The 420,380-nt window shown below is 71.2% G+C and carries 407 protein-coding genes, 3 pseudogenes and 1 riboswitch (1 of these 411 only partly in view); of the genes and pseudogenes, 191 read left to right on the top strand and 219 right to left on the bottom strand.

Features of this window, described 5'->3' with window-relative positions; genetic code table 11:
• Positions 1–189 precede the first annotated feature (189 nt).
• A complete protein-coding gene (locus M1L60_RS07165; protein ID WP_253236484.1) occupies positions 190–1,242 on the top strand; it encodes a hypothetical protein in 1,053 nt (350 codons plus the stop codon).
• On the opposite strand, the gene M1L60_RS07160 is transcribed toward M1L60_RS07165, so the two are convergent.
• On the bottom strand, positions 1,186–2,514 hold the full coding sequence (locus M1L60_RS07160; protein WP_253236483.1) for an NAD(P)/FAD-dependent oxidoreductase: 1,329 nt from the start codon (positions 2,512–2,514) through the stop codon (positions 1,186–1,188). The two genes, M1L60_RS07165 and M1L60_RS07160, sit on opposite strands and share 57 nt — an antisense overlap.
• Positions 2,515–2,720: 206 nt before the next feature.
• Between M1L60_RS07160 and M1L60_RS07155 the strand changes: the two genes are divergently transcribed.
• Genes M1L60_RS07155 through M1L60_RS07145 form a run of 3 tightly spaced genes read left to right on the top strand, consistent with a single transcriptional unit; the run spans position 2,721 to position 5,259 of the window.
• A complete protein-coding gene (locus tag M1L60_RS07155; protein WP_253236482.1) occupies positions 2,721–3,503 on the top strand; it encodes an SAM-dependent methyltransferase in 783 nt (260 codons plus the stop codon).
• Positions 3,504–3,537: 34 nt separating this feature from the next.
• Positions 3,538–4,413: a Sco1979 family transcriptional regulator gene (locus M1L60_RS07150; RefSeq protein ID WP_253236481.1), complete on the top strand. Its 876-nt coding sequence runs from the start codon at positions 3,538–3,540 to the stop codon at positions 4,411–4,413.
• A 54-nt stretch (positions 4,414–4,467) separates the two neighbouring features.
• Entirely contained in the window at positions 4,468–5,259 is a 792-nt protein-coding gene (locus tag M1L60_RS07145) for an SAM-dependent methyltransferase (protein ID WP_253236480.1), read from the top strand.
• Between the two features lie 90 nt (positions 5,260–5,349).
• Here the strand turns inward: M1L60_RS07145 and M1L60_RS07140 are convergent, their stop codons facing one another.
• Positions 5,350–5,979: a CPBP family intramembrane glutamic endopeptidase gene (locus M1L60_RS07140; protein ID WP_253236479.1), complete on the bottom strand. Its 630-nt coding sequence runs from the start codon at positions 5,977–5,979 to the stop codon at positions 5,350–5,352.
• 118 nt (positions 5,980–6,097) lie between these two features.
• Here M1L60_RS07140 and M1L60_RS47540 point away from each other — a divergent pair, with 118 nt between their 5' ends.
• Together M1L60_RS47540 and M1L60_RS07130 are read left to right on the top strand one after the other, a co-directional pair.
• Complete coding sequence (locus M1L60_RS47540; RefSeq protein WP_274622867.1) at positions 6,098–6,841, top strand: hypothetical protein; 744 nt, start codon at positions 6,098–6,100, stop codon at positions 6,839–6,841.
• 52 nt (positions 6,842–6,893) lie between these two features.
• Entirely contained in the window at positions 6,894–7,436 is a 543-nt protein-coding gene (locus M1L60_RS07130) for a histidine phosphatase family protein (RefSeq protein WP_253236478.1), read from the top strand.
• Between the two features lie 293 nt (positions 7,437–7,729).
• Here M1L60_RS07130 and M1L60_RS07125 read toward each other — a convergent pair whose 3' ends face one another.
• A complete protein-coding gene (locus M1L60_RS07125) occupies positions 7,730–8,479 on the bottom strand; it encodes an SAM-dependent methyltransferase (RefSeq protein WP_253236477.1) in 750 nt (249 codons plus the stop codon).
• Positions 8,480–8,541: 62 nt separating this feature from the next.
• Between M1L60_RS07125 and M1L60_RS07120 the strand changes: the two genes are divergently transcribed.
• From M1L60_RS07120 to M1L60_RS07110, 3 genes are all read left to right on the top strand, one after another.
• Positions 8,542–9,177 (top strand): TetR/AcrR family transcriptional regulator, encoded by a 636-nt coding sequence (locus M1L60_RS07120; protein ID WP_253236476.1) that lies wholly within the window; start codon positions 8,542–8,544, stop codon positions 9,175–9,177.
• Positions 9,174–9,611, top strand: coding sequence for an acyl-CoA thioesterase (locus tag M1L60_RS07115; RefSeq protein WP_253236475.1), 438 nt, complete (start codon positions 9,174–9,176; stop codon positions 9,609–9,611). The genes M1L60_RS07120 and M1L60_RS07115 overlap by 4 nt, the downstream gene beginning before the upstream one ends.
• A gap of 271 nt (positions 9,612–9,882) precedes the next feature.
• A complete protein-coding gene (locus M1L60_RS07110) occupies positions 9,883–11,568 on the top strand; it encodes a glycoside hydrolase family 43 protein (protein WP_253236474.1) in 1,686 nt (561 codons plus the stop codon).
• Here M1L60_RS07110 and M1L60_RS07105 read toward each other — a convergent pair.
• The 4 genes from M1L60_RS07105 to M1L60_RS07090 form a co-directional block, all read right to left on the bottom strand.
• Positions 11,549–12,187, bottom strand: a complete 639-nt coding sequence (locus M1L60_RS07105; protein WP_253236473.1) for an RNase H family protein — start codon at positions 12,185–12,187, stop codon at positions 11,549–11,551. The two genes, M1L60_RS07110 and M1L60_RS07105, sit on opposite strands and share 20 nt — an antisense overlap.
• Positions 12,188–12,327: 140 nt before the next feature.
• Positions 12,328–12,711: a hypothetical protein gene (locus M1L60_RS07100; RefSeq protein WP_253236472.1), complete on the bottom strand. Its 384-nt coding sequence runs from the start codon at positions 12,709–12,711 to the stop codon at positions 12,328–12,330.
• Between the two features lie 17 nt (positions 12,712–12,728).
• On the bottom strand, positions 12,729–13,730 hold the full coding sequence (locus tag M1L60_RS07095; protein ID WP_253236471.1) for a hypothetical protein: 1,002 nt from the start codon (positions 13,728–13,730) through the stop codon (positions 12,729–12,731).
• A 2-nt stretch (positions 13,731–13,732) separates the two neighbouring features.
• Positions 13,733–14,239, bottom strand: a complete 507-nt coding sequence (locus tag M1L60_RS07090) for a sigma factor-like helix-turn-helix DNA-binding protein (protein ID WP_253236470.1) — start codon at positions 14,237–14,239, stop codon at positions 13,733–13,735.
• 170 nt (positions 14,240–14,409) lie between these two features.
• Here M1L60_RS07090 and M1L60_RS07085 point away from each other — a divergent pair, with 170 nt between their 5' ends.
• The 4 genes from M1L60_RS07085 to M1L60_RS07070 all read left to right on the top strand — a co-directional run bounded on the left by M1L60_RS07085 (position 14,410) and on the right by M1L60_RS07070 (position 20,124).
• The gene (locus M1L60_RS07085; RefSeq protein ID WP_253236469.1) at positions 14,410–15,744 is read left to right on the top strand and encodes a cellulase family glycosylhydrolase; all 1,335 of its coding nucleotides are present in this window, start codon (positions 14,410–14,412) and stop codon (positions 15,742–15,744) included.
• A 55-nt stretch (positions 15,745–15,799) separates the two neighbouring features.
• Positions 15,800–16,729 (top strand): helix-turn-helix domain-containing protein, encoded by a 930-nt coding sequence (locus tag M1L60_RS07080; RefSeq protein WP_253236512.1) that lies wholly within the window; start codon positions 15,800–15,802, stop codon positions 16,727–16,729.
• Between the two features lie 94 nt (positions 16,730–16,823).
• Entirely contained in the window at positions 16,824–19,493 is a 2,670-nt protein-coding gene (locus M1L60_RS07075) for an AAA family ATPase (protein WP_253236468.1), read from the top strand.
• Between the two features lie 10 nt (positions 19,494–19,503).
• Entirely contained in the window at positions 19,504–20,124 is a 621-nt protein-coding gene (locus M1L60_RS07070; RefSeq protein ID WP_253236467.1) for a ribonuclease FAU-1 family protein, read from the top strand.
• Here the strand turns inward: M1L60_RS07070 and M1L60_RS07065 are convergent.
• The 4 genes from M1L60_RS07065 to M1L60_RS07050 all read right to left on the bottom strand — a co-directional run bounded on the left by M1L60_RS07065 (position 20,088) and on the right by M1L60_RS07050 (position 24,353).
• Positions 20,088–20,849 (bottom strand): SDR family oxidoreductase, encoded by a 762-nt coding sequence (locus M1L60_RS07065; RefSeq protein WP_253236466.1) that lies wholly within the window; start codon positions 20,847–20,849, stop codon positions 20,088–20,090. The genes M1L60_RS07070 and M1L60_RS07065 overlap by 37 nt on opposite strands.
• 319 nt (positions 20,850–21,168) lie before the next feature.
• Entirely contained in the window at positions 21,169–22,014 is an 846-nt protein-coding gene (locus M1L60_RS47725; RefSeq protein ID WP_253236465.1) for a helix-turn-helix transcriptional regulator, read from the bottom strand.
• 234 nt (positions 22,015–22,248) lie between these two features.
• Positions 22,249–23,103, bottom strand: coding sequence for a family 43 glycosylhydrolase (locus tag M1L60_RS07055; protein ID WP_253236511.1), 855 nt, complete (start codon positions 23,101–23,103; stop codon positions 22,249–22,251).
• A gap of 116 nt (positions 23,104–23,219) precedes the next feature.
• Positions 23,220–24,353, bottom strand: coding sequence for an AI-2E family transporter (locus M1L60_RS07050; RefSeq protein WP_253236464.1), 1,134 nt, complete (start codon positions 24,351–24,353; stop codon positions 23,220–23,222).
• A gap of 286 nt (positions 24,354–24,639) precedes the next feature.
• Between M1L60_RS07050 and M1L60_RS07045 the strand changes: the two genes are divergently transcribed.
• From M1L60_RS07045 to M1L60_RS07030, 4 genes are all read left to right on the top strand, one after another.
• Positions 24,640–27,408 (top strand): ATP-binding protein, encoded by a 2,769-nt coding sequence (locus M1L60_RS07045; RefSeq protein ID WP_253236463.1) that lies wholly within the window; start codon positions 24,640–24,642, stop codon positions 27,406–27,408.
• A complete protein-coding gene (locus M1L60_RS07040; protein ID WP_253236462.1) occupies positions 27,405–27,896 on the top strand; it encodes a ribonuclease FAU-1 family protein in 492 nt (163 codons plus the stop codon). The genes M1L60_RS07045 and M1L60_RS07040 overlap by 4 nt, the downstream gene beginning before the upstream one ends.
• 122 nt (positions 27,897–28,018) lie before the next feature.
• Positions 28,019–28,972: an ATP-binding cassette domain-containing protein gene (locus M1L60_RS07035; RefSeq protein ID WP_253236461.1), complete on the top strand. Its 954-nt coding sequence runs from the start codon at positions 28,019–28,021 to the stop codon at positions 28,970–28,972.
• Complete coding sequence (locus M1L60_RS07030) at positions 28,969–29,736, top strand: ABC transporter permease (RefSeq protein WP_438862077.1); 768 nt, start codon at positions 28,969–28,971, stop codon at positions 29,734–29,736. Before M1L60_RS07035 ends, M1L60_RS07030 begins: the two co-directional genes overlap by 4 nt.
• Here the strand turns inward: M1L60_RS07030 and M1L60_RS07025 are convergent, their stop codons facing one another.
• Complete coding sequence (locus M1L60_RS07025) at positions 29,737–30,084, bottom strand: MmcQ/YjbR family DNA-binding protein (protein ID WP_253236460.1); 348 nt, start codon at positions 30,082–30,084, stop codon at positions 29,737–29,739.
• A 79-nt stretch (positions 30,085–30,163) separates the two neighbouring features.
• Here M1L60_RS07025 and M1L60_RS07020 point away from each other — a divergent pair, with 79 nt between their 5' ends.
• Genes M1L60_RS07020 through M1L60_RS07010 form a run of 3 tightly spaced genes read left to right on the top strand, consistent with a single transcriptional unit; the run spans position 30,164 to position 32,870 of the window.
• Positions 30,164–30,898 (top strand): DivIVA domain-containing protein, encoded by a 735-nt coding sequence (locus M1L60_RS07020; RefSeq protein ID WP_438862076.1) that lies wholly within the window; start codon positions 30,164–30,166, stop codon positions 30,896–30,898.
• 52 nt (positions 30,899–30,950) lie between these two features.
• Positions 30,951–31,748: a hypothetical protein gene (locus M1L60_RS07015; RefSeq protein WP_253236458.1), complete on the top strand. Its 798-nt coding sequence runs from the start codon at positions 30,951–30,953 to the stop codon at positions 31,746–31,748.
• A 9-nt stretch (positions 31,749–31,757) separates the two neighbouring features.
• Positions 31,758–32,870 carry a DUF3500 domain-containing protein gene (locus M1L60_RS07010; RefSeq protein ID WP_253236457.1) on the top strand — a complete coding sequence of 371 codons (1,113 nt, stop codon included), beginning with the start codon at positions 31,758–31,760 and terminating at the stop codon, positions 32,868–32,870.
• A gap of 52 nt (positions 32,871–32,922) precedes the next feature.
• Here the strand turns inward: M1L60_RS07010 and M1L60_RS07005 are convergent, their stop codons facing one another.
• A complete protein-coding gene (locus tag M1L60_RS07005) occupies positions 32,923–33,762 on the bottom strand; it encodes a LysR family transcriptional regulator (protein ID WP_253236509.1) in 840 nt (279 codons plus the stop codon).
• Positions 33,763–33,862: 100 nt separating this feature from the next.
• Here M1L60_RS07005 and M1L60_RS07000 point away from each other — a divergent pair, with 100 nt between their 5' ends.
• Positions 33,863–34,585: an SDR family oxidoreductase gene (locus M1L60_RS07000; RefSeq protein ID WP_253236456.1), complete on the top strand. Its 723-nt coding sequence runs from the start codon at positions 33,863–33,865 to the stop codon at positions 34,583–34,585.
• 13 nt (positions 34,586–34,598) lie between these two features.
• Positions 34,599–34,994 carry a VOC family protein gene (locus tag M1L60_RS06995; RefSeq protein WP_253236455.1) on the top strand — a complete coding sequence of 132 codons (396 nt, stop codon included), beginning with the start codon at positions 34,599–34,601 and terminating at the stop codon, positions 34,992–34,994.
• A 319-nt stretch (positions 34,995–35,313) separates the two neighbouring features.
• On the opposite strand, the gene M1L60_RS06990 is transcribed toward M1L60_RS06995, so the two are convergent.
• Positions 35,314–35,472, bottom strand: coding sequence for a hypothetical protein (locus M1L60_RS06990; protein WP_253236454.1), 159 nt, complete (start codon positions 35,470–35,472; stop codon positions 35,314–35,316).
• Between the two features lie 100 nt (positions 35,473–35,572).
• Between M1L60_RS06990 and M1L60_RS06985 the strand changes: the two genes are divergently transcribed.
• A complete protein-coding gene (locus M1L60_RS06985) occupies positions 35,573–36,022 on the top strand; it encodes a GNAT family N-acetyltransferase (RefSeq protein ID WP_253236453.1) in 450 nt (149 codons plus the stop codon).
• On the opposite strand, the gene M1L60_RS06980 is transcribed toward M1L60_RS06985, so the two are convergent.
• Positions 36,012–37,448, bottom strand: a complete 1,437-nt coding sequence (locus tag M1L60_RS06980) for an aldehyde dehydrogenase family protein (RefSeq protein ID WP_253236452.1) — start codon at positions 37,446–37,448, stop codon at positions 36,012–36,014. The two genes, M1L60_RS06985 and M1L60_RS06980, sit on opposite strands and share 11 nt — an antisense overlap.
• A gap of 122 nt (positions 37,449–37,570) precedes the next feature.
• On the opposite strand from M1L60_RS06980, the gene M1L60_RS06975 reads away from it, so the two are divergent.
• On the top strand, positions 37,571–38,257 hold the full coding sequence (locus M1L60_RS06975) for a S1 family peptidase (protein ID WP_253236451.1): 687 nt from the start codon (positions 37,571–37,573) through the stop codon (positions 38,255–38,257).
• Positions 38,258–38,728: 471 nt separating this feature from the next.
• On the top strand, positions 38,729–39,910 hold the full coding sequence (locus M1L60_RS06970) for an LCP family protein (protein ID WP_253236450.1): 1,182 nt from the start codon (positions 38,729–38,731) through the stop codon (positions 39,908–39,910).
• Here M1L60_RS06970 and M1L60_RS06965 read toward each other — a convergent pair.
• Entirely contained in the window at positions 39,885–40,685 is an 801-nt protein-coding gene (locus M1L60_RS06965) for a class I SAM-dependent methyltransferase (protein ID WP_253236449.1), read from the bottom strand. The two genes, M1L60_RS06970 and M1L60_RS06965, sit on opposite strands and share 26 nt — an antisense overlap.
• 158 nt (positions 40,686–40,843) lie before the next feature.
• On the opposite strand from M1L60_RS06965, the gene M1L60_RS06960 reads away from it, so the two are divergent.
• Positions 40,844–41,347, top strand: coding sequence for a hypothetical protein (locus tag M1L60_RS06960; RefSeq protein ID WP_253236448.1), 504 nt, complete (start codon positions 40,844–40,846; stop codon positions 41,345–41,347).
• A gap of 1 nt (position 41,348) precedes the next feature.
• Here M1L60_RS06960 and M1L60_RS06955 read toward each other — a convergent pair whose 3' ends face one another.
• Entirely contained in the window at positions 41,349–42,305 is a 957-nt protein-coding gene (locus M1L60_RS06955) for a TIGR03885 family FMN-dependent LLM class oxidoreductase (RefSeq protein WP_253236447.1), read from the bottom strand.
• Positions 42,306–42,376: 71 nt separating this feature from the next.
• Between M1L60_RS06955 and M1L60_RS06950 the strand changes: the two genes are divergently transcribed.
• From M1L60_RS06950 to M1L60_RS06930, 5 genes are all read left to right on the top strand, one after another.
• Positions 42,377–43,096: an MBL fold metallo-hydrolase gene (locus M1L60_RS06950; protein ID WP_253236446.1), complete on the top strand. Its 720-nt coding sequence runs from the start codon at positions 42,377–42,379 to the stop codon at positions 43,094–43,096.
• A 115-nt stretch (positions 43,097–43,211) separates the two neighbouring features.
• A complete protein-coding gene (locus M1L60_RS06945) occupies positions 43,212–44,162 on the top strand; it encodes an ABC transporter substrate-binding protein (RefSeq protein WP_253236445.1) in 951 nt (316 codons plus the stop codon).
• A 95-nt stretch (positions 44,163–44,257) separates the two neighbouring features.
• On the top strand, positions 44,258–44,866 hold the full coding sequence (locus tag M1L60_RS06940) for a sigma-70 family RNA polymerase sigma factor (RefSeq protein ID WP_253236444.1): 609 nt from the start codon (positions 44,258–44,260) through the stop codon (positions 44,864–44,866).
• 7 nt (positions 44,867–44,873) lie between these two features.
• The gene (locus M1L60_RS06935) at positions 44,874–45,644 is read left to right on the top strand and encodes an esterase/lipase family protein (protein WP_253236443.1); all 771 of its coding nucleotides are present in this window, start codon (positions 44,874–44,876) and stop codon (positions 45,642–45,644) included.
• Positions 45,645–45,696: 52 nt separating this feature from the next.
• Positions 45,697–46,482 (top strand): AfsR/SARP family transcriptional regulator, encoded by a 786-nt coding sequence (locus M1L60_RS06930; protein ID WP_253236442.1) that lies wholly within the window; start codon positions 45,697–45,699, stop codon positions 46,480–46,482.
• Here the strand turns inward: M1L60_RS06930 and M1L60_RS06925 are convergent.
• Positions 46,457–47,104, bottom strand: a complete 648-nt coding sequence (locus tag M1L60_RS06925) for a TetR/AcrR family transcriptional regulator (protein ID WP_253236441.1) — start codon at positions 47,102–47,104, stop codon at positions 46,457–46,459. The genes M1L60_RS06930 and M1L60_RS06925 overlap by 26 nt on opposite strands.
• A 77-nt stretch (positions 47,105–47,181) precedes the next feature.
• Here M1L60_RS06925 and M1L60_RS06920 point away from each other — a divergent pair, with 77 nt between their 5' ends.
• Positions 47,182–47,898 carry an SDR family NAD(P)-dependent oxidoreductase gene (locus M1L60_RS06920; protein ID WP_253236440.1) on the top strand — a complete coding sequence of 239 codons (717 nt, stop codon included), beginning with the start codon at positions 47,182–47,184 and terminating at the stop codon, positions 47,896–47,898.
• A 184-nt stretch (positions 47,899–48,082) separates the two neighbouring features.
• Entirely contained in the window at positions 48,083–48,529 is a 447-nt protein-coding gene (locus M1L60_RS06915; protein WP_253236439.1) for a DUF6918 family protein, read from the top strand.
• Positions 48,530–48,580: 51 nt separating this feature from the next.
• On the opposite strand, the gene M1L60_RS06910 is transcribed toward M1L60_RS06915, so the two are convergent.
• The 5 genes from M1L60_RS06910 to M1L60_RS06890 all read right to left on the bottom strand — a co-directional run bounded on the left by M1L60_RS06910 (position 48,581) and on the right by M1L60_RS06890 (position 56,337).
• Positions 48,581–50,158, bottom strand: a complete 1,578-nt coding sequence (locus M1L60_RS06910) for an ABC-F family ATP-binding cassette domain-containing protein (protein WP_253236438.1) — start codon at positions 50,156–50,158, stop codon at positions 48,581–48,583.
• 127 nt (positions 50,159–50,285) lie between these two features.
• A complete protein-coding gene (locus M1L60_RS06905; RefSeq protein WP_253236437.1) occupies positions 50,286–50,975 on the bottom strand; it encodes a GNAT family N-acetyltransferase in 690 nt (229 codons plus the stop codon).
• A gap of 91 nt (positions 50,976–51,066) precedes the next feature.
• Positions 51,067–54,591, bottom strand: coding sequence for a S8 family serine peptidase (locus tag M1L60_RS06900; RefSeq protein WP_253236436.1), 3,525 nt, complete (start codon positions 54,589–54,591; stop codon positions 51,067–51,069).
• 97 nt (positions 54,592–54,688) lie between these two features.
• Entirely contained in the window at positions 54,689–55,660 is a 972-nt protein-coding gene (locus tag M1L60_RS06895; protein ID WP_253236435.1) for an S-adenosylmethionine:tRNA ribosyltransferase-isomerase, read from the bottom strand.
• Positions 55,657–56,337, bottom strand: a complete 681-nt coding sequence (locus M1L60_RS06890; protein WP_253236434.1) for an SDR family NAD(P)-dependent oxidoreductase — start codon at positions 56,335–56,337, stop codon at positions 55,657–55,659. The genes M1L60_RS06895 and M1L60_RS06890 overlap by 4 nt, the downstream gene beginning before the upstream one ends.
• A 123-nt stretch (positions 56,338–56,460) precedes the next feature.
• Here M1L60_RS06890 and M1L60_RS06885 point away from each other — a divergent pair, with 123 nt between their 5' ends.
• The 4 genes from M1L60_RS06885 (at position 56,461) to M1L60_RS06870 (ending at position 59,533) form a co-directional block, all read left to right on the top strand.
• The gene (locus M1L60_RS06885) at positions 56,461–57,600 is read left to right on the top strand and encodes a GAF domain-containing sensor histidine kinase (RefSeq protein ID WP_253236433.1); all 1,140 of its coding nucleotides are present in this window, start codon (positions 56,461–56,463) and stop codon (positions 57,598–57,600) included.
• Positions 57,593–58,219: a response regulator gene (locus M1L60_RS06880; protein WP_253236432.1), complete on the top strand. Its 627-nt coding sequence runs from the start codon at positions 57,593–57,595 to the stop codon at positions 58,217–58,219. Before M1L60_RS06885 ends, M1L60_RS06880 begins: the two co-directional genes overlap by 8 nt.
• A 64-nt stretch (positions 58,220–58,283) precedes the next feature.
• Positions 58,284–58,790, top strand: a complete 507-nt coding sequence (locus tag M1L60_RS06875) for a SigE family RNA polymerase sigma factor (RefSeq protein ID WP_253236431.1) — start codon at positions 58,284–58,286, stop codon at positions 58,788–58,790.
• A complete protein-coding gene (locus M1L60_RS06870) occupies positions 58,790–59,533 on the top strand; it encodes a hypothetical protein (protein ID WP_253236430.1) in 744 nt (247 codons plus the stop codon). Before M1L60_RS06875 ends, M1L60_RS06870 begins: the two co-directional genes overlap by 1 nt.
• Before the next feature lie 179 nt (positions 59,534–59,712).
• Here M1L60_RS06870 and M1L60_RS06865 read toward each other — a convergent pair whose 3' ends face one another.
• Positions 59,713–61,155: a hypothetical protein gene (locus tag M1L60_RS06865; RefSeq protein WP_253236429.1), complete on the bottom strand. Its 1,443-nt coding sequence runs from the start codon at positions 61,153–61,155 to the stop codon at positions 59,713–59,715.
• A 120-nt stretch (positions 61,156–61,275) separates the two neighbouring features.
• Between M1L60_RS06865 and M1L60_RS06860 the strand changes: the two genes are divergently transcribed.
• Together M1L60_RS06860 and M1L60_RS06855 are read left to right on the top strand one after the other, a co-directional pair.
• Positions 61,276–62,211 carry a cyclase family protein gene (locus M1L60_RS06860; protein WP_253236428.1) on the top strand — a complete coding sequence of 312 codons (936 nt, stop codon included), beginning with the start codon at positions 61,276–61,278 and terminating at the stop codon, positions 62,209–62,211.
• A 31-nt stretch (positions 62,212–62,242) separates the two neighbouring features.
• Positions 62,243–62,749, top strand: coding sequence for a DinB family protein (locus M1L60_RS06855; RefSeq protein ID WP_253236427.1), 507 nt, complete (start codon positions 62,243–62,245; stop codon positions 62,747–62,749).
• Between the two features lie 133 nt (positions 62,750–62,882).
• On the opposite strand, the gene M1L60_RS06850 is transcribed toward M1L60_RS06855, so the two are convergent.
• From M1L60_RS06850 to M1L60_RS06835, 4 genes are read right to left on the bottom strand one after another with little or no spacing between them, the layout of a single operon-like run.
• Positions 62,883–63,182: a hypothetical protein gene (locus M1L60_RS06850; protein WP_253236426.1), complete on the bottom strand. Its 300-nt coding sequence runs from the start codon at positions 63,180–63,182 to the stop codon at positions 62,883–62,885.
• Positions 63,179–64,687: an acetyl-CoA acetyltransferase gene (locus M1L60_RS06845; RefSeq protein WP_253236425.1), complete on the bottom strand. Its 1,509-nt coding sequence runs from the start codon at positions 64,685–64,687 to the stop codon at positions 63,179–63,181. Before M1L60_RS06845 ends, M1L60_RS06850 begins: the two co-directional genes overlap by 4 nt.
• Positions 64,687–65,799, bottom strand: a complete 1,113-nt coding sequence (locus M1L60_RS06840) for an NAD(P)H-dependent flavin oxidoreductase (RefSeq protein WP_253236424.1) — start codon at positions 65,797–65,799, stop codon at positions 64,687–64,689. Before M1L60_RS06840 ends, M1L60_RS06845 begins: the two co-directional genes overlap by 1 nt.
• Before the next feature lie 9 nt (positions 65,800–65,808).
• Positions 65,809–66,480, bottom strand: coding sequence for a DUF305 domain-containing protein (locus M1L60_RS06835; RefSeq protein ID WP_253236423.1), 672 nt, complete (start codon positions 66,478–66,480; stop codon positions 65,809–65,811).
• Between the two features lie 127 nt (positions 66,481–66,607).
• On the opposite strand from M1L60_RS06835, the gene M1L60_RS06830 reads away from it, so the two are divergent.
• The gene (locus tag M1L60_RS06830; RefSeq protein ID WP_253236422.1) at positions 66,608–68,041 is read left to right on the top strand and encodes an LVIVD repeat-containing protein; all 1,434 of its coding nucleotides are present in this window, start codon (positions 66,608–66,610) and stop codon (positions 68,039–68,041) included.
• Positions 68,042–68,115: 74 nt separating this feature from the next.
• On the opposite strand, the gene M1L60_RS06825 is transcribed toward M1L60_RS06830, so the two are convergent.
• Together M1L60_RS06825 and M1L60_RS06820 are read right to left on the bottom strand one after the other, a co-directional pair.
• Positions 68,116–69,261, bottom strand: a complete 1,146-nt coding sequence (locus M1L60_RS06825) for a hypothetical protein (RefSeq protein ID WP_253236421.1) — start codon at positions 69,259–69,261, stop codon at positions 68,116–68,118.
• A gap of 209 nt (positions 69,262–69,470) precedes the next feature.
• Entirely contained in the window at positions 69,471–69,791 is a 321-nt protein-coding gene (locus M1L60_RS06820; protein ID WP_253236420.1) for a VOC family protein, read from the bottom strand.
• Positions 69,792–69,820: 29 nt separating this feature from the next.
• Here M1L60_RS06820 and M1L60_RS06815 point away from each other — a divergent pair, with 29 nt between their 5' ends.
• A complete protein-coding gene (locus tag M1L60_RS06815; protein WP_253236419.1) occupies positions 69,821–70,591 on the top strand; it encodes an aminoglycoside phosphotransferase family protein in 771 nt (256 codons plus the stop codon).
• 80 nt (positions 70,592–70,671) lie between these two features.
• Positions 70,672–70,839 carry a hypothetical protein gene (locus M1L60_RS06810; protein WP_253236418.1) on the top strand — a complete coding sequence of 56 codons (168 nt, stop codon included), beginning with the start codon at positions 70,672–70,674 and terminating at the stop codon, positions 70,837–70,839.
• Between the two features lie 42 nt (positions 70,840–70,881).
• Here the strand turns inward: M1L60_RS06810 and M1L60_RS06805 are convergent, their stop codons facing one another.
• A complete protein-coding gene (locus tag M1L60_RS06805) occupies positions 70,882–73,041 on the bottom strand; it encodes a beta-glucosidase (RefSeq protein WP_253236417.1) in 2,160 nt (719 codons plus the stop codon).
• Positions 73,042–73,215: 174 nt separating this feature from the next.
• On the opposite strand from M1L60_RS06805, the gene M1L60_RS06800 reads away from it, so the two are divergent.
• The 4 genes from M1L60_RS06800 (at position 73,216) to M1L60_RS06785 (ending at position 77,040) form a co-directional block, all read left to right on the top strand.
• Positions 73,216–74,406 carry a zinc-dependent alcohol dehydrogenase gene (locus M1L60_RS06800; protein WP_253236416.1) on the top strand — a complete coding sequence of 397 codons (1,191 nt, stop codon included), beginning with the start codon at positions 73,216–73,218 and terminating at the stop codon, positions 74,404–74,406.
• A 71-nt stretch (positions 74,407–74,477) separates the two neighbouring features.
• A complete protein-coding gene (locus M1L60_RS06795; RefSeq protein WP_253236415.1) occupies positions 74,478–74,864 on the top strand; it encodes a DUF6394 family protein in 387 nt (128 codons plus the stop codon).
• Positions 74,861–76,660 (top strand): potassium channel family protein, encoded by a 1,800-nt coding sequence (locus tag M1L60_RS06790; RefSeq protein ID WP_253236414.1) that lies wholly within the window; start codon positions 74,861–74,863, stop codon positions 76,658–76,660. Before M1L60_RS06795 ends, M1L60_RS06790 begins: the two co-directional genes overlap by 4 nt.
• A 140-nt stretch (positions 76,661–76,800) precedes the next feature.
• Entirely contained in the window at positions 76,801–77,040 is a 240-nt protein-coding gene (locus tag M1L60_RS06785; RefSeq protein WP_253236413.1) for a hypothetical protein, read from the top strand.
• Positions 77,041–77,069: 29 nt separating this feature from the next.
• Here M1L60_RS06785 and M1L60_RS06780 read toward each other — a convergent pair whose 3' ends face one another.
• A complete protein-coding gene (locus M1L60_RS06780) occupies positions 77,070–77,702 on the bottom strand; it encodes a DedA family protein (protein WP_253236412.1) in 633 nt (210 codons plus the stop codon).
• 212 nt (positions 77,703–77,914) lie between these two features.
• Here M1L60_RS06780 and M1L60_RS06775 point away from each other — a divergent pair, with 212 nt between their 5' ends.
• Positions 77,915–78,565 (top strand): hypothetical protein, encoded by a 651-nt coding sequence (locus M1L60_RS06775; protein ID WP_253236411.1) that lies wholly within the window; start codon positions 77,915–77,917, stop codon positions 78,563–78,565.
• Positions 78,566–78,640: 75 nt separating this feature from the next.
• Positions 78,641–79,780, top strand: coding sequence for a winged helix DNA-binding domain-containing protein (locus M1L60_RS06770; RefSeq protein WP_253236410.1), 1,140 nt, complete (start codon positions 78,641–78,643; stop codon positions 79,778–79,780).
• A 257-nt stretch (positions 79,781–80,037) separates the two neighbouring features.
• On the opposite strand, the gene M1L60_RS06765 is transcribed toward M1L60_RS06770, so the two are convergent.
• Positions 80,038–81,006 (bottom strand): EamA family transporter, encoded by a 969-nt coding sequence (locus tag M1L60_RS06765; protein WP_253236409.1) that lies wholly within the window; start codon positions 81,004–81,006, stop codon positions 80,038–80,040.
• A 53-nt stretch (positions 81,007–81,059) separates the two neighbouring features.
• Here M1L60_RS06765 and M1L60_RS06760 point away from each other — a divergent pair, with 53 nt between their 5' ends.
• Entirely contained in the window at positions 81,060–81,611 is a 552-nt protein-coding gene (locus M1L60_RS06760; RefSeq protein WP_253236408.1) for a CGNR zinc finger domain-containing protein, read from the top strand.
• Positions 81,612–81,658: 47 nt separating this feature from the next.
• Positions 81,659–81,901, top strand: a pseudogene (locus tag M1L60_RS06755) (helix-turn-helix domain-containing protein); the annotation flags it as partial.
• 124 nt (positions 81,902–82,025) lie between these two features.
• Here M1L60_RS06755 and M1L60_RS06750 read toward each other — a convergent pair.
• From M1L60_RS06750 to M1L60_RS06740, 3 genes are all read right to left on the bottom strand, one after another.
• Positions 82,026–82,847 carry an SAM-dependent methyltransferase gene (locus M1L60_RS06750; RefSeq protein ID WP_256516037.1) on the bottom strand — a complete coding sequence of 274 codons (822 nt, stop codon included), beginning with the start codon at positions 82,845–82,847 and terminating at the stop codon, positions 82,026–82,028.
• Entirely contained in the window at positions 82,816–83,490 is a 675-nt protein-coding gene (locus M1L60_RS06745; protein WP_256516136.1) for a response regulator transcription factor, read from the bottom strand. Before M1L60_RS06745 ends, M1L60_RS06750 begins: the two co-directional genes overlap by 32 nt.
• A gap of 110 nt (positions 83,491–83,600) precedes the next feature.
• On the bottom strand, positions 83,601–84,491 hold the full coding sequence (locus tag M1L60_RS06740) for a sensor histidine kinase (RefSeq protein WP_253236406.1): 891 nt from the start codon (positions 84,489–84,491) through the stop codon (positions 83,601–83,603).
• Positions 84,492–84,589: 98 nt separating this feature from the next.
• Here M1L60_RS06740 and M1L60_RS06735 point away from each other — a divergent pair, with 98 nt between their 5' ends.
• The 4 genes from M1L60_RS06735 (at position 84,590) to M1L60_RS06720 (ending at position 88,791) form a co-directional block, all read left to right on the top strand.
• Positions 84,590–85,273 (top strand): ABC transporter ATP-binding protein, encoded by a 684-nt coding sequence (locus tag M1L60_RS06735; RefSeq protein ID WP_253236405.1) that lies wholly within the window; start codon positions 84,590–84,592, stop codon positions 85,271–85,273.
• A complete protein-coding gene (locus tag M1L60_RS06730; protein WP_253236404.1) occupies positions 85,267–86,001 on the top strand; it encodes a hypothetical protein in 735 nt (244 codons plus the stop codon). Before M1L60_RS06735 ends, M1L60_RS06730 begins: the two co-directional genes overlap by 7 nt.
• 58 nt (positions 86,002–86,059) lie before the next feature.
• Positions 86,060–86,677 carry a hypothetical protein gene (locus M1L60_RS06725; protein ID WP_253236403.1) on the top strand — a complete coding sequence of 206 codons (618 nt, stop codon included), beginning with the start codon at positions 86,060–86,062 and terminating at the stop codon, positions 86,675–86,677.
• Between the two features lie 146 nt (positions 86,678–86,823).
• Positions 86,824–88,791: an endo-1,4-beta-xylanase gene (locus M1L60_RS06720; protein WP_253236402.1), complete on the top strand. Its 1,968-nt coding sequence runs from the start codon at positions 86,824–86,826 to the stop codon at positions 88,789–88,791.
• A gap of 265 nt (positions 88,792–89,056) precedes the next feature.
• Here the strand turns inward: M1L60_RS06720 and M1L60_RS06715 are convergent, their stop codons facing one another.
• The 6 genes from M1L60_RS06715 to M1L60_RS06690 form a co-directional block, all read right to left on the bottom strand.
• Positions 89,057–90,229 carry an LLM class flavin-dependent oxidoreductase gene (locus M1L60_RS06715; protein WP_253236401.1) on the bottom strand — a complete coding sequence of 391 codons (1,173 nt, stop codon included), beginning with the start codon at positions 90,227–90,229 and terminating at the stop codon, positions 89,057–89,059.
• A gap of 415 nt (positions 90,230–90,644) precedes the next feature.
• Positions 90,645–91,775 (bottom strand): LLM class flavin-dependent oxidoreductase, encoded by a 1,131-nt coding sequence (locus M1L60_RS06710; RefSeq protein WP_253236400.1) that lies wholly within the window; start codon positions 91,773–91,775, stop codon positions 90,645–90,647.
• Positions 91,772–93,343 carry a dipeptide ABC transporter ATP-binding protein gene (locus M1L60_RS06705; RefSeq protein WP_253236399.1) on the bottom strand — a complete coding sequence of 524 codons (1,572 nt, stop codon included), beginning with the start codon at positions 93,341–93,343 and terminating at the stop codon, positions 91,772–91,774. Before M1L60_RS06705 ends, M1L60_RS06710 begins: the two co-directional genes overlap by 4 nt.
• Positions 93,340–94,185: an ABC transporter permease gene (locus tag M1L60_RS06700; protein WP_253236398.1), complete on the bottom strand. Its 846-nt coding sequence runs from the start codon at positions 94,183–94,185 to the stop codon at positions 93,340–93,342. The genes M1L60_RS06705 and M1L60_RS06700 overlap by 4 nt, the downstream gene beginning before the upstream one ends.
• Before the next feature lies 1 nt (position 94,186).
• On the bottom strand, positions 94,187–95,095 hold the full coding sequence (locus M1L60_RS06695; RefSeq protein ID WP_253236397.1) for an ABC transporter permease: 909 nt from the start codon (positions 95,093–95,095) through the stop codon (positions 94,187–94,189).
• A complete protein-coding gene (locus tag M1L60_RS06690) occupies positions 95,092–96,696 on the bottom strand; it encodes an ABC transporter substrate-binding protein (RefSeq protein ID WP_253236396.1) in 1,605 nt (534 codons plus the stop codon). The genes M1L60_RS06695 and M1L60_RS06690 overlap by 4 nt, the downstream gene beginning before the upstream one ends.
• A gap of 395 nt (positions 96,697–97,091) precedes the next feature.
• Here M1L60_RS06690 and M1L60_RS06685 point away from each other — a divergent pair, with 395 nt between their 5' ends.
• From M1L60_RS06685 to M1L60_RS06650, 8 genes are all read left to right on the top strand, one after another.
• Positions 97,092–97,979 (top strand): amino acid ABC transporter permease, encoded by an 888-nt coding sequence (locus tag M1L60_RS06685; protein WP_253236395.1) that lies wholly within the window; start codon positions 97,092–97,094, stop codon positions 97,977–97,979.
• The gene (locus tag M1L60_RS06680) at positions 97,976–98,710 is read left to right on the top strand and encodes an amino acid ABC transporter ATP-binding protein (protein ID WP_253236394.1); all 735 of its coding nucleotides are present in this window, start codon (positions 97,976–97,978) and stop codon (positions 98,708–98,710) included. The genes M1L60_RS06685 and M1L60_RS06680 overlap by 4 nt, the downstream gene beginning before the upstream one ends.
• Before the next feature lie 15 nt (positions 98,711–98,725).
• A complete protein-coding gene (locus M1L60_RS06675; protein ID WP_253236393.1) occupies positions 98,726–99,709 on the top strand; it encodes an ABC transporter substrate-binding protein in 984 nt (327 codons plus the stop codon).
• Positions 99,710–99,712: 3 nt separating this feature from the next.
• Positions 99,713–100,807 (top strand): LLM class flavin-dependent oxidoreductase, encoded by a 1,095-nt coding sequence (locus tag M1L60_RS06670; protein ID WP_253236392.1) that lies wholly within the window; start codon positions 99,713–99,715, stop codon positions 100,805–100,807.
• Positions 100,800–102,146 carry an NtaA/DmoA family FMN-dependent monooxygenase gene (locus M1L60_RS06665; RefSeq protein WP_253236391.1) on the top strand — a complete coding sequence of 449 codons (1,347 nt, stop codon included), beginning with the start codon at positions 100,800–100,802 and terminating at the stop codon, positions 102,144–102,146. The genes M1L60_RS06670 and M1L60_RS06665 overlap by 8 nt, the downstream gene beginning before the upstream one ends.
• Positions 102,143–102,835, top strand: a complete 693-nt coding sequence (locus M1L60_RS06660; protein WP_253236390.1) for a GNAT family N-acetyltransferase — start codon at positions 102,143–102,145, stop codon at positions 102,833–102,835. The genes M1L60_RS06665 and M1L60_RS06660 overlap by 4 nt, the downstream gene beginning before the upstream one ends.
• 238 nt (positions 102,836–103,073) lie before the next feature.
• Entirely contained in the window at positions 103,074–104,834 is a 1,761-nt protein-coding gene (locus tag M1L60_RS06655) for a sugar phosphate isomerase/epimerase and 4-hydroxyphenylpyruvate domain-containing protein (protein ID WP_253236389.1), read from the top strand.
• A gap of 12 nt (positions 104,835–104,846) precedes the next feature.
• Positions 104,847–105,122, top strand: a complete 276-nt coding sequence (locus M1L60_RS06650; protein ID WP_253236388.1) for a hypothetical protein — start codon at positions 104,847–104,849, stop codon at positions 105,120–105,122.
• A gap of 119 nt (positions 105,123–105,241) precedes the next feature.
• Here the strand turns inward: M1L60_RS06650 and M1L60_RS06645 are convergent, their stop codons facing one another.
• Positions 105,242–106,315: a CPBP family intramembrane glutamic endopeptidase gene (locus M1L60_RS06645; protein WP_253236387.1), complete on the bottom strand. Its 1,074-nt coding sequence runs from the start codon at positions 106,313–106,315 to the stop codon at positions 105,242–105,244.
• Positions 106,316–106,406: 91 nt separating this feature from the next.
• Here M1L60_RS06645 and M1L60_RS06640 point away from each other — a divergent pair, with 91 nt between their 5' ends.
• Together M1L60_RS06640 and M1L60_RS06635 are read left to right on the top strand one after the other, a co-directional pair.
• Positions 106,407–108,341: a sensor histidine kinase gene (locus M1L60_RS06640; protein ID WP_253236386.1), complete on the top strand. Its 1,935-nt coding sequence runs from the start codon at positions 106,407–106,409 to the stop codon at positions 108,339–108,341.
• 20 nt (positions 108,342–108,361) lie between these two features.
• A complete protein-coding gene (locus M1L60_RS06635) occupies positions 108,362–108,985 on the top strand; it encodes a response regulator (RefSeq protein WP_253236507.1) in 624 nt (207 codons plus the stop codon).
• A gap of 3 nt (positions 108,986–108,988) precedes the next feature.
• Here the strand turns inward: M1L60_RS06635 and M1L60_RS06630 are convergent, their stop codons facing one another.
• Positions 108,989–109,375 carry an HPF/RaiA family ribosome-associated protein gene (locus M1L60_RS06630; protein ID WP_253236385.1) on the bottom strand — a complete coding sequence of 129 codons (387 nt, stop codon included), beginning with the start codon at positions 109,373–109,375 and terminating at the stop codon, positions 108,989–108,991.
• 70 nt (positions 109,376–109,445) lie between these two features.
• Positions 109,446–111,044, bottom strand: a complete 1,599-nt coding sequence (locus M1L60_RS06625) for a methyl-accepting chemotaxis protein (RefSeq protein WP_253236384.1) — start codon at positions 111,042–111,044, stop codon at positions 109,446–109,448.
• A 121-nt stretch (positions 111,045–111,165) separates the two neighbouring features.
• On the opposite strand from M1L60_RS06625, the gene M1L60_RS06620 reads away from it, so the two are divergent.
• The 6 genes from M1L60_RS06620 to M1L60_RS06595 all read left to right on the top strand — a co-directional run bounded on the left by M1L60_RS06620 (position 111,166) and on the right by M1L60_RS06595 (position 115,986).
• Entirely contained in the window at positions 111,166–112,182 is a 1,017-nt protein-coding gene (locus M1L60_RS06620) for an efflux RND transporter periplasmic adaptor subunit (protein ID WP_253236383.1), read from the top strand.
• Positions 112,179–112,871 carry an ABC transporter ATP-binding protein gene (locus tag M1L60_RS06615; RefSeq protein WP_253236382.1) on the top strand — a complete coding sequence of 231 codons (693 nt, stop codon included), beginning with the start codon at positions 112,179–112,181 and terminating at the stop codon, positions 112,869–112,871. The genes M1L60_RS06620 and M1L60_RS06615 overlap by 4 nt, the downstream gene beginning before the upstream one ends.
• The gene (locus M1L60_RS06610) at positions 112,868–114,142 is read left to right on the top strand and encodes an ABC transporter permease (RefSeq protein WP_253236381.1); all 1,275 of its coding nucleotides are present in this window, start codon (positions 112,868–112,870) and stop codon (positions 114,140–114,142) included. Before M1L60_RS06615 ends, M1L60_RS06610 begins: the two co-directional genes overlap by 4 nt.
• 519 nt (positions 114,143–114,661) lie before the next feature.
• The gene (locus M1L60_RS06605; protein ID WP_253236380.1) at positions 114,662–115,432 is read left to right on the top strand and encodes an SAM-dependent methyltransferase; all 771 of its coding nucleotides are present in this window, start codon (positions 114,662–114,664) and stop codon (positions 115,430–115,432) included.
• Between the two features lie 18 nt (positions 115,433–115,450).
• Positions 115,451–115,699, top strand: a complete 249-nt coding sequence (locus M1L60_RS06600) for an arylamine N-acetyltransferase (RefSeq protein WP_253236506.1) — start codon at positions 115,451–115,453, stop codon at positions 115,697–115,699.
• Entirely contained in the window at positions 115,699–115,986 is a 288-nt protein-coding gene (locus M1L60_RS06595; RefSeq protein WP_253236379.1) for a glycosyltransferase family 2 protein, read from the top strand. Before M1L60_RS06600 ends, M1L60_RS06595 begins: the two co-directional genes overlap by 1 nt.
• A 66-nt stretch (positions 115,987–116,052) precedes the next feature.
• Here the strand turns inward: M1L60_RS06595 and M1L60_RS06590 are convergent, their stop codons facing one another.
• The 5 genes from M1L60_RS06590 to M1L60_RS06570 all read right to left on the bottom strand — a co-directional run bounded on the left by M1L60_RS06590 (position 116,053) and on the right by M1L60_RS06570 (position 122,740).
• A complete protein-coding gene (locus tag M1L60_RS06590; protein ID WP_253236378.1) occupies positions 116,053–116,775 on the bottom strand; it encodes a DUF998 domain-containing protein in 723 nt (240 codons plus the stop codon).
• An 84-nt stretch (positions 116,776–116,859) separates the two neighbouring features.
• Positions 116,860–118,269, bottom strand: a complete 1,410-nt coding sequence (locus M1L60_RS06585; protein WP_253236377.1) for a M28 family peptidase — start codon at positions 118,267–118,269, stop codon at positions 116,860–116,862.
• A gap of 166 nt (positions 118,270–118,435) precedes the next feature.
• Positions 118,436–119,251, bottom strand: coding sequence for a 5'-methylthioadenosine/S-adenosylhomocysteine nucleosidase family protein (locus tag M1L60_RS06580; protein ID WP_253236376.1), 816 nt, complete (start codon positions 119,249–119,251; stop codon positions 118,436–118,438).
• A 129-nt stretch (positions 119,252–119,380) separates the two neighbouring features.
• Positions 119,381–119,527: a hypothetical protein gene (locus M1L60_RS06575; protein WP_221374643.1), complete on the bottom strand. Its 147-nt coding sequence runs from the start codon at positions 119,525–119,527 to the stop codon at positions 119,381–119,383.
• A 222-nt stretch (positions 119,528–119,749) separates the two neighbouring features.
• Entirely contained in the window at positions 119,750–122,740 is a 2,991-nt protein-coding gene (locus M1L60_RS06570; protein WP_253236375.1) for an AfsR/SARP family transcriptional regulator, read from the bottom strand.
• Positions 122,741–122,919: 179 nt separating this feature from the next.
• Between M1L60_RS06570 and M1L60_RS06565 the strand changes: the two genes are divergently transcribed.
• The 3 genes from M1L60_RS06565 (at position 122,920) to M1L60_RS06555 (ending at position 125,654) form a co-directional block, all read left to right on the top strand.
• Complete coding sequence (locus M1L60_RS06565; protein ID WP_253236374.1) at positions 122,920–123,669, top strand: hypothetical protein; 750 nt, start codon at positions 122,920–122,922, stop codon at positions 123,667–123,669.
• A 9-nt stretch (positions 123,670–123,678) separates the two neighbouring features.
• Positions 123,679–124,371, top strand: a complete 693-nt coding sequence (locus tag M1L60_RS06560) for an NUDIX hydrolase (RefSeq protein ID WP_253236373.1) — start codon at positions 123,679–123,681, stop codon at positions 124,369–124,371.
• Positions 124,372–124,457: 86 nt separating this feature from the next.
• Positions 124,458–125,654: a phosphorylase family protein gene (locus tag M1L60_RS06555; protein WP_253236372.1), complete on the top strand. Its 1,197-nt coding sequence runs from the start codon at positions 124,458–124,460 to the stop codon at positions 125,652–125,654.
• A 72-nt stretch (positions 125,655–125,726) separates the two neighbouring features.
• Here the strand turns inward: M1L60_RS06555 and M1L60_RS06550 are convergent, their stop codons facing one another.
• On the bottom strand, positions 125,727–127,022 hold the full coding sequence (locus tag M1L60_RS06550; protein ID WP_253236371.1) for an AI-2E family transporter: 1,296 nt from the start codon (positions 127,020–127,022) through the stop codon (positions 125,727–125,729).
• Between the two features lie 323 nt (positions 127,023–127,345).
• On the opposite strand from M1L60_RS06550, the gene M1L60_RS06545 reads away from it, so the two are divergent.
• A complete protein-coding gene (locus M1L60_RS06545; protein WP_253236370.1) occupies positions 127,346–128,251 on the top strand; it encodes a hypothetical protein in 906 nt (301 codons plus the stop codon).
• A 223-nt stretch (positions 128,252–128,474) separates the two neighbouring features.
• On the opposite strand, the gene M1L60_RS06540 is transcribed toward M1L60_RS06545, so the two are convergent.
• From M1L60_RS06540 to M1L60_RS06510, 7 genes are all read right to left on the bottom strand, one after another.
• On the bottom strand, positions 128,475–130,541 hold the full coding sequence (locus M1L60_RS06540; RefSeq protein ID WP_253236369.1) for a PQQ-dependent sugar dehydrogenase: 2,067 nt from the start codon (positions 130,539–130,541) through the stop codon (positions 128,475–128,477).
• 8 nt (positions 130,542–130,549) lie between these two features.
• The gene (locus M1L60_RS06535) at positions 130,550–131,464 is read right to left on the bottom strand and encodes a LamG-like jellyroll fold domain-containing protein (protein WP_253236368.1); all 915 of its coding nucleotides are present in this window, start codon (positions 131,462–131,464) and stop codon (positions 130,550–130,552) included.
• Between the two features lie 91 nt (positions 131,465–131,555).
• The gene (locus M1L60_RS06530) at positions 131,556–132,296 is read right to left on the bottom strand and encodes an ABC transporter ATP-binding protein (protein WP_253236367.1); all 741 of its coding nucleotides are present in this window, start codon (positions 132,294–132,296) and stop codon (positions 131,556–131,558) included.
• Positions 132,289–133,017, bottom strand: a complete 729-nt coding sequence (locus M1L60_RS06525; protein WP_253236366.1) for an ABC transporter ATP-binding protein — start codon at positions 133,015–133,017, stop codon at positions 132,289–132,291. Before M1L60_RS06525 ends, M1L60_RS06530 begins: the two co-directional genes overlap by 8 nt.
• Positions 133,018–133,081: 64 nt before the next feature.
• Complete coding sequence (locus M1L60_RS06520; protein WP_253236365.1) at positions 133,082–134,125, bottom strand: branched-chain amino acid ABC transporter permease; 1,044 nt, start codon at positions 134,123–134,125, stop codon at positions 133,082–133,084.
• The gene (locus M1L60_RS06515; RefSeq protein ID WP_253236364.1) at positions 134,109–134,984 is read right to left on the bottom strand and encodes a branched-chain amino acid ABC transporter permease; all 876 of its coding nucleotides are present in this window, start codon (positions 134,982–134,984) and stop codon (positions 134,109–134,111) included. Before M1L60_RS06515 ends, M1L60_RS06520 begins: the two co-directional genes overlap by 17 nt.
• Positions 134,985–134,991: 7 nt before the next feature.
• Positions 134,992–136,176, bottom strand: coding sequence for an amino acid ABC transporter substrate-binding protein (locus tag M1L60_RS06510; RefSeq protein WP_253236363.1), 1,185 nt, complete (start codon positions 136,174–136,176; stop codon positions 134,992–134,994).
• 196 nt (positions 136,177–136,372) lie between these two features.
• Between M1L60_RS06510 and M1L60_RS06505 the strand changes: the two genes are divergently transcribed.
• The 4 genes from M1L60_RS06505 to M1L60_RS06490 all read left to right on the top strand — a co-directional run bounded on the left by M1L60_RS06505 (position 136,373) and on the right by M1L60_RS06490 (position 142,021).
• Positions 136,373–137,404 (top strand): LacI family DNA-binding transcriptional regulator, encoded by a 1,032-nt coding sequence (locus tag M1L60_RS06505; RefSeq protein ID WP_253236362.1) that lies wholly within the window; start codon positions 136,373–136,375, stop codon positions 137,402–137,404.
• A 105-nt stretch (positions 137,405–137,509) separates the two neighbouring features.
• On the top strand, positions 137,510–139,747 hold the full coding sequence (locus tag M1L60_RS06500) for a catalase (protein WP_253236361.1): 2,238 nt from the start codon (positions 137,510–137,512) through the stop codon (positions 139,745–139,747).
• A gap of 74 nt (positions 139,748–139,821) precedes the next feature.
• A complete protein-coding gene (locus tag M1L60_RS06495; RefSeq protein WP_253236360.1) occupies positions 139,822–140,286 on the top strand; it encodes an MmcQ/YjbR family DNA-binding protein in 465 nt (154 codons plus the stop codon).
• Positions 140,287–140,566: 280 nt separating this feature from the next.
• On the top strand, positions 140,567–142,021 hold the full coding sequence (locus tag M1L60_RS06490; RefSeq protein WP_253236359.1) for a cellulase family glycosylhydrolase: 1,455 nt from the start codon (positions 140,567–140,569) through the stop codon (positions 142,019–142,021).
• Here M1L60_RS06490 and M1L60_RS06485 read toward each other — a convergent pair.
• The 3 genes from M1L60_RS06485 to M1L60_RS06475 form a co-directional block, all read right to left on the bottom strand.
• On the bottom strand, positions 142,018–142,758 hold the full coding sequence (locus M1L60_RS06485) for a MerR family DNA-binding transcriptional regulator (protein WP_253236358.1): 741 nt from the start codon (positions 142,756–142,758) through the stop codon (positions 142,018–142,020). The two genes, M1L60_RS06490 and M1L60_RS06485, sit on opposite strands and share 4 nt — an antisense overlap.
• Positions 142,759–142,773: 15 nt before the next feature.
• Entirely contained in the window at positions 142,774–144,240 is a 1,467-nt protein-coding gene (locus M1L60_RS06480) for an alpha/beta hydrolase (RefSeq protein WP_253236357.1), read from the bottom strand.
• Between the two features lie 113 nt (positions 144,241–144,353).
• Positions 144,354–147,500 carry a LamG-like jellyroll fold domain-containing protein gene (locus M1L60_RS06475; protein ID WP_253236356.1) on the bottom strand — a complete coding sequence of 1,049 codons (3,147 nt, stop codon included), beginning with the start codon at positions 147,498–147,500 and terminating at the stop codon, positions 144,354–144,356.
• Positions 147,501–147,642: 142 nt separating this feature from the next.
• Between M1L60_RS06475 and aat the strand changes: the two genes are divergently transcribed.
• On the top strand, positions 147,643–148,338 hold the full coding sequence (gene aat / locus M1L60_RS06470; protein WP_253236355.1) for a leucyl/phenylalanyl-tRNA--protein transferase: 696 nt from the start codon (positions 147,643–147,645) through the stop codon (positions 148,336–148,338).
• A gap of 204 nt (positions 148,339–148,542) precedes the next feature.
• Here the strand turns inward: aat and M1L60_RS06465 are convergent, their stop codons facing one another.
• The 10 genes from M1L60_RS06465 to M1L60_RS06420 form a co-directional block, all read right to left on the bottom strand.
• Positions 148,543–149,307, bottom strand: a complete 765-nt coding sequence (locus tag M1L60_RS06465; RefSeq protein WP_253236354.1) for a hypothetical protein — start codon at positions 149,305–149,307, stop codon at positions 148,543–148,545.
• A 184-nt stretch (positions 149,308–149,491) separates the two neighbouring features.
• Positions 149,492–150,196 (bottom strand): carbon-nitrogen hydrolase family protein, encoded by a 705-nt coding sequence (locus M1L60_RS06460; RefSeq protein WP_253236353.1) that lies wholly within the window; start codon positions 150,194–150,196, stop codon positions 149,492–149,494.
• Complete coding sequence (locus M1L60_RS06455; RefSeq protein ID WP_253236352.1) at positions 150,193–150,957, bottom strand: DUF5984 family protein; 765 nt, start codon at positions 150,955–150,957, stop codon at positions 150,193–150,195. The genes M1L60_RS06460 and M1L60_RS06455 overlap by 4 nt, the downstream gene beginning before the upstream one ends.
• Before the next feature lie 4 nt (positions 150,958–150,961).
• Entirely contained in the window at positions 150,962–152,077 is a 1,116-nt protein-coding gene (locus tag M1L60_RS06450; protein ID WP_253236351.1) for a flavin-containing monooxygenase, read from the bottom strand.
• Positions 152,078–152,124: 47 nt separating this feature from the next.
• On the bottom strand, positions 152,125–154,191 hold the full coding sequence (locus M1L60_RS06445; RefSeq protein ID WP_253236350.1) for an alpha-galactosidase: 2,067 nt from the start codon (positions 154,189–154,191) through the stop codon (positions 152,125–152,127).
• A 6-nt stretch (positions 154,192–154,197) separates the two neighbouring features.
• On the bottom strand, positions 154,198–155,535 hold the full coding sequence (locus M1L60_RS06440; RefSeq protein WP_253236349.1) for an ABC transporter substrate-binding protein: 1,338 nt from the start codon (positions 155,533–155,535) through the stop codon (positions 154,198–154,200).
• 34 nt (positions 155,536–155,569) lie between these two features.
• Positions 155,570–156,439 (bottom strand): carbohydrate ABC transporter permease, encoded by an 870-nt coding sequence (locus M1L60_RS06435; RefSeq protein WP_253236348.1) that lies wholly within the window; start codon positions 156,437–156,439, stop codon positions 155,570–155,572.
• Positions 156,436–157,365: a carbohydrate ABC transporter permease gene (locus M1L60_RS06430; protein WP_253236347.1), complete on the bottom strand. Its 930-nt coding sequence runs from the start codon at positions 157,363–157,365 to the stop codon at positions 156,436–156,438. Before M1L60_RS06430 ends, M1L60_RS06435 begins: the two co-directional genes overlap by 4 nt.
• Before the next feature lie 2 nt (positions 157,366–157,367).
• On the bottom strand, positions 157,368–159,461 hold the full coding sequence (locus M1L60_RS06425; RefSeq protein ID WP_253236346.1) for a beta-galactosidase: 2,094 nt from the start codon (positions 159,459–159,461) through the stop codon (positions 157,368–157,370).
• Between the two features lie 103 nt (positions 159,462–159,564).
• Positions 159,565–159,855 (bottom strand): hypothetical protein, encoded by a 291-nt coding sequence (locus M1L60_RS06420; RefSeq protein WP_253236345.1) that lies wholly within the window; start codon positions 159,853–159,855, stop codon positions 159,565–159,567.
• Positions 159,856–160,210: 355 nt separating this feature from the next.
• On the opposite strand from M1L60_RS06420, the gene M1L60_RS06415 reads away from it, so the two are divergent.
• Entirely contained in the window at positions 160,211–161,230 is a 1,020-nt protein-coding gene (locus M1L60_RS06415) for a LacI family DNA-binding transcriptional regulator (RefSeq protein WP_253236344.1), read from the top strand.
• Between the two features lie 306 nt (positions 161,231–161,536).
• Here M1L60_RS06415 and M1L60_RS06410 read toward each other — a convergent pair whose 3' ends face one another.
• The gene (locus tag M1L60_RS06410) at positions 161,537–162,490 is read right to left on the bottom strand and encodes a beta-ketoacyl-ACP synthase 3 (RefSeq protein WP_253236505.1); all 954 of its coding nucleotides are present in this window, start codon (positions 162,488–162,490) and stop codon (positions 161,537–161,539) included.
• A 780-nt stretch (positions 162,491–163,270) separates the two neighbouring features.
• Positions 163,271–163,906: a TetR/AcrR family transcriptional regulator gene (locus M1L60_RS06405; RefSeq protein WP_253236343.1), complete on the bottom strand. Its 636-nt coding sequence runs from the start codon at positions 163,904–163,906 to the stop codon at positions 163,271–163,273.
• A gap of 65 nt (positions 163,907–163,971) precedes the next feature.
• Here M1L60_RS06405 and M1L60_RS06400 point away from each other — a divergent pair, with 65 nt between their 5' ends.
• From M1L60_RS06400 to M1L60_RS48490, 4 genes and pseudogenes are all read left to right on the top strand, one after another.
• Complete coding sequence (locus M1L60_RS06400) at positions 163,972–164,265, top strand: hypothetical protein (protein ID WP_253236342.1); 294 nt, start codon at positions 163,972–163,974, stop codon at positions 164,263–164,265.
• On the top strand, positions 164,265–165,140 hold the full coding sequence (locus tag M1L60_RS06395) for a class I SAM-dependent methyltransferase (RefSeq protein ID WP_253236341.1): 876 nt from the start codon (positions 164,265–164,267) through the stop codon (positions 165,138–165,140). The genes M1L60_RS06400 and M1L60_RS06395 overlap by 1 nt, the downstream gene beginning before the upstream one ends.
• Positions 165,137–165,541, top strand: coding sequence for a hypothetical protein (locus M1L60_RS06390; protein WP_253236340.1), 405 nt, complete (start codon positions 165,137–165,139; stop codon positions 165,539–165,541). The genes M1L60_RS06395 and M1L60_RS06390 overlap by 4 nt, the downstream gene beginning before the upstream one ends.
• A gap of 193 nt (positions 165,542–165,734) precedes the next feature.
• A pseudogene (locus tag M1L60_RS48490) lies at positions 165,735–165,875 on the top strand (ISL3 family transposase); the annotation flags it as partial.
• Positions 165,876–166,036: 161 nt separating this feature from the next.
• On the opposite strand, the gene M1L60_RS06380 reads toward M1L60_RS48490, so the two are convergent.
• On the bottom strand, positions 166,037–166,519 hold the full coding sequence (locus M1L60_RS06380; protein WP_253236338.1) for a hypothetical protein: 483 nt from the start codon (positions 166,517–166,519) through the stop codon (positions 166,037–166,039).
• 104 nt (positions 166,520–166,623) lie between these two features.
• Here M1L60_RS06380 and M1L60_RS06375 point away from each other — a divergent pair, with 104 nt between their 5' ends.
• Entirely contained in the window at positions 166,624–166,797 is a 174-nt protein-coding gene (locus M1L60_RS06375; protein ID WP_253236337.1) for a hypothetical protein, read from the top strand.
• A 102-nt stretch (positions 166,798–166,899) separates the two neighbouring features.
• Here M1L60_RS06375 and M1L60_RS06370 read toward each other — a convergent pair whose 3' ends face one another.
• Together M1L60_RS06370 and M1L60_RS06365 are read right to left on the bottom strand one after the other, a co-directional pair.
• The gene (locus M1L60_RS06370; RefSeq protein WP_253236336.1) at positions 166,900–167,646 is read right to left on the bottom strand and encodes a hypothetical protein; all 747 of its coding nucleotides are present in this window, start codon (positions 167,644–167,646) and stop codon (positions 166,900–166,902) included.
• 25 nt (positions 167,647–167,671) lie between these two features.
• Positions 167,672–169,039, bottom strand: coding sequence for a TrpB-like pyridoxal phosphate-dependent enzyme (locus M1L60_RS06365; RefSeq protein WP_253236335.1), 1,368 nt, complete (start codon positions 169,037–169,039; stop codon positions 167,672–167,674).
• A 72-nt stretch (positions 169,040–169,111) separates the two neighbouring features.
• Here M1L60_RS06365 and M1L60_RS06360 point away from each other — a divergent pair, with 72 nt between their 5' ends.
• On the top strand, positions 169,112–169,699 hold the full coding sequence (locus M1L60_RS06360) for a TetR/AcrR family transcriptional regulator (RefSeq protein WP_253236334.1): 588 nt from the start codon (positions 169,112–169,114) through the stop codon (positions 169,697–169,699).
• Positions 169,692–170,693: a nitronate monooxygenase gene (locus M1L60_RS06355; protein ID WP_253236333.1), complete on the top strand. Its 1,002-nt coding sequence runs from the start codon at positions 169,692–169,694 to the stop codon at positions 170,691–170,693. The genes M1L60_RS06360 and M1L60_RS06355 overlap by 8 nt, the downstream gene beginning before the upstream one ends.
• Here the strand turns inward: M1L60_RS06355 and M1L60_RS06350 are convergent.
• A complete protein-coding gene (locus M1L60_RS06350; protein WP_253236332.1) occupies positions 170,579–171,013 on the bottom strand; it encodes an STAS domain-containing protein in 435 nt (144 codons plus the stop codon). The two genes, M1L60_RS06355 and M1L60_RS06350, sit on opposite strands and share 115 nt — an antisense overlap.
• A gap of 261 nt (positions 171,014–171,274) precedes the next feature.
• On the opposite strand from M1L60_RS06350, the gene M1L60_RS06345 reads away from it, so the two are divergent.
• Positions 171,275–171,928, top strand: a complete 654-nt coding sequence (locus tag M1L60_RS06345; protein WP_253236331.1) for a class I SAM-dependent DNA methyltransferase — start codon at positions 171,275–171,277, stop codon at positions 171,926–171,928.
• Positions 171,929–171,931: 3 nt separating this feature from the next.
• Here the strand turns inward: M1L60_RS06345 and M1L60_RS06340 are convergent, their stop codons facing one another.
• Both M1L60_RS06340 and M1L60_RS06335 read right to left on the bottom strand, forming a co-directional pair.
• Positions 171,932–172,645 (bottom strand): GNAT family N-acetyltransferase, encoded by a 714-nt coding sequence (locus tag M1L60_RS06340; protein WP_253236330.1) that lies wholly within the window; start codon positions 172,643–172,645, stop codon positions 171,932–171,934.
• The gene (locus M1L60_RS06335) at positions 172,642–172,965 is read right to left on the bottom strand and encodes a nuclear transport factor 2 family protein (RefSeq protein WP_253236329.1); all 324 of its coding nucleotides are present in this window, start codon (positions 172,963–172,965) and stop codon (positions 172,642–172,644) included. Before M1L60_RS06335 ends, M1L60_RS06340 begins: the two co-directional genes overlap by 4 nt.
• A 103-nt stretch (positions 172,966–173,068) precedes the next feature.
• Between M1L60_RS06335 and M1L60_RS06330 the strand changes: the two genes are divergently transcribed.
• Positions 173,069–173,833 carry a GNAT family N-acetyltransferase gene (locus tag M1L60_RS06330; protein WP_253236328.1) on the top strand — a complete coding sequence of 255 codons (765 nt, stop codon included), beginning with the start codon at positions 173,069–173,071 and terminating at the stop codon, positions 173,831–173,833.
• A 7-nt stretch (positions 173,834–173,840) separates the two neighbouring features.
• On the opposite strand, the gene M1L60_RS06325 is transcribed toward M1L60_RS06330, so the two are convergent.
• From M1L60_RS06325 to M1L60_RS06315, 3 genes are all read right to left on the bottom strand, one after another.
• Complete coding sequence (locus M1L60_RS06325) at positions 173,841–174,416, bottom strand: hypothetical protein (RefSeq protein WP_253236327.1); 576 nt, start codon at positions 174,414–174,416, stop codon at positions 173,841–173,843.
• A 77-nt stretch (positions 174,417–174,493) separates the two neighbouring features.
• Positions 174,494–174,973, bottom strand: coding sequence for a DUF6082 family protein (locus tag M1L60_RS06320; protein WP_253236326.1), 480 nt, complete (start codon positions 174,971–174,973; stop codon positions 174,494–174,496).
• 381 nt (positions 174,974–175,354) lie between these two features.
• A complete protein-coding gene (locus M1L60_RS06315; RefSeq protein WP_253236325.1) occupies positions 175,355–175,948 on the bottom strand; it encodes a LysE family translocator in 594 nt (197 codons plus the stop codon).
• A 70-nt stretch (positions 175,949–176,018) separates the two neighbouring features.
• Here M1L60_RS06315 and M1L60_RS06310 point away from each other — a divergent pair, with 70 nt between their 5' ends.
• Together M1L60_RS06310 and M1L60_RS06305 are read left to right on the top strand one after the other, a co-directional pair.
• Positions 176,019–176,945, top strand: coding sequence for a LysR family transcriptional regulator (locus M1L60_RS06310; protein WP_253236324.1), 927 nt, complete (start codon positions 176,019–176,021; stop codon positions 176,943–176,945).
• Between the two features lie 96 nt (positions 176,946–177,041).
• Positions 177,042–177,887, top strand: coding sequence for a substrate-binding domain-containing protein (locus M1L60_RS06305; RefSeq protein WP_253236323.1), 846 nt, complete (start codon positions 177,042–177,044; stop codon positions 177,885–177,887).
• Here M1L60_RS06305 and M1L60_RS06300 read toward each other — a convergent pair.
• A complete protein-coding gene (locus M1L60_RS06300) occupies positions 177,871–179,040 on the bottom strand; it encodes a lanthionine synthetase LanC family protein (RefSeq protein ID WP_253236322.1) in 1,170 nt (389 codons plus the stop codon). The genes M1L60_RS06305 and M1L60_RS06300 overlap by 17 nt on opposite strands.
• 60 nt (positions 179,041–179,100) lie before the next feature.
• Here M1L60_RS06300 and M1L60_RS06295 point away from each other — a divergent pair, with 60 nt between their 5' ends.
• Together M1L60_RS06295 and M1L60_RS06290 are read left to right on the top strand one after the other, a co-directional pair.
• Positions 179,101–179,502 (top strand): hypothetical protein, encoded by a 402-nt coding sequence (locus tag M1L60_RS06295; protein WP_253236321.1) that lies wholly within the window; start codon positions 179,101–179,103, stop codon positions 179,500–179,502.
• 2 nt (positions 179,503–179,504) lie between these two features.
• Positions 179,505–179,822 (top strand): nucleoside triphosphate pyrophosphohydrolase family protein, encoded by a 318-nt coding sequence (locus tag M1L60_RS06290; RefSeq protein ID WP_253236320.1) that lies wholly within the window; start codon positions 179,505–179,507, stop codon positions 179,820–179,822.
• 28 nt (positions 179,823–179,850) lie between these two features.
• Here the strand turns inward: M1L60_RS06290 and araA are convergent, their stop codons facing one another.
• Genes araA through M1L60_RS06255 form a run of 7 tightly spaced genes read right to left on the bottom strand, consistent with a single transcriptional unit; the run spans position 179,851 to position 188,323 of the window.
• Positions 179,851–181,332 carry an L-arabinose isomerase gene (gene araA / locus M1L60_RS06285; protein ID WP_253236319.1) on the bottom strand — a complete coding sequence of 494 codons (1,482 nt, stop codon included), beginning with the start codon at positions 181,330–181,332 and terminating at the stop codon, positions 179,851–179,853.
• The gene (locus M1L60_RS06280; protein WP_253236504.1) at positions 181,325–182,011 is read right to left on the bottom strand and encodes an L-ribulose-5-phosphate 4-epimerase; all 687 of its coding nucleotides are present in this window, start codon (positions 182,009–182,011) and stop codon (positions 181,325–181,327) included. The genes araA and M1L60_RS06280 overlap by 8 nt, the downstream gene beginning before the upstream one ends.
• A gap of 5 nt (positions 182,012–182,016) precedes the next feature.
• Positions 182,017–183,723 carry a ribulokinase gene (gene araB, locus M1L60_RS06275; RefSeq protein WP_253236503.1) on the bottom strand — a complete coding sequence of 569 codons (1,707 nt, stop codon included), beginning with the start codon at positions 183,721–183,723 and terminating at the stop codon, positions 182,017–182,019.
• A gap of 2 nt (positions 183,724–183,725) precedes the next feature.
• Positions 183,726–184,736, bottom strand: coding sequence for a galactofuranose ABC transporter, permease protein YjfF (gene yjfF / locus M1L60_RS06270; protein WP_438862079.1), 1,011 nt, complete (start codon positions 184,734–184,736; stop codon positions 183,726–183,728).
• 5 nt (positions 184,737–184,741) lie between these two features.
• Positions 184,742–185,761: an ABC transporter permease gene (locus M1L60_RS06265; RefSeq protein WP_253236317.1), complete on the bottom strand. Its 1,020-nt coding sequence runs from the start codon at positions 185,759–185,761 to the stop codon at positions 184,742–184,744.
• Entirely contained in the window at positions 185,758–187,275 is a 1,518-nt protein-coding gene (locus tag M1L60_RS06260) for a sugar ABC transporter ATP-binding protein (RefSeq protein WP_253236316.1), read from the bottom strand. Before M1L60_RS06260 ends, M1L60_RS06265 begins: the two co-directional genes overlap by 4 nt.
• A 55-nt stretch (positions 187,276–187,330) precedes the next feature.
• The gene (locus M1L60_RS06255; protein ID WP_253236315.1) at positions 187,331–188,323 is read right to left on the bottom strand and encodes an ABC transporter substrate-binding protein; all 993 of its coding nucleotides are present in this window, start codon (positions 188,321–188,323) and stop codon (positions 187,331–187,333) included.
• 386 nt (positions 188,324–188,709) lie between these two features.
• Between M1L60_RS06255 and M1L60_RS06250 the strand changes: the two genes are divergently transcribed.
• Positions 188,710–189,708: a LacI family DNA-binding transcriptional regulator gene (locus M1L60_RS06250; protein ID WP_253236502.1), complete on the top strand. Its 999-nt coding sequence runs from the start codon at positions 188,710–188,712 to the stop codon at positions 189,706–189,708.
• A gap of 457 nt (positions 189,709–190,165) precedes the next feature.
• Here M1L60_RS06250 and M1L60_RS06245 read toward each other — a convergent pair whose 3' ends face one another.
• Positions 190,166–190,735, bottom strand: a complete 570-nt coding sequence (locus M1L60_RS06245; protein ID WP_253236314.1) for a TetR/AcrR family transcriptional regulator — start codon at positions 190,733–190,735, stop codon at positions 190,166–190,168.
• Positions 190,736–191,582: 847 nt separating this feature from the next.
• On the opposite strand from M1L60_RS06245, the gene M1L60_RS06240 reads away from it, so the two are divergent.
• The gene (locus M1L60_RS06240) at positions 191,583–192,500 is read left to right on the top strand and encodes an NmrA family NAD(P)-binding protein (protein WP_253236313.1); all 918 of its coding nucleotides are present in this window, start codon (positions 191,583–191,585) and stop codon (positions 192,498–192,500) included.
• A gap of 220 nt (positions 192,501–192,720) precedes the next feature.
• Positions 192,721–193,713 carry a LacI family DNA-binding transcriptional regulator gene (locus tag M1L60_RS06235; RefSeq protein WP_253236501.1) on the top strand — a complete coding sequence of 331 codons (993 nt, stop codon included), beginning with the start codon at positions 192,721–192,723 and terminating at the stop codon, positions 193,711–193,713.
• A gap of 120 nt (positions 193,714–193,833) precedes the next feature.
• Here the strand turns inward: M1L60_RS06235 and M1L60_RS06230 are convergent, their stop codons facing one another.
• Both M1L60_RS06230 and M1L60_RS06225 read right to left on the bottom strand, forming a co-directional pair.
• The gene (locus M1L60_RS06230; RefSeq protein WP_253236312.1) at positions 193,834–194,535 is read right to left on the bottom strand and encodes a response regulator; all 702 of its coding nucleotides are present in this window, start codon (positions 194,533–194,535) and stop codon (positions 193,834–193,836) included.
• Positions 194,532–195,728, bottom strand: coding sequence for a sensor histidine kinase (locus M1L60_RS06225; protein ID WP_253236311.1), 1,197 nt, complete (start codon positions 195,726–195,728; stop codon positions 194,532–194,534). The genes M1L60_RS06230 and M1L60_RS06225 overlap by 4 nt, the downstream gene beginning before the upstream one ends.
• A 133-nt stretch (positions 195,729–195,861) precedes the next feature.
• On the opposite strand from M1L60_RS06225, the gene M1L60_RS06220 reads away from it, so the two are divergent.
• Positions 195,862–196,794, top strand: a complete 933-nt coding sequence (locus tag M1L60_RS06220; RefSeq protein ID WP_253236310.1) for an alpha/beta hydrolase — start codon at positions 195,862–195,864, stop codon at positions 196,792–196,794.
• A 14-nt stretch (positions 196,795–196,808) separates the two neighbouring features.
• Here M1L60_RS06220 and M1L60_RS06215 read toward each other — a convergent pair whose 3' ends face one another.
• Genes M1L60_RS06215 through M1L60_RS06180 form a run of 8 tightly spaced genes read right to left on the bottom strand, consistent with a single transcriptional unit; the run spans position 196,809 to position 203,410 of the window.
• The gene (locus tag M1L60_RS06215) at positions 196,809–197,315 is read right to left on the bottom strand and encodes a GNAT family N-acetyltransferase (RefSeq protein ID WP_253236309.1); all 507 of its coding nucleotides are present in this window, start codon (positions 197,313–197,315) and stop codon (positions 196,809–196,811) included.
• A gap of 9 nt (positions 197,316–197,324) precedes the next feature.
• Complete coding sequence (locus tag M1L60_RS06210) at positions 197,325–197,897, bottom strand: hypothetical protein (RefSeq protein ID WP_253236308.1); 573 nt, start codon at positions 197,895–197,897, stop codon at positions 197,325–197,327.
• Positions 197,894–198,463, bottom strand: coding sequence for an RNA polymerase sigma factor (locus tag M1L60_RS06205; protein WP_253236307.1), 570 nt, complete (start codon positions 198,461–198,463; stop codon positions 197,894–197,896). Before M1L60_RS06205 ends, M1L60_RS06210 begins: the two co-directional genes overlap by 4 nt.
• A gap of 40 nt (positions 198,464–198,503) precedes the next feature.
• Positions 198,504–199,364: a tetratricopeptide repeat protein gene (locus M1L60_RS06200; RefSeq protein WP_253236306.1), complete on the bottom strand. Its 861-nt coding sequence runs from the start codon at positions 199,362–199,364 to the stop codon at positions 198,504–198,506.
• Positions 199,361–199,792, bottom strand: a complete 432-nt coding sequence (locus M1L60_RS06195; RefSeq protein ID WP_253236305.1) for a hypothetical protein — start codon at positions 199,790–199,792, stop codon at positions 199,361–199,363. Before M1L60_RS06195 ends, M1L60_RS06200 begins: the two co-directional genes overlap by 4 nt.
• 58 nt (positions 199,793–199,850) lie before the next feature.
• A complete protein-coding gene (locus M1L60_RS06190; RefSeq protein ID WP_253236304.1) occupies positions 199,851–202,550 on the bottom strand; it encodes a helix-turn-helix transcriptional regulator in 2,700 nt (899 codons plus the stop codon).
• A gap of 4 nt (positions 202,551–202,554) precedes the next feature.
• On the bottom strand, positions 202,555–202,788 hold the full coding sequence (locus M1L60_RS06185) for a hypothetical protein (protein ID WP_253236303.1): 234 nt from the start codon (positions 202,786–202,788) through the stop codon (positions 202,555–202,557).
• A 28-nt stretch (positions 202,789–202,816) separates the two neighbouring features.
• Positions 202,817–203,410 carry a TetR/AcrR family transcriptional regulator gene (locus M1L60_RS06180; RefSeq protein WP_253236302.1) on the bottom strand — a complete coding sequence of 198 codons (594 nt, stop codon included), beginning with the start codon at positions 203,408–203,410 and terminating at the stop codon, positions 202,817–202,819.
• Between the two features lie 52 nt (positions 203,411–203,462).
• Between M1L60_RS06180 and M1L60_RS06175 the strand changes: the two genes are divergently transcribed.
• A complete protein-coding gene (locus tag M1L60_RS06175; RefSeq protein WP_253236301.1) occupies positions 203,463–203,678 on the top strand; it encodes a hypothetical protein in 216 nt (71 codons plus the stop codon).
• Positions 203,679–203,708: 30 nt separating this feature from the next.
• Here M1L60_RS06175 and M1L60_RS06170 read toward each other — a convergent pair whose 3' ends face one another.
• The 9 genes from M1L60_RS06170 to M1L60_RS06130 all read right to left on the bottom strand — a co-directional run bounded on the left by M1L60_RS06170 (position 203,709) and on the right by M1L60_RS06130 (position 214,985).
• Positions 203,709–204,650, bottom strand: a complete 942-nt coding sequence (locus tag M1L60_RS06170) for a sulfite exporter TauE/SafE family protein (RefSeq protein WP_253236300.1) — start codon at positions 204,648–204,650, stop codon at positions 203,709–203,711.
• 112 nt (positions 204,651–204,762) lie between these two features.
• Positions 204,763–206,850: an iron ABC transporter permease gene (locus M1L60_RS06165; RefSeq protein WP_253236299.1), complete on the bottom strand. Its 2,088-nt coding sequence runs from the start codon at positions 206,848–206,850 to the stop codon at positions 204,763–204,765.
• Positions 206,847–207,830: an ABC transporter substrate-binding protein gene (locus M1L60_RS06160; protein WP_253236298.1), complete on the bottom strand. Its 984-nt coding sequence runs from the start codon at positions 207,828–207,830 to the stop codon at positions 206,847–206,849. The genes M1L60_RS06165 and M1L60_RS06160 overlap by 4 nt, the downstream gene beginning before the upstream one ends.
• Before the next feature lie 13 nt (positions 207,831–207,843).
• Positions 207,844–208,656 carry an ABC transporter ATP-binding protein gene (locus M1L60_RS06155; protein ID WP_253236297.1) on the bottom strand — a complete coding sequence of 271 codons (813 nt, stop codon included), beginning with the start codon at positions 208,654–208,656 and terminating at the stop codon, positions 207,844–207,846.
• Between the two features lie 14 nt (positions 208,657–208,670).
• A complete protein-coding gene (locus M1L60_RS06150; RefSeq protein WP_253236296.1) occupies positions 208,671–209,459 on the bottom strand; it encodes a CPBP family intramembrane glutamic endopeptidase in 789 nt (262 codons plus the stop codon).
• Between the two features lie 67 nt (positions 209,460–209,526).
• Positions 209,527–211,272 carry an aa3-type cytochrome oxidase subunit I gene (gene ctaD / locus M1L60_RS06145; protein WP_253236295.1) on the bottom strand — a complete coding sequence of 582 codons (1,746 nt, stop codon included), beginning with the start codon at positions 211,270–211,272 and terminating at the stop codon, positions 209,527–209,529.
• A 70-nt stretch (positions 211,273–211,342) separates the two neighbouring features.
• Complete coding sequence (locus M1L60_RS06140) at positions 211,343–212,002, bottom strand: hypothetical protein (RefSeq protein WP_253236294.1); 660 nt, start codon at positions 212,000–212,002, stop codon at positions 211,343–211,345.
• A gap of 58 nt (positions 212,003–212,060) precedes the next feature.
• Positions 212,061–212,717, bottom strand: a complete 657-nt coding sequence (locus M1L60_RS06135; RefSeq protein ID WP_253236293.1) for a nucleotidyltransferase domain-containing protein — start codon at positions 212,715–212,717, stop codon at positions 212,061–212,063.
• Between the two features lie 123 nt (positions 212,718–212,840).
• Positions 212,841–214,985, bottom strand: coding sequence for an ATP-binding response regulator (locus tag M1L60_RS06130; RefSeq protein ID WP_253236292.1), 2,145 nt, complete (start codon positions 214,983–214,985; stop codon positions 212,841–212,843).
• Positions 214,986–215,056: 71 nt separating this feature from the next.
• Between M1L60_RS06130 and M1L60_RS06125 the strand changes: the two genes are divergently transcribed.
• Positions 215,057–218,539, top strand: coding sequence for a PAS domain-containing hybrid sensor histidine kinase/response regulator (locus M1L60_RS06125; RefSeq protein ID WP_253236291.1), 3,483 nt, complete (start codon positions 215,057–215,059; stop codon positions 218,537–218,539).
• Between the two features lie 4 nt (positions 218,540–218,543).
• Here the strand turns inward: M1L60_RS06125 and M1L60_RS06120 are convergent, their stop codons facing one another.
• From M1L60_RS06120 to M1L60_RS06110, 3 genes are all read right to left on the bottom strand, one after another.
• Positions 218,544–219,137 carry a hypothetical protein gene (locus M1L60_RS06120; protein WP_253236290.1) on the bottom strand — a complete coding sequence of 198 codons (594 nt, stop codon included), beginning with the start codon at positions 219,135–219,137 and terminating at the stop codon, positions 218,544–218,546.
• Between the two features lie 4 nt (positions 219,138–219,141).
• Complete coding sequence (locus M1L60_RS06115; RefSeq protein WP_253236289.1) at positions 219,142–220,896, bottom strand: serine/threonine-protein kinase; 1,755 nt, start codon at positions 220,894–220,896, stop codon at positions 219,142–219,144.
• Between the two features lie 94 nt (positions 220,897–220,990).
• Positions 220,991–222,358, bottom strand: coding sequence for a cation:dicarboxylate symporter family transporter (locus M1L60_RS06110; protein WP_253236288.1), 1,368 nt, complete (start codon positions 222,356–222,358; stop codon positions 220,991–220,993).
• Positions 222,359–222,438: 80 nt separating this feature from the next.
• Between M1L60_RS06110 and M1L60_RS06105 the strand changes: the two genes are divergently transcribed.
• Together M1L60_RS06105 and M1L60_RS06100 are read left to right on the top strand one after the other, a co-directional pair.
• Positions 222,439–224,052, top strand: coding sequence for a sensor histidine kinase (locus M1L60_RS06105; protein WP_253236287.1), 1,614 nt, complete (start codon positions 222,439–222,441; stop codon positions 224,050–224,052).
• Positions 224,049–224,735, top strand: a complete 687-nt coding sequence (locus tag M1L60_RS06100; RefSeq protein ID WP_253236286.1) for a response regulator — start codon at positions 224,049–224,051, stop codon at positions 224,733–224,735. The genes M1L60_RS06105 and M1L60_RS06100 overlap by 4 nt, the downstream gene beginning before the upstream one ends.
• A gap of 37 nt (positions 224,736–224,772) precedes the next feature.
• On the opposite strand, the gene M1L60_RS06095 is transcribed toward M1L60_RS06100, so the two are convergent.
• A complete protein-coding gene (locus M1L60_RS06095; protein ID WP_253236285.1) occupies positions 224,773–224,991 on the bottom strand; it encodes a hypothetical protein in 219 nt (72 codons plus the stop codon).
• A 146-nt stretch (positions 224,992–225,137) separates the two neighbouring features.
• Here M1L60_RS06095 and M1L60_RS06090 point away from each other — a divergent pair, with 146 nt between their 5' ends.
• Positions 225,138–225,584: a MarR family winged helix-turn-helix transcriptional regulator gene (locus M1L60_RS06090; protein ID WP_253236284.1), complete on the top strand. Its 447-nt coding sequence runs from the start codon at positions 225,138–225,140 to the stop codon at positions 225,582–225,584.
• A gap of 9 nt (positions 225,585–225,593) precedes the next feature.
• Here M1L60_RS06090 and M1L60_RS06085 read toward each other — a convergent pair whose 3' ends face one another.
• Positions 225,594–226,271 carry a cation efflux transmembrane domain-containing protein gene (locus M1L60_RS06085; RefSeq protein ID WP_438862075.1) on the bottom strand — a complete coding sequence of 226 codons (678 nt, stop codon included), beginning with the start codon at positions 226,269–226,271 and terminating at the stop codon, positions 225,594–225,596.
• Positions 226,271–226,600, bottom strand: coding sequence for an ArsR/SmtB family transcription factor (locus M1L60_RS06080; RefSeq protein WP_253236283.1), 330 nt, complete (start codon positions 226,598–226,600; stop codon positions 226,271–226,273). Before M1L60_RS06080 ends, M1L60_RS06085 begins: the two co-directional genes overlap by 1 nt.
• A 104-nt stretch (positions 226,601–226,704) precedes the next feature.
• On the opposite strand from M1L60_RS06080, the gene M1L60_RS06075 reads away from it, so the two are divergent.
• Together M1L60_RS06075 and M1L60_RS06070 are read left to right on the top strand one after the other, a co-directional pair.
• Positions 226,705–227,298, top strand: a complete 594-nt coding sequence (locus M1L60_RS06075; protein WP_253236282.1) for a hypothetical protein — start codon at positions 226,705–226,707, stop codon at positions 227,296–227,298.
• Positions 227,299–227,367: 69 nt separating this feature from the next.
• Positions 227,368–227,985, top strand: coding sequence for a cupin domain-containing protein (locus M1L60_RS06070; RefSeq protein ID WP_253236281.1), 618 nt, complete (start codon positions 227,368–227,370; stop codon positions 227,983–227,985).
• Here M1L60_RS06070 and M1L60_RS06065 read toward each other — a convergent pair.
• The gene (locus tag M1L60_RS06065) at positions 227,979–228,725 is read right to left on the bottom strand and encodes a PIG-L deacetylase family protein (RefSeq protein WP_253236280.1); all 747 of its coding nucleotides are present in this window, start codon (positions 228,723–228,725) and stop codon (positions 227,979–227,981) included. The two genes, M1L60_RS06070 and M1L60_RS06065, sit on opposite strands and share 7 nt — an antisense overlap.
• Positions 228,726–228,767: 42 nt before the next feature.
• Between M1L60_RS06065 and M1L60_RS06060 the strand changes: the two genes are divergently transcribed.
• Positions 228,768–229,310, top strand: a complete 543-nt coding sequence (locus M1L60_RS06060; protein WP_253236279.1) for a hypothetical protein — start codon at positions 228,768–228,770, stop codon at positions 229,308–229,310.
• On the opposite strand, the gene M1L60_RS06055 is transcribed toward M1L60_RS06060, so the two are convergent.
• A complete protein-coding gene (locus M1L60_RS06055) occupies positions 229,305–230,234 on the bottom strand; it encodes a helix-turn-helix transcriptional regulator (RefSeq protein WP_253236278.1) in 930 nt (309 codons plus the stop codon). The two genes, M1L60_RS06060 and M1L60_RS06055, sit on opposite strands and share 6 nt — an antisense overlap.
• Before the next feature lie 62 nt (positions 230,235–230,296).
• Here M1L60_RS06055 and M1L60_RS06050 point away from each other — a divergent pair, with 62 nt between their 5' ends.
• Both M1L60_RS06050 and M1L60_RS06045 read left to right on the top strand, forming a co-directional pair.
• Positions 230,297–230,815, top strand: a complete 519-nt coding sequence (locus M1L60_RS06050) for a DinB family protein (protein ID WP_253236277.1) — start codon at positions 230,297–230,299, stop codon at positions 230,813–230,815.
• Complete coding sequence (locus tag M1L60_RS06045; RefSeq protein WP_253236276.1) at positions 230,812–231,273, top strand: VOC family protein; 462 nt, start codon at positions 230,812–230,814, stop codon at positions 231,271–231,273. The genes M1L60_RS06050 and M1L60_RS06045 overlap by 4 nt, the downstream gene beginning before the upstream one ends.
• Positions 231,274–231,286: 13 nt before the next feature.
• On the opposite strand, the pseudogene M1L60_RS06040 reads toward M1L60_RS06045, so the two are convergent.
• From M1L60_RS06040 to M1L60_RS06000, 10 genes and pseudogenes are all read right to left on the bottom strand, one after another.
• Positions 231,287–232,546 (bottom strand): annotated as a pseudogene (locus M1L60_RS06040) (M14 family metallopeptidase); the annotation flags it as partial.
• Between the two features lie 72 nt (positions 232,547–232,618).
• Complete coding sequence (locus M1L60_RS06035) at positions 232,619–233,725, bottom strand: sensor histidine kinase (RefSeq protein ID WP_253236275.1); 1,107 nt, start codon at positions 233,723–233,725, stop codon at positions 232,619–232,621.
• 59 nt (positions 233,726–233,784) lie between these two features.
• Positions 233,785–234,063: a hypothetical protein gene (locus tag M1L60_RS06030; RefSeq protein WP_253236274.1), complete on the bottom strand. Its 279-nt coding sequence runs from the start codon at positions 234,061–234,063 to the stop codon at positions 233,785–233,787.
• A gap of 165 nt (positions 234,064–234,228) precedes the next feature.
• Positions 234,229–234,471, bottom strand: coding sequence for a beta-propeller fold lactonase family protein (locus M1L60_RS06025; protein ID WP_253236273.1), 243 nt, complete (start codon positions 234,469–234,471; stop codon positions 234,229–234,231).
• Between the two features lie 57 nt (positions 234,472–234,528).
• The gene (locus M1L60_RS46855) at positions 234,529–234,657 is read right to left on the bottom strand and encodes a hypothetical protein (RefSeq protein WP_256516031.1); all 129 of its coding nucleotides are present in this window, start codon (positions 234,655–234,657) and stop codon (positions 234,529–234,531) included.
• A complete protein-coding gene (locus M1L60_RS06020) occupies positions 234,654–236,945 on the bottom strand; it encodes an alpha-galactosidase (RefSeq protein ID WP_253236272.1) in 2,292 nt (763 codons plus the stop codon). Before M1L60_RS06020 ends, M1L60_RS46855 begins: the two co-directional genes overlap by 4 nt.
• Before the next feature lie 2 nt (positions 236,946–236,947).
• Positions 236,948–238,237: a cellulase-like family protein gene (locus M1L60_RS06015; RefSeq protein WP_253236271.1), complete on the bottom strand. Its 1,290-nt coding sequence runs from the start codon at positions 238,235–238,237 to the stop codon at positions 236,948–236,950.
• Positions 238,234–239,112, bottom strand: coding sequence for a carbohydrate ABC transporter permease (locus tag M1L60_RS06010; RefSeq protein ID WP_253236270.1), 879 nt, complete (start codon positions 239,110–239,112; stop codon positions 238,234–238,236). The genes M1L60_RS06015 and M1L60_RS06010 overlap by 4 nt, the downstream gene beginning before the upstream one ends.
• A gap of 37 nt (positions 239,113–239,149) precedes the next feature.
• Positions 239,150–240,049 carry a carbohydrate ABC transporter permease gene (locus tag M1L60_RS06005; protein WP_253236269.1) on the bottom strand — a complete coding sequence of 300 codons (900 nt, stop codon included), beginning with the start codon at positions 240,047–240,049 and terminating at the stop codon, positions 239,150–239,152.
• Positions 240,046–241,326 carry an ABC transporter substrate-binding protein gene (locus tag M1L60_RS06000; RefSeq protein WP_253236268.1) on the bottom strand — a complete coding sequence of 427 codons (1,281 nt, stop codon included), beginning with the start codon at positions 241,324–241,326 and terminating at the stop codon, positions 240,046–240,048. Before M1L60_RS06000 ends, M1L60_RS06005 begins: the two co-directional genes overlap by 4 nt.
• A gap of 101 nt (positions 241,327–241,427) precedes the next feature.
• Here M1L60_RS06000 and M1L60_RS05995 point away from each other — a divergent pair, with 101 nt between their 5' ends.
• The 8 genes from M1L60_RS05995 to M1L60_RS05960 all read left to right on the top strand — a co-directional run bounded on the left by M1L60_RS05995 (position 241,428) and on the right by M1L60_RS05960 (position 250,668).
• On the top strand, positions 241,428–242,177 hold the full coding sequence (locus tag M1L60_RS05995) for an SDR family NAD(P)-dependent oxidoreductase (RefSeq protein ID WP_253236267.1): 750 nt from the start codon (positions 241,428–241,430) through the stop codon (positions 242,175–242,177).
• Between the two features lie 26 nt (positions 242,178–242,203).
• Positions 242,204–242,935 (top strand): FadR/GntR family transcriptional regulator, encoded by a 732-nt coding sequence (locus M1L60_RS05990; protein ID WP_253236266.1) that lies wholly within the window; start codon positions 242,204–242,206, stop codon positions 242,933–242,935.
• The gene (dgoD, locus tag M1L60_RS05985; RefSeq protein WP_253236265.1) at positions 242,916–244,064 is read left to right on the top strand and encodes a galactonate dehydratase; all 1,149 of its coding nucleotides are present in this window, start codon (positions 242,916–242,918) and stop codon (positions 244,062–244,064) included. Before M1L60_RS05990 ends, dgoD begins: the two co-directional genes overlap by 20 nt.
• Positions 244,058–245,110 carry a hypothetical protein gene (locus M1L60_RS05980; protein WP_253236264.1) on the top strand — a complete coding sequence of 351 codons (1,053 nt, stop codon included), beginning with the start codon at positions 244,058–244,060 and terminating at the stop codon, positions 245,108–245,110. The genes dgoD and M1L60_RS05980 overlap by 7 nt, the downstream gene beginning before the upstream one ends.
• A gap of 136 nt (positions 245,111–245,246) precedes the next feature.
• Entirely contained in the window at positions 245,247–246,119 is an 873-nt protein-coding gene (locus M1L60_RS05975; RefSeq protein WP_253236263.1) for a sugar kinase, read from the top strand.
• Positions 246,116–246,709 carry a bifunctional 4-hydroxy-2-oxoglutarate aldolase/2-dehydro-3-deoxy-phosphogluconate aldolase gene (locus M1L60_RS05970; protein ID WP_253236262.1) on the top strand — a complete coding sequence of 198 codons (594 nt, stop codon included), beginning with the start codon at positions 246,116–246,118 and terminating at the stop codon, positions 246,707–246,709. The genes M1L60_RS05975 and M1L60_RS05970 overlap by 4 nt, the downstream gene beginning before the upstream one ends.
• Before the next feature lie 113 nt (positions 246,710–246,822).
• Positions 246,823–248,997: a DUF8189 domain-containing protein gene (locus M1L60_RS05965; protein WP_253236261.1), complete on the top strand. Its 2,175-nt coding sequence runs from the start codon at positions 246,823–246,825 to the stop codon at positions 248,995–248,997.
• 150 nt (positions 248,998–249,147) lie between these two features.
• Complete coding sequence (locus M1L60_RS05960) at positions 249,148–250,668, top strand: class I SAM-dependent methyltransferase (protein WP_253236260.1); 1,521 nt, start codon at positions 249,148–249,150, stop codon at positions 250,666–250,668.
• 53 nt (positions 250,669–250,721) lie between these two features.
• On the opposite strand, the gene M1L60_RS05955 is transcribed toward M1L60_RS05960, so the two are convergent.
• On the bottom strand, positions 250,722–251,717 hold the full coding sequence (locus tag M1L60_RS05955) for an NADP-dependent oxidoreductase (protein WP_253236259.1): 996 nt from the start codon (positions 251,715–251,717) through the stop codon (positions 250,722–250,724).
• A gap of 23 nt (positions 251,718–251,740) precedes the next feature.
• Between M1L60_RS05955 and M1L60_RS05950 the strand changes: the two genes are divergently transcribed.
• Positions 251,741–252,274 carry a GNAT family N-acetyltransferase gene (locus tag M1L60_RS05950; protein ID WP_253236258.1) on the top strand — a complete coding sequence of 178 codons (534 nt, stop codon included), beginning with the start codon at positions 251,741–251,743 and terminating at the stop codon, positions 252,272–252,274.
• Here the strand turns inward: M1L60_RS05950 and M1L60_RS05945 are convergent.
• Together M1L60_RS05945 and M1L60_RS05940 are read right to left on the bottom strand one after the other, a co-directional pair.
• Positions 252,250–252,783 carry a nucleotidyltransferase domain-containing protein gene (locus tag M1L60_RS05945; protein ID WP_253236257.1) on the bottom strand — a complete coding sequence of 178 codons (534 nt, stop codon included), beginning with the start codon at positions 252,781–252,783 and terminating at the stop codon, positions 252,250–252,252. The two genes, M1L60_RS05950 and M1L60_RS05945, sit on opposite strands and share 25 nt — an antisense overlap.
• Complete coding sequence (locus tag M1L60_RS05940; RefSeq protein WP_253236256.1) at positions 252,780–253,427, bottom strand: hypothetical protein; 648 nt, start codon at positions 253,425–253,427, stop codon at positions 252,780–252,782. The genes M1L60_RS05945 and M1L60_RS05940 overlap by 4 nt, the downstream gene beginning before the upstream one ends.
• Positions 253,428–253,579: 152 nt before the next feature.
• Between M1L60_RS05940 and M1L60_RS05935 the strand changes: the two genes are divergently transcribed.
• Together M1L60_RS05935 and M1L60_RS05930 are read left to right on the top strand one after the other, a co-directional pair.
• Positions 253,580–254,140: a winged helix-turn-helix domain-containing protein gene (locus tag M1L60_RS05935; protein WP_253236255.1), complete on the top strand. Its 561-nt coding sequence runs from the start codon at positions 253,580–253,582 to the stop codon at positions 254,138–254,140.
• Positions 254,137–255,378: an MFS transporter gene (locus M1L60_RS05930; RefSeq protein WP_253236254.1), complete on the top strand. Its 1,242-nt coding sequence runs from the start codon at positions 254,137–254,139 to the stop codon at positions 255,376–255,378. Before M1L60_RS05935 ends, M1L60_RS05930 begins: the two co-directional genes overlap by 4 nt.
• 156 nt (positions 255,379–255,534) lie before the next feature.
• On the opposite strand, the gene M1L60_RS05925 is transcribed toward M1L60_RS05930, so the two are convergent.
• Together M1L60_RS05925 and M1L60_RS05920 are read right to left on the bottom strand one after the other, a co-directional pair.
• Positions 255,535–256,788 carry an RNA polymerase sigma factor gene (locus M1L60_RS05925; protein WP_253236499.1) on the bottom strand — a complete coding sequence of 418 codons (1,254 nt, stop codon included), beginning with the start codon at positions 256,786–256,788 and terminating at the stop codon, positions 255,535–255,537.
• A 110-nt stretch (positions 256,789–256,898) separates the two neighbouring features.
• Positions 256,899–257,252, bottom strand: coding sequence for a YciI family protein (locus M1L60_RS05920; RefSeq protein ID WP_253236253.1), 354 nt, complete (start codon positions 257,250–257,252; stop codon positions 256,899–256,901).
• A gap of 450 nt (positions 257,253–257,702) precedes the next feature.
• Between M1L60_RS05920 and M1L60_RS05915 the strand changes: the two genes are divergently transcribed.
• Positions 257,703–258,701, top strand: a complete 999-nt coding sequence (locus M1L60_RS05915) for an STAS domain-containing protein (protein ID WP_253236252.1) — start codon at positions 257,703–257,705, stop codon at positions 258,699–258,701.
• On the opposite strand, the gene M1L60_RS05910 is transcribed toward M1L60_RS05915, so the two are convergent.
• Positions 258,664–261,414: a DEAD/DEAH box helicase gene (locus tag M1L60_RS05910; RefSeq protein WP_253236251.1), complete on the bottom strand. Its 2,751-nt coding sequence runs from the start codon at positions 261,412–261,414 to the stop codon at positions 258,664–258,666. The genes M1L60_RS05915 and M1L60_RS05910 overlap by 38 nt on opposite strands.
• Positions 261,415–261,478: 64 nt before the next feature.
• Here M1L60_RS05910 and M1L60_RS05905 point away from each other — a divergent pair, with 64 nt between their 5' ends.
• Entirely contained in the window at positions 261,479–262,219 is a 741-nt protein-coding gene (locus tag M1L60_RS05905) for an HAD family hydrolase (RefSeq protein ID WP_253236250.1), read from the top strand.
• 41 nt (positions 262,220–262,260) lie between these two features.
• On the opposite strand, the gene M1L60_RS05900 is transcribed toward M1L60_RS05905, so the two are convergent.
• Positions 262,261–262,731 carry a group II truncated hemoglobin gene (locus M1L60_RS05900; RefSeq protein ID WP_253236249.1) on the bottom strand — a complete coding sequence of 157 codons (471 nt, stop codon included), beginning with the start codon at positions 262,729–262,731 and terminating at the stop codon, positions 262,261–262,263.
• A gap of 65 nt (positions 262,732–262,796) precedes the next feature.
• On the opposite strand from M1L60_RS05900, the gene M1L60_RS05895 reads away from it, so the two are divergent.
• Positions 262,797–263,108 carry a winged helix-turn-helix transcriptional regulator gene (locus M1L60_RS05895; protein ID WP_253236248.1) on the top strand — a complete coding sequence of 104 codons (312 nt, stop codon included), beginning with the start codon at positions 262,797–262,799 and terminating at the stop codon, positions 263,106–263,108.
• On the opposite strand, the gene M1L60_RS05890 is transcribed toward M1L60_RS05895, so the two are convergent.
• From M1L60_RS05890 to M1L60_RS05855, 8 genes are all read right to left on the bottom strand, one after another.
• On the bottom strand, positions 263,105–263,623 hold the full coding sequence (locus tag M1L60_RS05890; RefSeq protein WP_308208431.1) for an alkaline phosphatase D family protein: 519 nt from the start codon (positions 263,621–263,623) through the stop codon (positions 263,105–263,107). The genes M1L60_RS05895 and M1L60_RS05890 overlap by 4 nt on opposite strands.
• Positions 263,624–263,742: 119 nt before the next feature.
• Positions 263,743–263,955, bottom strand: a complete 213-nt coding sequence (locus tag M1L60_RS05885) for a hypothetical protein (protein WP_253236247.1) — start codon at positions 263,953–263,955, stop codon at positions 263,743–263,745.
• A gap of 42 nt (positions 263,956–263,997) precedes the next feature.
• A complete protein-coding gene (locus tag M1L60_RS05880; protein WP_253236246.1) occupies positions 263,998–264,999 on the bottom strand; it encodes a diacylglycerol/lipid kinase family protein in 1,002 nt (333 codons plus the stop codon).
• 31 nt (positions 265,000–265,030) lie between these two features.
• Entirely contained in the window at positions 265,031–265,993 is a 963-nt protein-coding gene (tatC, locus tag M1L60_RS05875; RefSeq protein WP_253236245.1) for a twin-arginine translocase subunit TatC, read from the bottom strand.
• A gap of 9 nt (positions 265,994–266,002) precedes the next feature.
• Entirely contained in the window at positions 266,003–266,326 is a 324-nt protein-coding gene (tatA, locus tag M1L60_RS05870; protein WP_253236244.1) for a Sec-independent protein translocase subunit TatA, read from the bottom strand.
• Between the two features lie 135 nt (positions 266,327–266,461).
• Positions 266,462–266,692 carry a hypothetical protein gene (locus M1L60_RS05865; protein WP_253236498.1) on the bottom strand — a complete coding sequence of 77 codons (231 nt, stop codon included), beginning with the start codon at positions 266,690–266,692 and terminating at the stop codon, positions 266,462–266,464.
• A gap of 16 nt (positions 266,693–266,708) precedes the next feature.
• Positions 266,709–267,671 carry a helix-turn-helix transcriptional regulator gene (locus M1L60_RS05860; protein WP_253236243.1) on the bottom strand — a complete coding sequence of 321 codons (963 nt, stop codon included), beginning with the start codon at positions 267,669–267,671 and terminating at the stop codon, positions 266,709–266,711.
• Positions 267,668–268,651 carry a helix-turn-helix transcriptional regulator gene (locus M1L60_RS05855; RefSeq protein WP_253236242.1) on the bottom strand — a complete coding sequence of 328 codons (984 nt, stop codon included), beginning with the start codon at positions 268,649–268,651 and terminating at the stop codon, positions 267,668–267,670. Before M1L60_RS05855 ends, M1L60_RS05860 begins: the two co-directional genes overlap by 4 nt.
• A 134-nt stretch (positions 268,652–268,785) precedes the next feature.
• On the opposite strand from M1L60_RS05855, the gene M1L60_RS05850 reads away from it, so the two are divergent.
• Both M1L60_RS05850 and M1L60_RS05845 read left to right on the top strand, forming a co-directional pair.
• A complete protein-coding gene (locus M1L60_RS05850; RefSeq protein ID WP_256516106.1) occupies positions 268,786–269,784 on the top strand; it encodes a cation diffusion facilitator family transporter in 999 nt (332 codons plus the stop codon).
• A gap of 11 nt (positions 269,785–269,795) precedes the next feature.
• Entirely contained in the window at positions 269,796–270,875 is a 1,080-nt protein-coding gene (locus M1L60_RS05845) for a DUF3866 family protein (protein WP_253236241.1), read from the top strand.
• Here the strand turns inward: M1L60_RS05845 and M1L60_RS05840 are convergent.
• Both M1L60_RS05840 and M1L60_RS05835 read right to left on the bottom strand, forming a co-directional pair.
• A complete protein-coding gene (locus M1L60_RS05840) occupies positions 270,824–272,284 on the bottom strand; it encodes a diguanylate cyclase (RefSeq protein ID WP_253236240.1) in 1,461 nt (486 codons plus the stop codon). The two genes, M1L60_RS05845 and M1L60_RS05840, sit on opposite strands and share 52 nt — an antisense overlap.
• A gap of 59 nt (positions 272,285–272,343) precedes the next feature.
• Positions 272,344–272,988 (bottom strand): O-methyltransferase, encoded by a 645-nt coding sequence (locus M1L60_RS05835; protein ID WP_253236239.1) that lies wholly within the window; start codon positions 272,986–272,988, stop codon positions 272,344–272,346.
• 33 nt (positions 272,989–273,021) lie between these two features.
• Between M1L60_RS05835 and M1L60_RS05830 the strand changes: the two genes are divergently transcribed.
• Both M1L60_RS05830 and M1L60_RS05825 read left to right on the top strand, forming a co-directional pair.
• On the top strand, positions 273,022–273,450 hold the full coding sequence (locus tag M1L60_RS05830; protein ID WP_253236238.1) for a class I SAM-dependent methyltransferase: 429 nt from the start codon (positions 273,022–273,024) through the stop codon (positions 273,448–273,450).
• Positions 273,435–273,803 carry a VOC family protein gene (locus M1L60_RS05825; RefSeq protein ID WP_253236237.1) on the top strand — a complete coding sequence of 123 codons (369 nt, stop codon included), beginning with the start codon at positions 273,435–273,437 and terminating at the stop codon, positions 273,801–273,803. The genes M1L60_RS05830 and M1L60_RS05825 overlap by 16 nt, the downstream gene beginning before the upstream one ends.
• Here M1L60_RS05825 and M1L60_RS05820 read toward each other — a convergent pair whose 3' ends face one another.
• Entirely contained in the window at positions 273,804–274,160 is a 357-nt protein-coding gene (locus tag M1L60_RS05820; protein ID WP_253236236.1) for a nuclear transport factor 2 family protein, read from the bottom strand.
• Positions 274,161–274,243: 83 nt separating this feature from the next.
• On the opposite strand from M1L60_RS05820, the gene M1L60_RS05815 reads away from it, so the two are divergent.
• A complete protein-coding gene (locus M1L60_RS05815; RefSeq protein WP_253236235.1) occupies positions 274,244–275,188 on the top strand; it encodes an RNA polymerase subunit sigma-70 in 945 nt (314 codons plus the stop codon).
• On the opposite strand, the gene M1L60_RS05810 is transcribed toward M1L60_RS05815, so the two are convergent.
• From M1L60_RS05810 to pafA, 3 genes are read right to left on the bottom strand one after another with little or no spacing between them, the layout of a single operon-like run.
• Positions 275,183–277,150: an alpha-1,4-glucan--maltose-1-phosphate maltosyltransferase gene (locus M1L60_RS05810; protein ID WP_253236234.1), complete on the bottom strand. Its 1,968-nt coding sequence runs from the start codon at positions 277,148–277,150 to the stop codon at positions 275,183–275,185. The two genes, M1L60_RS05815 and M1L60_RS05810, sit on opposite strands and share 6 nt — an antisense overlap.
• Before the next feature lie 38 nt (positions 277,151–277,188).
• On the bottom strand, positions 277,189–277,335 hold the full coding sequence (locus M1L60_RS05805) for a hypothetical protein (protein WP_253236233.1): 147 nt from the start codon (positions 277,333–277,335) through the stop codon (positions 277,189–277,191).
• Positions 277,332–278,690, bottom strand: coding sequence for a Pup--protein ligase (pafA, locus tag M1L60_RS05800; protein WP_253236232.1), 1,359 nt, complete (start codon positions 278,688–278,690; stop codon positions 277,332–277,334). Before pafA ends, M1L60_RS05805 begins: the two co-directional genes overlap by 4 nt.
• Positions 278,691–278,754: 64 nt before the next feature.
• Here pafA and M1L60_RS05795 point away from each other — a divergent pair, with 64 nt between their 5' ends.
• Entirely contained in the window at positions 278,755–279,687 is a 933-nt protein-coding gene (locus tag M1L60_RS05795; RefSeq protein WP_253236231.1) for a dTDP-glucose 4,6-dehydratase, read from the top strand.
• Positions 279,688–279,994: 307 nt separating this feature from the next.
• On the opposite strand, the gene M1L60_RS05790 is transcribed toward M1L60_RS05795, so the two are convergent.
• From M1L60_RS05790 to M1L60_RS05740, 11 genes are all read right to left on the bottom strand, one after another.
• Positions 279,995–280,765: a TspO-related membrane protein gene (locus tag M1L60_RS05790; RefSeq protein WP_253236230.1), complete on the bottom strand. Its 771-nt coding sequence runs from the start codon at positions 280,763–280,765 to the stop codon at positions 279,995–279,997.
• Between the two features lie 32 nt (positions 280,766–280,797).
• Positions 280,798–281,679: a proteasome subunit alpha gene (gene prcA, locus M1L60_RS05785; RefSeq protein WP_253236229.1), complete on the bottom strand. Its 882-nt coding sequence runs from the start codon at positions 281,677–281,679 to the stop codon at positions 280,798–280,800.
• A 54-nt stretch (positions 281,680–281,733) separates the two neighbouring features.
• Positions 281,734–282,573 (bottom strand): proteasome subunit beta, encoded by an 840-nt coding sequence (prcB, locus tag M1L60_RS05780; protein WP_253236228.1) that lies wholly within the window; start codon positions 282,571–282,573, stop codon positions 281,734–281,736.
• Positions 282,492–283,178, bottom strand: coding sequence for an endonuclease VII domain-containing protein (locus M1L60_RS05775; protein WP_253236227.1), 687 nt, complete (start codon positions 283,176–283,178; stop codon positions 282,492–282,494). Before M1L60_RS05775 ends, prcB begins: the two co-directional genes overlap by 82 nt.
• 4 nt (positions 283,179–283,182) lie before the next feature.
• Positions 283,183–283,398 (bottom strand): ubiquitin-like protein Pup, encoded by a 216-nt coding sequence (locus M1L60_RS05770; RefSeq protein ID WP_203379875.1) that lies wholly within the window; start codon positions 283,396–283,398, stop codon positions 283,183–283,185.
• 79 nt (positions 283,399–283,477) lie between these two features.
• A complete protein-coding gene (gene dop, locus M1L60_RS05765) occupies positions 283,478–284,995 on the bottom strand; it encodes a depupylase/deamidase Dop (RefSeq protein WP_369077209.1) in 1,518 nt (505 codons plus the stop codon).
• Between the two features lie 47 nt (positions 284,996–285,042).
• Positions 285,043–286,257 (bottom strand): acyltransferase family protein, encoded by a 1,215-nt coding sequence (locus M1L60_RS05760; RefSeq protein WP_253236226.1) that lies wholly within the window; start codon positions 286,255–286,257, stop codon positions 285,043–285,045.
• 60 nt (positions 286,258–286,317) lie between these two features.
• A complete protein-coding gene (arc, locus tag M1L60_RS05755; protein WP_253236225.1) occupies positions 286,318–288,099 on the bottom strand; it encodes a proteasome ATPase in 1,782 nt (593 codons plus the stop codon).
• Positions 288,100–288,439: 340 nt separating this feature from the next.
• Positions 288,440–289,030, bottom strand: a complete 591-nt coding sequence (locus M1L60_RS05750) for a hypothetical protein (protein ID WP_221379373.1) — start codon at positions 289,028–289,030, stop codon at positions 288,440–288,442.
• 93 nt (positions 289,031–289,123) lie between these two features.
• Positions 289,124–290,083: a tRNA (adenine-N1)-methyltransferase gene (locus M1L60_RS05745; protein ID WP_253236495.1), complete on the bottom strand. Its 960-nt coding sequence runs from the start codon at positions 290,081–290,083 to the stop codon at positions 289,124–289,126.
• Positions 290,084–290,088: 5 nt separating this feature from the next.
• Positions 290,089–291,198 (bottom strand): site-2 protease family protein, encoded by a 1,110-nt coding sequence (locus tag M1L60_RS05740; RefSeq protein ID WP_253236494.1) that lies wholly within the window; start codon positions 291,196–291,198, stop codon positions 290,089–290,091.
• A 153-nt stretch (positions 291,199–291,351) separates the two neighbouring features.
• On the opposite strand from M1L60_RS05740, the gene M1L60_RS05735 reads away from it, so the two are divergent.
• Together M1L60_RS05735 and M1L60_RS05730 are read left to right on the top strand one after the other, a co-directional pair.
• The gene (locus M1L60_RS05735; protein WP_253236224.1) at positions 291,352–292,368 is read left to right on the top strand and encodes a RecB family exonuclease; all 1,017 of its coding nucleotides are present in this window, start codon (positions 291,352–291,354) and stop codon (positions 292,366–292,368) included.
• A gap of 37 nt (positions 292,369–292,405) precedes the next feature.
• Positions 292,406–293,128 carry a response regulator gene (locus M1L60_RS05730; protein ID WP_253236223.1) on the top strand — a complete coding sequence of 241 codons (723 nt, stop codon included), beginning with the start codon at positions 292,406–292,408 and terminating at the stop codon, positions 293,126–293,128.
• Between the two features lie 10 nt (positions 293,129–293,138).
• Here M1L60_RS05730 and M1L60_RS05725 read toward each other — a convergent pair whose 3' ends face one another.
• The 4 genes from M1L60_RS05725 to M1L60_RS05710 all read right to left on the bottom strand — a co-directional run bounded on the left by M1L60_RS05725 (position 293,139) and on the right by M1L60_RS05710 (position 295,696).
• Entirely contained in the window at positions 293,139–294,035 is an 897-nt protein-coding gene (locus M1L60_RS05725; protein ID WP_253236222.1) for a hypothetical protein, read from the bottom strand.
• A 108-nt stretch (positions 294,036–294,143) separates the two neighbouring features.
• Positions 294,144–294,287: a hypothetical protein gene (locus M1L60_RS05720; RefSeq protein WP_253236221.1), complete on the bottom strand. Its 144-nt coding sequence runs from the start codon at positions 294,285–294,287 to the stop codon at positions 294,144–294,146.
• Position 294,288: 1 nt separating this feature from the next.
• Entirely contained in the window at positions 294,289–295,095 is an 807-nt protein-coding gene (locus M1L60_RS05715) for a DUF4097 family beta strand repeat-containing protein (protein WP_253236220.1), read from the bottom strand.
• An 82-nt stretch (positions 295,096–295,177) separates the two neighbouring features.
• Positions 295,178–295,696: a hypothetical protein gene (locus tag M1L60_RS05710; RefSeq protein ID WP_253236219.1), complete on the bottom strand. Its 519-nt coding sequence runs from the start codon at positions 295,694–295,696 to the stop codon at positions 295,178–295,180.
• A gap of 200 nt (positions 295,697–295,896) precedes the next feature.
• Here M1L60_RS05710 and M1L60_RS05705 point away from each other — a divergent pair, with 200 nt between their 5' ends.
• Together M1L60_RS05705 and M1L60_RS05700 are read left to right on the top strand one after the other, a co-directional pair.
• Positions 295,897–296,634 (top strand): ABC transporter ATP-binding protein, encoded by a 738-nt coding sequence (locus tag M1L60_RS05705; RefSeq protein ID WP_253236218.1) that lies wholly within the window; start codon positions 295,897–295,899, stop codon positions 296,632–296,634.
• Positions 296,634–299,162: an ABC transporter permease gene (locus tag M1L60_RS05700; protein ID WP_253236217.1), complete on the top strand. Its 2,529-nt coding sequence runs from the start codon at positions 296,634–296,636 to the stop codon at positions 299,160–299,162. The genes M1L60_RS05705 and M1L60_RS05700 overlap by 1 nt, the downstream gene beginning before the upstream one ends.
• Positions 299,163–299,200: 38 nt before the next feature.
• On the opposite strand, the gene M1L60_RS05695 is transcribed toward M1L60_RS05700, so the two are convergent.
• The gene (locus tag M1L60_RS05695; protein ID WP_253236216.1) at positions 299,201–299,866 is read right to left on the bottom strand and encodes an HAD family hydrolase; all 666 of its coding nucleotides are present in this window, start codon (positions 299,864–299,866) and stop codon (positions 299,201–299,203) included.
• A gap of 143 nt (positions 299,867–300,009) precedes the next feature.
• Here M1L60_RS05695 and M1L60_RS05690 point away from each other — a divergent pair, with 143 nt between their 5' ends.
• Positions 300,010–300,750 (top strand): YqjF family protein, encoded by a 741-nt coding sequence (locus M1L60_RS05690; protein WP_253236215.1) that lies wholly within the window; start codon positions 300,010–300,012, stop codon positions 300,748–300,750.
• Between the two features lie 16 nt (positions 300,751–300,766).
• The gene (locus M1L60_RS05685) at positions 300,767–301,186 is read left to right on the top strand and encodes a BLUF domain-containing protein (protein WP_253236214.1); all 420 of its coding nucleotides are present in this window, start codon (positions 300,767–300,769) and stop codon (positions 301,184–301,186) included.
• Here the strand turns inward: M1L60_RS05685 and M1L60_RS05680 are convergent.
• Positions 301,180–301,419: a hypothetical protein gene (locus M1L60_RS05680; protein WP_253236213.1), complete on the bottom strand. Its 240-nt coding sequence runs from the start codon at positions 301,417–301,419 to the stop codon at positions 301,180–301,182. The two genes, M1L60_RS05685 and M1L60_RS05680, sit on opposite strands and share 7 nt — an antisense overlap.
• An 18-nt stretch (positions 301,420–301,437) precedes the next feature.
• Entirely contained in the window at positions 301,438–301,920 is a 483-nt protein-coding gene (locus tag M1L60_RS05675) for an NADPH-dependent FMN reductase (RefSeq protein WP_253236212.1), read from the bottom strand.
• A 129-nt stretch (positions 301,921–302,049) separates the two neighbouring features.
• Here M1L60_RS05675 and M1L60_RS05670 point away from each other — a divergent pair, with 129 nt between their 5' ends.
• Positions 302,050–302,763 (top strand): alpha/beta fold hydrolase, encoded by a 714-nt coding sequence (locus tag M1L60_RS05670; RefSeq protein WP_253236211.1) that lies wholly within the window; start codon positions 302,050–302,052, stop codon positions 302,761–302,763.
• A gap of 114 nt (positions 302,764–302,877) precedes the next feature.
• Here the strand turns inward: M1L60_RS05670 and M1L60_RS05665 are convergent, their stop codons facing one another.
• Positions 302,878–303,882 carry a zinc-binding dehydrogenase gene (locus tag M1L60_RS05665; protein WP_253236210.1) on the bottom strand — a complete coding sequence of 335 codons (1,005 nt, stop codon included), beginning with the start codon at positions 303,880–303,882 and terminating at the stop codon, positions 302,878–302,880.
• A gap of 56 nt (positions 303,883–303,938) precedes the next feature.
• Here M1L60_RS05665 and M1L60_RS05660 point away from each other — a divergent pair, with 56 nt between their 5' ends.
• Positions 303,939–304,379: a MarR family winged helix-turn-helix transcriptional regulator gene (locus M1L60_RS05660; RefSeq protein WP_253236209.1), complete on the top strand. Its 441-nt coding sequence runs from the start codon at positions 303,939–303,941 to the stop codon at positions 304,377–304,379.
• Positions 304,380–304,435: 56 nt separating this feature from the next.
• Positions 304,436–304,705 (top strand): YggT family protein, encoded by a 270-nt coding sequence (locus tag M1L60_RS05655; protein WP_253236208.1) that lies wholly within the window; start codon positions 304,436–304,438, stop codon positions 304,703–304,705.
• A 99-nt stretch (positions 304,706–304,804) separates the two neighbouring features.
• Here M1L60_RS05655 and M1L60_RS05650 read toward each other — a convergent pair whose 3' ends face one another.
• The 4 genes from M1L60_RS05650 to M1L60_RS05635 all read right to left on the bottom strand — a co-directional run bounded on the left by M1L60_RS05650 (position 304,805) and on the right by M1L60_RS05635 (position 309,012).
• Complete coding sequence (locus tag M1L60_RS05650) at positions 304,805–305,545, bottom strand: hypothetical protein (RefSeq protein WP_253236207.1); 741 nt, start codon at positions 305,543–305,545, stop codon at positions 304,805–304,807.
• A 236-nt stretch (positions 305,546–305,781) separates the two neighbouring features.
• Positions 305,782–306,501: an SDR family oxidoreductase gene (locus M1L60_RS05645; protein WP_253236206.1), complete on the bottom strand. Its 720-nt coding sequence runs from the start codon at positions 306,499–306,501 to the stop codon at positions 305,782–305,784.
• 161 nt (positions 306,502–306,662) lie between these two features.
• Positions 306,663–307,973, bottom strand: coding sequence for a helix-turn-helix domain-containing protein (locus M1L60_RS05640; RefSeq protein ID WP_253236205.1), 1,311 nt, complete (start codon positions 307,971–307,973; stop codon positions 306,663–306,665).
• A 487-nt stretch (positions 307,974–308,460) separates the two neighbouring features.
• Positions 308,461–309,012 (bottom strand): hypothetical protein, encoded by a 552-nt coding sequence (locus M1L60_RS05635; protein ID WP_253236204.1) that lies wholly within the window; start codon positions 309,010–309,012, stop codon positions 308,461–308,463.
• A 48-nt stretch (positions 309,013–309,060) separates the two neighbouring features.
• On the opposite strand from M1L60_RS05635, the gene M1L60_RS05630 reads away from it, so the two are divergent.
• Positions 309,061–309,495, top strand: a complete 435-nt coding sequence (locus tag M1L60_RS05630; RefSeq protein ID WP_253236203.1) for a GNAT family N-acetyltransferase — start codon at positions 309,061–309,063, stop codon at positions 309,493–309,495.
• Here M1L60_RS05630 and M1L60_RS05625 read toward each other — a convergent pair.
• A complete protein-coding gene (locus tag M1L60_RS05625; protein ID WP_253236202.1) occupies positions 309,492–310,307 on the bottom strand; it encodes a CDP-alcohol phosphatidyltransferase family protein in 816 nt (271 codons plus the stop codon). The two genes, M1L60_RS05630 and M1L60_RS05625, sit on opposite strands and share 4 nt — an antisense overlap.
• Before the next feature lie 110 nt (positions 310,308–310,417).
• Between M1L60_RS05625 and M1L60_RS05620 the strand changes: the two genes are divergently transcribed.
• Together M1L60_RS05620 and M1L60_RS05615 are read left to right on the top strand one after the other, a co-directional pair.
• A complete protein-coding gene (locus M1L60_RS05620) occupies positions 310,418–311,011 on the top strand; it encodes a phosphoribosyltransferase (protein ID WP_253236201.1) in 594 nt (197 codons plus the stop codon).
• A 10-nt stretch (positions 311,012–311,021) separates the two neighbouring features.
• Positions 311,022–311,891 (top strand): PAC2 family protein, encoded by an 870-nt coding sequence (locus M1L60_RS05615; RefSeq protein ID WP_253236200.1) that lies wholly within the window; start codon positions 311,022–311,024, stop codon positions 311,889–311,891.
• A 46-nt stretch (positions 311,892–311,937) separates the two neighbouring features.
• Here M1L60_RS05615 and M1L60_RS05610 read toward each other — a convergent pair whose 3' ends face one another.
• The gene (locus M1L60_RS05610; protein WP_253236199.1) at positions 311,938–312,369 is read right to left on the bottom strand and encodes a MarR family winged helix-turn-helix transcriptional regulator; all 432 of its coding nucleotides are present in this window, start codon (positions 312,367–312,369) and stop codon (positions 311,938–311,940) included.
• A gap of 81 nt (positions 312,370–312,450) precedes the next feature.
• Here M1L60_RS05610 and M1L60_RS05605 point away from each other — a divergent pair, with 81 nt between their 5' ends.
• From M1L60_RS05605 to M1L60_RS05595, 3 genes are all read left to right on the top strand, one after another.
• The gene (locus M1L60_RS05605; RefSeq protein ID WP_253236198.1) at positions 312,451–312,906 is read left to right on the top strand and encodes a nitroreductase/quinone reductase family protein; all 456 of its coding nucleotides are present in this window, start codon (positions 312,451–312,453) and stop codon (positions 312,904–312,906) included.
• A gap of 216 nt (positions 312,907–313,122) precedes the next feature.
• Positions 313,123–313,914 (top strand): GntR family transcriptional regulator, encoded by a 792-nt coding sequence (locus M1L60_RS05600; RefSeq protein ID WP_253236197.1) that lies wholly within the window; start codon positions 313,123–313,125, stop codon positions 313,912–313,914.
• A gap of 126 nt (positions 313,915–314,040) precedes the next feature.
• Entirely contained in the window at positions 314,041–314,646 is a 606-nt protein-coding gene (locus tag M1L60_RS05595) for a hypothetical protein (RefSeq protein WP_253236196.1), read from the top strand.
• A 65-nt stretch (positions 314,647–314,711) separates the two neighbouring features.
• Here the strand turns inward: M1L60_RS05595 and M1L60_RS05590 are convergent, their stop codons facing one another.
• The 6 genes from M1L60_RS05590 to M1L60_RS05565 all read right to left on the bottom strand — a co-directional run bounded on the left by M1L60_RS05590 (position 314,712) and on the right by M1L60_RS05565 (position 319,707).
• Positions 314,712–314,936, bottom strand: a complete 225-nt coding sequence (locus M1L60_RS05590) for a hypothetical protein (protein ID WP_253236195.1) — start codon at positions 314,934–314,936, stop codon at positions 314,712–314,714.
• A 220-nt stretch (positions 314,937–315,156) separates the two neighbouring features.
• Positions 315,157–316,395 carry a cysteine--1-D-myo-inosityl 2-amino-2-deoxy-alpha-D-glucopyranoside ligase gene (mshC, locus tag M1L60_RS05585; protein WP_253236194.1) on the bottom strand — a complete coding sequence of 413 codons (1,239 nt, stop codon included), beginning with the start codon at positions 316,393–316,395 and terminating at the stop codon, positions 315,157–315,159.
• Positions 316,396–316,447: 52 nt separating this feature from the next.
• A complete protein-coding gene (locus M1L60_RS05580) occupies positions 316,448–317,263 on the bottom strand; it encodes an SCO1664 family protein (RefSeq protein ID WP_438862074.1) in 816 nt (271 codons plus the stop codon).
• Positions 317,260–317,862 (bottom strand): DUF3090 domain-containing protein, encoded by a 603-nt coding sequence (locus M1L60_RS05575; RefSeq protein ID WP_253236193.1) that lies wholly within the window; start codon positions 317,860–317,862, stop codon positions 317,260–317,262. Before M1L60_RS05575 ends, M1L60_RS05580 begins: the two co-directional genes overlap by 4 nt.
• A gap of 109 nt (positions 317,863–317,971) precedes the next feature.
• Entirely contained in the window at positions 317,972–318,655 is a 684-nt protein-coding gene (locus M1L60_RS05570; protein WP_253236192.1) for a histidine phosphatase family protein, read from the bottom strand.
• Positions 318,655–319,707 (bottom strand): LLM class F420-dependent oxidoreductase, encoded by a 1,053-nt coding sequence (locus M1L60_RS05565; RefSeq protein WP_253236191.1) that lies wholly within the window; start codon positions 319,705–319,707, stop codon positions 318,655–318,657. The genes M1L60_RS05570 and M1L60_RS05565 overlap by 1 nt, the downstream gene beginning before the upstream one ends.
• 136 nt (positions 319,708–319,843) lie before the next feature.
• Between M1L60_RS05565 and M1L60_RS05560 the strand changes: the two genes are divergently transcribed.
• Genes M1L60_RS05560 through M1L60_RS05535 form a run of 6 tightly spaced genes read left to right on the top strand, consistent with a single transcriptional unit; the run spans position 319,844 to position 323,728 of the window.
• Positions 319,844–320,839, top strand: coding sequence for an aldo/keto reductase (locus tag M1L60_RS05560; RefSeq protein WP_253236190.1), 996 nt, complete (start codon positions 319,844–319,846; stop codon positions 320,837–320,839).
• Entirely contained in the window at positions 320,840–321,169 is a 330-nt protein-coding gene (locus M1L60_RS05555) for a hypothetical protein (protein WP_253236189.1), read from the top strand. It begins immediately after the preceding gene.
• Positions 321,166–321,948, top strand: a complete 783-nt coding sequence (locus M1L60_RS05550; RefSeq protein WP_253236188.1) for a sensor histidine kinase — start codon at positions 321,166–321,168, stop codon at positions 321,946–321,948. The genes M1L60_RS05555 and M1L60_RS05550 overlap by 4 nt, the downstream gene beginning before the upstream one ends.
• Positions 321,949–321,991: 43 nt before the next feature.
• Positions 321,992–322,399 carry a response regulator transcription factor gene (locus M1L60_RS05545; RefSeq protein ID WP_438862073.1) on the top strand — a complete coding sequence of 136 codons (408 nt, stop codon included), beginning with the start codon at positions 321,992–321,994 and terminating at the stop codon, positions 322,397–322,399.
• A 58-nt stretch (positions 322,400–322,457) separates the two neighbouring features.
• Complete coding sequence (locus M1L60_RS05540) at positions 322,458–323,531, top strand: hypothetical protein (protein ID WP_253236187.1); 1,074 nt, start codon at positions 322,458–322,460, stop codon at positions 323,529–323,531.
• A 5-nt stretch (positions 323,532–323,536) separates the two neighbouring features.
• Positions 323,537–323,728 carry a DUF5703 family protein gene (locus tag M1L60_RS05535; RefSeq protein WP_253236186.1) on the top strand — a complete coding sequence of 64 codons (192 nt, stop codon included), beginning with the start codon at positions 323,537–323,539 and terminating at the stop codon, positions 323,726–323,728.
• Between the two features lie 48 nt (positions 323,729–323,776).
• Here M1L60_RS05535 and M1L60_RS05530 read toward each other — a convergent pair whose 3' ends face one another.
• Entirely contained in the window at positions 323,777–324,451 is a 675-nt protein-coding gene (locus tag M1L60_RS05530) for a hypothetical protein (protein WP_253236185.1), read from the bottom strand.
• A 22-nt stretch (positions 324,452–324,473) separates the two neighbouring features.
• A complete protein-coding gene (locus tag M1L60_RS05525; protein WP_253236184.1) occupies positions 324,474–325,784 on the bottom strand; it encodes a M20/M25/M40 family metallo-hydrolase in 1,311 nt (436 codons plus the stop codon).
• 77 nt (positions 325,785–325,861) lie between these two features.
• Here M1L60_RS05525 and M1L60_RS05520 point away from each other — a divergent pair, with 77 nt between their 5' ends.
• A complete protein-coding gene (locus tag M1L60_RS05520; RefSeq protein WP_253236492.1) occupies positions 325,862–326,440 on the top strand; it encodes a hemerythrin domain-containing protein in 579 nt (192 codons plus the stop codon).
• A 100-nt stretch (positions 326,441–326,540) separates the two neighbouring features.
• Positions 326,541–327,530, top strand: coding sequence for a LysR family transcriptional regulator (locus M1L60_RS05515; protein ID WP_253236183.1), 990 nt, complete (start codon positions 326,541–326,543; stop codon positions 327,528–327,530).
• A 47-nt stretch (positions 327,531–327,577) separates the two neighbouring features.
• Here the strand turns inward: M1L60_RS05515 and M1L60_RS05510 are convergent, their stop codons facing one another.
• The gene (locus tag M1L60_RS05510) at positions 327,578–330,109 is read right to left on the bottom strand and encodes an ATP-dependent Clp protease ATP-binding subunit (RefSeq protein ID WP_253236182.1); all 2,532 of its coding nucleotides are present in this window, start codon (positions 330,107–330,109) and stop codon (positions 327,578–327,580) included.
• Positions 330,110–330,249: 140 nt separating this feature from the next.
• Here M1L60_RS05510 and M1L60_RS05505 point away from each other — a divergent pair, with 140 nt between their 5' ends.
• The 6 genes from M1L60_RS05505 (at position 330,250) to M1L60_RS05480 (ending at position 337,746) form a co-directional block, all read left to right on the top strand.
• Positions 330,250–330,630, top strand: coding sequence for a hypothetical protein (locus M1L60_RS05505; protein ID WP_253236181.1), 381 nt, complete (start codon positions 330,250–330,252; stop codon positions 330,628–330,630).
• Between the two features lie 614 nt (positions 330,631–331,244).
• On the top strand, positions 331,245–332,429 hold the full coding sequence (locus M1L60_RS05500; RefSeq protein WP_253236180.1) for an MFS transporter: 1,185 nt from the start codon (positions 331,245–331,247) through the stop codon (positions 332,427–332,429).
• 799 nt (positions 332,430–333,228) lie between these two features.
• Positions 333,229–333,489 carry a hypothetical protein gene (locus tag M1L60_RS05495; RefSeq protein WP_253236179.1) on the top strand — a complete coding sequence of 87 codons (261 nt, stop codon included), beginning with the start codon at positions 333,229–333,231 and terminating at the stop codon, positions 333,487–333,489.
• 4 nt (positions 333,490–333,493) lie between these two features.
• Positions 333,494–334,381 carry a hypothetical protein gene (locus tag M1L60_RS05490; RefSeq protein ID WP_253236178.1) on the top strand — a complete coding sequence of 296 codons (888 nt, stop codon included), beginning with the start codon at positions 333,494–333,496 and terminating at the stop codon, positions 334,379–334,381.
• 33 nt (positions 334,382–334,414) lie between these two features.
• A complete protein-coding gene (locus M1L60_RS05485) occupies positions 334,415–337,045 on the top strand; it encodes an FtsK/SpoIIIE domain-containing protein (RefSeq protein ID WP_253236177.1) in 2,631 nt (876 codons plus the stop codon).
• Positions 337,042–337,746: a hypothetical protein gene (locus M1L60_RS05480; protein WP_253236176.1), complete on the top strand. Its 705-nt coding sequence runs from the start codon at positions 337,042–337,044 to the stop codon at positions 337,744–337,746. Before M1L60_RS05485 ends, M1L60_RS05480 begins: the two co-directional genes overlap by 4 nt.
• Here the strand turns inward: M1L60_RS05480 and M1L60_RS05475 are convergent, their stop codons facing one another.
• Positions 337,747–338,997, bottom strand: a complete 1,251-nt coding sequence (locus M1L60_RS05475) for a cupin domain-containing protein (protein WP_253236175.1) — start codon at positions 338,995–338,997, stop codon at positions 337,747–337,749.
• Between the two features lie 2 nt (positions 338,998–338,999).
• Entirely contained in the window at positions 339,000–339,185 is a 186-nt protein-coding gene (locus M1L60_RS05470) for a hypothetical protein (RefSeq protein WP_438862072.1), read from the bottom strand.
• Positions 339,186–339,276: 91 nt separating this feature from the next.
• On the opposite strand from M1L60_RS05470, the gene M1L60_RS05465 reads away from it, so the two are divergent.
• On the top strand, positions 339,277–340,071 hold the full coding sequence (locus M1L60_RS05465; RefSeq protein ID WP_253236174.1) for a DUF72 domain-containing protein: 795 nt from the start codon (positions 339,277–339,279) through the stop codon (positions 340,069–340,071).
• Positions 340,053–340,844 (top strand): aminotransferase class IV, encoded by a 792-nt coding sequence (locus tag M1L60_RS05460; RefSeq protein WP_253236173.1) that lies wholly within the window; start codon positions 340,053–340,055, stop codon positions 340,842–340,844. Before M1L60_RS05465 ends, M1L60_RS05460 begins: the two co-directional genes overlap by 19 nt.
• Positions 340,845–340,903: 59 nt before the next feature.
• On the opposite strand, the gene M1L60_RS05455 is transcribed toward M1L60_RS05460, so the two are convergent.
• The 4 genes from M1L60_RS05455 to secA2 all read right to left on the bottom strand — a co-directional run bounded on the left by M1L60_RS05455 (position 340,904) and on the right by secA2 (position 345,348).
• Positions 340,904–341,320, bottom strand: coding sequence for a TraR/DksA family transcriptional regulator (locus M1L60_RS05455; RefSeq protein WP_253236172.1), 417 nt, complete (start codon positions 341,318–341,320; stop codon positions 340,904–340,906).
• Between the two features lie 165 nt (positions 341,321–341,485).
• Positions 341,486–342,118: a nucleoside/nucleotide kinase family protein gene (locus M1L60_RS05450; protein ID WP_253236171.1), complete on the bottom strand. Its 633-nt coding sequence runs from the start codon at positions 342,116–342,118 to the stop codon at positions 341,486–341,488.
• 2 nt (positions 342,119–342,120) lie between these two features.
• Positions 342,121–342,693, bottom strand: a complete 573-nt coding sequence (locus M1L60_RS05445; protein ID WP_253236170.1) for a winged helix-turn-helix domain-containing protein — start codon at positions 342,691–342,693, stop codon at positions 342,121–342,123.
• A 360-nt stretch (positions 342,694–343,053) separates the two neighbouring features.
• The gene (gene secA2 / locus M1L60_RS05440) at positions 343,054–345,348 is read right to left on the bottom strand and encodes an accessory Sec system translocase SecA2 (RefSeq protein ID WP_253236169.1); all 2,295 of its coding nucleotides are present in this window, start codon (positions 345,346–345,348) and stop codon (positions 343,054–343,056) included.
• Positions 345,349–345,469: 121 nt separating this feature from the next.
• Between secA2 and M1L60_RS47720 the strand changes: the two genes are divergently transcribed.
• From M1L60_RS47720 to M1L60_RS05425, 3 genes are all read left to right on the top strand, one after another.
• Complete coding sequence (locus M1L60_RS47720; RefSeq protein ID WP_253236168.1) at positions 345,470–346,210, top strand: ATP-binding protein; 741 nt, start codon at positions 345,470–345,472, stop codon at positions 346,208–346,210.
• Positions 346,211–346,263: 53 nt separating this feature from the next.
• The gene (locus M1L60_RS47715) at positions 346,264–348,114 is read left to right on the top strand and encodes a CheR family methyltransferase (RefSeq protein ID WP_253236167.1); all 1,851 of its coding nucleotides are present in this window, start codon (positions 346,264–346,266) and stop codon (positions 348,112–348,114) included.
• 69 nt (positions 348,115–348,183) lie between these two features.
• Positions 348,184–348,909 (top strand): ATPase, encoded by a 726-nt coding sequence (locus M1L60_RS05425; protein WP_253236166.1) that lies wholly within the window; start codon positions 348,184–348,186, stop codon positions 348,907–348,909.
• A gap of 7 nt (positions 348,910–348,916) precedes the next feature.
• Here the strand turns inward: M1L60_RS05425 and M1L60_RS05420 are convergent, their stop codons facing one another.
• Entirely contained in the window at positions 348,917–350,092 is a 1,176-nt protein-coding gene (locus tag M1L60_RS05420) for a SigB/SigF/SigG family RNA polymerase sigma factor (protein WP_253236165.1), read from the bottom strand.
• Positions 350,093–352,057: 1,965 nt separating this feature from the next.
• Here M1L60_RS05420 and M1L60_RS05415 point away from each other — a divergent pair.
• Together M1L60_RS05415 and M1L60_RS05410 are read left to right on the top strand one after the other, a co-directional pair.
• On the top strand, positions 352,058–352,432 hold the full coding sequence (locus M1L60_RS05415) for a hypothetical protein (RefSeq protein ID WP_253236164.1): 375 nt from the start codon (positions 352,058–352,060) through the stop codon (positions 352,430–352,432).
• A 641-nt stretch (positions 352,433–353,073) separates the two neighbouring features.
• Positions 353,074–353,595, top strand: coding sequence for a hypothetical protein (locus M1L60_RS05410; protein WP_253236163.1), 522 nt, complete (start codon positions 353,074–353,076; stop codon positions 353,593–353,595).
• Here the strand turns inward: M1L60_RS05410 and M1L60_RS05405 are convergent.
• Positions 353,592–354,917, bottom strand: coding sequence for a GDSL-type esterase/lipase family protein (locus tag M1L60_RS05405; protein ID WP_253236162.1), 1,326 nt, complete (start codon positions 354,915–354,917; stop codon positions 353,592–353,594). The genes M1L60_RS05410 and M1L60_RS05405 overlap by 4 nt on opposite strands.
• A 206-nt stretch (positions 354,918–355,123) precedes the next feature.
• Between M1L60_RS05405 and M1L60_RS05400 the strand changes: the two genes are divergently transcribed.
• Positions 355,124–356,602: a glutamate-cysteine ligase family protein gene (locus M1L60_RS05400; protein ID WP_253236161.1), complete on the top strand. Its 1,479-nt coding sequence runs from the start codon at positions 355,124–355,126 to the stop codon at positions 356,600–356,602.
• Here M1L60_RS05400 and M1L60_RS05395 read toward each other — a convergent pair.
• From M1L60_RS05395 to M1L60_RS05330, 14 genes are all read right to left on the bottom strand, one after another.
• A complete protein-coding gene (locus M1L60_RS05395; protein WP_253236160.1) occupies positions 356,590–367,140 on the bottom strand; it encodes a hypothetical protein in 10,551 nt (3,516 codons plus the stop codon). The two genes, M1L60_RS05400 and M1L60_RS05395, sit on opposite strands and share 13 nt — an antisense overlap.
• 1,450 nt (positions 367,141–368,590) lie before the next feature.
• The gene (locus M1L60_RS05390) at positions 368,591–369,025 is read right to left on the bottom strand and encodes a hypothetical protein (protein ID WP_253236159.1); all 435 of its coding nucleotides are present in this window, start codon (positions 369,023–369,025) and stop codon (positions 368,591–368,593) included.
• Positions 369,026–369,204: 179 nt separating this feature from the next.
• The gene (locus M1L60_RS05385; protein WP_253236158.1) at positions 369,205–369,987 is read right to left on the bottom strand and encodes an alpha/beta fold hydrolase; all 783 of its coding nucleotides are present in this window, start codon (positions 369,985–369,987) and stop codon (positions 369,205–369,207) included.
• 10 nt (positions 369,988–369,997) lie between these two features.
• The gene (locus M1L60_RS05380) at positions 369,998–370,399 is read right to left on the bottom strand and encodes a cobalamin biosynthesis protein (RefSeq protein ID WP_253236157.1); all 402 of its coding nucleotides are present in this window, start codon (positions 370,397–370,399) and stop codon (positions 369,998–370,000) included.
• Between the two features lie 71 nt (positions 370,400–370,470).
• Positions 370,471–371,820: a cobyrinic acid a,c-diamide synthase CobB gene (locus M1L60_RS05375; protein WP_253236156.1), complete on the bottom strand. Its 1,350-nt coding sequence runs from the start codon at positions 371,818–371,820 to the stop codon at positions 370,471–370,473.
• Positions 371,814–372,413 carry a cob(I)yrinic acid a,c-diamide adenosyltransferase gene (cobO, locus tag M1L60_RS05370; RefSeq protein ID WP_253236155.1) on the bottom strand — a complete coding sequence of 200 codons (600 nt, stop codon included), beginning with the start codon at positions 372,411–372,413 and terminating at the stop codon, positions 371,814–371,816. Before cobO ends, M1L60_RS05375 begins: the two co-directional genes overlap by 7 nt.
• Before the next feature lie 52 nt (positions 372,414–372,465).
• Complete coding sequence (locus M1L60_RS05365; RefSeq protein WP_253236154.1) at positions 372,466–374,955, bottom strand: VWA domain-containing protein; 2,490 nt, start codon at positions 374,953–374,955, stop codon at positions 372,466–372,468.
• A gap of 57 nt (positions 374,956–375,012) precedes the next feature.
• Positions 375,013–375,134: riboswitch (cobalamin riboswitch) on the bottom strand.
• Between the two features lie 67 nt (positions 375,135–375,201).
• Positions 375,202–376,764, bottom strand: coding sequence for a gluconokinase (locus M1L60_RS05360; protein ID WP_253236153.1), 1,563 nt, complete (start codon positions 376,762–376,764; stop codon positions 375,202–375,204).
• 32 nt (positions 376,765–376,796) lie between these two features.
• Complete coding sequence (locus tag M1L60_RS05355) at positions 376,797–378,038, bottom strand: hypothetical protein (RefSeq protein WP_253236152.1); 1,242 nt, start codon at positions 378,036–378,038, stop codon at positions 376,797–376,799.
• Positions 378,035–378,517 (bottom strand): SigE family RNA polymerase sigma factor, encoded by a 483-nt coding sequence (locus tag M1L60_RS05350; RefSeq protein ID WP_253236151.1) that lies wholly within the window; start codon positions 378,515–378,517, stop codon positions 378,035–378,037. The genes M1L60_RS05355 and M1L60_RS05350 overlap by 4 nt, the downstream gene beginning before the upstream one ends.
• A gap of 38 nt (positions 378,518–378,555) precedes the next feature.
• Entirely contained in the window at positions 378,556–379,080 is a 525-nt protein-coding gene (locus tag M1L60_RS05345) for an SRPBCC family protein (protein WP_253236150.1), read from the bottom strand.
• Positions 379,077–379,385 (bottom strand): ArsR/SmtB family transcription factor, encoded by a 309-nt coding sequence (locus M1L60_RS05340; protein ID WP_253236149.1) that lies wholly within the window; start codon positions 379,383–379,385, stop codon positions 379,077–379,079. Before M1L60_RS05340 ends, M1L60_RS05345 begins: the two co-directional genes overlap by 4 nt.
• Before the next feature lie 470 nt (positions 379,386–379,855).
• Positions 379,856–380,140, bottom strand: a complete 285-nt coding sequence (locus M1L60_RS05335; protein WP_253236148.1) for a hypothetical protein — start codon at positions 380,138–380,140, stop codon at positions 379,856–379,858.
• A 103-nt stretch (positions 380,141–380,243) separates the two neighbouring features.
• Entirely contained in the window at positions 380,244–380,990 is a 747-nt protein-coding gene (locus tag M1L60_RS05330) for an alpha/beta hydrolase family protein (protein WP_253236147.1), read from the bottom strand.
• Positions 380,991–381,229: 239 nt separating this feature from the next.
• Between M1L60_RS05330 and M1L60_RS05325 the strand changes: the two genes are divergently transcribed.
• Entirely contained in the window at positions 381,230–381,892 is a 663-nt protein-coding gene (locus M1L60_RS05325) for an alpha/beta hydrolase-fold protein (protein ID WP_308208429.1), read from the top strand.
• A gap of 57 nt (positions 381,893–381,949) precedes the next feature.
• Positions 381,950–382,312 carry a hypothetical protein gene (locus M1L60_RS05320; RefSeq protein WP_253236146.1) on the top strand — a complete coding sequence of 121 codons (363 nt, stop codon included), beginning with the start codon at positions 381,950–381,952 and terminating at the stop codon, positions 382,310–382,312.
• A 111-nt stretch (positions 382,313–382,423) separates the two neighbouring features.
• Here the strand turns inward: M1L60_RS05320 and M1L60_RS05315 are convergent, their stop codons facing one another.
• Positions 382,424–382,858 (bottom strand): hypothetical protein, encoded by a 435-nt coding sequence (locus M1L60_RS05315; protein WP_253236145.1) that lies wholly within the window; start codon positions 382,856–382,858, stop codon positions 382,424–382,426.
• Here M1L60_RS05315 and M1L60_RS05310 point away from each other — a divergent pair.
• Positions 382,830–383,774: an alpha/beta fold hydrolase gene (locus tag M1L60_RS05310; RefSeq protein WP_253236144.1), complete on the top strand. Its 945-nt coding sequence runs from the start codon at positions 382,830–382,832 to the stop codon at positions 383,772–383,774. The two genes, M1L60_RS05315 and M1L60_RS05310, sit on opposite strands and share 29 nt — an antisense overlap.
• A 161-nt stretch (positions 383,775–383,935) precedes the next feature.
• Here the strand turns inward: M1L60_RS05310 and M1L60_RS05305 are convergent, their stop codons facing one another.
• Positions 383,936–384,526 carry an HAAS signaling domain-containing protein gene (locus M1L60_RS05305; protein WP_253236143.1) on the bottom strand — a complete coding sequence of 197 codons (591 nt, stop codon included), beginning with the start codon at positions 384,524–384,526 and terminating at the stop codon, positions 383,936–383,938.
• A gap of 168 nt (positions 384,527–384,694) precedes the next feature.
• Between M1L60_RS05305 and M1L60_RS05300 the strand changes: the two genes are divergently transcribed.
• A complete protein-coding gene (locus M1L60_RS05300) occupies positions 384,695–385,579 on the top strand; it encodes an ABC transporter substrate-binding protein (RefSeq protein WP_253236142.1) in 885 nt (294 codons plus the stop codon).
• Between the two features lie 136 nt (positions 385,580–385,715).
• Here M1L60_RS05300 and M1L60_RS05295 read toward each other — a convergent pair whose 3' ends face one another.
• A complete protein-coding gene (locus tag M1L60_RS05295; RefSeq protein ID WP_253236141.1) occupies positions 385,716–386,486 on the bottom strand; it encodes a CDP-alcohol phosphatidyltransferase family protein in 771 nt (256 codons plus the stop codon).
• 102 nt (positions 386,487–386,588) lie between these two features.
• Here M1L60_RS05295 and M1L60_RS05290 point away from each other — a divergent pair, with 102 nt between their 5' ends.
• The 5 genes from M1L60_RS05290 to M1L60_RS05270 all read left to right on the top strand — a co-directional run bounded on the left by M1L60_RS05290 (position 386,589) and on the right by M1L60_RS05270 (position 390,928).
• A complete protein-coding gene (locus tag M1L60_RS05290) occupies positions 386,589–387,563 on the top strand; it encodes a zinc-dependent alcohol dehydrogenase (RefSeq protein WP_253236140.1) in 975 nt (324 codons plus the stop codon).
• 3 nt (positions 387,564–387,566) lie between these two features.
• The gene (locus M1L60_RS05285; RefSeq protein WP_253236139.1) at positions 387,567–387,965 is read left to right on the top strand and encodes a 6-pyruvoyl trahydropterin synthase family protein; all 399 of its coding nucleotides are present in this window, start codon (positions 387,567–387,569) and stop codon (positions 387,963–387,965) included.
• A complete protein-coding gene (locus M1L60_RS05280) occupies positions 387,962–389,065 on the top strand; it encodes a glycosyltransferase family 4 protein (protein ID WP_253236138.1) in 1,104 nt (367 codons plus the stop codon). The genes M1L60_RS05285 and M1L60_RS05280 overlap by 4 nt, the downstream gene beginning before the upstream one ends.
• Entirely contained in the window at positions 389,062–389,829 is a 768-nt protein-coding gene (locus M1L60_RS05275; protein WP_253236137.1) for a class I SAM-dependent methyltransferase, read from the top strand. Before M1L60_RS05280 ends, M1L60_RS05275 begins: the two co-directional genes overlap by 4 nt.
• 61 nt (positions 389,830–389,890) lie before the next feature.
• Positions 389,891–390,928: a lysylphosphatidylglycerol synthase transmembrane domain-containing protein gene (locus M1L60_RS05270; RefSeq protein WP_253236136.1), complete on the top strand. Its 1,038-nt coding sequence runs from the start codon at positions 389,891–389,893 to the stop codon at positions 390,926–390,928.
• A gap of 15 nt (positions 390,929–390,943) precedes the next feature.
• On the opposite strand, the gene M1L60_RS05265 is transcribed toward M1L60_RS05270, so the two are convergent.
• The gene (locus M1L60_RS05265; RefSeq protein ID WP_253236490.1) at positions 390,944–391,636 is read right to left on the bottom strand and encodes a RibD family protein; all 693 of its coding nucleotides are present in this window, start codon (positions 391,634–391,636) and stop codon (positions 390,944–390,946) included.
• Between the two features lie 157 nt (positions 391,637–391,793).
• Between M1L60_RS05265 and M1L60_RS05260 the strand changes: the two genes are divergently transcribed.
• The 4 genes from M1L60_RS05260 (at position 391,794) to M1L60_RS47710 (ending at position 396,935) form a co-directional block, all read left to right on the top strand.
• Complete coding sequence (locus M1L60_RS05260; protein WP_253236135.1) at positions 391,794–392,435, top strand: GTP cyclohydrolase II; 642 nt, start codon at positions 391,794–391,796, stop codon at positions 392,433–392,435.
• Positions 392,436–392,468: 33 nt separating this feature from the next.
• A complete protein-coding gene (locus M1L60_RS05255) occupies positions 392,469–394,373 on the top strand; it encodes a SpoIIE family protein phosphatase (protein ID WP_253236134.1) in 1,905 nt (634 codons plus the stop codon).
• Between the two features lie 76 nt (positions 394,374–394,449).
• Positions 394,450–396,426: a DNA helicase RecQ gene (gene recQ, locus M1L60_RS05250; RefSeq protein ID WP_253236133.1), complete on the top strand. Its 1,977-nt coding sequence runs from the start codon at positions 394,450–394,452 to the stop codon at positions 396,424–396,426.
• Positions 396,427–396,548: 122 nt separating this feature from the next.
• On the top strand, positions 396,549–396,935 hold the full coding sequence (locus M1L60_RS47710; protein WP_253236132.1) for a DUF732 domain-containing protein: 387 nt from the start codon (positions 396,549–396,551) through the stop codon (positions 396,933–396,935).
• Between the two features lie 15 nt (positions 396,936–396,950).
• Here M1L60_RS47710 and M1L60_RS05240 read toward each other — a convergent pair whose 3' ends face one another.
• Both M1L60_RS05240 and ppdK read right to left on the bottom strand, forming a co-directional pair.
• Entirely contained in the window at positions 396,951–397,151 is a 201-nt protein-coding gene (locus M1L60_RS05240) for a VOC family protein (protein ID WP_253236131.1), read from the bottom strand.
• A 131-nt stretch (positions 397,152–397,282) separates the two neighbouring features.
• On the bottom strand, positions 397,283–399,973 hold the full coding sequence (ppdK, locus tag M1L60_RS05235) for a pyruvate, phosphate dikinase (RefSeq protein ID WP_253236130.1): 2,691 nt from the start codon (positions 399,971–399,973) through the stop codon (positions 397,283–397,285).
• Between the two features lie 189 nt (positions 399,974–400,162).
• Here ppdK and M1L60_RS05230 point away from each other — a divergent pair, with 189 nt between their 5' ends.
• Both M1L60_RS05230 and M1L60_RS05225 read left to right on the top strand, forming a co-directional pair.
• Complete coding sequence (locus M1L60_RS05230) at positions 400,163–400,630, top strand: hypothetical protein (RefSeq protein ID WP_253236129.1); 468 nt, start codon at positions 400,163–400,165, stop codon at positions 400,628–400,630.
• Positions 400,627–401,700 (top strand): MAB_1171c family putative transporter, encoded by a 1,074-nt coding sequence (locus M1L60_RS05225; RefSeq protein WP_253236128.1) that lies wholly within the window; start codon positions 400,627–400,629, stop codon positions 401,698–401,700. The genes M1L60_RS05230 and M1L60_RS05225 overlap by 4 nt, the downstream gene beginning before the upstream one ends.
• Here the strand turns inward: M1L60_RS05225 and M1L60_RS05220 are convergent.
• Positions 401,633–402,043 carry a helix-turn-helix domain-containing protein gene (locus M1L60_RS05220; protein WP_253236127.1) on the bottom strand — a complete coding sequence of 137 codons (411 nt, stop codon included), beginning with the start codon at positions 402,041–402,043 and terminating at the stop codon, positions 401,633–401,635. The genes M1L60_RS05225 and M1L60_RS05220 overlap by 68 nt on opposite strands.
• 207 nt (positions 402,044–402,250) lie before the next feature.
• On the opposite strand from M1L60_RS05220, the gene M1L60_RS05215 reads away from it, so the two are divergent.
• Entirely contained in the window at positions 402,251–403,462 is a 1,212-nt protein-coding gene (locus M1L60_RS05215; RefSeq protein WP_253236126.1) for a cytochrome P450, read from the top strand.
• A gap of 104 nt (positions 403,463–403,566) precedes the next feature.
• Here the strand turns inward: M1L60_RS05215 and M1L60_RS05210 are convergent, their stop codons facing one another.
• On the bottom strand, positions 403,567–404,262 hold the full coding sequence (locus M1L60_RS05210; protein ID WP_253236125.1) for a hypothetical protein: 696 nt from the start codon (positions 404,260–404,262) through the stop codon (positions 403,567–403,569).
• 119 nt (positions 404,263–404,381) lie between these two features.
• Here M1L60_RS05210 and M1L60_RS05205 point away from each other — a divergent pair, with 119 nt between their 5' ends.
• The 6 genes from M1L60_RS05205 to M1L60_RS05180 all read left to right on the top strand — a co-directional run bounded on the left by M1L60_RS05205 (position 404,382) and on the right by M1L60_RS05180 (position 409,393).
• Positions 404,382–405,830, top strand: coding sequence for an FAD-linked oxidase C-terminal domain-containing protein (locus tag M1L60_RS05205; protein WP_253236124.1), 1,449 nt, complete (start codon positions 404,382–404,384; stop codon positions 405,828–405,830).
• On the top strand, positions 405,830–406,108 hold the full coding sequence (locus M1L60_RS05200; RefSeq protein WP_253236123.1) for a hypothetical protein: 279 nt from the start codon (positions 405,830–405,832) through the stop codon (positions 406,106–406,108). The genes M1L60_RS05205 and M1L60_RS05200 overlap by 1 nt, the downstream gene beginning before the upstream one ends.
• Positions 406,108–407,226, top strand: a complete 1,119-nt coding sequence (locus M1L60_RS05195) for an FAD-binding oxidoreductase (protein WP_253236122.1) — start codon at positions 406,108–406,110, stop codon at positions 407,224–407,226. The genes M1L60_RS05200 and M1L60_RS05195 overlap by 1 nt, the downstream gene beginning before the upstream one ends.
• A gap of 64 nt (positions 407,227–407,290) precedes the next feature.
• On the top strand, positions 407,291–408,679 hold the full coding sequence (locus tag M1L60_RS05190; protein WP_253236121.1) for a (Fe-S)-binding protein: 1,389 nt from the start codon (positions 407,291–407,293) through the stop codon (positions 408,677–408,679).
• Positions 408,680–408,702: 23 nt separating this feature from the next.
• On the top strand, positions 408,703–408,867 hold the full coding sequence (locus M1L60_RS05185; protein ID WP_253236120.1) for a toll/interleukin-1 receptor domain-containing protein: 165 nt from the start codon (positions 408,703–408,705) through the stop codon (positions 408,865–408,867).
• A gap of 61 nt (positions 408,868–408,928) precedes the next feature.
• Positions 408,929–409,393 carry a hypothetical protein gene (locus M1L60_RS05180; RefSeq protein WP_253236119.1) on the top strand — a complete coding sequence of 155 codons (465 nt, stop codon included), beginning with the start codon at positions 408,929–408,931 and terminating at the stop codon, positions 409,391–409,393.
• A gap of 4 nt (positions 409,394–409,397) precedes the next feature.
• On the opposite strand, the gene M1L60_RS05175 is transcribed toward M1L60_RS05180, so the two are convergent.
• Together M1L60_RS05175 and M1L60_RS05170 are read right to left on the bottom strand one after the other, a co-directional pair.
• The gene (locus M1L60_RS05175) at positions 409,398–409,772 is read right to left on the bottom strand and encodes a VOC family protein (RefSeq protein WP_253236118.1); all 375 of its coding nucleotides are present in this window, start codon (positions 409,770–409,772) and stop codon (positions 409,398–409,400) included.
• 177 nt (positions 409,773–409,949) lie between these two features.
• The gene (locus M1L60_RS05170) at positions 409,950–412,079 is read right to left on the bottom strand and encodes a rhamnogalacturonan lyase family protein (protein ID WP_253236489.1); all 2,130 of its coding nucleotides are present in this window, start codon (positions 412,077–412,079) and stop codon (positions 409,950–409,952) included.
• A 211-nt stretch (positions 412,080–412,290) separates the two neighbouring features.
• On the opposite strand from M1L60_RS05170, the gene M1L60_RS05165 reads away from it, so the two are divergent.
• The gene (locus M1L60_RS05165) at positions 412,291–413,388 is read left to right on the top strand and encodes a cellulose binding domain-containing protein (protein ID WP_308208428.1); all 1,098 of its coding nucleotides are present in this window, start codon (positions 412,291–412,293) and stop codon (positions 413,386–413,388) included.
• Positions 413,389–413,780: 392 nt separating this feature from the next.
• The gene (locus M1L60_RS05160) at positions 413,781–414,128 is read left to right on the top strand and encodes a nuclear transport factor 2 family protein (RefSeq protein WP_253236117.1); all 348 of its coding nucleotides are present in this window, start codon (positions 413,781–413,783) and stop codon (positions 414,126–414,128) included.
• A 7-nt stretch (positions 414,129–414,135) separates the two neighbouring features.
• On the opposite strand, the gene M1L60_RS05155 is transcribed toward M1L60_RS05160, so the two are convergent.
• From M1L60_RS05155 to M1L60_RS05140, 4 genes are all read right to left on the bottom strand, one after another.
• Complete coding sequence (locus M1L60_RS05155) at positions 414,136–414,480, bottom strand: hypothetical protein (protein ID WP_253236116.1); 345 nt, start codon at positions 414,478–414,480, stop codon at positions 414,136–414,138.
• Positions 414,481–414,546: 66 nt separating this feature from the next.
• Positions 414,547–415,581 (bottom strand): LLM class flavin-dependent oxidoreductase, encoded by a 1,035-nt coding sequence (locus M1L60_RS05150; protein WP_256516027.1) that lies wholly within the window; start codon positions 415,579–415,581, stop codon positions 414,547–414,549.
• 7 nt (positions 415,582–415,588) lie between these two features.
• Positions 415,589–416,074, bottom strand: coding sequence for an SsrA-binding protein SmpB (gene smpB, locus M1L60_RS05145; RefSeq protein WP_253236114.1), 486 nt, complete (start codon positions 416,072–416,074; stop codon positions 415,589–415,591).
• Between the two features lie 15 nt (positions 416,075–416,089).
• Positions 416,090–416,362, bottom strand: a complete 273-nt coding sequence (locus M1L60_RS05140; protein WP_253236113.1) for a hypothetical protein — start codon at positions 416,360–416,362, stop codon at positions 416,090–416,092.
• A 180-nt stretch (positions 416,363–416,542) separates the two neighbouring features.
• On the opposite strand from M1L60_RS05140, the gene M1L60_RS05135 reads away from it, so the two are divergent.
• The 3 genes in view from M1L60_RS05135 to M1L60_RS05125 are tightly spaced (at most 55 nt apart) and all read left to right on the top strand, a layout consistent with a single transcriptional unit that may run on beyond the window.
• The gene (locus M1L60_RS05135) at positions 416,543–418,666 is read left to right on the top strand and encodes an MMPL family transporter (protein WP_253236112.1); all 2,124 of its coding nucleotides are present in this window, start codon (positions 416,543–416,545) and stop codon (positions 418,664–418,666) included.
• Positions 418,667–418,721: 55 nt separating this feature from the next.
• Complete coding sequence (locus M1L60_RS05130) at positions 418,722–419,720, top strand: NAD(P)-dependent alcohol dehydrogenase (protein WP_253236111.1); 999 nt, start codon at positions 418,722–418,724, stop codon at positions 419,718–419,720.
• Between the two features lies 1 nt (position 419,721).
• Positions 419,722–420,380, top strand: partial view of an amidohydrolase family protein gene (locus M1L60_RS05125; protein ID WP_253236110.1) — the 5' portion only. It continues 283 nt past the right edge of the window; 659 of the gene's 942 nt are visible here — the first part of the coding sequence; its start codon is at positions 419,722–419,724; its stop codon lies beyond the right edge, outside the window.

The raw sequence follows: 420,380 nt of genomic DNA, 5'->3' as shown, positions 1-420,380 counted from the left end.
CGCACCGGATGATCTACCCGAACCGCGCGCCGTGGACGGCAACGGCGCAGCCGAGGATCAACCCCACGCACGCGAGACGGACACTTTCTGGGCCGCTAAGGCTTTGTCGGTGGATAGGGCGAAGTTTCGCGGCTCGCGCCCGGTGGGGTATTTGTCGGATTAGTGTTCGAGCCCATGGACCGTAGGACGTTGCTGGTGGCCGGTGGGGCGATCGCGGTGGCCGGGCTGACCGGGGCGCCCGCTCGCGCCGCGGCCCGTCGCCCGATATTCGAGTGGGCGCGGCCCGGGGGCTTCTTCTTTCCCGGCGAAGGTGTTCTGATCCCGCCGCCGCTGGCGATCTACGACGACCGCACCGCGTATGCCGACGCGTCGGCCAGCCTGCCCTTGCGCCCACGGCAGGCCGAGTCCTTGCGTGCGCACGCCGCCGAGGTACTCGGCGACCCGCGCAACTATGCGCGCGATCCCGATCAGCCGGTGCGTGACCGCCCGGTCGACGTCGTGAGCGTCCGGCTCGAGGACGGCACGTTCCTGAGCGCCGAACTCGAGGGCTGGGGCGACGCCTTCCCCGAGCCGATACGAGCGCTCGACCGGCATGTCCAGCAACTCCGCCGTACCGTGCTGGCCGGCGGCGAACCTTGGCGCCCCAACGCGATCCGGCTCGCCGTCGTCCACCTCGACCACGAGCCGGCACCCGCCGCGCCGTGGCCCGCAGGGCTTCCTTTCCCCATCCCGACCCGCCCCGACACCGCGCCGTCCCGGCCGCCGCAGGCCCGCCCGAGCGCACCCGACACCGGACGATCCCGGCCACAGCAGGGCCACCCGAGCGCATCGGACACCGCACCATCCCGGCCTCCGCAGGCCGGCCCGAGCACACGCGACACCGCACCATCCCGGCTGCTGCAAGGCGGCCTGGGCACATCCCACACCGCACCGCCCCGACTGCCAAAGGGCCATACGAGCGCGCCCGACACCCCCCGACTACCGACGGGCCACCCGAGCGCACCCGACACCGCGCCGAACCGGCCGCCGCATCCCCGGTTGAGCGCACCCGGCGCCTCGGTCCTCGGGCGGCCCAGGCCTGGGGCGGGCGAGCTCTACGCCGAGGCCGACTTGCGCGGGCGCGCTGCTCAACTGGCTCGGCGCGTACTGCCGGACGGGGTTGGTGTTTGGCCGGCCTATCGGGTTTCAGCGGGAGTGTTCGTGCGGCCGAGCTGGCGTCACCTGCTCCCCCACGAGTTGTAGGGCTCGGCGGGCGTGGATCTGCTGGGTCGTCGTGATGCGTTCGGCGCGGCCGCGGCCGAGGAAGCTGACCAGCCAGTGCAGCAAAGTCGTCACCTTGTTCTTGAAGCCGACCAGGTAGAACAGGTGCACGCCGAGCCAGCCCAGCCAGCCCAGCAGTCCGCTCAGGTGCAGCGGTCCCATGTCGGCGACGGCCGAGAAGCGTGAGATCGTCGCCATGTTGCCCTTGTCGAAGTACTTGAACGGCTTGCCCGCGGGCTTGCCGGCCAGCCGCCGGGCGATGGTCCGGGCCGCGTAGGTGCCGCCCTGCATCGCCACCTGGGCCACGCCGGGCAAGCCGGTGGCGGCCAGGTCGCCGACCACGAAGATCTCGGGGTGGCCGGGCACGGTCAGGTCGGGCTCGACCCGGATGCGACCCGCGCGGTCGGTGGGCGCTCCGGTGGCGGCGGCGATCCGGCCGGCCAGGGCGGGCGCGGCCACGCCGGCGGCCCAGAACTTCGTCCGGGCCTCGATGCGTTCCTCGCCCTCGGCGGTCTCCATCTTCACCCCGTACGCATCGACGTCGGTGACCCGCGTGCCGAGCCGGACTTCGACGCCCAGCCGGCGCAGTTGCTTCTCGGCCGCGGCCGACAGCTTCGGGTCGAAGGCGGGCAGCACCCGGTCGACGGCGTCGACGAGGACGATCCGGGTCGTGCCGAGGTCGGCCCGCCGGTACTGGCCCTCGAGCGTGCGGTGGGCCAGCTCGGCGATCTGCCCGGCCAGCTCGACCCCGGTCGGGCCCGCTCCGACCAGCACGAACGTCAGCCACTGGCGGCGCCGTTCGGTGTCGTCCTCGAGCTCGGCCATCTCGAACGCGTGGAAGATCCGGCTGCGCATCTCGAGCGCGTCGTCGATGTTCTTGAGCGCGGGGGCGTGCTCGGCGAACTCCTCGTGCCCGAAATACGAGTTGCTGGCACCGGCCGCGACGATCAACGAGTCGTACGGGACGAGTCTTTCCCGCCCGTCGGGCGAGTCGACCACGACGTGGCGGGCCTCGACGTCGACGTCGGTGACCCAGCCGAGGCGGATGTCACGCCCCGGCAGGATCTCGCGGATCGGGGGCGCCACCTCACCCTCGCTCAGGATGCCGGTCGCCACCTGATACAGCAGCGGCTCAAAGAGGTGATAGGTGGTGCCGTTGACGATCGTGACCTGGGCCGGGACCTTGCTCAGCGCCTTGGCCGCGAACAGACCGCCGAAGCCGGCGCCGACAATTACTACGCGGTGGTTGTTCATACTCCCGGGACGAGCGGCCGCCACCCGCTGTGACGGGGTGCAAGCCGGATCACAACTCTGGGCCGGGAACCGGCGGAGAGTAGGGACGAAGCCACGCCCGGTACGGTACTGTCCGTGCCCGGCGCTCGCGTGGGAACGGTGGGTTATGCTGTCGCGCGCCGATCACGTCAGATCCACACTGGACACTGGGGTCCACCGAGGTGAGGATGATCAGCGTGGCTGAAGACGTGTCCAGGCTGGACACCAACGTTCCGGAGACCGCCCGGATCTGGAACTACCTGCTCGGTGGCACCGACAACTTCGCGGCCGACCGGGCCGTGGGCGATCAGATCATGGCCACCCTGCCCCAGCTGGCCGACAACGCCCGGCTCTCCCGGGCCTACCTCACCCGGGCCGTCCGCTTCCTCGTGGTCGAGGCCGGCGTACGCCAATTCCTCGACATCGGCACCGGGCTGCCCACTGCCGACAACACCCACCAGGTGGCCCAGGCCGCCGCGCCCGACGCCCGCGTCGTCTACGTCGACAACGACCCGCTCGTGCTGGCCCACGCCCGCGAGCTGCTGACCAGCACGCCCGAGGGCGCGACCGACTACGTCCACGAGGACCTGCGCGATCCCGAGGCGATCCTGCGCGCGGCTGGACGCACCCTCGACCTCGCCCGGCCCGTCGCGCTGACCTTGATGGGCGTACTCGGGCATATCGAGAGCGACGACACCGCCCGCTCCATCCTGGTCCGGCTGCTGCGCGACCTGCCCGCCGGCAGCTACCTGGCGATGTACGACGGCGCCGACACCGACCCGGCCACGCTCGAGGCGACCCGCATCTGGAACGTCTCGGCCAACCCGAAATACCATCTGCGCAGTCCGGAGCGGATCGCTCATCTGTTCGAAGGGCTCGAACTCATCCATCCGGGGGTGGTCCCGGTCACCCGTTGGCGATCTGATGGGCCGGAGATCTCCCAGTACTGCGCTGTCGGCCGCAAGCCGTAGCGGACTCGGACACCATTTTGATAAGCAGGTCATCATGATCGGGCGTGGGGACAGCGGCGGCTCGACCGTCCGCCGGTTGCAGCTGGGCGCGCGCCTGCGCGAGCTGCGCCTCGCCGCCAACGTGAGCCGCGAGGCGGCCGGCTACCGCATCCGCGCGTCCGAATCCAAGATCAGCCGGATGGAGCTGGGCCGCGTCGGTTTCAAGGCCCGCGACGTGACCGACCTGCTGGTCCTCTACGGCGTCGACGACCCCGAGGAACACGACCGCCTGCTCGAACTGACCAAGGCGGCCAACTCGCCGAGCTGGTGGCACTCGTACGGTGATGTGCTCGAAAGCTGGTTCCACAGTTATCTTGACCTCGAGCAGGCCGCCGAGCTCATTCGTACGTACGAAATTCAGTTCGTTCCGGGCCTTTTGCAGACCGAGGCGTACGCGAGCGCGGTGATCCGCCTCGGGCACAACAACCCGGGCAAGAACGAGGTCGAGCGGCTGGCCAAACTGCGGATGGCCCGCAAACAGATGCTGGCCCGGCCCGACTCCCCGACGTTCTGGGCCGTGCTCGACGAGGCAGTGCTGCGGCGGTTGATCGGCGGGCGCGACGTCCTCCGCGACCAGATCCTCGCGCTGATCGAGGCCTGCGACAATCCCAACGTACGCCTGCAGGTGATTCCCTTCGACTCCGGCGGTCACGCGGCGGCGGGCGGCGCGTTCAGCATCCTGCGGTTCCCGCACGAGGAACTCGACGACGTGGTCTACATCGAGCACCTTACGAGCGCCCTCTACCTGGACAAACGCGAGGACGTGGACGACTACGCGGCCGCCTTCGGCCGGCTCATCATCGAGGCCGCCCCGCCCGCCCGCACCCCCGACATCCTCAAGGCCGTGCTGGTCGACCTGGAGCACCGCTAAATATCCACAATGGGTGGTTGTGCAGACCCGGGTGCAGCGGATAGAAACTTCCCCATGACGGACCAAGAGGCCCCCGCCGAGTTGCAGCCGGACGTGCCGCACGCGGCGCGCATGTGGAACTACTGGATGGGCGGCAAGGACAACTTCGCCGCCGACCGTGCCGCCGGCGACGGTGTGGCCCAGGTGTATCCCGAGATCGTGGCGATGGCGCGCCAGTCGCGCAAGTTCCTGATCCGGGTGGTCCGCCATCTGGCCGCCGAGGCCGGCATCACCCAGTTCCTCGACATCGGCACCGGCCTGCCCACCATGCAGAACACGCACGAGGTGGCCCAGGGCATCAACCCCGAGTCCAAGATCGTGTACGTCGACAACGACCCGATGGTGCTGGCCTACGCCCGGGCGCTGCTGGTCGGCACGACCAGCGAGGGCGTGACGACGTACGTGCACGCCGACTATCACGAGCCCGAGAAGATCCTCGAGGGCGCCGAGGCCGCGCTCGACTTCACCCAGCCGATCGCGGTCATGTTCATGGGCGTCATGGGCTACGAGCCCGACATGAAGGTCATCCGCTCGATCGTCGACACGGTGATGGCGAAGGTTCCGTCGGGCAGCTACCTGGTCTTCTGGGACGGCACCGACACGTCCGAGGCGGTCGTCGAGGGCGCGGCCAAGCTGGCCGAGATGGGCGGGGTGCCGTACATCCTGCGCAGCCCCGAGGAGCTGGCCACGGTGTTCGAGGGGCTGGAGCTGGTCGAGCCCGGGCTGACCCAGATCAGCTCGTGGCGCCCCGACGGCGACGGCATCGAGACCATCGAGGCGTACGGCGCGGTCGGCCGCAAGCCGTAAGCCGGTCTTCCCGGGCAGGCCGCGTGTGTGCGGCCTGCCCGTTTGCATGTGCCCGCCGCGCCGCCTGCCGCCCTCGCCGCCGCGCCGCCCTCACCGCCGCGCGCTGCCTTTACCCCGCGCCGCCTTTACGGCCAGGACTCCGAAGGCGTTGGCGGACCAGTGGATGGCGAACGGGATCAGCAGGCTGCCGCCGGCCTGGGTCAGGATGGAGAGCAGGGCGCCGGCCAGGGCGGTGAAGACGACTGTGCCGACGACTACGGGCAGGCGCTCCCGGTGGGGCGGGATGTGCCACAGGCCGAACAGCGCGGCGGTCACGACCGTGGCCCAGGGCGGGCCGGTGTTCTGGGCCAGCGCGGCCCACAGGACGGCGCGGAAGGCGACCTCTTCGAACGTCACCGTGGCCAGTGGGATGTCCAGCAGGGCGGCCCGCCAGGGGTGGGGTGCGGGCGTCGCCTGGGCGAGTTGGCGCCGGATGCGAGGGATCAGCAGCGCCACGACGTAGATGACGGCCAGTGCGAAGACGCCCGTCATTGCGTACGAAAAAGAAGTTGAAGTGGGTCGGCCGAGACCAAGATCGGCCCAGGGCAGGCCGGCGGCCCCCGCGATCAGCAGCAGCGCGGCCGCCGCGAGCGGACCGGTGAACGGTTGGGCGGCGCTCTGACCTCGGTAGTTCCAGACGCGCACGCAGATCATCACGAGTAACACGACGGCCGTCAGCATGATCGCAAGATCTCCCCCATTACTGCCATGAACGTCGGCGGGCGGGGTGCGGGGTGGGCTTGTCCCCAATGATTCAGTTCGACCGCTTGACCCGCACCCCCGACTGAGGAGTCCCATCGTGCGCACCCCCTCTCGTATCCCCGCCGCCGCTGCTGTGCTGGCCGGCCTGCTGCTGACGTCGGCCTGCGCCAACGGCGAGGACAAAGCGGGAGCAGGCGCCGCTCCGACCTCGGGCACTCCCTCGGCCGAGCCGACCACGGCGGCCTCGTCGCCTGCCGCCTCGCCGTCCGCCTCCGCGACGACTTCACCCAAGCCCGCGCCGACGTCGACCCGCCCGACCTCGTCCGGCGGTGGCGGTGGGGGCGGTGGCGTGTTCAGCGGCACTCGCCAGGTCTACCTGCTGCCGAAGAACAGCGAGGCCACGCTGGGCGTCGTCCAGGGCGGCAAGATCGGCCTCTCGGAGAAGTTCGGCGACGGCGAACTGTTCGTGCTGACGGCCACCCGCAAGGGCGGCGACGTGTACTGGATCCAGACGGCCAAGCTCCGCAGCGGCGGCGAGGCGTACTGCCTGTCGGCCAAGCTCGGCTCGGGCGGGCGGCCGGCCGCGGTGAAGACCACGGCCTGCGACGCCTCGGCCGCGGACCAGCTGTTCCGCTTCCGCAAGACCGGCGAGTCGAACGGCAAGCCCACCTACACGATCCGCACCGGCAAGGACACCTACATCATCCAGGACCCGACCGGCGAGATCGCCGGCACGGGCACCGGCGTGGCCGCCGTCCAGATCGGCGAGGGCACCCCCGACATCGACACCCCCTTCGTCATCGCCGACAAGGGCAAGGCCTCCATGCCCGCCCTGGACTGACGCAGTCCTGCCGGCGGGCGGCATTCCATCCGTGAGGGAAGGTTCGCGGCTGATGACTGTCGAGATCGTCTTCGAGACGCATGCGCTGACCGAGGACAACGAGAACGGATTCGCCACCGGATGGCTACCCGGTCGCCTCAGTGAGCGCGGCCGGGCCAACGCCGCCAACATGGGCCGCCGGCGCCGGCACGACGGCATCGCCGCAGTGTTCAGTTCCGACCTGCGCCGATCCGTCGAAACCGCGCAGATCGCCTTCGGCAACAGCCAAATCCCGATCCTGTACGACTGGCGCCTGCGCGAGTGCGACTTCGGCGCCCACAACGGAAGCCCGTCCGTCGACGTCGGCCGCGACCGCCTGACCTATTGCGACGTGCCGTACCCCGGCGGCGGCGAAAGCCACAGCCAGGCCATAGCCCGCGTCGCCCGCGCCCTTCCCGACCTGTACACCCGCTGGTCGGGCCGCCGCATCATGCTCATCGGCCACCTGGCTACCTATCGAGCCCTCGAACAGGCAGCCCACGGCGGCACCGTCCACGAGCTGGTCGCCGCTACCTTCGAGTGGCGCCCCCACGGCTGGGAATACCGCCTGCCCTGACCCAGGCCGATCGAGCCCGGCTCCTCTCGTCGCGGCTCCCGCGGCGGTGCACCAGCCACATCACGCCCGGCCCGCTCGACGCCGGCCCGCCTCCACGCTGCCCGCCTGCGCGTCACCCAACCGCACACAGCAGTAACGGTGGCCCGCTCGACGTCGACCCGGCACCACAGCGCCCGCCCACGCGTCACCCAACCGCACACAGCGGTGGCGGTTGCCCGCTCTACGTCGACCCGGCAGTACGGCGCCCGCCCACGCGTCACCCGGGGCCGCACGCAGCGGTGGCGGTGGGCGGTTTACAGCGGTTGGCGGCGTAGGACCAGGGTGGCGAAGCCCAGGGCGCCGCGGTAGCCGCGTAGCCATTGGGTGCGGTGGTCGTTGGCCAGGCGGGTGGCGTCGGGGGCGTCGGGGTGGCCGGGGTTCTCGATGGCCCATTCGAGCAGGGAACCGGTCCAGGACCACTCGTAGTCGTCCCACTCGGCGGCGTCGCTGACGTGGGCGTAGACCGGGTGCCAGCCGGATTCGGCCGCTGTGTCGATCAGGGTGGGGAGGTCGGTGAAGTCGGTGGGCTTGGCGTCCAGGGCATTGAGGGCCTGCGGGGTCGGGGGTGTCTCCCAGAACCCGTCGCCGACGATCAGGACGCCGTGGGGGTTCACGTGGCGGCCGGCCAGTTCGAGAGTTTCGGTGAAGCCGCCGAAGGCGTGGGTGGCGCCTACGCACAGCACCAGGTCGTAGTCGCCGTCAGGCACGTAGGTGCGCGCGTCGCGCTCGTGCAGGGTGATGCGGTCGGAGAGTTCGCGCATGGCTGCTGCCGCTTCGGCGCGTTCCAGGGCGTGCGCGCTCAGGTCGACGCCGTCGGCGTGCCCGTCGGGATAGTGGGCCAGCGCTTGCAGGGCCCACGCCGCTTGTCCACAGCCCAGATCGAGGATGCGTGCGGCCGGTCCACGGCCGGCGCGGCGCAGCAACTTGTTCACATTGACGCCCGCGACGGGGGCGGCGATGGGGTGATGGGTGTGGGCTAGGGCGCTGGCACGTTGTCGATCCACGTGGCCCAGTCAACACGAAAACTATATTTACGAACGGTCGGTCATTTTGTATGGTCGCTCGTATGGGACCGGATGGCAGGCTGTTGCGGGGCGAGCGCACCCGTGTCGCTGTGCTCGATCAGGCGCTGCAACTGGCCACGACGGCCGGCCTCGACGGGTTGTCGCTCAGTCAGGTGGCCGATTCGCTGGGGGTCAGCAAGTCGGGCCTGTTCGCGCACTGGCGCTCCAAGGAAGACTTGCAACTGGCCGTCATCGCGCACGCCCGCGCCCAGTGGACCGAGCTGGTCATCAGCCCGGCCCTCGAAGAGCCCCGCGGTCTGCGGCGGTTGTGGGCTGTGCACAACCTGCGGCTCAACTTCTACGAGGCCGAGATCCTGCCCGGCGGCTGCTTCTTCGCCAACGCGCACTTCGAGTTCAACGCCCGCACGGGCGCGGTGCGCGACCGCCTGACCGTGGAACTCAAGGACTGGATGGGCTTCCTGACCAGCCTGGCCGCCGACGCCGTCGCGCTGGGCGAGCTCGAGGCCGGCACCGATCCGGCCGACATCGCGTACCAGACGGAATCGGTCGGGGTCTGCGCCGTCGTGCAGGCGCCGGTGCTGGGGGCGGCGGCCACGTACCGCCACGCCCGGCGAGCTTTGTTCGACCACCTGCGGGCCGTTACCACCGACCCGACGATTCTTCCGGAGCCGACATGACAACCGCTGTCCACACGTACGGTGCCGTCGTTCCCCAGGCTGTGCACTTCGACGACCTCGACGCGATGGGCATCCTGCACAACAGCCGCTACGCCGTCCTGGTCGAAAGGGCCACCGTCGTCTGGTGGGCCGAACACGGCGTCTCGTTCACCGGCGGCCGCCCGACCACCCCCGACGCGTTCAACGTGGTGCGCGAATACCAGATCACGTTCCACACCCCGATCCGCGGCACCGGCGAGATCGACATCCGCTTCTGGCTCAACCACCTGGGCACCACCAGCGCCGAATACGGCTTCCAGGTCACCTCGGCCGACGCCCGGACCGTCCACGCCGAGGGCCGCCGCATCAACGTCCGCCTCGACCCCACCACGATGCGCCCCGCCCCCTGGACCCCCGAGGGCCGCGCCATCGCCGCCACCCTCCAACGCCCCTGAACCAGTCGAGCGCGAACCCGGCCGGTCCGGCACCGGCCACGACCGCCGCCACCCAGCCGGCCGCCACCGACTACCAGCCCGACCGGCACGGAGTGGTCAAACTGCATTTCCACACATTCGGCGGACTACGGGCCACCGCCGAGTGGATCAATGACGTCCGCGCCGGGCCGCCGGCGGCGAACACCTGAGCCGAGGCCGAAAGGCGACGGTCCCGCGGTCACAACTTGCGGTACAGTCCGGAAGTTGCGAGATCGAGCGGTAGGGGACATCGATGACGAGCGCCGAGACGAGCACGCTGGGCGAGACCGAGGCCACCACCGTGAGCCGGGGCATCCGGAATCCGGTGCTGGCCGGCTTTCACCCGGACCCGTCGATCGTGCGGGTCGGCGCCGACTACTACATCGCGACCTCGACGTTCGAGTGGTATCCCGGCGTTCGCCTCCATCACTCGACCAACCTCGTCGACTGGACGCCGCTCGGGGGCGCGCTCAACGACAAGCGTTTGCTCGACCTGACCGGCACCGGCGACTCGAACGGCGTGTGGGCGCCCAATCTCTCGTATGCCCACGGCGAGTTCCACCTGCTCTATTCCGACGTCGCGACGTTCGCCGGCGGGTACTGGGATCCGCAGAACTTCCTGGTCACCGGGCCCACACCGACGGGGCCGTGGTCCGAGCCGGTCGTGCTGCACGGGCGCGGGTTCGACGCGTCGCTCTTCCACGACGACGACGGCACCACCTGGATGTTGTCGATGGTGGCCGACTGGCGTCCGGGCCGGAACCGCTTCGCCGGCATCTCTGTCCAGCAATACGACCGTACGACAAAGCAGTTGACCGGCCCGGAGCATTTGATCTTCACCGGCACCGCGGCCGCCGTCACCGAAGCGCCCAACCTGTACCGCAAGGACGGCTGGTACTACCTGGTCACGGCCGAGGGCGGCACCAGCTGGGAGCACCAGGTGACCGTGGCCCGGTCGAGTCACGTCCTCGGCCCCTACCTGGCCGACCCGGCCGGCCCGCTGCTCACGTCGGCCGGGCACCCGGATCTGACCCTGCAGAAGGCCGGCCACGGCAGCCTGGTCGAGACGCCCGGCGGCCAGTGTTACCTGGCCCACCTGGTCGGCCGCCCCTGCACGCCGCTGGGCCGCTGCGTGCTCGGCCGCGAGTCGGCGATCCAGGAGGTCACCTGGACCGATGACGGCTGGCCCCGCATCGCCGACGGCCGGCCCGCCGACACTGTGCCCGCCCCGCTCGGCGTCGAGGTGCCGGCCGACGCGCCGGTCTCGTCCGAGCAGGTCGAGGACGACGACTTCACCGCAGCAACGCTGGGTGTGAACTGGTCGACGCTGCGCCGCCCGGCCACGCCCGACTGGGTCTCGCTGACCGAGCGCCCGTCGCACCTGCGCATCCACGGCGGCCGCTCGCCGATGGGCCGCCACCAGCCCAGCCTGGTCGCTCGCCGCGTCGTCGCCACCGACTGCGAGTTCGCGGCGACCATGGAGTTCGCGCCCCGCAACTTCCGTCAGCTGGCCGGTATCACCGCTTACTACAACTCCCGCAACTGGTACTTCCTGCACATCACCGCCGACGACGACGGCCTCCCGGTCCTCGACCTGCTCGCCTGCGACAGCGGCCGGGTCAGCGTCGTCCCCGGCGTCCGCACGCCCGCCCCGGCCGGCCCGGTCCGCCTCCGCCTACGCTTCGCCGGTCCCAAGCTCTCTTTTTCGTACGAGTTCCCGGGCGAAACTGGGAAGGCCGTCCGGCTGCCCGCAGGCCCGGACCTCGACGCGACCACCCTCTCCGACGAGTACGCGGCCCAGGTCGTCAACGGCGAGCCCGCCGCCTGGGGCTTCACCGGCGCCTTCGTCGGCCTGTGGGCGCAAGACCTCGGCCGCGAAGGCTCCTACGCCGATTTCGACCGGGCGACCTACACGACCGTCAGCCCCGCCACTGCCTGAGGAAGCCGTCGGCCACCGACTCGGCCCGCCGGCTCACGTCCTCCTGGGTGAGGTTGTCCCGGGCCCAGCGCATGCCCAGCTGAGCCAGGGTGTCGGCCCCCTCGTTGAGGACGTCCCCCGAATGCCCGCGAACCGTCTCGACGGTCAACCGCGACGGATTGGCGACCACCAGATTGCGCAACTTCTCGAGCGTCGACACCGATCGGTTGCTGCCGATGTAGCCCGCCGGCATCCGGTGGCGACCGGCCTTCCACTCGTCGAGAATCGCCGCCGCGTTCCGGCTGTCGGTGACGACCGTGACCGCACGTCCGGCCAGCTCACCCCGGACCGCGTGCCACACCGCGCGCAGCTCGGTCACTGTGGTGACCTCCGACCCCGCGTTCGCCGCGAACTGCGGATACCGCCCGCAGCCATAGCTCCCACCGGTGGAGAGAAACCCCCACCCGGTGAGCCAGCCCCGCCGGCTCACGATCTGCCGCCGCGACACCGACCCGTCGGTGTAGACGGTCAACGGCCCACCACCGGCCGCCCGCCCCACGTGCCCCGTGACCGAAGCCGAACGATGGTGGCGCGGCAACCGGCGGGCGTCGGAGCCGGACCGGGCGAGTTCCTGGTTCACGCGTCCCTCCTCCGTCGCCGCAGCTAGAGGTTCCCTCCGTACGGGTCGCCAGGAACATCCCACCTTCGGGTCGAGCCCCCGTCCGGGGCGGCACGATTCGCGACCGGCCGTCGAGCGTCAATCAGGATCGGTATCCGGCTTCAGCGGCGGGGCACCGAGGCGCGATGTCCCAGCGGCAAGAACGACGACGACGGGCGTCGTCCGGTACCGGCGCGCCGTCGATGATCTCGGTCATCCGGCGTACGGTCGGGTCGCCCTCGTCGGCGACGTAGTCGTGCTCCCGCGTGCCGTCCGGGCCGTCGCGGAAGCCGAGGCCGCGCAGCACCGGTGTCGCCGCCGCGAGGCTTCGTGCCGGAGTAGAGCGCGGCGAACCCGACCGGCATGAGCACGCCGAGCGTGAGCGTGTACATCGGCAGCACGGCCAGGTTGCGCCGCAGAACGCCCCGGTTGCGCGCGGCCAGCACGCCGGTGAGCGTGTGCGGGTACAGGAACAGCGCCACCGCCGACCCGAGGGCCAGCGTCACCAGAAACGGCAGCCGTCTCAGCTGGGCAACGTGAACTGCCGGAGTTCGTGCAGGCCGCCGGTCGGGACGGGTACCACCCGCAGGTCGCGTTCGGTCAGCCAGGCCAGCTCGGCGGGACCGGTCACCGAGCGGCGGGCCAGCACCGTGCCGTCCTCGGTGCTCAGCACGGCGACGTGGTGCGACCGGTCGGCCTTCTGGTAGCTGACCCCGACCCGGCCGGTGTTCGGCGAGAGCCGCAGGCTGGTGACTTTGTCGCAGCCCAGGGCGGTCAGCGGCAGATCGCGCAGGCCTTGCGGCGGCGCGAGGGAGACCAGCTCCGGGCGGCACGAGCGCCTCGCGTCGGCCAGCACCAGGCGCTCGGGCGTCAGGTCGGCCGCGTCGAGGTCGCCGGCCGGGTCGTCGCCGGGCAGGCTGAGCATGTCCGATGAGATGACCAGCCGTTCGAGGCCACCGGCCAGGTCGTGGGCGTAAAGACCGTACGGCCGCCACAGGTACGCCGTAGTGGCGTCGGCCCCGGCCAGCGTCACCGGTCCGCCGGCCCCGGGGACCGCACGCTGCTGCCGGTCGCCGCCGGAGGGCTGGACAGTGAGCAGTTCGTCGGGGCCGAGCGCGACGAGCCCGCCGTCGGGGAGCTCGAACACGTCACCCACGACCGGGTGCGTGACCAGCCGGCCGTCGGGCAACAGCTCGCCGACCGGCGTGGCGGGGCCGAGCCGGACCGGCGACGACGCCCCGGCCACGTACTCCCCGTCGGCGTGGGACAGCAGCAGCCGCTGCCCGGATTCGGCCGGAGCGTCCGGCTGGTGGATCGGAGTGGCGTCCGTACGGTTGTGCAGCACGAGACCGCCGCCGACCAGGCCGGCCAGCACAGTGAACGCGCCGGCCGTGGCGGCCACGGCCCGGCGACGGGCGCGGCGGCGAGCCCGGCGGTAGACGTCGGGCAGCTCACCGGCGTACCCCTGGGTGGTCTCGGCCGCGGTGCGGACGGCCAGGTCGATGTCGCGGGGGATCTGGTCCATGCTCACTCCTCGGAGCTCAGCTGGGTGCGGAGGACGGTCAGACCGCGGGACAGGCGGCTCTTGACCGTGCCCTCGCTCAGCCCGAGGGCCTCGGCCGTCTCGGCGGTGGACAGGTCGAGCAGGATGCGGCACGTGATGACGGCCCGTTGCGGCAGCGGCAGCTCGGCCAGCACGAGCAGCGCGCCGGTCGGCGTGGCGTCGGACACCGGATGGTCGGCCTCGACGGCCGGCGGATGCTCGCGCCGCTTCTTGCGCCACCAGGACGTGGCCCAGTTCAGGCCGACCCGGAACACCCAGCCCGCCGGGTTGTCGAGCGTGCCCACCACGGCCCACTTCGCGTAGGCCCGGGCCATCGCCTCGTCGACCGCCTCGTGGGCGAGGTCGTCCTGCCGCAGCGTGACCGCGAGCGCGCGATAGACCCGGTCGACGTGCGCACGATAGAACGCCTCGAACCCGTCGGCCGCCGCCTCGGGCGGAGCGGGACGGGAGGCTGTCGTCGGAACCACCATGTCCGATACACGCGGGCGCACCTCGTGAGGTTCCCAGGCGTACGCAAAAAAGCTACGGTGTGGGCACCGCGAGCGAGCGCAGCCACCACCCCCGGCCCGTCGCCCGCCGCGGTGAACGGCGTGAGTGGGCACGTCGACGTGAAGTCACGCTCCCACTCCAGAGGTAGGTCATGAAGAGGAAACTCACCGTCCTCGCCACCGCTCTGCTCGCCGCCGCCGCGTCCGTGCTGTTCTTCACCGGTCCGGCTTATGCCGCCGCCGGGCTGCACGTCGAGGGCCGCAACATCGTCGAGGCGAACGGCCAGACGTTCGTCATGCGCGGCGTCAACCATCCGCACGCCTGGTACGCCAACCGCACCGGCTCGTTCGCCGACATCAAGGCGGCCGGGGCCAACACGGTGCGGGTCGTGCTGAGCGGCGGTCGCTGGACGACCAACACCGCCACCGACGTCGCCGACGTGATCGCGTTGTGCAAGCAGAACAAGCTCATCTGCGTACTCGAGAATCACGACACGACCGGGTACGGCGAGGACACCGCCGCCTACTCGCTCGACCAGGCCGCGAACTACTGGATCGGCCTGAAGAGCGTGCTGGTCGGCCAGGAGGACTACGTCGTCATCAACATCGGCAACGAGCCGATCGGCAACACCGACGCCGGGCAGTGGACGGCCGCCACCACCGCCGCCATCCAGAAGATGCGCAGCAACGGCTTCGAGCACCTGCTCATGATCGACGCGCCGAACTGGGGTCAGGACTGGACCTACGTCATGCGGGACAACGCGCAGACGATCCTGAATGCCGACACCCGGAAGAACACCGTGCTCTCCATTCACATGTACGCGGTGTTCAACCAGGCCAGCGCCATCACCAGCTACCTCGACACGTTCGAGCGCAACGGCTGGCCGCTGGTCATCGGCGAGTTCGGCTGGCAGTTCAACTCGGGCGAGGTGGACGACGCGACGATCCTGTCCGAGGCGGTCAAGCGCAACCTCGGCTATCTGGCCTGGTCGTGGTCGGGCAACACCGACCCGATCCTCGACATGACGACCAACTTCGACGCCACCCAGCTGACCACCTGGGGTCAGCGGATCGTCAACGGGGCCAACGGCCTCAAGGCCACCGCCAAGCAGGCGACGATCTATGGCACCCAGCCGCCGACGACACCCCCGACCACCACGCCGCCACCGACCACTCCCCCGCCGGCCGGCGCCTGCACGGCGACTTACGCCATCACCGGCCAATGGGGCGGCGGCTTCCAGGCCGACGTCAAGGTGACCGCGGGCAGCAGCGCCGTCAAGGGCTGGACCGTGACCTGGACCTACGCCAACGGCCAGAGCGTGAGCCAGGCCTGGAACGCCGCCGTGACCAGCAGCGGGTCGACCGTGACAGCCCGCAACGTCAGCTACAACGGCGCCCTGGCCGCCGGGGCCAGCACGCAGTTCGGCTTCCTCGGCTCGTGGACGGGTAGCAACTCCGCCCCCGCCGTGACCTGCGCCGCAGCCTAGATCCGGAGCATGGCGACCACGGGCTGCGCGGCCTAAACTCCAGCCCGTGGTCGTCATGTTCGACACCGAGGAACTACCGGCCCACGCGCGGCTCGAGGCGTTGCGCGCGGTGCTGGTCGACCAGACCGTGCCCTCGACCGTCGAGTTCGAGCCCGTGCCGCCCACGTCGATGCGGGCCCGCGTCGAGTCCTGGCAACTCGGCGACGCCCAGGTCGTCAAGGCCCGCACCAGCCACGGCATGGACCTGGTGCGCACCCCGCGCCAGGTCCGGCGGGCCTGCGTGCCGATGGTCTCGATCGCCGTCGCGGTAACCCCGGCCTACCAGGAACAGTTCGGCCTCCGGCACACCGTGTCACGGGGCGCCCTGGCCTGCATCGACCTGTCCGCCCCGTACTCCTTCCGCCAGCCCGTCAACCACATCGGGTACGCGCTGCAGATCCCGCTCGACCGGCTCGACCTGCCGTCCGCGGTGATCCAGCGGGCCGCGCCCCACCTGACCCGCAGCCCGCTCTACGACCTGATGAGCGCCCACCTGACCGCCGTCACCCGCGACCCCGGCCAGTACGGCGAGGCCGAAGTCGCGGCCGGGGTCGGGCGCTCCAGCATCGAGCTGGTGCGGGCGCTGCTGCTCTCAGCGGCCGGCGAGCACCAGCCGCGGGCCGATGGCTCGGCCCTGTTGGCCCAGGTCCGGGCGTACGTCGCTCAGCATCTGCCCGATCCCGGGCTCGGGCCCGACGCGATCGCGGCCGCGCTCAACGTGTCGGTCCGCCACCTCTACGACGTGTGCTCGCGGGCCGGCTTCAGCGTCGAGCAGTGGATCATCGACCGGCGGCTGGAGGCGGCCCGTCGCGATCTGACCGACCCCGCGTACGCCGGTCGGCCGATCTCGGCCATCGCCCGCCGCCGCGGTTTCCGAAGCCCGGCCCACTTCACCCGGCGTTTCAAGGCCGCGTACGGCGTGACCCCGTCCGAGTGGCGGTCTTGACCCACACTGCGGGGATCTTGCCCGAGACTGCTGATCCTGCCCGGGAAGGGACCTCGGACCGGTCCGGCCCGGCATCGTTGCGTAGGTGCAAGCAATGACGACGAGCAGCCTCATCATCGGCCGGGACGACGAGCTCCGCATCCTGGACGGCCTGCTGGCCGGCGCCGCCGCCGGGCCGGGCTCCGCGTTGCTGATCCACGGGGCGGCCGGTCTCGGCAAGTCGGCCCTGCTGCGCGCGGCCGGCGCCACCGCCGCCGACCAGGGCTTCACCGTCCTGAACACGGCCGGCGTCGAGACCGAGCGCTGGTTCCCGTTCGCGGCCCTGCACCTGCTGCTGCAGCCGCTGGGCCGCGAGGCGACCAACCTGCCCGTCGAGGCCGAGGCCGACGTCTACCGGATCGGGCTGGCCGTGCTCGAGCTGCTGGCCGACGCGGCCGACCGGCAGCCGGTGCTCGTGCTGGCGGACGACCTGCAGTGGATCGACAAGTCGAGCCGGGACGTGCTGCGGTTCGTGGCCCGCCGCACGGTCAACCACCGCCTGCTCATGGTCGGGGCGTCCCGCTTGACCGACGCCGAATGGGACGGCCCCGGGCTCTTTCTGGGCCCGCTCGGCCCCACTGCGGCCGAACAGCTACTCGACACCGGCGCTCCGGAACTGCCGGCCGCTACCCGCGCTCTGATCCTGGACCGCGCCGCCGGCAACCCCCTGGCGCTGGTCGAGCTGCCCAAGGCGGTCGGCGACGGACCGGCCGAACCCGACGGCCTGCCGCTGACCCGCCGGCTGGAGAGCGCGTTCGCGGCCCGCACCGGCTCGGCCGACCCCGCGGGCCGGGCGCTGCTGCTGGCCCTGGCGGCCGAGCCCACCACTCCCCTGGACCGGCTGCTGACGGCGGCGGGCCACATCACCCGGACGACGGTGAACGCCGACGCGATCCAGCCCGGTCTCGACGCCGGCCTGGTCACCCTGGCCGGCACCCGCCTCGAGTTCCGCCACCCGCTGATGCGGTCGGCGATCTACAAGAGCGCGACAGTGCCCGAACGACTGGCCGTCCACCGGGCCCTGGCCGTCGTGCTGGCCGACTCGCCGGAACGCCGCCTGGCCCACGAGGCCGCCGCGACCATCGGCCCCGACGACGGGCTGGCCGACCAGCTCGAGGCGTTCGCCGACGCGTCGCTGGCCCGGGGCAAGATGGCGGCCGCCCTGCCCGCCCTGCGGCGGGCCGGCGAACTGGCGGCCGACGCCCGCCGCCGCACCGGCCTGCTGATCCGCGCGGCCGAGGTGGCCAGCCTGCTCAGCGATCGTGGGCTCAGCCGGGCCCTGCTTGACCGGGCCGACCTGAACACGCTCGGGCCGGTCGAACGGGCCCGCCTGCTGATCGTGTCCGACAACGCCGGGCTCGAGTCCGACGACAAGCACCGGCGGATCCGCGACATGGTCAGCGCGTCCGGCGCGGCCATGGAGGCGGGCGCGCCCGACGTGGCCGAGAACCTGCTGTGGCGGGCCGGGACGCGCTGCTTCTTCCTCGACGGCGACGCGCTGACCCGGGCCGCGGTCACGGCTCAGCTAGCCAAGTGGGACCCGGATCCGCGTACGCCGCACCTGGTGACGGTCCGGGCCTACGCCGAGCCGTACCGCTTCGGCCTGGACGTGCTGCCCCGCTTCGACGCCGCCGAACCCGACCCCGCGGACGGGCGCGGCCTGCACTTCCTGGGCTCGGGGGCGATGGTGCTGGGCGAGTTCACCCGGGCCTCGCGCTACCTGGCCCAGGCCGCCACCATCTGGCGCGCCCAGGGCCAGCTCGGTCTGCTCTCAAGGACGCTGGCCGGCTCGTGGCCCCGGTTCTACCTGGGCCAGCTGGGCCGGGCCCGGGCCGACGCCGACGAGGGCCTGCAGCTGGCCGACGAGACCGGCGAGACGGTGGCCTCGCACGGCCTGCGGGCCACGGTCGGGCTGATCGCGGTGGCCCGGGGCGACTTCGAGGCCGCGACCGCGATCATCCGGGAGCTGCGCTCGAGCCGCCTGTTCGCCGCCATGCCGTTCGCGACGGTGATCGCGCAGCAGACCGACGGGCTGCTCGCGCTGTTCGAGGGGCGTCCCGACGAGGCGTACCGCCTGTTCGCCCAGGCCTTCGAGCCGACCGACGTGCACCACCACTCGGTGAGCTACTGGATGCTGGCGCCCGACCTGGCCGACGCCGCCGTCGCCGCCGGCAAGACCGACGAGGCCCGGCAGCTGCTGGCCGACCTGCCCGGACTGGCCGCCCAGCTGCCGTCCGAGATGATGCGGATGGCCGACCTCTACACCCGGGCCGTGCTCGCACCGGACGACGAGGCCGAGCAGCGGTACGCCGAAGCCCTGGACCAGCTGCCGGCCGGCCTGCTGCTGGTGCGGGCCCGCCTGCAGCTGCACCACGGCCGCTGGCTGCGCCGCCACCGCCGGTACCTGGACGCCCGCAACCCGCTGCGGGCCGCCCGCGACGAGTTCGACCGGATCGGCGCCCTGCCCTGGGCCGAGATGGCCCGCAGTCAGCTGCGCGCCACGGGCGAGACGGCGGCCAACCGCGACCCGCACCTGAGCGAGTCGCTGTCGGCCCGCGAGATGCAGATCGCCGAGCTGGCCGCGCGAGGCCTGAGCAACCGCGAGATCGGCCAGCGCCTGTTCATCTCGCACCGCACGGTCAGCTCGTACCTCTACCGCATCTATCCCCGGCTCGGCATCAGCGGCCGCGGCCAGCTGGCGGGCGCATTGGCGGCGGCCTCCTAGGGTCGGGCTCATGCCTTTCGCCCCGAACCAGGTCGTCGTGCGCCGATACGTCCGGGCCGGGCGGACCACATTCGCCAAGCCGATGCGGGTGGTCCGCGACGACCCCGACGGGTTGCTGCTGTGGATGCCGGTCGGCACCGAGGTCGCGCAGCTCGTCGACACCGACGGGAAGACGCTGCACGAGCGCCCGCTGCACGAGATGGAAGACCCGCTTCTCGTACGCCGGAACTGGCGCCGCTGGGACATTCTCGTGCTCATGCCGCCCGGGGCCGCGTACTCGATCTGGTGGTTCTTCGCCCCGGCCGACGGCGCCTTCGGCGGCTGGTACGCGAACCTGGAGACCCCGTTCACCCGGCGCCCGGACGGGGTCGAGACGACGGATCAGGTGCTCGACATCGTGGTGGGCCCCGACCGCACCTGGGAGTGGAAGGACGAGGACGAGTTCGCCGCCGCCGTCGGCGCCCCCGGCTACTTCGACGCCGAGGCCGCCGCCACGATCCGGGCGGAGGGTGAACGGCTGATCGACCTCGCGAAGGCCGGCGCCTTCCCGTTCGACGGCACGCACACCGATTTCCGCCCGGACCCGGCGACCGCTCAGTTGATCGGCGAGATCATGCCGCCGTTGACGTAGACGGTCTGGGCGGTGACCCAGCGGGTCTCCGGGGCGACCAGGAAGCGCATCACCGGCACGATGTCGGCCGGGTCGCCCAGATCGCCGCTGATGGTCATGCTCTTGAGCCAGGCGATGGTCTCGTCGGTCTCGACGTCGAAGAAGAAGTTGGTCTTCTGCGGGCCCGGGGCGATGCAGTTGACGGTCACGCCGCGCGGGCCGACCTCCTTGGCGAAGGCTTTGGTGAAGTGCTCCACGGGGGCCTTGCTGCCGGCGTAGGCCGAGTAGGTGGCCGCGGTGACGGCGACCTGCGTGGTGACCAGGTTGACGATGCGGCCGTCGTCGGCCATGCGACGGGCCGCCTCGGCCATCAGGAAGAACGGGATCTTCGCGTTGATGGCGAACGACGCGTCGTACTCCTGCTCGCTGGTCTCGGCGAGGGGCTTGCGCACGATGAGCCCGGCCGTGTTGACCAGGATGTCCCAGTGCCCGAACCGCTCGACCGTGGCATCGACGAGCGCGCCGATCTGCCCCGGCGCGGTCAGGTCACCCTGGTGAGCGAGGGCCTCGACGCCCCGGCTCTTCAGATCACCGACGACGGCCTCGGCCTCCTGCGCCCGCCGCGGACTGTTGTAGTGAACAACGACGTTCGCCCCATCATCAGCCAGCGCCTCGGCGAACAGCTTCCCGATGTTCGCCGTCCCACCCGTGACAACAGCAGTCTTACCAGCAAGTTTTCCAGTCATGCGCCGTGTGATGCCCGCCAGTCGCCCCGCGAACGGACCCGATCTTGCGCTAGCCGAGCCCGAAGTTGCGGTGAAGGCCCGGGGCAAGGCCGTGCTTCGAAGCGGCTCGGACTTCGAGAACCGCACGCGGACGCAAACTTGCGGAATCAGCGGGACCGGTGCCATGCCCGCGGCGGCAAGCGGCTCTGACAGCCGCGAGCGGACGTGGTCTGGCGCTACCGGAGACCAAACCGGCGGTAGTAGCCGAAGCCGGCGTCGTGTTCGCGACGGGAGATCGCGGCAAGCGGCTCTGACAGCCGCGAGCGGACGTGGTCTGGCGTTATCGGAGACCGAGCTTGCGGTAGTCGGCGGGGGTGGTGCCATGTTCGCGGCGGAAGGTGGCGGCGAAGCGGCTCGGGCTCTGGTAGCCGCAGGCGGACGCGACCTGGCGGATGCTCAGGCCGGTGGTGCGCAGCAGGTCGGCCGCGCGGCGCATGCGCAGCGTGGTCAAGTAGCGGTGCGGGGTCAGGCCGGTGGCGGCGCGGAAGGCGCGGACGAAATGGAACTTGCTCATCGCGGCCACGGCGGCCAACGCGTCCAGGTCGACGTCGTCGCTCAGGTGGGCGTGCATGTGCTCGATGACGCGGCCGGTGTCGAGCGAGGCGACCGCCGGCGGCCGGGTGACCGGCACCGAGCGGTGCACGAGGTGGGCGACCAGCCCCTGGGCCACCGCATCGGCGTAGAGCGCGGGCGCGCCCTCCCGCAGCGCCTGGGCCAGGGTGGCGGCGGCCGCGGCCACGTAGTCGTCCGTGTCGGTCAGCGCGTCCGGCAGGTCGGCCGGTGTACGCCCGTACGCGCTCAGTGTCTCCCCCACCAAGCCGGCCCCCAGACGCAGGTGCAGGGACTCCATCGGCTGGGGCCCGGCGGCCCGCCAGCGCAGCCGGACGCCGCGGCCCGGTGCGGTGATGCCGACCGAGCCCGGACGGTAGGCTGCGCCACGCCAGGAACCGCCGCCCCGGCTCTCGATACGGTAGGACCCGCTGGTCACCAGGACGACGGTGAGATCAGGTGTCGGCGCACGGCGGAACTCTTCGGCGACGGGCGGGTCGCGCCAGGTGCTGGCGTGCACCTGACGCCACCCGAGGGTGTCGCTCGACCGCAGCAGCCGCGACGGAAGCTCACTCACACGCCAAGAATGCCCGAGCCACGTTCATGTTGACTGGATCAATATTGACATCAACATGTACAGCGTCCAGTCAGTCAACATGACGGCGTCGATAGCCCACTCGGAAGGTCGCGCACTCGACATTGAGTCGCTGTCGACACCGGGTCGATGCGCAGCACGTCGTATGTGGCAGCTAACGCCGGTGTGGGCGGACGAAGGGCGCCGGCGCGGCCGCGCCAAGCAGGACCCGGCGCCTCATCGAGCGATCGCCGTTCCGTGCCGGCACCCCGAGCATCCGGCCGAGGTCAGGCCCGTCCAGGTGTTGAGGTCGGTGCTGGTCGCGGTGTAGATGCCGCCGCCCGTGCTGTAGCGGTCGACGTAGATTCGCCAGCTGCCGTTGTCGAGCCGCACCAGCGATGGTCCCTCGTAGCCGCTCGACCACAGGCGGCCGCGGTTGACCCAGCCTTCGTAGAGGTTGGCCGTGGTCGTCCAGTGCTCGATGTACTTGCCGGTCTCGTCCTTGGTGAACGCGTGCCACGTGCTGCCCGACTTCACGACGAACGTGTCGATGTGGTTGGTGCCGAGGCCCCACATCTGGGCCGGCCCGCTCCACGAGGTCAGCGCGGAGTTCTGCGCCGTGTAGACGTACGGCCGGAAGCAGTTTGAACACGTGGTGGCGGCGACGCTGGTGATGATGCGGACGGTGTTGCCCTCGACATAGAACTCGGGGGCCCAGGTGAAGCGGGTGTTGGCGATGCCCGACGGCACGCTGGCGATATTGGTCCAGGTGGTCAGGTTGGTGCTGCTCGCGATGTTGAAGTACGTCGAGTTGGTCGTCCAGGACTGCACGGTGTACGCGATGTAGTAGCGCCCGTTGTGCTTCAGGATGCTCGGGTCGCGCAGCACCCCGGTCGGCCCGTGGAAGTTGGTGTCGGACAGCACGCTGTAGCTCGTGCCGCCGTTGGTCGACTGGTAGAGCCACAGCTCCTCGTCGGCTTGGGCGTCCCCCTTGAAGGTGGCGTAGACCAGCGTGGTGGCGGCGTTCGCGGCCGCGGGGACAGCTATGGCAGCGACCGCGCCGAGCAAGACGGCCAACCACCGGGACAGCATCTTCACGCGCTCCTCCAAGGGGTGTGAGCGTTAACATCGATGCTTATGCATGTTTTGCCCTGGCTCACCAAAATGTCAAGGGCACACCGGGAAGGTGTGCCCTTGGCGAATCAGAATCAGACCGTGGCGGCCGGTTCCTCGTCCGGATCCGGCTCCGGTGGCACTTCGGGCTCGGGGTCCGGCGGATCGTCGCTGAGCTGTTCGCGGATGTAGACGTAGACGACCGAGACGAGCGCGGCCACCGGCACGGCCAGCAGGCTGCCGATGATGCCGGCCAGGCTGCCGCCCAGGGTCACCGCTAGCAGCACGACCGCCGCGTGGAGCCCCAGCCCGCGGCTCTGCACCATCGGCTGGAAGACGTTGCCCTCGAGTTGCTGCACCACGATGATGATGCCGAGCACGATCAGGGCGTCGACCCAGCCCTGCGTGACCAGCGCGATCAGCACGGCCACGAAGCCGGCGAAGAGCGCGCCGACGATCGGGATGAATGCCGTGATGAACGTCAGCACGGCCAGCGGCAGCACCAGCGGAACGCCGACGATCCACAGGCCGAGGCCGATGAAGACCGCGTCGAGCAGACCGACGAACGCCTGCGACCGCACGAACGCGCCCAGCGTGTCCCAGCTGCGGGTGGCCACGGCCGGGATGTCGTCGGACAGCCGGCCCGGCAGCTGCTTGGACAGCCAGGGCAGGAAACGCGGGCCGTCCTTGAGGAAGAAGAACATCAGGAACAGCGCCAGCACCGTCGTGATGACGCCGTTGACCACGGTGTTCACGCCGGTCAGGGTGTAGTTGACGATGTTGCCGGCGCTGGCCTGGATGCGGTCGACCGCGGCGTCGAGCGCGCCCGTGATGTCGTCGTCGCCGAAGTTGAGCGGCGGGCCGGAGGCCCACTCGCGGACGTGCTGGATGCCGTCGACGACACCCTGCGACAGCTCGCCCGACTGCGACGCCACCGGCACCGCGATGACGACGATGATGCCGGCCATCACGACCAGGAACAGCACGGTGACGAAGGCGGCGGCCAGCGCCGGCTTCCAGTTCCAGCGATACCGCAGGAACCGGGCGATCGGCCAGGTCAGCGTGGTCAGCAGCAGCGCCACCACGACCGGCCAGAGCACCGACCAGGCCTTGCCCATCAGCCACAGCACCACGTACGCCATGAGCAGCACGAGCAGTGTCTGGGCCGACAGGAAGGCCGACGTCCGTAAGGCGGACCGCGCCTTGTCGGGGTTGAGCTTGGCAGGCATGCCGATCACCTTAGAGAGCAGGTCGCGAACGCGCTCGACTACACCCCGCGATCACGCCAGCTGGGACAGAACCGTGTCCATCCGTTCGGCCAGCTGGATGCCCGTGCCGAGCGAGGACGCCCCGGAGAACCCTGTCGCCGCACCTGCTCGGCCCGCGCGCCGAGCCCGCGGGCCGGGGCGCGGCGCCGGCCGTGGCGCTGGTCGAGGCCGGGTCGGCCGCCGACGGTTTCTGCGGCTACTGGAAGGCCCCGGCACGGTAGTTCCGGCCACCGACGAGAATGGACCCATGGCGTACGGGGTGCTGGGTCCGACACTCGCCGGGCCGACGGTGGCCGCGGGCGGGGCGAGGGTGCGCGCCCTGCTGGCCCGCCTGCTGCTCGACGCGGGCCAGGTGGTGCCCCTGCCCCGGCTGATCGACGACCTCTACGGCGACAACCCACCGGCCGGGGCGGTCAACGCGGTGCAGTCCAGTGTCTCGCGCTTGCGGCGTGAGGTTCCCATTTCGTACGACGGTTCGGGCTACCGCCTCGACATCGAGCCCGACGAGGTCGACGCCCACCGCTTCACCCGCCTGGCCGGCTCGGCGCGGTCGGCGGCGCGCGACGGCGATTTCGCCACGGCGAGCGCGCAGCTGACCGAGGCGCTCGCGCTGTGGCGGGGTGAGGCCCTGGCCGACGTACGATCGGCGCCCTTCGCGGCGGCCGCCGCCGACCGCCTCGAGGAGTCCCGCCGACAGGCCCTCGAGGACCGGATCGAGGCCGAGCTGCACCTGCACCCCTCGGCCGACGCCATCGACGAGCTGCGGAAACTGCTCGACGTGGCCCCGCTGCGCGAGCACACGTGGGCGCTGCTGATGCGTTCACTGGCCGCCGGCGGGCGCCCGGCCGAGGCGCTGGCCGCCTTCGAGCAGGCCCGCCGCGTGCTGGCCGACGAGCTGGGCGTCGACCCGTCGGCCGAACTGTCGGCGGTGCACACGGCCGTGCTCCGCGGCCCGGCCCGCCACCGGCTCCCGGCCCAGCTGACCAGTTTCGTCGACCGCCAGGAGCTGGCGCGGGCCGAGGCGGCGCTGAAGTCGGCCCGCCTGGTGACGCTGGCCGGGCCGGGCGGGGCGGGCAAGACACGGCTCTCGATCGAGGTCGCGGGCCGGCACCCCGGCGAGGCGTGCCTGGTCGAGCTGGCCGGCACCGGGCCGGCCGACGTGGCCCGGACCGTGCTCGACGCGCTCGGGCTGCGCGACACCGGCCTGCGCGACCGCTCGGCCGGGCCGGACACGCTCGACCGGCTGCTGGCCGCCCTGTCCACCCGCGAGCTGCTGCTCATCCTCGACAACTGCGAGCACGTGCTGAGCGCGGCAGCCGAGCTGACCGGGCGGCTGCTCGCGGCCTGCCCCGGGCTGCGGGTGCTGGCCACCAGCCGGGAGCCGCTCGGGGTCACCGGCGAGGTGCGGGTGCCGGTGGCCGGGCTGCCGGTCGAGGCGGCCGTGCGGCTGTTCGCCGAGCGGGGCGCGGCGGCCGGGTCCCTCCTCGGGGCCGAGGACGAGACGGCGGTGCGGCAGATCGTTCGTACTCTGGATGGTTTGCCCTTGGCCTTGGAACTGGCCGCGGCCCGGTTGCCGGTGCTGCTGGTGGACGAACTGGCCCGCCGGGTCGACGACCGGTTCCGCGTGCTGTCGCGCGGCAGCAGCACGGCCGAATCGCGGCATCAGACCCTGTGGAACCTGGTCGCCTGGAGCTGGGACCTGCTGACCCCGCCGGAACAGACGCTGGCCCGCGCCTTCACGGTGTTCCGGGGCGGGGCCGGGCTCGACGCGATCGAGCAGGTGGGCGGGCTCGGCCCCGAGACCCTGGACGTTCTCGACGGGCTGGTCAGCAAGTCGCTGATCGAACGGGACGGCGCGCGCTACCGGATGCTGTCGACGATCCGGGCCTTCTGCGCGGCCCAGGGCCCGGCGCCGACCGACCGGCACGCCGAATACTTCCTGCGACTGGCTCAGACGGCCGACACCCAGCTGCGCGGCCCGGACCAGCTGATCTGGCTCGACCGGCTGGACGCCGACCGGGACAACCTGCACGCGGCGGTGCGGCACGGCTCCGACGAGGTGGCGCTGCGGCTGGTGGCGGCGCTGTCGTTCTACTGGTGGCTGCGCGGCGCCCGCGGTGAGGCGGCGGCCCTGGCCCGCGAATTGCTCGAACGAGCCGGACCGGCGGACGGGCTCGCCGAGGAATATGTGCTGTGCCAGCTGAACACCGGGCTCGCCGACGAGCACCCGGCGCGTTATCTGCAGGCGCTGGACCGCCCACCCGCGCAGCCCTTCCTGCTCTATCTGTCGGCGTTCACGGCCGGCCCGCCGCGAGCGTCGGACGAGGAAGTCGTCGACATGCAGGAAAGTCTGCGGGCCCGGCTGCGCGGCTCGCCGTGGAGCGAGGCGCTGGCGTCCATCGGCAGCGGGTGGATCGCGCTCTTCCGCGGCGACCAGCCGTGGGCCGACCGCGAGTTCGCCCGCGCGCTGGTCGGCTTCCAGGCTCTGGGCGAGCGCTGGGGAGCGATGCTGGCCCAGTCCGGCCTGGCCGAGCTGGCCACCGCCCGGGGCGACCACCAGGCCGCCCGCGCCCCCATGGACGAGGCGTTGCGCCTGGCGGCCGAGCTGCGCTCCGACGTCGACCTGGCCGAGATGCTGCGGAGCCGGGCCGAGATCCACTTGCTTGCCGGCGACCCGGACGGCGCCGCGGCCGACTTCACCGAGTCGATGGCCCTGGCCACGGGCTGCGGCGCGCCCGAGGTGGTCGCCTCGTCGCGCATCGGCCTGGCCCGGCTCGCCCTGCGCCGGGACGACCCGGTCACCGCGCGCGAACTGGCCTTCACGGCGCTGGCCGAGTGCCCGACCGGTTGGTACACGGCCGACGGCGTACGCCTGAGCATCAAACTCGTCCTGGGCCAGTCCGCCGCCGACCCGGTCGAGGCCGCCCACTGGTACCGCCAGGTCGTCGCCGAGGCCGCCGGCCCCGACGCGGCCAACGTCGTCGCCACCGCTCTGGCCGCCCTGGAGGTGCCGTGACCACCGTGCGCCTGCACAAGATCAAGCGCCCGGGCGGCGAGTACTGGTTCGACTTCGAGCAGGTGGCTCGGGACGCCGACGGCACCTGGCTGCGCGGCCCGGTCGGTTCGCCGTGGCACGCGCCGCACGAGGACGGCACGTCGGCCGTGTCCGTGGTGGTGCTGCTGGCCCCCGGCCGTCCGTGGGCCGCCTGGTGGGTCGGCGACCCGGCCGACCGGCGGCTCGAGATCGACGTCTGCCTGCCGCCCACGACGACGGAGGACGGCTGGCGGTACGTCGATCTGGAGCTCGACCCCGTGTGGCACGCGAGCGACGGCCGGGTCGAGATCGAGGACGAGGACGAGTACGAGGAGTCCTGGCGCGGCGGCTTCATGACCGCCGACGATGCCAAGCTGGCCCGGGTCGTCGCCGAGGGCTGCGCCGAATTGCTGCGCCGCGACGACGAGCCCTGGCTGCGCCGGGGCTGGGACTTGCTCGACTCGGCCTGACCCACTTCATGTTGACTGCATCAATGTTGACGTCAACATTCATGCAGTCAACATGAGTGACTGACGACGGTCGTCAGCGCTTCGTGCGTGGCTCGTCAGCGGTGGGCGGCAGTCTCGGCGGCATGACCGACATCGCCATCGCGGCTGAAGGGCTGCGCAAGACATATCGGGGTGTGGCGGCGCTCGACGGGTTCCGGCTCAGCGTGCCCGCCGGGACCGTCTGCGGACTGCTCGGCCCGAACGGGGCGGGCAAGACCACGGCCGTACGCATCCTGGCCACCCTGCTCAACTTCGACGCGGGCCGGGCCGAGGTGGCCGGGGCCGACGTCGCCCGGCAGCCCGAGCAGGTGCGTGAGCGGATCGCGCTGACCGGGCAGTACTCGGCGGTCGACGGCTCGCTGTCCGGACGGCAGAACCTGGTCCTGTTCGGACGCCTGCACCACCTGGGCCGGCGGCAGGCCCGGGTCCGGGCCGACGAGCTGCTCGAACAGTTCGACCTCGTCGACGCGGCCGACAAGTCGGCCACCGACTACTCCGGGGGCATGCAGCGCCGGCTCGACCTGGCGGCCAGCCTGATCCGCGCGCCACGGGTGCTGTTCCTCGACGAGCCGACCACCGGGCTCGACCCCCGCAGCCGCAACCAGGTCTGGGACACCGTCCGCAAGCTCGTCACCGACGGCACCACCGTGCTGCTGACCACGCAGTACCTGGACGAGGCAGACCAGCTGGCCGACCGGATCTCGGTCGTCGACACCGGCCGGGTCGTGGCCGAGGGCACCCCGGACGAGCTCAAGGCCGCGATCGGCGCCGACCGGCTCGAGGTGGTGATCCGCGAGCACGGCCGGCTCGGCGACGCGACCGCCGTACTGGAAAGGATCGGCCCGGTGGACGCCGACCCCGACACCCGCCGGCTGCGGGTGGCCGTCACCGACCGCGTCACCGCGCTGGTGGAGGCGGCCCGGGCCCTGCGCGACGCCGCCATCACCGTGGACGACCTGGGAATCCGGCGGCCCACCCTGGACGAGGCGTTCCTGAGTCTGACCGGCCACCGCGCCGAGGAGGAGGACAAGAAGTGACCACCGCCATCGCCGACGGCTGGACGATGACCGGCCGCTACCTGCGGCACGTCGTCCGCGAACCCGAGCAGATCATCATCTACTTCTCCCTGCCCATCATGTTCGTGCTGGTCTTCGGGTACGTGTTCGGCAGCGGCATGGCCGTCGGCGGCGACAGCTACCGCGAATACCTGGTGCCCGGCGTGTTCGTCATGACCCAGCTGTACGGGCTGGGCGCCACCGCCACGGCCATCTCGCTCGACATCAGCCGCGGGGTCGTCGACCGGTTCCGGTCGATGCCCACGGCCCGCTCCGCCCTCATGGTCGGGCGCAGCACGGCCGATCTGGCCCGGGCCGTACTGGAGATGCTCGTGCTCGTGGTCTGCGGCCTGCTCGTCGGCTGGCAGTGGAACCTCGGCCCGGGCCAGGCGCTGGCCGCGGTCGGGCTCATCCTGCTGCTGCGGGTGGCGCTGACCTGGGTCGGCATCTATCTGGGCAGCGTCGTGCGCAACCCGGACACGGTCAGCCTGATCGTCTTCCCGCTGGCCTTCCCGCTGACCGCGCTGTCCAACGTCTTCGTGCCGCCGGACCGGATGCCGGGCTGGCTGGGCACGATCTCGGAGTGGAACCCGATCTCGGCCACCGTCGCCGCGGCCCGGGAGCTGTTCGGCAATCCCGGCGCCCACGGCGAGCACGCTCTGCTCCTGGCCGTGGCGTGGCCGCTGGTGCTGCTCGCGGTGTTCGCGCCGCTCGCTGTGCGTAACTACCGCAAGCTCGGACGGTAGTCAGGCGCGGCTGTCGGAACGCATCTGCCACGCGTCGCCGATAAGTTCTTGCAGCCGCGCAGTTGTTACCTCAGGTAGCCGCAGCATCACCAAAGGCAGCCCGTCGTACGAGGGAATCGTGAAGAACAGCTCTGGTTCGCCCAGGACCAGAGCTTGTTTCTCGGCCTCGTCACCGACGAAGAGGACCGCGATATCGGTGCGGATGACCCGCGGCTTACCCGGCTCACGCTGCGGATACGACCAGATGAAGCCCCGATTGTGGACCCGGAAGTCGAACCCGTCGCTGTCGATCTCGACGACGTCGGGCAGGGCGAGCGCGAGTCGGCGCACATCGTCGGCGTCGGCCACCGGGCGAACCCTTCCGCAGCTGTTGGATCGGCGACTGATGTTATGACACCTGAGCGGGTTCCAAGGGACTGTGCGTAGGATGCCTCGGCAGGTCGAATACAGATGGGAACCGAGGAGCACGATGCCGCTAACTCCAGCCGACGTTCACAACGTGGCGTTCAAGAAGCCGGCCATCGGCAAGCGCGGGTATGACGAGGAAGACGTCGACGCGTTCCTGGACGAGGTCGAGCAGGAACTGACCCGGCTCCTCGAGGAGAACCGCGCCCTGCACGACCAGGCGTCGCGACCGGGGCCGAGCGGCCCGGCGGCCAACGGTCCGGGCAACCGGGCCCTCGAGGCCGAGCTCTCCGACCTGACGGCCCAGCTCGGCCGTCTGCAGGAGGCCCGCGCCCGGGCCGAGCAGAACGCGCGCAGCATGCAGACCCAGCTCGAGCGGGCCCGCCGCGAGACCCCGGCCGCCCCGCCGCCGTCGGTCAGCGACGGGCAGGACTCGCCGGTGCTGATGATGGCCCGGCGCACCGCCGACGACCACATGCGTGACGCCCGGTCCGAGGCCGACGCGCTGATCGGTTCGGCCCAGTCCGAGTCCGACAAGGTCACCAGCGACGCCCAGCTGGCCGCGAGCACCATCGAGAGCGACGCCCGGCGCAAGCACACCGAGGCCATGAACGGGCTGGTCGACAAGCGCAACGCGCTGCTCGACGAGATCGACAAGCTGGGTCAGCTGGCCCAGACCTACCAGCAGGCCCTGGGCGACCACGTCCAGCGCCAGCTGCAAGAGCTCGACAGCGCCTCGGGCCGCGACCTCGACTGACCCGCCCGCCTGCCGTGGCCGGCATTACCGCCGGTCACGGTAGATTCGCGGGATGAAAACGGTCAGCCGCCGCCTCGCGCTGTGGCGGGCGGATCTCGAGGCGGGGATCTGCGCCGCCCCCGAGGAGTCGGCCCAGGGCGAGCGCGACCACGTCGTCGTCGTGATGGACAACCGGCAGACCTTCGAGTGCGAGCTGCGGCAGGACGTCGAGTGGCAGCTCACCGGCCTCACCTGGCCCGACGACTTCCCGCCGGGCGTGCTGGTCACCGTCACCTGGCACCCGCACCGCGACGACTTCGTGATCCGCACCGACCCGCTCGACGACCCGTTGCGCGTCGACGGCGTCGACTATTTCTATGCGTACGACCCCAAGGTCGTCACCCGCGACTACGCGCCGGACAAGTCGAACCGCGCTCAGGTGCTGCACACCGTACGCAAGCTCGGCCGGGTCTTCGACGACGGCAGCGCGGTGCTCAGCGAGGAGCTGCTGACCAAGCGGTCCGGTCTGGGGCGGGGCGCCAAGGGCGCGTTCCTGCTGCGCAACGCCGTCGATCAGCTGATCCGCGAGGGTTTCCTGACCCGGGTGACCGGCAGCGTCGACTCGACCGGCCACCCGTCCTATCCCGCGGTCGAGGGGCAGACCGAGACCGAGATGGTGTTCTACGCCCCGATGGTCGAGCCGATCCCGGCCGACTCGCACCGCGGCGACCACTGGGTCACCGGGTTCATCCGCAAGCTGCCCCGCGGCGCCCAGCCCTCGGCCAAGCGGCAGGAAGCAGCGCGGAAGGCGGGCATCGGCCCGCTGGCCCCCGGCTACACCTTCGTCAAGAAGCACCACCGCAACGGTTAGGTTGTGGTCATGGTGGATGACGTGGCCGGCCGGATGGCCGAAGCGGCGCGGGCCTGGCTCGAACTGCTCAGCGACGACCAGCGCGCGGTCGGCCTCGCGGACGCGGCGGACGGTGAACGGCGGCGCTGGTTCTACACGCCGACCGACCACGGCGGGCTCACGTTCCACCAGCAGCGGCCGGTCCAGCAGCGCGCGGCCATGCGGCTGGTGGCGTCCGGGCTGTCGCGGCCGGGATTCGTCACGGTGGCGACCACGATCGGGCTCGAGAACGTGCTCGACCACACCGAGGGGTTCGTCGCCCGCTTCGACCGCGAGCGCGGGCGCGATCCCGGGCTCTACTACCTGCGCGTGTTCGGCGAACCGGGTGGCAGCGGCACCTGGGGCTGGCGGTTCGGCGGGCACCACGTGTCGCTGAACAACCTGGTCGTCGACGGGCGGCTGGTCTCGACCACGCCGTGTTTCATGGGCGCCGATCCGGCGGTCTCCGAACTGCTGGGTGGTGCGGTCAACCGGCCGCTGGCCCGGGTCGAGGATCTGGCCCGCGAGCTGGTGCTGTCGTTGGGGCCGGACGAGCAGCGCCAGGCGATCCTGTCGCCGAAGGCGCCGTCGGACCTGGTGACGGGGAACCGGACGGACATCAGTGAGGGGGATCGGGTCATTCCGCTGGCCGGCATCTGGCGTGACGAGCGCTTCAGCGACCCGGTGGAGTGGGAGAAGCTGCAGGCGGCGAGTGATGCCATCGATGCCGCGGCCGGCTATGGCGAGGATGAGCATCGGTCGCTGGAGTACACCGCCCGACCGAAAGGCATCTCGGGGCGCGATCTGAAAGACGGGCAACGCTCGCTTCTGTACGCGTTGCTGGGCACCTATTTCGGCCGGGTTCCGGAGTCTGTGTCGCCGCTGTCGGCGTACGACGATGCGGCCTTGGACCTCGTGCACGTGGCGTGGGCCGGGTCGACCGAACCGGGGGCGCCGCACTACTACCGGGTGCAGGGGCCGCGGCTGCTGATCGAGTGGGACAACACTCAGCGCAACGCCAACCACGCGCACTCGGTGTGGCGCGACCCTTCCAACGACTTCGGCCTCGACGTGCTGGGCGCCCACCGCCGAGCGCACCACTGACGCCGGTTTCACCTGCCGAGGCGGCTTCTCCGCTCGGGCGTGGCGGGCCGTTCTACAGGTCGACTGCTGTTTTCACGAGACGGGCGACGGCCTGGGAGCGGCTGTGGGCGGGCCAGGCCAGGACCGTGGTCACGTGCGGGGCGTCGGTCAGCGGGACGGCGGCGTGGGCGCTCCACAGCCAGGAGCGCGACGAGGCGCAGAGCACCGCCGAGGCGTGCCCGAGGGCGATCAGCTGCGCCAGCTGGGACAGGTCGTGGATCTCGGGGCCGCGACCCGGTTCGTAGGTGCCGTCCTGGCTCGGCCAGCGGGCCACCGGCAGATCCGGCACGTCGGCGATGTCGGCCAGGGTCAGCGAGGAGCGCGCGGCCAACGGGTGTTCGGCCGGCAGGATCGCGACCTGCTGCTCGGTCAGCAGCTCCTCGGTGTCGAACCCGGCCAGGGCGTCGAACGGGCGCTGCATGAACGCCACGTCGGCCCGCCCGTCACGCAGCATCCGGGCCTGATCGCCCATCCCGCACAGCACGACCTCGATCTCGGCCGCGTCCGGCTCGGCGCCGTGGGCGTCGAGCAGCCGGCGCAACAGTTCGTGGTTGGCCCCCGCCTTGGTAGCCAGCGTCAGCCGGTTGGGCCCGGCGGCAGCGCGCTGAGTTCGGCGGGCGGCGGCCGCCGCGCTGTCGAGCAACACCCGCGCCTCGTCCAGCAACACCCGCCCGGCGTCGGTCAGAGCCACCCCGCGCCGGTCACGGTCGAGCAGGGTCACCCCGAGGCGCCGCTCGAGCTGCTGAATCGCCCGGGACAGCGGCGGCTGCGCGATACCGAGCCGCTCGGCCGCCCGGCTGAAGTGCAGCTCTTCCGCGACAGTGACGAAGTACCGCAGCTCGCGCGTCTCCAGGGTGTCCACCGTCCGACGATACTGCGCTGATACCGCCCAGGTATCACAGCCGACCGTAACGATGTAAGCGACGGAACAGTCAGCGAGTCAGCATCGGCCCATGAGCGACAAGAAGACCGCGCTGATCACCGGCGCGAACAAGGGACTCGGGTACGAGATCGCGGCCGGCCTGGGGGCACAGGGCTACCGAGTGCTGATCGGGGCGCGCGACCGGGCCCGGGGCGAAGCCGCCGCGAAGACCCTGCGCGACGCCGGGGTGGACGCCCGAGCCGTACAGCTGGACGTGACCGACGACCGCAGTGTGGCCGAGGCCGCCGAACAGATCGACCGACTGGACGTACTGGTCAACAACGCCGGCATCTCGGGCCCGACCGGACCGGACTGGGGACAGGACCCGACCACGCTCGACCTCGACGTCGTCCGCGCGGTGGTGGACACCAACGTGTACGGGGCGATCCGCGTGACCAACGCCCTGCTGCCCCACCTGCGGCGCTCGCCGTCACCCCGCATCGTCAACGTGTCGAGCAGCGTCGCGTCGCTGACCTGGCAGTCCGACCCGGCCGTCGAGGTCGGCCCGATCATGGCCGCGTACTCCCCCACCAAGACCTATCTCAACGCCGTGACCGTGCATTACGCGCGCCAGTTGGCCGCCACCGACATCCTGGTCAACGCGGCCTGCCCCGGCCTGGTGGCCACCGACTTCACCGGCTTCACGGGCCGCCCGGTGGCCGAGGCCGCGGCCACCCCGATCCGGCTGGCCACCCTGCCCGACGGCGGCCCGACCGGCACGTTCGTCAACGACGACGGCGTGATCCCGTGGTGACTACGCTGCCGGGATGCACATCGACCTGGTAGCCCTGATCGTCGACGAGTACGACCCGGCCATCGCCTTCTTCACCGGCGTGCTCGGCTTCGACCTGGTCGAGGACTCGCCGTCGCTGACCACCGACGGCCGGGCCAAGCGCTGGGTGGTCGTCCGCCCGCCCGGCGCCCAGACCGGTATTTTGCTGGCCCGGGCCGACGGCGACGACCAGCGCACAGCCGTCGGCAACCAGGCCGCGGGCCGGGTCGGCTACTTCTTGCGGGTCGACGACTTCGATGCTGTGCACCGCCGAATGCTCGACGCCGGCGTCGTGTTCGTGCGAGAGCCCCGCGACGAACCCTACGGCCGCGTCGCGGTCTTCCTCGACATCGCCGGCAACCGCTGGGACCTCCTCGGCCCCCAACATTGACCCGATACATGTTGACGTCAATATTGATCCAGTCAACATAACCATCCAGCCGTCAACCCCGGGCAACACACCCCGAGCGGGCGGCCCACATCTGGCGGGCGGCGCACGCCCGGTGGGCGCCGCCTGCCGGGCGGGCGGCGTCGCTGGAGTACGAGCTCGAGCAACTGGGTGCGATGGCGGCGGCCCTCGGTGAGCCGTTCGATCGGCCGGCTTCACCCAGGTCGACGTCGAGCCGTACCGCCTGCACAGCCCGTTCATCACGTTCAACACTCAGATAGCCGGCATCGCCCGCATGTGAGCCTCGGAGCGGCGGCGAACGTCATCGCGTCGGTCGGCGGCCCTTGAAGAAGCCCATGACGATCGAGACGGCCAGGGCGATCAGCCCGATGATGATGAGCCACTTGACGGCCTTGAGCACCAGGCCGAGCACGATGAGAACGACGGCGATGATGCCGAGCAATACCAACAGCGAGCGCATGTTCCTTCTCCCGACTTAGACCCGCACGGAGTGCCCCGTCGAGTCCGGCCCCAACCACCTTCGTCATGTGACGTCGCACTACGGCCGTAGCCTGAGGATCATGCTGGACTGGAGCGCCCGGCCGGCCGTGGCGGGGGATGTCGAGGCCGTGGCGGAGTTGCGGGCCGTGGTGTTGCGGGCGGACCTGGAGCGGCTCGGGCGGTATGACGAGCATCGGGTGCGGCAGCGACTGCGGGACGGGTTCGGGCCGTCCCACACCTGGATCCTCGAGGTGGGCGATGAGTTCGCGGGCTGCGTCGCGCTTCGGCCGGCCGACGACGCCCACTGGCTCGAGCACTTCTATCTCGCCCCGGAGGTCCAGGGCCAGGGCGTCGGTACGGCCGTACTCAGTTGGCTGCTCGCCCCGTGCGACCGCGACGGCGTGGTGGTGCGGCTGAGCGTCCTGCACGGCAGCCCGGCCCGGCGCCTGTACGAACGCCACGGCTTCACCTGGGAGGCCGAGGACCAGACCGACGCCTACCTGGTCCGCCGCCCGGCGTTCACGAGATGATCACCGTCTGCAGCTCGGTGAACGCCTCCATGGGGTGAGCGCCGCCGACCCGGCCGAGGCCGCTGTCCGAGCCGGACCGCCCACCGAACGGCAGGTGGCTCTCCCAGTAGTTCGACGACTCGTTGATGTTGACCCAGCCCGTGCGCACCGCATCGGCGAACGCCAGACCGCGATTCAGATCGGCCGTGTAGATCGCGGCCAGCAACCCGTAGCGGGACGCATTGGTCAGCTCGATCGCTTCGTCGAGCGACCCGATCCCCACGATCGGCGCCACCGGCCCGAACGTCTCGTCGGTGGCGACCAACGCGTCGCCCGGAACGTTGTCGAGCACCGTGGCCGGCCAGTACAGATCAGTCTTGAACGAACCAGCCCGCGCGCCTCCGGTCAGCACCGTCGCGCCCCGGGCCACCGCGTCGGCCACATGCTCATCCATCTTGGCCGCCACCCCGGCGTTGTTGAGCGGCCCCATCGTCGTCGCGTCGTCGAACGGGTCGCCCAGCCGCACGGCCGAGCGCACCGCCGCCGCCAGCCGATCCGCGAACTCGTCCTTGACCGCTGTGTGGACCAGCAGCCGCTCCCCCGCCGTGCAGCTCTGCCCCGCGCACAGGAAGCAGGCGACCAGCGCCCCCTCGACCGCCCGATCGAGATCGGCGTCGTCCATGACCACGACCGGCCCGTTCCCACCCATCTCGAGCAGCGTCGCCTTGCCCGCCGCGGCCGACGCCACCAGCCGCCCGGTGGCCGTCGACCCGATGAACGCCACCGCGTCCGTACCCGGGTTGCGGGCGATCTCGTCCCCCACGACCGGCCCCGGACCGGTGACCAGGTTGAGCACTCCCGGCGGCAGGTCGGCCTCGGCGATGCACCGGGCCAGTGCGACCGCGGCCACCGAGGTCGACGGCGCCGGCGTCCACACGACAGTGTTCCCGGTGGCCAGCGCGGGCGCGATCAGCTCGGCCGGCATAGTGTAGGGCCAGTTCCACGGGGTGATCACGCCGACCACCCCGCGCGGCCGGCGGATCAGCAGGGCCCGCTTGCCCGGTGACGACGAGTTCGGCAGCAGCCCACCCAGGCGCTTGCCGTCCTCGGCCGCCATCCGCCAGTAGGCGACCAGTTCGTCCACCTCGTCGTAGGCCTCGGCCCGCAGCGGTTTGCCCTGGTCGAGACTGAGGGTACGGGCCAGTTCGTCGCGCCGGGCCTCGATCACGTCGCCCACACGGTGCATCAGCGCGGCCCGTTCGAACGCGGTCAACCGACCCCAGCCGTACGCCGCCGCGCGGGCTGCGGTGATGGCCGCGCGCGCGTCGTCCCGGTCACCTTCCGGTACGCGGCCGAGCGTCTCACCGGTGGCGGGGCTGGTCGCCACGGTGGTGGCGTGCGAGCGGGCGGGCACCCAGGCGCCGCCGACGAACATCCCGAGGTCCACCCGACCAGGCTATCGGCGGTCATCACACGGTGATAGGTGCGAATTGGGCTGTAACCGTTTTCCCACCTCAACACGTACGGTACTTCGACAGCCCTCGATACATCCCCCGAAAGGAGTCCGGCGTGCGCATCCGCATCGTCGTCGCTTCGCTGGCCACCGTCCTGACCGGCGCCCTGGCCGCACCCTCGGCCGCCTCGGCCGCCGTCGAGGACCCGGGCACCAACATCATCGGCGGCGGTACGGTCTCGTCCGCGCCGTGGGCCGCTGCCGTGCTGAGCAACGGCAGCTTCACCTGCTCGGGCACGATCATCTCGGCCAACTACGTGCTGACCGCGCGCCACTGCATCTCGGGCACCATGTCCGTCCGCGTGGGCAGCGTCAACCGCACGTCGGGCGGCACCACCCGGGCCGTGAGCAGCACGGCCACCCGCTACGACCTGGCCCTGATGCGGCTCGCGTCACCGATCACCACGTCGTACATGCCGCTGTCGAGCGCGTACCCGCCCGTCGGCTCGACCAACAGCATCTACGGCTGGGGCATGACCTGCTACAGCGGCTGCAGCGCGTCGACGACGCTCAAGACCGCCACCGTGCAGGTGACATCGACCAACCAGACCGACGCGTACGGCGGTCGCGCGATCGGCAGCACCCGCATCAACGGCAACGCATGGCGCGGCGACTCCGGCGGCCCCCAGGTCTACAACGGCGCGCAGGTCGGCGTGGCCTCCACGGCCGACGGCACGGCCCGCCAGTACTACGGCAGCGTCGCGTACAACCGGGCCTGGATCTCCTCGACCGCAGGCGTCTGACCCTCCCGGAGAACCCGGGGCCGGCTCACCCGCCGGTCCCGGGTTTTCTGCTGCCGCCCCATCGTGCCCACCCCGCCCGACCTGGGGGCGGGCCCCACCGTAGCCGAAAGGGCCGGGGCCGGAATCGCGTTGTCCACAGGCGCATGCGGAATGGCGTTCAGGCAATTCCCAGAAAGTGTGGGAGTCGCTATCAGTCGAAGATCAGAAAGCCCGCGAATCGGACAACGGGGTGGGCAACCATTTGACGCCCGTCGAATAATGGGAAGGCGTCTCGGCGCGCTCGGATCGCTACGCTGCGTACCGAAATCTGGTCTTTTGAATTCGAAAAGTCGTCACGGCGTCACCCCGCGTCCAGCGGGGTTGACTAATAGATCGTGACCATATATCTGTTCTGACGGCGTTGAGCCCGGCGCGTTGCCAAACGCACCGCGTCACACGAGGGAGCTACCACATATGCCGGCTGGGACCGCCATGAGAGGCGATCGCGACGCCCGCCCGGGCCAGCGCAATGCGCAGGGTGGCGGCGGAACCGGCAAGAAGAAGTCGAAGCGCCCGAAAGCGCCGCTCTGGGCGAAACTGCTCACCACGTTCGGCGTCATCATGGCGTTGGTCGGTGTCGGCGGCCTCGTGAGCGTCAAATACTTCCTCGGTCAGCTCACCTCGAACATCCAGACCACCTCGTCGGTGCTGAGCGCCGCGGGCGGGCTGGGCAACACGAACGCCAAGGCGGGTCAGCTGCCCAAGGGCGCGATGAACATGCTGCTGCTCGGGCTCGACACCCGCACCGGCTGGGGTGACGGCGAGTCCCGGTCGGACACGATCCTGATCCTGCACATCACCGCCTCGCACGACAAGGCGTACATGATCTCGATCCCCCGTGACACCGTGGCCAAGATCCCGGCCGACGAGGAGCTGGGCGTTCGCGAGCAGACCACCAAGATCAACGCCGCCTACCTGTTCGGGTCGCAGAACGGGCACGGCTGGCAGGGCGGCGCCAAGATGGCGACCAAGGCCATCCACGAGCTGACCGGCATCGAGTTCGACGGCGTCATGGTCATCGACTTCAACGGCTTCAAGGGCATCCTCGAGGCCATGGGCGGCGTGCACCTCTGCGTCGACAAAGAGATGTGGTCGAGCCACTACCTGGTCAAGAACGGCAAGATCGAGTACGCGCACGGCGCCGACCCGAAGAGCAAGCCGCGCGACGCCCTGGTCTTCAAGAAGGGCTGCCGCAACATGGCGCCGTGGGAGGCCCTCGAGTTCTCACGTCTGCGCCACTCGTCCAACGGTGACTACGACCGCCAGCGGCACCAGCAGCAGCTGCTGCGCGCGATGGCCAAGAAGGCCAGCAGCGCCGGCATCATGGGCAACCCGTCCAAGGTCGCCAAGATCCTGGCCGCCGCGGGCAAGTCACTCAAGATGGACACCAACGGCGTGCCGGTCGACAACTTCATCTTCGGGCTCAAGGGCCTGGCCGCGGGCGACCTGATCCCGATCAAGACCAATGGCGGCACGTTCAACGGCGGCAACGGGGGCGAGGCGATCAGCGACGACACCCGGGCCCTGTTCGAGGCGACCTCGGCCGACAAGCTGCCCGAGTTCCTGCTGCGTCACCCGGAGAACGTGATCACGGACGGGGGCGCCGCGTCCTGACCGCGGCGTACCACGCGGGAATCCGCTGGACCGGCCCGCCCGGTTCCAGCGGGACCCCGTACACCTCGGTGGCGCCCTGCTCGAGCACCCGCCAGGCATCATCGGGGAAGATCGCGGTGACCTCCTCGGCCCCGAACCGGCGCGGCGCCCGAACGCCGGCGCTGATCAGCCGGTGCACCAGCGGCGGCAGGCGGGTCGGCCGGGCGCCCTGGTCGAGCAGGTAGTCGAGCGGGTCGCCGGTGTGGTTGGTCTCGCTCAGATACAGCGTCCCGCTCTCGCCCAGCAACGCGACGATATTGGCGGCGACCGCACGACGGGAATCGTCGTCCAGCACGTGCAGCACGCCCCGGATGTGCACGTTGGCGTCACCCAGTTCGCCGTGCAGCCGGTCCCCCAGTCCGGGTGACGCGATGTCGGCCACCCGGAAGGTGACACCGGCGAACGCGCCCGAGGCCCGGGCGACCGCCGCCGCCGACCCGTCGATGCCGACGACCCGAGAGGCGAAACCCGTCAGCGCGTACGTCTGACGGCCCGACCCGCACCCGAGGTCGACCATCGGCCGGGCCGGGTCGGCATGCCGGCTCAGCACCGCGGCCAGCAGTTCGTTCTCGGCCGGCTCGTCGGCCTCCCACAGCACGTCACCGCCGGGCCCGGTGCGGGCGACACCGGCCCAGTAGCGTTCCCACGCGCGCGACTGCGAGCGCGGCGCGCCGAGCGCGGCCAGGGTGAGCCGGGGAATCAGGAGGTACTTGCGCCAGACCACGACGATCATCATTACGTGCTCCGGAAGGTCTGACCATATGCGGTTCGGACGCCCCGGAAAACGTCAGTGCGGGCGACCGTCCACGACGGAATCCGCAGCCAGATCGGCATGGAAAAAATTATTACGCACCGAGATCAACCCGTAACAAACGGCCAATATTGTCCCCGACCATGATTCGGCGTTGTGGCCTGGCCACGCTCGGTGTTCTTCTGGCGGTCGGCGTGACCGCGTGTGGTTCGGACGGCGGTGACGAGCTGGCGTTCGGCGGTGACCCGGTCACTCAGTGCGTCCGTACGCCCGAAGGTGCTTCCATGATTCTCGGCGACGTGCTGCGCGCGCCGGCCAACTCAGACCTGGTCGTCCAGAAGATCGGGCTGGCCGGCGCCAAGGGCGTCAAGGCGGGCAAGGCGTTCATCGTGCCGCTGGCCGGCGGGCGGACCCCGATCGGCAACGCCAACTATCCCCCCGCGGCCAACCCGACCTGGGAGTTCCGGGTGCCGGCCGAGAACGCCACGATCCACGCCGGCGAGCAGGCCAACCTGCTGCTCGTGGTGAGCCGCAGCGGCACGCTCGACGGCTCGGCCTCGGGCATGCAGATCGACTACGTCGGCGGTACGAAGGTCAACACGACGACCTACCAGTTCCGCGGCGATTGCAGCGTCAACGCCAGCTAGTTCACCGCAGGGCGGGCAGGACCTTGGACCCGAACGTCTCGATGAACGGCGTCAGGTCCTGCCCCACGTGATGCAGATATATGCGGTCGAAGCCGAGGGCGGCGTACCCCCGGAGCTTCTCGATGTGCTCCTCCAGGTCGGCCGAGATGTTCACGACCTTCCCGACCTGCTCGACGGTCACGTTCTCGCTGACCACGTCGAAGTGGTCGACCGTCTCGAGGTCCCAGCACACCGGCGGGGCGAAGATGTTGCTGCGCCACTGGTCGTGCGCGATCGCCTCGGCCTCGTGCTGCGCCGGCGCCCAGCTCAGGTGCACCTGCAGGCTGATCGGCCCGCGGCCGCCGGCGTCCCGGTACGACGAGATCATCGAGCGCAGGTGGTCCTCGGGCGCGTTGACTGTGACCAGCCCATCGGCCCAGCGCGCGCACCAGGCCGCCGTCTTCGTGCTCACCGCGGCCCCGATCAGCGGCGGGGACACCTCGGGCCGGGTCCAGAGCCGGGCCCGGTCGACCTTGACCAGGCCGTCGCGGGTGACCTCCTCGCCGGCCAGGAGGTCGCGCATGACGTCGACACATTCGAGCAGCCGGGCCTCGCGCACCTCCTTGCGCGGCCAGGGCTCGCCGGTGATGTGCTCGTTGCTGTACTCGCCGCTGCCCAGCGCGGCCCAGAACCGGCCCGGATACATCGCGCCCAGGGTGCCGATGGCCTGCGCGATGATCGCCGGGTGGTACCGCTGGCCCGGCGCGTTCACGACGCCGAACGACAGATTGGTCGCCTGCAACGCGGCGCCGAGCCACGACCAGGCGAAGGCGGACTCGCCCTGCCGCCGGCTCCACGGCGAGAAATGATCTGAGCACATCGCCGCGTCGAAGCCGGCGCGTTCCGCGGCCACCACGGCGGCGAGCAACTCGGCGGGCGGGATCTGCTCGTGGGAGGCATGGATTCCGTACTCCGTCATGCGCAGGGCCATACCCAGGATCGGCCGCCGGGAACCCGTGCGATCACCGGCCGATGGGCGGACGATGGGGCATGGGAATCAGTCGAAGACTTCTGTTCACCGCGGGCTCGGGTGTGCTCGGCGTGGCCGTGCTCTCCGCCTGCTCGGATTCCGCGGCGCCGTCGAACGGCCCGCCCGCCTCTGCCTCGTCGGGCCCGGCCGGCTCCGGCACCTGGCAACGGGTCGATCTCTCCTTCGTGTCGGCATACCTGTTGATCCGCGGCGCCGAGGCGGCGATCGTCGACCTGGGCGTGCCGGGCTCGGGCGACGCCATCGGGAAAGGGCTCACCGAGGCCGGCAGCAGCTTCCCGGCCGTACGCCATGTGGTGATGACCCACAAGCACGACGATCACGCCGGCGGGCTCGGTGACGTCCAGCCCCTGGCCACGGCGGCCAAGTTCTACACGGGCGAGGCCGACGTCTCCTCGATCCAGTCGGCCCGGCCGCTGACCGCGCTCAAGGACGGCGACGAGGTCTTCGGCCTGCAGGTGATCGGCACGCCGGGCCACACCGCCGGGCACATCGCGATCTTCGATCCGTCCACCGGCACGCTGGTCGCCGGGGACGCGCTGCGCACCACGACCGACGGCCTGGTCGGCCCCGACCCGCAGTACAGCGAGGACATGACGACGGCCGTGGCCTCGATCCGGAAGCTGGCCGCCCTCGACGTCCGCACGATCCTGCCCGGCCACGGCGCCCCGCTGACCACCAACCCGGCCGCGGCCCTGAAGAAGCTGGCCGCAGCGGGCTGAGCCCCGCGACGGACGGGCAGACATTTAGATTTCCCTTTCCGCCTGAGGCTCTGGCGCGCTTGATCCGGTAAATTGCGCGCGGCGCAGTTGCGCCGCGTAGCCGAAAGGGCACACCATGCGCCGGATCCTCGCCGCCGCCACCGCCGTCGTCCTGGTCCTCGCCGGGTCTGCCTGCTCCGACGACAAGAAGGCGGTGGCGACCGCCGGCACAAAGGTGAGCGTCGGCGTCATCCCCATCATCGACGTGGCGCCGATCTACCTGGGTAAGCAGAAGGGCTTCTTCACCAAGCGCGGCATCGACCTGGCGCTCACCCCCGAGCAGGGCGGCGCGCCGATCGTCGAGGGGGTGCTCGGCGGCAAGTACCAGTTCGGGTTCAGCAACGTGACCTCGCTGATGGCCGCGCAGTCCGGTGGCGCCCCGCTCAAGGCGGTGGCCAGCGGCGTGGCCTCGAACGGCCGGGCCGGGCGCGACTTCTCGGCCATCGTGGTGCCCGACGGCAGCAAGATCCGTTCGGCCCGCGACCTGGCCGGCAGGCGGATCGCCGTCAACACGTTGAAGAATCTGGGCGACACGACCGTACGCCAATCGGTGCGGCGGGCCGGCGGCGACGCCGGCAACCTGCAGTTCCAGGCGATGCCGTTCCCCGAGATGCCGGGCGCTCTGCAGGCGGGCAAAGTGGACGCGGCCTGGGTGGTCGAGCCGGCGCTGAGCGCGGTGCTGACGCAGGGCGGGCAGATCCTGGCCTCCAACTTCGTGGACACCGCGCCCGACCTGACCGTCGCTCTGTACTTCACCAGCCAGGGCACGATGGCCGCGAAACCCGAGCTGGTCACCGACTTCACCGAGGCCATCAAGGAGTCGATGCGCTACGCGGCCGACCACCCGGAGGAGGTCCGCGACGTCGTCGGCACGTACACCCAGATCAACGACACCGTCCGCATCGCGATGATCCTGCCCAGCTGGCCCGAGGACATCAACCGGCGGTCGCTGGAGCGGGTGGCCCAGCTCGGCCAGCGCGACGGCATCTTCACCAAGCCCCCGACCCTCGATCAGCTGCTGCCCTGACCTTCGCCGCGGAGATCGCGCCCGGCGAGTAACTCGTTCGGCATTGACCCTCCCTAGCGTCGGCTCCGACATCGGAACCGACCCGGGGAGGACTCATGCCGGCCGTGCTCGAGACCCGTCCATTGACCGACTTCCTCGTGGTGCGCGACCGCCTGATGCGCATCGCCACCCGCATCGCGGGGGCCGAGGCCGAGGACGTCGTGCAGGACGCGTGGCTGCGGTGGCAGCGGGTCGACCACAACACTGTGCTCGACCCGTCGGCCTACCTGTCGCGGACCACCGTCCATCTGTCGATCAACCGAGCCCAGCAGAGGCCGACGTCGGCCCTCACGCCGGCCGTGCTGCCGCCCGAGCCGTCGGCCGACCCCGCCGACCGGGCGGCCGCGGCCGACGAGTTGCGGACGGCGCTGGCGCTGCTGGTGGCCCGGCTCGAGCCGCGGGCCCGGGTCGCGTACACGCTGCGCGAGGCCTTCGAGCTGCCGTACCGCCAGATCGGGGTCCTGCTCGGCATCACTGAGGCGCACACCCGGCAGCTGGTCAACCGGGCCCGCCGCCGGCTGGCCGCCGGGCCGGACCGCCCGGTGCCGCGCGACGAGCACCGGGCCCTGCTGGCGGCGTTCCGGCACACCGCCCGGACCGGAGACCCGCGACCCCTGGCCGGGCTGGCCCGAACGCCTGAATCGGCGCGGCCCGCTGCCGCATGATGATGCGGTGCGGTACCTGTGGCCGGCCGTGGCCGGCGCCGTGGTGCTCCTGCTGCTGACCCTGGTGGGAGTGCGCCTGGTCGGCGGCGCGGACGACGACGGGCCCCGGCCCGATCAGGCCCGGCCCGGCCCCGTGCTGCTCGTGCCCGGCTACGGCGGTAACCGCACCGGCCTGAGCCGGCTGGCCGAGCGTCTGCGGGCCGAGGGCCGGACGGCGACCGTGCTGACCCTGCCCGGCGACGGCACCGGCTCGCTCGAGGAACAAGCCGGCCTGCTCGATACGGCCGTGCGCGATGCGATGGACGCCGGGGCGCCCTCGGTCGACGTGGTCGGCTACTCGGCCGGCGGGGTGGTGGCCCGGCTCTGGATCGAGCGCCACGACGGCGCTGAACGGGCGCGGCGGGTGGTCTCGCTGGGCTCGCCGCTGCACGGCACCCGGCTGGCCGGGCTGGGCGCCCGGTTCGGGAATGCGGCTCAGTGTCCACAAGCCTGTCAGGAACTGGCGCCCGGCAGCGACCTGCTCGACAGCATCGACGGCGACCTGCCGGGCCGGCTGCCGTGGCTGTCGATCTGGACCGAGAACGACGAGACCGTGCTGCCGCCCGACTCGGCCCGCCTGGACGGCGCCGTCAACCTGCCGTTGCAGAGCATCTGCCCGGCCGCGCGCACGGCCCACGGCGAGCTGCCGACCGATCCGTACGTGACCGCTCTGGTTCTGGACGCCTTGGGCACCTCGCCCTTGAGCGAAGTGGCGCGCGGCACATGCCGGACGGCATGACGCAGTCACCCGACTGATGATTGGGTCATGACTGCGACGGCAGGGTTGACTCATGGATCGAGACCCTGACTTGCGGTTCTGCCTGTTGGGCGCGGTACGCGTCCGGCGCGGCGCGGTCGACCTCGAGCTGGGCGGACGGCAGCCTCGGACAATCCTGGCGCTGCTGCTGGCCGGAGCGGGGACGACGGTCGGTTTGTCGGAGATGGTGGACACTCTGTGGGGCGATGACCCGCCGGTCAGCGCCGTCAACGTGGTGCACCGGCACATCGGGGTGCTGCGCCGCGTCCTGGAACCCGAGCTTCCCGTACGAGCCACCGGCGACCATCTGATCCGGCAGGCCTCGGGCTACCGGCTGCTGGTCGACGAGCACAACTTCGACCTGCTCCGGTTCCGCCGGCTGGCCGCCGAGGCCCGGCGCACCGACGACCCCGCGGTCGCCGTACGGCGCTACGCCACCGCCCTGTCGCTGTGGCACGGCCGGTGCGCGGCCGAACTCGAGATGGACCACCCCAGCTTCCTGGCCGTCGAGGCCGAGCGCTGGCAGGTGACCCGCGAGGCGGCCGACGCGGCTCAGCGCGGCGGCCCGGTCCGGATGGTGCTGCCCGCGCTGCGCCAGGCCGCGGTGCTCAACCCGCTCGACGAGGGCCTGCAGGCCCGACTGCTGCTGGCCCTGGCCTCCGACGGCCGCCAGGCCGAGGCGATGCACACGTTCCGCGAGGTCCGCCGCCGGCTGGTCGACGAACTGGGCCTGGGCCCCGGACCGCAGCTGGTCGAGGCCTACGACCGCCTGCTCGTGCGCACCCGGCCCAAGGTCACCTGCTCGTCCTGCGGGCGCTGACCGACCCGAGCCCGATCATGGCCCGGTGCACCTCGGGCTCGGTCAGCGCCGGGACCGGCAGGGGATGGGCGGACGCGGACCGCAGCCCGTCGAGCGCGAGGGCCAGCGACCGCCGCCACGCCTGCCCGTTGATGCCGGCCGTGGCCCGCACGATGGCGGCGGTCGACCACAGCAGGAACGCCATGTCCTCGACCGTGAAGTCGGACCGCAGGGCGCCGTCGGCCTGGGCCCGCTCGATCAGCCCGCGCGCGCTGCCCATCTGGGCGTCGCACATCTCGGTGAGCCGTTCCGCGTCCGGATAGCGACGGCTCACCGCGTCGTTGAGCGCGGGGTCGGTCGCCTGCAGCTCGCACAGCAGCGTGACGTAGAGCGCGAAGGCGGCCCACGGGTCGGGCTCCGCCTCGGCCCGGCGCCGCGCCTCTTGCACGCGGGCCTCGAGCAGGTCGGGCATCACCGCGTCGATGAGCGCGTCCCGCCCGCCGAAACGGTTGTAGACCGTGCCCGGGCTGACCCCGGCCCGGCGGGCGATCTCTTCGATCGGCACCTCGAGGCCGTGCTCGTGATAGGCGGCCACGGCGGCGGCGCGCAATCGCTCGACGTTGCGCTGGGCGTCTTTCCGCATGGGGTGATCCTAGCAACTTGATGATGCCCTCAACTTCGCGCTAAGTTGAGGCAACCATCAAGTTCGAGGAGTCAGACATGAGCAAGACCATCGTGATCTTCGGCGCCGGCACCGGACTGGGCGCCTCGGTCGCCCGGCGGTTCGGTCGCGAGGGCTACCGGGTGGCCCTGGTCGCCCGCACCCGGGAACGCCTCGAGGCCCTCGCCGCCGAACTGTCCGAAGAGGGCATCGAGGCGGCCGCCTTCCCGGCCGACCTGGCGGCGTCCGACGGCATCGCTGCGGTGATCGAGGCGGTCCTCGCCCGCTTCGGGCGCATCGACGTCGTCGAGTACGCGCCGATCACCGTCGAGGGCTTCACGGCCGCGGCCGACCTGTCCGCGGCGCGGCTCCGGCCGTACACAGAGGTCTTTCTTCTCTCGCTCGTCGAGGCGGTCCACGCGGCGCTACCCGGCATGCTCGAGCGCGGCGACGGGGCGATCCTGCTCGGCCAGGGTGTTTCGGCGACCCACCCGCAACCCGGCCTCAGCGGCTTCGGTCCGGTCATGGCGGCCGCCCGCAACTACATCCACTCGCTGCACGGCGAACTGGCCGGGAAGGGGGTCTATGCCGGCGTCGTGCACGTGGCCGCGATGGTCGAGCGCAGCGCGGGGCAGCGGGCCATGCTCGGCGGCGACATGGCGACCGGTCTCGATGTCAGCGCCATCCCGGTCATCGACCCCGATGACATCGCCGAGGCGTTCTGGACGATGGTCACCAAGCGTGACGAGATCGAACGCCAGCTGCCCTCGTCCTAGCAGACCCGCGTTACCGGCGGGAGCCCGGCCACCCGGCCGAACGGGTCATCCGGGTGGCCGTTCAGGCCGAAGATCCTGGCCGGGCCGGGGCATCCTTCCGAGACGGCCGAGGCAGGAGTTGAAAGTGATTCTGCATTGAGTAGTCTGCTCGCCGTTGTCTTGTTGATGAGGAGCGCGCACACCCATGGTTTCGAACCTTCTTGAGCTTTCCGAGAACCCGGCCACCAAGGAGGCCATCGTCAAGGACGCCCAGGCGCTGGTCGAGTCCGAGCTCGCCAACAAGTCGGGCGTTTCCGCGGCCGCGGTGAAGCTCGCGTACAAGGCGGTCACCTCGTTCGCTCCCGGCTACTACGTCGAGACCCTGAACATCATGGTCCCCTCGATGCTCGAGCAGCTGCAGCCGTTCTGGGCCGACTTCCAGGTCGCCGGCGGCGGCTCGTTCGGTGAGTACCTGGTCAAGCGGCAGGACGAGGTCACCCCGGCCATGCTGCTGGTGACCGACGACATGGCCAACGCCTCCGAGAAGGCCGTCGTCGTCAAGGCTTACAAGACCGTTCGCGGTGGCGCCGCGAAGCACATCGAGGCCGCTCTGCCGGCCCTCGGTGGCCTGGTGGAGAAGTACGCCGCCTGATCTGCCGTGTTGTGACGAGCCGCGCCCGGGCCGGGCGCGGCTCGTCGCGTCTCAGCCCAGGGTGATCCGGCGGTCGATCCCGATCGCGTCCAGGAACCGCTCGTCGTGGCTGACCACCACAAAGGCTCCCCGGTACGCCGTGAGAGCGGCCTCGAGCTGGCCGACGCTCACGAGGTCGAGGTTGTTGGTCGGCTCGTCGAGCAGCAGCAGCTGAGGCGCCGGCTCGGCGAACAGCACGCAGACCAAGGTCGCCCGCAACCGCTCGCCGCCCGAGAGCACCCGCACCGGCAGATGGGCCCGGTCACCGCGGAACAGGAAGCGGGCCAGCAGGTTCATCCGCTCCGCGTCGGCCAGCGCCGGCGCGAAGCGGGCCAGATTCGCGGCCACGGTCAGGTCGTCGTCGAGCAGGTCGAGGCGCTGCGACAGGTAGGCGACCCGGCCCCGACCGGCCTGCTGATCGGCGCCGATCAGGCGCATCAGCGTCGACTTGCCGGCGCCGTTGGGCCCGACCAGCGCGATCCTCTCCGGCCCGCGGATGATCAGGTCGATCCCGTCGCCCGGGAACACCGGCCGCCCGTCATAGCTGACCTGCAGACCCGAGCCGGTGAAGACGGTGCGCCCGGCCGGCACGGCCGTGGCCGGCAGGTCGATGACGATCCGGTCGTCCTGCCGGGCGGCCCAGCTCGCCTCGTCGTATCGGGCCTGCGCGTCGCTGACCCGGGCGGCGTGGACGTCACCGGACCGGGCCGCCGACACCTGGGCGCTGTTCTTCAGGTTGCCCGCGTGGATCCGGGACAGGCCGGCACTGCCCAGGTTGCGGGCCGCGGTCGACTGGCGCCGGGCGGTGCGCTCGCGGGCCTGCTGCATCTCGCGCCTCTGCCGCTTCAGATCCTGCTCGGCGTTGCGCACCTGTCGTTCGGCCACCTCACGCCCGGCCTCGACCGCCTCCGCGTACGCGGTGAAGTTGCCCCCGTACCAGCGGAGCTCGCCGTGCTCGAGGGCGGCGATCCGGTCCATCTCGTCGAGCAGCGCCCGGTCGTGGCTGACCACGAGCAGGCACCCAGCGAACGTCCGCAGCACAGCGGTCAGCCGCTCGCGGGCCGCACCGTCGAGGTTGTTGGTCGGCTCGTCCAGCAGCAGCACATCGGGCCGTTTGAGCAGTTGGGCGGCGAGCCCGAGCGACACCACCTGACCGCCGCTGAGCGTGCCCAGCCGCCGGTCGAGGGCCACGTCGCCCAGGCCCAGCCGGTCGAGCTCGACCCGGCTGCGCTCCTCGACGTCCCAGTCGGCGCCGACCGTGGCGAAGTGCTCGTCGGCGGCGTCGCCGGACTCGATGGCGTGCAGCGCGGCGATCGTGCGGTCGACGCCGAGCACCTGGGCCACGGACTGCTCCTGGGCGAAGGGCAGGTGCTGGGGCAGATAGCCGAGCACGCCGCCCACGGTGACCGTGCCGCCGGTCGGGGTCAGCTCACCGGCGATCAGCCGCAGCAGGGTGGATTTGCCGGTGCCGTTGGCGGCGACCAGGCCGTTGCGCCCGGCCGGCACCGACAGCGTCAGGTCGTCGAAGACCGGGGTGTCGTCGGGCCAGGAAAAGGACAGGGCGGTGCAGACGACGGAACCGTCGGACATGAAGAACTCCGGGAGAGAGACGGTGCGGGAACAGAAAAGACGACATCAGCCGGGGTAGGTCACCCGGAGATGTCGTCACCGCTGCCCGTCACAGATCTGCTCCTGCTCTCGAAGAACTCCGGCGAGCCTAGCTCGCGGTGTTCCGATACGCATGGAAATTAATGTCGCGGCGGTGCCGGAAGCCCATCGCCCGGTAGAGCCGGATCGCATCGGGGTTGCTGCCCGCCACATGCAGGAACGGTGTGTCGCCACGCTCGCGGATCGCCGCCGCCACCGCCCGGACCAGGCGGTTGGCCAGGCCCTGACCACGGAAAGCGGGGTCGGTGCAGACGGCGCTGATCTCGGACCAGCCGGGCGGGCGCATCCGCTCCCCCGCCATCGCGACCAGCGCTCCCTCGCGGCGGAAGCCGAGATAAGTGCCGAGTTCGCGGGTACGGGGCCCGAACGGCCCGGGCCGGGTGCGGGCGACGAGATCGAGCATCTCGGGCACGTCGGCCTCGGTCAGCAGCACGGCCTCGGGGTCGGCCGCGGCGGCCAGGTCTTCGCCGGTGAGCTGCAGGCCGACGCCGCCACCGGTCCGCTCCCAGCCGGGCCCGGCGCCCACGGGGGCGGCGGGCATCCACACCTCGGCCCCGGGACCGGTCAGCTCGGCCAGGTCGGCCCACGCGGCCGGATCGGCGGCGCCGGCCACGGCCACGAACGGAGACACGTCCGGCAGGTAGCGGGCCGCCCGGCCACGAACCTCGGCCCGGCTCGAGTCGTGGAGCAGCGCCGTCCACACGGGATTGTCGAGAACGGCCCGGTCCACGGTTGTCATGGGATCTTCCTAGCGCGGGGCCGGTCACGCCCGCAGGTGAATGTGAGCGGGCGCATAGGGGCCCCGGGTGGCGGCCCGGGACCCCCACGCCTCAGCGCAGCCCGAAGGCCCGCGTGAGCTCCTGCTTCACCGTGTTGCCGGCGTTGTCGCGGGCGGAGACCCGCAGCGACACGAACGAGGCCGAGCGCGGCGCCCGCAGGGTGCTGCCCCGCTGCCACGTCCGCCCGTCGTCGTACGAGACCTCGACCTCGGCCTTCCCGACCTTGGCCGTGACGCCCGGCAGCTGCGACGCGGTGACCGTCAGCCGGGCGTCCCGGGCGGCCCGGCCCGCCCTGTCGAGCGCGACCACGTAGTCGAGCTGGATCATCGGCACGACCACCGCGTTCTCGTCACCACTGGCGGCCGATGTGAAGGTCCACTCGGTGTGCGTGCGGGTCGAGTACGGCCCGGTCCAGGCGGCCCGGTTGTTGTCGAGCACCACCCGGTAGGGCTCCCGGCCCGCGGGCAGGCCGGTGACCGGCAGGAACTCGGCGTTGCCCCAGTTCAGCAGCTCGTCGCCGCGATAGAGTTCGGCCCGGTTGGAGACGGCGAAGTTGCTGCCCCCGGTCTCGCCGGCGTAACCCCGGCCCGCGCCGCCCCACCCGGGAACGGGCAGGTAGAGGCCGTCGAGATAGCGCACCGGCAGATGACCCGGGCCCTGCCGCGGCCGCAGGATCGGGCCGAACCACGTCTCGTCGCTGGTGCGCCCGGCCCGCGGGGTGAACGGCTCCAGCCGGTGCTGGCCCATCTCGCTCGGCAGGAACGCGTCGTCGTACCAGGTGGCGCCCGCGGTGACCCAGTCGGTGCGGGTGCCCTGGGCGGTGGCCGGCACCTGGTTGCCGACCACGAAGCCGTGCCAGGCGTCGGCGCGGAACTCGAGGGCCTTGCCCGGCCGGTGGTGCTGGAACGCGACGTTCACCCGGGCCAGGTCGGCCGGGCCCGACCGGAACGTCGGGTCGGCGGGCACCGCCCCCGTCCAGTGGTGCACCACGTCGTACAGGTAGTCGGTGGTGGGGTTGGAAGTGATCGTGATCCGGCCCGGTCGGCGCAGCAGAGCCTCACCCTCGTCGGCGCCCAGCGTGACCACAGTGACCGGCGCGGGCTGGTCGGGGCCGAACAGCACCTCGTCGGGCCACGGGTGCAGCCGCCCGGTGCCCGTGTTGACCACCAGCAGCAGCTTGACCCCGGCCCGCGCGGCCGCCGCGGCCTGCCCGGCGATGTCGCCGTTGTCGCGCACGACCAGCGCCTGGCCGCGCCGCGGCTGGGTGCCGACCGTCAGCGTGTGGCGGCCCTTCGCCAGCGGCGGCTCGGACCGCTGAACCAGCACGTTGTCGTGGCCGTGGACGGTGAGCGCGGGCTGTTCGAGGCGGAAACGGGCGCCGAACTCGAACGTGCCGTTGGTGACCTTGCGGCCGGTGGGCAGGGCCCACGAGCTGTCGTACGACTCGTCGGGCAGCCGCGAGCTCTCGGTGAACGCGTTGGGCCAGCCCCGGTGCACGTCCACCCGCACGGCTGTGGGCGTGGTCGGCTGCGGGACCCGGGCCGTGATCCGGCGGGCCTGGCGCGCGTCCAGGGTGACCGTGCGGTCGCGGTCGAGCTTGACGTCGGTGAACGTCAGCAGGGCCTGACCCTTGGAGCGTGGGCCGCTCACCCCGCGCACGTCGACATCGGTCCAGCCGGTGTACGTGCCGACCGGCAGCCGCACGGTTCCGCGGCCCTCGGCGTCGAGTTCGAGCGCGCCGAACAGGTGCTCGTCGGTGAACAGGACCTTGCCGCTGACCGGTTTGCCGTCGCGGTCCTTGACGGCCACGGTCAGGTTGTGGCGCTCGCCCTCGCGGCTCAGGCCGATGAGCGTGCGGGTCCGCTCGACGCCGCTCTCGTCGGTCGCCCGCACGAAACCGCTGACCGGCCGGTCGACCGGGACCAGGTCGGGCTTCGCCCTCAGGGCAGCGGTGGCCGACCCGTGCGCGGCGACCGTGACGGTGGTCTTGTCGAGGCTGAACGCGCCGGCCGGCTCGGCCTGCACCGCGAGCTTCAACGTGACCGGGGCGTCGCCGTCGTTCGTGTAGGTGAGTGTCTGGTCCTCGGCGGTGGGCGTGCTGCCGTACGGGAAGAAACCCGAGTACGCGCTGACCGTGCCGAACACGGTGGCGTGCGCGGCGGCGTAGGCGTCGAGGCGACCCGCGCCGGCCTGGTACGCCGTGTACTGCGGGGTGGGCCGGGCCGTGCCCACGAGCGCCTGCTTGATGCGCTCGCCCGACCAGTCCGGGTGGGCCGCCGCGACCAGCGCGGCCGCGCCCGCGACGTGCGGCGTGGCCATCGAGGTGCCACTCATCGTCTGGTAGAAGCCGGAACCGCGCACGTAGTGCGAGCGGGCGGCCAGGATGTCGACGCCGGGCGCGGTGATCTCGGGCTTGAGGCCGCCGTCGCCGTGCCGGGGCCCGGTGCTGGAGAACTCGGCCAGCTGGTCGTCGGCGTCGACCGCGCCGACCGTGAGCGCGGCGTCGGCGCTGCCGGGCGAGCTGATGTCGGCCGGGCCGCTGTTGCCGGCCGCGATGACGAACAGGGTGCCGGTCTCGGCGCTGAGCGCGTCGACGGCGGCGCTCATCGGCTCGCTGCCGTCGCCGCCCGGACCGCCCAGGCTCATGCTGACGATGCGGCTGCGCTGCTCGCGGGCCGCCCATTCCATGCCCGCGATGATCCACGACTCCTGGCCCCGGCCGTCGCCGTCGAGCACCTTGCCCACGTGCAGGCGGGCGCCGGGCGCGACCCCGCGCTCGAGGCCGTCGCTGGCGGCGCCGGTGCCGGCAATCGTCGAGGCGACGTGAGTGCCGTGCCCGTAGAAGTCGGTCGCGTCCTCGTCGGTCGGCACGAAGGAGGCGGACGCCTCGATCCGGTCGGCCAGGTCGGGGTGCTCGGCGTCGATGCCGCTGTCGAGGACGGCGACGTCGACGTCTTTGCCCTCCGCGCCCTCGCCCCACAGACGCGGCGCGCCGACCTGGGCGGTCGACTCGGCCAGCTCGGCCTCCACCTTGCCGTCGAGCCAGACGTGGTCGACCGCGGAACCCTTGAGCGCGCCCCAGAAGGGAACGGCCTGAGCCCGGTTGCGCGTCACGGCAGCCGCATCGAGGCTGTCCAGCGTGCGGGTGACCGCGCCGCCCGGCAGCTGCTGCCGCGCGGCCGGAGTGCCCGCGCGGTAACGGACGATCAGCGGCAGGGCGCTCGTGTGCGCGTCGTCGTAGCCATCGGCGATCAAGCCGGTCACGTTGAACAGGCGGCGGTCGAGCCGGCCCTGGGCGATCAGCGGCAGGGCCTCGTCGGGGTAGACGTAGGTGGCCTCACCCTCGACCCGCCGGGTGTAACCGGTGGCCGTGCCGTCCGGCCGCTCGACCCGCAGCGCGCCCGGGCCGACCGTCACCTTGTCCCCCGTGATCAAGGTGACGGTGGCCGCCCGGGCTTCTTCAGCGGGCGCGGCAGCCGCGGGCCGGGTCAGCGCCGAGACGGCGGACGCCGCCAGCAGCGCGCTCACGGCAAGGGTGGCCGCACCGCGCCGCCGGCGTGGATTGTGCAGAGACAAGGTTCATCTCCCTCGATAAGACGATGATCGATGAGCCTCGTCCCAGCCTGTTGCACAACCAATCACTTGAAGCTGGCGCACAGACGACATGGCGCACTCACGCCGTCGGCGGCAGCAATAGGTGGACGTCGCCGAACTCGTGCCAGCGGTAGCGTTCGCGCAGCGCCTCGGCGTAGGCCGCCCGCAACGCGTCCTCGCCGGCCACCGCGGTCAGCATCTTGAGGTGTGATGCGCGCGGCTCGTGCAGGCCGGTCAGCAGGCCGTCGACCGCCTGCACGACGTGGTCGGGCTCGATGACCAGCGACGTCCAGCCGCACGGGGGCCCGGTCACCGCCGACTCGAGCGCCCGCACCACCGTCGTGCCGACCGCGATCACCCGGTGGCCGGACGCCCGCACGTGGTCGACCAGGCGGGCCGTCGGCGCCGGCACGTGGTACCACTCCGGGTAGGGCGGCTCGTCCACCTCGAACGAGGCCACGCCGGTGTGCAGCGTGACCGGCGCGACCAGCACGCCGCGGCCGACCAGCTCGGCCAGCACCCGCCCGGTCAGCGGGCGGCCCGCGCTCGGCATCTCGGCACTGCCGGGCTCGGTCGCGTACGCGTTTTGATAGACCTCGAGCGGCCAGTCCTGGTCGGTGTAGCTGTAGCGGATGGGCCACCCGTGCCGGGTCAGGAAGGCGGCGCGGCTCTGCCCGACCTCGGCCCTGGCCACCCACAGCCGGCCGGTGAACGGGCGCACCAGGACGAGCTCGCCACCCGGCACGGCCAGCCGCCGGCCGGGCCGCGGGGTGCTGTCGCGCAGTTCCACCAGCCAGGTGCCGTCGGCCTGTTCGGTCGAGACGTGCACCCGGACGCCGTCGGCGTCGACGGCCGACGGCAGCGTGGCCGAGTTGTTGACCACGAGCAGGTCGCCCGGGGTGAGCAGGCGCGGCAGCTCGGTGAAGCGGTGGTGGCTGACCTCGGTGCCCCGGCTCACCATGAGCCGCACGCCGTCGCGGGTCAGGCCGCGGGCCTCGACCGGCTCGCGCGCCTCGAGCCCGGTCGGCAGCTCGAAGTCGACGACCGTCATCGGGCCACGTACCTTCCCGAGGCCGGGCGTTCGTCGAGCAGCTTCACGAACCACGGCACGACCTTTTCCGGCAGCGGCCGGTCGGAGATGTCCTCACCCGGGAAGGCCTGCTGCTGCAATCGGGTGCGCAGGTCGCCCGGATCCACCGACCACACCCGCAGGCCCGGCTCCTCCTTGGCCAGCACGGCGCTCGCGTGGTCGAGGGCGGCCTTGGCGGCGCCGTAACCGCCCCAGCCCTCGTACGCCTCGACGGCCGCGTCGGAGCTGATGTTGAGCACGGCCCCGGCCCCCGACAGGCGCAACTGCGGCAGCAAGAGCTGGGTCAGCGCGATCGGGGCCAGCACGTTCACCTCGAACGTGTCGAGCAGTGCCGGCAGCGGGAAGTCGGCCAGCGCTGGCGGCGGGCTGCCACCCAGCGTAGACGCGTTGTTGACCAGCAAGTCGGCCCCGCCCAGTTTGGAGGCGGCCTCGGCCAGCTCGGCCCGGTGGTCGTCGTCAACGACGTCGCCGGCGATCGCGACCACCGTTGTCAGCCGGCCGAGTTCCCCGGCCACCACCTCCAGGTCCTTTCCCGTACGGGCGTCGATGACCAGGTTCCACCCGGCGCCGGCCAGGGCCCGGGCGAGGGCGGCGCCGAGCCCCTGGGAGGCTCCGGTGATCACTGCTGTGTTCGTCATGCCGACGAGATTGCTCGCTTCGACGGCTCACCGCGTCGGACCACGGTCTGCACTTTTCCTCCGACCATGGTCTTAGGACCGTGGTCCGACGCGGGTTCCGGCATCCATGGCTAGGGTGGGCCCGTGACCGCCGCCGACCAGCTCACCACCGCCCGCCGCCTCTCGGCCGCGGTGCTGGCCGTCAGCGACCAGCTCACCGTGCCCGAGGTGCTGCAGACCATCGTCGACACCGCCCGCGAGCTGGCCGCCGCCGAGTACGCGGCGCTCGGCGTCCCCGACGACAACGGCTCGTTCGCCCAGTTCCTCGTCTCGGGCGTCTCCCCCGAGCAGCAAGAGGCGATCGGCCCGCTCCCCCGCCAGCACGGCTTCCTCGCCGTGATGCTGCGCGAGCCGGCCATCCAGCGCCTCGACGACATCCGGGCCGACCCCCGCTTCGACTGGTGGCCCCAGGCCCACCCGATCCTTCAGGCGTTCCTGGGCGTCCCGATCATGAGTGGCGACGAGATCCTGGGCGCGCTCTATCTGGCCAACAAGCCCGGCGGCTTCACCGCGCACGACGAAGAGCTGGTCCGCGTGCTGGCCGCGCACGCCGCGATCGCGCTCACCCACGCCCGGCTCTACGCGCGCAGCCGCGAGCTGACCATCGCCGAGGAACGAGCCCGCATCGCCCACGACCTGCACGACGCGGTCGCCCAGCGCCTGTTCGGGCTGCGGCTCACGGCCCAGGCGGCCGACCTGCTGATCGAGCGCGATCCGGCCGCCGCCCGGGCCCGCCTGGCCGAGGTCACCGCGCTGGCCCGCGAGGCCGCCGAAGAGCTGCACGCGGCCGTGCTCGAGCTGCGCCCGGCCCGGCTCGACGAAGACGGCCTGCCCGACGTGCTGCGCAAACAGGTGCAGATCCTCGACCGCGCGTCCGGCCCCGACGGCCCCCGGCTGCAGTACGCCGAGCACGATCCGCCCGTGCTGTCCCCGGCCCAGCAGGCGGTGGTGCTACGCGTGGCCCAAGAGTCGCTGCACAACGCCGTGCGCCACGCCGGCGCCCGGGTCATCCGGGTCGAGCTGACCCGGCTCGGGGCGTGCGGCGTCCGCCTCGAGATCTCCGACGACGGCGCCGGCTTCGACGTCGCGGCCACGCTCAAGGCCGGGCGCAGCCTGGGTCTGCGGTCGATGCGCGACCGGGCCTGCTCGGTGCGCGGCCACGCGGTCTTCACGTCGGCGCCCGGCCGCGGCACGGTGGTGCGGCTCGAGGTGCCCGGTGACTGAGATCCGCGTGCTGATCGTCGACGACCATCCCGCCGTACGCCGGGGGCTGCGCACTTTTCTCGAGCTGGCCCCCGACCTCGAGGTGACCGGCGAGGCGGCCGACGGCCCGACGGCGATCGAACTGGTCGAGCAGACCGCGCCCGACGTCGTGCTGCTCGACATGGTGCTGCCCGGGCTGGACGGGGTGGCCGTCCTGCGCGAGCTGGCCCGCCGCAACCTGCGGACGAAGTGCCTGGTCGTCACCAGCTTCACCGACCGCGCCCGCCTGCTGCCGGCCGTCCGCGCCGGCGCCCGCGGCTACCTCTCCAAAGACGTCGACCCGCAGGCCCTGGTCGCAGCCGTGCGCTCGGTGCACGCCGGCCACCTGCTGCTCGAGCCCGACGTCGCCGCCACCCTGCTCGGCGCCCCGGCCGAGACCCCCGCGCTGACCGCCCGCGAACGCGACGTGCTGGCCCTGATCGCCCAGGGCCGCTCCAACCGCGAGATCGCCCGCGCCCTGGTCGTGGCGGAAAAGACGGTCAAGACCCACGTCTCCAGCATCCTCATGAAACTCGGCCTGGCCGACCGCACCCAGGCCGCCCTGCACGCCGTCCGCACCGGCCTGGTCCCGCCCGATTGACCATCCAGCGAACCTTTGCCGGGCCTCATGCGTCCTGGATTCATGACAAGACAAGGGATGCCCGATGGCGCGCGGTGACGCGGAGTTCACAGAGTTCGCGGCGGCCGGGTTCCATCGGTTGCGCCGAGCCGCGTTCCTGCTGACCGGCAACGAGCAGCAGGCCGAGGATGCGGCGCAAGCGGCGCTGGTCAAGACGTATGCGGCCTGGCGCCGGGTGCGGCGGCAAGACCCGTACGCGTACGCCCGCAAGGTCATGGTCAACCACCTCAAGGACCAGTGGCGCCGCCCGCTGCGCGAGGACGCCCACGACCAGGTCCCGGACCGTCCGACCGGCCGGGACGTGGCCGGCGACGTGACCGACCAGCGCTGGCTGCTGGCCGGGCTGACCGCCCTGGCCGACCGGGAGCGGGCCGTCGTCGTGCTGCGCCACTACTTCGACCTGAGCGAGAAAGAGGTGGCGGCCGAGCTGGGCGTGGCCGTGGGCACGGTCAAGAGCCTGAACTCGCGCGCGCTGACCAAGCTGCGCGTCACCCTCACCCCGTCCGACTTCGCCGCGAACGGAGCCGCGTGATGACCGACCTCGACACCTTCCGAGCCGCCCTGCAACAGCCCGACGAGGGCCGCCCGCCCGCGCTCGACGAGATCATGACCGCGGGCCGCCGCCTGCGCCGCCGTCGCCTCGCCCTCGTCGCGGGCGCCGCCACCGTCCTGGTCGCGGCCACCATGGCCCTGTGGCCCCTCACGTCCCGGTCCGAGCCGGTCGGTGGCGCCTGGCCCGCCGCGGCCGTCGACGCCCGCGGCTCATGGGGCCAGCCGGTGGCGACGGGCCTGCGCAGCAAGGACCGCGAGATCGTCGTCACCGCCTTCCGCAACAACAACCCGGCCTACCCCGACATCAAGTTCGGCGTCCGGGCCTGCGCGGCCGACGTGGCGGGCGAGCTGGCTCCCTGCCACAACCAGTTCGACGACGTGGCGCCCGACCGCAGCCCCGGCTTCCACGCCATCGGCCTGCCGTCCAACCTGGACTACTACGACCTGCCCATGTACGGCTACTACGTCGGCCCGGCCGCGAAGATCACGGTCGAGTCCCGCGGCCGGCTGGTGACGGCCAAGACGGCGGTCTGGAGCGAGGACGAGAACATCGTCCTGTTCTGGTTCACCTTCGACGACGTCTACCAGAAGGTCGACAAGAACAGCCCCCTGTACAAGGAGGGCAAGGTTACCCCGGGCCAACTCCCCGACGTGTCCGACTGGACCGCCTACGACGCCGACGGCAAAGAACTACCGGTCGGCAAGCCCTTCGTGATCGGCTGAGGCTGGGCCCGGGACGCGAATCCCGGGCCCACCGCCGAAGCGCGCGGCGACCCGTGGTCGAAACGGGGCCGGGGCGGAAGGTCGTGAGCCGCCCGCTCTGCCTGGCTGGAGCCTCCTCCAGCTCTCTGAGCTACCGCCGCGCCGACCCAGCCTGGCCGATCGGCGCGGGCGGCGCAACGCTATTTCTGCCCGGAGAACACTCCGGCGCGCCGCAGGATCGTGGCCAGCAACGGCGAGGCCACCGTGACACCGTGCACCAGGTCCGGGGCCGGGGCCGGCAATTCCGTACGACCCTGCTGGTACGGCTGCGTCCAGCCGGCCGCCTCGGCGTCGATGCCGTGCCGGCCGCACACCTGGCGCACCAGGTCGGCCGGGCATTCCTCGTCGCCGAGCACCACGTCCCACGGCAGCGGCAGGCGGGCCCAGACCCGGACGTCGACGTGCTGCTCCCGCCCTTCCAGCCGGTGCCAGGCGGCCACGTCGGCGGCCACCAGCGCCGGCACCTTGCCCGGGCAACTGGCCTCGACCACGTCGTCGTAGCCCAGCCCGCGGGTCAGGTTCAGCCATCCCGTACGGGCCTGGTTGAACGCCCGCGAGGCCGCGTTCCAGCTCGACGAGTCGTCGCCCATCCTCATGATCATCTCGGTCGGGTCCCGGTGGTAGTCGTAAGCCCGCTCCAGCACCCGCGCCGCCGCGGCCAGGTGCTCGTAGTAACGCCCGAGCAGTTCCCCGCACTGCGCGTCGTCCAGCCGGTCCAGCACCTTCCACCGGGTGAGCACGGACGCCAGCACCGTGGGCCGGCCGGTCGGCGCGGCCAGCGCGGCGGCCAGAAGCTCCTCTCCGAGCGTGTCCATCGGCCGCGTCTGACTACCCGACGTGAACACCGTCCGCAGGTTCAGCCGAGCCACGTAGTAGGCCGTGAATGCCGCCGTGGCCGGGCAGGCAACAAAATCCTCCTCCGGCACGAGGTAGGCCAGCCGTGACTTGCCGAACGCCACCGCGGCCTCCCGGTCCCGCTCGGCCGCCAGCACCTCGGTGCGCTGCTGCAGGTGCAACACGGCCCGCACCGCCCGCCGATAGCCCCGGACCGACATCTGCGGCAGCCGCTCGCGACGGGCGTCGGCGCTCATCCGCTCCCGCGCGTCCGCGTGCCCGCCGCGCTCGCCCCGGGCCCCCTTCGGGGTCGGCAGCACGTGGTAGGTGTGACCCGCCCATCCCTTCACCGCGATCGGCTTGCGCCGCACGGTGGACCGAGCCGCCCGCGGCGCCTCCATGGACAGCCCCAGCCGGGCGAGCGATTCGAGCACCCAGGCCTCCAACGCCACCGGGTCCGCCGGATCCGCGTCCACGGCCGGCGCGGCCTCTCCCATGGCCGTCACTGCGGCCGCGTACGCCCGCCCGAGCCCCGGATGCCGTCGCCACGTCTTCGGCATCGACGAGCCCGTCGCCGTCCCCGCGTCGCGCCGGGCCTGCTCGTACCGCACCATCGCGTACAGGTCGCGGACGCCGGCCGCGCTCAGCCAGTCGCGGGCCCCCAGCGCCACCAGATCCGCCGCCACGTCCTGAGGCAGCCGCCGCTCTCGAAGCCCCCGGTGCAGCCGCCGCAGAATCTCCTCAGCCATCACGCCCTCCGTCGCCGGCCCCGGAGACCAGCCGACCAGTCTCGGCCTCCCGGCCCAGCGCCGTCCACCGAATAACGCCGGGCGATAGCCTGCCTGCGGTGAGACGAACCGGAGGGGCCGATGTCGACGGAGCAAGACGTGCTCGGGTACTTCGAGACGCTGTCGAACTGGGGGCGGTGGGGTGACAACGACCAGCTCGGCACGCTGAACCTCATCACCGACGAGGTCCGGCTGGCCGCGGCGCGGGCCGTTCGCCACGGCCGAAGCGTGTCCTGCGCCTGGGAGGTGGCCGTCCCGGACGAGATGGAGCGGTCGACCACGGCGTGCCCGTGCGCGGCCGACATGCCGGGCGCCGAGAACATGCCGGCCGCCTTTCACGCCGACCGGCGCTGGGGCTTCTCGTCGGAACGCATCGGCCTCTCGTTCCACGGCAACACGATCACGCACCTCGACTCGCCGTGCCACCTCTTCTGGGACGGGCGCATGTACAACGGGCGCTCGGCCGCGCTGGTCGACCCCGAGACGGGTTCGGCCTGGGGAGCCGTCACCGCGGCGGCCAACGGAATTGTCACGCGGGGTGTGCTGCTCGACGTCGCGGCGGCTCGCGGGGTGCCGTGGCTCGAGCCCGGGCAGGGCGTGTCCCCCGACGATCTCGAGGAGGCTGAGCGGCGCCAGGGCGTCCAGGTGCGATCCGGCGACGCGCTGCTGCTACGGACCGGCCACGGCCGCTACCGCCACGAGAACGGGCCGTCGGGCGGAATCACGCAGGCGGGCTGGCATGCGTCCAGCCTGCCGTGGCTGCGGGAGCGAGGCGTCGCGCTGATCGGCGCCGACACACCCCAGGACGTCCAGCCCTCGGGCTACGACGGCATCCTGATGCCGGTGCACGCGGTGAGCCTGGTCGCGATGGGCCTGTGGCTGCTCGACAACTGCGACCTCGAAGCGTGCACGACCACCGCGACCGAGCTCGGCCAGTGGGACTTTCAGCTGGCCGTGGCCCCGGTCCGCCTGGCCGGCACCTCCGGCAGCCCGGTCAACCCGATCGCAACGTTCTGAACCGGTGCCCGCCGTACATTAACATCTCCCGATGTCCGAATACCGGGATACCAGAGTCGCGTACACCTCGGAACGCGAGGCCTTGGCCGGCTTTCTCGATTCTCAGCGCAAGATGCTGATCGCGACGCTGGACGGTCTCGACGATGCGGCGGCGCGCAGGACGCCGAGCGCGAGCTCGCTGTCGCTGCTGGGGCTGATCAAGCATGCCACGACCTGGGAGCGTCGCTGGTTCCAGGTCGTGGTGGCGGGACGCGACCTGCCCGGGGAGTGGCCTGCTGTCATGCCGGATCGCTACGACGCCGACATGCAGGTCGACGAGGGCGACACGGTGGACCACTGGCTCGGGTACTACCGCGAGCAGATCGAGGAATCACGGGCCATAGTCGCCGCGATGGATCTCGACAGCCCCTGCGCCCGCCCGGACATCATCGAGTGCAACGTGCGCTACGTGGTGTTCCACATGATCGAGGAGACCGCCCGCCACGGCGGCCACGCCGACATCATCCGCGAGAGCCTCGACGGAACGCGCCAGAGCTGAGGGCCTGACGGGTATCCGGCCGGAGCAGCAGCACCACGGCGCAGGCGGCGCCGACGAAAGCGGCGTACGAGCTGACGTCGCCCACCGTGACCGCGGGCGAGAGTTCGGTGGTGGCGACGGCTGTGCTGCTGAACTAGATGGTGTCCTCGGGCGCGTCGGCCAGGTCGTCGACCGCTTCGGACAGCCAGAACGCGGCCGGCACCAGCACGACCAGCGCCGCGATGATGCACACGGCCAGCCAGGCCCGGAAGCTGCCGCGCAGCGTGCCCACGGTCAGCCCGGCCACGGCGACGGATAGGAACACGAAGAACCAGCCGCCCGAGTCGGTGTCAGGGTTGTCATAGGGGCTCGCCAACAGGGAGAAACCCAGCCCGGCGAGACCACACACCAACACCACCAGTGCGATGACGGTCAACCTCAGCGGCGCGGTCACCGAGGCACAATAGCGTTTCCGTCGTCCGTGGACCGGACCGTTACCCGTTCGCCGATGGGTTCGCCTTCGGTGAGCAGGTCGAGGACGGCATTGGCGCGGGCGACGAAACGGCGGCCGTCGGATTCGAGGCGACCGAGCACAATGCCTTCCCGCATACCGTCGCGCAAATGCTTCACCGTGTACGACTCGATGACCGCATTGCCGTCGGCCGTCAGCGCTTCGGCGGGGGCGGGCACCGCGTCCAGCTCGGCTTGGATCCGCTCGCTGCGGGACGGCTGGAAGGCGTACGGAACGGTGGTGTAAACGCCCGTCGAGTGTTTGCTCATGATGCCGCCGTTGGCCCCGACGAATCCGTACCTCCCGGGGGCCGACCGCACCCTTTCGACCATCGAGGCGATGGCGTGCATCGAATAGTTGTTGCCCGGCCCGCCGAAGAACGGCAGCCCACCGGTGACGGTCAGCCCGCGCGGGTCGTCGGTGGCCAGGCCCAGCGCCTCGGCCACGATGAACACAGGCGCCGCGAAACAGCTGTAGAGATCGAAGAAGGTCACCTCCGCCGGCGAGACGGATTCCAGCGCGTGCTGCGCCGCCCGAGCGGCCGCCGGGGAATGGCCGTATTCGGCTCGCTCCAGCAGATTCCGCTCGCGCAGATCCGCGTGCCCGGCCAGAAAGACCCAACTGCTTTCCGGTACGCCGTGCCGCCGCGCCGCCTCGGCCGACATCAGCAGAACCGCCGCACCCTGATTCACCTTGTCGCGCGCCACCACATAACGCGTGTACGGATCGGCGATCGGCCGGTTGGCCGCACTCGGCGTCACCAGCGAAGCGGCGTCGCGGACCACCGGCGCCGCCGCGTGCGGATTGGCCGCCGCCACGGTCGTGAACGGCGAGAACAATTCTCCGATGGCCGTCGCGTATTCGGCCCGCGACATTTTCAGCCGGGCCCGCCGCGCGTTCTCGATGAGCGCGTACTGCGACGGCGTGTCCGACAACCCGTGCGCCACATGGTGCATCGACACGATCCCGTCGAGCCCGGAACCGCGCGCCTCGAGCGACCCGCCCGGGCTCTCGGTGAAGTCGGGCGGCGAGTCCGTCGTGGCCAGCGCGGCGATGGTCGAGATCGCCTCGGAGCCGAACAGCAGCACCACGTCGGCGTCGCCGGCCGCGATCGTCGCCGCGAACTCGTTGACCAGGTGCTGCGGGGCCTGCCCGCCGCCGACCTCGAGCACCGCCCGGCGCGGCTCGGCCCCGATCCGCCCGGCCACCGAGCGCGGGAAGTTGTCCGAGCAGCCCAGCAACGGCGTGGCCCACGGCAGCGAGATCTCGAACTGCGGCACGCCGGCCACCGTGTCGACCGCCGCCGCGGCCACCCCGGCGTCGGCCAGGGCGGCCCGCGCGGCGTCGGCGGCCAGGTCGACCGGCGAGCGCGCCTGATAGCCCTCGGCGTCGAGCCGCTCCGACACCTGACCCACGCCGACCAGCACCGGCGTACGGGAATCGATCATCAGAGACGCCCGGCGAGCTCGCGGATGCGGGCCGCGCACTCGGCTGCCATCGTGCTCGTGATCTCGCCGGCCGGGCGGATGTCACGGAACGACCCCACGACCTGCCCGACGAAGAACGACTCGAGTTTCAGCGCGCCCTCGTGCCCGGCCTCGGCCGCCGCGTCGATCCGCTGCCAGGCCTCGTCGACCAGCATCGGCTGCAGGGGCAACGGCAACGGGTCGGGGCTGCCCGGCGCGGCCCACTCGTCGTGCCAGGCCGTTCGCAGCTGCCGGGCCGGTTTCCCGGTACGGGTGGGCGAGCGCAGCGTGTCGGCCGAGCTCGCGGCCAGGAACTTGTTCTTGATGGCCTGCACCGCCACGTCCTCGGCGCTCGAGAGCCAGACCGAGCCGCACCACACGCCGGCCGCGCCCAGCGCCAGCGCCGCCGCCATCTGCCGCCCGTCCGCGATGCCGCCCGCGGCCAGCACGGGCCGCTCGCCGGCGATGTCGACGATCTCGGGGGTGAGCACGGTCGTGGCGATCGTGCCGGTGTGCCCGCCGGCCTCGGTGCCCTGCGCGACCAGCACGTCGACCCCGGCCGCGATCTGCCGCTCGGCGTGCCGGGCCTGCCCGACCAGGGCCGCCGTCACCACCCCGAGCTCTTTGGCCCGCGCCACCAGCTCGGGCGGCGGGGTGCCGAGGGCGCTGGCGATCAGCGCGATGCGGTGCTTGAACGCCGTGTCGAGCAGCGCGATCGCGCCCGGCGTGGTCAGCGAGGCGGCGACCTGCTGGTGGTCGACGGTCGGGGCGGGCGGGATGTCGTACTTCTCGAGCAGCCCGCGCACGAACGCGAAGTGCTCCGCGGGGATCTGGGCCCGCATGCTGGCCACCAGGTCGGCCGGGTCGCCGGGCACGAACTTCTCGGGGACCAGCAGGTCGACCCCGTACGGCTTGCCCTGGACCTGTTCCTCGATCCAGGTCAGCTGGGCGTCGAGCTCTTCGGGGCCGTAGACGGAGGCCGCGAGCACGCCGAAGCCGCCCGCGTTGGTGACCGCCGCGACGACGGCGGGGGACCGGTTGAAGCCGACGATGGGGTGCTCGACACCGAGCAGGTCGGTCAATGCCGTACGCATGGCGACACGTTACCCGGCGGTCACTTGCGCCAGGCGGCGGATCTCACTTCCCTGTTCCACGGCCATCTCGTTGGCCACCTCGCGCAGCTTCTCGTCGCTGCCGCCCTGGATCACGTCGGCCGCCATGCGCTGCGCGCCGCGGTGGTGGTCGGTCATCATCGCGGCGAACTTGCTGTCGAACGCGGCGCCGGTGGCGGCGGCCAGGGCGGCCATGTCGGCGTCGGTCTGCATGCCCGGCATCGACCCGTGATCATGCTTGGGGTCGCTCTCGGCCAGACGTCTTTCCTTCAGCCACGTACGCAAGAAGTTGATCTCGAAGGGTTGGGCCGTGCCGATCCGGTCGGCCAGCCCGGCCAGACGCTCGTTGGCCGCCCGATCGGGCGCGAGTTCGGCCATTTCGATCGCCTGCTCGTGATGAACGATCATCATTTGTACGAACGCGGTGTCGATGGCGTTGTAGGTGGACCCGTCCGGCGCCTTGACGCTGTGCGAGTCGGTAACGACGGCGTCATCGCCGGGCGCGCCGGGCAGCACGACCCGGTGCGGCGGGGCCGCGCTGGCGCTCGGGCGGGGCGCCGCAGCCGAACCGCCGGAGCCCATGTTGGCCGCCACGGCCAGGGTCACGGCCCCGGCCAGCACGACGACGGCCGCTATGAGCGTCGATGTCCTGACTCGACCCACCGAGCCTCCTGGTATCGATACCGAAAGATGCTTGCGCACCGTTGTACGGCCACTACTGTAACGACAAAGCTGAATACGCATCGTGCTGCGCCACCTCGCCGCCTGATGCGTCAACGAGGGGAGATCCATGAAGCACACTGCCCCACGAGGGCGGATGCTCAAGCGCCTGGCCGCCGTCAGTGCCTTCGCACTGGTCGTCGGCCTGCTGACAGCTCCGGGGAGCAGCGCGGCGCAGACGCCCGTCGGTGGCAACACGATACCGGGCATCGACGAGATCGTCAGCAGCCCGAACCTCAAGCAGGTTGCTCACCTCGACAAGTCCGGCCCGCTGACCGGCACCAACACGGACTGGGCCTTCCAGGGACGCTACGCCTACGGCGGCAACTACAACGGGTTCTACGTCTACGACATCAAGAACCCGAAGGCGCCCAAGGTGGCGGCCGAGGTGCTCTGCCCCGGGTCCCAGAACGACATCTCGGTCACCGGGAACCTGCTCTTCCTCGGCACCGACTCGCAGCGCACGAACGACACCTGCGTGAACGAGGCCTCCACGACCGCCGTGCCCGGCGACCGCTGGGAAGGCATCAAGATCTTCGACATCAGCAACCCGCTGACCCCGCGCTACCTGAAGTCGGTCAAGACCGACTGCGGCTCGCACACCCAGACGCTGGTCCCCGGCAAGCGCGGCGACAAGAACGTCTACCTGTACGTGTCGTCGTACAACCTGGCCGGCGTCGACCTGCCGAACTGCGCGATCCCGCACGACAAGATCTCGATCGTCAAGGTGCCGGTGCGCAACCCCACGGCGGCCTCGGTGATCGCGGCGCCGATCCTCTTCCCGGACGGCGGCTTCCCCGGCAGTGACCGCGGCACCGCCACGTCGGGCTGCCACGACATCACCGTGTACGCCGACAAGGACCTCGCGGCCGGCGCCTGCATGGGTGACGGCGTGCTGTTCGACATCAAGGACAGGACCAAGCCCCGGATCATCAACACGGTCCGCGACGAGGTCAACTTCGCGTTCTGGCACTCGGCCACCTTCAACAACAACGGCACCAAGGTCGTCTTCACCGACGAGCTCGGCGGCGGCGGCGCGGCCACCTGCAACGCGACCGTCGGCCCGAACCGCGGCGCCGACGCCATCTACGACATCGTCGGTCAGGGCAACAAGCGCAAGCTGGCCTTCCGCAGCTACTTCAAGATCCCGCGATACAACGCCGACACCGAGGTCTGCGTGGCCCACAACGGCTCGCTGATCCCCGTTCCCGGCCGCGACATCATGGTCCAGGCCTGGTACCTCGGCGGCATCTCGGTCTGGGACTTCACCGACAGCCGCAAGCCGAAAGAGATCGCCTACTGGGAGCGCGGCCCGCTCTCCCTCGACACCCTGACCGGCGGCGGCTCCTGGTCCGCGTACTGGTACAACGGCTACATCTACTCCAACGACATCACCAAGGGCGTCGACGTGCTCGAGCTCAAGGACTACCGCACGAACATCGCGAAGTTCTTCCGCACGGACGTCTTCAACGCCCAGACGCAGGACAACTACCTGCGCTGGTAGCGATTACGTGATCGGCGCCCGTCCCGGCCCCCGGGGCGGGCGCCGAACTCATGCCCACTGACGCTCAGTCCTGCCTATCCGCCGAGGTAGCCGGATTCGTCGTCGGGATCGTTTTCCTCAACCGAGGGCGCACCGGTCGAATCGACCACCGTCGAATCTGCGTACAAACCTTCGCTGATCTTCGCAATGTGCTGCACGGCTTGGCTGAGTAACGCCTCAACTACCGCGTCTTGCGGCACGCCCAGCGGAACCTGCAGCGGAAGAGCGATACCGAGGCGATCGAGCCGATTGAGGCGCGCTCCCTCCTCAGGCGAAACCTTCCACGATGCATTGTGGTACCTGTTCACCCAGATCGGACTGGGTGCAGCACCGCTGACAAATCCGCTTTCGGGGTGTTCCGGATCTCCAGGAATCAACGCCCAGTACTCCGCGTCGTAACCGACCCAGAATTCGTGGCCACGAATCGAGAACACGATCCACATGGCCCATCCCCGTTGCCTCAGCCTGCTGACCCAGTCGTACTTGACGTTTGCCAGATCCAAGCGTTCGGAAAGGAGGGTGCAAAGCTCTTGAGCTACCTCGGTGACCTGAGAAACAACGCGTCCGGTCGCAGCGTCCTGAACACTTCCACTGAACGGGACAAAATCAGCTATTCCTTCTATGGCGGCATCGAGCGCGAGCAACTCGTCGAACGGTGCCCCGTTGGAGTCCAGCACATTTCGGAGGAGACGGGTCCACGAAAGTCCTAGGACGTGCTGTTCGCCCCGTCGGGCCTGATAGATGCCGGCGTCCAGCGCGAACGTGATCCCGAGCTGCTGAGAGGCCTGGCGCATCAGGCCCTGCAGCAGCGGTTGTCTTGTGATCAGGACGAGAAGTCCGTCATTCGGTAGTTGATCAAGATATCGAGTGACCTGATCCTCCGAGGTCAGTGACGAGTCGATCTTGGTTTCGACTACAGCCTGAGGTGAACCGTCGCGAGAAAGAAGGAAATCCCGGAATGACCGTTTAGCGGTCACCGGGTCAGTCGAAAAAGATTCGCGATCGATCCGGCATCCCTGGACGTCTCGTTCACCGAACTGGCTCAGGACCCGGAGGAAACCCGCGGCCATAGCCTCATCGGCGCTGAGGAGCATATGGAGCACATTGTTGGTGCTCACCTCCGGAGTGCCGGTCGATCTGATCAGATAACGCAGGGCCAGATGCGCAACCGTCTGTGACATGGCTCGAGATGCTAGCGGTACGAACCTCCGCATGCTTTCACGAAGCTTGCCTCTCCCCTTGGCGCCCGCCTGAGCGGCTCCCTACAGACCCCAAGCGCCGAGATCAGCAAGTGCGAAAGGGACGCTCCAGGCCTCGCGCTCCTGGGTGCAGGCGAGCCCGGTGTCCTGGTAGCCGGATATTCAGAGATGCTGAGCCCTTGGCCCCTTGCTCAGATCAATGACGCAGACCCTATTGCCGTACGGATCTTCCAGCACTGCGCACTGGCCGACCGGACGTCGAAGGGTGGGGTGCGTACCGTGCGGCCCTCGCGGGCGTAGGCGACTACGTCGTCGACCAGGTAGTGGACGGTCAGGTCGGGTGGCAGGTCCATCGTTTGGAGGACGATCTCGGCGTCGGTTTCGGGCATGGTCAGGCCGATGGCTGACTCGTCGCGCCACAAGGGGCGCAGGTCGAACACCCTCGTGTAGAAGGCCTCCCCCGTGGCCAGGTCGTCGACCCGGACCATGACGCAGTCAAGCTTGCGCAGCATGGGGCGAACCTGGCGGTAGCGTCGCGGGCATGGTGGATCATGAGATGTTGCAGGACAAGCCGCACCGGACGGTGGTGCGGGTCGGCGACACCGTGCGGCGGCCGATGCAGCCCTGGTCCGCCAGCGTGCACGAGTTGCTGCGCCACCTGGAGGACATCGGCTTCGCGCACGCGCCGCGGTTTCTCGGGGTCGATGACGAGGGGCGCGAGATCGTCTCGTACGTCGACGGGGAGTCGGGCGGGGCCGGCTGGGCCAAGGTGGTCGAGGACGACGGGCTCGTCGCCATGGCCCAGTTGCTGCGCGACTACCACGATGCCGTCCGCGGGTTCCGGCCCGTTGCCGCTGACGGGTGGGCCGGGCGTACGGCGCCGCCCGAACCCGGCGAGCTGACCTGTCACGGCGACTTCGGGCCGTGGAACCTCGTGTGGCACGGCACCCGGCCGCTGGCCGTGCTCGACTGGGACTACGCCTGGCCCGCCCGGCCGATCCACGATGTCGCGTACGCGCTGGAGTACGTCGCGCCGTTCCGCGATGACGAGACGTGTGTGCGGTGGCTGTCGTTCCCCGCTCCCCCGGATCGCCGGCGGCGGCTGGAGGTCTTCGCCGAGGCGTACGGGTTGACCAGCACTGAAGGTTTGGTTGACGCGGTCATCGCCCAGCAGGAGGCTGTCTGGGAACGGGCCCGCCTGCTCGCCGGGCAGGGATGCCAGCCGCAGGCCGAGTGGCAGGCGACGGGCTTTCTCGCCACGACCGCCGACCGCATCCGCTGGAGCCGCGACAATCGGCGACTGTTCGAGTGAGCCTGCTCTCTGTGCGTGCTGAACCGCATGTCACCCGGGTAGTGGCGGGGGCGTAGCGAACGAGACAACGGAGGTGCGTCATGTCGGATCTGAGCAAGGACACCGAGGCCAAGCTCGAGGAGATCGCCGCCGAGCGGGTCGAGGAGCTGCCGGGCGAGACGGCGCTCGGCCACCGCGACCCGGCGGCCGGCGGCGAGGGCGAGCCGCAGGACTGGAAGGGCAACGAGGACGTCAAGCTCCCCGAATGAGCCGACGGGGCCGCCCTCCGAGCGAAGGCGGCCCCTGCTTTGTCACATACGGAACGACGTACGCACGGCGGTGTCGGACGAGCCGCCGACCTCGAGGCCGTACTTGCCGGGAGCGGTCTTCCACGAACCGTTCCAATACTGCAGCAGGTGCAGATCGGCCAGATCGGCCCGCGACAGCGTGAGGTCCACCGTCCGGCTCTGCCCCGGCGCGAGCGTGACCCGCTCGAACCCGACGAGCCGCTTCGACGGTTCGCCGGTCGCCGCGGGCAGTGTGGCGTAGGCCTGCGCGACCTCGGTCCCGGCCCGCCGGCCGGTGTTGGTCAGCCGGAACTTGATCTTCACGTCACCCCGCGCCGCGGACACCTGCAACTGCGAGTACTTGAACGACGTGTACGACAGCCCGTGGCCGAACGCGAACAGCGGATCGATGCCCTGACTCTCGTACCAGCGGTAGCCGACCTTCAGACCCTCGCTGTAGTCGACCTGCCGGATCCCGTCGGCCACGACGCCCGGGTACCGCGCGGCGCTGCCCGCGGTCGGCGTGTCGGCCAGCGATTTCGGGAACGTCATGGGCAGCTTGCCCGACGGGTTGGTGTCGCCGAACAACAGCGAGGCGATGGCCGGGCCCATCTGCTCGCCCGCGTACCAGGTCTCGAGCACGGCCGGCACCTGCGCCAGCCACGGCATCTCGACCGCGCTGCCGGTCTGCAGAACCACGACCGTACGCGGGTTGGCCGCGGCCACGGCCGACACGAGCGCGTCGCCGTTGCCCTGCAGCCGCAGGTCGGCCAGGTCGGTGAATTCCCCCATCCGGACGTACGCGAAGACGACCGCGACATCGGCCGAGGCCGCTGCCGCCGCGGCCGCCGTCACGTCAGCGCCGTTGTCGAAGGCGACGGTGGCGCCGTTGCGAGCGGCCCGCGTACGGATCCCGTCCTCGGGCGACACCAGGTCCTCGCACTGCAGGGTGGTCGGGTTGCCGAACCGCCAGGGCAGGCTGCACACCGAGTTCGCGCTGACCCCGTCGGTGGCCGTGCTCGACGCCGTGGCCCCGATGACCGCGATCTCGTCGCCCTTACGCGGCTTGAGCGGCAGCAGTCCCTGATTCTTCAACAGCACCGAACCCTGCTCGGCGGTGGCCCGCGCGACCGCCTTGTGGACGGCCGTCGACGCATCCACCACCGGCGTCGCCGGCAACGGCCGATCGAACAGACCACCCCGGACGTACGACCGCACCACGCGATACGCCGCCGCGTCGATCTGCCGCTGCGTGATCAGGCCGGCCGCGAGCGCCTCGTCGAGACGGGCCGGGGTGAACCAGATCGGCCGGTTGAGCTCCTGGTCGAGCCCGTTGACGAGGCTGGGCGCGGTCGAGTGGACCGACCCGAAGTCGCTCATCACGTAGCCGTCGAAGCCGATGTCGTCCTTGAGCACCTCGTTCAGGCGCTCGTTCTCACAGGCGTACACATGGTTGATCTGGTTGTACGAGCACATGACGCTCTCCGGGTCGCCGCGGTCGACGGCGATCTCGAACGGCAGGTCGTAGATCTGGCGCAGCGTGCGCTCGTCGGCGTTGGACGAGCTGGTCTGCCGGTCCACCTCCTGCTCGTTGGCTACGTAGTGCTTGAGCGTGGCGAGTACCGGCTTGGTCTTGCTGCTCTGGATGCCGCGCGTGCCGGCCGCCGCCATCAGCCCGGTGAGCAGCGGGTCCTCGCCGAGGTACTCGGGGGTGCGGCCCGACAGTGGGGTCCGCCCGCTGGCCAGGCCGGGCGCGAGCAACACGTTCTTGCCCTTGTCGAAGGCCTCGGCCGCCTGGGCCGCCCCCTTCACGTACGCCAATGGTTGATTGAACGTGGCGGCGGTGGCGATCGTGGCCGGGAACGCGGTGACGCCCGGAGTGAAGCGCACGCCGTCCGGGCCGTCGGAGTAGACGACCGTCGGGGTGCACGGCACCTGGACCGGGTAGACGACGCCGCCCGGCCATTCGGTCTGCTGCGGACTGTTGGCGGGCTGCTCGACCAGCCAGCGGTACTTCTGGTGCTGCGTGCTGGCCGCGAGCAGCGCTTGCGCCCGCTTCTCGGGTGACTTGCGAGTGTCCATCCAGGGATAGGTCTTGCAGTCCGCGGCGGCGGCCGCCGGGCTGATCGGTGTCACGGCAATGGCGATCGGGGCCAGCAGGGCCAGAACGAGTGCTCGTTTCATCAATGCCCTTTCTGTATTGACACGTTTCAAGCTGTTTCGATCGAGTGGCGAGAATGTTTCCGCCCGTGGTCCACATCCTGCGGGCGCCGTGACGCGCGTCGCTAGGACGAGGTGCACGCGGACTAGCACAGAACACACTTGCGCATCGAGGGGCGCGAATCCGAAGGTCGAGGGATGCGAGCCGTCGTCACCGATCTGTCCGTGCCGCGCTATCTGCTCACGGCGGCCACCCGCCGCCCGGGCCTGCTGCTCTCGTTGCGCGACGACCTGCCCGAGCCCACTCCGCCCGCCGCGCCGGGCTGGGTGCGCGTCCGCCCCGAACTGGCCGGCATCTGCGGCAGCGACGTCGGCGTGGCCCGCGCCAAGTCGTCGCTGGTGCTGAGCGCCTTCTACACCGCCCGCCACCAGATCCTCGGCCACGAGATCGTCGGCGTCACCGACGAGGGCGAGCGCGTCGTGGTCGACCCGATCGTCTCCTGCGTGCACCGCGGGTTCCCGCTCTGCCGTTCCTGTGCCGACGGTTTCCCGTACGTCTGTGAGCGTTTCGACGAGCCCGGAGTCACCGGCTGCCGCGCCCCCTCCCTCGGCTTCGACGCGACACTGGGCGGCGGCTGGGGCGAGAGCCTGATCGCCCACGAGTCGCAACTGCACCCGATCGGCGACCTGCCGTCGCACCGCGCGGTGCTGGCCGAGCCCGCCTCGATCGCCCTGCACGCCGCCCTGCACTGGAAACGCCGCGGCGACCGCGCGGTGGTGATCGGCCCCGGCCCGATCGGCCTGCTGGTCATCGCCGCGCTGCGCCGCCTGCACCCCAGCCTCGACATCACGGCCATCGGCCCGGGCGCGTTCAGTGCCCCGTACGCCTCGAAAGCCGGCGCCGATCGCACCCTGCCGCCCGGACCGGGGGTGGTCGAAACCCTGGCCACCCTCCACGGTGGCCGAGTCATCCGCCCCCGCCTCACGAAGATCCCGCTGCTCGAACAGGGCGTGGACGTGGTCCTCGACTGCGTGGGGCTGGCCTCCACCATCGATCTGGCCCTGCACGTGCTGCGCCCGACCGGTCTGCTGGTCCTGGTCGGCGCGGCCGGCAAACAGCCCGTCGACTGGTCCCTGGTCTGGAACCGCCAGCTCACCGTGCAGGGCACCGTCAACTTCGGCCCCGAGCCGGCCCTGGGCGGCCGCCACACCATGACCCAGGCCGTCGAGTGGCTGAGCGATCCGTCCCACCCCGTCGACGACCTGGTCACCCACGTCTACGGCCTGCCCGAGTGGCGCACCGCCCTGACCACCGCCGCCGCCGGCCCCCGCGCCTCCGCCGTCAAGGTCACCCTGCGCCCCAACCCCGGCCTGCCCCTGATCACCTGACCGCCGGTACACAAAGTCATGCGCGGGTACGTCCGAGGTATTAGCGTGAGGGCCGTGGTGAAGGGCAGCTCATGAGTCTCGAGAAGGTCATCTTCGGCTTCTTCGTGCTGCTCGCCGCCACCCTCAACTTCGGGTTCTTCATCGGCGACATCTCGAACGCCGAGCTGCACAACGAGTACGAGCTGTTCGCGGCCGTGGTGGTCAACCTGATCGCCACCGTGCTCAAGTTCGGTGACCGCACCCAGATCGGCGCCGTGCACCTGGCGACCAGCCTGGTCGCCGACCTGCAGCTGATCGCGGCCACGCTGACCTGGGTGTACGCCACGCAGATCTCCGCCGCGGGCATGACCCCCGAGGCCACGGCCAGCGTGGTCTCGCTCTCGGGCGGGGCGCTGTTGGCCAACCTGGTCTCCGTCGCCCTGCTGGTGATCGAGACGACGACCTTCCAGCGGCGATGAGGCGGCCCGTCCCCCGCGGACGTTTCCACCGGCACACGGCCATCGCGCACCCGGCCGAGGGCTCCCCCACCGTCTTCCTGGTGCTGCGGCGCATGCGGGCGCCGCTGATCGTGCTGATCATCATCTTCGCCGTCAGCGTGCTCGGCCTCACGCTGATCCCCGGTCAGGATGCCGGCGGCAACCCCGTGCGGGTCGGCTTCTTCGACGCTTTCTACTTCATGAGCTACACCGCGACCACCATCGGGTACGGCGAGATCCCGCATCCGTTCACCGGCGCGCAACGACTCTGGGTGACCGCGACCATCTACCTCACCGTGGTCGGCTGGGCCTACGCCATCGGGTCGCTGCTGGCCACCCTGCGCGACCGCGCCTTCCGGGACGCGCTGGCCCTGCGCCGGTTCACCGGAACCGTCAGGCGCCTGCGCGAGCCGTTCCTGCTGGTCGTCGGGTACGGGCAGACCGGCCAACTGCTCGGACACGCGCTCGACTCCAAAGGCCGGCGCATGGTCGTGGTCGACAACTCGCCCGAGCACATCGACACGCTCGACATCGACCCCTACTACGCCGACATCCCGGGCCTGGTGGCCGACGCCCGCAACCCGCACACGCTGGGCGTCGCCGGCCTGGAGCACCCGGGCTGCGAGGGTGTCGTCGCGCTGACCGACGACGATGAGGTCAACCTGATCGTGGCCATGACGGCCGCGCTCGTGCGCCCGGGGCTGCCGGTGATCGCCCGTACCGTCTCGCCGGCGATCGAGCACCGCATGCACGCGTTCGGCTCGCCGACCGTGGTCAACCCCTTCGACCGGTACGGGGACCATCTGCGCCTCGCGTTGCACGCGCCCTCGGCGTACCTGTTGATGTCGTGGCTCGTCCGCGAGGAGGGCGCCGAGATGCCGCAGCCCGGGCGCCCGCCGGCCACGGGACGCTGGGTGGTCTGCGGTTTCGGCCGGTTCGGGCACAAGCTGACCGAGGATCTGCGGGCCGACGGGCTCGAGGTCACGGTGATCGACCTGCATCCCGACGCCGAGCCCGGCCTGACCATGATCGAGGGCGACGCGTCCGAGCCCTCGGTGCTGGCCGAGGCCGATCTGCCGACCGCGGCCGGTTTTGTCGCCGGCACCGACAACGACGCCACGAACCTGTCGCTGGTGGCCGCGGCCCGCAAGGCGAATCCGGCGCTATTCATCGGCGCGCGGCAGAACCGCCCGGCCAACGCCCCGCTGTTCGCCGCCATGGAGATCGACTGGCTGCTGGTTCCGAGCGAGATGGCGGCCCGCGAGATCTACGCCCGATTGAGTACGCCCATGCTGTGGCGCTTCCTGCAAGAGATGCCCGAGCTGGGCGACGACTGGGCGGCCGCCACGCTCGACAAGATGCAGGCCTATTGCGGGGCGAGGCTGGGCGCGCTGTGGAAGATGACGCTCTCCGAGCGGGACGCGCCGGCGCTGCAACCCTGGCTGCGCTCGGGGGTGGCGGTCGTTGACCTGCTGCGCAGCCCTCGGCACCGGGACAGGCGGCTCGACGCCGTGCCGTTGATGCTCCTGCGCGACGGCGAGACGGTGCTCGGCCCCGGTGATGACGTCCAGGTGCGTACGGGGGACGAGATCTTGTTCGTGGGCCGGCCGTGGTCGCGGCGGGCTCTGACCGACACCGTCACCAACCGGGTCGTGGCCGAGTACGTGCTCTCCGGGCGCGAGGTCCCGGCGGGCTGGCTGTGGCAGCGCGTGACGGGAAAGATACCCACTGCGGGTGAAAGCGCCGATTCGTCGGGGCGTTCGTCGGACGATCCATAAGACAATCGGACATTAATCCCTCATGCAAGCGCACATGCACGTGCAGATGCCCTTGTGCAGCTGCAAAGCACCGCGCAGGATGGACGCCAGCGTTCCACATTCCTGACGCGGCCGCGAGCCGCCCGGCCCCGCGAGGTGAGATGACCATCGACGACAGACCCGCGGGCACCATTTGGACCTTCGCCGAGGAGGACTACCGCTACGGCATCGGCCCCTTACGCCTGCGCATAGAACGCGTGATGAGCACGCCCGTCCAGCAGGACGGTGATCTCTGGTACGAGGTCGAGGGCGTCGAGGTGAGCGATCAGGGCCGCGTGGTCGGCCCGCGTCGCGCCACCGTGCGCGCGTCCCGCCTGCCGACCATGCGGCGCGGCGCCTGAGGTCGTGTCCCGCGGGACACGACCTCACTTCAGCAGGCGGCCACAGCGGCGGGCCGGCGCAGGCGACGGGCCAGGAACGGGACGACGCCGAGGCAGGTGGCGCCGATCGCGGTCAGCAGCAGGCCCAGGCCGCCGGTGGCGTCGGCGCCCGCGGTGAGCAGGCCGACCCCGGCGAAGGCGCCCACCCACAGCGCCGTGCCGAGGCCCGACCACAGGACGAAGCGACCGAACGGCATGCGCACCACGCCGGCCACGATCGGGACGACCGCGTGCACGACGGCGACGAAGCGGACCGCAACCAGGGCCGGAGCGCCGCGCTCGCGCAGATAGGTCTCGGCCCGGTCGAAGCGGGCGGCGCCGATGCGGCGGCCCAGCCGGGTCGAGCGCAGCCGGGGGCCGAACGCGCGACCCACCGCGTACCCGGCCATCTGCCCGGCCAGAGCACCCGCCGTGCCCACCGCCAGCACGGCGAGGAAGCCGAGCGGCCCGTCGGGCAGCGACCCGGCCAGCATGACCACCGACTCGCCGGGCACGAGCAGCCCGGCCAGGAAGGTCATCTCGATCGCGGCGGACAGGAACGTGAAGCCGAGGATCATCCACCGGTCGAGAGTGGACAACCAGTCGACGAAGGCAGCGGCGGTGTTCATCACGTCGGCGAGCATGGGATCAGCCTTCCAATCCCGTGCTCGCCGAACCATCGGGCCATACCCCGAGATCACCCTGAAAACGCTCAGGGCTGGACTACGGGGGTTATCAGGACGCCGGTCGCGGGACGGGCGCCGACCTCACGCGGTGCGGCCCGCCAGGCGGCCCGGTCGAAGATCTGCCGGCCTGGACGCGCCGGCCGCGGAGCGGGTTCGGACGCCTCCTGGTCGTGGTCGGCTTCGCCGCTGCGGCGTCCAACCTGTCCTGGTCGGCCGTTCCGTTGCTGTTCACCGTCGGGCAGTCCGTCGACCTGGTCATCGTGGCGCTGTTCCTGCATGTGTTCCTGGCCTACCCGAGCGGGCGGCTGGCCGGCCCGGCCCGGTTGCTCGTCGGGGCGGCGTACGCAATTTCGATCGGTCTGCAGTTGACGGTCATGCTGCTGGGCGCCTTCGGCAACAGCAACCTGCTCGCGGTGGCCGACCACCCTCGGCTCGTCGACGTGCTGCACGGCATCGAACTGGTCATGCTGAGCGGGCTGCTGCTGGCCGGGGTGGGGCTGCTGGGCGTACGGCTGCGGGCCGAGCGACGGGCCGTACGGTGGCTGGTCGGCTCGTTCGCGCCGGGCCTGGTCGCGCTGGCCGCCCTGCTGATCATGGGCGCGTTCGCCGTCAGCGGGTTCACGCCGGTGCAACGGCTGACGCTGGGGGTGCTCGGGCTGGCCCCGGTCGCGTTCCTGGTCGGCCTGCTCGACAGGCGGCTGGCCCGGGCCTCGGTCGGTGATCTGGTGGTCGAGCTGCGGGCCGAGCCCGGCGACCTGACACCCGCGCTGGCCCGGGCGTTGCGCGATCCGAGCGCCGCCCTTCTTTGTTGGCTGCCGTAGTACCGCACCTGGGTCGATCACGACGGCTGTTCCTGCGGCCGGAAACTGACCGCAATCGCCGCTAGCGTTGCCCCGATGTCGCCCACCTGGTCCTCGGTCATCGCCCGGCGCGTCGAGCGCAACCACCTGGCGGCCCCGGGCAGCGACCCGGCTCAGGTCGTCGCGGCCATGTGCGGGGCGCACGCGCAGGTGATGTCGGCCGCCGAGATCTCGGTGGCGATGCGCCTCGCGGAGGCCACGCGGACCGACGTGCAGAAGGCTTTGTGGACGGATCGGACGCTGGTGAAGACGTTCGGGCCGCGGGGCACGGTGCACCTGCTGCCTACCCGCGACCTGGGGTTGTGGGCGGGAGCGCTGGCGGCGCTGCCGCACTTGTCGCCGTTCGCGGCCGACGTGCGGATGACCCCGGACCAGAACGACCGGGTGGTGGCGGCGCTCGACTCGGCGTTGCGCGCCGCGCCGGACGGGCTGACCGTGGACGAACTGTCGGCCGAGGTCGTCGAGCGGGCCGGGCCGTGGGCGGGTGACCTGGTGATGCCAGCGTTTCAGACTATGTGGCCGCGGTGGCGGACGATCGTGGGCTCGCCGTTGACCCAGGGTGTGCTGTGCTTCGGGCCGCAGCGGGGGCGCAAGGTCACCTATGCCAGCCCGGCGACGTGGGCGTCCGGCTTCTCGGTCGGGGAACCTCTGGCCGCGCTGCGCGAGGTGATCCGGCGCTACCTGTGGTCGTACGGGCCGGCGACGTCGGCGCAGGTCGCGCGGTGGCTGGCTGCTCCCCCGCGGTTCGTCGCGGAGGTGTTCGCGTCGCTCGACCTGCAGCCGGTGACGATCGAGGGCGAGCCGGCGATGCTGCTGGCCGGGGACGACTCGTTCCCGTCCGGCGCCGCGCCGGGCGTCCGGCTGTTGCCCTACTTCGACGCGTACGGGGTGGGGGCGCACCCGCGGGCCGTGACCTTCCCCGGGCGGGCTTTCGAGCGGGCGCTGGCTCGCGGGCAGGCCGGCAACTATCCCGTGCTGCTGATCGACGGGCGGGCGGCCGGGGTCTGGCACCAGCGCCTGTCGGGGCGGCGGGTGCAGGTCACCGTCGAGCCGCTCGACCCACTACCGGCCGCGCGACTGCGCGCACTGGAGGCCGAGGTGGAAAGGCTGGGCCAGATCCTGGGCGCGACGCCCACTCTCACCATCGGCGCGGTGACAGTGGGTGCACACGCGTGATCACCACAGGGCGCGGTTGTCGGCCAGGAGGTTGAGCAGGGTCTGGTTGGTGTCCTCGGCCAGGTTCAGGCGGGCGGCCACCGCGGCCGCCGCGACGCAGATCGCTACGAGCAACTTCATGGGCCCAGCATGCACGGCCGGTTCGACCCGGTGGGCCTTGGCCGTACGAATCAGGCCATTCGCCGCTCCTCAGCCCGGCTCGCTTGTCCGTACGGCTCGCTTGCCAGGCCGGCTCGCTTGCCAGGCCGGCTCGCTTGTCAGGCCGCTACCGGAACGGCCTCGGGACGGGGCTCGGGGGCGGCGGCCGGGTCGGTGGACTCGGACGGGATGGCGGCGATGCCGGCCAGGATGAGGGCGCCGCCGACCATCTGCAGGAGGGTCAGGGACTCGCCGAGCACCAGCCAGGCGAAGATCGAGGCGAAGACGACTTCGAGCAGGCCGAGGAACGAGGCCAGACGCGAGCCCAGGCGCGACGATCCGGCGATCCCGGTGGCGTACGCGATGGCTGTGCCCGCGATGGCCACGACACCCAGCGGAACCCACCAGGGGGCGGTGGCGCCGAGCATGGCGACGTCGCCGCCGACCGTGCGCATCGGCAGGGCGCCGGTCAGCCCGATCAGCCCCAGAGCCAGACCGCCGAGCAGCAGGCCGGCGCCGGCCAGGGCCACCGGCGGCAGGCCGTCGGCGGGGCGGGCGGCGACCACGAAGTAGACGGCGCAGCCGATGGCAGCCGCGAACGCGAGCAGCACGCCCAGCGGATCGACGGCCTGCAGCGCGCCCGGGCCGATCACCAGCACCAGACCGCCGATGGCGAGCACCGAGCCGAGCAGCACAGTCGCCCGCGGCATGCGCCGGGTCGTGGCCCACGCCCACAGCACCAGCAGCAGCGGCGCCAGGTATTCGATCAGCAGAGCCGTCGACACGGGGACGCGGGAGATCGCGGCGAAATAGGCGAGCTGGGTGAACGCGACGGCGATCAGGCCCATGCCGAGCACCCGCCAGCGGGCCCGCCACAGGGCCGACCAGCGGCCCCGCAGCGCGAACAACACAATCGGCAGCAGGACGACGCTGCCGGCGAGGGCGCGTACGGTGACGGCGGCGGCCGGGGACCAGCCGGCCTCGAGGAGCGGTTTGATGAACGCGCCGGACGTGCCGAACGAGACGGCCGAGAGAACCATCGCGCCCACGCCGATGTGCTGGGTCTTCACGTCCGCCTCCTCTGTCATGGGCTAAATTGACTATACCCCTGACGCTAGGCCCGACTCAGTGAGGAGTCAAATTGCTTTTTGCCCCTGACACAGAGGAGGCGCTGGACTTCGTGGTGGCCTTGGGCAACACGACCCCCGGCAGCTCCCGCAGCGGCGAGGACGAGTTGGCCACGATCGAGCAGCTGGCCGCGCTGCTGACCCGATTCACGTACTCCGGACGCATCGACCACGACGCCGCCGAGCTGGACGAGGTGCGCGAGACCCGGGCGCTGCTCCGCTCGATCTGGGGCCTCGACCGCGACGACGCGGTCGAGCCGGTCAACCGCATGCTGCGCGAGGCCAGGGCCCTGCCGTTCCTGGCCCGGCACGACGGACTCGACTGGCACATGCACGCCACGCCCCCCGACGCACCGCTGGCGGAACGCATCCGGGCCGAGATGGCGCTGGCCATGACCGACGTGATCCGCATGAACGAGATGAGCCGCCTCCGCATCTGCGAGGCCGACAACTGCGACGGCCTGGTCCTAGACCTATCCCGCAACGGCTCCAAACGCTTCTGCACCGTCCGCTGCGGTAACCGCATGAACATGATCGCCTTCCGCGAACGCCAAGCCGGCACCTGACCCGGCTCGGGTCGGCGGCGGTGGGCGGCAGGCGCTAGGGTCGATTCATGATGTTGCGGGAGCTCATCGGCCGGGTTCTGCGGCGCACGCGCCTGGCGCAGCGCCGCACGCTGCGCGAGGTGGCCGACGCCGTCGGCATGTCGATCGGCCATCTCTCCGAGGTCGAACGCGGCCGCAAGGAGCCGTCGTCCGAGATGCTGGCCGCCATCTGCCGCGCGCTCGGCATCTCGATGACCGACCTGCTGGCCGCCGTGCTGCACGACCTGCAACCACGCCTGCACCGCTTCGAGGTCGCCGCCCAGCAGCCCCGGACCGAACGCGTCCGCGCCCGCCGCATGAACTTCGAACTCGCCGCCTGACGCGCGCGCATCAAGCTCTCGAGCTGGGCCGCTCTGCTTGCGAGCCGGCGTGTGCTCAGGGTTTGCGGGCGACGCCCGCGTAGCCGTCGACGGTGATCTTCTCGTCGGTGGCCGGGCGCCACTCGGGGATCGGGACGACGCCGGGCTCGACCAGGTCAAGGCCGTCGAAGAACGCGGTGAAGTCGGCGACCTCGCGCAGGTGATAGGGCACGGCGCCGCTCTCGTTGTACTGCCGGTGCGACTCGATGACCCGCTCGCTGGTGGCCGTGCCGTCCGACATCGTCAGGAAGCTGCCTGGCGGCAACTGCGCCACCAGCCCCCGGACGATGGCCCGCGCCTCGGCCGGATCCTGCACGTGACCCATGACGCCGAGCAGCATCAGCGCCACCGGCTGCGAGAAGTCGAGCGTCCGCTTCGCCTCCTCGATCACGCCCACCGCGTCTTTCAAGTTCTTGTCGATGTACGTCGTGACCCCCTCAGGCGTGCTCGTCAGCAGCGCCCGCGCATGGCTGAGAACCAGCGGGTCGTTGTCCACGTAGACGATCTTGGCGTCGGGGGCGACCCGTTGCGCGACCTCGTGGGTGTTGTCGACCGTCGGCAGGCCGGTGCCGATGTCGAGGAACTGGCGGATGCCCTGCTCCCCGGCGAGGAACGTGACCGCCCGGCCGAGGAACGCGCGGGTCTGCCGAGCCGCGTCGACGATCTCGGGGAACACGGCCTTGACCTGCTCACCGACGGCCCGGTCGGGCCCGAAGTTGTCCTTTCCGCCCAGCCAGTAGTTCCAGACCCGGGCGGAATGCGGCACCTCGACATTGAGACGCGCCGAAAGATCGTCAGTCACGGCGTCAGTGTCCCGTCTGGACGGTCTGGTCTGCAACCCGCGGCGACACCAGCCCGGCGTCGTACGCGGTGATCACCAACTGGGCCCGGTCGCGCGCCCGCAACTTGGCCAGCAGGTGGGTCAGATGCGTCTTGACCGTCTTCACCGAGATCTTCAGCGAGGTGGCGATCTCGTCGTTGGACTGCCCTCGCCCGACCAGCGTGAGCACCTCGACCTCGCGACCGGTGAGACTGCCCAGCGTGATGCGACGCGGCGACGGATTGGGCGCGGACACGAAGTGGTGGACCAGACGCGTGAGGATCGCCGGCGCGAACAGCGACTCCCCCCGGTGTGTACGGCGGACGGCTTCGAGCAAGTCGGCCGGCAACGCATCCTTGAGCAGGAACCCGGACGCCCCCGCCCGCAGGGCCTCGTGCACGTACTCATCGAGCTCGAACATGCTCAGCACGAGCACACGGGCCCGGTTGAGCCTCGGGTCGGCGCAGATGCGACGGGTCGCCTCGAGACCGTCGACCCCGGGCATCCGCACGTCCATCAGGATCACGTCGGGCCGGGTCGCCCGGGCCTGGCGCTGCGCCTCGGCGCCGTCACCGGCCTGCCCGACGACCTCGAGATCCGGTTCCTTGTCGATGATCATCGCAAGGCTGCGACGCAGCAGCGGTTGATCGTCGACCAGCATGACGCGGACGGCAGTCCCGCCCGCGACGACCGTCCCGCCCGGGACGATCGCCTCGCCGGGGACGACCGCCTCGCCCGGGACAGTCGCGTTCCCCGTTTCTCGAGCTGCGCTCACGGGCCGGCCACCTCGTCGGGAATGCGAGCGGTCAGCTGGAACCCGCCGCCCTTCTCGCGGGCGGCCAGCGAGCCGCCGAGCGCGGAGATCCGCTCGTGCAGACCCAGCAGCCCGTGCCCGGCGCCCGGCGCGTGCGACCAGCCCGGCGCCGGACCGTCGTCGGCCACCGAGACCACCAGCACCTGCAGGTCGCGCCGCACGACCACGCGCACGTCGGTCGGCCCGGCGTGCCGGGCGGTGTTGCTCAGCGCCTCGCGCACCGTCTGGCAGATGGCCACCTGCACACCGGGTGACACCGCCCCGAGCTCGGTGACCGTGAGTTCCGGCCGGACCCCGGCGGTCTCGGCCGCGCGGACGATCGCCGGCAGCACGCTGAGGTCGTCGACCGGGGTGCGCGGCGCCGCGAACTGCCGCACCTCCCACGACCCGCCCGTCGCCCGCTCGGCCCCGGACTCGCGCAGGACGGTGAGCATGCGCCGCAGCTCGGCGGTCGCGCCGCGGCTCGCCTGCTCGATGTCGGTGAGGGCCTCGGCGACCTCGGGCGGTTTGTCGAGGTGCCGGGTCGAGGCCGCGCGCACGGTGATCAGCCCGAGGCCGTGCGACACGATGTCGTGCAGGTCGCGGGCGATCTTCAACCGTTCCGAGTGGACGGCCTCGGCCGCGGCCCACTCGGTGAGGCGGTGCTCATAGAGGCGGCGGTCGGCCCGCCAGCGCAGCACGGCCCAGACCGCGGCGGTCACCGCGCCCGCGGCGAACAGCGCCGGGATGACGGTCGCGGCCGGGCCCCGGGCGCCGCCGGTCACCATCGCGACGGCCGTGACCACGCCGACCGCGAGCAGCACCGGGACGACCCGGGAGCGCCTTTCGGGACGACGGTTCGCGTTCATGCCGCCGACTGTAGTTCTCAGACCCAGGTCTGATGGGCCGCGAAAGATCTGACCGTGGTCCGACGACAGCGCCGCCTCGCTCCCGTTGACTCCTCGGCATGATTCGCATCGACCGGGTGAGCCGCCCCCGCATCCTGCACGAGGTGTCCTTTGAGGCCCGTCCCGGGCGCGTCACCGGCTTCCTCGGCCCCAACGGCGCCGGCAAGACGTCGACCGTGCGCATCCTGCTCGGGCTCGATCGGGCCTCGACCGGCACGGCCACCATCAATTCCCAGCCGTACGCTGCCTTGCCGCGCCCCCTGACGGTCGTCGGTGCCCTGCTCGACGGCAGCGGCGCCCATCGCGCCCGCACGGCCCGAGCCCATCTGCGCTGGCTGGCCGCGAGCAACGCCCTGCCCCGGGCCCGCGTCGGCGAGGTTCTCGAGACGGTCGGCCTCACCGAGGCGGCGGGTCGCCGGGCGGGCCGGTTCTCGCTGGGCATGAGCCGCCGGCTGGGCCTGGCCGCGGCCCTGCTCGGCGACCCGCCGGTGCTGGTGCTCGACGAGCCTTTCAACGGTCTCGACCCGGCCGGCATCCTCTGGATGCGCGAGTTCCTGAGCCGCTGCGCCGCCGAGGGCCGCACTGTGCTGCTCTCCAGTCACCTGCTCGACTTCCCGGTCGACGACGTGGTCGTGATCAACCGTGGCCGGGTGGCCGCCCACGGCACGCTGGCCGAGGTCCAGGGCGACCACGGCTCGCTCGAAGACGCCTTTCTCGCGCTGACGGGGGCGGCCTCGTGGTGAGGGCCGAGTTGTCCAAGCTGCTCGGCCTCCCCACGGCCTGGATCGGGCTGGCCCTGGGCCTGATCGCCGCGCCCGCCCTGGTCCTCGTCAACACGCCCGGCATGCGCCAGGCAATCGAGTCCGGCGAGGTCACCGACCTGGGCTACGAGAACCTCGGCATCGGGCTGCTGGGCGCCCTGATCCTCGGCGTCGTCGCGGTGAGCAGCGAATACACGTCCACCGGGGACGACGCTCCCGGTGCACACCAGATGACCACGACGCTGCTGGCCATGCCCCGGCGGTCCCACCTCCTGCTCGCCAAGGGCGCCGCGCTCTCCTTCGTGGTGGCCGTCCAGGGCGCGCTGACCGCTTCGGCCACTGTGCTGCTGACCCAGGTGATGCTGCCCGACCATGCGCCGCCGTTCGAGCCGGCCCGCGTAGCCGCTGCCGTCCTCTACTGGACGTTGCTGGGCTTGCTGGCTTTCGCGATCACGCTGATCTTCCGCAACGGCATCATCACGCTGACCGTCTTCATCGTGAACAGTTCCGTGGTCTCGGTCTCGTACCTGCTGACCAAGCTCACGCCCTGGGCGGCCTACCTGCCCGACATCGTCGGCGCGCACATGTTCCTGCGCACCATGCCGGGCGAGACCCACATCGCGCCGCTCACCGCCGGGCTGGTCATGACCGCCTGGGTCGCCGCCCTGCTGGCCGCGGCGTCCTACCTCTTCACGAGGCGGCCCGCATGACCTCCTCAGTCGCTGTCCTGCCGGCTGCGGCGTCCCGTCTTGTCACGCGGCGGCCCGCATGACCGCCACTGCTCGCCCCGGCGCACCGGCCGAACTGATCACCTCCGTCCACGCCGAGCTGCACAAGCTGGGCACCCTGCCGTCACTGCGGTGGGCCGCCGGGCTCACGTGGGCCGCTACGGTGCTGCTGGCGCTGGCGGCGCACCGGGCGGCGCCGGCGGCAGACCCGGTTGCGACCGCGCTGCGGTGGACCCAAGCCGGATTCCTCGTGTTCGGCGTGCTCACCGCCACCCAGGAATACGAGTCGGGCGGCCAGATCCGGGCGACGCTGCTGGCCGTCCCGCGCCGCTTCGCACTGGCCGCGGCCAAGGCCACCGCGTTGATCGTCGCGGCCGCGGTGCTCACTCTGCCGACCGGCACCGCCTACCCGATCAGCGTCGCCCTCGTCGGCGCAGGGCTGGGCTGGCTGCTGCGCAACGCTTTGGCCGCGGTCGCGACCGGGCTCACCCTGTACCTCATCGCCTGCCCGGTCGCGCTGAGCCGCTGGCCGGCGGCCGCGAACTGGTTGCCCGATACTGCGCTCCTGGATCCGGGGCGCGGGGCGGCGGCCGCGGTGCTCTGGCCCCTAGCTCTAGCCGTCGGCGCCTCCCTCAGCTTCAGGTGGCGTCATGCCTAGGTCACGGCTTGCGCCTACGCTGCGTCGTCGTCGTCGCCGCCCGCGCCGCGTCACGGCATGGATGTGCACAGACGAGAACGTTGCCCTGGGAGCGCTCCCATGTCACGATGGGCATCAATTATCGACCGTCGTTGATGGGACGTCCCATGCGTGCTTCGTTGCGGCTTGCCCTGATCTCGGTCGCGGCTGCTCTACCGGTCGCGGCCGCGGTGGCGGTCACGTCAGCCGCCAGCGCCGCCGACGAGCCGACGCCCATCACCGTGCTGACGAGCGACTTCGAGGACGGAACAACCCAGGGTTGGGCCGGTCGCGCGTCCGAGACGGTTGCCGTCAGCACGACGGTCGCGCACGGCGGCTCGACCAGCCTCTCGGTCACCGGGCGCACGGCCGCCTGGCAGGGGCCGTCGCTCGATGTGCTGGGAACATTCGAGAAGGGCACCGCCTACACGATCTCGGCCTGGGTGCGGTTGGCCTCCGGCTCGGACAACGCCCGCCTCAGCGTCGAGCGCCGCACGGACGGCGTGGCCGCCTACGACCAGGTGGTGGGCAACACGGCGATCGACAGCGGGCGGTGGGTCAACCTCGTCGGGCGCTACACGCTGGCCACCGACGTCGACTTCCTGCGGGTGTATGTCGAGACGGCGTCCTCGACCGAGTCGCTCTACATAGACGACGTGACGGCCAGCTATGTGCCGGCGCTGCCGATCCAGACCAACATCCCGTCGGTGCAAGATGTCGTGACCGAGTTCCCGGTCGGGGCGGCGATCACCGGGGCCGAGATCGTCACCGAGCACGGCCAATTGCTCGACAAGCACTTCAACAGCGTGACGCCGGGCAACGCGCTCAAATGGGACGCCACCGAACCGTCCGAGGGCGCCTTCACGTACGCCCAGGCTGACCCGCTCGTGAGCTTCGCCAAGGCGCACGGGATGGCGATCCGCGGGCACACCCTGGTCTGGCACAACCAGACGCCGTCGTGGGTGTTCACCGGCGCCGACGGGCAACCGATGACCGCGACCGCCGACGACAAGGCGCTGCTGCTCGACCGGCTCGAGAACCACATCCGGAACGTGGCCGCCCACTACGGCACCGACATCGGCGTCTGGGACGTGGTGAACGAGGTCATCGACGAGAACCAGTCGGACGGCCTGCGCCGCAGCAGCTGGTTCACCGTGGCCGGGCTCGACTACATCCGCACGGCGTTCCGGGTGGCCCGCGAGGTCGCGCCGCACGCGAAGCTGTTCATCAACGACTACAACACCAACGTCCCGGCCAAGCGCGACAAGCTGTACGCGCTGGTGGCGCAGCTGAAGGCCGAGGGCGTCCCGGTCGACGGCGTCGGCCATCAGATGCACGTCAACGTCAGCTGGCCGTCGATCGCCGACACCAAGGCCATGCTCGACAAGTTCGTCCCGCTCGGCCTCGAACAGCAGATCACCGAGATGGACGTCAGCATCTACACGAGCAACGGCGAGTCGTTCCCCACGCCACCGGCCGACCGGCTGCTCCAGCAGGCCTACGTCTACCGCGACATGTTCGCCCTGTTCCGCCAGTACCGGGACGAGATCACCTCGGTCACGCTGTGGGGCCTGGCCGACGACAACACCTGGCTGGACACGTTCCCGGTGACCCGCAAGGACGCCCCGCTCCTGTTCGACACCCGCCTGCAGGCGAAGTCCGCCTACTGGGGCGTCGTCGACCCCACCAAAATCAACACGACCACGAGCACGCCCAGCCCGACCGGCCCGACCCCGAACAGCCCCACCCCGAGCACGCCCGGCACCCCGGGCACCGCGGCCTGCTCGGTGACCTACCGCGTGACCGGGTCGTGGCAGGGCGGCTTCCAGGCCGACGTCCGGGTGACCAACACGGGATCGACGGCGTGGACCTCGTGGACGCTGGGCTGGCAGTTCGCCGCCGGGCAACAGATCACCCAGCTCTGGAACGGCTCGGCCGCCCAGTCCGGCGCCGCCGCCTCGGTCACGAACGCCGGCTGGAACGGCGCTGTCGCACCCGGCGCCTCGGCCTCGTTCGGCTTCCTCGGCTCCTGGACGGGGTCCAACCCCGCCCCCACCTCCTACTCCCTGAAGGGCACCATCTGCGCCACCGCCTGAAAGCCGCCCCGCCGCGCCAGCCCGGACCGACACTCGCAGCCCTCCTGGATCGGCCGGCCGGACCGACCCGGCCGGCCCGAACCGGCCCGCCGGGCCGGTCGGGTCAGCCCCAACCGGGCCAAGCCGGGTCGGTCGGGTCAGCCCGAACCGGGCCAAGCCGGGTCGGGCCAAGCTGAGTCGGGCGGAGTCGGACGGACCAGGCAGGCCGATCCGGGTCGGGCGGAGTCGGGCGGACCAGCTGGCCGATCCGGGTCGGTCGGGTTGGTCAGCTCGGCCAGTGTTTGGCCAGCAGTTCGAACGAGCGGACGCGGTCGGCGTGGTCGTGGGTGATGGTGGTGACCAGCAGCTCGTCGGCCGCGGTGACTCGGCGCAGCGTTTCGAGCTGCTCGACCACGGCCTGGGGTGTGCCCACGAAGTGGGTGTCGAGGCGATCGGCGACCAGGTCGCGTTCCTGGGCGGTCAGCGGGTTGGCTGCTGCTTCGGCCTCGCTCGGGTACGGGATCGCGCCGCCCTGGGCGCGGATGCTGTGTACCCATCGGCCGTACGGGGAGGCCAGGTGGCGGGCGGTTTCGTCATCCTCGGCGACCACAATGTCGGCCGAAACCATCACGTGGGGTTCGGCCAGTGTGTCGGACGGCTTGAACGCGGAGCGGTAGGACTCCACTGCCTCCAGCACCTTGGCCGGGGCGACGTGGTAGTTCGCGGCGAACGGCAGGCCCCTGGCGCCGGCCACCTGCGCGCTCTCGCCGCCGCTGCTGCCCAGGATCCACAGCTCCAGGTCGGAGCCCTCCCCCGGCACCGCGTGGGCCTCGTTGCCCTGGCCGTCGTTGTAGGCACCAGCGATCAGGGTCTCGATGTCCGACACCACGTCGTCGAGGTCCAGCGGCTCGGCGTTGGGTTGCTTGAGCAGCTTGCCGTACAACTCCGCGCGGGCCGAGCGCATCAGCGGGGTGAAGTCGAAGTGCTTCGGGATGAGCAGGCCGTCCACGACCCGAGCCTCGGCAGGCGGCGGGGGCCCCGCCTGCGAAGGTCCGGCAGGCGGCCGGGGCCCCGCCTGCAAAGGTCCGGAGGCCGGCGCTCCCGACACCGACGTTGTCCGGCGTTGTGCCGACCGGCCCAGCCCCAGGTCGAAGCGCCCCGGATACAGCGCGTCGAGCAGCCCGAACTGCTCGAGCGCGGCCAACGGCGTCAGATACCCGGTCTGCAGCGCTCCCGACCCGAGCCGGATGTGGTCGGTCACCGCGGCGATCTGCCCCAGCAGCAGCGCCGGCTGCGAGCTCGCCACCCCCGGCGTCAGGTGGTGCTCGGCCACCCAGTAACGGTGGTAGCCGAACTGCTCGGCTTTCTGGGCCAGGTCGAGCGTCCGGCGCAGGGCATCCCGCACCGTCCCACCGGAAACGAGCGGGGCGAGGTCCAGGATGGACAAGGGCACAGTCATGAGGTTCCTCCAGACAGGTGGGGCAATTCACGACCGGCAACGGCCGCAAGGCGCGGAACGAAATTGACGTCAGCAACGCGCGGAACGTGCCGAACAAGGCCGCCTTGGGCGGTCGTCGAGATGCGCCGCGCAGGGTTCCGCTCGACAGCGGCCAGGATGCGTCGCACCGTGTTGGCGTCGGCGGCAGGCGAGAGACACCGCGCGGGGCTTCCCTTGACCGCGGCCGGGATGCAGCGCGCACGGCTACCCACGGCGGCAGGCGGAGGACGCCGCACAGGACTTCCCTCGACAGTGGGCGGGCTGCGCCGCACGCGGTTGCCTGCGGCAGTGGGCGGGATACGCCAAACGCGGTTGCCTGCGGCAGTGGGCGAGATACGCCAAACGCGGTTGCCTGCGGCGGTGGGTGGGGGGCGCGTCATGGTGCGGGACGTTCGGTGAAGGCGCCGCCGGCGGGTAGGCCTGCTGCTACGCCGTCGTCGTGGGGCGGGGCGGTGACGGTGGGCCGGGTCGGTAGGAGCGGTGTGGGGAACGGGCGGCTCGGGAGGTCTCGGCGCAGGGTGGGGGCGATGTCGGACTGGAAGAGTTCCAGTGACGCCCGGTGTTGTTTGTCGGTCAGCAGGTCGGCGTCGGCTTGCAGGTGCATGGCCTCGTGGCCGAACTCGGCGTGGTAGCGGTGAACCTTGTCGATGATCTGCTGTGGGCTGCCGACCAGGATCGAGCTGCGTTCTACGGCGTCTTCGAGGGTGGGGAACACCGGTTCGACGCCGACGCGGCGGAACAGAGCGATGCGGGCCTCGTAGATCGGGCGGTACGTCTCGATCGCTTCCTGCGAGGTCGGGGCGGCGTAGAAGCCGGCGCTGCCCGCGCCGACCAGGGCTTCGGCGGGGTCGTGGCCGTAATGGGCCCACCGCTCGCGGTAGTAGCGGATCAGTTCCGCGTACGGCTCGATGGGGTTGGTGACATTGGCCGAGAACAGCGGGTCGCCGAACCGGGCGGCCAGGTCGACGCTCTCGCGGCTCGTGGCGCTGCCGTGCCAGACCCGGATCGGTTGCTGCAGCGGGCGGGGCCACGCTTCGGCCTCGTCGAGGGGCGGGCGGAAGCGGCCCTCCCACGTCACCTTCGGTTCGCGCCACAGGCGGCGGAACAGCTCGTAGCTCTCGCGGTTGCGGTCCCACTGGTCGTCCGCGGTGACGTGGAACAGTTTGGCCTGGGCAGCGCCGTTACCCTTGCCGATGATCAGTTCCAGGCGGCCGCCGGAGAGGTTGTCGAGGGTCGAGTAGTCCTCGAAGGCGCGGACCGGATCGAGCAGGCTCAGCGTGGTGACCGCCGTGAACAGCCGGATCCGCGAGGTCAGCGCGGCGATGTGGCTGAGCACCACCGGCGGTGACGACGAGAAGAACGGCCGCTCGTGGCGTTCGCCGACGCCGAAGCCGTCGAAGCCGAGCTCCTCGGCCAGCAGGGCGTTGTCGACGACCTCGCGGAAGCGCTCGTGGGCCGGGCGTTCGGCGTTCTTCTCGGCAATGAGCGTGATGAGCAGGAATTTCATCGCGACACCTCCAGGGTCGGCACCGCGTCGATCAGCGCGCGGGTGTACTCGTGCTGCGGGTGGTGGAAGACGTCGTCGACCGGGCCGGACTCGACGACCGCGCCGTCGCGCATGACCAGCACCCGGTCGGCCAAGTGGTGCACGACGCCGAGGTCGTGCGAGATGAACAACAGGGCCGTGCCGTCGGCGGCCCGGATGTCGGCCAGCAGGTCGAGCACCTGCGCCTGCACCGACACGTCGAGTGCCGACACCGGCTCGTCGCAGATGATCAGCGAGGGCCGCGGGGCCAGGGCCCGCGCGATGGCCACCCGCTGCCGCTGCCCGCCCGACAGCTGCCGCGGGTACCGGTCGAGCACATCGGCCCCGAGACCGACCCGTTCGAGCAGCTCAGCCGCCGGCACCGAGGGGAGGGCTTCCTCGACGATCCGCCGTACGGTCCAGCGCGGGTCGAAGCCGGACAGCGGGTCCTGCGAGATGAGCTGGAGGCGGCGGCGCCGCGAACGACGCCGCCGCTCCTTGAGCCCGGTCCATGGCGCGCCCTCGAACGCCACGGTCCCGGACGTCGGCGCGGTCAACCCGAACAGCAGTTGGGCGACCGTCGTCTTCCCCGACCCCGACTCCCCCACCAGCCCGACGATCTCGCCCCGCCGCACGGTCAGGTCGACCCCGTCCACCACGGTGTGCGCCCCATACCGCTTACGCAGCCCCACCGCCTCGACAACCACCTCGGCCGACGCGGACGCCGGTGCCGCGGCCAACGGTTCAGCCGGCGCGGACAGGCGGCGCCCTCGGGAGGCGGCCGACGGCACAGCGGCCAGCAACTGCCGGGTGTACGGATGTTCCGGCGCCGCCAGCAGCGACGACGTCGGACCCGACTCGACCACCTGGCCGTCCCTCATGACCAGCACCCGGTCGGCCAACCGGGCCACCACGGCCAGGTCGTGGCTGATCAGCAGCAGGGTCTCGCCCGTGGATCGGCGCTCGGCGAGAAGATCGAGGATCTGGGCCTGAACCGTCACGTCGAGGGCCGTGGTGGGTTCGTCGGCGATCAGCAAAGGCGGCTTGGCGGCGATGGCTGAAGCAATCAGCGCTCGCTGCCGGAGACCACCCGAGAGCTGGTGCGGACGGTGAGCCGCGCGCCGCTCGGGCTCCGGGACGTGGACGGCGGTCAGCAGCGCGCGGACCCGGGCCGGGCGGTCCTTGCGGTCGCCGATGTCGTGCACCTTCAGCACTTCGCTGATCTCGGCGCCGACCGTGCGCAGCGGGTCCAGCGAGACCAGCGCGTCCTGCATGACCAACCCGACGAAGCCGCCGCGCAGTTTCGGCCAGTCGAACGGGCCCGGGCGACCGTCGATCTCGAAACGGGAACTGCGCACCTGAGCGTTCGGGCCGGCCAGACCGACCAACGTACGCGCGGTGACGCTCTTGCCCGATCCGGACTCACCCACGATGGCCAGACACTCGCCCCGGTGGATGTCGAGATCGATACCGCGCACGGCGTGCACGTCGCCGCCACGGTGCGGGAACGTGACGTGCAGGTCCCGCACGGAAACGAGCAACTCGCTCATCCGAGCCTCCCTTCGAAGCGGCGCTGCAGGCGGCGGCCGACGACGGTCAGGGAGATGACCGTCAAGGTCACGACGACGCCGGGCAGGACCGTGGTCCACCAGGCGACGCTCAGGTAGCCGCGCCCTTCGGAGAGCATCGCCCCCCATTCCGGGGACGGCGGCTGCGGTCCCATGCCCAGGAAGCTGAGCCCGGCCGCGGCCAGGATCGCCTCGCCCAGACCGATCACCGCGAGCACCGGCACCGGCCCCAGCACGTTCGGCAGTACGTGCCGGAACACCAGCCGGGGGCGGGAGTCCCCGAACGCCACGGCCTGGGTCACGTACCCGGCCTGCCGCACCACCAGTGTCTGGGTGCGGACCACCCGCGCGTAGTTGGGCATCGTGGCGATGCCGATGGCGATGACCAGCCCGACCGTTCCCGGCCCGGCCACCGCCACGAACAGCAGCGCCAGCAGCAGCAACGGAAAGGCCGAGAGCGCATCGAACGAGCGGCTGAGCGCCTCGTCGGCGTACTTGTGGGAAAGCCCGGCCAGCAAGCCGAGCAGAAGCCCGATGCTGACGGCGATGCCCGTGGCCACGACCCCGATGAGCAGGGAGTGCCGGGCGCCGTGAACCACCCGGTCGAAGACGTCGCGACCCAGCTGATCCGTGCCGAACCAGTGGGCTGCGCTCGGCGCCTCCAGCACGTGCAGCGGATCAGCGGCCAGCGGATCGCCGGCGAACAACGACGGGGTCGCGGCGGCCACGAGGGCCAGCACCAGGAACCCGGCCGCGGCCGCCACGCCTCCCCCGGACGGGCGGCGCAAACGCAGGGACAACGGACGGTCGAGGGCGATAGTCATGTCAGCTCCTGCGCAGGCGGGGGTCGATGACCAGGTACGCGAGGTCGGCCAGGGTGTTGATGACGACGTAGACGAAGGCGGAGAAGACCACGACCGCCAGCACCACCGGCAGGTCCTCGCTGGTGACCGCCTGCAGCGTCACCTGGCCCAGCCCGGGCCGCCCGAAGACGGTCTCGATGATGACCGCGCCGCCCAGCAGCACGCCGAACAGCCAGCCGATCAGCGTGATCACCGGCAGCAGGGCGTGGCGCAGGGCATGCCGTACGAGAACCGCTCTTTCCCCCAGGCCGCGCGCCCGGGCCGTGACCACGAACGGCTCGTCCAGGGCCCGGTCGAGCCCGTCCCGCAGCACCTGGGTCAGCACCCCGGCCACCGGCAGGGCCAGCGTGACCGCGGGCAGCACCAGGGCCGCGACGCCCTGATCACCGGAGACCGGGAACCAGCCCAGACTGAACGAGAACACGCTGAGCAGCACGATCCCGATCAGGAAGGACGGGGTGGAGACCAGCACCAGCTCGGTGGTCGAGCTGACCCGCCGGGCCCACGGGCGGCGGGTGGTGACGGCCAGCACGAGCGCGAGCACGATGCCCAGCCCGGCCGCGGTCACCGCGAGGGTGAGCGTCGGCCCGATCTGGTCGGCGATGACATCCCGTACGGGCCGTTGCAGCAGATAGGACCGGCCGAGGTCACCCTGGGCCGCGCGCCACAGGTAGTCCAGGTATTGCACCAGGGCGGGCCGGTCCAGGTTCCACTCGCGGATGATCTGGGACCGGATCAGCGGCGTGTCGGCGCCTTCGCCGATGATGCTGTCGACGGTGTCCCCGGGCGCCGCGAGCAGCGCCAGATAGGCGGCGGTCGCGGCGGCCCAGAGCACGACGAGCCCGGTGGCCAGGCGGCGGAGCACGATCACTTGCTCAGCCAGACGGTGTAGGCGCTGCCCGGCACGCCGGCCGTCGGTTCGAACTGCAGCCCGCCGACCTTCTTGGACGACGCGATCTGGTCGGCCGGCGCGTACAGCGGCAGGATCAGCGAGTCGTCGGCGATGACCTTCTGCTGCAGCCGCTTGTATACGTCGACGCGCTCGGCCGCTTCCTGAGCCGCCTGCCCCTTCTCGAGCAGCCCGTCGATCGCTTTGTCCTGCACGCCGAGCCGGTTGATGGCGCCGTTCGAGGCGAGCAGCAGGTTGAGCGCGGCCCCGGCGTCGGTGTCGGCCCGCGAGTTGTCGAAGACCTCGTACTCGCCCTTCTCGAGCGCGGCCGCCGCAGTGCCCTGGTCGACCACCGAGACCCGCAGGTCGATGCCGGCGCTCTGCTTGACCGCGGCCTGCACGGCCTGGGCCAGGATCTCGCGGCGGTCGCGGACGAACGGCGCCGACTGCACGAGCCGCACGGTCAGTCGTTTGCCGTCCTTGACCCGGTAGCCGTCCGCATCCTTGTTGTTCCACCCGGCCGCGTCGAGCGTGGCGTTGGCCCGCGCCGCGTCACCGCCGTACGTGCCCTCGAGCGTCTTGTCGTAGAGCGGGCTGGTCGGCCCGATCACGCTCCAAGCCCTCGTGGCCGTACCGCGGTAGACCCCCTGCAGCACGGTGTCGACGTCGAGCGCGTCCCGGAACGCCTGGCGCACCCGGATGTCGTCGAACGGCGCGTGCGTGACGTTGAAGTAGTAGCTGTACGCCGACCCCGAGTTGAGCCCCTTGCTCAGCGTCAGCGCCGGGTTGCCGGTGATCTGGGCCTGGTCGGTCGCCGGCACGCCCTCGATCACCTGCACCTGACCCGAGGTCAGCGCCCCGACCCGCACCGAGCTCTCCTTGAGGAAGCGGTAGGTGACCTCGTCGAGGTAGGCCGGCCGGTCGCGGTAGCTCGGGTTGCGCTTGTAGTGCAGCTCCTGCCCGGGCGTGTACCGGTCGAGCACGAACGGCCCGGTCCCGGCCAGGTCCGTCCCGCCGGCCTTGAGGTTCTTGGCCTCCTTGAGCGACTTGGGCGAGACGATCGCGCCCTGCGGCGACGACAGGAAGTCGAGGATCAACACGTCCGGCGTGGTCAGGTTGTACTTGATCGTCGAGGCGTCCACGACCTCGACCGATTTCAAGTTCTTCAGCTGTACGGCGGCCACGGCCGGGGCGTACCCGTCGGCCAGCAGCTGGTCGATGTTGGCCTTGACCGCCGCCGCATCGAACACTGTGCCGTCGCTGAACGTCACGCCGGTGCGCAACTTCACGGTGTACGTCAACCCGTCCGCTGACGCCTCGTAACCGCTGGCCAGCCACGGCACGTAGCCGCCCTTGTCGTCGTGGGTGAGCAGGGACTCGAAGTTGTTCCAGACGAGCAGGCGCGCCTTGGCCTGCGCGTACTGGTGCGGGTTCAACGTGATCGGTTCGGTCTCGACGGCCCAGGTCAGGGCGCCTCCGGAGACCGGTTCGCCGGCCGCGGCGGAGTCGGTGCCACCACTGCCGGAGCAGCCCGCGACGAGCGCGGTTGCCACGGCGGCGATCAGCAGGGAACGGCGACGCATCTCCACCTCCAGGGGAACGGGCTCCCTTTTTCCTATAGCCGAACTAGGATATAAGCAAGGGGTCAACGGTCTTCGTCCCAGATAGCGGTGAGCATGAAACGACCCGCGGTCACCCTTGCCCTCTGTCTCGCCGCCACGTTCACCACGCTGCTCGACCAGTCCAGCCTCAACCCGGCCGTACCAGCACTGCGAGTCTCGCTGGGGGCCGGTGAGCCACGTCTCGTACGGCCTGGGCATCTGGGCCGCCCTGCTGGCCGCCGCCATCGCGGTGGCCGCCCGCGACCTCGCCCGGGACTCGTTGACAAGTTCGTTAAACATATACACCCGATAGGACTTGAGGGTTTTGCAGTCGCCGATTTAGCGTCTTCGCAACAGCCCTCGCCGGAAGGACCCTCGTGAGTCTTCTGTCCTCGGCTCGCGCGGCGACCGGCCGTCCGAGCGACGAACCCCCGCCACCGGACGACCTCGTCGTCGTGCCGGCCCGGCACCCGTGGCGCTGGGTCGCCGCGGCCGCCGTCCTCGTCGTCGTCGCCCAGTTCCTGCACGGCCTGATCACCAACCCGGGCTGGGACTGGGGCACGTTCTTCGGCTACTTCTTCGAGAAATCCGTGATGGACGCGCTGCTCGTCACGTTGCAGCTCACCTTCGCCGGGGCGATCCTCGGCTTCGCCGGCGGCGTCGTCCTGGCCCCCATGCGGCTCTCCAAGAACCCCGTACTGAAATCGGTCAGTTGGGGTTTCATCTGGGTCTTCCGATCGGTTCCGCTGCTGGTCCAGCTGCTGTTCTGGGCCAACCTCGGCTATTTGTACGACCGTCTGCAGATCGGCGTCCCGTTCGGGCCCGGCTTCTTCAGCTTCGAGACTTCCACCCTGGTCAGCGCGTTCGGCGCGGCCCTGCTCGGCCTGGCCCTGCACGAGGCCGCCTATGCCGCCGAGATCGTCCGGGCCGGCATCCTGTCGGTCGACTCCCGCCAGCTCGAGGCGGCCGCCGCCCTGGGCATCCCGCGCCTGCGCCAGTTCCGCCGCATCCTGCTCCCCCAGGCCATGCGGGCGATCCTGCCCAACGCGGCCAACGAACTGGTCAACCTGCTCAAGAGCACCTCGGTCGTCTACGTGCTGGCCATCGGCGAGCTGTTCTACCAGGTCCAGGTCATCTACGGCCGCAACGGCCGGGTCGTGCCACTGCTGCTGGTCGCGACCGTCTGGTACGTGATCCTCACCGCCGCCCTGTCGGTCCTGCAGCACTACGTCGAGCGGCACTACGCGCGGGGGTACGTCCGATGATCGAGCTGACCGGCGTCACCAAGAGCTTCGGCACCCTCGAAGTGCTGCACGACGTCGACCTCACCGTCCCGGCCGGCAGCGTCACCGTCGTCATCGGCCCCTCCGGCTCGGGCAAGTCGACCCTGCTGCGCTGCATCAACCACCTCGAGAAGGTCGACCGCGGCCGGGTCCGGGTCGACGGCGAGCTGATCGGCTACCGCCGGGTCGGCAACAAACTGCACGAATTGAGCGAACGCCACATCCTCAAGCAGCGCCGCGACATCGGCTTCGTCTTCCAGACGTTCAACCTCTTCCCGCACATGACCGCCCTGCAGAACGTGCTCGAAGCCGTGGGCAAGGAGGCCGAGCCGCGGGGACGTGAGTTGCTGGCCCGCGTCGGCCTGGCCGACAAGGTCGACGCCTACCCCCGGCAGCTCTCCGGCGGCCAGCAGCAGCGCGTGGCCATCGCCCGCGCCCTGGCCCTCGAACCCAAGCTCGTGCTCTTCGACGAGCCCACCTCGGCCCTCGACCCGGAACTGGTCGGCGAGGTGCTCGACGTCATGCGGGACCTGGCGAAGGCCGGCACCACGATGGTCGTCGTCACCCACGAGATCGGCTTCGCCCGCGAGGTGGCCGACACCATCGTCTTCCTCGACGAGGGGCGCCTGCTCGAACAGGGCCCGCCGGCCGAGGTCCTCGACAACCCCCAGCACGAACGCACCAAGGCCTTCCTCTCGAAGGTCCTCGTCTAAATGCGAAGGAAAATTATGCGTACGAGATCAGTCCTGTTCGCCGCCACCCTGCTGGCCGGTCTGGGGCTCGCCGCCTGCGCCGCACCGGACGAGACCCCGAAGGCCGCCGCCGCGATCGACAGCAACACCGGCCAGACCGTCAAGATCAACGACGGCCCCGATCAGCAGCGCATCGTGCCGGCCAAGGTCGACGCCATCGCCAGTCAAGTTCCCGAGGCCGTACGTACGAAGGGAAAGCTGGTCATCGGCGTCGGCGCGGCCGGGGCCGGCTTCGCCCCGCTGGCCTTCACCGCCACCGACAACAAGACGCTCATCGGCAGCGAGCCCGACATCGCCGTCGCCGTGGCCGGCATCCTCGGCCTCGAGCCCGACCTGCAGAACACGAGCTGGGAGAGCCTGTTCATCGGCCTCGACAGCGGCAAGTACGACGTCGGCGCCTCGAACATCACCGTCACCGAGGAACGCAAGCAGAAGTACGACTTCGCCACCTACCGCAAGGACGAGCTCGCCTTCGAGGCCAAGAAGGGCAGCGGCTGGAAGGTGACCGGCCCCCAGGACGTCGCCGGCAAGAAGATCGCCGTCGGCTCCGGCACCAACCAGGAGAAGATCCTCGTCGAGTGGAGCGAGGAAGCCGTCAAGCAGGGCCTGCCCAAGGTCGACATCAAGTACTACCAGACCAACCAGGCGACCTACCTGGCTCTCGGCTCCGGGGCGATCGACGGCTACCTCGGCCCCAACCCGACCTCGGCCTACCACGTGGCCACCGCGGGCGAGACCGAGATCGTCGGCACCTACTCCGGGGCCGGGTCGACGCTCCAGGGCAAGATCGCGCTGACCACCAAGAAGGGCAGCGGCCTGGTCGAGGCGTACGCGGCGGCGGTCAACGAACTGATCAAGTCGGGCGACTACCAGAAGATCCTGGACCGCTGGAACCTGGCCGGCGAGACGGTCGACACCTCCGAGATCAACCCGCCCGGCCTGCCCATCGAGGGGAAGTAACCCATGCCGAACCTTCATCTGGCGGTCGCCCTGGACGGGGCCGGCTGGCATCCCTCGGCCTGGCGCGAGCCCGACGCCCGCCCGCAGGACCTGTTCACCGCCCGTTACTGGATCGACCTGGTCGCCGAGGCCGAAGCCGGCAAACTCGACTTCGTCACCATCGAGGACTCACTGGGCCTGCAGACGGACGACCCGGCCCAGGTGCAGGGCCGTTTGGACGCCGTACTCATCGCCTCCCGGGTCGCCCCCGTCACCCGTCACATCGGCCTGGTGCCGACGGCAACCGTCACCCACACCGAGCCGTTCCACATCTCCAAGGCCATCGCCACCCTCGACTACGTGAGCAAGGGCCGCGCGGGCTGGCGGGTCCAGCTCTCCGCCCGACCGCAGGAGGCCGCGCACTTCGGCCGCCGGGACGTCGACATCGAGACCCCCGCGGCGATCCAGGACCTGTTCGACGAGGCCGCCGACTACGTGGAAGCCGTGCGGCGCCTCTGGGACAGCTGGGAGGACGACGCCGAGATCCGCGACGCGGCGACCGGCCGTTTCATCGACCGCGACAAGGTCCACTACATCAACTTCGAAGGCCGCTTCTTCACGGTAAAGGGCCCCTCGATCACCCCTCGGCCGCCTCAAGGTCAGCCGGTGGTGACCGCGCTCGGCCACGCGGAAATCCCTTACAAGTTCGCCGCACGCTCGGCCGACGTGGCCTACGTGACGCCGGCCGACGCCGACAACGCCCGGCAGATCGTCGGACAGGTCGACCTGAAGCACGTCTTCGGCGACCTGGTGGTGTTCCTGGAGCCGACCTCCCCCGGTTTCACGGTCGAACCGTTCTCGTCCGACGCCACGGTCTTCTCCGGGACGCCGGCCCAGCTGGCCGACCTGCTGCTCGAGTGGCAAGCGGCCGGGCTCAGCGGCTTCCGCCTGCGCCCCGGCCGCTTGCCGGCCGACCTGCGCGGCATCACCCGCGGCCTGGTGCCCGAGCTCCAGGCGCGCGGTGTCTTCCGTACGGAGTACGAGGCATCCACCCTGCGCGGCCTGCTCGGTCTGGAGCGACCGGCCAACCGCTACGCCGAAGGAGCCCGCGTTGCCTAAGCAGATCCACCTCGCCGCGCACTTCCCGGGCGTCAACAACACCACCGTGTGGAGCGACCCCGCGGCCGGCAGCCACATCGAGTTCGACTCGTTCGTCAAGCTCGCGCAGACCGCCGAACGGGCCAAGTTCGACTTCTTCTTCCTGGCCGAGGGTCTGCGCCTGCGCGAACAGGGCGGGCAGATCTACGACCTGGACGTGGTCGGACGTCCCGACACGTTCACCGTGCTGGCCGCGCTGGCCGCCGTCACCACCCGCCTCGGGCTGGCCGGCACGATCAATTCCACCTTCAACGAGCCGTACGAGGTGGCCCGGCAGTTCGCCAGTCTCGACCACCTCTCCGACGGGCGCGCCGCCTGGAACGTCGTCACCTCGTGGGACGCGTTCACCGGCGAGAACTTCCGCCGCGGCGGCTTCCTGGCCGAGGGCGACCGCTACACGCGGGCCACCCAGTTCCTGAAAACGGCCAAGGAACTGTTCGACTCGTGGCCCGACGACGCGATCGCCGCCGACCAGGACAGCGGCGTCTTCCTGCGCGACCCGCGGGCCGGCGCGTTCCGCCACACCGACCAGCACTTCGACATCTCCGGACGCTTCAACGTGCCCCGCAGCCCGCAGGGCCGCCCGGTGATCCTGCAGGCCGGCGACTCCGACGCGGGCCGCGAGTTCGCCGCGGCCACCGCCGACGCCATCTTCAGCCGCCACGGCACCCTCGAGGACGGCCAGAAGTTCTACGCCGACGTCAAGGGCCGCCTCGCCAAGTACGGACGCGAGCACAACGAACTGCTCGTACTGCCCGCGGCGACGTTCGTCCTCGGCGACACGGACACCGACGCGCAGGAGAAAGCGCGCATCGTCCGGCGGCAACAGGTCAGCGGCGCCACCGCGATCAAGTTCCTCGAGCAACTGTGGAACCGCGACCTCTCCGCGTACGACCCCGACGGCCCCCTGCCCGACATCGACCCCGACGTGTCGGACCAGCACATCGCGCGCGGCCGGGCCAGCGTCCGCCTGCACCGCGACCCCATCGAGGTGGCCAACGAGTGGCGCGACCGGGCCACCGCCGAAAAACTGTCGATCCGCGAACTGATCATCGAGGTCACCGGCCGCCAGAACTTCATCGGCTCGGCGACAACAGTGGCCGACGCCCTCAACGAACTGGTGCAACAGGATGCCAGCGACGGCTTCATCCTCGTCCCCCACGTGACCCCCGGCGGCCTCGACGAGTTCGCCGACACGGTCGTCCCGCTGCTGCAGGAACGCGGCGTCTTCCGCACCGACTACGAGGGCCCGACCCTGCGCGACCACCTCGGCCTGGCCGTGCCCGGACGGCCGCGATGACTACGGTCGAGGCTTCGCAGGCGGTGCTGGACAACGCGGTCTGGGCCTCCCTGCGCGGCCCCCACGCCAAGTTCGCCGAGGCGTACGGAAAGGCCGTCCGCTACCAGACCGAGGTCGCCCCGTTCCACGCGCTGCACGACCCGCAGGACCCCCACGCGTGGTCCGACCTCGCAGAACTGACCGGTCCGGCCGCCGAGGTGGCGGTGGCCGGACCGGTCCCACCCCACCACCCTGGCTGGGTGATCGCAGGTGAGGTCGGCGGCGTCCAGTTCGTCGACGAGTCCCTGCGGGCCGAACCGTTCGACGAGGCCCACCCGCTCGGCCCACCCGACGTACCCGAGATCCTGGACCTGATCGAACGCACCCAGCCCGGCCCGTTCCGCCGCCGCACGATCGAGCTGGGCAATTACCTAGGCGTACGCCGGGACGGCAAGCTCATCGCCATGGCCGGCGAACGCCTGCACCCACCCGGCTGGACCGAGATCAGCGCCGTCTGCACCGACCCGGCTCACCGCGGCCAGGGCCTCGCCACCCGCCTGGTCCGAGCCGTGGCAGCGGGCATCCGCGACCGCGGCGAGGTCCCTTTCCTGCACACCTCAGCCGCCAACACCAACGCCATCCGCCTGTACGAATCCATCGGCTTCCACCTACGCCGGCGAACCACGTTCGCCCTCTACAAACGCGCCTGACCCCACCCCCGAACTCCAACGAAGCAGTTCGGGGCACCCGCGCTAACTGTCGAAGCGGTGCAGCCGCACATTCCCGCCAGTGTCACCCACGGCCAGCACATCGCCCCTGGGCGCCCAGGGGCACCGCCGTCACTGCACCACGGCTAAGCCATCCTAGGATCCTGGTCTACTTCCCATCTTGCCGCCTACCCGACCTCTCCCTAGAGTGAACGTACTGGTTCGTACACAAGGAGGCGCGATGCGGACGAGCGTGGCCACCGTCTGCCTCTCCGGCACGCTCGAAGAGAAGCTCGCGGCCGCCGCCGCGGCCGGGTTCGACGGGGTCGAGATCTTCGAGAACGACCTCATCGCTTCGGTCAGCTCGCCTGAAGAGATCCGCCGCCGAGTGGCCGACCTCGGGCTCACCATCGACCTCTACCAGCCGTTCCGTGACGCCGAAGGCGCTCCCCCGCACCGCTTCGCCGCGGTCGAGCGCCGCTTCCGAGCCAAGCTCGACCTGATGGGCCGCCTCGGCGCCGACACCATCCTCATCTGCTCCTCCGTCGCCTCCGACACGATCAACGACGACGCCCTGGCCGCCGGCCAGCTGCGCCGCCTGGCCGAGCTGGCCGCCGAGCGCCGGATCCGAATCGCCTACGAAGCGCTGGCCTGGGGCCGCCACGTCTCGACCTGGGAGCACTCGTGGGAGATCGTGCGCCGCGCCGACCACCACGCCCTCGGCCTCTGCCTCGACAGCTTCCACGTCCTGTCGCACACCGACGAGTACGCCGAGATCGCCGACCTGCCCGGCGACCGCATCTTCTTCCTGCAGCTCGCCGACGCCCCCCGCCTCGACATGGACGTGCTGCAGTGGAGCCGCCACCACCGCCTCTTCCCGCTTCAGGGCCGCCTCGACCTCACCGGTTTCACCCGGGCCGTGCTCGACGCCGGCTATTCCGGCCCGCTCTCGCTCGAGGTCTTCAACGACGTGTTCCGCCAGTCCGATCCCCACCGCACCGCCGTCGACGCCCGCCGCTCGTTGATCGCCCTCAACGACGCGCTCACCCCGGCCCCCGCGCTCAGCGGGATCGCGTTCGCCGAGCTGGGGGTGGACGCCGAGACCGGCCCGCAGCTCGAGACCGTGCTGCGCGCGCTCGGCTTCGCGCATACCGGCCAGCACCGGTCCAAGGCCGTCCAGTTGTGGGAGCAGGGCACCGCCCGCATCCTGCTCAACTCGGGCGACAGCCGCACCGCCATCCGCGCCTTCGCCCTGGAGAGCACCGACCCCGCCGCCTCGGCCGCCCGGGCCGCCGAACTGCTGGCCACTCCCCTTCCCCGGCGCCGCCGGCAGAGCGAGGCCGACCTGACCGCCGTGGCCGCGCCCGACGGCACCGAGATCTTCTTCTGCCGCGGCGAGCACTGGCTGGGCGACTTCCTGACGACCGGCGAGGACCGTACGCGGGGAACTGGCTTGTCGATCGACCACCTGTCGCTGGCCCAGCCGTTCGACCGCTACGACGAGGCGGCCCTGTTCTATCGCAGCGTGCTCGGCCTGACCGACGACGAGGCGGGCGAGTTCGCGGCCCCGTTCGGCCTGGTCCGCACGCTGGCCGTCCGCAACGCCGACCGCCGCGTGCGGCTGGCCCTCAGCGTCCCCCTGCTGCGCCGCGGCGACTGGGCGCCCGCCGTCCCCCACCCGCAGAGCCTCACCCTGCTCACCGACGACCTGGCCCGCACCGCGGCCGGGGTCGAGACCGTGCCGGTGCCGGGCAACTACTACGACGACCTCGACGCCCGCACGGACCTGCCGGCCGAGCTGCGCGACACCGTACGCAAGCTCGGCGCTCTGCACGACCAGGACGAGCACGGCCATTATCTGCAGCTCTTCACGCCCGTACTGGGAAATCGGGTCTTCCTCGAGATCGTCCAGCGGGTCGGCGGCTACCGGGGCTACGGTTTCGCCAACGACCCGGTCCGGATGGCCGCCCATCGAGCGCAGCGCCTCGTATCACGCGCGTAGTACGCTGGACCGGTGCCGTACGAATGGGAGGACTGGGCGCTGGCCGCCCTGCTCGGCATCGAGCCCTACGAGGTCTGGCAAGCGCTCGACGCCCGGCGCCGGTGGCCCCGCCAGGCCGTCAGCGCCACCGGCGTCCCGGTCCTCACCGTGTGGAGCCGTACGGTGGCCGGTCGTCCGCTGATCGTCGCGGTCTACCAGACCACCGGCTTCACCTGGAAGGTCATCGGCGCGCGCGACATGACGCAGGACGAGCTGAAGGAATTCAGCCGGTGGGAGGAGTCACGATGAGTCACGACCACGACGTACCGCAGAACCCCGACGAGCTCACCAACTTCATGGACGGTCTGACCTTCGCGCCGCCCCCGGCCGACGAGCAGGCCCTGCTCGACTCGCTACCGCCGACCGGCTCACCGGTCATGGTCGTCCGTTCGCTCCGCCTGCCGGTCGAGCTCGAGCAGGCGGTCGCCGCCGCGGCCAAGGCCGCCGCCGTGCCCAAGACCACCTGGATCCGGCAGGCGATCGAAATGGCCCTGGCCGTCCAGGCCGAGGACGACCAGCCCATCTCCCGCGCCGAGGCCCTGCGCGCCCTCACCATGCTGCGGCCCGCCCGCCACGTGGCCTGAGGTCGCCGGATTCATCCGCTGGGCCAGGATCAAGACCACGACGGCGTACGCGGGCAGCACCACCAGGTCGACCGCGAACATCTGCCACGGCATGTCGGCCGCCGTCTCGGTGATCGTCAGCTCGTTGTACGCGGCGGCCACCCCGGCGGCCACCAGGTTGTTGACCACGTGCAGGGCGATCGCCGCCTCGAGCCCGCCCGTGCGCACGGTCAGCCACCCGGTCACCGCGCCGAAGACGAACAGGTCGGCGAACCCCCACGGCGTCCCCCAGCCGTGCGCGGCCGCGAAGACCAGGGCCTGGAAGGCGATCGGCACCCACGGCCGCCGGAACCACGCGCCCACCGCTTGGAGCAGCCAGCCCCGGGTCAGGTACTCCTCGGCGGCGGCCTGCAGCGGCACCACCAGCACCAGCAGCCCCATCGAGACCAGGAACGGCCCCCACCCGGCCAGGGCCGAGTCCTCGACGCCGGCCGACCCGGAAAGCGCCAGCCCGCCGCCCAGCAGCACCACGACCGCGATCAGTGCGACCGGCAGCAGCGTCAGCAGGAACCGCCACCGCAGCCGCCCGGTCACCGACGACAGGCTGCCGGCCGGCCGCCGCTGGATCCACCGGGCCGCGAGCAGGGTCAGCGGCAGCAGCACGGCGATGGTCGCGAAGGCCAGCACCAGGTCGACCCGGTCACCGAAGCTGGGCAGGCCGTCCACATTGTTCGGACGACCGGCCACCACGGCCGCCGCGGTCACCACCAGGTACGAGAACACGATGACGATCGCGCCGCCGACCAGGATGAACAGAGTGCCGAGCAGGGTCCGCCACCATCGGTGGCCGGGGGTGCGGGCGAGCCGGTGATATTCCATGCGAGAAGTCTGTCGATCCGCACGCTCCCGCGAATCCGGCCGGAGCCGGACTCCGACCCCTGCCCCAGGGCATAGATAGGGTGTCGGCATCATGGCTCGCTGGAAAGGTTGGCTGCTGCCCGCGCTGCTCGCGGCGGCTCAGCTCGCGTACTGGCCGTTCCCGGTGCTGGGCCGGGCCGACCCGACCCGGGTCACCGCCGCGGTGGCGATCATCGCCGTGGTCTGTGCCGGTCTGGTGCTGCGCCGCACCCGCCCGCTGATCGCGGTCGCGGTGGTCGCCGTCGGGCTCGCGCTCGGCGTCTGGGCCACCCCGCAGCAGGAGTACTTCTTCCCCGGCGACGCCCTGCTCGTGCTCTCGGTCGCCGAGTCGATCGCCCTGTTCCATGTCGCCCTGCGTAGTTCCCGCCGCGCAACCTTGCTGACCGTGGCCGGTCTGCTCGCCTTGCAGGCCGTGCTGGTGGCCGGCGACGAACCGCTCGACCTGTTCGTCTCGGTCGCCTTCTACGCGCTGGTGGCGGCGGGCGGCCGGGTGCGGCGCCGCTGGCTCGACGATCGGGACGCGGCCGCCCACCGGCTCGAGCAGGCCGAGCGGGCCCGGGTCGACGCGGCCGCGGCCGAGCAGCGCCGGCTGGCCCGCGAGCTGCACGACGTCAGCGCCCACCACCTGACCTCGATCGTCGTCAACGCGTCGGCGGCCCAGTTCATCGGGACGCCGCAACTGCGGGCCGAGTCGCTGGAGTTCGCCGCGCGCACCGGGCGCGAGACGCTGACCGCGCTGCACCAGTTGGTCGACGTGCTGCCCCGGGCGACCGAGGCGGCGAACCTGGCCGATCTGGCCGACGATTTCCGCCAGCTGGGCCAGGTGGTGCACGTCGAGATGGCCGGGGACCCGCCGCCGGCTCAGGCCGAGGCGCTGCACGGCATCGCGCGGGAGGCGCTCACCAATACCCTGCGTTATGCGCCCGGCGCTACCGTCCGGGTTTCCCAGGCGTACGACGAGACCGGCGCGACGCTGGTGGTCGAGGACGACGGGGCGGCGGCGCCGGTCGAGGGGCTGGGCAGCGGGCGCGGGCTGACCGGCATGCGGGAACGGGCGGCCGCTCTGGGCGGCACGGTCACGGCCGGTCCCCGTACGGGTGGGGGCTGGCAGGTCCGCGCGGTGCTCCCGGCCGTGGCCGCACCCGTGCGGCTCCGCGTGTGGCTGCGCAGTCAGGTCGTACTGGATGCGGGTCTGGTCCTTCTGACCCTGCTCCTGCCCCTGTCGGGCGTGGCCCTCATGGTCGAGGAGGACGGCGTCGCCCCCGCCGCCGCGATCCTGCTGCTGCTGGCCGTGATGCTGCACTCCGCGCCCCTGCTGGGGCGCCGCCGGCACCCGTGGATCATGGTGGCCGCGGTCGCGCTGACCGCCTGGCTCGGGCCGCTGCTGGTGGCCACCGGCGTGGCACCCCCGGCCGAGGCCTGGCTCTTCCTGTTCAACTTCGGGGCCGAGATCGCCGCCGTGTACGCCGTGGCCGCGCACGCCAACCGGCCCCGGTTCAGCTGGATCGGCCTGGTCGTCCTGCTGTTCTCGGCCTCGCTCAGCTTCGCCGTCCTGCTCGGCGTCTCGGGCGGGGCCGGCGGCGAGGTGTACGGCGAGACGCCGCCCCCGCAGACCCCCGGCGAGCAGGCCGCGCTGGTCGTCTTCACCGCCGCCTGCGCCTGGTTCGCCCTCGCCGTGCCGATGAGCGGGGCCTGGCTGGCCGGCTGGGCCGCCCGTCGCCGCCGCGACCGCCGCCTGGAGAACGAAGCGGGCGCGGTGGCTCTGGTGTCGGCCGACGCCGAACAGCGGGCCCGCGACGAACGGGCCCGGGTCGCGGCCGGGCTGCAGGCATCGGTGCTCGCCGCCGCGGTCAAGGTCACCGAGGCCGCCGACCGGGGCGATCTGGACGGCGTGCACGACGCGGCCAAGGCCACCCTGGCCGCGATGCGCGGCCTGCTCGACAACCTGCGGCCGGCCCAGGAGGTGCCGTCATCGGAATCCGTGTGATCGTCGTGGACGACCAGGCCATGGTCCGGGCCGGCTTGTGCGCCATCGTCGGCTCCCAGGCCGACCTCGAGGTGGTGGGCGAGGCCCCCGACGGCGCAACCGGGCTGGCCCTGGCGGCCCGCGAGCGCCCCGACGTGGTGCTGATGGACGTGCGCATGCCGGGCATGGACGGCCTGACCGCGACCGCGCAGCTCACGGCGGCCGACGATCCGCCCCGGGTGATCGTGCTGACGACCTTCCACCAGGACGCGTACGTGTTCCAGGCCCTGCGCGCGGGCGCGTCCGGTTTCCTGCTCAAGGACGCCGACCCGGCCTCACTGGTGGCGGCGATCCGCACTGTCGCGTCGGGCGAGGCCATGCTCAGCCCGGCCGTGACCAAGCGGCTGATCGACGCGTTCGCCACCGGCACGGTCACCGCGGCCCGCGACGACGACCCGCGGCTGACCGGCCTGACCCCGCGCGAGCGGGACGTGCTGACCCAGATCGCCACCGGGCGGTCCAACGCCGAGATCGGGGAGGTGCTGGGCATCACCGCGGGCACCGTGAAGGCCCACGTCAACGCCCTGCTCCCCAAGCTCGGCGCGCGCGACCGGGTGCAGGCCACGATCGTGGCCTACGACCTCGGTCTGGCCCGGCCGCGCTGAGAACTACTCGACCAGTTCGGGCTCGCCGTCAAGGTCGGCGTGCTCCCGCAGGTGCCGGTTGTTGCGCGGTTCCTGCTTGGTCTTGGCGTCGTTCAGCTTGCGGCGCAGGTCGTCGCGCACGTCGTTGAGCGCCGCGTGCAGGTCCTCCTCACTCGAGGTGGTGACGATCTTCTGGCGGCCGGCGATCCAGCATTCCAGCGTGACCTTCTGGCCGCGGGCGTCGCGGTCCTTGACCGAGACCTCCAGCTCGGTCGAGTCGGCGTGGAAACCGGCCAGGCGCGCATCGAGCGTGGCGAACTGCTCGGCGATCCAGTTGAGGTCGCCCTGCGAAAAACCGGCGCCGACCCGCAGGCTGTTGCCCACGGTCGCGGGGTCTGTCACCGCACTCATCACATCTCCTCGAAATCGGTGGAAACTGACCTTGATCTCCTTCCCCGCCCTCGGCCGGACTCAAACAAGCTCAGTACCGGAACCGCGACACCAGCGCGTTCAGGTCGCCTGACATCGTGGCCAGCTCGGCCGTCGCCTGCCGCGACCGCGAAATGCCTTCACTCGTACGGTGGGCCGCGTCGGCCACCTCGGCGATGTTCCCCGAGATCTGCCCCGTGCCGGCGGCCGCCTCCCCGACACTGCGGTTCATCTCGTTCGTGGTCGCCGTCTGCTCCTCGACCGCCGACGCGATCGTCGTCTGGAAGTCGCTGATCCGCGCGATGACCCGGCTGATCTCCTCGATCGCGGTGACCGCGCCCGTCGTGTCCGCCTGGATCGCCTCGACCCGGGTCGAGATGTCCTCGGTGGCGCGGCCCGTCTCCTGAGCCAGATCCTTGACCTCGGACGCCACCACCGCGAACCCTTTGCCCGCCTCGCCGGCCCGGGCCGCCTCGATGGTGGCGTTCAGCGCGAGCAGGTTGGTCTGCTCGGCGATCGAGGTGATCACCTTGATCACGGAGCCGATCTCGGCCGACGACTCCCCCAGCTTGGTCATCGTGGCCGACGTGCTGACGGCCAGCCCCACGGCCTCGCTCGCGACCTGGGCCGCCTCGGCCGCGTTCTGCGAGATCTCCCGGATCGCCGCGCCCATCTCGTCGCTGCCGGACGACACGGCCGAGACGCTGCGCGAGATCTGCTCGGCCGCGGCCGACACGGTCTGCGCCCGCTCCGAGGACGCGTCGGCCGACACCGCGATCTCGGTCGCCACGTCGGACATGCGCTCCGACGCGCCGCGCAACGCGACCGCCGAGCTGTCGATCGTCATCACCGTGTCCCGCAGCCGGGTCACGGCCGCGTCCAGGGCCTGACCCATGCGGCCCGGCTCGTCGCGGGAGGTCAGACCGGCCGTACGGGTGAGATCGCCCTCGGCCAGGCCCTCGCACACGGTCCGGACCCGGGACATCGAGTGCACGATCTGCCGGGCCACCACCGCCCCCAGGGCCAGCGCGATCAGCGCCCCGGCAATCAGCAGGACCAATGACACCATACGGCTCGACTCGTAGCCGTCGCGGGCCGCCTTCGCGTTCCGCTGGGCGTCGGCGTTCTCGGCCGCCCGCATGCCGACCAGGTCACCCTCGACCTCGGCCATCAACGGTTTGAGCTCGGTGTCGCGCACGGACTGCCAGGCCGCCAGGTCGTTGCGGAGCCCGGCCGGGAACAGCCGCTCCCGCACTATCCGGTCGAAGTTCACGAAGTCGTCGGCCAGTTCGGCGATCGCCGCGTCGTCCACCACCGGATCGCTCTGCCGATAAGACTTCAATGCATCCTGCATCTCGGCGTAGTCGCCCGCGAACGCCTGCCGGTACTGCTCCTTGAGCGCCGCCGTGGCCGAGATCATGAAGTTGGCCGCGTCCATCCGGGCACTGGCCAGCGAGGTCCGCAGGTCACCCAGCTCGTTCACACCGGCCACATTGCTCACGTAGATCTCCTCGGCCGAGTCGCTCGACCGGCCCAGCGCGCTCAGACCGACCGCGCCCACCACGACGGCGACCAGGATGGCCACACAGACCGCGCCCAGGATCTTCGTTCGCACGCCCAGATCCGCGAGCACGCGGAGCCATTTCCCCATCACCTCAAGGTATTTCCCGGCCGTCCCCGGCGCTGGGACATCGACGGTTGCGCGGCCCTTGTAACCTCTGCCCGGCCGGGTCTCGCCCAGAGATCACCACGGCCGGACATAAGGGGTACAGGTGAGCACACGCAGAGTGACCGGAGCGGGGTTGGCGGTCCTGGTCGCCGCGGTCCTCGGCGCGTGCGACTCGGGCCGGCAGGACACCCCGACCCCCGGCCTGGAAGCGCGGGGCACGGTGCTCACCACGGTCAAGCCCAAGCGGCAGAACCTGAGCAACCAGATCAGCCTGGGCGGCTCGGTCACCATCAACCCGGTCTTCGGCATCGTCGCCCCGGTCGACGGCGAACTGCGCTGGCTCGACAAGAAGCCGTCGACCACGGCCGCCGTCCGCCCGAAGTGGGTGGCCACGATCTGGGACGAGGACGGCAACCCGCGCAAGGTCATGATCCCGAAGGACTCGATCATGGCCGGCCGGCTCATGGACGACCGCAGCGACGTCACCACCGGCATGCCCATCGTCTCGGCCAAACACGCCGGCTACGGCATCGTGGCCGAGATCGACAGCGCGCAGGCCTACCGCGTCTCCGGCGCCGTCACCGACGTCCGGGCCCAGATCAAGAACGGCCCCGGCCCGTTCGCCTGCACCGCGGTCGGCACCATCGCCGCCCTGCCCGCCGGCACCATCCCCGAACCCCCGCCGCCGGTCGTGAACACCCCGGCCCCGGGCGCGTCCGGCGCACCGCAGGTGATCACCCCGCCCGAGGCGGAACAGCCCGACGAGGGCGGCAGCGACGGCTCCGAGGCCACCGGCATGCGGCTGGTCTGCGTCCCGCCGGAGAACGTCAAGCTGATCAACGGCGCCCAGGTGACCCTGCAGGTGGTCACGGCCAAGGCGTCCAAGGTGCTGGTGCTGCCGGTCGAGGCCGTCGCGGGCACCCAGGGCAAGGGCAAGGTCGACATCGTCGGCGACGACCAGCAGCGCAAGACCGTCGACGTCGTGCTCGGCCTGACCGACGGCAAGGTCGTCCAGATCAAGTCCGGTCTCAAGGGCGACGAGACTATCGCCGTGCCCGGCCCCGACCTGCCGGCCGCGCCCGAGGGCGGCGACCCCAACGGCAAGGGCCCCAACGGATGAGCTCCCTGATCGAACTGGCCGGCATCACGAAGGTCCTCAAAGGTCAGGAACAACCCCGGACGATCCTCGACGGCGTCGGCCTCAGCCTGGACGCCGGTCAGAGCCTGGCCATCGTCGGCCGCTCCGGCTCGGGCAAGAGCACCCTGCTCAGCGTCATCGGCCTGTTCGACCGGGCCGACTCGGGCAGCTACCGCCTGGAAGGACAAGAGATCGGCCGCATTCCCGAAAGGCGGGCGGCCCGCCTCCGCAGCTCCCACTTCGGCTTCGTGTTCCAGCGCTTCTTCCTGCTCAAACACCTGACCGCGGCCCAGAACGTGGCGATGGCCCTGGTCAACGGCCAGGGCTGGCTGCCCCGCCGCCAGCGCCGCACGAGGGTGATGTCGGCCCTGGAAGAGGTGGGAATCGCCCACCTGGCCAAGAGCCGCCCGGCCAAGATGTCCGGTGGCGAGCAGCAGCGGGTGGCGATCGCCCGCGCCCTGGTCCGCGACCCGAAGATCCTGCTGGCCGACGAGCCGACCGGCGCCCTCGACACCGAGACCGGCACGCTGGTCATCGACGCCCTGCTCGCCGCGACCAGCCGTGGCTGCGGCCTGATCCTGGTCACCCACGACCGCGACCACGCGGCCCGCATGGGCCGCATCCACGACCTCGTCGACGGGGTGCTGAACGAACGGGTGGCCGCGCGGTGAGACGCTTCTCGGGCCGCTTCCGGTCCTCCCTGATCATCGGCATCCAGGGCATCCGCGCGAGAAAGTTACGCACCCTGCTCTCGATGATCAGCCTGTTCCTCGGCGTGCTGGCCGTCGTGGTGGTGCAGGCCGGCGCCAGCATCGCCGAAAGAGCACTGCTGGCCGACGTAGAACTGACGGCCGGCTACGACGGCACCCGCATCATGGACATGCCGCCCCAGCAAGAGGCGGCCGACATGATCACGGCCACGGTGAAGGGCCGCGCCGACGCGGTGGCGATGCTGGCCGTCAGCGGCATCATCGGCGAACCCGGTGTGGCGCCGCACAACCCCGGCGGCTCCCCCATCGACGAGGACTGGGGCCCCCAGATGGCCTGCGACGAGAACGGCTGCGTCCCCGTCGGCGGCCCCGAAGGCGAGGCGATCGAGGTCCGCCTGACCGCCCTCACCGGCGACATCCGCCAGTTCCGCCCGTTCCGCCAGATCTCCGGCCAGTGGCTCGACTTCACGACGATGCCCGCGCTGGCCCCCGAACTGGTGCTCAACCAGGAGGCGGCCAAAGCCTTCGCCCGCCACAACGTCCCCGCCGAGATGCGCGTGGGCGGCGCCACCAACAACGTCACCCCCCAGTTCACCGGCGTGGTCGACGACGGCGACGGTCAACCCCGCGCTTACGTACGCCTCGACGAGCTCACCACCTGGCTGCCGACCTCCCGCCTGGCCGACCCCACCAGCAACAGCGAACTACGCCTGATGATGGCGCCCGGCTCCCCGGTAGAACCGGTGGTGACCAGCAAACTGAAGGGCCTGGGCAACGAGCCGTACGTCTACACGGTAGAAACCCGCAAGGAGCAACAGAAGACCCTGACCCTGATGCAACTGGTCTTCTTCGCCATGGCCGGCCTGGTGCTACTGATCGGCGTAGCCGGAATCCTGAACGTAGGCCTGGCCACAGTCGGCGAGCGAGTCGAGGAGTTCGCCCTGAGAAGGGCGGTGGGCACGCCACGCTTCTTGTTAGCGGGAATCGTGTTGGTCGAAACCCTGCTGACCGGCTTACTGACAGCAGCGCTGGCCATCGGCGTCAGCGTGGCCGGCTTGCGCGTGGTGTCGTCCGTGGTGGGCAACTCGCAGCCGATCCTCCAAGACGTGCAATTCCCCTGGGAGGCCGGGGTGGCCGGGATCATCGCCGGCCTGGTGGCCGGAATCCTGGGCGGCTTCATCCCGGCCCTGAGGGCGGCCGGGATCCCGATCGCCACCGTCATGAGGGCCTGACTCTCGCTTACGCTGGGACGGTCGGGGCCGAGGGTGACGCATAGCGGCTTTGAAAAGCAGCTATGCCGCTATGCCTCACCCTCGGCCCCGACCTCGCGTGGGATCCAACGAACGCCAGCGTTGTGGTCGGCGCTTCGCTGATTGCCAGGAGCGCTGCGGAAATCCGCGCCGTGGACGAAGCCAAGACCTTTCCGTCACCCAGGCCAGCCCGGGTGGTGGGGCGCGCGTGCGCACCGTGCCGGTAGCGCAAAAGGCTTGGCCCTCAACTGATCTTCTCGAGCGGCCGGGGTCTGGGGCAGCGCCCCAGGGTCTCAGCTGGCTCCCTTCACGCCCACGCGCGACAGATCAACGGCCTCTGCGCTGATAGGCGTCGAGCAGCAGGCGACGAACCGCCTCGGTGCTGGGATGGAACGCACCGTGGTGTCGTTCGAGTTCGTCGACGGAGCGACCGCATCGTCGATCCGGCCGACGGTTGTTCCGGGCGTGCCGCAGCGGTTCTGTCCTAACTAGACTGCGACCATGACCCAGCTTGACAACGGCGTGCCGCATTCGGCCCGTGTCTGGAACTACTGGCTCGGCGGAACTGACAACTTCGCTGCGGATCGGGCGGCCGGCGACGACTTCGCCGCGTTCTATCCGGATATCGTGGTGGTGGCCCGCAGCTCGCGGAGCTTTCTCAAGCGCGCCGTCACCTTCCTAGCCGCCGAGGCCGGGGTGCGGCAGTTCCTCGACGTGGGCACCGGCATCCCGTCGGCCGAGCACACCCACCAGATCGCGCGGGCCGCGGCGCCGGACGCTCAGGTGGTCTACGTCGACAACGATCCGCTGGTCTTGTCGCATGCTCACGAGGTGCTGAACGGCGAGGCCGTCTATCTCGACGCCGACCTGCGGGAACCGGGCTCGATCATCGCATCGTCGGGACTGGATCTGACGCGCCCGGTCGCGTTGATCCTGACCAACATTCTCGGGCACGTCGCCGATCTGGATGAGGCCGTGTCCGTGGTTCAGGGGCTGATGGCACCGCTGCCGTCGGGCAGTTACCTCGTCACCGCCGACGGCACCAACGTGATCGACGGCGAGGCGTTCGAGGCGGCCATCGGTGTCTGGAACGCCAACGCGCCCCTCTCCTACCACCTGCGTCACCCGGATCAGCTGGCCCGTTTCCTCGACGGGCTCGAAGTGCTGCCACCGGGGCAGGTCCCTTGCGCGCGCTGGCGTCCCGCGGGGGACGCCTCACCGGCAGAGCTGCGCGAGACGGACGAATACGCCGCGGTGGCGCGCAAACCCTGAGAGCGGCGGGTCAGAGAACTGCGCGACTTCGGCCCCACGTGCTGGTGGCATGCCACGTCGCCGGAGTCGCATTTCGGGCGGAGCACGGTGTGTTCGCGGATGGACGGGGACGGACGGGTGTCGCTCAGCGGGCGCACGTTGATCCGGGCGGGGCCGGACGGGCGTACGGAAAAGGCTCTGGAAAGCGACGAGCAGGTGCTGGCCGCCTATCGGGAGCACTTCGGCATCGTGCTGAGCCGGGTGCCGCGGGTGGTGCGGCCGGGGTGATGTCGCTGTCGGTGATCGTGCCGGTGTTCAACGAGGAGCGGTTCCTCGGCGCCTGCCTCGACGCGGTGCTGGCGCAGCACGAGCCGGTGCACGAGGTCATCGTGGTCGACAACAATTCGACCGACGGTACGCGGGAGGTGCTGGCGGCGTACGCGGGGCGGGTCCTGGTTCTGCGTGAGAGCCGGCAGGGTGTGCAGCATGCGCGCAACCGCGGCTTGGACGCGGCTTCCGGCACGGTGTTCGGGCGCATCGACGCGGACACCGCGATTACCGCCACTATCTGCTGATGAGCGAGGCCGGTTACCGCGCGCACCGTTCGCTCGTACCGCGCGGATCGCTGGTGCGGGCATGGCTTACCGCGCGCTTGCTGCTGGTGCTGTTTCCGTTGCTGCGTCTGCTGTTTCAGATTCGCTCACGCGGCCGGGTGCACGGGCGGAAGAATCCGATGGCGCACCATTGATCGTCGCCTCGAGGGCGACAACAGCGATCCAGGCCAGCCCGGCGAACAGGGCGACCCGTTCGAGCAGCCCGCTGGGATTGCCGGGCAGCACACCCGCGTCGTCGAGCACCACGAGCACGCTGGCCGCCACGAAAGTGACCGCCATGACCAGGGCGACCACCATTCCCGCGTACGGTCGTCGCGCCGCCCGCCCGAGCAGAGCGGCCGCCGCTGTCCCGGCCACGCCGAGCACCACGGCCACCATCTGATGCACCAGCCCGACCGTGGTGTGCGTGGCCGGCACCCCCGGCGGATAACCGATACCGGCATCGGTCGGCACCACGGCCAGCACGACGAGGCACGCCCCGCACCACGCCACCAGTCCCACGGCCCATCGCCCCCGGTGCCCGAACACCGGCCGCAGCCCGACCGCCCCGATCATCAGCCAGAGTCCACAGAGAGCCAGGTTCAGGTCCGCAAGCCACCCGCCCGGCCCCAGGGACAGCTGGCTGATCCAGTTTCGACTCGGGTCGTACCCGGGCCGGGTCAGCCCGGCCACGGTGGTGAAGACGATCATCTGGAGCGCGCCCAGGACGCAAGCCAGGGCCAGCACCCGGCCGACGCGCAGAGGAACCACAACCAAAGCCTGCCACCCGCAAGCAACCGGCCGGCGAAACTTGCCGCTGCTGCGCTCGTGGGCTGAGCGCAGCAGCGGCCGGGATCAGGCGGTCGCCGTCGCGTAGGCGGCGGAGCCGATCAGCTCGAGCGAGACCTGCAGACGCTCCAGGCTGATGTTCTTGGCGATGGTGTCCTCGGGGCTGTGGTACGGCGGTTCGAGCAGCGCCGGGGACTCCTCGCCGCGCCACGAGAAGTTGGCCGAGGCGATGCCGACCTCTTGGAAGCTCTGGTGGTCGCTGGAGCCGCGCAGGGTCACCGGGGAGATCCGCGGGGTGTAGCCGAGCCGTTCGGCCGCCGCGGCCACGCCGTCGGTGGCCCGGTTGGCCAGGCCGTCGAACGACAGCAGCCAGTACCGGGTGGCCGGGTCCCAGCTGGTCGCCACCATGTCGTTCTGGTAGACGGCGAGGATCCGGTCGCGTTCGGCCTGCGGCAGCTGGGCCACGTAGTAGCGCGAGCCGATCAGGCCCTGCTCCTCGGAACCCCACAGGCTGAACTTGAGTTGCGCGTTCGTCGGGAGCTTGCGCAGGGCACGGGCCAGTTCCAGGCACAGTACGGTGCCCGAGCCGTCATCGTTCGCGCCGGGCGCGCCGATCACCGTGTCGTAGTGGGCGCTGACCATGACGACGGGTCCGTCGGCCGGAGCACCACGCCGGAGCGGCGCGCTGGCCAGCACGTTGTGCGACGTGAGGTTGCGGTGGGCCGTCGTCGACAGGGTCAGCGTCAGGCGGCGGGACGCCAGCAGCGTACGCAAGCGGTGTTTCTGGGCCTGGGCCACGCCGACGACCGGGATCGGGGCCGGCGTGGTGGCCAGCCCGGGCAGTTGCGGGCTGAACGCCGACGCCCGGCGGGGCTCGACCAGGTCGGCCGGCAGGAAGATGACAGCGGCCGCCTTGCGGGCGACGGCGGTGGCCACGACCGTCTCGCGGGTGGCCGCCACGTAGTCGATGAGCACGATCTTGCCCTTGACCTCGGCCGGGTAGTCGGCCTCGCCGCCCAGGCCCGCGTCGACCACGTCGCCGCGCACCTTGGTGTCGAGCGCGGCGTGGGGCGAGGCGCCGCACTGCCAGTTGAGGTCGGTGGGCAGCCCGCGGGGCGAGCCGAGCTGGGCCAGGAACTTGTCGGCGACCGGGAACGGCTGGAGTTCCACGTCGTAGCCGAGGACGTCCAGCACGCCGCCGATGTACTTGGCCGCCAGCAGCTCGGAGCGGGTGCCGCCGATGCGCGGGCCGATGCCGATCGACAGCACCTTGAGGTGGGCCAGCGCTCGTTCCGCCGACACCCGCTTGGCCACGTCGAGGTCGCGGCCGGTCAGCGCGGGCGGCCGGGCGGCGCCGGGGCGTTGCCCGGTGGCGGCCCAGGCCGGTGCGGGCAGGGCGACCGCGGCCGCTCCGCCCAGCGCGACGGACAGCATGCGCCGGCGGCTCACCGCGGACGGGCGCTCGTGCGTCTCCAAAGGTTCCTCCAAGTCGATCCGGCTCGTGATCCGGCGAGGACGCGAGGCCGTGGTCGGGCCGCCGCTCCCCGTGACTGATGAACCTATGGCGTCCATAGCTGTTCTTCAATAGGTACAGCTGTGCATACGCTGAGTGCCGCCCCCGTCCTCCCTTCCTACCAGCCGGTCACCGGCCGGGATGGAGGAACGGCACGAGCATCGCGGTCACCTCGGCCGCGTGCCGGGCGGCCAGCTCGCTGTGGTCCTCGCCCGGGCGCTGGAAGGCGGTGCCGGTGATGCCGCGGACGCTGAGCCGGGCCCGGGCCTGACCGGCTCCCTCGTGGAACGACCGGGCGACCAGGGCGGCCCCGGTCTCGACGGCCAGCACCGGCAGGCCGACCCGGGTCAGCCAGCGGCGGACCTCGGCCCGAACGTCCTCGACCGCCGCCAGGCCGGCCCCGATCGGGCCGCGGTGCAGCCGGAACGAGTCGCCGTTGCTCCGCTCCTGCACGAGCGGGACGGCGGTCAGGAACTCGTCGAGCCGGTAGCCGAGCCCGGCCGCGGCCGCGGGCACCCGGCCCGGGCGGGCTCCCGTGGGCGGGCGGCCGGTGACCAGCCGGTCGGACAGGACCACGTCGCCCGGCCCGACCTCGGGCGCGACCCCGCCGGCCAGGCCGACCAGCACGACCGTGGGCGGCCGGTACTCCTCGACCAGGGCGCGGAACGCCCGCGCGGCCGATTCGGGGCCCGGCCTCGGGGCCTGCACGGCGGCCACGCGTACGGGCCGGCCGCGCGCGTCGGGCAGCCAGGCCTCGTGGGCCGGCGAGCCGTGCCGCAGGCGCCGGTCGCCGTAGTCGTACATCCGCTTGAGCGCCGCCACGACGGCCCGTGTCTCCAGCGGCAGCACCGTCAGCACACCCACTTCGGCCTTGATGGACGCGGGCGGCTCCGGCGCCCGCGCCGAGACGCGCAGCGGGCCCGAACTCCGGTACGGATAGGTCATCTAGCTGCTCTCCCCCTACGACAGCGGCTGCGCCGGACGTTAACGGCGAAGCCTTCCGCTTTCCTGCCACCGCACCCGGGAGCGCCGGGGTCCGACGGGACCCCGGCGCCTCCTTCCAACGCGGGTCGATCAGACGCAGCGCTGCAGGATGTTGTCCCAGCTGGTGCTGCCGGGGCAGGTCACCGCCTGGGCGCTGGAGGCGGCCGAGGGAGCGAACAGGGCGATGGCCACGGCCGAGACGAGGGCGGCCAGGAAGTGACGATGACGAGCGCGCATGACCTTTCCTTTCGAGGAAGGTTGCGAGGAAATTGCCGGATGTGAGGCACGCGGGCCCGTTCCGCCCGGCCGAGCGGGAACGGCGGAGGGTTGGCCTTCCCTCCCCCACGCGTGCCGTTGCGCGCGGGTGACGGCAAGTCCGCCGAGCCGGTCGGTCGTACGTCCCGGCCACCTCGACGGCTCTTACTGTCACTATGACGTTAATCCCTCGGAGGGTTCGCGTCAAGAAGACATTAAGCGGTCTTCGGGCGGCAGTCCGGCCGAGAGCTCCCGGATCCGGTCGCGAGCGGCGGCCTCGGCCTCCGGCTGGTCGTTCCCCCAGGCGTACGCATCGGCCAGCGCTGCCTGGGCCGCGATCTCGAGATGGGCCGCACCGAGCGACTGGAACAACTCGACCGCGCGCAGCAACGCGACCTCCTGCTCGATGCGCGCGCCCCGGACCCCCTCGAGCTCGGCCGCGGTCAGGTGGATACGCCCCTCGAGCAGCACGTCCGCGCCTTCCCGGGCGCACTCGCCGGCCCGGGCCAACCGGGCCGCGGCCACGTCGAGATCGCCGGCGGCCAGGGCCAGCGCGCCGAGGCCGTGCAACGCGTACGCGTGCCCCTGGCCGCCGTCCGGGAACATGGCCAGCACTTCGCCGAAGGCCGCCTCGGCCGCCGCCCCGTTGCCGCGGGCCAGGAACGCGTGGCCCATCCAGTACAGCGTGGGCGCGAGCACCTGGGGCTGGCCCAGCCCGCGAGCCACCCGCTCGGCCTCGCGCAGGGTGGCCACGGCCGCCTCGGCGTGACCCATGTCGAGGTGGGCCTGGCCGATGAAGCGCAGGCTCTGCTGCACGCCGACCACGTCGTCGCTCTCGCGGTAGTGCACCAGCGCCTCGGTGAACTGCCGCAGCGGCCGGGCCAGCTCACCCCGGCGGCGCAGCGCGTTGGCCAGGGTCCGCAGCGCGAAGGCCCGGCTGTGCGGCTCCCCCACCTCGGCCAGCAGCGCCTGGCCCCGCTCCAGCTCGGCCACCCCCGAGACGCCGGGGCTGCCGCTGGCCACCAGGGGCGGCTGACCCAGCGCGACCAGCACGACGCCCTCGCCCCGCCGGTCGCCGGCCCGCTCGCACTCGGCCAGTGCGATCTCGTGGGTGACCCGCCAGTCGTCGAAGTACTGTCCCAGCGCGTAGAACTCGTGGGCCGACACGGCCAGGTCCCAGCACACCCCGGTCAGCCCGAGCGCGGCCGCCTGGCCGACCGCGGCCCGGATGTTGAGCCGCTCGATCTCGAACCACGCCCGCGGGTCCGAGGTCACGGCCTCGATCTCGGCGTCCGGCACGGTCACGTCGGGCTCGTCGCTGTGGACCACGTCGAACCGTCCACCGTAGAACGCGTCGTGGGCCCGGCGGGTCAGCGTGAGCAGCGCCCGGCACACCCGGGCCGGGGCGTCCGTGTGCTCGCCGGGCGGGGCCAGCTCGGCCCGGGCCCGGTCGCGGGCGTAGTCGCGGGTCAGGTCGTGGAAGCCGTACCGGGTGCCGGGCTGCACCGGGTCGACCAGCCCGACCAGGGCCAGCCGGGCCAGGGCGGCGCCCGCGGCCGGGCCCGGCTCGGCCAGCAGCGCGGCCGCCGTCCAGTCGCCGAAGGTGGGCTGGGCCAGCAGGCCGAGCCCGAGGAACAGACGGCGGGCGAGCTCGTCGAGGGGGGCCAGACCGGCCCCGAGCGTGCGGGCCAGGCTCTCGTCGCCGTGCCGGAACGCGGCCGGGCCCTGCTCGCGCAGGCGGCGCAGCAGCTCGGCGGTCGGGCGGTGGAAGTCCTCGACCCGCATCTGGGCCGCGATCCGCAGGGCCAGCGGCAGGCCGCCGCACAGCCGGACGACCGCCTCGACCGCGGCCGGCTCGCCGCTGACGTCGACCTGGGCCGACGCGACGACGTGGCGGAACAGCGCCGCGGCGGTGTCGTGGTCGAGGGCGCCCAGGGTGGCCACGTGGTGGGCCGGGGCGTCGATGCCGGGCAGCCGGCGCCGCGCGGTGACCAGCACGACCGAGGTGCCACCGCCGGGGACGAGGTCACGGATCTGGGCCACCGAGCCGGCGTCGTCCAGCACGATGAGCAGCTTGCGACCGGCGGTCAGCGTGCGGAACAGCCCGGTCCGCTCGCGGCGCCCCTCGGGCACGGCCGTCTCGCCCAGCGCCCGCAGGAACTCGGCCAGCACCTCCCCCGGGTCGACCGGCTGGTCGGAGCTGCCGCGCAGGTCGGCCCAGAGCTGCCCGCCCTGGTACAGCTCGGCCGCGTCGTGGGCCGCGCGCAGGGCCAACGCGGTCTTGCCCATGCCGCCCGGGCCGGAGATCACCACGACCGTACGCCGGCGTTCGCGCAGCAACGTGCCGAGCTCGGCCCGCAGCGGGTCGCGGCCGACGAACGACGCGGGCGGGGGCGGCAGCTGCCGGGGCAGCGGCACCTCGCGCGGGGTGCGGGCGCCGGCGGCATCGGCCCGGGCCACCGCCTCGTCGTTGTGCATGGCCATCGAATAGCCCAGCCGGCGCAGCTCCTTGGCCGCGCCACCGTCAACCGCCTCCTCGTGCCGCTCGAGCACGGCCATGGCCTCGGACACGTGGCCGCTGAGATAGAGCGAGAGCATCAGCAGGCGGCACAGCTCGCCGTCGGCCGGGTCCTCGGCCGCGAACTGGGTGAGGTCGTCGAGGATCGCGGCGTGCTCACCGCGGGTGTGTTCCAGGGTGAACAGGCGTACGGCACATCGCTTGCGACGACTGCGGAGCGCCGCGATGTCGGCCGCGAACGGGGCGTCGGGCACGTTGGCCAGCGGGGTGTTGCCGCGCCAGAGCCGGATCGCCGCCCGCAGATGCTCGATCTCGGCCGGGATGTGCTGGTCGCGCCGCTCGTCGTCGGCCCGCTCGACGTGCCGGCGGAACTGGAGCAGGTCGAGCTCGGCCGTCGCGGCCGTCAGTTCGTACCCGAAACGGTTGTGGGTCTTGATCGCCCCGGGCGAACCGGCCAGCTCGACCAGGCGGCGCAGGGCCGAGATCGCCTTGTGCAGCTGAGCGGGGCTGACCTCGGGATCGCCCCATCCGGCCCGCAGCAGCTCCGCTGTGGACAGTTGCTGGTTCGCTTTGATCAACAAGGCCGCGAGCACCGAGAGTTGATGCCCGCCGGGCAGCGCGACGGAACCGCCGCCGGGCGGGCGCACCTCGAGGTCACCGAGAATGCGAAAGATCATGTGTCGTTCCCCAGAGTCGACCCACCACGCGATCCCCGAACCGCCACCGTAGGAGCTGAACGGTCGGTGACGCCATCGCCGCGCCGCGTGAGGACGGGTTGGCATAGTTATTGTCAGTCTGACGTTAATGCGACTACGCTAGGTACGGTACCGGACACCGAACGAGACGGAGAATCACCGTGCGACTCTGGCGTTCCCTCGACCTCGTCCTCACCTCCGCCGTCGCCCTCACCGTGGGCGTGCTGGGCATGCTCAACCTGGCCGAGGCGTCCGTGCTGGCCGGCGCGACCCTGGCCACACTGGGCGTGCTGGCCGCCGGCTCGCTCACCGCCCGCCTGCAGATGCACGGCCTGACCGACCTGACCCGCCGCCACCTGGTCGAACCGCCCTCGGCCGACCGGCTGCTGACGACCTCGACGTCCGGTTTGGACGCCGACCTGTCGCACGCCTGGGAGATCGGCCTGATCGGCGTCACACTCAACCGCACGATCCGCAACCACTCCGTCGAGCTACGCGCATGCGTCGAGCGCGGCGGCACGGTCCGGATCGCCGTCATCGACCCGCGCGGCGACGTGCTCGACGAGGCAGCCCGGCGCAGCACGTCGCCCGGCACGGCCGAGATCTTCGCCCACCGCCTGCAGCCCACCCTCGACCTGGCCGCCGCGCTGACCGCGCTGCCCGGGCCGGGCCGGGCCGAGGTGCGGCTGCTCGACTTCGTGCCGGCCGTCGGCCTGCTGGCCGTCGACACCCACCAGCCGCACGGCCGCCTGCACGTCGATATCTACTCGCACACATTCGGCGGCCGCGAGCCGGCCCTGGCCCTGGAGCCGGGCCGCGACCACACGTGGTTCCAGCACTTCCAGGCCGAGTTCGACCAGATCTGGACCGCGGGCCGGCCGGCCTTTGTGTCAGGGGGACAGTTTCACTAGGCTCGGATCATGGCGGAACGGGACCATCTCTATCTGCGCCTCGCGGTCGACCTGGCGATCCTCACCGTGCGCGACGACGCGCTGCAGGTGCTGACCATCACCCGGGCCAACCAGCCGTTCCGGGGGCAGGCCGCGTTGCCCGGCGGGTTCCTGCGCGAGGGCGAGGACCTGGTCGGCGCCGCCGTCCGCGAGCTGGGCGAGGAGACCGGGCTCGACGGGCACAGGCTGCATCTGGAACAGGTCGAGGCGTACGGGGACCCGGACCGTGACCCCCGGGGCCGGATCATCAGCGTCGCCTACCTCGCCATGATGCCCGACCTGCCGCTGCCGACTGCGGGCTCGGACGCCAGCAGCGCCACCTGGACGCCGGTCGCCACGGCCACCGGTCTCGCCTTCGACCACGACCGGATCCTGGCCGACGCCGTCGAGCGGGCCCGCAGCCGGCTCGAGTTCAGCACGCTGGCCACGGCGTTCTGCGGGGCCGAGTTCACGATCGGCGACCTGCGCAACGTCTACGAGGTGGTGTGGGGCGAACGGCTCGACCCGCGCAACTTCAACCGCAAGGTGCTCGGCACCGAGGGCTTCGTGACGGCCACCGGGGGCAAGCGGATGCCCGAGGTGGGCCGCCCGGCCGCCCTCTACCGGGCCGGGGGCGCGACCACGCTGAACCCGCCGATCCTGCGAACCGACAAGGCCGGGTAGGAAACCGGTAGGTCGGGCCGGAATGCTGGTACAGGTCACGGGGTGGCGGTCCCGTGGCCGGCTCGCGAGACGGAAGCGGAGACTCGATGACGATCGACGCCCTGATCATCACCGCGCTCCCTCGCGAGCTCGAAGCCGCCGAGGCGGCCGGCAATCGCCTCGGCGGCCCCGGGTGGCAGCCCCGCTCGGCGGGCCCGGCGCCGTACCTGGCCGGCGAGTTCGGCCCGCTGACGATCGCGCTGGCCCGTCCGGTCCGGATGGGCTCGCGGGTCACCGGGCCGCTGGCCACCACCCTGGTCGACGCGCTGAAGCCGCGCTGCCTGGCCATGAGCGGGGTGTGCGCGGGCAATCCGGCCGAGTGCGCGCCGGGCGACGTGATCGTGGCGACCTCGGCCTACGAGTACGACGAAGGCCTCAACACCGCGGCCGGCTTCCAGGGCGACCACCAGCAGTATCCGCAGGACGTCCGGTGGATCCGCGCGGCGCAGGAGTTCGACCCGGTCAAGCTGCCCAGCTACGGCCCGGCGACCGAGGAGTCGGCCCGGGTGTGGCTGCTCGAGCGGCTGTTGCAGGGCCAGGACCCGCGTCTGCACCCGGCCCGCGAACGCTACTTCCCGCGCGGCACATGGGCCCACCGGCTCGAGAAGTGGGCCGCGGCCGGGTTGATCACCTTCGCCGACGGGGTGCTGGCGCTGACCCCGGCCGGGGGCACGACCATCCGGCACCTGCTGGCCCGTGATGTCGACGGGCCCGACCGGCTGCCGTACGCCGTGCTGGCCGGGCCGATGGCCAGCGGCGCCGCGGTGCAGCGGGACGAGGGGGTCTGGCATCGGCTGCGCGCGATGGGCGTACGCAAATTGCTGGGTCTCGAGATGGAGGCGGCGACCATAGCGACGGTGGCCCACCAGAGTCACGTGCCGCACTGGCTGGTGGCCAAGGGCGTGATGGACCACGCCGACCTGAGCAAGGACGACCGGTTCAAGGAGTTCGCGGCCCGGGCCTCGGCCGACGTGTTGTTCGCGCTGCTGGCCGCTCTGTTGCCGGCGCGGGCCGGGGAAAGCTTCCCGGGCCGGGGCAAGGTCGAGGTGCTGCGGGCGCTGATCTACGACTGGCACGACCTGGCCGACCTGCTCGGCGTGCCGCCGTTCGACGTCTACCGGTTCACCCGCGGCGACGAGCCGCGCTCGTTGTGGGCCTGGCTCGAGGTGCGCGGGCGCCTCGGCGAACTGCCGGGCGCCCTCGACGAGATCGGCCGCACCGACCTCGCCGACCGCCTGCGCTAGGGTCCGTTTTAGAAGTGGGGTCGAGTTGCGGTGCGGTCCAGCCGCCGCCTGGCTGCATTTCTAAAACGGACCCTAAGCGGGTTTCTCGAGGCTCGAACTGGCCGAGGGCACGGACGGGGTGGGTTCGGGCTCGTCGGGTTCGTCGGGATCCTCGGTTCCCGGTGGTTCGCGGTCGGGGGTGGGTTCGCCGTCGGGATGGGCGAACAGGTAGCGCACGGCGGTGTTGAGAACAGCCAGCAGAGGTACGGCGATCAGGCCACCGACGATGCCGGCCAGCACGACCCCGGCCGCGATGGCCAGGATGACGGCCAGCGGATGCAGCGCGACGGCCCGTCCCATGATGAGCGGCTGCAACACGTGACCCTCGAGCTGCTGGACGGCGATGACCACGCCCAGCAGGATCAGCGCCTTGACCGGGCCCACCGTGACCAGCGCGACCAGGCAGGCCACGGCCCCGCTGACCGTGGCCCCGACCACCGGGATGAACGCGCCCAGGAAGACCAGCGCGGCCAGCGGCAGGGCCAGCGGCACCTGCAGGGCGAACAGGCCGATCCCGATGCCGATGGCGTCGACGAAAGCCACCAGCACAGTCGCATGCACGTACGACACCAGGGTGTGCCACGAGTAGTGCCCGGCCCGCGCCGTGGGCAGCCGGGCCGCGCGCGGCAGCAAGCGGCACACGAAACGCCAGATCTGGTCGCCGTCGCGCAGGAAGAAGAACAACGTGAACAACGTCAGGAAGAAGCCGGTACCGACCTCGCCGATCGTCGTCGCCGTGGTCAGCGCGCCCGAGGTGAGCGCCCCGCGGTTCGAGGTGATCGCGGTCTGGGCCTCGGCGATCGCGTCGTTGATCTGGTCCTGGGACAGGTGCAGCGGCCCCCGGGCCAGCCAGTCCTGCACCTGCCGCACGCCGTCGCCGACCTGCGAGCTCAACGTGTCGACCTGCGAGACGAACGTGTTGATGATCAGCCCCAGGCCGCCGAAGACCACGATCAGCGCGGTCAGCAGCACCAGGGCGGCCGACAGCGAGCGGCCCATCCCCCGGTCGCGCAGCCAGGCCGCGACCGGCTGGAACATGGCGGCCAGCAGCACCGCCACCACGACCGGGATGATCACCAGGTCGAGCCGGGCGATGACCTGCAGCAGCAGCCAGCCGACGGCGAAGAACAGCACGATCCGCCACGACCACGCCCCCGCCACCCGGACCGCCCGGGGCAGGCCGTCCTCGTCCCGCGGCGACGCGTCGACCATCACGACCGGGGTGGCCGTGGCGACCTGATCACCGACGAAGGGCGGCGGTTGCGCTCCCAGCCGTGCGTGCTCCAGCCGGGCCTTCGCCCGCTCGCGTACCTCGTCGATCCAGGCCATCCGGTCCTTCTTCCCCGCCCCGCCGGGCGGCCCGCAGCCGGCCCGGCGCATCCGATCCGGATGCGGGGTACCCGTACGCCGAAAACGGAAACCAGACCCGCCGGGCGACGTCCATTACAGACGGCACGATTCCCTTTTCCGGCCGGGCGCGAGGTCGGGCCTCAGATGTACGAATCGAGTGCGCGAAGGGCAGTCGGAATACCCGCATCCGACCAGCTCATGCACGCCTCCGGGAGTTACTCGGAATCGCCGACGAATGGCGCATTCCCGTGCTGAGCTGTTGCGGACCCGAGGAATCCGGAAGCTCGAAAGGAATCGAAGAGATGCGCAAGAAAGACCGCCGGCTCACGGCCGGCGCGGGCCTGCTGGCCGGAGCCGTGCTGGCCCTGAGCCCCACCACCGCAGCCCTCGCCGCCGAACCGGACCCGGGCGCCGGCCCGATGACCCACGACGCCCCCAACGTCGTAGTGATCATTCTCGGCAGCTTGGAGGGGCTGCCCACCATGATGGGCTGGCCGATGGGGCCGCCCCAGCCGGGCGGGCCGCAGTCCGGCTGGCCGCCCGACAACGCGGGCCCCGGCGGCCCGCAGCCGGGCACACCAGCTCCCGGCAATGCCGGGCCCGGCGGTCAGGCGGGGGCTCCCGCGCCCGGCGCCCCTCAGCCCGGCACTCCGGCCGCCGGCGAGGCGAGCCCTGGCCCGGCCACCGGAACCGGCCCCACAACGCCGACCGATACGACGACCCCGACCGACACGACCAGCCCGGCCGAGCCCACCACCCAGCCTGAACCCGGCACTCCGACCGAGCCGGCCAACCCGCCCGCGCCCGGCACCGCAACCGAGCCCGGCACGCCGACCGAGCCGACCACGCCCGGCACCGCAACCGAGCCTGGCACGCCGACCGAGCCGCCCGCGCCCGGCACCGCGACCGAGCCGACTGCGCCGGTGGCGCCCACCGAGCCGGCCACTCCCGGCACTACCACCGAACCGGCCGCTCCGACCGAGCCCGCGATTCCGACCGAACCGGCGGCTCCCGCCGAGCCCGTCGTCACCACCGAACCGGCGGCGCCGGCCGAACCGACCGTTCCGACGGACACCGCCGCCCCGGCCGGCCTGACCACCCCGGCCGAACCTACGAACATCACTGGCGTGGACACCACGGGGACCGACACGACGCTGAACGGCACCGCCGGTGAGCCGCCCACGGCAGCCGCCCCGCCCGTCAGCTGACCCGGCACTCCAGAACTGAACGGCGAGGGCCGACGCTCCCCGATGGAGCGCCGGCCCTCGCCGTTGACCAGTAGCCCATCAAATGATCAACACAGGATCGGGACCCCGCCCTCCCAAGGGGGAGTCCCCGTTGGTCATTATCTCGGGGAATTGCATCGGCGTCAGAGTTCCACTGCAACAGGACGCCCGCCATCCAATTATCTGGATGGCGGGCGTCCTGGTGTCAGGCGGCGGGAGTGCCGTTGACTGTCAGGTTGCGGAGGCGGCCCCGGTTGTCGAAGGAGCCGAAACCGACGCGGCCCGAGGTGAAGGTGGTGTCGCGCGCGGTCATCAGCGGGTCTTTGGAGTTGTCCACGTAGACCGCGATCTCGCCCGTCGCCGGCAGGTGCTTCACCCGTACGTTGTGCCACTGCTCGTCGACGATGGCCGGGTTGGCGCCGCGGGAGCGGCCGTTCCACTGGTAGTCGATGCGTTCGCGGTCGGCGTTGTTGACCTTGAAGATGCCGTTGTGCGGCAGGATCGTGTTGTCGGTGGAGAGGTGCGCGTAATAGAACTGCGTGTCCGACTGGTAGCCGAAGACGATGATCACGTCGCGGTTGGTCAGGGTGACCGGCTCGTCCAGGCGCACCTGGGCCCGGATGTCGACCGCCTTGAAGATCGGGCCGGCGGTCAGCACCGCGTACTCGAACGGGCGGCGCGGGCCGGGGCGCTCGCTGCCGGCCTCGGCCAGGATCACCTGGCCGTTGGTGAACTGCCACTTGGCCGGGGTGACCGGCGCCCAGTTCGAGGCCTTGGGGGCAGGCGCGATCCGCACCGGTCCGGCCGAGGCGGCGGCGAACGTCCGGGTTCCGGTCACCTTCCAGATCTTGCCATTGGCCTTGGCCAGGATGTAGAGCTCACCCCGGGCGTCCGTGCCGAAGCGCAGGTCGACCCGGTTGGGGTCGCCGGGCGCGCCGGGGCCGGAGAGGTCCTGCATCCGCACGGGGGTCCCGGCCGGCGTGAACAGGTTGAGCCGGTGGATGGTGGCGGGGGCCCGGCCGCGGCGCATCTCCGAGGCCTCGGTGTAGAGCACGCGGCCGTCCACGAGGTCGCCGAACACGTACTTGCCGCGCAGCGCCGGCACGTCGTGACCGCGGTAGACGAAGCCACCGGCCACTGCCACCCCCACGTCCGAGGTGCAGTTCCAGCCGGGTGCGGGGTTGTGGTCGTACGCCGCCACGGGGTAGACGTATCCGCTGTCATCGGCCGGCAGCGGGAACAGGCGGTCGCAGGCCGTGGCCGGAGTCTTGTCGAAGACGAAGGCGCCCTCACGCTCGCTCCAGCCCATGTTGTCGCCGGCCTTCACCTCGTAGATGGCCTCGATGGCGTGCTCACCGATGTGCCCGAGATACAGCTTGCCGGTGGCCCGGTCCCAGCTGAACCGGTGCGGGTCCCGATAGCCGTACGAGTAGATCTCCCCCGCTGCTCCGGCCTGCCCGGCGAAGGGGTTGTCGGGCGGGATCCCGTACTTGCCGTTGGGGGAATTCGTGCCGGCCGGGTCGATCCGCAGCAGTTTGCCGTGCGGCAGGGCCAGGTTCTGCGGGTCGGTGTTGTTCACGCCGAGCCCACCGTCACCCACGGCGAGGTAGAGCTTCCCGTAGTCGCGGGAGCCGGGCTTCGCGGTCGGGTTGAAGTTGATCTCCTGGATGCCGTGGATCTGCCCGCCGAAGCCGATCCGCAGCAGCTCGCGGTGGGTGCCGGCGAACGTGTCGGCGGCCGGGTTCGTGGCCTTCCACTCGTTGATGACGCCGTGGAAGAGCACGTTCGTCTGGCGGTAGTCGGGCACCGCGGTGGTCTGGGACGCCTGCTCGGTGTGGATCGTGTAGAACAGGCCGTTCTTCTTGAAGCCGGGGTGGAACGCGACGTAGCCGAAGCCCTGGCCGAGCCCGCGGCCGGAGAAGAACTGCGGCGCGAAGGTGGACGCCACGTCGAGATAGACGCTGGGGACGCCGTTCTTGACGACGTAGAGGTTGCCGTTGAGGTCGGGCACCGCGCGCCGGCCCGAGCCGTCGGGCAGCTCCATGATGGTGTTGATCCGCGCGACCCGGTTGAGCCGCGGGTCGATCAGCGGCGGGTTGGTCTGACTCTGGGGGAACTGAGCGTACTCGGTCAGCACGAGGCCGAGCTTCGAGGTGACGGGCTCGGTCGGGACCGGGTCGTAGATGGGGGCCGGGTCCGCGGCGTAGGCCGGAGCACCGACCAATGTGGACAATAGCACCGCACCGGCGGCAGCTATGGCAAACCTGCGCATGGTGACTCCTAGAAGAGGCGGAACTGGTTCTGGACCTCGCGGGGGGTCAGCGAGCGGTCGAGGAACATCAGTGCGTCCATCCGGCAGTCGCACGGATTGCGTTCGAGCGTGTTCTGCGGGAAGCTCCCGCCGATCTTGATGCCGCGGGCGTCGGCCGCACTGGTGACGTGCGGCCCGGGCCCGTTGATCAGCCACGGGTCGTCGGTGCGGGTGTAGGAGCCGGGCACGGCCTTGCCGTTGCGGTAGAGGGCCATCGTGCCCCGGGTGAAGTCGAATGTGGCGGTCAGGTGCACCCACTTGTCCTTGGGCAGCAGCGTGCGCCAGTCCTCGGTGGCGGCGAAAGTCTGCGAATTCCCGCCGTCGATGCGGCGGCCGAGCGCGACCAGTTTGAGCTCACCGTTGACGTCGATGAGTTCGAGCAGCGCGCGGACGGCGTGCCCGTCGGAGTCGCCGGTCAGCACACCGGCCAGGCCGATCGCGTTGAAGCCGGCGGCCGGGCCGTCCATGGAGCGCTTGAACCAGCCCATCACGGTGGTGCCCTCGGCCGAGCTGAAGGGGCGCAGGGTGCGTACGCCGCCGGCCGAGTAGATGCCGGCCTTCCAGTCGTCGTTGCCGGTCGTACCCGGATTGATCTGCCGGGTCTGGAGAACGCGCCCACCCCCGGGATAGGCGCGGTCGGCGACCCGCATGGCCGCCCCGCCGTTGACCAGCTCGATCTCGGTGCTGGAGCGGCCCTGGTCCTGTTCGAGCGCGGGGTCGCCGCGCAGCGGATGGTCGAAGTCGTAGTAGGCGACCAAGCTCGATCGCAGGGCGGGGTGAACGATGTCCGGACCGGAGCGATTTCCGGCCGAGACGGGTGCCGCAGCCGCGGTGGCCGCGAGGACAGCGGCCGCAGCAACGGCGACGCGCCCGGTTCTTCGCATGACACGCACCTCTCGTTGTGGGACAGGTGGCTCTTTCGGTACGACAGGCCGCCTCACACTGCGGGCGGCCTTTCCGGTACGACGAGCCGCCTCAGGTAACGGGCGGCTTCTCGGCGGGACGGCCGCCGAGGTAGAGCTCCCCGAGCTGAGGGTCGGCCAGCAGGTCGGCCGCCGGCCCGGAGATGTGCACGCGCCCGAGGTCGAGCACGCACCCCAGGTCGGCGGTCTGTAGCGCACGCCGGGCGTTCTGCTCCACCAGCAGCACCGCTGTCCCGGCGTCGCGCATCCGCACGACCTGTTCGAAGATGGTGCTGGTGGCTTTGGGGTCGAGTCCCATGGACGGCTCGTCGAGCAGCACCACCTTGGGGTCGACCATGAGCGAACGCGCGAACTCGACCTGTTTCTGCTGGCCGCCCGAGAGCAGACCGGCCAGCGAGTGCCACCGCTCCCCCACCACGGGGAACAGTTCCTTGACGAAGGCTGCGCGTTTTGCTCGTTTTGCTTTGTCGGTGAGCGTGTAGCCGCCGAGCAGCACGTTCTCCTCGACGGTCATCTCGCGGAACACGCTGTGGCCCTGCAGCACGAGCGCGACGCCCTCGGCGAGCATCTTCTGAGGCCCGGCGCCGGTCATGTCCTTCCCACCGACCAGCACTCGGCCGGAGCGCGGGCCAAGCAGGCCGCTGGCCACCTTGAGCACCGTCGACTTGCCGGCGCCGTTGGGGCCGACCAGGCAGACCACGGTGCCGGCCGGGACCGCCACGCTGAAGCCGCGCAGCACGGGCGCGGCCCGGCCGTAGCCGGCCTGGACGTCGACGAGTTCGATCTCAGACACCAAGGTAGGCCCCCAGCACTCGTTCGTCGGCGCGGATCTCGGCCGGCGGACCGGCCGCGATGGGCCGGCCGCGGTCGAACACCACGATGTGGTCGCTGATGCTCATGACCAGGTCCATGTTGTGCTCGACGATCACGAACGTGCGGCCCTCGGCGTTCAGTTCGCGCACCAGCGTGCCGATGCGGTCGAGCAGCGCCGGGTTGACGCCGCCGGCCGGCTCGTCGAGCAGGATGGTCTTCGGTTCGGCCATCAGGACGCCGGCCAGTTCGAGCAGTTTCTGCTGCCCCCACGACATGTTGCGCGCTTCGGCGCCGGCGAGGTGCTCGATGCCGAGCCGGGTGAGCCAGTGATGTGCGCGCTCGGTCTCGCTACGCCGATGGGCGCTGCGCAAACCGTGCCAGATGCCGCCGGGGCGAACAGCAGCCAGCACGTTCTCGATCGCGGTCATGCGCGGGAATGTGCGGCATAGCTGGAAGGTGCGCCCGACGCCGGCCCGCGCGATGACGTGCGGGGCCTTGCCGGTCAGGTCGCGGTCGCCGAACCGGACCGAACCCTCATCGGGCTTGATCATGCCGGTGACGCAGTTGAAGAACGTCGTCTTGCCGCTGCCGTTCGGCCCGATCAGCGCGTTCACCTTGCCGGGCCGAAACTCCACGTCGGCCCCGTCGATCGCCACGACGCCGCCGAACGCCTTGCGCAGCCCCACCGTCTTGAGCGTCACGCGCAGCCTCCTTGAACGCGCATCGGCCGTCGCCGCTTCCTGAGCGAACGCGCACCCTCGTACGTCATGAATTAGCCGCCTCTCGCTCGCGGCGCTGTTCGGCCAGGTCGGCGGCGCTCATCTCGCGGATCGAGCTGTCCTCCCGCTTACGAAGCCGTTGGACCAGCGTGGTGAGCGACGGGATGACGCCGTCGGGCATGAACATGACGACCAGGCCCAGCAGCAGGCCGGTGGTGACCAGGTGCAGCGGGGTGTTGCCGAACTCCACCTTGAAGTACTCGAGCGCGATGCCGACGACGATCGCGCCCAGTACCGGGCCGTACAGGTTGCGCACGCCGCCGAGCAGGGCCATCAGCACGACGTAAGAGCCGGTCAGCACGGAGAACTGGAAGACCGGGTCGAGGTCGCCGAACCACAGCGCGTACAGGCCGCCGGCCAGCGCGGTGAAGGCGGCCGAGATGACGAAGACCGTCAGTTTGTACGCGAAGGTCGGCGTGCCCAGCGACTCGGCCTTGTCCTCGTCCTCGCGGATCGCCTTCAACCCCATGCCGAAGCGGGAACGGTCGAGCAGCCACCACGTGGCCAACGCGATCAGCAGCAGACCGCCGTACAGGAAGAAGAAGACCCGGTGGTGCTCGGGCCGGAGCATGCCCGGGAACGGCCGTGGCACGACCAGTCCGCGGGAGCCGCCGGTCAGCGACGACCAGCTCTGGAAGACGAGCAACAGGATGAGCACGAGCGCGATCGAGACGATGACGAAGGACGCGCCGCGGACGCGCAGGGCAGCGAACCCGATCGGCACGGCGAGCGCGGCGACGAGCACGGCGGCGGCGATGAGAGCGACGAAACTGGGCAGGTCGGCCTTCGTGATGAGCAGCCCGGTCGCGTACCCACCGAGCCCGGCCAATGCGCCGTGGCCCAGCGAGATGTAGCCGGTGAAGCCGCCGACGAAGTTCCACGCCGTGGCCAACACGGCCCAGTTCAGAACGATGACACCCGACGACAGGATGTACGGGTTGGGCGCGAGACTGGGGAAGACCGCGATGGCCGCGACCAGAACGAGCGCCGGAACGCCGTACGAGAGAAGGCTCTTAGAAGCGTTGGGCAAGGCGGCCTCCGAAGAATCCTTGTGGCCGGACGGCGAGGGTGGCGAACAGGGCCACGTAGAACACCGTCTGGGCCCAGGTGGCGCCCATCGGGATCTGCAGCAGGCTCTGGGCCAGGCCGAGCACCAGGGCCGCGGCGGCGGCGCCGGGCACGCTGCCCAGGCCGCCGACCACGATGATGGCCATCAGCGGGCCGATCCAGTGCCAGTGCAGCGACGGGTAGATCGTCGTGTCGAGCGACAACGCCGTTCCGCCCACCGCCGCGGTGGCCAGCCCCAGCCCGAAGCCGAAGCCGGCCGTCCGCTCGGTGTCGATGCCGACCAGCCGGGCCGCGTCCTGATGCTGGATCGTGGCCCGCAGCGCCCAGCCGAACTGCGTACGCTTCATCAGCAGGTACAGCCCGGCCAGCGAGACCACGGCCAGCCCGAACGCGATCAGTTTGACCACGGCCACCCGGGCCCCGAAAAGGTCGAAGCTCGCCGTGCCGTACCCCAGTTGGATGCGCCGCTGGGTGCCCGAGAAGGCGTACCCCAGCAGCCCTTCGATGATCAGGGCGATCGCGAACGTGATCAGCACCGACATCATCGTCAACGTGGCCGGGCGCAATCGGGACAGGAGGCCGCGCTGCAGCAGCACCCCCGCCCCGAAGAACAGTGGCACGGTCACCACCAGGGACAACAGCGGGTCGATGCCCAGCCGCTCGTTCGTCCACCAGGCCAGGTAGGCGGCCAGGATGAGGAACGCCGAGTGGGCGATCATGACGACCCGCATGATGCCGAAGTAGAGGGTCAGCCCCGCGGCGAGCAGGGCGTACAGCCCGCCCAGAAGCAAGCCGAGGATGACGCTCTGGAAGACCAGCATCAGCGGGTCACCAGGCCGGCTTCGGGTAGACCAGGTCGGCCTCCTTGGCGTCGGCCGGCAGCACGATCTTGATGTCGTCGCCGACCCACTGCTGAATCATGTGGGCGCCCTGCGGCTTGCCGGTGGCGTCCCACTTCAGCGGCCCGACCACGGTCTCGACCGTGTTGCTGTGCAGCCAGTCGATCAGCTTCTGCTGGCACTCGCCCTGTTCGGCGCAGCCGGCCGCCTCGACCGCGGCCCCGACGACCTGGCCGGTCGTGTAGCCGTTGGCCTGGTCCTCCTCGGGCGCCTGGCCGAACTGCGCCTTGAACTTCTCGACGAACTCCTTGTTGCTGGCGTACGGCGCGTCCTGGCTGTAGCCGGTGGGCGACAGGATGCCCTCGGTCTTGTTGCCGATCGCCTTGGCGAACTCGGGGTTGGTCGGCGCGGTCGAGAACGCGGCCAGCTTGGGCTGGTAGTTCAGCTGCTGCAGGGCCACGATCAGGTTGACGCCGTCCTGGTACTGCGAGCCGCCGACCACCATGTCGGGCTTGGCCGCGGCGATCTTGGCCGCGATGCTGCCGAAGTCGGTGGTGTTGGGTGGGTAGACCTCGTCCACGACCGTCTTGACCCCGCCGGCCTCGAGCTTCTTCTTCAACCCGTACGCCGTGCCCTGCGCGAACGGGTCGTCCATGGCCGCGTACGCGACCGTCGTGGGCTTCTGGCCGGCCGGCAGCGCCAGCAGGTATTCGGCCAGGTGGTTGTAGTGGTCGTCGGCGACGGCCGGGGCCGCGTAGAACAGGTTCTTGAAGCCCTGGTTGAACACCTCGGCCGCGGCGCCGGCGGGCTCGACGAAGAGCATGCCGTACTCCTGGGCCACGCGGGCCGACGGCACGACCAGGCGGGTCGAGAACGGGCCGACGACCAGGTCGACCTGGTCGCTGCCGATCAGTTGCTCGTAGTCGGCCACGACCCGGTCGGCGTTGGACTGGTCGTCCAGGATCTTCAGCTCGATCTGCCGGCCGAGCAGGCCACCCTTGTCGTTCGTGATCTTGGCCCAGGCCTCGTACCCCTCCTGGACGCCCTTGCCGGGCTCGGAGAAGTCTCCGGTCAGCGGCAGCGAGATGCCGACGACGATCGGGCCGGTGGCCTTGTCGCCGCCGTCGTCGCCCCCGCCGCACGCGGTGAGGAAAAGTGTTGCGCTGAGCGCCACGGCCCAGGTTGTACGTCTCGCGGGTGAACGCATCCTCGCAGCTCCTTTGAGGGGACGTAAGCGCTTGCGAAAGCGCTTACGTAGCCTAAAGTGATCGATGCGTGACTTGCAACACCCCGGAAACTTATTTGCAGTAGTACCGGCGATCCCCCGGCCTGGTGATCACGTCCCGCGACGACTCGTGGAGAGTGGACGCATGCCCAAGCCCGGTGTGAGGTTGCGCCTCGTCGACATCGCCGAGCGCGCCGGCGTCTCGCTGGCCACGGCCTCCCGCGCGCTGGCCGGGCGGGACGGGGTGAGCGAGGAGGTGGCGGCCCGCATCCGGCAGATCTCGGAAGAGATGGGGTACGTCGCCAACCCGTACGCGCGCACCCTGGCCGGCGGGGCCAGCTCGACCGTGGGGCTGGTCGTGCACCAGGTCGACGACCCGTACTTCAGCGAGATCGCGGGCGGGGTCATCCGGGTCGCCGACGAGCAGGGCCTGCTCGTGCAGATCTGCCACTCCGGCCGCGACCCCGAGCACGAGCTGCGCCAGATCCGACACCTGATCAACCAGCGGGTCCGGATCATCATCGTGGCCGGCTCCGGTTTCGCCGACACGCGGCACGAGACGGCGGCGCGGGAAGAGCTGTCCGGCTTCGTACGAGGTGGGGGCCGGGTCGCGGTGATCGGCCGCCACCTGCTGGGCGTCGACGCCGTGCTGCCCGAGAACGAGGCCGGCGGGCGGGCACTCGGGCAACATCTGCTCGAACTCGGCCACCGGCGCATCGCGATCGCCTCGGGCAGCCCCGAGCTGAACACGGTGGTCGACCGGATCAGCGGGGTCGCGCGGGCGCTGCGCGAGGCCGGTCTCTCGATGAGCGATCTGCCCGTCGTGCACACCGACTTCACGCGCGACGGCGGCGTGGACGCGACCGAACGGATCCTGCGCGACCACCCGGAGACCACGGCCATCATCGCGCTCAACGACGCCATGGCCATCGGGGTGCTCTCGACGCTGCGGGCGCACGGGGTGCCCGTACCGGAAAGAATGTCGGTTGTCGGTTTTGACGACGTCTCGGTGGCGGCCGACCTCGCGCCCAGCCTCACCACCATCCGCCTGCCGATGACCGACATGGGCAAGATGGCGCTCGCGCTGGCCCTGCGCCCGGCGGCGGCGCGCCCACGGCGGCGCTCGACCGGCCACACGCTGGTGGTCCGCGATTCGACCGGCCCCGCCCCGAGCTGACCCGGTTCTGTTGGGGCGGCCTTTTCCTGATCCGTTCTAGTTTGCCCGGCCTTTCCTCGGGTAGCCGTTGCTCCGCAGCAACGAATACTGAGGAGTTGTTCCGACATGAGTGCCAGCAAGCCCGTCAAGAAGATCAAGGAAGCTGTCGAGAAGGTGGCGCACGGCGACCGCATCCCGGGCTCGCCGGGCAGCGGCACGCCGACCCTGAAAGAGCCCACCGAACCGGTCGAGCCGTTACCGCCCAAGAGCGAGCAGGACGCGCCCGAGACCGTGACGCCGACCGGCGCCGAGACCGGGGCGCCCAAGGTCAGCAAGAGCCAGCAGGGCGCCTATCTGACCACGTCGCAAGGTGCGCGGCTGCGCGACACCGACCACTCGCTCAAGGCGGGTCCGCGCGGGCCGATCCTGCTGCAGGACCACCATTTCCGCGAGAAGATCTCGCACTTCGACCACGAGCGGATTCCCGAGCGGGTCGTGCACGCCCGGGGCGCCGGCGCCCACGGGACCTTCACCGCGTACGGAACTGCTTCTGAGATCACGAAGGCCGGGTTCCTGGCCAAGGGCAAAGAGACCCAGGTCTTCGTACGATTTTCGACCGTCCTCGGTTCCCGCGGTTCGGCCGACACCGTGCGCGACACCCGCGGTTTCGCCACCAAGTTCTACACCGACGAGGGCACGTTCGACCTGATCGGCAACAACATCCCGGTGTTCTTCATCCAGGACGCGATCAAGTTCCCGGACATCATCCACGCCGGCAAGTGGCACCCGGACCGCGAGATCCCGCAGGCGCAGAGCGCGCACGACACGTTCTGGGACTTCGTCTCGCTGCACACCGAGGCCCAGCACCACACCATCTGGAACATGTCCGACCGCGGCATCCCCCGCTCGTACCGGCACATGGAGGGTTTCGGGGTCCACACCTTCCGGCTGATCAACGAGGCCGGCGAGACCGTCCTGGCCAAGTTCCACTGGAAGCCCAAGCTGGGCGTGCACTCCCTGGACTGGGAGGAGGCGCAGATCGCGGGCGGTGTCGACCCCGACTTCCACCGACGCGACCTGTACGACTCGATCGAGGCCGGCGCCTTCCCCGAATGGGAGCTGGGCCTGCAGGTCTTCCCCGACACCGAGGACGAGACGTTCGCCGGGATCGACCTGCTCGACCCGACCAAGATCGTGCCCGAGGAGCTGGCGCCGGTGCAGCCGGTCGGCAAGATGGTGCTCAACGGGGTGCCGACCAACTTCCACGCCGAGGTCGAGCAGGTCGCGTTCGTCCTCGGGCACCTGCCGCCCGGCATCGACGTCACGAATGACCCGCTGCTGCAGGGGCGACTCTTCTCGTACTTGGACACGCAGTTGACCCGGCTCGGCGGCCCCAACCACTCGCAGATCCCGATCAACCGGCCGCACGCGCCGGTCAACGACATGCTGCGCGACGGCTTCCACCAGCATGCGGTGCACGGCGGCGTGGCCCCGTACCGACCGAACTCGCTCGACGCCGGCAACCCGTTCACCACCGACACCGGCTTCGTCGACACGCCCGTACGGGTGGCCGAGTCGACCAAGGTGCGCGAGAACCCGGTCTCGTTCGACGACCACTACAGCCAGGTGCGGCTGTTCTGGCAGAGCATGAGCCCGGTCGAGAAGGAGCACATCGTCCGGGCCTACACGTTCGAGCTGGCCAAGTGCTACGAGCAGGTCATCAAGGAACGTCAGGTGCAGTGCCTGGCCAACATCGATCCGGTGCTGTGCGAGCAGGTGGCCACCGGCCTCGGCCTGCCCGTGCCCAAGCCCACGGTGAAGTTCGAGGCCGAGGTCGAGCCCAGCCCCGTCCTGTCCCAGATCGGCGGCGAGTGGCCCGCCGACGGCCGCCTGATCGGCATCGTGGTCGACCCGGCAGCGGGCCTCGACGGCGTGGACGAGGTCCGCGCGGCGGTCTTCGCAGCCGGCATGGTGCCGCTGGTCATCGCCCCGCACGGCGGCGTGATCGACGGCGTCACGGTCCAGCGCACGTTCGCCACGGCCCGCTCCATCGAGTTCGACGCCATCCTGCTGGCGGGCGCGCCCGCACCGGCCCCCGACGCCCTGCCGGCCCGGGACGCCAAGGCCGGCACGCCGTCCTCCCCCGCGGTCGACCCCCGGGTCACCCTGCTGATCGAGGAGGCGTGGCGCCACGCCAAGGCCATCGGCGCCTGGGGCGCGGGCGTCACCGTCCTCGAGCAGACCGGCCTGGCCGGCACCCCCGGCGTGGTCACCGCCGACGCCGCCGCCACCGCCCTGACCGAACTCCAGCCCCTGCTGGCCAAACACCGCGTCTGGCAACGCTTCCCGGCCACGATCGCCTGATCCGCTTATGCGGCGGCGCCCGTCGGGGCGCCGCCGCATCACTTTTTGTCGGTGGGGGTCGCTATGGTCGGTCCGTGTCAGCCCCCGCGGACGTTCCGCCCGAGATTCTGGAGCCCCTCCGGGCGATCTGCGCCGCGCTGCCCGAGGCCTACGAGGAACCGGCCTGGATCGGCCTGCGCTGGCGAATCCGGAAACGGACGATCGCCCACGTGTACGTAGCGGATCCGGATCGTCAGCTCGACTACCCGCGGCACCTGGTCACCGACGAGCCGCCGACCTTGATGACCTTCCGAGTCCCCCTCGACGACCTGCTCGGCCTCACCAGCAGCGGCTTCCCGTTCTTCCGAGCCGGCTGGGGCCCCAACGTCGCCGGCGTCTTCCTGGGCAACCACACCGACTGGACCGAGATCGCCGAACTTCTCACCGACAGCTACTGCGAAATGGCCCCCAGGTCCCTGGCCGTGCGCTACCGCAACCTGGTCGACCGCCTCGGCTGCTCCCCCGACCCCGAGGCACCCGGAAGTAGCCGGCTGAGCTAGGCGCTTCGTCAGTCGGCGGCGGTCCCCACCGGCAACGGTTCGCCGATCAGGTCGTCGAGCACCAGCGCGAAACAGGCTCGGCGCCCAACGTCGTGGCAGTGCCGGCTGAGTGGCGCCTCAGGTGTCGACCGGGCGAGCTGAGGAGCCGGGGGCTGCGCTTGGCACACGTGAGCCGTTGTTCACCCGGAGGGGCGGAACTTACCGTCGTCAATAGATGTCCATCGGCATCCATCGACACCATGGCGGTGTTCTTCCCCACCTCGTGAAGGCTGGGTTCCGCATGCGCAAAATTCGCTCACGCGCCCTTGTTCTGACCGTTCTTCTGCTGCTCAGCACGGTTGTATCGGCCCGGCCGGCGTACGCCTCAGCACCCACTCTGGCCAGCCGGATGGCTGATGTTCTGAGTGCCAAGACGATCAACTATTACCCGTCGAATGCGGGGTGGACGGCGATGTGGACCAGCTTCGACGCTGTGCGCATCGATGCTGATCTCGGTCGGGCAGCCGCGCTCGGGGCGGACACCGTGCGCGTGATTGTCTTTCCCCAGACGTTCGGTTATCCCGAGACGACGGCCGGGTACGCGGCCAAGCTCGAGCAGTTCATCGACATCGCCGAGGACAACGGGCTCTACGTCAAGCTGACTCTGTTCGACTGGTGGTCGAACTATTCCGATGTAGACAACAGCGTTATCTGGGCCCTCGATCTGCTGTGGCCCTACGTGGACGATCCGCGCGTGATCGCTGTCGAGCTCAAGAACGAGATTCCGGTGAGCAACGCGGCCGCGATCGACTGGGCCCGCGAGCTGATCCCGGCCATCCGGGCCACCGCTCCCACGATGCCGTTGACCCTCACCGTGGACGGGACGAGCGGCGCCACCGGCATGGCCACTCTCAAGTCCCAGCTGAGCACCACGCCGCTCGACTACTACGACTTCCACTTCTACGGGCCGTCGGAGCGGTCGCTGGCCGAGATCCGCCGCGCGCAGAACGCCGTCACCCCGTCGCCCGTGATCATCGGCGAGACCGGGCTCAGCACCCTGTCGTCCACCGAGGGCGAGCAGGCCGCCTACCTGGCCCGGGTCTTCCGCGGAGCTCGGGTGGCCGGCGTCGACTCGGTGGCGCCGTGGATCCTCAACGACTTCTCGCCCGGGGCCATCCCGTCCAACTCGTCGGTCTCGACCCAGCCCGCCCAGTACAAGTTCGGCCTGCTCCGCACGGACACGACGGCCAAGCCCGGCGCGTCCGTGGCCGGCGCCGGGTGGACGGGCGGGACCATCGGGAACAGCGTCCTCAACCTAGGGTTCGAGGCGGCCGCGGCCGATTCGCCGTGGCGGGCGTACCTGCCTCAGGCCGGCGCGGCCGTCGTCACGGCCGAGACGGCTCGTACGGGTAGTCAGTCGGCCCGGTTCTCCGGCACCACCCGCACCTCGAGCGGGCTACCCTCCCTGCTCACCTCGCCCGTCACGCCCGTGCAGGCCGGGGTCGCGTGGCACGCCGAGGCCTACGCCAAGGGCACCGCGGCCACCGGGATCACCGAGGTCGCGCTGAGCTGGTTCGACGTCAACGGCGCGTGGATCAGCCAGAACACCTCGAACCGCCTGCCCACCGGCACGACCGGCTGGACGAAGCTTTCCGTGGACGCCACCGCCCCCACCGGCGCCGCGAGCGTCCAGCTGCACCTGAAGTCGGGCGACAACACCGGCAGCGTCTGGTACGACGACGTGGCGCTGACCTAGCGCGTCTCGTCCGGGTAGTTGATGGCGTACGCACGCTGCAGGACGTCGATCTGGGCCGGGTTGAACAGTTCGACGATGGCGCGCAGCAGCACCGGCTGGGTGCGGGGGTCGCCGCCCGCCCGCACCTTGTCGACCGCCTCGGTCACGAGCGGATGCCGCTCCGCATGGCGGCGGATCTCGGGCGCGTACCGCTCGGCCAGGTGCTGCCGCACGTCGTCGGTCGCGTCCTCGGGCAGGGCCTCGAACTCGGCGGCGACCTCGGTCGGAGGCTCGGCGGCCGCCGCCCGCATCAGGTCGAGCACCTCGGGCTCGAAGATGCGGGAGGTGAGCAGCATGAACGTCCGGTCGAGGGCGGACAGGCCCGATTCGTGGACCTCGAGGCCGGGCGGCGCGTCGATCAGCTCGGGGTGGCGCAGGATCGTCGCCACCTCGGCCCGCATCCGCTGCTGGCGGTCGATGCTCGCGGCCAGCTCGGCATCGAGGGCGCGGAGGGTCCGCTCCGCGCCCTCGGGCGACTCCTGCATGGTGGCGATGTCGGACAGCGCCACCCCCAGGTCGACCAGCCGCCGGATCCGCATCAGCTGGATCAGGTGCTTGATGCCGTACTGCTTGTAGCCGTTGGCCGACCGGCCGGGCTCCTCGAGCAGGCCGATGCGGTGGTAGTGCCGCACCGTCTTCAGCGTCGTGCCGGCGAACTCGGCGATCTCCCGAGTGCTCCAGCCACCCTTCATCCGCATGCGGCCATTCTCCCGTCAGCAGGTCGTGTCGCGCGCCGGCATCGTGCCGTCGACCAGGTACGACGTGGTCAGGTTGAGGGCGCAGGCGTTGCCCCCGAGAACGTAGACGCCGTGGCCGCTGTCCTCGGCGGTCACCAGCGTGGCCCGCTGGCCGTACTTCTGGCGCAGCAGCTTGGCGTTGATCTCGGGCGTCACCGGGTCGCGCCGGTTCTGGATCAGCAGCACCTCGCCCTTCGCCTTCTTGTCGATCTTCACCGGTTCGGCCGCCTCGTGCTTCCAGTACGCGCACGGGATGATGTTGGCGGCGGCCGCGCCGAACATCGGGTAGCGCTTCCGGTCCTCGGCGACGGCCTTCCGATAGGTCGCCACGTCCTCCGGCCATTCGACGTCGTTGCAGGTGACGGCCAGGAACACGGTCAGCGCCTGGTCGTTGGCCTGCGCCGCATCGGTGGCCGGCGGGGGCGGGGTGTCACCGGGGCTCAGCAGCGTCTGCCAGGTCCGGGCCAGCGCGCCGTACTGGACGTCCCCGTACAGGTGGACGAAGGTGAGATACCGGAAGACCGCACCGGTGGTCCCGTCCGCGGCCGGGGTCCGGTCGAGCCGCTCGGCCAGGGCGAAGTACGTCTTGCGGACCTGGGCCGGCGTACGCCCGAGGCCGTAGGAAGCGTGCCGTTCGGCCGCCCACCGCGCGAAGTCCGGGAACGTGTCCTCGACCCCGCGGGCGAACCGGCGCAGACCGTCGCGGTCGAGGTGGGTGCCGGCCAGGTTGCTGTCGAGCACGATGCGGTCGGTGCTGTCCGGGAACAGAGACACGTAGGCCGAGCCCAGCGCCGAACCGTAGGAAGCGCCGTAGAAGCTGGCCTTCTTCTCGCCGAGCGCGGCCCGGATGCTGTCCAGGTCGCGGGCCATGTTCGCGGTCGTCAGGTGACGCAGCCGGTCGTCCTTGTCGGTCGCGGCGCACCGCTCGGCCACGGCCTGGGCGATCTTGGCCTGCGCGCTGACGGCCTGGTCGTCCGGCGCGTACGGCGGCACGTTGGCCCAGTAGCCCAGGTCCTCGGTCAGGCCGCAGCTCATCGGCGTCGAATGCCCGACGCCGCGGGTGTCCATGCCGATCAGGTCGTACGTGTCCATGACGCTCGCGGGCAGGCCCTTGCCGGCCAGGAACGCGGGCTGGTCGAGCCCGGTGCCACCCGGACCGCCCGGGTTGAACATCAGGATGCCGCGCCGCTTCTCGGGCTTGGTGCTGGCGATCCGCGACACCATCAACTCGATCCGGGTGCCGTCCGGGTCGCTGTAGTCGAGCGGCACGGGCACGGTCGCGCACTCCGCGGTGAGCGGCGCGGTCACCACATCGGCCGGGCACGCGGCCCATTTCAGCCCGGCCGCCGGCGCGGGTTCGCCCGCGCCCGCCGGCATCACCGCGATCAGCGCACCGATCAGGCCGAGCACGCCCACCAGGGCAGCGCTGCGCCGTCGTTTCATTTTCGCCTCCGTCATCCGGTCTGTTGTCGCGGTCCGAAAACAGGAGACGCTGTGCCCTCGGGGCACAGTCAAGGGCCCACCCCGAAACTCGGAATGGGCCCTCGAGTGAACCGTCAGGCGGCGTAGAGAGCAGCCACCTCTGCGTCCGTCAGGGCGCGGTTGTAGGCGTGGACCTCGTCGACCGCGCCCGACCAGAAGTCGGTCGGGTTGCCGGCGTACTTGGCTCGGCCGACCGAGAACGGGCCGGTGCTGATCACGTCGGGGCCGGCCGGGACGGCGGCGGCACGGACGCCGTCGACGTAGAGCCGGGCCTCGCCGGTGGCGTGATCGCGCACGCCGACCAGGTGGTACCAGCGGTTGAGCTCGGGCGTGACCACCTGCCGGGCCCGGTTGCCGCCGGGCGTGCTGAACGCGAAGGCGCCCTGCCCGTACTGCAGGTAGAACGGGTTCTCGCGAGCCCGCCCGTCCTGGCTGACCGCGCTGGCGTAGTTGCCGGGCAGCTCGTCCAGGGTCACCCAGGCCGCCACCGTGTAGTCCTTCGTGGTGTCGAGCACGGGCGCCGCGGTGCCGGCCGCGTCGCCGTCACCGTCGAACTTCAGACCCTTTCCCTGTACGCCGTCCGTCCACGCGGTGTCGCCCGTGAGCGTCAAGTCAGGGCCGCCGGCTGAAGAGTGAGCGGTCGTGCCGCTCCCCTCGTCGAGACTCCAGTCGCCGCGCCCGGGGAAAGTCGCATCCGACGCCGCGTCGGCTCCGGCCTCGATGATGGCCGCGTTGATCTCGCGTACGGGACCGGGGTTGACCTTGATCTCGCGCCGGTCGTACGTCCAGAGCCCGTTGAGCTCGGTCTCGAGGTCGGTGATCTGCGTGTAGACCGAACCGGAGAGCTCCGCGCCGGCCGCCTCGCGATAGAAGCGGTCGGTGTTGTCGACGTACTTGGCGGTCAGCGCGGCCTTGTCAGCCACACCGCTGTAGATGACGGCGGGCGGCCCGGGCCACATGTGACCGGGCGTCCGCAGGGTGAAACCGCCGTGTTCGCCGTCCATCGCGATGCGCGTGGCATCCGGGTAGGCCGGGTCGTTGTTGACGTAGTCGTGGTGGTCGATCACGTCGCCCCGGCCGCTGTCGCCCTTCGAGGCACAGCAGTTGACACCGCTGTGGGCGTTGAGGATGCGCGACGGGTCGGCCGCCTTCATCTCGTCGGCGATGCGCCCGGTGGCGGCCCGGTCCCACTCGCCCCAGCCCTCGTTGAAGACGACCCAGCCGATGATCGACGGGTAGCTGTGCAGCTGCTTCATCGTCTCGCGGCCCTGGCTGAGGAACGCCTCCTGGCCGGCCGTCGAGTTGATGTCGGCCGACACGAAGTCCTGCCAGACCAGCAGGCCCAGCTCGTCGGCGTGCCGGTACCAGCGGGCCGACTCGACCTTGATGTGCTTGCGGACCGCGTTGAAGCCGAGCTTCTTCGTCTCGACCAGGTCGAACCGGAGCGCGGCGTCGCTGGGCTGGGTGTAGAGGCCGTCGGGCCAGAAGCCCTGGTCGAGCGTGGCCAGCGAGAAGATCGGCTGGCCGTTGAGCGCCAGCTTGGGGAAGCCGCCGACGTTCTTGACCTCGACCGTGCGCAGGCCGAAGTAACTGCGTACGGCGTCATCGCCCTGTCTGATGTCGAGGTCGTAGAGGTAGGGGTTGTCCGGGCTCCACAGCTGCGGCTTGTCGATCTTCAACGTCAGCGGGGTGTTGGGCGCACCCGAGATTGTGCCGACCTTTTTGCCCTTTTTGTCGAGCGCGACAGCGGTGATCTTCGCGGGTGACGTGGAGCTGACCTGGACGGTGACGGAATTGAGCGTCGGTGTGGTGACAACGGCGTCGATGCCACCCGCGACCACCGGCTCCATCCACACGGTCTGCCAGATGCCCGACGAAGGCTCGTACACGATGCCGCCGGGGTTCAGGGACTGCTTGCCCTTGGGCTGGTTGGGCCCGGTCACGTCGGTCACGGCGACGACGATCTCTTGCGGGCCGCTGCGCTTGAGCGCGTCGGTGATGTCGGCCGTGAACGCGTTGTAGCCGCCGGTGTGCTCGGTGGCCAGCTTGCCGTTGACCCAGACCTTGGCCTGGTAGTCGACCGCGCCGAAGTTCAGCTTGATCCGCTTGTTCCGCCAGCCGGCGGGCACGGCGACGAGCTTGCGATAGAACATGTGGTCCTCGCGCCGCTCGATCCCGGACAGCTGCGACTCGACCGGGAACGGCACCGTGATCTTCTCGGCCAGCTTCTGACCGAAGACCGGCTGCTCACCCGCCTCGGCCGAAGCGAACTCCCACTGGCCGTTGAGGTTCAACCAGTCCTGGCGTACGAGTTGAGGCCGCGGATATTCCGGCAACGGGCGCTGCGGGTCGACCCTGTCACCCCACGGCGTGGTCAGACGGTGCGTGGAGTTGTTGGCGGCCGAGCGGATGACCTGCGGCACCGTCTCGCCCCCGACGACCAGCCCACCGGCGCCGTCGTAGCTGACCCGCACCTTCTGGTTCTTCTGCACGGTCGCGCCGAGCTTGACCACGATCCTCTTGCCGTCGCGCCGCACCGACCTGATCGGGAACGGCGTGGTGTCGACCTCGACCGTCAGGTGTTGCGCGGTCTCAGCCACCGCTTCCACGCGAGCGTCGAACTCGCCGGTCAGCGTCGTGCCGGCCCGATCGACGGCGAACGCGACCGGGAACACCTGGAAGCCGTCGGGCGGGGTGAACGCCGACTCGGGCACGATCTGCTTGCTCAGGCCGGCGCCGGCCCACCGCAGGTACAGATTCGCGCCGCCCACGTCCTGGAACATCTCGATGCGTACGGTGTGGGCCTCCCCCGCGACCAGCCGCACCGGCGCGGCCGTCTGCTCGACGTCCCAGTCGCCGACCCAGTGGTCGATCACCGGCTGGTCGTCGAGGTAGAAGCGGAAGCCGTTGTCGCCGATCATCGAGAACGTGTAGTCGCCGGTGGCCGGGGCGGTCAGCTTGCCGGTCCAGCGGGCCGTCGTGTGCTCGGTGCGCCCGGTCAGCGACTCGAACGTGCCGGCCAGGCCGGGCAGGTCGATGTTGGGATCGAGCGACACCCCGCCCAGTTCCGCGAAGTCGCGGGCGCCGGGGGCGGACATGCGGAAGTACTCACCCTTGAGACCGTGCACGGTCACCGCGGCCTGCGCGGCGGTGGGAACGGCGAGGACGGAGACGACCAGGAGCAGTGCGAGGAGTAACGGACGGAGGGGAGATCGCGGCATCGAGTGTTTCCCTTCGATCATGCGTTGCGACCACATTCAGGCATTTACATGTGTGATGTCAACAGAATGGAACAGGTACCGACATTTTCGCCAACCGGGTGTGCCCGGCCGGACCCACGCGGGGCCGGGGTACGCTCCCGGTGTGATCGGGCTCGAGCTGCGCCGGGCGCGCCAGGCCGCCGGCTTCCCGCCCGTCGAGAAGGCCGACGAGGACGGGTTGCTCGCGGTGGGCGGCGACCTCAGCCCCGAGCGATTGCTCATCGCGTACGCGAACGGGATCTTCCCCTGGCCCAGCAAGCGCACCCCGCTGCTGCCGTGGTTCTGCCCCAGCCCGCGTACGGTCCTGATCCCCGGCCGGATCTCGGTGAGCCGCAGCAACCGGAAAATCATGCGCCGCGCCCCGTTCACGATGACCTACGACCGCGCGTTCCCGGCCGTGATCGCGGCCTGCGCCACCGTCCCCCGCCACGACGGCGGCACCTGGATCACGGATGCCATGGTGCAGGGCTACATCCGCCTGCACGAGCTGGGCTTCGCCCACTCGGTCGAGGCCTGGAACGGCGACCGGCTGGTCGGCGGCCTCTACGGCGTCTCGCTGGGCGCCGCCTTCTTCGGCGAGTCGATGTTCCGGCTCGAGTCCGAGGCGTCCAAGGTCGCGCTGCTCACCCTGCTCGACCAGCTGGCCGCCTGGAACTTCCACTTCGTCGACTGCCAGATGATGACCCCGCACGTCCAGCGGCTGGGCGCCCTCGACTGGGAGATGGACCACTTCCAGTCCGAACTGGAACGCGCCCTCGGCCAGGAAACCCGCCGCGGCCCCTGGGCACCCACTGTTTAGTGGGTACCGGCCGGCGGCCGCGGGGTTCGGTCAGGCTTGCTCGGCAAGCTTCTTCAGGCGGCGGTGACCCAGTCCGACAGGGGCGCGAGCACCTCGGACAGCTCACGGCCGAAAAAAGTCAGGGTGTACCGCCGAGGCCAACAGCATAGAGAGCACCGTGACGCGTGCCGCCGAGAGCCAGGCCCGCCGTGTCATCGAGAGCGGCTACGGCGCCGACGGCTTCCTGCGCATCACCGAACTGCTCGCCGGGACGGTGACGGCGCCGGTGGTGAGGAAGTAGGGCGACGGCACCGCGAGACGCCGGGCGGTCGCCCACCGCCGCCGGGCGGCGTGGCGCCACGAGCCCACGTCGTGGGTGCCGGTGAGGAACACGAGCCGCCGCCCGTCGGCCAGCGGGACGACCGAGGGGCCGCAGACCTCGCGGGCCATCCACGACGGGGTGCCGGGCGCGTCGGTGTCGAGCACCCGCTCGGGTGGCGACCAGGCCGCGCGGTCCGGTGACGGCGTCGCGCAGCGGGTCACCCACAGGCCCTGGCCGGGGTAGGGCCTGGTGCCGTGCAGGTTGGTGCCGCGGGCCAGGATCATCTCCCAGCCGTGCGGAGCCGGGTGGACAGCGTTGTCGAACCAGCCCTCGGCCGCGGTGGAGAACCGGCGGGGTGGCTCCCACCGCAGGCCGTCGGCGCTGTCGGACACGTGCAGTTCGAAGTCGGGCTGCTCACCCGGGCCGACCTCGTGCGGGGTGGCCAGGAACCACATCCGGTAGCCGCTGTCGACCGGGATGACGAGTGGTTCGAGCACGCTCGGGCGGCCCGGCCACCCCCGCAGTACCGGCGTTCCGCGCCGCGCCCACTCTCCTTGCGGGCCCTGGGTCAGGACGCCGATCGAGTACTCGCTGCCCTCGCCGTAGTGCCGGACGCCGGCGCGCCCCGCGTAGTAGATGCGAGCTCCGAGTTCCCCATGCGGTGGCACATAGCTGGGGGTCGTCGATCCGATGCACGTCGGGATCGCTCAGCCCGAGGACGCCGCAGGGCATCCGAGCGCCGAGCATGTCCCAGATCGGCGACCCGGGCTCGGCGGTGACCGGCATGATGACCCCCCAGGTGAGCGCGCGGCAGCGCGGACTCCCCTGAGCGCCAGGTAGGTCACGACCAGACTAGCGGGTGGCGCGGGGGTCGTCGGGGGCCAGATACTGGTCGTACAGCCCGCTTCGGGCCGTTCGGCGCCATTGGCGGGCATGGTTCTCGACCGGGACGACCAGGTCGGCGGTGACGAGGGTCGTGCTGGGTTCGGGTGGGCAGCGGGTCAGCCAGTCGCCGTCAGGGGTGACCAGGCCGGACGGGGCGTTCGGGGCGTCCTGGGCGACACCGGCGTAGCTGACCCAGTAGCTGTTGGCGGCGGCCAGCGCCTGAGCCTGCAGCGCGAACGGCCCGTTGTTGACCGGCGTGCCCGGCCCGTGGGTCGAGAACAGCACGCAGTCGACGTCGAGGCGTTCGTACTCCAGGAAGATCTCGGGGTAGGCCGCCTCCATGCCCATGGCGCAGCCGTACCGTACGCCGTCGACAGTGAAGGTGACCGGGGCCGAGCCCGGCGTGTACATGTGGCTGACCTTGGTGTTCGACAGCATCCGCTCGTCGTAGCGGGTCGCGACCTCGCCGTCGTCGCCGATGACGTAAAGGCTCAGGTGCGGGCGGCGCGGCGGGGTCAGCGGGTGCAGCGAGCCGATCACCGTCCACAACCGCAGTTCGCGGGCCAGGTCGGCCACGGCTCGCAACTCGGTGGCAAGCGCGGCCGCATCCGGATCGGCCGTCCGGGCCAGCAGGAACCGCAGCGCGTCGCCGTGCTTGACCCAGGCTCTCACTCAGGTCCGACACGGGGCGCACCATACCGGGGCCACGCGGCGATCTCCTCGACGCCGGCCCGGACCGCGGCCCAATCGACCGTCCGCGGCTGGGCCAGACGCAGTTCCAGCCAGCGGCGACGTTGCTCGTGCTCGGCCCGCAGGTGTTTCAGGTTCAGGTCGACGCCGTCCGGCGGGCCGGTCCGCTCCAGCTCGGCCACCCGCTCCTCCATCGCCCCGACGAACCGCCGGTCGAAGTCGTCGACGGCGGCGAAGAGCTCCGCGGCCGGAACCTCGACCTCCAGGCGCGGCGGTCCGGCGAACGTCCCCCGGCGCGCCGGGGCGATCCGCTGGCTGAGCGTCACCGAGTCCCGGCGCCGCCAGCAACGCAACTCCGGCGCGTCCGTCAGATGTCCCACGTCGAGCGTGAGATCGCTCTGCAGGTCGAAGGCCGCGTCGACCGCGGGCCCGAAGTCGTCGTCGGGGAACTCACGCCGCCCGAACGAGCCGTCGACGAACGGGACGAGGTCGTCCGGCACCGGCTCCTGCAGGGCCCAGCGCAGCAGGATCAGGTCCTCCCACATGCGGGTGACGTAGTAGTCCGGGTACGGCCGCTCGAGATCCCAGCGGGCCACCGCCTCGTCCTGGTAGCGCAGGATCTCGTGGCCCTCGACGCTGATCCAGTACCAGCCGTCGCTCAGTCCGAACCAGTGCGGCGTCGGCCGGTCGCGGCCCCAGGGCGACACCTGGGACAGCGGCCGCAGCGCGAACTCGAACCTCAAGCGATCAGCGGGCGGCGATGGTGCGGGCCACGGCGCGGCCGTCGATGCCGGCCTGGCGGAGCATGCCGCCCAGGTTGACGTCGTAGCCGGTGAAGTACAGGCCGGGGCGAGCCGCGGGGCCGCCGTGGACGTGGGGCACGCCGGTCGGGTCGAACAGGGACGGGTCCTTGAACAGGTCGCGCAGGCCGGAGCCGTAGCCGGTGGCGGCGACGAGGGCGTCGGGCTCGATCGAGGAACCGTCGGCCAGCTGAACCGCCGTCCCGGTGAAGCTCTGCACGGCGGCGACCGGGCGTACGCGGCGGGCCAGCACGTCGCGGACGATGCCCACGTCCTGCAGGGGCACGTAGCGGGACGTGCGGAGCCGGGTGCCCAGGCCCACGGTGGGGCGGTTGATGCCGTACGGGCGCAGGTCGGGCACCTCGAGGCGGGCCATCGTGGCCGCCATCGGGTCGAACACGCGGGCCGGCAGGCGACCCAGCAGCAGGCCGTTCAGCTGGGCCGGCCAGCCCGCCACCGTGCGGCGCACGATGTGCGGGGGTGTGCGGATCGCGATCGAGACCGACGCCGCGCCGCCCTCGGCCAGGTCGGTGGCGATCTCGGCGCCGCTGTTGCCCACGCCCACCACCAGCACGTTCTGGCCGCGGAAGGGCTCGGCGTTGCGGTACTGGGCCGAGTGCACCAGCGTGCCCGTCCACTGCTCGCGGCCGGGCCATTCCGGCACCGCGGGCGTGTGGAGATAGCCGGTGGCCACGACAAGCTTCTCCGTGGTGTGCTCGCCGCCGCCCTCGAGCTTCAGCGACCAGCCGCCGTCGACCGGCACGATCCGCTGGACCGTCGTGCCCGTCCGCACATCAAGATCGAATTTCCCGGCGTACGCCTCCAGGTAGCGCACCAGGTCGTCCCGTCGCACCCACCGCCCGTACGCCCGGGGGATCGGCAGGCCGGGCAGCCCGGACAGCCGGCGCGTGGTGTGCAGGCGCAACCGGTCGTAGCGGCCGCGCCAGCTGGTGGCCACGCCCGGTCCCCGTTCGAGCACGACACTTTCCACGCCGCGGGTCTTGAGCTGGGCCGCCACGGCCAGACCGGCCGCGCCGGCCCCGAGGACTGTCACGTTCTGCACGCCGAGCAGCCTAGAGCGCCGCGCCCGCCGGGGAAACACGAAACTTTCTAGTATTTGGCCTCGACGGTGAAAATCTGCGCCTGCTCGGGCGTCAGCAGCGGCACCGGCAGGCCCACTTCGGCCAGGACGCGGCCGGGCAGCGTGACACTGCCGGCGGCCAGCCACGGGGGCGGGGCATCCTGCAACGTCCGCGGGGGTGAGCCCAGCACGAGCGGGCGCACGGTGTACCGCCGTACGGGATCGAGCCCGGGGAAACGGACCGGCGCCGGAACGGCCTCGCCGCCCGCGCGCAGACTGACCAACGCGTAGATGGCCGATTTCCGGTCCGAAGCGACAACACCGTGCACCGAACGGACAGGATCGTCGCCACTCGAGCGAACCGTGGTGCCGCCGTGCAACAACGCCCGCCGCTTCCTGTACTCGGCGACCCACTCGGCGATCACCGCCTGGTCGGCCGGCGTCGCGGTGGTCAGGTCCCACTCGATGCCGGCGTGGCCGAACAGCGAGGTGGCCAGGCGGAAGCTCAGATCGCCCTGGCGGCCGGTGATGTGGGCGGTGGGCGCGCCCACGTGCGAGCCGAGCAGTTCGGGCGGCATCAGAACGCTCGTCCAGCGCTGGATGTGCTGGCGTTCCAGGGCGTCGTTGGTGTCGGACGTCCAGAAACGGTCGACGAGATCGAGCACGCCGAGGTCGATGCGCGCACCGCCGGACGCGCAGCTCTCGATCTCGACGTCCGGGAACCGTTGCTTGAGCGAAGCGAGCAACCGGTAGAACGCTGTCGTCTGCCGGTGCGCCGAGCCCTCTTGGAGCACGTCGCGGTTGTGGTCCCACTTGATGAAGGCGATCGGATACTCGGTGAGCAGCGCCGCGATTCTGTCGCTGATGTGGTCGAACGCGGCCGGCACCGACAGGTCGAGCACCAACTGGTGCCGCCAGGTTGCCGCGTCCGGGCCGCCCAGGATCCAGTCGGGGTGCTCGCGGGCCAGCACCGAGTCGGGCGACACCATCTCGGGTTCGAGCCACAGCCCGAACTCCATGTCGCGCGAATGGACAGCTTCGATCAGTGGCGACAGTCCGTCCGGCCACCGGACCGGGTCGACCGTCCAGTCGCCGAGTGCGCGTTTGTCGTCGGTCCGGCCCAGGAACCAGCCGTCATCGAGCACGAAACGCTCCACTCCGGCCGCCGCGGCGGCGTCGACGAGCGGCATCAGACGCTCGAGTGACTGATCGAAGTAGACGGCTTCCCACGTGTTGAGCACCACCGGGCGTGGCTTGAGCGGCGCCCGGCGCGAACGGATCCATTCGTGCAATCGCGCGGACAACCCGTCGATGCCGTCGCCGGACCAGACCGCGACCGTCCAGGGCGTCTCGTACGACTCGCCGGGCGCGAGCCGCACCTCGCCCGGCGCGAGCAACTCCCCCGCGCCCAGCACCGTCGGCCCGAGCGTCGAGCGTTCCGCCCACAACTGCTTGTCGCCGCTCCAGGCCAGGTGCGTGGCCCACACTTCGCCCTCGTCGAACGTGAAGCCGGGCGTGCCGAGCATCATCAGGAACGGGTCGTCGTGACCGGGGCGGCCGTGGCGCGTCTCGCGGCTCCAGATCCCGGTGCGCAGCGGGTGGCGTTGCGCTTTCCGTTCGTACGCCCACAGCCCGGCGAAATCCACCAACTCGCACGCCCGCGTGGGCACGGGCAGCACCACGTTGAGCGAATTGACGTCGTACGACTGCTCGTTCGTGTTCGTCAGCCGGTGCCGCAGCCGCAGAACGCCCTGCGCGCTCAGCTCGATCTCGATCGCGACCTCGAGGCCGTCCGCGGCCAGCGAGACGAGCACGGAGCCCGGCGAAGGCCGATCGACCGACCGCGTACGGAAATGGCGGGCCGCGAAGGCGGGCCGGCCGCTCCAGCCGTCAGCCGCTGTGGGCAGCAGGGACAGCCGCGGCGCGGAGTCGAGCGAACTGGGCGGGACAGCCGGAACGGCGGACGAGACGAGCGCAGCCAGGTCGTCGTCGGCGAGGTCGCCGAGCGCGGCCCCCCAGTGCACGACCGAAGGCGGCTGCGGGCCGCGGGCGTCCAGCACGAAGCTGGTGCCCGCGGCCTGCAGGTGGATCAACAACGTGGGTTACTCCTTGACCGGGATGGCCTGGGACTTGAGGGTCTCGATGGTCGACTTCTGGGTCGCCGTGAGGGCGTCGTTGAGCGTGCCGGTGCCGGACACCGCGGCCTTGAAGCCGTCCGAGGCGTTGGCGTAGGTCGAGGTCATCGTCGGTCCCCAGGTGAAGTCGGGCGTGACCTTGCCCGACGCGTCGGCGAAGACCTCGTAGATCTTCTGGTCACCATAGAACTCGACCGGGTTGGCCAGGTACGAATACTTGGTTCCGGCCGTGGTGGCCGGGTAGAGCTGGGCTTCCTTGTTGAGCAGGGCGAGCGCTTCCTCACTGGTGTTCAGCCACAGGGCGAACTGCGCGGCCTCGTACGGGTGCTTGCTGTTCTTGAAGACCGCGGTGGCCGAGCCGCCCCAGTTGCCGGCGATGTCCTCGCCCGCGCTCCACTGCGGCATCGGGGCCACGCGCCACTTGCCGGCCGTCTTCGGAGCGCCGCTCATGATCGAGTTGGCCCCCCACACGGCGGACACCCAGGTCCAGGCCGAGCTGGAGTTGTAGGCGTTGTCCCACTCGGTGGTCCACGGCGGGACGGTCGAGACGAGCTTCTTGCTGATCAGGTTCTGCCAGTAGTCGGCGACCTTCTTGGTCTTGTCGTCGGTCAGGTTGACCGTCCACTGCTGGCCGTCGTTGGCGAACCAGCGGCCGCCGGCCTGCCAGGTGAAGCCCGCGAACTGGTTGATGTCGCTCTGCGAGAAGTTGGTGATGTAGCCGCCGGCCGCCTTGACCTTCTCGGCCGCCGCCGCGTACTCGTCCCAGGTCTTCGGAATGGCGATGTTGTTCTTCTCGAACAGGTCGGCCCGGTAGAACAGCGCCATCGGGCCCGAGTCCTGCGGGACGCCCCAGGCCGACTTGTCGTCGCCGAAGCTGACCTGGTTCCAGGTCCACGGGATGAACTGGTCCTTGGCCTTGGCCACGATGTCGCAGCTGGCGACGTCGAACAGGCCGTCCTGCACCCGGAAGCTGGGCAGCGCGTCGTACTCGATGTGGCCCAGGTCGGGGGTGTTGTTGGCCTTGAGCTGGTTGAAGAAGTTCTGGTAGGTGCCGCCGTTGCCGTTCGGGCCGGTCTGCACCTTGACCTGGATGTTGGGGTTCTTGTCGTTCCAGACCTTGACCACGTTCTCGATCCCGGGGATCCAGGTCGTGTACGAGATCGTGACCGGGCCGGAACTCGGCGCGCAGGAGGCGGCCGACGTGCCGCCACCCGATGCGTCGTCGTCGCTGCCGCCGGAGCCGCAGGCTGTCAGGGCGAGCGCTGAGACCAGCAGAGCACTGGCCGCGCGGAATGCAGTGCGCATAGCGATTTCCTTAGATTTCCTTGGAGGGAGGGTGCTACTTGACGGCGCCGGCACCGAGGCCGTTGCGCCAGAACCGTTGGAGGAAGAGGAACGCGACCACGAGGGGCGTGATCGAGAGCAGGGCGCCGATGATGACCAGGCCACGCAGCTCGGGGATCTGGTTGACCTGGGTGTTCCAGGAGTAGAGCCCGAGCGTGACCGGGAACAGCCGCTCGTCGCCGAGCATGATCAGCGGGAGCAGGAAGTTGTTCCACACGGCGACGAAGTGGAACAGGAAGATCGTGATGAGGGCCGGCGTCATCAGCCGGGTCGAGACCTTGAAGAACGTACGGATCTCGCCCGACCCGTCGATGCGGGCCGCCTCGAGCAATTCGTCCGGGACGCTGGCACTCGCATAGATCCGGGCCAGGTAGACGCCGAACGGGTTGACCAGGCTGGGCAGGAACACCGACCAGAACGTGTTGGTCGCGTCGACCTTGCTGAAGATCAGGAACAGCGGCAGCGCGAGCGCGGTGGCCGGCACGAGCACCCCGCTCAGCACCACGTTGAAGATCAGCTCACGGCCCCGGAACCGGTACTTGGCCAGCGCGTAACCGCACATCGCGGCGAGCACGGTGCCGAGCAGGGCCGCCCCGCCGGTGTAGAGGATGCTGTTGAGCATCCAGCGCAGGAACACGCCGTCGCGGTAGGCGAACAGGTCGCCGATGTTGGCGAACAGGTCGAAATCGGCGAACCACAACGGGTTGGTGCTGGTGAACTGGTCGGAGCTCTTGCTGGCGCCGACGAACAGCCACCAGATCGGCGTCAGGAAATAGACCGTGCAGACGGCCATGATGAGCATGGCGGCGGTCCGGGAAAGCAGGCTCTCCTGCACCTTGTTCCTGACGGGCGCGTCGACGCTCACTGGACTCCCTTCCGCTGCGTGAACTTGAGGAAGGCGAAGGAGAGGATGAAGGTCGCCAGGGCCAGCACCACCGAGAACGCGGCGGCCAGGTTGAAGTTCGGGACCGACGACGTCGCGTACACCGTCAGGTTGGGGGTGTAGGTGCTGGAGACGGCCGAGCTGAAGCTGCGGAAGACCTGCGGTTCGGCCAGCAGCTGCAGGGTGCCGATGATCGAGAACACGGTGGTCAGCACGATGGCCGGCATGACCAGCGGAATCTTGATCGACCAGGCGATCCGGATCGGGCCGGCCCCGTCGATGCGCGCCGCCTCGTACACCTCGGCCGGGACGGCCAGCAGCGCGGAATAGATGATCAGCATGTTGTAGCCGACGTAGACCCAGGTCACGACGTTGGCGATGGCCCACAGCACGAAGTCGGCCGACAGGAAGTCGACGGCGCTGGTGATCGGCTTGAGCGGCGACAGGTTGGGCGAGTACAGGAAGCCCCACATGATCGCGGCGATGACACCCGGAATCGCGTACGGCACGAAGAAGGCCAGCCGGAAGAAGCGGCGACCTTTGACGAGGCCCGAGTCGAGCAGCAGGGCCAGCACCAGGGCCAGGCCCAGCATGACCGGCACCTGGACGACGCCGAACAGCAGCACCCGGCCGATCGACGCCCAGAACGGGCCGTCCTCGAAGACCCGCTGGTACTGCACGAGACCGCCGAAGACCTCGCGGGCCGGACCGAACGTGCCGGTGCGCTCGACCGTGTAGAGGGACTGCACGATCGCGTACCCGATGGGCACCAGATAGAAGAGAACGAAGAGCAGCCCGAAGGGGACGACGAAGAAGGGCACTGCCCGGCCGTACCGGACCGCCCGGCCGCCCTTATGTGGTGTCTCGGTGCCCTCGGGCACGTCGACGGTGGTCATTGTCTGTGTCATGGTCACGCCTCCTCCCGTACGACCCGGACCGCGCCACCGGGCACGGTGACCGAACCGGTGACCGGCTGGCCGGTCACCAGCTCGTGGCCGGTGATCGGGTGTTCGATGTCCTTGCTCCCGTGGTTGACCACGAAGACGAACGGCCCTCGGCGCACGACCTCCGCGTCCGGATGGACGACCTCGGCGCGCGAACGAACGCCGCCGAAGCCGCCGTGAGTGACTTGCGCACCGAGGTGAGCGAGTTGCGCGCCGTCATGAGCGAGTTGCGCGCCGTCATGAGCGAGTTGCGCGCCCGAGTGGGCGAACTGCGCGCGCGGTTGAGCGGTGTCGGCGGCCGCTTGAGCGTTGTGGGCGTTCATCGCGCTCGCGAGAACGTCGCGCAGGGTGGGGGTGCCGAGGGCGGTGGAGATGTACCAGGCCTCGCCGGCGCCGAAAGTGTTGCGGGTGACGGCGGGGCGGCCGTCGGCGTACGCCAAAGCGGTTCTGGCCGTGGTCAGGCGTAGGCGCTCGGCCCAGAGGCCGGCGTGACTGCCGTCGGCCAACGGCACCGACGTGCCGGGTAGCAGCGGGGCGAACTCCTCGCTGACCACGCCGAGCAACTCCCGGAAGGCGCCCGGGTAGCCGCCGAGGCGTACCCGGTCGTCGGGGTCGACGATGCCGCTGTAGAACGTGATGACCGCGTGGCCACCCGCCTCGACGAAGTCGGTGACCACGGCCGCCTCCTGGTCCGAGACCATGTGCAGGCAGGGCACGACAACAGTGCGGTAGCGGTTGAGGTCGCGGCCGGGGGCGACGATGTCGACAGTGACGCCGAGTTCGCGCAGCGCCTGGTAGGCGGCGTGCACCTGGTCGAGATAGCGGAGATCCTGGGAGGGCCGGGCCTCGGTGTCGGTCGCCCACCACGATTCCCAGCTGAAGATGAGCGCGGTGTCCGCCTCGACCTTCGTACCGCCGACTTCGCTCAGTTTCTCGAGTGTTTCCGACAACTCGAGCACTTCGCGCCAGACCGCGGTGTCCGTTCCCGCGTGCGGGACGATCGCCGAGTGGAACTTCTCGGCGCCTTGGGCCGAGGCCCGCCACTGGAAGAAACAGATCGCGTCGGCGCCCCGGGCCACGTGGGTCAGCGCGTTGCGCAGCAGCTGACCGGGCTCCTTGGCCAGGTTGTAGGGCTGCCAGTTGACGGCGCCGGTCGCGGTCTCCATCAGGATCCACGGACGGCCACCGGCCAGGCCGCGGGTGAGGTCGGCCGCGAACGACAGCTCGGCCACCGGGTCGGCCAGGCGGTGGTCGAGGTAGTGGTCGTTGGCGATGACGTCCATGTCGGCGGCCCACGACCAGTAGTTCTGGTTGCGGATGTGGGCGGTCACCATGAAGTTGGTGGTGATCGGGTTGGTCGAGTGGCGCCGGATGACCTCGGCCTCGGCGCGGTAGTAGTCGAGCAGCTCGTCCGACGAGAAGCGCTGGAAGTCGACCAGCTGGGCCGGGTTGCGCACCGACAACGCGGCCCGCGGGGGCTGGACCTCGTCGAAGCTCGCGTAGCGCTGGCTCCAGAAGGCGGTGCCCCAGGCCTTGTTGAGTGCCTCGACCGTGCCGTACCGCCGTTCCAGCCACCGCTGGAAGGCCTGGGCGCTGGCGTCGCAGTAGCAGAGGGCGTTGTGGCAGCCGAGCTCGTTCGACACGTGCCAGAGGTCGAGCGCCGGGTTGTTGCCGTAGCGACGGGCGACCTGCTCGACGAGCCGCAGGGCGTGCTCGCGGAACACCGGCGAGCTGGGGCACCAGGCCTGGCGGCCGCCCGGGAAGCGGGTGGTGCCGTCGGCGGTCACCGGCAGCACCGCGGGGTGGCGACGGGTCAGCCAGGGCGGGGCGCTCGCGGTGCCGGTGCCCAGGTTGAGCTTGATGCCGGCCGCGTGCAGAAGCCCGACGATCTCGTCCAGCGCGGCGAAGTCGTACTCGCCGGCCCGGGGCTCGATCTGCGACCACCCGAACACGTTGACGGCAACGAGGCTGACGCCGGCCTCGCGCATGAGGCCCATGTCCTCACGCCAGACATCAGGCGACCACTGCTCGTAGTTGTAGTCGCAGCCCAGCCGTAGCATCCTCGAACCCCTCTGTGTGTGCACGTGCACACATTTCGCCATGAGCAACCGCCGATGACGTTTGTGTGAACGGGCACACACTAGGGCGGCCGAACTCCGGGGGTCAATAGCGAACTTCCAGGGATTGCCGCCCGTTGCTGACTTGCCGCTCGTGGACATCGCCCGGATGCGCGAGGACGTGGCCTTCGTAGAGTTGGCGCTGGCCGAGCTTCCCGATACCGTGCTGGACCTCACCGACCCCGGCCTCTGGGACAGGTTGCGGGCCGAGCCGCCCCGGATCGACCGGGCCGGCGTGCGGGCCGAGGCCACGGCCGCGCTCGAAGCGCTCCTGGACGCGTACGAAAAAGGACCTGAGCCCGTACGGCAGCAGGTGCGCGACATCTTCCGGCAGCACCCCCGACGTGCCAGCGCGCTCGCGACCTGGGCATCGACGTCGAGCCAAGCCGCAAACCTCCGCCCGCCACGGGACCACCATCCGACCGCCCCCACCGATCCGGGCCAGCACCCCACCACCCACGCCCGAGTCCGGCCAGCACCTGAGCACCCAGCCCCGAACTGGGCCGGCACCGACCTCCCACGCCCGAACCGGGCCGGCCCTCAACCAGCCACGCGCGATCAAGGCTTGGTTCGGACCGACTACGCGGGCCGAAACCTGAGTAGCGGCCGGCAGCTGATCATGCTTCGGTGTGTGGCGCGGCACTGAGCCCATCAGCGGCACCAGCACCGCCATGGGCCGTACAGTGTTGGCCGTGACCGGGCCCAGGAAAGCGCGCCGCGCCACCGTGCATGACGTGGCCGCGGCAGCCGGCGTTTCCCGCGGAACGGTCAACCGCGTCCTCAACGGCGGCTACGTCTCGGCCGACGCCCGCACGGCCATCGAAGCGGCCATCGCCAAGGTCGGCTACGTCCCCAACCGGGCCGCCAGCATGCTGGCCCGGCAACGCTCACAGGCCGTCGGCTTCCTGGCCCTGGAACCGCATTCGCTGCTGCTGGAAGACCCCAACATCGGGGCCATCATGCTGGGCGCCAATTCGGCGCTGTCCCTGGCCGACCACCAGATGGTCAGCCTGGTCATCGACTCCGACCGGGACATGCAACGGGTCGGCCGCTACCTGAGCGGCGGCTTCGTCGACGGCGCGATCATCGTCTCGGCCCGCTCGCACGACCCGATCATCCGGCTGATCGCCGAGATAGGGCTACCGACGACGTTCGTGGGCCACCCGCCCGACCTGGCCCGAGACATGCCGTACGTGGGCATCGACAACGCCGGCTCGGCCCTGGCCATCACCCGGCGCCTGATGGAAACCGGCCGCCGGCGGATCGGCATGATCGCCGCCGCGCTCGACCGCGACTCCGGCGCCGACCGCCTCACCGGCTTCAAACAGGCGCTCGGCGAACGTTTCGACCCGGCCCTGGTGGCCGACGTACCGCTCTACGACTACACGTACGGCGTGAAGGGCATGCGCGCCCTGCTGGACCGCGAGCCCGCCATCGACGGGGTGTTCGCGGCCTCAGACGCGGTGGCGGCCGGCGCACTCGAGGCGCTGCGCGAGGCCGGCCGGCGGGTCCCCGAGGACGTGGGCCTGGTCGGCTTCGACGACAGCTCCTGGGCGCTACGCACCCAGCCACCCCTGTCCACCGTGCACCAGCCGGCCCGCGAGGTCGGCCGGAACGCCGCCGAACTGGTCCTACGCCAGATCGCAGGCGCCGAACCGGTCGACCTCAACATGGTGCTCGACTCCCCCGTCGTCTGGCGCCACTCCGCCTGACGCCCCACCGGGGTCGTTCCCCTGGCAGACTCCGGGCTGTGCGCTTGATCGACGCTGCCGGGTTCGGAGTGGACCTGCGAGTAACCGGGTATCAGTTCCCGTACGCCCTTCGTCATCCGAGCTCACCTGACGCCTCAGGGTATTGAGCGGGCCGCGGCCGAGTGGGAACACGAGATCGCCGCATACCCCTGATCGGTGTTCCACCCGTACGAAGCCCGAGCATCGCTTCGACGCCGCTGAGCGGCGGCGGCGATCACACGCCACGCCTCGCCGGGTCAGCGCCGTCCAGCCCCCGCAGAGGGCCGGTCAGGGCAATTCAACGACCTGAGCCGCGTACGAGAGTCCGGCGCCGAAGCCCACGAGCAGTGCGGGACCCGTCGTGCCGGCCAGGGCTGCCATCGCCTGGGGGATGGAGGCCGCGCCGGTGTTGCCGTTGGTGACGATGTCGGTGGCCACCGTGACGTGCGGGCCGAGCCCCAGGGCCTTGGCGGCGACCGAGGTGATGCGCAGGTTGGCCTGGTGAGGGATGAAGGCCGCAAGGTCGCCGGCGGAGATGCCCGCGGCGTCCAAGGCGCGCCTGGCCACGTCAGGAACGACGGAGGTCGCCCAGCGGAAGACCTCAGGACCGGCCATGCGCAGGATGCCCGCTTCGTCGTATCGCAGCAGTTCACTTCCGGAGCCGTCGGCACCCCAAATCACCGGACCGATGCCGCACTCCTGCGCCGGACCGACGACGACCGCGCCCGCGCCGTCACCGAAAAGGAAAGCGGTGCCGCGGTCGCGCTCGTCGATGATGTCAGTCATGCGCTCGGCGCCGACCAGGACCACATAGCCGGCCGCGCCGCTGCGAACGAGCGCGTCAGCGGTCGCAAGTGCGTACGGGAATCCGGCGCACGCCGCCCCTAGATCCATAGCGGCGGCCGAGCTTGAACCCAGCAGGTCGGCCACCAGGGGTGCCACGGTGGTCGCGCGGCCGCGATGGGACATCGTCGCTACCAGCACGGCCGAGACGTCGTGCGGATCGACACCGGCGCCCGCGAGCGCCTTGGAGGCGGCCGCCGTGGCCATCATGACCAAGTCCTCATCGGGCGCGGCGCGCCGCCGCGACTCGATGCCGCAGCGGCGGCGGATCCACTCATCGCTGGAGTCGATCAGAGGGGCAATCGTCTCGTTGCCCACCTCGGTCCGCGGACGGTACGAGGCGACGCTCAGGATGCGCGACCCGGGGTGACCGGCGCGGCGCTGCAGAGGATGGGTCATGGCCAGCAATCCAAGCATGCCCGACTGGGCGCCCTCTGAACTCTTAGTTCCTCGCCGGTAACCAAGCTCCCAACCGAGCACAGGAGCGAGCCAGCCCCGGCCGAGGCCCGCCGGTCCCAGACGAATTCCGCCGTGACCACGCTCGTCGCCGGCGGTGGGGACGCCACCAGCCACATGCCCGCGATCAGCGCACAGAACCCGCACCCCGGCCCGAACGCGCACGCCAAGGCGGCACAGAGCGTACCGGGCGCACCAGAGACCTACCGACAGGCCAGGCCCAAGCCCACGCCCGTAACGAACCCGCGACCCGAACCGAGCGCACGGCCCGGACGAACCGGCCGGCATTCACCCGCCGCAATCCCGGCCGCCCGCCAACACCGAACCACCACGCCGGACCAACAACACCAACCAGGCGACGCGCGCACACCGACCGGGCCCACTCGCCGCCCCGCCCCCACTCCCGCCAGGCGGTCACCGACATCCTCCGCAACCCGCCACCGGCGGCGAACACGCCACGCCAACGGCCGGCGCACCACGCGCGGCCCGCCGAGCACCCATCACCCGGGTCGAGAAAAGGGGCCGTGGAAACACCGGCAATGCTCGATGGGTGAAATAACCTCAGACGGCCGGACGATCCTTCTCCCGGCGAAAAGAAGGGCCGGAACTATCGCTTGCGGTGTGACCACGCAGGGGCTTCGGGACAGGTCATTCCGGCTCTTCGAAGTTAAGCGGGGTTGAGGTGTCCGCGGTGGCGGCGGGTGGTTGCGGTGCGAGTGCGGATCAGTCAGGCGCGCTAAGCACGGCGGCGACGCCGTCCACGAACCACTGCTCGAACCGTTCAACCGGCCACCCGCGCTCGCGGACCAGCCAGTCGTAGTTGCGGATGTCCTGTGCGAGCCATAGCACGTCGGCGGCCCGCTCCTGACTCACCAGGACCTCGCCGGTGGCCGCGAGATCGGCGGCGAACATCGCCATGCCGCGGTGCCGGTCCTCGAGGTTCTTGCGCCAGATTGCCGCGGCGTCGGCGTCGGCGGTCGCCGCACCAGCCAGGGCCAGCATGACGTGCACCTGTCGCGCATGGGTCTCGGCCAGGTGCCGGGCATACCGCGCGAGCTTCGCCCGCAGGCCGGTCAGCGCCCGGATGTCGGCGACGAACGAACGCTGCGCCATCTCCACCCGCTCGTCGTCGCCGACCAAGGTGACATCGACGAGATCGGAGAGCAGCTGGCGTTTGTTGCCGAACACCGCGTACACGGTTTGCACGGCGACGCCGGCCTCGACGGCGACGGCAGTCAGTGGCGTCGCAGCGTAGCCCGGGTCCACGAACAGTTTGGCGGCGGCGTCGAGGATCGCCCGCCGGGTCTGCCGAGCCTGTTCCTGACGCCGGGGCGAGACGTAACGCCGGTTGACAGTCACGCGGGCAGCGTAGTCCACTATTCGATAGAGCTTCACTCTATCGACTCGACATCAGGGGGACAGTTGTGCCGTACGGCGTCGTGCAAGACATGCCCGGAGTCAGCGAGCAGGAGTACCGGCAGGTGGAGAAGCACCTCGGTCCGGACCGGCCGCCGGGCCTGCTGGCTCACGTGGCCGGCCCGTCTGACGAGGGCTGGCGGATCATCAACATCTGGGCCGACGAGGCCGCGTTCCGCAGGTTCCAGTCCGAACGCCTGGTTCGTGCCGCCGGGCTGGCCGCTCAGGAGGAGGGCTTCGATCCGGCGAAGGCTGCCGCGTTCCGATCGGCGAGCGTCGACGGCGTCGAGATGCCGTTCTGATGGCTGACACTGACACGCTGCGCGCCCGCAATGCCGACTTCTGGGACCGGACGGCGCCGGGGTGGGTCCATCAGGCCGACCGGCACGACCAGTTCGGCCGGCCGCTGGGCGCCGTGGCCCTCGACTGGCTGCGACCCCAACCCGGTGAGCGGGTTCTGGACGTGGGCTGCGGGTGTGGCGGCACAACCGCCGAGATCGCGCGGGCTGTCACACCGCTGGGCAGCGCGATCGGTCTCGACCTGGCCGAGGCCATGGTGACGACGGCCCGGGACCGGTTCACCGCGCCGGACGGCGCGGGACCGCGGTTCGTCGCCGGTGACATCGAGACGCTCGACGCCGTGCCCGGGGCGCCGTTCGACGCCGTCTACTCCCGGATGACGTTGATGTTGCTCGCCGATCCCGTCGCCGGCCTGACCACAGTCCGGCAGGCGATGCGGCCCGGCGCCCGGCTGGCCGCAACGGTGTTTCGCGACGGCCGCGTGAACCCGTGGCTGCCGGCGGCGCTGCTCGGAGCGGCGGCACACCTGGGACCGTTGCCGCCGCTGCCAATCGGCGAAGAGCCCGGCCCCTTCGCCTTCGCCGATCCGGCCCGGGTGACCCGGCTGCTCACCGCCGCCGGCTTCACCGACATCGGCATCCAACCGTACGACGTCACGCTCGACGCCCCGGACGACCCGGAAGTGGTCACCGAATGGCTCATCGAGATCGGCCCCGCCGGCGCGGCCTACCGGGACGCCGAACCCACTACCCGGAGCAAGGCCCGGGCCGGGGTGGCCCGCCTGCTCGAACGGTTCCGCACGGCCGGCACCGACTACCGGCTGCCGACCGGACTGTGGTTGATCAATGCTCGCTCAGACAGGACCAGCACACCATGACCTCTCAACGTCGCCTCGCAGCGTTCCTCACACTGATCATCAGCACCGCCGTGCTGCCCGGCTGCACTTCAGCCGGCACCGACCCGCCGTCCACCGATGCGCCCACGCCGGGCGGCGGCGGAGTAACCCGGGCGAGCGGCGAGCCGCCCGCCGCGGCGGGCGGCTCCTATTCGGCGACGGACGTCTGCACCTACCTGAAGGGCGAGATCCCGGCACTGAAGCAGATCGGCAGCCCGGTCGGGCGGCACGCCAACCTGGCCGGCAAGCTGGCCACCTTCTTCGAGTCACACGGTAAGCCGGAAAGCGGCGCCGCACTGGACGCCGCAACCAAGGCGGAATGCCCAGCCGTGCGTACCGAGGTGCTCAGCCTGATCGAAGTGGACAGCTTCGGCTCGTTCTAGGGCGTATCTGGCGGATCACGTGGGAGCGAGGCGAGGTCCAGGTCGTGGCTGGCGTCGGCCGCAGGGCGGTCCAATACCGGTGTTTTATTGGGCCGTTCTGCGGACGCCGTCAGGCGCGGGCTGGGCCACGCCGCAGCCCCGCGTGATCCGCCAGATACGCCCTAGCCTGGACGGGGCGCAGGCGCATCCCGCACCGGCCAAGATCGGCGCTCCGATCCTGGCCGCGTGGAACGCGAAGGAGGACCTGCTCGATCTGCTCGCGATCGCCCGCACCCGCGAACTCGTCCATCGGCTGTTACGCCGCTTCCATACCCGCTGCGCTGGTTCTGACCTGCACCTCAGCCCCGCTCAAATTCGAAGAGCCGTCATTCCGGCAACGCCGAACGCACTCACATCGGCCAGATCAGCACGCCGGATGCGCGCCGTTGCCAGGGTCGGTCATCGCTTTAGCTCGCGGCTTGAATCGGACGGATCCGCCGGTTTCGCCACCGGTGCTCAGGGGCCCTCGATTGTCAAGGGGCCGCCCTCGACGCCGTAGAACCAGTGGTGGCCGGCGTTCGGTGCGGGCGGTAGGTCGTTGTGGATCAGGTGGTTCATCGCTTCGGCCAGGTCGGCGATCACTGCGCCGTCGATGTGCTCTTCGAACCGTAGGGCGAACGGCTCGTTGCCGGTCACGTATCTGGTCTCGGCCTCGGTTCGGGTCATGATGCCGCGTTTCCGCAGGCGACGGCCGGCCTCGGCAATGATCCGATGGACGAGGTCCCGCTGCGGTGGCGACCACCGGTCGTCGTCCAGGGCGAAGGCCCACGATGCGCCGACCTGAGCATTGGCGCGTAATCCTTCGAGCACGACCTCCGCCCCCTCGGGCTGGGACATCCCGCCGGCCACGTCGATGGCTTCCAGCAGCAGGATGCCGAAGCTGACGTCGTAGGCCCAGATGAACTGATCTCCGAAATCGACCGACACAGTCTTGCTCATGCGTCGGATCATGCCCTTCGGTTCACCGCCGTTTGAACCCGAGGTCGCCGGCGGTGGGTTCAGTACAGCCAGCGGCCGAGTACGGCCGGCCAGAACCGTGTTTCATGGCTGCCGTCGCCGATTGCTGCGGGATCGACGGATCTGATCTGTTCGAGCAGGTCATCGATTTCCGCCAGGGCCTGCTCCTCGGCCTCGCCGTCCTCGTCCCACCGAACGAGACACCGTGCACAAGCTCTTCGAACATCGGTACGCCGCTTGATATCAGCGCTGCCTTCTGAGCCTGCGGGAGGCGCCACCCTGCCGGCTCCCGCTCGGTGACGCGCAGGACTCGTCCGGCCCGGCCCAGGATTCGAAATTCTGAAATGAAGGAGGGAGGGGATTCATTCGGTTCGGCGTTTGGCGAAGTCCCAAACGTCACCGTCGTCCTCGTCCAGCAGTTCGCGTAGTTCCTCGGACTGGCCTCGTTCGACCAGGAGCCACACCTTGAGGGGCACCGAGATGCTGCCCAGCTCGGTCGAGCTGCCCATCGCGGCCCGCCACAGCAGGTCGCGGTCGAGCCACAGCAGCAGGTCGGGCAGGCGCTCCCTGATTCGTGCGGCTACGGGCGCGGCGTCAGCCTCGGAGGTGACCGTCCACAGGCCGGCGCCGTCGTCGGGGGTTACCGGCTGTAGCCAGTTCACATGCGAGAGGTCCGGCCTCTGCGAGGGCGGGTAGCCGTACGTGTGTTTCTGCCAAGCCCAGAACGGCGCCAGCAGGAAGCCCACATGCACCGCGAAGCGGGTCTCGCCGTCGGGGGCCGGCAGGGGGTGGAAGTCGACCATCAGAGTGTCGCCGGCGGTGTTGGTGCGGCGGAAGACGTACCGGTCGCGGTCGAAGCCGTCGTCGGCCAGGAGACGGCCGAAGGCTCGTGCCGTGGCCGACAGTGCCGGGCCCGGCCTCGGCGTCGCCGCCTTGCGGCGTAGCGTCCAGCGTTTGCCCAGCAGCAGGTAGGCCGCGTAGACGACGGCGGCGACGGCGGCCGCCAAGCCGGGCCACCCGTTGTGGATGACCAGGGGTGGGGCCGCCGCCACCAGGGCCAGCGCCAGGGCCATGCGGTGCGCGCTCAGCCGGCGGGGACCTCGGGACACCGACCGACTCTATCCGCGCGCCGGGTCAGGCCGGCACGGCGGGCAGCCTGGACTGGGCGGCCGCGACCGCCTCGCCGGACAGCGCGTGGTCGGCCATCTCGCCCGACAGGAATTTCCCGTACGCGGGAAGGTCGAGATGACCGTGGCCGCAGAGCGCGGTGAGAATCACCTTGGACTCGCCGGTCTCCTTGCAGCGCAACGCCTCCTCGATGCAGGCGGCCAGCGCGTGGGTCGGCTCGGGGGCGGGGATGATGCCCTCGGAGCGGGCGAACGCGACGCCCGCCTCGAAGCACTCGCGCTGCGTCTTGGCCACCGCCTCCATCAGCCCGAGCTCGTACACGTGGGAAATGAGCGGGGCCATGCCGTGGTAGCGCAGACCCCCGGCGTGGATCGGGTCGGGGATGAAGTCGTGACCGAGCGTGTGCATCTTCATCAGCGGGGTCATCCCGGCCGTGTCGCCGAAGTCGTACGCGTACACGCCCTTGGTCAGCGACGGGCAGGACGCCGGCTCGACCGCGCGGATCACCGGGTTCATCCGGCCGGCCATCTTCTCGCGCAGGAACGGGAACGCCAGCCCGGCGAAGTTGGAGCCGCCGCCGGTGCAGCCGACGATCACGTCGGGCGTGGCGCCGACCTTGGCCAGTTGCAGCAGCGCCTCTTCGCCGATGACCGTCTGGTGGAGCAGCACGTGATTAAGCACGCTGCCGAGGGCGTAGTTGGTGTCGGGGTGCTGGGCCGCGACCTCGACCGCCTCGCTGATCGCGATGCCGAGTGACCCGGGCGAGTCGGGGTCGTCGGCCAGCATCTTGCGCCCGGCCTCGGTCAGCTCGGACGGGGACGGGTGGATGGTCCCGCCGAACGTCTCGATCATCAATTTGCGGTACGGCTTCTGGTCGTACGACGCCCGGACCTGCCAGATCTCGCACTCGAGGCCGAATTGGGCGGCCGCGAACGCGAGCGCCGTGCCCCACTGCCCGGCGCCCGTCTCGGTGGTGAGCCGCCGGATGCCGGCCGAGGCGTTGTAGTAGGCCTGCGGCACCGCCGTGTTGGGCTTGTGCGAACCGGCCGGCGACACCCCCTCGTACTTGTAATAGATCTTGGCGGGGGTTCCGAGCGCCTTCTCGAGGCGGTGGGCGCGGAACAGCGGCGACGGCCGCCACAGGCGGTAGACCTCGAGCACCTCGGGCGGGATGGTCACGTAGCGTTCGGTCGTGACCTCCTGCTCGATCAGGGCCATCGGGAACAGCGGGGCCAGGTCGTCCGGCCCGACCGGCTCGTGGGTGCCCGGGTGCAGCACCGGGGGCGGCGGGCTGGGCAGGTCGGGCACGATGTTGTACCAGCTGGTCGGCATCTCCGATTCGGACAGCAGGATCTTCGTGGCGTCATCGCTCATGCCCCGATCATGCCTGTTCGCGACCCCGTCAACGGCCGTTTACATCCGTTCGGGGGCCGGTACGCTGGTCGGGTGACCAGCCCTGCCCCCACGCGCCGCCGGGACGCCGCCCGCACGCGCCGGCTGCTGCTCGAGGCGGCCCGCCAGCGGTTCGCCGACGACGGCTACGCGGCCACCACCGTCCGGGACATCGCCGACGACGCCGGGGTGAACGTCGCGCTGATCAGCCGGTACTTCCAGTCCAAGGAGGGCCTGTTCGAGGCCTGCTTGAACAGCGCCGTCGACGACATGCGGCGCGCGGCCGGCTCGGCCACCCTGGCCGAGGTGCCCGCGCGCATCGCCGAGCAGGCGGCCGGCATCGACTCCGACGGCGTCCCGCGCCAGCTGATCCTGCTGCTGCGCTCGTCGGGCGACGCCCGGGCCGACGAGATCCGGGTCGGCATCCTGCACTCGTACGCCCAGAACCTGGCCGCCCTGGCCGGCTGGACCGAGGGCGACGACGAGCTGCTGCTCCGGGCCCAGATCACCATCGCTGCCTCGCTGGGCATCGCCATGCTGCGGTCCAGGACCCGGCTCGAACCGCTCGCCTCGGCCACGGAGGAGCAGCTGATCGGGCCGATCTCCGACCTGGTCGAGGCGGTGCTGGGCCGTCATGCGTGACCTGATCCGGCCCCTCGTCGTCGCGCCGATGGCGGGCGGTCCGTCCACACCGGCCCTGGTCACCGCGGCCATCGCGGCCGGGGCGACCGGCTTCCTGGCCGCCGGTTACAAGACTCCGCAGGCGGTCGAGGCCGAACTGAAGGCGGTCGAGGGCGCGTACGGGTTGAACATCTTCGTGCCGAGCCCGGTGCCGGTCGACGTGCCGGCCCTGGAGCGCTACCGCCGGCTGCTGCGCCCCGAGGCCGCGCGTTACGGCGTCGAGCTGCCGGCGCTGCGCCTCGACGACGACGACCACTTCACAGCCAAGATCGAATTAGCCATTGCGTACGGAGTTCCGCTCGTCAGCTTCACGTTCGGTGTGCCCGACCGGGCCGTGGTGACCGCGCTGCAGCAGGCCGGCTCGCGCGTGCTGATCACCGTGACGTCGGCCGCCGAGGCCGCCCGCGCGCTCGCCGCCGGCCCGGACGCGCTGATCGCCCAGGGTGGGTCGGCCGGCGGCCACTCGGCCACGACCAGCCCGGACGGATTCACCGGCGACACGACCACGCTGGACGTCCTGGCCGCGGTGAGGTCGGAGGTTCCGGTGATCGCGGCCGGCGGCGTCTCCGAGGCCGCCACCGTCGAGCGGCTGCTGGGCGCGGGCGCGCTGGCCGTGCAGTGCGGCACGGCGTTCCTGCTGGCCGACGAGGCCGGCACCCGCCCCGCGCAACGCGACTTCATGCTGGCCGGTCGCGGCGCCGAGACCGTGATCACGCGGGCCTTCACCGGGCATCCGGCGCGGGCGCTGCGCAACCGTTTCACCGACACGTACTCCGAGGTCGCGCCGATCGGCTACCCGGCCGTGCATCATCTGACGGCCCCGATCCGGGCCGCCGCCGCTCAGGCCGCGGACGCCGACACCATCAACCTGTGGGCGGGCACCGGCTTCCGCTCGGCCCGCAGCGGCACGACGGCCGCGCTGGTGGCCAGGCTCATGCCCGGCTCCCAGTCGTAGAGGGCGGCCCAGCCCAGCAGGTCGATCATCCGGCGCACCTCGGCCGACGGGTCCCGCAGCCACAGCCGCCGCCCGGCGTCCCGCACCCGCCGGGTCGCCTGGGCCAGCGCCCGCACCCCGCCTATGTCGATGAAGGTGACCGCCGACAGATCCATGACGACGTCGACGGCACACCCGGCCAGCAACTCCAGCGCCAGGTCGAAGAGCGGCATGGTGGCCAGGTCGACCTCGCCCGCCACCCGGGCCCCGGCCGGCGACGCGATCGCGGTGATCTCCAGCGGCCAGCCCGGCGCGGTGGTCGTTCCGATGTTCGTGAGCATTCTGCGTCTCCCCCTCGCAACAACTCTTGACATGACGACCGTCCTCGCTCACCGCCTGTGACACATCGCGCGGATGTGTGACCCGCCGACCAGCGCATGACGCCATCGATGCCCGAGCGCACCCACGGAACACGTGTGACCAGGCAAATCAGAGCACGTGGCGGATGGCTTCCCCACCGGCGTCACCAGCGTCACAGCGGTGGGAACGGCGGGGCGGCCGCCCGCTGACCGCATCCATCGATCCGGCTACCGTGGCCGGTCATGAGTACGGACAACTGGTTGGCCGATACCCGAACCTCCTACGACACGGTCGCCGGCAACTATGCCGACCTGGTCCGCAACGCGCTCTCCGAACTTCCTTACCTACGCGCCGCCTTGTCGCTGTTCGCCGACGGCGTGATCGCTGCGGGCGACGGGCCGGTGGCGGACATCGGATGCGGGCCTGGACACATCACCGCGCATCTGCACGAACTCGGTCTCGATGCCTTCGGCGTCGACCTGTCACCAGGGATGATCACCGTTGCCCGGCGCGACCACCCGCACCTGCGGTTCCAGGTGGGCTCCATGACAGACTTGAGCGTCCCGGCCGCCTCACTGGCCGGTCTCCTCGCCTGGCAGTCGTTGATCCACCTACCCGACGAGGACGTGCCCACCGTCCTCGGAGACTTCCATCGATCCTTGCGCCCGGGCGGACTGTTGCAGCTGCTCTTCCACACCGGCGACGGGTCGCGACTGAAGACCGAAGGCTACGGCGGCCACCCGATGAAGGTTCACGTTCATCGCCGGCCGCCGGACAGGGTGGCCACCTGGCTGCGTCACGCCGGGTTCGAGGTCGAGGCGCAACTCCTGCTCAACAACCCGGAGGGCGAGGTTTCCCAAGCTTTTCTCTTCGCACGGCGCCCGCGGCGGGCCTGACCGTCAGAACGCGTACAGCTGGTACTGGCCCACCTCGTGGAAGCCCATACGTTCGTAGACCGGCACGGCCATGGGGGTCGAGGTCAGGGCGGCCATCGGGATGCCGCGGACGGCCGCGCGGCGCAGGACGGCCTGGGTCAGGGCGGCGCCGATGCCGTGGCGGCGCTGGTCGGGGGCGGTGCCGACGAAATACAGGGTGACCAGGCCGTCGGTGAACCAGGCCTCGGTCGTGCCCGCGATGCGGCCGTCCGGCAGGCGGGCGGCCAGGCGCAGCACGCCGTGGCCGAAGGCCTTCTCGCGTTCGGCCGCGCGGGGCACCGCCTCGGCCGGGATGCCCGAGACCTTCGCGTACGCGGTGACGAACTCGTCGATGTCGCGGGTCTCGTCGATGACCACGCCGGACGGGTCGGGGACCACCGAGGCGGCCGCGACCTCGGCCACCATGACGGGCAGGCGGGCCGTCGGCTGCGCGCCCAGTCGCTCGAGCGCCCCGGCGGTGCCGGGGTCGCTGTCGGCGCCGACCCACCACACCCGGGGGACGCCGGCCAGAACGTCACAGGCTTGCGCGTACGCCTCGTCGGGCTCTTGCCCGGCCACGCGCAGCACGCCGTTGAGCGGCGCGTGGGGCAACCCGCTGCGATAGACGTCCCCGGTCGCCGGGCCGTCGTTCCAGCCGCGCAGGTACGACCGGTGGGCGGCCAGGACGGTCTCGATCATGCCCGGATGGTCATGCGCGAGACGAGGTCGCCGTCGGTGCTGAACGTGAAGTGGCTCGGACCGTTGAAGCCGTTGCCGCCGACCGCGGCCGTCACCACTGTCTCGTCGCCGGCCCGGGTCACCTCTTCGACCGCGAGGCTCACCTGTTTCCCGATGAACTCGCGGTCACTCCAGCCGCGGATGGCCTCGGCGCCGCGGAACTCGCGGCCCCAGTCGTCGACAACGCCGTCGGCCGTGAAGCCGGCCAGGAACGCGTCGGTGTCGTTGGCGTTGGCCGCGTCGAGCAGCCGTTTCGCAGGTGCGTCGAGCTCTGCTGTCACGTCCGTCAGACTGCCACGCACCGGCGGGCCGTGCGGGCTGTGTTACACGTGAGCCTGCCCATACCGGGGCCGTGGGACGGGTGTGAACTCCTACGGTTGACGAGTGACTCTGGTTGATACCGCCGACACCGCCGCCCGCGCCTACTTGGGCGCCCTCAAGCTTCTCGCCGGCTCGCAGCGCAACGGCTACTTCCGCCAGACCCCCGGGGGCACCGCCGAGATCGTCACCGGCGCCCCCTTCCCCTCGCTGAACGGCATCGTCGCCGTCGGCCTCGACCCGTCGGCCGACGAGATCGCCGAGCTGGCCGCCTCGCCGCGGCTGAACGAGGTGGCCTGGACCATCCACGTGCGCGGCGACGACGTCGACCCGCGGATCGTCGGGGTCGCGGGCCGGCACGGCCTCACCGGCAGCATGCCGTTGCCCTTCCTGGTCCGCCCGCTGACCGAGGCCGACGCGGCCGACGTGCCCACCGCGCGCCGCATCACCGGCGCCGACAGCATCGCCTATCAGCGCACCATGGCGGCCGGGTTCGAGGCGCCGGAGCCGCTGTTCACGATCTTCGCCGAGACCGCCGTGGTCGAGCTGCCGGGCGCGAGCGGCTACCTGGTCGAGGTGGACGGGGTGCCGGTGGCGACGTCGTTCGGCGTGCTGGTGGGCGATCAGGTCGGCGTGTTCAACATCGCCGTGCCGCCCGCGTTCCGCCGCAAGGGCTACGGCCGGGTCGCGACGGCGGCCGTGCTCAAGGACGCCTACGCGGCCGGGGCGCGCACCGCGTTCCTGCACGCCACGCCGGACGGGCTCCCGCTCTACCGCGCGATGGGCTTCGAGCTCGCCGAGAACTGGACCGTCTTCGCGGCCGGCGCCTGAGACCCAACTAGCGTACGACGGTCAGGCGCGGCCGGTCGGCCGGCTCGGCGCCGCGACGGGTGACCAGGCGGCGGACGACCCGGGCCACCAGCACCGTGAGCACCAGCGCGGTGGCGTCCCGCACGACCACGTACCCGGCCTCGCCGAACCCGAGGTCGGTGTTGACGACCTTGAGCAGCGCCGCCGCCGACAACCCGGCGATCGCGGCCACCCCGGCCAGGCGGGCCAGCGCGGGCCCGGTGCGGCGGAACCGGTCGCCGTGGCCGAGCCAGTAGCCGGGCAGCCGGCGGTCGAACAGCCACGCGAACAGCAGCGCCGGCACGACCTGGGGCACGGCCTGGACGAACGAGTGCAGCAGACCGCCGTCGGAGCCGGGGGCGAGCACGGCGACCACGCTGAGCGCGATGACGTCGAGGTTGCGCCGCCCGTAGCGGCCCTGGGCCACCAGCCACAGCGCGCCGGCGACGGCGGCCGGCCAGAGCAGGCGTACGCCCGAAGCGGACCCGGCCGTGGCCAGCCCGGCCACCGTGGCGGCCAGGTAGAGCGCGGCGAAGGCGGCCGTTCTCAGGACATAGCGGAACACGCTCACACTGCACCTCGGCGGGGTGGGTGCCGACAGGGGGGACTTCCTAGTTCGGCACCGCCACCACCGGGTTGAGGCTAATCCCGTACGCCGGACCCGCTGTTGACCTTCTCGCGCCGGGCCACCGAGGGCTTGGCGCGGGCGGCGGTCTCGCACTCCTCGCCGACGATGGTGAGGAAGCGGCGTTCCTTGCGCGTGCCCTTGGACGACCAGGCGCTCGACACCCGGCGCCACCAGCTGCGCGCCTCGGGGTTGGCGAACAGGTCCTCGAGGTTGAAGCGCAGGGCCTTCTCGTCGAGCTTGCCGATGTGCCACAGGGTGTTCCAGTGAGCCATCCAGAGGCTCATCCCGATCGCGGTCTTCCGCTCGTCCGAGGGCGGGCGGTCGGTCGCGTTGTAGTCCAGCTCGGGGTGGTCGAGCATCAGCTTGATCAGCTCGAAGTGGCGCTCGCGGACGTCGACCATCTGCGCGGTGCGGGCCTGCTGCTGCTGCACGGCGAGGGCAATAACGACGGCGAGGAGCGCGGCAATCGACACGACGGTGGGTAGATCGGTCATCATCACTCTCTGTTCCTTGTGCGCGGCTCCGGGCGCGGTCAGGGGGCCGCCGGCCGGTGCGCGCTGACGATCAGGGGGGCGCGGTTTCCCATAGCTCTTGGGTGTTCGAAGCTTTCGACATCGAAGTCTGACACCGCGGTCACGTCAGCAGTTGCGATGTATTCCGTACTGGACAGACGCGTGATCCGGTCGCTCGGTCGGAGTATTGTCAGGGCGGCCGCCGTGTGCTTGCGCAGGTCACGATGCTTAGGCCTTCGTGCGTAGGACGAAAGGGCTATGCCCGTTTCGATGCCCGGTGCGGCGACACACATACCTTCTGTCACCGTGACCGCCGAAAACGGCGAACACGAAGAATGGCTGGTTCCCCAACGATCCGGACATTCACCCCGCTATGGCTACGGCCACGCCCAGCCCGAGCATGGTCATCCCGGTCGCCGTGCGCACGATTTTCCGCGCCACGGGGCGGGTCACCCGGGCCCGGCCCCGGTCGACCATCCAGACGTACACCATGAACCACGAACCCGAGACGGCCGCCCAGACGACACCGAGAGCGATCGACGACAGCAGCACCGGACCGTCGGCCGTGACGAACTGCGGTATCAGCGACACGGCGACCACGCCCGCCTTCGGGTTGCCGAGGCTGGTGAACAGGCCGGCCAGGAAACTCCCTCGCCGCCGGACCTCGACGGGCCGGCCCGGGACGAACAGCGTCAGCAACCCCAGGACGATCAGCACCGCCGCCCCGGCCAGCCGCAGAATTTGGTACGCGCCGGGGTTGGCCAGCAGCACGGCCGAGAGCCCGGTCGCGGCGGCCACGGCCCAGACCAGGATGCCGGTGGACGAGCCGGCCACGGCGGCCAGCCCGGCCCGGCGCCCGTACGTCAGGGTCTGGCGGGTGATCGAGGCGTTGTTGGCGCCGGGCAGCACGGCGAGCAGCGCGACCGTGACGACAAAAGCAGCGAGATGTGTCGGCATGACGTGAGCTTGCGGTTTCCCGGCGTACGAAAGAAGTTGATGCTCTTAGCTCCAGAGTTAATATTTTTTGATGGTCGATCCCGGGCAGTTGCGGCTGCTGGCCCTGATCCGCGCGCACGGCTCGCTGGCCGGCGCCGCCCACGAGCTGCGCGTCACCCCGGCCGCCGTCTCCGGGCAGGTCGCGCGGGCCGAGTCCGACTGGGGCACGGCCCTGGTCGTGCGCGGGCCCCGCGGCGCCCGGCTCACCGGCGCGGGCGCGATCCTGGCCGACGCGGGCGACGCCGTGGTGGCCCTGGGCGAGCGGGCCGAGCAGCAGTTCCGGGCGGCGATCGGCTCGCTGTCCCGGCGGCTGCGGATCGGCACGTTCCAGGCCGCGGCCGAGCACCTGCTGCCCCCGGCCCTGACCGCGCTGCGCCACCAGCGCCCCGACGCCGAGCTGACCATCATCGAGATCCCGTCCCACCGCGGCCTGCCGATGGTGGCCGAGGGCGAGCTGGACGTGGCCGTGATCGCCACCTACGGCGAGCCGCCGGCCGGGCCGGCCGGGGTGCGGCGGCAGCCGCTGCTCACCGACCCGATGGTGCTGTGCCTGCCCGACGACCACCGGCTCGCCCGCCGGCGGCGGCTGCGGCTGGCCGATCTGGCCGACGAGCCGTGGATCGTGATCGTCGCCGGTCACGCGGCCCGGCGGCAGCTCGACGAGGCGGCCGGGTTCACCCCGCGGGTGCAGTTCGAGACGGAGAACTACAACGTGGCCCAGGCCCTGGTCGGCACCGGTATCGGGGTCACCCTCCTGTCCCGCCTGACCGTGCGGCCGACGCCGGGCGCCGTCCACCGTGAACTCGACGCACCCCGGCTGAGCCGCGAGATCGCCGCCGTCACCGCGGGCTCGGATCCGCTGGCCGCGCACTTCGTCGCGCTGCTGGGCCAGGTCGGCGCCGATCTGTCGGAGGCGTGGGCCGATTGTCCTTTTGTGGACGACGTAACAAGGACGTAACGAGGGGTTGACCGGACGCAACAAGAACAGCCATGTTTGCGTTCACCACCTCCCAGGCCGAGGTTTCGTGGGGCCTCCGGAGCAAAGGACAGCTGTATGACTTCCCGCGGCGGCGAGAGTTCCCCGGTCATCGGCGTGGTCGCCCAGAACACGACCCTGTACGGCCCGGCCAGCATGGTCAGGGCCATCGGCGACGCCGGGCTGGACGCCGACCTGCCGGTGACCGTCGGCCACGTCTGCGGCTACGACTCGGTCGCCGCCACCCGTCGTCTCGTGGTCCGGCTGACCAGCCAGGGCGTGGCCGGGCTGATCGTCGTGGCCCCGGTCGACGCGGCCGCCGCCGTGCTCGACGCCGTGCCGGCCGGCATGCCGGTGGTGACAGTGGACGGCCCGCCCCGCTGCCCCACCGCCAACGTCTCGGTCGACCAGCACGCGGGCGGGTTGCTGGCCACCCGGCACCTGCTGGCCAACGGCCACCGCACGGTGTGGCACGTGGCCGGCCCCGAGCAGTGGCACGGCAGCCGCGCCCGCGAGGCCGGCTGGCGGGCCGCGCTGGCCGAGGCCGGAGTGCCCGCTCCCCCGACGGTCCGGGCCGAGTGGTCGGCCGCCTCCGGCTACCGCTGCGGCCGCCTGCTGGCCGAGAACCCGGCGTGCACGGCCGTGTTCGCGGCCAACGACGACATCGCGCTGGGCATCATGCGGGCCATGACCGAACGCGGCCGCCGTATCCCCGAGGACGTCAGCGTGGTCGGCTTCGACGACGTGCCCGAGGCCGGCTACATCAACCCGGCCCTGACCACCGTCCGGCAAGAGTTCGCCGACGTCGGCCGCGAGGCGCTGCGCCTGCTGCTGGGCCAGCTCGGCGCACCCGCCCGCGATGCCGAGTCGGTCCAGCTCGAGCCGGTGCTGATGACGAGGGGCACGGTCAGCGCGGTGGCCTGAGGCTCCGGGCCGGCAGATGGTCGGGCCAGGACACGGCGTACGCCGGATCGGCCCCGGCCCCGATGCGGGCGTACCGCAGCAGCTCGGGGACGATGCCCGCGTTGCCCATGGCCCAGCCCGCCTCGGGCGCGAGCTCGCTGGGCGTCACCCGGTGTTCGAAGTTCAACCAGCGCGCCCCGGCGGCGTCGACCGTGGCCCGGCGGCCCAGGTCCTCGACCAGCACGTTAGCGAAGTCGAGCGGTTCCCCCAGCTCGACGTGCCGGTCGAGGGCCAGTGCCAAGACGCCCGCGGTCCCGCAGCAGCGGCCGTTGTTGTCCCAGAAACCCGGGCGCAGCCGTTGCGGCAGGCCGCTGTGGGTGACGGTGTGCCAGCACTGGTCGGCCCGCGCGGCCCAGACGCCGTCGCCGGTGAGCGCTCCGAGCAGGCGGAACACCTGGGCGTCACCGGCCGGGCCGTTGCACCAGCCGTAGCTGTAACGCTCGATCAGCTCGGGCCGGTGCGGCGGATCGGAATGCGGCACGAGGAACCCTGTCGGCCCGGCCTCGTTGCGGGCGACCACGTCGGCCGCGCCGGCGAGGGCCAACTCGACCAGATCGTCGCGGCCCGCGGCGGCGCCCACCGTGGCCAGCGCACAGACGATGCCCAACGTGCCGTGCGCGATGTGGTGCGACCGCGGCGGGCTCGGCCGGACCGACCAGTTGACCCCGCCGGCCGTCACGTCAGCCGTCCGCAGATAGGGCTCGACGGCTAGGACAGCCAGGTCGAGGTCGCCGGCGTGCAGTGCGCCGAGGGCGATGCCGGCGTTGCCGAACAACAACTCGGTCATCTCGCCCCAGCCCCGGCCGTCGAAACGCGCACGGACGATGCCGAGCGCGCGGTCGGCGGCGCGGTTGGCATGTTCGTCACCTAGCAATCGGTGCACCGCGCGCAGCACGACGGCCGTACCGGTCAGTCCGAAGTAGAGCGAGGAGCCGTCGTCGCCGGTCAGGGCAATCGCACCGCGCCGGGCAGCCTCGCCGTACCGGTCGTCCTGGAAGTGGCGGTGACCCTCCAGCAGCGCCAGGACGATCCCGGCCCGGCCGCTGTACAACGTGAGGTCATCGCCGGCGGTGCCGGAAATCCAGTCCAAGGCTCCCCGCGCCAAGTCCTCCATCGGCCCATCAGATCAGACGCGGCGGGTGTGAGATTCGGCGGCGCCGGGAACGTGCCGGTCATGCACTGGACCGATCGGTTGGGCGGCCCGCCGGGCCGCTACGCGGTGACTGCGGCGGCGCTGACCGCAGTGTGGTTTCTCTTCCGGCTCTGGCTCGATCACGGCGACCCGGTGCTGTCGATCCTGGGCCTCAGCGGCCTCTACGGCGCCTTGTGGGGCTTGGGTCCGTGGCTGATCGACAAGGTGAACCGGCGCGGCCACCGCGACCTCGACCGCGCCGACCGCCGCCGGGGCGTCGTGGTCGGGCTCGGGGTCGGCCTGCCGCTGTTCGGTGCGCTTCTGGCGATGTGCCTGGCCACCGGGCGCTGGGTGTACGCGACCGGCTACGTCCTGGCCATAGCCGGCATCGTCATCGCCGCCTGGCTGTCGTACCGCAAGGAGCGGACGGAAGCTACCGTCTGATCATGGACATCAATGGTCTGCAGGCGCGGGCGGTCGAGATCGCCGAGTCCTACGATCGTCACCACGTGGCCGCCGGGCGCGAGCCGTGGAGCACCGGCGACCTGACGCTGGGCTTCGTCGGGGATGTCGGGGATCTGGCCAAGCTGGTCGCGGCCGTGGACGGGCGGCGCGAGATCCCGGACGCGCGGGCCCGGCTGGGTCATGAGCTGGCCGACTGCCTGTGGTCCGTGCTGGTGCTGGCCGACCGTTACGGCGTGGACCTCACGACCGAGTTCGCGCGGATGACCGATGCGATCGAGCAGGACCTCAACCCGGGCTGAGCGGTGACACTCAGCCCGGGAGCGAGGTTCAGAAGCCGCGGGCCAGGCGGTAGTAGGCCTGGTTCCAGCGGACCTCCTTGGTGAACTGGCGGATCGACGTGTTCTCGTCGATGACCAGCAGTTCGGTCGAGAGCATCTCGGCCAGGTCGGTCAGTTCCTCGGTGCCGACCGCCGACGACAGCACCGTGTGGTGCGGGCCGCCCGCGGTCAGCCAGGCCTCGGTCGACGTGGCGAAGTCGGGCGCCGGCTTCCAGACCGCGCGCGCCACCGGCAGCTGCGGCAGCGGCGCCGAGGGGGCCACCACCTCGATCTCGTTGGCTACGAGGCGGAACCGCTCGCCCATGTCGGTCAGGCCGACCACGACCGCTGGGCCGGGGGCGGCGTCGAAGACCATGCGTACGGGGTCCTCGCGGCCGCCGATCCCCAACGGGTGGATCTCGAGGCGGGGCTTGGCGGCGGCGATCGACGGGCAGACCTCGAGCATGTGCGCGCCCAGGATGCGCTCGTTGCCGGGGGTCAGGTCGTACGTGTAGTCCTCCATGAAGGACGTGCCGCCGGGGGTCATCGCCTTCAGCGTGTGCAGCAGCACCGACGTCTTCCAGTCGCCCTCACCGCCGAAGCCGTACCCGTCGCCCATCAGGCGTTGCACGGCCAGGCCGGGCAGCTGGCGCAGGCCGCCCAGGTCCTCGAAGTTCGTGGTGAAGGCGTGGAAGCCGCCGGCCTCGAGGAACACCCGCAGGCCGAGCTCGATGCGGGCCGCGTAGCGCAGCGAGTCGTGCCGTTCGCCGCCGTCGCGCAGCTCGGGGGCGATGTCGTACAGGTCGGCGTACTCCCCCACCAGCTTGTCGATCTCGGTGTCGAGCACCTGGTCGACGACGTGGACGAGGTCGTTCACGCCGTACGTGTTGACCGAGACCCCGAAGCGCAGCTGGGCCTCGACCTTGTCGCCCTCGGTCACCGCCACGTCGCGCATGTTGTCGCCGAAGCGCGCGAGCTTGAGCGACCGCATCGCCGCGTAACCGCGGGCGGCGCGCACCCAGGTGGCGATCCGCTCGACCACGCGCGGGTTGGTGACGTGTCCGGCCACCGTCTTGCGGGCGACGCCGAGCCGGGCCTCGATGTAGCCGAACTCGCGGTCGCCGTGGGCGGCCTGGTTCAGGTTCATGAAGTCCATGTCGATGGACGCCCACGGCAGCTCGACGTTGGCCTGCGTGTGCAAGTGCAGCAGCGGGGTGCGCAACGCGTCGAGGCCGGAGATCCACATCTTGGCCGGGGAGAACGTGTGCATCCAGGTGATCACGCCGATGACCTCGGGCGAGGAATTGGCTGCGTTGATCACGGAGAGGATGTCGGTGGAGCTGGTGAGCACCGGCTTCCAGACGATCTTCACGTCCAGCACGGAGGCCAGAATGTCCGAAATTTCGCGAGATTGCGCGGCGACCTGATCAAGGGTCTCGGGGCCGTAGAGTCCCTGGCTCCCGGTCAGGAACCAGACCTCGTGCTCACTCATTGCTTTCCTCCATCTGGTGCTGGCCGTAGACGTTCTGGTACCGGTCGAAGAGCCGGTCCACGGCGGGTGCGGGCAACCGGTCGATCGGACCGAGCTGACGAGCCAGGTGCATGGTGCGGGCGACGTCCTCGCACATCACGGCGGCCTTCACGGCCGCCTTGGCCGAGGCGCCGATCGTGAACGGGCCGTGCTGGCGCATCAGGACAGCCGGCGAGCGTGAGCCCCGCAACGTCTCGACGATCCCGCGGCCGATGTCGTCGCTGCCGATCAGCGCGAACGGCCCGATCGGGATGTCACCGCCGAACTCGTCGGCCATCGCCGTCAACGAACACGGGATCGGCTCGCCCAGGGCAGCCCAGGCGGTGGCGTACGGGCTGTGGGTGTGCACGACGCCGTTGACTTCGGGCATGTGCCGATAGACGTACGCGTGCGAGGCCGTGTCGCTGGACGGGCTGTGCTCGCCCTCGACCAGGTTGCCGTCGAGGTCGCAGATCACCATCGAGTCCGGCGTGAGCGAGTCGTACTCGACGCCCGACGGCTTGATCACCAGCAGGTCCTCGCCGGGCACCCGGGCCGAGACGTTGCCGGCCGTCCAGGTGACCAATCCCCACCGCGTCAGATGAGCGTGCAGGTCGCAAACTTCCGCTCGAATCTGAGCGATCGCCTGAGAAACGCGCATGACCGTCACGCCCCCTCCTCCTGAACGACCGATTCGCTCACCGCGGCGCCGGCGCCGTCCGAGCGGAAGGCCGCGTCGCGGATCGCGCGCAACCGGTGCAGCACCTTGTTCTCGCCGCGGCCGAAGTAGTCGTGCAGCAACGCGTACTCGGCGTAGAGCCGGTCGTAGACGGCCGCGTCGGCCGGATTCGGCTGCCACACGTCTTTCTCGACCCGGCCCATGGCGTCGGCCGCCGTCGCGACGTCGGGGTAGGCGCCCGCCGCCACCGCCGCGTGGATGGCCGAGCCCAGGGCCGGCGCCTGCTCCGACGAGGCCACGCTGATCGGCCGCCGCAGCACGTCGGCGTAGATCTGCATGACCAGCGGGTTGCGCTTGAGTCCCCCGGCCGCCACGAACTCGGTCACCGGCACGCCGGCCCCCTCGAACGTTTCAACGATGGTGCGGGTGCCGAAGGCTGTCGCCTCGATCAAGGCCTTGTAGATCTCGTACGGCCGGGTGGCCAGCGTCAGCCCGGCGATCACGCCCGACAGGTGATGGTCGACCAGCACCGACCGGTTGCCGCTCTGCCAGTCGAGCGCCACGAGCCCGTGCCCGCCCACCGGCTGCTCGGCCGCCTGCCGCGACAGCAGGTCGTGCACGCTGACGCCGGCTTCGCGGGCCTCGTCGTGCACATAGGGCGGCACGCCGTGGTCGACGAACCAGCCGAAGATGTCGCCGACGCCGCTCTGGCCGGCCTCGTAGCCGTACAGCCCGGCCATGATTCCGCCGTCGACGACCCCGCAGATGCCCGGGACGATCTCACGCGAGGACGAGTTCATGACGTGGCAGGTCGACGTGCCCATCACCAACAGCATCTGGCCGGCACCGACCGCGCGCGCGGCCGGCGCCGTGACGTGCGCGTCGACGTTGCCCACGGCGACTGCGATCCCCTCGGGCAGCCCGGTCCAGCCGGCGGCCTCGGAGGTCAGCCCACCCGCGCGGTCGCCCAGGGCCGAGATCGGGTGGGCCAGCCGGGTGTCGGCGAAGTCGGCGAACCCGGGGTTGAGCTCGGCCAGATAGTCCTTGGCGGGGTACGTACCGTCCTGGTAAATGCCTTTGTAACCGGCCGTGCAGGCGTTGCGCGTCTCGCGCCCGCAGAGCTGCCAGATGATCCAGTCGGCGGCCTCGATCCAGCGCTCGGTGCGCGCGTAGACCTCGGGGTCCTCCTCGAGCACCTGCAGGGCCTTGGCGAACTGCCACTCCGACGAGATCTTGCCGCCGTAGCGGTCGATCCAGGGCTCGCCCCGGCGATGAGCCAGTTCGTTGATGCGATCCGCCTGCGGCTGCGCCGCATGGTGCTTCCAGAGCTTCGTGTACGCGTGCGGCCGCCCCGCGAACTCCTCCAAGAAGGACAGCGGGGTGCCGTCGGCCAGCGTGGGCAGCACGGTGCACGCCGTGAAATCGGTGGCGATGCCGATGACCTCGGCCGGGTCGATGCCCGCGGCCGCCACAGCTTGCGGCACAGCCGTCTTCAACACGTCCACGTAGTCGGCCGGGTCCTGCAACGCCCAGTCGGGGCGCAGCCGCTCCCCCGTCGCGGGCAGGGTCCGTTCGATCACGCCGTGCGCGTACTCGTGCACGGCCGCGCCGACTTCCTCACCGTCACTGACCCGGACGACGACGGCGCGGCCGGACAGCGTGCCGAAGTCGACCCCAATGGTGTAGCCGGACATGTTCACTTGGCCTTTCTGGTGACGAGCCGCTGGAGGACGATGAAGGCGAAGAGCAGGACGCCGACGACGATCCGGGTCCACCACGAGTTCAGGTCACCCTGGAACGTGATGATCGTCTGGATCAGGCCGAGCACCATCACGCCGAGCACGGTGCCCAGCACGTAACCCGAGCCGCCGGTCAGCAGCACGCCCCCGATGACCACGGCGGCGATCGCGTCGAGCTCGAGCCCCTGGCCGTGCAGGCTGTAGCCCGACGAGGTGTAGAAGCTGTAGAGCACACCGCCCAGGGAGGCGCAGAAACCGCTCAGCGTGTAGACGGCGATGCGCGTACGCCCGACCGGCAGACCCATGAGCAGGGCCGAGTCGGCGTTGCCGCCGATCGCGTACACGTTGCGCCCGAACCTGGTCCAGGCCAGCACGATCGCCGCGATCAGCACGACGATCGCCGCGATGACGACGTTGAGCGAGATGAACACCCCGTCGTCGAACCGGAACCGCTTCTGGGCCATCTGGGTCCAGAAGTCGTTCGTGATCGGGATCGAGTTGCGGTCGATGAGCAGGGCCAGGCCGCGGGCCAGGAACATGCCGGCCAGCGTGGCGATGAACGGCTCCACCTTGAAGAAGTGGATGACCGCGCCCATGCCGAGGCCCATGACGGTGCCGATCAGCAACACCAGCGGCAGTACGACCCCCGCGGGCCACCCGGCGGCCAGCAGTGTGGCCGCCACGGTGGTGGTCAGGGCGATCACCGCGCCCACGGACAGGTCGATGCCCCCGGTGAGGATCACGAACGTCATGCCGACGGCCACGACCAGCAGGAACGCATTGTCGACGAAGATGTTCAGGAAGACCTGGGTGTCGCCGAAGCTCTCGTAGTTGTAGACGCCGATCGAGTACATGACGACCAGCAGGGCCAGGGTGGCCAGCACCGGGATGTGCTTGGTGTTGGGCCGGTAGACCCGCCGGCCCCCTCTTTTTTGCGCCTGCGGGCCGGTGGCCGGTGGGGTGCTCACGTCGATCACGCCGGGACCTCCGCCCGCTTGGTGCCGAATCGGCCGAAGACCTTGGCCCGGAACGTGGCCGACTGGGCCAGGCAGAGGATGATCACGACGACCGCCTTGAACAGCAGCGTCGTCTCGACCGGCACGCCCACGCTGACCGCGGTGATGTCGAGGGTGGTGATGATGACCGCGCCGAGCACGCTGCCCGCGATCGAGAACCGGCCGCCGGTCAGCGCGGTGCCGCCCAGCACCACGGCCAGGATCGCGTTGAGCTCGATCAGGTTGCCCGCGGCGTTGCTGTCGGCACTGGACACGTCGGAGCTGTAGATGAGGCCCGCGACACCGGCGAAGGCGGCCGCGAACACGTACACCATGATCGTGATCCGCCGGGACCGGATGCCGGCCAGCCGGCTCGCCGTGGGACTGCCACCGACCGATTCCAGGAGCAAGCCCAAGGCCGTACGCCGGGTGAGCGCGACAGTCAGGCCGACCGCCGCCGCGGCGATGAGGAACGACACCGGCACGGCCAGGAAGTAGCCCGCGCCGATGACCCGGTAGGGCGCCGAGTGCACGTTGAGGATCTGCCCGTCGGTGATCAGCTGGGCCACGCCGCGCCCGGCCACCATGAGGATCAGCGTCGCGATGATCGGCTGGATGCCCAGCACGGCGACCAGGAACCCGTTCCACAGCCCGAAGACCAGGCACAGCGCGATCGCCGCGCCGACCACCAGCAGCACCGGGCCGACCGCGTCGGGGTTGCTCAGGTCGCCGATGAGCAGACAGGCCAGGGCGCCCGAGATGGCCATGACCGAGCCCACCGACAGGTCGATGCCGCCGGTCGCGATGACCAGCGTCATGCCCAGCGCGACCAGCACGAGCGGGGCGCTGCGGCGCAGGATGTCGATGAGCGAGCCGTACAGGTGCCCGTCCTGCAGCGTGATCGTGAAGAAGTTGTTCGAGAAGACGAGGTTGCTGGCCAGCAGCACCACCAGGACGGCGGCGGGCCAGAACAGCCGGTGTCTGAGCATCGAGGTCATGTGGTGGCTCCGCTGGCGATCGTCTGCATGATGCGGTCGGCGTCGACGTCCGCGCCGTTCTCGAGCTCCTCGACGAGCCGCCGGTCGCGCAGCACCTCGATCTTGTGGCTGAGCCGGAGGACCTCCTCGAGCTCGGCGCTGACGAACAGGACGGCCATGCCGCCGTCGGCCAGCTGGGCCACCAGGCGCTGGATCTCGGCCTTGGCCCCGACGTCGATGCCGCGGGTGGGCTCGTCGATGATCAGCAGACGGGGCTCGGTGATCAGCCAGCGGGCCAGCAGCACCTTCTGCTGGTTGCCGCCGGACAGGTCGCGGACCAGCCGTTCCGGGTCGGCCGGGCGGATCTGCAACGCCTTGATGTACTGCTCGACCAGCTCGTCCTGCTTGCGGCGCGGGATGGGCCGGGTCCAGCCGCGAGCGGCCTGCATGGCCAGGATCATGTTCTCCCGTACGGTCAGCTCGCCGATGATGCCCTCGGTGCGCCGGTTCTCGGACGAGAAGGCGATGCCCTCGGCCATCGCGTCGCGCGGCGCCTTGACCGTGTGCGGCTTGCCGTCGATCAGCAGTTCGCCGCGGTCGGGCCGGTCGGCCCCGAAGAGCAACCGGGCCAATTCCGTACGACCGGAGCCGAGCAGACCGGCCAGGCCGACCACCTCGCCGGCGTGAATGGTGAGGCTGAACGGCGCGATGGCGCCGTCCCGGCCGAGCTCGCGGGCTTCGACAATCGGAGTACCGCGTTCGACAGCTGTCGTGTCCTTCGCGTGCTCCTCGATCTGCTCGAGCGCCTCGAGCTCCTTGCCGATCATCTTGCTGACGAGTTGCATCTGGGGCAGCTCGTCGGTGCGGTACTCGCCGATCAGCCGGCCGTTGCGCAGCACGGTCATCCGGTCGGCGATCTCGTAGACCTGGTCGAGGAAGTGGCTGACGAACAGGATGGCCACGCCGTCGGCCTTGAGCCGCCGCATGATCGTGAACAGCTGCTCGACCTCGGAGGCGTCCAGGCTGGACGTGGGCTCGTCGAGGATGAGCACCTTGGTCGTGCCGACGTCGGTGGCCCGGGCGATCGCCACCATCTGCTGGATCGCCAGCGAGTAGCTGTCGAGCTGGGCGGTGACGTCGATGTCGAGGTCGAGCCGGGCCAGGCTGGCCTGGGCGCGCTTGCGCGTCTCGGACCACTGGATGCGGCCGAACTTGCGGGGTTCCCGGCCGATGAAGATGTTCTCGGCCACCGACAGGTTGGGGCAGAGGTTCACCTCTTGATAGACGGTGCTGATGCCGGCCTGCTGCGCCTGCAACGGGCCGGTGAACCGCACCCTCTCCCCGGCCAGCTCGATCTCACCCCCGTCGATGTCGTACACGCCGGTCAGCACCTTGATCAGCGTCGACTTGCCGGCCCCGTTCTCGCCCATCAGCGCGTGGATCTCGCCGGGCAACAGCCGGAAGTCGACGTCGTCGAGGGCGACGACGCCGGGGAAGATCTTCTTGATGCCGGTCATCTTCAACTGCTCGGCCATAGGGGCTCCGTTCAGCGGTGGGCCGCCCCGCGCGGGCGACCCACCGGCCGGTGACTCAGTACTTGCGGGACGGGAGAGCTTCCTTGGCCTGCTCCGGGGTGAAGGTCGTCTCCTTGGTGAGAACGCGCTGCGGGATGCTCTCGCCGGCCTTGGCCTTCTTGACCAGCTCCATCAGCTGTGGGCCGAGCAGCGGGCTGCACTCCACGATGAAGTTGATCTTGCCGTCGGCCAGCGCCGTCATACCGTCCTTGACCGCGTCGACGGTGATGATCTTGATGTCGGTGCCGGGCTTCTTGCCCGCCGCCTCGATTGCCTCGATGGCGCCCAGACCCATGTCGTCGTTGTGCGCGTAAAGCACGTCGATGTCGGGCTGCGACTTGAGGAAGGTCTCCATCACGGCCTTGCCGTCGGTCCGGGTGAACTGACCGGTCTGCGAGGCGATCACCTTGAACTTGGTGTCGGCCTTGATGACGTCGGCGAAGCCCGACTTGCGGTCGTTGGCCGGCGCGGCGCCCGGCGAGCCCTGCAGCTCGACGATGTTGACCGGGTCGCTCTTGCCCTCGTACTCCTTGACCAGCCAGTCGCCGGCCTTCTTGCCCTCCTCGACGAAGTCCGAGCCGATGAAGGTCTTGTAGAGCGAGGTGTCCGGGTCGTCGATCGCGCGGTCGGTCAGGATCACCGGGATGTTGGCGTCCTTGGCCTCCTTGAGCACGGTGCCCCAGCCGCTCTCGACCACCGGCGAGAACGCGATGACGTCGACCCGCTGGGTGATGAAGTTGCGGATCGCCTTGATCTGGTTCTCCTGCTTGCCCTGGGCGTCGGAGAACTTGAGGTCGATGCCGGACGAGGCGGCCGACTCCTGGATCGACTTGGTGTTGGCCGTGCGCCAGCCGCTCTCGGCGCCGACCTGCGAGAAGCCGAGCGTGATCTTGTCGTCGCCGCCCCCGGACTTGCCGGAGCCGGTGTCGCTGCCACTGTCACCACAACCCGCGACAGCCGAGGCGAGCAGAAGCCCGCCGGCCACCGCGATGGAAAGTCTCTTGAGCACTGGATCCTCCTGATGTGAAGGCGCGCGTGTTAACGTTCACAGAGCTGAATTCCGGCGCCTCGCGGGGAAGACGGGCGACCGGCGGTTGAAGCGTGCCGTTGCGGCGAGTCGCTGTGGCGTCACCCTCAGGACTCGCGTTCCGGAAGTGTTACCGTTCTCAACACGCGAGTCAAGGCCTCGAACCCGGTTTGTTACCGACTGATTGCCGATTCGCGGAAGGCGCAGGAAGACCACGCCCGGATAGATGGACACGGCTCCCTTCAGCCGTACACTGTGCGCGCTCACATCTGGCATCGTCACCGCGGACTCGGGGGTACCACTTGGCATCCAAAAAGCCCGCAGCCGACGGCCTCCCCGCCGCCCCGGCCCGGCCCCGCCTGACCGTCATGCGCGACGTCGCCAAACTCGCCGGCGTCTCGCACCAGACCGTGTCCCGGGTCCTGAACAACCACCCCAACGTGCGCGACGAGACCCGCCAGCGCGTGCTCGACGCCATGCGCTCGCTCAACTACCGCCGCAACCTGGCCGCCCGCACCCTGGTCACGAGGCAGTCGGACACCCTGGGCATCATCGGCTTCGAGACCACGCTGTTCGGTCCCGCTTCCATGCTGTACGGAATAGAAAGCGCAGCCCGGGACGCCGGCTACATGGTGAGCATCGCGTCGGTCCGCGACCTCGATCGGCGCCAGGTGCTGGAAGCGGTGGACCGCCTGACCCAGCACTCGGTCGACGGCGTCATCGCGATCGCCCCCAAACAGTCGGTCAACCACGCCCTGGCCCAGGCCCCACCGTCACTGCAGTGCGTGGCCGTGGGCGGCGCCGGCGAATCCGACGCCGCCCCCACGGTGTCGATCGACAACGCGGCCGGCGCCCGCCTGGCCACCCAGCACCTGCTCGACCTGGGCCACGCCACCGTTCACCACGCCGCCGGCCCACCCGACTGGCCGGAATCAGCGGAACGCATCGACGGCTGGCGCAGCACCCTGTACGCCGCCGGCGCCGTGGTCCCCCCGGTCGAACACGGCTGGTGGGACGCGGAATCCGGCCACGCCCAGGGCAGCGCCCTGGCCAAGGACCCCAACGTGACCGCCATCTTCTGCGCCAACGACCGGATCGCCCTGGGCGTGCTGCGCGCCCTGCACGAGGCCGGCAAACGAGTCCCCGAAGACGTCAGCGTGGTCGGCTTCGACGACATGCCCGACTCCGGCTTCTTCGTCCCCCCACTGACCACAGTCCACCAGGACTTCGCCGAACTGGGCCGCCGAAGCCTGGCCCTCCTGCTGGAACACATGGCCGCCCCCACCGACCCACCCCCACCCCACAGGGTCTTACTGACCCCCCAGTTGGTAATCCGCACAAGCAGCGGCCCCCCACCCCACCCCTGACGCACTTCCGACCCGGCCGGACCCGCGCACACACCGGCGCCACCACAACGCAGCGATAGCGAAACGCGGACGACGCGGGATGCTTATCAGCGTCCTGCCGCCGACCATCAGCTGCTAGGCAGCGGCTCGCACAGGTGCCCCGTCCTCGCTGCGATATCGCCTCGGCGGCCGGGTGACGCCGGCAGACACGCCACCTGGCCTCGCTGCGGAGCCACTCTGATCACGGGCGAGCGGCCTCGACGGCCAAGCCATCGCACATCCGGCAAGCAACCCGACTAGCCCCGCTGCGGACTCACTCCGGTCACGGTCAGACTGAGAAGGCGGGCGGCCTCAACGGCCAGACCACCGCACATCCAGCAACCAACCCGACTAGCCGCGGGCTCACCCCGGCCACGGCCAGACGGAAAGGCGAGCGGCCTCAACGGCCAGGCCACCGCACAGCCGGCAAGCAACCCGACTAGCCCCGCTGCGGACTCACTCCGGTCACGGTCAGACGGAGAAGGCGAGCGGCCTCGGTGGCCGGGTCGGGGTGGTTCTCGGTGGCGAGGGCGATGCCGGTGACCAGAGTGAGCAGGTCGGTGATGGTCGCGCCCGGGGTCAGGGCGCCGGCTTCGGACGCGCGGAGCACCAGCGGCTCGCCGGCGGCGGTCAGGCGAGCGGTGGCGCAGTGCTCGTGAACCTCGCCGGGGTCGGCGATCCGGTCGCGGTTGAGGGCTTCGGCCAGCCCACGGATCGTGGCCGCGAACGACAGGACGGCACCCAGCCACTCCAGCAGCGCGGCGCGGGCGTCGGCGGCTTCAGCCAGGGCGTCGGCCTGGTCGGCCAGGACGTCGATACGTTGCCGGAACACAGCCTCCAGCAGGGCGTGCCGCGTCGGGAAGTGGCGACGCACGGTGCCTGACCCCAGTCCGGCGGTGCGCGCGATCTGCTCGAGCGACGCGTCAGCACCCTCGGCCGCGATCGCCTCCTCCGCCACGGCGAGCAGTCGCGCGTAGTTACGACGCGCGTCCGAACGTTGGCCGGCCATTCGTCGCCTCCCGGTTGCTAAATGGCGGGGTCCGCCATATCGTAGCCGGAAGTAAATGGCGGACCACGCCGTTTACTGCGACACCCCCAGCACGCCCCTGCCCCGTCAATCGCCACCCCCATTCCGCCCTCCACCGAAACCGTCTCCCACCTGAACCGCTCTCCCACTACCCGCCACCGCCTGCCGAGACGATCCATTTCGTCTCGCGGTTCGGCTTGCGCCCTGCCGAAACGATCCGTTCCGTCTCGCGGTCCTGCCTCCGCCCCAGCAAGACGACCCGTTCCGTCCCACGAGCCCAACACCGCCCCGGCGAAACGACCCGTTCCGTCCCACCGTCCAGCCTCCGCCCCAACAAGACGACCCGTTCCGTCTCACAAGCCCAACACCGCCCCGGCGAGACGACCCGTTCCGTCTCACAAGCCCAACACCGCCCCGGCGAGACGACCCGTTTCGTCTCGTGGGTCTGCCTCCGCTGTCGCGAGCGGGCCATCAGATCGACCAGGACTCCTCGTGCACCGGCGGCGGGTCGGTTTCCGCGCCCTTTTTCGATGCCACCATCTCGCCGCCCTCGATTCAGCGTCGTTCCGCCACTCCAACCCGGGCCACCTCCAGGCGCCCTCTTTCAACCTGACCCGCGCACCGCCACCAGCCGCCGTCAGCGCACCCCGCACTCAACCGCGGCGCGTCCACGCGCTGCCGTCGAATCGTCGCTGTCCGTTTAAGGGCACGCGCGACGCAGAACCGAAAGCCACCGCCGTCCGCATGAGGGCACACGCGACGCAGAACCGAAAGCCACCGCCGTTGGCGTGAGGGCATGCGTGGCGCAGAACTGATCAAGGAGAGTTTCATGAACGAGTTGACGTCGCCTGTGCTTGTTGTCGGGGCCACGGGTAAGCAGGGTGGGGCTGCGGCCCGGTCGCTGTTGGGAGCCGGTTTCCCCGTGCGGGCGCTGGTTCGTGATCGTGCGGCTGAGCGCGCCCGGGCGGTGGAAGCGCTCGGTGCCGAACTTGTCGTCGGCGATCTGCGGGATCGCGAGTCGCTGGACGAGGCGGCGCGGGGTGCTCGGGCCGTATTTTCGTTGCAGATGCCGGAGTTGGGCGCGGACGGCTTCGACTTCGACGGGGAGCTTCGGCAGGCCGTCAACCTGATCGAGGCGGCCAGGTCGGCGGGTGTGCCGCAGTTCGTTCACTCGTCGGTGTCGGGGGCCAGCCGCTACCAGTCGGCGCCCGGATATGCGGAGGGGCGGTGGGCCGCGCTCGAACCGTATTACGCGGCCAAGACCGGGGTCGAGAAAAGCGTACGGGAAGCGGGTTTTCCCTTCTGGACGCTCGTGAAGCCGGGCTTCTTCATGGAGAACTTCCTGCTGTCCGCGGCCTACCTGCTGCCGCGCGGGGTCGGGGGTGGCATCGTCACCGTGCTGCGACCGGACACCCGTCTTTCGCTGGTGGCGGTGGACGATATCGGCGCGACGGTGGCCGCGGCCGTCGCCGATCGGGAGCGGTTCCGGGGCGTCGAGTTGGAGCTGGCCTCCGACTACCTGGCCATGACCGAGGTGGCCGCAGTGCTTTCGGGCGCGTTGGGCGCCGCGCTCAAGGCACCCGACATGTCCGAACCGGAGGCGCTCGCCGCCGGGATGCCGGCCTACGCGGGGTTGTCGATGGAGCTCATGAACGTGGCTGGGCAGCCGGCCCGGCCGGAGTTCGCGCGGGCGCTCGGCATTCCGCTCACGAGCTTCGAGGAGTGGGCCGCGCGGCACATGCGATGACCCGGCGGACACTCCCGGGAGTTCCTCGTTGTGTTTTATCAAGTCATGGCCGATTGGGAACGCTCCCGCAAATTACCGGGCGGTGAATTGGCAAGAATGTGTTGTGATTTCCGCGGCGTGGCGTACCCGCACGTCACGGGCATGGGAGTGGAGGGGATATCCTGCCCGCAACCAGTCGATCGGGGTGCGGGTGAGCGTGAAACGCGGACGGCCGCCGGGCATGATGGACGTCGCCCGGCTGGCAGGAGTGTCGCACCAGACCGTCTCCCGGGTGCTCAACGAGCATCCCAACGTCAGCGAGCCGACCCGGCTCAAGGTGCGGGCGGCGATCGCCGAGCTGGGCTACCGCCCCAACCGCACGGCCCGGGCCCTGGTCACCGGCACGTCGAAGGTGATCGGCGTGGTCGCGCCCAACACGGCTCTGTACGGCCCGGCGTCGATGCTGACCGCATTCGAGCAGGCGGCGCAGGACAGTGGTTTCGCCGTCAACGTCGGCAGTGTGCGCACGCTCAACGAGCGGTCGATCGCCGACGCCGTCGAGCGCCACCTCGACCAGCGGGTCGCGGGCCTCGTGGTGATCGCGCCGGTGGCCGGCGCCGGTCCCGCCCTGGCCCGGCTGCCCGAGGACATCCCGCTGGTCACCATCGACGGCGATCCCGAGCGGGCCAGCACCCTGGTCACGGTCGACCAGGTCGCCGGGGCCCGGGCCGCCACCGAGCACCTGCTGGCGGCCGGCCACTCCACGGTCTGGCACATTTCGGGTCCGGCCGACTGGTTCGACGCCGCGGGCCGGGTCCGCGGCTGGCAGGACGCGTTGAGCGCCGCCGGCGCCGAGCAGCCCCCGCTGCTCACCGGCGACTGGAGTGCCGAGTCGGGTTACCGCAACGGCAAGCTGCTGGCTCGCCTGCCCGAGGTGACGGCCGTCTTCACGGCGAACGATCACATAGCGCTGGGCCTGCTGCGGGCGCTCAGCGAGCACGGCCGCCGCGTCCCCGAAGAGATCAGCATCGTCGGCTTTGACGACGTGCCGCAGGCGGCCTACTACACGCCACCGCTGACCACGGTCCGCCCCGACTTCGACGCGGTCGCCACGGCCGGGGTCGAGCTGCTGCTGGCCCAGATCGAGTCGGGATCGCCCGACCTGGCCACCCGGCGCACGATCGCGCCGACGCTGATCACCCGGGACAGCGTCGCGCCACCGCCCGCCCGCTGAACCAATTTTCACATTCACCTGTTCCAATCCCGGCCAGATCTGTTAGCGTTAACAGGTCTCACTACGGGTATTCCTAGGCCTGTGGCGCTGACATCGGAAGAGAGGACCCGGTCGGGGCCATCAAGGGGAGGATGGCCCCGCTGGGTGCACTCCAGCGTTGTAGTCAACGGGTGTCGTCCATCCGGCGGACTGAGCCAGCAGGCCGGCCTGGGTGCGATTGGCGCAGCCGAGCTTCTCGAACAGATGCGACACGTAGCCCTTCACCGTCGTCTCGGACAGGTGCAGGCGCCGGGCGATCTCGGCGTTGGTCAGCCCGTCGCCGATGGCCGTCAGAACGTCCCGCTCCCGATCGGTCAGGTCGGTCACGCGAGCCAGCGCGGCCGCGCGTTCCTCGTGGGCCGTCGCCGACGCCGCGACCAGCCCGTCCCGCGCGACCGGGGACAGCACGGTGTGGCCCTGCGCCGCCACCCGGATCAGGTCGATCAGCTCGGCGGGCGGGGTCGACTTGACCAGGTAGCCCGCGGCCCCGGCCCGCAGCGCGCGGATCACGTAGCCGTCGGCGTCGAAGGTGGTCAGCACCAGCACCACCGGCGGGTCGACCAGCCCCCGGATGCGCTCGGTGGCGGCGAGCCCGTCGACCCCCGGCATCCGCAGATCCATGAGCACCAGATCGGGCCGTTCCCGGACCACGGCCTCGACCGCTTCGGCACCGTCGGCCGCGGTGCCCACCACGACCACGTCGGGCGCGGCCGACAGGATCGCGCTCAGATGCCGGCACACCAGCGGCTCGTCGTCGACGATCAGCACCCGGAGCTGGTTCATGACGGTCCCCGATCGGCAGTGGCCCGTATGGGTATCACCGTCTCGAGCCGGAAACCGCCCGCGCCGTCCGGCCCGGCCTCGAGTGTGCCGCCGATCGACTCGACTCTTTCGCGCAGCCCGGCCAGCCCAGCGCCGTTGCCCCGCGCGGACAGCGACGACCGGCCCCGGCCATTGTGGACCACGATGCGGACGAGGTCGGGGAGGTATTGCGCATCGACCCGCACCGCCGCGCCCCCGGCATGCTTGCGGGCGTTGGTCAGCGCCTCGCGCACCACGCGATAGGCCGTGCGGCCCGTCACCCGGGACAGCCCCGGCGGCTCGCCCGCGGTGACCAGCTCGACCGCTTGCCCGGCCCGGCCGGCCTCGTCGACCAGCTCGGCCAGCGGGGGCTGGGCCGCCTCGTCGAGCGGCGCCCCGGCGGGCGAACCGGCCCGGCGGAGCACGCCGACCAGCTCGCGCAGCTCGTCGAGGGCCAGCGCGCCGTGGGCGCGCAGCTCTTCCGCGGTCTCGCGGGTCTCGTCGTCGGGCGCGCGCACCGACAGCGCGCCCGCCTGCAATGTCATCAGCGTGACCCGGTGCGCCACCAGGTCGTGCAGCTCGGTCGCCAGGCGGGAGCGTTCCTCGGCCCGAGCCTGTTCGGCCCGCCACCACTGCTCGCGCTCGGCCCGCTCGGCCCGCTCGCTCAGCAGGGCCATCTTGCGGCGGCGGGCGGCCAGATAGAGCGCGAACAGCGGCGCGACCGCGCTGTGCAGCAGACCGTTGACCACGAAACTGGTCGTGGGGTCCCACGGCCGCACGCTGACCAGGGCCAAAACGCCGATCAGGGCCCAGATCGCGGCCGACCAGACCCGCGGCACGCCGCGCTCGGTGGTGTTCTCGACCACGACCGACAGCGCGATCGGGATCCAGGCGCTGACCGAGAGCAGGGCCTCGGCCACCGGCAGCGGGGCGGCGAACGCCACCAGGGTCTGCGCCAGGGCGGAGAGGACGATCGCCAGGGCCGTGCTCGTCGGCCGGCGGCGCCGGAGCAGGACGGCGGCCGAGGTCACGAGCTGCAGGGCGACGAAGACCCACACGAGCGAGAGGTCGGCCTGCGGCCCCGCGACGACCGCGGTCAGCACACCGCCGAGCACTGCCGCCGCGACGAGGGCGGCCAGCAGCACACCGTCGATGAGAACCTCGCGCCGCTTCATGGGCCCGACGCTACCGGGCTCGCCGAGCGGCCGGACCCTACCAAAGTAGGTGCCCGGCCCGTACTTTCTCCGCTGCCGCACCCGGCCGTCATCGGGCTCGAATGGGAGCCGACAACGACGAAGGGAGAAGGTCATGACGACGATGACGAGGCGCGGCCTGCTGGGAGCGGCGGCCGGCACGGCAGCAGTGCTCGCGAGCCGGGCCGACCGTCCTCACCGACGCGAGGTCACCACATTTGTGCTGGTGACCGGGGCCAACGGCTCGGCCAGTGGCGATGCCGAGCTCTCGCTGCGAGGCCACCGCGCGGTCGGTGTCGAGCTGCCCGGTCACGGCGCCGCGGCCGGCCAGTTCCGCCGGTCCTACCAGGCGCCACAAAACCTGGCCGCCCTGGCCACCGAGCCCTCCCCCATGGCCGGCATCACCCTGGACGACTACGTCACGGCCACCGTGGCGGTGGTCCGCCGCGCGGCCCGCCTGGGTCCGGTGGTCCTGTGGGGCGGCAGCATGGGCGGCGCCACCGTGAGCCGGGTCGCCAACGAGGTGCCCCGGCTGATCAACCGGCTCGTCTACAGCTCCGCCTTCTGCTGCGTCGACCTGCCGACGATGGGCGACTACCTGCAGACCCCCGAGGCCGCCGGCAGCCTGATCCTCGAGCTGGGCGGCGCCTCGCTGGCCGACCCGGCCGTGATCGGCGCGTCGCGCACCAACTTCCGCACCAACGACGCCGCCGTGCTCGCGAAGATGAAAGAGGCACTCTGTGCCGACGCCACCGAGGCCGAGTTCATGGCAATGCTCAACGCCTCTCAACCCGACGAGTCGATCCAGGTGCCCCTGGCCGACGCGCGCGGTCACAAGGACACGTGGGGCAGCATCCCGCGCACCTACATCCGGCACACCCGCGACCGCATGATCCCGCTCCCCCTGCAAGACCGCATGATCGCCGAGGCCGACCGGCTCACGCCGCGCAACAAGTTCGACGTGCGCTCCGTCGCCACGTCACACGCGGCCGACGGCGCGGGCTGGGCCGCCTCGGTCGACATCCTCGACGAACTGGCCCGCCGATGACGAGGCCGTCGCGGTCATCCGACGACGGGGCTGCGGCGTTCCAGGAACACGACGTCGCGCCAGCGGTTGTCCCGGGCCGCATGCCGGCCCACCCGCTCCCGCACGCCGACGGTGCGGAAGCCGCACGCCCGGTGCAGGGCCAGGCTGGCCTCGTTCTCGGGGAAGACGCCGGACTGGATGGTCCAGATCCCCGCGGCCTCGGTCGAGCGGATCAGCGCCTCGAGCAGGGTCCGGCCCACGCCTCGGCCCCGAGCGGCGGGATCGACGTAGAGGGAGTGCTCGACCACCCCGGCATACACCGGCCGCGACGACACCGCCGTGACGGCCACCCAGCCCAGCACCGCGTCGTCCGGGCCGACCGCGACCAGCCGGTGCGCGGCGAGCCGGCCCGCGTCGAACACTCCCCACGAGGGCGCGGCCGGCTCGAAACTGGCGTCCCCGCCGTCGAGCCCGGCCTGATAGAGCGCGAGCACGGTGGGCCCGTCCGCGTCCCGCATCGGGCGGATGGTCACGCCGCTCAAGAGTGCCTCCTAGAAAGCCGTGTCGTAGAGCTGCGGCAGGCCCGGCGCCGACGCCTCGCCGCTGTAGCCGCAGATCAGCATCGAGCCCCGGGCCGACGCGACCAGATAGTCCTTACCGGTCTCGAACTTGCCGCTGCCCAGCATCGTCTCCGAGATGTCGCCGGTCTGGGCGATCCGCACCTGGTCGGCGGCGGCGCCCCGATAGACCTTGGTCACCTTCAGCGTGACAGTGCCGCCGTCGACGCCGGTAACCGTGCCTGCGAAGGCGAAGTCGGCCGCCTCCTTCAGCCGATCGGCCGACGGTTCGACACACTTGGCCGCGATGCCGGGCGCGGTCAGCTCGGTGACCGTGGGCGCGGCCACGGGCCCCGCGGGGTCGCCCGACGGGCGCAGCAGGAACCAGGTGCCGAGGGCGGCGATCAGCACCAGCGCGGCGGCGGCCAGGGTGAGCATAGGGCGGCGCGGGGCGGTGGTCGTGGCGGTCATCGTGGTCTCCAGGAGGTGCGAGGTGTCGTACGGCGGCAGGTCGGCCGCCGGGTCGGCTCGGCGCAGACGGGCGCGCAGGTCGTCGTCGTCCGTCATGGCCGGCTCCCCTCTGTCGACTCCTCATGTCCGGCGGCGTCGCCGGTCTTTCGCAACTCCTCGCGCAAGTTCTGCTTGGCCCGGTGCAGGCGGATGCTCGCCGCGTTGGGGCTGATCCCGAGCACCACGGCGATCTCGGCCGGGCTCAGCTCCTCCCACGCCCACAGGCGCAGCAGTTCGGCGTCCTCGGCGCGCAGCGCGTCCAGCGCCGCGGTCAGTTCGTCGTCCGGCCCGTCGGGCGCGGGCACGACCTCGGCCGGCCGGTCCAGGCGCCACACCCGGGCCAGCAGGCGGCCCTGCCGGCGCCGGGACCGTTCGGCGTTGGCCAGGCAGTTGCGGGCCACCCCGTACGCCCAGGGCAGCACCGCATCGGGCGCCGTCCCGCCCTGGGACGGCGGGCGGACAGGGAGGATCTCGTCGAAGCGGCGCCAGCAGACCAGCAACGTGTCCTGCAGGACGTCGTCGGCCGTCGAGGGGTCGGTGCGGCGGGCCAGGAAGCGGCGCACGGCGTCGATCACGGCCGGCGCCACCGCCTCGAACCGTTGCCGCCGGTCCTCGGAGTTCACGGAGTCCACGCCGGTTCATGTCCGGCGACGACGTGATCTTTCATCGCCAGGAACGCATGACCCACTTGCGGACCAGCGGCGGCACCACCCACGAATAGACGCAGTAGACCAGCCAGAGCAGGCCCAGCAGACCACCCAGCGCGGGCAGGCCGGCCGCGCGCAGGCCGATGATCAGAGCGACCGCGACCAGCCAGGTCTTGATCGCGCCGAACCGCAGGATGGGCCGCAGCGGCCGCATCAACGGGTGCCGGGCCACGCGCAACTCCATCGCCGACTCGGCGAAGACCTGCTCGGTCGGACGGGCCGCAGCGGCCTGCCGGAAACCCTCGTACGCCGCGTCGACGTGCCCGCGGGCGGCGCTCGTGCCGCCCAGCAGCGCGTGCGCGACCGGATTGTCGGGGTGGACGCCGACGAACTCCTGGCTGATCCGCTGGGCCGTCCGGTTGTCGCCGCGCGCGTGGGCGAGTTGGATGCGGGTGGCATAGACGACGGGCGCCTGCGGGGCGCGGGCCGCGGCCAGCTCGACCAGCCGGTCGGCCTTGTCGAGTTGGCCATCGGCCGCGCACAGGTCGGCGTACGCGCACAGCAGGTCGACGTCGTCGGGCGCGAGGGCCAGGCCGTCGAGGAAGGCCCGCTCGGCGGTCCGGTCGCGGCCCGCCTCGTGCTCGGCCCGGCCCAGCCAGAGCAGCAGGTCGGGGTCGGGCCCGTTGGCGGCCAGGGCGGCCCGGGCGGCGTCGCCGACCTCGGGCCAGCGGTCGAGCTGGCTGAGCGCGGCGCACCGCAACTGCATCGCGTACGACCCGGTGACCTCGTTGGCCGGCAGCAGCGACAACTGGGTCAGGGCCTGCTCGGGGCGGCCGGTGGCCAGCAGCGCCTGGGCCTGGTGCAGCGTCGCGTTCATCGGACCAGCACCGCCAGCACCAGGGCCTCGAACAGCCCGCAGCCGATCGCGGCCGCGAACCCGGGGCCGATCAGCCGGGCCGGTTCGCGCCCGCGCAGGGTGGCGACCCGGAACGGGCGGCGCTGCAGCGACAGCACGACCAGCCACACCAGCAGGCCGCAGACCGTGCCGGCCAGCCGGAGGGCCGAATTGCCGTCGGTCAGGGCGCCCACCGCGATCCGCGCGCCGAAGCCGGCCACCCCGGCGGCGCCGATGGCGACCAGGTGCGTGGTCGGCAGGGCCAGCCGGCGCCCGTTGAGCAGGCCGAGCGTGGCCGCGGCGAGCGGGCCGCCGAAAAAGGCGGGATACACGATCGACTCGGGACGCCAGGGCGGCTTGCCCGGCGGCGGCTGCTCGCTGATCGTCGGGCGGAACAGGTCGTCGTGCATCTCTTTCCCCGCTCTCGTTCACCCGGGACCGGGCGCGCGGGTCAGCCTATCGGGGCGGTCACAGCGCGCCCGCCAGCTCCCGGCGCGAGGTGACGCCGAGCTTGCCGAACACCTTGCGCAGGTGCCATTCGACGGTGCGCGGGCTCAGGAACAGCACCGCGCCGATCTCGGGGTTGGTGCGCCCGGCCGCGGCCAGGCGGGCGATCTGCGATTCCTGCGGCGTCAGCTCGTCGCGCGCCTCGGGACCCCGCTTGCGGACGGTCTCGCCGGTCGCGGTCAGCTCGCGCCCGGCCCGTTCGGCGAACCCGGCCGCGCCCATCGCGCTGAACGCGTCGTACGCCGATCGCAGTTCGGTCCGGGCCTCGGCGCGCCTGTTGTCGCGGCGCAGCCACTCGCCGAAGAGCAGCCGGGCGCGGGCCACCATCAAGCTCAGCCGTTCCGCCGGCAGCAGCTCGATGGCCTCGCGGAACTTCTTCTCGGTCTGCGCACCCGGGCCGGCCAGGGCATCGGCCAGGGCCTGCACGCCCGCGGCCCACGGCGTCCCGGCCGCGCTCGTCCGTTCCCGCAGCCGCTCGGCCCCCTCGGCCGCCTCCGTCGCCGCCCCCGACCGCGCTGCCGCCTCGATCAGCTCGCCCAGACCCCAGTGCCAGAACCCCAGGTCCGCGTACGCCGTGGTCGGCCGAGCCGCAGCCAGTGCCTCCGGATAGCGGCCGAGCCCGTTGTAGAGCACCGACTTGTTGTGCCCGACCAGCGCCAGCAGCCGTCCCTCGGCCCGGGTCCGGGCGTCGTGTTCGGCCGGTTCCATGAGGTCGAGCGCCGGCCGTTCCGCGCCCCGGTAGGCCAGCAGGTTGAACGGGGCCGACGGTTGCCCGACCAGCCCGGTGGCCCGCCCCAGCGTGTCCGCCTCGCCGACCAGTTCGGCCGCCTCGGCCAGCCGCCCGGCGTGCACGAGCGCGCCGGCCCGGAACGTGAGCATCGACGGCAGCACCGAGAGCACACCGGTCTCGCGGGCGAACCCGGCCGCCTGCGCGGTGAGCCGGTCCCAGGCCTCGTCGTCGAACAGCTCATGGGCGACCGGCACCCCGATCCAGACCAGGTTCAGGTTCTCGCGGGCGTCGAGCGCGGCCAGGGCCCGGGTCAGCGGCCCGAGCGAGGCCCGGAAGTCGTCCAGCACCCAGCTCGTCAGCCCGGTCAGCAGCAGCCCGGCCGGGTCGTCGCCGGGCGCGACGGCGCGGGCCGCCTCGGCCACGAGCCGGGCGTCACCGTCACCGAGCCGCCCCGTGTGCAGGGCCGCGCCGAGGGCCGACAGGTACGTCTCGCGGGCGGCCGCCAGGTCGAGCTCCTCGAGCCGGCGGGCCGCGGTGACCAGCGCCCGGGCCGCGTCGCGGCCGTGGTTGAGCCAGAACGCGGCCTGGGCCCGCAGGCGTTCCACCCCGGCCTGGGCCAGCGGGTCGAGCGGGCCGATCTCGGCCGCGGCCAGCAGGTCCGGCACCCGGGCGGGCACGCCGGCCAGGAAGTGCGCCCGCGCCGCGGCCAGGGCCCGCGTGGCCCGCGGCTTGGGGTCGGAGCTGAGCTCGGCCGCCCGCTCGAGGAAGGCGGCCGCCGCGGACCGGCCGCCCCGGCTCAGCGCGCGGCCGGCCGAGCGTTCGAGCTCGGCCGCGACCGCCTCGTCGGGCCCGGCGGCGGCGTGGGCGCGGTGCCAGGCGCGGCGGTCCGGCTCCTGGTGGGGGTCGATGACGTCGGCCAGCGCGCGGTGCACGGCCCGCAGGGTGGCGGGCTCGGCCGACTGCCAGCTCGCCGAGCGGACGAGGGGATGCCGGAACCGGACCCGGGCGCCGATCTCGACCAGGCCCGCCACCTGGGCCGGCCCGGCCGCCTCGGGCGCGATGCCGAGGCGTTCCAGGGCCCGCCACAGCAGCGGCACGTCGCCGACCGGTTCCAGGGCGGCCGCCACCAGCAGCGTCCGGGTCTCGGGCGGCAGCTCGGCGATGCGACGCTGGAAGCCCTGGTCGAGGCGGCCCGCCATCGGGACCGGGCCGGGACCGCCGAAGCCGAAGGCCAGCTCGGCCGGGCCGAGCCCGCGCGGCAGCTCGAGCAGGGCCAGCGGGTTGCCCTGAGTCTCGGCGACGATCCTGTCCCGCACCCGCTCGTCGATCGGGCCCGGCAGCACGGTGTCGAGCAGGGCGCGCGCGTCGGCGTCGGACAGCCCGGTCACCGGCATCTCGGGCAGACCGGCCAGCAGCTGCTCGTCGCTCGGGCTGCGCGCGGCGAAGACCAGCGCGACCGACTCGGCGTCGAGGCGGCGGGCCACGAACGTCAGGATGACCTCGGACATGCGGTCCAGCCACTGCGCGTCGTCGACCACGCAGACCAGCGGCCCGTCCGCCGCCGCCTCGGCGAACAGGCTGAGCACGGCCAGCCCGACCAGCAGCGCGTCCGGCGGGTCGCCCGCGGCCAGCCCGAACCCGACGGACAGAGCCGACCGCTGCGGCTCGGGCAGCTGGTCGAGGTGGTGCATCAGCGGGGCGCAGAGCTGCTGCAGGGCCGCGTACGCGATCTCGGTCTCCGACTCGACGCCGGCCGAGCGGACCACCGGCCCGGGCGCGGCGCCGCACAGGTGGTCGAGCAGCGCCGTCTTGCCCGCGCCGGCCTCGCCCCGCAGCACCAGGACTCGGCTCCGCCCGGCGCGCAGGTCGGCCAGCAGGCGATCGAGCTCGGCCAGCTCCTGGCGCCGCCCCCGCAGCGTTACCGTCGGCACGTGCTCACTCCTTCGGATCGTCCAGCACCACGAGCTGGGTCCGGGTGACGCCGTCGTCGCGCGCGGCCCGGGCGGCGATCCGGGCCACCTCGTCGACCGTGAGCGCGATGATCGGCTCGTCCGGCCCGCCGGCGGCCAGCCCGCGCTCGACGTGCCCCACGTAGTAGTCGGTGGCCACGCGCTCGTCGAGCGCGGCGTTGAGCGCCTCGGCGATGCGCTGAGCCAGTTCGTTCATCATGACCGCCAACGGTAGGCCCCGCCCACGCTCACGACACCACCGGGAAGATCCGGTCCAACTGGTGGTCGATCAGCTCGACGGCCCGCTCGGCGGTCAGGTGGCCCAGCAGCATCTGCCCCTGCAGTCCGGCCGCGCCGGCCAGCAGGAAGTCCGCGTCGGCGCGGTGCTCCTCGGGCAGCAGCAGGGCGATCAGGTTCTCGAGCTCGGGCGGCGTGTCCCGGATACGCTCGCGCAGCGTGTGGTCGGCCAGGAAGCGGACGAAATAGGCCGCATGGACCAGGTTGCGCTGCCGGCGGTTCTCGTCCAGCGGCAGCAGCTCGTGCAGGACGCTGCGCAGCACCTCGCGCGGGCTCGGCGCGTCGCCCAGCGCGGCGATCCGTTGCTGGGCCTCGGCCTCACCGTCGGCGTTGAGCAGGTCGAGCGCGCCGAGCAGCAGCTCCTCGCGGGTGCCGAAGTAGTACTGCAACTGCCGGGCGGGCACCCCGGCCTCGGTGGCGACCCGGCGGATCGTCGCCTCCTCCAGTCCCCCGGCGGCGGCCAGACGCCACACCGCCGCCGCGATGTGACGGCGCCGGGCCTCGTGGTCGACCTGCCGGGGCATCGGCCCTCCGTTCTGGTGCACCCGTACCACTATAGTTTATGGTACGAGTGCACCACATCACGGGAGGTAGATCATGAGGGTAACCGCGCTCGTTCTGGGGATGGTGTTGCTGGCCGTCGGCGCGCAGGGCACCATCCGTCAACTGCTCGACCACGCCGACGGCGGCCTGCTCGGCCGGCTGCCCGGCGGCTTCGCCGGCCAACTGGCCGGGCACGTCGCGCTGGCCGCGGCCGGCTTGCTGTTCGCCGGCTGGGGCAGCCCTCGGAAGAGCGGTGGCCGCGCCGGCTGAGGTCGGCACGGCCACACGGAGCGGGAATCGTCAGGCCGGCTCGGGCTCGCGGCGGTCCTGCTCGGCCGCGCGGGCCTCGGCCTCCTCGAGGATGCGGCGCTCCTCGGCGGCGTTCTTGCGGTACTCGCGGAACGAGTAGACCAGGGCGGCCGCCCACACGACGTAGATGACGGCGTAGATGCTGTAGCGGACACCGTCCGAGGCGTCGATCCAGTCCGAGCGCAGCAGCGTGCGGCTGTTGGTGAGGATGATGACACCGCCGACCGCGGCGCCCAGCACGCGCGGCGGGATGTGCCGGACCAGCCAGGCCGCGATGGGCGCGGCGATCACGCCACCAAGCAGCAGCGCGCCGACCCAGGCGAAGTTGATGTTCTCGGAGCCCAGGCCGAACAGGAAGCCGAGGCTGGCCGCCACCGCCACCAGGAACTCGCTGGTGTCGATCGAGCCGATCGTCTTGCGCGGTTCGAGGCGGCCGCTGGCCAGGATGGCCGGGGTGCCCACCGGGCCCCAGCCGCCGCCACCGGTCGAGTCGACGAAGCCGGCCACCACGCCCAGCGGGGCCAGGAACCGCTTGCGCAGCGGCAGGCCCAGACGACCCTTGGGCAGGCCCATCGTGGTGAAGCGGATGAAGACGTACAGGCCGAGGGCCAGCAGGATCAGCGCCATCAGCGGGGCTGCGGTCTCGGTGGAGAGCCCGGACAGGAACGTGGCCCCCGCGAACGCGCCGGCCGCGCCCGGCACACCGATCTTGAAGACGACCTTCCAGTCGACGTTGCCGAACTTCCAGTGCGAGAAACCGGAGACGAGCGTGGTGCCGATCTCGGCCAGGTGGACCGTGGCCGAGGCGGCGGCCGGGTTCGTGCCGATGGCCAGCAGCAGCGTGGTCGACGTTACGCCGTAGGCCATGCCGAGGCTGCCGTCGACGAGTTGCGCTCCGAGGCCGACGAGGGCCAGGAGGATCAGCTTTCTCATGGTCGCTCCAGTCCGGGGGCGGTGGGGGACGATTCTTTACCGCGCCCATGATGCCTATCATTTCGATAGGAGAAAGGGCAAGCGCGTCCCACCCCCGGGAGTGACGTCCGGGTCAGGCGGCGCGGCTGCGCCAGAGGAGCCAGACGAAGTAGGGGGCGCCGATCAGCGCCGTCACCAGGCCCGCCGCCAGCTGGTTGGGGGCGATGACCGTACGCCCGACGGTGTCGGCCACGCCGACCAGCAGGGCGCCCAGGCCGACCGCGACCGGCACCATCCGGGCGTGGGTGGCGCCGACCAGGGCGCGGGCCGCGTGCGGGGCGACCAGGCCGACGAAGGCCAGCGCGCCCACCGCCGTCGCGGCCGCGGCCGTCAGCACCGCGGCCAGGGCCAGGAAGAGCAGGCGGGCACGGTTCATCGGGACGCCGAGCAGGCGGGGCACGTCCTCGTCCAGGGCGACCAGGTCGAGCGTGCGCGCGCCGAGCAGGGTCAGCGGCAGCGCCACGGCCAGCATGACCAGCACCGGCACGACCTGGCCCAGGGTCCGGCCGTACGTGGAACCGGCCAGCCAGGTCAGGGCCACGCCCACGTTCCACGGGGAGACGACGACCACGATCAGCGTCGTCACCGCGGTGGCGGCCGCGCTCACGCCCACGCCGACCAGGACGATGCGGTCGGACGACAGGCCCCGGCCCGCGGCCAGACGGTAGACCAGGGCGAACGTGGCCAGCGCGAACACCGTGGCCGCGCCCATGATCGGCCAGCCGCCGAGGCCGGGGAACAGCAGCACGACCAGCACCGCGCCGACCGAGGCGCCGGGGGTCACGCCGAGCAGGCTGGGTTCGGCCAGGGGGTTGCGGGCCACGGCCTGGACGATCGTGCCGGCCAGGGCCAGGGCGGCCCCGCCCAGCAGCGCGGCCAGCACGCGGGGCCAGCGCTGGTCGAGCACGAAGCTGACCTGCCGCCCGGCCGCGCCGTTGAGCCAGTTCATGACGTCGCCGAGCAGGATGAGGCGGTCGCCGAGCAGCAGCGCGGTGACGAACGCGGCGACCAGCGCCACCCCGAGCGCGACGCCGACCGTGGTGACCCGGGCCCGCGTACGCACGGAGCCGTTGGCCCCCCGGGCCGGAGCCGCCGCCGGTCCGCCGTCGCGCAGGCGGCGGGCCAGCCCGACGAGCAGAACCGCGCCGGCCAGGGTGGTGACGACGCCGGTCGGCACCGAGATGGCCAGCGACGCCGGGATCGCCAACCGCAGCAGCACGTCGGCTGTGACCACGACCAGCGCCCCGGCCAGGCCCGCGAACGGGAGCAGCAGCAGGTGGGCGCCGAGGCCGGGCACGCGCCGGCCGACCAGGCGGGCGATGACCGGCGCGCACAGGCCGACGAAGCCGATCGGGCCGGCCACGATCACGCCGGTCGCGGCCAGCAGCACCGCGCAGCCGATCGACAACACCCGGGTGCGGCGGACGTCCACGCCCAGCACGCGGGCCGAGTCGTCGCCGAGACCGAGCACGTCGAGCCGGTGGGCCAGCAGCAGGGTGAACAGCACGCCCACGAGCACGATGGGGGCGGCCATGGTCACGTTCTGCGAGCCGGACTGGACGGTGGTGCCGCTCCCCCACGCGAACAGGCCGATGGTGTTCTGCTGGAACAGCATCAGCAGCACTGTGGTCAGCGCGTTCAGGGCCAGCGCGACGGCCGAGCCGGCCAGCACGAGCCGGGTCGGGCCGGCCGCGCCGCCCCGCGAGACGAGCAGCACCACGCCCGACGCGAGCAGGCCGCCGATGAAGGCGACGGCGCCGCCGACGAAGAACGGCAGCGAGACGCCGAACGCGGCGACGGCGACCACCGACACGTACGCCCCGGCGTTGACGGCCAGGGTGTCGGGCGAGGCCAGCGGGTTGCGGGCCACCGACTGCAGCACCGCGCCCGAGATGCCGACGGCCACGCCGACGAGCAGGGCGGCGAACAGACGGGGCAGGCGGCTGGCCACGAGCACGGCCACCGCCTGCGACCGGGCGTCGTCCGATTCGGAGCCGGGCAGGATCGCCCGCAGCAGCTCGGACACGCCGACCGCGGCGGTGCCCTGCATGAGGTGCACCGCCGACAGCACGAGCAACAGGACGACCGCAGCGGCGAAGACCGCTGCGACCCCGTACGTCCTGGAGGTCTTGACCTCGGACGGGGCGAGGGTGGTGGTCACTTCGACAGAGCGGTGGTGAGCGCGTCGACGAAGGCGTTGGCCGAGGCCGGGCCGCCGAACATCCAGATGCCGTCCGGGATGCGCTTGACCTTGCCGCCGGTGACGAACGGGCGCTGCTTCCACACCGCGTTGTCCTTGAGGGCGTCGGTGAAGTCGCCACCGTCGGCGTCGTTGGCCACGTAGATGAACGTGGTGTCGGCGTTGGAGATCTTGGTCAGGCCCTCGACGTCGGTCTGCGCGAGGCCGTAGTCCTTGTCACCGCCGGTGGTCCACTGGTTCTCCAGGCCGAGCTCCTTGGCGATGCCGCCGAAGAACGAGTTCGGCGTGTACATGCGCAGCGAGACGTTGCCCGACTCGACCCAGCCGTCGGTCATGACGAAAGGGGCGCCGGTCTTGCCCGCCGCCGCCAGCGTCTCCTTGCCCGAGGCGATCTTGGCGTCGAAGTCGGCCAGCAGCTTCTCGCCCTGGGCCTGGGTGCCGGTGGCCTGCGCCAGCGTGGTCACCGTCTTGCGCATGTAGCCGATCGGGTCGCTGCCGTCCGAGCCGCGCAGCGTGAGCACCTTGCTGGTCTTGGCGATCTGCTCGATGACGTTGGCCGGCAGGTCGCTGACGGTCACCACCAGGTCGGGTTTGAGCGCGGCGATGGCGTCCAGGCTGGGCTCGCCGCGGGTGCCGACGTCGGGGGTGCCGGCGTCGATCGGGGCGCTCTTGTCCCAGGCGTTGTAGCCCTTGACGTCGGCCTGGCCGACCGGCTTGATGCCCAGCGCGACCAGGTTCTCGGTGAGACCCCACTCGAGCGAGACGACGTTCTTGGCCGGCGCGTCGAGGTGCAGCGGGCCACGCTCGTCGGTGAGGTCGACCGGACCGGCGGCGGGGGCGGAGGAGGGGCCGGACTTGTCGGCCGGCTCCTCGGTGGTGCCGCAGGCGGCCAGGGCCAGAACGGCCACGGTGGCAACAAATGCTCGGCGGGTGAACGCCATCAAAAATTCCCTTTCAGGTGGTTACGGACCGGCTGGTGTGCCGGCCGATCGGGCGCGTGTGCAGGTGGCCGTCGTCGCCGACGGACACCTCGATGCGCAGTCCGTAGACCTCGCTGAGCAGCTCGGCCGTGAGCACGTCGGCCGGCGTGCCGGTCGCCCGCACGACGCCGGTGTGCATGAGGACGACCTGGTCGGCCACCGCGGCCGCCTGGTCGAGGTCGTGCAGCACGACGCCCACCGCGACCTGGTGGTCGTCGGCCAGCTCGCGCACGATGTCGAGGATCTCGACCTGGTAGCGCAGGTCGAGGAAGGTGGTGGGCTCGTCGAGCAGCACCACGCCGGTGTCCTGGGCCAGGCACGTGGCCAGCCAGACGCGCTGCAGCTCGCCGCCGGACAGCTCGTCGACGGCGCGCTCGGCCATCTCGTCGACCCCGGTCAGCCGCATCGCTTTGTCCACGTGGAGGTGGCCCTCGGCGTCGCCGGCGCCGAAGCGGCCGCGGTAGGGGTGACGGCCGTAGGCGACGACGTCGCGGACCCGTACGCCACCCGGGGTGGGCCGGGACTGGGTGAGCAGGGTTACCCGGCGGGCGAAGTCCTTCGGCCGCAGGGCGAAGGCGTCGCCCGCGTCGTCCAGGGTGACCGTGCCCGACTGCGGGGCGTGCAGGCGGGCCAGCGAGCGCAGCAGCGTCGACTTGCCCGAGCCGTTCGGCCCGACCAGCGCCACCACCTCGCCCGCGCGCAGCGTCAGGCCGGCGCCGTGCACGACGGTGCGGCCGTCGTAGGCCAGCGTCAGGTCGCTCCCGGCGAGCGCCGCATCCCCAGTCATGAGGTGAGGCTAACCTAAGCCTCAGCGGGTCGCCGCGCCCACCTCCCGAGCGTCTGCACCGTGAGCACGCCGAGGGCCAGCGGGATCAGCCCGAGCACGATGTTCTGCAGCAGCGCCAGATCGTTCACGACGAAGTGGTCCCAGTGCGACCCCACCAGCTGCTCGCAGGTCTGGAAGGCCAGGTGGAACCCGATCGGCACCCACAGCGTGTCGGTGACGGCGCGCAGCCAGCCCTGGACGATCGCGAACCCGAAGAAGAGGACGATCCGCTCGACGCTGCCGGCCGCGCCGACCGCCACCCCGAACAGCGCGAACAGCGCCGCCTGAACGAGCACGACGGCCCATGTCGGCATCCGGCCCGACAGATTGCGAAAGACATAACCGCGGAAAATGAATTCCTCCGGCAGCGCCTCGTAAAGAAGCACGAGAACGAGCAGGGCCAGCACCGAGCCGACAATCGAGCCGTTGACGTCGATCGTCAGCCACCCCGCCACCACGAACACCGTGACCGCGATCGCCGCGGGAATCAGATAGCCGGCCATTCCCGCGGCCAAGAGCCGCAACATCGTACGCGGCGAGGCCCGCCGAAGCCGACGCCAGGGCACCCGGTCAAGGCAGCGCCACGCCACGACAACCATCGGCAGCACCAGCCCGGTCGTCGCCACCGCCGCGAACACATGCCGTTCCCGGTCATAATCGGCCGGCCCGAAAATCGCCTCCCCCACCCACCGGATGATCAGCCAGATGGCCGTGGCCGCCGCGAGAACAATCCCGATCCGCACCGCTACGTGTGGTCGCCCCATGCGTACGAGTGTGTGACTCGCCCTCCACCCGGCGCTGCCGACTTAAGTCGACGCCCGCGGCCGAAAGTCAGTCGGTCCGGTCCTCTTGATACGTCGCTCCCCCGGTCGATTCCTCCGTGAGCGGCCGGGCACCGCCCTCGGGCGGCCCCTGCTCCGACTGCGCCCCGGCCGCCAGCTGCGGGAACTTGGCGTCGAAGGCCGGTCGCTCCGACCGGATCCGCGGCATCCGGTCGAAGTTGCGCAGCGGCGGCGGCGACGAGGTCGCCCACTCCAGCGAGTTCCCGTGCCCCCAGGGATCGTCCACCGTCACCACCTGACCGATCCGGTACGACTTCCACACGTTGTAGATGAACGGCAGCGTGGACGCACCCAGCACGAAGGAGCCCAGCGTCGAGAACGTGTTGAGGAACGTGAACCCGTCCGACTCGAGATAGTCGGCGTAGCGACGCGGCATGCCCTCGGCCCCCAGCCAGTGCTGCACCAGGAAAGTGGCGTGGAAGCCCAGGAACGTCAGCCAGAAATGCACCTTGCCGAGCCGGTCGTCGAGCATGCGCCCGAACATCTTGGGGAACCAGAAATAGATGCCGGCGAAGACCGCGAACACGATGGTGCCGAAAAGCACGTAATGGAAGTGGGCCACCACGAAATAGCTGTCGTGCACATGGAAGTCGATCGGCGGCGACGCCAGCAACACGCCCGTGAGCCCGCCGAGCAGGAACGTGACCAGGAAGCCGACCGCGAACAACATCGGCGTCTCGAGGCTGATCTGCCCGCGCCACATCGTGCCGATCCAGACGAAGAACTTCATTCCCGTCGGCACGGCGATCAGATAGCTCAGCAAACTGAAGAACGGCAGCAGCACCTGGCCGGTGGCGAACATGTGATGCGCCCACACACTCATCGACAGGGCGGCGATGAGCAGGGTGGCCGACACGAGTCCCTTGTAACCGAAGACCGGTTTGCGACTGAAGACCGGGATGACCTCGGTGATGATGCCGAAGAAGGGCAGCGCCACCACGTAGACCTCGGGATGGCCGAAGAACCAGAACAGGTGCTGCCACAGCATCGGCCCGCCGGTCTCGGGCGCGAACACCTGCGCCCCGAGCACCCGGTCGGCCGCCAGCACCAGCAGCGCGGCCGCCAGGAACGGGAAGACCAGGATGACCAGCAGGCTGGTGACCAGGATGTTCCAGGTGAAGATGGGCATCCGGAACATGGTCATGCCGGGCGCGCGCAGGGTCAGGATCGTGGTGATCATGTTGACCGCGCCCAGGATCGTGCCGAGCCCGCTGATGGCCAGCCCGACCACCCACATGTTGCCGCCGACGCCCGGCGAATGGATGCCGTCGCTCAGCGGCGTGTAGGCCGTCCACCCGAAGTCGGCCGCGCCGCCGGGCACCAGGAAACCGGTGACGACCAGCGTGCCGCCGAACAGATAGAGCCAGTACGCGAACGCGTTCAGCCGCGGGAAGGCCACGTCGGGCGCGCCGATCTGCAGCGGCACCACGAAGTTGGCGAAGGCGAACACGATCGGCGTCGCGAACAGCAGCAGCATGATCGTGCCGTGCAGCGTGAACAGCTGGTTGTACTGCTCGGGCGACAGGAACTGCATGCCGGGCCGGGCCAGCTCGGCCCGCATCAGCAACGCCATCAGCCCGCCGACCATGAAGAAGACGAACGAGGTGGCCAGGTACATCAGGCCGATCTGTTTGGCGTCGGTGGTGCGGATGGTGCGGGCCAGGAAGGTGCCGCGCACCTGCGGCCGCACCGGGTAGGGCCGGGTGACGACAGGCTTCGGTTCGAGCGCGGTCATGGTGACCTCCTCGGGCGGGCCGAGGCCTGACGCTACGCCGAGATTTTCAAGACCACATCCCGTACGACCGTCAATCGACCACGAAGGACGCCGAGCTCACCCGGGGCGACGTCGCGGCCGCCGCGTCACCGGCCGCGGAGACCACGTACCGGTAGGTCATGCCGCGGTTGCCCTGGGCCAGCCCGACCCAGGCGCCGCCGGTGGTGAAGGTCGCGAACGTCGCGCTCTGATCGGTGATCCACTCGTTGCCGCTGCGGTGCTGCAGGCTGACGGTGACCTTCCCCGTGCGCTTGGGCAGGATCTGCATGCTCGCATGCACCGCGGCCAACGACCGGTAGTGCGCGATCCCGTTGCTGATCCGGGTGTAACCGGTGAGCCGGACGGTAGCGGCCCCGGCGGTGGTGAAGCGGGCCGAGGCCTTGGCGGCGCCGGCCGCGGCCGTCACCGTGCCGGTGCCCCGCGCGGCGACGGCCCAGGTGGCCACGCCCGCGGCGTTGGTGGTCACGGTCTTGGCCACGGTCGTGCCGCCGGCCACGACGCGGATCGTCACCTTGGCGCGCGGCCGGTGGGCCGCCCGGACGGTCACGGTCAAGCTCTTCCCGTACGCCGAAGCGGGTTTGACAGTGACCGCGAGCGACGGCTTGACGGCAGCCACAGCGGCCGGCCCCGGCAGGACGACACTGCCGGCCAGCAGGGCAGCGGAGACGAGGGCGGTCCTGAGCTTCAGCACAGCCGTTCACATCGGCTCCCGGCTCACGGAGTTGAGACTTGGGGTCCGTTCTCACATTTCATGCCCGATATCCGGCGAAGAGCGGACCGCCTACCCGGTCCAGCACCTCGGTGGCCAGGGTGGACGGGTCATCGCGGGCGGACAGCCAGCGGCCGGCCCACGCGGGGTCGAGCTCACGCAGTTCCCGCAGCAGCCACTTGCCGCCGCTGAGCCAGCGCCCCGCGAAGGCCAGCGCGGCCCGGCCGGTCTCGACCCACAGCGCGGCCGCGATCACGACGCGCTCCCCGTCGTCGGTGGCGTGGCGATGGTCGTCGAGCAGATCGGTCAGCCCGTACCGCAGCCGGTCCCGCTCAGCCGGGGTGAGCACGGGCGGCCCGTCGGCCAGAACCTGCGCACACCGCGCGGTCACGTCACTCGGGTCACCCACCAGCGCAACGCCGGTGGCGAGCATGCGGTGGGTGCTCGGTTTGCGCGCGGCCAACTCCCGGGCCAGGAACGTCGCCAGCGTCGCCGGGGTGTTGACGAACAGCTCGACCGGCCACCCGCGATAGTGCAGGCTCTCGCGAAAGTTCGGTTCCTCGTCCCGCAGCACGACGATGTCCAGGTCGGACCCGGCCGTCCGGGCCGGCCCCAGCACACTGCCGGTGAGAAGCGCCCACCTCGCGTCCGGGAAGCGCTCCAGCACCAGATCGCGGGCATCGGTCAACGGGTCCATCCCATGATCCTGCCCTGTGGTTGGATGCCGCGGTGGACGAGGAACGCTGCTGGGCCGTCATCGAAGCGGCCCGCGCCGAGGCGCGACTACCTCGGCAGTAGCCCGGACGCGGCCGCGCGGAGATCAGGTCTGGCGGAGCACCGACTGGACGGCGGCCAGCAGCTGGTCGCGGGTGTAGGGCTTGGCCACGATGAGGGAGTCGGGTTCGAGGTTGTTGCCGGCCTCGTCGATCAGCGCCTCGGCGAAGCCGGACACGAAGACCACCCGCAGGTCGGGGCGGCGCTGCTTGGCCACGCGGGCCAGCTGACGGCCGTTCATGCCGGGCATCACGACGTCGGTGATCATCGCGGCGATCGGGTCGTTGTGCCGGGCGAGCAGGTTGAGCGCCTCGGCCGCGTCCGCTGCCGACAGCACCCGGTAGCCGGCCCCGCCCAGGAAGCGGGCCGTGACCTCACGCAGATCCGCCTCGTCGTCGACAAGCAACAGCGTCTCGCCCCCCGAGCCGCCCGAGCCGCCCGGCGATCCGGTCAGCGAGCCGTCCGGCGACACCGTCGGCAAGCCATCCGGTGACGGTTCGGCACTCAGTGACAGACCGGCACCGGATGACGGCGCCACGCCAGGTGACGAGGCGGCACCAGATGGCGGCGAAGCATCCGGTGAGCGCGTAGCACCCGGTACCGGCGTGCCGGGGGCAGCCCCGTCGCGTACGCAGGGAAGCCGGATCGTCGCTGTCGTGCCCGCGCCCGGGGTCGAGGCCAGCGTCAGCTGGCCGCCGGCCTGGCTGACGATGCCGTGGGCGGTCGACAGCCCGAGCCCGGCCGTCCCGGTCGAGCGCTTGGTGGTGAAGAACGGCTCGAACGCCCGGTCCAGCACGTCGGCCGGCATCCCGCGCCCGGTGTCGGTGACCGTCACCGTCGTGTCGCGCTCGTCGCCGCCCGCGGTCGCGATGGTGATCGCGCCGCCCCCGGGCATCGCGTCGGCCGCGTTGGCGACCAGGTTGACCAGCACCTGGCTGATCTGGCGGGGATCGGCCCGCACCTCGGCCGGGCCGGGCCGCAGCTGCAGCACCACCGAGGCCTCGCCCGAGGAGTCGCGCAGGGCGCCGATCATCTCTTGCAGCAGCCCGTTGATGTCGAACGTCGCGGGCTGGGTGATCTCGCGCCGGCCGAACGCGAGCAGTTGCTGGGTCAGCGCCTTGGCCCGCTCCCCGCCCTTGATCACCTGGTCGAGGTCGGCCAGCAACGAAGCGGATGTCCCATCCGGTAAAGCGGTTTCGGTGACCGTCTCGATGGCGAGCGAGGTGTAGCCGAGGATCGCGCCCAGGATGTTGTTGAAGTCGTGCGCCGCCCCGCCGGCCATCCGGCGCAGGCTGTCGAGCCGTTCGGCGTCGCGGCGACGGGCGTCGGCCTGGCGGCGCTGGATCTCGTCACGCAGCCCCTCCTCGGCCGTGATCACGTCGGAGACGTCGTCGACCATGAGCACGCCGCCGGCCAGCTCGGCGTCGTCGTCCTGGATGTGCCGCAGTTGCACGCGCAGGTGCCGGACGGCGCCATCCGGATATTCGATCCGGTTCGTGAACCGCCGCTCGGCCGCGTTGCCGCGCAACAGATCGAGGGCGTCGCGCCGGGCCGGCGCGTCCAGGCAGGCCAGCCAGCCCCGGCCGAGCAACCCCGAGATCGGCGTCCGCATGATCTCGGCCAGCCGCGGGTTGATGTAGTCGGCCTCGCCGTCGGCGTCGATGAGCGCGATCCCGACCGGGGAGGCCACCGCCATCGCCTCGAAGCGCCGCTCGGTGTGGTGCAGCGCGCGCACCTTCTCGATCAGCTTCGCGTTCACGGCCTGCACGTGGGCCTGCGCGAAGTCGTCCGAGGGAACGACGTCGATCGAGACCGGCCCGCTCGCGAGCGCCGCGTCGACCGCGTCGAGCAGCTCGTGCGGGTCCTGCGAGCGCAGCACGACCTGGCTGACCCCGCACGCCTCGGCGATGGGCCGGGTCTCAGGTTCGAGGTAGTTGGCCGTGTAGAAGATCACCGGAGCCTGGGCCGCCAGCTCGTCGTCGTCGGTGCGCAGCCGGTGCACGAGCTCGAGCCCATCGATCCCGGGCATCAGCACGTCGGAGACGACCACGTCGGGATGGTGCTCGTGGGCCAGGCGCAGCGCGTCGGCGCCGTCGTGGGCCTCGATGACCTCGTGGCCGCGATACCCCAGCAGCAAACGGACGATGTCCCGGTTCGCGGCGACATCGTCGACGACCATCACCGTCGCCACCGGCGGCTCCTCATCTGCTCATGTCCGTTATAAGACTAAAGCAGGAAAGATCCCTTGTACGGTTATTCACCGTGAGCAGCCGACACGTCGCCGCCGCCGCGGTCGCCGCCGGTGGCCTGGCCTGGGCGTGGCGCGGCCTGGCCCGCCGCCACGAACGCCGGCGCCTCGAGCCGTACATCCACCTGGCCGCGATCCTCGAGGAGACGGCCGCCCCGGCCTTCGTCAAGACGCTCGACGGGCGTTACCGCACGGTCAGCCCGGCCTACGAGCGGCTGCACGGCATCACCGGCGCGGCCGGGCGCTTCGACCACGAGGTGCACTCCCCCGACCGGATGGCCGAGATCCACCGGCACGACACCGACGTGCTCATCGGCAACGGCCCGGTCGCGTACGAGGAGGAACTGGACGGCCGTTGGTTCGTGACCACCCTGCACGCGCTGCGCGACGGGCGCGGCCGCCCGTACGCAATCTTCGGCGCCGGCGTCGACGTGACCCAGCTGCGCCTGGCCGAGGGCAAGTTCCGCAGCCTGCTCGACGCGTCGCCCGAGGCGATGGTCTGTGTCAGCAGCGACGGCACGATCGTGCACGCCAACAGCCGCGCGACCGACCTGTTCCGCTACCGCCGCGACGAGATGGTGGGCGCGGCCATCGAGACGCTCGTGCCCGGGGCCAGCCGCAAGATCCACGTGCAGCACCGCAACCGCTACTTCGCCACCCCGTCGGCCCGGCCGATGGGCGAGGGCATGCTGCTGACCGCGCAGCGCAAGGACGGCACCGAGTTCCCGGTCGACGTCAGCCTCTCCCCCGTGCAGGCCGAGGGCAAGACGATGGTGCTGGCCGCGATCCAGGACGTCACCGCGCGCCGGATGCAGGGCCACACGAACGCCCGACTGGCCGCGATCGTCGAGTCCTCCAACGACGCGATCGTCAGCAAGGCCCTGGACGGCACGATCCAGACCTGGAACTCGGGCGCCGAACGCCTCTACGGGTACACGGCGGCCGAGATGATCGGGCACGACGTGACCCGGCTGCTCCCGCCGGACCGGCTCGACGAGGAGAAACACCTGCTGGGCCGGGTCAACCGGGGCGAGACGCTGCCCCAGCACGAGACTCAGCGGATGCGCAAGGACGGCCGGATCATCGATGTGACGCTGAGCATGGCCCCGATGCGCGACGACGAGGACCGGATCATCGGGGCGTCCACCGTGGCCCACGACATCACCGCCCGCGTGCGGGCCGAGAACCGGCTGCGGATCGAGCGCGAACAGCTCGAGATGATCATGTCGGCAGCGGCCGACCCGTTCTTCTCGATGGACGGCGACGGGATCATCAAGGAGTGGAACCGGCAGGCCGAGCAGGTCTTCGGCTGGCCCCGGGACGAGATCATCGGACGCGACGTAGCCGACACCGTGCTGCCGGGCCGCTACCGATCGGCCCTGCGGCGATTCCTCGACGGACGCTGGGATTGGCTGCTCGACCGCTCGACCGAGATGGCCGCGCGGCACCACGACGGCCGGGAACTGCCGATCGAGCTGACCATGTGGCGCATCCGGCACGACGGCGCCTCGCAACTGCACGCCTTCGCCCGCGACATCAGCGCCCGCCGCGAGACCGAGCTGGCCCTGGCCCAGGCCCGCGACCAGGCGATCGAGACGGCCCGGCTCAAGTCGCAGTTCCTGGCCTCGATGAGCCACGAGATCCGTACGCCCATGAACGGGGTCATCGGCCTGACCAGCCTGCTGCTCGGCTCGGCCCTGGACGGGCAGCAGCGCCGGTACGCCGAGGGCATCAGCACGGCCGGGTCGGCGCTGCTGTCGGTCATCAACGACGTGCTCGACTTCTCGAAGCTGGAAGCGGGCAAGGTGCTGCTCGAGGACACCAACTTCCAACTGCGCCGTCTCCTCGACGACGTGGTGTCGCTGGTCGCGCCGCCCGGCACGGCCCACACGGTCTCGATCACCGGTGAGTGCGACCCGCGTCTGCCCGCGACGGTCAGCGGGGACGCGGCCAAACTGCGCCAGGTGCTGCTCAACCTGGCCGGTAACGCCGTCAAGTTCACCGCGTACGGGAAGGTCGCCATCACGATCACGCCGGACGCGGGCCAGCCGGCCGGGCCCGACGGCATCCCGGTGCGGTTCGAGGTGCGCGACACCGGCATCGGGATCGACCACCACGAGCAGGAGAAACTGTTCGAGCCGTTCACCCAGGCCGACGCGGGCACGACCCGGCGCTTCGGCGGCACCGGGCTCGGGCTGGCCATCTCGCGCGACCTGGTCGAGCTGATGGGCGGTCACATCGGCGTGCACAGCGAGCCGGGTCTGGGCAGCACGTTCTGGTTCACGGCGACGCTGCGGGCGGCCCGGGCCGGCGTCGACATCGCGTCCAGCCACGCCCTGGACGGGCTGCGGGTCGTCATCGTCGACGAGGACGAGACCGACCGGGCCGTGCTGGCCGACCAGTTGGCGGCCTGGTCGATGCAGGCGACCGGGGTCGAGAGCAGCGAGGCGGCGTACGAGATCCTGCGCGACGCGGCCGCCACCGGGCGCCCGATCGACCTGGTGATCCAGGACGTGCGTACGGCCGGACTGAGCACTCCCGCGCCCGAGGGCACGCCCGTCCCCAAGACGATCCTGCTCACGAACGACCCGACGTCGCTGCCGTCCGAGCCCGACCCGCAAGCGGTCTCCGCCGCGTTCACCAAACCACTGCGCCAGTCCCAGCTGTACGACGCCCTGGTCGGGGTGCTGGATGTGGCCGAGGCACCGCTCGAGAATCCTCCGGCGCCCGCGACCGGCCGCGGTCATGTGCTGCTGGTGGAGGACAACGAGATCAACCGCACGGTGGCCCTGGGCATCCTGGCCACCCTGGGCTACAGCGCCGACGTGGCCGTGAACGGCCGCGAGGCGGTGGCGATGGTGGCCGAGCGTGACTACCAGCTCGTCTTCATGGACTGCCTGATGCCCGAGATGGACGGTTACGCGGCCACGGCCGAGATCCGCCGCCGCGAGGGCGCCGGCCGCCACGTGCCGGTGATCGCGCTGACCGCGAGCGCCCTGGCCGAGGACCGGGCCCGCTGCCTGGAGGCCGGCATGGACGAGCACATCGCCAAGCCCCTGGTGCCGAACGAAGTGGCCGCCGCCCTGGCCCGGTGGGCCGTCCCCGAGCCGTCGCCGAGCTCAGCCGTCCAGGCCGGGATCGAGGCCCGCCTGGACCAGCTGCGCGGCCCCGACCCGGCCGAGAGCGCCCCGATCATCGAGGGCCTGCTCCGCAAGATGATCGAACGCATCCCGGACCACCTCGAGAAGGTCAAACAGGCCCTGGCCCTGGACGACGCGACCGCCCTGCGTAATGAGGCCCACCAACTGAAAGGCATCATGGCCAACATCGGCGCCACCGCCGCCGCCGACGCCTGCGGCCGCCTGGAGGACCAGGCCCGCCTGGGCGACCTCGACGGCGCCGTCACGGCCTTGGCCGCCCTGCACCCCGAGATCAACGCCGTCCGCACGGCCGTGGCCGTCATTCTGCGCCCTCCCGTCGGCACAAAGCCGGGCTGATCCCTCACCAGCCCACCTCGGGCCCGCTCAGGACCTGGCAGCCGACCGCCGCGGCCACCTCAGGCAGCATCTCGGCCCAGGAGCTGTGCACGAAGACGCTGTGGCCGGGCCGGTTCTCCTCCAGCCAGACGTCAGCGCCGTTGAGCCCGAGCTCGAAACCGGCGCGGCTGTGGTCCATCGGCCAGCAGACCGTCCAGCTGATCCGCACGGGGTCGTCGCCGGCCGCGGCCAGCGCCCTCCGGTCCAGGCCGCCGTCGAGCGGGAACTCCGGCGTGGAGAGTTGGGCGGTGAGGTTCGGCAGCTGCCGGAGGGTGTCGGCCAGCCTGGGGGTGAGGTCGAGAACAGGCCGGGACCGGCCTTCCGGAAACAGATGGGCCACCACCTCCGGCAGCGGACCATCCGGCCGATCGATCATCACCCCGCCGTCACCCAGGTCGAGATACCGTCCGAGCTCGTGCGTGGTGGTCCAGACCCAGGCGCCGACGTCCCGCGGACAGTTGCAGGTCCGGTCCGACCAGGCCAAAAGCTGTCGCGTGAGCCGGAAGGCGGTGTGCGGATCGTCAGTCGTGTGGATCCGGGCCACCCGGGAGTTGCTCATCGGGTCAATCGGCGCAGTAGCGGCTGTCGTACTCGGCGCCGGCGATGACGCCGCCCCACTTGACGCAGGCGCCGTCGGCCACCGGGCCGCCCTGGACGCCACCCACCGAGAACTCGTCCTTACGGCGGTCGTCGGCCCGGGGCTGGCCGTCGATCTCGAGGTAGGCCGACATGTTGATCTTCTTGCCGTCGCTGGTCTTGCGCAGGGTGACCGTGCAGACCTGCTCGCCCTCGTTGAGCGAGAGCAGATAGACCTGGCCGACCTCCTCGCCCTCGTCGCCGCGCACCTTGCCCTGGTCGAGCACCTGGAAGTCGTCGCCGCAGAGGGGTTCGGGCTCGAGCGTGTTCTCGACCTCGGTCGGCGTGGGGTCCGGGGTCTCGGTCGTCTCGGTCTCCTGCGGGGCCGGCTCCTGGGTGCGGGGCTTCGAGGTCGGCTTGCGGGTCTTGGTCGGCTTGACGGAGGGGCTGGTGTCCCCGGCGATCACGCCGCTGGAGGAGGGGTCGTCGCCCCCGCCGTCGGACATCGCGAAGGCCACCCCGATGCCGCCCACACCGACCACGACAGCAGCGATGGCCGAGGCCAGCACGATGTTGCGGGGGCGCTTGCGGCCCGGCCCGGAACCGGAACCACGGTCGTCGTCGGCCACCCCGGCGCCCGGCAGCGGGATCGCCGCCGCGCCGGCGGCCGGAAAGCGCCCCGAGGAGCCGCCGCCGTAGGTGTTCTGCGGCACCCCGGCCGAGGCCCGCCCGGCCTGGTAGCCGCCGGACGACACGGGCCGGGCGAATCCGGTGTTCTGGCCGGTGTTCTGATAACCCCGCGGCGGGACGGGCGGGGCGGGCATGCGGCCCGAGGTGCCCGGCCCGGGCTGGCCGTACGGACGGGTGGCCTGGGTGTTGGTCGGGCCCTGGAACCGGGTGGCCTGGGTGTTCGGCGGGCGGCCGGGCGAGCGGGCCACGGTCGCCATCTCGGCCGCGCTCGAGAAGCGCTGCGACGGCTCCTTGGCCAGGGCGCGCAGCACCAGGGCGGCCACGGCCGGCGGCACGTCCGGGGGCAGGGTCGGCAGGTCGCCGTACACGAGCTGGGACATCACCTGCAGCGGGTTGTCGCCGACGTAGGGCGGGCGCCCGGTGAGGCAGCAGTAGGCGACGGCGCCGAGGGCGTACACGTCGGTCCGCGGGCCGATCGGCTTGGCCTCGGCCTGCTCGGGGGCCATGTAGTTGACCGAGCCGAGCACCACGTTGGTGCCGGTCAGCCCGGCCCCGGCGGTGGAGCGGGCGACCCCGAAGTCGACCAGCACGATCGCGCCGTTGCGGCGGACCAGCAGGTTGGCCGGCTTGACGTCGCGGTGCACGATGCCCGCCTCGTGCGCGACCTGCAACGCGTCGGCGACCTGGGCCACGATCGTCATCGTCTCGCCCGGGTCGAGCCGGCCCGCCTGCTCGATGCGCTTGGCCAGCGAGATGCCCTCGATGAACTCCATCACCAGGTAGTCGATGCGGTTGGGCCCGACCTGGGCGTTCTCGCCGTAGTCGTAGACCTGCACGATGCCGGGGTGGCGCAGCGCGGCCATCATGCGGGCCTCGGTGCGGAACCGCTGCATGAACTCGCGGTCGGCCATCAGCGCGGGCAGGATCGTCTTGACGGCGATCGGCCGGTGGAGCATCAGGTCCTCGCCGCGCCAGACCTCGCCCATGCCACCGGCGGCGATCCGCTGGGTCAAGCGATAACGGTCGTTGAGCATGGTTCCCGGGGACAGCACCCGGACATGCTACTCAAGCCGAACAACCCCGAACGGGAGCGGCCCGGCCTGCTGCGGGGGACGCAGGGCCGGGCCGCGGGGAAGACCTGCTGGGTCAGGCCTTCCCGGCCGGCGCAGGTTCGGCCGGCGTCTCGGGAACGTCCTCGTCGTCGTCCCGGTCGAGCATGGTGGCCTCGTCGAACGGGTCGTCGCCGGCCAGCACCGCGCGGGTCTTGTCGCGGTCGATCTCGTTGGTCCAGGTGCCGACCAGGACGGTGGCCACCGCGTTGCCCGCGAAGTTGGTCAGCGCCCGGGCCTCGGACATGAACCGGTCGATGCCGACGATCAGGCCGACGCCGTCGACCAGTTCCGGGCGGTGGCTCTGCAGGCCGCCGGCCAGCGTGGCCAGGCCGGCGCCGGTGATGCCGGCCGCGCCCTTGGAGGCGATGACCATGAACACCAGCAGCGAGATCTGCTCGCCGATGTTCAGCGGCTGGTCCAGCGCCTCGGCGATGAACAGCGAGGCCATCGTCAGGTAGATGGCCGTGCCGTCGAGGTTGAAGGAGTAGCCGGTCGGGACGGTGATGCCGACCACCGGCTTGCTGACGCCCAGGTGTTCCATCTTGGCGATGAGCCGGGGCAGGGCCGACTCCGACGACGAGGTCGACAGGATCAGCAGGAACTCGCGGCCCAGATACTTGAGCAGCGAGAAGATGTTCATCCGGGCGAACACCCACAGGATCGCGGCCAGGATGACGAAGACGAAAGCCGCGCAGGTGATGTAGAAGGCGATCATGATCTGGGCCAGGCTCTTGAGCGCGTCGACGCCGGTCTCGCCGACCACCGCCGCGATGGCGCCGAACGCGCCGATCGGGGCCAGCCACATGATCATGGCCAGGATCTTGAAGACCAGGCGCTGAATGGTGGTGATGGCCCGCAGCACGGGTTCGCCGCGACGGCCCATGCCCTGCACCGCGAAGCCGACCAGCAGCGCCACGAGCAGCGTCTCCAGCACCTCGCCGTCGGTCAGCGCGGAGAGCAGGCTGTTGGGAATGATGCCGAGCACGAAGTCGGCCAGGCCCTCCCCGGCCGTGTCGCCGACCGCCTTCTGACCGGCCGCGGCCGAGGCCGCGTCCAGGTGCAGCCCGGCGCCGGGGTGGATGATGTTGCCGACGACCAGGCCGATGGCCAGCGCGACGGTCGACATGATGAGGAAGTAGCCGAGAGCCAGGCCACCGACTTTGCCGACCTGGGCCGCCTTCCGGATCGAGCCGACGCCGAGCACGATGGTGCAGAAGATGACCGGGGCGATCATCATCTTGATGAGGTTGACGAAGCCGGTGCCGATCGGCTTGAGCTCCTTGGCGACATCCGGAACCACGAGGCCGAGCACGATGCCGGCCACGACCGCCACGATGACCGCCAGGTAGAGGTAGTGCGTTCTGTCCCGCCTGACCCGCGGGGTGGGGCTCTGGGTCTCCATGGAGCAGACTGTGTCCTGCGTCTCACAGCTGGGGCGACATTGCGTTCATTCTGTTTACTGCCGGAAATCGTGGTTGAAACATGGCGACAACACGACCGTGGACCATCGCGCGGCAGCTCTTCGTGCTGCAGGCGCTGGTGGTGACGGCTCTCGTCGCGATCGGCACGGCCGGCGCGGTGCTGCTGGCCCGGGACGACACCGAGCAGGCGGCCATCGACCAGGTGACCGCGATCGCGCAGGCCGTCGCCCACAATCCCCTGGTCGTCGAGGCGGTTCGCGGCAGCGACCCGTCGAAGGTCCTGCAGCCGTACACGGAAAGCGTCCGGCACGCCACGAAGACCGACTTCATCGTGATCATGGCGCCGGACCGCACCCGGTTCACGCACACCCGGCCCGAACTGATCGGCCGGCCCTTCATCGGCTCCATCCAGGACGCGCTCGACGGCGGGACGGTGATCGAGACCAGCGTCGGCACCCTCGGCGAGTCGGTGCGCACGGTGGTGCCGGTGCGCGACGGCGGCGGCGCGGTGATCGCCCTCGTCTCGGTCGGGATCGTCACCGACGCGCTCGATCAACGGCTGCTGGCCCGCACGCCCGCCGTGGCCATCCCGACGGCGCTGGCCCTGCTGCTCGCGGCGGCCGGGTCGTGGCTGCTCAGCCGACGTCTGCGCCGCCAGACACACGGGCTCGGACCGGCCGAGATGACCAGAATGTACGAATACCACGACGCGGTGCTGCACTCGGTGCGCGAGGGCCTGGTCGTGGCCGACCGCTCGGGCCGGGTGACGCTGGTCAACGACGAGGGCCGCCGGTTGCTGGGCGACGGCGACCTGCCGCCCGAGATCAGCGAGCTGCTGGCCTCGAAGACGGCCGTAGAGGACGAGCCGGTGCTGGCCGGCGACCGCATCCTGGTCGCCAACCAGCGGGTGATCCACTCGGAGGGGCAGACCGTCGGCACGGTGCTCACGCTGCGCGACCACACCGAGCTGCGGGCGCTGACCGGCGAGCTCGACTCGGTGCGCGGCCTGACCGAGGCGCTGCGGTCGCAGGCCCACGAATCGGCGAACCGGCTGCACACGGTGCTGACCATGGTCGAGCTGGGCCGCACCGAGGAGGCCGTGCGGCTGGCCACGGCCGAGCTCGAGGTGGCCCAGCAGCTGACCGACCAGGTGGTGGGCGCGCTCAGCGAACCGGCGCTGGCCGCCCTGCTGCTGGGCAAGTCGGCCCAGGCCGCCGAGCGCGGCGTGCAACTGGTGGTGGACGATGCCTCCCGGCTCGACAGCACCCCGCTGCCCAGCCGCGATCTGCTCACCGTGGTCGGCAACCTGGTCGACAACGCGCTGGAGGCGGTGGCCGGCACCGAGCCACCGAGGGAGGTGACCGTGCTGGTGCTCGAGTCCGGCGGCGAGATCGTCGTGCGCGTGGGCGACACGGGCCCGGGGCTGGCCTCGGCCGACGCGTTCCAGCGGGGGTGGTCGACCAAGGCGGAAGGGCGCGGGCTGGGCCTGGCCCTGGTCAAGCAGGTGGCCGACCGGCATGGCGGCACCATCGACGTGGTGCGGGCGCCGGCCGGTGGTGCGTCGATCACCGTACGGTTGCCGGTGCGCCCTCGACCCGCGCCGGGAGCGGAACTCCGGCCGAAGCCCGAGTCGACGGCCGGATCGGGGCTTCCCGCGGAGCCGGGGGCGCTATGAGCGCCATCCGGGTGCTCGTGGTCGAGGACGAGCCGCTCATCGCCGAGGCCCACGCCGCATATGCGGGAAGGGTCGAAGGTTTTGAGGTGGCGGCCGTCGCGCACACGGCGCAGCGGGCCATGGCGACGCTGCGCACGACGCCGGTCGACCTGGTGCTGCTCGACCTCAACCTGCCCGACATGAACGGCCTCGAGCTGACCCGGGCCCTGCGCTCGGCCGGGATCGGCACCGACGTGCTGGTCGTGACGTCGGCCCGGGACCTGGCGGTGGTGCGCTCGGCCGTCTCGCTGGGCGTCACCCACTACCTGCTCAAGCCGTTCACGTTCGCCACCTTCCGCGAGAAGCTGCTGGGGTACGCCCGGTATCGCGCCCAACTGCTCGGGGTCGAACAGGTCGCGGCCCAGCACGAGATCGACCGCGCGTTCGCGGCCCTGCGCGGCTCGTCCCCCGACTCGCTGCCCAAGGGGCTCGACCAGGGCACACTCGACCTGGTGCTCGGCGTCCTGCGGGCCGCCGCCGACGCCACGGGCCTGTCCGCAGCCGAGGTGGCCGCACGGATGGGGGCCTCCCGGGTCACCGCGCGGCGCTACCTGGAACACCTGGCCGAGGCCGGGCACGTCGCGCGGAGCCCCCGTTACGGCGGGCCGGGCCGCCCCGAGGTCGAATACCGCCGTGTGCATTAGACGCGGCCTGTCCCGCCTTGCTCGTCGAGCCGACCTCTCAGTTGCGCGAGTTGACGGCGGCGAACGTGGCGGCTGTGGTGGTGCCGTAGACGTCGTCCCACGTCCGCACGGTCGACGAGAACTCCCACGTGCGAAAGCTGTCTTTGCCGCCGCCACGCCGGTAGCGCCAGTAGAGCAGTGTGTCCATGGCGAGGGTGCCGACCGCGCCGGCGACGAGGCCGCGGATGACGGCGCCCAGTGGAGTCGTACCAGTCATGGCTCTTCCCTTCTTCGTCCTGGTCCTCCTCAGACTGCCCCCTGCCTGTGACAATTTCGCCCGTAGAAGGCCCGGGGTCATGCACGTCTCACTCCGCGCCCCGGTCGTGCAGGCCGTGAATGATTGCGCGTGGTTATCGTGAACTCATGGCAATCGACAGGGCGGTCACTCCGATGGGGACGGTGTCGTTCCGGCTGGGGCTGCTCGGGGTCGCCCAGGACGCGCTGTACGCCTCGCGGCTGGCCGATCTCGACCTCAAGCCGAAGCATGTGGCGCTGCTGTGCGTGCTGCGGTTGCGGGGCGCCGAGTCGCAGATGGAACTGGCCGGGCTGCTGGGGGTGGCGCCCAGCCTGATCGTGCTGCTGGCCGACCATCTCGAGGAGCGAGGGGCCGTTCAGCGCGTACGGGATCCGGCCGACCGCCGCCGGCAGAGCCTCCGCCTGACCGACACGGGCCTGCACCTGCTCGCCGCGGCGACCGAGGTCGCCGCGCAGCTCGACGAGGAGCTGGCCGCCGGCCTGCCGCCCGCCGAGCACGCCGCCCTCAGCGCGGCCCTCGACCACCTGCTCAACGGCGCCCTCGAGCGCCCCTGATTCTCCGGCTCAGTCGCCCGCGCAACAACCGTCGGCGCAGGCGCTGTTGTTCCCGGTGGGGATCGTCGGGGCGCAGCAGGCGTCGCCCCGCCAGGCCTCGCGGCCCTCCTTGACGGCTACCGCGGCGATGACCAGGGCGGCGATCGGGTCGGCCCAGCTCCAGCCGAACAGGCTGTTGAGCGCGAGCCCGACCAGCAGCACCGCCGACAGATAGGTGCAGAGCAGCGTCTGTTGGGAATCGGCGACCGCGGTGCGCGAGCCCAGCTCACGCCCGGCACGGCGCTGCACATAGGAGAGGCCCGGCATGACCGCCAGAGAGACCGCGGCCAGGATCAACCCCACCGTCGAGTGCTCGGCCTCGGCTCCGATCACCAGGGTGCGTACGGCTTCGAAGCTGACATAAGCGGCCAGGGCGAAGAACGAGACGGCGATGACGCGCAGCGCGACCTTCTCCCGCGCCTCGGGATCGTGGCTGCTGAACTGCCAGGCGACCGCCGCCGCCGACGAGACCTCGATGACCGAGTCGAGCCCGAAGCCGATCAACGCCGTCGAGTCGGCCACGGTGCCCGCCGTGATCGCCACGACCGCTTCGACGACGTTGTACGCGATCGTGATGCCGACGAGCAGCCGGATCCGGCTGGTCAGCACGGCCCGCCGCGACGGACCGGGACCGAGTTCCAGAACCATCAGCAGCAGCCCTCGGTCTCGCTGTCGGGGCAGGCCGTCGGGTCGACCGCGAGGACCAGGCCGAGCAGGTCACCGAGGGCGTGCCGCAGGCGGCCGTCGGCCAGCTCGTAGCGGGTGCGGCGCCCCTCGGGCACGGCGACGACCAGACCGCAGCCGCGCAGGCAGGCGAGATGGTTGGACAGGTTCTGCCGGGTGACGCCGAGCAGGTCGGCCAGCTCGGCCGGATAGCCGGGCGCGTCACGCAACGCCAGCAGCAGCCGGGCCCGGGTCGGATCGGACAGGGCATGGCCGAAGCGGGCGAGAACCTGCCCGTGGGCAACCGTCTCCATATCGCGACAGTACAGCCGACGCTGTATTCAGCGAAATCTGGATCATCGAATCGGATTTCGACGCCGGAGCGATCAGGATCCCGGCGATGTGGGATTCTTCCGCCATGACGACGCCGCAGCCGCCCGAGCCGCCCCAGCACCCGACGCCCCCGCCCGGGCCGGACGCGGCCGACGACTCGCCGTTCCGCCCCGGCCCGACGCCGACTGGCAGTACTTTCTCGGCGGGCCCGGCGCCGACAGGCGAATTCCCGGTGACGCCGCCGCCCATCGTGGGCGACCCGTTCCAGGTGGGCCCGGCCGGCGAACCGCAGGTCGAGAGCAGCAACCGCCCGGCACGGCCGTGGCTGATCGCGGCCGGGGCCGGCGCAGTCATCGGCGCCCTGGTCGTCGGGATCCTCTGGGCGGCCAGCTCGTTCGTCGGCGCCAACAGCGGGAGCGAAGCCGCCGAGGACGCCGCGGCCGCCTGCGGGGTCTTCGAGCGCGTCCCGGACGACTGGAAGCAAGAGACCATCACCGAGGAGAACACCTACCAACTCGGCGGCGCGATCGCGCTGGCCCAGGCCGCCGGCAAGCGCGACGCCGAGTACCGCGTCCTCGCCACCCAGGCCCAGCAGGTGCAGCAGGCCGTCGTCTCGTTCGACATCACCCGCGTCAACCAGCTCGTCGTCGACGTCCGCAACACCTGCGACGAGCTCTGAGTTCGACGGCGGCGACCCAGCCGCTGATCCGTTTTGACATCGACCGGGCCGGATGGTGGGGTATGGGCCGTGAAGGGTCAGATCGTGCACTCGCCCGCCGGTGAAGCAGTTGTCCTCGACGACGTCGGTCAGACGGTGTTGCTCGACAACCCCGTCGTCCGGGTGTGGGACGTGTCGTTGCCGGCCGGGGAGACCCACCCCTGGCATCTTCACCACAACCCGTACGTCGTGTTGAGCCTGGCCGGGTCGAAGGCGCGGATGGACTGGCTGGACGGCAGCGAGCCGCGCTTCCTCGACGAGTACCGCGGCGGCTCGGTCTACCGGCCGCTCTCGCCCGTGCACCGGCTCACCAACATCGGCGACCGCTTCTATCAGAACCGGCTGGTCGAGCTGAAAGACCTGGGCGAGAACCTCCCCTCCCCGGCCGACATCGGCCCCGGCGACCGCAGCGTCGAGGGCGCGCGGCCGGGCCCCGACCGGGCCGACGGCCGCCGGCCGGTGATCGACCACCCGCACGTCAAGGTGTGGACGGTCGCGGGCGGGGGCAAGCTCGACCTGACCGACCGGCCGCACGTCATCGCCGCCCTCGAACGGGACGGCGACGTGTCGTACCACTCGGGCGGCCCGCTGACGCTCACCGGCCCGGGCGAATACTTCGTGCTGGAGCTGACCTACCCCGCTCAGTAGAGGTCGAAGTGGAACACCTCGAACCCGGTCGCGTACTTCGTGCCGAGCCGGGCCCCGCTCTGCCGCGAGAACCCCTCGAGGAACTCCTCGGCGTCGAAGTCGCCGCTGCCCAGTCCGCGCAGATAGGCCGCGTGCGCCTCGAGTGAGCGCACGCCCAGCTCGAACGTGGCGGTCGTGTCCACGCCGTGCCGGGCCCGCGGGGAGCCGGCCGCCCAGACCTGCCGGACGCCGCCCCACTTCTCCAGGCCCTCGTCGATCTGGTCGCGGAACACCCACCGGTTGGCCGCGTCGCGCACCGCGTCCAGCACGGACTTCCCGGTGGCGATGTGGTCGGCCATGTTGAGCGCGGCGCCGTCGGGATCCCAGCTGTCGCGGAAGTTGTTGGTGATCACGATCTCGGGCCGGTGGACCCGGATCACCCGGGCCAGGACGCTGCGCAGGGTCACGCCGGCCTCGATCACGCCGTCGGGCAGGCCCAGGAACTCGACCTGTTCCACGCCCACGATCGCCGCCGAGGCGCGCTGCTCGACCTCGCGCACCGGGCCCGCCTCGTCCGGGTCCATGGCGTCGATGCCGGCCTCGCCGCTGGTCAGCAACACGTACACGATGTCCTTGCCCTGCGCGGTCCAGCGGGCCACGGCGGCCGCGGCACCGAATTCCAGATCGTCGGGATGAGCCACGATCGCCAGACCCCGTTGCCAGTCCTCGTCGACGGGCTGCCACTGAACGTCATCGGTCATCGCCCCATCATGCGCCGGAAAGGACTTGATCGACTGACCAGAATGGGAGGCGCGCTGAACCTCGCTGCTCTCGACCCTTTCCCGTACGCGGTGCGGATCGCCCACGTCCCGCGCCGGGTGGCCGCCCTGCTCGCCGCCGAGCACCGGGCGGACTGGCTACGCGCGCAGCGGCTCTCCTGGGCGCCGCTGCGCCGTCTGATCAACCTGCCCGACACCGACCTCGGGCCGCTCGGCCGACGGCTGCGCCCGAGTGACACGTACGCGGATCTGTTGAAGGCTCTGCCCCCGAGCCGCCGGGGCGCGTTCCACGATCTGGTGCACGACGGGCTCGGCCCGGGCGACCGCAACCGCTACCCGCGCACGATGGAGGCGTTGCCGCACGCCGTCCGCGAGCGGGAGGCCCGCACCGAGCTGGCCCGAGCCTGGGTCCGCCCGGCCGAGGCCGTGACCCGCACCTGGAGTGCCTGTCTGCCCTGGCCGGCGGCTACCGCTACGGGTGGCCGGTCGAGTGGCGGGACCAGCTGCGCTCGCTGCGGCGGCACCCGGACCCGGACGTCCGGGACGAGGCGAGCGCGGTCGTCATGAGCTGGTGAGCCCGGCCCGGGTCAGGCGGGTGGCCAGCACCGCGCAGCGGTCCCGCAGCTCGGGCGGGTCGAGCACTTCGAAGTCGTGGCCGAGCAGGGTCATGTGCAGCAGGACGAAGTCGAGGTTGTCCGCCCCGCTGACCACCTCGCTGCCGCCCTCGGCGGGCCGCACGAGCCCGGCCGAGGCGGGGATCTGGGCGCGTACGGTCGCGAAGGGGGCCCGGACGAGGAACCGGGCCTGGTGCCGGTAGACCCGGCTGGCAATGCTTTCCTGCACGTACGCGGCCGCGTCGGGCGCCTCGCGAGGGCGGAAGCGCCAGGTGCGGGCCGCGACCTCGCTCATCCGGTCGAGCCGGAAGGTGCGCCAGTCGTCGCGGCCCAGGTCGTACGCGAGCAGGTACCACCGCCGGTCCGAGGCGACCAGCCGGTACGGCTCGACCCGGCGCCGCTCGTCCTTGTAGCCGAACTCGGCCTCGACCTCGTCGCGGCAGGCCCGGGCCAGGGTCATCAGCACCTCGGAGGCGACGACCGGGCGGCCGCCGCCGAACGACTCCACCGACCCGGCCAGCGCCTGCACCTCGGGCCGGAGCCGGGCCGGCAGCACCCGGTCGAGCTTGGTCAGGGCGCTCAGCGCGGCGTCCCCGCCCTCGGCCCCGGCCAGCAGCGCGACGGCGGTGGCGATGGCCTCCTCGTCGTCGAGCAGCAGCGGCGGCAGGGCCTGACCCGCGCCGAGCTGGTATCCACCGTTGACGCCCTGTCCCGCGTGCACCGGGTAGCCGAGGGTGCGCAGCCGCTCGACATCGCGCCGCACCGTGCGGGTGGTGACGCCGAGCCGGTCGGCCAGCTCGGGCCCGGTCCAGACCCGGCGCTGCTGGAGCAGACCGAGCAGGGCCAGCACACGCTCGGTCGTACCCCGGTCGTCCATGGTTCCCAGTCTTTCAGAGATAGCGGACCGAACCTGTCCTCGTTCCGTGTCAGGGTGGGCGCATGGACGTCAACTGGAACGAGACGCTGCTCGAACAGTGGACCTGGCACTGGGACCACCAGGTGCGGGCACGGCTCGACGGACTGACCGACGACGAGTACTTCTGGTCGCCCGTGCCGGACCCGTGGACCATCGGCCCCGGCGGGATCGACTGGGCCTATCCGCCGCCCACGCCGGCCCCGTTCACCACCATCGCCTGGCGGTTGGGGCACGTCATCGTGGGGGTGCTCGCGATGCGCAACACGGCCCACTTCGGGGCGCCGCCGGCCTCGTACGAGAAATGGCCGTGGGCCCGGACCGCCGCCGACGCCCGGACGCAGCTCGACGAGCAGTTGGCCGTGTGGGTGGACGGCGTACGCGGCCTGGGTATCGAGGGCTTGACCGAACCGTGCGGCGACAAAGAGCCGTACCCCGACCTGCCGATGGCCGCATTGGTGCTGCACATCAACCGCGAACTGATTCATCATCTGTCCGAGGTCGCCCTGCTGCGCGACCTGTACGTGAGAGGAGCCGGCCGATGAGCCGTCCGATCCAAGTCACCTTCGACGCCCTCGACCCGGCGAAACTGTCGACGTTCTGGCGGGACGTGCTGGGTTACGTGCACCCCGGCCCGCCCGGCGTGACCCTCGAGCCGGGTCAGGACCCGCTGGCGGCCTGGGAGGTCTTCCTCGAGCAGCGGGGTGTGCCGCCCGAGGCCCGCAACCAGGCCTCGGCCATCGAGGACCCGGAGGGCAAGGGCCCGCGCATCTTCTTCCAGCAGGTGCCCGAGGACAAGGTGGCCAAGAACCGCGTGCACCTGGACGTGCGCAACGCCCCCGGCCTCGAGGGTGCCGAGCGGATGGCCGCCCTCGAGGCCGAATGCGACCGGCTGGTCGCGCTGGGCGGCCGACGGGTCAGCCGCTCCGAGCCCGCGCCCCCGATGAGCCACGGCTTCATCGTGATGCAGGACCCCGAGGGCAACGAGTTCTGCCTGGACTGAGCGAGCGGGATCAGCAGTAGGTGGACTGCTTGCCGATCACCTTGTACGGGCAGTCCGCCACCTCGGCCAGCAGCAGCGCCGCCTCGCGGTTGCGGGTCGTCTCGCGGGTGATGACGCTGGCCGGTGGATAGAAGCCGCCGCCACTCGCCGATCGTGGGTACATCTCGAAGGTGTACGCGAAGATCTTGTGCGTCCCCCACAGCCAGTCCAGCAGGTCACCGTCGGTGATGTAAAGGTCCGAGGACTGCTCGGGCGTGTAGCCGTTGGTGGCCGCCATCTGCCGGCCGAACGTCGAGAACGTGTTGTAGTCGTCGGTCGTCATGCCGGTCGTGGTGTTGGCCGTGGTGTGCCCGAACGGCCACAGCACGAGCTCGGAATACGTGTGGAAGTCCATGGCGGCCCGGATCTGCTGCTTGCCCCCGACCACCCGGCCCTGCACGAAATCGCGGACGGCCCGGGTCTCCGGCGCCGAGAAGGCCGACGGCCCGCGATACGTCGCCGACGACGTGCTGCCCGACGACCCGCCGCAGCAGCCCCAGCGGTAGCCGTAGTTGCGGTTGAGGTCGGTGCCGACGTTGGACGAGCCGCTGTTGGGCTGCCGGTTCTTGCGCCACGAGCGGTAGTTGCCGGTGGCGATGTCGTACTCGGAGCCATCCGGGTTGACCGACGGGATGATCCAGATCTCGCGGCTGTTCACGATGTTGCGGATCCGGGTGTCGCTCGCGTAGTTGTCCGTGAACAGGTGCAGCAGATACACGGCCATCTCGACGGTCAGGTGCTCGCGGGCGTGGTGGTTGGCGTCGTACAGCACCTCGGGTTCGCTCTCGTCGGTGCCGACGTTGTCGGAGATCTTGACGGCGACGATGTCGCGGCCCTCGTAGGTGCGCCCGATCGTCCGCTTGCCGGCGATCGCCGGGTTGGCCGCGACGACCCGGTTCACCTCGGTGATCAGCTCGCTGTAGTTGTGGTAGGGCGCGTCCGAGGGCGGGAAGTCGAGCGTCCGCAGCACGGGCTGCACGGTGAAGCCCTGCCGCTGCAACGCCCGCACCTCGGCCGGCGTGGCGGTGACGGTGACGACGGCGTGCTCGACGCTGTCGATGGCCACGCCGGTGCGCGCGATCACGTTGCGCTGGCCTTGATTGCGTACGTCGTAGATCTCGTACTGAGCGGGCTCGGAGCTCACGGTGGGCGCGGCGCCGGCCGGCACCCCGGCCAGGAGGGCGCCCAGCATCGCGACGGCCAGGGCGGCCACGGTCGTACGTCGTCGTCTCATGCCTTAAGCCCACCACCAGCGTGGATAGATCACAATCAATCGAACCATGCCAGTCCCACCCTCTCACCGGCGCTATATGACCACGGGCCGGGGGAACGTGACGACCATGGCCACGCCCGGGTCGCGATGTTCGGCCACCGCCCGGCCCCCGTGGGCGGCGGCCAGCTGGCGGACGATCCACAGCCCCAGCCCGACGCCGTCCGCGCCGCCCACCGCGAACTGTGTGAACAGCCGCGAGCGCAGCTCCTCGGGGATACCCTCGCCGTGATCGCGCACCTCGAGCCGGTCGAACTGGCCCTCGGTGAAGACCCGGATCACGATCGGTGGGCGGCCGTAGCGGGCCGCGTTGGTCACGAGGTTGACGACGATCTGCTCGAACCGCTGCTTGTCGACGAAGATCGTCAGGTCCTCGTCGACCTCGACCGTCACGTCGGCGCCGTCGCGGACGTACGTGAGCATCTCGTGCACGAGGGCCCGGGCGTTGTGAGTCTGACGGTCCAGTTTCAGCTCGCCCGAGCTGTCGATGCGCTGGATGTCGAGCAGCCCCTCGGCGAGCCGGGTGATGCGGGCCGTCTGCCGCAGAGCGGCCTCCAGCATCCGGGCGATCTGCGGGGGCGCCTGCCCCTTCAGCTCCTCCAGCACCATGCGTACGGTGGCCAGCGGGGAACGGACGTCGTGGGCCAGGGTGCTCATCAGGGCGGCGCGCCATTGCTCGATGCGGACCAGCCGTTCCCGGTCCTCGCGCAGGTGGCGGGCCTGGGCCTCGATCAGCAGGGCGACCGCGACCGCGATCGGCATGAGAATGAACGCGCTGCCCAGCACGAGCGGCGGCTGGCCGGTGAGCACGAGCGGGACCAGGTAGGCCAGGGTGGCCGGGACCGCGTACGCGACCAGGATCCACCGCGGGAAGTGCAGGCCGGCCCAGGCGTATAGCAGCACCAGGAACGGCCCCGTCCCGCTGGCCGACCCGCCGAACGACCAGGTCGACAGCCCCAGCACCGCGAACGACGGCAGCCCCAGCCAGGCGGGCATGTTCGGTCCCGTACGACCCCAGGGCAGCAGCAGGGCCACCACCGCCAGCACGGCGTCACAGGCCGCCACGAGGAGCAGCCGATCCGCGTGCGCCGGGTCGTTCGCGATGCCCAGCACCGCCAGGAACCCGGCCAGAATCAGGAGCACCCCGGCCTGCCGGGCCGCGGCGCGCGGCCCGGTCCCCAGCAGGCGAATCGATCGTGGCTCTACCCAGTCACCATATAACGGACATCAGGCGATTCTTCGGCCGTGCGGCGAGCACCCAGCACCAGCAGCCATCCCGTGATCCCCCAGACCACACCGGCCACGAGGTTGCCGCCGGCCCGGGACAGGATGATCGAGGTGGGCCAGACCAGCGCCGTGGCCACGGCCAGCCAGCGCGGCACCGTGCGTTCGCGGAAGCAGCTCACCGCGAGCATGATCGAGCCGATGAGCCCGGTCGCGTTGGCCGGCAGCGCCACGACGCTGAACCACGCGTAGTCCACCTGCGGGCAACTCAACTCGCCGCCTCAACACCATCGCGGACGGCCGTGCCGACCCGGCTCACGACAGCCCAAGTGGCCGGCTCTCACGCCGGCGCGGTGGGCCGGCTCTCACGCCGGCGCGGTGGGCCGGCTCTCACGCCGGCGCGGTGGGCCGGCCGAGCCGGTTCAGGGTAGGACGCAGGTGGGTGAGCCGGTGTGCAGGACCTCGCCGGTGGGGGTGGGGGTGCGGCCGGTGGTGAAGGTTACGACTGTGTCGGAGTTCTGGTTGGCCGCGTGGATGCGGTTGTTGGCGATGGCCAGGTCTCGGGGCCAGGCGCCGCCGCAGGGGACTTCGGCTATCCGGCGCAGGGCCGGAGTCAGTTCGAAGACGGCGATGGTGTCGGCGCCGCGGTTGGCTACGTAGAGCAAGTCGTTGTTCCAGCGTGTCGAGCCGATACGAGGACACCCCGCCGTCGGCGGTCTCGTTCACGGCGTACAGAAACGTCTGGTCATGATCAGGTAGGACGGGGACCGAGCGGGCACGGTGGGGCCGCCGGGGACGACCAGGCCGGTGCCCTCGCCGTCCATCTCGGCGGTGTAGCAACCGATGATCACAGCCGCTCCAGGTCGATGAGGTCGGCGTCGTACGTGGGCGTCCAGCGGATCGGCAACCCCACTGCCATGAGATGCGCACCGGAATACACAGCGCCGACATCCTGAACTCCGGCCGCCGGCACCGGCACCGGCACCGGCACCGGAGGGTGGAGAACGGCGTTCCCGGGCAGGTCGAGGCGCGGGGATCGGAGACGGTATTGGTCGGCCGGGTCGAGGCGCGGGGCTCCGGGCCGGTCGTGAGCGGACGGGTCGAGGCGCGGGGACCGGGGCCGGTAGTGGGCGGACGGGTCGAGGCGCGGGGACCGGGGCCGGTAGTGGGCGGACGGGTCGAGACCGCGCAACGGGATTCGGATGTCCCGGGCGGGTACGGCGTCGCGGCCGTCGATCCCGGCGGCGTTCCAGGCGCACACGACTACTCGGTTGTCGAGGGTGTACTGGATGGCGCAGCGAGACGAATCCGGGGACCCGATCCGGTGCACTTCGCCGCTCATGATGATGGCGCGCACCTGCTTGTAGCGTTCGATCCACTCCGCGGCCTCGGCCCGCTCGGCGGCCGACCACCGGGTGATGTCGGCGCCGATGCCCAGCACCCCGGCGCAGGCGAGCACAAAACGGAAAGCCAGCGACCGTGTTCGATCGTCGAACATACCGGGAGCGTCGGTCACCCACGAACTCATCAGGTGGGGTGCGTGGGCGCTGAGAAAACCCCACTGAATACGCAAGCGGTCGAGCGGCGCCGTGTTGTCGCTGGGCCAGAGCACATCCGTGCGGGCGGCCATGGCCAGGTCGACCCGGGCGCCACCGGCCGCGCACCCTTCGATCGTCACCGCCGGATGCTTCTCGCGCAAGAATTCGAGTACCCGATAGAGATTGCGCACGTGAGCCCCGTCGAGGTCGGCCACGCCGCGGTCGGCCTCGGTTCGGGGCCGATTGAAGTCCCATTTCAAATACGAGATCGGGTATTCGGTCAGCAGACCGTCGAGCGTGTCCCGGACGAACCGGAAAACGTCCTCCCGGCCCAGATCCAGCAGATACTGGTTCCGGATCGTCGTCTTGTCCCGGCCAGCCGACTGATACACCCACTCCGGATGGGCGGCGTACAGGGCCGACTTCGGGTTGACCATTTCCGGCTCGACCCACAACCCGAATTCCAGACCCTTTTCCCGTACGGCAGCCACGAACGCCCCGAAGCCGTCCGGGAACTTGGCCGGGTCGGGCGTCCAGTCGCCCAGTCCGCCGTGGTCGTCGTGCCGCCCCACGAACCACCCGTCGTCGACCACGAACGTCTCGACGCCGAGCGAGGCCGCCACATCGGCCAACGCCAACTGCCCGGCCGCGGTCACGTCGAAAGTCGTGGCCTCCCACGAGTTGTAGATGACTTTGCGCGGCGCAACATCCCGCGCGAGCAACCTTTCGTACGCGTGCCACTGCCGAGCAACGCCGTCCCGGCCATCCGCGCTGTGAACCCCGGCCGCGACCGGCGACACCACCGACTCGCCGGGCGACAGCGTGATCGGCGCCCCGTCCAACGACCGCCCCGCCCGCACCCGCGCGAGCCCCGCCACGTCCGAGTCCACGGTGATACCCCAGGACCCGCTCCAGGCCAACCCGATCCCGTACGCCGCCGTCCCGTTCTCGATGGCGGCAGTGGGCGAGAACTGATGCCCCGTAACGCCTTGCGAGCTCCCGATCTCCCACCGCCCGCGCGACAACACGGTCGAAGCCGGCGTGAACTCCTGAGACCACTGCCCCCACAGATACGAGACAGTCACCCCCTCCGGAGCCGGAATGTTGAACCCCGCCGACCCCATCCGCAACAGCGTCAGAGCCTCAGCCCCACCGTTGCGCACAGTCGCCCACCGCTCAACAACATCGGTCCCCGCCACAAACCGCCACCGAAGCTCAACCTCAATACCGGATACGTCATCCACAAACACCGCACACAGCACGTCACCGCCATCCACAGCAGGAGCGCGAGGCTCACCGCCGTCCACATCTCCGCGTGCGGGTGAAGTTGCGGATACCTCATCCACAAGGCCGACCGAGTGCAGCCGCCAGGTGAGCACGTGGCCCGCGATCGCCAGGTCGGCGCCGAGAAACGGGCGCAGGCCGTCGGGCGCGTACTCGACCGCGGCCACGTCGCCGGGCAGCATGTATTGCACCTTGCCGTGGTACGCGTACGGCGACGGCCCGTCGCTGACGCCGATCGGGCCCCACGCGACCAGATCGAGGCGGTTGTCCACAGCCGCGATGGTGTATTCGGTTGTGGCGCCGGTGATTGTCCACATGGTCAGCGGTTCTCCCGGAACTCGTCGTTCAGGCGGCGCTGCAATGCGACGTCCTGCCACATGGGGTGATGCGGGGCCGCGTTCGAGCAGACGATCGTCCCCCAGGCCCCGATCTCGCGCGATCGTCGCACGGCGTGCTCACAGATCTCGGCCCCGACCGGCCCCTCCTCGAACCCGGCGTGCAACGGCGTATAGCCGACCCAACCCTCGCCGAACACGAGCGGCACCCCGCGAGCCGCGGCGAAGTCAGCCGCCGCGTCCAGCCAGAGGTCGAGCGTCTCCCGCATGGCCCGCCGGTGCTCCCCGTACCGTTCGTACAACCACCGGTCCCACTTGGCCGGATCGCACCAGTCGTGGGTGTAGATCTCGCGCTGCGGGATGAACGTCGCCGCCGATTTCCACGACTCGGGTGGCCGCCAGTCCTCGAGCTTCGGCGCGTCGTCGCGCAACAGTTCGGCGAACGCGCGCTGCTGTGGATAACTCCGCGCCGGGTCGCGCAACGCGAACTCGTCCACCAGCTGACCCAGTACGCCGTACACATATGGATGGAAGACCGCGACGTCGAGGTTGCGCGGCAGCTTGCGCATCCACGCCACCGGCACATGCGCGTAGTTGACCGTCACGGGCACCGAGGGCTGCCGCTGTTTGAACCGCTCGATCGCGGCCTCCAGCTGCGCCTGGTCGTTTGGCACGCCGCTGAACTGCACCTCGTTGTGCAACTCGACGAACGCGACCACGTCGTCGACCTGCTCGCCGCGGACGAAATCGATCAGATCGGCCTGCGCGTCGGCGAGCGTTCGGGCCCGTTCGCTCGGCGGAACAGCCTGCAATGCCCGGTGCCACAGGGGTTCGACGCCGAACGAGGGCGATTGCTGGTACTCCCAGCTCGACACGATGATCCGGCAGTCGTGCCGGCGCGCTGCCCGGAACAGTTCGAGCAGGTGGGCCCGGCCATCCACCGGCGGCGACGCCGGAACGTCGTACCACCGGGTGCGCTGGCCGAACTCCCCACCGAGCCCGTCGAACCGCAGCGCCGAAGTGTCCAGCCCCGAGCGGAAGAGCAGAAACGGCATGGCACAAATGCGCACCGCGTTGTAACCCCGCGCCACAGCCTCGGCGAACGCGCGGTCGAGATCCTCGAACGGCTCCCCCACCCCGGTCCGCGTGTACCAGGTGAAGTCCCACAGGCTGATGGTCAGCGGCGGCGCTCCGCCCGGCGAAGCCGCGTCGGCCAACGCGGTTTCAGTGGTGGGAGTGGGCTCAGTAGCGGGAGTGGACTGGGGTGTGGTCATTTCGTCGAACCCATCAGGAGGCCGGAGACGAAGTGGCGCTGGAAGGCGAAGAAGACGATCGCCGTCGGCACGGCCGCGATGACCGACGCCGCGGCCACCACGTTCCAGTTGCTCACGTAGCCGCCCTGCAGGTTGAGCAGCGCGGCCGTGACCGGCAGCTTGGCCTCCGTACGCAATACGGTGATCGCCCAGATGAGATCGTTGAAGATCCAGGTGGTGGCCAGCGCGCCCAACGCCGCCAGCGACGGCCGGCACAACGGCATGATGATCCGCGCGTAGATCTGCACCGGCCCCGCTCCGTCGATCCGCGCCGCTTCGGTCAGCTCGGCCGGGATCGACCGCATGAACCCGTGCAGCACGAACGTGTAGAAGCCGAGCCCGAACCCGACGTGGATGATCACCAGCGCGACCAGCGTGTCGTAGATGCCGAGCGACTCCATGACCCGTGACACCGGAATGAGCAGGATCTGCGGCGGCAGCAGGTTGCCCGCGAGCATCGTCAGCAGAATCAGCCGGCGCCCCGGGATGTTGAAACGACTCAGCGCGTACGCCGCCCACGACGCCAGCAGCAGGCTGAGCAGCACGGCCGGCACCGTCACCTGAATGCTCGTCCACAGGGCCCGGCCCATCGCCCCGCGCCCCATCGCCTCGCTGAAGCCGTCGAAGCTGAACGAGGTCGGCCAGGCGGCCGTGCCGCGGGCGGCGATGTCGTCGAACGAGCGGAACGCCAGCACGAACACGAACACCATGGGCGCCACCCAGATCAGGGTGAGCGGCGCCATCACCGCGTGGAAACCCCAGCCGCGCTTACGCCGGTTGACCGGCGCCTCGTCGGCCGTGTCGACAGCCGGCGGCGTGAGGGTGGCCGTGCTCATCGCGCAGTTCTCTCGTACGGGAAAGCAGTTGAAGTCATCAGGCGGCCTCCTCCTTCGTGGCGCGCACCAGGTACGTGATGATGAAGATCAGCGCGAGCGCGAAGATCACCACGGCGATGGCCGACGCGTATCCGAGGTTCAGGAACGTGAAGCCCTGCTGGAACATGTACGTGCTGAGCAGCTCGGACGAGTGGTACGGCCCGCCCTGCGTCATCGCCCACACGATGTCGAACGTGCGCAGCGAGTCGATCACGGTCACCGCGAACACCACCGTGTTCACCCCGCGCAACTGCGGCCACGTGACGAACCGGAACCGCTGCCAGGCCGACGCCCCGTCGACCGCCGAGGCGTCGTCCAGCAACGGATCCGTGCTCTTCAGCCCGGCCAGATAGAGCACCATCACGTACCCGACCTGGCGCCAGACCGCAGCCACGAGCACCGCGTAGAGCGCGGTGTCCGGATCCGCCAGCCACTGCTTCTCGAGGCTCTCGAGGCCGATCGCGCCCAGGAACGTGTTGATCGTGCCGTCGGGCTGATATTGCACCCGCCAGAACAGCCCGGTCACCGCGAGCGAGAACACCATCGGCAGGTAGATCGCGCTGCGGTAGAGCCCGACCCCCCGGCGCGGCCGGTTGAGGGCCAGCGCCAGGGCCAGCCCACCGAGCACGGACAGCCCACCGAACCCGACCGCCCAGATCACGTTGTTCTGGAACGCGCCCCGGAACGTCTCGTCCGAGGCCAGGTTGCGGAAGTTCTCGAGCCCGACCGGCTGGGCCGCGCCGAGCCCGTTCCACTCGGTGAACGACAGGTAGAAGCTGTTGAGCGCCGGCCAGAACACCATCCCCAGCTCGACCAGAGCCGGCACGGCGAGGAAGGCCCAGACCACCGGGGGCACTTTCCGCTTCCGGCGCGGCTTCTCGAGAGCCACGGTGGTCACGAGCCGAGGACCTTCTTCGCCGAGGCCTGCCACTCGGTGAGGATCTTGTTCACATCACCGGGGCGGTCGAGGAACTTGGTCAGCGCGGTGTCGGCGGTGGTCTGCAACTCGTCGCTGGAGTCCCGGTTGAAGAATTGTGTGATGGCCTTACTGTCGTTCAAAAGCTCGATCCCCTTCTGTACGAGGGGCGAGAACTTGCTCGTGTCGACCGTGGGCGAGGTCGGCAGGTTGGACGACTTGGCCAGCTCGATGAACTGCTGCTGGGCCGGCGCCGAGGCGAGGTAGGCCAGCAGGTCCTTGGCCCCGGCCGCGTTGCGCGACTTGGCGCTGGCGAAGTAGCCGTCGGTGGGCGCCTCCTCGGCCAGCGGCACGCTCGGGTCGATGATCGGCACCCGGAAGAAGTCGAGGTCGTCGACCTGGTCCTGGGGCACGGCCGAACTGATGAACGCCCCGATCAGGTACATCCCGGCCTTCTTCGAGGCCAGCGGGGTCACCGCGTCCTGCCACGAGTACGAGCGGCCCTTGGGGTCGATGTACTCGACGAGCTGCCGGTAGTGGTCCATGACCGTCTTGACCTCGGCGCTGTCGAAGCTGTGCTTGCCCGCCAGCAGCTCGCGATGGAACTCGGCCCCGTTGACGCGCAGGTTGAGGTAGTCGAACCAGCCCGAGGCGACCCACGGCGTCGAGCCGGTCCCCATGCTGAGCGGGGCCACGCCCTTGCTCTTGATGGTCTTGCAGACGGCGATGAACTCGTCCCACGTCGTCGGGACCTGCACGCCCCATTCCTGGAACGCGGACTTCCGATAGAAGACGCCCCACCAGTAGTAGTTGGTCGGGATGAAGATCTGCTTGCCCTCGGCTGTGGACAACTCCTTGAGCGCCGGCGAGAAGTTCGCGCACGGCCCGCTGCCTGTCCACAGGTCGGACACGTCGAGCAGGAAGCCCTTGCTCGCGTAGTCACGGGCGACCGAACCGGCGTACCAGGTCAGCACGTCCGGCGGGTTGCCGGAGTTGAGGTACGTGGGCAGCTGGGCCCGGAACGTCTCGATCGCGATGGTGTTGAGCGTCGTCTTGTTCTTCGTATATCCCTCGACCACCTTCGTGAGCGCGGCCTTGGGGTCGGGGTCGGAAAGTGACGATTGCAGGGTCAGCGTCGTGGAAGCGGCCGAACCGGAGCTGTCGTCACTGCCGGTAGCGCACGCACCGAGCAGCGAGGCGGCGCCGACACCACCGAGACCGGCCAGGAACCCGCGGCGGCTGAGGGGAGCAGAGATCATGCTGAGCCTCCTGGTTTGTGTTTCCAGAAGGTTGCATCACTGTGGATGGCCTGTCAACATATCTTCGTAATTAATGAAGAGTCGCCGTCGGAGGTGCGTGCATGACAGATCGCTTCGCAGGTCGGACGGCAGTGGTGACCGGTGCCGCCTCGGGCATCGGGGCCGCCTGCGCGGTCCGGTTGGCCGCCGAGGGTGCGTCCGTGGTGCTGGCCGACATCAGGCCCGCAGACGGAGTGGCAAAGGTGATCGAGGCCGCCGGCGGGCAGGCCCGGGCGGTCGTCGCCGACGTGTCGAGCGAGTCCGACTGGGCACTCATCAAGGCTACGGCGAGTGACACCTACGGCCCGGTCGGCGTGCTCGTGAGCAACGCCTTCACCGTCGACGTCTCCCCCGCCGGCCAGACCTCGCTCGCCTCGTGGGAGAGGCAGATGGCGGTCAACCTGACCGGCACGTTCCTGGGCTTCCGCTCGTTACTGCCGGACCTTCAGGCGTACGCCGGAACTGCTGTTGTCGTTTCGTCAGTGCACGCGCTCGTCGGGTTGCCGGGCCGCCCCGCCTACGCCGCGGCCAAGGGCGGCCTGGTCGCGCTGGCCCGGCAGCTCGCTGTCGAATATGGTCCGGCGCTGCGGGTCAATGCTGTGCTGCCAGGGCCGATCCTCACCTCGGCCTGGGACTGGGTGTCCGAACAGGACAGGGCACTCAGTGTCGCCGAGACGGTGGCCGGGCGGTTCGGCACACCCGAGGAGGTCGCCGCGGCGGTGGCCTTCCTGGCCTCGCCCGACGCCGCCTTCATCACCGGAACCAGCCTGGTGGTCGACGGCGGCTGGACCGCGACGAAGTCGTCCTCGTGACCCGATACAGAAAAGAGAACAGTCGGATGCAGCAGTTCACGGCCCGCGGGGTGCACGGACAGACGGTCGAAGTGCTCGCTCAGCGCATTCTCGACGGCCGGATGCCCGAGGGCTCCACCCTCGACCTGACCGCGCTGCAGACCGAGTTCGACGTCAGCCTGACCGTGCTGCGCGAGGCGTTGCGGGTGCTCGCGGCCAAGGGCATGGTCGACGCCCGGCCCAAGCGCGGCACCTTCGTACGCCCCCGGGCCAATTGGAGCCTGCTCGACGCCGACGTTCTGCGATGGCAATTCGCGCGGTCCCCGCACCGTCCCGGCCTGTTCGACGACCTGCACGAACTGCGCGGCATCGTGGAGCCGGGCGCGGCCAGCCTGGCCGCCGCGCGGGCCACCGACGAGGACATCGAGGCCCTGGACGCGGCGCTGGCCGACATGGCCGCCGCGGGTGACGACCCCGCCGCCGCGGTCGCCGCCGACCTCGCCTTCCACCGCGCGCTCCTGGCCGCCACGCACAACGAGCTGATCCAGCGCATGGAGGTGGTGATCGAGACCGGCCTGGCCGAACGTGACCGCATGGTGCACGGCACGGCCGGCGCCGACGACCCGGTTCCCAGCCACAAAGCCGTGGTGGACGCGATCCGGCGCCACCACCCCGCCCAGGCCGCCCGGGCCATGGGCAAGCTGCTCGACCAGGCCGTCGAGGACGTCGCCCGGCTGGAGCGGACCCAGAGGGAGCCCCGTGAAGATCGTCAGGATTGAGACCTTTCTCGTACCCCCACGCTGGTTGTTCTGCCGGGTCGAGACCGACGAGGGCCTCGTCGGCTGGGGGGAGCCGGTCGTCGAGGGTCGCGCCGAGGTGGTCCGGGCCGCGATCGACGTCTTCTCCGAATACCTGATCGGTGAGGACCCGCTGCGCATCGAGCACCACTGGCAGACCCTCACCAAGGGTGGCTTCTACCGCGGCGGTCCGATCCTCTCCAGCGCCGTCGCCGGCATCGACCAGGCCCTCTGGGACATCGCCGGTCAGGCGTACGGGGCACCGGTTCATGCCCTGCTCGGCGGTCCGCTGCGGGACCGGGCCCGGGTGTACGCCTGGGTCGGCGGCGACGAACCGGCCGAGCTCGCCGACGCCATCGCGGCCCATGTCGACGCGGGGATGACCGCGGTCAAGATGAACGCCAGCGGCCGACTCTCCCCCGTGCCCACCGCGGCCGAGGTCAACGACGTCGTGCGCCGCGTGTCGGCCGCCCGCGAGGCGCTGGGCGACGACCGCGACGTGGCCATCGACCTGCACGGCCGGGCCAGCCTGCCCGCCGCCCGCATGATCCTGCCCGCGGTGGCCCCGCTGCGGCCGCTGCTGGTCGAGGAGCCGCTGGTCCCCGAACAGACCCACCTGCTGGGCGACCTCGTGCGGTGCACGCCGGTCCCGGTGGCGACCGGCGAAAGACTTTACGACCGGTCGGGCTTTTTGCCGGCGCTGCAGGCCGGCGTGAGCGTGGTGCAGCCGGACCTTTCACATGCCGGCGGTATCTCGGAGGTCCGGCGGATCGCCGCGCTGGCCGAGACGTACGGCGCGCTGCTGGCCCCGCACTGCCCGCTGGGGCCGATCGCGCTGGCGGCCAGCCTGCACGTCGCGTTCGCCACGCCCAACTTCCTCATCCAGGAACAGAGCATGGGCATCCACTACCACTCGGCCGAGGCCGACCTCCTTTCGTACGTGGCGGATCCAGCCCCCTTGCAGATCGTCGACGGCCACATCGCCCGCTGGGACTCCCCCGGCCTGGGCATAGCCATCGACGAGGCGGCCGTCCGGCGGGCCGACGCCGCCGGACACGCCTGGCGCAACCCGGTCTGGCGCCACGACGACGGCTCCTTCGCCGAATGGTGACCATCACGACGGACCCGGCCCACGGCGGCCGCTGGACGTCCCTGCGCACAGCACCCTCACCCGCCCGCCACCCCAGGGTCAGCGCAGACGGAACCCACCGCGGCGCATGCGCGACCGAGCGCGGCGCACCTGCGACCGAGCGCGGCGCACATGCGACCGAATGCGGCGCACATGCGATCGAGCGCGGCGCACATGCGATCGAGCGCGGCGCACATGCGATCGAGCGCGGCGCACATGCGACCGAGCGCGGCGCACATGCGACCGAGCGCGGCGCACATGCGATCGAGCGCGGCGCACATGCGATCGAGCGCGGTGCAGATGCGACCGAGGGCGTCAGTCCGGACGCCGGACGCGAGTGGCTCTGGCGCCGGTCCGATCCGGCGCGCGCCTCGGTTCGGCCCGGTGACGCCTTCGTCGATGCCGGCGGGCTCGAGGAGTGCATCCCGACGGTCCGCGGCCGGCCCGATCACGGCGACGCCTGGTCCCGCCCCTGGGCCGTCGTTTCCCCCACCATTGCGTACGTACGATGCCCCGACTTCGAACTGAGGCGGGAGATCGCGGAGTCGGTCGTTCACTACCGCCTCGAAGCCGCACCCGGATGGCGCTTCGTATGGGCCGCCCACGCGCTGCTCGACGTGTCACCGGACGCGGTGCTCGAAGCGCCGGCCGGCACCGAGACCCGCATCGACGGACGCCCGACGGGCGTGTGGCCGCTCGGCCTGGAGCGGTTGGGCCCGGACGACGGCACGGCCGTGGGCGCGGTCCTGGTCGACTGCCCGACAACGTCCGTGGCCGACGGCGAACGCCTGACGCTCACCCTCGACGCGCCGGGCCAACCGGTATCCACAGCCCTGTGGCGCAACCTGCGCGGCTGGCCGACCGAAACGGATGTCCCATCCGCATCGCCGGTCACGCCGTATCGGAGCATCGGGGTCGAGCCCATGCTGGGCCGCGTCTTCGATCTGGCGGACGCCAAGCCCGGGGACGCCGCGGTCGTGCCACCCTCCGGCGTCTGCGAATGGACCCTCACGGTGACGGCCGGATGACAACCCCAGGCGTGCACCGTAAGCGCGAGGATGGCCGGATAACAGCCTCAGGCGTGCGCCGTAGACCCGAGGGTGGCCGGATGACGGCCTTCGACGCGGTCGCCGTGGAGGCCACGATGGCGCTGGTGACGGTCGGATGACGACCTTCGACGTGGTCGCCGTGGGCGAGACGATGGCGCTGGTGACACCCGATCCCCCGGGCCCACTGGCGCTCGGCGGCCCGGCCCGGATCGATGTCGCGGGCGCCGAGTCCACTGTTGCCAGTTATCTGGCTCAGTCAGGTCTGCGGACGGCGTGGGTCAGCCGCGTCGGCGACGACCCGTTCGGCGAATTGGTGCGGGCTCGGCTCGACGGCTACGGCGTCGACACCTCCTACGTCGAAGTGGATGGGATATCCGCAACCGGCGTGTTCTTCAAGGATCCGGGGGAAGCCACCCGGGTCTTCTACTACCGGGCGGGATCGGCCGCCTCTAAGCTCGGGCCCGGCCTGCGCTTGCCCCCGGCCCGGATCACGCATCTGAGCGGGATCACGCCGGCGTTGTCGAGCACTTGCGCGCGACTTGTGGACGAGCTGTTGTCCACACGGTTGTGCAGCTTCGACGTGAACTACCGCCCCCGCCTGTGGACAACCGAGCAGGCCGGCCCGGTGCTGCGCGAGCTGGCCAACCGGGCCGCGGTTGTCTTCGTCGGCCTCGACGAAGCGCAGACGCTGTGGGGCGTAGCGAGCCCGGAAGACGTGCGCGACCTGCTGCCCAACCCAGACGTGCTGGTGGTCAAGGACGGCGCGATCGGCGCCACGTCGTTCCACCCCGCCGGCACAGATTTTGAGCCGGCGCCCGCAGTCGACGTGATCGAGCCGGTCGGGGCGGGCGACGCATTCGCCGCCGGCTACCTGGCGGGGATGTCGCGCGGTTCGTCCGAGGCCGCACGATTGCGGCTGGGCCATCGGGTGGCCGGGGCCGCGCTGCGGGTGACCGGTGACGTGGCCGATCTGAAGGAGATGCTGTGAGCTTCGACGAAATCTTCGGCGACCGCCGGGTCATGGCGATCCTGCGGGGCATGTCGCCGCACGAGACGGTCAGTGTGGCCGGCGCTTTGTGGGACGCCGGGGTGACCGTCCTCGAGATCCCCATCGCCAAGCCGGAGGCCGTCGCGTCGCTGCAGGCGGCGGCGAGCGCTGCCCACGAGCGAGGGCTGCGGGTCGGCGCGGGCACGGTCATCACGGCCGACCAGGTGCGCGCGGCGGCCGACGCGAACGCGCAGTACACGGTCGCGCCCGGGCTCGACCTCGGCGTGCTGGCCGCCAGCCAGGCCGCCGGCATGCCGCACCTGCCCGGGGTCGGCTCGGCCACCGAGGTGCAGCAGGCGTGGCTGGCCGGCTGCCGCTGGCTCAAGGCGTTCCCGGCCGCCGCCCTCGGCCCGGCCTGGATCAACGGCCTCCTCGGCCCGTTTCCCGACGTCAACTTCGTAGCCACCGGCGGCCTGACCGTCGCCACCGCCCCCACGTTCCTCGAAGCCGGCGCCCGCGTCGTAGCCCTCGGCGCCGCCCTGGCCGACCCCTCCCAACGCGCCCGGATCAACGACCTCCTTACGCAGTAGCAGCTCACTCCGACCCCACGGAGACGCTCGTGACTCGGCCCCGCGCACCTCCTGGTAGGCATTTCATCCACATATATCCCCATCCCCTTTCGACCCTCGAATGAGGAGTGACCGTGCGATTCCTCCGTGCCGCTGCTCTCTCCGTCCTGCTCCTGCCTCTCATCGCGATCCCCGCCCGGACGGCGTCGGCCACCGCGATCCCCGCCCGGACGGCGTCGGCCGCCGCGATCCCCGCCCAGACGGCGTCGGCCACCGCGATCCCTGCCCCGAAGGCGTCGGCTGCCACGAGACCTGCCGGGGCTACGTCGACCGCGTCCGCGAAGCCGAAGCCGACGCCAGTCAGCGGGCAAACGCCTTACATGGGCTGGAACACCTATTTCGGGCTGGGCGGCGACCCCACCGAGGCCGAGGTCAAGTCCATCGCCGACTTCATGGCGCACCAAGGGCTGCGTGACGCCGGCTACCGGATCATCTGGATCGACGGCAACTGGGCCGCCCCGACCCCGCGTAACACCGAGGGCGAGCTCGTCGCCGACCCCGCCCGGTTCCCGTCGGGGCTGGGTGCGCTGACCCGCTACCTGCACGACCGTGGTTTCCAGGCCGGCATCTACACCGACGCGGGGCCGTACATCCCCGGGCAGTGCGGGCTCGGCAGTCACGGGCACTACCGGGACGACGTACGGCAATTCGCTCGTTGGGGTTTCGACGCCCTCAAGGCCGACTGGCTGTGCGGACGGGTGGCCGGGCTGGACCCCGAGTCGACGTTCCGTGAGCTGGCGGCCGAGGTGGACAAGTCGCCGCGGCCGATGTTCCTCAACATCTGCAACCCGGTGAGCAGCGACTGGGGTGGCGGGCCGTATCCGCCGGAGGCCCTGTCGACCTGGAGTTACACGTACGCGCCGGAGATTGCTCGCTCGTGGCGCACCTACACCGACGTCGGGCTGGTCGATCCGACGCCGCAATGGCAGTACCAGTGGGTGCTGCGCAACATGGACGTCAACGCCTATCACCCCGCGGCGACCGGGCCCGGCCACTTCAACGACCCGGACTACCTGGTGCCGATGCGCCCGATGCCCGGCGGCGGCACCGAGCTGACCTTCGACGAATCCAAGACACAGCTGGGCATGTGGGCGCTCATGTCCGCACCGCTGGTCATCGGATCGGATCCGCGGACGCTGCCGCCAAAGATGATCGAGGCGCTGCGCAACCCGGAGATCATCGCGGTCGACCAGGACCCGCTGGTGCGCCAGGGGGTCAAGGTCGGCGACCCGACGGCGACCACGCAGGTCTGGAGCAAAACGCTGACGGGCACCGGGAACCGGGCGGTCGCCCTGCTCAACCGCGGTGACACCGCTCAGCCGATCACCGTCGACTTCGGCGATGTGGCCCTGGGCGGCACCGTCCGGGTGCGCGATCTGTGGCTGCGGGCCGACGCCGGCCGCTTCACCGGCTCGTACACGACCACTGTGCCCGCCCACGGCGTGGCAATGCTGCGGCTCAGCGGCACCGACGACGTGACCGGAACTGATCTGGGCCCGGCGATCGACAGTCCGGCTGTCGGTGGCGGCCGGGTCTTCGCCCGGGCTGTGGACGGCACGGTGCGCGAGCACGTCGGCGGCCGCTGGTCCGGGCTCGGCCGCCGCATCACCGGGCAGCCCGCCGCGTACGCCTCGGCCGGCGGCCGGATCGACCTGTTCGTCCGGGGCGTCGAGGGCCGGGTGTGGCAGCGGGCCCTGGTCGACGGCCGCTGGGGCGCGTGGTCCGACCTGGGCGGACCCGTGGCCGACGCGCCGTCGGTGGCGTTCACCGGGCCGGGGCGATGGACGGTGTTCGCCCGCGGGAACGACGGCCTGATCCGCACCCGCGGCCCGAACACCGGCTGGACGAGCATCGGCGGCCCGAACGGTCGCGGTGTGCACGGCCGCCCCGGCGCGGCCATCGACGCAACCGGGGCCGTGCACGTCGCCGTCCGGCACCGCACCGACGAGGTGTGGGAGCGCGTGTACGCCAACGGCACCTGGTCGGACTGGCAGAACCTCAGCGGCACGGTGAGCGGCAGCCCGACGCTGCTGGCCGCGGCGGGCCGGGTCTACATGTTCGCGGTGGCCGCCGACAACCGGCTGTGGCAGCGCAACTTCGTCGGCGGCGCCTGGGGCGGCTGGTTCCAGCGCTCCGAGTTCGCCACCGGCGAGATCCAGGGCGCGATCGGCGCCGAGCCCGGCCCCGACGGCTCGGCCTCGGTGGTCCTGCGCGGCGTCGACGGCCACATCCACCGCACGATGCTGTAGCAACGACGACAGCGGCCGCCCGACCCCGGGCGGCCGCTGCCCCGCGAAACAAAGCCGCTGCCCCGCGAAGCAAAGCCGCTGCCCCGCGAAACAAGAGCCGCTGCCCCGCGAAGTAAAGGCCGCTGACCTGCGAGGTTATGATCGTCAACCGTGACGACGGCTCGCTACGTGCTCTTTCCCGGACGGCACCACCTGCTGACGCAGTTCCAGGCCGACTACTTGCAGCGGCTGGTGGACGACGGCGCCGGAACGATCGTGTGGGCCGTGACCTCGGCCAACCACGACAACACCAAGCGCAACCCCGTGCCCTACCACCGGCGCGAGGCCGCGATCGAGCGGTTCAGCGTGGTGACCGGCCTGCGCTCGGTGGTCGTGCCGGTGTTCGACACGGCACCGACCGATCAATTCGCTCAAGTGACGCTCAAAACCGTGACCGTGGCGACCGGCCTGGAGCTCACGCCCGCCGACACTGTCGTCGCCTGCTCGACGCCGCAGGTGGCCGCCCTGTACGAGGACCTCGGCTTCGCGATCGCCCTGGTCGAGGCCGATCCCGAGCTCGACGCCACACCCGAACGCCCGTGGGACGTACTGCTGCGGCTGGCCGCCGGTGACGAGTCGTGGCGCAAACTTGCGCATTCGAGCAGCATCGACGTGTTCGATCGTTATCGCTTGAGCGAAACCGTGCAGTCCGTGGTCAACGATCCGGTCGTCGGCGACGAGGGCGGCCTCACCGCGACCCGCGACTACCGCACGTACGTGGAAGCCTTCGCCGACGCGGCCGCGCGCAAATGGACCGCGGTGCGCCAATACGTGCAACCGGGCCGCATCGTCGACATCGGCTGCGGAGCCGGCGCAGTGCTCGAACTGGCCGACCGCGACGACGCACTGCACGAGAGCGACCTGATCGGCGTCGAGGTGGCCCGCCACCTTTACCAGGAGTGCGTGCACAAGAAGGCGCAGGGCGTCTTCCGCAACGCGAACGTGTACTTCTACCAGCGCAACGTGCTCGGCGGGGCGGTGCTGCCGGACCGCTCGGTCGACACGACGCTGACGTTCGCTCTCACGCACGAGATCTGGTCGTACGGCAACCGCCGCGACTCGTTGCTCGCCTTCGCCCGCCGCATCCACGACCACACGACTCCCGGCGGCGTCTGGATCAACAGCGACGTCTGCGGTCCCGGCGACCGGCGGCGCCCGGTGCTGCTCACCCTGCGCACCGACGACGGCGTCAACCCACCCCGCCCGCGTACGGACCTGGCCGACCAGCCGTCGGCCGAGGTCGCCGCCTACGTGAGCGGATTGTCGACGTACGCCAGACTCGCTCAGTTCGCCGTCGACTTCGCCTTCCCGTTCGAGTACGAGCCCACCGGCAACGGGGTCGCGCGGCTCGCCCTGGGCTCGGCCATGGACTTCCTGACCCGCAAGGACTACACCGACAACTGGCTCTCAGAGACGCAGGAGCAGTTCTGCGGTCTCGACTTCGACGACTGGCGCACGCTGCTGACCGAGGCCGGTTTCGACATCGACCCGGCCTCGCACCCCCTGCGCAACGACTGGGTGATCGACAACCGGATCGCCCCCACCGCCTCCCTGACCGACGTGGACGGCGCCCCGCTCGACTGGCCGTCGACCCACGCGATCATCGTGGCCCGCCGCCCCCACAACAGCTGATCCACCCGCGGCCGCGCGCGATCGACAGGCAGGCTGACCATCGCGCGCGGTCGTCAGCCCAGGCGGACCAGCATCTTGCCGGTGTTCTCGCCCCGCATCAGCCCGATGAAGGCGCCCGGCGCGTTCTCCAGCCCGTCGACGATCGTCTCGCGATGCCGGAGCTGCCCGTCGCGCACCCACGGCCCCACCTCGGCCAGGAAGTCGGGCATCCGCCGGTTGTGGTTGCTCACGATGAAGCCGCGCAGGTTCAGCTCCTTGCCGATGGCCAGGCCCAGGTTGCGCGGCCCGGTCGGGGCCGACGTCGCGTTGTAGCCCGCGATCGCCCCGCACATCGCCACCCGGCCGTATTTGTTCAGCGACCCGATCGCCGCCTCCAGGTGGTCGCCGCCGACGTTGTCGAAGTACACGTCGATGCCGTCCGGGGCCGCTTCGCGCAACTGCTTGCGTACGGGGGCATCGCGGTAGTTGAAGGCCGTGTCGAAGCCGAGTTCGTCCACGAGGTGGCTCACCTTCTCGGCCGAACCCGCGCTGCCGATGACCCGCTTGGCCCCGCGCAACTTGGCGATCTGCCCGGCCACGCTGCCGACCGCGCCCGCCGCCCCCGACACGAACACCGTCTCGCCCGCCTTGAACTGGGCGATGTCGAGCAGACCGACGTACGCGGTGAACCCCGTCAACCCCAGCACGCCGAGGTACGCCGACAGGTCGCCCGCCGCCGGGTCGACCACTCGCACCCGGGCCGCCTCGGTGACCGAATACTCCCGCCATCCGAGCCCGTGCACGACGTACGCCCCGACCGGCACGTCCGGCGACTCCGAGGCCACCACCTCGCCGAGCGCCCCGCCGTCGAGCGCCGCCCCGACCTGGAACGGCGGCACGTACGACTTGACGTCGTTCATCCGCCCGCGCATGTACGGGTCGACCGACATGTAGATGTTGCGGACCAGCACCTGCCCCGGTCCGGCCGTCGGCGTCGGTACGTCGGCGATCTCGAAGGTGTCGTCCGTGGGCCACCCGTCAGGCCGGGCAGCGAGCCGAATCTCTCTCACAACCGGTTACGGTACGGTGCGGCGTGACCAGCGCCATACCGACAGCCCGACTGTCGATCGAGCAGCGGGCCGACATCCGCCGCCTGATGGACCTCGCTTTCCTCGGCAACTTCGACGACGACGACTTCGATCACGCGCTCGGCGGCCTGCACTTCCTGGTCGAACGACAAGGCACGCTGGTGGCGCACGCCGCGGTGGTCCAGCGCAGCTTCCTGCACGGCGACCGCGCCCACCGCTGCGGCTACGTCGAAGCGGTCGCCGTCCACCCGGACTGGCGCGGCCAGGGTCACGCCGCCGAGGTCATGGCGGCCGCCGAGAATACGATCGACCGGTCGTACGACTTGGGCGCGCTCTCCGCCTCGACGGCCGGCCGCGGTTTGTACGTGGCCCGCGGCTGGCTGCCGTGGCTGGGGCGCACCGCCGTCCTCGCCCCCGAGGGCCTCACCCTGACCCCCGAGGACGACGACAGCACTTTCGTCCGCCCCGTCCCCGGCGGCCCCACCCTCGACCGCGACGGCACCCTGGCCTGCGACTACCGCAACGGCGACGTCTGGTAGCCGTCCGGTAAGGAAATCCCGAACCGTTCACACAGCAACGGCACGTCGTGCTGGTCCTGCTCGCGCGGCGGATAGCCGGTGTGCCACCGCACCGACCATTCGGCCGCCTCACAGCGCACGCTCACCCCGCCGACGACCCCGGACCCGCCGAGGGCCGCCGCCGGGAACGATTCCCCGCCGACAGCCGAGCCGTAGTGAATCGCACCGTCCGCCCGCATTTCGTAGACGTGCAGGTCGATCCGGAGACGCCCGCCGTCGTGCACGACGAAATTCCACGGCCGGTCACCGGGCCACGGGTAAAGGCGATCGACCCCGGTGTCTCTCAAGGCCAGCACCGCTTTCTCGAATTGCCCGGCCGGCAACCAGACATCCAGATCGGCATGCTCCCGGGTCTGCTCGCCGAGCAAAGCATCAACGCCCCAGCCCCCGCCGACGCACAGCTCCACGCCGCGCTTCTCGCCGGCCCGCACGAGATCTATGACATCGCCGGCCGTCATCAGATAGGTCATGACTCAAGGTACGGGCGAAAATGCTCGGCCACTTCGTCCGCGATCAGCTCGGCCGGCCTTGTCCCGTCCACCTCGATCACCGGAATGCCGTATTCGTGGGCGCGGGCCACCGCGTCCAGCGCGATCAGCCGGTCCCGCTCGATCCGGTTGTGAGCGGCCAGTTCCGGGTCGCTGACCTTGTGGCTCAGCGACATCGCCCGCGGCAGTCGGGCCGCCTGCCGGAGCCGCCATTCGTCGGTCGGCACCATCACGACCATGCGGGCCGGATCGGTCACCGCGGCGACCAGTTCCGGGCGGCAGCCCCACCCGTCGACCAGGATCGGCCGCGGCGAGACCAGGCCACTCAGATCGTCCAGCACCCACTGGAACCGTTCCGGGAAGTCAGCCAGCACGGTGGCCGCCATCTCGGCCGGCGTCGGCCCGATCCAGACCGATTCCCAGTCCGGCTCGCCGTAGTAGTCGCCACTCCGCGCGCGGGCCGCCACCCGCCTGTCCTCGTGCCCCCGAGCCGAGTGGAAATCGTAGTGATAATGCGTCACCCCGAGCCGGTCGACCAGAATTCCCGCGACCGTCGTCTTGCCCGCCCATTGTCCGCCGCAGATCCACAGTGCGTTCCGAACAGTTCCTTCAGGTGTCCATTCCACGGCTCCGAAACTGCCCGTTTTGCCCATAAAAAACAAGTCTTGTTCTTTCCGCCCGACCCTGGTTAATTAGACTCAGGAGCTACTCATCGATGCAGAGGTCCTATGCATAGGTGCCTTGCCGCTCCGATCCCGGGCCCCCTAGCGTCCGGGTCATGGCAGAGAAACCCAGGGTGGCGCTCACCGACGCCGCCATGATGCGGGCGATGGCCCATCCGCTGCGCATGAGCATCGTCGGCTCGCTGCGACTCGACGGCCCCGCCACCTCGGCGATCCTGGCCCGTCGCCTCGGCACCGACAGCGGCCAGACCAGCCACCACCTGCGCCTGCTGGCCCGGCACGGCTTCGTCACCGAGGCGCCCGAGCACGGCCGCGGCACCCACGGCCGGGAACGCTGGTGGAAAGCCACGCACGAGTCGACCCTGTGGACGGACGACGCCGGCGCCGAGGCCATGGCCGACGTCAACCGGACCGCGCGGGCCGTCTACGACCAGGTGATCGACCAGTTCCACGCCGAGGCCGCGCATCAGCGCTGGAGTCCGGAGTGGAACGAGGCCGCCGCCACCTCCGACTATGTCGTCCGCACGACGCCGGAGGGTCTGAAACGGCTGCGCGAGCGAATCGTCGAGGCCATCCGCGAGGCCGACGCCCCCGAACCCGGCGCCGAGACGGTGATGGTCGTGCTGCACACCTACCCGCGGCGCGGCCGGAAATGACAACAACGTTGCCGAGCCTGTGGAAGAACCGCGAGTTCAACCTCCTGTGGACATCGCAGTCGCTGTCCGACCTCGGCGACGGGGTCGCCTCGCTGGCTCTGTCGTTGCTGGTGCTGGTGAAGACCGGTTCGCCAGTCAGCGCGGGCCTGGTCGGCACGGCCACCCAGGCCGCGCGTCTGCTGCTGCGGCTGCCGGCCGGCGTGCTCGTCGACCGGGTCGACCGGCGGCACGCGTTGATCGCGTGTGACGCCGTACGGCTCGTCGTCTTCGCCGCTCTGACCGTCAGCGTCCTCACCGGCCATGCCGGGCTCGCGCTGATCTTGGTCGTCGCCGTCATCGACGCCGGAGCGAGCGCGGTGTTCTCGACCGCCGAGGACGCGTCGCTGCGCAGCATCGTGCCGATCGAGCAACTGCCGGACGCGGTCGCGCGCAACGAGGCCCGCTCCTACGGCACCGCGCTGGCCGGGCCCCCGCTGGGCGGCCTCCTGTTCACGCTCGGGCACGCCGTGCCGTTCGCGGCCAATTTCGTGTCGTACCTCGTGTCGATCGTGGCGGTGTTGTTCATCCGCAAGCCGTTGCAGGCGCCGCGCGAGGAGCCACCACAGACGTACGGCGTGGCTCTGGCCGAAGGCCTCCGGTTCGTGCTCACACATCCGTTCCTGCGCACGCTCATGCTGGTCGCCGCCCCGCTGAACTTCGCCATCACCGGCGTCATCTTCACGGTGATCGTCGCCCTGCAACGCCACGGCACCGCACCGGCCGTCATCGGACTGACCGAGACCGTCGTCGCCGCCGGGGGCCTGCTCGGCGCCTTCGCCGCACCCGCCATCCAGCGCCGCCTGCAGCTGGTCCCCCTGGTCCGTACGCTGTGCTGGCTCGCCGCCGCCCTGCTGGCCACCGCCGCCCTGTTCCCGTCAAGCATCGCCGCCGCCGTCCCGCTCGGCCTGACCGTGCTGCTCGGCCCGGCCGCCAACGCCGCCCTCTTCGGCTACCAGGCCGCGATCACCCCCGACCGCCTGCAGGGCCGCGTCATCAGCGTCATCATGGTCGCCGCGACCTCGCTGGCCGCCCTGGCCCCCCTGCTGGCCGGCACGCTCCTGGCCTGGCGCGGCCCCACCGCCGCCATCCTGTTCTTCGCCGCCGCCGTGGCCGGTTCCGCTCTGATCGCCACCTTCGGCACCGGCCTACGCTGGACCGAAGACCCAGCCTCACCACCGCTGCGAGCAACGGCCGGGTAACCGCATCCGCCGTCAGCGGCCTCCCCACCGCTGCGAGCAACAGCCGGTAACCGCATCCGCCGTCAGCCGGCCTCCCGACCGCTGCGAACCACCGCCGGACAACCACGTCTGCCGTTCGCCCGCCCGATCCGCGTGGCGCCCGACAACCGAAGTCACTCAAAGCGTGGCCGCGCGCCGTTCGAGATATCGGCGCTCGGCCACGTTGCCCGTCAGTTCCACCGCTTTCCCGTACGCCGTGACGGCCGCTTCCGTCCGGCCGAGCCGCCGCAGCAGGTCGGCCCGCACCGTGTGCCACACGTGATGCCGCTCCAGACCTTCGAGACCGTCCACGATGGCCAGCCCCACCGCCGGCCCGTGCACCTCGGCCACGGCCACCGCCCGGTGCAACGCGACCACCGGCCCACCCGCGACCGCGGCCAGGTGGTCGTAGATCTGCAGGATCTGCGCCCAGTCCGTCACCCCGGCCGTTTCCGCGTCGGCGTGCACCGCGTTGATCGTCGCTTGCAACTGGTACGGCCCCGGTCGCCCCCGGCGCAGGCAGTCGCGCAACAGCCCCTGACCCTCGGTGATGTAAGCGCGATTCCAGAGCGTGCGGTCCTGATCGGCCAGCAGCACCAGGTCACCCTCCGCGGTCGTCCGCGCGGGCCGCCGGGCCTCGATCAGCAGCATGAGGGCGAGCAGACCCCGGGCCTCGGGCTCGTCGGGCATGAGCGCCACCAGCAGCCGGGTCAGCCGGATCGCCTCGCCGGCCAGGTCGTCCCGGGTCAGCACCGGCCCGCCGCTCGCCGCGTACCCCTCGTTGAAAATCAGGTACAGCACCGCGAGCACCGCGCCGAGCCGGTCCGGCAGTTCCTCGTCGCGCGGAATGCGGTACGGGATCCGCGCGTCCCGGATCTTGCCCTTGGCCCGCGACAGCCGCTGTCCCATGGTCGTCTCCGGCACGAGGAACGCCCGCGCGATCTCCCCGGTCGTCAACCCGCCCAGCAGCCGCAGCGTGAGCGCCACCCGCGCCGCGGGCGCCAGCGCCGGGTGACAGCAGGTGAAAATGAGCCGTAGCGTGTCGTCGTCCGCCTCGTTCAAAGCTGTGCCGATGCCGTCGTCCATGTCGCTCCCCAGCGCCTCGACCTCGGCGGATTCAGCGACCGCGGCCCCCGATGCCCGCACCGCCGCGACCTCCCGGACGTCCCGGCTCGACTCCCGGCGCAGCCGATCCACCGCCCGGTTCCGCGCCGTCGTGATGATCCACCCGGCCGGACTGGGCGGAACCCCGTCCTCACCCCACCGAGGCACCGCCGCCGCGAACGCGTCTTGCACAGCCTCCTCGGCCAGCTCGATATCCCCGAAGTGCCGGACGAGAACGGCGACCGCCCGCCCGTACTCCGCCCGGTAGATCCGCTCGATCTCACTCACGGTCACGCGATCAGCCCCGAGACCGGCCAGGCGATCCGCCCCGTGCCTGGCCAGGCGATCGGCCCCGCGATCCGCCTCATGCCTGGTCAGGCGATCGGCCCCGCGATCCGTCACTCGATCGGCCAAGCGATCGGCCGGACCTCGATCGCGAGCGGCGCGAGCACCGTCGCGACCCGGCCGCCCCAGCTCAACGCCTCGTCCAGATCGGTGGCCCGGATGATCGTGAAGCCGCCGAGGTGTTCCTTACCCTCGGTGAACGGCCCGTCGGTCAGCACCGCGTCCCCGTTGTTGTCACGCACGACGGTCGCCGTCGACGGCGGGTTCAGCCCGACCGCGAACACCCAGGCCCCCGCCGCCTTCATCTCGTCGTTCAGCTTCCCCAGCTCGACCATGATCGGCTCGAGCACCTCGGGCGGCGGCGGATCCCCATCGGGCTGATAGATGCTCAGCAGATACTGCTTCATGACTCCTCCTCGTGGCTGCACTTCACCACCCACACGAACGGGCCCCGCCGTTTTCGACAGTAGGCCCGCATGAACCAGCCGGCCGGATATGAAACAGCTGGCGCGAAGCAAGCAACCGGCCTTGTTTGGGCAGCCGGTGCGGAGAAGCCGAGCGCGGAAACAGGGAGCGCGGGAGCAGCCAGCGCAAGAAAGCAGGTCCCGAAGCAGCCAAGGCGAAGAACGCGGGCACACCCAGCGCGAAGAAAGCAGGCGCACAACCACCCAGCCCGAAGCAAGCAGGCACGCAAACAGCCGGCGCGAACGAACCAGCCAGCCGGATTGGTCCCGCCGGCGCGGAGGAAGCGGCGGGCGCGAAGGAAAAACCTGAGCCGGGCACGCGACGGCCCGGCGAATCCCCGGGAGCGTAGCCTGACCCCAGGACGTCCTTTTCTTCCAGCCATTGGCAATCACATGGAGTCCCGCCCGCACCACCCGCCCGTCAGTCAGCTGGGCGTCTTCGCCCTGTTCGGCACCCTCGACGCCAGTTCCCACCGCCGGGTGAGGGCGGTCCTCGGCGCCGCCCTCGCCCACGCCGCCGCCCGTCACCTGCCCGAGATCGTGGTCGACCTGTCCGCCGTGCGCTCCGCCGACGCCGAGGTGGTCCGGCTGCTGGCCGGGGCCCACGAGTCAGCCCTCGAGTCGGGCCGCCGCCTGCGCGTGTCCGGGGCCGGCCTCGCTGTCCAGCAGGCGTTGGAGGCCGCCGGCGCCGGCCGTCGCCTCTTCGTCCACGAGATCAACGATCCCGCTCGCCTCGCCGCCGTCCTTCTGGACGGGAGTGCCGATCTCGAGCGGGCCTCGGCGGGACGCCGCCGCGCCGAGGACGACCAGGTCCGACTGGGCCGCCGGTTGCAGCAGCAGGCCGTCGACTGGGAGGTCCGATCGACCCGGCGGGCCCTGCTGGCCGGGCTGCGCCACCGGCTACGCACCGAGCCCCGCGCGCTCGCCGGCGAGGACTTCCTGGTGGTGGCCGACCGCCCGGCCGTGGTCGCCGGCATTCTGACCGCCGCCACCACGGCCGGCGGCGCCGACGGCTGCGACCTGCACGTGCACGACCCCCGGTCGGGGTTGCTGCGCAGCGCCGGCCTGCGCGGCCTGCCCGCCGGCCTGCGCACGCGGGTGCCGAGCATGCCCGACGGCCGGCCCCGCGTCGTCGACGACATCACCGGCGACCCGATCTTCGCCGGGCAGCCCGCGCTGGCCGCCCTGCTCGCGGCCGGCCTCCTGGCTGTCCGCTGTTATCAGCTGCGGGACGGTTCCGGGCGGTCCCTCGGCGTGCTGACCATGCACTTCCGGACGGCGGCCCGGCGCCCGGCCGACGCCGACCGGCTGGCCCGGGACGCCGAGAGCGCGCTGGCCCAGCTGCCCGAGCCGGTCACAGCCCGGCCTGGTAGGCCAGCACCCCCCGGTTGACCGCGGTGATCGCCTTGCGGGCCGTGTCGCGCAGGGTGTCGGACGCTGCCGACGCCTCCCGCAGCTGTCCCAGCAGGTCGAGCACCTGGCGGGCCCACCGCACGAAGTCGCCGGCGGGCATGTCGGCGTCGTAGTTGTGCCCGCTGGCCAGCACCTTGGCCAGTGGCTCGCCCCGGGCCCAGCGGTACATCGGCCAGACGAACCCGGGGTCGGGCTCGCGGGTCAGGGTGAGGCCGTGGTCGGACTCGTCGCCCGCGATGTCGCCCCACAGCTTGCCGCAGGCGTCGACGGCGGCCGTGATCGCGCCCTTGGGCACCGAGGCGCGGTCGTCGGTCTCGCGGCGGGACTCGTAGAGCACCATCGACACCGCGGCCGCAAGCTCCTCGGGGGCCAGCGCGTCCCACACGCCGTGGCGCAGGCACTCGGCCACCAGCAGGTCGGCCTCGGACCAGATGCGGCCGAGCATGCGGCCCGACTCGGTCACTTCACCGGCCTCGGTCAGATAGCCGCGCTCGGCCAGCACCGCGCACACCTGATCGAACGTACGGGCCAGGGAGCTCGTGCGACCCGCGACCTTGTCGCGCAGCGCGTCGGTGTCGCGCTGCAGCCGGTGCCGCCGCTCGGCCCAGCGGGCGTGATCCTCACGCTCGGGGCAGGCGTGGCACGGGTGCTGACGCATCTGCACCTTGAGCAGCGCGATCTCGGGGTCCTCCCCGGTGCCGCCCCGGTTCCGGCGGCGCCCGCCGGCGGTGCGGTCGTGCCCGGTCGCGCTGATCTGAGCGGCCAGGTCGCGGCGGGCGGCGGGCGAGCGGGGGTTGAAGTGCTTGGGCACGCGGATGCGGTCGAGCACCTCGGCCTCGCCCGCGAAGTCGGCCGGGCTGACCCGCCCGGCCCACCTGTCCTGGGTCAGCACCAGCGGGCGCGGCTCGCCGAACCCGCCGCTGGGCGCCTCGAGCACGACGGCCAGACCGGCCCGGCGGCCCTGGGCGACCCGGATGACGTCACCCACCCGCAGCCGCTCGAGCGAGGTCACCACCGCGGCCCGGCGCTGGGCCACCCCCTGCCGGGCGTTGGCCCGTTCCTTGTCGGCGATGGCGATGCGGATGGCGAAGTACTCGTCGAAGTCGCCGTGGTGGCAGGCCTCGTCGTCGGCGTACGTCTGCATGGTCTCGACGTTGCGCTGCACCTGGCGGGCCAGGCCGACCACCGAGCGGTCGGCCTGGAACTGGGCGAACGACGATTCGAGCAGCTCACGGGCCTGGTCGGCGCCGACCGAGCCGACCAGGTTGACGGCCATGTTGTAGGACGGGCGGAACGAGGACCGCAGCGGGTAGGTGCGGGTGGAGGCCAGCCCGGCCACGTGGCGCGGGTCGACCTCGGGGCTCCACAGCACCACGGCGTGCCCCTCGACATCGATGCCGCGGCGCCCGGCCCGGCCGGTGAGCTGCGTGTACTCCCCCGGCGTGAGGTCGACGTGGGCCTCGCCGTTGAACTTGACCAGCCTTTCCAGCACCACGCAGCGGGCCGGCATGTTGATGCCCAGGGCCAGCGTCTCGGTGGCGAAGACGGCCTTGACCAGGCCCTGGACGAAGCACTCCTCCACCGCCTCTTTGAAGGCGGGCAGCATGCCGGCGTGGTGGGCCGCGATGCCGCGCTCGAGACCGTCGAGCCACTCCCAGTAGCCGAGGACCGACAGGTCCTCGCGCGGGATGCTGGCCACCCGGGCCTCGGCGATCCGGCGGATCTCGGCCCTTTCCTCGGGGTCGGTGAGCCGCAGGCCGGCGGCCAGGCACTGCTGAACGGCGGCGTCGCAGCCGGCCCGGCTGAAGATGAACAGGATGGCCGGCAGCAGGTCGGCCCGTTCGAGCCGGTCGATCACCTCGGCCCGGGGCGGCGGCTGCCAGCGCTTGGACCGGCCGCCGCGACCCGGACCGTACGACCGGTCGGTCATGTCGAGGCGGCGCTGCATCTCGCGGGCGTAGCGCAGGAGTTCGGGGTGCACGTCGTGCTTCTTGGCCGCGTCGGCGTCGTGGAACAGGTCGAACATGCGCCGGCCGACCAGCATGTGCTGCCAGAGCGGGACCGGCCGGTGCTCACTGACCACGACCTCGGTCTGACCGCGCACGGTGACCAGCCAGTCGGCGAACTCTTCGTAGTTGCTGACCGTGGCCGACAGCGACACCAGGGTCACCGAGGCCGGCAGGTGAATGATCACCTCTTCCCACACCGCGCCGCGGAACCGGTCGGCCAGGTAGTGCACCTCGTCCATGACCACGTAGGCCAGGTTCTTCAGCGCGGGCGAGCCGGCGTAGAGCATGTTGCGCAGCACCTCGGTGGTCATCACGACCACGGGGGCGTCGCCGTTGATGGCGTTGTCGCCGGTCAGCAGGCCGACCTGGTCGGGGCCGTAGCGTTCGACCAGGTCGTGGTACTTCTGGTTGGACAGCGCCTTGATCGGCGTCGTGTAGAAGCATTTGCGCTGGCCGGCCCGCAGAGCCAGGTGCACGGCGAACTCGCCCACCACCGTCTTGCCGGCGCCGGTGGGCGCGCACACGAGCACGCCGCTGCCCCGTTCGAGCGATTCACAGGCGGACCGCTGGAAATCGTCGAGGTCGAAGCCGACGTCGAGCATGAAATCGTAGAGCGCCGGAAACTCGGCCACCCGGGCCGCCCGCCGCTTGGACTCCGCATACCTTTCGGCGGGACTCGTCATGACCACAAGCCTAGGTCGTGGGTGTGACAACAAGCAGCACGGGCGCGGTCGGTATGGTGCAACCGTGCCGGATGTTGCATCGACCGATCACCCTCCCCATCGGCCGCACCGTCAGGTCGACGCCGTGCTGTTCGACTTCCACGGCACGTTGGCCCAGGTGGAAGACCCGGTGGCCTGGGTACAGGCCGCCGCCGCGACGTGCGGGCGCGAGCTCGACCGGGGCAAGGCCACCGTGCTGGCCGACCGCCTGGTCACGGCCGGGCGCGCCGGTGGCCCGCTGCCGCACCGGGTGCCGCCCGGCCTGGCCGAACACTGGGCCGATCGTGATCTCTACGCGCCGAGCCACCGGGCCGCCTACACGGGCCTGGCCGCCACGGTCGCGACCGACGTCGAGGGCCTGGCCGACGCCCTGTACGACCGGCTGCTGGCCCCCGACGGCTGGCTGCCCTACCCGGACACCGAGCCCACGCTGCGTACGCTGCACGACGCCGGTATCAAGGTGGCCGTGGTCAGCAACATCGGCTTCGACATCCGCCCGCTGTTCGACGCCTGGGGCATGACCGCGCTGATCGACGCCTACGCGCTGAGCTACGAGGTCGGCCGCACCAAGCCCGACCCGGCGATCTTCCTGCGGGCCTGCGGCATGCTGGGGGCCGACCCCGAACGTACGCTCATGGTCGGCGACACCCCGGCCGACGCGGGCGCGGTCAAGGCCGGCTGCGCCGCGCTGGTGCTCCCCGCGGCCGAGCCGGGCCGCCCCAACGGCCTCGGCGCGACCCTGGCCCTGGCCGGCTGCTCAGCCTAGGGTCCGTTTCATAGCTGGGCCTCGCCGCAGCCCCGCCCCAGCTATGCAACGGACCCTCGATAGGGCGGGGCCACGCCCCATCCCCACTTCGGCACCGGCGCGTCGCGTACCGGGTCGGCGCCCGGCCGGGAGTTCTCGACGGCCAGCCGCGTGCCCCACTCGAGGTAGCCGACGAAGGCCGCCCGGAACTCGGGATCGCCGGGCAGCCCGACCTCGTCCGCGGCGTCCTGCATCAGGTTGACCCAGCGCCGCCGCTGGGGCTCGGTGATCGCGCGCCCGAGATGCATCCGCAGCATGTGCGGGTAGCCGCCGCGCTCGGTCGTGTAGCCGGCCGGCCCGCCGAACACCTCGCCCAGCCACAGGGCCACGTACTTGGGATGGTCGGGGTGCATGCCCGCGAACACCGGCGCCAGCACCTCGTCGTCGTGCACGCGCTGGTAGAAGGCCTCACACAGCTTTCCGAGCGCCCCCGCGCCCCCGGCCCACTCAAAGAGGGTGTACTCATCAGTCACACCGCCGAGCCCACCATCACGTGACCGGCCCGGCAAGTACGCACTTTTCAGTGCGGGAGGCGAGCATGACCGAGCGTTACCGTTGTCCGGTCGAGGTGACCATCGACGTGATCGGGGGCAAGTGGCGGGTGGTGATCCTCTCGTACCTCAAGGAGGGCATCCACCGCTACGGTGAGTTGCGCCGCCGGTTGCCCGGCATCAGCGAGAAGATGCTGTCCCAGCGGCTGCGCGAGCTCGAGGCGGACGGGCTGGTGGCCCGCCACGACCTGGAGACCGCGCCCCCTCATGTGGAGTACCGGCTCACCGAGGAGGGCCGCAGTCTGGCCCCGGTGCTCCAGGCGCTCTACGACTGGGGCCGGCAACGAGCGGCCCGTTAAGGCCGTTCGGTTTCCTGGCGTACGGTCTCCGCGCCCGGATCCGAGGCCGTGCGCAGCGCCGACGGGGTGGGGGGCGCGGTGCGCGTACGGCCGACCGGCGAGACATATCGCTCCGCGCGGAACCGATAGAAGTACTCCCGGCCCGGCAGCAAATGGCGAAGTTCCACGTGTACGGCGTGGGCCGACTCGGGGCGGGCCGCGCTCACACCCCGCCGCACGATCCGGCGGAAGCGCTCGTCGGCGGCGAGCTCCCATTCGACGGGCACCACGCGTGACGGCATCCCGCCCAGGCCGTCGTCGGCCAGCGGGGTCGGGGCGAGCCGAGTCCAGAGCACGAAACCGTCCGGCTCCGGGTCGCCCGAGGCGACACCGAGCGTGAACGGGTCGGAAGTCAGTGGTCCGCGGTAGGGGCGGCCGAGGCGGCGAGCGGCCAGGTGGTCGAGGCGCCCACGACGCCGGCGGCGGCTGCGGAACTCAGCAGAAGTGATCTTCTTGAGAGGGCCATGCCCGCACACTCGCGGACATAGATGGAATTAGATTGGCTCCCGCTTTACGGGCCGGGAAAAGGACGGGGTGGTCGAGGTGGCGTACCCGGTGGCCCCTGAGCATCGCCGCCAGGGTTACGCCATCCCGGTCAGGCGTACGAGTCGAGGTTGACACCCTGACGCTGGCCGGGAACCGGCGCGGAAGCGGGGGCGGCCTCGGCGACGGGAGTGGGGATGGGCGCGGCCACGGGAACCGGGGCCGGCTCGGCCGACGAGGCCGCCGCGTCGGCCATGCTCTTGAGGTTGGAGCGCGCGGTGTCGTAGGCGGAGGTGACCAGCGAGCTGAGCGAGTTGATCTGCATGTCCCCCACGATCGGCCGGTCCCGCGCGATCTGACGACTTCCTCAGCGGAGCAACCGAACCGCACCCGGACTGCACGTCAGGTCGAGGTCGAGCGGGCCGAGCCGTTCCCCGTCGGCGTAGGCGACGATCCCGTCCGAACGCAGCCGCACGTGCCGGGCCCGGAACACGGTGACCCGGGGGTCGCTGACGTGGGTGCCGCGCCGCAGACGCGGTTTGAGGCGGGCCAGCGCGGCCCGCCCGAACGGCGCCGCGATCACCACGTCGAGCAGCCCGTCGGTGGGGTCGGCGTCGGGCAGAATCCGCATGCCGCCCCCATAGCTGGCGCAGTTGCCCACGGCGACCAGCATGCCCTCGAAGCTGTAGTCCTCCCCGTCCAGCTCCAGCGCGTACTTGCGAGGCTTGAGCCGGGCCAGCTCGAGCAGGATGGCCAGGTCGTAGCGCCTCGGCCCGCGCGGCCAGCGCATCAGGTTGGCCCGCTCGTTGACCAGCGCGTCGAACCCGCCGGCCAGCACCGCCCCGAACCACCGCACGTCGGTGTCCGCCCCACGGTGGCCCGCCTCCTCAGCCGCAGCAGCACCAGCCGGCGTGATCCGGCCCGGGTCGTCCGCCCGGTGGTCAGGCTCATCGGCCCGAGCGAGGCCGGCCGACGCGACCCGGGCGAGGTCGATCGGCACGTGGCGGCCCTCGGTGAGCGCCGAGGCGATCAGGCCGGCCGCCACGACCGGATCGGCGGACATCCCGACCGCGGCCGCGAAATCGTTGCCCGTTCCGGCCGGCACCACCCCGAATCCCACCGGCCTCTCAGCCACAGCCTGCAGGGCCCGGTGGATCGTCCCGTCCCCGCCCACGGCCACCACGGCCGCCGCGCCGCCATCGACCGCGGCCCGGCACGCCGCTTCCGCTTCCGAACTGCTGTGGGCGGTCAGGAGCCGGACCGTACGCCCGGAATCGCCCAGCTTGCGCAGGACCTCGGACAGCAGATCGCGGTGCCGGCCGCGCCCCGCCGTGGGGTTGGCCAGCACCGCGATCTCAAAGCTCGTCACAGCCGGGCAGCATAGCGCCCGGACCAGTGACCTACGTCATGTCGTCGAAGCGACCCTCGAGCGGACGGGGTTTGGCGACCGGGGTGGGCGCCTCGACCGGGCTCGGCGCCTCGATCGGGTCGGACGCGCCGACCGGCACCCGTTCGTCCTCGAGCGGCGAGATCTGATCGTCGTCGAGTTCGGCGTACAGCTCTTTGCCACGGCCCTTGCGTTTGTCGTTGATCGCGGCCACACCGGTCGCGATCAGATAGAGCAGGACCATGCACAGCGCCAGCAGCGTCATGCCGAACGGACCGGGGTCGGGGGTGGCGATCGCGGCGAACGCGAACGACAGGAAGACCACGATCCGCCACCAGCCCAGCAACTTCTTGGCCGACACGACGCCGGTGAAGTTGAGCATGAGCAGGATCAACGGGAACTCGAAGGCCACGCCGAAGATCAGGATCATGTTGGTCACGAACCCGATGTACGACGAGACTTCTAGTTTCGTGGCCTCACCGAGCACGCCCGCTTCCATGATGAAAGCGAGGCTGTGGCCGACCACGAAGTAGGCCAGGATGCCGCCGCCGGCGAACAGCGGGGCCGCGATGGCCACGAACACGTACGCCCATTTGCGCTCGTGCCGGTGCAGGCCGGGCGCGATGAACGCCCACAGCTGGTAGAGCCAGACCGGGGAGCCGACGATCAGGCCGACCCACAGCGCGATCTTGAGGCGGAGGATCAGCGTGTCGGTGACGTTGAGGACGACCCAGTCGCAGTACTGCGTGCCGTCGGCGCGGGTGGCGATCGACGACGGCAGGTCGCAGTAGGGCGCCTCGAGCAGGTGGAACACCCACTGCGAGACGATGAAGCCGACGATCAGCCCGGCGACCAGGCCCAGCGACGCCACGAACAGACGGTTACGAAGCTCCCGGACGTGGTCGATCAGCGTCATGGAGCCGTCGGAGGCCTGCTCGAACTTGCTGGGCCCCTGACGGCGAAGGGCTAGCTTCATGCCCGCGGGTCAGCGGTCGTTGGTGCGCTGCTGCACCGGGTCGACGTAGGGCTGCGCCGGGGGCTGCTGGTAACCCTGGGGCGGCGGCGCCTGCTGGTAACCGTTCTGACCGGCCGGCGGGTAGACGTCGCCCTGCAGCGGCTGGCGCCCGTGCTGGGGCTCGGCCTTCTCGGCGACGTCGTTGTTGTCGTCGACCAGGCCCTTGGTCTCGGCCTTGATGATCCGCAGCGACCGGCCCAGCGACCGCGCCGCGTCGGGCAGCCGCTTCGCGCCGAAGAGCAGCACGAGGACGACCACGAAAACAATGATGTGCCATGGCTTGAGGGCGCCCATGGGTTAACTCCAGTCGGTCGGATCAGGTGTGCGGGGTCCATCGTACGTGTCAAATCTGGTGATGCGGACCACGGACCCTGGTGGGTTTGCCACGATCGCCCAAAACCTTGGACAACGGGGAAGGAACGCCGCAGCCTAGCCCTCCTTGAGGGCGGAGCGCTCCTGGATCAGCTCGGCGCGTTGCTGCACCTGGAGCATGGTCTCTTGCAGCGCGAGCGCGCTCTCTTGCAGCTTCGCGGCCTCGGCCTGCCGTCGCTGCAGCCGCACGGCGGCGCGGCGCAACCCGTCGAGCCGGCCGAGCAGCCGCACGCCGGCCGCCCCCATGATGATCACGGCGACGACGACCACGGCGATCCAGATCCACATCAGCACCGGGCCCACCCTACCGGCCCGGGGTGCTGTACTGGTCGAGCGCCGCCGTGGCCTGTTCGCGGATCCGGCGCAGCAGCTCGGGCGGGCCGATCACGGTGACGTCGGGCCCGAGCCCGAGCAGCAGCCGCTGGGCCCAGCCCAGGTCGGTGACCCGCATGGTCACCACCCACTCCTCGCCGCCGGTGCGGGTCACTTCCTCGACCGGGTAGTACTCGGTGATCCACCGGCTCCCCCGGCCCACCCGCAGCGTGACCAGCCGCAGGTCGGGGGTGGGGTGGAAGACGCCGTCGCTGACGTCGTGCGGCACCGCGTCGGCCGGCGGCAGCGACGGCTCGTCGAGCTCGGTGAAGTCGTCGATCCGGTCGATCCGGAACAGCCGGGTCGCCTCGGCGTTGCGGCACCACGCCTCGAGGTAGGCCTTGCCCCCGACCATCAGCACCCGCATCGGGTCGACGACCCGCTCGGTGGTCTCGTCGCGGGCCGCGGTGTAGTAGGTCATCCGCAGCGCGTGCCCGCTCTCGACGGCCGCGCGCACGTTGTCGACCCGCTTGCTGTTGGCCGGCAGCCTCACCGCGACGGGCGCGCCGGCCAGGTCGCCGGCCGCGTTCTCGATCTTGGCGAGGGCGCGTTCGATGACGTCGCGGTGACCGGTGCCCGGCGTCTCGGCCAGCATCCGGAGGGCCACCACCAGGGCCAGCGCCTCGTCCTGGGTGAGCCGCAGGGGCCGGTTGATGCCGGCGTCGTGGCTGATCGTGACCCGGTCGCCGTCGAGCGCCATGTCGATCAGGTCACCCGGGCCGTAACCGGGCAGCCCGCACACCCACAGCAGTTCCAGGTCCTCGCGCAGTTGCTTCTCGCTGACGCCCAGGTCGCTCGCCGCCTCAGCGACCAGGATCCCGGGCCGGGCCAGCAGATACGGTACGAGCAACAGCAGCCGCCCGAGCCGGTCCGCGCTCTGCCGCGGGCCCGTCACGCCGCCACCTCGTGGTGTTTCGCGACGACCTCTTTGAGCAGCTGAATCACCGCGTCGCGGACCTCGGGCGGCCCCTCGGCCCGCACGTCGGGCCCGTAGCCGACGATCGTCGCGGCCAGCCGCTCGGCGTCCGAGTACGGGATCGTCAGGCAGTCGCCGTCCGGGCCCGGCACCGACTCGGTGGCCCAGCGCCGCAGCCCGGCCGCCCGCCCCGGCCGCACGGTGACGGTGGCCCGGCCGTTGTGCGGCACCGGCCCCGACCACTTGGCGACGTGGCTGATCAGGTCCTCGTTCTCGGGCGGGGTGAACGCGCCCGGCCGGCCGAGCGCCTTGACCGCGCCGACGATGCGCGACAGCCGGAAGCACCGGGTCGCGCCGCGGTCACGGTCGTGCCCGACCACGTACCACCGGCCTTGCCAGCAGACCACGCCCCACGGCTCGAGCTTGCGGGTGGCCGGATCGTCCACTTCGGGCACCCGGTAGCTGAACGTGACGGCCCGGCGGTCGCGGGCGGCGCTGGTCAACGGCCCGAAGGCCGGGTCGACGGTGACCACCGGCTCGACCCCGAGGGTGGCCTGGGGGTCGACCTCGACGCCGGCCGCGCGCAGCTTGGCCAGCCCGGACGACGCGGCCGCGGCCAGCCCGGCGTGCTGCCAGAGGCGGGCCGCGATGCCCACCGCGGCGGCCTCGTCGGGCTCGAGCAGGATGGCCGGCAGCGCGTACTCACGGTGCGCGATGCGGTAGCCCGGCTCCTGGTCGAAGACGCTGGCCGTACCCGTCTCGAGCGGGACGCCCAGGTCACGCAGCTCGGCCTTGTCGCGTTCGAACTTGCGCTGGAACGCCTCGTGGTCGCGCGGGTCCTCGGGGTCGTGCTCGTAGCCGGGCACCGTCGCGGCGATCTGCGCGGCGGTCAGGAACCGACGCGTCGACAGGAGGCAGATCACCAGGTTCACCAGGCGCTCGGTGCGGGTGCGCGACACGATTGGCAACGCTAGCAGGGTGGACGCCGACGTGACGTACGCGCCATCCGCGGACGGTTTCCCGCGGGGGCCCAGCGGAAAGGTAGGCCCGGGTGAGCACCGCACAAACCCCGGAAGAGCAGCTCCCGGTGGGTCTGGCCGCCGCCGGGCCCCTCCCGTCGGGCGATTCGTCCGATGGGTCCGAAGCGCCGCAGAACGAAAGTGTCGGCACCGTCATCGTGGCCGGCCTGGCCAACCTGGCCATCGCCGTGGCCAAGCTCTTCGCCGGTCTCGTCGCCGGCTCGGCGGCCATGGTGTCCGAGTCGGCCCACTCGTTCGCCGACACGATCACCGAGGTGTTCCTGTTCGTCGCGCTGCGCCGCGGGGCCACCCCGGCCGACGAGGAACACCCGTTCGGGTACGGCAAGGAGAGCTTCGTCTGGGCGTTCATCGCCGCCGTGTTCACCTTCGTCGGCGGGGCCGGCTTCTCGATCTACCACGGCATCGAGACGATCGTGCGCGGCGAACAGACCGGCGAGTTCCTGTGGTCGTACCTGGTGCTGGCGGTCTCGTTCGTGGCCGAGGGCACCTCGTTCCTGCGGGCCCGGCGCCAGGTCGCGGGCGCGTCGCGGCGCTGGGGCGTATCCCCGTCGCGCTTCCTGCGCCTGACCCCGGACACCACGGTCAAGGCCGTCTACTTCGAGGACTCGGCCGCGCTGATCGGCCTGATCCTGGCCGGGGCCGGGCTGGCCCTGACCGAGGTCACCGGCAACGGCATGTGGGACGGCATCGCCTCGATCGCCATCGGCCTGCTGCTGTTCGCGGTGGCCGCGATCCTCGCCCAGAGCAACGCGTCGCTGCTGGTGGGCCGGGCCGTGCCGCGCCGGGTGCACAACCAGATCGCCGCCGACCTCAACTCGATCCCGATCGTGGTGGCCGTGCCGACGCTGCTGACCATGCAGCTCGGCCCGGGCGACGTGCTGGTCGCGGCCAAGGTCGACTTCCAGGACGACGTCTCCGGGGGCGAGATCGAGGAGGCCAGCGACGAGGCCGAGCGCCGCCTGCGGGCCCGCTACCCCGGCATCCGCTACGTCTTCCTCGACCCGACGCGGGGCACGGCGGGCCGCAACCACGTCGACGGCGGCGTCGAATAGGCTTTCCGGCCATGGTGCGGTGGCGGTCGGGGACGGTCCAGGCGATCCGGCGGCGGTGGCGCGGCGCGGTCGAGCTCGAGGTCACCACGGACGACGGGCCGCTCAAGGCGCTCGCCTACCCATTTATCACGGGTGAGCCGGAGCCGGGGGACCGCGTGCTGCTCAACGTGGGCGCGCTCGTCATGGGTCTCGGCACCGGCGGCTACGCGCTGGTCGTGGCGCTGCCCGACCGGTTGCCGGCCGACCCGCCCGACGACGGCACCAACCGCGACGCCGGCCACCTGGTCAAGGCCCGGTACACGCCCTTGCAGGCGATCCGGCTCGGCGTCGACGAGGAGGCCTCGCCGCACCGCGCGGTGATGGCCGCGGCCACCTCGCTCGACGGCATGCCGGTGGTCACGGCCGACCTGCACTCGGCGCTGCCGGCCATCGTCGCCGCCGTCCGCCTCGACCGGCCGCAGGCCCGGATCGCGTACGTGATGACCGACGGCGGGGCGCTGCCGGCCTGGTTCTCGCGCACGCTGGACGGGCTGGGCGACCACCTGGCCGGCACCATCACGACCGGGCAGGCGTTCGGCGGGGACCTCGAGGCGAGCACCGTGCACACCGGGCTGCTGGCCGCGCGGCACGTGCTGCGGGCCGACGTCACGGTCGTCGCGCAGGGGCCGGGCAACCTCGGCACGGGCACCACCTGGGGGTTCTCCGGGGTGGCGCTGGGCGAGGCGGTCAACGCGATCGGCACCCTGGGCGGGCGACCGGTCGGCTCGCTGCGGATCTCGACCGGTGACGGGCGGGAGCGCCATCGCGGCGTGTCGCATCACAGCCTCACCGCGTACGGGAAGGTGGCTCTGCTCCCGGCCGACCTGCCGGTGCCCGACGGCCTGGAGCAGGCGCTGGCGGCCGAGATCGACGCCGCGCTGGCGCCCCTGGCCGCCCGGCATCGCCTGCCCCGGGTGCCCGTCGACGGCCTGGACCAGGCGTTACGAGCGAGCCCGGTGCCGCTGTCGACCATGGGCCGCAAGCTCGACCAGGACTACGCCTACTTCCTGGCCGCGGCGGCCGCCGGGCGGTTCGCGGCCGCGATGATCTGATCGCGGCCGGCGTTCTTGGCCTGATAGAGCGCGGCGTCGGCCCGCTCGATGAGCTGGTCCGAGGTCTCCGCGCCGTCCCACACCGCGATCCCGGCCGAGAACGTCTGGCCCAGCGGGGTGGCGGCCCGCGCCCGGTTCAGCGCCTCGCGCGTCTCGTCCTCGGTGGCGTCGGGCAGCAGCACCACGAACTCCTCGCCGCCGTAGCGGGCGAGCGTGTCCACCGTACGCAAATGTCCGTGCCAGGCCGCGGCCGCAGCCTTCAGCAGCCGGTCCCCCGCGGGATGGCCGTAGGTGTCGTTGAACTGCTTGAACCGGTCGAGGTCGAGCACCGCCACGCTGACCGGGCGCCCGTCGCGGCGCGCGTTCTCCAGGGCCCGGGGCAGCTCGTCGTTCCAGGCCCGCCGGTTCGGCAGCCCGGTCAGCTCGTCGCGCCGGGCCAGCTCGCGTACCTGCTGGGCCTGCCGCTCGACCTGCCGCACGAGCTGGGCCATCCGCGTCACGACCAGCAGGAACAGGGCGGCCGAGGCGACCACGATGGCCATCCCGTTGTGGACGTCGCCCTGGGCCAGCTGCACCGCGAGCAGGGCCGGCGCCACCAGCGAGGCCAAGGTCAACAGCGCCAGGTGTACGCGGCCCAGCCGCGCCACCGAGGGGCCGGCCGGCGCGCCCAGCGACCGCGCGTCGCGGTGCAGGGCCGCCGCCCCGAACAGCGAGAACGCGACCAGGAAGATCGACTCGAGGGCCCGGTTGAGCCAGCCGATGCCCTCGACCGGCACGCCCTGGTCGATCAGGTTGCCCATCACGACCCACACCGTGTCACCGAGCAGGAAGGCGCCCATCGACCCGGTGAGCAGCCAGAACGGGACGCCCCGGGTGCCGCTGCCGCGCAGCAGCCGGGTCATCATGGCGATCATGATCAGGTCACCGATCGGGTACGCGGCCTGCGTGGCCTCGCCCAGCATGGTGATCCGGCCACCCTCGGCCGACGGCGCGATGACATAGACCCAGGCCAGCAGCCCGAACCCGGTCGTGATGGTGGTCGCGTCGATCATCGCGGTCCAGTCGCGGCCGGTCTCACGACGCCGGATCAGCACGGCCAGACCGGCCGCGCAGAACGGGTAGAGCAGCAGATAGAACGGGTCGGCCGGGGTCGGCAGGTCGACCAGGTGCCACACCTCGGTGGAAAGAACGCCGATGCCGATCCCGGTGACGTTCGCGGCCAGGCCGGCCGCGAACAGCCGCCACGGCAGCCGGTCGCGCCGGGGCAGGCGGCTCGCCCCCACCAGCACGGCCGCGACGCCGGCGTAGCCGACGGCCAGCTGCCCACCGCCGACCCACCAGGGGCTGTCCGGGACGAACTGGTAGACGGCGATGGCCAGGGCCGCGGCCACCGCGAAGACGATCGGCATCCGTCCAGCACAGCCCGGCCCGGTGAGAATCCGGGTCGTTCCCGGGTGCTTTTCGGTTGTCAGCCCTTCTTACGGACCAGCGTCACCCCGTCGCGGACGGGCAGCATGACCGACTCGACCCGGTCGTCGCCCACGATCCGGTCGTTGAGGCTGCTCACCGCGATGTCGTAGTCGTCGCTCGGGTCGAGCACCCGCCCGTCGCGCAGCGTGTTGTCGAGCACGATCAGCCCGCCCGGGCGGGTCCGCGGCACCAGCGCCTCGTAGTACGCCGGGTAGCTGATCTTGTCGGCATCGACGAACGCGAAGTCGATGACCGGGTCACCGCTCAGTGCCTCGACGGAGTCGACCGCCGGCCCCAGGCTCAGCTCGATCAGCCCGTCGACCCCGGCCCGTTCCCAGTAGCGACGGGCCACGTCCGTGAACTCCTCGGAGACGTCGAAGGCCAGCAGCCGGCCGTCCTTGGGCAGACCGCGGGCGATGCAGATCGACGAGTAGCCGGTGAACACGCCGATCTCCACCGCGAGCCGGGCGCCGGTGAGCCGCACCAGCATGGTCAGCAGCTCCCCCTCGTCGTGCGAGATCTGCATGCCGGCCGCGTCGGGGAACGCGTCCCGCGTCTCGGCCGCAAGGTCACGCAGCACGTCGTCGGCCGGGGTGCAGTGCTCGAGCAGGTAGTCGCTGACAGCCGGATCGATGATGTCCATCGCCCCAGTCTCGCCCATCACTAGGGTGGGGCGATGCCCCCTTCACCCCGCCTGCTCGCGATCGTCGACGCCCTGCCGCTGCGGCCGGACATGCGCGTCCTCGAGCTCGGCTGCGGTCCCGGAGTGGCGGCCCGGCTGGTCGCGGCCCGCCTCACCACCGGCCACATCCTGGCCACGGACCGCTCCGCCACCGCGATCGCCCAGGCCACCGCGGGGTCGGCCGCCGAGATCGCGTCCGGCCGGATGAGCGTGCGGCAGGTGGCCGCTGAGGAATTCGTCCGGGCGCCCGGCGAGGACCCGTACGACCTGGTCTTCGCCAACCGCGTCGGCGCCCTCGACGGCCGCCGTCCCGACCTGGCCGTCCCCGTCCGGGCCCGCCTCGCCGAGGCCGCCGGCCCCGGCGCGCGGTTGTTCGTGGACGGCCGCGAATACAGCATGATGGGGCCATGGCCCAGCCAGTAGTGCACTTCGAGATCATCGGAACCGACCCCGCGGCCCTGCGCGGCTACTACGGCGAGTTGTTCGGCTGGCAGTTCGCCACCGGCGGCCCGGTCGCCGAGCCCGTGTCCGAGGCCGGCAACTACGGCTTCACCGAGGGCGAGACCATCCCCGGCGGCGTGGGTGGCGGCCCCGGCTACCAGCCGAAAACCCTGTTCTATGTGGGCGTCCCCGACGTGGCCGCGGCCGTGGCCAAGGCCGAGAGCCTGGGTGGGAAACGTGTTATGGGCCCGGTCCGCTCCCCCGGCACCGACCTCGTCGTCGCCCACTTCACCGACCCCGAGGGCAACCTGATCGGCGTGGCCGGCCCGCAGTAGTCACCCCTGGCGGCGGGCGGCTTCGAACGGGGCGCGGTCGAACAGGAAGCGACTGTGGACGATGCGGCCCTCCCGCACGGTCACCAGCTCGGCGCCGGGGGCCGACGGCACCGGAACGGTCTCGGCGTCGTACATGACCAGGGCCCTGTCGTCGTCGCCGAAGGCGGCCAGCATCGTCGCGCTCCGGAGCATCCCGACGAACGGGGTCAGGAAACCGCGATAGGCGTCGGCTCCCTCGAGGCGGCCGGCGGGCGCGTCACAGACGATGTCGTCGGCGATGTAGGACATGGCTCGGTCGAGGTCGCGGCTCTTCCACGCTTCGTGATAGGCGAGGGCGGTCTCGAGGGCTGTGCTCACAGTGTCTCCGTCCGTCGGGCTTCTTCACCGGTACTGACACCGGGCCCGACGGGATCGGAACGGTCGCGTGGCACGATCTCCGGGTGGATCGAGCCACCCTGGACCGGGCCCGCGGCGGTGACGGCGACGCGTTCCGCACGCTGACCGCGCCCCACGAGCCGGAACTGCTGCTGCACTGCTACCGGATGCTCGGCTCGCTCACCGACGCCGAGGACCTGCTGCAAGAGACGATGCTCGCGGCCTGGCGCGGCCTGCCCGGGTTCGAGGGCCGCGCCTCCCTGCGTACGTGGCTCTATCGGATCGCCACCAACCGCTGCCTCAACGCGCTGCGCGCCGGACGCCGCGGGCCGCCGGAACCCACGCCGCCGTTCGCGACACCCGCGCCGAGCCGGCTGGGCGAGGTGACCTGGCTTCAGCCGTACGCCGAAAATCTGTTGGAAGGCGTGCCGGAGCGCTCGCCCGGGCCCGACGCCCGCTACGAGACCCGGGAGGCCGTGGAGCTGGCGTTCATCGTGGCGCTGCAGCGCATGCCCCCGCGCCAGGCGGCGGTGCTGATCCTGCGTGATGTGCTCGGCTATCCCGCGCCCGAGGTGGCCGCGATGCTCGGCACGACCGAGGCCGCGGTCAAGGGCGCCCTGCAACGGGCCCGGGCCACGGCCCCCGGCCCGCGCGACTCATCCCGTACTGAAGCAAGTGGGGTTGCCCGCCGATTTGCCGAGGCCTTCACCGCGGGCGACGTCGACGGCGTCGTCGCACTGCTCACCGACGAAGCCTGGCTGAGCATGCCGCCGGCCCGGCACGAGTACCACGGCCGGGACTCCGTGGCCGCCTTCCTGCGGGCGAGCACGGCCCACGCCGACGGCCGCGGCCTGGCGCTCACGCCCACCCGGGCCAACGGCCAGCCCGCGTTCACGGCGTCCTTCCCCGAGGGCCCGGCCGGCATCATCGTCCTGACCCTGGCCGGCGACCGGATTCAGGCCATCGCCCGGTTCCACGACGTCAGGCTGGCCGGGCGCTTCCCGTCATGACCGTTGCACGTGGACGATGTGCACGGGCTCGGTGTCGGGGCCGACGCGCACGAAGTTGTGCTGACCCCAGTTCCAGTGGGCGCCGGTGATCAGGTCGTGGGCCACGAAGCCGTCGTGCCACTCGAGCCCCAGCTCCGGCATGGTCAGGTGGATCCACGTGTCGCGGCTGTGGCGAGGGTCCAGGTTGGCCACCACGATGATCACGTCGTCGCGGTCGTAGAGCCGGCGGGCCTTGGAGAAGACGAGCACGTTCTCGTCGTCGGCGTGGTGGAACCGCAGGTTGCGCAGCCGGCGCAGGGCGGGGTGGGCGCGCCGGATCTCGTTGACCTTCGTCAGGTACGGGGCGAGCGACCGGCCTTCCTGCTCGGCCCAACGGCGGTTCTTGTACTCGTACTTCTCGTTGTCGATCTGCTCCTCGGCCCCGGGCCGGGCCACGTTCTCCATCAACTCGTAGCCGGCGTAGATGCCGTAGCTCGGTGACAGCGTGGCGGCCAGGGCGGCCCGCATCTTCCACGTGCTCTCGTTGCCCTGCTGCATGAACGGGGTGAGGATGTCGTGGGTGGTGGGCCAGAAGTTCGGGCGCATGTAGGCCGCGGCGGGCCCGGCCAGCTCCGCGCAGTACTCCTGGATCTCGGCCCGGGTGTGCCGCCAGGCGTAGTACGTGTACGACTGCTGGAACCCGGCCTTGGCCAGGTTGTGCATCATCGGTGGCCGGGTGAAGGCCTCGGCCAGCCAGATGATCTCCGGGTGATCGGTGGCCACGTCGGCGATCAGCCGCTCCCAGAACTCGAGCGGCTTGGTGTGCGGGTTGTCGACGCGGAAGATGCCGACACCGTGGTCGATCCACACCTGCACGATGCGGCGCAGCTCGGCGTACAGGCCCTCGGGGTCGTTGTCGAAGTTGAGCGGATAAATGTCCTGGTACTTCTTCGGCGGGTTCTCGGAATAGGCGATGGAACCGTCGGCGCGGGTCGTGAACCATTCGGGGTGCGCGGCCACCCACGGGTGGTCGGGCGCGCAGTTCAGGGCCAGGTCGAGCGCCACCTCGAGCCCCAGCTCGCCGGCCCGCGCCACGAACGCGTCGAAGTCGTCGAACGTGCCGAGGTCGGGATGCACGGCGTCATGGCCGCCCTCGTCCGCCCCGATGCCGTACGGGGAACCGGGGTCGTGCTCCTCGGCCGTCAGCGTGTTGTTGCGACCCTTGCGGTTGACCCGGCCGATCGGGTGGATCGGGGTCAGGTAGACGACGTCGAAGCCCATCGCGGCGATCGCGGGCAGGCGCTCGGCCGCCGTGGCGAACGTGCCGCTGGTCCAGCGGCCGGTGGTCTCGTCGAAAGTCGCGCCCTCGGAGCGCGGGAACATCTCGTACCAGGCGCCGTGGAGGGCCCGTTCCCGCTCGACCAGCCACGGATGGTCGGCACTGGCCGAGACGAAGTCGCGCAGCGGCCGTTCCGTGAGCTCGCGCCGTACGTCGGCGGTGAGGCCCGCGCCCAGTCGCACCTCGGCCGGCAACTTCGGGTCGCGCAGGCCGTCGATCGCGGTCGCGAGCACCTCGGCCTGCTCCGGCGTCCGCTTCACCTCGGCCGCGGCCCGTTCGAGGACGCGCGCGCCCTCCTCGAGCATCAGCTCGACGTCGACCCCGGCCCCGACCTTGATGACAGCGTCGTGGTTCCAGGTGCCGTACGGGTCGGACCAGCCCTCGACCCGGTACGACCACCGGCCCGTCCGGTCGGCGCCGATGGTGGCCGACCACAGGTCCAGCCCGGCGCTGATCCTGGTCATGGGCTGATGGTGGGCGCGCCCGGTCGGGTCGGTGACGACCAGCGTGGCGTTCACCGCGTCGTGCCCCTCACGAAACACGGTCGCGGTGACGTCGAAATCCTCGGCCGGCACCGACTTGACCGGGCGGCTCGCATTGTCCACAACGGGGCTGACACCGACAACGGGTATCCGACCACTCATACGGGGCACGCTAAACGATGTCGCGGCACCCCGCAGGGCTACGACATGACGATCAGAAGAACCCAGCCGAGCAGGATCACCCCGAGGAGCGCGGCCAGCACCCACGTCGGGATGCGATGGCCGCCCTCTCGGTTGCGCCGGATCTCGGCCCGGATGCGGTCGCGGCGGTTGTCGGACCGCCTCACATGCTGGCGATCAGGCGTTCCACCCGCTCGTCGTACGCGCGGAACGGGTCTTTGCAGAGCACGGTGCGCTGCGCCTGGTCGTTGAGCTTCAGGTGCACCCAGTCCACGGTGAAGTCGCGCCGCTTCTCCTGCGCGTGACGGATGAACTCGCCGCGCAGCCGGGCCCGGGTGGTCTGCGGCGGCGTCTCCTTGGCCTCGAAGATCTCGAGGTCGTTGGAGATGCGATCGACCTGCTTGCGCTTCTCCATCAGCGCGTAGAGGCCGCGGCCCCGGCGCACGTCGTGATAGGCCAGGTCGAGCTGGGCGATGCGCGGGTGGCTCATCGGGATCTGGTGCTTGGCCTGGTAGCGCTCGATCAGCTTGTACTTCGAGACCCAGTCGATCTCGCGGGCGACCGGGTCGAGGTTCTCGCTCTCGATGGCGTTGAGCACCCGGCCCCACAGCTCGACGACGCGCTTGGCCGTCGGGTCGCCGCCGCGGCGCTCGACGAACTCGGTCGCCTTGGCCAGGTATTCCTGCTGGATCTCGAGCGCGCTGACCTCTTTGTTGTTGGCCAGGCGGATCTTGCGGCGGCCGGTGACGTCGTGGCTGACCTCGCGGATGGCCCGGATCGGGTTCTCGAGCGAGAGGTCGCGCATGACCACGCCGGCCTCGATCATGCGCAGCACGATGTCGGCGCTGCCCACCTTGAGCAGCGTCGTCACCTCGTTCATGTTCGAGTCGCCGACGATGACGTGCAGACGGCGGTAGCGCTCGGCGTCGGCGTGCGGCTCGTCGCGGGTGTTGATGATCGGGCGGGAGCGGGTCGTCGCGCTGGAGACACCCTCCCAGATGTGCTCGGCCCGCTGCGACAGGCAGAACACGGCGCCGCGCGGGGTCTGCAGCACCTTGCCGGCGCCGCAGATCAGCTGACGGGTCACGAGGAACGGGATCAGGACGTCGGCGAGCCGGCCGAACTCGCCGTGGCGGGACACGAGGTAGTTCTCGTGGCAGCCGTACGAGTTGCCGGCGGAGTCGGTGTTGTTCTTGAACAGGTAGATCTCGCCCGCGATGCCCTCGTCGTGCAGCCGTTTCTCGGCGTCGACCAGCAGGCCCTCGAGGATCCGCTCGCCGGCCCGGTCGTGGGCGACGAGATCGGTCACGGAGTCGCACTCGGGCGTCGCGTATTCCGGGTGGGAACCGACATCGAGGTAGAGGCGGGCGCCGTTACGGAGGAAAACGTTGCTGCTGCGTCCCCAGGACACCACTCGGCGGAACAGGTAGCGGGCCACCTCGTCGGGAGACAGCCGCCGCTGCCCCCGGTAAGTACACGTGACGCCGTACTCGGTCTCGAGGCCGAAAATTCGCCGTTCCATGACGAAACACTAGCCGCATAAGCCATCCATTGGCAGTCACCCGACGCCGGTAGAGTCGTTACGGATGAACGTTCTGGTCACCGGCGGCGCCGGCTTCATCGGCTCGCACTTCGTGCGCGCGATGCTGGCCGGCCGGCTGCCGGGCCTGGAAGGCGCGCGAGTCACGGTTCTCGACAAGCTGACGTACGCCGGGAACTTCGCCAATCTGGGCCCGGTGGCCCACGACAAGAGGCTCGACTTCGTGCCCGGCGACGTGGCTGATCCGGCCCTGGCCGAGGTGGTGGTGCGCCGCCACGACACGGTCGTCCACTTCGCGGCCGAGGCCGACGTGACCTCGACGGTGGTCGGCACCACGGTCCTGCTGGACGCGGCACTCCGACACGGAGTGGCCCGATTTGTGCATATATCGACGGGCTCGGTGTACGGGTCGATCCCGGCGGGGGCATGGGCGGAGCGCGCGGCCCTGTCGCCGACGTCGCCCTACGCGGCGATGAAGGGCGCGGCCGACCTGCTGGTGCTGGCCGCCCACCGCACGCACGGGCTGCCGGTGCTGGTCGTGCGGCCCAGCCCGGCGTACGGGTCGCACCAGCACCCGGAGAACCTGATCCCCCGCCTGGTGACGGCGGTGCTGACGGGCGGCCGGGCCGCCCTGCACGGCGCGTCGGCCCGCGACTGGCTGCACGTCCACGACCTGATCCGGGCGGTGGCGCTGGTGCTGGCCGACGGGCGGGCGGGTGAGGTCTACAACGTGGCCGGCAGCATCGAGCTGGCCCACCGCGACCTGGCCGCCCTGCTGCTCGAAGAGCTGGGCGCGACCTGGGACAGCATCGACATCGTGCCCGCCCCGCCGGGCGAGGACGCGCGACAGGCCCTCGACGACGACAAGATCCGCCACGACCTGGGCTGGCGGCCCCACGTCGAGTTCGCCTCCGGCCTCACCAGCACCGTCGGCTGGTACCGCGACAACCCCGGCTGGTGGCGCCCCCTGCTCCCGTAGCGCTCATGTTGACGTCCGTACATGTTGATACACCCAATCAACACGTCAACATGACCCGTCAACATGAAGCGCCCGCCGCCATCGCTCCGCCGGCAGCTGCGACCCAGCGCGCTCGGGTTCCACGGCTGCGGCGCGCCGTCGCCCCACACGAGCGGCAGCCCTCCCCACCAGCTGCGATAGCTGATGAGCCGGCGGCCGCAGTCGGTCCAGCCGATACCGGCGGCGGGCGCTCAAGTGCGAATCGCAACGGCCGCAATAGCCACTGCGCCCATGACAACCGCCCAGCACACAGCCGGGCGGCAAGCACTCAGGTGCGAATCGCGGCGGCTGTGATGGCTGCTGAGCCGGTAGCGGCGGCCCAGCGCACCACCGGTTGGCGAGTGCGGGTCAGCGCGGTCGTGGCGAGGCCCCACGCGGACGCCAGCGCGAGCGGCCGGGCGCCCCGGCGGCTGCGGGCCACTCCCCCGGCCACCGCGGCCGAGGCCAGCAGCAGCGCCGCCGTCGATGCTGCGACGAGGCGGGAATCGCGCTGGGGGACGCCGGCCGCCACGACACCCGCCGCGAGGTTGACCGTGCTGGCCAAGGCCGTCCAGCCGAGCAGCAGGCCCGTGCTCACGGGCGTCACGACGGCCGGCGTGGAGGCGGCACCGATCCGCCGAGCCCGGCCCGTGCTGAAAGGCAAGACCGGCCGCGCTGCCGCGCCCACCCGCTGGGCCCGGCCGTACGCGGCAGCGGCGAAAGCGGTAGCCAGCGGCAGCAGAGCGGGCGTCAGCCGGAACCGATCGGTCTGGGCAGCCAGCGACCAGGCCGCGTTCACCGCATAGGCCCCGGCCAGCGGCCACCCCGTGCGGCGGCTCATCGGATCGCCCCGGCCGCCGGGCCGGCACTGAGCGATCGTCGACGCGGCGCAGCCGGCGAAAATCGGGGCCCACACCGCGAACGCGTAGTCGGGCGGCGTGATCACCGTGTCGTAGCGGCCGGTCTGCTCACCGCGGCCGAACAGCGCACCCAGGCAGGGCACGGCCACGAAAGCCGCGCAGGACGAAGCGAGCGCGAGAGAACGAACGTTGTCAGTCATGCCCCCGGTCTACCACCGGGGGCATGATCACGTCAGGAACCGTCGCCGTTGACGCCGTCGGCCGGCTCGGCCGGGTCGGCCGCCTCGGGCTTGTCGGTCGCCGCCGGCTTGCTGGCCACGTCCTGCTCGGACGCGGCGGACACCGTGGGCTTGCCGTCGGCCGCGGGAGGCGGAGGAGCCGCGTCCACGTCGCCGAGATCCTTCTCGGCCACAGTCTCCAGGCCCTCGAGCAGCGTGATCAGCGGCTGCCCGTGGATACGCCGGAACGCGCGGCCCTTGCGCCGCCGGTCGAGCACAGCCACCTCGAGCTGCTTCGAGTCGAGCTTGCGGGTCGCCCCGTTCTCGCCGCCCACGCTGCCCAGCGCCTTCGCGGCCAGCGCCAGCGCCGTCGGCAGATCGGCCGCCGGGTCGTGGCCCTCCCGCAGCACACTCGAGATCGCCTCGGCCTGGCCGCCCATCGCCATGAACCCCGGCTCGTCCATCACCGAACCGTCGTACGTGATGCGGTACAGCTCGTCCGTCTCCGGCGAGGAACCGACCTGGGCGATGCAGATCTCGACCTCGTACGGCTTCTGCGTCTCGGTGAAGATCGCACCCAGCGTCTGCGTGTACGCGTTGGCCAGGAACCGCCCGGTCACATCGCGCCGGTCGTAGCTGTAGCCGTTGACGTCGGCCATCCGGATACCGGCCCGACGCAGCGACTCGAACTCGTTGTACCGCCCGACCGCCGCGAACCCGATCTTGTCGTAGATCTCGCTGATCTTGCGGAGCGTCGTGATGTTCTCGGCGACCAGCAGGATGCCGCCCTCATACGTCAGCACCACGGCGGAACGGCCGCGGGCGATGCCCTTACGGGCGTACTCCGAACGGTCACGCTGGACCTGCTCGGGTGATGCGTAGAACTGCATGGCCACGGGTGGCTACTCCCTCTCGTCCCTGGTGAATTCGGCTGCTACCAACAACCGGACTCAGCCGCCCGGATTCTCCATGCGCCCGGCCACGACCTGCTCGGCCACCGCGATGATCTCGGCCTCGGTCAGCCGGTGCGTGCCGTTCGCCGTCGCCGACATGACCACCGGGAAGATCTTGCGGGTCAGGTCGGGCCCACCGGTCGCGGTGTCGTCGTCGGCCGCGTCGTACAGCGCCTCGACCGCCAGCCGGACCGCGTCGTCGGTGCTCAGACCGGCACGGTACTTCTTCTTCAGGGCCGACTTCGCGAACAGCGAACCCGAACCGATCGCGTCGTAGCCGGTCTCCTCATAGAGGCCACCCGCCACGTCGAAGCTGAAGATGCGCCCCACCTTGGCCGGATCGGCCGGCGACAGGTCGTACCCCGCGAACAGCGGCACCACGGCCAGGCCCTGCATGGCCGCGCCCAGGTTGCCGCGCACCATGCCGGCCAGCCGGTTGGCCTTGCCGTCGGTCGAGAGCATCGTGCCCTCGATCTTCTCGTAGTGCTCCAGCTCGACCTGGAACAGCCGCATCAGCTCGATGCCGATACCCGCCGTCCCGGCGATGCCGATCAGCGAGTACGAGTCGGCCGGGTGCACCTTCTCGATGTCCCGGCTGGCGATCAGGTTGCCCATCGTCGCGCGCCGGTCGCCACCCATAACCACGCCCTCGGCGGTGGCGATCGCCACGATCGTCGTGCCGTGCGGCGCGATGTCGGCCGACAGACCGGGCGGCAGCGGGCGACGGCCCGGCAGCAGCTCGGGCGAAGCGTGTGTCAGGAACTGCGTGAAGGAGGACGTTCCCGCATTGACGTAGTAATCCGGTACACGCCCGGATGGATCAAAGTCCTTTGCCACGTGGTCCCCTTCAAATACTCGATCGCGCCGGCCAGGTAGTGCTGGTTGTCCCGGAACTGTCCCAGGCCGCCGTTGCAGTTGAAGCACAATATCCCGCGCACAGCGCCGGTGCGATGATCGTGATCGACGTGTTGAGGGTCAGGCGCGCGGCAGATCGCACACACATTGCCCTGCCGCCACAACAGGTCGTCGAACTCAACCTGACCGATGCCATAACGGGCGCGGAGGTGATACTCGCGCGTGCCACCATAGAGCCGCTGCTTCGACTCCCGCCCACGGGCGTTGTGACACGGCTTGCAGTACCCACCGCGGCCACCTCGCCCCGCTTTACTCCTCGGGAACGCTTCGAGCGGCTTCACCGAGTCGCAGTCGGGGCAATGGCGGTGGCCGTCAGGTACCGGAACATTCTCCCGGACCTGACGGCCTTCACGCTCAAGTAACCGCTTGGCGTAGCTCTTCTTCGAGCGCTCGTTGAAGCACGGCTTGCAATAGCTGCCGCGCCCACCTTTGCGCTTTGGACTTACGTGGAATTCAGTGAGCGGCTTGATCGCACCGCAGTCCCGACACATCCGAACGCCGACCCCCCGTTCCGGCAAATCGGACATATCCTCACTGACCCCCTTTTTGTACGTAGCCGCGGACAAATTCCTCTGCGTTCTCCTCGAGAACGGAGTCGATTTCGTCGAGGAGGTCGTCGACGTCCTCGGTGATTTCGGCGTGCCGCTCGGCTACCTCAGGGTTGGCTTCAGTGGTGGTCTCGTCGATCTGCTCGTCCTGCCGGCCCTTGCCCGACTGCGACTGCCCGCCGGTGTCCCGAGTTGCCATCGGTGTCCCCCTTCTGCGCCAACCCGAAGCCTGCGCTGCGGGTTGAGAAAAACCTACCTCGCGCCTGTGACAAAACCACTCAGCGCGCGGTGATGACTTCGAGCAGATCCTTGGCGCTCTCGCACTTGTCGAACAGCGCACCCACGTGCTTCTTGGTCCCCCGCTCGGGCTCCATCATCGGCACCCGCACGAGCGACTCGCGCCCGACGTCGAAGATGACCGAGTCCCAGCTGGCCGCGACCACTTCGGACGCGTACTGGGCCAGGCACCGGCCCCGGAAGTAGGCCCGCGTGTCCTCCGGCGGCTCGCTCATCGCCTGCTGCACGTCGTCCGGCTCGAGCAGCGTCTTCATCGACCCGCGCGCCACCAGCCGGTGGTAGAGCCCCTTCTCGGGCCGCACGTCCGCGTACTGCAGGTCGACCAGCTGGAGCTTGGGCGACGACCACCCGAGGTTCTCGCGCTCGCGGTACCCCTCGAGCAGCCGCAGCTTGGCCACCCAGTCGAGGCTGTCGGCGCATTCCATGGGGTCGCGCCCGAGCTTGTCGAGCACGTCCTCCCACCGGTCGAGGATGTCGAGGGTCTGCTCGTCGCCGTCGTCGATGCCGCGCTGTTCGACGAACTCACGGGCCCGCTCGTAGTACGCCCATTGCAGGTCGAGCGCCGTGAGCTTGCGCCCGTCGCGCAGCCGCATGAGGTGCTTCAGCGTGGGGTCGTGGCTGACCGCCTTGAGCTCGCTGACCGGGTCGGCGATGCCGAGGTCGCCGCTGAACACCTTTTCCTCGATCATGTTGAGCACCAGCGAGGTGGTGCCCATCTTGAGGTAGGTGGCGATCTCGGACAGGTTGGCGTCGCCGATGATGACGTGCAGGCGGCGGTATTTGTCGGCGTCGGCGTGCGGCTCGTCGCGGGTGTTGATGATGGGCCGCTTGAGCGTGGTCTCGAGCCCGACCTCGACCTCGAAGAAGTCGGCGCGGGACGAGATCTGGAACCCGGCGCCGCTGCCGTCCTGGCCGAGCCCGACGCGCCCGACGCCGGTGAAGAGCTGCCGGGTGACGAAGAACGGCGTGAGGTGGGCGACGATGTCGGCGAACGGGGTCTGCCGCCGCATCAGGTAGTTCTCGTGGGACCCGTACGAGGCGCCCTTGTTGTCGGTGTTGTTCTTGTAGAGCTGGATGCGGTGGGTGCCCGGAATGGTGGCCGCACGCCGGGAGGCCTCAGCCATCACGCGCTCGCCGGCCTTGTCCCACTTGACGATGTCGAGCGGGTTGGTGCACTCGGGGGTGCTGTATTCGGGGTGGGCGTGGTCGACGTAGAGGCGGGCGCCGTTGGTCAGTATGACGTTGGCCAGGCCGAGGTCTTCGTCGGCGAGGGCGTCGGCCGGGTCGTAGGCGGCGCCGGAGTAGGTGAAGCCGCGCGCGTCGCGCAGCGGCGACTCTTCCTCGTAGTCCCACCGGGCGCGGCCGTTGCGGTTGAGCTCGGGCCGCGCGCCGTACGCGTTGACCACCTGGGACGAGGTGACCATCGGGTTGGCGCCGGGCTGCCCGGGGACGCTGATGCCGTACTCGACCTCGGTGCCCATAATCCGTCGAACGCTCATGCGACCATCCCGCCCGCCACGTTGCCCCTGTTGCTCATGTATTGAGCCTAGACGCTCCGAGGCGTGATATCGCCCCGCCCGGTGCCCGGCGCGGCACGCTCGGTGCGGAAGCAGCGAGGGGGGTCGATCTTCGAGGTCAGGCGCCGTCCGAGCGCCAGTCCCGGTTGTTCCACCATGCGGTAGGAAATCGCGGCCAGCATGAGAACGACGATCACGTACGCCACCCCGGCCGCGACCCTGATCGGCAGCGTCTGCGTCCCGAGATCCGGGACGAGGCGCGGGATCAGGAACAGGACCACGACGTGCAGCAGGTACAGCGAGTAACTGATCCGGCCCAGCCAGGTGAGCCCCTGGGGTGCCGCGTGCTTGCGAAAAATGTATGCCAGAACGAATGTGCCGATCACGGCGAGGGCGGTGTTGGCCCCTTGATCGGCGATGAGTGCACTGGAGACGACGGCCAGCGCCACGAATGCGGGGACCCGCCCGATCTGCCGGTGTTGCCACCGGTAGACGACCGTGCCGGCGAACATGACGGCGAGGAACAGCAGCCCTTGGCCCGACGACTTGACGGTGCTGGCCGCGCTCGGGTGCCCGTTCAGCGCCGGCAGCAGCACGAACCCGATGCCGATGGCCCCCACCATGAGCCCCTTGACCTGCAAGATCAAGGTCAACCCCACCAGCAGCACCAGCACGGCGGCCAGAACGCGACGGTCCGGCCAGGAGTTCCCGAACAACGAGTCCGGCAGCGGCAGCCCCGCGGCGAGCCCGAGCCCGGCCGCGTACCAGGCGCTGTGCCGATGCGCCCGCACCGCGAACAGCCCGGCCACCACCAGGTAGAACACCATCTCGTACGACAAGGTCCAGAACACCCGGACCACGCCGCGCACCCCAACCAGGTCGGGCAGCATCGTGACGTGCGCGAGCACCCCGGCCGTGGTCTCAGCCCGCAGCGACGCCTGCCAGTGCAGCAGTCCGGCCGTGGCGAGCAGCGCGAACAGACCGATGGTGACCAGGTAGGCCGGATAGATACGGCAGAGCCGGCCGATCCAGAAGCGCCGCAGCGAGCCGTGCCGTTCCAGCGACATCGGGATGACGTAGCCGCTGACCACGAAGAACAGCAGCACCGCGTACTTGCCCAGGTCGATGTGGCGCATGACGGCCAGGTGCGCCTCGTTGCCGAGCACCTGCGGGCTCAGGTGGAACAGCACGACCGTGATCGCGGCCAGGCCCCGCAGAGCATCGAGCCAGTCCAGGCGTCTCATGCGCAGTGCAACGAGAACGCGGGCCGGGGGAAACCCCCGGCCCGCGTCTCGAAACGACTGCTACAGGTACTGACCGGTGTTGCTGGCCGTCTCGATGGAGCGGCCGGCCTCGGCGCCCTTGCCGCCGGAGACGAGCGTGCGGATGTAGACGATCCGCTCGCCCTTCTTGCCGGAGATGCGGGCCCAGTCGTCCGGGTTGGTGGTGTTGGGGAGGTCCTCGTTCTCGCGGAACTCGTCGACGCAGCTGTCGAGCAGGTGCTGCAGGCGCAGCCCCTTCTTGCCGGAGGTCAGGAACTCCTTGATGGCCATCTTCTTGCCGCGGTCGACGATGTTCTGGATCATCGCGCCCGAGTTGAAGTCCTTGAAGTACAGGACTTCCTTGTCACCGTTGGCGTAGGTGACCTCGAGGAAGCGGTTCTCCTCGGTCTCGGTGTACATCCGGAGCACTACCGCTTCGATCATGGCGGCGACCGTCACGTCACGGTCGTTGCCGTGCTCGTTGAGGTCGTCGGTGCTCAGCGGCAGGTCGGACAGGATGTACTTGCCGAAGATGTCCTTCGCGGCCTCGGCGTCCGGACGCTCGATCTTGATCTTCACGTCGAGCCGGCCGGGACGCAGGATCGCCGGGTCGATCATGTCTTCCCGGTTGGAGGCGCCGATCACGATCACGTTCTCCAGGCCCTCGACGCCGTCGATCTCGCTGAGGAGCTGGGGAACGATGGTGTTCTCGACGTCGCTGGAGACACCGGAGCCACGGGTGCGGAAGATCGAGTCCATCTCGTCGAAGAACACGATCACCGGGGTGCCCTCGCCGGCCTTCTCACGAGCCCGCTGGAAGACCAGGCGGATGTGCCGCTCGGTCTCACCCACGTACTTGTTGAGCAGTTCCGGGCCCTTGATGTTGAGGAAGTAGCTGGTGTGCTTCTCTTCCCCGCGCCGCTCGGCGATCTTCTTCGCCAGCGAGTTGGCGACCGCCTTGGCGATCAGGGTCTTGCCACAGCCGGGCGGGCCGTAGAGCAGGATGCCCTTCGGCGGGCGCAGCTGGTGCTCCCGGAACAGGTCGGCGTGCAGGAACGGCAGCTCGACCGCGTCGCGGATCTGCTCGATCTGCGAGTGCAGGCCACCGATGTCGGTGTAGTCGACATCGGGCACCTCCTCGAGAACGAGCTCCTCGACCTCACTCTTGGGGATGCGCTCGTAGGCGTACGCGGACCGCGGCTCGATCATGAGCGAGTCGCCGGCGCGCAGCTTGCTGATCTCGAGCGAGTCCGCCAGCGAGACGATCCGCTCCTCGTCGGCGTGCGAGACGACCAGGGCCCGGTCGCCGCGTTCGCCGTCGGGGCCCGCCAGGACCTCCTTGAGCGTGACGACCTCGCCGGTGCGCTCGAACCCGAACGCGTCGACCACGTTCAGGGCGTCGTTGAGCAGCACCTCCTGCCCGCGCTGGAGCTCCTCGACCTCGAGGGACGGGGAGACCGCCACGCGGAGCTTGCGACCGCCGGTGAAGACATCGACGGTGCCGTCCTCATGTGCGGACAGGAATACGCCGTAGCCGCTGGGCGGCTGGGCGAGCCGGTCAATCTCTTCCTTGAGAGTGACGATCTGGGCCCGGGCTTCCTTCAAGGTCGCCACGAGCCGGTCGTTGTTCTCGGTCAGTCGGGCCAGCTGCGCCTGCGTTGCCGCGAGCCGTTCCTCGAGCTGCCGGACGTGTCGTGGGCTCTCGGTCAACTTCCGCCTAACGAGGGCGAGTTCCTCCTGAAGGAACGCGACCTGGCTGGAGAGATCGTTGGCCTCTTTTTCCCAACGTGCGGCGCGGTTGTCCGCCTCGTCGCTGCGTGCCACGTCCCACCTCCCCGGGGGCTCGAACGTCTTGGGATAACACTAGCCGCTGCGGGCCGGATTTCGACCCATGCAACACCCTCGTCACCGAGTCTTGATCCATTCGGCCGGTGTGCGCAAGGAGTTTGTCGGTGGGTTCCGGTACGGTCGGCGGCTTCCCCTCGGGCGGCGGGGCCGATCGGGGACCGTCAACGCCCAGGCCAGCACGTTTGCGCCCCGCACGGACCGCCTGGCGGGGGCTTTCCGGCGTACGCGGAAGCCGTTCCCCCGAAAGGTGACAAGCCTCGATGCCGGGGCCGGAAACTCCAGAAAAAAGTCACAGGCACGAAACCTGTGTCGCGGGCTACAAAGTGGGACGCCCCACCAGAGAAGCCACCACGCGCGAGAACTCCTCGAGCCGCGCGATCTGTCCCGGACCCCCGTCGTCGAGCGTCTTGCCGAAGCGCAGGGCGTCGTGGCGGATGGTCGCGCGCGACTCCCCCTCGTCCATGCCGGGCGGCGGGACGGCGTCGTCGACGGAGCTCAGCAGCAGGTAGACGTCGATGCTGTCGACCCGCGCCTGGCCGTTGCTGGTGCGGGTCAGCCGCCGCCGGCAGCCGACCTCGGTGACCGTGGACAGCGGCACCACCCGCAACGACGAGGTCATCGAGCCGACCGGGCCGTCACCGGGCGCCACATCCTCCCCGTGCCACAGCACGAGACGACTGCCGTCGCAGATGACGACCTCTTGCCAGACGCCGTTGACCTCGTTGACGAAGCGCTCGAGCGTGAAGCACAGCACGGAGGCGCCGCGCAGCACGCCGAACAGCGCGTCCAGGGCGACCTCGGGGTCGCGCAGGTAGGCCCGGGCCGCGGAGTCGAGATCCTGGTAGGGCGACCAGTCGGGGAAGACTGCCGGCATCTCGTTGCTGCCGCCGAACGGCGGAGAACTCATCGCGCCCACCCGATCCTCCCCGAGCCGTGCCACTGCCGAACTGGAAGCTACCCGAACTTTGAGCGCCCCGTCACATCCACGAGCCAGGAGGCGTCATTCGATCGGTGAGCGGTCGTCCGGGGCGTCCTGCGGCTCTTCCGCGGCGGCCGCGAGCGCGGCCTGGGCGGCGCGCTTGAGGGCGTACGCCTCGGCGCCCTTGCTCGGCTTGCGGCGGCGCGGCGGGGCCGTGACGCCGGGCGCCAGCTTGCGCGCCGAGACCAGGAACGCCGTGTGCGCGATCATGCGGTGGTCGGGCCGGACGGCCAGGCCCTCGGCGTGCCAGTCGCGCACGAGCGACTCCCAGGCCCGCGGCTCGGTCCAGCCGCCGCGCTCGCGCAGGGCCTCGACCAGCTCGGACAGCTGCGGGGTGGTGGCCACGTAGCCGATGAACACGCCGCCCGGGACGAGGGCCTTCTCGACCATGTCGAGCGCCTCCCAGGGGGTCAGCATGTCGAGGACGATCCGGTCGAAACCGGTCTCGGGGTTGCTCGCCACGTCACCCGAGTGCAGGTGCCAGGCCGGGTGCGGGCCCCCGAAGAACGATTCCACATTTTTGCGGGCGATCGCCGCGAAGTCGTCCCTCAGTTCGTACGAGTGCAGTTCGCCGCTCGTGCCGACCGCGCGCAGCAGCGAGCAGGTCAGCGCGCCCGAGCCGACGCCCGCCTCGAGCACCTTGGCCCCGGGGAAGATGTCGCCCATCGCGACGATCTGCGCCGCGTCCTTGGGGTAGATGACCTGGGCGCCGCGCGGCATCGACAGCACGTAGTCGCTGAGCAGCGGGCGCAGCGCGAGGTAGGCGGTGCTGCCCGTGGAGGTGACGACGCTGCCGTCGGGCAGGCCGATCAGGGCGTCGTGCTCGAGCGCGCCGCGGTGGGTGTGGAACGACTTGCCCGGCTCGAGCACGATCGTGTGCATGCGACCCTTGGGGTCGGTGAGCTGGACGCGGTCGCCCGCCCGGAACGGCCCGCGGTGCGCGGGCTGCGACTCGTCGACGACGTCGGTGACTGGCGAAATGGTCACTACTTCTCTTTCTGCTTCACGGGCGGTCCGGCGCGGCGGGGTTCCAGCACCTGGGCGACATCACCCACCCGCAGGACTCCCACCACATCCTCGCCCGAGGTGACGACGTACTGCGCGGCCGGGTGGGCCTGCAGCGCGCGGACGACCTGTTCACCGCTGAGCCCCAGCGGCAGGGCGGGCACGGCGTCACGCGAGCGGGCCACGCTGTCGACGGCCACCCACGGGCGCCGGTCGACCGGGACGCGCTCGGCGGCGACCGGATCGACCAGTGCGGTGAGATTACCGGCCGAGTCCGACACGGCCAGCACCACGTTGGGTCTCGGGTCCTCCGAGCGCCGCCGCTGGGCCTCGCCGAGCGGGGTGCCGGCGGGCACGGTGAGCAGCGGACGGGCCAGCCGGCCGAGATCGACCAGGGGGAAGCGGCGGGTCATCCGGGCCAGCCGGATCGACTGCCCCGCGCCCTGCCACAGGGTGAACACCACGAGCAGCACGAACAGCAGCCCGAGCAGGGTGAGCGTGCCCAGGCGGTAGAACCAGAACGCGGTCATGCCGGTGCCGAACGCGATCAGGCGGCCCGCCCAGCCGGCGGCCTCGGTGGCGCGGTTGCGGTCCTTGAGCATCGCCCACAGACCCGCGCGCAGGGCCCGGCCGCCGTCCAGGGGCAGGCCCGGCAGCACGTTGAAGATCGCGACGAGGATGTTGCTGGCGGCCAGCTGGAACGCGATCTGCCCGGCCATCGTCCGGTCGGGAATGGCGAGGAAGGCGGCCGTGGCCACCCCGCCGAGGACCAGGCTGACCGCCGGCCCGGCCAGGCTGACCAGCGCGTCGACCCGGGGAGTGGGCGCGTCCCGGTCCATCTCGGTCCAGCCGCCCAGCAGTTCCAGAGTGATCCCGCGTACACCGATCTTGAAGCGGCGGGCCGTGAGCGCGTGCCCCAGCTCGTGCAGCAGCACCGACCCGAGCAGGCAGACCACGAAACCCAGGCCCACCAGGTACGCGACGGGGCCGGGCAGATCGAGCTGACCTCGCACGTAGTTGCCGTAGACGACTGTGACCAGCACCGCGAGCAGGATCATCGATCCGTTGACGAAGATCGGGATGCCCAGCACGTGGCCCACCGGACGGGCGGCCCGCCCCGACCGGCGCCGCTGCCGCGCCCCGTTGCTGCCCGCCGCGCTGTCATTCACGCCGTCGATGCTACGGAGTCGAACTGGGAAGTCCCGGAGCGCGTTTTGTCGTACCCCTGCCCTAGCCTTTCCGATATGACGGCACCGACGGTCTCCCCCGCTGACTCCCCGGCCCCCCACACGGGGCCCTCGCTGTCACCGTCGCGCGCGGCCGACTTCAAGACCTGCCCGCTGCTGTTCCGCTTCCGCACGATCGACCGCCTCCCCGAGCAGCCCACCGCCGACCAGGTGCGCGGCACGCTGGTCCACGCGGTGCTCGAGGCCCTGTTCGACCTGCCCGCGGCCGACCGCACGCCCGAGGCCGCGGCCGCCCTGGTCGCCCCGTCCTGGCAGCGCCTGCTGACCGACGAGCCCGAGCTGGCCGAGATCTTCGCCGCCGCCACCGGCGCCCCCGAGCCCCCGGCCCTGCTCGACGCCGCCGGCCATGCGATCAGTGCCGGCACCGTCATCGTCGATCCCGCGGCGGCCGACGCTGAGGCCGACGCGACCGGCGGTGTCGACCCTTCGGCGGGCGAGCAGGCCCGGCTGGCCGCCTTCCTCGCGAGCGCCCAGGCCCTGCTGCCCGGCTACTTCGCGCTCGAAGACCCGCGCCGCCTCGAACCGGCCGAGCGCGAGACCCTGGTGTCCACCCTGGTCGACGACGAGCTGCTGATCCGCGGCTACATCGACCGTCTCGACGTCTCCCCCGCCGGCGACCTGCGCGTGGTCGACTACAAGACCGGCGGCGCCCCACGCGAGGCATTCGAGGGCCGCGCCCTGTTCCAGCTGAAGTTCTACGCCCTGGTGCTGTGGCGCACCCGCGGCGTCGTCCCCCGCGTGCTGCGCCTGGTCTACCTGAAAGACACCGAGATCTGCGACTACAGCCCCGACGCCGAAGAGCTGGAACGCTTCGAGCGCACGCTGGTCGCCCTCTCCCAGGCCATCGAACGGGCCAAGCAGGAGCAAACGTTCCTCCCCAAGCGCAGCCGCCTGTGCGGCTGGTGCAGCCACCAGTCCGTCTGCCCCGAGTTCGGCGGCACCCCGCCGCCCTACCCCGTCCACGTGACCGAACAGCCCTCCTCCGCCCCCGCCGACGACGACCGCCTGGCCTGACCCCGCCCGCCGTCCGGGATCCCCTAGGGTTGCCGCCATGCCCCTCGAGGTGACCGCGCCGCGCCCGCTGCGTGTCCTGCTGGCCGACGCGGCCCCCATGCAGCGCTCGGGCCTCCGCGCCGTCCTGACCGGCGCCGCAGCCGGCGGCCCACCGGCCGGCGCGACGGCCACCGGCGAGATCGTGGTCGCGGCCGAGACCGGCGACGGCGGCGAGGCGGTCGACCTTGCCCGCCGCCTGGTCCCCGACGTGCTGATCACCGACCTCACCCTCCCCCGCATCGACGGCCTGGCCGTGACCCGGGCGATCACCAAGGCCGCCCTGCCGGTGCGGGTGCTGATCCTCACCGACCACGACACCGACGAGGACGTCCTGACCGCGATCGGTGCCGGGGCGGCCGGCTACGTGTGCAAGACCGCCCCGCCCGACGAGCTCATCGCCGCCGTCCGCGCCGTGGGCACAGGTGGCGCGGTCATCACCCCGGCCATCCTCAACCGCATCCTGGCCCGGGTGGCCGAGGCCCTGCCCGCCCCCGAGACCACCACTTCGTCCAAGCTGGACACCCTGACCGACCGCGAACGCGAGGTCCTGATCCACGTGGCCCGCGGCCACTCGAACGCCGAGATCGCCGCCGCCCTCCAGGTCAGCGAAACCACGATCAAAACCCACGTGGGCCACGTCCTGACCAAACTCCGCCTGCGCGACCGCACCCAGGCCGTAGTCCTCGCCTACGAAACCGGCCTGGTCAAACCCGGCGCCTGACCGGCCGGGCCTACGTCGGCGGCGGGCTCGCCGGGTCGTACGACTTGGCCCGGATGAGAACTCTCTCGAAGTGCGTGGCGGCCCGCCGTGTCGCATCACGTTTGCGCCGGAAGGTGACGCGCGTCGGAACCCCGGTGGCCGAATCCGTCACCTCGTGCACCATCTGGTCATCAAAGATCGTGATGTCCCGCTCCGGATCGTCGAGAGGCGCGACCTGGCCGAGCCGTATCGAGAACACGCTGACGCCCGCGGCTTTCTGCTCCTTCATCAGATCTGTCAGCTCCGGCAGGCGTGCCTCCGGGAAGCCGGCTCCGTCGATGAAGATCCGCTGGATCTTGACGCCCCGCTTGATGGCCTCGATGTTCGCCTCCCAGTAGCGCCGGCCGCCCTCCGACTGCCACCAGTCAAGATCTTGCGACGCGATGGTGATGCCACGAAGGGAAAGCTTGCAGTTCTGCACGCTGTCCTGCAGCAACTCGATGCTCTCGGTCCCCACATCGAGCTCGAGCTCGCCCGCCGAGACGCGTTCGAGCCAGATCGCCGACTCCTGGGCATGGGCGCGCAAGGCATCCTGATAGATCGAGTTCTCGGTCGACACCACGGCGCCCGCGTAAGCCGCCAGCACCCGCCGAGCCAGCGGATACGCCGTCGGCGGCAGCCGGTCGAGACTGCGGATCAGTTCGCTGATCGTGTCCCGATGCTCCTCGCCGCGGGCCAGTCGCAGGATCAGCTCGATCGTCACTGCGACCAGGACGCCGATGGCGCCGAGCGCCACTTGGCCCTGTATCGGGTCGGGAAGAACGACACCGAGAAGGTAGAAGCCGATGCCGAGAACGACCGGGAGCAGTACCGGGAGTGTCATTCTCCCTGTTCTCCGCGCCCGGCCGGCGTTGTGAGTCGTCGCCATGGGGAACATCGTCCGGCCGTAATGATCCAGCCGGTTGAATGTGTCCTTGATCAGGCACGACGCAGCACCCGGACCCGGTGGCGGCCGGATCCGGGTGCTTCGGGCCCGTCAGTTCTCGCGGCGGGGGTTCGGTGTCGGGCCGCGGCTCACGGGCCACTCCGGCGGGGTGAAGCGGTCGCTGCGCTTGCGCAGGCCGTTGCGCAGGCGGTGGCGGACGGAGTTCTCGAGGCCGTAGCGGTTGTCGGGCAGCATGTCAGGCGTCCTTCCGGTCGGTGGCGCGGTGCAGGTGGATGTCGCCGCTGGCGGTGCGGACGGTCAGTTCGACCGCCGGACCGCCGGGGGCGGGCGGGGCGACCTCGGGCTGGGTCAGGTCGGTGATCGTGCGGCCCGAGGCGGTGCTGACGTCGAGCCACACGCCCGCGCCGGCCTGGATGCCGACCTGGACGTCGCCCGACGCCGTCTTGATCTCGCTGCGGCCCTCGCGGAGCCGGCCGACGCGGACGTCGCCCGAGGCGGTGGAGACCAGCAGCCGGCCGTCGACCGCGTCGAAGCGCAGGTCGCCGCTCGCCGACTTGGCGGCGACGTCACCTGTGACGTCACCGACGCGGATGTCGCCGGACGCGACCCCGATCCGCAGCGACCCGCCGACCCGGCCGACCGCGAGGTCGCCGCTGGCGCTGTCGAGGTCGGCGTCGCCGGTGACGTCGTCGACCCGGATGTCGGCCGACGCGACGTCGAGCTTCACCGTCTGCCAGGGGCCGGTGGCCGTGATGTCGGCCGAGGCGCTCTTGCCGGCCAGCGAGCTGCCGGCGGGCACCCGGGCCGTGATGGCCAGCTTGGGCGTACGCCGCAGCGTCCAGGCCCCGCTGCCGCGCTCACCGATCACCAGCGTGTCGCCCTCGAGCAGCACCGGCGTGTTCTCGGCGGCCTCGCCGGACCGGCCGTCCATCGGCTCGACGGTGACCTGGATGTCGTCGCGGTCCTCGGCGTACAGCTGGACGATGCCGTTGCGGGCGTGCAGCGCCACGGTGACGGGGGTGGGGTGCGGGAACTCGTACATGAGGGGTCTCTTTTCTGCCGTTCGAGGGCATGCCGAAGATGCTCGACCCTCACCGAGGGCCAAGGTCAAGGAAGGGGGTCACTCAGGCCTGGAAGTAGCCGGTCACGCGCTTGGGGTTGCGCCCGCCGGCGCCCGGAAAGGGCGGCGGCGGGAACGGCGGGGGCATCGGCCCGTTGACGGCCGCGGTGACCGCCCGCACCAGCCAGGCGTTGACCGAGATGCCCTCGGCCGCCGCGGTCTGCTCGACGTGGGTCTTGAGCGACTCGGGCATCCTGAGGGTGAGCCGGGTCAGGTCGCCGTCGGGCGGGATCGGGGCGGCCGGCGCGGCCGGGGCCGCCGGCGGCTCGGGGGGTTCGGGTGCGTGGTGGTTGACCACCAGGTCGGCCTCGCGGCCGCGCAGCCGCACCTCGACGCTGGCGTCGGGGAGGCGGGTGGTGATCTCGGCCGCCGCGTCGGACAGCGCCTCGAGCAGCGCCAGGCGGGCCGACGCCTCGAGCGAGTGCCCGAGCAGTTCGGCCGCCCGTGTGGTCTCCGGCCCGGCCGGGGCGGCCACTGCGGCGAGGTCCGCCCGAAGCGTTTCGAGGTACGGCGTCAAGTCCATGACACCACTATGACGTCACTGCTGACGTCAGTCAAGTGTCAGTCCGCCGTCACTCTGACATCTCAGGGTGGACCCTGAGAAACCCCTGGGTGCTTCCCGTACCCGAATCTCCGCGTCGGCGTACGCCCCTGGGCTGACGTCAGCGCGCCGTCACACCGAAACACTGGCCCCAGCAGAAACCACAACCAGGGGGCTTGACGATGATCGGGACGAAGGCGGCGCGCGCCGACGATGTCTGGAAGGTCTACGGCAAGGAGGAGGCGCGCGTCGTGGCGCTGCGCGGCGTCAGCGCGAGCTTCGAGCGCGGCAAGTTCACGGCCATCATGGGCCCGTCCGGCAGCGGCAAGTCGACGCTGATGCACTGCCTGGCCGGCCTCGACACGGTCACCCGGGGCACCGTGCACATCGGCGGCACCGAGGTCACCGGCCTGAACGACAAGGCGCTGACCAAGCTGCGGCGCGACCGCGTCGGTTTCATCTTCCAGCAGTTCAACCTGCTGCCGACGCTGACCGCGGCCGAGAACATCCGGCTCCCGCTCGACATCGCCGGCAAGAAGCCCGACCCGCAGTGGTGGGACACCGTGATCGGCACGGTCGGCCTGGGCGACCGCCTCAACCACCGCCCGAGCCAGCTCTCCGGCGGTCAGCAGCAGCGGGTGGCGTGTGCGCGGGCCCTGATGAGCCGGCCCGACGTCATCTTCGCCGACGAACCCACCGGCAACCTCGACTCCAAGGCCGGCGCCGAGATCCTGGCCTTCCTGCGCAGCAGCGTGCTCGAGCACGGGCAGACCATCGTCATGGTCACCCACGACCCGGTCGCCGCCAGCTACACCGACCGCGTGGTCTTCCTGGCCGACGGAGAGATCGTGGCCGAGCTCGAGAACCCGACCCCCGAGTCGGTGCTCGAGCAGATGAAGGCCGGGGAGGTGCTGGTCTGATGCTGCGCGCGACGCTGAAGAGCCTGCTCGCCCGCAAGCTGCGGCTGGTGCTCTCCGGTCTGGCCGTGGTGCTCGGTGTCATGTTCGTCGCCGGCGCGTTCGTCACCACGGACACACTGGGCCGCACGTTCGACAAGCTGTTCGCCGAGGGCTACTCGCAGGTCGACGTGGCCGTCACGGCCAAGCCCAAGGTGGCCGTGTCCGAGATGGAGGGTGAACAGATCCTCACCCCGCTCCCGGCCTCGCTGGTCGACCAGGTGGCGGCCGTGCCCGGGGTCGCCAAGGCCACCGGCGTCATCTCCGACGACGGCGCCCGGGTGATCGGCTCCGACGGCAAGGTGGTCACCAGCTACGGGCCGCCGCGCATCGGCATGAACTGGGTCGGCACCGACGACCTGATGCAGATGCGCTCGGGCCGCGGCCCCGAGAAGGACAACGAGATCGCCGTCAACGAGGCCGTGGCCAAGGCGGCCGGCATCAAGGTCGGCGATCAGGTGGGCGTGCTCACCCAGCTCCCCAAGCAGACGTTCACGCTGGTCGGCGTGTGGGGCTACACCAACGACCGGGACAGCATCGGCGGCGTGCAAGAGGTCGCTTTCACCACGCCGCAGGCCCAGCGCTCGATGCTGGGCAAGACCGGCGTGTTCACCCAGATCTACGCGGACTCGGCCGACGGCAGGACTTCCGAGGCCGTACGGGATCAGATCGCGGCCCGGCTGGGCAGTGATTACGAGGTCAAGACCGGGCAGCAGCTGGCCGACGAGAGCTCGGCCGAGTTCAAGGACGCGCTCGGGTTCTTCAACAACATCCTGCTCGGGTTCGCCGGTGTGGCCCTGTTCGTGGGCACGTTCCTGATCCTCAACACGTTCTCGATCATCGTCGCCCAGCGGACGCGGGAGCTGGCACTGATGCGCGCGCTCGGCGCCGGCCGGCGGCAGGTGATCGGCTCGGTGCTCGTCGAGGCCTTCGTCATCGGCCTGGTCGCGGCGGTGCTGGGCCTGGGTGCGGGCGTTGGGGTGGGCGCGTTGCTGGTCACGCTGTTCGGCTCGATGAGCGGCGGCCTCGATCCGGCAACGGTGGGCGTGCCGATGGCCGCGATCCTCAGCTCGCTGATCGTGGGTGTCGTGGTCACGGTCGTGGCGGCCGTGCTTCCGGCCGTACGGGCATCGCGCATCTCGCCGATCGCCGCGATGCAGGACGTCGCCACCCCCGACCGGCCGCTGACGAAGGTCACGGTCACCGGCGCCGTCATCGGCGCGGCCGGCGCGGCCCTGCTCGGCGTCGGCCTGTACGGCAACGACTCGCTCTGGCTGATCCTCGGCGGGGTGCTGGTCACTTTCATCGGGGTCGCGCTGCTCACGCCGCTGATCTCCAAGCCGGTGGTGGGCGCGCTGGGCCGGCTGTTCTCGTGGTCGGTGCCCGGACGGCTGGGCCGGCTCAACTCGGGCCGCAACCCCCGCCGGACGGCGATCACGGCGGCCGCCCTGATGGTCGGCATCGCGCTGGTCACCGGGGTCACGGTGGTGATCGGCTCGGTCAAGCAGAGCATCGCCACGACCGCCGAGACCACGGTCAAGGCCGAGATCGTGATCGGCGGCGACCAGAACGGTCCGCGGCCACCGGTCTTCGACGAGGCGGTGCTGGCCCGGGCGGCCGCGATCCCGGGCGTACGGGCCGTGGGCGGCGTCTGGAACGAGCAGGTGCTGCTGGACGGCGAGCGCGACTACGTCACCGCCACCGACAACCTGGCCAAGCTGGCCGACGCGTTCGGCTCGCCGCCCCTGCCCGCTCTGAAGAGCGACCAGATGGCGGTCAGCACGGAGGTGGCGGCCGAAAGGGGCTGGGCGGTCGGCACGGTGGTGAAGGCGCAGATGCCACGCGGCGAGGAACACCGCTACACGGTCGTCGCCACGTACGACGAGGAGCGGGTGCCCGGCGCCATCATGCTGCCGAAGGCCGCGACCAAGGAGTTCGGGCTCACCCAGCCCATCGTCGGCTTCGTCCGGCTGGCCGACGGCGCCACCGTCAGCCAGGTGTTGCCGCAGGTCAAGGCGCTGGTCGCGGACAGCCCCGAGGTCAACGCGACCGACCGCAGCAGCTTCGTCGACCAGCAGCTCAGCACGTTCGACACGGTGATCCTGATGGTCCAGGTGCTGCTCGGCCTGGCGATCCTGATCGCTGTGCTCGGCGTCATCAACACGCTGGCCCTGTCGGTCCTGGAACGCACCCGCGAACTGGGCCTGCTCCGCGCCGTCGGCCTGGGCCGAGCCCAGACGATGCGCATGGTCACGGTCGAGGCAGTGGTGATCTCGGTCTTCGGCGCCCTGCTGGGCGTGGTCGTCGGCTCCGGCCTCGGCGCGGCCGTGGTGCAGGCCCTGGAGGGCGAAGGCATCACCGAGCTGGTGTTCCCGTGGTCCCAGATGGCCGTCTACCTGGGCCTGGCCGCCCTGGTCGGCGTCCTGGCCGCGGTCCTGCCCTCCATCAAGGCCGCCCGGCTGAACGTCCTGGCCGCCATCGCCCACGACTGAGTCTCGCGGGCCGGCCCGACCGGGCCGGCCCGCGGCCCTCAGCTCTTCTCGGGCTCCAGCAGGCCCCGGCTGATCAGGAGCTCGGCCAGATACGCGGGGTCCACGCCCACCAATGAGGTGCGCAGGTGGACCCCGTCGGTGGGCGGAAGTTCGAGTTCGGAGGGGACCGCCAGGACGGCTGCGCCCGAGGCGAGGGCGCTGGAGACGCCGGTCGGTGAGTCCTCGATGGCTACGCAGTCCTCGATGGGGACGCCGAGCAGTTTCGCGGCGGCGCGGTAGGGCTCGGGGTCGGGCTTGGGCATGGCGACCTCGTCGCCGCAGACGATGACGTCGAAGTTCTCGCGGCCCAGGGTGTCGAGGGCGACCTCGACCAGGCGGCGGCCGGTCGAGGTGACCAGGGCGGTGGGCAGGCCGGCGAAGCGGACGGCGTGCAGCAGGGCCTGGGCGCCGGGACGCCACACCAGTCCCTCGGCGAACAGCTCGAACACGCGGCTCGTGAGCCACTCGACGTCGGGGGCCTCGGGGCGGTCGGGCAGGCCGAGGTCGTCGCGGAAGATCTGCATGCTGTTCGCCATGCTGCTGCCGATCATGGCCTGCCGGGCGGCCGGGGACAGCTCGCCGCCGGCCCGCGCGGCCAGCTCGTGCAGGGCGATCTCCCACACCTTCTCGCTGTCCACCAGCGTTCCGTCCATGTCGAAGAGCACCGCGGCCGGTCGTCGCGCGTTCAGGATGAGCCTCCATGATTGGCGGGTGAGCGTCGGTGACCATTGTCCCCGCGCGGGCGGCGCCGTGCGGCCGTTAACTCCATCACTGTCCGGGCGCGCCGGGCCGGCGTACCTTCGGCGGCATGAAGCCCGAGGCGGTCACCCTCAGCACCCCGCGGCCGGTGCGGCGGCCGGTGCTCGGGCAGCGCTGGGCCGACCTGGCCTTCCTGCACTGGGCGGTCGACCCGGCGGTGGTCGCGCCGCTGCTGCCCGCCGGCACGGCGCCCGACACGCTGGACGGCGTCACGTATGTCGGGTTGATCGGCTTCCGGATGGAGGGGGTCGGCTTCCTCGGGGGCCCCGGGGTGCCGTACCTGGGAACGTTTGCCGAGACAAATGTGCGGCTCTACAGCGTTGATGCGCGCGGGCGCCGGGCTGTGGTGTTCCGATCTCTGGAGGCCGAGCGGTTGCTGCCGGTGCTGACGGCGCGGCTGTCGCTGCGGCTGCCGTACATGTGGGCCCGCATGCGGATCACGCGGGCGGGTGACGTGTTGACCTATTCGACGCGGCGGCGCTGGCCGGGGCCGCGCGGCGCGACCAGCGAGATGGCGGTGCGGGTGGGCGAGCCGATCGCCGAGCCGACGCCGCTGGAGTGTTTCCTGACCGCGCGCTGGGGTCTGCACACTACGGCCTGGGGCGGCACGCGGCATCTGGCCAACGAGCACCCGCCGTGGCCGCTGCACCGGGCCGAGCTGTTGTCGCTGTCGGACGAGCTGGTGGGCGCGGCCGGTCTGCCTCAGCCGTCGGAGCCACCGGTCAGCGTGTTGTATTCGCCGGGCGTGGCGGTGGCGTTCGGCCAGACCCACGTACTGGCTCCGACTTAGGCCTTAGCCTGGGAAAATGGGTGCCACGCAGCTGATCTACCGCAGCCGCAAGAACAGTCTGCCGCCGAGCGGGATCTTCGAGATCCGGGACTCGGCCCGGCGCAACAACGCCGAGAACGACGTCACCGGGGTGCTGCTGTTCAACCGCGACTACTTCCTGCAGTGCCTGGAAGGGGACGCGCAAGTCGTTACGGCGACTTTCCGGACGATAAGTGGCGATACCCGGCACAGCGAGGTCACCCTGATCGCCGTGCACGACGTGGCCGAGCGCAGCTTCCCGGACTGGTCGATGGGCCTGGTCGACAGCACGTCGCCCGATCTGCGGGTGGCGCTGCGCGACGTGCTGCCGGGCTACGAGTTCACGCCCGAGAACCTGAGCGAGCAGACCGCGACCGAGCTGATGCGCCGGATGCGGACGCTCAACTACGCCTATTGAGCGGGCCGGCGGACCAGTGCGACATCGGTGTGGATGACGAAGTCGATCGTGCCGCCGTGCGAGTCGACGACGGCCAGTGTGTCATCGAGAGCGGCCTCGGCCGCGACCGGGTCGAGCACCGGGCCGGGCCCGGCCGCGGCCAGCAGATGCTCGGCGAGCGCCGCGGGGTAACCCGGCCGGATCCGGTCGTACTCGTCCGCCACCTCGCCGAAAACCGTGCCCCGTTCGCGCATCCGATCAAGATACCGGCGTCAGGCGATGAGCGCTGCCGTGTACTGGTCGGCCACGGCGGCCGGATCGGCCAGTTCGGACCCGGCCGCGGTCAGTCCGAAATCGACCACGTCGGCGCCGAGCTCGCGCAGCAGCCGGGCCAGGAACGCCTCGGCCGTCTCGGCCTGCGACGGCACCTCGGCCGTGACCACCGGGACGGCCAGCACCCCGGCCAGCGCGTTGGCCGGCAGCTGGTCGAGCAGCACCTTCAACGCGCCCGAGAACGTGCCGCGGTAGGTCGGCGTGGCCACGATCAGTACAGCGGCGTCCTGCACGTCGAGCAGGGCGGCGCCGGTCGCTCCGTCGTCCGGGGTCAGCAGACCGGGCCCGAGCGCGGCTACGTCGACCGTGATGAATGTTTCTTTGCCGCGGCTGCGCGCGATCCGCTCCCCCAGCGCGGTGGCCAGCCGCAACGTCCGCGATGCGGGACTCGGGTGGCCGGAGATGACAACCACGTCCGGCATGGGCGCCTCCTCGTCGTGACAACTTCCCGCCATCATCGTCGGGGTTCCGGAAGATTGCCATACGTCAACCAGCTGACCACGGAAGGTGACACCATTCGATATCTCACTGCGACACCGGCCGGAGCGTCGGTGGCCGTCCTCGACCTCGGTGCGAGCGACGGCGAAGCACGCGTCTACGTGGGCGGCCTCGGGTCGGCCACCACTGTCGGCTTCGCCCGGGTGACTGGGCATCCGGGTCTGGCCGGGCGGGGCCGGCACGTGCTGGTCGACCTGATCGGCAGCGGCTGGAGCGACCACGACGACACGTTCGGGCACACGATCGATGAGCACGCGGGCACGGTCCTCGGCGTACTGGAAGCTCTGGATCTGCGGAAAGTGACGCTGGTCGGGCATTCGCTGGGCGGGTCGGTCGTGATCAGCGCGGCCGCCCGGCGCCCCGAGCTGGTCGGCGAGCTGGTGGTGGCCGAGCCCAACCTCGATCCGGGGGTGGGCACGTTCTCGGCCGAGATCTCCGCCTATGACGAGGACGCCTTCGTCGCCGCCGGGCATCAGTCCTTCGTCGACCGGTTCTTGAAAGAGGAACCCCAATTCGGCCGTACGGTGGCTCGGTGGTCCCCGCGTGGGCTGCACCGCACGGCAGTGTCGCTCCTGGCCGCTCGGCCCGCGACGTTCCGTGAGCAGCTCGGGGCGTTCGCCGGGCCGCGCCGTTACATCAGCGGCGAATTGTCGTACGAGGATCTGGAGCCACTGCGGCAGGCCGGCTGCGACGTTCGCGTGGTACCCGGCGCCGGGCACGTGCTCATGGACGACAACCTGGACGGCTTCGTGGCCGCCTTGCGCTGATCACCCCCTCACGACGACGGTTGTGCCGCTGCCCCGGTTACGCCCGCCGTCGCGGTGGACGTCACGACCACGGCCTCGCCGCCGACGCGGTTGCGCACTGCGTCACGGTGGAGGTTACGACGACGGGCTTGCCGCTGATGCGGTTTCGCCCTGCGTCACGACGACGGCCTTGCCGCTGATGCGGTTGTGCTCGATGTCGCGGTGGGCGTCGCGGATGCGGTCGAACGGATAGACCGTCACCGGGCCGAGCGTGAGCGTGCCGGCGGCCAGGCGGTCGAGGGCGTCCTGCAGGACGGGTGCGGGCAGGTCGGCCGCGCTGCCGCTGTACGCGGTGAGCCGCACCCCGGTCGGAAGGTAGCCGATCGGATAGAAGTCGGGGACCGTCCACTCGTTGCTCAGCATCCCGGCGAAGCAGACCGTGCCGCGGATCCGGGTCGCGGCCAGGGTGTCGGGCAGCGTGGGGGTGCCGACCAGTTCGAGGGCGGCGTCGACGCCGTCCGGGACGATGTCGCGGACCCGAGCGGCGACGGCGCCGTCGTCGAGGATGGGATGGTCGACGCCGTTCGCGGCGAGTTCGGCCCGGCGGGACGGCTGGCGGGTGGTGGCCAGGACGGTGGCGCCGAGGTCGCGGGCGAGCGCGGCAGCGGCGTAGCCCAGGGCTGAGGTGCCGCCGCGGATCAGCAGTGTCTGACCGGCTTGCAGGTCGAGGACGGTGGTCAGGGCGCCATACGCGGTCTGGAGGGTCTCGGGAACAGCGCCGATCACCTGCCACGGCAGCGCTGAACGGAACGGGATCACCTGTGCGCGCGGCACGACGGTGTAGTCGGCGTACCCGCCGTCGAAGGTGCGACCCATGCCACCCATGAGGGCCGCGACCTGCCGGCCGGGGGTCAGATCGGTGCCGGGGGCGGCGGCGACCACCCCGACCGCCTCGATGCCGGGCACGATCGGCAGGCGGGCACCCTCGGCGTAACCGAGACGCAGGTGAAGTTCGGAACGGTTCAGACCGAAGGCCTTGACCCGGATGCTCACCTCACCCGGGCCGGGCGAGGGCACCGGCCGCTCGATGATCTCGAGGTTCTCGACCGGACCGGGCTCGCGCAGAACGATGGCTCTCATGCTCCGGCCCAACAACATTCCATGGAATCTAATTCCGTGGAATGTAATGTCGAGATGTGACGGCGCGCGTGTGGTGGCTCAACGACCTGATCCGGCTCGAAATTCTGCTGTGGGAGCACGTCGACGTCCGGCTCAAGCGCGAGCACGGCCTGCCCCTGTCGTCGTACGAGACGCTGCTCGTGGTGGCCGGCGGCGGCGAGATCCGGATCGGCGACCTGGCCCGCGAGCTGCGCATCACGGTCGGCGGGGCCAGCAAGCTGGCCGACCGGGTCCGCGCGGCCGGGCTGATCGAGCGCACCGCCGACCCCGACGACCGCCGGGCCAGCCTGATCGGGCTGACCAGCCTCGGCCGGGAGCGACTGGCCGCCGCGACAGTGACCTACGACGCCGCGGTGGCCGAGAAACTCGACGGAGTCCTCAACGAGACCGAGCAACGGTCGATGCACGAGATGGTCCGCCGACTCCTCGCAGAGAACGCACAGCGATCGCACAGCTGAGCGACGCACAGTAGAGGGGTCACTTCTCTTGGTTCTTTCGGTACCGGAGGTACCCCTTGATCCTGGCTCTCGTCGACTTCGTTCTTCTGCTCGTGCAGCTGCTGCTGGTGGCCCGGGCCGTGCTCGACTGGAGCACCGTCCTGGCCGGCCCCGCCCAGGCCGGCGGCTTCCGGGCCAAGCTCATGTCCGGCGTCTACTCCGTCACCGAGCCGATCCTGGCCCCGGTGCGCCGCGTAGTGCCGCCCCTGCGCCTCGGCGGGGCCGCGATCGACCTCGCCTTCCTCATCGTCTTCTTCGGCATCATGGTGATCCGCGCGATCATCTAGGCGTCTGTTCCGTGGTGAGACCGCGCCCCGCCCCGAATGGCTCGGTCGTACGCGGAACTGGGCGCCGTGCTCGTTGCCGAAGTGGTGGATGTGCAGCAATCAGACCCGGGCCGGGTGCCGCACCCACAGGTTCTCCTCGACGTAGACCCCGCGGTCCCGCTCCACGTCGATCCGCACGAGATTCAAGGCGTCGGGCACGACGTAGTCGCGGGTCGCGGGGAACAGCATCCCGGTCCACTGCTCCCACTCGGCCACGGTCCCGGCGATCACCATCGATCGCCGGGCCGGGCCCAGCACCTCGGCTCCCATGCGCTGATGGGTCCGGATCCACGGGTCGATCGACAGCCCGTCGGGCCGGACCCACGTCGCGTACTCGGCCATCGGCACGGTCGGATAGCGGTGCTTCCAGGTCGGACGCAGCGGCGCGATGACATGCGACAACCCTTCCGCGTACGCCCGTAGCCGCAACTCCCCCAGCACGGCGCCGGCCAGACCGCGCCGATCGTGGGCCGCCCCGACCGCGGCCGCCATGAAACTGAGCGTGGTCGCCGGCCGGCCCGTCTCGTGCCCCTCGACCGCCCGCACGAGCGCATCGTCGTACCCCTCGGGCAGGTCGCCGACCGACCCGTCCCAGGCGAGCGGCACACCCCAGCCACCGGCCATCACCTTGCCGTCGTCGTCGAGCGCCATGACATCGAAGCGCCCGAAATACTGGGTCACTCGGGCCATGTACCGCTTGGGCACGTCATCGTGAAAGATGAACTCGGGCCAGCGCTCCCGGAACACCACAGCCGCCTCATCGTCCAGATCGGGCCGCTCGTTCCGCGTGATGATCCGCATCTCGTGCACACTAGAGCGCCAGACGACCGACGGCGCGGACGTTTCGCACCCGGGCCGCAATCAACACATCCCAGGGCTCGGATCGCCGGCAGCCCCAGCCCGCGAGACGAAACGGTTCGTCTCACGCGCGAGGACCAGCCCCCGGCAAGACGAAGCGGCTCGTCTCGCGGGCGAGGGCCGGCCCCTGGCAGAACGAGACGTTCTGTCTTGTAAGCCGTGCGGTGGCGTCCGGGCGCTCAGACGGCCAGGCCGCCGGTGGCTCGGATGTTCTGGCCGGTGATCCAGCCGCCCTTGGGTGAGCAGAGGAAGCCGACCACCGCGGCGACGTCGGCGGGGCGACCGAGGCGGCCGAGGGTGGTCATGGCGGCTGCGGCTTTCAGGGCTTCCGGCGGGTTTACCGACCGCAGCAGGTCGGTGTCGGTGGCGCCCGGCGAGACCGTGTTGACCGTGATTCCGCGCGGGCCGAGTTCGCGGGCCGCGACGGCGGTGATCTGTTCCAGGGCTGCTTTGCTGGCGCAGTAGAGGGCGAGGCCCGGCGCCTGCGAGACCGTGTTGAGCGTCGACACGTTGACCACCCGGCCGCCGTCGCGCAGCAGCGGCGTGGCGGCCCGGATCGCGAACAGTGGAAACTTGGTGTTGATGGTGAACACCCGGTCGAACTCGTCCGGCGTGAGCTGATCGATCGGCGCGGCGGTGGCGATGCTGGCGTTGTTCACCAGAATGTCGAGGCCGGCGCGGACCGGCGCGAACATCGCGTCCAGCGAGCTCAGATCCGCCTGGTCGGCCCGCACCGCCGTCGTGCCCGGGATGTCGGCGGCAACCTTGCCGGCGGCTTCTTCGTCCTGCCGGTAGGTGAAGACCACCCGGGCCCCGGACGCGGCCAGTTCTTCGACTATCGCCCGCCCGATGCCCCGCGATCCGCCGGTCACCAGCGCGGTCCTACCCGTGAGAGTCATGGCCCGCACGTTAGGGCTGCCCCGAGCCCCCGGTCTTGGACGTTTGCGACACCACGATCGGGTGCGTCCACTTATGACCGGCACGCCGAACGGGCGTCGTCATGCCACCGCGCGATGCCGCCGGGTCGAGTGCGACCAGCATCAGCGTCACGGGCTGCATGTCAGGCCCGGCCGGCACCGCTGGACCTGGACGTGTGCGACACGAGGATCGGCGGCGTCCGCAGGTGGGCGGAGAGTTGAGCGGGCGTCATCCCGGTCATCGCGCGGGTCTCCCGGGCCAGGTGCGACTGGTCGACCAGCCCGCTGCCCGCCGCGGCCTCGGCCGGTGTGGCACCCGCGCCGAACTGGCCGACGGCGCGTTGGAAGCGCGCGATCCGGGCCACGGCCCCGGGCGATATTCCGATGTGTTCCCGGAAACCTCGCTCCAGCCGTCGCCGCCCGACCCCCGACGCGGCCGCCACCGGCCCGATCGGTGGGCGATCACCTCGCTGAAGCCGCAACCAGGCCGCCAGAACCGCATCGTCCGGCCGCACGGCCGTCATACCGCCGAGGCGCGCCCCTAAGGCGGCAGCCTCACGCCCGGGACCCTGAGACTCGTCGGCCGCACGGCCGGACCTCGGTTCGAGAGCGCCGGCCTCGCACCCGGGCCGTAGTCCGAGCTCAGCAGGCTCCCGCCTCGACCGTGAGCCGACCTCCCAGCCGGGCTGCGATTCTCCGGGAGCCGGCCCCGGCCGCAATCCAAGGACGTCAGCCTCCCGCCCCGACCGCCCCTCGAGGGCGTCAGCCTCTCGCCCTGACAGCCACTTGAAGGCGACAGTTTCCCGGCCCGACGACGGTTCGGAAGCAGCAGCCCGGCCCGACGGCGGTTCGAAGGCGGCAGCCCGGCCCGACGGCGGTTCGAAGGCGGCAGCCCGCCGGCCCCGCCGCGGTTCGAATACCGCAGCCTGCCAGCCCGGTCGCGGCTCGACGGTGGCCGCCTGCTGCCCCGAGCGCAGGCCATGTGCGGCTGCGTCGTGGTGGAAGGCGGCACTGAGGATCGATTCCAGTAAGTCGAACCGGTGCTCCCAGGTCAGCGCCGCGCCGAGCAGGCCCGGCAGTTCGGTGGCGGCCGGACCCAGCACGTCGGCCAGGGCGATGGCGGCCCCGCCGAACTCGCGCATGGGGAGGCCGAACAAAGCACCTGCTCCGAGCGGCGTGAGCCCGATGCTGACACCGTGTCCCCACTCGGTTTCGCCGCCGGTTGTGGCTACCTCCCGTGCGCCTGACACCAGGCCGGACGGCGATCCGAAGTCGACGATCACGGTTGTCGAGGCCAGCGGCAGCAACAGATGACCGACCGGTTGACCCGAGCCCGAGCGGAAGCCGGACAGGCCGATTACGTACGCCCGCAGCCAGCTCGGCACAGCCCGGACTGCCACCTCACACGGCTCCCCCGAGATCACCGCCGGCACGGAGTGAATCTGCGCCCCCATGCCATCAGGTTTTCGCCACCCGCTGTCCGCGTCAACCGTGGGGTTCGGGTCTGGGCGCAACCACTCACTCAGGTCGCCCGGGTGGGTCGGGCGTTCTGGGCGCCCCAGCGCCCTGCCCGGCCCGCCCGGGCCCTCGACGTGAGTTGCGGTCCGCACCCACCACCCCGCCACGACATCCGGCTCTTGACCCTCCCGCGCCGAGCAGGCCCGCAGAAGTTGACCAATCGGCCACACGAACACGCCCCAGGCGGAAGCGGCAGGGGGTGCAATTGCCGGCGGCCGGGCGGATCCGCGACATGACCTCGGGGAAACGGCTCGACCAAGGCATCGCCCTGGGGCCTGTGGGGGTCGCTCTGCGCGATCGCGAAGCGCCGGCCGTCCGATAGTCAGGTGAAATGGGGCGGCGCCTGCGGGTGGCTCCGGGCAAGAGTTCGGCGAAACGGGGCCGGCTCGGACGCCGACGTCCCGGCCCGGCGGTGGGACGGGGTCAGACCTTGGCCGGTAGGCGGCGGTGCAGTTCGGCCAGCAGCACCTCGGGGGCCGGCGACATCAACCCCACGTCGACCAGGTAGGCGGTCTGGCCGTTGCGGCGGCGGGTGCGGGGTGGGCGGCCGGCGCCGTGCAGGGGTTCGGCGAAGTCGGCGTCGACGGGGGTGATGATGAGTTCGGTGAAGGGGCCGCGGTAGCGCAGCGCGACCTCCCCTACGCCCGCCCACGGAATGTGCACGGGGCGGCGGCCGGTCGCGGCGAAGTCGAGGCCGCGCATCGAGCTGTGCAGCCAGCCCAGGCGGTTCCAGGCCACGAGCAGGATCAGGGCGGTCAGCGCGACCGGGACGATCAGCGCCAGCTCGAGGTAAAGCACCAGGTCGCCGGTCGTGGGGGTGTCGCCGATGGCCAGCCTGAGACCGGTGAACAGGGCCAGCGAGGTGATCCAGACGGCCGCGACGACCCACAGCATCGTGACGAAGACCATGGCTCGGGGCTGGAAGAACGTCACCGTGTCGTCATCGGGTCCGAGCACCTCGTCGATGTGCGTCACGATGGGATTATGCCCTGATTCGTGGCCCCTGTGGGGAATTATGAGGGGGTGACGGTGACGCGTTTGGGCAGCCTGGGGGACATCGACGCCGCGGCCGGACTCCTCGACGAGTACCGGCAGCACTACGGCGCGAATCCGGCGCCCGAGGCGGTCGGGGAATGGCTGCGCGAGCAGGTCGAGTCGGCCCGGGCTCGCGTCTATCTGGCCGGTGAGGCGGACGGCATCTGCACCGTGGCGGTAGTGCCGGCCGCTCTCACTCTGCGTACGGTGTGGCTGGTGCGGGACCTGTACGTGAAACCGTCGGCGCGACGCCGCGGAGTGGCCCGGGCCCTGCTGACCGCGGTCGAGGAGGAGGCCCGGGCCAGCGGCGCGCACCGCCTCTCGCTGCAGACCGAGACCGCGAACGTACGGGCCATCGAGCTCTACGCCCGCACCGGGTTCGCGGCCCTGCCCGAAGTGACAGTGATGGACAGCCTGATCTAGACCGGCACCGCCACGCGCGGCTCCTCGGACTTGGCCGCCGCCTTGCTCTTCAGGTAGCCGTACAGGCGGTAGATCAGCAGCAGCTCGAACGCCACCATCAGCACCGACGACAGGATCGCGACGGGCACGATCTGCTTGACCACCGGGCCGATGATGAAGACGAACATCATGAACTCGATGCCGCTGAACAGGTGCGGGCGGATCCGGTGCCGCACGAGGAAGTTGCGCAGGCGCCACACGGCCGACTCGTTGCCGGTGGCCTCGGCCACCACGACCGGGCCCGACGGCGCGTCCTCGTCGGTCATCACGACCGCGCCCTGGTTGACGTCGGCCCGCACCTTGCCCATCTGCAGCGCGTTGAGGTAGCGGAACATGTCGAGGAAGACGACCACACCGCCGACCCAGAGGTAGGTCAGGTTCTCCGTCGCCGCATACTGACCCCCGAACAAGCCGACCGCGCAGATGGCCACGCGCAAACGGTCGAACACGTAGTCGAGCCACGACCCGAAGGCCGAACCCGTCCCGTTCAGGCGGGCGATCTTGCCGTCCATGCAGTCCAGGACGAAGCTGAGGTGGAACAGCAGGGCCCCGAGCAGCAGCCACGGGTAGTCGGCCCGCCAGAACGAGTACGCGCTGCCGATCCCGACGACGAAGGCGAGGATGGTCAACCGGTTGGGCGTCACCGAGCGCCACGGCTGCACGAGCCAGACCAGGCGGGAGGCGAGCGGGTCGACCAGGCCGACGGTCCACCAGGCGTCCCGCTGTTTGTACGTGCGGTCGCGGATCACTTCGAGTGGGAACCGCTGCGTCATCCCGCATCTCCTGCTGCTACCGAAACATGAACGATCAACCGCGCGGACCTTACTAGAAGTTGAACGGACCGCAAAGGACGCCGGCCATAAAAACGGACGGAGGCTGATCAATGGATGCTAGTCACGTCGCCGACGATCTACAGAGCGTGATCCTGACCGAACAGCAGATCCTCACCCGCGTCGGCGAGCTCGCGGCCGAACTGCACAAGAACTTCGGTTCCCGTACGCCGGTGCTGGTCGGCGTCCTGGGCGGCGCCGCCACCTTCACGGTAGACCTGGCCCGCGCCTACCCGGGTCAGGTCGAGATCGGCTGGATGGCGGTGAAGTCGTACAGCACCGGCAACCGCGCGTCGGGCTCGGTGCGGCTGCTCAAGGACCTCGACCTCGACATCACCGGCCGTGACGTCGTGATCGTGGACGGGGTCATCGACACCGGGCTGACCATGTCGTGGCTGATCGCCAACCTGGCCCAGCGCGAACCGGCGTCGATCACCGTGTGCGCGCTGCTGCGCAAGCCCGAGACGGCCCACCTCGAGGCCGGCACCCCCACGTACATCGGATTCGATGTCGGTGCGGGCCTGATCGTCGGGTACGGGCTGGATCACGAGGGCCACTACCGCAACCTGCGGTGCGCGGCGGTGCTGGCCCCCGAGGTGTACGCGGCGCGGCGCGGCCGACGGGTGGTGCCGCGCGGCCGCACGTAGGCTGTTACCCATGACTGAGTTCGACGGCCTCCCGGTGCTCCGTTCCCCCGTGGCGATCGCTGCCTTCGAGGGCTGGAACGACGCGGCGGACGCATCGACCGCGGCCGTGGAACACCTCGAGCAGGTGTGGTCGGCCCGCGAGATCTCCACCATCGACCCGGAGGACTTCTACGACTTCCAGGTCAGCCGGCCGACGATCACCATGGCCGAGGGTGAGACCCGCAAGATCGAGTGGCCGACGACCCGCTTCATGGTGGCCAGCCCGCCCGGCGCCGACCGCGATGTCGTGCTGATCCGCGGCATCGAGCCCAGCATGCGCTGGCGCACCTTCTGCGAGCAGGTGCTCGAGGTCTGCCACAGCCTCGAGGTCAACCGGATCGTCCTGCTGGGCGCCCTGCTGGCCGACGTGCCGTACACGCGCCCGCTGCCGATCAGCGGCTCGACCAGCGACCGCGAGGCCCAGGACAAGTACAAGGTCGTCCCCACCCGCTACGACGGCCCGACCGGCATCGTCGGCGTCCTGCACGAGGCCGCGGGCCGGGCCGACCTCGACGCGCTGTCGTTCTGGGTGCACGTGCCCCACTACGCCAACAACCCGCCCTGCCCCAAGGCGACGCTGGCCCTGCTGAGCCGCCTCGAGGACGTTCTCGACCTGCCCGTCCCCCTGGCCGACCTGGCCGAAGAGGCCGACGAGTGGGAGAAGCGCGTCCGCGCCGCCGCCGAGCAGGACGCCGAGCTGGGCGAATACGTGCGCGAGTTGGAAGAGCGCGTCGGCGACGAGGGCATCCAGCCCCTGACCGGCGACGAGATCGCCAGCGAGTTCGAGAAGTACCTCCGCCGCCGCGGCGGCTCCGCGGGCCCGACCGCCGGCTCCTGGTAGGCGGCCGCCCACCCGTCTGCGCCCGAGCGGTTTCGCGTTCCTCCGGTCAGCAGCTCTGGCCGTGAGGCAGACGGGTGTCGGCTATCGCGGTGGCGATCCGCTGGAAGGCCTGCTGGTCGGCGGGGTCGAGGTCAGCGGCGATGTCGGGCAGGCGCTGGGCGATGTCGGCGTGGAGCGCGTCGGCGATCAGTTTGCCCTCGGCCGTCGCATAGAGCGTGATCACGCGCCGGTCACGGCCCGGGCTCTCCCGCTGGACGAGGCCCCGGCGCTCGGTGCGGTCGACCAGTTGACTGAGCGCGTTCTTGGCCATGCCCAGGGCCGCGGCCAGTTCCGCCATGCGCCGGGGCCTGTCCGTGACGCTGCACAACAACTGGCCCTGGGCCGGCGTCAGGTCATGGTCGCCGCAGATCTGAACGAACCGCCGCTGAATCACGATCGAGAGTCCGACCAGCGCGTTGCCGAACTCGGGGCTGTTCACGACGACATCGTAACGTTGCACAAGTTCATGCCGTGAACTACTTTGGTTCACGGCATGAACTACGGTATCGAGGGAGCAGTCATGGCGTTCGAGACCCGTCGCGGCACGCGCGGCGCCCGGCAGCCCGGCGGCCGCCTGATGGCCTGGGCGAACCGGTTGATCATGCGCCGCATCCGCCGCGGCCAGGGCGTCGGGGCCGACACTCTCGTGCTGACCACCATCGGCCGCAAGAGCGGCGCCGAGCGACAGAACCCGGTCAACTACTTCCCCGGCGACCGCGGTGCCGACAGCTGGCTGATCGTCGCCTCCGCCGCCGGCGCGGCCGGCAACCCCGCCTGGTACTACAACCTGGCCGCCCACCCCGACCAGGTGCGCATCGAAATCGGCGGCCGCGCGATCCCGGTGACCGCCGAACAGCTGACCACCCCGGACCGCGAGCCGGCCTGGCGCAGCATCGCCGCCGCGTCGGCCCGCTTCGCCCAGTACCAGACCAAGACCGACCGCGAACTCCCCGTGATCCGCCTGACCGTACGCTGACCAGCCCATCAGCCCCAGCGACGACCTCCCCGCTTACGGTCGCCGCCCGGCCGAAGTTCATGTCGCAGAGCCCATCGGATCCGCAGCCCGATCGTGCGCCGGCCGGGACTGCGAATCGGGCCCGACGGCATCGGTGCGAGGTCGCATCGGCGTGTCGCTGCGATCTGGGACACAGCGTGTCGGGCATCCTAGGAACCTAGGGCCTAGGAGGTCGGGATGACGATCAATCCGGGAGCGGCCGAGTTTCCGCATCGGCAGATTGCTGGTCAGCTCAAGGAGCGCATCCGGCGCGGGGACTGGCAGCCGGGCGAGCGGCTGCCGAGCATTCCGGCCATGGCCGAGATGTTCGGGGTGGCCAAGCAGACCGTGCAGCGCACCGTCGACCAACTGCGGGTCGAGGGCATCCTGATCACCAAGCCGGGCTCGGGCACCTACGTCCGCGGCACGCGGCGGCGGCTCAACCGGCTCTCGCGGGGCCGGTACGGCGCGCATCGGGGCTATCACGCCGATCTCGCCGCCCGCTACCGGCAACAGCTTGTTTCCGTACGCCGTGAGGCCGCCCCGCCGGAGGTCGCCGACGCGTTCGGCGTGCGCGACGGCACCGAGATGCTCGTGCGCCGGCACATCGTGCGCGCCGACGACGCCGCGGTGGAGGTCGGCGCGTCCTGGTTCCGGGTCACCGAGGCCAGCGGCACGTCGCTGGAGCGGGCCGAGGCGTTCGGGCGACCGCTCTATCAGGAGGCGGAAGAGGTGCTCGGCAAGCGCTACGCCTCGGCCACCGACACGATCAGCGCCCGGCAGCCGAGCCGGGAGGAGGCCGAGATCCTGCAGATCCGGCCCGACACCCCGGTGCTGCACCTGCTGCACGTCGCCTTTGACGAGACACGCAAGCCCATCGAGGTCGCCCAGGCGACCTGGCCGGGCCCGATGACCACGCTGACCGAGGAGTACAAGATCCCGGCCCCGACGCCGGATCCCGACCCGGACCCGGGGCTGGCCCTGGCTTGATGCCCAGCCGTCACCGTCACCCTCGAGGTCCGACCCGGCCGGATGACGGTCGCGGCCATAGTGGATCATGTCGCGATGCACGTCGAGGACTCCCCGTTCCCAGCCACCTGGTGCGGCACCGATCTCATGGCGGCCGGCGTGTCGCTCCGGCCGCGGGCCGGAACCTACGGCCACTACGAGTACGGCGATCTGCCCGCGCTTCCGTTCGAGCTGCGCGGTGACTTCGCCTGGCTGGATCGGCAGCGGCCGCACGAGAAGTGGCCGATCCTCGGCAACGCCGACGCGAGCCTGCCCGCGCTCATCGCCGCCTGCTCGCATGCATCGCTCGCCCTTCCGCCGCCCTTCGTCCAGTTCCTGGGTTCGGCGGACCGGCAGCGGCGCGTCCGCTCGAGCACGGCCTGCTTCGTCGATCTGGACGTGACACCGGTGCCGGCGCCGACCGGGCGTGGGCACCTCATTCGTTTTCTCGCCGACCAGCAGGGCTGCGTGTACTGGTATCTGTACCTCGCAGCGGAGGGCGGTGACCATGCGGTAGTTTCGTCCGCCGGTTTCTACGGCACGGACGACGAGGACGAGGACGACGTCACGATCGACTTCAACGCCGAATCGTTCGAGGCGTTCATGTGCCGGTTCTGGCTGGAGAACGAGATCTGGTTCGCGGCGACCGGCGGCACGCCGATGCCGGAGGGTGGCGACGAGTACATCGCCCGCTACCACGCCGCCTCCGCCTGAGACAGCAGAAGACCCGAGGTGCCCTGTGCGAAGGGCGCCCCGGGTCCAGTGCTGTCAGGCGGTGCTCAGTTGCCGATGATCGGCAGGTTGAGGCCGGTGTTGTCGTGACCGTTCGGGCTGAGCAGGTTCAGGATCGCGAACTGGCTGTACGAGTCCTGGCTGCTCTGGTCGACGAAGAAGTCGTCCCCGAACGGGCCGCCGGCGACGGCGGCGCTGGCGGGGGCCGCGAAGGCGAGGCCGGCGGCGGTGGCGAGCATGAGACCGGCGATGTAGCGGACCGGACGACGCATGGTGTTTCCTTTCGGACGTTTTCAGGAACACCCCAAGTCTGTCCGAATTGTGCCCAAATCGTGGCTTATTTCCGTTAAGTCAAGTCGACCGTGTGGAATGTTCCGGAACCGCCCAGTAGCCCGGATCGAGCGTCTAAGGTCCTCGCGGGGCGGCCTCCACCCGAAGCGCAGCGGCCCGGGCGTGTAGCCCGAGCCGCGACAAGCAAAGAGAAAAGCGCTGTCAGAGGCGTACGCCGAGCAGTGCGTCGACCGTCCGGGCCATCAGCGCCGGCGCCTCGTCGTCGTCGCCGGCGCCGGACAGCGCCGCCTCGGCCCACGCGTCGACCACGGCCAGCGCCGCCGGCGAGTCGAGATCGTCGCTCAGTGCCTCACGCACCGCCGCCACCAGCCCCTCCCCCGACGGACCGGCCGGGGCGGCCGCGGCCGAGCGCCAGCGGGCCAGCCGCTCCTCGCCCGTCTTGAGCACCTCGTCGGTCCACTCGCGGTCACCGCGGTAGTGGCTCGACAGCAGACCCAGCCGTACGGCCATCGGGTCGACCCCGTCACCGCGCAGGCGGGACACGAAGACCAGGTTGCCCTTGGACTTCGACATCTTCTCGCCGTCGAGCCCGATCATGCCGGCGTGCACGTAGTGCGAGGCGAACGGGGCCCGCCCGGTCAGCGTCTCGGCGTGCGCGGCCGAGCACTCGTGGTGGGGGTAGAGCAAGTCGTTGCCGCCGCCCTGGACATCGATCGTCTCGCCCAGCCGGTCGAGCGCGATCGTCGTGCACTCGATGTGCCAGCCGGGGCGGCCGGGGCCGAGGTCGCCGCCGTCCCAGGCCGGTTCGCCGTCGCGGGCGCCGCGCCACAGCAGCGGGTCGAGCGGGTCGCGCTTGCCCGCGCGGTCGGGGTCGCCGCCGCGCTCGCGCGAGAGCGAGATCATCTCGTCGCGGGAGAGATTGGACTCGTAGCCGAACCGCGGGGCGGCCGCGATCGAGTAGTAGACGTCACCGGTGCCGTCGTCGAGCATGTAGGCCGCGCCGGAGGAAATGAGCTCCTGAACATGCGTCGTGATCAAAGGGATCGACTCGACCGCGCCGACGTAGTGGGCCGGCGGGATGATCCGCAGCGCCTCCATGTCCTCGCGGAACAGGGCCGTCTCGCGCATGCCGAGGACGATCCAGTCCTCCCCGTCGCGGGTCGCGCGCTCGAGCAGCGGGTCGTCGATGTCGGTCACGTTCTGCACGTAGTTGACGTCGAGACCGGCGTCGCGCCAGGCCCGGTTCACGAGATCGAAGGTGATCATCGTGGCCGCGTGGCCGAGGTGGGTGGCGTCGTAGGGGGTGATGCCGCAGACGTACATCGTCGCCGTGGAGCCGGGCGCCGAAGCGGAAACCGAGCGGCGGGCCGAGTCGTAGAGGCGCGGCGGGGTCGCCGTTCCCGGCAGGGTCGGCACGTCGTGCCCGGTCCATGAATCCATGCCAGAACACTATCCAGCAGTTGTGACAGGACGCCCGGCGGCGTGAACAAAACTACACAGGCGGCCAGGGAATGGCGGGCCAGTCCTGGGGCGGATCGGGGAACCGGCCCCGCCGCAGCAGCCGCCGCGCACGCAGCCGCACCTGCTGCACCTCGCTGATCGTCAGGTGGTCCTCGAGCGCGGCGCCCAGGTCGGCGTCGAGCCGGGCCAGCAGCGCGGGCAGCACCTCGGCCGCCTCGGGGATCAGCGGCTTGCCGGTCCAGCCCCAGAGCACCGTACGCAATTTGTTCTCGACGTGGAAGCTGACCCCGTGGTCGACCCCGTGCACCGAGCCGGTGGCCGGATAGAGCACGTGCCCGCCCTTGCGGTCGGCGTTGTTGATCACCGCGTCGAACACGGCCAGCCGGGCCAGCCGCTGGTCGTCGGCGTGGGCCAGGGCGTAGGCGTCCCCGTCCTCGTCGCGGGCGTTGGCCACGGCCAGCCAGCCCTCGGGCACGTCGTAGGCGGGCACGAAGCCGATCAGCGACTCGGCCGTGGCCGGCTCGTCGATCCAGAGTTGCAGCGCGCCGGAGCCGAGCGGGCCGTCGCGCAGGATGGTGGGGGGAACCAGGTCCCACCCCGTCGCCTGGGACACCAGGTAGGCCGAGACCTCGCGGCCGGCCAGGGTGCCGTCGGGGAAGTCCCACAGCGGGCGCTCACCCTGCACCGGTTTGTAGACGCAGCGCCGGGTCAGCCCGTCGAGCGTGATCTCGGCCCGCAGCGTGGTGTTGGACGCGTCGACCAGCCGGCCCTCGATCTCGAGCCGGCCGCGGCTGAGCAGGTCGAGGGCGTCGGCCTCGGCCAGCGCGGCGGCGGGCTCGGTGGTCACCGGTGGTAGCCGTTGTGCCGGGGGCAGAGGTGACCGGCCGGGTCGAGCGGCTGGCCGCAGAGCGGGCACGGCGGGCGCCCGGCCGCGACCACCCGGCGGGCGCGGTCGATGAACGCGCGGGTCGCCTCGGGGGTCAGCCGCACCCGGAGCCGATCGAGGTCGTCGTCCGGCTCGTCATCGTCGTCGTCGGGCTCGTCCTCGTCGTCGACCTCTGGGGAGGAGTCGTCTTCGAGCTCGATCTCGACCTCGGCCTCGCCGGCCTCGATCGCCTCGATGACCACGGTGCTGGTGTCGACGTCGAAGGCCAGGCCGAGGGTGCCGACCCGGAACTCCTCGTCGACGGGGGTGTCGAGCGGCTCGTTGTCGTGCACGGCCAGCACGGGCGCCTCGGGCAGCGAGACCCCGAAGCGCTTGTTGGCCTCGACGAGCAGTTCCTCGAGCTTCTCGGCGAGCAGCGAGACCTGGACCTTCTCGAGCGCGACGCTGACGACGCGGCCGCCACCACGGGCCTGGAGAAAGAAAGTCCGGTCGCCGGGCTCGCCCACCGTCCCGGCGACGAACCGCTCCGGCGGCTCGAACGAGTGCACCTGGTGGGTCATGCGGTCAACCCTAACCGCGAAGGGGAGGGCCCGCGCAGCCCGGACGGCCGGGTTCGCCGAGGGCGCAACGCACACCAGCCTGCGGTAACACGCCGGTCACACAGAGCAGTCAGACCCCGCCGCCGGAGCCACCGCCCACGGCGGCGTCGGAGCGCTCGGCGTTTGCCGTCGGCGGTGGGATGAGCGACTGCAGGTCGGCGGTGTCGTTCAGGCGTACGACGAAGGGCCGGGTCGGCGTGTAGCGGATGACGCTGACCGAGGCCGGGTCGGCCACGATGCGCTGGAACTGGTCGAGGTGCAGGCCCATCGCGTCGGCCACGATGGCCTTGATCACATCGCCGTGGCTGCAGGCCAGCCACAGCGCGTCCGGCCCGTGGGACTCGGTGACCCGGGCGTCCCAGCGCCGGACGGCGGCGATGGCGCGGGCCGACATCGCGGCCATCGCCTCGCCGTTGGGGAAGACGGCGGCGCTGGGGTGCTGCTGCACGACCGGCCAGAGCGGTTCCTTGGCCAGCTCCTTGAGCGGGCGGCCCTCCCAGTCGCCGTAGCCGCACTCGGTCAGCTCGTCGTCGACCTCGGGCGTCAGGCCGGGCAGGGCCAGCTCGACGGTCGTCCGGCAGCGGACGAGCGGGCTGGTCACGACGGCGGCCAGCGGCAGCGCGCGCAGCCGTTCGCCGGCCCGCTCGGCCTGGGCCCGGCCGGTGTCGTCGAGCTCGACCGGGCGGCGGCCGGCCAGCTCGCCGGTGGCGTTGGCCGTGGTGCGCCCGTGACGCAGCAGCAGGACGGTGGCCACTACTCGGCCACGCCGGACTCTTCGTAGGCCTCGGCGACGATCCGCAGGGTGTCGAGGCCGCTCTTCAGGTCGCCGACGTACGGGCTGATCGACAGCGTGCCCACCCCCGCGGCGGCGTACTGCTTGATCCGTTCCTTGACCTGGATCTTGTTGCCGAGGATCGAGGTGCGCTCGATGAAGTCCTGCGGCACGGCCTCGGCCGCCTCGGCCTTCTGGCCACTGAGATAGAGGTCCTGCACCTTGGCTGCTTCGTCGGCGTAACCCATGCGTACGGCCAGCTGGTTGTAGAAGTTCTGCTCCCGGCTGCCCATGCCACCGACGTAGAGGGCCGCGTAGGGCCGGATCACGTCGGCGCACCAGGCCACGTTGTCGCCGATCACCACGGGCACGCTCGGCGCCACGTCGAAACCGGTCAGCCCGAGCCCGTGCTTGGCCCGGCCGCGCTCGATGTGCTGCAGGTACTCCCCGGCCGCGTCGGGCGCGAAGAAGATGGCCAGCCAGCCGTCGGCGATCTCGCCCGCCAGTTCGAGATTCTTGGGGCCGACCGCGGCCAGGTAGATCGGCACGGCCTCGCGCGGCGGGCGGAAGCCGAGCCGCAGCGCCTTGCCGGGGCCGTCGGGCAGCGGCAGCGTGTGGTGCTCGCCCTGGTACGACACGGGCTGGCGGGCGATGGCCATCTTGACGATCTCGACGTACTCGCGGGTGCGCGACAGCGGCTTGGCGAAGCGCACACCGTGCCACCCCTCGGACACCTGCGGGCCGCTGACGCCCAGGCCCAGGCGGAACCGGCCGCCGGACAACGTGTCGATGGTGGCCGCCGTCATCGCGGTCATCGCCGGCGTCCGCGCGGGGATCTGCATCACCGCCGCGCCCAGGTCGATCTGCTGGGTCTGGCCGGCGATCCAGGCCAGCATGCTCACCGAGTCCGACCCGTAGGCCTCGGCCGACCACACCACGGCGTAGCCGAGCCGGTCCGCCTCCTGGGCCATGGCCAGATGGTCGGCGGGCGTGGTCCACGCCGCCTGGTAACCGAGATTCAGTCCGAGCCGCACGATGTCCCCCTCCGCCCATGAACAACGTCACCCGAAGCCTACTGACTGTCCCGTGAGCGATTTCGGTCCGGTTACCGACGGGGTTGACGCGAGCGCGGGCATTTCGCTATGGGCGTTGTCTGAATAAGGTTCACTCATGCTGCAACGACCGCTCGGCCGTAGCGGGCTGGCGGTTTCGCGGCTCGCCCTCGGCACCATGACCTGGGGCCGGGACACCGACCCCGACGACGCGGCGGCGCAGCTCAAGCTGTTTCTCGAGGCGGGCGGCACGCTGCTCGACACGGCCGACGTGTACGGCGACGGCGACGCCGAGGACGTGATCGGCTCGCTGCTCGACCACCTCGTGCCGCGCGACGAAGTGGTGATCGCCACCAAGGCCGGGCTCACCCCGCACGGGTTCCGCCGCCGCGACGGCTCGCGCGGCAACCTGCTGCGCTCGCTCGACGCGTCGCTGCGCCGGCTCGGCACCGACTACGTCGACCTGTGGCAGGTGCACGGCAACGACCCGATGACCCCGCTCGAAGAGACGCTGGGCGCGCTCGACCATGCGGTGAACAGCGGCCGGGTGCGCTACGTGGGTGTCTCGAACTTCGCGGCGTGGCAGACCGCGCGCGCCTCGACCTGGCAGGCGGCGTACCCCGGGCGGGCCCCGATCGTGGCCGCCCAGATGGAGTACTCGCTGCTCGAACGGGGCATCGAGCGTGAGCTGCTGCCGGCCTCGGCCGCGCTCGGCTTCGGCGTGCTGGCCTGGTCGCCGCTGGGCCGGGGCGTGCTGACGGGCAAATACCGCAACGGCCGCCCGCTCGACTCGCGTGCCGCCACCGAACACCTCGCGCCGTTCGTGCAGACCTATCTGGAGCCGCGCAGCTCCAGCATCGTGCAGGCGGTGGTCACGGCCGCGTCCGGTCTGGGCGTCTCGCCGGTCGAGGTGGCGCTGGCCTGGATCCGCGACCGGCCCGGGGTGGCCGCGCCGATCCTGGGCGCGCGCACGGCCGGGCAGTTGCAGGGCGCGCTGCAGAGCGAGGACCTGACGCTGCCGGCCGAGATCGCCAACGCGCTCGACGACGTGTCGGCCATCGACGTCGGCTACCCCGAGCGCGAGGGTGTCGGCTACCCGGACGGCGAGGGCTGAGTGTTCCGCCCGCTGGTCAGCCCCACGACTTACCGGCGGGCCGTGTTCCTGCTGCTGGGCGCCGTCATCTTCACCCCGTACGCGTTGATCGTGGCCCTGATCGTCGGCATGTTCGCCGCGGCCCAGGAGGACGTGGCCGGCGTGATCGCCACCGGCCTGGTCGCGGCGGCCATCGGGGCGGTCCCGCCGTTCCTGGGCGGCACCCGCGAGCTCGAGATCGCCGCCGCCCACGCCCTGCTCGGGGTCGATCTGCCCGCCCACGACCGCAACCGCCCGCTGACCCGCGAGGCCCGGCTGCGGGCGCCCTGTGGTTCGGTCTGCACCTGTTGACCGGCGCGGTGATCGGGGCCGGCGTGCTGATCGCGCTCCCCCTCGCGGTGCTCTCGATCGCCGGTCAGGAGAAGCTGCTCGGGCCGGTGCCGGGCGTCGCCGTCGGCCTGGGTCTTCTCGTGATCACGCTGTACGCGACGGCCGGGCTCGGCTCGCTGGCCGCCACCATGGCCCCGGTGCTGCTCGGGCCGTCGCCGGCTCTCGAGGCGCAGGAACGCAAGCTGGCCGAGCGCAACCGGCTGGCTCGCGAACTGCACGACTCGGTCGGCCACGCGCTGACCGCCGTCACGATCCAGTCCGGGGCGGCCCGCACGGTCTTCGACAGCGATCCCGCCTTCGCCCGGCAAGCCCTGCAGAACATCGAAGAGCTCGGGCGTACGGCCTTGGAAGAGCTGGACGCGGTGCTCGGCCTGCTCCGCGACGCCGGGGCGCCGACCCTGCGCGACCTCGACCGCCTGCTCACCGCGGCGGTCGACGCGCGGGTCGACGACGTCGAGGTGCCGGCGCCGATCTCGCGCGAGGCCTACCGCATCGTGCAGGAGGGCCTGACCAACGCGGCCAAGCACGGCACCGGACGACCCACGCTGCGCATCACCGGGCCGGACGACCTGGTCATCGAGATCACGAACACGGTCGGCCCCTCGCTCCCGGGTGGTGGCGGCCGGGGTCTGGCCGGCATGCGCGAACGCGTACGCCTGCTGGGTGGCACCTTGCGGGCCGGAGCGGACGAGGGAGTGTGGCGGGTCGTGGCCCGCCTGCCGAGCGGAGGGAACACATGACCCGGGTGCTGATCGTGGACGACGACGACCTGATCCGGGCCGGGTGCTGGTGCTCACCACCTTCGAGAACGACGAGTACGTGTACGAGGCCCTGGCCGCCGGGGCCAGCGGCTTCCTGCTCAAGCGGGCCCGCCCGGAGCGGATCACCGAGGCCGTGCGCCTGGTCGCCCGGGGCGACTCGCTGCTCTTCCCGGCGGCCGTGCGCCGACTGGCCGCCGCCCACCACCGCCCGTCCGGCGGGCGCCTGCCCGGGCCGCGGCTGACCGAGCGCGAGGCCGAGGTGCTGGGGCTGATGGCCGAGGGCCTGTCCAACGCCGAGATCGCCGGCCGGCTGGTGCTCGGCGTCGAGACGATCAAGACGCATGTCGGCAGCGTGCTCGGCAAGCTGGGGGTGCGCGACCGCACGCAGGCGGTCGTCATCGCGTACCGGACGGGCTTCATCTCCCCCTAGCGAGGGATCGGTTCCCCCGCGGCCGGGATCTCTCGCGGCCGGCGAATCGAGATCGTCGATGCATGACGAACACGGCACAGAAACTGGCGGCCGGCTGGGCCGCCCTCTACGGCACGGTCGCGCTGGTCTGGACCTGACCGGGCGCGGTTACCCGTACGGCCCGGGCAGCGACGCGGGCGACACCAGCGCGTTGCGGACGTTGTCGCCGGAGGCCGGCGCACCGCTGTTCGCCGGCGTCCTGCTGGTGGCGGCCGTGATCATGCTGACCCTGAGCGGCCGGCGGACGGTGGCGGCCCCGCTGCGAGCGGCCCTGTTGACGTACATCTGGTTGGTGGTCGCCGTTCTGCTGGTCGTGCTGCCCGACATACGGCTGCTCACGCTGGCCGGCTACCTGCCCATGCTGATCATCGGCTTCCCGTTCGGCTGGCCACCGGTCGACTACGCCGAGATCTTCACTTGGACCCTGGCCAACCAGGCGTTCGCCGTGCTTGGCGGTCTGCTGCTGGCCCGGGCGGCGCTGCGCTGGCAGTTCGGGAGCATCGGGGCGTGCCCCGACTGCGGCCGCAGCGACCGGCCCGGACGCTGGACGCGCGAGTCGGCCGCCCGCTGGGGCAAGCCGGCCACTTACCTCGCGGCCGTCATTCCTCTGCTGTACGCCGTGGTGCGGCTGGCCTGGGCGGCCGGGATCCCGCTCGGCATCTCGCGCGAGTTCCTGGACGAGATGCAGGAGACCGGCCTGGTCTGGGCCGGCGCCGGGCTCGGCGCGTTCGCGGTGGCCGGCGCGATCCTGACCCTGGGCCTGGTGCAGCGCTGGGGCGAGGTGTTCCCGCGGTGGATGGTCGGTCTGGCCGGCCGGCGGGTGCCGATCCGGCTGGCCACCGTGCCGGCCACCCTGGTCGCGATCTTTGTGATGTCGGCCTCGGTCGGCTTCTTCACCCAGTCCGGCGCGTCCGCCGGGACGGCCGTCCACGGCCTCGCCGCCGCCCCGATCCTGACCTGGCCGTTCTGGAGCCTGAGCCTGGGCGCGGCCACCCTCGCCTACTACCTCAGGCGGCGTCCGGCCTGCACGAACTGCGGGCGAGGACACCGGCCCGCGGGGCTGGTGTCCAGGGCGGAAGCGGGAGCATATTAGTTCCCATGGACTACGAATACGCGCCGCTGCGGTTGCCCTCGAATGTCGATCGGTTGACCGCGGCGGCGCAGCTCACCATTCAGGCGGAGTTCTCGGGGTGGGAGCTGGCCCGCGTCCAGCTCTTCGCCGACGGCAGCCGCAAGGTGATGCTCCGCCGCCGTGTGCAGCCCAGCCCCCAGCCGGGGCTGAGCTACTGAGAAAGGCCCGTCCGAGCCGGACGGGCCTTCTTCAGCTACAAATGAAGATCAGTGCTGGTGACCGGCGTGATCGTGATCGTCCTCGTCGGGCAGGAACGGGTGCTCGTCGAGCCGGCCGACCAGCAGGTCGCCCTGCTTCGGAGCGAACGGGCCGTCGCCGTCGGAGTCCTCGAACTCCTCGAGGTCGAGCGGCTCGGCGATCTCGCTGACCGTGAGCAGCCCGTCGAGCGGTTCGAGCTCGGGCACGTCGAGCGACGAGAGCGAGCCGTCGCCGGCCTGCAACAGCTCGAGCACGGCCTCACCGACGGTCTCGACCGGGCCCGCGTCCTCGTCCTCGGGCACCGAGGATCGGCGCGCGTCCTCGGCCCGGCGCAGCAGGGCCGACACGCTGGGCACGCGGTAGTCGCGACGCTGGCGCACCGACAGCACCTGCGGGTACGGGTCGCCCGAGCCGGAACCGTCGACGCCCTCGACGCCCAGGCCGAAGCGCTGGTCGGCCTCGTCGGGGTCGATCGACTCCACGTCCCACGGCGTCACCTCGCCGTACGCGTCGAGCAGCTTCTCGTCGTACGCGAAGGAAGCGTTGTTCAGGTCGACGTACGCCTGCCAGACACCGTCGTCGTCAACACGGCCCTCGGCCGCCTTGACCGCCGCGAGGTGCGCCCGGGAGGCCTCGATCACCCGCTCGAGGGCGGCGTCGAGCTCCTGGTTCTGGTCGGTCATCGGAATGGGTCCTTCCCACAGATCAGCTGTTGCGGAGCAGACGGTCGAGCACACGCACGCCGAACTTTAGCCCGTCGACCGGGACCCGCTCGTCGATGCCGTGGAACAACGAGGCGAAGTTCAGGTCGGCGGGAAGCTTCAGCGGGGCGAACCCGAAGCATCGGATGCCCAGGGTCGCGAACGCCTTCGCGTCCGTCCCCCCGGACATCAGGTAGGGCACGGTACGCGCACCCGGATCCTCGGCGCGCAGCGCGGCACCCATCGCGTCGACCAGCGCGCCGTCGAACGAGGTCTCGACCGCGGGCTGCTGGTGGACGTGCTCGATCTCGATGTCGGGCCCGATCAGCTCGCGCAGGGTGGCCAGGAACCCGTCGGCCTCGCCGGGCAGCGTGCGGCAGTCGATGGTGGCCGAGGCCCGCCCGGGGATCACGTTGTCCTTGTACCCGGCCTCGAGGCGGGTCGGGTTGGCCGTGTTGCGGATGGTGGCGCCGATCAGGTTGGCGATCGGGCCCAGCTTGGCGATCGCCTGCTCGGGGTTGGCCGGGTCGATGTCGATCCCCAGCGCGTCGCCGACCTGCTCGAGGAAGGCCCGCACGGTCGGTGTGACCACGGTCGGGAAGCGGTGGTGGCCGACCCGGGCCACCGCGTCGGCCAGGTTGGTGACCGCGTTGTCGTCGTGGATGAACGAGCCGTGGCCGGGGCGGCCGGTGGCGTGCAGACGCAGCCAGTCGAGCCCCTTCTCGGCCGTCTGCACCAGGTAGAGGCGCAGGTCGTCGTTCACCGTGTAGGAGTAGCCGCCGACCTCGCCGATCGCCTCGGTGCAGCCCTCGAACAGGTCGCGGTGGTTGTCGACCAGCCACTGCGAGCCGTACTGCATGCCGGCTTCCTCGTCGGCGGTGTAGCAGAGCACGATGTCGCGCGGCGGCACGTAGCCGGTGCGGGCCCAGTCGCGGACGACCGCGAGCATCATCGCGTCGAAGTCCTTCATGTCGATCGCGCCGCGGCCCCACAAGTAGCCGTCCTTCTCCTCGCCCGAGAAGGGATCGACCGACCACTCGCTGGCGTCGGCCGGCACCACGTCGAGGTGGCCGTGCAACAGCAGGGCGCCGCGGCTGCGGTCGGCGCCGGGGATGCGGGCGACCAGGTTGGCCCGCTTCGGCGCGGACTCCATCAGCTCGGCGTCGATGCCGACCTCGCCGAGCTGGGCCGCGACGTACTCGGCGGCGACGCGCTCACCGACCGTGGTGCGCGGGTCGCCGGTGTTGGTGGTGTCGATGCGCAGCAGGTCACGGCAGATGCCCACGACCTCGTCGGCGGCGGCGATGGTCTCCATCCGCCCTTCTTACCAGGAGATCGTTGCGCGGGTTTATCCGGAGCGGGCGCGGGGGTAATGCGCGGCGCGTGTCTTCCTTGAATCTTCCCCCGCTGCCGCCGGTGGGCGGCGAGACCACCGGCCGCAACGTCGTCGACGTGATCACCGGGGAGCACCGTGAGCTGCTCGGGCTGTGCGACCGGCTGAGCGCTGCCCCGGACGACAAACGCCTGGCCGACGTGCTGATCGCCGAGCTCTCGCGCCACCTCAGCGCCGAGGAGCAGTACCTCTACCCGGCCGTACGCCGGACCGTGCCGGGCGGCGAGCAGCTGACCGAGCGCGAGCTGGCCGAGGACCGGCAGCTGTTGATCACTTTGCAACAACTGCAGAAAGAGTTGTCGCCCGAGAAGATCAAGAACGTCGCGGACGCCGTACGCCGCCACGTGGACGCCGATGCCGAGGAGCTTCTGCCGGTCCTCGTGCAGATGGTGCCGATCGAGGACCTGATCCGGGTCGGCAACCGGTTCGAAACGGCCGAGGAGGCGGCGCCGACCCGCCCCCACCCCGGCACTCCGTCGACTCCGCCCTGGAACAAAGTGGTGGATCCGGCGGTGGCCGTAGTGGACAAATTGCGTGATGCCGTCACACGCCGGACCACGTACGCCAAGGATTTGTAGGCATTACACCGGATTGGTTAACCCATTTGTCACAAGTGGGGGATCTTTCACCGCGTCATAGGGCTAGCCTTCGATGTCTTCCAGGTCCTAACGTCACGTTATGAACCTGGAGCTGCGGCATCTCAAGGTGGTCTGCGCCATCGCGGAGACCGGCAGCGTCACCAAGGCGGCATCGCAGCTCGGGCTGGCCCAGCCGGCCCTGACCGCGCAGCTGCAGCGCATCGAACGCACCCTGGGCGGCCCGCTGTTCGAGCGGGACCGTCGCGGCGCCCGGCCCACGGCGCTGGGCGAGCTCGTGCTCGCCCGGGCCCGGGTGCTGCTGCCGGCCATGAAGGGCCTGCAGGACGAGGCGGCCCGGATGGCCGGCGCGTCCGGGGCCGACACCATGAGCCGCTACCGAATAGGGGCGCTCGGCGGCCCGATCATCGGCGGCATGGTGTCCCGGCTCTCGCAGGCCCAGCCCGAGGCCCAGATCACCACCCACGCCTCGTACTACGTGGACGATCTGGCCAACATGGTGCTGGCCGGCAAGCTCGACTACGCCCAGGTCGGTGTGTGCGGCGACGCCATCCCCTCGGCCGACTACGGCCTGGTCTGGCAGACCATCGCCGTCGACGGCATCTGCGTGCTGATGCCCGACGACCACCCGGGCACCAAGGGCGTCGACGTCGACCTGGCCGAGCTGGCCTCGGAGTCGTGGGTGGCCTCGACCGGCGACGGCTGCTTCGGCGACTGCTTCGCGGCGGCTTGCGCCCGGGCCGGCTTCACGCCGCGGCGCATGCTCGAGAGCGACGTGCGCGGCTGCATCGACATGGTCGAGTCGGGCATGGCGCTCGCCCTGTGCCAGGGCACGTTCCGGCCGCCGCCCGGGCTGACCTCGCGGCCGCTGCGGGGCGCCCCGCTGCGCTGGCGGCTGGTGCTGGGCTGGCACCCCGACTCCCCCGCCGCCCTCGGCTCGGACAAGCTGATGGAGATGGCGCAGGAGGCGTACCAGGAGGTCGTGGAGCGCAACCCGGACTTCGTCGACTGGATGGCGGACTACCCGCACCTGGGCGTGGTCCGCAGCCTGACCGCGGCGCAAGAGAAATAGACGAAAGGGCCCGGCATCATGCCGGGCCCTTTCTCGTAGCCGGATCGTCAGGCGGTGACCGGCGAGGCAACCTCGAAGGTCAGCTTGCCGTCGGCCGCGTCCACCCTGACCGTCTGCCCGGGCGCCAGGTCGGCGCCGAGCAGCATGGTCGACAGCCGGTTGTCCAGCTCGCGCTGGATGACCCGGCGCAGCGGGCGGGCGCCGAACTCGGGCTGGAAGCCCTTCTCGGCCAGCCAGTCGACCGCGGCCGTGGTGATCTCGAGGGTGACGTCCTGGTTGTGCAGGCGGCGCCGCGTCTCGTCGAGCATGAGCTCGGTGATCTGCCGGACCTGCTCCTGCTCCAGCTGCCGGAAGATGATGATCTCATCGATTCGGTTGATGAACTCCGGGCGCAGCTGCTCCTTGAGCCGCCGGTCGAGCCGGTCGCGCAGCTCCTCGTCGGGCGAGGCGCCGCCGGCCGCACCGAAGCCGACGCTGCGGCGGGTGCCGTTGATCAGGTCCGACCCGAGGTTGCTGGTCATGATCAGCACGGTGTTCTTGAAGCTCACCGTGCGGCCCTGGCTGTCGGTCAGCCGGCCGTCGTCGAGCACCTGCAGCAGCACGTTGAACACGTCCGGGTGGGCCTTCTCGATCTCGTCGAGCAGAACCACACTGTACGGACGGCGCCGCACCGCCTCGGTCAGCTGACCCGCCTCGTCGTAGCCGACGTAGCCGGGAGGCGCCCCGACCAGCCGCGACACGGTGTGCCGCTCCTGGAACTCGCTCATGTCGAGCCGGATCATCCGGTCCGAGTCGCCGAACAGCGCCTCGGCCAGCGAACGGGCCAGCTCGGTCTTGCCGACACCGGTCGGGCCCAGGAACAGGAAGCTGCCCACCGGACGGTCCGGGTCGCCCAGACCGGCCCGCGAGCGGCGCACCGCCTCGGCCACGGCCTCGACCGCGTCGTCCTGGCCGACCACCCGCTCGTGCAGGTGCGCCTCGAGACGCAGCAGACGCTCGCGCTCCTCCTCGGTGAGCTGCGCGACCGGGATGCCGGTGGCCCGGCTCACGACCTCGGCGATGTCGGCCTCGGTCACGTGGGGAACGCTGTCGGAGCCGCTGACACCCTGCTCGATCTCGGCCTTGAGCTGATTGATCTCGTCGCGCAGGGCCGACGCCTTCTCGTAGTTCTCGGCCGCCACCGCCTGGTCGCGGTCGCGGGAGAGCTCGTCCAGCTTGCGCTCGCGCTCGCGGACACCGGCGTCGGGCGTCTTGACCCGCAGCCGCACCCGGGCCCCGGCCTGGTCGATCAGGTCGATCGCCTTGTCGGGCAGGAACCGGTCGGTGATGTAGCGGTCGGACAGCTCGGCCGCGGCGTCCAGCGCCTCGTCCGTGATCCGCACCTGGTGGTGGGCCTCGTAGTTGTCGCGCAGGCCGCGCAGGATCTGCACCGTGTCCTCGACCGAGGGCTCGCCCACCAGCACCGGCTGGAACCGCCGGGCCAGAGCCGCGTCCTTCTCGATGTACTTGCGGTACTCGTCGAGCGTGGTCGCGCCGACCACCCGCAGCTGACCGCGGGCCAGGGCCGGCTTGAGCATGTTGCTCGCGTCCATGCCGCCGCCGTCGCCACCGCCACCACCCGCGCCGACCAGGGTGTGGATCTCGTCGAGGAAGACGATCAGGCCGTCGCCCTCGTTCTGGATCTCGTCGATGACCTTGCGCAGGCGCTCCTCGAAGTCGCCCCGGTAGCGGGTGCCCGCGACCAGGCCGGCCAGGTCGAGCTGGATGACCCGCTTGCCCTCGAGGGTCAGCGGCACGTCACCGTCCACGATGCGCTGGGCCAGGCCCTCGACGATCGCGGTCTTGCCCACGCCGGCCTCGCCGATCAGCACCGGGTTGTTCTTGGTGCGCCGGGACAGGATCTCGACGGCCTGCTCGATCTCGTCGGCCCGGCCGATCACCGGGTCGATCTCGCCGCGCCGGGCCATCTCGGTCAGGTCGACGCCGAACTGCTCGAGCGTCGGGGTGTTCGGGTTGTTGGGGGTACCGCCCCGGCTCTGCGACGCCTTGGGCTCCGAGCCGCCCTGCTGCTGCAGCGCCTGCGGGTCGAGCTTGCCGGCCAGCAGCCGGCCGGCGGCGGAGTCGGCGTTGAGGCCGAGCGCCATCAGGATGTGCTCGGGACCCACGTAGGAGGAGCCCAGCGCCCGCGAGATCTGCAGGCTGTCGAGCAGCGCCCGCTTCGCGGCCGGGGTCAGGGCGACCTGGGCCGGCAGGTCCTCGCGGACCCCGGCCGGGCGGCCCAGCGCGGCCAGCAGCGAGTCGGGGTCGGCGCCGGCGCGGCGAACGGTCTGCTTCATCGGCTCCTGCTGGAGCACCGACCACAGCAGGTGGTCGGTGTCGAGGTCGGCGACCGGCCGGTCGGGATCGGCGAGCTCGGCCGCGCGACGGGCGGCGCCGGAGAGAACCTCACGGGCGTCGCCGCTCATGTACTTCGTGATGTCGATGCGCGCCGAACGGCGCGGGTCCGCCGCACCGAAGAAGCGCGCGAAGAAGTCGTCCCACTGGCCGGGACCAGAGGGTCCGATCGGTCCGATGCTCATCCGTCTTCTCTTCTCTTCTTCTCTCGTAGCCTTCGTCCGTGGCGGGTGCGTACCCCGCCTCGCACGCCCCGTATCAGCGCTGTGGGCCAGCCCTCCATTCCCCGTTCCGAGGAAAAGTTGACTCGGGTAGGCTCAACTTCATGACCGTACCCCTGGTGGTCGTCGACGGGGCCAACGTCGTCGGTTCGGTGCCCGACGGCTGGTGGCGCGACCGCGCGGGAGCGGCCGAACGACTGCGCGACGCGCTGGCCCCGGTGCAGACCACCGGTCTCCCCGATCTTGCCGCGCCGGTCGAGGTCGCGCTGGTCGTCGAGGGTAAGGCGCGCGATATCGACCAGACGGGCAACGGCGTCTCCGTCGTACGGGCCCAGGGGTCGGGCGACGACGCCATCGCTGACTTGGTACGCGTCGCGGCCCCCGACCGCCGGGTCGTGGTGATCACCGCTGACCGCGGCTTGCGCGACCGGGTCACCGCATTCGGGGGCGAAGTGAGGGGCCCCACAAGCGTCCCGCGACGGTAAGGTGTGAGCGTGATCGCACGCTCGGTGACCCGCGTCTGGGCTCCCGCTGGGAGCTGGATCACGCCCGCGCTGCCGCTGTACGGCGACGATCACGAGCGCCGTGACTTCGCGCCCGCTCGTTCACTCCGCGATCGGCCGCTCTGGGCGCCTCCGCCGCTCTGGCCCCCGTGGGCTCCTGTCCACGCTGCCTGAGCCGCCCGCCCTCCGGTCGCCCTTTCCCGGGCGTCTCTGCTGCCGGCCACCGGCCCGGATCATGCCTGCGACCCCGTAACCGGCGTGCGCCGTCGCAGCCCGCGACCAGCGGTATCGCGACTCAACACTCGCGATCGAATGCCGCCCGCGGCTCTCGGCAGTCCGCGACGCGTCGTTTCGGCGCGATGCCGGCGCTGCCGTGACCCCGGTCGCCGTCGGGACTGTGCCGCCAAGAACGCCGTCGTTGGCAGCACCCCATGTCGTTGCAGCTCCCGTCGTTGCCGCGGCCCCCGTCGCTGCCGCGGCCCCCGTCGCTGCCGCGGCCCCCGTCGCTGCCGCGGCCCCCGTCGCTGCCGTCGTTGCCGCGGCTGCCGTCGTTGCCGCGGCGCCCCCTGCTTCTCGCGATCTTCGGAGTGAACCGCATGTCTGCTATTTCCGCTTCTCCGGCCGAGCGCGCCGGTGCGCGCGCTGTGCTGCGTCAGCCGTACGTACCTCTTGTTCTCACGGCCAGCCAGGTCGGCCGCCTGCCGCTGGGGGCGTCGCCGCTCGCTTTGCTGCTGTTTGCCCGTGAGTCGGTCAGCCTGGTCACGGCGGCGGCGCTCGTCGCCGTCTTCACCGCCGGGATGGCGGTCGGCGCTCCCGTCCTGGCCCGGGCAGTCGACCGGTGGCGGCAGCCGCCCGTCCTGTACGGCTCGGCGGCGCTCTCGGCCGTGGGCTACGTGATCGTCTCGCTCGCGCCCGGGCGGCCGCTCGTGATCGCGGCCGGGGCGGCGCTGGCCGGGCTGGGCACGCCGCCGATGGAGGCGTGCCTGCGCGCGCTCTGGCCCGCCCTGGTGCCGCCGAACACTGTCCACGCCGCGTACGCCCTGGACATCGCCCTGCAAGAGGTCATCTTCGTGGCCGGGCCGCTGGTGACCTTGGCCGCGGTGGCGATCGGGGGCCCGTCGGCGGGCTTGTACGCCGCCGCCCTCTTCCAACTCGTGGGGGTCGTGGCGTTCGTGCGCGCGCCGGCCGTACGGGAATGGCGGGGAACTCGCATCGAACGGCACTGGCTGGGCCCGCTCCGAGCGCACCGGCTGGCGATCATGGTGGCCGGGGTGACCTTCGCCGGAGCGGCCGTCGGCAGCATCCCGGTCGTGCTGACCGGGTACGCCGAGGCGGCCGGTGATCGCTCGCTGACCGGCTGGCTGCTGGCCGCGCAGGCCGGAGGCGCGCTGGTCGGGGGTCTGCTCTACACGCGGGCGACCCCGGGCACCCCGCGCCGGCTGCCGGTGCTGGCCGCCCTGTTCGCCGTCGGCTACGTGCCGCTGCTGCTGGCCCCCGGCACGGCGGCCATGACCGTACTGCTGATCTTGAGTGGGGTGATGTTGCCCCCGCTGCTGACCGCTGTCTTCCTCAACGCCGACCGCCTGGCCCCACCCGGCACGGCCGTCGAGGCGTTCGCCTGGATCATGACCGCCTTCAGCGTGGGCAGCGCCCTGGGAGCGGCCGCCGCCGGCCCGCTGACCGACGCCGGCATCCGCGCCGGCTTCCTGTTCGCGCCCCTCGTGGCCCTGCTCTGCATCGCCGCCATGGCCGCCACCGTCCGAGGCCGCCACCCACAGTGATCGGAGGCCGGCGGGTGTCATTCCGGGTGGATGATCCGCGGGGCATCGCATTCCGCTTCCAGCTCGCGACCCGCAGCCCGGCCGACCAGCCCGACCGGCCAACCAGCCCACCCCGCCAACCAGCCCACCCCGCCCGGCCTGGGGGCGGGCCCGACCCTACGCGTTCTCGACGAGATCGATCGCGTCGTCCACAAAGCTTCGCTCTCCACAGGACCGGACTTTTCCGGCTTGACTACTGCCGCACGGGCGCAACGAGGTGCGCGTGGTCAGCGCAGCACGGTCAGCGCAGCACGATCGGCCCGACACGATCGGCGCGTGGGGTTCGGCCCGACACGATCGGCGCAGTGGGTTCGGCCCAGCAGGCGCGGTGGGTTCGGCCCAGCAGGCGCAGTGGGGGTTCGGCCCAGCAGGCGCAGTGGGGGTTCGGCCCAGCAGGCGCGGTGGGTTCGGCCCAGCAGGCGCAGTGGGGGTTCGGCCCAGCAGGCGCAGTGGGGGTTCGGCCCGGCACGGTGGGTGCGATGGGGCATGATCCACGCTTGGCAGGGGTGAAAAGATCGCTCGTGAGCAGGCCTGATGGTTCCGCTCGGGGTCGGTGGGCAGTAACTCTCAGGATTCATTCCTGTTCAGTCAGCGGTCGAACCTCGGACCCATGGGGCCGCGCCGAGACGGGTGGGTATGACCCTTTCCAATAGGGACGATCGGGTTGACCGGCCAAGGGGCGGCCCGAGCAGCCGGGAAAGGGCGTGGCAGTAGTCTGGCGTGAAGAGTCGGGTTCCACTTAGCAGGAGGCACAACGGCGGTGGCGAGTGTCGCTGAGGTCAAAGCGGCTGTGGACGCTGCACTGCAGCAGGTCTCCGAGGGCCAGCAGGCCATCCAGGCCGCCCGCGAGAAACTGGGCGAGGCGCAGCAGAGCCTGGCCGCCGCGCTCGACGGCAGCGGCAACGACGCGGTGAGCACCGCGCACGCCTCGCTGTCCCAGGCCGACCAGTCGCTCGAGGATTGTCTGAGTGCGACGTTGCAGGCCGTCGACCAGGCCCAGACCTACACGGCGCAGCTCTGACGCGATGTCGCTGATTCAGGAACTCGGCGCCCAGCTCCGCGCGACCTCGGAGGAGTTGCCCACCGGTCAGCTCACCATCGCGCTCGAGAAGCTGCGCAGCGCCACCGAGCTGCTGATGTGGGTGCGCGAGACGTCGGTCGACCCGGTCGGCGTGCCGCAGCTGGGCAACGCCACCGAGCACGCCGAGCGGGCCGCCGCCGCGCTGCGCCTCGCGCAGGACTCGATCGCGCAATACCTGGCGAGCATCGGCCTGACCGGTGACGCCGCGGCTCCGCCCGACCGGGACTGGAAGGCCGGCCTCGAGCAACCCGACCGGGCCGAACCGCCGGAGGCCGAGGCCGCTCCCCCGGCCGAGCAGCTCGGCCCGTGGTGGCAGAAGCGCGTGGCCCAGCTGACCGGCGAGCCGCCGCCGGCCAAGACCGAGGGCGAGAAAGGCCCGGATACAGCCGAGCTGTTGCGGCGGGTGGCTTCGGGCGTACGGGCCGGCGACCGGGCCCGGTTGGGCCGGGAGCTGCACGGCGTCAACGCCTCGACCGGGCTGGCGCTGTCGGCGATCAGCTCGCCGGTGCTGAACCGCCTGGCCGGCGACCTGCTCGGGCACGAGCCCCGGCCCGAGGACGTCCCGCGGCTGCGCTCAGCGGCCGAGGGCCGGGTCAAGTCGCTGCTGCCGGGCACGTCCCCGGCCGTACTGGAAACTCTGATCGCCCGGATCTGCCGCGTCCCCACCCAGGGGTCTCCGGCCGGCCAGGCCAGTCACCCGGCCGACAGCGCGGTCACCGCGGGCGTGCTCACCGGCGTCCTGCTGGCCCGGCTGGGCCGCGACGCAGGCACGCTCGACGCGAACGCGCCCGACCCGGTGCGCCGCCCCACCGAGGCTCCCGACCAGCGATGAGGCCCGAGATCACAACCGAGAACGGGCCGAGCCATGCCTGACTCGACCTCCCAGCAGGTGATGGACATCCGGGCCGGGCTGTCGCACGCGCTCGGCGCGGCGTCGACCGCCCTCGACGCGGCCCGCGCCGGCTACACGCGTGCGGTCGACCGTCTGCGCCGGGTCACCGAGGCCGCCGAGGCGCGCCGGCACAAGGTGGCCGCGGCCCGCGACACCCGGCTGGCCGAGATCGACCAGCAGCACAAGACCGATCTGGCCGCGTACGCCGAGGCCGCCGCGGCCGCGGCCGACCGGGCCGCCCCGGGCGCGGCCGGTGACCCCTGGGACGACTGGCAGCCCACGCCGCACGACCAGGCGGCCGAACTGCGGATCGGCCGGCTGCTGCTGCCGCACCCCGAGGACGTGCCGGCCCTGGTGCCGCTGCTCGACCGCGGTCACGTGGTGGTCCGCGGCGACCGGGCGACCGGCGACGAGGTGGTGGCCGGGCTGCTGCTGCGGGCGCTGGGCACGGCCCCGCCGGGCGGCGTGCAGATCATCGGGTACGACCCCGAGCACCTCGGCGGCGGGCTGGCCCGGTTCGCGCCGCTGGCCCCGGCCAACGTGCTCACCTTCGTCGGGCCGGGCGGGCTGGGCGCGCTGCTCGACGACCTGACCGGCCAGGTCCGGCGGATCAACGAGACGGTGCTGGCGGGCGAGTACTCGTCGCTGCGCGAGCTCAACCTGGCCACCCACCGGCGGCCCGAACCGTGGCGGATCGCCGTGCTGCTCGGCGTGGGTGAGCTCAGCCGGGCCGAGCAGGCCCACCTGCAGCGGCTGCTGCGCACCGGGGCCGCCTGCGGCGTCCACCTGGTGATCCAGGGGATGCCGGTGCCGGCCGGCGAGGGCATCGAGTTCATCACGGCCGCGCCCGGCGACCGGGCCCGCATGAGCAGTGCGGGCTCTCTTCCCGTACGCCTGGATCCGGGCCCGCCGCAGCCGGTGGTGGCCGCGGCTTGCCGACGGATCGCCGAGGCGGTCGCCGCCGGTCCCGCCCCGGTGGCCCTGGACAGCCTGTTGCCGCAGGTGGAGTGGCAGGAGACGTCGGCCACCGGGCTGACCGCCCCGCTCGGGGACAGCCCGTTGGGCGTACCGGTGCCGGTGACCTTGAGCGACTACCCGCCGCACGCTCTGATCGCCGGCCCCTCGGGCACCGGCAAGACCAACCTGATCTACGCCTGGATGGGCGCGTTGGCCGCCCGCTACTCCCCCGCCGAGCTGGCCTTCTATCTGCTCGACTTCAAGGAGGGCGTGTCGTTCGCCCGGTTCGCGCCGGGCCGCCGCGACCAGACCTGGCTGCCGCACGTGCGGCTGGTCGGCGTCAACGTCAACACCGACCGCGAGTTCGGGCTGGCCCTGCTGCGCTTCCTGGGCGAGGAGCTGCGCCGCCGGGCCGACGCGGCCAAGCAGCACGAGGTCACCAACCTGGCCGAGCTACGGGCCGAGGACCCGGAGGGCTCGTGGCCGCGGATCGTGGCCGTCATCGACGAGTTCCAGGTGCTGCTCTCGGGTCGTGACGCGGTCGAGAAAGAGGCCGTCGACCTGCTCGAGGACCTGGCCCGCCGGGGCCGCTCGCAGGGCATCCACCTGATTCTGGCCAGCCAGGACGTGTCCGGCATCGAGGCGCTGTGGGGCCGCCCGGCCCTGGTCGCCCAGTTCTCGTTGCGCATCGCGCTGCCCCGGGCCCGACGCGTGCTGGCCGAGCAGAACACCGCGGCCGAGTCGCTGCCCCGCTATCACGCGGTGGTCAACGCCGACTCGGGCGCGGTCGAGGCCAACCGGGTCGTCCGGGTGCCGGCCGCCGGCGACCGCGAACGCTGGAACGCGCTCCAACATCGGCTGTGGCGGCGGCGGCCCGACGACCATCCGCCCCGGCTGTTCGACGGTGACGTGGTGCCGCGGCTGGCCGACAGCCCCGACTTCCGGCGGCTGACCCCGGCCGAGCAGATGCCGGCCCCGGTCGTGCTGCTGGGCGAGACGATCGACGTCGAGGCCCGCTCGGCCCGGACGGTGCTGCGGCGCGCGCCCGGCCGCAACCTGGCCGTGCTGGGCACCCGCACCGAGGAGGCGTGCGCGATCATCGCCACGGCTGCGCTGTCGCTGGCCGCCCAGTTCCCGCCCGAGGGCGCCCGCTACTCGATCCTCTGCCTCGACCCCGACGCCCGCCCGGCCGCGGCCGCGCTCTGCGCCCAACTGCCCGAGTGCGGCTGGTACGAGCACGACAACGCGGACTGGGTGCTCGAGGACGCGGCGGCCGAGTCGGAGGCGTCGTGGCCGGCCGACCGCCCGCACTTCCTGCTGATCTATGCGGCCGACGCGCTGCCCGGCGGCAAGAGCGCGGCCGACCAACTGCGCACGATCCTGCGCCAGGGCCCGGAAAGGCGCATCCACGTGCTGGGCTGGTGGCGCGGGGCGGCGCTGCTGCGCGACGCGCTGGGCGGCCCGGCGTCACGCACCGACCCGATCGGCTCGTGGGTGGCCCTCGACGTGCACGGCAGCGAGCTGTCCCCGTTCTATCCGGGCACGACCACGCCGTCGTGGTATCCGCGGCCGTGGCGGGCGCTGCACTTCGACCGCTCGGTCCACCGCGGGGCCGAGGTCATCATCCCGTACGGAGCTGGGTCGTGAACGAGAGCGGACTGCAGCCGGCCGACTTCGCCACCGCGGACTACCGCAGCGTCCTACGACGACTGACCACCCTGGACGAGGAGGCCGCGACCCAACGGGCCGAGGCCGTGCGCTGGCACGACGGCCGCCTGGCGGCCGCCGACGAGGCCGTGGCGGGCGCCCGCCAGGCCGTCGAAGAGGCGAAGCGGGACGTCGTGGCCGCGCAGCGCACGGTCGAGGAGGTCGACGCGCGCGCGGCCGGGCTCTGGTCGGAGTACGTGCACAAGGTGGGCCCGGTCGCCGAACGCTACGGCCGCATGATGCCGCCCGCCTCGATCCCCCGCCAGCGCACCGACCGCGACGCCGAGGACTACCTCGACGAGGTTGCCACAAAGGTGAAATACACAGCCCCGGCCCGCCCGATCACCGGCGGCGTGAAGGTGCTGTTCATCGTCTTCGGCGTCCTGGGTGGTGTGGCCGGCGCGTTCCTCAACCAGGTGCTGCGCCAGGCCGGCGACACCACCGCCGACGGCACTTGGCAGGACGCTCTGCCCGTGCTCGCTCTGCTGGCCCTGCTGGCCTGCCCGGTGCTGGCGGTCGTCGGCGCCAAACGCGTGGCCGACCGCCGCGGCACCGGCCTGGATGCCACAACGGTCGCCACCGTGCTGATCACCGGCCTGGTCACGGCCGGCCTGCTGGTCGCCGCCCTGCGTACGGCCTGACTAGCGGGCCGGGACGACCAGAGCCTCTTTGAGCAGACGCCGGGCCAGCACCAGGCGGTCGGCGTCGTCGTCGAGAGGCAGATCGGCCACCCGCACCGCGGCACCGGCCAGAGCGGCTCGCAGGGCCGGGGCGCAGTACGACGGGAAGCGCATCGTGCGGTCGACCAGGCGTAGCGCGACGTGGTCGGGGCCGTCCTCGTTCAGCTGCCACCGCAGGCCTTCGCGGGCACGGACCTCGTCGCCGGCGGTGAGGGCGGCGGCGAAGTCGAGCTGGGCCAGGGGGCTGACCGGCTCGGGGCGGGCTGAGGGCCAGTCGCGGGCGCGCAGGCGGGCCGCCACCTCGGCCGGCTCGACCGTGTTCAGCCACTCGCGCAGAGCCTCGACCGTTTCCGTGAGCTCGGGCTCGATCGCGTCGGGGTCGGAGACGTCCATCGCGTACGGCAGGGTGGCGCGCAGTCGGGCGTCGTCGGCGGCCAGGGTCAGCAGTTCCTCGACCACGGCGTAGCGGGTCAGGGCGCGGACGCCGAAGGTCAGGTGCAGGGAGCGGGTGCCCTGGGCCTCGGCCGAGTGCAGCCAGCCGCGCGGCAGGTAGAGGGCGTCGCCGGGGGCGAGCACCACATCCATGTCCGGTTCGCCCTGGGCGGTGGCCGACACCTCGTCGGCACGGCCGCCCCACGCCTGCTTCTCGAGCGGGTCCGGCAGCACGGGGGCGTGCAGGCGCCAGCGTTTGGTGCCGTCGACCTGCAGCACGAAGACGTCGTGGGTGTCGTAGTGGGTGCTGAAGCCCTGGCTGCCGGGCGGGGTCAGGTACGCGTTGACCTGCAGCGGGCGGCGCAGCTCGGCGCCCAGTTGCCGGGCGTAGTCGATCAGTGGGGGCCACAGGCGGTGCAGGCCCTGCAGCACCAGAGTGGCACCACCGGCGTACAGCTGCATGACCTGGTCGTCCTGGACCTGGTCGCTGATCTCGGCGCCCGCGCCGCCACCGCCGGTGAAGCGGGTGGCCGGCAGCACCTTGCCCTGCTGGGCGACGCGCAGGAACGGGGTGCGCAGGCCGCGCCGGCTCAGCAGTTCGTCGACGGCGTCCGGGGAGAGCAGGTCGGCGAAGCCGTCGGGCCCGGCCAGTTCGCCGGCCCGGGACAACAGAGGAGCCTTTCCCCAGTACGCGGCGGCGAACTTGCCGGGCTCGGCGGCCACGGCCCGGGCGAGCGCCGGGCGGGAGCCGCCCGGCGCGTCGTCAGTCAGCCCGGACATTGTCAGGACGCGGTGCCGTCGGCGCCGCCGTCGTGGCCGTCCGGGTTCGCGCCACCGTCAGCCGGGCCCTCGCCCGCCGAGCCGTCCGCGCCGCCGTCGTGGCCGCCCGGGTTCGCGCCACCGTCAGCCGGGCCCTCGCCCGCGCCGGTGCCCGAGGCCGAGGTGATGTCGTCGTCGCTGAGAGACATGAGAACTCCTTATTCGGTGGAAAAGACAGCGACGGCGAGGTACCCCCTGATCAACCGGTCTAACCGGGTGTGACGCGGGTATCCGCCGGGGATGCTGCGGATCGGGACCTCGGGCTGGCAGTACCGCGACTGGCGGCCGGAGCGGGGCGGGGACGACACCGGCTACCTGTATCCGGCCGGGCTGCCCCAGCGCCGGTGGCTGGAGCACTACGCCGAGCGGTTCGCGACCGTGGAGGTCAACAACGCGTTCTACCGGCTGCCGGAGAAATCGATCTTCGAGCAGTGGCGCGAGCGCACCCCGGACGACTTCTGCGTGGCGGTGAAGATGAGCCGGTACCTGACCCACATCAAGCGCCTCAAGGACCCGCGGGAGCCGGTGGCGCGGTTCTTCGACCGGGCGAGCGGGCTCGGCGGCAAGCTCGGGCCGGTGCTGCTGCAGTTGCCGCCGAACCTGAAGGCCGATCTGGGCGCGCTCGACGAAACGCTGAGCCTGGTCCCGGCCGGGGTGCGGGTCGCGGTCGAGCCCCGGCACGACACGTGGTGGACCGAGGACTGCCGGAAGCTGCTCACGCGCCACGGGGCGGCGCTGTGCTGGGCCGACCGTGGAAGCCGGCCCGTCACTCCCCGGTGGGACACGGCCGACTTCGTCTACCTGCGGCTGCACGAGGGACGGGCCCGGCCGTGGCCGCGCTACGGGAAGGTCGCGCTCCGGTCGTGGGTGGAGCGTCTGTCCTGCGTACGGGAAGCTTTTGTCTTTTTCAACAACGATCCGGGCGGCGCCGCGGTGATCGACGCGGGAGTGATGGCCGCCGCAGCCGGGCGACGGGGCCTGGCCACCACCCGGGTGCCTCGTCCTAAGGTGAGACCGTGCGGAACATCGAGTTGAACGGCCGGACCCCGGATCTTGCCGAGACCCACCGGCTGGCCTCGGTGAACTACGGGCACTTCACCTCGATGCAGGTGCGCGACCGGGCCGTACGCGGTCTGGGGCTGCACTTCGCCCGCCTGGCCGACGGCAACGAGGAGTTCTTCGGCTGGCGGGCCGAACTCGACGACGAGCACCGGCTGCGCGAGTTGATCCTGCGGGCGCTCGGTGACACCCGGGACGCGACGGTCCGGGTGTCGTACGTGCCCGGCGCCGACCCCGACGGCCCGCCCGACGTGGTGGTGGCCGTGGCCGACCCCGCGCCCGCCGAACCCGCGGCGCCGTTGCGGGTGCGCATCGACCCCGATTTCCGGCGGGACTGGCCCGAGCACAAGCACGCGTCCACGATGGGCCTGTGGCGGGCGCAGCGGCTGGCCCGGGCGGCCGGCTACGACGACGCGCTGTCGGTCGGCCCCGACCGGCTGGTGCGCGAGGGCACGGTCTGGAACGTCGCGTTCTTCAACGGAGACCAGGTGATCTGGCCCCAGGCCCCGATGCTGCGCGGCGTCACGATGGTGCTGCTGCAGATCGCGCTGACCATGCGTGGGGTGCCGTGGACGATGCGGCCGGTGCCGATGTCCGAACTGCTGGACTTCACGGCGGCGGTCGCGGTCAACTCGCGGACGGCCCGGCAGGAGATCGCCTCGATCGACGACCTGAGCTATTCCGCCGGCGACAAGCTGGCCGAACTGCTGGGCGAGGCGTACGACTCGGTCCCCTTCGACGCCCTCTGATACGGCGGGTCCGCCGCTCGAAAGCGGCGGACCCGGACGTCTCAGGGGTGTGGGGCGAGTCAGCCGGCCCGGCGCTCGCGGTTCTGCTTGCAGTTGACGCACGTGGTGGCCGACGGGAAGATCTCGAGCCGCTCCCACGGGATGGGGTTGTGGCAGCCCTCGCAGTTCCCGTACGAGCCGTCGTCGAGGCGCGCCATGGCGTGTTCGGCCTGGGTGCGCCGGTCGAGCAGAGTGCGCAGCAGCGAGGTCGCCGCGTCGCGCTCGGCCGTCTTGGAGCCGCTGTCGGCCTGGTCGTCGCCGGCCGAATCGCCGATCTCGACCAGCCGGAGCTTGTGGTTCTCGACCACGGCGGCCTCGTACTCGCTGCTCAGGTCGTCGAACCGGCTGCGCAGGACCGCGCGGATCTGGTCGATCTCCTCCGGCGTACGCCCCTTCGCGGCACTCTTGCCCGTGATGACCGCTTGATTGACGAGCATGCGCTCCCCTGCCCTTCCTCTGCCCCTGCCGGTGGTGCCCCCGAAGCCGACGCCAACGCACCGTGGTGCCGCCTGATACCCACCGCCGAAGATCCCAAACGGGGCCTCCGCTGAAAAAGTAACCGGAGCATAACTGTCAGTGGTCGGTCGCGCTACTGACTCGCTTCATGAACGTTCGAGGATCATCGCGGGACGGCGCGGATCATCGACGCGGACGACCACGTCGGCGAACGAGGCGGGGGCCACCTCGTCGGCGTACCGGCCGAAAGCGGGCAGCGTCCAAGCTTGGTCGGCCGGGGTCCGGCGGGCCAGTGCGGCGGCCGACATCTCGAGGTGCACGGTGACGTCGAAGGCCAGACCCCCGCCAAGGAGCAGAGGGCCACTGACCAGCAGAATCGTGCCCGGCGCGAGGGTGGTGTAGGGCTCCCGGGCGGCCCGGTCGACGGTCGCGTCCCAGAGCCGGCGGAGCACCCGCCCGGAGCCGCCGGGCCCGGCCGGATCGAGCACCTCACGGGCCAGGCCGGCCTCGTCGAACCAGCCCTGGTAGTACGAGTCCGGGTCGTCGCGGCCGAACTCCAGGCGCAGTGACGCGGGTCGCAGGAAGTCGGCGGTGTCTATCCGCATAGCGGGACGGCCCCGGGCCCGCAGCGGGCCGATCAGGGCGTCGGCCAGCGCCTCGGGACCGGCCGCCGGCGCGCCGTCGAAGGCGACCCGGAGGTGCTTGTCGGATTCCCGACATGTCAGCAGATCAGCGAGCTCCTCGACGAGGACGTCGGTGGAGACGGGGCGGACGCGCACCCCTACTCGTTCGGCTTGATCACCACGTGGGCGTCGTCGGAGAGCCGGTAGCCGACGCCGTAGACGGTGGTGATCAGCGGGGCCGTGCCGCCCAGCTTGAGACGCAGGCGCCGCACGTGCACGTCGACCGTGCGCTCGCCGGTGTGGTCGTAGCCCCAGACGCCGGTCAGCAGCTGGGCCCGGGTGAACACGCGGCGGGGGCGCTCGGCCAGGAAGAGCAGCAGGTCGAACTCGAGCCGGGTCAGCGGCAGCGGCGCGCCGTCGACGATCACCTGCCGGGTGCCGGTGAGCAGACGCACCTCGGGACCGGCGGCGCTGTCGGCCTCGGGGCCGGGCGCGGGCGCCTCGACCGGCGCGACGGCGGGTTCCATGGTGACCGTGCCCTGGCTGACCTCGACCAGCTCGCGCACGGCCTCGATGAGCTTGTGGGCCTGCGGCGAGATGGAGTCACCGGTCAGCGGGATGGCGACCGTGACGGTCAGGGCCGGTTCCGCCGGGCGCCGGGTGGCGGTGGAGCCGCGGCCCGGGCCGGTGGCATGTCGGGCGAGCCGTGGTGAAAGCGCACTGGCCGGCATTTAGTTGATCCCCCTGAAATTACGCTTCGGCAACCGAATACGTCCGATCACCCTCCGTAAAGCCGCGGATGATATTTCCGCCAGCCGAGTTGCGGGGTCAACCCGTCAACCACACTGTGGGAAAATCGTTCCACGGCGGAAAATGCATTCCGGTAACAGATTCTGTCAGACTGTTTACGCGTTGCCGAACGCATGGCGGGCCGACCATATGAGCCCTGACCGGCGTTTTCCCTGCTGAGGGCCCGCATCACGGCCGGATCACGACAGCATTCTGAGACGAGTGCCACACCATTGTTCGTTGCTCGTGCAAAAAGAATCCGGGCGTTCCTGAAGGAACGCCCGGATGCTTGATGCCCTTTGTTACTCGCTCCGGCCGACCAGGCGACGACCGACGGCGGCGATGAGCCGATCGAGTTCCGAACCGAACGGGTTGTCGTGCACCAGGTACGTCCACGTGGCGCTGGGCCGGACGATCTTGGCGCGGTCGGGCTCCCAGCCGTCGCTGAAGTCCGTCTCCTCGAACGTCTCGATGGTCCGCTTCTCGATCTCGAGCAGGACCTTCTGGAAGGCCGGCACGGCGGCCCGGTGGAACTCGTCGAGCGGGTCGAGCTTGCCCAGCGCCCGCAGGTGCACGCCCTCGCGCACCTCGGACAGCTCGGCCAGGTGCTCGACCCACAGCCGGTCGAGGTGGAACAGCGCGATGGCCCGGGCGGCGTCGGAGAGCACGTCCTCGTCGAGCTCCTTGGCCTTCTCGGGCGAACGCTCGAGCAGCATGATCGCGGCGACCTCGGAGGTCAGCAGCCGCTCGCGGCGCTCGGCCATGGCCACCCGCTGCTGCTCGATGACCACGCTGTAACGCCAGGTGTTGCGGTGGATCTCGTGGTTGACGCCCTCGGCCACCCGCTGGGCGTGCTCGACCGCGTAGTCGACCTGCTCGTCGTGGACGACGCCGTCCATGTCCATCCGCGGCGAGGCGGGCAGGATGTCGCCGGCGTGCCGGGTGACCAGCTCGTCCTCGAGGCTGACGAAGAAGACCGAGCCACCGGGGTCGCCCTGGCGGCCGGCCCGGCCGCGCAGCTGGTCGTCGACGCGGCGACTGTCGTGCCGGCCGGCGCCGATCACATAGAGGCCGCCCAGCTCGACGACCTCGTCGCGGTCGGCCTCGGCGCTGCCGCCGAGGCGGATGTCGACGCCGCGGCCGGCCATCTGGGTCGAGACGGTGACCGCACCCTTGGCGCCCGCCTCGGCGATGATCCGCGCCTCCTCGGCGTCGTTCTTGGCGTTCAGCACGTTCGACGGCACGCCGACCGCGGCCAGCTGCTTGGCCAGCAGCTCGGACGCCTTCACGTCGAGCGTGCCGACCAGCACCGGGCGGCCCTTCTCGTGGGCGATCTTGATCTCTTCGACCAGCGCCTCGTCGCGCGTCTCGTGCGCGGAATAGATACGGTCGGGTTCGTCGTCGCGGATGTTCTCGGCGTTGGACGGGATGACCGCGACCTCGAGCTTGAAATACTCGCGCAGCTGCTCGCCGACGTGCACGGCGGTGGCGGTCATGCCGCACACCGTCTTGTAGAGCGCGATGTAGGCCTGCACGGTGATCGTGTCGAGGACCTCGCCCTCGGCCGTGGCGCTCAGCCCCTCTTTCGCCTCGACCGCGGCCTGCAGGCCGTCGGGCCAGCGGCGGCGCTGGGCGACCCGGCCCCGCATCTCGTCGATCAGCTCGACCGAGCCGTCGCGCACGATGTAGTCGACGTCGCGGCGCAGCAGGGCGTGGGCATGCAGGGCCACGTTGACCGCGGACAGCTGCAGCACCTGGTCGTCGGCGTAGAGGTCGACGTCGCCGAGCTGCTCCTCGATCTTCTTGAGCCCGGCCTCGGTGAAGGCGACGCTGCGGCCGTCCTCGGCCACCTCGTAGTCCTTGCCCGCCTTGAGCTCGCGCACCAGCTCGGCCGCGTCGTGCACCGGGTCGGCCTCGGTGGCGATGCTGCCGGCCAGCACCATCGGCACCCGGGCCTCGTCGATCAGGATCGAGTCGGCCTCGTCGACGATTCCCGTGGCCAGCTCGCGCTGCACCCGGTCCTCCACGTCGGTGACCAGCTGGTCGCGCAGGTAGTCGAAGCCGGCCTCGCTGACCGAGACGTACGTGACGTCGGCCAGGTAGGCCTCGCGGCGCTCCTCGGGGGTCGACGCCTCGGTGACCCAGCCGACGCTGAGCCCGAGCAGCTTGTAGACCGGCTGCATCCACTCGGCGTCACGACGGGCCAGGTAGTCGTTGACGGTGAGGACGTGCACCGGGCCGTGTCCCAATCGCACGTGGCCGTACGCGGCGACGACGGCGGTGAGCGTCTTGCCCTCACCGGTGGCCATCTCGGCCACCTTGCCCGAGAGCAGGGCCATCGCACCGAGCAGCTGGACGTCGTACGGCCGCTGTTCGAGGGCCCGGTGGGCCGCCTCGCGGCCGACGGCGCAGATCTCGGTGAAGTCGGACGCCTCACCGGCCGCCTTGGTCAGCGCCTCGTCGTCGAGCTCGCGCAGCGCGTCCTCACGCGCTTCGATGGCCGGCAGACGCTTGCTGAACGGCGCCAGGTCGACCGTCGTGCCCGGACGCTGCAAAAACTTGCGGAACCGGCTCTTCAGCCGCTGCGACACACCCATGGCGCGCAACGGTACTTCATTTCCCTGAGTGGTTGGTGACGACTGCCACGGCCGACCGCGTTTGTGTCGGGTCCCGGGCGGGCACGTTGAGCCGGCGGAAAGTGAAAGCGAAGGAGGCAGGGTGCCGAGTCAGCTCGTGTGCCGGCCGGAACGGGGCTTCCCCGTGGCCGTGCTACGTGTCAGCGGCACCCTCGACCAGGTGACCGGCGACGCGCTCCAGCAGGCGGTGCGACTGCGCCTGGCCGACCAGCCGACAGTGCTGCTGCTCGACGTGGCCGGACTGCGCATCGGGGACCCGGTGGGACTTTCCGCGCTCAGTGCGACGGTGTGCGAGGCCCACGAGTGGCCCGACGTGCCGGTCGTGCTGTGCGGCGCCGACCGCCGGACCCTCAGCATGATCACCGGAGCGCCCGAGTGCGCCGGACTGCGGTACGCCGACGACTTCCGGGCGGCGGTGGCGGCGGCCCGGGCCGAGACCGTCCCGCCGCGGATCCGGGTGCGGCTGCGCCCGGTGCCCGACGCCTGCCGGCAGGTGCGCCATCTGGTCACCCAGGCCTGCGCGTCCTGGCAGCGGTCGGGGCTGGCCGCGACGGCGACCCTGATCGCGACCGAGCTGGTGGCCAACGTCGTGCGGCATGCGCAGACGACCATGGACTTCACCGTGCAGCCGCTGCGGGGCGGCCGGTTGGGTCTGACCGTACGGGATCACAGCCGGCGCATGCCCAAGCCGGGCGACGCCCGGTTGTCCGACCCGGGCGGTCGTGGCCTGCGCCTGGTGCGCGACCTGACCGACGCCTGGGGAGTTCTGCCGGTGACCGACGGCAAGGTCGTCTGGGCCCGGATGCGCCCGGACACGCTGTGAACAGTCGCGGACCGAGAGCGCGCGCCTGCGCTGAGGTGCGATAGCGTTTCCGGGTGCAGCCGACGGATCCCGAATTCGAAGCGCTACTGATCTATCTCAAGGAGTCGCGCGGCTTCGATTTCACCGGGTACAAGCGGTCCAGCCTGGTGCGGCGGGTCAACCGCCGGATGAGCCAGGTCGGCGCGGGCGGCTACCAGGACTACGTGGACCACCTGCAGGTCCATCCGGACGAGTTCACCGCGCTTTTCAACACCATCCTGATCAACGTCACCGGCTTCTTCCGCGACCCCGAGGCCTGGGACTATCTGAGCAAGGACGTGCTCGGCCCGATGCTCGCGGGCAAGCCGGCCGGCTCGCCGATCCGCATCTGGTGCGCGGGCTGCGCGTCCGGCGAAGAGGCGTACACCCTCGCCATCGCCCTGGCCGAGCTGCTCGGCCTCGAGGCGTTCAAGGAGAGGGTGAAGATCTATGCCACCGACGTCGACGAGGAACAGCTGAACGAGGCCCGCCAGGCCACCTACAGCGATCGCCAGATGGAAGCGGTGCCGCCCGAGCTGGCCGAGCGCTATTTCGAGCAGTCGAACGGGCGGTTCGCCTTCCGCAAGGACATGCGCCGCTCGGTCATCTTCGGCCGCAACGACCTCGTGCAGGACGCCCCGATCTCCCGGATCGACCTGCTGACCTGCCGCAACACGCTGATGTACTTCAACGCCGAGACCCAGGCCAAGATTCTCGGACGATTCCACTTCGCGCTGCGCGACGACGGTGTGCTCTTCCTGGGCAAGGCCGAGATGCTGCTCAGCCACACCAGCCTGTTCACGCCGATCGACCTCAAGCGCCGGGTCTTCCGCCGGGTCCCCCGGTTGTACGCCCGGCCCGGCGTCGCCTTCGCCGACCCGCCGCCGCCGGCCGGGCTGCCCGCCACCGGGCTCGACGAGCTGCGCAACGAGGCCTTCGCGGCCAGCCCGCTGGCCCAGATCTCGCTCACCTCCGACGGCCTCGTCGCGGTCTCCAACCGTCAGCTCGAGAAGCTGTTCGGCGTGTCGTCGCGCGACATCGGCCGGCCGTTCCGCGACCTCGAGCTGTCGTACCGCCCGGTCGAGCTGCGCCGCTACATCGAACAGGTGCAGTTGGAGAGGCGCACGCTGCGCATCTCCGACGTGGACTTCCCCCGCGGCGGCGACATGGTCAACGTCGAGGTGCAGATCAGCCCGCTCGTCGGGGCCGACGGCAGCCTGCTCGGCGTCAACATCATCTTCCACGACGTGACCTCGGCCCGGCGCCTCAAGGACGAGCTCGAACACGCCAACCAGCAGCTCGAGGCCGCGTACGAGGAGCTGCAGTCGACCAACGAGGAACTCGAGACCACCAACGAGGAACTCCAGTCCACGGTCGAGGAGCTCGAGACCACCAACGAAGAGCTCCAGTCGACCAACGAGGAACTCGAGACGATGAACGAGGAGCTGCAGTCGACCAACGACGAGCTCCAGAGCATCAACGACCAGCTGCGCATCTCGAGCACCCAGCTCGACGAGGCCAACGACTTCCTCGAGACGGTGCTGACCAGCATGGAGGCCGGCGTCGCGGTCGTCGACCCCGACCTGCGCATCCGCATGTGGAACCGCCGGGCCGAAGACCTGTGGGGGCTGCGTTCGGGCGAGGTCATCGGCCAGCACTTCCTCAACCTCGACATAGGGCTGCCGATCGAGCGCCTGCGGCCGATCCTGCGGGCCGCCCTCGGTCCCGATGCCACGGGCACCGAGCTGCTGGTGGACGCGGTCAACCGGCGCGGCCGGCCCATCTCGGTGCGGGTGGCGTGCACCCCGCTGCGGCGCCGCGAGGGCGGCATCCAGCCCGAAGGGGCGATCATCGTGATGGAGACGGGCCCGGTGGAACCGGCCTGACCCGCCCGTTTGCCCCCGTGAGCGGTGGGTATGCGGCGCGGGGCGGTCACTGCTCGGAAGGCGGGAAGCATGGCCATCACGTACGACGTCCGGGGCGACGAGACCGTCCTGATCGGGTCGATCCGGGGTTCCCTGGCGCTGGAAGACGTCTCATCGCTGCACGTGAACCTGCTCAAATCGCTCGCCGAGCAGCCCACGGCCCTGTTGCTCGACCTGTCGGCGATGCACGTCACCGACCCGTTGGCGCTGTCCGTGTTCAGCGCGACCACCCGGCAGGCGGCGCGCTGGCCCGAAACCCCGGTGCTGCTGTTCGGTCCGCCGCCGCCGACCCGCGAGCTGCTTAACGGGTCCGCCTACCGCCGGCTGATCGTTCTCGGCGGCCTGGCCGAGGCCCGGGCCCGGCTGGCCGAGGACCCCGGGGCCGGGCCCAGGGTCTTCGAGGAACTGCTGCCGGTCAGAGGCGCGGCTCGGCACGCCCGCGACCTGGCCACCGACGCCTGCCTGCGCTGGGACCTGCCGCACCTGGCCGGCCCGGCCAGCCTGATCGCCAACGAGCTGGTCGGCAACGTCGTCGACCACGCGCACACGATGATGACCCTGCGGCTGTCGCTGCTGCCGCGCTACCTGACGGTCGCCGTCCGGGACGGGTCTCCGGTCGAGGTGCGGCTACCGGTCGACGTGCCGCTGGACGCCCGGCGCGGGCGCGGGCTGATGCTGGTCGACGCGACCGCGCACGCCTGGGGTTGCGTGCTGACCGCCGACGGCAAAGTGGTCTGGGCGTCGCTGCGTCGCTGACCTTTCGTCAGGCCAGCAGCCGGGCCAGGCCGGTGACGGAAAGGATGCCGGCCACGTAGGGCTGGGCGCCGGTCAAGGTCAGCGGGACGTCGGCCACCGCGGCCGCCGACGCCGCGTCGACCAGCACCGCGACCCCGGCCGCGTCCAGCAGGGGTACGCCCGACAGGTCGACCACGACCGGGCCGGCGCCGGCCCGGCTGATCGTGTGCCGCAGCCCGATCCGCATCCGCTCGGCCGTGTCCCGGTCGACCTCGCCCCGGACCCGGGCGACCACCGCCTGCGGCTCGCGGATCGTCTCGACCTGCAGGGGGTGACGCTCGCAGCGCCCCTCGGCCCCCTCCCAGCGGGGCGGGTTGTCGCTCAGCATCGCCTCCCGCAGCCAGGTCAGGGCCCGGCTGAGCAGGCGCGACACGTGCATCTGGGAGATGCCCAGCTCGGCCGCGATCTCGGCCTGGGTGCGGTTGCCGTAGAAGCGCATCGCCAGCATGCGGCGCTCGCGGGGAGGCAGCCGCAGCAGCAGGTCGCCCACGGTCACCTTGTCGTCGACCAGTTCGAGCTCGCTGTCGACCCCGCCGATCAGGTCACCGAACTCGACGGCGCCGTCACCGCCACCGACCGGCGCGTTCAGCGACGAGGGCGAGTACCCGGCCGAGGACTCCTGCGCCTCGAGCACGGACGCGACCGGGACGCCCAGCCGCCCGGCGATCTCGGCGGCCGTCGGTGTCCGGGAAAGAACGCTGGTCAGGACCATGGTGGCGTGCCCGACCTCGAGGCTGAGATCCTGCACCCGGCGAGGCACGTGGACACCCCACGTCTTGTCCCGGAAGTGGCGCTTGATCTCGCCCGAGATGGTGATGACGGCGTACGCCGTGAAAGAGCCCCGGTCCGGGTCGTAGCGATCGATCGCCTTGACCAGACCGAGTCGCGCCACCTGCTCGATGTCCTCGAAGGTCTCGCCGCGACCGCGGTAGCGCCGGGCCAACCGGCCCGCGAACGGAAGACACAGGCGGGTGAGGCTGTCGCGGAGCGCGGCCCGCGCGGCCGGCCCGGAGGTGGCGGCGCGCTCGGAGTAGGCCAGCGCGGCGGCGTCGAGATCCTCGAGACCGCCCTCAGTGGTGGGCGTGGCCGCCCGCTCGAGCAGGCCCCGCTCGGCCGAGGATTGCGGGAAGATGCTCTCGGACATCGGCACTCCCATCAGCGACCCCGCCCCGGGTTTCGACCGGACGCTGCGCATGTCGGACGACCGAGGCCTCCCTTCGGTACCCTACTTCCCTGTCCGATCAGCGCTCAAACTTCTCGGCCGGAGGCACCGGGAATTCACCGTTCGGGGCGGTCTCCGTCGGTGAGCGGCTTGTTGAGCTGGCCCATGTTGGGCGCTTCGAGCTTGGGCCGCGGGGTCCGTGGCCCGGCCTCGCCCGGCCCGGCGTTGGCGGCCGGCGGCGGTGTGCCCTGATGCCCGGCGGCGGGGGGACGGTTGGCCTGCCCGAGGCCCGGAGCCTCCAGCGGCGGACGCCCCGGCTCGGCCAGGGCGGCGCGGGGCGCGGAGTTCTGATCGGGCGCGGTATCACCGAAGTGGGCCGAACTGTTGCCGAGACCAGGGAGTACGGCCGGCGCCTGAGCCGGACGACCGGGCAGACCGGACGGCTCCGCACCGGCCGAGCTGGACGGTGCGCTCGGCGCTTGCCCAGAGTACCCGGGAGCCCGCCCGAGCCCCGACGGCTCCTGCTCGCCCCCGGCCCCCGGCCCAGTAGCACCCGGACCCGCCGGCCCGCCGGACGCCCCGGGTCCGTTCGACGTCGCCGGACCGCCCGGCGCAGCGAGACCGCCAGGGGTCGCAGGACCGCCCGGCGCGATGAGACCGCCGGGTGTCGCAGGGCCGCCCGGCGCGGCGAGGCCGCCAGGGGTCGCAGGACGGCCCGCGAGCCCACTGTGGTCCGCGGGCGCGGCCTGGCCCGCGAAAGCACCCGCTGCCGTCCCGCCACCCGGGCCTCCGGCGCCGCCCGTCGCCGACCGGTCGTCCGCGGCTCCTGGTACGCCCGGGGCCGCGCCGGTGACCGGCCGGCGGCCGAGCAGGCCGGACAGCTCCTGGCCGGCGGTCATACCGGAGAGGCCGCCCTCGGAAGCGGAAGCCGGGGACGGCGCCGAAGCCGGACCGCCGCCGGGGTGAGCCCCCAGACCGGAAGGCTCATGTCCGGACGGGACTGCGGGCTGAGTCTGATTCGGTTCCCGGGCCGCGGGCGACGACGGCAGAGCCACCGGCTGCGGCATCGGAGCCTCGGCCACCGGCTCCGGGGTCACGGGCCCGGCGATGGGCGTGGGCTCCGGCGGCCCGGCGAGAGGCGAGACCGGAGTCCGGGGCCGCCCCGAGACCTCCGCGGGCGGCGCGGCCGGGCCACCCGGCATCCCACCCGGAGCCCGCGGCGCAACCGGCCGAGCCGGAACGAACTTGGGCGCATCGAGCGGACGACTCTGATGCCAGTTCGGCGGCAGGGGCGGTGCCGGTTTCCGCTGGGCCGGCGCCTCCTCCGTGCCCGCGCTCTTCCCCGCACCGGGTGCCCCGTCAACACCCGGCGCCTGCCCGGCACCCGAAGCTGTGTCTGAGGTCAGACCCGAGTTGGGGTCGTGTGGTTCGTCCGCCGTGTCGCGGAAGCTCATGGCGAGCCGCGGGCCGCTCGGTTCCTCTTGAGAGGGTCGCTGGGTGCTCTCGTCGGCCGGTTTCACCGGCGGGAGAACGCTTGTGCGGTCGGGCAAACCGGAGCCCTCGCTCGATATTGCGGCCGCGGATCCATGCGTTGGCGGCATGGGAGACGGGAAACCATTCCCCGGCGGCATGGGAGAGTTCGAGTCAGGCGCCGACCGCATCGCGGACGGTAAGCCATGCTCCGGAGGCATCGGAGACGCGAACTCATGCGCCGACAGCATGGCCGGAGATAATCCATGCTCCGAAGGCATCTCAGGGGCTGAGCCATGCCTGGACCGCATGGGAGCGGGCGTAGCGGCCGAAGGCGGCGCCGTCGGCGAATCGGGCGCGGTCGGCGCCGGGAAGACCGGGGAGACGAAAGAGATGTCGACCGGCGCCTCACGGCCGGCCTCCCGGTAGCCGGGGCCGACCGACGGGCCGTCGTCGTCCGGGGCGGCGCGGCGGGCCATGTACTCGGACCTCGCCGGCTCGCCCTCGGCAGAGATCTCGATGGGTGACCCGAAGGCCAGCGGCGACCCGAAGGCGGTCGGCGACGGCGGCTCGGCAGCAGGCCCGAAAGCGATGGGAGACGTGAACGCGGCCGACGAGTCCGAGCCGCTCGACGAATCGAAGGCGGATCCGAACGCCGTCGGCGGCTTGAGACCCTCCGCCGAACCGGATGCCGTCGATGATTCGAACGCGGATCCGAAGGCTTTCGGTGGCTCGGGGCTCTCCGCCGAGCCGGGGAGCGGTGATTCGAGCGCGTCCGCGGATCCGAACGCTGTGAGCGGCCGGTCGCCCCGGGAACCGAACGCCGCCGACAACCCTCCCCCGATGGAGTAGGGCCGCTCATCCTGCGCGGAGTCAAGCGGGTGAGCCCCCGTGGAACCGCCAAGGCCATCGGCCGGATCGAAGTCGCCGAGACCGAGACCGCCGGCCGGGCCGAAAGCCGCGGACCCGAGACCACCCGAACCCGGGGAAGCATCGGCGCCGAACGTCGCCGCCGGGTCGAAGGGCGGCAGCGGGGCCATCTCCCCGTACGGCTCCCCCAGACCGCGCCGGGACGCGGCCACCAGGCCCGACTCCTCGGCCAGGCCGGCCGCCGTCACGACCTCGGCCGCCGACTGACCGGTCGCGCAGGGCAACCGCTCGCCACAGGCGGGACAGGTGGTCAGCCCGTCGCCGGGGCCACGTCCGCCCGCGTGCGCGGCCAGCACTTCGCGGGCCGTGCGGGCCAGGATGCTGTCCGGATCCACGAAGGCTCTCGTCGGTGCCACGTCAGCCGCCCCCAAATTCCGCGGCGGGGCGAGCGCCTCGCCGACACGGAACCAGTTGACCGCCGATCGGTGGCGATTCGCGGGGTTTTCAGCATTTCGGCGACGCAGGTGACAAACGAGCAAGAAGCTGAGGCGAGCGGCATTCACTCACGGTGCTCACCAGTTAACTCTCCGTACGATATGAGAATCCCTCAGGAGGTGCCCCCCATGGATGACCTCGACCTGCACCGCGAGCAGATCCTCCGGCATGTCGGACCCATCATCACCGGCCGCTTCGCCGGCTTCCTGACCTCGTACACCCGGGAAGTACGGATCGGTCAGCCCCTGCTCATGGCCGTTTTTCTCACTTCGGGCGTGTTCCACATGCTCGGCGCGATGCTGCGCATGAAGGCGAGCCGCCGCAGTTTCAAGGAGCTCAAGAAAGGGCCCGAGTTCCTGGTGACGCCCGTGCGGCTGCGCGACGACCTGGGCCAGACCTACGAGGTCGAGATGCACGGTCAGCTACCCCAGTCGGCCCTGCGCCGCGGCGACCTCGTGCAGGTCACGACCGCCCCGCAGCGGGACGCGACCCTCCCCGTCCGGCTCGTGCGGGTGGTCAATCTGACCACCATGCAGCCGCTGACCCCGCGGATCCCGACGATGTGGTCGCACCTGGGTCCGGCCCTGCTGCTGCAAGCAGTGTTCGGCGTCATCGTGGTCGCCGTGCTGTTGGCCGTTCTGTTCAGCTAGAGCAGCTCGAGCGGCACCGCCGTGGCCAGGGCGAGCATGCCGTCGTCGTTCGGGTGCAGGTGGTCGCCGCCGTCGTAGCGCGGGTTCAACCGCAGCGGCTGCAACGGATCCCGCAGCGTACGGTCGAAATCGGCCACCCCGTCGAAGGCGCCGCCCCCACCGGCCCGGATCCACGCGTTGACCCGCAGCCGCACCCGGTCGGCGGCCGGCGTGTACGAGTGGTAGCCCTGCCACGGCGTGATCGTGCCCGCGATCACCCGCAACCCCTCGGCCCGGGCCCGCGCGGCCAGCCCGGCCAGGCCACCCGCGATCCGGGCCGGGTCGGTCTGCCGCGGCGCCTGCATGATGTCGTTGATGCCGGCCAGCAGGATCACCGTGCGGGCGCCCGAGCGTTCCAGCACGTCCTCGGCGAAGCGGGACTGCCCGGACCGCCCGGCCACAGCGGTGATCCGGTAGTGGGGGTGGCGCGCGTCGAGCAGGATCCGGTTGCCGCTGATGCCCGCGTTGGCCACGCCGTAGTCCGGTTCGGGGGCGTCGGCCAGCCGGGCCGCCAGCAGGTCGGTCCAGCGCCGGTTGCGGCCCGGGGACGAGGCGGCCCCGTTGGTGATCGAGTCGCCGAACGCGACGATCGTGCCGGGGGCGCCGGTCACCTCGACCGCGGTCACGTAGAACCAGGCCCAGACGCCCTGCCGGAACGAGCGGCCGGTCTCGTCGCCGGCCCGGTCGGCGGGGCCGGGGCTGACCATCGAGCGTTGCTTGGGCTCGGCGTGCAGGGTGGCGGCTTTCGGGCGTACGGGGGTCCAGACGCTCACCAGCAGGTCGGCGTCGGCCGGCACGGCCAGGGGCACGGCGTCGCTGAGCACGTCCCCGCCGGGCGGCACGGTCACCTGGCCGCGGCCGCCGAACCCGGCCTCGCGCATCGAGCCCGGGACCGCCGTACCGTCGCTGGGGTCCTGGAAACCGTCGCGGCGGCCGCCGGCGTGGGCCGAGAGCGCGATCGTCACCCGCCCGAAGCGCACCGGTTCGACGCCGAACCGGTTGCTGAGCCGGACCCGCACCTTCGGCCCGCCGATCGTCGTGTGGACCACGTTGCGCACCGTGTGCCCGGGCGGCCGGCCCCGCCCGGCCGACGAGGGCGCGGCCGACCACGCGGTGGACCAGCCCGGCCGGGCCGGGAAGGCGGCCGTGGGCGCCACCGCGGCCTGGGCCGAAGCCTGCGGGGAGGGCACGCCGGCCCGCAGCGGGCCGAGGGCCGCCCACGAGACCGTCAGGACCGTGGCCAGCACCGAGGCCACCACGACACCGATCAGCAACCGCCGCACGTTCAAGATCTTGCCCTCCCGAAGGTGCAGATCCGCGTGAAATCCGCTGCGGAGGGGTACCGCATCGGACGTGCCCGCCGGTCACACCATCCACCGCATTCCCGCCGTTGGAGAAGGACAGGGCGTGCGATCTCATGCTTTGGTGTCGTCTGGCGTGGCCGCCGGTCGTGTGTGAATGTGTGGGCAGGGCAGAGAGGTGGTGCGCCGTGGGCGAGGACGTCGATCAGGCCAACTTCACCCGTGAGGACCGCGCCAGGTACAGGCACAAGATTCGCCGCAGCCTGGATGTTTTCGCGGCCATGTTGCGCGAGTCCCGCTTCGATTTCGAACGGCCGCTCACCGGCATGGAGATCGAGCTGAATCTGGTCGACGAGAACTGCGACCCGGCGATGCGCAATTCCGAGGTGCTGGGCGCGATCGCCGACCCCGACTTCCAGACCGAGCTCGGGCAGTTCAACATCGAGATAAACGTTCCGCCGCGGCGCCTGGCCGGTGACGAGAACGCCGATCTCGAACGCAGCCTGCGGGCCAGTCTCAACAACGCCGAGAAGCATTCCCGTACGGTCGGCGCGCACACGGTGATGATCGGGATCCTGCCGACGTTGCGGCGCGAGCACATGACCGACGACGCGCTCTCGGCCAATCCCCGTTACAAACTGCTGAACGAGCAGATCTTCGCGGCCCGGGGCGAGGACCTCGACATCCGGATCGACGGCGTGGACCGGCTGGCCGTCACCACCGACACGATCGCCCCCGAGTCGGCCTGCACCAGCACCCAGTTCCATCTGCAGGTCAGCCCGGCCCAGTTCGCCGCGTACTGGAACGCGGCCCAGGTCATCGCCGGGATTCAGGTGGCGCTGGGCGCGAACTCGCCGGTGCTGTTCGGGCGCGAGCTGTGGCGCGAGACGCGCATCCCCCTGTTCGAACAGGCCACGGACACCCGGTCGGAAGAGATCCGGGCCCAGGGCGTACGCCCGCGGGTGTGGTTCGGTGAACGCTGGATCACCAGTGTCTTCGACCTGTTCGAGGAGAACGTCCGCTACTTCCCGGCCCTGCTGCCGATCTGCGACGAGTTCGACCCGGCCGAGATCCTGGAGCGGGGCGAGGTGCCCGAGCTGAGCGAGCTGCGGCTGCACAACGGCACCGTCTACCGCTGGAACCGGCCGATCTACGACGTCGTCAAGGGCCGCCCGCACCTGCGCGTGGAGAACAGGGTGCTGCCGGCCGGACCGACCGTTGTGGACACGATGGCCAACGCCGCCTTCTACTACGGGCTGATCCGCACGCTGGCCGAAGCCGAACGTCCGCTGTGGACGCAGATGAGTTTCAGCGCGGCCGAGGAGAATTTCCACACCTGCGCCCGGCACGGCATCGACGCCACCGTGTTCTGGCCCGGCCTGGGCTACATCCAGGTCACCGAGCTGGTGCTGCGCCGGCTGCTGCCGATGGCCCACCAGGGGCTCGAGCGGTGGGGTGTCTCGCAGGCCGAACGCGACCGGCTGCTCGGCATCATCGAGCAGCGCTGCCTGACCCACCGCAACGGCGCGGCCTGGCAGGTGCAGACCCTGCACGCCCTGGAGGCCGACGGTGTCGACCGCCAGGGCGCCCTGCACGAGATGTTGCGGCGCTACCTGCCGCTCATGCACGAGAACCTCCCCGTGCACGAGTGGCCCTACCCGTCCTGAGCGTCGCCGGCCCGGCGGCGGTGCCGCGCGACGTGCACGGCGGGCGCCCGCCCGGCGGTCGCGATCGCGCCCGGCCGCCGCATCGACAGCAGCATGGTCACACCGGCCACGATCATCAGCAGTGACGTGAGCAGCGCGCCCGCGATGCCCGGGCCGGTCTTGGGCAGGTCGCCGCCCTTGTCGTCGTCGTTGTCCCCGTCGTCCCCGCCGCCGTCACCGTTGTCGCTGTCGGCCTTGGCCGTCAACTTGAGCGGGACCTCGACCGTGTTGTCGGTCGAGTTACCGTCGGCGCTGCTCGTGCTCACGGTCACCCGCATCGGCTGGACACCGGACTTGGTGCTGCCCGACGCGTCGATGGTCAGCCAGAGCTCGCTGCCCTCGAGGGCGGCCTGGTCGGGCGCCTCGCACAGCACCGCGTTGGCGGCCTCGCCGCCCCCGAGGGGCATGCAGGTCGCGGCCACGGTGTTGGTCTCGGCCGCCGCGGCCAGCGACTCGGCCGAACCGGTCTCGAGCAGGATCGCGGCCGAACGCACGACCACACCGGCCGGCGGGCGCACGGTGAACCGCACGTTGTCGGCGGTCTCGGTGCCGTCGTTGGTGTAGGGCACCCGGATCACGACCGCCGCGCCCGGGGTCAGCGTCACGGCCGGCTTGCCGTACTCGACCGCGAGGTTCACCTTGTGGCGGGCCACCGGGATGCTCGGGATGGCCACGTCGGCGTCGCCGCCGCACGCGCCGTCCGGCTCCGGGGTGGTGCTGAGCGCCTGGTCGACGCAGCCACCGGTGAGCGTCTCACCGCCCTTGAGGTCGAGGCTGACCGTCATCGGCAGCTGGATGGTGCGCGAGGCGCCCGCGGCCAGCGAGAGGGTGCAGACCACCGTGCGGGCCGAGCTTCCGGCCACACAACCGCTGGGCAGCGTGCCGGCGACGGCGCCGTCGGGCAGGCGGATCGTGGCCACGTACGGGTCGGCGGCGCCGGGCCCGGCGTTGGACAGCGTGACCGGCAGGACCGTGGTCTGGCCGGGCGCGGGCGCCGTCACCGACGGGCTGCCGACCGTCACCGCGACCGAGTACGGCGCGGCGGTGGTGCTGACCAGCAGACCGGAGGTGGTCAGCTTGTCATCCGCGTCGTCCGGGTCGCTCAGCGTGATGCCGTTGGCCCGCCAGGCCGCGGTGCCCGACGCGGTCGCCGCGACGTCGATGCTGAGCGCGAGCGCCTTGGGCTCTCCCGCCGCCAGGTCGATCCCGGTGCAGGTGATCGCCGTCTGACCCACGGCACAGGTGGCGCCGTCGACCGAGGCCGCGGTGACGCTGAACCCGGTGGGCAGGCCGCTCAGCGGCACGGTCAGGGTCAGCCCGGTGAAGGCGGTGGTGGCCGAGAACCGGACGAGCGCCGTTCCCGACTCGCCGGCCGGTACCACCGCGCCGTCCAGGGTCAGCGTCCCGGTCTCGCTGATCGACGAGTTGACCGGGGTGTCGTCGATCGAGACGTCCAGGCTGTCGCCGCAGGTTCGGTTGCCGTCGGCCGAGACGCAGCCGCCGGTCAGCTTGTCGCCGTCCTTGACCCCGGCCGAGACCTGCAGCGGCACCGTCCACGAGGTCGTCGCCCCCGCGGCCAGGTCGTAGGTGCAGGTGAGCACGCTGGCGCTGGTGACCGTGCAGGCCGTGGCGGCGGGGCCGGACAGCGGGCCGAAGCTGGTGTTGTTCGGCGCGATCAGGGTGGCCGTCCTCCGCGTCGCGTCGGACGGGCCGGCGTTGGTGACCGCGACGGTCAGCGACGTGGTCTCGCCCGGCTTGACGGTGCGGCTGGGCGTGGTCGGCCTGAACGTGACCGCCGCGACCGGCTCACCCGCGCTGATCAGCTGGGCCGCGCCACCGGTGACGGTCTCGCCGGCCGCGGTCACCGTGATTCCGGTGGCCTGCCAGCTCGGCGTCCCGGTGACGCTCGGGGCCACGCTGGTCGTCACCGTGACGGCCGTGTTGGCCCCGGTAGCCAGGTTGACGCCCGTGCAACGGATCTCGGTGGCGCCGTTGGTGCAGGTCGAGCCCTGCGGCCCGCTCACGCCGGTCACCGTGAAGCCGGCCGGCTTGGCCGCCAGCGGAATGGTGACGGTCGCGTTGGTGACCGCGCCGGTGGCGGTGATCCGCAGGACGCCCGACCCGCTGCGACCGGGCACGACCGTGACCGGGGCCCCGGCGATCTGCAGCTTGCCGCTGAGCGGCGTCGACAGCGTGATCGACGGGATCGAGTAGTCGGACGGCGAGCAGGTGGTGCCCACAGTGGAGCGGACACAGCCGCCGGTCACCGGGTTGGCCGCGCTGACGGTCGGGTCGACCGCGATGGCGATCGGCACCGACGTCCGCCCGTTGCCGGCCACGTTGACCGTGCAGTTGAGCTGTTTGTCGGTCACCCGCGTACAGGCGCTCGCGGCCGGGCCGGTCAGCGCCGGGAAGGTGGTGCCGGTCGGGGCGAGCACGGTGTACGTGAGACCGGTGGCCTGCGACGGGCCCTCGTTGACGACCACCAGGGTCAGGGTGGCGGTGCCGCCGGGCAGCACGGTGCCCGAGACCGGCACGCTGACCGTCAGCTTCGGGTCGGTGCGCGGGGCGCCGATCGTCGCCGCGGCCGAGACGGTCTGCTCGGTCGACTGGGAACCCTGCGAGACCAGCACCTTCGGCGACCACGTGCCGGCCGGGGCGTTGCCCGCGACCAGGGTGGTGAGCACGACGTCGGCCGTGCCGCCGCTCGTGACGCCGACGTTGGTGCAGGTCACCGCCTTGTCGCCGATGGCGCAGGAGCCGGCGTCGCTGCGGACCTGCACGACCTGCAGGCCGCTGGGCAGTGTGTCGGTCGGGATGGTGACGGTCAGGCCGTTCTTGGCCTGGGTCGAGGCCACGGTCACGGTCACCGTGCCGGTGACGCCGGGCGTCAGCGTCGCGCCGCCGCCGGTGGGCGTGCGGACGGTCAGGGCCTGGTCGAGCGTCGCCGTCAGCGCGATCGGCGGCAGCACGGGCTCGCCCGCCCCACACGTGTTGTCCCGGTTGAAGTCGACGCAGCCTCCCGTGACCGGCGTGTTCGGATTGGCGTTGGCCGGGATCTGGATCGGTAGCGACCACGAGACCGGCGCCGAGGCCCCCGCGGGCAGGTTGACGACACAGTCCATGAGGGAGCTGCCGACCGCGGTGCAGCCCGCGGGCAGGGGTGAGCCGAACGTCGTGCCGGTCGGAGCCTTCACCCGTACGGAGGCATTGGTCAGATCCGAGAAGCCGGTGTTGTCGAGCGTGCCGGTGATCGTGGCCGTGCTCCCCGGCGCGACCGGCGTCGACGGCGCGCTCATCGTGTAGGTGACCCGCGGCACCGGCGCCAGCGTGCGCAGTAGTTCCCCGTTGCTCTGACTGGTGCCGCCCGTGCCGTTGCTGAGCGTGGCCGTCGGCGACCAGGAGACCCTGGCCGGCGTGCGTGAGACCGGGTGCAGGCGTACGTCGACCAGCCGCTGATCGGGTCCGGCCGCCGCCACGGTGATGCCGCTGCAGGTGATCTCGCTGTTGTTCACCGTGCAGGGCGCGCCGGTCGGGCTGCTGGCGCCCGCGATCTCGAGGTCGGCCGGCTTGCCGGCCAACGGCACGGTCACGGTCAGGCCGTTCAGCGCGCGGTCGGTGGTGACGGTGACGTACCCGCTCTCGATCGCCCCCGGCACGACGTCGGCCCGGGTGAAGCCCAGCTGGGCCTGGTCGGCGAACGGCTTGCCCAGGGTGAACTCGATCTTCGTGTCGCAGGTGGTGCCGCCGGGCACGTCCACGCAGCCCCCGGCCACCGCGGCGCCCGAGCCGGCCGTGCTCGCGACCTTCACCTTGAGGCGGAACTGGGCCTTGGCCCCGGCCGCGAGGGCCGAGCGGCAGGTGATCTGGGTAACCGAGTCGGCCGTGCAGTAATCGGCCGCCGTCGTGCCGGCCAGGTCGAAGGTCGTGCCGGCGGGCGCGGTGAACGTGGCCGTCGCGTTCGGGTTGTCGGAGACGCTGTTGTTGTTCATCGTGACCTGGATGTCGGCCGTCCCGCCCGGCAGCACCGTGCCCGACGCGGGCAGGACCAGGTCGACCGAGGTGTCCGAGGTCGGTGCGCTGACCGTGAAGACCAGCGGGTGCAGCGCGACCGAGTCCTTGCCGGGGTCGGTCAGGGTGACGGTGGGACGCCAGGTGCTGTCGGGCAGGGTGGCCGAGCCCGTCGTGAAGTCGACGGCGAGCTGGGTCGGGCCGGTGTCCGGGAAGTTGGTCGCCGGGCAGGTCGCCGTGCCGGCCGCGATGGCGCAGGTGCGGCCACCGAGCCGGACGGCGGTGACGTCCACCCCGGCCGGCAGGTCGGCCAGGCTCACGGTCACGCCCAGGTTGGGCCGTACCTCGGCCGCGGTCAGGTTCACGGTCGCGGTGCCGCTCTGGCCGGGCGCCGGGGTCGCTGTCGTGATGGCGCCGGTGCCGACGACGGTGCCGAGCGGCTTGCGCAGGGTGAACGAGCCGATCGAGCCGTCGCAGGTGGGTGTGGAGTCGAGGTCGACACAGCCGCCGGCGATGGGCGTGGCCGGGTTGGCGTTGGCCGGGATGACGACCGGGACGGTCCAGGTGGCCCGGGGGCCGACGGCGGACACGTCGACCCGGCAGTTGAGCGTGGTCGGCGTGGTGCGCGTGCAGTCGGCCGGCAGCGGCGTGCCGAAGGTGGTGCCGGCCGGGGCGGTGATGACCACCGGCGCCTTGATCGTGGCCGACGTGAGGTTGGTGACCGGGTTGTTGGTGACCTGGACGGTCAGCGGCACGGTGTCGCCCGGGAGCACGCCGTTGTTGCCGGGCACGCCGCTCACGGCCACGCTCAGGTCGTACGGCACCGGGCCGACCAGCGCGAGCTGGCTGTTCGTGGTGGTGGTCGCGCCGCCGCGTCCGGTCAGCTTGACCCCGGCGTCCCAGATGTCGCCGTCGGCCGCGTTGGTCGTGGTGACGGTCAGCTGGATCGTCTTCGAGCCGGCCGGCAGGGCCAGCCCCGTGCAGGTGATGTCGTTCGTGTTCACCGTGCAGCCGCTGTCGGCGCCGATGGTCCAGCCGGTGGCGGGCGCGGTGATCGGGATCGACACGTCGACGTTCTGGACCTTGGTCGAGGTGATGATCACGTCGGCCGTCTTGGTGTCGGCCGGTGAGGACAGCTGGGCCCGGTTCACGCGGACCGTGACCTCCTGGTCGAAGCGGGTGGTCAGCGGAATGGCGGGCAGGTCGACGTCGGGCGGGGTGGTGCAGACGCCGTTGTCGTTGCGGTCGAAGCAGCCGCCGGTGATCGTGCCGGTCGGGCGTACGGTCGGGTCGACGACGATCGGCACGGCGAAGGTCGGTGCCGTCACTCCGGCGGCGATGGTGGCCGTGCAGCTCAGCCGGGTGTTGGCCGGGTCGGCCGTGCACCCCGCCGGCAGCGGCGTGCCGAAGGTGACCCCGGCCGGCGCGACCAGGCTGAACTTGGTGTTGAGCCCGTCGGACGTGCCCTCGTTCTTGAGAGTGACCGGGATGCTGCCGGTGCCGCCGGGCTCGACCGCGCTGACGGCGCCGAAGGTCGGCGTGAGGGTGACCTGCGGGACGCCGGTGACGGCGAGCGGCCGGACGCCGGTCAGCGTGACCGGGCCCGTGCTGTCCTGGATCTTGATGTTGGCGGCGGTGGCGGTGACGCCCGCGGCGACGCCGGCGCCGGCCGCGACCGGGATGGTGATGTCCTGCGAGGCGCCCTTGGCCAGGTTGCCCAGGGTGCAGGTCACCGTGGAGCCGGTGACGGCGCAGGTCGGGCTGCCCGGGTTGATCGACCCGAGCGTGAGCCCGGCGCCGAGGGTCAGCGGGATCTCGATCGAGAAGCCGGACAGGGCGCCGTTCTCCGCGGTGACCCGCACGGTGGCGTCGCCGCTGTCGCCGGGCGTGACCGTCACCGGGGTGACGCTGACCGCGGCGCGACGGTCGACCGGGGCCCGCAGCGTGATGCTCGGGATGTTCGCGTCGCAGCCGGGCGTGCCGTCGTAGTCGACACAGCCGCCGCCGATGCTGGTGAACAGGTCGGCGTTGGCCGGGATGACGACCGGTAGGGCCAGGGCGGCGCTCGCGTTGGGGTCGGCGGCCACGTTCACGGTGCACTGGACGCGGGTGGCCACGAGGGCCTGGCAGGCGGCGGGCAGGGTGGCCACATCGAAGGTGGTGCCGGTCGGCGCGGTCACGATGACCGTGCGGTTCTTGGCGTCCGAGAAGCCGGAGTTGGTGACGGACACGTTCACGGTCGCGGTGTCACCGGGATTGAGCGTCCCGGTCGACGGGACCGTGGCCACGGCGGACAGGGTCGGCTGGGCCGCCCCGATCACGGCCAGCGGGCCGCCGGCGGTGGCGTTCTGGCCGCCGCCGGTGATCGTGAAGGCGGGCGTCCAGGTGGCCGGGTCGGCGTTGGCCGCCGCCTTCAGGGTCAGGGTGATCTCGGCGTTGTGGCCGGGGCCGGTCAGGTCGACGTCCCCGCAGTTGAAGGTGCCGTTGGCGATCGGGTTGCAGGAAAGGCCGCCGGGCGCGGTCACCGCCGTGACCTGCAGACCGGCGGGGACCGCGGTCGCGGTCGAGACCACGAGGTCACTGATGTCGGCGCCGGAGGTCAGCGTCAGCTTCGCTGTCTTGGTGACCGGGTCGCCCGGGACGACCGTGGCCGGGGTGGTGGTGACGACCAGGCGGCCCTGCAGCGGCACGTCGACCGGGATCGGCGGGAAGGTGCCGTCGGCCGCGGTGCAGATGCCGTTGCGGTCGAGGTCGACGCAGCCGCCGGTCAGGTCGGCCCCGGCCTGGACGTTGGCGCTGACCTCGATCGGGAAGGTGAAGGTGGTCGCGGGCGCGGCCGCCGTCTGGTCGAAGGTGCAGGTGGCGCTCTTGCCGCCGCTCGCCACCGGGCAGCCGGCGGGGCCCGGGGCGGTGAAGGTGGCCCCGGCCGGAGCGATCACGGTGACCTTGGCGCCCAGGGCGTCCGAAGGGCCGGTGTTGTCCACGACGACCCCGACGGTGCCGGTGCCGCCGGGCAGGATCGGCGTGTTCGGGACGGTGACGGTCGCCGTCACCCGGTTGACGGGGTCGCCGATGCGGGCCAGCGCCTGGTCGGCCGCGGTGACCGTGCCGGCCGTGATCGCCGCCGCGATGCCGGACACGGTCCAGGTGGCGGGGACGGCGTTGGCCGCGGCCACCAGGTTCACGTTGATCTCCTGGGGCGTGCCCGGGTTGATCGTCGGGATGGTGCAGGTCGCGACATCGTTGCTGATCGGGCAGGTGCCGCCGCCGGTCAGCGTCACCGTGGTGACCGTGAGGCCGGTGGGACGCGGGGTCAGCGGGATGGTGACCACGGTGCCGGTGAGCGGGGCCCGGGTCGCCGAGACGCGCAGCTTGGCCGGCACGGGGTCGTTCAGGGTCACCGTGCCGCCCGGGGTCACCGTGCCGCCCGGCGTCACGATGACGGTGTCCGAGGCGAAGCCGACCTGGGCCGCGGCCGGCACCTTGAGGGTGATCGGCGGGATCGTGGCGTCGTTGACGCCGCAACCCGGGTAGCCGTCGAGGTTGACGCAACTGCCGCTGATCGCCTTGTCCGGATCGGCGTTCGCGGCCACCTTGAGCGGCAGCGTGAGCTGGGCGGTGGCGGCGTTGACGGCCAGGGTCGTGGTGCAGGTGAGCAGGTTCTTGTCGGCGTTGACGGTGCAGATGCCCGGCAGGTTCTGGTCGTCGAAGGTGGCGCCGGTCGGGGCGGCGACCGTGAACGAGGCGCCGGTGGCCAGCGACGGGCCCTTATTGGTCACGGTGACGAGCACGTTGGCGGTGCCGCCGGGCTCGATCGTGCCGGCTGTGGGCACCCCGACGACGGCCTCGAGCTTGTAGGCCGGGACGCCGGTGGTGGCCAGCGCGCCGGAGGTCGTCACGCTCTCGCCCCCGGTCTCGGTGGCGATGGCCGCCGTCCACGTCTGGGTGGCAGTGGCCGAGGCCGCGACCTGGACGGTGAGCTGGATGTCCTTGGGGGTGTTGGCGGCCAGGGGCACGCCGGTGCAGACGATCGCCGAGGCGCCGGTGATGTCACAGGTACCGCCGGGCACGGTGGCCGCGGTCACCGAGAAGCCCGTGGGCAGGACGGCCTTGGGCACGGTGATCTTGACATCGGTCTCGGCCTGGGTCGAGGTCAGGGTGATCTTGCCGATCCCGCTGCTGCCCGGGGTGACGGTGGCCGGCGTGGCCAGCACGGTGAGCCGGTCGGCCAGCTTGGCCCGCAGCGTGATGCTGGGCAGCGTCGTATCGGCCGATCCGCCACAGGTGGTGTCGTTGTCCAGGCTCACGCAACCGCCGCCGAGCGGGGTCGAGGCGTCCGCGGTAGCCGACACCAGCAGCGGCAGGTCGAGCGAGAGGATCGGGTCGTCCGGCTTCTGCGTCACCGTGCAGCGCACCGCCGTATTGGCGGCGTAGTTCCCGGGCGGCGGCGGGGTCGAGGCGGGGGTGACGAGCTGGCAAGCACTGCCGACGGCACCGGTGAGCGGGCCGAACGTCGTGCTCTGCGGGGCGACCACCACGAACGGCACGGTCACGGCGTCGGACGGGCCTTGGTTGTCGATGTCGACCGTCATCGTGGTCGACTGCCCCGGGCTGACCGTACGGACGGCCGGGCCTCGGGCGGCGGCCGCGAGGTTGGCCCGGACCACGGCGTTGACCAGGGTGCCGGTGGCGGTGCCGGTCGAGTCGCCGGCGACCGCTGTGACCGCCCCGGTCCAGTCACCGGTGTTGGCGGTGACGTTGGAGGCGAGGGTGACCGGGACGGTCAGGGTCACGCTGCCCGGGGTGCCGCCGGTCATCTTCGGGACGGTGACGCCGGTGCACTTGAGCACCCCGGCGGTCACGGTGCAGGTGCCGCCGCCGGCCGTGATCCCGGCCGTGTCGATCGTGTAGCCGGTCGGCACCGCGGGGAACGTGACGGTGGCCGAGCCGGGCTGGATGCCGACGTTGGTGATCTTGACGGTGGCGTTGACCTTGGCCCCGCCGGGGGTGCCGGCGACCGGGGTGATCGACACACCGTTGTCGATGTTGACGTCCGGGTCGCTGACGGTCGCCACCCGGCCGTAGCCGGTGATCGTCTTGTTGTTCAGCGTGGTCGTGATATTGGCCAGGTCCCATGTCGTACCGGGTGGGGTGGACACCGTCGCGGCGGTGTTCAGGGTGATGGTCACGTCCTGGCCGGCGCCGACGGCGACATTGCTGCATACGACGTTGGAGGAGTCGGTGACGCAGGTGCCGCTGGTCGACGTGGCCGAGTTGACCTTGACTCCGGCCGGGGCGTTCCCGATCGGGATGGTGACCGTGGCGCCGTCCGCGTCCGACGGTCCGGCATTGGTGATCTTCACTGTGGCCGGGGCCGTCTTGCCGGCGGCCAGAGCGGCCGGGGTCACCGTGATCGTGCCACCCGTGGTGGTGCGGGGCAGGGCCGTCGCGAGGGCGGTGCCACCACCGTTGATGGTCATGCTGACCGTGTCGGCCGCAGCGATCGGGGTGCTCTGGGCAGTGATGGAGTTCGCTGCCGGTGCCCACGCCGGGGCGGCGGCGGTAGCGGTCGACTTCAATGTGACCGGCAGCGAGACCTTGGCCGTGCCCCCACCGGGAACAGTGACGCCCGTACATACGATGAAGCTCGCGTTGCCGTCCTTGTCGCACGTGCCGCCGCCGGTCACGGTCGGGGCGCCGAGCGTGTAGTAGGTCGCGTTGGGCTTCGGGATCCGGATGGTCGTGTTCGGCGCGGCCACGTCCCCGGTGTTACTGACCGTGACGGTCGGCGTGCCGGACTGGCCGGGCGCCACCGAGGTGCCGGCGCTCGTGACGGCGCCCAGCTTGACGTTGCCGCGGCAGATCGACTCACCGATCACCACGTTGCCGCCGGCGACCACACCCAGGGCGCTCAGCAGCTTGAGGTCGATGGCCCGGACCGTATAGGCCAGCGCGCCGGTGCTCGTGTTCCAGGTCGCGTCCTGGTAGTCGATCGTGGCCGTGAGCACCCCGTTGATGCCGATCGTGCCGTCGGCCCGCACTGTGACCGGCGCCCCCAGCAGCTTGAGGTTGGCCGTCGTGACCGTCCGGCTGATCTCGGTGCTCGTCATCAGACAGGTCGAGCCGACCGCGTCGGCGCTGATCGTGCTGGTCAGCAGGTTCAGGCCGGCGACTCTTCCCTCGGCCGTGGCGCCGTCCCCCGACGGGCCTCCGCTGGTCGACACGACGCCGGTGGTGGCCACGTTCGGGATGTTGGCACTGAGCAGCGTGTTGCTGACCGCCGTCCCGCCGTTCCAGTTGGCCGTGGCCGGCGTAGTCACGTTGACCGGCAGACCCAGCACGGTCAGGCCCACCCGCAGAGCGTTGGCCGTGGTGGTGACGGACGTGGCCGCGTAGGCGGCCCCAGGGCTCCAGACCAGCGTGAGCGCCATGACGGCGACCACCAGGAGAGCCAGCTGCTTGACCGGAATACGCCTGTGGAAGAGCACGAGTCGATTTTCACGGCGTCCGGAGCGATAAGTCCTTCGTTCGCCGAATGTCTCGCCATTTCTTTCAGACAACTGCCAGCAATTAGCGTTTCCCCTCTCGTAACATCCGCCCCAGCAGCCCCGCCCGTGACCCCCGAATATCAAATTCGGCCCGCCGGCCCGCCGATTCCTCAGTGGAACGCGCCGGCCGCGCGCGAGCACGCCGCGGGCCACCTCAAAAACGCCTCCGGACGTTGCGCCGCAACGGTTTTCGCCGTCAGTCGATCGGCATCGACCACGCCCGATGCGGGCCGTTTCAGCCGCGACCAGCCGGCCCGAGCGAGCAAAAATGGCCGCTTGACGTACGTATTCCGCTGTTTACCAGAGGAAAGCGCACGTCGATATGCTTGATACGTCTGACTTAAACAGAGGTATTGCTACGAGAATTGCCATACGATCGATCCCGGAACCCTCCGTCAGCGCCTTGAACAGGCAGCATCGCCCGGCAGGAACCCCGGCACGGCGGGACCGCCGCCCACGAGCGGATCTCTAGCAACGGGCCCCCGGAGGGGCGGCGGACACGCATCTCGCGAAAGGCTGGACACACACGATCGCCGGGGCGCCGGACACGCAGTTCCGGGGCGCCGGACACGCAACTCCGAGGCGGCGGACACGCACCTCGCAGGGTCGCCAGTCGTGTCAAGGGCAACGGTGATCGCCCGCATAGAGCCTGCCGATCGGCCGCGCCTGACATCGACAACTCCCGAAGGGTCTGGGCCTAGCCGCCCGCCCTCGACCCCGCCGCGGATGACCACACAGTTCCAGGGACCCACCCGGACGAGAGGCGTTCCGGCCTCACGAACACGGGCACCTCAGCGAGCTCGTACCGGCACAGTCATCGATGGCGGCACAGCCCTGCTCGCGACATGGACCGGGGCGGGCCAAAGACGGCGCGGGCCTCTGGGAGTTCAGGCTCTCCCGAGCCGCGCCGTTCGAGATGACCGCGCCATAGATGACCGATGAGCGGATTCCGAATGAGACGCACATCGAAGGCAATGAGCACCGATCGAGCAAGGCGCGGCCCGGCCGGTGCCACGACCGATCCGCCGCCGGCCGAGGCCGCACGACCACGCCCCTCCTCCACCGCTACGGAAGGTGATGTTCGCGTGTGAACCCGCATCCCGCCGGCGGATGCCGATCCCCACATCTCGAATCGACAGGCGGAGATTTCAGCTGGAGCCACCCCATCGACGGCCGGGCATGACGCCCCGGTCGCCGCCGGCACCACTTGAGAACGATCCGTGCCGACGGCGGCCCGAGACGCCGACGACGGCCTTCTATTCAGCGCGTCATCGTGAACAACGCAGCCCACAGACAGTCAACGATGCATGGACGCGCTCGTAGGCGCGTCCGAACGACTGCCTTTCCCGACGGTCATCTTGAAGCGGTAAACGTTGACGTCAATATTGATTCAGTCAACATGAAGCCGACCGAGACGGAGCGCGGTCCATGCCACCGGCTCTCGCTGCAATCGATACTCGACACCATCCAGCACCAGCTCGATCTTGTCGCGCCACCACGCGCTGGGCCGCCCGGGTGACCCCACCGCCGCCCGCGTGACATCGGCGTACGCCACTGCGACGGCCTCCCCGCCGACCGCCGCCGCATCCACGAGCCGCAATGTCGGATCGCGCCCCGTCGGCCCCCCGGCAACCCCCGGCACGGGTGCGTCCAGAGCCTCGACCGTGAGATGCGAGTCGATTGCCATGTCGCCCACCGTAGCGATGACGAGCGCCGCGGACCGCACGTCACACCCGAGTTCCGCCATCAGGTAGGCAGTGATCTCCGTCGACAGCCGGGCCATCGACGGCGGGGTGCCGGCCATCGACGGCGGGGTGCCGGCCATCGTCCGCAGCCGCCGCGCCAGCCCCGGGCGTCGCCTCCAACATCGCCCATATCGCCCAGGCGCAAGCCATCACGTAGACCCGCCACGGACCCTCGGCCACCGGCCTGACCGCCCGGCTGATGGCACCATGCTCGCCCCGCTGCCGGCGCACCCGCGCCGCCGGGTGGCATCTGGCCCCGTCAACCCCGCAGGAAGGCCCCCAGGGCCTCGTTGAAGGCGGCCGGCTGCTCCAGATTGGGCAGGTGCGCGGCCCCTTCGACGACCACCAGGGTCGACCCGGGGATCAGGGCGTGCATCTCTTCGGCGTCGGCGACCGGGGTGAACTCGTCGTCGCGGCCCACCACGATCAGCGTGGGCACGGTGACCGTGGTCAGCAGGTCGCGGTAGTCGGGGCGCTCGGCCCGGCCGCGCAGGGCGGCGGCGGCCCCGGCGGCGGGGGCGCTCGCCATCATCGTCATGACGTGCGCGGCCACGGCCGGCATCGCCTCGACGTTGTAGGGCGCGATCATCTTGGCCAGATTCTCCCGGGCGTACCCGATCATGCCCTCGGCCTCGAGGCGGTCGGCCGTCGTCCGCCGGTGGGCCTGCGCCTCCGGGGTGTCGGCGCGGGGGAACGTGTCGGCCAGCAGCAGGGCCCGGATGCGGTCCGGGAACTGGTGGTAGCACTCCATGACGATCTGCCCGCCCATCGACAGGCCGCCCAGCACCACCTCGTCCAGGCCCAGGTGGTCGAGCAGACCGGCCACGTCCTCGGCGAACACCGGCAACGGCGTCCTGCCTCCGACGACCGTGGTCGAGCCGTAGCCGCGCAGGTCGGCCGTGATGAAACGGCCGGTCAGGCTCGTCACCTGCGGGTCCCACATCGAGCGGTCGAACGGGTGCCCGTGCACCAGCACGACCGGCGGGCCCGCGCCCGTGTCGTCGTAGCCGATCGTGATGCCGTTGATCTCCGCGGTGCTCATGTGATCGACGCTAGTGAAGAGGTGGCTCCTCGGAACGGGCCAATCCGGCGGTCGCGGATCGCGCGATCGCCACGGTCACGTCGCCGTAATTGTGCTTGGCCAGCAGCAGTGAACCGGTGGGTCCGACCGCGCTCAGGGCGGCCGCCTCGGCGACGCTTGGCGTGCCGACCGCCTGGGCCACGGTCCGGCTCGGGTTGGGCACGTCCTGGCGGGCCAGGTCGGCGGAAGCGAACGCCAGCAAGCGCCAGCCAAGATCAACGGCCAGGTCCCGTACGCCCGGATCGCCGGCCCGGCGGTCGGCCGTGGCCAGCACGGTCACGTCGGCGACGCTCAACCCGGCCGTGGCCAGCCCCGCGTCGACCGCCGCGCGGAGGGCCGCCGCCGCCACCCCGGGCCGGGCTCCGATCCCCACCGCCACGACCGGGCCCGAACCGGCGCCGGCACCATCACCAGCACGGGTGCCGGCACCGATCCGGAAGCCGGTCACAGGCCGGCGAGCAACCGCGTCGCGAAGCCCGGGTTGCCCGCCCAGTGCAGGTGCAGGTATGAGGCCTGCACGGTGTCCGTGGCGAAGCCCTCGGGGTCGGCCCCCCGCCACGCCCAGGCGGCGCCACCGGCCGGGGACAGCAGCAGACCCGAGCGCGGATGCACGGTCGTCCGGTGGAATTCGTGCCCGGTCACCCGGGTGCCGGCGGGCGCGAGCGGGCTGTCGGTGAGCGCCACCGCGTCGCGATAGCCCAGGGTCAGCGTCGGGGTCATGGCCGCCTCGGCGTCGATCACCCCGCACATCGGGGCGCCGTCGAGGCTCCGGCACAGCCACAGCAGGCCCGCGCACTCGGCCACGATCCGGCCGCCCGACGAGGCCAGCGCGGCCACCGAGGCCCGCAGCCCGGCGTTGGCCGACAACTCCGACGCGTACACCTCGGGGAAGCCGCCGCCGACGACCAGCGCCCGGGTGCCGGCGGGCAGCGCCTCGTCACGCAGCGGATCGACAGTCACCACGTCGGCGCCCGCTCCGGCCAGCAGCTCGGCGGTCTCGGCGTACGCGAATGAGAAGGCGGGCCCACCGGCCAGCGCCACCACCGGACGCCCGGCCACCGGTTCCGCCGCCGCCGGTGACCACGGCTCGGCGGCCAGCGGCGGGGCCGAGCGGGCGATCGCCATCACCTCGGCCAGGTCGACCGACGACTCGATCAGCGCGGCCAGCGCGTCGACCGACTCCCGGGCCTCGGCCCGGCGCTCGGCCGCCGGCACCAGCCCGAGGTGGCGGGACGGCGCGGCCACGGCGTCGGCCCGGCGCAGCGCCCCGAGCACGGGCGTGCCGACCTCCTCGCAGGCCTCGCGCAGGATCGTCTCGTGCCGGTCCGAACCGACCCGGTTCAGGATCACCCCGGCCATCCGCACGCTGCCGAAACTGCGGAACCCGTGCACGAGCGCGGCGATCGACCGGCCCTGGGCGGCCGCGTCCACGACCAGGATCACCGGCGCGTCGAGCAGCCCGGCGACCTGGGCCGTGGACCCGGTCTCGCCGGCGCCGGTCCGACCGTCGTACAAACCCATGACGCCCTCGATGACGGCCAGGGCCGCGCCCTGCGAGCCGTGCGCGAACAGCGGCCCGATCAGGTCCTCGCCGACCAGCACCGGGTCGAGGTTGCGACCGGGCCGCCCCGCGGCCAACGCGTGATAACCGGGGTCGATGTAGTCCGGCCCGACCTTGAACGGCGCCACCGGCAGGCCCCGGCGGGCGAACGCGGCCAGCAGCCCGGTCGCCACCGTCGTCTTGCCGTGACCGGACGCGGGCGCGCCGATCACGACGCGCGGCATGCTCACCATTCGATGCCCGGCTGACCCTTGCGGCCCGCGTCCATCGGGTGCTTGACCTTCGTCATCTCGGTGACCAGGTCGGCCGCCTCGAGCAGGGCCGGCGCCGCGTCGCGCCCGGTGATCACGACGTGCTGCGTGCCCGGCCGCGCGGCCAGCGTGGCCACCACGTCGTCGACGTCGACCCAACCCCACTTCATCGGGTACGTGAACTCGTCGAGCACATAGAACTTGTGCGTCTCGGCGGCCAGGTCCCGTTTGATCTGTTCCCAGCCCTCGGCCGCCTCGGCCGCGTGGTCGCGTTCGGTGCCGGCGCGCTGGATCCATGACCAGCCCTCGCCCATCTTGTGCCAGGTCACCGGCGCGCCCCCGGTGGCGCCGAGCGCCTTGAGCGCGGTCTCCTCGCCGACCCGCCACTTCTCCGACTTCACGAACTGGAACACGCCGATCGGCCAGCCCGCGCTCCAGGCCCGCAACGCCATCCCGAACGCGGCCGTCGACTTGCCCTTGCCGTGCCCGGTGTGTACGGCCAGCACGGCCTGCCGCCGGCGCTGCCGGGTGGTGAGACCGTCATCCGGTACGGTCGTGACTTTTCCCTGCGGCATCAGGCGGCCCGCCCTAGGCTCTCGAGCGGCATCAGAACATTTCCCTGCGGCATCAGGCGGCCCGCCCCAGGCTCTCGAGCGGCATCAGATCCGCGTCGAGCGCCGTGGCCAGCCGCGCGGCGAGCCGCAGCCGGATCGGCCCGGACTCGCAATCGACGACCACGGTGGACACTCCGGCCAGCGCCGGCGCGACAGTGGCCGGGTCGGGTCCGCTCGTGGCCCGCCCGTCCGTGACGACGATCAACAACGGCCGCCGGCGCGGATCCCGGCGACGCTCGGTCGCGATGGTCGCGGCCGCGGTCCGCAGGCCTGCGGCCAATGGCGTACGACCCCCCGTGCGCAACGAGGCCAGCCGCAGCACCCCCACCTCGTGGCTGGACGTGGGCGGCAGCACCTGCTCGGCCGTACTCCCCCGGAACGTGATCATGCCCACCCGATCCCGCCGCTGATAGGCGTCCCGCAACAGCGACAGCACCGCCGTCTTGACCACCGTCATCCGCTTCCGCGCCGCCATCGACCCCGAAGCATCAACCACGAACAACACCAGATTCGACTCCCGCCCCACATGGACGGCCTCCCGCACATCCCGCGGCAGAACCAACGGCCGCGCCCCAGCAGTCCGCCCCCACCCAGCGCCCGCCCGGCCGGCGACGGCCGGCTCGTCCGCCGTTCGCGGGCCCGTCGGCTCGGCCCCGGAGCGACCCAGCTCCACCCGCGCAACATCCGCCGCGCGCTCGGCGCCTGCCAACCCCGAAACGGGACGCTCGTTGCCCGCCCAACCCGAATCAGGGCGCTCGGTCTCTACCCACCCAGAATCTGAGCGCTCAGAGCCCGCCCAACCGGAATCAGAGCGCTCGGTCTCTACCCACCCGGAATCTGAGCGCTCAGAGCCCGCCCAACCGGAATCAGGGCGCTCGGTCTCTACCCACCCGGAATCTTGGCGTTCAGAGCCCGCCCAACTCGAACCAGGGTGCTCAGTACCGGCTCGGCCCGAGTTCGCGCGCTCGGTGCCGGCTCGGTGCAGGGCGGCGCGCAGGGTGGCCGGCAGGTGCGGCGCGCCGGCCAGGCGGCCGGTCGGCACCCGCGAACCCACGACCCGGCCCCGGCGCGACAGCGAAGGCGACCGCCGTCCGGCGTGACCGCCCTCGCCCCGCCGCGCGATGCTCAGGTTCCGGGTGCGAAAGGCCGACCCCGGAGCCACGGCCGCCGCCTCCACCCCCGACCGCTCCTCCTGCTTTCCGGATATTTCCGAAATGTCGGATGAGGTGGAACTGGCGGGCGGCGGCGGGCTGTTGTGGCCGGGCTGTTGGTCCGAGCCCTGCGGCCCGCGGTCCCGCGAATCAGCACCCGGCGACTGCTCACCGCGCGAGTCCTTCGACCCGCCCGGCGACTGGTCGCCCGCCCCGCGGCTGTCCGGCCCATCGCCGTCCGGCCCGTTGTCGTCCGGCCCGTTGTCGTTCGGGCCGTTGTCGTTCGGGCCGTTGTCGTCGGGGCCGGTCGGCGGGTCGTCCGGGTCGTCCTCGCCCAACTCGGTGTCCGCCTGGTCGAGGGCCTCCTCGAGCCGCTGCTCGTCGGTCCCCGGCGGGTCGAGCGGATCCTTGCGCCGCCGATGCGGCAGGGCCAGCCGGGCCGCGTCGCGCACGTCCTCCCGCGTCACCCGCGACCGCCCCGACCAGGCGGCCAGGGCCACCGCGCACCGGGCCACCACGATGTCCGCGCGCATCCCGTCCACCCCGTAGGCCAGGCTGATCAGCGCGATCCGGTCGAGCTCCCGATCCGGCAGCACCACATTCGGCAGCAGCCTCCGCGCCGCCACGATCCGCTCCGCCAGCTCGCGCTCGTCCGAGTCGAAGCGGCCCGCGAACGAGTCCGCGTCCAGCTCGTAGGCCAGCCGCCGCCGCACCACCTCGGCCCGGTCCTTGGCGTCCCGGGGCGCGGTCACGTTGACCACCAGCCCGAACCGGTCGACCAGCTGCGGCCGCGGCTCGCCCTCCTCGGGGTTCATGGTGCCGACCAGCAGGAACCGGGCCGCGTGCTTGACCGACACCCCGTCCCGCTCGACGTGGGCCCGCCCCATCGCCGCCGCGTCCAGCAGCAGGTCGACCAGGTGGTCGGGCAGCAGGTTGACCTCGTCGACGTACAGCACCCCGCGGTGCGCCGCCGCCAGCAACCCCGGCTCGTACGCCTTGACCCCGTCGGCCAGCGCCCGTTGCAGGTCGAGCGTGCCCACCACCCTGTCCTCGGTCGCGCCCACGGGCAGCTCGACCAGCGTCGCCGGCCGGTGGAGGGCCGGGCTGTCCGCGGCGTGGGGACCATCGGGGCAGTGCGGGTCGGGCGCCGCGGGATCGCAGGCGAAACGGCAGCCGCGGACCACCGCGACCTCGGGCAGCAGCGCGGCCAGGGCTCGTACGACAGTGCTTTTGGCTGTGCCCTTCTCACCTCGCACGAGCACTCCGCCCACAGCGGGTGAGACGGCGGTCAGCAGCAGGGCGAGGCGCAGGTCGGCCAGGCCGACCACGGCCGAGAACGGGTACGGCGTCACAGGATCCCTCTCTGCGCGGGTGTCCACGCCCGCGCGGCGGTCAGCACGAGCGGCCGGAGTCTCCTGACTCCCGGATCGTCGCTCGCCGCGCGCCTTCCGGCCTGGTTCGGCCGTGGCCCGGTGGCGGGTCGCTCCCCGGTCACAGTGGCGGGACCGTCCCGGATTCGCACCGGGTTCCTCCGCAACCGCTCGTCCGCCATGCTTTCTCACGGCCGGTCGACGCGTCAACGCGGGGTGATATGAGCCCTACCCCACCGCCTTCTCGGTCGTGGGCAGCGGCGGCGGGGCGAGCCGGTCGAGTTCCTTGACGACGTCGAGCACGGCCAGCGCCGACGACTCGACAAGCGGGCGCATCCGGGCGTAGAGAGCGGCGTCGTCGGGGTCGGGACGATTCGGGGCGCCGACCGGCACGAGCGCCGCCGCTTCGTCGAGGTCGGGCAGCTCACCGAGGGCGTGCCGGGTCAGCAGGCAGGCGCCGAGCGCGGTGCCCTCCGGGGTCTCGGCCACCGCGACCGGCACGTCGAGCGCGGCCGCGAGCACGCCGACCCAGAGCTCGGACGCGACCGCCCCGCCGGTGGCCCGTACCTGGGAAATGGCGATGCCTTGGGCTGTGAACGAGTCGCGGACCAGCGCGAGCTGCTGGCACACCCCCTCGACGGCCGACCGCACGAGATGGGCCCGCCCGTGTTCGCGCCGCAACCCCAGGTAGGCGCCGCGCAGGCCAGGCTTCCACCACGGTGCGCGTTCCCCCAACAGGTACGGCAGGCAGAGCAGCCCGTCGCTGCCGGCGGCCACGCTTTGGGCCTCGACGAGCAGGGCCGCGTCGCGTTCGTCGGCGTCCTCACCCTCGGCGCCGGGGCGTTCGAAGCCGGCCGCGAAACTCTGCCCGGCCCAGCGCACCACCGACCCCGCGTTGTTGACCGCGCCGCCGATCACCCAGCGGTCCTCGGTCAGCGCGTAACAGAACAGCCGCCCCGCCTCGTCGGCCGTGGGCCGGTCGACCACCGTCCGCAGCGCGCCGCTCGTGCCCAGCGAGACCGCCGCCACCCCGGCCGGTGTCGCGCCCACCCCGAGGTTGGCCAACGGCCCGTCGGCGGCCCCGATGACCAGCGGCGTCGCCGGGTCGAGACCCGCCGCCCGGGCCACGTCCAACCGCAATTTCAGTACGGTTGTGGTCGGCAGCACCTCGGCCAGCTGCCCCGCGGTCACGCCCGCGAGGTCGAGCGCCTCCGGGTCCCAGCGGCGCTCGTGGAGGTCGTACAGCCCGGTGCCGCTGGCGATCGAAAGATCCACCGCGTACGGGCCATCGGCCAGCGCGGCCAGCACGAGCTCTTTCACACCGCCCCACCGAGGCGTCTTGAGCAGGGTCTCGGCGTCGTTGTCGCGCCACCAGGCCAGCTTGCTCAGCGGCGACATCGGGTGGACCGGCGTTCCCGTACGCGCCTGGAGGCGATGCCCCCGGCCGTCGGCCCCGATCCGCTCGCTCTGCTCCCCCGCCCGCGCGTCGGCCCAGGTGACCAGCGGTCCGAGCGGCGCGCCGCCGGCGTCCATCGGCACGATCCCGTGCAGGAAGCCGCTGAGCCCGACGCCGATCACCCGGTCGCCGTGCTCGCGGCAGGCCGCGGTCACGTCGACCAGCGCCTTGACCGCGGCGTCGCGCAGCGCGACCGCGTCGAGCTCGGCCCGCCCCGGCCCGGGCACCGCGAGCGGGTAGTGGACGCTGGTCAGCGCGCGGATCGTGCCGTCGGGCCCGGCCGCCACCCCCTTGGTGGCGGTGGTTCCGGTGTCGATCCCGATCACGACGTCCATGCGCGGCCTCCTGCTCGTCCGGTGCCACAAACTTAGGGCAGCCGCACGCGCACCGCTTGTCCGCGGCGGGGGCGCACCTCCAGTTCGGTCGCCGCCGCCGGGATCACGGCCGCTGACCCGGCCACCGGCAGCCAGGCTTCCCTTCGTACGCGGAAAAGCAGTTGGCAGTTGAGCGCGGCCACCGCCACGCCCAGTTCCTGGGGCAGGCGCGCGTGCAGGATCGGATAGGCCAGCCCGAAACCGTCGGTGGCGTCGCTCGACAACCCGTCCTCGAGCCGGCCCAGGTAGTTGACGCGCGGCTTCTCACCGGGCGGGGCGGCCAGCCAGAAGGCGCGGGCCCGGCCGTCCAGGGCCAGGGTCTGCACCACCAACCGGCGCCCGTCGGCCGTCGATCCACTGAGGCGCCACTGGGTCGGGCCGGTCCAGGCGTGATACCCGTACGGGTCGAGGTAGGCCTGCTGCGCGCCGACATCCCACCAGTCCTTCTCGGAGCCGGTCGGCTCGTCCGCCCAGGCTTTCGCACGGCCGGGCAGCGCGTGGTCGATCCGCTCCGGCATCAGGTTCTGGGCGTTGCTGCCGTCGTCGGCCACGGTGTGCATGTTGGCCAGCCACACCTTGTCCGGCGACCCGCCCGACCGCAGCGCGAACGGCACGAACCGCCCCGGGTCCGGGATCGGCCGCACGACCGCTCCGTCGACCTCGATCAGCGGCTCGAACGTCCGCCCGACCCGGCCCCCGGCATCGATCCGGTACTCGCCGGAGAACATGACATCGCTCCCGCCGGTGAAGACCACCAGGACGTCGCGGTCGGGTCCGGCCAGCATCGCCGCCGGCTGCACCGTGCCTTCGGGCACCAGCGTGGCCCCGTCGACCGGCCGCAACTCCCCGTCGACCGTCTCGACGAAGCTCTGCAGGTCGTACCCGTCCCGCATCCCGGAGGGTCCGGTGACCGCGGCCACCGGCCCGCCCGGAGTCCGGCCGATCCAGCGGACCCTCGTCCCTTCCCCGTACGCCTTCCTGACCCGGCCGACCAGCGCGAGATCACCGGCCAGGTCGCCGCGGACCCGGTCGTCGACCGGCAGCGGTCCGTCGCCGCGCCGGGCCAGCGGGGCCAGTCCCGCCCCGGCCACGACGGCCAGCGCCCCGCCGATCGCCGTCCGCCGGCGGATCACCCGGCGACGGCCGCCCGCCCGCACCCGGTCGAGCAGGTCGGGGGCCGGGCTGACGTCGCCGGCGGCCCGGTTGAGCACGTCCCGGATCTCGGTGTCGGTCACCGTTCCACCCCTTCCGGGATCGCCAGCGCCTGCCGGAGCCGTTCCAGCCCGCGCGAGGCGTTGCTCTTGACCGTGCCCTCGCTGCACCCGAGGGCCGCGGCGACCTCGTGCACGGGCAGATCGTCGAGATAACGCAGCACGACCGCGGCCCGCTGCTTGGCCGGCAGTTCGCGCAACGCGTCGAGCACCGCCGAGCGCAGCGCCACGTCCTCGCCGTGGTCCGGCCCCGGCTGCTCGTGCTGCGCGTCCAGCGGCGTCTCGGGGCGCCGGGCCCGCGACCGCCAGCGGTTCGTGGCCCGATTGACCAGGGCCCGGCGGGCGTACGCCTCGGGGGCGCCGTGGATCCGCCGCCATCGCACGTACATCTGCTCCAGAACCTCTTGCAGCAGGTCTTCGGCGGCGTGCCGGTCGCCGGTCAGCAGATACGCGACCCGCAACAGCCCCGTCGATCGACTTCGCACGAAGTCGTCGAACCCCATTCGGTCTCCCCCCGTCATCCATCAGGACAACGGGAACGTCAGGAAGGTTGCATCAGCAGTTTCGCGTAGTCCGCACGCAGCTCGTCGAACCCGTGCTCCTTCGCCGCCTGCCCGCGAACGACCCCGTGCGGATCCCCGTCGAGCAGATGCTGCAGGACGACGACGCAGACGTGCCACCCGGTCGCCACCGACGCGTGGTCGGACGGCTCGACCAGCGTGTGCCGCAACGTCAGCCGCGTGCCACGGCCGGCCGGTTCCAGCTCCCATCGCAGAAGGTCCGCGCCCCACGAGTACTCGAGCACCGAGGGCGGCTCGACCACCCGGACCTCGGCCGGCAGGTCCAGCTTCTCGTCACCGTCCACCATGGTCAGCGTCGTCGCGCCGGTGGCGCCGAGATCGCGCGCGGCACTGAACGGCGCCCATTGGTCGAGCTCGGCCGGATCGGTCAGCGCCGCCCACACCACGGGTGGTGGCTGGCGCAACTCGCGGATGAAGACCAGCGTCCAGGGGTCCTGACCGCCCTCCAGGCGCGCGCCTCCGGCCGTTCCCACGTCGAGTGTCATCCGTCCTCCTTGCGGTCGAGGTGGCGCTCGAGTTCCGCCAGGTGATGCGTCCACATGCGGCGGTACGGCGCCAGCCAGGCGTCGAGTTCCCGGAACGGCCCCGGCTCGAGCCGGTAGACCCGCTGCTGAGCACGGACCTGCGCGGTGACGATGCCGGCCTCCCGCAGCACCCGCAGATGCTTGGAGACGGCGGGCTGGCTCATGCCGAGCGACCCCACCAACTCGGAAACGGTGCACTCCCGCACCCGCAACACATCCACGATCCGCCGCCGAGTCGGCTCAGCCAGCACAGCCAGGGCGTCCATGCCCCCAACATGCCACCTCAGGCATATAACCGTCAAGGCATGCAGTGGTCGCGGCCGTGGACGACCCGACATCCGCCTCGCCGCCCGCCCGCGGACGAACCGCAGCCGCACTGATCGCAACGCACATCCACTGACGGGTAGCCAAATACGCGGCCCACCTGTGGACAACCGGGATGAGCGGACTTCAACGCGCCTTCGAGCTTCCCGATGCCGGTCCTCATGCCGTTCGGCCAGCCGGTGGACAACCGCGGCCGCGCCGCTTCAACGCGCCTTCGGACTTCCTGATGCCGATCGTCAAGCGTTCAACCCGCCTGTGGACAACTGCGGGCGCGTTGAATCAGCGGGGACGGCGCTCGCTTGCTGGTCTCCACCGACGCCGCCGAGGGCGGACAAGGCGGGGCACTGGCGGCGACTTGTGGATGCGGGAGCCCGTCACGGTCGAGCCCATGCGACGTGGGCCGACCGGCAAATCAGCGGGGCGGTGGGGTGCAGCCCGGGCCGGCGGCTCGGCCGCGGACGATGCGGTAGGCGGTGATGTTGCCGTCGAGGTAGCCGGCCAGCTGAGCCGTCGTCGTCGGGGCGTCGCCGTGGGCGCCGACGTAGGCCAGGATCGCGGAGTCGACCGAGCGGCACGTGGCCTTGTCGGCGACCGCGCGGGCCTGCTGCTCGGCCTTGCGAGTGTCGAACTGTGAGTAACAAACGGCGGAAATACTGAGAGTGACCGTCGCTGCCACCGCGATGTGGGAAACATGCACGTCAGCAGCCTAGTCATCTTCACCGAGCGTGCTCATCTGGCCGAACGGACGAGGTTGCCCGCCTTGAGTGTCACTCTGGGTACAACGCCTAAGGTCTGATGAATCAGGCGACCGGGACGTTCGCGCCGAGGAAGGTGAGAATCCGGCCCGTCACCCGCGGGTACCGGGAGTCACCGGGTCGCAGGAACTCGCCGTGACGGGCGCCGGGGATCGTCACGAACTGTTTGGGGAACTGCGCCGACGCGTACGCCTGCCGACCGGCCCGGATCGGCACGACCCGGTCCCGGTCGCCGTGCAGGAACAGCAGCGGCGCGGGCGAACCGCCGAACTCCGCGGGCGGGCGCCGGCCACTGATCGAGACCCCGGCCCGCAGGTACGCCGGATGTCCCGGCCCGAACAGGCCGAGCGTCGTGGTGCCGCCGGCCGAGAACCCGACGGCCGCGACCCGGTCGATGTCGAGATGCCCGGCCAGCACGTCCCCGGGCACGCCGTTCAGCGCCCGCACCGCCTCGATGACGAACGCGGCGTCGGCCGGCTGGTTGACGATGTCCCGCCGGTCGACCCGGCCCAAGCCGTTCGTGAACGGATAGGTCGGCGCCGCCACCACGTACCCGGCCTCGGCCCAACCGGCGGCGAGCGGCGCGAAGTGCCGCGGCAGCCCACCCAACCCGTGACTGAACAGGATGATCGGGTGACGCCCGGCGAGCGCCGACGGATACCAGAGCGTGGTCGGCAGCGGCCGGTCGGCACCCCGCGACAGCTCCAGCAGCCGGCTCACCACCGACCCCTGCGCCGCCGCCGGCCGGGCTGGTCCCAGGCCGTCCAGCAGCAGCGCCAGGAGGGCCAGCACGATGAGGCTCCGCCTCGATGCCCGGGCCAGGGCGCGACGCGGTCCGGATATCGAAAAGGAGCCACGTCTGCGCACGTCGTGAGCGTATGAACGTCACGCAATGCGGTCGATCGCCGTTGTGGGTGACGATGAGACGACGAACATTCCTCGCCCTCGGAGCAACCGCTGCCGGCGTCGCCGGAATGGTGGGATATCGCAGCCGATCGGGCCAACTGGAACCGGTCATCCCGCATGCCCCGGTGGGTGACGAGCGCCTCGAAAGGCGTGAATCGGCCGCCCGGGGACGCCTGGTCGACTTCTACACCGCGGTGCCGGCGGGTCACGGCGCCGGTCGCGGCCTGCCCGTCTGCATCATCCTGCACGGTGGCTCGAAGACGGCCGCCGATTTCCCGGCGCTCGGCTTGGGGCGGTTCCTGACCGATGCCGTACGCCGGGGAAAGCCCCCGTTCGTGCTGGCCGGGGCCACCGGCGACCGCTTGTGGTGGCGCCCCGACGGTGGCGACGACCCGCAGCGGATGGCCCATGAGGAGGTGCCTCGGTGGTGCCGGGAGCGCGGCTTCGACACCTCGCGGATCGCCCTGCTCGGCTGGTCCATGGGCGGGTACGGGTCGCTGCTGCTGGCCGCGGCGTACCCCGGGTTCGCCCGGGCGGTGGTCGCGCTGTCCCCCGCCGTACGCCCGGGGGATGAGATCTTCACCGCGGCCGGGCAGCTGCGGGGCACGAAGGTGGGCCTGTGGTGCGGCCGTCAGGACGGGCTGCTCGACTATGTGCGGGAGCTGGCCCGGACCCTGCCCGAACCGCCCGCGGCCGGCAGCTTCACCGAGGGGCGGCACAATTTCGGTTACTGGTCGCGCTGCCTGCCCGCGGGGATGGACTTCGTGAGTGAAGCTTTACGGCGCTGAAGTCACGTCCGTACCGTGATGACACAGAGCAACGGTCCAACCACGCTGGAGGCTCCCATGCGTCGTGCCGCCGCCGTACTCACCCTCGTCCTCGCCGGCCTGTGGATCGCCACGCCCGCGCAGGCCTTCGCCCACAACGCTGTGCACAGCCCCGCCCTGCACGCTCTGCTCGACGGTCTCACCCTGGTCGTGGCCTCGGCCCCGGTCTGGACGGCGCTGTTGTGGAGCGGCGGCAACCGCTGGTGGCTGGCCGGCCTGATCGCCGTGGTGCAGATCCCGGTCGCCGTCATCGGTTTCGTGCCGATCGCCGACCCGTGGCTGCACCTGGCCCTGTTCGCGACGGCCATCCTCCTGACCGGCGTGTCGCTGCGCGTCGTCCGCCAGCAGGCCCGCGTGGCCGCCGCGCCGGTCAAGCCCTGACCCACTCCCCCGCCGCAACCGGCCAAGCCCTGACCCACTCCCCCGCCGCGCCGGCCAAGCCTCGACCCATCCGACGCGCCCATCAAGCTGACCCATTGCTTGGCGCGCCGGTCAAGCCCTGATCCATTCCCCGCCCGGAGCGCGTACGGCCAGACCGATCACGGTTTGGCCGTCGCGCACCAGTTCGACGTCGGGGCAGCCGTTGACCGGGGCGTGCCAGCCCCCGACGGGGTTACGAACGGCGTTGTGGCGGCAGTGCTCCTCGTCCACATAGCCCCACGCCATGAGTAATTCACGGTCACCCATCGAGTAGCGGCCGACCGTCGCCATGCGGTCGCCCTCGGCCCGGCGGAAGAAATCGGCCCTCAACCCCGGCACGGGAACGCCTTCGAAGGGCGCGTCGAGGACAGTCCGATGCGGTTCATATCCGCTCAAATCAGGCAGCACCCGATCATCAAACCATGTCTCGCACCGAGTTTTAACCTGCGCGTCAAGTGTGATGTTCGACAATGAGCAGATGGTGACCGAGACGATGATGCCGGTCAACGGCATCGAGCTGTGCGTGGCGACGTTCGGCGAGCCCGGCGATCCCGCCCTGCTGCTCATCGCGGGGGCGGCCAGCTCGATGGACTGGTGGGACGACGAGTTCTGCCGCCGCCTGGCCGCGGGCGGGCGGTACGTCATCCGCTACGACCACCGCGACACGGGCCGGTCGACATCGTTCCCGGCCGGCGCCCCACCCTATTCCGATGTGGACCTGGCCCATGACGCGCTCGGCGTGCTCGACGGCCTGAACGTCCACCGGGCCCACCTGGCCGGCCTGTCCATCGGCGGCATGCTGGCCCAGCGCATAGCCGTCGAACGCCCCCACCGCGTGCTGTCCTTGACGCTGATGTCGACGAGCACGTCCCCGCCGGCCTACGAGCTGTCGTTCCCGGACTCCTCCACCGACTCTCCCGCCGAGGCCTCCACCGACATTCCCGCCGGGTCCCCCACCGGAGCCTCCGCCGACCCTTCCGCCGGGTCTTCTACTGGGTCCTCCGCTGACGAGAAACCGACGGACTGGTCCGACCGCCGCTCCGCGATCGACGCCCTGGTGACGTCCACGCGCCGCCTGGGTGGCCCGTTCACCGCGGATGTCGCCCAACTGCGCCGGCTGGCCCAGCGTGTCGTCGACCGAACCCGCGACATGCCCGCCTCACAGACCAACCACTACATCTGCGCCGAGGGCCCACCCATCCGCGACCGCCTGGCCGAGATCACCGCCCCGACGCTGATCCTGCACGGCACCCTCGACCCGTTCTTCACCCCGCCCCACGCCGAGGCGCTGTGCGCAGCCATCCCCGCTGCCCGGCTCGTCTGGCTCGAAGGCGTAGGCCACGAGTTCCCACCCGTCGCCGTCTGGACCCAGGTGATCGACGAGATCATCAACCAGCCCGACCGCCGCACCCAACCCGCGTGACCGTCCATTCATCTTGACTGCATCAATGTTGACTTCAACATTGATGCAGTCAACACATCGCGGCACGCAGGTCGCCGACCCACTACTACTGCCCGAACCAAGACGCGTCACGGGATGATCGCGATCGTGCGGCTTGCCGACCGCCTCGCGGCCAGCGGCGGTCAGTGGCGTAGGCCGTCCATCAGGCGCTTGCCGGCGAGGGCTGAGCCGCCGACTGCGATCAGGTAGCAGAGGAAGAGCGCGGCTGCCGTTCCGGTGCCGGCCACGGCGAAGAAGAAGGCGGCTGCGATCGAGGCTGCGCCTGAGCCCAGCACCAGGAACCAGCTGGTGGCCTTTTCGGCGGGCGTCCAATGGGGTGAGGCGCTGGCCATGAGCATCCCGGCGACGGGGCCGACGCCGGGCAGCACGAACGCCCCGGCGGTGATCAGGCCGATCGCCGTGTATTCAGCCGCTCCCCCACCGGTGGCGGCCGGCGGGGGAGGCGGGACCAGGGCGGGCAACCGGATGTGCGGCGGCAGATGTCCGCGCCGCACCGCCGCGACGAGGGCCTCCGGTGGCCCTAACCGGCGCACGATCTCGGCCGGGTCCTCGATGGGCGAGGACGGCGAGGTGCGCCGCAGCGAGATGTAGTCGGCCACGGTCGTCATGAGGTCGTCGCGCAGTTCGGGCGCGAGATCCTCGCTCTGGGCCCAGAGAGCAGCGAGATAGTCGAGGACGATCACGTCCGTATGAGCGAGCGGTGCCGTCGTCATCCTGTCTCCCCTGAGCTGTTCGGCGCGGTAGAACCAGCATCGACATTCCCCGCCCTCGCAACATCAGCCCGCGGACCGGATCCCACCCTCCGCCTACGACTTTCGGCCGACCCCGCACCGCGACCGGCCACGCGGCAGCCGCCCACCACAGCGCGGGAGGATGGGGGTATGCGCCTTGTTTCGTTGTTGCCGTCGGCTACCGAGATCGTTTATGCCCTGGGGCTTGGGGATGATCTGGTGGGCGTGACCTTCGAGTGCGACGAGCCGGCCTCCGCGCGTGTTGAGAAGACCGTGGTGGTGGGGGGCAAGGACACGCGGGGGATGGCGCCGGGAGAGATCGATGCTTATGTGCGGGGGCGACTGGCTGAGGGTGGGGACCTCTACACGCTGCATGCCGATGCGCTGGCTGATCTGGATCCCGAGCTGATCCTGACCCAGGATCTGTGCCGGGTTTGTGCGTTGCCGTCGGGGCATGTGACGGATGCTCTCGAGCACCTGGGGTGTCGGGCTGATGTGGTGTCGCTCGATCCCTACACGTTGGATGAGGTGCTGGGCACGATCCGGGCGGTGGGGGCGGCCGCCGGGGTGGAGGATCGGGCCGAGAAGTTGATCACAGGTCTGCGGGGGCGACTGACGGCTGTCGCTGCGGCTGTGGCGGGTCGGGGACGGCCGCGGGTGGCTGTCGTCGAGTGGGTCGATCCCCCGTTCACGGCTGGGCACTGGGTGCCTGACCTGGTGGTGGCGGCGGGCGGCGATCCGGTCGCGGCCCGCGGTGGCAAACGGTCGGTCGAGACCACGTACGCCGAACTGGCGACCCCGGCGCCCGAGATCGTGCTGGTCACGCCATGCGGGTTCCACCTCGACGGTGCTGTTGAGCAGGCTCGGCGTGTGGTTCCGCACTTCCCGGACGCACAGGTGTGGGCTCTCGACGCCGACGGCCTGATCGTCCGGCCCGGTCCCCGCCTGGTCGACGGGGTCGAAGCGATCGCCGCGATCCTGCACCCCGGCGCAGTCCCGCTACCCCCGCCCGGTGCCGTCGCCCGCGTGCGCTGAGCGCAACAAGCAGCGCGAGCAACAAGCAGCGCGGGCAACAAGCAGCGCGAGCAACAAGCAGCGCGAGCACAGGGCGGTGGATAGAGTGCGCCCGCCGCGCGGGAACCAGGCGCGGCGGGCGCGGAGTGCGGCCTGCTCAGTGCACGAGCGCGGGGTGGCGGTGCGGGGCCGCCCAGCGCTCACGAGCCGCCGCGCGGATGCGGGAGGCGCGGTACAGCCAGAGGGTGTCGCGGCCGAACGACCAGGTCAGGGAGGCCAGGGCTACGGCCAGCACGACCGTCGTCAACGTTGTCGGCAGCAGGTTGGCCGTGACCAGGGCCAGCACGATGCCCTGCAGGGCGGCCACCACCTTGCGGGAGAAGCGCGGCGGCAGCGCCGCGTTCAGCCACGGCAGGGCCCAGGCCGCGACCACGAATGCGTACCGGAAGGCGCCGATCGCCACCCACCACCAGCCGAAGCGGTCGCCGGCGTAGACGCTCAGGACCAGGATCAGGAAGGCGTCGATCTCCATGTCGAAGCGGGCGCCCAGGGCCGTCGTGGTGCCGGTGCGGCGAGCCACCTGGCCGTCCACGCCGTCCAGGGCCAGCGCCACGCCGGCGATGGCGACCAGGGCCGGCGTGCTCACCGGGTGGACGAACGAGGTGACGACCATCGCGGTCACCCCGCCGACCAGGATCGCGCGGGAGAGGGTCACCGCGTTGGCGGCGCCGATGTGGTGCATGCGGGCCCGGTCGAGCCCGGCGCCGAGCAGACCGCAGAGGACGAGGCCGTAGGCGGCGCCGGCGATCAGGCCGGTCGCGGTGAGTCCGAGCGTGCTGCCGAGCAGCGCCAGCAGCGCTAATTGGGCGGCCAGGCCGACCACCGGCGCCCGAGACGAGTCGCTGGTGGGTGCGGTTACTGAAGTCACCGTGGCCTCCATGTGCAAGATCGGCCGCCGCGTATGGTTGCCGTCGTCAGCGCTTAACACGCGCTGCGACGGCGTTCGGTTCAGCGGGCGGAGGGAACAGTCATGTCGAGTGACGCGTACGCGTTCTGGATCGCCGAGCCGGGCCGGGGTGAGATCCGGCCGGTGACGCTGGGTGAGCCGGGCCCCGACGAGGTGCTCGTCCGCACCTTGCACACGGGCGTGAGCAGGGGAACCGAGACTCTCGTGTTCTCCGGGCGGGTGCCGGAGAGTCAGTGGTCGGCGATGCGGGCCCCCTTCCAGGAGGGTGATTTCCCGGCCCCGGTGAAATACGGCTACCTCAACGTCGGCCTGGTCGAGCAGGGCCCGCCCGAGCTGCTCGGACGCACCGTCTTCAGCCTCTATACCCACCAAACTCGGTTTATCGCTCCCATTTCATCCGTCACGGTGGTTCCGGACGACGTGCCCGCGCACCGGGCCGTTCTGGCCGGCACGGTGGAGACCGCGGTCAATGCCCTCTGGGACGCCCGCCCGCTCATCGGCGACCGGATCGCCGTCGTGGGCGGGGGCATGGTGGGTGGGTGCGCGGCGGCGATTCTCGCGCGCTTTCCGGGCGTACGGGTCCAGATCGTCGACACAGATGCGGGGCGCGCAGAAATGGCAGCGCGACTCTGCGCCGGATTCGCATCGCCCGAGACGGCGCTGGGTGACTGTGATCTGGTGATCCACGCGAGCGCGACCGAAGCCGGCCTGACCCGCTCGCTCGAGTTGGTCGCTCCCGAGGGCACGGTGGTCGAGCTCAGCTGGTACGGCGACAAACCGGTCAGCGTGCCGCTGGGCGAGTTCTTCCACTCCCGCCGCCTGACCATCCGCGGCAGTCAGGTCGGCGGAATCGTCCCGGGCCGCCGCCGCTCGTACGCCGACCGCCTGACTCTCTCGCTCGACCTGCTGCGGGACGACCGGTTCGAGGCGCTCGTCACCGGGCACTCCCCGTTCGCCGAGCTGCCCGAGGTGCTGCCCCGCCTCGCGGACGGTAGCCTTCCCGCCCTCTGCCACGTGATCGACTATCCCGAGGAGTAGCTCTTGTTCAGCATCACCGTCCGCGACCACATCATGATCGCGCACAGCTTCTCCGGTGAGGTGTTCGGACCGGCGCAGAAGCTGCACGGCGCGACCTTCGTGGTGGACGCGACGTTCCGCCGGCCCGAGCTCGACGACGACAACATCGTGGTCGACATCGGCCTGGCCTCGCAGGAGCTGCACGCGATCTGCGGCGGCCTGAGCTACCGCAACCTGGACGACGAGCCCGACTTCCTGGGCATCAACACGTCGACCGAGTTCCTGGCCAAGGTGATCGCCGACCGCCTGGCGGACAAAATCGGGGCGGGCGACCTGGGCCCCGGCGCCGCGGGCCTGACCGGCCTCACGATCACCCTGCACGAGTCACACATCGCCTGGGCCTCGTACGAGCGCGATCTGTGACCTCGAGCTCCACCCCCGCCGCCGGCGGCGGAACACGGACACTGTGGGCGGTGCTGCCGGGCGGCGTCGACGACCCGACCGCGCCGAGCGGCGGCAATCGGTACGACCGGGCGGTGCTGTCGCTGCTGCCGGACGTGCACGAGATCGCCGTACCCGGTTCGTGGCCCAGCCCCGAGCCGGCCGCCCGCCGCGCCCTGACGGCCGCCCTGGCCGACATTCCCGACAAGTCCGATGTGCTGATTGACGGGCTCGTCGGGTGTGGGGTGCCGGAGATCCTGGCCCCGCACGCCCTGCGCCTGCGGCTGATCGTGCTCGTCCACCTGCCGCTCAGCGACGAGACGGGTCTCTCCCCCGCGCTCGCCGACGACCTGCGGGCCAAGGAACGCCGGGCCCTGCATCTGGCCACCACCGTGATCGCCACCAGCGAGGCCGCGGCCGAGCGGGTCGCCATCCTGCACGACCTGCCCCGGGTCGAGGTCGCCCCGCCCGGCGTCGACCCGGCCGACCTGGCCGAACCGCGTCCGGACGGTCGACGGCTGTTGTGCGTGGCCGCGGTCAGCCCCCGCAAAGGGCAGGACCTGCTGGTCGCGGCGTTGGAGGACGACCTCGCCGAGCTCGACTGGGAGTGCACGTTCGCCGGCGCGCTGATCCGGCCCGTCCCGCACCACGACCGCCGCTTGCGCTTCGCGGGGGCACTGCCTCCGGCTGAGCTCGATGGCGCGTACAAAAGCTCGGATGTCTTGATCTTGCCTTCCCGGGCCGAGACGTACGGGATGGTGGTGACCGAGGCCCTCGCCCGCGGCCTACCGGTGATCGCTACGGCGGTCGGTGGCGTGCCCGAAGCCCTCGGCACGGTGGCCGGCACCACAGCGTTCGGCGCCGAACCGCCCGACAGCGCAGCCGAGCCCGGAATCCGGCCGGGCATCCTGATCCCACCCGACGATCGAGCCGCCTTGGCCGCCGCCCTGCGATCCTGGCTCACCGATGACGCGCTACGCCAACGCCTGCGCGCCGCCGCCCGGGCCCGGCGGGAAACCCTCCCGACCTGGGCCGGAACCGCCCGCCTGTTGTCCACCATCTGCACAGGAGATCCCGCATGACCGGAGAGTTCAGCCCGACCTGGCTCAGCCTGCGTGAGCCCGCCGACGCCGAGGCCCGCGCGGCCGACCTGGTCGACCGGCTGCCGCGGCCGGTCAATGTGATCCGCGACCTGGGCTGCGGCACCGGCTCGATGGCGCGCTGGCTGGCCCCGAAGCTGGGCGGGCCGCAGCACTGGATCCTGGCCGACCGGGACCCGAAGCTGCTGCACTACGCCACCTCGCACGTGCGGCTGCCGGACGTCACCGTCGAGGGCGCGCTGAGCGACGTGACCGCGCTGACGGCGGCCGACCTCGACGGCACCGACCTGGTGACCTGTTCGGCGCTGCTCGACCTGCTGACCGAGGCCGAGATCGACTCGCTGGTGGCCGTGCTGGCCGCGGCCCGGGTCACCGCCCTGTTCACGCTGTCGGTGGCGGGTGAGGTCAGCCTCGACCCGGCCCGCCCCGAGGACGACGCCGTGGCCGCCGCGTTCGACGCGCACCAGCGCCGCGTGGACGGCGGGCGCCGGCTGCTGGGTCCGGACGCGCCGGCGTACGCCGCTCAGGCCTTCGAGAAGGCCGGCGCGACGGTCGTCACCCGGCCGAGTGTCTGGCGCCTCGGACCGGAGCTCCCGGAGCTGACCGCGGAGTGGCTGCGAGGCTGGGTCTCCGCAGCTCAGGAGCAGGATCCGGCGGTCGTGCGGGACGACTACCTGACCACCCGTCTGAGCGACCTCCCCCGGGCCTCGGTCGGACATGTCGATCTTTTGGCGACCTTCGGCTGAACCCTTTGTGCCCGCCCCGGCGTACTAGGGGAAAGAGCGGGCTATTCGAAGGGAACGCGACGTGGGGCGAATCTGGGCTTGGGCACGGATCCTGGGCGGGGTGGGGATCCTGGCCTTCCTGCTGTGGCGGCTCGGCACCGGCGCCTTCGTCGACGGCCTGCGGGTGATCTCGCTGCCCGCCCTGGGTCTGGCCTTCGCGATCGGGGTCGCCACCACCGTGTTCAGCGCCTGGCGCTGGTGCCTGGTGGCGCGCGGCCTCGGCCTGCGGCTCTCGTTCCCGGCCGCGATCGCCGACTACTACAAGGCGCTGTTCCTCAACGCCGCGCTGCCGGGCGGGGTGCTCGGCGACGTCGACCGGGCCGTGCAGCACGGCCGCGACGAGGGTGACGTGGCCAAGAGCGTACGAGCCGTGGTGCTCGAACGCACCGCCGGCCAGCTGGTGTTCCTGGTCATCGCCGTGACCGTGCTGCTGACCGTCCCCTCCCCCGTCCTGACCGTCCTGCAGCAGCACGGCTTCGTCGTCGCCACCGTGCTGCTGGCCGTGGCCCTGGCCGCCGTGATCCTGCTGATGGCCTTCCGCAAGCTGCGCCAGGGCGGGTCGCGGGTGGCGTCCGCGGTGCGCACGGGCCTGGCCGAGATCCGCACCGGCCTGCTGGCCCGCCGCAACTGGCCGGGCGTGACGCTGGCCTCGGTCGTCGTGGTCGTCGGCCACCTGGCCACGTTCGTGGTCGCGGCCCGCGCCGCCGGTTCCGCCGAGTCGCTGGTCCGCCTGGTCCCGCTGATGCTGCTGGCCCTGCTGGCGATGTCGTTGCCGCTCAACGTCGGTGGCTGGGGCCCGCGCGAGGCCGTCACGGCGTGGGCCTTCGGCGCGGCCGGTCTGAGCGCGACCCAGGGTCTGACCACGGCCGTGGTGTACGGGGTGTTCGCGTTCGTCGCCGCCCTGCCGGGTGCCGCGGTGCTGATCGTTCGCGGTCTGGCCCGCCTGCGCACCGCTACCGCGGTCCGCCTGGCCGCGCCGATCTCCCCGGCGGTGCCGTACGCCGTCCCGGCTCCGGTGGTCGAACCGGCCCCGGTCGCCCGCGAGCTCGTCCGCGCCTAACGCATGCTCACGAGCTCAATTCGCCTCGAACCGGTCGGAAAGCGCATAGCGCAGCAGGACGACGTCGCCGATCTGGCGCACCTCGGCCAGCGTGGCGCGGCGCCCCGGTCCCCACGGGAACTCGCCGTCACTGACGAAGCGCGGCGCCCGCGAGTCGCCCACGAAGAACGGGGCCACCACCAGCTGCAGCTCGTCGGCCAGCCCGGCCGTCAGGAACTGGGTGTGCATGGTGCCGCCGCCCTCGACCATCAGCCGGCGCACGCCGCGCCCGGCCAGGTCGGCCGTCACCCGGTGCAGATCGAGCGGGTCGCCGCCGTCGATCACGGTGGCCACCGCGCCGAGCCGCTGCCGGGCCGAGTCGCAGGTCGAGGAAGCGCAGTACACCAGCTTGTCCACGTCCCCTACGGTGAAGAACCGTGCAGCGGGATCGATGTCGCACCGGCCGGTCACGGTGACCTTCACGGGGTTCGCCGCCTCGCCGCGCGCCACCCGGGCCGCGCGGCGCTCGGCCGAGCGCACCAGCAGGCGCGGGTCGTCCTGCCGGATGGTCGCGGCCCCGACGAGGATCGCGTCACAACTGCTACGAACGGCATCGACGCGGTCGAAATCGGCTTCGTTGGACAGCAACAGCCGTTCCTGGGCCGCGTCGTCGAGGTATCCGTCGATCGACATGCCGCAGCTCAGCAGGGTGTAAGGACGCAGGACCACTGATGACGCCTCCAGTAGAGCGACGATCGTCACCCGGGCCGACAGTTGCGTCCAAGATAATCCGCGACACGATTACTGGCACATTCGCGTTCTGTTGCGGTGCGGTGACTCCGCCGGCGGGTATAGCGGATCAACGGGGAACCAACGAGGAGGACCGATGTTAGAAGCCACGCTGCGGCAGCAGGTGTCCGTGCCACTGCGTTTCGGCGACGGCTACGCCACGACCGCCCGGGTGATGACCTTCGACGGCCTGGTCGACGGCAAGGAGCATCTGGCCCTGGGCCTGGGTGACTGGCAACGCGCGTTGAAGAAGTCGGCCGCCGGGGGCCGGGCGCCCCTGGTGCGCCCGCACAGCGAGTGCCTGACCGGCGACGTGTTCGGCAGCCAGCGGTGCGACTGCGGCCCCCAGCTGCGCGAGGCCGTCGAGCGGATCGCCGAGCAGGGCGGCTTCCTGCTCTACCTGCGGCAGGAGGGGCGCGGCATCGGGCTCTACGCCAAGCTCGACGCGTACGCCCTGCAGGATGCCGGTCTGGACACGTACGAGGCGAACGTGGCGCTGGGCCGGGGCGAGGACGAACGCGACTACACCGCGGCGGCCCAGATGCTGCTGGCGCTGGGGGCCGACCGGATCCGGCTGCTGAGCAACAACCCGGACAAGGCCATCCAGCTCGAGAAGTCCGGCATCGAGGTCGCCCAGCGGGTGCCGACCGGGGTCCACATGTCCGCGGCGAACGTCCGTTACCTGGCCACGAAGGCCTCCCACACAGCTCACACGATCGAGCTACCGCTGGCCGAGTGACGTTCATGGCCCGGGGTCAGGCAGGATGAACGGATGGTGGACGACCCCTCGCTGGTGCTGGCCGCGGTCGACCAGGTGCCCTTCATCCTCGCCGTGTGCGAGGGCCCGGAGCTGCGGGTGCTCACGCTCAGCGCGGCCACCCGCTCGGTGCTGGCCGGTCGCGAGTTCCGCGGCCGGCCCATCCGCGAGGTGATCAAAGACCTGGCCGGCCAGCAGTTCGTCGACGCCTACTACGAGGTCTACCGCACCGGGGAGCCGGTCAACGGCCGCGAGTGGCGGGCCCACATCTCGGCCCCCGACGGGTCGGTGCACGAGATGTTCGCGAACTTCACCATCACGCCCTGGGTCGTCGACGGCGAACGCCGCGGCGTGATCGGCATCGGCTTCGACGTCACCGAGGCCGTGCGGCAGCGTCAGGCCGAGGCCGAGCGGACGGCCACCCTGCAGCGGCGCTACGAGCAGAGCCGCGAGGTGATCACCGCCCTGCAGCGCGAGTTGTTGCCGGCCGGGCTCCCCGTGCTGCCGGGGGCTCAGGTGGCGGCCAGCTATCTGCTGGCCGAGGCCGACTCGGCGGCCGGCGGCGACTGGTTCGACGCGGTGGCCCAGCGCGACGGCCGGATCGCCCTGATCGTGGGCGACGTGGTCGGTCACGGGGTCACCGCCTCGGGGGTGATGGGCCAGCTGCGCGCCGTGCTGCAGGACAGGCTGGAGGAGGGCGCCGGGATCGACGAGGCGCTGACCGCGGCCGACCGGTTCGCGGCCCGGGTGCCGGCCGCCCACGCGACCACGGTGGCGCTGGTCGCGCTCGACCCGGTGAGCGGCGAGCTCACGTACTGCACGGCCGGGCACCCGGCGCCGCTGGTGGTCGGGCCGGCCGGCGCCACCCGCTATCTGCCGCTGACCGGTGGGGCGCCGCTGGGCACGGGCGGCACGTTCCCGGTCGGCCGCGACCGCCTCGACGTCGGCGACCTGCTGCTGCTCTACAGCGACGGGATCCTCGAACGGCCCGGGCGCGACCACCGGACCAGCGCCGAGGAGCTGGCCCACGTGGCCGCCGACAGCGCGGCCGGGCGGGCGCTGCACGACCCGGCGGCGACCCCGGCCGAGCGGGTCTGCACGCACACGGTCGAGCTGCTGGTGCGGGCGACCGGGCACACCGACGACATCACCCTGCTCGCCGTGCAACGCGTCCCGGTCGTGCCCGATCTCGCCCTCGAGCTGCCGGCCGACCCGCACGAGCTGCGGGCGGCCCGGCGCCGGCTGGGCGAGTGGCTCGGCCGGATCGGCGCGACCGGGGAGGACGTCTTCGCCCTGCAGCACGCGGTGGGCGAGCTGCTGGCCAACGCCGTCGAGCACGCCGGGACGACCGTGGGGGCGACCGTGGCGGTCACCGCGACGCTGACCCCGGCCGGGGTCGTGCTGGCCTCGGTGGCCGACAGCGGACGGTGGCAGGAGCCGCAGCGACAGGTCAACCGCGGGCGCGGCCTGGCCCTGGCGGCACAGCTCGTGGCCCTGCTCAAGGTGGACCACGCCGCGACCGGCACGGTGGCCCGCGTGTCCCAGCCGCTGAGCCGGCCGGCCCGGCTGCTCGATCTGTCGACGGCCCGCGCGGCCGCCGAGCCGACGGCGGACGAGGTCACCTTCCGGATCGTCGAGCAGGCCGGCGGCGACGAGACCCGGGTGCGGGTCGAGGGGCCGCTCGACCTGACCACGGCCACGCTGGCCCGGCAGGAACTGCTGCGGCGCAGCCGGGGCGGCACGGTGCCGATGACGGTGGATCTGTCGGCGGTCACGCATCTGTCCAGCGCCGGGGTGTCGGCCCTGCACCACGTGGCCGGTCAGCACGCGGCCCAGGACGCTCCGCTCGTGCTCGACGCCACGCCGGGCACCCCCGCACAGGTGATTCTCGCGTTGGTGGCGCTGCTGCCGGCGCGCTGATGACGCGGGTTATCCACAATTCGCCGCTGTCCACAGGGCTTCGCACGGGCGACGCGTTTCTCTGTACTGTCGCGGGGTGACTTCGGCTTCCCAGGTTCCCGCCCGCGACTCGGCCGCCGTCGACGTCCTCAACCGGGTCTTCGGCTATCCGTCCTTCCGCGGGCAGCAGCACGAGATCATCGAGCACGTGGCCGGTGGCGGCGACGCGCTCGTGCTCATGCCGACCGGCGGGGGCAAGTCGCTGTGCTACCAGATCCCGGCCCTGGTCCGCCCGGGCACCGGCGTGGTCGTCTCGCCGCTGATCGCCCTGATGCAGGACCAGGTCGACGCGCTGCGCACGCTCGGCGTCCGGGCCAACTTCCTCAACTCCGCGCAGGACTACGACGAGCGCCGCCTGGTCGAGGCCGAGTTCGTCAACGGCGACCTCGACCTGCTCTACGTCGCGCCCGAGGGGCTCGGCGTCGCCGCCACCCAGCGGCTGCTCGACCGGGGCAAGATCTCGCTGTTCGCCATCGACGAGGCGCACTGCGTGTCGCAGTGGGGCCACGACTTCCGGCCCGACTACCTGGGCCTGTCGATGCTGCACGAGCGCTGGCCCGACGTGCCGCGCATCGCGCTCACGGCGACGGCCACGAGTGCCACCCGCGACGAGATCGCCACCCGGCTCCAGCTCACCGACGCGCGGCACTTCACGGCCAGCTTCGACCGGCCCAACATCCAATACCGCATCGTGCCCAAGAACGAACCACGCAAGCAGCTGCTCGAGCTGCTGCGCACCGAGCACCCGGGCGACTCCGGCATCGTCTACTGCCTGTCCCGGGCGTCGGTCGAGCGCACGGCCGAGTTCCTGCAGCAGAACGGGGTCAACGCGCTGCCCTACCACGCCGGGCTCGACAACCGGGTGCGCGCGGCCAACCAGTCCCGCTTCCTGCGGGAGGACGGTCTGGTCATGGTGGCCACGATCGCCTTCGGCATGGGCATCGACAAACCGGACGTCCGCTTCGTGGCCCACCTCGACCTGCCGAAATCGGTCGAGGGCTACTACCAGGAGACGGGCCGCGCCGGCCGCGACGGGCAGCCGTCGACGGCCTGGCTCGCCTACGGCCTGCAAGACGTGGTGCAGCAGCGCAAGATGATCGACAGCTCCGACGGCGATCTGGCCCACCGCCGCAACGCCGGCCGGCACCTCGACGCCATGCTGGCCCTGTGCGAGACGGTGACCTGCCGCCGGTCGCAGCTGCTGAACTACTTCGGCCAGGTCCCGGCCGGCGAGAACTGCGGCAACTGCGACACGTGCCTGGTGCCACCGGAATCGTGGGACGGCACCGTCCCGGCCCAGAAGCTGTTGTCGACAGTGCTGCGGTTGCAGCGCGAGCGCGGGCAGAAGTTCGGCGCCGGCCAGTCCATCGACATCCTGCTCGGCAAGGAGACCGACAAGATCCAGCGGTTCCGCCACCACGAGCTGTCGGTCTTCGGCATCGGCAAAGAGCTGCGCGACGCCGAGTGGCGCGGGGTCGTGCGCAAGCTGCTGGCCGAGGGCCTGCTGGCCGTCGAGGGCGAATACAGCACGCTCGTGCTCACCGACGCCAGCGCCGACGTGCTGCGCGGCCGGACGAAGGTGATGATGCGGCGCGAGGCCCCGGCCAAGGTCAAGGCGCCCCGGCAGCGGGCGGCCGCGGCCCCGGCGGCCGACCTCTCCCCCGCCGACGCCTCGACCTTCGAGCGCCTGCGGACGTGGCGGGCCTCGGTGGCCAAGGAACAGGGCATGCCCGCCTACGTGATCTTCCACGACGCCACGTTGCGGGCGATCGCGGCGCTCAACCCGAAGACGCTGGGCGAGCTGGGCACGGTCAGCGGCGTCGGCCAGGGCAAACTGACCAAATTCGGCCAGCAGGTGCTCGACACCCTGCACGACGGGCCTTCGTCCGGGCCGTCGGTCCCGGCGCCGAGCCCGGGCGTCAGCTCCCGCTTCGGCGACAGCGACCACATCTTCGACGAGGAGCCGCCCGACGTCGACTACGACCACGAGCCCCCGCCGCCCGACTATGAGTGACCTGGCCGATTGGCCGGGAAAGTCGGCCGGGTGACGGTGGCCGGGGCTGGCGCGGGCCCCGTACCGTGCCTGCGGTACGGAGCGTGAAGATCGCTTCGACACGGGAACGAGGGGGACGCACCGTGGGGGCACGTCTGGCCGTGGTGGGCACTGTTCTGGTCGCGCTGACCGGCCTGGGAACACTCAGCGCCTGCTCGGACGACGACAAGTCGTCGAAGGCGGCCTTCGTCGAGGCCGAGAAGCAGGCGGCCGAGAACAGCCTGCCCAAGGGCGACGACGAGAAGTACCTGGGCGCGCTGGCCTCGCTCGACACCAAGCTCACCGCGGACAAGCAGGCCGCGATCGACAACGGCTACAACCTCTGCGTCGACTTCACCAACGGCATGACCACGAGCGAGACCGTCATCGACGCGATCGACCTGTTCCAGGTGGACGCCAAGACGGCGCAGAAGGTCGTGGCCATCGCCAAGACCCACCTCTGCGGCCCGTCGGCCTCGAAGGGCAGCTGAGCCGGACGCGCGTCCTCAGTGCGGGGCGACCACGTTGACCATCCAGGGCACGCCGAACTTGTCGACGAGCTGGCCGTAGACGTCGCCCCACATCTGCTTGCCGAACTCGCCGAACGTGTTGACCTTGAGGTCGCCGCCGAGGACCGAGCGGTAGAACTCCATGGCCTCGCGGGCGGTGCCGTCGAAGGTCAGGTAGGGGTTGAGCTGAGACGCCATCACAGACTCCCTTGGCTGCTGGAACGACTGCGGAACGACCCCGACGCTAGACCTGACCTGCGGCGAATTTGAGTCCTCCCCGGGATCCGCACCCGAACAGTGGGTGCCGATCCCGGGGCGAAACCGACGAATCAGCGGTGATCCGAGCCGGTTGACTCCACCGCCGCACGGCCGGCCTCGAGGCGGGCGATCGGCACCCGGAACGGGGAGCACGACACGTAGTCGAGCCCGACCTCGTGGAAGAAGTGCACCGACTCCGGGTCGCCGCCGTGCTCGCCGCAGACGCCGAGCTTGAGCCCGGGCCGGGTCGCCCGGCCCTCCTCGGTGGCGATGCGCACCAGCCGCCCCACGCCGTCGCGGTCGAGCGACTCGAACGGCGAGATGCCGAAGATGCCCAGTTCCAGGTAGCGCCAGAAGAACGCGCCCTCGACGTCGTCGCGGCTGAAGCCCCACGCCATCTGGGTCAGGTCGTTGGTGCCGAACGAGAAGAACTCGGCCGCCTCGGCGATCTGGCCCGCGGTCAGCGCCGCCCGCGGCACCTCGATCATCGTGCCGATGAGCACCTCGACGCCCGAGTCACCGACCACCTCGGCGATGATCTTCTCGGCCTCGGTGCGTACGGTCTCGAGCTCTTGCACGGCGCCGACCAGCGGCACCATGATCTCGGGCCGGGGCCGGCCGCCCTCGGCGGCCAGCGCCACCGCGGCCTCGGCGATCGCCCGCACCTGCATCGCGAACAGACCCGGGATGACCAGGCCGAGCCGCACGCCGCGCAGGCCGAGCATCGGGTTCGACTCGTGCATGCGCCGCACCGCGGCCAGCATCCGCTCGTCCCGTTCGGCCTGCTCGCCCGACGAGCCGCGCTCCTTGGCCACCGCGACCTGCACCGCCAGTTCCTCCAAAGAGGGCAGGAACTCGTGCAGCGGCGGGTCGATCAGCCGCACGGTGACCGGCAGCCCGTTCATCTCGCGGAAGATCTCGAGGAAGTCGTCGCGTTGCAGCGGTCGCAGCGCGGCCAGCGCGTCGTCGCGCTCGGCCTTGTTGTGGGCCAGGATCAGCCGTTCCACCAGCTCCCGGCGGTCGCCCAGGAACATGTGCTCGGTCCGGCAGAGCCCGATCCCGTGCGCCCCGAAGCGCCGGGCCCGGGCCGCGTCGGGTCCGGTGTCGGCGTTGGTGCGCACCCGCAGCCGGGCCCGCTCGTCGGCGTGCGTCATGATCTGGTGCACCGCCGCCACCAGCGGCTCGTTGGCCAGCCCGGGGTCGAGGTCGCCCTCGAAGTACTGCACCACCTCGGACGGGCGTACCGGAACCTCGCCCCGGTAGACCCGGCCGGTCGTGCCGTCGATCGAGATCACGTCGCCCTCGTGCACGACCTCGCCGTGGACCGTGAACTGGTCGCGGCCCACCTCGACCTGGTCGGCGCCGCAGACACAGGTCTTGCCCATGCCGCGGGCCACCACGGCCGCGTGCGACGTCTTGCCGCCGCGCGAGGTCAGGATGCCCTGGGCCGCGATCATGCCGGGCAGGTCGTCCGGGTTCGTCTCGCGGCGGACCAGGATCACCTGCTCGCCCGCGGCCGCCGCCGCGACCGCCTGGGCCGAGGTGAAGACGACCTTCCCGTACGCCGCGCCGGGCGAGGCGCCCACACCCCGGGTCAGCGCGGCCGGGTCGCCGGCCAGGTCGAACCGCGGGAACATCAGCTGCGCGAGCTGGCCCCCGCTGACCCGGGTGACCGCCTCGTCGAGGTCGATCATGCCCTCCTCGACCAGCTGCGCGGCGATCGTGAAGGCGGCGGCCGCGGTGCGCTTGCCGACCCGGGTCTGCAGCATCCACAGCTTGCCGCGCTCGATGGTGAACTCGATGTCGCACAGGTCGTGGTAGTGCCCCTCGAGCGTGGCCATGATCCGCAGCAGCTCGTCGTACGACTTCTTGTCGATCTTCTCGAGGTCGGCCAGGGGCAGCGTGTTGCGGATGCCGGCCACCACGTCCTCGCCCTGCGCGTTCTGCAGGTAGTCGCCGTAGATGCCGCTCTCACCGGTAGCCGGGTCGCGGGTGAACGCGACGCCCGTACCGGAATCGGGCCCGAGGTTGCCGAAGACCATGGCCACGACGTTGACGGCGGTGCCGAGGTCGGCCGGGATGCGTTCCTGGCGGCGGTAGAGCACGGCCCGGTCGGCGTTCCACGATCGGAAGACGGCCTCGATCGCGAGGTCGAGCTGCTGCCGCGGGTCCTGCGGGAAATCGTGGCCGACGTGCTTCACGAAGACCTTTTTGTACGCCGCCACGAGCGATTTGAGATCGTCGGCGTCCAATTGCACGTCGTCCCGGACGCCCTTGGCCTCCTTCGCCTTGTGCAGCGCGTCCTCGAACTCCTCACCCGGCACGTCGCACACGGTCTTGCCGAACATCTGGATCAGCCGGCGATACGAATCCCAGGCGAATCGGTCATTGCCCCCGGCCTGGCGGGAGAGACCGGCCACCGACTCGTCGTTGAGTCCCACGTTGAGGACGGTCTCCATCATGCCGGGCATCGAGAACTTGGCCCCCGAGCGCACGCTGACCAGCAGCGGATCGGCCGCGTCGCCGAGCTGCCGGCCCATCGCGGACTCGAGGTCGCGAAGATGCCGGTCGATCTCGTCGTCGAGCCCGTCGACATGTGATCCCTCGGCCAGGAATCGCTGGCACGCGTCGGTGGTGATGGTGAAGCCGGCCGGAACCGGCAGGCCGAGATTGGTCATCTCCGCGAGATTGGCGCCCTTGCCCCCGAGAAGGTCTTTCAGATCCTTGTTGCCCTCGGCGAAGTCGTAGACGTACTTTGCCATCGCAGCCACCTCCGGTTTTGAATCCTCGGCCGAACTGGTTTCTGCCCCAAGGTTCGTAAGGCTAAGCAGACGATCACCGAATAGTTAACAGTCCGGTGGGGTATTCCACAGGCGTTAGACACCCGCTGTTCGGTAAGCGCTTTCTCCGCGCAGTTCCGCGCAGCGGGGCGGTCGAGTAGCGTGGCCGCGGTGGAGGGACTCCGGCGCCGGTGCGAGAAGAAGCTGCGTGGCCTGCGCGTGCCCGACCCCTTCGACCTCGACCAGTTCTGCGACGAGGTGGCGGCCCGCCGCGGCCGCCCGCTGATCCGCCGGCCCGTCCCCGGGCTCAGCGCCGAGGCCCCGTGCGGGTTGTGGATCGGCACCGAGCGGGCCGACCATGTCTTCTTCGACCCCGGCACGTCGCCGCTGCACGCCGAGCACATCGTGCTGCACGAGCTGTCGCACATCCTCTGCGGACACTCGGGGGCCGACGCCGCGCTGGCCCGGCTGTTCCCCGATCTCGAGCCGGGCGCCGTGCGGCGCATGCTGGGCCGGGTCGCCTACACCGACGCGCAGGAGCGCGAGGCCGAGATGATGGCCTCGCTGATCCGCGGCCGCTCCGCCCGCGGGCCGCGCACGACGCTCGGCCGGGTGGCCGACGCGCTGGGCTTCGAATGATCCTCGACGTCGCGCTCCTGGCACTGCTGTGGGGCGCGACCGTCATCCGGATCCCGACGCTCTGGCGCGACTCCCGGCAGCGCGCGCTGTGGGCCGCGGTGTGCGCGATCGCGCTGGCCAAGACCGTGTCGTTCGGACCGATCGCGGCCGAGCTGGCGGTGCCGATCCTGCCCCACCTGCTCGGCGTGACGTCGGCCTATTTCCTGCTGCGCTTCATCGCGCTGGTCACCCACACCGGCGTCCGGGCCCGGCAGCTGGCCCTGCTGGTGATCGTGCTGGTGGCGCTGTGCGGGCTCGACGTGCTCGCCCACGGCATCGACACCGAGGCCGACCTGCTGGCCACCGAGCAGGGCTGGGCCGTCGTCGGCTACTGGGTGGTGCTCGAGGCCTACCTGGGCACGGTGCTGGTGACCACGTCGATGCTGTTCTGGCGGATCAGCGGCGAAGCACCCGCCGGGCTGCCGCGGGCCGGACTACGCGTGACCTCGACCGGCACCGCGCTGGTGGCCGCCTACGCCGCGATCAAGGGCAGCCTCATCCTCGTCCACAACCTCGGCACCCACATCGACTTCTCGACCGTCGAGCCGATCGGCCGGACCACGCAGACCAGCGGGCTCATCCTGACGATCGCCGGCCTGCTGGTGCCGGCCACACGGCGGGCCCGGGCCGCGTACGAGGCCTATCGCTCGCTGGTCGTGCTGCGCCCGCTCTGGAAGGCGATGCGCGACGCCTTCCCCGAAGTGATCCTTTTCACGCCACGGCGGGCCGTGATCGAGCTGGCCGGCGTCGACGACGTGCACCTGCGCCTCTACCGCCGGGTCATCGAGATCCGCGACGGCATGCTGGCCCTGCGCCCGTACGCGGCCCCGCACGGCCCGTCGCCGGCCGAGGAGGCGGCCGCCATCGTCGAGGCCCTGCAACGCCGGGCGGCCACGAACCCGCTGGCCGAGCCCGGTTCGTGGGCGCCGGTGGGCCCGGCCATGGCCGACGAGGTGGCCTGGCTCAGCCGGGTGAGCCGCGGTCTCGCAGGCCCTTCTCGGACTCCCACACCCTCTGGATCAGCTCGCTGATCGTGTCGCGGCCGCGCGGCGACACGTCGGCCGCCCGGAGCGCGAGCTCGGTGACCCCGGCGTCGCGGATGGTCCGCAGCAGGTCGAGCTGCGAGTCGATGCGGGTCGTCTGGTCGTCGTCGATGAAGTACGACACCGGCACGCCGAAGTAGGTGGCCAGCGCGGTCAGATGCTGGATCGTCGGGTTGTCCCGGCGCCCGGTGCGCAACTGCCAGATGTACGTGTGCGAGATCGACACGGCCTGCTCGGCCCGGACGGCCTCAGCCACGGCCATGTAACTCGGCTCGGGCCGTAGCTGTTTGAACAGCCTGTCCAGGCGGCCGGCGATGGAGAAGGCGCCCACCACGCCCCTCCTCCCCGTTGGTCAACACGCAGCTTACGACGCCATGAGCAGGGACGCGAGCCTCTCGTCCATGCACATCCCCCGATGCAGGCGCCATAAACTGACGTTGACGGACCCGTAGCAGCCTAGAACACGGGATCCCGCTGCTCAAGAGCCCGAAAAGTCGCCTTGTACTGCTCGCAGCCGCGAACTTGTATCGTCCAAGTTGTGGCGAGCATTGTGGAAGGTCGCGAAGTTTCCGCCTTGTTGGACGAGCTCACCACCATGGTGGGGCGCGAGGATCCCTACGGCCATTACACGAGGCTCCGTGAGCTGGGCCCCGTGCTGCGCGACGCCGACGGCACGTTGATCGTGACCCGGTTCACCGAGTGCCAGTCCGTCTCCCGGGATCACAAGCTCGGCAAGATGCCGGTCGAGCTGCTGCCGCACCTGGGCCTGGCCGACTGGGCCGAGCACCCGGCGCTGTACGGGTACTTCACCAGCCTGCTCGGCATCAATCCGCCCGATCACACCCGGCTGCGGCGGCTGGTCAGCTCCGGCTTCACCGTGCGCCGGGTGCAGGAGCTGCGCCCGGCCACGACCCGCATGATCGACGAGATGATCGAGGCGATGGCCGCCGCGGGCACCGCCGACTTCGTCTCCGTGTTCGCGTTTCCCCTGCCCTGCAACGTGATCAGCGAGCTCCTGGGCGTCCCCGAGGCCGACCGGGCCCAGTTCCAGCACCTGGTGCAGGACTGGTCGGCGGTGCTCGACGAGATCACCCCCGAGGTGCTGCTCAAGGCCGACCCGGCGGCCCAGGCGGTCCGCGACTACCTGGCCGGGCTGGCCGCCGAGCGGCGCCGGCACCCCCGCGGCGACCTGATGAGCGCCATGGTCGAGCACGAGGAGGCGGGCGACCGGCTCACCGGCGACGAGTTGCTGACCATGGCTGGGCTGCTGTTCGCGGCCGGTTTCGAGACGACCACCAACCTGCTCTCGAACGGGCTGGCGGCGCTGCTCGACCATCCCGGGCAGCGGGACGCCCTGCTGGCCGACCCGGCCGCCGCGGTCGAGGAACTGCTCCGCTTCGACTCGCCGGTGCAGAACATCGACCGTACGGTGCTCGAGCCCTCCACTGTCGCCGGCGTGACCCTGGAACCGGGGCAGCGGATCGTGGCCTACACCGGCGCCGCCAACCGCGACCCGCGCCGCTTCACCGACCCCGACCGGCTCGACCTGGGCCGCACCGACAACGCGTCGCTGTCGTTCGGCGGGGGCATCCACTACTGCCTGGGCGCGCCGATGGCCCGGCTCGAGGCGCAGATCGCTTTTCCGCGGCTGCTCGAACGGCTGCCGGGGTTGCGGCGGGTGGAGGGGGCGGAGAGGCGCGACAGCCTGACGATCCGCGGCTTCGACACCCTGCCGGTAAACACCGACTAGGGCCGAGACAGTAAGACGCCGCTGCGAATTCCACGGGGGAAGAACTCGCAACGGCGCACTCGGAACATTAGACGACACCAGGCCGTCGTGTCTATCCCGCCCGGCTATCCGACACGTTGAACGACCGTGCCAACCAGCTTCTGCCAGTCGGCGTCGAAGTTCGAGGCGGCGCTCGCGGTGCCCAGCCGGTAGAGCGCGTACTGGTCCACCAGAACGACGTTTCGGCTGTTCAACACCGCGACGGCGGTGTCCGCCGAGCCCGGGTGGGCCTTGTCGTACGTCTTGTGGCGGATCACCACGAAGCCCTTCCAGCCGGCCTCGTCCAACGTTTTGATCTCGACAGATTCGGTGTACGCCGGTTCGGCCTTGTTGTCGTTGACGGTGGCCGGCACCGACAGGTTGGCCTCGCAGCCGTCGGCCACCGCCCGCAGCGCCGTGTGGGCGGCCGTCGCCAGCGTCGCGTCGCCGAAGACCAGCGCGGTCTGGTCGAGCGTCTGCGCGCCCTTCTGTCCCTCGTCCACGAAGGACGACGCCACCACCTCGCCCCCCGGCGGCACCGTGGGACCGGCTGTCGTGCCGCCGCAGATGCTCACCAGCTTGGCGTTGTCGGGGGGCGAGGCCGGTGGTTGCCAGGTCGGGCCGATCTCGGCCGCCTGCAGCAGCGCGCCGCGCATGGTGGTCACCGCGATCAGCCCGGTCGGCTCCGGCGCCGGCTCGTCGTCCGACGAGCATCCGGCCGCCCCGAGCAGGGCGGCCACCGCCACCGCGGCCAGGCGGGCAACTCTTCCGGTCACGAACATCGGGCCATCGTGCCAGACCGGTGAGCGGGCCCGGCCACGATGGCGGAACTACTACGCACCGGCACAGATCGGAAGACTCTCGGTGACGAATGTCGGACCCTCGGGATAGGGTCCGTTTCATGGCGGACATCGACGCACTCGCCCGGCGGCTGGCCGCCGAACTGGGCGCTGAGCAGGTCGTGACCGACCGGCAAGAGCTCCGGACGTACGAGTGCGACGGGCTCGCCCACTACAAGGTCGTCCCGGCCCTGGTCGTGCTGCCGCACACCGCGGGTCAGGTCGCCACCGTGGTCCGGGCCTGCGCCGAGGCCGGGGTGCCGTTCGTGGCCCGCGGCTCGGGCACCGGGCTGTCCGGCGGCGCCCTGCCCCACGCCGAGGGCGTCCTGATCGTCACCGCCCAGATGCGCCGCATCCTCGAGATCGCCCCGGCCGACGAGCGGGCCGTGGTCGAGCCCGGGGTGATCAACCTGCAGGTCACCCGGGCCGCCACCCCGCACGGCTACTACTACGCGCCCGATCCGTCCAGCCAGCAGATCTGCTCGATCGGCGGCAACGTGGCCGAGAACTCGGGCGGCGCCCACTGCCTCAAGTACGGCTTCACCACCAACCACGTCACCGGCCTGCAGATCGTCACCCCCGACGGCGAGCTGGTGCGGCTGGGCGGCCGGGCCCTCGACCCGCCGGGTTACGACCTGATCGGCGCGTTCGTCGGGTCCGAGGGCACGCTCGGCGTGGCGACCGAGGTGACGGTCAAACTGACCCGGTTGCCCGAGTCGGTGCGCACGCTGCTCGCGGCCTTCCCCAGCATCGACGCGGCCGGGGCGGCCACCTCGGCGATCATCGCGGCCGGGGTGGTGCCGGCCGCCATCGAGATGATGGACGCGCTGGCCATCGAGGCGGCCGAGGCCGCTGTCGCCTGTGGTTATCCGCCGGGGGCGGCGGCCGTGCTGATCGTCGAGCTCGACGGGCCCGCCCCCGAGGTCGAGGCCCAGTTCACCGAGGTCACCGCGCTGTGCCGGGGCGAGGGCGCGTTCGAGATCCGCATCGCGGCCGACGAGGCGGAACGCGCCCTGTTCTGGAAGGGCCGCAAGTCGGCCTTCGCCGCGGTCGGCCGGATCAGCCCCGACTACATCGTGCAGGACGGGGTGATCCCCCGCACCGCGCTGCCCGAGGTGCTGCGCCGCATCAGCGACGTGGCCGACTCGCACGGCGTCCGGGTGGCCAACGTCTTCCATGCGGGCGACGGCAACCTGCACCCCCTGGTGCTGTTCGACGCCCGGGTCGAGGGCGAGGCCGAGCGGGCCGAGACGGTCTCCGGCGCGATCATCGACCTCTGCATCGAGTACGGCGGCTCGATCACCGGCGAGCACGGCGTGGGCCTGGACAAGGCGAAATACATGCCCCGCATGTACGGCGAGGACGACCTCGACACGATGCAGCTGGTGCGCTGCGCCTTCGACCCCGACCACCTGTCCAACCCGGGCAAGGTCTTCCCGGCACCCCGCTTGTGCGGCGAGCGCCCCGGCGGCGACCTCGCGGCCCGCTTCCCAGGCGTGGAAGTTTTTTGATGGGCGCGCTCATCGTCTCCCGCGCCCTGTTCGGCGGCCTCGGCGTGCTCACCCCCTCCCCCAACTGGGCCGGCGACCGCAGTGCGCTCCCCCCTCCGTCCGCGCGACCCGGCAACCTCGACCCGCTCACCCCTCCCCGCGCCCGGGCCAGCGGCCTCGGCCCATTCACCGCCCCCGGCGTTTCGGTCGGGGACGTCGACACGTCCGCCGCCTCCGTCATCCCGATCGGGCAGGTCGACCCGCCCACCGCCGGCGGCGTCCTGGCCGGGAGGTTCTGATGGGGGCGCTCGACGAGCTGACCCGGCCGGCCGGGGACGACGACCATGTCGGTGGGGTGCCGGCGCGGCTGGTCGCCTCACCGGCCTCGACGGCCGAGGCGGCGGCGCTGGTCGCGGCGGCTGGTGACCTGACCGTGGTCGTGCGGGGTGGCGGCACCAAGATTCATTGGGGGCCTTCCCCGCGGGCGCTCGACCTGATCATCGACACGCGGCGGCTGGCCGGGGTGGTCGAGCATGCGGCGGGTGACCTGATCACCGTGCTCGGCGCGGGCACGCCGCTCGACGAGCTCGCGCTCGGTGATCAGCAGCTGGCCATCGACGCCGCGCCGGGGGCGACCGTCGGCGGGGTGGTGGCGACCGGGGCCAGTGGGCCGCGGCGGCTGCACTACGGCACGGCACGTGACCTACTGATCGGCATCACCGTCGTCCGGCCCGACGGGGTGGTGGCCAAGGCGGGCGGCAAGGTGGTCAAGAACGTCGCGGGCTACGACCTGGGCAAGCTCTACACCGGGTCGTACGGGACGCTCGGGCTGATCACCGAATGCGTGTTCCGGCTGCATCCGCGGCCGGCCGCTGCGGCGTACGTGCGCACGACGGCACCGGCTCAGGCCGTGCCGGCGATCCTGGCCGCCCAGGTGGCGCCGACCGCGATCGAGATCGACACCGCCACGGGCGAGCTGGCCGTGCTGCTCGAAGGCACGCCGGGCGGCGTACGGGAAAGGTCTGGTCTGCTCGAGAAGTTGCTGGCCGGCGAGGTGAGCGAGGCCGCGCCCGGGTGGTGGGGCCGCGACCCGTGGACGGCGGACGAGATCGGGATGAAGCTGTCGGTGCCGCTGTCGATGGTGCCGGGGCTGATCGAATCGGGGTCGACGCTGCGCGGGTCGGCCGGGACAGGGGTGCTCTATGCCGCGGCCCACGACATCACCGAGGTCGAACGGCTGCGGGCCCAGTGTGTGCGCAGCGGCGGGCATGCCGTGGTGCTGACCGCGCCGGCCGACGTGCGCGACATCCTCGACATGTGGGGGCCGGTGCCGGGGCTCGCGGTGATGCGCCGGATCAAGGACCAGTTCGATCCGGACCACCGGTTCGCACCGGGACGCTTCGTGGGAGGCATCTGATGGGCCGATTCTCGGGGACGTGCGGCGCTCTCGGCGAGCGGCCGCCGAGAGTCAGCGCGAGCTCATGCCCGACGATCTTTGGGGGCGGCGCCTGATGGTCGATGCCACGTGGGGCACCGGGGAACCGCTCCGGGACGTGCTCGGGCCCGTCGCCGACGGGCGGGCGTTCGACGATGATCATCCGCCGCGGGCCGATCTCATCGCCGATTGTGTGCACTGCGGGTTCTGTCTGCCGGCCTGCCCTACGTACGTGTTGTGGGGGGCCGAGGCCGATTCGCCGCGGGGGCGGATCTATCTGATGAACGAGGGCGTCAACGGCGAGCCGCTGAGCGGTTCGATGGTCGAGCACTTCGACAAATGTCTCGGGTGCATGTCGTGTGTGACCGCGTGCCCGTCGGGCGTGCAGTACGACCGCTTGATCGAGGACACCCGGGCCCAGGTCGAGCGGCGCTTCACCCGTGACCCGGGGGACGCGCTGCTGCGGCGGGCGATCTTCGCCGTCTTCCCCTATCCGCGGCGGCTCCGGCTGTTGCGGGGGCCGCTGCGGGCGTACCAGAAATCGGGTCTGCAGGGGTGGGTGGCCCGCAGCGGCCTGCTGGCCCGGCTCGGCCCGACGCTGACCACCCTCGAATCGCTCGCGCCGCGGCTGCGCAAGGTGCCACCACCGCCGCGCCGTGTGGCCGCCCGGGGCACCCGCCGCGCGGTCGTCGGCATGCTGACCGGGTGTGTGCAGGGCGCGTTCTTCCCCGAGGTCAACTCCGCGACCGTGCGCATCCTGGCCGCGGAAGGCTGCGACGTCGTGATCCCGCCCGGCCAGGGCTGCTGCGGCGCCTTGAGCGTCCACAACGGACGCCGGGACGAGGCGCTCGGCTTCGCCCGCCGCCTGATCGACACGTTCGAGCACACCGGCCTGGACTACTTCGTGGTCAACGCGGCCGGCTGCGGTTCCTCGCTGAAGGAGTACGGCCAGCTGCTGGCCGACGACCCGTCCTACGCGGAACGGGCCACGGCGTTCGCGGCGAAGGTGCGCGACCTGGCCGAGCTGCTCGACGAGCTGGGGCCGGTCGCCCCGCGCCATCCGCTGCCGCTGACCGTGGCCTACCACGACGCCTGCCACCTGGGTCACGCCCAGGGCATCCGCGCCCAGCCCCGGGCGCTGCTGCGCGGCATCCCCGAACTGCAACTGCGCGAGATCGCCGACGCCGACCTGTGCTGCGGCTCGGCCGGCATCTGGAACATCCTCAACCCCGTGCCCGCGGCCGAACTGGGCGATCGCAAGGCCGCCAACGTCCTCGCCACCGGCGCCGACCTGCTCGTCACCGCCAACCCTGGGTGCATGATGCAGGTCGCCGCCGCCCTCAACCGCAACGGCACCACGATGGCGATGGCCCACACCGCCCAGGTGCTCGACGCCTCGATCCGCAACCTCGGCCCGAAGGCCTTCAGCGACTGAGCCCCGGCCCTACACTCACGAGGGTGTCGATCCCCCCTCACATTCCGGCCGGGCACGGCCGCCCGGCCACGCTGATCAGCTACGCCTCTCAGGACGAGAAGGCCGCCGCGGAAGTGGCCGACCAACTGCTGTCCGCCGGCCACGGCGTCTGGCTCGACAAGTACTGCCTGCTGGCCGGCCAGGACTAAGCTCATCCTCGACGCGGCCGAGACACGCCCCGCGGGGCAGAGATTTCTGTTCCCGCTGCGGTTGGACGACGCCGAGACCCCGGCCCGGCTGGGCCGATGGCAACAGCTCGACATGCGTGAGCAGGTCTGGTCACGGCGGTTGAAGTCGGCCTTGAACGACTGCGCCGAGGATCTTGCTCCGACCGGCTCGGCCGACCGGCCACAGTTGAAGATCCGGCATGTCGACTTCGGTGTGGACGCGGGCGTGCTGACGATCGACTACGTGATCCGCTCGGGCGGGCCGGCGGCGCTGGTGCAGCTGGGCGCCAGCCTGATCGGCGAAAACGGCCGGGACCATCACCACCGGCTCGACGACCGGTGGCTGTGGGTCGCCGCCGGGACTGCGGTGTACCGGCGCTACCTTCGCCTGGCGGCCGTGCCGCGACCCGGCACTTACCAGCTCGTCGTCTCCGCTTCGCACGGGCGAGGCGACCAGAAGAAGCGAGTGGCATCAGCCCACGGTGGCGAGCCGCTGGTTCTGCGCTGACCGGCTAGACCCCGCGTTCGAGGGTGCTGCGCTCGACGCAGAACTCGTTGCCTTCCAGGTCCTGCATGGTCACCCAGCCCAGGCCGTCGGGGGTGCGGTGGTCCTCGAAGAGCTTGGCGCCCAGGGCGGTGAGGCGGTCGACCTCCTCGTCGCGGGTGCGCTCGTCGGGCTGCCAGTCGATGTGCAGGCGGTTCTTGACCGTCTTGGCCTCGGGCACGCGGATGAACAGCAGACCGGGCACCGGCGCCGGCGCGTCGACCAGCACCTCGTCGTCCCCGGGTTCGTCACCCTCCCCGAGGGGCCAGCCGGTGACCTCGCTCCAGAAGCGGGCCAACTCGTACGGCTCGGAACTGTCGACGGTCACGTGTCGAAGGATCATGGCAACACCTTAGGGCGTATCTGGCCGATCCCGCGGCCGGCGCGGAGGCAGAGCGCCGTGCCCAGCAGTGCGCCTTTGATGCCGGAGAGCCCGCAGTGAGCGCATCGGGCTGTGAATGCGCTGCGCTGCGGGCTCCGGCTCCCGTGGCTCCGGATCGGCGCCGGGGCCGGGGTTGATTCAGGAGAGGGCGAACGAGGGGTGCGGAGGCTGGTTGTAGGCCGTGTTCTGCCAGGCCAGGGCTTCGCGGTACTGGATGTCGTGCAGCAGCGTGACCACCCGGCGGTCGGTCTGGATCGGGGTTGAATAGATCCGCAGGGCGGTGTTGTCCGAGGTGGGCCAGATGACCTCCTCGCGCCAGTCGCCGAGCAGGTCGCCGCTCAGGGACGGGGTGGCCTTGGTGCCGTTGTTCGAGTGGACGCCGCCGGCTGTGAGCAGACGCGTGTCGCCTGAGGTGCCGTACTTGTCGATTCGGGTCTGGTCCAGCAGTTCGCGTTGGGCGTCGCCGTCCCACCAGAGCACGAAGTTGGTCGAGCTCGGCTTGCGGCTCGACACCACCGAGCCGGACGGGCCGCGTACGCCGTCGACGGCGGACGACCAGCTTTCCGCGCCGGGGCTGCCGGCCCAGATGTCGGCCGAGACGCCGCGTCCGTTGTCGCCGCTGGCCGGGGTGCTCCACAGGATCTGGCCGGTGCGGGCGTCGGCGAACCACGATGACGGCTTGCTGGAGTCCTCGTCGACCTTGAAGACTTCCAGGCCCGTACGGGACGGGTCGAGATCACCGACGTGCAGGGTGTCGCCGTGTCCGTAGCCGGTGTTCCAGAGCTTCGCGCCGTTGTCGTCGATCGCGAGGGATCCGTACACGATCTCGTCCCGGCCGTCGCGGTCGACGTCGGCCACCGAGAGCTGGTGGTTGCCCTGGCCGGCGGTGCCGCTGTTGGTCGAGCTGTTGCTGTCGAACGTCCAGCGGCGGGTCAGCGCGCCGTTGCGGAAGTCCCAGGCCACGATCACGCTGCGGGTGTAGTAGCCGCGGGCCATGATCAGGCTGGGCCGGGCGCCGTCGAGGTAGGCGGTGCCGGCCAGGAAGCGGTCGACCCGGTTGCCGTACGAGTCGCCCCAGCTGCTGACCGTGCCCCGCGGCGGCTCGTAGTTGACCGTGGACAGGGCGGCGCCGTTGCGGCCGTCGAACATGGTCAGGTACTCGGGGCCGCTGAGCACGTAGCCCGACGAGTTGCGGTAGTCGGCGCTCGAACTGCCGATCACCTGGCCGGTGCCGGAAACTGTCGCGTCGGCCGTCTTCATCGCGACCTCGGCCCGGCCGTCGCCGTCGTAGTCGTACACCTGGAACTGGGTGTAGTGCGCCCCGGCCCGGATGTTGCGGCCGAGGTTGATGCGCCACAGCCGCGTGCCGTCGAGTTTGTAGCCGTCGACGTAGACCGGGTCGGTGACGCCGGACTGCGAGTTGTCCTTGGCGTTCAGCGGCTCCCACTTGAGCACCAGATCGAGCTTGCCGTCGCCGTCGAGGTCACCGGTCGAGGCGTCGTTGGCGGCGTACAGCGAGCTGTTGGGGTTCTGGATCGGCACGTCGAGATAGCCGTTGCCGAACGTCAGCGACGGGCCCTCGGCCGCTTGCTCAACCCCGTTCAGTACGGCCCGTACGGTGTATGCGCTGTTGGCGGCCGCGCCGGAGTCCAGGTAGTTGGTCGACGAGGTCAGCGGCGACGCGTTGACCTTGGTGGTGCCGCGGTAGACGTTGAAGCCGATGCCGGCCGGGTCGGTGGCCAGCCAGCGCCAGCTGACCAGGTTGGCCGAGCCGGAGCGGACACTGATCACGCCGCGGTCGAGGCGTTCGCGCTGCTTCCCGTCGGCCGGCGGCGTCGTGGTCGGGGGCGGAGTGGTCGGCGGGGGCGTCGTGGGCGGCGGCGTGGTGGTGGGCGGCGGTGTCGTGGTGGGCGGGGGCGTCGTCGGCGGGGTCGAGCCGGTGCATGCCACCCCGTTCAATGTGAACGTTCCCGGCGTCGCCGCGGTGCCGTTGGCGTTGAAGCCGAAGCCCGTCGTGGCGTTGGTGGCGAGGGCGCCGTTCCAGCCCGCGTCCTTGACCGAGACCGCGGAGCCGGATTGGGTCACGGCACCGTTCCACAACGACGTGATTGTCTGACCGCCGGACAGAGCGAAGGCGAGCGTCCAGCCGTTGAGCGGGTCGCCCAGGTTCGTGACGTCGACATTCGCGCCGAAACCGCCGGGCCAGGAGTTGGTGACGGTGTAGCGCACCTGGCACCCGGCCGCGGCGTCGGCCCGGGTCGCCACCATGACGCCGGCGCCGGCCGTCACGACGGCGAGGACGGCCGCGATCTTTCCTCTTCTGGCCACTGGCGGTCCTTAGATCGAGAGACGTAAATGGGAGCGTTCCCAGGGTGGAGCATCGTGACGTTTCGGTCAAGGTTGGATTGGGAGCGCTCCCATGTCATAGTGCTTGCTAATCCATTTCGATCGATCCCTTTGCCCTCGCCCGGGAGCGCCGATGTCCAGACTCCGATCGACCGTCCTCGCCGCCACCACCGCCGTGCTGGCCGGTTCGCTGACCGTCGCCGCCGTGGGCCCGGCCTCGGCCGCCGCCGGGTGTCAGGTCCGCTACGCCGTCTCGAGTTCCTGGCCGGGCGGCTTCGGGGCCGCCGTCGACATCACCAACCTCGGCGATCCGGTGTCGTCGTGGACGCTGACGTTCTCGTTCGGCGCCGGCCAGACGATCACTCAGCTGTGGAACGGTTCGGCGACCCAGACCGGCTCGGCCGTGACGGTGCGCAACGCCGGCTGGAACGGCGCGCTGGCCACCAACGGCACGGCCTCGTTCGGCTTCAACGGCTCGTGGACGGGCAGCAACCCGGTGCCCACGTCATTCGCCCTCAACGGGACGACCTGCAACGGCCCGACCACTCCCCCGCCCACCACCACCCCGCCTCCCACAACGCCGCCACCCACCACGCCGCCCCCGACCACGCCGCCGCCCGCCGGCTCGCCGGTCAAGATCATGGCGCTCGGGGACTCGATCACCGGCTCGCCCGGTTGCTGGCGCGCGTTGCTATGGCAAAAACTGCCCGCCAGTCGCGTCGACTTCGTGGGCACGTTGCCCGGCCAGGGCTGCGGTTTCGCGTACGACGGGGAAAACGAGGGCCACGGCGGTTTCCTCGCCACGAACGTCGCCAACCAGGACCATCTGGTGGGCTGGCTCGCGCCCACCGACCCCGACATCGTGCTCATGCACTTCGGCACGAACGACGTCTGGAACAACCTGCCCCCGTCGACGATCCTGGCCGCGTTCACCCGCATGGTCGGCCAGATGCGGGCGTCCAACCCGGCCATGAAGATCCTGGTCGCCCAGATCATCCCGATGAACGCCTCGAACTGCGCCGAATGCGCTCAGCGCGTGGTCGACCTGAACGCGGCCATCCCGGCCTGGGCCGCCGGCCTCTCCACGGCCGCCTCCCCCATCACCGTGGTCGACCAGTTCTCGGGCTTCGTCCCCGCCACCGACACCTACGACGGCGTCCACCCCAACGACGCCGGCAACGTGAAGATCGCCAACCGCTGGTATCCCGCCCTGGCCGCCGCCCTCGGCTGACCGCGTCCCTCGGCCTCCCCAGCGCCGGCCGAGCCGAACGCGAGACGAAACGGTTCGTCTCGCCAAAGCCCGCACGCGGCCGGGTCGCCTTCACCGTCGACCCGGCCCGGCGCATGAGTCAGTGGGCAGACCGGGTCATGCCGGCACCTCGTCCACGAGCGCCGGCACAGTGGGGCCGGCGCCGATCGCGACACGCACGGCGATCAGTTCACCGCGCGTCGCGCGCGTCCCGACCAGTCGGCGGGACCCGATGATCAACGCTGTCGTGACACTGTCGACCCGTGCCGATGGACACAGGGTCAACGGTCCTGAGCAGGCGTAACGTCGCCAGGGCGGGCCGGTCGGGCCCACGGCGGGCGGTCGGTCCGCAGCGAGACTCAAGGAGTGTCCACATGAGCGACGAAGCGGTCGAACGCCATCTCAAGAGCATGGACGATCTCGACTTCAAGGCGTGGAACGGGGCCGACTGGGACGGCCTGTTCAGCCATCTGCACACCGACGACGTGGTGGTCAACTTCCACGGCCAGGCCCCGACGCACGGGCTCGCCGAACACGTCGACGCCATGAAGGCCCTTGTGCAGACCATGGGCGGGACCCCGGCCCAGGTCCAGTCCCACCCGATCAAGTTCGGCGCCGGCGACTGGACGTGCGTGGTCGGCGAGTTCGGGGACGGCAGCCGCATGGTCACCCTGGCCCGCTGGCGCGACGGAGCCATCGCCGAGGAACACATCTGGATCTGAGCCGACGTCACCCGCGGCCGGTCACCAACTGGATCTCGATCGGGGCGGCCACCTCGCCGCCCGGGGTGACGAACCGGTCGAGCGAACGCCGGCAGTCGGCCCCGATGCGGCGGCGGGCCTCGCCCTTCAGGTGGCCGGCCAACGGCAGCAGTTCGGCCTCGACGAACGCGTCCATGGAGGGCAGGCGGGTGGCGGTCATCCAGGTCGTGAGACGGTCGATCCGCCGGCCTGCCTCTTCGCACAGCGCGGCCAGCCGGTCGGGATCGCCGGTCGCGAAGTAGCCCGCGATCACAAAATTCGTCTCGTAGAACTCGGCGGCAGCCGCCGAGAGGGCGTACGTGCGCTCGTTCATCACCCCAGCACACACCTCCGGCCGCCGGGCATCAGTCCGGTTGGCGACCCAGCGGTCAGGCCGGGGTCAGGCGGATGAGGACGCGAGGAGTTCCTTGACCCTGGGTACGACCTCGGTGCCGTACAGCTCGATCGCCTTCAGCATCTTGTCGTGGGGCAGCGTGCCGGCCGAGTACTTCAGATCGAAGCGCTGGATGCCCAGGTGCTTGATGGTGTGCGCGACCTTCTGGGCCACCGTCTCGGGCGAGCCCACGTGCCACGCCCCGTCGCGGATGTCGTTCTCGAAGCGGTCGCGGCTCAGTGGCGGCCAGCCCCGTTCGCGGCCGATGCGGTTGAGCATGGTGCGGGCGTGCGGCCACAGCGTCTCGACCGCTTCCTCGTCCGTCTCGGCGACGAACCCGGGGCAGTGCACGGCCACCGGCTGCGACGGCTGCTCGAACTCTTCCAACGCCCGCTGGTAGAGCTCCACGTACGGCGCGAAGCGCACCGGCTCGCCGCCGATGATGGCGAGCACGAGGGGCAGGCCGTGGCGGGCGGCCCGCACCACCGATTCGGGGCTGCCGCCGACGCCGATCCACGTTCGGATGCGTCCGGATTCGGTCTTGGGGTAGACCTGCTGGTCCTTCAGCGGCGGGCGGACCGTCCCCTCCCAGCTCACCGGGCCCTCGTCGAGCAGCTTGACCATGAGGTCGGCCTTCTCCTCGAAGAGCCGCTCGTAGTCGTGCAGGTCGAAGCCGAACAGCGGGAACGACTCGGTGAACGAGCCCCGGCCCAGGATGATCTCGGCCCGGCCGTTCGACACCGCGTCGAGCGTGGCGAAACGCTCGAAGACGCGTACCGGGTCGTCCGAGCTGAGCACGGTGACCGCGGTGCCGAGTTTGATCCGTTCGGTGCGGGCGGCGATGGCGGCCAGCACGATCTCGGGCGCCGAGACCGCGAAGTCGTCGCGGTGGTGCTCGCCGAGGCCGAATCCGTCGACGCCGACCCGTTCGGCCAGCACGGCCTGCTCGACGACGTTGCGGATCACCTGCGCGTACGGGATCTTGTTGCCCTTGTCGTCGACGGTGACGTCGCCGAAGGTGTCCAGTCCGAATTCCACCATGATCACTCTACCGAGCCGGGCGGCCCTTCAACCGGCGGCCCATCTCGTGCGCGATCTCTTTCTTGGCGTCGCGCTCGGCCAGCACCTGCCGTTTGTCGTACGACTTGAGGCCGCGGGCCATCCCGAGCTCGACCTTGGCCCAGCCCTCGTTGAAGTACATCGAGAGCGGCACCAGGGTGAGCCCGTTGCCGTCGCGCAGCTGGGCCAGGATCCGCTGGATCTCGGACTTGTGCAGCAGGAGCTTGCGGGTGCGGCGGGGCGCGTGGTTGGTCCAGCTGCCGTAGCCGTACTCCGCGATGTGCAGCCCGTAGAGCATGATCTCGCCCTCGTGCTCCTGAGCGAACGCGTCGACGAGCGACGCGCGACCCTCGCGCAGTGACTTGACCTCGGTGCCGGCCAGCACGAGACCCGCCTCGTACGTACGGAGGATCGCGTAGTCGTGCCGCGCCTTCTTGTTCGAGGCGATCAGTTTGCGCCCGGTCTCCCTGCTCACGCAGGAACCATAGCTTTACGGCACGGATCGCCGCATCGAATAAGTGACGCTGCTCAGCCGGTGGGGCTCGTTGTGGACGTGCATCGCCGTGCGGTCGTACGCCTGCCATCCGGCCGCCCCGGCCCGGTTGAGGTGGCGCAGGTCGTCGAAGCGCTCGTCGGTGCCCCAGCGCAGGATGCCGCCGGGGTGGTGGAAGGTGGCCGTCCAGTCCATGAACCGGTCGGCGCCGAGCGTGCCCGCGGCGCGGTATTCGAGCCGCGCGTATTCCCAATTGGTCACCCATGGCATTATGCCGAAATGACCTTGGTCGCCGCGACCGGAGTGGCCCAAGGGACGTTTCCCTCATTAGTGCCCATTGTGGACGGAACGTGTCAGGGGTCACCCTTAAATCACCCTGAGTAGGGTTCAGCTGGAACCGCGCTCGGGCATACGCTCCGCCCGTCTGACACCACGTTTCGGGGGGAACGTATGGCAACGGGTGGGGTGGCGAGACTGGTCTGCGGCCGCTGGTCGAAGTGGATCGTGCTCGCTCTGTGGATCGTCGTGCTGGGTCTGGCCGGGCCGCTGGCCGGCAAGCTGGGCGAGGTGCAAGAGAACGACAACTCGGCCTGGCTGCCCGGCGGCGCCGAGTCGACCCAGGTCGCCGAGTTGCAGCGGCAGTTCCAGCCGGACGACATCGCGCCCGCCATCGTGGTCTACGAGCGCACCGGCGGGCTCACCGACGCCGACCGCGCCGCGGCCGCCGACGACGCGCGGGCCCTGGCCGGCGCCGAGGGCGTGAGCGGCCAGGTCGTCGGCCCGATCGAGTCGCCGGACAAGGCAGCCGTCGAGGTCATCGTCCCCATCAAGATCGACAGCGACGGCTGGGAGGCGCTGCCCGACATCGCCGACGGCCTCAAGAACACCGCCGAGCAGGGCGCGCCGGGCGGCCTCGACGTCTATCTGGCCGGCCCGATCGCCGTGGCGGCCGACTCGGCCGGGGCCTTCGCCGGCATCGACGGCACCCTGCTCTACACGACCCTGGCCGTCGTCGCGATCATCCTGCTCGTCACATATCGCAGCCCGGTGCTGTGGCTGCTGCCGATCCTGACCGCCGGCGTGGCCCTGGCCGGCTCCCAGGCTCTGATCTATCTGCTGGCCAAGCACGCCGGGCTGACCGTCAACGCGCAGAGCGCGGGCATTCTCACCGTGCTCGTCTTCGGCGCCGGCACCGACTACGCCCTGCTGCTGGTCGCCCGCTACCGCGAAGAGTTGCGCCGCCACGAGGACAGGCACGAGGCGATGCAGTTCGCCCTGCACCGCGCGGGCCCGGCCATCATCGCCAGCGCGGCCACGGTGGCCATCGGCATGACCTGCCTGACCCTGGCCGAGCTCAACTCGACGGCCGGTCTGGGCCCGGTGGCCGCGCTCGGCATCGTGGTCGGCCTGGCCGCGATGGTCACCCTGCTGCCGGCGTTGCTGGTCATCTTCGGCCGCTGGCTGTTCTGGCCGGCCCGCCCCCGGTTCGGCACGCCCGAACCCACCGCGACCGGCGTCTGGGCCCGGCTCGGCGGCCGCATCGCCCGCCACCCGCGCCGCGTCTGGATCACCACGTCGCTCGTGCTCGGCGCCATGGCGCTGGGGCTGCTTCAGCTCAACGCGACCGGGCTGACCCAGGCCGACCAGTTCACCACCGAGCAGCCCTCGACGGTGGCCGAGGAGGCGCTGGCCCGGCACTTCCCGGCCGGCGGCGGCCAGCCCGTCACCGTGATCGCCAACGCGGCGAGCGCGGCCGAGGTCAGTCGCGGTCTGGCCGCGGTGCCCGGCATCAGCGAGGTGGCCGAACCGGTCGTCCGCGGGAACCTGGCCCTGATCGACGGCACGCTGGCCAGCGCGCCCGACAGCCAGGCCGCGCAACAGACGGTCGAGCGGGCCCGCGACGCGCTGCACGCGATACCGGGCGCGGACGCCAAGGTCGGCGGCGGCTCGGCCATCCTGCTCGACATCAATACCGCCAACGACCACGACAACCGGCTGATCATCCCGCTCGTGCTGCTGGTGGTGCTGATCATTCTCGGGTTGCTGCTGCGGGCGATCGTGGCGCCGCTGATCCTCATCGCGACCGTGGTGCTGTCGTTCGCGGCCGCGCTGGGTGTCAGCGTGCTCGTCTTCCGCCACATCCTCGACTTCCCGGCCGAGGACACATCGTTCCCGCTGTTCGTGTTCGTCTTCCTGGTCGCGCTGGGCATCGACTACAACATCTTCCTGATGACCCGGGTGCGGGAAGAGGCGATCACCCACGGCACGAGGCGCGGCGCCCTGATCGGCCTGGCCGCGACCGGCGGCGTGATCACGTCGGCCGGCATCGTGCTCGCCGGCACGTTCGCCGCGCTGGCCAGCCTGCCGCTGGTGGCGTTCGTGCAGATCGGCTTCGCGGTGGCCTTCGGCGTCCTGCTCGACACGCTGATCGTGCGGTCGGTGCTGGTGACCGCGCTCAACCTCGACGTCGGCCGCTGGATGTGGTGGCCGAGCAAGCTGACCCACAAGCTCGACGAGCCGGACGACAAATCGGCCCAGCCGTTGTCATCATCTGAACCCGAACTTACGCACTGAGCCGTCGGCTGCGCACTCTCGAAGACCTCCGGTAACCATCAGGGAGGCGTAGCCGATGAAGGCTGTCCGTGTTCACTCCTATGGCAAGCGACCGTCGATCGACGACGTGGCCGAGCCCGAGGTCAGCGGTCCGTTCGACGTGCTCGTGCAGGTCGGCGCGGCCGGACTGTGCCGCACCGACCTGCACATCATCGAAGGGCAGTGGGCCGAGAAGTCGGGTGTGCAACTGCCGTACACGATCGGTCATGAGAACGCCGGCTGGGTGCGGGCGGTCGGCAGCGCGGTCACCAACGTCTCCCCCGGCGACGCGGTGATCCTGCACCCGCTGGTCACCTGCGGGCTGTGCCGGGCGTGCCGTTCGGGCGACGACGTGCACTGCGAGAACTCGCAATTCCCCGGCATCGACACCGACGGCGGCATGGCCGAATACCTGCTGACCAGCGCGCGGTCGGTGGTCAAGCTCGCGGACGGCCTGGAACCGGCGGCCGTGGCCGCGCTCGCCGACGCCGGGCTGACCGCGTATCACGCCGTACGGAAAGCAGTGCCTCTGCTCTATCCCGGCCAGACCGTCGTGGTGATCGGCGCCGGCGGGCTCGGCCACATCGGCATCCAGTGCCTGCTCGCCATGACCGCGGCCCGGGTCGTCGTGATCGACCCCAACGAGAAGGCCCGCGAGCTCGCCACCGAACTGGGCGCGCACGAGGTCGTCGCGAACGGCAACGACCTGACCGACAGCGCCGACGTGGTGCTCGACTTCGTCGGTGAGCAGGGGGCCGAGGCGCTCGGCCTGACGATGACCCGGCGGGCCGGCAGCTACTACGTGATCGGCTACGGCGGCGCGGTGAACATCCCGACGATCGACCTGATCTCGACCGAGCGCAACATCATCGGCAACCTGGTCGGCTCGTACAACGACCTCGACGAGCTGATGACGCTGGCCGCCCAGGGCAAGGTCACGCTGCACACGCGGCAATATCCGCTGAGCGCGGTGAACGAGGCGATGGACGATCTGGAGGCCGGCCGGCTGCAGGGGCGCGGCATCCTGGTGCCCTGACGTGTTCCACTCCGACGGGCAGAGCTACTTCGTCGTCGACGGGCACGTGCACTTCTGGGACGGCAGCCCGGCCAACCAGATCAACCGGTACGGCGAGGGTTTCGTCCGGGGCCTGTACGGCTTCCACCGCCGCCTCTCCCCCGACGAACACCGGTGGACGCTGGAGGAGTTCGAGCGCTACCCCGAACAGCGGTTGATCGACGACCTGTTCGAGGCCGGGCCCGACGACGTGGCGATCCTGCAGCCGACCGGCCGGCCGGACTGGTTCGTCAACGGCTTCGAGACGACCGAGCAGAACGGCGAGATCGCCCAGCGGCATCCGGGCCGGTTCATCGTCAACGGCCGCTGGGATCCGCGGGACGGCGAGGCCGGGCTGGCCGAACTGGAGGCGCTGCACGAACGCTGGCAGCTACCGGGGGTCCTGGTGGGCCCGGCCGAGTGGAAGGGGATCAGCAAGGGCTGGCGACTGAGCGACCCGTGGGCCCACCGGTATCTCGAGAAGTGCCAGGAACTGGGCATCCGCAACATTCACGTGCACCCGACGAACGGAGACCTGGCGGACGTCGACGACGCGGCCACCGCCTTCCCTGGGTTGCGCTTCTTCGTCGAGCACGTCGGGCTGCCCCGGATCGAGGATTTCTGCTGGACCGCGGCTCAGGA

Origin of the sequence: Paractinoplanes aksuensis, from assembly GCF_024137025.1 — a bacterium.
Taxonomy (GTDB): Bacteria; Actinomycetota; Actinomycetes; order Mycobacteriales; family Micromonosporaceae; genus Actinoplanes; species Actinoplanes aksuensis.
The sequence above is the reverse complement of the archived record's forward strand: the minus strand, read 5'-3'. Positions and strand labels throughout refer to the sequence as shown.

Bases quoted from the DNA above. Each gene is read 5' to 3' on its own strand.
- M1L60_RS05840 (WP_253236240.1), bottom strand. From the start codon at position 272,284: ATGCCGATCGTCTTCGCGGTGGCCGCGGCCCTGGCCATCGCCGTCTAC.
- M1L60_RS06430 (WP_253236347.1), bottom strand. From the start codon at position 157,365: ATGACACAGACAATGACCACCGTCGACGTGCCCGAGGGCACCGAGACA.
- M1L60_RS07155 (WP_253236482.1), top strand. From the start codon at position 2,721: ATGATCAGCGTGGCTGAAGACGTGTCCAGGCTGGACACCAACGTTCCG.
- M1L60_RS05685 (WP_253236214.1), top strand. From the start codon at position 300,767: ATGGGTGCCACGCAGCTGATCTACCGCAGCCGCAAGAACAGTCTGCCG.
- M1L60_RS06735 (WP_253236405.1), top strand. From the start codon at position 84,590: ATGATTCGCATCGACCGGGTGAGCCGCCCCCGCATCCTGCACGAGGTG.
- M1L60_RS06365 (WP_253236335.1), bottom strand. From the start codon at position 169,039: ATGAGCGATGACGCCACGAAGATCCTGCTGTCCGAATCGGAGATGCCG.
- M1L60_RS05775 (WP_253236227.1), bottom strand. From the start codon at position 283,178: ATGTCCGATTTGCCGGAACGGGGGGTCGGCGTTCGGATGTGTCGGGAC.
- M1L60_RS06905 (WP_253236437.1), bottom strand. From the start codon at position 50,975: ATGACAACCGTGGACCGGGCCGTTCTCGACAATCCCGTGTGGACGGCG.
- M1L60_RS06380 (WP_253236338.1), bottom strand. From the start codon at position 166,519: ATGAGCAAGACTGTGTCGGTCGATTTCGGAGATCAGTTCATCTGGGCC.
- M1L60_RS05165 (WP_308208428.1), top strand. From the start codon at position 412,291: ATGTCCAGACTCCGATCGACCGTCCTCGCCGCCACCACCGCCGTGCTG.
- M1L60_RS05710 (WP_253236219.1), bottom strand. From the start codon at position 295,696: ATGGACTTGACGCCGTACCTCGAAACGCTTCGGGCGGACCTCGCCGCA.
- M1L60_RS07095 (WP_253236471.1), bottom strand. From the start codon at position 13,730: ATGGACCAGATCCCCCGCGACATCGACCTGGCCGTCCGCACCGCGGCC.
- M1L60_RS07080 (WP_253236512.1), top strand. From the start codon at position 15,800: ATGTTCGACACCGAGGAACTACCGGCCCACGCGCGGCTCGAGGCGTTG.
- araA (WP_253236319.1), bottom strand. From the start codon at position 181,332: ATGAGTGAGCACGAGGTCTGGTTCCTGACCGGGAGCCAGGGACTCTAC.
- M1L60_RS05975 (WP_253236263.1), top strand. From the start codon at position 245,247: ATGACGACCTTCGACGTGGTCGCCGTGGGCGAGACGATGGCGCTGGTG.
- M1L60_RS06855 (WP_253236427.1), top strand. From the start codon at position 62,243: ATGTCCGAATACCGGGATACCAGAGTCGCGTACACCTCGGAACGCGAG.
- M1L60_RS05725 (WP_253236222.1), bottom strand. From the start codon at position 294,035: ATGGCGACGACTCACAACGCCGGCCGGGCGCGGAGAACAGGGAGAATG.
- mshC (WP_253236194.1), bottom strand. From the start codon at position 316,395: ATGGATTCATGGACCGGGCACGACGTGCCGACCCTGCCGGGAACGGCG.
- M1L60_RS05525 (WP_253236184.1), bottom strand. From the start codon at position 325,784: ATGGAGACCATCGCCGCCGCCGACGAGGTCGTGGGCATCTGCCGTGAC.
- M1L60_RS07020 (WP_438862076.1), top strand. From the start codon at position 30,164: ATGCCTCGGCAGGTCGAATACAGATGGGAACCGAGGAGCACGATGCCG.
- M1L60_RS05345 (WP_253236150.1), bottom strand. From the start codon at position 379,080: ATGACACTCGACGTGGGAACGGCCGGAGGCGCGCGCCTGGAGGGCGGT.
- M1L60_RS06300 (WP_253236322.1), bottom strand. From the start codon at position 179,040: ATGGAGGACTTGGCGCGGGGAGCCTTGGACTGGATTTCCGGCACCGCC.
- M1L60_RS05275 (WP_253236137.1), top strand. From the start codon at position 389,062: ATGACCGGAGAGTTCAGCCCGACCTGGCTCAGCCTGCGTGAGCCCGCC.
- M1L60_RS06575 (WP_221374643.1), bottom strand. From the start codon at position 119,527: ATGCGCGCTCGTCATCGTCACTTCCTGGCCGCCCTCGTCTCGGCCGTG.
- M1L60_RS06680 (WP_253236394.1), top strand. From the start codon at position 97,976: ATGATCGAGCTGACCGGCGTCACCAAGAGCTTCGGCACCCTCGAAGTG.
- M1L60_RS07045 (WP_253236463.1), top strand. From the start codon at position 24,640: ATGGCGTACGGGGTGCTGGGTCCGACACTCGCCGGGCCGACGGTGGCC.
- M1L60_RS06785 (WP_253236413.1), top strand. From the start codon at position 76,801: ATGACCATCGACGACAGACCCGCGGGCACCATTTGGACCTTCGCCGAG.
- M1L60_RS07150 (WP_253236481.1), top strand. From the start codon at position 3,538: ATGATCGGGCGTGGGGACAGCGGCGGCTCGACCGTCCGCCGGTTGCAG.
- M1L60_RS06555 (WP_253236372.1), top strand. From the start codon at position 124,458: ATGACGATCGACGCCCTGATCATCACCGCGCTCCCTCGCGAGCTCGAA.
- M1L60_RS06350 (WP_253236332.1), bottom strand. From the start codon at position 171,013: ATGCTCACGAACATCGGAACGACCACCGCGCCGGGCTGGCCGCTGGAG.
- M1L60_RS06930 (WP_253236442.1), top strand. From the start codon at position 45,697: ATGGATCGAGACCCTGACTTGCGGTTCTGCCTGTTGGGCGCGGTACGC.
- M1L60_RS07070 (WP_253236467.1), top strand. From the start codon at position 19,504: ATGCCTTTCGCCCCGAACCAGGTCGTCGTGCGCCGATACGTCCGGGCC.
- M1L60_RS06890 (WP_253236434.1), bottom strand. From the start codon at position 56,337: ATGACGAACACAGCAGTGATCACCGGAGCCTCCCAGGGGCTCGGCGCC.
- M1L60_RS06780 (WP_253236412.1), bottom strand. From the start codon at position 77,702: ATGCTCGCCGACGTGATGAACACCGCCGCTGCCTTCGTCGACTGGTTG.
- M1L60_RS06550 (WP_253236371.1), bottom strand. From the start codon at position 127,022: ATGGCCTGGATCGACGAGGTACGCGAGCGGGCGAAGGCCCGGCTGGAG.
- M1L60_RS05305 (WP_253236143.1), bottom strand. From the start codon at position 384,526: ATGACGACGGCACCGCTCGCTCATACGGACGTGATCGTCCTCGACTAT.
- M1L60_RS05595 (WP_253236196.1), top strand. From the start codon at position 314,041: ATGGCGGCCGGCGTGTCGCTCCGGCCGCGGGCCGGAACCTACGGCCAC.
- M1L60_RS06870 (WP_253236430.1), top strand. From the start codon at position 58,790: ATGACCGACCTCGACACCTTCCGAGCCGCCCTGCAACAGCCCGACGAG.
- M1L60_RS05300 (WP_253236142.1), top strand. From the start codon at position 384,695: ATGCGCCTTGTTTCGTTGTTGCCGTCGGCTACCGAGATCGTTTATGCC.
- M1L60_RS05665 (WP_253236210.1), bottom strand. From the start codon at position 303,882: ATGAGAGCCATCGTTCTGCGCGAGCCCGGTCCGGTCGAGAACCTCGAG.
- M1L60_RS06260 (WP_253236316.1), bottom strand. From the start codon at position 187,275: ATGGCCGAGCAGTTGAAGATGACCGGCATCAAGAAGATCTTCCCCGGC.
- M1L60_RS05590 (WP_253236195.1), bottom strand. From the start codon at position 314,936: ATGCGTCGTCCGGTCCGCTACATCGCCGGTCTCATGCTCGCCACCGCC.
- M1L60_RS06765 (WP_253236409.1), bottom strand. From the start codon at position 81,006: ATGACAGAGGAGGCGGACGTGAAGACCCAGCACATCGGCGTGGGCGCG.
- M1L60_RS06425 (WP_253236346.1), bottom strand. From the start codon at position 159,461: ATGCTACGGCTGGGCTGCGACTACAACTACGAGCAGTGGTCGCCTGAT.
- M1L60_RS06955 (WP_253236447.1), bottom strand. From the start codon at position 42,305: ATGACGGAGTACGGAATCCATGCCTCCCACGAGCAGATCCCGCCCGCC.
- M1L60_RS05910 (WP_253236251.1), bottom strand. From the start codon at position 261,414: ATGACGAGTCCCGCCGAAAGGTATGCGGAGTCCAAGCGGCGGGCGGCC.
- M1L60_RS05750 (WP_221379373.1), bottom strand. From the start codon at position 289,030: ATGAGTTCTCCGCCGTTCGGCGGCAGCAACGAGATGCCGGCAGTCTTC.
- M1L60_RS05200 (WP_253236123.1), top strand. From the start codon at position 405,830: ATGGGCGCGCTCATCGTCTCCCGCGCCCTGTTCGGCGGCCTCGGCGTG.
- M1L60_RS05895 (WP_253236248.1), top strand. From the start codon at position 262,797: ATGACCGAGCGTTACCGTTGTCCGGTCGAGGTGACCATCGACGTGATC.
- M1L60_RS05445 (WP_253236170.1), bottom strand. From the start codon at position 342,693: ATGCCGGCCAGTGCGCTTTCACCACGGCTCGCCCGACATGCCACCGGC.
- M1L60_RS06505 (WP_253236362.1), top strand. From the start codon at position 136,373: ATGCCCAAGCCCGGTGTGAGGTTGCGCCTCGTCGACATCGCCGAGCGC.
- M1L60_RS06010 (WP_253236270.1), bottom strand. From the start codon at position 239,112: ATGAGCACGGCCACCCTCACGCCGCCGGCTGTCGACACGGCCGACGAG.
- M1L60_RS05625 (WP_253236202.1), bottom strand. From the start codon at position 310,307: ATGACGCAGCGGTTCCCACTCGAAGTGATCCGCGACCGCACGTACAAA.
- ctaD (WP_253236295.1), bottom strand. From the start codon at position 211,272: ATGACCGCGCTCGAACCGAAGCCTGTCGTCACCCGGCCCTACCCGGTG.
- M1L60_RS06815 (WP_253236419.1), top strand. From the start codon at position 69,821: ATGGTGGATCATGAGATGTTGCAGGACAAGCCGCACCGGACGGTGGTG.
- M1L60_RS06645 (WP_253236387.1), bottom strand. From the start codon at position 106,315: ATGGAATATCACCGGCTCGCCCGCACCCCCGGCCACCGATGGTGGCGG.
- M1L60_RS05575 (WP_253236193.1), bottom strand. From the start codon at position 317,862: ATGACCCACCAGGTGCACTCGTTCGAGCCGCCGGAGCGGTTCGTCGCC.
- M1L60_RS05865 (WP_253236498.1), bottom strand. From the start codon at position 266,692: ATGTGGATCTGGATCGCCGTGGTCGTCGTCGCCGTGATCATCATGGGG.
- M1L60_RS06675 (WP_253236393.1), top strand. From the start codon at position 98,726: ATGCGTACGAGATCAGTCCTGTTCGCCGCCACCCTGCTGGCCGGTCTG.
- M1L60_RS06545 (WP_253236370.1), top strand. From the start codon at position 127,346: ATGCGCAAGAAAGACCGCCGGCTCACGGCCGGCGCGGGCCTGCTGGCC.
- M1L60_RS05320 (WP_253236146.1), top strand. From the start codon at position 381,950: ATGCGTCGTGCCGCCGCCGTACTCACCCTCGTCCTCGCCGGCCTGTGG.
- M1L60_RS05930 (WP_253236254.1), top strand. From the start codon at position 254,137: ATGACAACAACGTTGCCGAGCCTGTGGAAGAACCGCGAGTTCAACCTC.
- M1L60_RS05415 (WP_253236164.1), top strand. From the start codon at position 352,058: ATGTACTCGGACCTCGCCGGCTCGCCCTCGGCAGAGATCTCGATGGGT.
- M1L60_RS05135 (WP_253236112.1), top strand. From the start codon at position 416,543: ATGGCAACGGGTGGGGTGGCGAGACTGGTCTGCGGCCGCTGGTCGAAG.
- M1L60_RS05615 (WP_253236200.1), top strand. From the start codon at position 311,022: ATGACTGAGTTCGACGGCCTCCCGGTGCTCCGTTCCCCCGTGGCGATC.
- M1L60_RS05945 (WP_253236257.1), bottom strand. From the start codon at position 252,783: ATGACCTATCTGATGACGGCCGGCGATGTCATAGATCTCGTGCGGGCC.
- M1L60_RS05530 (WP_253236185.1), bottom strand. From the start codon at position 324,451: ATGACCGACCAGAACCAGGAGCTCGACGCCGCCCTCGAGCGGGTGATC.
- M1L60_RS06830 (WP_253236422.1), top strand. From the start codon at position 66,608: ATGAAGCACACTGCCCCACGAGGGCGGATGCTCAAGCGCCTGGCCGCC.
- M1L60_RS05170 (WP_253236489.1), bottom strand. From the start codon at position 412,079: ATGGTGGCGACCCGGGCCGACGCCGCGGCCGGGTGCCAGGTGCGCTAC.
- M1L60_RS05290 (WP_253236140.1), top strand. From the start codon at position 386,589: ATGTCGAGTGACGCGTACGCGTTCTGGATCGCCGAGCCGGGCCGGGGT.
- M1L60_RS05350 (WP_253236151.1), bottom strand. From the start codon at position 378,517: ATGGGGTTCGACGACTTCGTGCGAAGTCGATCGACGGGGCTGTTGCGG.
- M1L60_RS06185 (WP_253236303.1), bottom strand. From the start codon at position 202,788: ATGATGAACGAACTGGCTCAGCGCATCGCCGAGGCGCTCAACGCCGCG.
- M1L60_RS07115 (WP_253236475.1), top strand. From the start codon at position 9,174: ATGACAACCGCTGTCCACACGTACGGTGCCGTCGTTCCCCAGGCTGTG.
- M1L60_RS07065 (WP_253236466.1), bottom strand. From the start codon at position 20,849: ATGACTGGAAAACTTGCTGGTAAGACTGCTGTTGTCACGGGTGGGACG.
- M1L60_RS07035 (WP_253236461.1), top strand. From the start codon at position 28,019: ATGACCGACATCGCCATCGCGGCTGAAGGGCTGCGCAAGACATATCGG.
- M1L60_RS06240 (WP_253236313.1), top strand. From the start codon at position 191,583: ATGAACGAGTTGACGTCGCCTGTGCTTGTTGTCGGGGCCACGGGTAAG.
- M1L60_RS06480 (WP_253236357.1), bottom strand. From the start codon at position 144,240: ATGAAACGACGGCGCAGCGCTGCCCTGGTGGGCGTGCTCGGCCTGATC.
- M1L60_RS06500 (WP_253236361.1), top strand. From the start codon at position 137,510: ATGAGTGCCAGCAAGCCCGTCAAGAAGATCAAGGAAGCTGTCGAGAAG.
- M1L60_RS05885 (WP_253236247.1), bottom strand. From the start codon at position 263,955: ATGCAGATCAACTCGCTCAGCTCGCTGGTCACCTCCGCCTACGACACC.
- M1L60_RS06015 (WP_253236271.1), bottom strand. From the start codon at position 238,237: ATGACCACACCCCAGTCCACTCCCGCTACTGAGCCCACTCCCACCACT.
- M1L60_RS05700 (WP_253236217.1), top strand. From the start codon at position 296,634: ATGCTGCGCGCGACGCTGAAGAGCCTGCTCGCCCGCAAGCTGCGGCTG.
- M1L60_RS06295 (WP_253236321.1), top strand. From the start codon at position 179,101: ATGCACTGGACCGATCGGTTGGGCGGCCCGCCGGGCCGCTACGCGGTG.
- M1L60_RS06170 (WP_253236300.1), bottom strand. From the start codon at position 204,650: ATGAGAAAGCTGATCCTCCTGGCCCTCGTCGGCCTCGGAGCGCAACTC.
- M1L60_RS06080 (WP_253236283.1), bottom strand. From the start codon at position 226,600: ATGGAGACGGTTGCCCACGGGCAGGTTCTCGCCCGCTTCGGCCATGCC.
- M1L60_RS05175 (WP_253236118.1), bottom strand. From the start codon at position 409,772: ATGATCCTTCGACACGTGACCGTCGACAGTTCCGAGCCGTACGAGTTG.
- M1L60_RS05935 (WP_253236255.1), top strand. From the start codon at position 253,580: ATGGCAGAGAAACCCAGGGTGGCGCTCACCGACGCCGCCATGATGCGG.
- pafA (WP_253236232.1), bottom strand. From the start codon at position 278,690: ATGGAACGGCGAATTTTCGGCCTCGAGACCGAGTACGGCGTCACGTGT.
- M1L60_RS06120 (WP_253236290.1), bottom strand. From the start codon at position 219,137: ATGAGCAACTCCCGGGTGGCCCGGATCCACACGACTGACGATCCGCAC.
- dop (WP_369077209.1), bottom strand. From the start codon at position 284,995: ATGAGCGTTCGACGGATTATGGGCACCGAGGTCGAGTACGGCATCAGC.
- M1L60_RS05130 (WP_253236111.1), top strand. From the start codon at position 418,722: ATGAAGGCTGTCCGTGTTCACTCCTATGGCAAGCGACCGTCGATCGAC.
- M1L60_RS05195 (WP_253236122.1), top strand. From the start codon at position 406,108: ATGGGGGCGCTCGACGAGCTGACCCGGCCGGCCGGGGACGACGACCAT.
- M1L60_RS06515 (WP_253236364.1), bottom strand. From the start codon at position 134,984: ATGCTGGTCTTCCAGAGCGTCATCCTCGGCTTGCTTCTGGGCGGGCTG.
- tatA (WP_253236244.1), bottom strand. From the start codon at position 266,326: ATGGGCGCCCTCAAGCCATGGCACATCATTGTTTTCGTGGTCGTCCTC.
- M1L60_RS06840 (WP_253236424.1), bottom strand. From the start codon at position 65,799: ATGCGTACGGCATTGACCGACCTGCTCGGTGTCGAGCACCCCATCGTC.
- M1L60_RS05735 (WP_253236224.1), top strand. From the start codon at position 291,352: ATGACGGCACCGACGGTCTCCCCCGCTGACTCCCCGGCCCCCCACACG.
- M1L60_RS05505 (WP_253236181.1), top strand. From the start codon at position 330,250: ATGACCGTACCCCTGGTGGTCGTCGACGGGGCCAACGTCGTCGGTTCG.
- M1L60_RS05680 (WP_253236213.1), bottom strand. From the start codon at position 301,419: ATGCGCGAACGGGGCACGGTTTTCGGCGAGGTGGCGGACGAGTACGAC.
- M1L60_RS06800 (WP_253236416.1), top strand. From the start codon at position 73,216: ATGCGAGCCGTCGTCACCGATCTGTCCGTGCCGCGCTATCTGCTCACG.
- M1L60_RS06945 (WP_253236445.1), top strand. From the start codon at position 43,212: ATGCGCCGGATCCTCGCCGCCGCCACCGCCGTCGTCCTGGTCCTCGCC.
- M1L60_RS05915 (WP_253236252.1), top strand. From the start codon at position 257,703: ATGGAGTCCCGCCCGCACCACCCGCCCGTCAGTCAGCTGGGCGTCTTC.
- M1L60_RS05500 (WP_253236180.1), top strand. From the start codon at position 331,245: ATGTCTGCTATTTCCGCTTCTCCGGCCGAGCGCGCCGGTGCGCGCGCT.
- M1L60_RS07000 (WP_253236456.1), top strand. From the start codon at position 33,863: ATGAGCGACAAGAAGACCGCGCTGATCACCGGCGCGAACAAGGGACTC.
- M1L60_RS06105 (WP_253236287.1), top strand. From the start codon at position 222,439: ATGGCGACAACACGACCGTGGACCATCGCGCGGCAGCTCTTCGTGCTG.
- M1L60_RS06690 (WP_253236396.1), bottom strand. From the start codon at position 96,696: ATGCGTCGCCGTTCCCTGCTGATCGCCGCCGTGGCAACCGCGCTCGTC.
- M1L60_RS06570 (WP_253236375.1), bottom strand. From the start codon at position 122,740: ATGATCTTTCGCATTCTCGGTGACCTCGAGGTGCGCCCGCCCGGCGGC.
- M1L60_RS05705 (WP_253236218.1), top strand. From the start codon at position 295,897: ATGATCGGGACGAAGGCGGCGCGCGCCGACGATGTCTGGAAGGTCTAC.
- M1L60_RS05835 (WP_253236239.1), bottom strand. From the start codon at position 272,988: ATGGACATCATCGATCCGGCTGTCAGCGACTACCTGCTCGAGCACTGC.
- M1L60_RS05645 (WP_253236206.1), bottom strand. From the start codon at position 306,501: ATGACTCTCACGGGTAGGACCGCGCTGGTGACCGGCGGATCGCGGGGC.
- M1L60_RS05140 (WP_253236113.1), bottom strand. From the start codon at position 416,362: ATGCCATGGGTGACCAATTGGGAATACGCGCGGCTCGAATACCGCGCC.
- M1L60_RS05255 (WP_253236134.1), top strand. From the start codon at position 392,469: ATGGTGGACGACCCCTCGCTGGTGCTGGCCGCGGTCGACCAGGTGCCC.
- M1L60_RS06700 (WP_253236398.1), bottom strand. From the start codon at position 94,185: ATGACTATCGCCCTCGACCGTCCGTTGTCCCTGCGTTTGCGCCGCCCG.
- M1L60_RS06050 (WP_253236277.1), top strand. From the start codon at position 230,297: ATGGACGTCAACTGGAACGAGACGCTGCTCGAACAGTGGACCTGGCAC.
- M1L60_RS05260 (WP_253236135.1), top strand. From the start codon at position 391,794: ATGTTAGAAGCCACGCTGCGGCAGCAGGTGTCCGTGCCACTGCGTTTC.
- M1L60_RS05465 (WP_253236174.1), top strand. From the start codon at position 339,277: ATGCTGCGGATCGGGACCTCGGGCTGGCAGTACCGCGACTGGCGGCCG.
- M1L60_RS06745 (WP_256516136.1), bottom strand. From the start codon at position 83,490: ATGCTGGTCGACGATCAACCGCTGCTGCGTCGCAGCCTTGCGATGATC.
- M1L60_RS06720 (WP_253236402.1), top strand. From the start codon at position 86,824: ATGCGTGCTTCGTTGCGGCTTGCCCTGATCTCGGTCGCGGCTGCTCTA.
- M1L60_RS05150 (WP_256516027.1), bottom strand. From the start codon at position 415,581: ATGGTGGAATTCGGACTGGACACCTTCGGCGACGTCACCGTCGACGAC.
- M1L60_RS06265 (WP_253236317.1), bottom strand. From the start codon at position 185,761: ATGACCTCGATGCTCAGACACCGGCTGTTCTGGCCCGCCGCCGTCCTG.
- M1L60_RS06410 (WP_253236505.1), bottom strand. From the start codon at position 162,490: ATGACCCATCCTCTGCAGCGCCGCGCCGGTCACCCCGGGTCGCGCATC.
- M1L60_RS06280 (WP_253236504.1), bottom strand. From the start codon at position 182,011: ATGCGCGTTTCTCAGGCGATCGCTCAGATTCGAGCGGAAGTTTGCGAC.
- M1L60_RS05730 (WP_253236223.1), top strand. From the start codon at position 292,406: ATGCCCCTCGAGGTGACCGCGCCGCGCCCGCTGCGTGTCCTGCTGGCC.
- M1L60_RS07160 (WP_253236483.1), bottom strand. From the start codon at position 2,514: ATGAACAACCACCGCGTAGTAATTGTCGGCGCCGGCTTCGGCGGTCTG.
- M1L60_RS06715 (WP_253236401.1), bottom strand. From the start codon at position 90,229: ATGACTGTGCCCTTGTCCATCCTGGACCTCGCCCCGCTCGTTTCCGGT.
- M1L60_RS06540 (WP_253236369.1), bottom strand. From the start codon at position 130,541: ATGCGCAGGTTTGCCATAGCTGCCGCCGGTGCGGTGCTATTGTCCACA.
- M1L60_RS06970 (WP_253236450.1), top strand. From the start codon at position 38,729: ATGAGAGGCGATCGCGACGCCCGCCCGGGCCAGCGCAATGCGCAGGGT.
- secA2 (WP_253236169.1), bottom strand. From the start codon at position 345,348: ATGGGTGTGTCGCAGCGGCTGAAGAGCCGGTTCCGCAAGTTTTTGCAG.
- M1L60_RS05980 (WP_253236264.1), top strand. From the start codon at position 244,058: ATGGTGACCATCACGACGGACCCGGCCCACGGCGGCCGCTGGACGTCC.
- M1L60_RS05760 (WP_253236226.1), bottom strand. From the start codon at position 286,257: ATGAGACGCCTGGACTGGCTCGATGCTCTGCGGGGCCTGGCCGCGATC.
- M1L60_RS05375 (WP_253236156.1), bottom strand. From the start codon at position 371,820: ATGGTGAGCATGCCGCGCGTCGTGATCGGCGCGCCCGCGTCCGGTCAC.
- M1L60_RS06995 (WP_253236455.1), top strand. From the start codon at position 34,599: ATGCACATCGACCTGGTAGCCCTGATCGTCGACGAGTACGACCCGGCC.
- M1L60_RS06825 (WP_253236421.1), bottom strand. From the start codon at position 69,261: ATGTCACAGACGGTTGCGCATCTGGCCCTGCGTTATCTGATCAGATCG.
- M1L60_RS05455 (WP_253236172.1), bottom strand. From the start codon at position 341,320: ATGCTCGTCAATCAAGCGGTCATCACGGGCAAGAGTGCCGCGAAGGGG.
- M1L60_RS06925 (WP_253236441.1), bottom strand. From the start codon at position 47,104: ATGCGGAAAGACGCCCAGCGCAACGTCGAGCGATTGCGCGCCGCCGCC.
- M1L60_RS05490 (WP_253236178.1), top strand. From the start codon at position 333,494: ATGTCGCTGATTCAGGAACTCGGCGCCCAGCTCCGCGCGACCTCGGAG.
- M1L60_RS06135 (WP_253236293.1), bottom strand. From the start codon at position 212,717: ATGGACCCGTTGACCGATGCCCGCGATCTGGTGCTGGAGCGCTTCCCG.
- M1L60_RS06915 (WP_253236439.1), top strand. From the start codon at position 48,083: ATGGTTTCGAACCTTCTTGAGCTTTCCGAGAACCCGGCCACCAAGGAG.
- M1L60_RS06960 (WP_253236448.1), top strand. From the start codon at position 40,844: ATGATTCGGCGTTGTGGCCTGGCCACGCTCGGTGTTCTTCTGGCGGTC.
- M1L60_RS05620 (WP_253236201.1), top strand. From the start codon at position 310,418: ATGGATGCTAGTCACGTCGCCGACGATCTACAGAGCGTGATCCTGACC.
- M1L60_RS06230 (WP_253236312.1), bottom strand. From the start codon at position 194,535: ATGAACCAGCTCCGGGTGCTGATCGTCGACGACGAGCCGCTGGTGTGC.
- M1L60_RS06595 (WP_253236379.1), top strand. From the start codon at position 115,699: ATGTCGCTGTCGGTGATCGTGCCGGTGTTCAACGAGGAGCGGTTCCTC.
- M1L60_RS06965 (WP_253236449.1), bottom strand. From the start codon at position 40,685: ATGATGATCGTCGTGGTCTGGCGCAAGTACCTCCTGATTCCCCGGCTC.
- M1L60_RS06580 (WP_253236376.1), bottom strand. From the start codon at position 119,251: ATGACCTATCCGTACCGGAGTTCGGGCCCGCTGCGCGTCTCGGCGCGG.
- M1L60_RS06990 (WP_253236454.1), bottom strand. From the start codon at position 35,472: ATGCGCTCGCTGTTGGTATTGCTCGGCATCATCGCCGTCGTTCTCATC.
- M1L60_RS05560 (WP_253236190.1), top strand. From the start codon at position 319,844: ATGCTGCAACGACCGCTCGGCCGTAGCGGGCTGGCGGTTTCGCGGCTC.
- M1L60_RS06235 (WP_253236501.1), top strand. From the start codon at position 192,721: ATGATGGACGTCGCCCGGCTGGCAGGAGTGTCGCACCAGACCGTCTCC.
- M1L60_RS06150 (WP_253236296.1), bottom strand. From the start codon at position 209,459: ATGGGGCGACCACACGTAGCGGTGCGGATCGGGATTGTTCTCGCGGCG.
- M1L60_RS06375 (WP_253236337.1), top strand. From the start codon at position 166,624: ATGGCTGCCGTCGCCGATTGCTGCGGGATCGACGGATCTGATCTGTTC.
- M1L60_RS06095 (WP_253236285.1), bottom strand. From the start codon at position 224,991: ATGACTGGTACGACTCCACTGGGCGCCGTCATCCGCGGCCTCGTCGCC.
- M1L60_RS06200 (WP_253236306.1), bottom strand. From the start codon at position 199,364: ATGAACGCGACGCTGCACCAGGCCCAGGCGCTGCTGGCCACCGGCCGC.
- M1L60_RS07055 (WP_253236511.1), bottom strand. From the start codon at position 23,103: ATGCTGTCCCGGTGGTTGGCCGTCTTGCTCGGCGCGGTCGCTGCCATA.
- M1L60_RS05830 (WP_253236238.1), top strand. From the start codon at position 273,022: ATGCCCCCTTCACCCCGCCTGCTCGCGATCGTCGACGCCCTGCCGCTG.
- M1L60_RS06305 (WP_253236323.1), top strand. From the start codon at position 177,042: ATGACTTCCCGCGGCGGCGAGAGTTCCCCGGTCATCGGCGTGGTCGCC.
- M1L60_RS06175 (WP_253236301.1), top strand. From the start codon at position 203,463: ATGAGGGTAACCGCGCTCGTTCTGGGGATGGTGTTGCTGGCCGTCGGC.
- M1L60_RS05425 (WP_253236166.1), top strand. From the start codon at position 348,184: ATGGCCATCACGTACGACGTCCGGGGCGACGAGACCGTCCTGATCGGG.
- M1L60_RS06635 (WP_253236507.1), top strand. From the start codon at position 108,362: ATGGTCCGGGCCGGCTTGTGCGCCATCGTCGGCTCCCAGGCCGACCTC.
- M1L60_RS05210 (WP_253236125.1), bottom strand. From the start codon at position 404,262: ATGTTCGTGACCGGAAGAGTTGCCCGCCTGGCCGCGGTGGCGGTGGCC.
- M1L60_RS05825 (WP_253236237.1), top strand. From the start codon at position 273,435: ATGGCCCAGCCAGTAGTGCACTTCGAGATCATCGGAACCGACCCCGCG.
- ppdK (WP_253236130.1), bottom strand. From the start codon at position 399,973: ATGGCAAAGTACGTCTACGACTTCGCCGAGGGCAACAAGGATCTGAAA.
- M1L60_RS06160 (WP_253236298.1), bottom strand. From the start codon at position 207,830: ATGGCGTTCACCCGCCGAGCATTTGTTGCCACCGTGGCCGTTCTGGCC.
- M1L60_RS06875 (WP_253236431.1), top strand. From the start codon at position 58,284: ATGGCGCGCGGTGACGCGGAGTTCACAGAGTTCGCGGCGGCCGGGTTC.
- cobO (WP_253236155.1), bottom strand. From the start codon at position 372,413: ATGCCGCAGGGAAAAGTCACGACCGTACCGGATGACGGTCTCACCACC.
- M1L60_RS06110 (WP_253236288.1), bottom strand. From the start codon at position 222,358: ATGGAGACCCAGAGCCCCACCCCGCGGGTCAGGCGGGACAGAACGCAC.
- tatC (WP_253236245.1), bottom strand. From the start codon at position 265,993: ATGAAGCTAGCCCTTCGCCGTCAGGGGCCCAGCAAGTTCGAGCAGGCC.
- M1L60_RS06065 (WP_253236280.1), bottom strand. From the start codon at position 228,725: ATGACCGATGACGTTCAGTGGCAGCCCGTCGACGAGGACTGGCAACGG.
- M1L60_RS06390 (WP_253236340.1), top strand. From the start codon at position 165,137: ATGACCTCTCAACGTCGCCTCGCAGCGTTCCTCACACTGATCATCAGC.
- M1L60_RS06895 (WP_253236435.1), bottom strand. From the start codon at position 55,660: ATGACGGTCGTCGACTTCGAGCTGCCGACCGGGCTCGAGGCGCGCGAG.
- M1L60_RS06290 (WP_253236320.1), top strand. From the start codon at position 179,505: ATGGACATCAATGGTCTGCAGGCGCGGGCGGTCGAGATCGCCGAGTCC.
- M1L60_RS06090 (WP_253236284.1), top strand. From the start codon at position 225,138: ATGGCAATCGACAGGGCGGTCACTCCGATGGGGACGGTGTCGTTCCGG.
- M1L60_RS05990 (WP_253236266.1), top strand. From the start codon at position 242,204: ATGCAGCAGTTCACGGCCCGCGGGGTGCACGGACAGACGGTCGAAGTG.
- M1L60_RS05810 (WP_253236234.1), bottom strand. From the start codon at position 277,150: ATGAGTGGTCGGATACCCGTTGTCGGTGTCAGCCCCGTTGTGGACAAT.
- M1L60_RS06820 (WP_253236420.1), bottom strand. From the start codon at position 69,791: ATGCTGCGCAAGCTTGACTGCGTCATGGTCCGGGTCGACGACCTGGCC.
- M1L60_RS05160 (WP_253236117.1), top strand. From the start codon at position 413,781: ATGAGCGACGAAGCGGTCGAACGCCATCTCAAGAGCATGGACGATCTC.
- M1L60_RS05650 (WP_253236207.1), bottom strand. From the start codon at position 305,545: ATGCGGATCATCACGCGGAACGAGCGGCCCGATCTGGACGATGAGGCG.
- M1L60_RS06490 (WP_253236359.1), top strand. From the start codon at position 140,567: ATGCGCAAAATTCGCTCACGCGCCCTTGTTCTGACCGTTCTTCTGCTG.
- M1L60_RS05605 (WP_253236198.1), top strand. From the start codon at position 312,451: ATGGCGTTCGAGACCCGTCGCGGCACGCGCGGCGCCCGGCAGCCCGGC.
- M1L60_RS06000 (WP_253236268.1), bottom strand. From the start codon at position 241,326: ATGATCTCTGCTCCCCTCAGCCGCCGCGGGTTCCTGGCCGGTCTCGGT.
- M1L60_RS05600 (WP_253236197.1), top strand. From the start codon at position 313,123: ATGACGATCAATCCGGGAGCGGCCGAGTTTCCGCATCGGCAGATTGCT.
- M1L60_RS06345 (WP_253236331.1), top strand. From the start codon at position 171,275: ATGAGTACGGACAACTGGTTGGCCGATACCCGAACCTCCTACGACACG.
- M1L60_RS06320 (WP_253236326.1), bottom strand. From the start codon at position 174,973: ATGACCGATCTACCCACCGTCGTGTCGATTGCCGCGCTCCTCGCCGTC.
- M1L60_RS06910 (WP_253236438.1), bottom strand. From the start codon at position 50,158: ATGTCCGACGGTTCCGTCGTCTGCACCGCCCTGTCCTTTTCCTGGCCC.
- M1L60_RS06710 (WP_253236400.1), bottom strand. From the start codon at position 91,775: ATGAAATTCCTGCTCATCACGCTCATTGCCGAGAAGAACGCCGAACGC.
- M1L60_RS07140 (WP_253236479.1), bottom strand. From the start codon at position 5,979: ATGCTGACGGCCGTCGTGTTACTCGTGATGATCTGCGTGCGCGTCTGG.
- M1L60_RS07050 (WP_253236464.1), bottom strand. From the start codon at position 24,353: ATGCCTGCCAAGCTCAACCCCGACAAGGCGCGGTCCGCCTTACGGACG.
- M1L60_RS06805 (WP_253236417.1), bottom strand. From the start codon at position 73,041: ATGAAACGAGCACTCGTTCTGGCCCTGCTGGCCCCGATCGCCATTGCC.
- M1L60_RS06670 (WP_253236392.1), top strand. From the start codon at position 99,713: ATGCCGAACCTTCATCTGGCGGTCGCCCTGGACGGGGCCGGCTGGCAT.
- M1L60_RS07015 (WP_253236458.1), top strand. From the start codon at position 30,951: ATGAAAACGGTCAGCCGCCGCCTCGCGCTGTGGCGGGCGGATCTCGAG.
- M1L60_RS06085 (WP_438862075.1), bottom strand. From the start codon at position 226,271: ATGGTTCTGGAACTCGGTCCCGGTCCGTCGCGGCGGGCCGTGCTGACC.
- M1L60_RS06985 (WP_253236453.1), top strand. From the start codon at position 35,573: ATGCTGGACTGGAGCGCCCGGCCGGCCGTGGCGGGGGATGTCGAGGCC.
- M1L60_RS06475 (WP_253236356.1), bottom strand. From the start codon at position 147,500: ATGCCGCGATCTCCCCTCCGTCCGTTACTCCTCGCACTGCTCCTGGTC.
- M1L60_RS05225 (WP_253236128.1), top strand. From the start codon at position 400,627: ATGATCCTCGACGTCGCGCTCCTGGCACTGCTGTGGGGCGCGACCGTC.
- M1L60_RS06920 (WP_253236440.1), top strand. From the start codon at position 47,182: ATGAGCAAGACCATCGTGATCTTCGGCGCCGGCACCGGACTGGGCGCC.
- M1L60_RS06055 (WP_253236278.1), bottom strand. From the start codon at position 230,234: ATGGACGACCGGGGTACGACCGAGCGTGTGCTGGCCCTGCTCGGTCTG.
- M1L60_RS06655 (WP_253236389.1), top strand. From the start codon at position 103,074: ATGCGGACGAGCGTGGCCACCGTCTGCCTCTCCGGCACGCTCGAAGAG.
- M1L60_RS05340 (WP_253236149.1), bottom strand. From the start codon at position 379,385: ATGGACGCCCTGGCTGTGCTGGCTGAGCCGACTCGGCGGCGGATCGTG.
- M1L60_RS06485 (WP_253236358.1), bottom strand. From the start codon at position 142,758: ATGCGGATGAAGGGTGGCTGGAGCACTCGGGAGATCGCCGAGTTCGCC.
- M1L60_RS06195 (WP_253236305.1), bottom strand. From the start codon at position 199,792: ATGCACGACGACCTGTTCCGCCCGACGATCAGCGAGCAGCCGCCGCCG.
- M1L60_RS06705 (WP_253236399.1), bottom strand. From the start codon at position 93,343: ATGAGCGAGTTGCTCGTTTCCGTGCGGGACCTGCACGTCACGTTCCCG.
- M1L60_RS05205 (WP_253236124.1), top strand. From the start codon at position 404,382: ATGGCGGACATCGACGCACTCGCCCGGCGGCTGGCCGCCGAACTGGGC.
- M1L60_RS06660 (WP_253236390.1), top strand. From the start codon at position 102,143: ATGACTACGGTCGAGGCTTCGCAGGCGGTGCTGGACAACGCGGTCTGG.
- M1L60_RS06740 (WP_253236406.1), bottom strand. From the start codon at position 84,491: ATGAACGCGAACCGTCGTCCCGAAAGGCGCTCCCGGGTCGTCCCGGTG.
- M1L60_RS06045 (WP_253236276.1), top strand. From the start codon at position 230,812: ATGAGCCGTCCGATCCAAGTCACCTTCGACGCCCTCGACCCGGCGAAA.
- M1L60_RS06630 (WP_253236385.1), bottom strand. From the start codon at position 109,375: ATGAGTGCGGTGACAGACCCCGCGACCGTGGGCAACAGCCTGCGGGTC.
- M1L60_RS05795 (WP_253236231.1), top strand. From the start codon at position 278,755: ATGAACGTTCTGGTCACCGGCGGCGCCGGCTTCATCGGCTCGCACTTC.
- M1L60_RS06615 (WP_253236382.1), top strand. From the start codon at position 112,179: ATGAGCTCCCTGATCGAACTGGCCGGCATCACGAAGGTCCTCAAAGGT.
- M1L60_RS06535 (WP_253236368.1), bottom strand. From the start codon at position 131,464: ATGCGAAGAACCGGGCGCGTCGCCGTTGCTGCGGCCGCTGTCCTCGCG.
- M1L60_RS06725 (WP_253236403.1), top strand. From the start codon at position 86,060: ATGACCGCCACTGCTCGCCCCGGCGCACCGGCCGAACTGATCACCTCC.
- M1L60_RS05540 (WP_253236187.1), top strand. From the start codon at position 322,458: ATGCATGACGAACACGGCACAGAAACTGGCGGCCGGCTGGGCCGCCCT.
- M1L60_RS06640 (WP_253236386.1), top strand. From the start codon at position 106,407: ATGGCTCGCTGGAAAGGTTGGCTGCTGCCCGCGCTGCTCGCGGCGGCT.
- M1L60_RS05995 (WP_253236267.1), top strand. From the start codon at position 241,428: ATGACAGATCGCTTCGCAGGTCGGACGGCAGTGGTGACCGGTGCCGCC.
- M1L60_RS06940 (WP_253236444.1), top strand. From the start codon at position 44,258: ATGCCGGCCGTGCTCGAGACCCGTCCATTGACCGACTTCCTCGTGGTG.
- M1L60_RS05640 (WP_253236205.1), bottom strand. From the start codon at position 307,973: ATGGGGGCGCAGATTCACTCCGTGCCGGCGGTGATCTCGGGGGAGCCG.
- M1L60_RS07075 (WP_253236468.1), top strand. From the start codon at position 16,824: ATGACGACGAGCAGCCTCATCATCGGCCGGGACGACGAGCTCCGCATC.
- M1L60_RS05190 (WP_253236121.1), top strand. From the start codon at position 407,291: ATGCCCGACGATCTTTGGGGGCGGCGCCTGATGGTCGATGCCACGTGG.
- M1L60_RS05390 (WP_253236159.1), bottom strand. From the start codon at position 369,025: ATGGCCGGCACCCCGCCGTCGATGGCCGGCACCCCGCCGTCGATGGCC.
- M1L60_RS07120 (WP_253236476.1), top strand. From the start codon at position 8,542: ATGGGACCGGATGGCAGGCTGTTGCGGGGCGAGCGCACCCGTGTCGCT.
- M1L60_RS06245 (WP_253236314.1), bottom strand. From the start codon at position 190,735: ATGGCCGGCCAACGTTCGGACGCGCGTCGTAACTACGCGCGACTGCTC.
- M1L60_RS06770 (WP_253236410.1), top strand. From the start codon at position 78,641: ATGTCGCCCACCTGGTCCTCGGTCATCGCCCGGCGCGTCGAGCGCAAC.
- M1L60_RS06560 (WP_253236373.1), top strand. From the start codon at position 123,679: ATGGCGGAACGGGACCATCTCTATCTGCGCCTCGCGGTCGACCTGGCG.
- M1L60_RS06950 (WP_253236446.1), top strand. From the start codon at position 42,377: ATGGGAATCAGTCGAAGACTTCTGTTCACCGCGGGCTCGGGTGTGCTC.
- M1L60_RS05690 (WP_253236215.1), top strand. From the start codon at position 300,010: ATGAAGCCCGAGGCGGTCACCCTCAGCACCCCGCGGCCGGTGCGGCGG.
- M1L60_RS07110 (WP_253236474.1), top strand. From the start codon at position 9,883: ATGACGAGCGCCGAGACGAGCACGCTGGGCGAGACCGAGGCCACCACC.
- M1L60_RS05515 (WP_253236183.1), top strand. From the start codon at position 326,541: ATGAACCTGGAGCTGCGGCATCTCAAGGTGGTCTGCGCCATCGCGGAG.
- M1L60_RS07145 (WP_253236480.1), top strand. From the start codon at position 4,468: ATGACGGACCAAGAGGCCCCCGCCGAGTTGCAGCCGGACGTGCCGCAC.
- M1L60_RS06355 (WP_253236333.1), top strand. From the start codon at position 169,692: ATGCGTGACCTGATCCGGCCCCTCGTCGTCGCGCCGATGGCGGGCGGT.
- M1L60_RS06845 (WP_253236425.1), bottom strand. From the start codon at position 64,687: ATGATCGATTCCCGTACGCCGGTGCTGGTCGGCGTGGGTCAGGTGTCG.
- M1L60_RS07085 (WP_253236469.1), top strand. From the start codon at position 14,410: ATGAAGAGGAAACTCACCGTCCTCGCCACCGCTCTGCTCGCCGCCGCC.
- M1L60_RS05535 (WP_253236186.1), top strand. From the start codon at position 323,537: ATGGACTACGAATACGCGCCGCTGCGGTTGCCCTCGAATGTCGATCGG.
- M1L60_RS05770 (WP_203379875.1), bottom strand. From the start codon at position 283,398: ATGGCAACTCGGGACACCGGCGGGCAGTCGCAGTCGGGCAAGGGCCGG.
- M1L60_RS05845 (WP_253236241.1), top strand. From the start codon at position 269,796: ATGGTGCGGTGGCGGTCGGGGACGGTCCAGGCGATCCGGCGGCGGTGG.
- M1L60_RS06865 (WP_253236429.1), bottom strand. From the start codon at position 61,155: ATGGCTGAGGAGATTCTGCGGCGGCTGCACCGGGGGCTTCGAGAGCGG.
- M1L60_RS06340 (WP_253236330.1), bottom strand. From the start codon at position 172,645: ATGATCGAGACCGTCCTGGCCGCCCACCGGTCGTACCTGCGCGGCTGG.
- M1L60_RS05420 (WP_253236165.1), bottom strand. From the start codon at position 350,092: ATGTCCGAGAGCATCTTCCCGCAATCCTCGGCCGAGCGGGGCCTGCTC.
- M1L60_RS05715 (WP_253236220.1), bottom strand. From the start codon at position 295,095: ATGTACGAGTTCCCGCACCCCACCCCCGTCACCGTGGCGCTGCACGCC.
- M1L60_RS06220 (WP_253236310.1), top strand. From the start codon at position 195,862: ATGACGACGATGACGAGGCGCGGCCTGCTGGGAGCGGCGGCCGGCACG.
- M1L60_RS06060 (WP_253236279.1), top strand. From the start codon at position 228,768: ATGGGAGGCGCGCTGAACCTCGCTGCTCTCGACCCTTTCCCGTACGCG.
- M1L60_RS05240 (WP_253236131.1), bottom strand. From the start codon at position 397,151: ATGGCGTCTCAGCTCAACCCCTACCTGACCTTCGACGGCACCGCCCGC.
- M1L60_RS05310 (WP_253236144.1), top strand. From the start codon at position 382,830: ATGGTGACCGAGACGATGATGCCGGTCAACGGCATCGAGCTGTGCGTG.
- M1L60_RS06315 (WP_253236325.1), bottom strand. From the start codon at position 175,948: ATGCCGACACATCTCGCTGCTTTTGTCGTCACGGTCGCGCTGCTCGCC.
- M1L60_RS05790 (WP_253236230.1), bottom strand. From the start codon at position 280,765: ATGACTGACAACGTTCGTTCTCTCGCGCTCGCTTCGTCCTGCGCGGCT.
- M1L60_RS06625 (WP_253236384.1), bottom strand. From the start codon at position 111,044: ATGGGGAAATGGCTCCGCGTGCTCGCGGATCTGGGCGTGCGAACGAAG.
- M1L60_RS06790 (WP_253236414.1), top strand. From the start codon at position 74,861: ATGAGGCGGCCCGTCCCCCGCGGACGTTTCCACCGGCACACGGCCATC.
- M1L60_RS05470 (WP_438862072.1), bottom strand. From the start codon at position 339,185: ATGTCTCTCAGCGACGACGACATCACCTCGGCCTCGGGCACCGGCGCG.
- M1L60_RS05510 (WP_253236182.1), bottom strand. From the start codon at position 330,109: ATGAGCATCGGACCGATCGGACCCTCTGGTCCCGGCCAGTGGGACGAC.
- M1L60_RS06225 (WP_253236311.1), bottom strand. From the start codon at position 195,728: ATGAAGCGGCGCGAGGTTCTCATCGACGGTGTGCTGCTGGCCGCCCTC.
- M1L60_RS05410 (WP_253236163.1), top strand. From the start codon at position 353,074: ATGGATGACCTCGACCTGCACCGCGAGCAGATCCTCCGGCATGTCGGA.
- M1L60_RS05155 (WP_253236116.1), bottom strand. From the start codon at position 414,480: ATGAACGAGCGCACGTACGCCCTCTCGGCGGCTGCCGCCGAGTTCTAC.
- M1L60_RS06155 (WP_253236297.1), bottom strand. From the start codon at position 208,656: ATGACTGGGGATGCGGCGCTCGCCGGGAGCGACCTGACGCTGGCCTAC.
- M1L60_RS06605 (WP_253236380.1), top strand. From the start codon at position 114,662: ATGACCCAGCTTGACAACGGCGTGCCGCATTCGGCCCGTGTCTGGAAC.
- M1L60_RS06250 (WP_253236502.1), top strand. From the start codon at position 188,710: ATGCGCGACGTCGCCAAACTCGCCGGCGTCTCGCACCAGACCGTGTCC.
- M1L60_RS05675 (WP_253236212.1), bottom strand. From the start codon at position 301,920: ATGCCGGACGTGGTTGTCATCTCCGGCCACCCGAGTCCCGCATCGCGG.
- M1L60_RS05720 (WP_253236221.1), bottom strand. From the start codon at position 294,287: ATGCTGCCCGACAACCGCTACGGCCTCGAGAACTCCGTCCGCCACCGC.
- M1L60_RS05485 (WP_253236177.1), top strand. From the start codon at position 334,415: ATGCCTGACTCGACCTCCCAGCAGGTGATGGACATCCGGGCCGGGCTG.
- M1L60_RS06440 (WP_253236349.1), bottom strand. From the start codon at position 155,535: ATGCGCACTGCATTCCGCGCGGCCAGTGCTCTGCTGGTCTCAGCGCTC.
- M1L60_RS06810 (WP_253236418.1), top strand. From the start codon at position 70,672: ATGTCGGATCTGAGCAAGGACACCGAGGCCAAGCTCGAGGAGATCGCC.
- araB (WP_253236503.1), bottom strand. From the start codon at position 183,723: ATGTCCGGCTACACCATTGGGGTCGACTTCGGCACGCTGTCCGGCCGC.
- M1L60_RS06020 (WP_253236272.1), bottom strand. From the start codon at position 236,945: ATGTGGACAATCACCGGCGCCACAACCGAATACACCATCGCGGCTGTG.
- M1L60_RS06860 (WP_253236428.1), top strand. From the start codon at position 61,276: ATGTCGACGGAGCAAGACGTGCTCGGGTACTTCGAGACGCTGTCGAAC.
- M1L60_RS06210 (WP_253236308.1), bottom strand. From the start codon at position 197,897: ATGACGGACGACGACGACCTGCGCGCCCGTCTGCGCCGAGCCGACCCG.
- M1L60_RS06075 (WP_253236282.1), top strand. From the start codon at position 226,705: ATGACGACGCCGCAGCCGCCCGAGCCGCCCCAGCACCCGACGCCCCCG.
- M1L60_RS06310 (WP_253236324.1), top strand. From the start codon at position 176,019: ATGGTCGATCCCGGGCAGTTGCGGCTGCTGGCCCTGATCCGCGCGCAC.
- M1L60_RS06395 (WP_253236341.1), top strand. From the start codon at position 164,265: ATGGCTGACACTGACACGCTGCGCGCCCGCAATGCCGACTTCTGGGAC.
- M1L60_RS07010 (WP_253236457.1), top strand. From the start codon at position 31,758: ATGGTGGATGACGTGGCCGGCCGGATGGCCGAAGCGGCGCGGGCCTGG.
- M1L60_RS05920 (WP_253236253.1), bottom strand. From the start codon at position 257,252: ATGAAGCAGTATCTGCTGAGCATCTATCAGCCCGATGGGGATCCGCCG.
- M1L60_RS06100 (WP_253236286.1), top strand. From the start codon at position 224,049: ATGAGCGCCATCCGGGTGCTCGTGGTCGAGGACGAGCCGCTCATCGCC.
- M1L60_RS06795 (WP_253236415.1), top strand. From the start codon at position 74,478: ATGAGTCTCGAGAAGGTCATCTTCGGCTTCTTCGTGCTGCTCGCCGCC.
- M1L60_RS05475 (WP_253236175.1), bottom strand. From the start codon at position 338,997: ATGTCCGGGCTGACTGACGACGCGCCGGGCGGCTCCCGCCCGGCGCTC.
- M1L60_RS05385 (WP_253236158.1), bottom strand. From the start codon at position 369,987: ATGAGCACCGCGGAGATCAACGGCATCACGATCGGCTACGACGACACG.
- M1L60_RS05360 (WP_253236153.1), bottom strand. From the start codon at position 376,764: ATGGACGTCGTGATCGGGATCGACACCGGAACCACCGCCACCAAGGGG.
- M1L60_RS07130 (WP_253236478.1), top strand. From the start codon at position 6,894: ATGACTGTCGAGATCGTCTTCGAGACGCATGCGCTGACCGAGGACAAC.
- M1L60_RS07090 (WP_253236470.1), bottom strand. From the start codon at position 14,239: ATGGTGGTTCCGACGACAGCCTCCCGTCCCGCTCCGCCCGAGGCGGCG.